Annotated in this window: 393 protein-coding genes, 3 tRNA genes, 1 other RNA gene, 3 pseudogenes, 1 riboswitch and 2 other annotated features (1 of these 403 only partly in view); of the genes and pseudogenes, 338 read left to right on the top strand and 62 right to left on the bottom strand. The window is 44.4% G+C overall.

What is annotated here, in order from left to right; genetic code table 11:
- The 29 genes from addB to rnpB form a co-directional block, all read left to right on the top strand.
- Positions 1 to 3,364, top strand: partial view of a helicase-exonuclease AddAB subunit AddB gene (gene addB, locus NSQ55_RS23270; RefSeq protein WP_339169337.1) — the 3' portion only. The gene continues 149 nt to the left of window position 1, outside the view; 3,364 of the gene's 3,513 nt are visible here — the last part of the coding sequence; the start codon falls outside the window, past its left edge; its stop codon occupies positions 3,362 to 3,364.
- Between the two features lie 2 nt (positions 3,365 to 3,366).
- Positions 3,367 to 7,410: a helicase-exonuclease AddAB subunit AddA gene (addA, locus tag NSQ55_RS23265; protein ID WP_339174584.1), complete on the top strand. Its 4,044-nt coding sequence runs from the start codon at positions 3,367 to 3,369 to the stop codon at positions 7,408 to 7,410.
- A 40-nt stretch (positions 7,411 to 7,450) separates the two neighbouring features.
- Complete coding sequence (locus NSQ55_RS23260; protein ID WP_339169335.1) at positions 7,451 to 8,632, top strand: exonuclease SbcCD subunit D; 1,182 nt, start codon at positions 7,451 to 7,453, stop codon at positions 8,630 to 8,632.
- Between the two features lies 1 nt (position 8,633).
- Positions 8,634 to 12,050 (top strand): AAA family ATPase, encoded by a 3,417-nt coding sequence (locus NSQ55_RS23255; protein WP_339169333.1) that lies wholly within the window; start codon positions 8,634 to 8,636, stop codon positions 12,048 to 12,050.
- 354 nt (positions 12,051 to 12,404) lie between these two features.
- On the top strand, positions 12,405 to 12,764 hold the full coding sequence (locus tag NSQ55_RS23250) for a histidine triad nucleotide-binding protein (protein WP_036683863.1): 360 nt from the start codon (positions 12,405 to 12,407) through the stop codon (positions 12,762 to 12,764).
- 139 nt (positions 12,765 to 12,903) lie between these two features.
- Positions 12,904 to 13,077 (top strand): 30S ribosomal protein S21, encoded by a 174-nt coding sequence (gene rpsU, locus NSQ55_RS23245; RefSeq protein WP_036657994.1) that lies wholly within the window; start codon positions 12,904 to 12,906, stop codon positions 13,075 to 13,077.
- Positions 13,078 to 13,092: 15 nt separating this feature from the next.
- Entirely contained in the window at positions 13,093 to 13,536 is a 444-nt protein-coding gene (locus NSQ55_RS23240; protein WP_036683862.1) for a GatB/YqeY domain-containing protein, read from the top strand.
- A gap of 118 nt (positions 13,537 to 13,654) precedes the next feature.
- The gene (locus NSQ55_RS23235) at positions 13,655 to 15,040 is read left to right on the top strand and encodes an NfeD family protein (RefSeq protein WP_076218333.1); all 1,386 of its coding nucleotides are present in this window, start codon (positions 13,655 to 13,657) and stop codon (positions 15,038 to 15,040) included.
- 55 nt (positions 15,041 to 15,095) lie between these two features.
- Positions 15,096 to 16,100, top strand: a complete 1,005-nt coding sequence (gene floA, locus NSQ55_RS23230) for a flotillin-like protein FloA (RefSeq protein WP_036683849.1) — start codon at positions 15,096 to 15,098, stop codon at positions 16,098 to 16,100.
- An 18-nt stretch (positions 16,101 to 16,118) separates the two neighbouring features.
- Positions 16,119 to 16,697 carry a hypothetical protein gene (locus tag NSQ55_RS23225; protein ID WP_280753448.1) on the top strand — a complete coding sequence of 193 codons (579 nt, stop codon included), beginning with the start codon at positions 16,119 to 16,121 and terminating at the stop codon, positions 16,695 to 16,697.
- Between the two features lie 172 nt (positions 16,698 to 16,869).
- Positions 16,870 to 17,163: a sporulation protein YqfC gene (gene yqfC / locus NSQ55_RS23220; RefSeq protein ID WP_036683844.1), complete on the top strand. Its 294-nt coding sequence runs from the start codon at positions 16,870 to 16,872 to the stop codon at positions 17,161 to 17,163.
- Positions 17,160 to 18,341: a sporulation protein YqfD gene (gene yqfD / locus NSQ55_RS23215; RefSeq protein WP_076278789.1), complete on the top strand. Its 1,182-nt coding sequence runs from the start codon at positions 17,160 to 17,162 to the stop codon at positions 18,339 to 18,341. Before yqfC ends, yqfD begins: the two co-directional genes overlap by 4 nt.
- A 15-nt stretch (positions 18,342 to 18,356) precedes the next feature.
- Complete coding sequence (locus NSQ55_RS23210) at positions 18,357 to 19,328, top strand: PhoH family protein (RefSeq protein ID WP_036683834.1); 972 nt, start codon at positions 18,357 to 18,359, stop codon at positions 19,326 to 19,328.
- 14 nt (positions 19,329 to 19,342) lie between these two features.
- Complete coding sequence (locus NSQ55_RS23205) at positions 19,343 to 21,598, top strand: HDIG domain-containing metalloprotein (RefSeq protein WP_076185262.1); 2,256 nt, start codon at positions 19,343 to 19,345, stop codon at positions 21,596 to 21,598.
- On the top strand, positions 21,595 to 22,092 hold the full coding sequence (ybeY, locus tag NSQ55_RS23200; protein ID WP_339169327.1) for an rRNA maturation RNase YbeY: 498 nt from the start codon (positions 21,595 to 21,597) through the stop codon (positions 22,090 to 22,092). The genes NSQ55_RS23205 and ybeY overlap by 4 nt, the downstream gene beginning before the upstream one ends.
- A complete protein-coding gene (locus tag NSQ55_RS23195; RefSeq protein WP_076185260.1) occupies positions 22,092 to 22,487 on the top strand; it encodes a diacylglycerol kinase family protein in 396 nt (131 codons plus the stop codon). The genes ybeY and NSQ55_RS23195 overlap by 1 nt, the downstream gene beginning before the upstream one ends.
- A 241-nt stretch (positions 22,488 to 22,728) precedes the next feature.
- Positions 22,729 to 23,148, top strand: coding sequence for a cytidine deaminase (locus NSQ55_RS23190; protein ID WP_076129005.1), 420 nt, complete (start codon positions 22,729 to 22,731; stop codon positions 23,146 to 23,148).
- Positions 23,149 to 23,816: 668 nt separating this feature from the next.
- The gene (gene era, locus NSQ55_RS23185) at positions 23,817 to 24,710 is read left to right on the top strand and encodes a GTPase Era (protein ID WP_036683823.1); all 894 of its coding nucleotides are present in this window, start codon (positions 23,817 to 23,819) and stop codon (positions 24,708 to 24,710) included.
- Positions 24,711 to 24,823: 113 nt separating this feature from the next.
- Positions 24,824 to 24,967, top strand: coding sequence for a YqzL family protein (locus NSQ55_RS23180; RefSeq protein ID WP_076098533.1), 144 nt, complete (start codon positions 24,824 to 24,826; stop codon positions 24,965 to 24,967).
- 36 nt (positions 24,968 to 25,003) lie between these two features.
- The gene (gene recO / locus NSQ55_RS23175; RefSeq protein ID WP_036683821.1) at positions 25,004 to 25,759 is read left to right on the top strand and encodes a DNA repair protein RecO; all 756 of its coding nucleotides are present in this window, start codon (positions 25,004 to 25,006) and stop codon (positions 25,757 to 25,759) included.
- A gap of 420 nt (positions 25,760 to 26,179) precedes the next feature.
- Positions 26,180 to 27,067, top strand: coding sequence for a glycine--tRNA ligase subunit alpha (glyQ, locus tag NSQ55_RS23170; RefSeq protein WP_036683820.1), 888 nt, complete (start codon positions 26,180 to 26,182; stop codon positions 27,065 to 27,067).
- Positions 27,060 to 29,135 (top strand): glycine--tRNA ligase subunit beta, encoded by a 2,076-nt coding sequence (gene glyS / locus NSQ55_RS23165; protein ID WP_076185259.1) that lies wholly within the window; start codon positions 27,060 to 27,062, stop codon positions 29,133 to 29,135. Before glyQ ends, glyS begins: the two co-directional genes overlap by 8 nt.
- A 162-nt stretch (positions 29,136 to 29,297) precedes the next feature.
- Positions 29,298 to 29,777, top strand: coding sequence for a DUF188 domain-containing protein (locus tag NSQ55_RS23160; protein WP_076103766.1), 480 nt, complete (start codon positions 29,298 to 29,300; stop codon positions 29,775 to 29,777).
- A gap of 39 nt (positions 29,778 to 29,816) precedes the next feature.
- Positions 29,817 to 31,637, top strand: coding sequence for a DNA primase (dnaG, locus tag NSQ55_RS23155; protein WP_036683805.1), 1,821 nt, complete (start codon positions 29,817 to 29,819; stop codon positions 31,635 to 31,637).
- Positions 31,638 to 31,677: 40 nt separating this feature from the next.
- Entirely contained in the window at positions 31,678 to 32,811 is a 1,134-nt protein-coding gene (gene rpoD / locus NSQ55_RS23150; protein ID WP_036683799.1) for an RNA polymerase sigma factor RpoD, read from the top strand.
- A 110-nt stretch (positions 32,812 to 32,921) separates the two neighbouring features.
- Positions 32,922 to 33,746: a hypothetical protein gene (locus NSQ55_RS23145; RefSeq protein ID WP_339169325.1), complete on the top strand. Its 825-nt coding sequence runs from the start codon at positions 32,922 to 32,924 to the stop codon at positions 33,744 to 33,746.
- A 5-nt stretch (positions 33,747 to 33,751) separates the two neighbouring features.
- Positions 33,752 to 34,522 carry a class I SAM-dependent methyltransferase gene (locus NSQ55_RS23140; protein ID WP_076192145.1) on the top strand — a complete coding sequence of 257 codons (771 nt, stop codon included), beginning with the start codon at positions 33,752 to 33,754 and terminating at the stop codon, positions 34,520 to 34,522.
- Positions 34,498 to 35,613, top strand: a complete 1,116-nt coding sequence (locus NSQ55_RS23135) for a Nif3-like dinuclear metal center hexameric protein (RefSeq protein WP_076098536.1) — start codon at positions 34,498 to 34,500, stop codon at positions 35,611 to 35,613. The genes NSQ55_RS23140 and NSQ55_RS23135 overlap by 25 nt, the downstream gene beginning before the upstream one ends.
- Positions 35,614 to 35,677: 64 nt before the next feature.
- Positions 35,678 to 36,080, top strand: an RNA gene (gene rnpB / locus NSQ55_RS23130) — RNase P RNA component class A.
- Positions 36,081 to 37,605: 1,525 nt separating this feature from the next.
- Here the strand turns inward: rnpB and NSQ55_RS23125 are convergent.
- The gene (locus NSQ55_RS23125; protein ID WP_076308222.1) at positions 37,606 to 38,826 is read right to left on the bottom strand and encodes a PLP-dependent aminotransferase family protein; all 1,221 of its coding nucleotides are present in this window, start codon (positions 38,824 to 38,826) and stop codon (positions 37,606 to 37,608) included.
- Between the two features lie 93 nt (positions 38,827 to 38,919).
- Here NSQ55_RS23125 and NSQ55_RS23120 point away from each other — a divergent pair, with 93 nt between their 5' ends.
- Positions 38,920 to 40,350 (top strand): PLP-dependent aminotransferase family protein, encoded by a 1,431-nt coding sequence (locus NSQ55_RS23120; RefSeq protein WP_339169322.1) that lies wholly within the window; start codon positions 38,920 to 38,922, stop codon positions 40,348 to 40,350.
- A gap of 5 nt (positions 40,351 to 40,355) precedes the next feature.
- Here the strand turns inward: NSQ55_RS23120 and NSQ55_RS23115 are convergent, their stop codons facing one another.
- Positions 40,356 to 42,290, bottom strand: a complete 1,935-nt coding sequence (locus NSQ55_RS23115) for a S8 family peptidase (protein ID WP_339169321.1) — start codon at positions 42,288 to 42,290, stop codon at positions 40,356 to 40,358.
- Between the two features lie 316 nt (positions 42,291 to 42,606).
- Here NSQ55_RS23115 and NSQ55_RS23110 point away from each other — a divergent pair, with 316 nt between their 5' ends.
- The 6 genes from NSQ55_RS23110 (at position 42,607) to thiI (ending at position 47,330) form a co-directional block, all read left to right on the top strand.
- Positions 42,607 to 43,104 carry a YpuI family protein gene (locus tag NSQ55_RS23110; RefSeq protein WP_036683764.1) on the top strand — a complete coding sequence of 166 codons (498 nt, stop codon included), beginning with the start codon at positions 42,607 to 42,609 and terminating at the stop codon, positions 43,102 to 43,104.
- Positions 43,105 to 43,270: 166 nt separating this feature from the next.
- Complete coding sequence (locus NSQ55_RS23105; protein ID WP_036683762.1) at positions 43,271 to 43,492, top strand: DUF1540 domain-containing protein; 222 nt, start codon at positions 43,271 to 43,273, stop codon at positions 43,490 to 43,492.
- A gap of 12 nt (positions 43,493 to 43,504) precedes the next feature.
- Positions 43,505 to 43,915 carry a hypothetical protein gene (locus tag NSQ55_RS23100; RefSeq protein WP_038572882.1) on the top strand — a complete coding sequence of 137 codons (411 nt, stop codon included), beginning with the start codon at positions 43,505 to 43,507 and terminating at the stop codon, positions 43,913 to 43,915.
- A 186-nt stretch (positions 43,916 to 44,101) separates the two neighbouring features.
- Positions 44,102 to 44,806, top strand: coding sequence for a lytic transglycosylase domain-containing protein (locus NSQ55_RS23095; protein ID WP_038572880.1), 705 nt, complete (start codon positions 44,102 to 44,104; stop codon positions 44,804 to 44,806).
- Between the two features lie 82 nt (positions 44,807 to 44,888).
- A complete protein-coding gene (locus tag NSQ55_RS23090) occupies positions 44,889 to 46,040 on the top strand; it encodes a cysteine desulfurase family protein (protein ID WP_076185255.1) in 1,152 nt (383 codons plus the stop codon).
- A gap of 9 nt (positions 46,041 to 46,049) precedes the next feature.
- The gene (gene thiI, locus NSQ55_RS23085) at positions 46,050 to 47,330 is read left to right on the top strand and encodes a tRNA uracil 4-sulfurtransferase ThiI (RefSeq protein WP_248549392.1); all 1,281 of its coding nucleotides are present in this window, start codon (positions 46,050 to 46,052) and stop codon (positions 47,328 to 47,330) included.
- A 67-nt stretch (positions 47,331 to 47,397) separates the two neighbouring features.
- Here thiI and NSQ55_RS23080 read toward each other — a convergent pair whose 3' ends face one another.
- Entirely contained in the window at positions 47,398 to 48,090 is a 693-nt protein-coding gene (locus NSQ55_RS23080; RefSeq protein ID WP_076217854.1) for a TerC family protein, read from the bottom strand.
- Between the two features lie 171 nt (positions 48,091 to 48,261).
- Here NSQ55_RS23080 and NSQ55_RS23075 point away from each other — a divergent pair, with 171 nt between their 5' ends.
- The 6 genes from NSQ55_RS23075 to NSQ55_RS23050 all read left to right on the top strand — a co-directional run bounded on the left by NSQ55_RS23075 (position 48,262) and on the right by NSQ55_RS23050 (position 53,860).
- Entirely contained in the window at positions 48,262 to 48,921 is a 660-nt protein-coding gene (locus NSQ55_RS23075) for a TerC family protein (protein WP_076136549.1), read from the top strand.
- Between the two features lie 219 nt (positions 48,922 to 49,140).
- Positions 49,141 to 49,650, top strand: a complete 510-nt coding sequence (locus NSQ55_RS23070) for a hypothetical protein (protein WP_076129027.1) — start codon at positions 49,141 to 49,143, stop codon at positions 49,648 to 49,650.
- 205 nt (positions 49,651 to 49,855) lie between these two features.
- Complete coding sequence (typA, locus tag NSQ55_RS23065) at positions 49,856 to 51,697, top strand: translational GTPase TypA (protein WP_076129029.1); 1,842 nt, start codon at positions 49,856 to 49,858, stop codon at positions 51,695 to 51,697.
- A 129-nt stretch (positions 51,698 to 51,826) separates the two neighbouring features.
- Complete coding sequence (locus NSQ55_RS23060; RefSeq protein WP_036683721.1) at positions 51,827 to 52,123, top strand: YlaH-like family protein; 297 nt, start codon at positions 51,827 to 51,829, stop codon at positions 52,121 to 52,123.
- A gap of 82 nt (positions 52,124 to 52,205) precedes the next feature.
- Positions 52,206 to 53,306: an LCP family protein gene (locus NSQ55_RS23055; RefSeq protein ID WP_339169315.1), complete on the top strand. Its 1,101-nt coding sequence runs from the start codon at positions 52,206 to 52,208 to the stop codon at positions 53,304 to 53,306.
- 101 nt (positions 53,307 to 53,407) lie between these two features.
- The gene (locus NSQ55_RS23050) at positions 53,408 to 53,860 is read left to right on the top strand and encodes a pyridoxamine 5'-phosphate oxidase family protein (RefSeq protein WP_076129033.1); all 453 of its coding nucleotides are present in this window, start codon (positions 53,408 to 53,410) and stop codon (positions 53,858 to 53,860) included.
- Positions 53,861 to 53,915: 55 nt separating this feature from the next.
- Here NSQ55_RS23050 and NSQ55_RS23045 read toward each other — a convergent pair whose 3' ends face one another.
- Positions 53,916 to 54,491 (bottom strand): YhcN/YlaJ family sporulation lipoprotein, encoded by a 576-nt coding sequence (locus NSQ55_RS23045; protein WP_076129034.1) that lies wholly within the window; start codon positions 54,489 to 54,491, stop codon positions 53,916 to 53,918.
- Positions 54,492 to 54,598: 107 nt separating this feature from the next.
- Here NSQ55_RS23045 and NSQ55_RS23040 point away from each other — a divergent pair, with 107 nt between their 5' ends.
- Entirely contained in the window at positions 54,599 to 55,930 is a 1,332-nt protein-coding gene (locus tag NSQ55_RS23040) for a PhoH family protein (protein WP_036683710.1), read from the top strand.
- A 380-nt stretch (positions 55,931 to 56,310) separates the two neighbouring features.
- Positions 56,311 to 57,537: an extracellular solute-binding protein gene (locus NSQ55_RS23035; protein ID WP_339169313.1), complete on the top strand. Its 1,227-nt coding sequence runs from the start codon at positions 56,311 to 56,313 to the stop codon at positions 57,535 to 57,537.
- On the opposite strand, the gene NSQ55_RS23030 is transcribed toward NSQ55_RS23035, so the two are convergent.
- Both NSQ55_RS23030 and NSQ55_RS23025 read right to left on the bottom strand, forming a co-directional pair.
- A complete protein-coding gene (locus NSQ55_RS23030; RefSeq protein WP_339169311.1) occupies positions 57,529 to 58,656 on the bottom strand; it encodes a hypothetical protein in 1,128 nt (375 codons plus the stop codon). The genes NSQ55_RS23035 and NSQ55_RS23030 overlap by 9 nt on opposite strands.
- Positions 58,657 to 58,795: 139 nt before the next feature.
- Positions 58,796 to 59,032 (bottom strand): DUF2626 family protein, encoded by a 237-nt coding sequence (locus NSQ55_RS23025; protein ID WP_036683705.1) that lies wholly within the window; start codon positions 59,030 to 59,032, stop codon positions 58,796 to 58,798.
- Between the two features lie 345 nt (positions 59,033 to 59,377).
- Here NSQ55_RS23025 and NSQ55_RS23020 point away from each other — a divergent pair, with 345 nt between their 5' ends.
- The 37 genes from NSQ55_RS23020 (at position 59,378) to NSQ55_RS22840 (ending at position 102,173) form a co-directional block, all read left to right on the top strand.
- The gene (locus NSQ55_RS23020; protein WP_036683702.1) at positions 59,378 to 60,028 is read left to right on the top strand and encodes an RsfA family transcriptional regulator; all 651 of its coding nucleotides are present in this window, start codon (positions 59,378 to 59,380) and stop codon (positions 60,026 to 60,028) included.
- Between the two features lie 107 nt (positions 60,029 to 60,135).
- On the top strand, positions 60,136 to 61,098 hold the full coding sequence (locus NSQ55_RS23015; RefSeq protein WP_339169308.1) for a 2-dehydropantoate 2-reductase: 963 nt from the start codon (positions 60,136 to 60,138) through the stop codon (positions 61,096 to 61,098).
- Positions 61,099 to 61,119: 21 nt separating this feature from the next.
- Positions 61,120 to 61,506, top strand: coding sequence for a DUF3397 domain-containing protein (locus NSQ55_RS23010; protein ID WP_036683696.1), 387 nt, complete (start codon positions 61,120 to 61,122; stop codon positions 61,504 to 61,506).
- Between the two features lie 150 nt (positions 61,507 to 61,656).
- The gene (locus NSQ55_RS23005; protein WP_076129042.1) at positions 61,657 to 63,366 is read left to right on the top strand and encodes a peptide ABC transporter substrate-binding protein; all 1,710 of its coding nucleotides are present in this window, start codon (positions 61,657 to 61,659) and stop codon (positions 63,364 to 63,366) included.
- 221 nt (positions 63,367 to 63,587) lie between these two features.
- Entirely contained in the window at positions 63,588 to 64,520 is a 933-nt protein-coding gene (locus tag NSQ55_RS23000) for an ABC transporter permease (protein ID WP_036683691.1), read from the top strand.
- Between the two features lie 3 nt (positions 64,521 to 64,523).
- Entirely contained in the window at positions 64,524 to 65,459 is a 936-nt protein-coding gene (locus NSQ55_RS22995; RefSeq protein ID WP_036683689.1) for an ABC transporter permease, read from the top strand.
- Positions 65,460 to 65,470: 11 nt separating this feature from the next.
- Positions 65,471 to 66,466, top strand: coding sequence for an ABC transporter ATP-binding protein (locus NSQ55_RS22990; protein ID WP_036683686.1), 996 nt, complete (start codon positions 65,471 to 65,473; stop codon positions 66,464 to 66,466).
- Positions 66,463 to 67,383, top strand: coding sequence for an ATP-binding cassette domain-containing protein (locus NSQ55_RS22985; protein WP_036683682.1), 921 nt, complete (start codon positions 66,463 to 66,465; stop codon positions 67,381 to 67,383). The genes NSQ55_RS22990 and NSQ55_RS22985 overlap by 4 nt, the downstream gene beginning before the upstream one ends.
- A gap of 230 nt (positions 67,384 to 67,613) precedes the next feature.
- Entirely contained in the window at positions 67,614 to 69,245 is a 1,632-nt protein-coding gene (bshC, locus tag NSQ55_RS22980) for a bacillithiol biosynthesis cysteine-adding enzyme BshC (RefSeq protein WP_076185251.1), read from the top strand.
- A gap of 167 nt (positions 69,246 to 69,412) precedes the next feature.
- The gene (locus tag NSQ55_RS22975; RefSeq protein WP_170914265.1) at positions 69,413 to 70,684 is read left to right on the top strand and encodes an adenosylhomocysteinase; all 1,272 of its coding nucleotides are present in this window, start codon (positions 69,413 to 69,415) and stop codon (positions 70,682 to 70,684) included.
- A 263-nt stretch (positions 70,685 to 70,947) separates the two neighbouring features.
- Positions 70,948 to 71,385 (top strand): division/cell wall cluster transcriptional repressor MraZ, encoded by a 438-nt coding sequence (gene mraZ / locus NSQ55_RS22970; RefSeq protein ID WP_036683674.1) that lies wholly within the window; start codon positions 70,948 to 70,950, stop codon positions 71,383 to 71,385.
- A gap of 36 nt (positions 71,386 to 71,421) precedes the next feature.
- Entirely contained in the window at positions 71,422 to 72,375 is a 954-nt protein-coding gene (gene rsmH / locus NSQ55_RS22965) for a 16S rRNA (cytosine(1402)-N(4))-methyltransferase RsmH (protein WP_036683671.1), read from the top strand.
- A 23-nt stretch (positions 72,376 to 72,398) separates the two neighbouring features.
- Positions 72,399 to 72,791 carry a septum formation initiator family protein gene (locus NSQ55_RS22960; protein WP_036683668.1) on the top strand — a complete coding sequence of 131 codons (393 nt, stop codon included), beginning with the start codon at positions 72,399 to 72,401 and terminating at the stop codon, positions 72,789 to 72,791.
- Positions 72,792 to 72,837: 46 nt separating this feature from the next.
- A complete protein-coding gene (locus NSQ55_RS22955; protein WP_076129051.1) occupies positions 72,838 to 75,072 on the top strand; it encodes a penicillin-binding transpeptidase domain-containing protein in 2,235 nt (744 codons plus the stop codon).
- 79 nt (positions 75,073 to 75,151) lie between these two features.
- Positions 75,152 to 77,077 (top strand): stage V sporulation protein D, encoded by a 1,926-nt coding sequence (locus NSQ55_RS22950; RefSeq protein WP_076129053.1) that lies wholly within the window; start codon positions 75,152 to 75,154, stop codon positions 77,075 to 77,077.
- A gap of 55 nt (positions 77,078 to 77,132) precedes the next feature.
- Entirely contained in the window at positions 77,133 to 78,620 is a 1,488-nt protein-coding gene (locus NSQ55_RS22945) for a UDP-N-acetylmuramoyl-L-alanyl-D-glutamate--2,6-diaminopimelate ligase (protein ID WP_339169306.1), read from the top strand.
- Positions 78,617 to 80,023 carry a UDP-N-acetylmuramoyl-tripeptide--D-alanyl-D-alanine ligase gene (gene murF / locus NSQ55_RS22940; protein WP_076306391.1) on the top strand — a complete coding sequence of 469 codons (1,407 nt, stop codon included), beginning with the start codon at positions 78,617 to 78,619 and terminating at the stop codon, positions 80,021 to 80,023. Before NSQ55_RS22945 ends, murF begins: the two co-directional genes overlap by 4 nt.
- A 21-nt stretch (positions 80,024 to 80,044) precedes the next feature.
- Positions 80,045 to 81,010 carry a phospho-N-acetylmuramoyl-pentapeptide-transferase gene (mraY, locus tag NSQ55_RS22935; RefSeq protein WP_036683653.1) on the top strand — a complete coding sequence of 322 codons (966 nt, stop codon included), beginning with the start codon at positions 80,045 to 80,047 and terminating at the stop codon, positions 81,008 to 81,010.
- 3 nt (positions 81,011 to 81,013) lie between these two features.
- Positions 81,014 to 82,435 (top strand): UDP-N-acetylmuramoyl-L-alanine--D-glutamate ligase, encoded by a 1,422-nt coding sequence (murD, locus tag NSQ55_RS22930; protein WP_280753439.1) that lies wholly within the window; start codon positions 81,014 to 81,016, stop codon positions 82,433 to 82,435.
- A gap of 49 nt (positions 82,436 to 82,484) precedes the next feature.
- A complete protein-coding gene (gene spoVE, locus NSQ55_RS22925) occupies positions 82,485 to 83,582 on the top strand; it encodes a stage V sporulation protein E (RefSeq protein ID WP_036683647.1) in 1,098 nt (365 codons plus the stop codon).
- Between the two features lie 5 nt (positions 83,583 to 83,587).
- Positions 83,588 to 84,700, top strand: a complete 1,113-nt coding sequence (gene murG / locus NSQ55_RS22920) for an undecaprenyldiphospho-muramoylpentapeptide beta-N-acetylglucosaminyltransferase (RefSeq protein ID WP_076179294.1) — start codon at positions 83,588 to 83,590, stop codon at positions 84,698 to 84,700.
- 205 nt (positions 84,701 to 84,905) lie between these two features.
- Entirely contained in the window at positions 84,906 to 86,189 is a 1,284-nt protein-coding gene (gene murA / locus NSQ55_RS22915; RefSeq protein ID WP_036683642.1) for a UDP-N-acetylglucosamine 1-carboxyvinyltransferase, read from the top strand.
- 65 nt (positions 86,190 to 86,254) lie between these two features.
- On the top strand, positions 86,255 to 87,010 hold the full coding sequence (locus NSQ55_RS22910; RefSeq protein ID WP_076129061.1) for an FtsQ-type POTRA domain-containing protein: 756 nt from the start codon (positions 86,255 to 86,257) through the stop codon (positions 87,008 to 87,010).
- 343 nt (positions 87,011 to 87,353) lie between these two features.
- Positions 87,354 to 88,616 (top strand): cell division protein FtsA, encoded by a 1,263-nt coding sequence (gene ftsA, locus NSQ55_RS22905; RefSeq protein WP_076136520.1) that lies wholly within the window; start codon positions 87,354 to 87,356, stop codon positions 88,614 to 88,616.
- Between the two features lie 61 nt (positions 88,617 to 88,677).
- On the top strand, positions 88,678 to 89,799 hold the full coding sequence (gene ftsZ, locus NSQ55_RS22900; protein WP_076129065.1) for a cell division protein FtsZ: 1,122 nt from the start codon (positions 88,678 to 88,680) through the stop codon (positions 89,797 to 89,799).
- Positions 89,800 to 90,068: 269 nt separating this feature from the next.
- On the top strand, positions 90,069 to 91,016 hold the full coding sequence (gene spoIIGA, locus NSQ55_RS22895) for a sigma-E processing peptidase SpoIIGA (protein ID WP_076129086.1): 948 nt from the start codon (positions 90,069 to 90,071) through the stop codon (positions 91,014 to 91,016).
- A 92-nt stretch (positions 91,017 to 91,108) separates the two neighbouring features.
- Positions 91,109 to 91,831 carry an RNA polymerase sporulation sigma factor SigE gene (gene sigE, locus NSQ55_RS22890; protein WP_036683937.1) on the top strand — a complete coding sequence of 241 codons (723 nt, stop codon included), beginning with the start codon at positions 91,109 to 91,111 and terminating at the stop codon, positions 91,829 to 91,831.
- A 78-nt stretch (positions 91,832 to 91,909) separates the two neighbouring features.
- Positions 91,910 to 92,692: an RNA polymerase sporulation sigma factor SigG gene (sigG, locus tag NSQ55_RS22885; RefSeq protein WP_036683631.1), complete on the top strand. Its 783-nt coding sequence runs from the start codon at positions 91,910 to 91,912 to the stop codon at positions 92,690 to 92,692.
- A gap of 130 nt (positions 92,693 to 92,822) precedes the next feature.
- Positions 92,823 to 93,167 (top strand): YlmC/YmxH family sporulation protein, encoded by a 345-nt coding sequence (locus NSQ55_RS22880; protein WP_036683628.1) that lies wholly within the window; start codon positions 92,823 to 92,825, stop codon positions 93,165 to 93,167.
- A gap of 104 nt (positions 93,168 to 93,271) precedes the next feature.
- Positions 93,272 to 94,129 carry a peptidoglycan editing factor PgeF gene (pgeF, locus tag NSQ55_RS22875; RefSeq protein ID WP_036683625.1) on the top strand — a complete coding sequence of 286 codons (858 nt, stop codon included), beginning with the start codon at positions 93,272 to 93,274 and terminating at the stop codon, positions 94,127 to 94,129.
- Between the two features lie 3 nt (positions 94,130 to 94,132).
- Positions 94,133 to 94,819 carry a YggS family pyridoxal phosphate-dependent enzyme gene (locus NSQ55_RS22870; RefSeq protein WP_076185247.1) on the top strand — a complete coding sequence of 229 codons (687 nt, stop codon included), beginning with the start codon at positions 94,133 to 94,135 and terminating at the stop codon, positions 94,817 to 94,819.
- A gap of 11 nt (positions 94,820 to 94,830) precedes the next feature.
- Positions 94,831 to 95,271 (top strand): cell division protein SepF, encoded by a 441-nt coding sequence (gene sepF, locus NSQ55_RS22865; protein WP_036683619.1) that lies wholly within the window; start codon positions 94,831 to 94,833, stop codon positions 95,269 to 95,271.
- Between the two features lie 7 nt (positions 95,272 to 95,278).
- Complete coding sequence (locus tag NSQ55_RS22860; RefSeq protein WP_036683616.1) at positions 95,279 to 95,545, top strand: YggT family protein; 267 nt, start codon at positions 95,279 to 95,281, stop codon at positions 95,543 to 95,545.
- Between the two features lie 9 nt (positions 95,546 to 95,554).
- The gene (locus NSQ55_RS22855; protein ID WP_339169298.1) at positions 95,555 to 96,337 is read left to right on the top strand and encodes a YlmH/Sll1252 family protein; all 783 of its coding nucleotides are present in this window, start codon (positions 95,555 to 95,557) and stop codon (positions 96,335 to 96,337) included.
- A gap of 227 nt (positions 96,338 to 96,564) precedes the next feature.
- Entirely contained in the window at positions 96,565 to 97,077 is a 513-nt protein-coding gene (locus tag NSQ55_RS22850) for a DivIVA domain-containing protein (RefSeq protein WP_051491297.1), read from the top strand.
- A gap of 185 nt (positions 97,078 to 97,262) precedes the next feature.
- Positions 97,263 to 97,537 (top strand) — a binding site (T-box leader).
- Positions 97,538 to 98,454: 917 nt separating this feature from the next.
- A complete protein-coding gene (gene ileS / locus NSQ55_RS22845) occupies positions 98,455 to 101,547 on the top strand; it encodes an isoleucine--tRNA ligase (protein ID WP_339169293.1) in 3,093 nt (1,030 codons plus the stop codon).
- Between the two features lie 329 nt (positions 101,548 to 101,876).
- Positions 101,877 to 102,173, top strand: a complete 297-nt coding sequence (locus NSQ55_RS22840; RefSeq protein ID WP_051491300.1) for a DUF5665 domain-containing protein — start codon at positions 101,877 to 101,879, stop codon at positions 102,171 to 102,173.
- A gap of 92 nt (positions 102,174 to 102,265) precedes the next feature.
- Here NSQ55_RS22840 and NSQ55_RS22835 read toward each other — a convergent pair whose 3' ends face one another.
- Positions 102,266 to 102,988, bottom strand: a complete 723-nt coding sequence (locus NSQ55_RS22835) for a TraR/DksA C4-type zinc finger protein (RefSeq protein WP_076098553.1) — start codon at positions 102,986 to 102,988, stop codon at positions 102,266 to 102,268.
- A 246-nt stretch (positions 102,989 to 103,234) separates the two neighbouring features.
- On the opposite strand from NSQ55_RS22835, the gene lspA reads away from it, so the two are divergent.
- The 14 genes from lspA to NSQ55_RS22765 all read left to right on the top strand — a co-directional run bounded on the left by lspA (position 103,235) and on the right by NSQ55_RS22765 (position 119,200).
- Positions 103,235 to 103,747 (top strand): signal peptidase II, encoded by a 513-nt coding sequence (lspA, locus tag NSQ55_RS22830; RefSeq protein ID WP_036683603.1) that lies wholly within the window; start codon positions 103,235 to 103,237, stop codon positions 103,745 to 103,747.
- Positions 103,740 to 104,711 (top strand): RluA family pseudouridine synthase, encoded by a 972-nt coding sequence (locus NSQ55_RS22825; RefSeq protein WP_339169291.1) that lies wholly within the window; start codon positions 103,740 to 103,742, stop codon positions 104,709 to 104,711. The genes lspA and NSQ55_RS22825 overlap by 8 nt, the downstream gene beginning before the upstream one ends.
- A gap of 205 nt (positions 104,712 to 104,916) precedes the next feature.
- Entirely contained in the window at positions 104,917 to 106,170 is a 1,254-nt protein-coding gene (locus tag NSQ55_RS22820; RefSeq protein WP_339169289.1) for an LL-diaminopimelate aminotransferase, read from the top strand.
- Between the two features lie 952 nt (positions 106,171 to 107,122).
- Positions 107,123 to 107,686, top strand: coding sequence for a bifunctional pyr operon transcriptional regulator/uracil phosphoribosyltransferase PyrR (gene pyrR / locus NSQ55_RS22815; RefSeq protein WP_036683379.1), 564 nt, complete (start codon positions 107,123 to 107,125; stop codon positions 107,684 to 107,686).
- A 4-nt stretch (positions 107,687 to 107,690) separates the two neighbouring features.
- A complete protein-coding gene (locus NSQ55_RS22810; protein ID WP_339169288.1) occupies positions 107,691 to 108,596 on the top strand; it encodes an aspartate carbamoyltransferase catalytic subunit in 906 nt (301 codons plus the stop codon).
- Between the two features lie 109 nt (positions 108,597 to 108,705).
- Positions 108,706 to 109,989 (top strand): dihydroorotase, encoded by a 1,284-nt coding sequence (locus tag NSQ55_RS22805; protein ID WP_076128828.1) that lies wholly within the window; start codon positions 108,706 to 108,708, stop codon positions 109,987 to 109,989.
- A 115-nt stretch (positions 109,990 to 110,104) separates the two neighbouring features.
- A complete protein-coding gene (gene carA / locus NSQ55_RS22800) occupies positions 110,105 to 111,286 on the top strand; it encodes a glutamine-hydrolyzing carbamoyl-phosphate synthase small subunit (RefSeq protein WP_051491286.1) in 1,182 nt (393 codons plus the stop codon).
- A 1-nt stretch (position 111,287) separates the two neighbouring features.
- On the top strand, positions 111,288 to 114,515 hold the full coding sequence (gene carB / locus NSQ55_RS22795) for a carbamoyl-phosphate synthase large subunit (RefSeq protein WP_339169285.1): 3,228 nt from the start codon (positions 111,288 to 111,290) through the stop codon (positions 114,513 to 114,515).
- A 111-nt stretch (positions 114,516 to 114,626) separates the two neighbouring features.
- Complete coding sequence (gene pyrF, locus NSQ55_RS22790; protein ID WP_076185241.1) at positions 114,627 to 115,373, top strand: orotidine-5'-phosphate decarboxylase; 747 nt, start codon at positions 114,627 to 114,629, stop codon at positions 115,371 to 115,373.
- Positions 115,370 to 116,008 carry an orotate phosphoribosyltransferase gene (gene pyrE / locus NSQ55_RS22785; RefSeq protein WP_076128834.1) on the top strand — a complete coding sequence of 213 codons (639 nt, stop codon included), beginning with the start codon at positions 115,370 to 115,372 and terminating at the stop codon, positions 116,006 to 116,008. The genes pyrF and pyrE overlap by 4 nt, the downstream gene beginning before the upstream one ends.
- Positions 116,009 to 117,158: 1,150 nt before the next feature.
- On the top strand, positions 117,159 to 118,646 hold the full coding sequence (locus tag NSQ55_RS22780) for an extracellular solute-binding protein (RefSeq protein ID WP_339169282.1): 1,488 nt from the start codon (positions 117,159 to 117,161) through the stop codon (positions 118,644 to 118,646).
- Between the two features lie 112 nt (positions 118,647 to 118,758).
- Positions 118,759 to 118,923 carry a hypothetical protein gene (locus NSQ55_RS22775; protein WP_167347621.1) on the top strand — a complete coding sequence of 55 codons (165 nt, stop codon included), beginning with the start codon at positions 118,759 to 118,761 and terminating at the stop codon, positions 118,921 to 118,923.
- An 82-nt stretch (positions 118,924 to 119,005) separates the two neighbouring features.
- Positions 119,006 to 119,082: transfer RNA gene (locus NSQ55_RS22770), tRNA-Met, on the top strand.
- A gap of 44 nt (positions 119,083 to 119,126) precedes the next feature.
- A tRNA-Ile gene (locus NSQ55_RS22765) sits at positions 119,127 to 119,200 on the top strand.
- A 440-nt stretch (positions 119,201 to 119,640) separates the two neighbouring features.
- Here the strand turns inward: NSQ55_RS22765 and NSQ55_RS22760 are convergent.
- Positions 119,641 to 120,858 carry a sialidase family protein gene (locus tag NSQ55_RS22760; RefSeq protein ID WP_076192033.1) on the bottom strand — a complete coding sequence of 406 codons (1,218 nt, stop codon included), beginning with the start codon at positions 120,856 to 120,858 and terminating at the stop codon, positions 119,641 to 119,643.
- Positions 120,859 to 120,891: 33 nt separating this feature from the next.
- Positions 120,892 to 121,257: a hypothetical protein gene (locus NSQ55_RS22755; RefSeq protein ID WP_076128842.1), complete on the bottom strand. Its 366-nt coding sequence runs from the start codon at positions 121,255 to 121,257 to the stop codon at positions 120,892 to 120,894.
- 506 nt (positions 121,258 to 121,763) lie between these two features.
- Here NSQ55_RS22755 and NSQ55_RS22750 point away from each other — a divergent pair.
- Entirely contained in the window at positions 121,764 to 122,267 is a 504-nt protein-coding gene (locus NSQ55_RS22750; protein WP_076192030.1) for a hypothetical protein, read from the top strand.
- A gap of 730 nt (positions 122,268 to 122,997) precedes the next feature.
- Here NSQ55_RS22750 and NSQ55_RS22745 read toward each other — a convergent pair.
- From NSQ55_RS22745 to NSQ55_RS22715, 7 genes and pseudogenes are all read right to left on the bottom strand, one after another.
- On the bottom strand, positions 122,998 to 123,987 hold the full coding sequence (locus NSQ55_RS22745; RefSeq protein WP_339169280.1) for a hypothetical protein: 990 nt from the start codon (positions 123,985 to 123,987) through the stop codon (positions 122,998 to 123,000).
- The gene (locus NSQ55_RS22740) at positions 123,984 to 124,478 is read right to left on the bottom strand and encodes a sigma-70 family RNA polymerase sigma factor (protein WP_076220021.1); all 495 of its coding nucleotides are present in this window, start codon (positions 124,476 to 124,478) and stop codon (positions 123,984 to 123,986) included. Before NSQ55_RS22740 ends, NSQ55_RS22745 begins: the two co-directional genes overlap by 4 nt.
- A gap of 330 nt (positions 124,479 to 124,808) precedes the next feature.
- Positions 124,809 to 124,946, bottom strand: a pseudogene (locus NSQ55_RS22735) (phosphomethylpyrimidine synthase ThiC); the annotation flags it as partial.
- Positions 124,947 to 125,042: 96 nt separating this feature from the next.
- Positions 125,043 to 125,378: a DUF3139 domain-containing protein gene (locus tag NSQ55_RS22730; protein ID WP_076192025.1), complete on the bottom strand. Its 336-nt coding sequence runs from the start codon at positions 125,376 to 125,378 to the stop codon at positions 125,043 to 125,045.
- A gap of 365 nt (positions 125,379 to 125,743) precedes the next feature.
- Complete coding sequence (locus tag NSQ55_RS22725; protein ID WP_155288176.1) at positions 125,744 to 125,905, bottom strand: hypothetical protein; 162 nt, start codon at positions 125,903 to 125,905, stop codon at positions 125,744 to 125,746.
- A gap of 66 nt (positions 125,906 to 125,971) precedes the next feature.
- Positions 125,972 to 126,523 (bottom strand): ImmA/IrrE family metallo-endopeptidase, encoded by a 552-nt coding sequence (locus NSQ55_RS22720; RefSeq protein WP_339174581.1) that lies wholly within the window; start codon positions 126,521 to 126,523, stop codon positions 125,972 to 125,974.
- A 163-nt stretch (positions 126,524 to 126,686) separates the two neighbouring features.
- A complete protein-coding gene (locus NSQ55_RS22715; protein ID WP_076098563.1) occupies positions 126,687 to 126,863 on the bottom strand; it encodes a YjfB family protein in 177 nt (58 codons plus the stop codon).
- Between the two features lie 149 nt (positions 126,864 to 127,012).
- Between NSQ55_RS22715 and NSQ55_RS22710 the strand changes: the two genes are divergently transcribed.
- Positions 127,013 to 127,162: a hypothetical protein gene (locus NSQ55_RS22710; RefSeq protein WP_155288175.1), complete on the top strand. Its 150-nt coding sequence runs from the start codon at positions 127,013 to 127,015 to the stop codon at positions 127,160 to 127,162.
- An 81-nt stretch (positions 127,163 to 127,243) separates the two neighbouring features.
- On the opposite strand, the gene NSQ55_RS22705 is transcribed toward NSQ55_RS22710, so the two are convergent.
- Positions 127,244 to 127,681: a NucA/NucB deoxyribonuclease domain-containing protein gene (locus NSQ55_RS22705; RefSeq protein ID WP_339169277.1), complete on the bottom strand. Its 438-nt coding sequence runs from the start codon at positions 127,679 to 127,681 to the stop codon at positions 127,244 to 127,246.
- Between the two features lie 100 nt (positions 127,682 to 127,781).
- Here NSQ55_RS22705 and NSQ55_RS22700 point away from each other — a divergent pair, with 100 nt between their 5' ends.
- Together NSQ55_RS22700 and NSQ55_RS22695 are read left to right on the top strand one after the other, a co-directional pair.
- Positions 127,782 to 128,198: a cytidine deaminase gene (locus NSQ55_RS22700; protein ID WP_076103796.1), complete on the top strand. Its 417-nt coding sequence runs from the start codon at positions 127,782 to 127,784 to the stop codon at positions 128,196 to 128,198.
- A gap of 169 nt (positions 128,199 to 128,367) precedes the next feature.
- Positions 128,368 to 129,843, top strand: coding sequence for a glycosyl hydrolase (locus tag NSQ55_RS22695; protein ID WP_339169275.1), 1,476 nt, complete (start codon positions 128,368 to 128,370; stop codon positions 129,841 to 129,843).
- Positions 129,844 to 129,915: 72 nt separating this feature from the next.
- Here NSQ55_RS22695 and NSQ55_RS22690 read toward each other — a convergent pair whose 3' ends face one another.
- A complete protein-coding gene (locus tag NSQ55_RS22690) occupies positions 129,916 to 130,404 on the bottom strand; it encodes a PH domain-containing protein (RefSeq protein WP_076128858.1) in 489 nt (162 codons plus the stop codon).
- A gap of 117 nt (positions 130,405 to 130,521) precedes the next feature.
- On the opposite strand from NSQ55_RS22690, the gene NSQ55_RS22685 reads away from it, so the two are divergent.
- Both NSQ55_RS22685 and NSQ55_RS22680 read left to right on the top strand, forming a co-directional pair.
- Positions 130,522 to 131,082 (top strand): hypothetical protein, encoded by a 561-nt coding sequence (locus NSQ55_RS22685; RefSeq protein ID WP_076128860.1) that lies wholly within the window; start codon positions 130,522 to 130,524, stop codon positions 131,080 to 131,082.
- Positions 131,083 to 131,296: 214 nt separating this feature from the next.
- The gene (locus tag NSQ55_RS22680) at positions 131,297 to 131,632 is read left to right on the top strand and encodes a YolD-like family protein (protein WP_339169272.1); all 336 of its coding nucleotides are present in this window, start codon (positions 131,297 to 131,299) and stop codon (positions 131,630 to 131,632) included.
- Here the strand turns inward: NSQ55_RS22680 and NSQ55_RS22675 are convergent.
- On the bottom strand, positions 131,629 to 131,793 hold the full coding sequence (locus NSQ55_RS22675; RefSeq protein WP_169744799.1) for a hypothetical protein: 165 nt from the start codon (positions 131,791 to 131,793) through the stop codon (positions 131,629 to 131,631). The two genes, NSQ55_RS22680 and NSQ55_RS22675, sit on opposite strands and share 4 nt — an antisense overlap.
- Before the next feature lie 117 nt (positions 131,794 to 131,910).
- Here NSQ55_RS22675 and NSQ55_RS22670 point away from each other — a divergent pair, with 117 nt between their 5' ends.
- From NSQ55_RS22670 to NSQ55_RS22655, 4 genes are all read left to right on the top strand, one after another.
- The gene (locus NSQ55_RS22670) at positions 131,911 to 132,597 is read left to right on the top strand and encodes a M15 family metallopeptidase (protein ID WP_280753430.1); all 687 of its coding nucleotides are present in this window, start codon (positions 131,911 to 131,913) and stop codon (positions 132,595 to 132,597) included.
- Positions 132,598 to 132,672: 75 nt separating this feature from the next.
- Positions 132,673 to 133,149: a WGxxGxxG-CTERM domain-containing protein gene (locus NSQ55_RS22665; RefSeq protein ID WP_052097266.1), complete on the top strand. Its 477-nt coding sequence runs from the start codon at positions 132,673 to 132,675 to the stop codon at positions 133,147 to 133,149.
- Positions 133,150 to 133,308: 159 nt separating this feature from the next.
- A tRNA-Leu gene (locus NSQ55_RS22660) sits at positions 133,309 to 133,394 on the top strand.
- A 318-nt stretch (positions 133,395 to 133,712) separates the two neighbouring features.
- A complete protein-coding gene (locus NSQ55_RS22655; RefSeq protein WP_339169268.1) occupies positions 133,713 to 135,305 on the top strand; it encodes a sensor domain-containing diguanylate cyclase in 1,593 nt (530 codons plus the stop codon).
- 262 nt (positions 135,306 to 135,567) lie between these two features.
- Here the strand turns inward: NSQ55_RS22655 and NSQ55_RS22650 are convergent, their stop codons facing one another.
- Positions 135,568 to 136,236 carry a hypothetical protein gene (locus NSQ55_RS22650; protein ID WP_036683328.1) on the bottom strand — a complete coding sequence of 223 codons (669 nt, stop codon included), beginning with the start codon at positions 136,234 to 136,236 and terminating at the stop codon, positions 135,568 to 135,570.
- A 303-nt stretch (positions 136,237 to 136,539) separates the two neighbouring features.
- On the opposite strand from NSQ55_RS22650, the gene NSQ55_RS22645 reads away from it, so the two are divergent.
- The 9 genes from NSQ55_RS22645 (at position 136,540) to NSQ55_RS22605 (ending at position 146,164) form a co-directional block, all read left to right on the top strand.
- The gene (locus NSQ55_RS22645; protein WP_036683325.1) at positions 136,540 to 136,908 is read left to right on the top strand and encodes a BlaI/MecI/CopY family transcriptional regulator; all 369 of its coding nucleotides are present in this window, start codon (positions 136,540 to 136,542) and stop codon (positions 136,906 to 136,908) included.
- 1 nt (position 136,909) lies between these two features.
- Entirely contained in the window at positions 136,910 to 138,034 is a 1,125-nt protein-coding gene (locus tag NSQ55_RS22640) for a M56 family metallopeptidase (protein WP_076317112.1), read from the top strand.
- A 178-nt stretch (positions 138,035 to 138,212) separates the two neighbouring features.
- On the top strand, positions 138,213 to 138,707 hold the full coding sequence (locus NSQ55_RS22635) for a sigma factor (RefSeq protein ID WP_036683321.1): 495 nt from the start codon (positions 138,213 to 138,215) through the stop codon (positions 138,705 to 138,707).
- A 178-nt stretch (positions 138,708 to 138,885) separates the two neighbouring features.
- Complete coding sequence (locus NSQ55_RS22630) at positions 138,886 to 139,020, top strand: hypothetical protein (protein ID WP_256715948.1); 135 nt, start codon at positions 138,886 to 138,888, stop codon at positions 139,018 to 139,020.
- A 126-nt stretch (positions 139,021 to 139,146) separates the two neighbouring features.
- Positions 139,147 to 139,443 (top strand): hypothetical protein, encoded by a 297-nt coding sequence (locus NSQ55_RS22625; protein ID WP_051491284.1) that lies wholly within the window; start codon positions 139,147 to 139,149, stop codon positions 139,441 to 139,443.
- A gap of 62 nt (positions 139,444 to 139,505) precedes the next feature.
- Entirely contained in the window at positions 139,506 to 140,936 is a 1,431-nt protein-coding gene (locus NSQ55_RS22620) for a YfcC family protein (RefSeq protein ID WP_339169262.1), read from the top strand.
- A 513-nt stretch (positions 140,937 to 141,449) separates the two neighbouring features.
- A complete protein-coding gene (locus tag NSQ55_RS22615; RefSeq protein WP_339169260.1) occupies positions 141,450 to 142,907 on the top strand; it encodes a glycoside hydrolase family 1 protein in 1,458 nt (485 codons plus the stop codon).
- 333 nt (positions 142,908 to 143,240) lie between these two features.
- Positions 143,241 to 144,095, top strand: coding sequence for a PRD domain-containing protein (locus NSQ55_RS22610; protein ID WP_339169258.1), 855 nt, complete (start codon positions 143,241 to 143,243; stop codon positions 144,093 to 144,095).
- A gap of 200 nt (positions 144,096 to 144,295) precedes the next feature.
- Positions 144,296 to 146,164, top strand: a complete 1,869-nt coding sequence (locus tag NSQ55_RS22605; protein ID WP_339169256.1) for a beta-glucoside-specific PTS transporter subunit IIABC — start codon at positions 144,296 to 144,298, stop codon at positions 146,162 to 146,164.
- Between the two features lie 59 nt (positions 146,165 to 146,223).
- On the opposite strand, the gene NSQ55_RS22600 is transcribed toward NSQ55_RS22605, so the two are convergent.
- Entirely contained in the window at positions 146,224 to 147,204 is a 981-nt protein-coding gene (locus tag NSQ55_RS22600; protein WP_339169253.1) for an MBL fold metallo-hydrolase, read from the bottom strand.
- A 190-nt stretch (positions 147,205 to 147,394) separates the two neighbouring features.
- Here NSQ55_RS22600 and NSQ55_RS22595 point away from each other — a divergent pair, with 190 nt between their 5' ends.
- From NSQ55_RS22595 to NSQ55_RS22445, 31 genes are all read left to right on the top strand, one after another.
- Positions 147,395 to 147,802 (top strand): PaaI family thioesterase, encoded by a 408-nt coding sequence (locus tag NSQ55_RS22595; RefSeq protein ID WP_339169251.1) that lies wholly within the window; start codon positions 147,395 to 147,397, stop codon positions 147,800 to 147,802.
- Positions 147,803 to 147,842: 40 nt separating this feature from the next.
- A complete protein-coding gene (locus NSQ55_RS22590) occupies positions 147,843 to 149,381 on the top strand; it encodes a class I adenylate-forming enzyme family protein (RefSeq protein WP_339169249.1) in 1,539 nt (512 codons plus the stop codon).
- A 16-nt stretch (positions 149,382 to 149,397) separates the two neighbouring features.
- Positions 149,398 to 150,378, top strand: a complete 981-nt coding sequence (locus tag NSQ55_RS22585) for a zinc-binding dehydrogenase (RefSeq protein WP_076272228.1) — start codon at positions 149,398 to 149,400, stop codon at positions 150,376 to 150,378.
- A 5-nt stretch (positions 150,379 to 150,383) separates the two neighbouring features.
- Entirely contained in the window at positions 150,384 to 151,226 is an 843-nt protein-coding gene (locus NSQ55_RS22580; protein ID WP_169744797.1) for a VOC family protein, read from the top strand.
- Between the two features lie 53 nt (positions 151,227 to 151,279).
- Positions 151,280 to 152,083: an ABC transporter permease gene (locus tag NSQ55_RS22575; protein WP_339169245.1), complete on the top strand. Its 804-nt coding sequence runs from the start codon at positions 151,280 to 151,282 to the stop codon at positions 152,081 to 152,083.
- 16 nt (positions 152,084 to 152,099) lie between these two features.
- Complete coding sequence (locus NSQ55_RS22570) at positions 152,100 to 153,248, top strand: ABC transporter substrate-binding protein (RefSeq protein ID WP_038572754.1); 1,149 nt, start codon at positions 152,100 to 152,102, stop codon at positions 153,246 to 153,248.
- 20 nt (positions 153,249 to 153,268) lie between these two features.
- Positions 153,269 to 154,045 (top strand): ABC transporter ATP-binding protein, encoded by a 777-nt coding sequence (locus NSQ55_RS22565; RefSeq protein WP_038572752.1) that lies wholly within the window; start codon positions 153,269 to 153,271, stop codon positions 154,043 to 154,045.
- 39 nt (positions 154,046 to 154,084) lie between these two features.
- Positions 154,085 to 154,777, top strand: coding sequence for an SDR family oxidoreductase (locus tag NSQ55_RS22560; protein ID WP_339169243.1), 693 nt, complete (start codon positions 154,085 to 154,087; stop codon positions 154,775 to 154,777).
- A gap of 163 nt (positions 154,778 to 154,940) precedes the next feature.
- Positions 154,941 to 155,393 (top strand): MarR family transcriptional regulator, encoded by a 453-nt coding sequence (locus NSQ55_RS22555; RefSeq protein WP_052097244.1) that lies wholly within the window; start codon positions 154,941 to 154,943, stop codon positions 155,391 to 155,393.
- Positions 155,394 to 155,424: 31 nt separating this feature from the next.
- Entirely contained in the window at positions 155,425 to 156,561 is a 1,137-nt protein-coding gene (locus tag NSQ55_RS22550; protein WP_339169240.1) for an amidohydrolase, read from the top strand.
- Between the two features lie 261 nt (positions 156,562 to 156,822).
- Positions 156,823 to 158,727 carry a beta-glucoside-specific PTS transporter subunit IIABC gene (locus NSQ55_RS22545; protein WP_339169238.1) on the top strand — a complete coding sequence of 635 codons (1,905 nt, stop codon included), beginning with the start codon at positions 156,823 to 156,825 and terminating at the stop codon, positions 158,725 to 158,727.
- A 44-nt stretch (positions 158,728 to 158,771) separates the two neighbouring features.
- Positions 158,772 to 159,608: a PRD domain-containing protein gene (locus tag NSQ55_RS22540; protein ID WP_339169236.1), complete on the top strand. Its 837-nt coding sequence runs from the start codon at positions 158,772 to 158,774 to the stop codon at positions 159,606 to 159,608.
- Between the two features lie 18 nt (positions 159,609 to 159,626).
- Positions 159,627 to 161,084 (top strand): 6-phospho-beta-glucosidase, encoded by a 1,458-nt coding sequence (locus NSQ55_RS22535; RefSeq protein ID WP_178944179.1) that lies wholly within the window; start codon positions 159,627 to 159,629, stop codon positions 161,082 to 161,084.
- A gap of 148 nt (positions 161,085 to 161,232) precedes the next feature.
- Positions 161,233 to 162,123 carry an AEC family transporter gene (locus tag NSQ55_RS22530; RefSeq protein ID WP_339169234.1) on the top strand — a complete coding sequence of 297 codons (891 nt, stop codon included), beginning with the start codon at positions 161,233 to 161,235 and terminating at the stop codon, positions 162,121 to 162,123.
- 140 nt (positions 162,124 to 162,263) lie between these two features.
- Positions 162,264 to 163,142: a LysR family transcriptional regulator gene (locus NSQ55_RS22525; protein ID WP_339169232.1), complete on the top strand. Its 879-nt coding sequence runs from the start codon at positions 162,264 to 162,266 to the stop codon at positions 163,140 to 163,142.
- A gap of 295 nt (positions 163,143 to 163,437) precedes the next feature.
- Positions 163,438 to 164,433: an ABC transporter ATP-binding protein gene (locus NSQ55_RS22520; protein ID WP_339169230.1), complete on the top strand. Its 996-nt coding sequence runs from the start codon at positions 163,438 to 163,440 to the stop codon at positions 164,431 to 164,433.
- On the top strand, positions 164,420 to 165,424 hold the full coding sequence (locus tag NSQ55_RS22515; RefSeq protein WP_038572738.1) for an oligopeptide/dipeptide ABC transporter ATP-binding protein: 1,005 nt from the start codon (positions 164,420 to 164,422) through the stop codon (positions 165,422 to 165,424). Before NSQ55_RS22520 ends, NSQ55_RS22515 begins: the two co-directional genes overlap by 14 nt.
- Positions 165,421 to 166,371 carry an ABC transporter permease gene (locus tag NSQ55_RS22510; RefSeq protein WP_339169228.1) on the top strand — a complete coding sequence of 317 codons (951 nt, stop codon included), beginning with the start codon at positions 165,421 to 165,423 and terminating at the stop codon, positions 166,369 to 166,371. The genes NSQ55_RS22515 and NSQ55_RS22510 overlap by 4 nt, the downstream gene beginning before the upstream one ends.
- Positions 166,372 to 166,386: 15 nt before the next feature.
- A complete protein-coding gene (opp4C, locus tag NSQ55_RS22505) occupies positions 166,387 to 167,265 on the top strand; it encodes an oligopeptide ABC transporter permease (RefSeq protein ID WP_143761236.1) in 879 nt (292 codons plus the stop codon).
- 24 nt (positions 167,266 to 167,289) lie between these two features.
- The gene (locus tag NSQ55_RS22500) at positions 167,290 to 168,444 is read left to right on the top strand and encodes a M20/M25/M40 family metallo-hydrolase (protein ID WP_339169226.1); all 1,155 of its coding nucleotides are present in this window, start codon (positions 167,290 to 167,292) and stop codon (positions 168,442 to 168,444) included.
- Positions 168,445 to 168,463: 19 nt separating this feature from the next.
- Positions 168,464 to 170,092 carry an ABC transporter substrate-binding protein gene (locus NSQ55_RS22495; RefSeq protein ID WP_339169224.1) on the top strand — a complete coding sequence of 543 codons (1,629 nt, stop codon included), beginning with the start codon at positions 168,464 to 168,466 and terminating at the stop codon, positions 170,090 to 170,092.
- A 15-nt stretch (positions 170,093 to 170,107) separates the two neighbouring features.
- Positions 170,108 to 171,529: an amidase gene (locus NSQ55_RS22490; protein ID WP_339169223.1), complete on the top strand. Its 1,422-nt coding sequence runs from the start codon at positions 170,108 to 170,110 to the stop codon at positions 171,527 to 171,529.
- Between the two features lie 337 nt (positions 171,530 to 171,866).
- Positions 171,867 to 173,789 carry a BglG family transcription antiterminator gene (locus tag NSQ55_RS22485; RefSeq protein ID WP_076191835.1) on the top strand — a complete coding sequence of 641 codons (1,923 nt, stop codon included), beginning with the start codon at positions 171,867 to 171,869 and terminating at the stop codon, positions 173,787 to 173,789.
- A gap of 27 nt (positions 173,790 to 173,816) precedes the next feature.
- A complete protein-coding gene (locus tag NSQ55_RS22480; protein WP_038572728.1) occupies positions 173,817 to 174,155 on the top strand; it encodes a PTS lactose/cellobiose transporter subunit IIA in 339 nt (112 codons plus the stop codon).
- Between the two features lies 1 nt (position 174,156).
- Positions 174,157 to 174,462: a PTS sugar transporter subunit IIB gene (locus NSQ55_RS22475; protein WP_036683292.1), complete on the top strand. Its 306-nt coding sequence runs from the start codon at positions 174,157 to 174,159 to the stop codon at positions 174,460 to 174,462.
- Positions 174,463 to 174,465: 3 nt separating this feature from the next.
- Positions 174,466 to 175,764, top strand: a complete 1,299-nt coding sequence (locus tag NSQ55_RS22470; protein ID WP_076302552.1) for a PTS transporter subunit EIIC — start codon at positions 174,466 to 174,468, stop codon at positions 175,762 to 175,764.
- Positions 175,765 to 175,782: 18 nt separating this feature from the next.
- The gene (gene ascB, locus NSQ55_RS22465) at positions 175,783 to 177,243 is read left to right on the top strand and encodes a 6-phospho-beta-glucosidase (RefSeq protein WP_339169220.1); all 1,461 of its coding nucleotides are present in this window, start codon (positions 175,783 to 175,785) and stop codon (positions 177,241 to 177,243) included.
- Positions 177,244 to 177,473: 230 nt separating this feature from the next.
- Positions 177,474 to 178,670, top strand: a complete 1,197-nt coding sequence (locus tag NSQ55_RS22460; protein ID WP_339169218.1) for a sensor histidine kinase — start codon at positions 177,474 to 177,476, stop codon at positions 178,668 to 178,670.
- Complete coding sequence (locus NSQ55_RS22455; RefSeq protein ID WP_339169216.1) at positions 178,667 to 179,320, top strand: response regulator transcription factor; 654 nt, start codon at positions 178,667 to 178,669, stop codon at positions 179,318 to 179,320. Before NSQ55_RS22460 ends, NSQ55_RS22455 begins: the two co-directional genes overlap by 4 nt.
- Before the next feature lie 162 nt (positions 179,321 to 179,482).
- Entirely contained in the window at positions 179,483 to 181,705 is a 2,223-nt protein-coding gene (locus tag NSQ55_RS22450; RefSeq protein WP_339169214.1) for an MMPL family transporter, read from the top strand.
- A 37-nt stretch (positions 181,706 to 181,742) separates the two neighbouring features.
- A complete protein-coding gene (locus tag NSQ55_RS22445) occupies positions 181,743 to 182,432 on the top strand; it encodes a glycosyltransferase family 2 protein (RefSeq protein WP_339169213.1) in 690 nt (229 codons plus the stop codon).
- Positions 182,433 to 182,536: 104 nt separating this feature from the next.
- Here NSQ55_RS22445 and NSQ55_RS22440 read toward each other — a convergent pair whose 3' ends face one another.
- Positions 182,537 to 183,190: a GntR family transcriptional regulator gene (locus tag NSQ55_RS22440; protein ID WP_339169211.1), complete on the bottom strand. Its 654-nt coding sequence runs from the start codon at positions 183,188 to 183,190 to the stop codon at positions 182,537 to 182,539.
- Between the two features lie 219 nt (positions 183,191 to 183,409).
- On the opposite strand from NSQ55_RS22440, the gene uxuA reads away from it, so the two are divergent.
- The 3 genes from uxuA (at position 183,410) to NSQ55_RS22425 (ending at position 186,657) form a co-directional block, all read left to right on the top strand.
- Positions 183,410 to 184,486 carry a mannonate dehydratase gene (uxuA, locus tag NSQ55_RS22435; RefSeq protein ID WP_076128893.1) on the top strand — a complete coding sequence of 359 codons (1,077 nt, stop codon included), beginning with the start codon at positions 183,410 to 183,412 and terminating at the stop codon, positions 184,484 to 184,486.
- Positions 184,487 to 186,094, top strand: a complete 1,608-nt coding sequence (locus tag NSQ55_RS22430; RefSeq protein WP_339169208.1) for a mannitol dehydrogenase family protein — start codon at positions 184,487 to 184,489, stop codon at positions 186,092 to 186,094.
- A gap of 350 nt (positions 186,095 to 186,444) precedes the next feature.
- A complete protein-coding gene (locus NSQ55_RS22425; protein ID WP_339169206.1) occupies positions 186,445 to 186,657 on the top strand; it encodes a hypothetical protein in 213 nt (70 codons plus the stop codon).
- 678 nt (positions 186,658 to 187,335) lie between these two features.
- Here the strand turns inward: NSQ55_RS22425 and NSQ55_RS22420 are convergent.
- Positions 187,336 to 188,172: a DNA-binding protein gene (locus tag NSQ55_RS22420; protein WP_339169203.1), complete on the bottom strand. Its 837-nt coding sequence runs from the start codon at positions 188,170 to 188,172 to the stop codon at positions 187,336 to 187,338.
- Positions 188,173 to 188,543: 371 nt separating this feature from the next.
- On the opposite strand from NSQ55_RS22420, the gene NSQ55_RS22415 reads away from it, so the two are divergent.
- The 9 genes from NSQ55_RS22415 (at position 188,544) to NSQ55_RS22375 (ending at position 206,603) form a co-directional block, all read left to right on the top strand.
- Positions 188,544 to 192,458, top strand: a complete 3,915-nt coding sequence (locus tag NSQ55_RS22415) for a X2-like carbohydrate binding domain-containing protein (protein ID WP_339174578.1) — start codon at positions 188,544 to 188,546, stop codon at positions 192,456 to 192,458.
- A gap of 337 nt (positions 192,459 to 192,795) precedes the next feature.
- Positions 192,796 to 195,006 (top strand): helix-turn-helix domain-containing protein, encoded by a 2,211-nt coding sequence (locus NSQ55_RS22410; RefSeq protein WP_081383363.1) that lies wholly within the window; start codon positions 192,796 to 192,798, stop codon positions 195,004 to 195,006.
- Between the two features lie 272 nt (positions 195,007 to 195,278).
- Positions 195,279 to 196,211: an ABC transporter permease subunit gene (locus NSQ55_RS22405; protein ID WP_248548341.1), complete on the top strand. Its 933-nt coding sequence runs from the start codon at positions 195,279 to 195,281 to the stop codon at positions 196,209 to 196,211.
- 15 nt (positions 196,212 to 196,226) lie between these two features.
- Positions 196,227 to 197,129, top strand: a complete 903-nt coding sequence (locus NSQ55_RS22400; RefSeq protein WP_036683268.1) for a carbohydrate ABC transporter permease — start codon at positions 196,227 to 196,229, stop codon at positions 197,127 to 197,129.
- Positions 197,130 to 197,265: 136 nt separating this feature from the next.
- Positions 197,266 to 198,891, top strand: coding sequence for an extracellular solute-binding protein (locus tag NSQ55_RS22395; RefSeq protein WP_248548610.1), 1,626 nt, complete (start codon positions 197,266 to 197,268; stop codon positions 198,889 to 198,891).
- 96 nt (positions 198,892 to 198,987) lie between these two features.
- Entirely contained in the window at positions 198,988 to 200,121 is a 1,134-nt protein-coding gene (locus NSQ55_RS22390) for an SGNH/GDSL hydrolase family protein (RefSeq protein WP_339169198.1), read from the top strand.
- A 66-nt stretch (positions 200,122 to 200,187) separates the two neighbouring features.
- Positions 200,188 to 201,903 carry a right-handed parallel beta-helix repeat-containing protein gene (locus NSQ55_RS22385; RefSeq protein WP_339169196.1) on the top strand — a complete coding sequence of 572 codons (1,716 nt, stop codon included), beginning with the start codon at positions 200,188 to 200,190 and terminating at the stop codon, positions 201,901 to 201,903.
- A gap of 11 nt (positions 201,904 to 201,914) precedes the next feature.
- Positions 201,915 to 204,299 carry a glycoside hydrolase family 95 protein gene (locus NSQ55_RS22380; protein ID WP_339169194.1) on the top strand — a complete coding sequence of 795 codons (2,385 nt, stop codon included), beginning with the start codon at positions 201,915 to 201,917 and terminating at the stop codon, positions 204,297 to 204,299.
- Between the two features lie 249 nt (positions 204,300 to 204,548).
- Positions 204,549 to 206,603 (top strand): alpha-galactosidase, encoded by a 2,055-nt coding sequence (locus NSQ55_RS22375; RefSeq protein ID WP_339169193.1) that lies wholly within the window; start codon positions 204,549 to 204,551, stop codon positions 206,601 to 206,603.
- A gap of 55 nt (positions 206,604 to 206,658) precedes the next feature.
- Here NSQ55_RS22375 and NSQ55_RS22370 read toward each other — a convergent pair whose 3' ends face one another.
- The gene (locus tag NSQ55_RS22370; RefSeq protein ID WP_339169191.1) at positions 206,659 to 207,528 is read right to left on the bottom strand and encodes an AraC family transcriptional regulator; all 870 of its coding nucleotides are present in this window, start codon (positions 207,526 to 207,528) and stop codon (positions 206,659 to 206,661) included.
- A 214-nt stretch (positions 207,529 to 207,742) separates the two neighbouring features.
- On the opposite strand from NSQ55_RS22370, the gene NSQ55_RS22365 reads away from it, so the two are divergent.
- From NSQ55_RS22365 to NSQ55_RS22355, 3 genes are all read left to right on the top strand, one after another.
- Positions 207,743 to 210,064: a glycoside hydrolase family 95 protein gene (locus NSQ55_RS22365; protein WP_339169189.1), complete on the top strand. Its 2,322-nt coding sequence runs from the start codon at positions 207,743 to 207,745 to the stop codon at positions 210,062 to 210,064.
- A 242-nt stretch (positions 210,065 to 210,306) separates the two neighbouring features.
- Positions 210,307 to 211,848 (top strand): response regulator, encoded by a 1,542-nt coding sequence (locus NSQ55_RS22360; RefSeq protein WP_076191788.1) that lies wholly within the window; start codon positions 210,307 to 210,309, stop codon positions 211,846 to 211,848.
- Between the two features lie 382 nt (positions 211,849 to 212,230).
- The gene (locus NSQ55_RS22355) at positions 212,231 to 217,150 is read left to right on the top strand and encodes an S-layer homology domain-containing protein (protein ID WP_339169185.1); all 4,920 of its coding nucleotides are present in this window, start codon (positions 212,231 to 212,233) and stop codon (positions 217,148 to 217,150) included.
- A gap of 657 nt (positions 217,151 to 217,807) precedes the next feature.
- Here NSQ55_RS22355 and NSQ55_RS22350 read toward each other — a convergent pair.
- Positions 217,808 to 219,532, bottom strand: coding sequence for a sensor histidine kinase (locus tag NSQ55_RS22350; RefSeq protein WP_339169184.1), 1,725 nt, complete (start codon positions 219,530 to 219,532; stop codon positions 217,808 to 217,810).
- A gap of 257 nt (positions 219,533 to 219,789) precedes the next feature.
- On the opposite strand from NSQ55_RS22350, the gene NSQ55_RS22345 reads away from it, so the two are divergent.
- The 3 genes from NSQ55_RS22345 (at position 219,790) to NSQ55_RS22335 (ending at position 223,384) form a co-directional block, all read left to right on the top strand.
- Entirely contained in the window at positions 219,790 to 220,746 is a 957-nt protein-coding gene (locus NSQ55_RS22345; RefSeq protein ID WP_051491272.1) for an ABC transporter permease subunit, read from the top strand.
- A gap of 26 nt (positions 220,747 to 220,772) precedes the next feature.
- On the top strand, positions 220,773 to 221,663 hold the full coding sequence (locus tag NSQ55_RS22340; RefSeq protein ID WP_036683186.1) for a carbohydrate ABC transporter permease: 891 nt from the start codon (positions 220,773 to 220,775) through the stop codon (positions 221,661 to 221,663).
- A 107-nt stretch (positions 221,664 to 221,770) separates the two neighbouring features.
- On the top strand, positions 221,771 to 223,384 hold the full coding sequence (locus NSQ55_RS22335) for an extracellular solute-binding protein (protein ID WP_038574721.1): 1,614 nt from the start codon (positions 221,771 to 221,773) through the stop codon (positions 223,382 to 223,384).
- A gap of 69 nt (positions 223,385 to 223,453) precedes the next feature.
- Here the strand turns inward: NSQ55_RS22335 and NSQ55_RS22330 are convergent, their stop codons facing one another.
- Positions 223,454 to 224,305: a helix-turn-helix domain-containing protein gene (locus NSQ55_RS22330; RefSeq protein WP_076128941.1), complete on the bottom strand. Its 852-nt coding sequence runs from the start codon at positions 224,303 to 224,305 to the stop codon at positions 223,454 to 223,456.
- A 133-nt stretch (positions 224,306 to 224,438) separates the two neighbouring features.
- Here NSQ55_RS22330 and NSQ55_RS22325 point away from each other — a divergent pair, with 133 nt between their 5' ends.
- Positions 224,439 to 226,904, top strand: a complete 2,466-nt coding sequence (locus tag NSQ55_RS22325; RefSeq protein WP_339169180.1) for a glycoside hydrolase family 2 protein — start codon at positions 224,439 to 224,441, stop codon at positions 226,902 to 226,904.
- 235 nt (positions 226,905 to 227,139) lie between these two features.
- Positions 227,140 to 229,329 carry an alpha-galactosidase gene (locus NSQ55_RS22320; RefSeq protein ID WP_339169178.1) on the top strand — a complete coding sequence of 730 codons (2,190 nt, stop codon included), beginning with the start codon at positions 227,140 to 227,142 and terminating at the stop codon, positions 229,327 to 229,329.
- Between the two features lie 1,548 nt (positions 229,330 to 230,877).
- On the opposite strand, the gene NSQ55_RS22315 is transcribed toward NSQ55_RS22320, so the two are convergent.
- The 3 genes from NSQ55_RS22315 to NSQ55_RS22305 form a co-directional block, all read right to left on the bottom strand.
- Complete coding sequence (locus NSQ55_RS22315) at positions 230,878 to 231,756, bottom strand: AraC family transcriptional regulator (protein WP_076130289.1); 879 nt, start codon at positions 231,754 to 231,756, stop codon at positions 230,878 to 230,880.
- A 75-nt stretch (positions 231,757 to 231,831) separates the two neighbouring features.
- On the bottom strand, positions 231,832 to 233,187 hold the full coding sequence (locus NSQ55_RS22310; protein ID WP_339169176.1) for a response regulator: 1,356 nt from the start codon (positions 233,185 to 233,187) through the stop codon (positions 231,832 to 231,834).
- Positions 233,168 to 234,898, bottom strand: coding sequence for a histidine kinase (locus tag NSQ55_RS22305; protein ID WP_076130287.1), 1,731 nt, complete (start codon positions 234,896 to 234,898; stop codon positions 233,168 to 233,170). Before NSQ55_RS22305 ends, NSQ55_RS22310 begins: the two co-directional genes overlap by 20 nt.
- A 228-nt stretch (positions 234,899 to 235,126) precedes the next feature.
- Between NSQ55_RS22305 and NSQ55_RS22300 the strand changes: the two genes are divergently transcribed.
- The 5 genes from NSQ55_RS22300 (at position 235,127) to NSQ55_RS22280 (ending at position 242,251) form a co-directional block, all read left to right on the top strand.
- The gene (locus NSQ55_RS22300; RefSeq protein WP_081382600.1) at positions 235,127 to 236,083 is read left to right on the top strand and encodes an ABC transporter permease subunit; all 957 of its coding nucleotides are present in this window, start codon (positions 235,127 to 235,129) and stop codon (positions 236,081 to 236,083) included.
- Between the two features lie 36 nt (positions 236,084 to 236,119).
- Positions 236,120 to 236,995, top strand: a complete 876-nt coding sequence (locus NSQ55_RS22295) for a carbohydrate ABC transporter permease (RefSeq protein WP_036683169.1) — start codon at positions 236,120 to 236,122, stop codon at positions 236,993 to 236,995.
- A gap of 41 nt (positions 236,996 to 237,036) precedes the next feature.
- Positions 237,037 to 238,710: a hypothetical protein gene (locus tag NSQ55_RS22290; RefSeq protein WP_076147914.1), complete on the top strand. Its 1,674-nt coding sequence runs from the start codon at positions 237,037 to 237,039 to the stop codon at positions 238,708 to 238,710.
- 86 nt (positions 238,711 to 238,796) lie between these two features.
- Complete coding sequence (locus NSQ55_RS22285; protein ID WP_339169172.1) at positions 238,797 to 240,221, top strand: family 43 glycosylhydrolase; 1,425 nt, start codon at positions 238,797 to 238,799, stop codon at positions 240,219 to 240,221.
- 26 nt (positions 240,222 to 240,247) lie between these two features.
- On the top strand, positions 240,248 to 242,251 hold the full coding sequence (locus tag NSQ55_RS22280) for a beta-galactosidase (protein WP_339169170.1): 2,004 nt from the start codon (positions 240,248 to 240,250) through the stop codon (positions 242,249 to 242,251).
- A gap of 76 nt (positions 242,252 to 242,327) precedes the next feature.
- On the opposite strand, the gene NSQ55_RS22275 is transcribed toward NSQ55_RS22280, so the two are convergent.
- A complete protein-coding gene (locus NSQ55_RS22275; RefSeq protein ID WP_339169168.1) occupies positions 242,328 to 244,616 on the bottom strand; it encodes an AraC family transcriptional regulator in 2,289 nt (762 codons plus the stop codon).
- Positions 244,617 to 244,909: 293 nt separating this feature from the next.
- On the opposite strand from NSQ55_RS22275, the gene NSQ55_RS22270 reads away from it, so the two are divergent.
- From NSQ55_RS22270 to NSQ55_RS22165, 22 genes are all read left to right on the top strand, one after another.
- Positions 244,910 to 245,860: an ABC transporter permease subunit gene (locus NSQ55_RS22270; protein WP_051491278.1), complete on the top strand. Its 951-nt coding sequence runs from the start codon at positions 244,910 to 244,912 to the stop codon at positions 245,858 to 245,860.
- Between the two features lie 15 nt (positions 245,861 to 245,875).
- Positions 245,876 to 246,745: a carbohydrate ABC transporter permease gene (locus tag NSQ55_RS22265; RefSeq protein ID WP_076147925.1), complete on the top strand. Its 870-nt coding sequence runs from the start codon at positions 245,876 to 245,878 to the stop codon at positions 246,743 to 246,745.
- 43 nt (positions 246,746 to 246,788) lie between these two features.
- Positions 246,789 to 248,351, top strand: a complete 1,563-nt coding sequence (locus NSQ55_RS22260; RefSeq protein ID WP_076130281.1) for an extracellular solute-binding protein — start codon at positions 246,789 to 246,791, stop codon at positions 248,349 to 248,351.
- Between the two features lie 37 nt (positions 248,352 to 248,388).
- Positions 248,389 to 249,177 (top strand): glucosamine-6-phosphate deaminase, encoded by a 789-nt coding sequence (locus tag NSQ55_RS22255; RefSeq protein WP_339169164.1) that lies wholly within the window; start codon positions 248,389 to 248,391, stop codon positions 249,175 to 249,177.
- Positions 249,174 to 250,334, top strand: coding sequence for an amidohydrolase family protein (locus NSQ55_RS22250; RefSeq protein WP_339169163.1), 1,161 nt, complete (start codon positions 249,174 to 249,176; stop codon positions 250,332 to 250,334). The genes NSQ55_RS22255 and NSQ55_RS22250 overlap by 4 nt, the downstream gene beginning before the upstream one ends.
- Positions 250,335 to 250,360: 26 nt before the next feature.
- Complete coding sequence (locus NSQ55_RS22245) at positions 250,361 to 252,166, top strand: DUF4838 domain-containing protein (protein ID WP_076310140.1); 1,806 nt, start codon at positions 250,361 to 250,363, stop codon at positions 252,164 to 252,166.
- A gap of 167 nt (positions 252,167 to 252,333) precedes the next feature.
- Positions 252,334 to 254,475: an S-layer homology domain-containing protein gene (locus NSQ55_RS22240; protein ID WP_076279227.1), complete on the top strand. Its 2,142-nt coding sequence runs from the start codon at positions 252,334 to 252,336 to the stop codon at positions 254,473 to 254,475.
- Between the two features lie 71 nt (positions 254,476 to 254,546).
- A complete protein-coding gene (locus NSQ55_RS22235) occupies positions 254,547 to 257,477 on the top strand; it encodes an insulinase family protein (protein WP_339169161.1) in 2,931 nt (976 codons plus the stop codon).
- Positions 257,478 to 257,633: 156 nt separating this feature from the next.
- A complete protein-coding gene (locus NSQ55_RS22230) occupies positions 257,634 to 258,065 on the top strand; it encodes a MarR family transcriptional regulator (protein WP_036683144.1) in 432 nt (143 codons plus the stop codon).
- Between the two features lie 18 nt (positions 258,066 to 258,083).
- Positions 258,084 to 259,466 (top strand): MATE family efflux transporter, encoded by a 1,383-nt coding sequence (locus tag NSQ55_RS22225; protein ID WP_339169157.1) that lies wholly within the window; start codon positions 258,084 to 258,086, stop codon positions 259,464 to 259,466.
- A 190-nt stretch (positions 259,467 to 259,656) separates the two neighbouring features.
- Positions 259,657 to 260,562 carry a sugar ABC transporter permease gene (locus tag NSQ55_RS22220; RefSeq protein ID WP_339169155.1) on the top strand — a complete coding sequence of 302 codons (906 nt, stop codon included), beginning with the start codon at positions 259,657 to 259,659 and terminating at the stop codon, positions 260,560 to 260,562.
- A gap of 63 nt (positions 260,563 to 260,625) precedes the next feature.
- Positions 260,626 to 261,408: a carbohydrate ABC transporter permease gene (locus tag NSQ55_RS22215; protein WP_052097522.1), complete on the top strand. Its 783-nt coding sequence runs from the start codon at positions 260,626 to 260,628 to the stop codon at positions 261,406 to 261,408.
- A gap of 140 nt (positions 261,409 to 261,548) precedes the next feature.
- On the top strand, positions 261,549 to 262,913 hold the full coding sequence (locus NSQ55_RS22210; RefSeq protein WP_076308175.1) for an extracellular solute-binding protein: 1,365 nt from the start codon (positions 261,549 to 261,551) through the stop codon (positions 262,911 to 262,913).
- A 104-nt stretch (positions 262,914 to 263,017) separates the two neighbouring features.
- Positions 263,018 to 264,817 carry a sensor histidine kinase gene (locus NSQ55_RS22205; RefSeq protein WP_076186923.1) on the top strand — a complete coding sequence of 600 codons (1,800 nt, stop codon included), beginning with the start codon at positions 263,018 to 263,020 and terminating at the stop codon, positions 264,815 to 264,817.
- The gene (locus NSQ55_RS22200) at positions 264,792 to 266,390 is read left to right on the top strand and encodes a helix-turn-helix domain-containing protein (RefSeq protein ID WP_339169151.1); all 1,599 of its coding nucleotides are present in this window, start codon (positions 264,792 to 264,794) and stop codon (positions 266,388 to 266,390) included. Before NSQ55_RS22205 ends, NSQ55_RS22200 begins: the two co-directional genes overlap by 26 nt.
- Positions 266,391 to 266,414: 24 nt before the next feature.
- Entirely contained in the window at positions 266,415 to 268,280 is a 1,866-nt protein-coding gene (locus tag NSQ55_RS22195) for a DUF2264 domain-containing protein (RefSeq protein WP_339169149.1), read from the top strand.
- Positions 268,270 to 269,385 carry a glycoside hydrolase family 88 protein gene (locus NSQ55_RS22190; protein ID WP_339169147.1) on the top strand — a complete coding sequence of 372 codons (1,116 nt, stop codon included), beginning with the start codon at positions 268,270 to 268,272 and terminating at the stop codon, positions 269,383 to 269,385. Before NSQ55_RS22195 ends, NSQ55_RS22190 begins: the two co-directional genes overlap by 11 nt.
- Positions 269,386 to 269,604: 219 nt before the next feature.
- The gene (locus tag NSQ55_RS22185; RefSeq protein WP_076186917.1) at positions 269,605 to 270,270 is read left to right on the top strand and encodes an amino acid ABC transporter permease; all 666 of its coding nucleotides are present in this window, start codon (positions 269,605 to 269,607) and stop codon (positions 270,268 to 270,270) included.
- The gene (locus NSQ55_RS22180; RefSeq protein ID WP_339169145.1) at positions 270,251 to 270,928 is read left to right on the top strand and encodes an amino acid ABC transporter permease; all 678 of its coding nucleotides are present in this window, start codon (positions 270,251 to 270,253) and stop codon (positions 270,926 to 270,928) included. The genes NSQ55_RS22185 and NSQ55_RS22180 overlap by 20 nt, the downstream gene beginning before the upstream one ends.
- A 22-nt stretch (positions 270,929 to 270,950) precedes the next feature.
- A complete protein-coding gene (locus tag NSQ55_RS22175) occupies positions 270,951 to 271,706 on the top strand; it encodes an amino acid ABC transporter ATP-binding protein (RefSeq protein ID WP_076134604.1) in 756 nt (251 codons plus the stop codon).
- Between the two features lie 19 nt (positions 271,707 to 271,725).
- Positions 271,726 to 272,601: a transporter substrate-binding domain-containing protein gene (locus NSQ55_RS22170; RefSeq protein ID WP_339169143.1), complete on the top strand. Its 876-nt coding sequence runs from the start codon at positions 271,726 to 271,728 to the stop codon at positions 272,599 to 272,601.
- A gap of 120 nt (positions 272,602 to 272,721) precedes the next feature.
- Positions 272,722 to 273,033 carry a hypothetical protein gene (locus NSQ55_RS22165; RefSeq protein ID WP_076194804.1) on the top strand — a complete coding sequence of 104 codons (312 nt, stop codon included), beginning with the start codon at positions 272,722 to 272,724 and terminating at the stop codon, positions 273,031 to 273,033.
- An 85-nt stretch (positions 273,034 to 273,118) separates the two neighbouring features.
- On the opposite strand, the gene NSQ55_RS22160 is transcribed toward NSQ55_RS22165, so the two are convergent.
- Positions 273,119 to 273,331, bottom strand: a complete 213-nt coding sequence (locus NSQ55_RS22160) for a hypothetical protein (RefSeq protein WP_038572647.1) — start codon at positions 273,329 to 273,331, stop codon at positions 273,119 to 273,121.
- Between the two features lie 247 nt (positions 273,332 to 273,578).
- Positions 273,579 to 275,024 (bottom strand): hypothetical protein, encoded by a 1,446-nt coding sequence (locus tag NSQ55_RS22155; RefSeq protein WP_339169139.1) that lies wholly within the window; start codon positions 275,022 to 275,024, stop codon positions 273,579 to 273,581.
- Between the two features lie 85 nt (positions 275,025 to 275,109).
- On the opposite strand from NSQ55_RS22155, the gene NSQ55_RS22150 reads away from it, so the two are divergent.
- The 6 genes from NSQ55_RS22150 (at position 275,110) to NSQ55_RS22125 (ending at position 280,142) form a co-directional block, all read left to right on the top strand.
- Positions 275,110 to 275,721, top strand: coding sequence for a DedA family protein (locus NSQ55_RS22150; RefSeq protein ID WP_076130264.1), 612 nt, complete (start codon positions 275,110 to 275,112; stop codon positions 275,719 to 275,721).
- 150 nt (positions 275,722 to 275,871) lie between these two features.
- Positions 275,872 to 276,225: a VOC family protein gene (locus tag NSQ55_RS22145; protein WP_076186911.1), complete on the top strand. Its 354-nt coding sequence runs from the start codon at positions 275,872 to 275,874 to the stop codon at positions 276,223 to 276,225.
- 291 nt (positions 276,226 to 276,516) lie between these two features.
- Positions 276,517 to 277,236, top strand: coding sequence for an SDR family NAD(P)-dependent oxidoreductase (locus NSQ55_RS22140; protein ID WP_076130262.1), 720 nt, complete (start codon positions 276,517 to 276,519; stop codon positions 277,234 to 277,236).
- A gap of 256 nt (positions 277,237 to 277,492) precedes the next feature.
- Complete coding sequence (locus NSQ55_RS22135) at positions 277,493 to 277,996, top strand: DinB family protein (protein ID WP_076186909.1); 504 nt, start codon at positions 277,493 to 277,495, stop codon at positions 277,994 to 277,996.
- A 322-nt stretch (positions 277,997 to 278,318) separates the two neighbouring features.
- Positions 278,319 to 279,464, top strand: coding sequence for a hypothetical protein (locus NSQ55_RS22130; protein WP_339169135.1), 1,146 nt, complete (start codon positions 278,319 to 278,321; stop codon positions 279,462 to 279,464).
- Between the two features lie 327 nt (positions 279,465 to 279,791).
- On the top strand, positions 279,792 to 280,142 hold the full coding sequence (locus tag NSQ55_RS22125) for a DUF6678 family protein (RefSeq protein ID WP_218641827.1): 351 nt from the start codon (positions 279,792 to 279,794) through the stop codon (positions 280,140 to 280,142).
- Between the two features lie 103 nt (positions 280,143 to 280,245).
- On the opposite strand, the pseudogene NSQ55_RS22120 reads toward NSQ55_RS22125, so the two are convergent.
- The 3 genes and pseudogenes from NSQ55_RS22120 to NSQ55_RS22110 all read right to left on the bottom strand — a co-directional run bounded on the left by NSQ55_RS22120 (position 280,246) and on the right by NSQ55_RS22110 (position 282,151).
- A pseudogene (locus NSQ55_RS22120) lies at positions 280,246 to 280,720 on the bottom strand (hypothetical protein).
- A gap of 82 nt (positions 280,721 to 280,802) precedes the next feature.
- Positions 280,803 to 281,210 (bottom strand): VOC family protein, encoded by a 408-nt coding sequence (locus NSQ55_RS22115; RefSeq protein ID WP_076279218.1) that lies wholly within the window; start codon positions 281,208 to 281,210, stop codon positions 280,803 to 280,805.
- A gap of 80 nt (positions 281,211 to 281,290) precedes the next feature.
- On the bottom strand, positions 281,291 to 282,151 hold the full coding sequence (locus tag NSQ55_RS22110; protein WP_339169131.1) for a LysR family transcriptional regulator: 861 nt from the start codon (positions 282,149 to 282,151) through the stop codon (positions 281,291 to 281,293).
- A gap of 183 nt (positions 282,152 to 282,334) precedes the next feature.
- Here NSQ55_RS22110 and NSQ55_RS22105 point away from each other — a divergent pair, with 183 nt between their 5' ends.
- The 18 genes from NSQ55_RS22105 to NSQ55_RS22020 all read left to right on the top strand — a co-directional run bounded on the left by NSQ55_RS22105 (position 282,335) and on the right by NSQ55_RS22020 (position 300,720).
- On the top strand, positions 282,335 to 283,516 hold the full coding sequence (locus tag NSQ55_RS22105; protein WP_339169129.1) for an MFS transporter: 1,182 nt from the start codon (positions 282,335 to 282,337) through the stop codon (positions 283,514 to 283,516).
- Between the two features lie 276 nt (positions 283,517 to 283,792).
- Positions 283,793 to 284,716: a helix-turn-helix transcriptional regulator gene (locus NSQ55_RS22100; protein ID WP_076218443.1), complete on the top strand. Its 924-nt coding sequence runs from the start codon at positions 283,793 to 283,795 to the stop codon at positions 284,714 to 284,716.
- Positions 284,717 to 284,965: 249 nt separating this feature from the next.
- A complete protein-coding gene (locus NSQ55_RS22095) occupies positions 284,966 to 285,943 on the top strand; it encodes a phosphotransferase (RefSeq protein ID WP_339169126.1) in 978 nt (325 codons plus the stop codon).
- Positions 285,944 to 287,044: 1,101 nt separating this feature from the next.
- A complete protein-coding gene (locus NSQ55_RS22090) occupies positions 287,045 to 287,863 on the top strand; it encodes a helix-turn-helix domain-containing protein (protein WP_076194965.1) in 819 nt (272 codons plus the stop codon).
- Between the two features lie 23 nt (positions 287,864 to 287,886).
- A complete protein-coding gene (locus NSQ55_RS22085; protein ID WP_076184230.1) occupies positions 287,887 to 289,062 on the top strand; it encodes an MFS transporter in 1,176 nt (391 codons plus the stop codon).
- Between the two features lie 253 nt (positions 289,063 to 289,315).
- Positions 289,316 to 289,774 (top strand): hypothetical protein, encoded by a 459-nt coding sequence (locus NSQ55_RS22080; protein WP_339169124.1) that lies wholly within the window; start codon positions 289,316 to 289,318, stop codon positions 289,772 to 289,774.
- Positions 289,775 to 290,508: 734 nt separating this feature from the next.
- Positions 290,509 to 291,363, top strand: coding sequence for a hypothetical protein (locus tag NSQ55_RS22075; protein ID WP_339169122.1), 855 nt, complete (start codon positions 290,509 to 290,511; stop codon positions 291,361 to 291,363).
- A gap of 178 nt (positions 291,364 to 291,541) precedes the next feature.
- Positions 291,542 to 291,985: a GNAT family N-acetyltransferase gene (locus NSQ55_RS22070; RefSeq protein ID WP_076279211.1), complete on the top strand. Its 444-nt coding sequence runs from the start codon at positions 291,542 to 291,544 to the stop codon at positions 291,983 to 291,985.
- Between the two features lie 95 nt (positions 291,986 to 292,080).
- A complete protein-coding gene (locus tag NSQ55_RS22065) occupies positions 292,081 to 292,521 on the top strand; it encodes a DUF6678 family protein (RefSeq protein ID WP_081386470.1) in 441 nt (146 codons plus the stop codon).
- 183 nt (positions 292,522 to 292,704) lie between these two features.
- Complete coding sequence (locus NSQ55_RS22060; RefSeq protein WP_076184227.1) at positions 292,705 to 293,286, top strand: TetR/AcrR family transcriptional regulator; 582 nt, start codon at positions 292,705 to 292,707, stop codon at positions 293,284 to 293,286.
- 23 nt (positions 293,287 to 293,309) lie between these two features.
- The gene (locus NSQ55_RS22055) at positions 293,310 to 293,933 is read left to right on the top strand and encodes an HXXEE domain-containing protein (protein WP_076194975.1); all 624 of its coding nucleotides are present in this window, start codon (positions 293,310 to 293,312) and stop codon (positions 293,931 to 293,933) included.
- 223 nt (positions 293,934 to 294,156) lie between these two features.
- Complete coding sequence (locus NSQ55_RS22050; RefSeq protein WP_339169119.1) at positions 294,157 to 295,341, top strand: glycosyltransferase; 1,185 nt, start codon at positions 294,157 to 294,159, stop codon at positions 295,339 to 295,341.
- A gap of 202 nt (positions 295,342 to 295,543) precedes the next feature.
- Positions 295,544 to 296,608 (top strand): serine hydrolase domain-containing protein, encoded by a 1,065-nt coding sequence (locus tag NSQ55_RS22045; RefSeq protein ID WP_339169117.1) that lies wholly within the window; start codon positions 295,544 to 295,546, stop codon positions 296,606 to 296,608.
- Positions 296,609 to 296,722: 114 nt separating this feature from the next.
- On the top strand, positions 296,723 to 297,832 hold the full coding sequence (locus NSQ55_RS22040; RefSeq protein ID WP_339169115.1) for a hypothetical protein: 1,110 nt from the start codon (positions 296,723 to 296,725) through the stop codon (positions 297,830 to 297,832).
- A gap of 154 nt (positions 297,833 to 297,986) precedes the next feature.
- Positions 297,987 to 298,160 (top strand): hypothetical protein, encoded by a 174-nt coding sequence (locus NSQ55_RS22035; RefSeq protein ID WP_339169113.1) that lies wholly within the window; start codon positions 297,987 to 297,989, stop codon positions 298,158 to 298,160.
- Positions 298,136 to 298,444 carry a GNAT family N-acetyltransferase gene (locus NSQ55_RS22030; protein WP_339174576.1) on the top strand — a complete coding sequence of 103 codons (309 nt, stop codon included), beginning with the start codon at positions 298,136 to 298,138 and terminating at the stop codon, positions 298,442 to 298,444. The genes NSQ55_RS22035 and NSQ55_RS22030 overlap by 25 nt, the downstream gene beginning before the upstream one ends.
- Before the next feature lie 28 nt (positions 298,445 to 298,472).
- Complete coding sequence (locus NSQ55_RS22025; RefSeq protein ID WP_076184221.1) at positions 298,473 to 299,945, top strand: amidase family protein; 1,473 nt, start codon at positions 298,473 to 298,475, stop codon at positions 299,943 to 299,945.
- A gap of 199 nt (positions 299,946 to 300,144) precedes the next feature.
- The gene (locus NSQ55_RS22020; RefSeq protein WP_076184220.1) at positions 300,145 to 300,720 is read left to right on the top strand and encodes a dihydrofolate reductase family protein; all 576 of its coding nucleotides are present in this window, start codon (positions 300,145 to 300,147) and stop codon (positions 300,718 to 300,720) included.
- A 140-nt stretch (positions 300,721 to 300,860) separates the two neighbouring features.
- On the opposite strand, the gene NSQ55_RS22015 is transcribed toward NSQ55_RS22020, so the two are convergent.
- Positions 300,861 to 301,058, bottom strand: a complete 198-nt coding sequence (locus NSQ55_RS22015) for a hypothetical protein (protein ID WP_076130220.1) — start codon at positions 301,056 to 301,058, stop codon at positions 300,861 to 300,863.
- A gap of 97 nt (positions 301,059 to 301,155) precedes the next feature.
- Between NSQ55_RS22015 and NSQ55_RS22010 the strand changes: the two genes are divergently transcribed.
- From NSQ55_RS22010 to NSQ55_RS21990, 5 genes are all read left to right on the top strand, one after another.
- Positions 301,156 to 301,779 carry a hypothetical protein gene (locus NSQ55_RS22010; RefSeq protein ID WP_339169110.1) on the top strand — a complete coding sequence of 208 codons (624 nt, stop codon included), beginning with the start codon at positions 301,156 to 301,158 and terminating at the stop codon, positions 301,777 to 301,779.
- 23 nt (positions 301,780 to 301,802) lie between these two features.
- Entirely contained in the window at positions 301,803 to 302,153 is a 351-nt protein-coding gene (locus tag NSQ55_RS22005) for an MmcQ/YjbR family DNA-binding protein (protein ID WP_076279204.1), read from the top strand.
- 77 nt (positions 302,154 to 302,230) lie between these two features.
- Complete coding sequence (locus tag NSQ55_RS22000; RefSeq protein ID WP_076130223.1) at positions 302,231 to 302,422, top strand: hypothetical protein; 192 nt, start codon at positions 302,231 to 302,233, stop codon at positions 302,420 to 302,422.
- Between the two features lie 278 nt (positions 302,423 to 302,700).
- Positions 302,701 to 303,303 (top strand): GNAT family N-acetyltransferase, encoded by a 603-nt coding sequence (locus NSQ55_RS21995; RefSeq protein ID WP_339169108.1) that lies wholly within the window; start codon positions 302,701 to 302,703, stop codon positions 303,301 to 303,303.
- A gap of 172 nt (positions 303,304 to 303,475) precedes the next feature.
- Positions 303,476 to 304,615 carry a 5-methyltetrahydropteroyltriglutamate--homocysteine S-methyltransferase gene (locus NSQ55_RS21990; RefSeq protein WP_076302690.1) on the top strand — a complete coding sequence of 380 codons (1,140 nt, stop codon included), beginning with the start codon at positions 303,476 to 303,478 and terminating at the stop codon, positions 304,613 to 304,615.
- Positions 304,616 to 305,009: 394 nt separating this feature from the next.
- On the opposite strand, the gene NSQ55_RS21985 is transcribed toward NSQ55_RS21990, so the two are convergent.
- The 3 genes from NSQ55_RS21985 to NSQ55_RS21975 all read right to left on the bottom strand — a co-directional run bounded on the left by NSQ55_RS21985 (position 305,010) and on the right by NSQ55_RS21975 (position 308,211).
- Positions 305,010 to 305,951 (bottom strand): NAD(P)H-binding protein, encoded by a 942-nt coding sequence (locus tag NSQ55_RS21985; RefSeq protein WP_076217959.1) that lies wholly within the window; start codon positions 305,949 to 305,951, stop codon positions 305,010 to 305,012.
- A gap of 78 nt (positions 305,952 to 306,029) precedes the next feature.
- Positions 306,030 to 306,929, bottom strand: a complete 900-nt coding sequence (locus NSQ55_RS21980; RefSeq protein WP_076130226.1) for a LysR family transcriptional regulator — start codon at positions 306,927 to 306,929, stop codon at positions 306,030 to 306,032.
- A 91-nt stretch (positions 306,930 to 307,020) separates the two neighbouring features.
- A complete protein-coding gene (locus tag NSQ55_RS21975; RefSeq protein ID WP_339169105.1) occupies positions 307,021 to 308,211 on the bottom strand; it encodes a coenzyme F420-0:L-glutamate ligase in 1,191 nt (396 codons plus the stop codon).
- A 147-nt stretch (positions 308,212 to 308,358) separates the two neighbouring features.
- Here NSQ55_RS21975 and NSQ55_RS21970 point away from each other — a divergent pair, with 147 nt between their 5' ends.
- The 3 genes from NSQ55_RS21970 (at position 308,359) to NSQ55_RS21960 (ending at position 311,160) form a co-directional block, all read left to right on the top strand.
- A complete protein-coding gene (locus NSQ55_RS21970) occupies positions 308,359 to 309,555 on the top strand; it encodes a macrolide family glycosyltransferase (RefSeq protein ID WP_339169103.1) in 1,197 nt (398 codons plus the stop codon).
- Positions 309,552 to 310,499, top strand: coding sequence for a YafY family protein (locus NSQ55_RS21965; RefSeq protein WP_076130229.1), 948 nt, complete (start codon positions 309,552 to 309,554; stop codon positions 310,497 to 310,499). Before NSQ55_RS21970 ends, NSQ55_RS21965 begins: the two co-directional genes overlap by 4 nt.
- Before the next feature lie 67 nt (positions 310,500 to 310,566).
- Positions 310,567 to 311,160 carry a DinB family protein gene (locus tag NSQ55_RS21960; protein WP_076130254.1) on the top strand — a complete coding sequence of 198 codons (594 nt, stop codon included), beginning with the start codon at positions 310,567 to 310,569 and terminating at the stop codon, positions 311,158 to 311,160.
- A 40-nt stretch (positions 311,161 to 311,200) separates the two neighbouring features.
- Here NSQ55_RS21960 and NSQ55_RS21955 read toward each other — a convergent pair whose 3' ends face one another.
- Both NSQ55_RS21955 and NSQ55_RS21950 read right to left on the bottom strand, forming a co-directional pair.
- Positions 311,201 to 312,817 carry a response regulator gene (locus tag NSQ55_RS21955; RefSeq protein ID WP_339169100.1) on the bottom strand — a complete coding sequence of 539 codons (1,617 nt, stop codon included), beginning with the start codon at positions 312,815 to 312,817 and terminating at the stop codon, positions 311,201 to 311,203.
- Positions 312,818 to 312,821: 4 nt separating this feature from the next.
- Entirely contained in the window at positions 312,822 to 314,561 is a 1,740-nt protein-coding gene (locus NSQ55_RS21950; RefSeq protein WP_076104348.1) for a sensor histidine kinase, read from the bottom strand.
- 347 nt (positions 314,562 to 314,908) lie between these two features.
- Here NSQ55_RS21950 and NSQ55_RS21945 point away from each other — a divergent pair, with 347 nt between their 5' ends.
- From NSQ55_RS21945 to gnpA, 4 genes are all read left to right on the top strand, one after another.
- A complete protein-coding gene (locus tag NSQ55_RS21945) occupies positions 314,909 to 316,384 on the top strand; it encodes a carbohydrate ABC transporter substrate-binding protein (protein WP_076302696.1) in 1,476 nt (491 codons plus the stop codon).
- 90 nt (positions 316,385 to 316,474) lie between these two features.
- Complete coding sequence (locus tag NSQ55_RS21940; RefSeq protein WP_244886367.1) at positions 316,475 to 317,416, top strand: sugar ABC transporter permease; 942 nt, start codon at positions 316,475 to 316,477, stop codon at positions 317,414 to 317,416.
- A gap of 9 nt (positions 317,417 to 317,425) precedes the next feature.
- A complete protein-coding gene (locus NSQ55_RS21935; protein WP_076279197.1) occupies positions 317,426 to 318,280 on the top strand; it encodes a carbohydrate ABC transporter permease in 855 nt (284 codons plus the stop codon).
- Between the two features lie 26 nt (positions 318,281 to 318,306).
- Entirely contained in the window at positions 318,307 to 320,466 is a 2,160-nt protein-coding gene (gene gnpA / locus NSQ55_RS21930) for a 1,3-beta-galactosyl-N-acetylhexosamine phosphorylase (protein WP_339169094.1), read from the top strand.
- A 452-nt stretch (positions 320,467 to 320,918) separates the two neighbouring features.
- On the opposite strand, the gene NSQ55_RS21925 is transcribed toward gnpA, so the two are convergent.
- A complete protein-coding gene (locus NSQ55_RS21925; protein ID WP_076184211.1) occupies positions 320,919 to 321,824 on the bottom strand; it encodes an AraC family transcriptional regulator in 906 nt (301 codons plus the stop codon).
- 182 nt (positions 321,825 to 322,006) lie between these two features.
- Here NSQ55_RS21925 and NSQ55_RS21920 point away from each other — a divergent pair, with 182 nt between their 5' ends.
- The 3 genes from NSQ55_RS21920 to NSQ55_RS21910 are packed head-to-tail and all read left to right on the top strand — an operon-like array spanning position 322,007 to position 324,934.
- Complete coding sequence (locus NSQ55_RS21920; protein WP_076130236.1) at positions 322,007 to 322,855, top strand: sugar phosphate isomerase/epimerase family protein; 849 nt, start codon at positions 322,007 to 322,009, stop codon at positions 322,853 to 322,855.
- 20 nt (positions 322,856 to 322,875) lie between these two features.
- A complete protein-coding gene (locus NSQ55_RS21915; RefSeq protein ID WP_076308955.1) occupies positions 322,876 to 323,889 on the top strand; it encodes a Gfo/Idh/MocA family oxidoreductase in 1,014 nt (337 codons plus the stop codon).
- A 31-nt stretch (positions 323,890 to 323,920) separates the two neighbouring features.
- On the top strand, positions 323,921 to 324,934 hold the full coding sequence (locus NSQ55_RS21910) for a Gfo/Idh/MocA family oxidoreductase (protein WP_076217948.1): 1,014 nt from the start codon (positions 323,921 to 323,923) through the stop codon (positions 324,932 to 324,934).
- Between the two features lie 77 nt (positions 324,935 to 325,011).
- Here NSQ55_RS21910 and NSQ55_RS21905 read toward each other — a convergent pair whose 3' ends face one another.
- Positions 325,012 to 325,221, bottom strand: coding sequence for a hypothetical protein (locus NSQ55_RS21905; protein ID WP_036683023.1), 210 nt, complete (start codon positions 325,219 to 325,221; stop codon positions 325,012 to 325,014).
- 204 nt (positions 325,222 to 325,425) lie between these two features.
- Between NSQ55_RS21905 and NSQ55_RS21900 the strand changes: the two genes are divergently transcribed.
- The 4 genes from NSQ55_RS21900 to NSQ55_RS21885 all read left to right on the top strand — a co-directional run bounded on the left by NSQ55_RS21900 (position 325,426) and on the right by NSQ55_RS21885 (position 328,176).
- Complete coding sequence (locus NSQ55_RS21900) at positions 325,426 to 325,740, top strand: hypothetical protein (RefSeq protein ID WP_076130239.1); 315 nt, start codon at positions 325,426 to 325,428, stop codon at positions 325,738 to 325,740.
- A 117-nt stretch (positions 325,741 to 325,857) separates the two neighbouring features.
- The gene (locus NSQ55_RS21895; protein WP_339169089.1) at positions 325,858 to 326,391 is read left to right on the top strand and encodes a hypothetical protein; all 534 of its coding nucleotides are present in this window, start codon (positions 325,858 to 325,860) and stop codon (positions 326,389 to 326,391) included.
- A 97-nt stretch (positions 326,392 to 326,488) separates the two neighbouring features.
- Positions 326,489 to 327,607, top strand: a complete 1,119-nt coding sequence (locus NSQ55_RS21890; RefSeq protein ID WP_076130241.1) for a hypothetical protein — start codon at positions 326,489 to 326,491, stop codon at positions 327,605 to 327,607.
- Positions 327,604 to 328,176, top strand: a complete 573-nt coding sequence (locus tag NSQ55_RS21885) for a type 1 glutamine amidotransferase family protein (protein ID WP_076184206.1) — start codon at positions 327,604 to 327,606, stop codon at positions 328,174 to 328,176. The genes NSQ55_RS21890 and NSQ55_RS21885 overlap by 4 nt, the downstream gene beginning before the upstream one ends.
- Positions 328,177 to 328,241: 65 nt before the next feature.
- On the opposite strand, the gene NSQ55_RS21880 is transcribed toward NSQ55_RS21885, so the two are convergent.
- The gene (locus NSQ55_RS21880; protein WP_076130242.1) at positions 328,242 to 328,835 is read right to left on the bottom strand and encodes a hypothetical protein; all 594 of its coding nucleotides are present in this window, start codon (positions 328,833 to 328,835) and stop codon (positions 328,242 to 328,244) included.
- Between the two features lie 208 nt (positions 328,836 to 329,043).
- On the opposite strand from NSQ55_RS21880, the gene NSQ55_RS21875 reads away from it, so the two are divergent.
- From NSQ55_RS21875 to NSQ55_RS21865, 3 genes are read left to right on the top strand one after another with little or no spacing between them, the layout of a single operon-like run.
- Positions 329,044 to 329,700 carry a ribonuclease H family protein gene (locus NSQ55_RS21875; RefSeq protein WP_076184205.1) on the top strand — a complete coding sequence of 219 codons (657 nt, stop codon included), beginning with the start codon at positions 329,044 to 329,046 and terminating at the stop codon, positions 329,698 to 329,700.
- 44 nt (positions 329,701 to 329,744) lie between these two features.
- On the top strand, positions 329,745 to 330,413 hold the full coding sequence (gene ung / locus NSQ55_RS21870; protein ID WP_076304671.1) for a uracil-DNA glycosylase: 669 nt from the start codon (positions 329,745 to 329,747) through the stop codon (positions 330,411 to 330,413).
- 30 nt (positions 330,414 to 330,443) lie between these two features.
- Complete coding sequence (locus NSQ55_RS21865) at positions 330,444 to 330,848, top strand: hypothetical protein (RefSeq protein WP_036683006.1); 405 nt, start codon at positions 330,444 to 330,446, stop codon at positions 330,846 to 330,848.
- Positions 330,849 to 330,958: 110 nt separating this feature from the next.
- Here the strand turns inward: NSQ55_RS21865 and NSQ55_RS21860 are convergent, their stop codons facing one another.
- A complete protein-coding gene (locus tag NSQ55_RS21860; protein WP_076134547.1) occupies positions 330,959 to 332,068 on the bottom strand; it encodes an AI-2E family transporter in 1,110 nt (369 codons plus the stop codon).
- 190 nt (positions 332,069 to 332,258) lie between these two features.
- Positions 332,259 to 332,531 (bottom strand): hypothetical protein, encoded by a 273-nt coding sequence (locus tag NSQ55_RS21855; protein WP_076130246.1) that lies wholly within the window; start codon positions 332,529 to 332,531, stop codon positions 332,259 to 332,261.
- 251 nt (positions 332,532 to 332,782) lie between these two features.
- Here NSQ55_RS21855 and NSQ55_RS21850 point away from each other — a divergent pair, with 251 nt between their 5' ends.
- The 5 genes from NSQ55_RS21850 to NSQ55_RS21830 all read left to right on the top strand — a co-directional run bounded on the left by NSQ55_RS21850 (position 332,783) and on the right by NSQ55_RS21830 (position 338,206).
- Positions 332,783 to 333,547 carry a DeoR/GlpR family DNA-binding transcription regulator gene (locus NSQ55_RS21850; protein WP_339169081.1) on the top strand — a complete coding sequence of 255 codons (765 nt, stop codon included), beginning with the start codon at positions 332,783 to 332,785 and terminating at the stop codon, positions 333,545 to 333,547.
- 117 nt (positions 333,548 to 333,664) lie between these two features.
- Positions 333,665 to 334,576 carry a 1-phosphofructokinase gene (gene pfkB / locus NSQ55_RS21845; RefSeq protein WP_076279191.1) on the top strand — a complete coding sequence of 304 codons (912 nt, stop codon included), beginning with the start codon at positions 333,665 to 333,667 and terminating at the stop codon, positions 334,574 to 334,576.
- 38 nt (positions 334,577 to 334,614) lie between these two features.
- Positions 334,615 to 336,543, top strand: coding sequence for a fructose-specific PTS transporter subunit EIIC (locus NSQ55_RS21840; protein WP_339174574.1), 1,929 nt, complete (start codon positions 334,615 to 334,617; stop codon positions 336,541 to 336,543).
- A gap of 175 nt (positions 336,544 to 336,718) precedes the next feature.
- Positions 336,719 to 337,219: a Crp/Fnr family transcriptional regulator gene (locus NSQ55_RS21835; RefSeq protein ID WP_076134543.1), complete on the top strand. Its 501-nt coding sequence runs from the start codon at positions 336,719 to 336,721 to the stop codon at positions 337,217 to 337,219.
- A 315-nt stretch (positions 337,220 to 337,534) separates the two neighbouring features.
- Positions 337,535 to 338,206, top strand: a complete 672-nt coding sequence (locus tag NSQ55_RS21830) for a YitT family protein (RefSeq protein ID WP_076130250.1) — start codon at positions 337,535 to 337,537, stop codon at positions 338,204 to 338,206.
- A 255-nt stretch (positions 338,207 to 338,461) separates the two neighbouring features.
- Here NSQ55_RS21830 and NSQ55_RS21825 read toward each other — a convergent pair whose 3' ends face one another.
- Positions 338,462 to 339,358 carry a rhodanese-related sulfurtransferase gene (locus tag NSQ55_RS21825; protein WP_076277386.1) on the bottom strand — a complete coding sequence of 299 codons (897 nt, stop codon included), beginning with the start codon at positions 339,356 to 339,358 and terminating at the stop codon, positions 338,462 to 338,464.
- Between the two features lie 300 nt (positions 339,359 to 339,658).
- On the opposite strand from NSQ55_RS21825, the gene NSQ55_RS21820 reads away from it, so the two are divergent.
- Complete coding sequence (locus tag NSQ55_RS21820) at positions 339,659 to 340,453, top strand: TIGR00266 family protein (protein WP_038572584.1); 795 nt, start codon at positions 339,659 to 339,661, stop codon at positions 340,451 to 340,453.
- 638 nt (positions 340,454 to 341,091) lie between these two features.
- On the opposite strand, the gene NSQ55_RS21815 is transcribed toward NSQ55_RS21820, so the two are convergent.
- Positions 341,092 to 341,523 (bottom strand): hypothetical protein, encoded by a 432-nt coding sequence (locus NSQ55_RS21815; RefSeq protein WP_339169075.1) that lies wholly within the window; start codon positions 341,521 to 341,523, stop codon positions 341,092 to 341,094.
- A gap of 235 nt (positions 341,524 to 341,758) precedes the next feature.
- Here NSQ55_RS21815 and NSQ55_RS21810 point away from each other — a divergent pair, with 235 nt between their 5' ends.
- The 8 genes from NSQ55_RS21810 (at position 341,759) to metE (ending at position 351,217) form a co-directional block, all read left to right on the top strand.
- Positions 341,759 to 342,253, top strand: a complete 495-nt coding sequence (locus NSQ55_RS21810; RefSeq protein WP_339169072.1) for an NlpC/P60 family protein — start codon at positions 341,759 to 341,761, stop codon at positions 342,251 to 342,253.
- A 162-nt stretch (positions 342,254 to 342,415) separates the two neighbouring features.
- Entirely contained in the window at positions 342,416 to 343,117 is a 702-nt protein-coding gene (locus NSQ55_RS21805) for a response regulator transcription factor (RefSeq protein ID WP_076184197.1), read from the top strand.
- Positions 343,114 to 344,121, top strand: a complete 1,008-nt coding sequence (locus NSQ55_RS21800) for a sensor histidine kinase (RefSeq protein ID WP_076130702.1) — start codon at positions 343,114 to 343,116, stop codon at positions 344,119 to 344,121. Before NSQ55_RS21805 ends, NSQ55_RS21800 begins: the two co-directional genes overlap by 4 nt.
- Before the next feature lie 85 nt (positions 344,122 to 344,206).
- Positions 344,207 to 344,977, top strand: a complete 771-nt coding sequence (locus NSQ55_RS21795) for an ABC transporter ATP-binding protein (RefSeq protein ID WP_339169069.1) — start codon at positions 344,207 to 344,209, stop codon at positions 344,975 to 344,977.
- Positions 344,952 to 346,901, top strand: coding sequence for an FtsX-like permease family protein (locus NSQ55_RS21790; RefSeq protein WP_339169067.1), 1,950 nt, complete (start codon positions 344,952 to 344,954; stop codon positions 346,899 to 346,901). The genes NSQ55_RS21795 and NSQ55_RS21790 overlap by 26 nt, the downstream gene beginning before the upstream one ends.
- Before the next feature lie 17 nt (positions 346,902 to 346,918).
- Positions 346,919 to 347,542: a DedA family protein gene (locus NSQ55_RS21785; RefSeq protein WP_036682974.1), complete on the top strand. Its 624-nt coding sequence runs from the start codon at positions 346,919 to 346,921 to the stop codon at positions 347,540 to 347,542.
- A 50-nt stretch (positions 347,543 to 347,592) separates the two neighbouring features.
- Positions 347,593 to 348,453, top strand: coding sequence for an undecaprenyl-diphosphate phosphatase (locus NSQ55_RS21780; RefSeq protein WP_076184194.1), 861 nt, complete (start codon positions 347,593 to 347,595; stop codon positions 348,451 to 348,453).
- 99 nt (positions 348,454 to 348,552) lie between these two features.
- Positions 348,553 to 348,759: riboswitch (cobalamin riboswitch) on the top strand.
- Positions 348,760 to 348,913: 154 nt separating this feature from the next.
- Complete coding sequence (metE, locus tag NSQ55_RS21775; protein ID WP_339169064.1) at positions 348,914 to 351,217, top strand: 5-methyltetrahydropteroyltriglutamate--homocysteine S-methyltransferase; 2,304 nt, start codon at positions 348,914 to 348,916, stop codon at positions 351,215 to 351,217.
- Positions 351,218 to 351,363: 146 nt separating this feature from the next.
- Here the strand turns inward: metE and NSQ55_RS21770 are convergent, their stop codons facing one another.
- A complete protein-coding gene (locus tag NSQ55_RS21770; RefSeq protein ID WP_076098619.1) occupies positions 351,364 to 351,516 on the bottom strand; it encodes a DUF1540 domain-containing protein in 153 nt (50 codons plus the stop codon).
- Between the two features lie 428 nt (positions 351,517 to 351,944).
- Here NSQ55_RS21770 and NSQ55_RS21765 point away from each other — a divergent pair, with 428 nt between their 5' ends.
- A complete protein-coding gene (locus tag NSQ55_RS21765) occupies positions 351,945 to 353,060 on the top strand; it encodes a DUF4349 domain-containing protein (RefSeq protein ID WP_175619032.1) in 1,116 nt (371 codons plus the stop codon).
- A gap of 97 nt (positions 353,061 to 353,157) precedes the next feature.
- On the opposite strand, the gene msrA is transcribed toward NSQ55_RS21765, so the two are convergent.
- Together msrA and NSQ55_RS21755 are read right to left on the bottom strand one after the other, a co-directional pair.
- Positions 353,158 to 354,144 carry a peptide-methionine (S)-S-oxide reductase MsrA gene (msrA, locus tag NSQ55_RS21760; RefSeq protein ID WP_038572566.1) on the bottom strand — a complete coding sequence of 329 codons (987 nt, stop codon included), beginning with the start codon at positions 354,142 to 354,144 and terminating at the stop codon, positions 353,158 to 353,160.
- Positions 354,145 to 354,242: 98 nt separating this feature from the next.
- On the bottom strand, positions 354,243 to 354,863 hold the full coding sequence (locus NSQ55_RS21755; RefSeq protein WP_076184190.1) for a VTT domain-containing protein: 621 nt from the start codon (positions 354,861 to 354,863) through the stop codon (positions 354,243 to 354,245).
- 163 nt (positions 354,864 to 355,026) lie between these two features.
- Here NSQ55_RS21755 and NSQ55_RS21750 point away from each other — a divergent pair, with 163 nt between their 5' ends.
- The 9 genes from NSQ55_RS21750 (at position 355,027) to NSQ55_RS21710 (ending at position 363,394) form a co-directional block, all read left to right on the top strand.
- Entirely contained in the window at positions 355,027 to 355,962 is a 936-nt protein-coding gene (locus tag NSQ55_RS21750; protein ID WP_339169061.1) for a Gfo/Idh/MocA family oxidoreductase, read from the top strand.
- 23 nt (positions 355,963 to 355,985) lie between these two features.
- Positions 355,986 to 356,309 (top strand): hypothetical protein, encoded by a 324-nt coding sequence (locus NSQ55_RS21745; RefSeq protein WP_339169060.1) that lies wholly within the window; start codon positions 355,986 to 355,988, stop codon positions 356,307 to 356,309.
- A 124-nt stretch (positions 356,310 to 356,433) separates the two neighbouring features.
- Entirely contained in the window at positions 356,434 to 356,751 is a 318-nt protein-coding gene (locus tag NSQ55_RS21740; protein WP_036682958.1) for a helix-turn-helix domain-containing protein, read from the top strand.
- Between the two features lie 211 nt (positions 356,752 to 356,962).
- Positions 356,963 to 357,688: a hypothetical protein gene (locus NSQ55_RS21735; protein ID WP_076130692.1), complete on the top strand. Its 726-nt coding sequence runs from the start codon at positions 356,963 to 356,965 to the stop codon at positions 357,686 to 357,688.
- 297 nt (positions 357,689 to 357,985) lie between these two features.
- Complete coding sequence (gene ric, locus NSQ55_RS21730; protein ID WP_339174572.1) at positions 357,986 to 358,681, top strand: iron-sulfur cluster repair di-iron protein; 696 nt, start codon at positions 357,986 to 357,988, stop codon at positions 358,679 to 358,681.
- A 150-nt stretch (positions 358,682 to 358,831) separates the two neighbouring features.
- On the top strand, positions 358,832 to 359,542 hold the full coding sequence (locus NSQ55_RS21725) for a hypothetical protein (protein WP_076130686.1): 711 nt from the start codon (positions 358,832 to 358,834) through the stop codon (positions 359,540 to 359,542).
- Positions 359,543 to 359,773: 231 nt separating this feature from the next.
- Positions 359,774 to 362,197 (top strand): nitrite reductase large subunit NirB, encoded by a 2,424-nt coding sequence (gene nirB, locus NSQ55_RS21720; protein ID WP_339169056.1) that lies wholly within the window; start codon positions 359,774 to 359,776, stop codon positions 362,195 to 362,197.
- Between the two features lie 32 nt (positions 362,198 to 362,229).
- A complete protein-coding gene (nirD, locus tag NSQ55_RS21715; protein ID WP_076130684.1) occupies positions 362,230 to 362,550 on the top strand; it encodes a nitrite reductase small subunit NirD in 321 nt (106 codons plus the stop codon).
- 52 nt (positions 362,551 to 362,602) lie between these two features.
- Positions 362,603 to 363,394 carry a formate/nitrite transporter family protein gene (locus NSQ55_RS21710; RefSeq protein ID WP_076130683.1) on the top strand — a complete coding sequence of 264 codons (792 nt, stop codon included), beginning with the start codon at positions 362,603 to 362,605 and terminating at the stop codon, positions 363,392 to 363,394.
- Between the two features lie 179 nt (positions 363,395 to 363,573).
- On the opposite strand, the gene NSQ55_RS21705 is transcribed toward NSQ55_RS21710, so the two are convergent.
- Entirely contained in the window at positions 363,574 to 364,299 is a 726-nt protein-coding gene (locus tag NSQ55_RS21705; protein WP_036682945.1) for a Crp/Fnr family transcriptional regulator, read from the bottom strand.
- Between the two features lie 422 nt (positions 364,300 to 364,721).
- Between NSQ55_RS21705 and NSQ55_RS21700 the strand changes: the two genes are divergently transcribed.
- The 19 genes from NSQ55_RS21700 (at position 364,722) to NSQ55_RS21610 (ending at position 395,272) form a co-directional block, all read left to right on the top strand.
- Positions 364,722 to 367,028 (top strand): glycosyl hydrolase family 65 protein, encoded by a 2,307-nt coding sequence (locus NSQ55_RS21700; RefSeq protein ID WP_076184184.1) that lies wholly within the window; start codon positions 364,722 to 364,724, stop codon positions 367,026 to 367,028.
- Positions 367,025 to 369,307, top strand: a complete 2,283-nt coding sequence (locus NSQ55_RS21695) for a glycosyl hydrolase family 65 protein (RefSeq protein WP_339169049.1) — start codon at positions 367,025 to 367,027, stop codon at positions 369,305 to 369,307. Before NSQ55_RS21700 ends, NSQ55_RS21695 begins: the two co-directional genes overlap by 4 nt.
- Positions 369,308 to 369,339: 32 nt before the next feature.
- Complete coding sequence (pgmB, locus tag NSQ55_RS21690; protein ID WP_076302713.1) at positions 369,340 to 369,978, top strand: beta-phosphoglucomutase; 639 nt, start codon at positions 369,340 to 369,342, stop codon at positions 369,976 to 369,978.
- Positions 369,979 to 371,517: 1,539 nt separating this feature from the next.
- Complete coding sequence (locus NSQ55_RS21685; protein ID WP_076129623.1) at positions 371,518 to 373,311, top strand: histidine kinase; 1,794 nt, start codon at positions 371,518 to 371,520, stop codon at positions 373,309 to 373,311.
- 19 nt (positions 373,312 to 373,330) lie between these two features.
- Positions 373,331 to 374,659 (top strand): response regulator, encoded by a 1,329-nt coding sequence (locus NSQ55_RS21680; protein WP_076278412.1) that lies wholly within the window; start codon positions 373,331 to 373,333, stop codon positions 374,657 to 374,659.
- A gap of 117 nt (positions 374,660 to 374,776) precedes the next feature.
- Positions 374,777 to 375,697, top strand: a complete 921-nt coding sequence (locus NSQ55_RS21675; protein WP_076129625.1) for a sugar ABC transporter permease — start codon at positions 374,777 to 374,779, stop codon at positions 375,695 to 375,697.
- Position 375,698: 1 nt separating this feature from the next.
- Positions 375,699 to 376,571, top strand: coding sequence for a carbohydrate ABC transporter permease (locus NSQ55_RS21670; protein WP_036682930.1), 873 nt, complete (start codon positions 375,699 to 375,701; stop codon positions 376,569 to 376,571).
- Positions 376,572 to 376,703: 132 nt separating this feature from the next.
- The gene (locus NSQ55_RS21665; RefSeq protein WP_076129626.1) at positions 376,704 to 378,170 is read left to right on the top strand and encodes an extracellular solute-binding protein; all 1,467 of its coding nucleotides are present in this window, start codon (positions 376,704 to 376,706) and stop codon (positions 378,168 to 378,170) included.
- Between the two features lie 408 nt (positions 378,171 to 378,578).
- Positions 378,579 to 381,200 (top strand): bifunctional acetaldehyde-CoA/alcohol dehydrogenase, encoded by a 2,622-nt coding sequence (gene adhE, locus NSQ55_RS21660; protein ID WP_036682925.1) that lies wholly within the window; start codon positions 378,579 to 378,581, stop codon positions 381,198 to 381,200.
- A 254-nt stretch (positions 381,201 to 381,454) separates the two neighbouring features.
- Positions 381,455 to 383,716, top strand: coding sequence for a formate C-acetyltransferase (gene pflB, locus NSQ55_RS21655; RefSeq protein WP_076184179.1), 2,262 nt, complete (start codon positions 381,455 to 381,457; stop codon positions 383,714 to 383,716).
- A gap of 217 nt (positions 383,717 to 383,933) precedes the next feature.
- Positions 383,934 to 384,671 (top strand): pyruvate formate-lyase-activating protein, encoded by a 738-nt coding sequence (gene pflA, locus NSQ55_RS21650; RefSeq protein ID WP_036682920.1) that lies wholly within the window; start codon positions 383,934 to 383,936, stop codon positions 384,669 to 384,671.
- 439 nt (positions 384,672 to 385,110) lie between these two features.
- Positions 385,111 to 386,517 carry an extracellular solute-binding protein gene (locus tag NSQ55_RS21645; RefSeq protein ID WP_076129628.1) on the top strand — a complete coding sequence of 469 codons (1,407 nt, stop codon included), beginning with the start codon at positions 385,111 to 385,113 and terminating at the stop codon, positions 386,515 to 386,517.
- 128 nt (positions 386,518 to 386,645) lie between these two features.
- Positions 386,646 to 387,530 (top strand): sugar ABC transporter permease, encoded by an 885-nt coding sequence (locus NSQ55_RS21640; protein WP_036682917.1) that lies wholly within the window; start codon positions 386,646 to 386,648, stop codon positions 387,528 to 387,530.
- Entirely contained in the window at positions 387,530 to 388,360 is an 831-nt protein-coding gene (locus tag NSQ55_RS21635; protein ID WP_036682912.1) for a carbohydrate ABC transporter permease, read from the top strand. Before NSQ55_RS21640 ends, NSQ55_RS21635 begins: the two co-directional genes overlap by 1 nt.
- Before the next feature lie 28 nt (positions 388,361 to 388,388).
- Complete coding sequence (locus NSQ55_RS21630) at positions 388,389 to 390,242, top strand: sensor histidine kinase (protein WP_076129629.1); 1,854 nt, start codon at positions 388,389 to 388,391, stop codon at positions 390,240 to 390,242.
- A complete protein-coding gene (locus tag NSQ55_RS21625) occupies positions 390,220 to 391,011 on the top strand; it encodes a response regulator (RefSeq protein ID WP_339169041.1) in 792 nt (263 codons plus the stop codon). The genes NSQ55_RS21630 and NSQ55_RS21625 overlap by 23 nt, the downstream gene beginning before the upstream one ends.
- Before the next feature lie 597 nt (positions 391,012 to 391,608).
- Positions 391,609 to 392,601 carry an ABC transporter permease subunit gene (locus NSQ55_RS21620; protein ID WP_305953563.1) on the top strand — a complete coding sequence of 331 codons (993 nt, stop codon included), beginning with the start codon at positions 391,609 to 391,611 and terminating at the stop codon, positions 392,599 to 392,601.
- Positions 392,602 to 392,616: 15 nt separating this feature from the next.
- Entirely contained in the window at positions 392,617 to 393,579 is a 963-nt protein-coding gene (locus NSQ55_RS21615; protein ID WP_235219483.1) for a carbohydrate ABC transporter permease, read from the top strand.
- Between the two features lie 94 nt (positions 393,580 to 393,673).
- Positions 393,674 to 395,272: an ABC transporter substrate-binding protein gene (locus NSQ55_RS21610; protein ID WP_339169037.1), complete on the top strand. Its 1,599-nt coding sequence runs from the start codon at positions 393,674 to 393,676 to the stop codon at positions 395,270 to 395,272.
- A 73-nt stretch (positions 395,273 to 395,345) separates the two neighbouring features.
- Here NSQ55_RS21610 and NSQ55_RS21605 read toward each other — a convergent pair whose 3' ends face one another.
- The 3 genes from NSQ55_RS21605 to NSQ55_RS21595 are packed head-to-tail and all read right to left on the bottom strand — an operon-like array spanning position 395,346 to position 399,674.
- Entirely contained in the window at positions 395,346 to 396,629 is a 1,284-nt protein-coding gene (locus NSQ55_RS21605; protein ID WP_076306152.1) for an extracellular solute-binding protein, read from the bottom strand.
- A gap of 18 nt (positions 396,630 to 396,647) precedes the next feature.
- Positions 396,648 to 397,892 carry a response regulator gene (locus NSQ55_RS21600; RefSeq protein ID WP_339169036.1) on the bottom strand — a complete coding sequence of 415 codons (1,245 nt, stop codon included), beginning with the start codon at positions 397,890 to 397,892 and terminating at the stop codon, positions 396,648 to 396,650.
- A 12-nt stretch (positions 397,893 to 397,904) separates the two neighbouring features.
- On the bottom strand, positions 397,905 to 399,674 hold the full coding sequence (locus NSQ55_RS21595) for a sensor histidine kinase (RefSeq protein WP_076134511.1): 1,770 nt from the start codon (positions 399,672 to 399,674) through the stop codon (positions 397,905 to 397,907).
- Between the two features lie 346 nt (positions 399,675 to 400,020).
- Here NSQ55_RS21595 and NSQ55_RS21590 point away from each other — a divergent pair, with 346 nt between their 5' ends.
- The 8 genes from NSQ55_RS21590 (at position 400,021) to NSQ55_RS21555 (ending at position 409,554) form a co-directional block, all read left to right on the top strand.
- Positions 400,021 to 402,258, top strand: a complete 2,238-nt coding sequence (locus NSQ55_RS21590; protein ID WP_076303980.1) for a copper amine oxidase N-terminal domain-containing protein — start codon at positions 400,021 to 400,023, stop codon at positions 402,256 to 402,258.
- Positions 402,259 to 402,477: 219 nt separating this feature from the next.
- On the top strand, positions 402,478 to 402,939 hold the full coding sequence (locus tag NSQ55_RS21585; protein WP_036682896.1) for a transcriptional repressor: 462 nt from the start codon (positions 402,478 to 402,480) through the stop codon (positions 402,937 to 402,939).
- Between the two features lie 2 nt (positions 402,940 to 402,941).
- The gene (yidD, locus tag NSQ55_RS21580; protein WP_036682893.1) at positions 402,942 to 403,205 is read left to right on the top strand and encodes a membrane protein insertion efficiency factor YidD; all 264 of its coding nucleotides are present in this window, start codon (positions 402,942 to 402,944) and stop codon (positions 403,203 to 403,205) included.
- A gap of 40 nt (positions 403,206 to 403,245) precedes the next feature.
- Positions 403,246 to 403,506 (top strand) — a binding site (T-box leader).
- 48 nt (positions 403,507 to 403,554) lie between these two features.
- Positions 403,555 to 405,567: a methionine--tRNA ligase gene (metG, locus tag NSQ55_RS21575; RefSeq protein ID WP_339169033.1), complete on the top strand. Its 2,013-nt coding sequence runs from the start codon at positions 403,555 to 403,557 to the stop codon at positions 405,565 to 405,567.
- A gap of 205 nt (positions 405,568 to 405,772) precedes the next feature.
- A complete protein-coding gene (locus NSQ55_RS21570) occupies positions 405,773 to 406,771 on the top strand; it encodes a zinc ABC transporter substrate-binding protein (protein ID WP_076277679.1) in 999 nt (332 codons plus the stop codon).
- 34 nt (positions 406,772 to 406,805) lie between these two features.
- Positions 406,806 to 407,555 (top strand): metal ABC transporter ATP-binding protein, encoded by a 750-nt coding sequence (locus NSQ55_RS21565; RefSeq protein WP_036682888.1) that lies wholly within the window; start codon positions 406,806 to 406,808, stop codon positions 407,553 to 407,555.
- A 345-nt stretch (positions 407,556 to 407,900) separates the two neighbouring features.
- On the top strand, positions 407,901 to 408,704 hold the full coding sequence (locus NSQ55_RS21560) for a metal ABC transporter permease (protein WP_036682884.1): 804 nt from the start codon (positions 407,901 to 407,903) through the stop codon (positions 408,702 to 408,704).
- Between the two features lie 136 nt (positions 408,705 to 408,840).
- The gene (locus NSQ55_RS21555; RefSeq protein WP_076302716.1) at positions 408,841 to 409,554 is read left to right on the top strand and encodes a cytochrome c biogenesis protein CcdA; all 714 of its coding nucleotides are present in this window, start codon (positions 408,841 to 408,843) and stop codon (positions 409,552 to 409,554) included.
- Here the strand turns inward: NSQ55_RS21555 and splB are convergent.
- The gene (splB, locus tag NSQ55_RS21550; protein ID WP_076184169.1) at positions 409,551 to 410,627 is read right to left on the bottom strand and encodes a spore photoproduct lyase; all 1,077 of its coding nucleotides are present in this window, start codon (positions 410,625 to 410,627) and stop codon (positions 409,551 to 409,553) included. The two genes, NSQ55_RS21555 and splB, sit on opposite strands and share 4 nt — an antisense overlap.
- 193 nt (positions 410,628 to 410,820) lie before the next feature.
- Between splB and mntR the strand changes: the two genes are divergently transcribed.
- The 3 genes from mntR (at position 410,821) to NSQ55_RS21535 (ending at position 414,209) form a co-directional block, all read left to right on the top strand.
- Positions 410,821 to 411,246: a transcriptional regulator MntR gene (gene mntR / locus NSQ55_RS21545; RefSeq protein WP_036682880.1), complete on the top strand. Its 426-nt coding sequence runs from the start codon at positions 410,821 to 410,823 to the stop codon at positions 411,244 to 411,246.
- Positions 411,247 to 411,508: 262 nt separating this feature from the next.
- Positions 411,509 to 413,191: a family 10 glycosylhydrolase gene (locus NSQ55_RS21540; protein WP_076193095.1), complete on the top strand. Its 1,683-nt coding sequence runs from the start codon at positions 411,509 to 411,511 to the stop codon at positions 413,189 to 413,191.
- 88 nt (positions 413,192 to 413,279) lie between these two features.
- Entirely contained in the window at positions 413,280 to 414,209 is a 930-nt protein-coding gene (locus tag NSQ55_RS21535; protein ID WP_076193098.1) for a patatin-like phospholipase family protein, read from the top strand.
- A gap of 87 nt (positions 414,210 to 414,296) precedes the next feature.
- On the opposite strand, the gene NSQ55_RS21530 is transcribed toward NSQ55_RS21535, so the two are convergent.
- Positions 414,297 to 414,635, bottom strand: coding sequence for a hypothetical protein (locus NSQ55_RS21530; protein ID WP_339169024.1), 339 nt, complete (start codon positions 414,633 to 414,635; stop codon positions 414,297 to 414,299).
- A 7-nt stretch (positions 414,636 to 414,642) separates the two neighbouring features.
- Complete coding sequence (locus tag NSQ55_RS21525; RefSeq protein WP_036682868.1) at positions 414,643 to 415,641, bottom strand: DUF1385 domain-containing protein; 999 nt, start codon at positions 415,639 to 415,641, stop codon at positions 414,643 to 414,645.
- 156 nt (positions 415,642 to 415,797) lie between these two features.
- Between NSQ55_RS21525 and NSQ55_RS21520 the strand changes: the two genes are divergently transcribed.
- The 5 genes from NSQ55_RS21520 to NSQ55_RS21500 all read left to right on the top strand — a co-directional run bounded on the left by NSQ55_RS21520 (position 415,798) and on the right by NSQ55_RS21500 (position 420,181).
- Positions 415,798 to 416,289, top strand: a complete 492-nt coding sequence (locus NSQ55_RS21520; protein ID WP_036682865.1) for a YqhR family membrane protein — start codon at positions 415,798 to 415,800, stop codon at positions 416,287 to 416,289.
- Positions 416,290 to 416,363: 74 nt separating this feature from the next.
- Positions 416,364 to 417,434 (top strand): Xaa-Pro peptidase family protein, encoded by a 1,071-nt coding sequence (locus tag NSQ55_RS21515; RefSeq protein ID WP_036682862.1) that lies wholly within the window; start codon positions 416,364 to 416,366, stop codon positions 417,432 to 417,434.
- 46 nt (positions 417,435 to 417,480) lie between these two features.
- Entirely contained in the window at positions 417,481 to 418,038 is a 558-nt protein-coding gene (gene efp / locus NSQ55_RS21510) for an elongation factor P (protein ID WP_038572538.1), read from the top strand.
- Positions 418,039 to 418,185: 147 nt separating this feature from the next.
- A complete protein-coding gene (locus tag NSQ55_RS21505; protein ID WP_339169020.1) occupies positions 418,186 to 418,734 on the top strand; it encodes a dihydrofolate reductase family protein in 549 nt (182 codons plus the stop codon).
- Positions 418,735 to 418,927: 193 nt separating this feature from the next.
- Positions 418,928 to 420,181: an aspartate kinase gene (locus tag NSQ55_RS21500; protein ID WP_036682855.1), complete on the top strand. Its 1,254-nt coding sequence runs from the start codon at positions 418,928 to 418,930 to the stop codon at positions 420,179 to 420,181.
- Positions 420,182 to 420,315: 134 nt separating this feature from the next.
- Here NSQ55_RS21500 and NSQ55_RS21495 read toward each other — a convergent pair whose 3' ends face one another.
- Positions 420,316 to 421,182 (bottom strand): YitT family protein, encoded by an 867-nt coding sequence (locus tag NSQ55_RS21495; RefSeq protein WP_081387084.1) that lies wholly within the window; start codon positions 421,180 to 421,182, stop codon positions 420,316 to 420,318.
- Positions 421,183 to 421,505: 323 nt separating this feature from the next.
- Between NSQ55_RS21495 and NSQ55_RS21490 the strand changes: the two genes are divergently transcribed.
- From NSQ55_RS21490 to NSQ55_RS21360, 27 genes are all read left to right on the top strand, one after another.
- Positions 421,506 to 421,748: a YqhV family protein gene (locus tag NSQ55_RS21490; protein WP_036683194.1), complete on the top strand. Its 243-nt coding sequence runs from the start codon at positions 421,506 to 421,508 to the stop codon at positions 421,746 to 421,748.
- 82 nt (positions 421,749 to 421,830) lie between these two features.
- Positions 421,831 to 422,832, top strand: coding sequence for a stage III sporulation protein AA (gene spoIIIAA / locus NSQ55_RS21485; protein WP_076220015.1), 1,002 nt, complete (start codon positions 421,831 to 421,833; stop codon positions 422,830 to 422,832).
- A complete protein-coding gene (gene spoIIIAB, locus NSQ55_RS21480) occupies positions 422,825 to 423,343 on the top strand; it encodes a stage III sporulation protein SpoIIIAB (RefSeq protein WP_076104383.1) in 519 nt (172 codons plus the stop codon). The genes spoIIIAA and spoIIIAB overlap by 8 nt, the downstream gene beginning before the upstream one ends.
- A gap of 13 nt (positions 423,344 to 423,356) precedes the next feature.
- Positions 423,357 to 423,560: a stage III sporulation protein AC gene (spoIIIAC, locus tag NSQ55_RS21475; RefSeq protein ID WP_036682849.1), complete on the top strand. Its 204-nt coding sequence runs from the start codon at positions 423,357 to 423,359 to the stop codon at positions 423,558 to 423,560.
- A 7-nt stretch (positions 423,561 to 423,567) separates the two neighbouring features.
- On the top strand, positions 423,568 to 423,957 hold the full coding sequence (gene spoIIIAD, locus NSQ55_RS21470) for a stage III sporulation protein AD (protein ID WP_036682847.1): 390 nt from the start codon (positions 423,568 to 423,570) through the stop codon (positions 423,955 to 423,957).
- Positions 423,958 to 424,001: 44 nt separating this feature from the next.
- Positions 424,002 to 425,234 carry a stage III sporulation protein AE gene (gene spoIIIAE / locus NSQ55_RS21465; RefSeq protein ID WP_036682845.1) on the top strand — a complete coding sequence of 411 codons (1,233 nt, stop codon included), beginning with the start codon at positions 424,002 to 424,004 and terminating at the stop codon, positions 425,232 to 425,234.
- Between the two features lie 27 nt (positions 425,235 to 425,261).
- A complete protein-coding gene (gene spoIIIAF / locus NSQ55_RS21460; RefSeq protein ID WP_339169013.1) occupies positions 425,262 to 426,038 on the top strand; it encodes a stage III sporulation protein AF in 777 nt (258 codons plus the stop codon).
- A gap of 43 nt (positions 426,039 to 426,081) precedes the next feature.
- Positions 426,082 to 426,726, top strand: a complete 645-nt coding sequence (gene spoIIIAG, locus NSQ55_RS21455; protein WP_175617305.1) for a stage III sporulation protein AG — start codon at positions 426,082 to 426,084, stop codon at positions 426,724 to 426,726.
- Positions 426,727 to 426,793: 67 nt separating this feature from the next.
- Positions 426,794 to 427,711, top strand: coding sequence for a SpoIIIAH-like family protein (locus NSQ55_RS21450; protein ID WP_076278399.1), 918 nt, complete (start codon positions 426,794 to 426,796; stop codon positions 427,709 to 427,711).
- Positions 427,712 to 427,858: 147 nt separating this feature from the next.
- Positions 427,859 to 428,368: an acetyl-CoA carboxylase biotin carboxyl carrier protein gene (gene accB, locus NSQ55_RS21445; RefSeq protein WP_076098642.1), complete on the top strand. Its 510-nt coding sequence runs from the start codon at positions 427,859 to 427,861 to the stop codon at positions 428,366 to 428,368.
- A 54-nt stretch (positions 428,369 to 428,422) separates the two neighbouring features.
- Positions 428,423 to 429,766 (top strand): acetyl-CoA carboxylase biotin carboxylase subunit, encoded by a 1,344-nt coding sequence (gene accC, locus NSQ55_RS21440; protein WP_036682831.1) that lies wholly within the window; start codon positions 428,423 to 428,425, stop codon positions 429,764 to 429,766.
- Positions 429,767 to 429,881: 115 nt separating this feature from the next.
- Positions 429,882 to 430,298 (top strand): Asp23/Gls24 family envelope stress response protein, encoded by a 417-nt coding sequence (locus tag NSQ55_RS21435; RefSeq protein WP_076129649.1) that lies wholly within the window; start codon positions 429,882 to 429,884, stop codon positions 430,296 to 430,298.
- A 74-nt stretch (positions 430,299 to 430,372) separates the two neighbouring features.
- Entirely contained in the window at positions 430,373 to 430,912 is a 540-nt protein-coding gene (gene amaP, locus NSQ55_RS21430; RefSeq protein ID WP_036682827.1) for an alkaline shock response membrane anchor protein AmaP, read from the top strand.
- 15 nt (positions 430,913 to 430,927) lie between these two features.
- On the top strand, positions 430,928 to 431,161 hold the full coding sequence (locus NSQ55_RS21425; protein WP_036682825.1) for a DUF2273 domain-containing protein: 234 nt from the start codon (positions 430,928 to 430,930) through the stop codon (positions 431,159 to 431,161).
- A gap of 257 nt (positions 431,162 to 431,418) precedes the next feature.
- Positions 431,419 to 431,871 (top strand): transcription antitermination factor NusB, encoded by a 453-nt coding sequence (nusB, locus tag NSQ55_RS21420; protein ID WP_036682824.1) that lies wholly within the window; start codon positions 431,419 to 431,421, stop codon positions 431,869 to 431,871.
- A gap of 42 nt (positions 431,872 to 431,913) precedes the next feature.
- Complete coding sequence (folD, locus tag NSQ55_RS21415; protein ID WP_036682821.1) at positions 431,914 to 432,771, top strand: bifunctional methylenetetrahydrofolate dehydrogenase/methenyltetrahydrofolate cyclohydrolase FolD; 858 nt, start codon at positions 431,914 to 431,916, stop codon at positions 432,769 to 432,771.
- Between the two features lie 11 nt (positions 432,772 to 432,782).
- A complete protein-coding gene (xseA, locus tag NSQ55_RS21410) occupies positions 432,783 to 434,162 on the top strand; it encodes an exodeoxyribonuclease VII large subunit (RefSeq protein WP_076129650.1) in 1,380 nt (459 codons plus the stop codon).
- Positions 434,140 to 434,397 (top strand): exodeoxyribonuclease VII small subunit, encoded by a 258-nt coding sequence (xseB, locus tag NSQ55_RS21405; protein ID WP_036682818.1) that lies wholly within the window; start codon positions 434,140 to 434,142, stop codon positions 434,395 to 434,397. The genes xseA and xseB overlap by 23 nt, the downstream gene beginning before the upstream one ends.
- A complete protein-coding gene (locus NSQ55_RS21400; RefSeq protein WP_076303986.1) occupies positions 434,384 to 435,331 on the top strand; it encodes a polyprenyl synthetase family protein in 948 nt (315 codons plus the stop codon). Before xseB ends, NSQ55_RS21400 begins: the two co-directional genes overlap by 14 nt.
- A 99-nt stretch (positions 435,332 to 435,430) precedes the next feature.
- Entirely contained in the window at positions 435,431 to 437,335 is a 1,905-nt protein-coding gene (gene dxs, locus NSQ55_RS21395; protein ID WP_036682816.1) for a 1-deoxy-D-xylulose-5-phosphate synthase, read from the top strand.
- A gap of 45 nt (positions 437,336 to 437,380) precedes the next feature.
- The gene (locus NSQ55_RS21390) at positions 437,381 to 438,283 is read left to right on the top strand and encodes a TlyA family RNA methyltransferase (RefSeq protein ID WP_076129653.1); all 903 of its coding nucleotides are present in this window, start codon (positions 437,381 to 437,383) and stop codon (positions 438,281 to 438,283) included.
- Positions 438,284 to 438,614: 331 nt separating this feature from the next.
- Positions 438,615 to 439,088: a hypothetical protein gene (locus NSQ55_RS21385; protein ID WP_232061423.1), complete on the top strand. Its 474-nt coding sequence runs from the start codon at positions 438,615 to 438,617 to the stop codon at positions 439,086 to 439,088.
- A gap of 31 nt (positions 439,089 to 439,119) precedes the next feature.
- Entirely contained in the window at positions 439,120 to 439,569 is a 450-nt protein-coding gene (gene argR / locus NSQ55_RS21380; RefSeq protein WP_036682813.1) for a transcriptional regulator ArgR, read from the top strand.
- 46 nt (positions 439,570 to 439,615) lie between these two features.
- Positions 439,616 to 441,343: a DNA repair protein RecN gene (gene recN, locus NSQ55_RS21375; RefSeq protein ID WP_038572526.1), complete on the top strand. Its 1,728-nt coding sequence runs from the start codon at positions 439,616 to 439,618 to the stop codon at positions 441,341 to 441,343.
- A 114-nt stretch (positions 441,344 to 441,457) separates the two neighbouring features.
- On the top strand, positions 441,458 to 442,594 hold the full coding sequence (gene spoIVB, locus NSQ55_RS21370; RefSeq protein WP_076278396.1) for a SpoIVB peptidase: 1,137 nt from the start codon (positions 441,458 to 441,460) through the stop codon (positions 442,592 to 442,594).
- 198 nt (positions 442,595 to 442,792) lie between these two features.
- Complete coding sequence (gene spo0A, locus NSQ55_RS21365) at positions 442,793 to 443,608, top strand: sporulation transcription factor Spo0A (RefSeq protein ID WP_036682806.1); 816 nt, start codon at positions 442,793 to 442,795, stop codon at positions 443,606 to 443,608.
- Positions 443,609 to 443,790: 182 nt separating this feature from the next.
- Complete coding sequence (locus NSQ55_RS21360; protein WP_339169004.1) at positions 443,791 to 444,765, top strand: tyrosine-type recombinase/integrase; 975 nt, start codon at positions 443,791 to 443,793, stop codon at positions 444,763 to 444,765.
- 279 nt (positions 444,766 to 445,044) lie between these two features.
- On the opposite strand, the gene NSQ55_RS21355 is transcribed toward NSQ55_RS21360, so the two are convergent.
- Positions 445,045 to 445,347, bottom strand: a complete 303-nt coding sequence (locus NSQ55_RS21355) for a hypothetical protein (protein ID WP_339169002.1) — start codon at positions 445,345 to 445,347, stop codon at positions 445,045 to 445,047.
- A 9-nt stretch (positions 445,348 to 445,356) separates the two neighbouring features.
- Positions 445,357 to 445,527: a hypothetical protein gene (locus tag NSQ55_RS21350; RefSeq protein ID WP_339169000.1), complete on the bottom strand. Its 171-nt coding sequence runs from the start codon at positions 445,525 to 445,527 to the stop codon at positions 445,357 to 445,359.
- Between the two features lie 435 nt (positions 445,528 to 445,962).
- Between NSQ55_RS21350 and NSQ55_RS21345 the strand changes: the two genes are divergently transcribed.
- The 12 genes and pseudogenes from NSQ55_RS21345 to NSQ55_RS21290 all read left to right on the top strand — a co-directional run bounded on the left by NSQ55_RS21345 (position 445,963) and on the right by NSQ55_RS21290 (position 457,357).
- Entirely contained in the window at positions 445,963 to 446,583 is a 621-nt protein-coding gene (locus NSQ55_RS21345; RefSeq protein WP_339168999.1) for a hypothetical protein, read from the top strand.
- A gap of 14 nt (positions 446,584 to 446,597) precedes the next feature.
- Positions 446,598 to 446,843 (top strand): hypothetical protein, encoded by a 246-nt coding sequence (locus NSQ55_RS21340; RefSeq protein ID WP_339168998.1) that lies wholly within the window; start codon positions 446,598 to 446,600, stop codon positions 446,841 to 446,843.
- Positions 446,844 to 446,943: 100 nt separating this feature from the next.
- Positions 446,944 to 447,612: a hypothetical protein gene (locus NSQ55_RS21335; protein ID WP_339168997.1), complete on the top strand. Its 669-nt coding sequence runs from the start codon at positions 446,944 to 446,946 to the stop codon at positions 447,610 to 447,612.
- Between the two features lie 855 nt (positions 447,613 to 448,467).
- Positions 448,468 to 448,935, top strand: a complete 468-nt coding sequence (locus NSQ55_RS21330) for a hypothetical protein (RefSeq protein WP_339168996.1) — start codon at positions 448,468 to 448,470, stop codon at positions 448,933 to 448,935.
- Positions 448,936 to 449,162: 227 nt separating this feature from the next.
- On the top strand, positions 449,163 to 449,447 hold the full coding sequence (locus tag NSQ55_RS21325) for a hypothetical protein (RefSeq protein WP_339168994.1): 285 nt from the start codon (positions 449,163 to 449,165) through the stop codon (positions 449,445 to 449,447).
- A gap of 17 nt (positions 449,448 to 449,464) precedes the next feature.
- The gene (locus NSQ55_RS21320) at positions 449,465 to 449,785 is read left to right on the top strand and encodes a hypothetical protein (RefSeq protein ID WP_339168992.1); all 321 of its coding nucleotides are present in this window, start codon (positions 449,465 to 449,467) and stop codon (positions 449,783 to 449,785) included.
- A 212-nt stretch (positions 449,786 to 449,997) separates the two neighbouring features.
- Positions 449,998 to 450,624, top strand: a complete 627-nt coding sequence (locus NSQ55_RS21315; RefSeq protein WP_339168990.1) for a hypothetical protein — start codon at positions 449,998 to 450,000, stop codon at positions 450,622 to 450,624.
- 56 nt (positions 450,625 to 450,680) lie between these two features.
- On the top strand, positions 450,681 to 450,902 hold the full coding sequence (locus tag NSQ55_RS21310) for a hypothetical protein (RefSeq protein ID WP_339168988.1): 222 nt from the start codon (positions 450,681 to 450,683) through the stop codon (positions 450,900 to 450,902).
- A gap of 268 nt (positions 450,903 to 451,170) precedes the next feature.
- On the top strand, positions 451,171 to 454,161 hold the full coding sequence (locus tag NSQ55_RS21305; RefSeq protein WP_339168986.1) for a P-loop NTPase fold protein: 2,991 nt from the start codon (positions 451,171 to 451,173) through the stop codon (positions 454,159 to 454,161).
- A gap of 1,015 nt (positions 454,162 to 455,176) precedes the next feature.
- Positions 455,177 to 455,791, top strand: a complete 615-nt coding sequence (locus NSQ55_RS21300) for a recombinase family protein (protein WP_339168984.1) — start codon at positions 455,177 to 455,179, stop codon at positions 455,789 to 455,791.
- A gap of 476 nt (positions 455,792 to 456,267) precedes the next feature.
- A pseudogene (locus tag NSQ55_RS21295) lies at positions 456,268 to 456,384 on the top strand (sporulation initiation factor Spo0A C-terminal domain-containing protein); the annotation flags it as partial.
- 253 nt (positions 456,385 to 456,637) lie between these two features.
- Positions 456,638 to 457,357 (top strand): hypothetical protein, encoded by a 720-nt coding sequence (locus tag NSQ55_RS21290; RefSeq protein ID WP_076281391.1) that lies wholly within the window; start codon positions 456,638 to 456,640, stop codon positions 457,355 to 457,357.
- A 229-nt stretch (positions 457,358 to 457,586) separates the two neighbouring features.
- On the opposite strand, the gene NSQ55_RS21285 is transcribed toward NSQ55_RS21290, so the two are convergent.
- Entirely contained in the window at positions 457,587 to 459,329 is a 1,743-nt protein-coding gene (locus tag NSQ55_RS21285; RefSeq protein ID WP_339168980.1) for an ATP-binding cassette domain-containing protein, read from the bottom strand.
- 382 nt (positions 459,330 to 459,711) lie between these two features.
- Here NSQ55_RS21285 and NSQ55_RS21280 point away from each other — a divergent pair, with 382 nt between their 5' ends.
- Together NSQ55_RS21280 and NSQ55_RS21275 are read left to right on the top strand one after the other, a co-directional pair.
- Entirely contained in the window at positions 459,712 to 460,185 is a 474-nt protein-coding gene (locus NSQ55_RS21280) for a hypothetical protein (protein WP_076184159.1), read from the top strand.
- Positions 460,186 to 460,507: 322 nt separating this feature from the next.
- The gene (locus NSQ55_RS21275) at positions 460,508 to 461,284 is read left to right on the top strand and encodes an RNA ligase family protein (RefSeq protein WP_339168978.1); all 777 of its coding nucleotides are present in this window, start codon (positions 460,508 to 460,510) and stop codon (positions 461,282 to 461,284) included.
- Positions 461,285 to 461,373 lie beyond the last annotated feature (89 nt).

The raw sequence follows: 461,373 nt of genomic DNA, 5'->3' as shown, positions 1-461,373 counted from the left end.
GCTTCTGACCGTAGGGAATGTGAAGGGAAGCCTTCGGGCGCAGACACTGAGTTTTTCGCGGCTTGCCTATCGTGTGAAGCAGGAAACTGGTGGCAGTGCAAGTCTGCCAATCAGTGAAGAAGGTAAGAAAATGTTAATTTACAAAATCATCAGTCGCCGCAAAGAGGAACTGAAATTATTCGGTGCCTCAGCAGACAGACCGGGTTTTGTGGAACGTCTGAACCAACTGCACACGGAGATGAAACGTTGCTGTTTGGGTTCCACTGATTTAGAGGAACAGTTGTCCGCTATGCGAGGAGCTATTGCAAGAAGTCCTATTCTTGAGGGTAAGCTGGATGATTTGCAGCTGGTTTTTAGCGATTTAGAGAAGGAAATGTCCCGTCTTTATATCGATGAAGAGGATCGTTTAGCAGAACTGGCTGAGCATATTCCAGATTCCTCTTACATTCGCGGGGCAGAGATTTGGGTAGATGGGTTCCATGGATTTACTCCGCAGGAATTCGTAGTGCTTCGAGAATTGATGCAGCAAGCTTCGAAGCTGACGGTTTCGCTTACAATTGATCGTCCTTACCCCTATGGAGATCAGTTGAATGAGCTTGAATTGTTTCACCCAACTGCGGTTACTTACATTAAACTGCGTGGAATTGCTGAAGAGCTGGGCATTGATGTATGGGACGAGCTGCTGGAGCCAATGGTTCTTCCACGTTTTGAAGAAAGTCCAGTACTTGCTCACCTTGAACGGGGATATGATCGCCGGAAAGCTTGGATAGGTGCGGATGAACTGGCAAGAGAGGCTATCTCCATAGGCGCCGCAGTGTCGCACAGAGCAGAGGTTGAGGGAGCGCTGCGCGAAATGACTAGACTGGCGCGAGATGAAGGTGCAAAATATGGCGAAATGGCCGTATTGATGCGCAATATTGGCGATTATGAGCAGCTGGTTCAGCCGTTGTTCCAAGATTATGGAGTGCCATTTTTTCTGGACCAGAAGGTGAATGAGCTGCATCATCCGCTAGTGGAGTTTATACGTTCCGCGTTGGATGTAGTGCGTCGTCGCTGGCGTTACGAGGATGTATTCCGTTGTGTAAAGACGGAGCTTCTGCTTCCGCTAGACGATAGTATTACGCGTGAGGATATGGATGCTTTAGAAAACTATGTGCTGGCTTGTGGGATTCAGGGGTACCGCTGGACAGATGGCCGCTCCTGGAAAGGTATTCCTAGCTTGTCGCTGGAGGGCGGCAGACAGATGGATGATAAACTGCTTGCTACTATGGAACGATGCCGTGCTAGTATAACAGGTCCATTATTTGCTTTTGAGAAACGAATCCAGAAAAGCCGAAGCGGCCTTGAACTATGTACGGCAATGTACAAGCTGCTTGAAGAGACGGATGTTGCACGAAAGCTAGAGAAACTCAGTGTTAAGTCTATGGAGAAGGGCCAACCCGAGAAGGCTAGGGAACATAGCCAGTTGTGGGGTGCGGTACTTGATCTGCTAGATCAGATAGTAGAAATGATGGGCAATGAAAGACTTGAGTTTGAAGTGTTCACTGGAGTTCTAGAGACAGGACTTGCTGAACTTAAAATGGGACTAGTTCCACCCGCACTGGATCAAGTATTGGTCGGCAATATGGATCGGACTCGCCCAACGGGGGTTAAATACGCCTTTTTGCTTGGATTTAATGAAGGTGTTGTGCCTGCGCAGTTTAAGGAAGATGGAATTCTCTCGGAAGGTGAACGCTCCGTACTAGAGAATGCTGGAATGGAGCTTGCTCCCGGCGCTTCTCGTAAACTGCTGGACGAGCGGTTTCTGATCTATAATGCACTAACGACAGGAAGCCGAAAGCTCTGGATTAGCTACGCTACAGCGGATGATGAGGGCAAAGCTCTCCTTCCCTCTGAGGTTATCCGGCATTTGCATAGAATGTTCCCAAGGGTTCAAGAGCATAGCTTGTCAGCACTTCCCCCAGCGGGACTACCGGCAGAAGTCGAAAATCCTATTCATCTCGGTTTCATTGGTCAACCAGAACAGAGTCTTCGCGCATTGATTATGCAGCTGCGGCAGTGGCGCCAGGGGACAGAAATTCCGGAGCTATGGTGGGGTGTGTATAACTGGTTTACTAAGAACGAAGATCGTAAATTTCAACTGGAACGTTTGCTAAGCTCACTGTTCTATCGTAATGAAGGAACGAAGCTAAAGCGTGGCACAAGCCTCAGATTGTATGGTGGCTCAACACTGCGGGGCAGTGTGTCCCGGATGGAGAAATTTGTTGCGTGCTCATTTTCCCATTTTGCGTCCTACGGACTAAGACTGAAAGAGCGCCAGTTATATAAGCTGCAAGCCCCTGATATTGGACAACTGTTCCATGCTGCGTTAAGTGATATGGCGATAAGACTGAAACAAGAGGGACGGGGCTGGGGCAGCTTGTCTCCGGATGAATGTCGGCGTGAGGCCAGTGAGACAGTAGAACGGCTATCTCCGATGTTGCAGGGTGAAATTCTAATGAGCTCCAAACGTTACGGGTACATCTCCCGTAAGCTTAAGAATATTGTTGGACGTGCTTCTGTGATTCTGGGCGAGCACGCCCGCCGGGGCAGCTTTGAGCCAGTAGGGCTGGAGCTGGATTTTGGACCGGATAAGGAGTTGCCGCCTTTAAGAATTACGCTGCCGAATGGCTGTGTGATGGAGGTCGTTGGCCGGATTGACCGTGTAGACATGGCTCGTGGAGAGAACGGAATTCTTCTGCGGGTAATTGATTATAAATCGAGCCAAAAGGATCTCAAGCTGCATGAGGTGTATTATGGATTGTCGCTGCAAATGCTGACTTATTTGGATGTGCTGCTGACATATTCGGAGCAATGGCTGGGGCAGCCGGCACTTCCAGCAGGCACACTTTATTTCCATGTGCATGATCCGTTGTTAACTTCATCCAACGGGATGAACAAGGAACAGGCTGAGCAAGAGCTGTTGAAACGCTTCAAGATGAAAGGACTGCTTACAGCTGATCGTGAGGTTGTCTCCCTGATGGATACCACTTTAGACAAAGGGTATTCTTCTATCGTGCCTGTAGCAGTAAAAGCTGACGGCAGCTTTTATAGCAGTGCTTCAGTAGCTACACCAGAGCAGTGGAGCCATCTATTATCCTCCGTTAGAGGGACGATCTCGGATATCGGGACACGGATTACAGAGGGTGATGTGGCGATTGAGCCGTACCGAATTGGACAGGAGACCGCCTGCACATTCTGTTCCTTTAGGCCTGTCTGCCAGTTCGATGAAGCTGTGGAAGGTAACAGCTATAACAATCTGGGTAAGCCAGGGAAGGACGTTATATGGGATCTGCTGTCCCGCAAAGGAGGAACTACACCTTGAGTATGAAGGCTGAAATAGAAGCGAAACCGGAAGGAAGTATATGGAGTGATGACCAGTGGCGCGCCATTGCGGAGAGCGGTGATGACATCCTCGTTGCTGCGGCAGCAGGTTCCGGTAAGACGGCGGTGCTGGTAGAACGGATTATTCGAAAGATCAGTAAGGAAGAGAACGGCTTCAGTGTAGACAGGCTACTAGTAGCCACGTTTACCAAAGCTGCGGCTGCCGAAATGCGGCAGCGGATCAGGGAAGCCCTTGATCGGGAGCTGGAGGAGAATGGCGAGAACGACCATTTGCGCCGTCAGCTATCCCTGCTGGGCAAAGCTTCGATTACAACGTTACACTCCTTCTGTCTGGAAGTGATCCGGCGTTATTATCAAAAGATTCCGATTGATCCGGGTTTCCGCATATTAAATGAGCATGAAGCGGAGATGATGCGGCAGGAGCTGCTCGAAGAGTTGCTGGAGGAAAAGTACGGTGAGGTAGGTGCGGATGGCGAGGATAGCATATTTGTGCAGCTAGCTGATTGGTTCAGTGGTGAACGCAGTGATGATGCAGTGCATGCGCTCATACAGCGATTGCATGATTACGCCCGCAGCCATCCTTGGCCAGCGCAATGGCTCCGTGATACTGCAGCTGATTTCTCATTGCCAGACACCGAAAGTCTGGGTGGAACGCCATGGGTGTTGAGCATTCTTGAAGAAGCGAAGCTGACACTTGCGGGTGCAGCCAGTCAGCTGATTCAAGGTCGGGAGATTGCACTACAACCGGGTGGTCCGGCACCCTATGCTGAGAATTTAACCGCTGATCTTGAGATGGTAAATGCACTGCAGGATGCCGTAAACGAACGACCTTGGGCAGAATTATATGATATTTTCATGGAAGTATATTTTGGGAAATTAAAGGCTTGTAAGAAGGATTCGACAGATCCTGGACTGCAGGAGATGGTGAAGGAACTGCGCGACAGTGTGAAGAAGAGTATTTTAGATCTTCAGAAAGCATTGTTTGGCCGTCCGCCTGAGGTTTTTTTGAAAGAGCTGAACGAAGCGGCTCCACTGATGGCAGAGCTTGCAGAGACAGTGATAGCATTCGGTGAACGTTATAGAATTGAAAAAGCAGGAAGAGGTCTAGTCGACTTCAGTGATTTGGAGCATTATTGTCTGCAAATTCTACGCCATCCGGACTCTACGCCCGGTCATTCCCTGCCTTCTGATGCAGCTATGGAATACCGTGCTCAATTCGATGAGGTTCTGCTGGATGAGTATCAGGATACGAATAGTGTGCAAGAGGAGATTGTGCGGCTAATATCCCGTGAAACACCCGGTAACCGGTTTATGGTCGGAGATATGAAGCAAAGTATCTATCGATTCCGTCTGGCGGAGCCGGGGCTATTCCTGGATAAATACCGCAGCTTTGGCTCACACCCAATCGATGATCCATCTGAAATTACTAATGAATCGTCTAGCGGTTCGGTTATCGATCTGGCCCGTAATTTTCGCAGTCGCATGGAGGTTGTGAATGCCGTTAATATGATCTTCCGGCAGATTATGAATGAGACGGTAGCGGAGATTAATTATGACGAACGCGCTGAGCTTGTTTACGGAGCGAATTTCCCGGGTGCAGCAGAGAAGGGTCCCGATACCTTTTTTGCACCGGAGTTATTATTGATAGATCGTGGTTCAACAGCAGGGAAGTCAGAAGAGACTTCTGAAGACGGTGAGGCGCCACTTCAGGAGAGTGAAGCTATTGAGAGCGAGACGGCGCAGCTGGAAGCACGGGCAATTGCCCGGCGTATTTCACAAATGACGGGGATGACCGGTGGATCGCCGCTGCTTATCTACGATAAAGGACTCAAGATTATGCGCCCGGTTATTTACGGTGATATCGTAATCCTGCTTCGCTCGGCAAGAATCTGGACCCCTCTAATCATCGAAGAGCTTCGGATGGAAGGAATCCCTGCTTATGGTGATCTGAATAAAGGTTATTTTGAAGCTACAGAAGTGGAAATTGCACTCTCCCTCTTAAAAATAGTTGATAATCCTCAGCAGGACATTCCGCTGGCTGGCGTACTTCGTTCACCTGTGGTCGGATTAACGGAAGAAGAATTGGCTACGGTGCGTATGTGTAGTCAGGGTCCTTATTTTCAAGCAGTACAGATGGCGGTGGAGATGCAAGATGCAAAAGAGGCTGAAGAAGAGTATGACCTCTTCTCGGCTCATGTGATTGAATCCGCAAGCACCGTCGAAAATAATGTTTTACCTGATAAAGATCTGCCGCAGATCAGTCCAGAACTGAAGCGCAAGCTTAGACATTTCCTAGAACAGCTGGAAAGCTGGAGAAATGCGGCTAGACAAGGTAGTCTCAGTGAGCTGATCTGGCGTATCTATGGGGAGAGCGGCTATCTGGAATGGGTTGGAGGACTGCCTGGAGGCTCGCAGCGCCAGAACAATCTTAAAGCTTTGTATGATCGGGCTGTGCAATTTGAGAATGACACCGCAGCGCGTGGATTGTTCCGTTTTCTGGTGTTCATTTCACGGCTTCGTGAGAACGGCGGAGATCTGGGTGTAGCTGGCGGTGGCGGTGAAGAAGGCAATGGCGTCAGAATCATGACCATCCATAAATCCAAAGGGCTGGAGTTCCCTGTTGTTTTTGTAGCCGGGATGGCAAAACAGTTCAATCGACAAGATTTGCATTCGCCATTTCTTATGCACAAAGAGCTTGGCTTTGGGCCGCGTTTTGTGGAACGGGAAACGCGAGTTAGCTACCCAACACTTCCTTATCTGGCTATTAACCGGCGTACACGGCTTGAATTATTAGCTGAAGAGATGCGTGTATTATATGTAGCGTTAACTCGTCCGAGAGATAAGATGATTCTAGTAGGCACTGTAAGAGATTTGCCGCGCAAAATCGCTAGCTGGAGCAGCGTACAGAACCGGGATGAGCTGCTGCTTGCAGATCATCTGCTGGCCCGAGGGCGCAGCTATTTGGACTGGGTCGGACCGGCATTGATCCGGCACCCTGCGGCGGCGGTTCTTCGTAAGCTGGGCGGTTCAGAAGGTACCGTCTCCACGGTGCTGCACAACGATGTCTCCAACTGGAGCATCAGTGTGCAAAATGCTTCCGAACTTAATTCTGGGGCGTTCCTGCCAACGGATCAGACTGAAGATAAGGTAGAGAAACGGCAAGCTGTACTCGAAGCACTGCATAAGGGTGAAGCTGTAAATATATATGAAACAGAGACTAGCGATGAAATTGCTAGAAGACTGGAATGGAATTATCCGTATGCGGCAGCCTCGGGTATTCCGGCTAAAACTTCTGTTACGGAGTTAAAAGCGTTGTTGTCGTTGCAGGAGCAGCCCTCTTTTGATCTGCTGGAAGAAGGCAATTCTACAACCTCAATAGAAACCGATAAACGTCCAAGTGTTGCAGGTGCGGACAGTCTTCATTTGCGGCGTCCGAAATTTATGGAAAAACGCAGTCTAACCCCAGCGGAACGCGGGACAGCATACCATACAGTCATGCAGCATATTCCGCTGGAGGGCCCGGTTGATCCTATGGTTGTGGAAGAAACCTTAGCCCGACTTCAGAGAGTGGCTATTCTAACTGCTGAGCAGGTGGAGGCTGTAGCTCCCGGTCAGATAGAAGCTTTTTATACTAATGAACTGGGACGTAGATTAATAGCTTCTTCTTGGAAGCTTAGAGAAATGCCGTTCAGTTATATGGTTCCCGCAGGTGAGGCTTATCGAGGGCTCGATTATATGAATGAAGCCGTCTCGGAGCTTTCCCCTGAGAACAATAAGGAAGGCTTTAGTGAGGCTGTGCTAATTCAAGGGGTCATTGACTGCCTGTTCCGTGAAGAGGACCGGATTATTCTGCTAGACTATAAGACGGACTCTGTATTAGAACATCAGGGCGGACTAGAGGCACTTAAGGAAAAATATCGTTTTCAGCTAGAGTTATACAGCAAGGCATTACATGATATTTTGGGAGAACCGATCAGCGAGATTTGGCTGTACTTTTTTGACGGCGATCATGCTGTGAAATTATAAATTATTCATTGCCGCATAGGAGCGGGGAAAGAGGACGAAGATGCGGATATTGCATACGGGGGATTGGCACTTGGGCCGTACGCTGGAGGGAAGAAGCCGCCAGAAGGAGCAAGAGCAGTTCATAGATGAATTGGTGGAGATCGCCGATTTTCATAAGGTGGATTTGATTATGATGGCGGGAGATGTGTACGATTCCGTTAATCCGGCAGCGGCTTCGGAGCAATTATTCTATGAGGCTGCTGCCAGGCTGACTTCAGGGGGCAGGCCCCTTGTGGTGATTGCCGGCAATCATGACCAACCGGAGCGCGTATCTTCAGTCTCCCCGCTTGTATTAAGGCAGGGGATTACCTTGGTAGGACTTCCAACCTCAGAGCCAGTGACAGTTCATGCTGCGCGGACAGGTGAGATTGCCAAAATCGCAGCCCTTCCCTATCCCTCTGAGGCACGTCTCGGTGAGTTGCTTGCTGGGGACAGCGGGGAAGAGGAGCTTCGACTAGCTTACAGCGCACGGGTAGGCAAACTTATGCAACTGTTGGGACGGGAATTTACGCCACAAACCGTGAATTTGGCGATGAGCCATATTTATGTGCTTGGAGGTGTAGAGAGTGATTCGGAACGCCCGATTCAGGTGGGCGGGGCTTACACTGTAGACCCTTCTGCTTTATCCTGTGGAGCGCAATATACTGCACTAGGCCATCTTCATCGCGCTCAGCGTGTAAAAGGGGAAGGGATGATCCGTTATAGCGGATCCCCGCTGGCATATAGCTTTTCGGAAGCAGGACAAGCCAAGTCGGTGACGCTGATTGATGTTGCGCCGGGCGGTGAGCCGACCTTCGAAGAAATCTATCTTCGCTGTGGGCGTCCACTTGTAAGATGGAGCTCTACGGGGGGATTGCAAGAGGTATATAACTGGTTGGATGAAGGTAGAGATGCTACCGCTTTTATAGATTTGGAGATTCGGCTCAGTGAAGCTATGTCGATGAATGATATTCAGCGCCTGCGTAAATCACGTGAGGGGATCATTCATATTCGTCCGATTTATCCGCAAATGGAGATGGAGCTCGAACAAATTTCCCGTTCACGTATGCCTGTACAAGAATTGTTCCGTAAATTCTATCAGCGCCAGACGGGCGGGGCGGAGCCGGAGGATCGTTTGATTGAGCTGTTCTTACAGCTAACCGAAGAAGAACGGCAGCAGCCGGAGGAAGGAGAGGAGAACTAAGGTGAAGCCTATTTTATTAAAAGTTGCAGGATTGCAGAGTTATAGAGAAATGCAGGAAATAGATTTTGAAAGTCTGTGTGAGACCGGGCTGTTTGGGATTTTTGGACCTACGGGCAGCGGCAAGTCCAGTTTGCTGGATGCTATTACTTTGGCGATGTACGGCAAAGTGGAGCGCGCCGTTAATGGAACACAGGGGATTATGAATCACTCTGAGGATTCACTCAGCGTGGCGTTTACCTTTGAGCTCACTTCTTCCGCTGGGGCACATCGTTATCGCGTTGAACGTAAGTTCAAGCGGACAGGTGAGCAAACAGTCAGTAACACCATTAGCCGTTTCATTGAAGTTACACCTGACGGGGATAACGTTATGGCGGATAAACTCGCAGATGTTACACGTTGTGTGGAAGAGCATATTGGGCTCAAAATGGATGACTTCACGCGAGCAGTTGTATTGCCGCAGGGGAAATTCGCCGAATTCTTATCGCTTCGGGGCGTAGACCGCCGGCAAATGCTGCAGCGCCTGTTCCATTTGGAACAGTATGGCGATCAGCTTGCGTTGAAGCTTAGCCGACGGGTGAAGGAGAATGAAGCTGCGCTCCGCGCGCTCGAAGCGGAGCAGCAGGGGCTTGGCAGCGCAGGCAAAGAGGATGTAAAGGCAGCGGCGGAGCGCCTCGAACAAGCAGCCCAACATGCTGCGGAATGCCGCCGCAAGCTGGAGGCGGCGCTGCAGGTCGCGGAGCGTTTCACGCGCATTCGCGAGCTGCAAGAGGAACGGACCCGCCGCGAATTGCAGCGGCAGGGACTGCTCTCCAAGGAGGAGGAGATTCTCCTCCTTGAACGGAAGCTCGGCCAAGCTGACGAGGCCGAGGCTAGGCTTCCCGCGCTGAAAGCATGGCGAAGCGCGGAAGACGCCTTCAAGAGCCGATTGACCCGCGCGGAGGGCCAAGAGGTGCTGGCCGCCGCTGCCGAGCAGGAGGCGGCGCGTGCCGCTGCGGCCGCGGCTGCAGCGCAGGCCGCGCTTGCGGCGGAAGAGCCGGCCCTCCGGCAGGGGGCCGACACCTACCGCCGCGCGCTCGAGCTCGAGTCCGAGCTCGGCGCCCTGCGGCGCGAACTCGCGGCTCTGCGCGAGCGCCGCGAAGAGGCCTCCCGCAAGCTGACGGAGCTGCGGGAGGGCATGGCCCGGGAGCGTGAGCTTTTGGCCAAGGGCCAAAAGCGCCAGCAAGAGCTGCAGCAGAGCTTGCAGCCGCTCGGTGTCCGCTCCCAGGAGCGGCAGTCTCTGCAAGAAGCGATGCAGAGACTGCAAGGGCTGCACTCCGCTGAATCCCAGTGGGATAAGGCGGAGAAGGAGCGCCGCGAGCGTGCCACTGCACTCGCGGCTGCGCAGGCGCGCCTCGCGGAGGCCGAGGGCCGTCGCGGGCAGCAGGAAGCTTCTCGCGGGCAGCTGATCCGCGAGGCGGCGCTGCATCAAGAGAAGCTGCTGGCGACAGAAGAAGCTGCGTGCACCGCAGCAGAAAGTCTGGAGCAACATATCAGTTCTTTGGAAGCGGCCCTCAAGGGGCATGAGTTGCACAGACTCTCGCTTGGATTGGCTAAAGAATTGGAAGCAGGACAACCTTGCCCTGTATGTGGCAGCGAACACCACCCGGCCCCTGCTGTATTGCAGGATAACGTAGAGCAACAGGAACTGGAGATAAAGCTTCAACAGGCTCGGGTGTTGTCCAGACGTGCTTTGGAAGCACGCCATATGTTCCGTGGTCTGCGGGAGCAGGACCTGGTTTGGCTGGAGCAGGTGTTTGGTGATGGAGCTTTTGATACGGTAAATCATCCTGCAGCGGCAGGCTCAGAAGTCAGCACTGCCGAGGTTTCCTCTACCGATATGTCCATCCCAGATGAAAAAGCTTTGGCAGAACTTGATGCTGCATTTTTAGTATTAAAAAGCCAGTCTGGAGAACTGCGCCGTACAGCGATACAGTGGCAGCAATCGATGCAGGAAGTTCAGCAGCTATGTCTCAAAGAAGCAGCGGGTGCCGAAGGTGAGCGAAGCTGGGTAGAAGGCCTAACCGCCAAAGCCGAGGAACTGAGTGGCCAACTAACCGCTTTGCGGCAGAACTGGGTACAGCAGTTCCCTGATTTGGCACCGGAAGAGGTAGAAAAAGCTTATCGTGAGCTGTTAGCCAAGGATGCTCAAGCTGAGGAAATTAGATCCCGACTGGAAATCAGTGTCAAGTTTCTGGATGAGAAAAGCGCTTCGGTGCAGAATCTTCAGGAGACCATCACCGGACTCGATAAAGAGCTTACTCAGTGGAATACACAGATGGAAGGCAAAGAAGAATTGCAGCGTGAAAAAGAACGGCGTCTTTTAGAGTGGACTAATGGCCGCGCTGCTGCCCCTCTTCTAGCAGAGTGTGAGCGTCGTCTGCAGGAATTGTTAGCAGCTGTGGAGACCAGCCAACGATTACATCTCACGGCAGCGGAAAAAGCGCAGCATGAGATCAAGGAGGCAGCGATTACCCGCCAGGCTGCAGAATCTGCTCGAGAGCATTATGTGACTTCAAGCCATCTGTGGGAGCAAAGCTTAACCTCTTCACCTTTTAGTTCCGCCGCTGAGGTTGAAGGAGCAGCTCTCGCACCTGAAGAGCGGGAAATTTCTTCTTCTCGGGTACATGCCCATCGTGCGGAAGAAGCTGAAGTCTCATTGCAGCTGCGCAATATTGAAGAGAAGCTTGACGGAGCCAGCTTAAGTGAAGAGGAGTGGCAAGTTAGCCAGGAGAGCTTAAGCGTGTGTAAGTCAGAGGATGAAATGTCGCTGCAAGCAAGAGCGCGCGCAGAGCGAGATCTGGAGGATCTGCGGCATCGGCATATTCGCTGGATGGAGCTCGAAGCCCAGCGGCTAGAACATGCTTCTCTACAGGATCATTTGTCCAAATTGCAGACGGTTTTACGTGGAAATGCTTTTGTTGAGTATATTGCGGAGGAACAATTAATGCAGGTATGCCAGTCTGCTTCCCAGCGGCTTCGTTTCCTGAGCAAACAGCGTTATGCGCTGGAGGTTGATTCGGGTGGTGGCTTTGTAATTCGTGATGATGGAAACGGTGGTGTAAGAAGACCGGTCTCCACGCTTTCCGGCGGAGAGACGTTCTTAACTTCCTTGTCACTTGCACTTGCTCTTTCGGCACAGATTCAGCTGCGGGGGCAGTATCCATTGCAATTTTTCTTTTTGGACGAAGGTTTTGGTACGCTGGATCCGGAATTGCTCGATACGGTAATTACCTCACTGGAAAGACTGCATAACGACCAACTGTCTGTCGGCATTATCAGCCATGTTCCAGAGCTTCGGGCACGACTGCCACGCAAGCTGGTAGTAGTACCTGCTGAGCAGGGTGGAGGGGGATCTCGGATCCTTTTGGAAAAAATGTGAAGATCTACAATGTGTGTGATTCTTATCACAGATACAGTATCAACGCGCTGTTATAATACAGCTAAGCCGACATTACTTTAGAAACACCTCGGCGGACGTATGGCAGGGAATGAACTCCTTTTCATACGTCCGCCGCCGAATCAGCTTTATAAGCTGTGAAGGGTGTTTCTCTTTTTTTTGTCTTTTTTAGGCCTAACGGTGTTGATATATTTATTTAATGGTTCATTCTGTAACAGATACAGTTTAGGGCAGATTATGCTGAGTTTGCTTGCTGCTTTCGTAATTGATGATTATCCTGTATGATTATCTTATGATGAAGTGGAATTTCACCAATTTTTAGGAGGCAAGCACTCTATGGAGACCGTGTTTAGCAAAATTATTGAGGGTACTATTCCTTCCAAAAAAGTATTTGAGAATGAACGTATTCTTGCATTTTACGACATCGAGCCGGCTGCACCGGTACATGTGTTGATCATTCCCAAGAAGTTCATTGCTTCAATGAATGATGTTACACCTGAGGATCTTCCGCTAATTGCTGAAATCCACAGTGTAGCCCAACAGATCGCCAAAGACCTTGGAATTGCTGAGTCTGGTTATCGTTTAATCAATAATTGCGGGCCTGATAGTGGACAAGCTGTGCCTCATCTTCATTATCACCTGCTGGGTGGAGCCAAGCTGGGTGCGCTCACTGGAAACTCAGCTTCGCACGCATAGCATAATCATTTAATGTTGAAGAACTTGCCAGAAAAAAGAATAGCACGAAGGTTGACACGTTATTTCCGTTTGACCTATAATGGAGTTTGATAAACCGTGTTATGCTCTTGGACGGTATGGTCGGAGGGAGGGGAAACCTGTGTCTGAAACGAAAGTTCGCAAAAACGAGACAATTGATGCTGCACTTCGTCGCTTTAAACGTTCCATCGCAAAAGATGGTGTCTTGGCTGAGGTGAAGAAACGCAAACATTACGAAAAGCCGAGCGTTAAGAAAAAGCTGAAGTCTGAGGCTGCTCGTAAGAGAAAGTTTTAGGAGGATTACCCACGCATGAATCTTAGCGAGAGATTGAACGAAGATATGAAGCAAGCGATGAAGAGTAAGGACAAGTTCACGCTCTCCACGATTCGAATGGTTCGTTCTACAATAAAGTATCTTGAAATAGATCTGAAGAGAACATTGGACGACAACGAAGTGCTTGATATCCTTAGTCGTGAAATCAAACAGCGCAAAGATGCCCTCCAAGAATTTGAATCAGCGGGTCGCGACGAGCTTGCCGCGAGTACAAAAGCAGAAATCGAGATTATTATTAAATATCTTCCCGAGCAACTTTCCGAAGAAGAAATTAAAGTAATTGTACAGCAGACCATCCAGGAAACCGGTGCTTCTTCGAAGAGCGAAATGGGGAAGGTCATGAGCGCACTGATGCCTAAGGTCAAAGGTCGCGCTGATGGTAAACTCGTGAACCAGGCGGTTCTGCAATTTCTGCAATAATATAGCACTAGCACCCCTTGCAAAAGGGGTGCTTTTCTATGTTATGAAACGTAAATCCAATTTCAGCGTATTAAGGGTTATGAGTTCTGGGTCAAGCTAAAGAAGGGAGGTAAAATCATTGAGAAGATTACGGAAAATACTGTTAGCTAGCATTCCTGTGGTCCTGCTGTTACTCCTCCTGACACCCTTTGCAACGAATGTAAGCGCTGACGGGGCAGCCCCGAAAACACCGGGGGTTACGAACAGTGAGCTGAAAAAAGGTCCCGTGTTTATTATTCCGGTAGATCAAAAGATTGAACGGGGTTTGCAAAGCTTTTTGGAAAGAGGATTTGAAGAAGCCGCTAATTATGGAGCAGTCCTTATTCTACTAGAGGTCGATACACCTGGAGGGCTGGTGAAATCGGCAGAAGAGATTGGGACGATGGTAAGAGAGAGTGAAATACCAACAGCTGCCTATATTAAAGGTGATGCCGCTTCTGCAGGCAGTTACATAGCACTTAATGCAGGTGCAATAATCATGAAGCCGGGCAGTATGATCGGCTCCGCTTCCTTGGTAGACATGAATGGTCAAAAAGTCGATGATGCCAAAATGATATCCTACTGGAGATCTAAAATGATCGGCGCTGCTGCGCTGAATGATCGTGATCCAGACATTGCTGCTGGAATGGTGGATAGTAATTTGGTCGTGGATAAGCCAGAGCTTGGAGTGACTAAGACACAGGGAGAAATCATTGCCTTGTCTAGTGAAGAAGCTTTAAAAGCTGGTTACGCTGATCAAATTACAGATACCCCTGAAGAAGCAATTCAGTGGCTTGGATATACTACAGACGACATCTTTCGCGTAGAGCATACCGGTGCGGAAAAAATGTCGCAATTTCTGACCAATCCGATTATTATGACGATTCTGCTGTTCATTGGGATTACAGGCGTTGTCATTGAACTGATTGTTCCAGGCTTTGGTGCGCCAGGAATTATCGGGACGTTGGCTTTTGTGTTATATTTCTTCGGCAACTATGTTGCAGGATTCGCCGGAGCGGAAACTTGGCTCTTGTTTATCATTGGGCTTGTCATGCTTGTGCTGGAGCTCTTTGTGCCTAGCTTCGGAATATTGGGGCTCCTAGGTTCTGTCAGCCTTGTAGCGGGTGTTGTACGAGCTGCTTACAGCTATAAGCATGCACTGCTCAGTCTAGGTATCTCTTTCGTAGCTGCGACTATAGTTGTAGTAATTGTTGCGGTCATTTTTAAAGAACGAGGGATATGGAACAGATTTATTTTGAAGGAAAGCCTTACTAAAGATCAGGGATTTGTGCCTGTAGAAGAGAAGCTTAGCTTATTAGGCACTACAGGAACCAGTATTACTCCACTTCGTCCCTCAGGAACAGCTATGATAGGCGGCGAACGAGTGGATGTTGTTACAGAAGGTAGTTTTATTAGTGCTAATGCACCGGTCTCTGTTATTAAAGTAGAGGGCGGACGGATTGTTGTGAAAGAAATCAAGGAATAAGGTAAACACTGGAACCAATAATAGTTCTACAATAAATTTACGGAGGTTATATAGTATGGGTGAAGCATCTTTGATTCCTATTCTGTTCATCGCGGTAGTGGTGATTATTGTATTGAGCGTGTTTTTAAGTTTCTTCCCGGTTATGCTCTGGATTTCAGCATTAGCATCGGGCGTTAGAATCAGTATTATTACGCTGGTGGCGATGAGACTGCGTCGTGTAACCCCAAGTCGTATCGTTAACCCAATGATTAAAGCGACTAAGGCAGGTCTTGGACTGAACATTAATCAACTGGAGAGTCACTATCTCGCAGGTGGTAACGTAGACCGTGTTGTTAATGCGCTTATTGCAGCACAACGTGCAGATATTCCTTTGGAATTTACTCGCGCAGCAGCCATTGATCTTGCAGGACGTGATGTGCTGCAGGCTGTGCAAATGAGCGTTAACCCTCGTGTAATTGAGACACCGGTTGTTGCGGCTGTTGCTAAGAACGGGATTGAAGTTAAGGTAAAAGCGCGCGTAACTGTTCGTGCCAATATCGACCGCCTCGTGGGTGGTGCGGGTGAAGAAACGATTATTGCCCGTGTTGGTGAAGGGATTGTAACGACAGTAGGTTCGAGTGATTCCCATAAAGATGTCCTTGAGAACCCGGATTTGATTTCGCGGACGGTATTGTCCAAAGGGCTTGACTCAGGTACTGCTTTTGAGATCCTCTCCATTGATATTGCGGATATCGATGTAGGCAAGAACATCGGTGCTTATCTACAAACCGAGCAAGCAGAAGCAGATAAACGCATTGCCCAAGCCAAAGCGGAAGAACGCAGAGCGATGGCTGTCGCTCACGAGCAAGAGATGAAGGCGCGCGTAGTAGAGATGAAGGCGCTTGTTGTGGAAGCTGAGTCTCAGGTGCCTATGGCAATGGCTGAGGCGCTCAGAAATGGCCAAATCGGCGTGATGGATTATATGAATATCAAAAACATCGAGGCAGATACCCAAATGCGGGGCTCTCTCGGCAAAATGAATGATCAGGACGACAATAACCGTCCTAACAATAATAAATAAAAGGGGATGTGAATCTCCATGAGCTGGATCTATATTATTGCGGTTATTATATTCGCGATCGTATCCAATGTGAATAAAGCAACTAAAAACAAGCCCAAAGGAGCTCCTCGCGGGGGAATGCCCACTTTTGGGGGCGGAGAGGATTCTCCGCTCCGCCGGGTAAAGCGCCCGGATATCGATGGAGGGGGCCAAGCGGAGTCTGGCAGTGGATTTCCTGCTCCTGTTAGCACCTCTTCCCGGCAGTCGAGGTCAGAGGATAACCGGGAGTATGATGCCTCTCCTGCCTTTCCAGAACCCGCGTATATACCAACTCCAGATTATTCTACTGGAGAAGGAATGTCTTTGGAGCATGCCGATGACGGAGTTGAATTACGCACACAAAGAATGCAAGAAGAGGTACGGCGCCTTCAATCTGCTTTTGACGGGATAGCGGGTGCAGATACCAAAAGATCAAATAAGAATAAGAACACAAACTCACCCTCTGCGGCAGACCAGACACATGGAACAGGGAGTCGGGACGACCTGCGCAATGGTGTAGTCTGGGCAGAGATTCTGGGTCCACCGCGTTCTCGTCAGCCGCATTCCACCCGAAGATAATATTTACGGATCATAGTAACAATCAAGCCTCGGTTTCCTATCTTTACGATAGGTTGCCGGGGCTTTTTTTGCTTTTTTCACACTAGAAGGGTCCTCCTTTGTTACTTCTTCTCATAAAAAAAAGCGTTGCCGCATAAGGTGTACAGAAGGCAGGAAGGGGGAACGTCTACTTATGACCCGTATTGGCCGCAGGCTGCGGGGATGGACAAACGGGGTACTGGATCTACCACAGGACTTATTACAGGAAATGCCCCGGATCACCCTGATCGGCAATAAGGAACTGCATATTGAGAACCATCGCGGCGTGCTGCATTTTTCCTCTGGTCAGCTTAAGCTCGCGTTAGCTAAAGGATCGCTTGAAATCACAGGCGAGGGACTTGTCATCCGAAATATTCTAGGCCAGGAATTGGCTGTAGAAGGCGTTATCGGGGAGATCAGATATAACGAAAGCGAGGAGAGATCATGAAGGAGCCACCTCTGTCATCACTGCGGGGGTTCGTTACACTGCATGTGACGGGACCTCAGGTGGAGCGATTTATTAATTTCATTTCTGAAGCAGGAATCATGATTTGGGATGTGAGGCCCGCTGAGGGCGGCGCTTCCCTTAAGCTGCTTCTGGATGATTTTTATGTCCTCCGGCCGATTTTAAAAAAGACAGGCTGTCGTATGCACGTTACCGGTAGAAGCGGACTTCCATTTCTTATGGCGCGGCTGTGGAAAAGGAAATTTTTTGGCATAGGTATTTTGATGTTTGGAATTACACTTTTTATGTTATCTACGATGGTATGGAGTATTAGAGTCGAAGGGAATGAAAAAATTGCTTCTGAGGATATATTGGCTGCCGCTCGCCAGGAGGGTGTGTACCCTTTTCAGTGGATATGGCGTCTGGAGGAGCCGGACAAGCTCTCTAAGGGGCTGCTGGCCCATTTACCGGGTGTTTCTTGGATAGGGCTGCAACGGACGGGGACGAGCATCAAAATTCAGGTTGTAGAGGCTAAACAGCCCAACATCAAACCTTTGCTTAGCCAACGGCATTTAATTAGCCGAACAGATGCGGTGGTAACAGAAATATATGCGGAGCAGGGCAGACCGGTAGTAGCGCGTAATTCGCGTGTGAAAAAAGGGGATATCCTGATTTCCGGTGCTCTTGGAGACGAAGAAAATGTAGAGTATGTGGTAGCCAAGGGTGAGGTTAAGGGGTTGGTTTGGCATGAGTACAATATCGAGGTTCCGCTTGAAACAACCAATAGCACCTACACTGGGGAGCGTAAGGATCGCACCTATCTCGTGTTGGGGAAATGGGCTATTCAGCTGTGGGGTTATGGCAAATCCTCCTTTGAGAATTCAAAGACGCTCACAGAGCATGATCCGCTATCTTGGCGCTCTATTGAGCTGCCGCTGGGCCTGATGACTGAGAAAGAAATGGAGATCAATGAAACAAAGGATACGATAACTCCAGAAGCTGGAGTAGCGAGGGGAATTGAGCGGGCGAAGAATGATATTTTAGCTCGATATGGTGTTGATAGCGTCATCAAAAGTCAAAAAGTTTTGCATGAGAAGAAAGAGAATGGTAAAGTTTATATGAAAGTGATCTTTGAAGTAGAAGAAAAAATTTCCGAAGAACTGCCAATAGTAAACAATTGAGGAGAATGAGGCTACTTGTCAGAACAGACTGCAAGCATTCGTATATCTTTGCAAAATGCGGGAGAAGCGCAATCGCTGTTTGGCCCGCAGGATGGATTCTTAAAAATCATCGAGAGTGAAATTCCCGCCATTATTGATTCGCGTGAAGCAGAGCTAACGATTCGTGGAGCTGAGCGGGAAGTAGACATGCTGGGGCAATTGTTTAATGTGCTACTGTCTCTCATCCGGAGCGGTTACATACTTACTGAACGTGATGTGCAGTACGCTGTGGAACTGGCGAAAGATTTTCGTGCTGATCAATTGCTCGATTTGTTCAAAGGAGAAATTACTACAACTTTCCGCGGAAAGCCTATCCGTGTCAAAACGGTCGGCCAGAAGCATTATGTGACAACGATCAAGAAGCGTGATATTGTATTCGGAATCGGTCCTGCAGGAACGGGGAAGACCTACTTGGCAGTGGTGCTTGCAGTTACGGCACTGAAAGAAGGTTCGGTTAAGCGTATTGTTCTTACGCGTCCCGCAGTAGAAGCAGGAGAGAGTCTAGGATTCCTTCCAGGGGATTTGCAAGAAAAGGTAGATCCATATCTGCGTCCGCTTTATGATGCATTATACGACGTTATGGGGCCCGATCAGGTGGCTAAGGCACTTGAACGGGGATTGATTGAGATTGCTCCGCTGGCTTATATGCGCGGACGTACATTGGATGATTCATTTATCATCCTGGATGAAGCGCAGAATACAACACCTGAGCAAATGAAAATGTTCCTGACCCGACTCGGCTTCGGGTCCAAAATGGTGATTACAGGTGACGTTACCCAGATTGACCTGCCCCGCGGCAAGAAATCCGGTTTGATTGAAGCCAAAGCGATTTTATCCGGCATAGAAGAACTTGGCTTTGTCTACTTCGCGGAACAGGATGTAGTACGGCATTCCCTGGTGCAGAAAATTATCGTTGCCTATGACCGCTCTGCCGAAAACCTCCAATAAAGGGGATTGTCTTCATGGCTTCAAAGCAACCATCTAAATTAAGCGGATTTGTATATACGAACAACGGATGGAAGTATAGCGCAGTGACACGCTATGCTCTTTTCCTGTTACTCGGACTAGTGTTCTACTTCAGCTTGTCACCAGAATTGCTACCTAAGAAATATGATATTAAAGAGAATACTTACAGTGCAAAGGAAATAACGGCACCGAAACAAATTAAGGACACCAAAGCTACGTTAAAAGCAGCTGAGGAAGCGGCCGAAAGCGTATCTCCCAAGTACAAAATTATCCCGATGAGGGCAGACAACCTAGTGACCTCGCTGCTGGACCGGATAGATCGCCTCAATCAGGATGATCTGATCTCGCAAAGCGATAAGACGGGGATTTATCGTGATGAAATCCCGCAGAGAGCCAGCGATTTCATCTTGAATTTCGTAGCTTCCAATCGGGGCAGCGCTACATATTCAGATCACCTCTTGGATGAAATGCAATCTGTCATCAAAGAGCAGACCTATGTCATTCCGGAAGAGACTTACATTAAGATTCCGCGCCTGACCTCTCAGGACATTATCGAGATGAAGCCTGTCGCCCGAGATATTGTAACTAGGCTGATGAATGATCAGATTACGGATGCGCAGACCGCTCGCGCCAAGGTAGCGGAACAGGTCAGTATTAGTTCTCTAAGCCAGCGTACAGCGCGTGAGGTTGTTCAGGAGCTTGTACGTCTTGTGATCACAAGTAACAAGTTCTACGATGAGGATGCTACCAAGGAAGCAAAGGTACAAGCCCGGGAGAACACACCTGATGTATTCATTGAGCAAGGGGACACGCTTGTTGCTAAGGGGCAGCTAATTACTCCAGAGCTCTACACTCTTTTGGATGAGAATGGACTACTAAGCAATGAGGTGAATTACTGGCCACAGTTAGGCCTATTGATTCTCTCTGCGATGCTCTCCGTCGGTTTGCTTGCGTTCATTCGTTATTCAGGCGGCACCTCAGGCTTTAAGTACAACAATTCTCAGCTATTGATGCTGGTGCTTGTATTTGTTATAACTATTATCTCTATGCGGCTGGCCGCTGTTTTGCAGACCGATGTCCGATCTTATATCGGATTCCTGGCACCGGTGGCGATTGGCGCAATGTTAATTGCAATGCTTCTGGACATGCCTTTGGCCTATTTCTGCTCCATTCTATTCAGTGTACTGGCGAGTGTTATTTTGAATGTGCAGCAGAACTCAATCTTTGATTTTAACTTTGGTTTCTTTGCTATCGTGGTTTCGTACGTGGCTATCTTTGCGACTCACCGTGCGGGTCAACGCTCCACGCTCCTTAAAGGCGGGATTATGGTATCGCTTTTTGGCTGTCTGACAGTCTTTATGCAAATACTGTTAGGTGGAGGAGCATGGAAAGAGGTAGGTACCTTGTATTCGGTTGGTTTTGCTTTTGCAGGGGGACTATTGACGGCAGTGCTTGTGATTGGGCTAATGCCTTTTTTCGAGGCAACCTTTGGTATTCTATCGGCATTGAAGCTGGTAGAATTGTCTAATCCAAACCACCCGCTGCTGCGCAAACTGCTTACCGAAACGCCGGGAACCTATCACCATAGTGTAATGGTAGGTAACCTGTCAGAAGCTGCCGCGGAAGCGATTGGAGCAGATGGGCTATTGTGCCGGGTTGGATCGTATTATCATGATATTGGCAAAACAAAACGTCCGTTTTATTTTATCGAGAATCAGAATAATATGGAAAATCCACATGACTCTATTGAACCGAAGCTTAGTAAATCTATCATCGTTGCCCACGCCCGTGACGGGGTGGAAATGCAACGAGAATATAAGCTGCCAAAACCAATCCGTGACATTGCGGAGCAGCATCATGGAACAACGTTCCTGCATTATTTTTACCATAAGGCACTGAAGCTGGCGGAAGAAAAAGGTGTCGAGCCTGATTTTACCGAGGAAGATTTCCGTTATCCTGGACCGAAAGCCCAGTCGAAGGAAGCAGCCGTTGTGGGAATTGCCGACAGTGTCGAGGCTGCAGTAAGATCATTGCGTAAGCCAACTGTTCTGCAGGTGGAAACGATGATTGAGAAGATTATTAAAAGTCGACTGGATGATCATCAGTTTGACGAATGTGATTTGACGATTAAAGAATTGGATATTATTGCACGGACTCTGAAGGAGACGGTTATGGGAATTTTCCATTCACGGATCGAATACCCAGAAGATGTGCGTAAGCCGAAAAAAGAGGAAGGGGCACCTAACCCATGAGTTTGGAGATCGTTTGGGATAACGAGCAGGAAGAATACGAGATAAAGGACGATCTCATTACGCTGCTGGAGAGCATTTTGCAAAAAGCAGGTGAAGCGGAAGGGATCGATCGGGGCGAGGTAGCTCTTACTTTTGTCGATAACGTTCGTATACATGAGTTGAATTTGGAATATCGGGGAATTGACCGTCCGACGGACGTGCTTTCTTTTGCTATGAATGAAAGCGGAGAGGACGAGCTGGACATTATATACGAGATAGAGGAAGGCGAGGCGCTGGAAGATGTTCCAGACGTACTTGGGGATATAATCATTTCCGTAACTCGTGCGCAGGAGCAGGCGCTGGAATATGGTCATTCACTGGAACGAGAGCTTGGTTTTCTTTTCGTTCACGGATTTCTGCATTTGTTAGGATATGATCATCAGGATGAAGTTTCAGAAGCAGAGATGATGTCCAAGCAAGAAAAAGTACTATCTCAGGTTGGGTTGACGCGCTAATGGTGAAGAACACGGCGGTAGGGCACAAGAAGTTCTGGCACTCTTTTCGGTTTGCATCGCAAGGCTTAGTGTCGGCATTCAAATCCGAGCTTAACATGAAGGTGCATTGCTGTTTAGCGGTGGTTGTGCTAGTAGCCGCTGCCGTGTTCAGACTTCCGCTGGCCAGTTGGATGTTGCTGCTGTTCTCGATCACGCTTGTCCTAACTGCCGAACTGCTCAATACGGCGATTGAAGCGACGGTTGATCTGATCTCGCCAGAGATTCATCCACTGGCTAAGAGAGCAAAAGATACCGCCGCAGGAGCTGTGCTTCTCACGGCGGTGTTTGCTGTCTTAGTCGGGATCTATGTTTTTTATCACCCTGTGATGGACTGGATTAGCGGACTTATGTCATAATCAGGATACAAAATCAATTCAGGGGAGAGGCGGACCCGCGTTTTGCGATTCCGCCTCTTTCGTTACTGAATAATTTGAAGTGAGTTATGTACCCGAATATATCTCATGAAGTACACTGATAAAATTTAGCGCACGCTGAGAAAATAACGATAAACGAAACTAATTAGATGTTTACGAAGTGAGTTTTGTGCGAAGAAAAATCAATGAAGTCAATACTCAACAAACTTTAGGAGGACAAAATATGGATTCTACTCTTCTTATGCAAGAGGCGATTAAAGCACGAGCAAAAGCTTACATTCCATATTCCCGATTCGGAGTGGGAGCTGCCCTTCTTGATCAGGATGGTCATATTCACCACGGCTGTAATGTGGAAAATGCTGCTTTTGGACCAACCAACTGTGCGGAACGGACAGCACTATTCCGTGCGATTGCGGATGGACACGCTGTTGGTTCTTTTAAAGCAATTGCCGTAGTAGCTGACTCTGACGGCCCCGTTTCACCTTGCGGTGTGTGCCGGCAAGTAATGATTGAGTTGTGTTCGCCGGATATGAAGGTTATTCTTGGGAACATGAAGGGTGATATCGTTGAGACTACGGTGGGAGAATTGCTTCCAGGCGCTTTTGGTCCCGTAGATCTGAAGCAAGGACAAGCTCCAGAATAAAATGAGGATTTGATTTAATGCCTGTGCCTGTTTAAGGGCAAATCAGGCATAGTTAGACGAAGGTTGCTACTTTAATTGCACAATGTACAGTTAAATTGCTACTCTTTCGCGACAAAAATGAATTTAGTTGCAGATAGTACAATTAAATTTATGATAAAGCCCATATTTGGCTCTTAAGACAGGATTTAATTGCACAAAATACAACTAAAACACCAAAAACATAAACTCAACCTAAAATTAGTTGTACAAAGTACAATTAAAAGTGTTCTAGTTCTACCAAGTTAGGCTAAACTGGTGCAAACTATGTGTTTTTAGAGTAACATTACGAGGTAAGCGCCACGGCAAAAGCCGTCAGCGATTTTAATTACGTAAGGTTACTTGTAACACAGCCTAAAGCCAATCATCTCAGTAATCTTTATTCATGGTGAGGGCAATGCGAACCGTGTGAATAAGCGACAGTGAAGCGTGTCCCCGATAGGGGAGGAAAGCGCTCATGCACCATAGTCCCTCTAATCCAGCCTAACGTTGCAGTTACGCCCATTTCCGGGTGTCCAGAGGGCCGGGGCCCTTGGGGTCCCCCTTGGCTAAGGGGGATTTAGGGGGATCGAAAAAGATCTTAAAAGATTTTCAAACGCAAATTTAGAAGGTAAGTATGGAAGGAAGATAATATGAAATTCAAATCAGGCTTTGTCGCAATTATCGGCAGACCAAACGTAGGTAAATCAACACTCATGAACCAGGTCATTGGCCAGAAGATTGCTATTATGTCGGATAAGCCACAAACAACCAGAAACAAAATCCATGGTGTTTACACAACAAACACTTCACAAATCGTATTCCTGGATACACCGGGGATTCATAAAAGACAGTCCAAGCTAGGCGACTACATGAACCAGACTGCAATGAGTACACTGGGTGAAGTAGAAGCAGTGTTATTCCTTGTGGATGCGTCAGAGGGCTTGGGCGGTGGAGACCGTTACATTGCCGAGCAATTAAATGGTCTGAAGACACCGGTGATTCTAGTGCTCAACAAGATCGATAAAATAGAGCCGGAAGCTCTGCTCCCGCTTATGGCTCAATATAACAAGCTGCATGATTTTGCCGAAATTATTCCGATTTCTGCGAAGATGGGCAGCAATGTTAACACGCTGTTAGAGCAGGTTGCCAAGTACTTGCCGGAAGGCCCTCAGTATTATCCGGAAGATCAAATCACGGATCACCCCGAGCAATTTGTCTGCGCGGAATTAATCCGGGAGAAAATTCTGCATTTGACTCGTGAAGAAGTGCCGCACTCTATTGCTGTAGCCATCGAAGATATGAAGGTTGAGCCTAATGGAGTGGTGCATGTTTCAGCTGTTATTTTTGTTGAGCGTGATTCGCAAAAGGGAATTATTATCGGCAAGCAAGGGGCAATGCTGAAAGAGGTCGGCAGACGGGCTCGGACAGATATTGAGAACCTGCTGGGTTCGAAGATTTTTCTGGAGCTATGGGTAAAAGTGAAAAAAGATTGGCGCAATCAGGACCGCGTTCTGCGGGATTTGGGCTTCCATAAAGACCTTTAAGTTAATTCCGTTATTCCTCGTTTGGTAGGAATTGCAAGGATAGAACCTGCTCCATCGCACCATCCTAATTCTTGATAAGAGACATCGTCTTTCCCAAGAAAGGATGAATACGAATGCGAAACTTTTCGTGGAAGTATTTTGCAATGACAGGAGACGTCGATGCTTACCTGCTGTATAAGGAAGCTGGCCATCCGCTTGAAGATAGTGGATTACAGCTAGTGGAGGAAGAGAAGGCCTGTGATGAAGAAGCGCAATAAGGACTGGTTGCTTGCCGAATGGTTGGGGGAAGAGGCATGCTACACAGGGTGGAAGGGATCGTCATCCGCAGCATGGACTACGGCGAGGGGAACGCAATTATTACGCTTTGCACCGAGAACGCGGGAAAAGTAGGGGTTCTGGTGCGTGGCGCAAAGAAGGTCAAAAGCCGCCATGCTGCATTGATCCAACTGTTCACCGTTGGGGAATTTGTTTTTTTTAGAAATAATGGAGGACTTGGGACACTGAATTCTGGCGAAATTACGAAGTCGCACCATCCGCTGCGTGAGGATTTGATCAAAGCTGCTTATGCGTCTTATGCGTGTGAACTACTTGATCGTGTTCTGCATGATGAGGAAACGGGAAGCTTCTGGTTTCGCCAGCTTACGGCCTGTCTTAATGCACTTGAAGAGGACAAGGAACCCGGCGTTATCATAAATGTCTTTGAAATGAAAATCTTACAGGCAGCCGGTTATGGTCCTGAATTCGATTCTTGTGTAATTTGTGGTGCCGAGAAGCCGGATGATCAACTGCTGGTCAGCCCTCGCCTTGGTGGAGCACTGTGCCGCAGTTGTAAACATAATGACCCTCCAGCCATGGAGGTCTCTGCTCGTGCGTTGAAGCTGCTGCGATTATTCGCCAGACTTGACCTGACTAGACTAGGCAATGTGGATGTAAAGGAAAGCAGCCGGGATGAGCTGAAAAAAATTATGCGGGCCTTTATGGATGTGCAACTCGGATTAAAGCTGAAGTCACAAAGTTTCCTAGACCAGCTCGACAAGTACAAGATTTGACGAAAGCTGATTTTTCCGTTACTATAGGATCAGTTTATTATATGATCGTCGTTATGCTCCAAATGGGGAGAGGCGTGCATTGATCGGGAAAGTAGTGGACTGTATTGTCGTTATTCAGCGAGCTGGGGGCAGTGGAAGCCTAGCGGGACAACGTTCATGAACATGGCACCCGGGAGTACGAATGCGGCGAATGAAAGTGGATTTCGTTCTTGTTTTGGCAGCAAACTTGCTTATACAAGGTATGAAATCAAGTAGGGTGGAACCGCGGGAGAATAAGTTAAGCTCTCGTCCCTATGTCTGTTAATCAGGCATGGGGGCGGGGGCTTTTTGTTGCTGTCAGGAGCTAAAAGTGCCGCCTCCATGGTAGAAAGTTTTAGGCAAGCTGTTGTAAAAAACTTGTAAAGCGAAGGAGACGGTATTATGAACTTCCAGCAGATGATTTTGACACTGCAGCAGTTCTGGGCTGAACAGAACTGTATCATCGTACAGCCTTATGACACAGAAAAAGGCGCCGGCACGATGAACCCTATGACTTTTTTACGCTCGCTAGGTCCTGAGCCTTGGAGAGTGGCTTACGTAGAGCCTTCACGTCGTCCCTCCGATGGTCGTTATGGAGAGAACCCGAACCGTCTGTATCAGCATCACCAATTCCAAGTAATCATCAAACCCTCACCAGATAACATTCAAGAGATCTATTTGGATAGCTTGAAAGCACTCGGTATTGATCCGCTCTTGCATGACATCCGTTTTGTAGAGGATAACTGGGAGAATCCGTCACTGGGCTGTGCGGGTCTGGGATGGGAAGTATGGCTGGACGGTATGGAGATCACTCAATTTACTTACTTCCAGCAGGTAGGTGGCATCGAAGCTAACCCTGTTGCTGTAGAAATCACTTACGGGATGGAGCGCTTAGCCTCTTACATTCAGGATAAAGAAAATGTGTTTGATCTTGAATGGGTAAGCGGTATGACTTATGGTGATGTTTTTCATCAGCCGGAGTTCGAGCATTCTACCTACACTTTTGAAGTATCGGATGTAAAAATGTTATTCTCGCTGTTCAACATGTATGAAGAGGAAGCACGTAGAGCGATGGAGAAACATCTTGTGTTTCCAGCCTACGATTATGTGTTGAAATGCTCACATAGCTTTAATCTACTCGATGCGCGTGGGGCAATTAGTGTAACTGAACGGACTGGATTTATTACCCGAGTGCGTAATCTTGCCCGCTCCGTAGCGGCAACATATCTTGAGGAACGCGAGAAGCTTGGCTTCCCGCTGCTGAAGAAAGAAGGTGCTGACCGTGTCTAAAGATATCCTGTTTGAGATCGGTCTGGAGGAAATTCCTGCACGTTTTATCCGTGCTGCGATGGAACAGCTGCAAGATAGAATGTCCAAGTGGTTGGATTCTGCACGTATAAACCATGCTGGAGTTACTGCATATGCTACGCCACGTCGTCTCGCTGTATTTGTTAAGGACGCGGCTGAGAAGCAAGAGGATATTAGCGAAGAGGTCAAAGGACCTTCACGCAAAATCGCGCTGGATGCTAACGGCGACTGGAGTAAAGCTGCGCTAGGATTTGCCCGCAGTCAAGGTGTATCTCCAGAGCAATTTACATTTAAAGAACTAGCTGGCGTGGAATATATTTATGCCACAAAAAATAGTGCGGGTGTAGAGACTGCTTCTTTGCTCACAGAAGGACTTCTGGGTATTGTAAATGCAATGACTTTCCCGAAGAACATGCGCTGGGGAGCTTACGATTTTAAATTCGTTCGTCCGATTCGCTGGATGGTTGCTCTTTTTGGTAAAGAGATCATTGATTTGGAAATTACGGATGTAAAAGCGGGTAATGTGAGCCGTGGACATCGTTTTCTGGGTACAGAGACTGTAATCTCGGAGCCTGCGCAATATGTGGAGAGCATGCGTGCGCAGCATGTACTTGTGGATGTGAAGGAACGGGAAACGCTTATCCTAGATCAAATTAACAAATTGGCTGAAGAGAAAAGCTGGACGATTGCGATTAAAGAAGATCTTTTGGAAGAAGTACTGTTCTTGGTAGAAACACCAACCGTGCTCTTTGGAACCTTTGATCCATCTTTCTTAGAGATTCCTCAGGATGTGCTGATTACCTCGATGCGTGAGCATCAGCGTTATTTCCCTGTTTTTGATGCAGCTGGCAAGCTACTGCCATTCTTTGTAACTGTACGTAACGGGAATGCAGAATCCTTGGATGTTATCGCTAAGGGAAATGAAAAAGTGCTTCGTGCTCGTCTATCAGATGCCAAATTCTTCTATCAAGAAGATCAAAAGATGAAGATTGACGATGCGTTAGCCAAGCTTGAGAACATTGTTTACCATGAAGATTTGGGCAGCGTAGGGGATAAGGTGCGCCGTATTCGCCAAATCTCTGATCGTCTGGCTGTGAAGCTTGGACTATCAGCTTCTGCTGTGTCCGAAGTAAGTCGCACTGCGGATATTTGTAAATTCGACCTTGTAACACAAATGGTTTATGAATTTCCTGAGCTGCAAGGAACAATGGGTGAAGATTATGCACGTAAAGCAGGCGAGCCTGAAACTGTGGCAAAAGCGATCTTCGAGCATTATCAGCCACGATTTGCAGGAGATGCTGTACCTTCAACAGAAGCAGGTTCAGTTGTCAGCATAGCGGACAAAATCGATACGATTGTTGGCTGCTTCTCCATCGGCATCATTCCGACAGGATCTCAGGATCCATATGCCCTGCGCCGTCAGGCTGCAGGTATTGTCCAAATTGTGCTTGAGCATAAATTGCCAATTACGCTGCGCGAAATTTTTGAAGCGGCGATTGAAATTCATGAAAATTCAGGAAATACGAAACATTCTGGAGATGAACTACGTATAAACCTGTACGAGTTCTTCGGTCTGCGTGTAAAACGTCTTTTATCTGACAATGTACGCTATGATGTTGTGGACGCTGTTACAGCGGCTGGTTTTGACGACGTGGTAGATGTTGTGGGCAGAAGCCGTGCTCTTATGGCTGCTGTGTCCGACCAAGCAGATTTCAAGATTACCGTAGATTCGCTTACTCGTGTCAGTAATTTGGCAAGTAAAGCAACCAGTGAAGTGATTGATCCTGCTTTACTTAAAGAAGATGCTGAATTGCAGCTTTTTAATACATGGCAGGAGCTTCACGCACCTTACCTTGAAGCTATGGCGGCAAAAAATGCCGAAGAAGCACTTCGGATTCTTTCGGGTCTAAAAGACGCCGTTACAACATTTTTTGATTCCGTTATGGTTATGGCGGAGGACGAGCAAGTGCGTGCTAACCGTTTGGCTCTGCTTGCTGGTATTGATGCTGACTCCAAGTCGTTCGCTGATTTTGCGAAGCTTGTCTGGTAATTTTAATCAAGAAAATTTGAATCTTATGGTATAGAATGTTGGTTTGGGGTATAAATATACGGAACGGTGCCAATGCGTCATTTGACATCCGTTCCGTATTTATGCTTAGAAAGAAGGATTTCTTGCGGAGAGGGCGTATATATATTACACGGGAAATTGGTGATGATCATGGAGAAGTCCCAGTCTAGAACGATAGTGGTGGATGGGGATGCTTGTCCGGTCAAAAAAGAGATCGCTGAGGTAGGTCGCACCTTTGGTGTTCCGGTACTTATGGTATCTTCTTATGACCATGCACTGAAAGCTGAAGAGGGTGTAACGGTTGTGCAGGTGGATCGAGGAGATCAGAGTGCCGATCTATATATTGCCAATCATATTACTGCAGGAGATGTGGTATTGACTCAAGATTATGGTCTTGCGGCACTTGCACTAGGTAAACGATGCAGTGTGCTTTCATTCCGTGGGCAGGAATACGACAATTTCAAGATGGATTTTATGCTGGAGGGTAGACATGCCAGGGCCGTGGAACGAAGACGGGGACATTATTCAAAGGGTCCAAAACCCATAACGGCAGAAGAAAAAACTTATTTTCAACATAAACTGACAAAACTTTTAATACTTTTGCAGGAGAATGTGGAGCAATAGCGAATTATATTTATTTGTTAAGAGATGAAGGTGGTTGAAGTGGCTAGCGGACACGGGAATATTCCGGAAGAGGTTATCGAAAGCGTGCTTGCGCGTCATGATATAGTCGATACAGTCGGTAAGGTTGTTCATTTGTCCAAGCAGGGGAAATATTTATGGGGCCTCTGCCCGTTCCATTCGGAGAAAACCCCTTCCTTTACTGTTACCCCCGACCGGGGAGTATTTCATTGCTTTGGCTGCGGTATGGGTGGAAATGCCATCAAATTTAGGATGGAAATCGAAGGATTAACCTTCCCCGAAGCTGTCAGAATAATGGCTGAAGAAAGTGATATTCCCGTTCCAGAAGGTAAGGGAGGTATGATGTCTCCCCCTGATCCGGAACGCGACCGGTTGATTCAAGCTTATGAATGGTCGGCAAAGTTCTATCATTACTTGCTGAAGAACACGGAACACGGCAAAGCCGCTATGGACTATTTAAGAGGCCGGAACTTCAGTGATAAAATGATTGACCAGTTTCAGATCGGATATGCTCCGGACCGCTGGGATACTTTGCTGCAGTTTTTGGAGAAACGAAATTTTGACCTTGCGGAAATGGAGAAAGGCGGACTTCTGTCAGCCCGCGGTGAGGGCAAAGGCTACTTGGATCGTTTCCGTGGCCGGATTATCTTTCCGATTGCCAACCGTACAGGCAAGGTAATCGCATTCGCCGGAAGAATACTTGGAGAGGGTCAACCTAAGTATTTAAATTCTCCGGAGAGTAGATTGTTTAACAAAAGCCGGATATTGTACAATTTGCACCAGTCCAAAGCATCCATTCGCAAAACTCGACAAATCGTCCTGTTTGAAGGATACGGAGATGTCATCTCATCCTGGGAAGCGGGTGTGCATAACGGCGTAGCAACGATGGGAACGTCCTTGACGGAGGGTCATGTGGCACTGATGAAGAGCCTGGCTGATGAAATTATACTGTCTTACGACGGTGACCGGGCGGGACAAGCAGCAGCCATGAAGGCCATTCCGATGCTTGAAGGCAGCGGCCTGCGTGTAAAGATCGCCTTACTGCCAAGCGGGGTGGATCCGGATGAATTTATCTCCAAGCATGGAGGAGAAAGATTTAAAGATCAGGTTATTGATTCAGCAGTTTCATCCATAAAATTTAAGCTTATATATCTGAAAAAAAACCATATACTCCTAGAGGAAGATGGCAAAATCGCCTATGTCAAGGAAGCCTTAGAAGTTATTGCTTCACTGCATTCCTCAACAGAGCGAGAGGTTTATCTGAAGGAAATCGCTGCTGAACTCGAACTTTCATATGATAGTTTGAAGCAGGATTGTAATTTACTTAGGGCATCGATGCAAAAAAACATCCCTGAAGGGGATAATAACGACAAAAGGTGGAATAATGGTAGGCATAAAAAAGGGCAGGTGCAGACACCGACCTTACTACCCGCTTATCATGTCGCGGAACGGCGTCTATTGTCCTTTATGATTCAGGACCCGGAAGCCGCCACGTATGTGGGCGAACGCCTCGGAGAAGATTTCAACATCGTTGATCATGCGGCAATTGCTGCTTATCTATATGCCTATTACGCGCAAGGCAAACCACCCGGCATTAGTCGGTTTCTATCATCACTTCAGGATGATCGTCTGGAGAAAACTGCGACATCAATATCCATGATGGATACCCCTCCGGACTGGAATATGCAGGTTCTAGATGATTGTATCCGTGAAGTGCGGAAATACCCACTGCAACGCAAAATGGAACAGAAGCGTGAAGAGATGATTCAGGCTGAAAAGTCAGGTGACTTTTTGCGTGCGGCACAAATAGCAAGTGAGATTATAGCCCTAGAGAGACAATGACATGTTGACAGGATGTACCTAGGGAGGAGGGAGTCGAATTATGGCGAACGATCAGCATACTGAATTGGAAGCAGAATTTACTTTGGATCAGGTGAAGGATCAGCTCATTGAGCAAGGTAAGAAAAGATCATCATTAAATTACAAAGATATTATGGAGAAATTATCGCCGTTTGATCAAGACCCCGAGCAAATGGAGGAGTTCTACGAGCAACTCAGTGATTTGGGAATTGAGGTTGTAAACGAGAACGATGAAGAGGTTAACAGCCTCCGACCAAGTGAGGATAATGAGGATAAAGACAGCGATGATTTCAGCTTTGATGACGATCTGTCACTGCCACCAGGGATCAAGATTAATGACCCTGTCCGTATGTATCTAAAAGAAATCGGACGCGTTCCTTTGTTGTCGGCTGACGATGAAGTTGAGCTTGCTATGCGAATTAAGAATGGCGATGAAGAAGCTAAACGCCGTCTTGCAGAAGCGAACCTGCGTCTCGTAGTAAGTATCGCGAAACGTTATGTCGGACGCGGTATGCTGTTCCTGGATCTGATTCAGGAAGGTAATATGGGTCTGATCAAAGCAGTAGAGAAATTTGACCATAACAAGGGATTCAAATTTAGTACGTATGCTACTTGGTGGATTCGCCAGGCCATCACTCGTGCGATTGCGGATCAGGCGCGTACCATTCGTATTCCTGTACACATGGTGGAAACGATTAACAAGCTGATTCGGGTTTCTCGCCAATTGCTGCAAGAACTGGGACGCGAACCTTCCCCAGAGGAAATTGCGGCTGAGATGGAACTGACGGTTGAGAAAGTTAGAGAGATCATGAAGATTGCCCAAGAACCTGTATCCTTGGAAACACCAATTGGTGAAGAAGATGACTCTCATCTAGGAGACTTCATTGAGGATCAGGAAGCATTGGCTCCTGCGGATGCAGCGGCTTATGAACTCCTGAAGGAACAGCTGGAGGATGTGCTGGACACGCTCACGGAGCGTGAAGAGAATGTACTTCGTCTGCGTTTTGGCCTTGATGATGGACGGACAAGAACGCTTGAAGAAGTCGGCAAGGTGTTTGGTGTTACCCGGGAACGGATCCGCCAGATCGAAGCCAAGGCATTGCGCAAACTTCGTCACCCTAGCCGCAGTAAACGGCTTAAGGATTTCCTTGAATAGTATTTCATGAACTGGACCTTCTGCTGCTCAGTGGCAGGAGGTTCTTTTATTTGAATTTACGCTGGTAAAAAATGTGTTGACCTTGTGTATCTGGAAAGAAGGATGAGCCAGTGAATTTGGAAAAACGCGACATCATTATAAAAGAGATTCAGTATTGGAGAAAAAGCCGGTTGCTGCCAGAGCAGTATTGCGATTTCTTAACCAATCTGTATGACGATGAGGATGCGAATAAGGATAACAATCCAATTTCGCTGAGAAATTTACAGCAGGGAAGCATCAAAATTTGGCTGTTTTCTTTTGGAATTATTTCCTTGATTTTCTTGATTAGTCTTTATTTTAGCGTTTTTCCCTGGCCTTTGCAACTTGCAACCGCACTATCTGTATTAATTATTTGTTATGGATACTCCGCCGTTTATGAGGACCGGAACAATGTTATCAGTCTTATCCTAGCGGGGCTGGGCAGTGTTTTAACGCTTGGTTTTGGGCTATGGCTGATTGATTTGCATGATCTGGATCCTCAGCTCTGGAGGCCTATTCTAATTGGGTGCTGCGGCTTGTTATGGTGTATTTTGGGATTTTTACTCCGGATAGGTTTGTTGCAGTACTGTGGTTTTGCTTTTTGGGCATTACTGTATGCAGGGTTCTTCGGTGGAAGAAGCCCGGAGGCCTCTATATTTGAACTGGAGTTCCTATGGCTGCCATTGTGTGTGCTGATGGTATGGTTAAGCTGGCTTTTGCATCATAAGGTAAGAGGTGTTGCCAGTGTTTATTTTGCAGTGGGAGTATCGCTTTGGATCATGCCAGAGCTTGACGCTCTTTTATTAAGACAGGATTATCCGCAGTGGATTTCATTGATGCTGATCCTAAAGATTGCAGCAGGGTTAGCTTTGTTGTTTGGGTTTCGAAAAAAATGGATAACGTGGGTGGCAACATGAACAATGTGAAATTATCAGATCGGCTTCAGCAATTGCTGGAGCAAATTCCGCAAGGAAGCAGATTAGCAGATATCGGTTCCGATCATGCCTTGCTTCCTGTGGCCGCTGTCGAAAGCGGTAAGGCTGTGTTTGCAATTGCAGGTGAAGTAAACCCGGGTCCCTTTGATGCTGCTTGTAAGGGCGTTGCAGAGGCTGGACTAGGGAAGGTGATCTCGGTGCGCCGTGGAGACGGCCTTGAGGTTCTGGAACCTGGTGAAGTCAATTGTATCACGATTGCTGGCATGGGAGGCGCATTAATTGCCGCGATTCTGGACCGGGGTCAAAGCCAGGGTAAGCTAAAAGAGGTTACAACCCTTTTGCTTCAACCGAATGTAGGCGAGGATATTTTGCGCCGCTGGTTATTAAATAATAAATGGGTACTCGTAGCTGAGAGAATTTTGGAAGAAGACGGGAAGCTATATGAAGTATTGACGGCTGTACCAGAAAATACGGAAGCTGGAATTACAAATGAAAGTGTATATCGTGAATTAACCTTGGGGGATTCCGCTAAAGTCCTTGGGCAAGAGGCCTTGCTTCAAATGGGACCATGGCTGCTTCAAGCACCAAATGCTGTGTTTTTTGCTAAGTGGCAGGGTGAGATTCAGAAATTGGAAGGCATTTTAACATCGTTGTCACGTTCAGAACTCGAATCTGCTGAGCATAAACGGAAACAGATTCAAGGTCAGATCAGGGAAATTACGGAGGTGCTACAATGTTTGCCAAGGGACAAACAGTAATTCAGTATATGGAGCAACTGGCTCCTAAGCATTTAGCTGAGGATTGGGATAAAATTGGTCTTCAACTGGGCACGCTGCAAAAAGAAATCACTAATGTATTAGTTGCTTTAGATGTGAATGATGAGGTAGTTGAAGAAGCGATTCGTCTAGGCTGCAATTTGATTATTGCGCATCATGCGATTATTTTCCGTCCATTGCAAGGAATCCAGACAGACACACCGGCGGGCAAAATGTATGAAAAATTAATTAAGAATGACATTGCGGTGTACATCAGCCACACGAATCTGGATGTCACCGAAGGTGGAATGAATGATTGGATGGCTGAAGCTCTTGGCATAGAAAACGGAGTACCCATCAAAGACATTCACTCCGAGCAATTATCAAAGCTGGTAGTATTTGTGCCGAAGGATCATCATCAGAAGGTTCTGGATGCTATTCTGAATGCTGGAGCAGGGGCAATTGGCAACTATAGTCATTGCAGCTTCAATATCGAGGGATACGGTACTTTTATTCCAGGAGAAGGCACGGATCCTTATATCGGGGAAAAAGGTAAGATGGAACGTGCCGAGGAAATTCGTATTGAGACGATCGTCCCGCACTCCATCCGCAATAAAGTGGTGCAGGCTATGCTTAAGGCCCATCCTTATGAAGAGGTTGCCTATGATTTGTACTCAATGGATCTTAAAGGCCGCAGCTTAGGACTTGGGCGGGTAGGAAAGCTCAAAGAGCCTACAACCCTTGGACAATTCGTGGAGACGGTAAAAAAAGGTCTGAAGGTAGACCATGTACGGGTTGTTGGTGATTTGGACCGTCCGATTCGTAAAGCTGCTGTTCTCGGTGGCTCGGGTGGAAAGTATTATAACAGTGCTATTTTCCGCGGTGCGGATGTCCTGGTTACTGGGGATCTGGATTATCATACAGTTCAGGATGCTGCGCTCGCCGGAATTACTCTGATTGATCCGGGACATAATGCGGAGAAGATCATGAAAGAGAAAGTAGCGGAGTGGATGGCTGGAAAATTGGCCGAGCATAAGTATGATACAGCTGTGCATGCTTCGCAGGTGAATACGGAGCCATTTAAGTTCCTATAAAATTGCCATTTAATAATGCTTGTGCCAGACATGTGATGTCTGTATAATATATAATGTTGTTCGGAAAGTTTGACAGACAATCGCCGGTGACGTGAAGACGTCACGGGAGGAAAGTCCGGGCTCCATAAGGCAGGATGCTGGATAACGTCCAGTCGGCGCGAGCTGAAGGATAGTGCCACAGAAATGGACCGCCGATGGCCGCCTTAGGGCGGCACAGGCAAGGATGGAACCGAGGTGTAAGAGACCCCGAGGAACGCTGGTGACTTCGTTCCTGGTAAACCCCATCTGGAGCAAGACCTAATGAGACGCAGCTGAATAAGCAGCCTTAGCCTGAGGCGCGTCTAGGTTGGTCGCTGGAGCTGTGCAGTAATGTATGGCCTAGATAGATGATTGTCGCTTATGGTGGGAGGGTAGTTCCCGATCGAACCACGACGAGCACAGAACCCGGCTTACGGCAAACTTTCCTAACTGCAACGTTATAATAACAACACCATACAAACGGCGACGTATCCCGGTAACCCGGCTTACGCCGCCTTTTTTGTTGCAAACAAATGCGGATACGGCAAATATATAAAGCAGTAAATGCGATAACATGCAGGGATTTGGAACGTGATATGCAAAAATTAGACTTTTTAGAAGAATTGCTAGCGGCTGATGGGCTGATGAGCTGATGGCTGGTGGTTGATGAGCAGATGGCTGGTGGTTGATGAATAGATGGCTGGTGGTTGATGAATAGATGGCTGGTGGTTGATGAATAGATGGCTGGTGGTTGATGAATAGATGGCTGGTGGATGATGAATAGATAGCTGGTGGATGATGAATAGATGGCTGGTGGATGATGAGCAGATGGCTGGTGGTTGATGAGCAGATGACTTGTGGTTGATGAATAGATGGCTTGTGGTTGATGAGCAGATGGCTGGTGCTTGATGAGTTGATAGCTGATAGCTGATGGATGATGGATGATGGTTGATGGTTGATGGTTGATGGTTGATGGTTGATGGTTGATGGTTGATGGTTGATGGTTGATGGTTGATGGTTTGATGAGCTGATATGCTAACGGACCGAGATGCAGCTATTTGTGTATTTTATGCCTTTTTGGAGGAGTTTCGGACTGGAGAGCCGTTATTCGGCATAAATAGGGTGGATATCGGGCGTTTTGGATCGAATAGTGACTATGGGGTCCGATAGCAAACCAAATGAGCGGAATTGATGCAAATAAGAGCGCTGGGGTCCGATACAAACCTCCAGAACTCCAGAACTCCAGAACTCCAGAACTCCAGAACTCCAGAACTCCAGAACTCAGAACTCCAGAACTCCAGAACTCAGAACTCCAGAATTCAGAACTCCCGAACTTCCGAACGCCATGGTTACTTTGACGCCAGAATTAGACTAGTAGCTAGCAAACTGTAACAATGCGGAGCTTGGCTAATCTTCTGCGGAAAGATTGGAGTTAGTAGCGAAATATCAATTGTAACCTCTGGCTGTAACTTCCTGTGAAATCGGAGTTAATTGAGTGGTAGATGTGTTGAGTAACTAGAGGATGTTTGGTGATGCGGAAAGCGAAATGTGGGAAATGGGATATATGACGCGCAAATTTGCTGAATGCGAAATGAGATGTGTAGAAATGCGAATGTGGAAATACGAAATGAGATGTGCAGGAACGCTGAAATGTGGAAATACGAAATGAGATGTGCAGGGACGCTGAATGTGGAAATACGAAATAAGCTGTACAGAGGCGCTGAATAATGGCAATTCGAAATGTGACGAGCAAAAATTGCTGAATGTGAAATGTGAAAATACGAAATGAGCTATGTAGTGCCACAAAAGTAGAAATGCTAAATGTGATTTGCAGAAATGCGTAAAGGTCACATTCTGCAAATGCGCAAAAGTGAAAGCTCAGAAATCTGCTCACAAAAAACGGCTTCCCCGTCCAATAAAGGATGGAGAAGCCGTTTTATTTTGCCATCGTAGGTATTGATTACGAGCAGTTGTTTACGACCGAACGATGTTTTGATTTTGCTGCCATTGTACCAATGCTTTCTCTAGACGTTGGACAGCAACAGGAACTTGCTCTGGTGGCGTGTGTGTGAAGTTAAGGCGCATTTTGTTTTTGTGAGGCTCCGCTGAATAGAATACCTCTCCGGGTACGAACGCTACTCCGTTTTCCACTGCCAGCGGGAGTAATTCCTTAGTATTGATCTCTTCGGAAAGGGTAAGCCATAGGAACATGCCGCCTCTTGGCTCGAGGAAATGTGCTCCTTCCCAGTTATGTGATCTGAGTTCCGCGGACAGGAGCTTCATACGCGAATAATACTCTCTTGAGATGAGGCGGATATGCTGCTCAATATCAAAATGCAACAGCAGTTCATCTAAAGCACGCTGGTCGATGGTGCTGGAATGCAGATCGGCTGCTTGTTTTGCCTTGGCGATGGTCTTGATTAGTTCGGAATCGCCGATAATCCAGCCGGTGCGTAGGGCAGGGGCGACGATCTTGGAGAAGGTCCCTGTGTAGACTACACAATGATCCCCGCCAAAGCTTCTATCGATGGAGGCTAATGAAGGTGGATATAGAGTTTTATCTTCATCAAAGGTTATTTCTCCATAGGGATTGTCCTCTAGAATAAGAACACCGTAACGGCGGCAGATTTCAACCACCTTCTCGCGGCGTTCTTTACTCCATGTTGCTCCAGACGGATTGTTGAAGGTCGGAACAGCGTATAGCAGTTTTGGTCGATGTATCCGAATCTGCTCTTCCAACTGATCCGGTAAAATGCCATATTCGTCGTTTGGTATCGAATGAATAGCAGCCCGGTAAGAACCGAGCACCTGTAGTGCTGCCAGATAGGTGGGCGCTTCCACAAAAACTGCATCGCCGGGATCCAGCAATATTTTGCATAACAGATCTATAGCTTGCTGTGAGCCTGTAGTCAATACCATCTCAGAGGCTGTAACCGGGATGCCTTGCCGGGTAAGCCTTTCAGCGATTTTGTCACGTAGTGGAGTAAAACCCTCGGTAAGCCCATATTGAAGCGCTGAGGTGTCGCTGGAGAGCACACGATTATAGGCATCACGTACGGCCTCCAAGGGAAACAAATCCTCCCCAGGCAGCCCGCCTGCAAGTGAAATAATGTCATTGCCTTGTGTAACTTTTAGAATCTCCCGAACTGCTGATGATCCTAGATGATTGGCTGCCGTTGAGTATTTGATATCCATAAATTAGTTCTCCACCTTTCGATTTGATGCTATCATAATAGGAGTGCTGTATAACAGTAAAGCGTTGAATATAACAGTGGAGGTGAAGGGTTCATGCATATCGATTTGAATCGCAGCGGCAGCAAAACTCTGCCCCATCAAATTAGTGAAACCCTCAGTCAGCGGATCTCATCAGGACTGCTTCAGCCAGGTGTCCGGCTGCCCTCCGTTAGAAGTCTAGCTATAACCTTGAACGTGAGTCAGGTTACAGTAAGCAAGGCTTACGATATGCTTGAGAAACGAGGACTTATTTACTGCAGACAGGGTAAAGGGTGCTTTGTAGCCGATCCAACCCATAATAGACGTCAAGAAGAGGGTTGCTGGCAGGATTTATATGATGATTATTTGCCGCGGGCTCAGCTTTGGCGGAATTTTGATGTTTCAGAAGTGAAATATCCCTTTCATTTAGCCGCCATCCACAGTGAGCTGCTGCCACTTCAAGATATTGGTGACACCTATGCATCCTTGGTCAAAGAGCAACCGGAGCTTATGGCAACCTACGGGAATTTTCAGGGAGATCTTGAGCTGCGGAATGTCATGAGAGAACATTTGAAATCGCGTGGGATTTCACTCACTTCTTCCGATTTGATGATAACCAGCGGGACCCAACAAGGCATTGATCTGGTGGCTCGTACATTTGTTGGTCCTGGAGATACAGTCTATCTTGAGGCGCCTAGCTATACTGGTGCTATTGATGTTTTTGCGGGACGAGGTGCAGAGATGATTTTTGTGCCTACGGATAGTGAAGGGATGCGAGTGGATGTTCTTACAAAAATGTGTGATCAAAGACCTCCAAAGCTAATTTATACCATCCCTACTTTTCAAAATCCAAGCGGCGTAACTATGAGCATCACAAGAAGACAACGACTGCTGGAATTAGCGCGCAGCTACCGTTGCCTCATTGTTGAGGATGACCCATTTAGTGATTTATATTTCCATGCACCACCACCTAGGGCGATTAAATCAATGGATCCCGATGGACATGTAGTCTATATGAAAAGCTTTAGCAAAGTACTTGCACCTGGTTGCCGAATCGCCTGTGTGGCTGCAGAAGGAAATATTCTGTCCCGGCTGATCGCCGCTAAATCTGCGAGTGATCTAGGAAGTCCCTTGCTGACACAGAAGGCCGTATTACCCTTCATCGCTGAAAAATACGACGCCTACGCAGCACAGCTACGAATTACACTCCGTGGTCGTATGGAAAAGGCGGCGAAGCTTCTGAAGCTGTACGCGCCGCCTGGAGTGAACTATATTCTACCAGAGGGAGGACTTAATCTCTGGCTGGAGCTGCCCCCTTCTCCTGATATCGCAAGCCTGCATGACTTGGCGGAGCAGGAGAGCATTTCTTTTTTACCCGGTGATGTCTGTTACTCTGCGGAAACGCCTTCCCGCCACATCCGTCTTTGCTATTCGCAAATGAAGGAATCGGAAATGGAGGAAGGGTTACAGCGGTTTCTGCGCTTACTTGGCCGGTTTTTGCAATGACACGGTTATGGGGTGTTATTTGTTCTTTGTTTTAATTGATTCATTTGCTGGCGTACATGTTGAGGAAAAAGCTGCAATGGAACTTGATTGCCGCTTGCCGCTTGTAGCGTTTTATAAATATCGACCTGACCCCAGCCAAAGTATTTATCATGGCCGGAAGTTCCCAGATCAACAGCGTTTTTGGTCATAAGGTCCATAACTTCCTTATTCGTCAGATTAGGATTCAGTGAACGTACCAGACCCGCCAGCGCAGCGACATGGGGACTGGCCATCGACGTGCCGGATAAAGCGGCATACTGGCTGTCCGGATAGGTGCTTGCGATGCTTTCTCCGGGTGCAGCGACATCAATATAATCGCCGTAGTTGGAGAAGGAGGCTTTTTCCCCTGAGGCATTTGTAGCAGCCACTGCAATCACTTCGGGATAAGCTGCAGGGTATCCAGGCCGTTCTGTATTATCATTGCCTGCTGCAGACACAAGCACGATGTCCCGGTCATAGGCGTATTTAATCGCATCATGGAGGAACTGCGAGTCGGCATAATTCCCTAAACTTAAGTTAATAACCTTTGCGCCATTGTCAGCTGCCCATATGATACCTTCTGCTACGGAATAAGTCGTTCCGGCACCTGAGTTATCTAGCGCTTTTACAGGGAGGATCTTATTGTACCAGCTGATGCCAGCTACACCTTCCCCGTTGTTAACAAGTGCGCCAATGATTCCAGATACATGTGTACCGTGACCTACATCATCCTCGGGTGTGGAACCATTGGTAATGGCATTGTAACCAGTCAAAAGCTTACCTTGTAAATCAGGATGATTAATCTGTACTCCCGTATCGACTACGGCTACAACCACTTCTTTGCTGCCTTTGGAAAGATTCCAACCTAGCTCAGTTTCAATCGCCGGGAGGTTCCATTGGTAAGTGGAGAATAACATGTCGTTAGGCGTGACAGTTCCTTCAGCGTTTTTAGTGATGGTATCATTGGTTAAATACATATAGTGAGGTTCCGTATACTCGGGATGCCATTTGTTGGTGAAATAGGATTTCAGCTGATAATAGGTCATCTTCTCAGAGCGAAAGATATAGGCATATCCCAGCTTGCGTGGCTGCTTGCAGTGGATATCGGCGGTTATCGTCTGGAGCTGTCCCTGAGTCGGAGCATTTCCCTTAAAACGGACTACAATTTCATTCTCATAAAAATGGCTGGCATTTTCGTTATCATGGCCGGTCTTGACTGTAATGTCCTTTAAGTTATCGGTATGGACTGATTCCACATGGTATTTGCCTTCCTTAGGATACGGAATGAGACGCAGGTTCTTCAGCTGATGGTCTGCCACACGCCCAAGCACCTTTTGGTTAATAAGAGCAATAATCCCTACATTTTTCTGTTTGTTCCGCTGAGCGATAAAGTAATATTTTTCTTTACCGATTGTAAACGTTGGAGATTCATAGGATTGATGACCGTGGATTGCTGATTTTGCCGTATTGAGATATTTTAGAAGCTGTTTGTTCTCCTGTTCGGTTCCTTTTGGAAAAGACGACTTAAAGGTCTCAGTCTTTTGTGTGCGGAAATCGATCCACATCAGCATGGAGATAAACCCGTGGTCTTGCTGCAATCGTTTCGCATACACTGATTTATCATGAATCGAAGACATCCCGTCTGTTTCAGACAGGAGTTTAGTTAAGTGTCTACTGACATCGACTCTATTCAGATGATCTGTCGCCTCCACATCCTGGCTTAAGGAGGTTTTCTTTAATGTTTTTTCCTGAGAAGGATTTGGAGGTGAATGCAAAGCTGAAGTTGGAGCCGGATTCTGAACAGCGACTTTTGCGGCCTCTCTGGTCGTCCCATTAGTGGCAGGGCGCAGGGCAAAGGTAAGTAACCCAACTGTAAAAGCTGCTGTAACCAAACCTGCAACTGTTAGATTTTTTCGTGACATGATTTCCGCTCCTCTATGCAATGTAATGTCTATAGGTTTAGAAGAGAGCGTATCTTTTATGCATCTTAGAAAAGGATACCTTCCTAACGTTTTTTATGATAATATCAGAGAGAATAAGTATCTCGAATTGTCTTCTTGATTTTGTAAGAGATACCTCATTAGATGTTGTTCTTAATAATTGTTCAGAAGGTTAGACTTCTCTGTGTTCACATCCTGATATTGCAAGAATAAAGAGATACGTCTTTAGGGCGGTTTCTTTCAGAGGATTAACTTTATTGACTACAAGAGCAGGGAATAATAAGGAGGAGCAACCGCTATGTCAGCAGCCAATGTGCAGAAATTATGTGAATCGACGAGAGATAAACTTAAAGTGGTAATCGACAAAATGGAAGTATTTCTAAATGAGCATGCATTGCCTCAGCTTGTAGTTGAGGGAGATGAGGAAACCGTACAATTTTACCAAGGTTTTCTGTCCGATCTTCGTCACCTATTAGTGTTCTCGGAAATGTCATATGAGAAATTAGGCGTTGCGCTGCGTCGTGCGACATTCGATGAATCTTTTGCACAGAAAGCGCTTTATAATGTATATCACTATGGCGTGAACAACTTCTTTTATCCGAAAAATGAAAGCTATTCTGAAGATGGCCGTTACGCTTATACTGGTCAGGATGCAATCCGTTTCCGCAAAAAGCCAGTACGTCCCGCACGTGATATCATCCTAGAAATCACCAAAACGTATGAAGATCTTCGCGATGATCTCATTTATTATGAGAACGACTATTTGACTGAGAAACGTATGCAAAATCAGGTTTAACTTCTAAATAGTGATCTAAAGGGATCAGCACTTTGTCATTTTGTAATGACGATGAGCTGGTCCTTTTTTGCGTGGATTAAAAGCCCTGTCTCGATACATCAACTGGAAACCACTCTGTCGAATAGCGGGTAAATGGAGCGGACATAATGAAGCCGAGGTGATAATTATGTCGAGTGAAAAACCACTAGTAAAATGTAGCGTGAGCAATTGTCATTATTGGGGCGAGCATAATTTATGCCGGGCTGAAGAAATTGTCATCGAGATCGATAAGCACGTAGGCAATGGTTATAAGGAAGAATATGCTGAAGAAATGACAAATGAAGGTCACCGCGATCATGCCAGTACATCATCTGCAACATGTTGTCTGACGTTTAAGCCGAACGCTTAGGAGGCCGCCAGAATGGACACAGAAAAGGATAATGAATCAAGCTCATCACGGGAACAATCCGGTCCGAGAAAAGTCATTCTTCGTCCGCGGAGAGTGGACTATCCTCGGCGGGACAGAGAGCATCGCGAAGAATACGCTGCTGAGGTAAATCCGGTTCCAATGCAGGTTCGGGATGCCCCGCGGATAGTGGAAGAACGCAAGGACAGTGAAGCGGAATATAGTGGAAGCCGGGTAATGGGGTATGTTGGACTGGGGATGGGGATCGCCTCATTGTTCATCTGGTCTTTTATTCTCGGACCCATCGCTGCCGTAGTTGGTTATTATTCCTATGTCAAAGAGCAAAAAACGCTTGGGGCATGGGCGATGGGCTTAGGGATTGTTGCGACACTAAGTTACTTCGTGATGATTCCCTTTGCGCGCTAAAAAGAACTGAATGGCTTTGATCTAAACAGGCTTTTAGACCTAAATATCAGGGTCTGAAGTCTGTTTTTTCATTCCAACATATAGCAATAATCTCAGATAAAATGTAAGATTAAGCCGTAATTCATCGAAATTTCAACGCGAAACCTTATATATGATTCGAGTAGGACAAAAAAGGAGTGCGCCAGCATGCAGATCAATCCCGCTGTAACCGACGGGTTAGGGCAGCTTAAATGGATCAACCTTAAGGCTACAACCGAAAAAACTAGCTCCGCGAATGGAAATGAACGGTCAACGGGAGTTTCAGCTTCTGGATTTGCGACAATGCTTCAGGCAATGTCAACGAGTAGTGAAAGTTCAAGCTATTTGACTTCTCTCCCGGATGCAACTTCAGTCAGCAGCTTGTTATGGCAGCAGATAGGTGGGACAACAGAAACCTTCAATAACATAATTTCCGGGGAAATAACGGGTTCCACACCTACGAGCTATGATGATCTCATCCAGAAGGCGAGTGCTAAATATGGCGTGCCGATTGATCTGATCAAAGCAGTGATTGATACTGAATCTTCGTTTAATCCTAATGTGGTCTCTTCGGCAGGGGCTAAAGGTTTAATGCAGCTTATGGATGGGACCGCGAGCGGCTTAGGGGTTACTGATTCGTTCGATCCGGCGCAAAACATTGATGGCGGCGTACGTTATTTATCTTATCAACTGAAACGCTTTGGCGGAGAGGAAAAGATGGCACTTGCAGCGTACAACGCAGGGCCGGGACGGGTAACAGATCTGGGAGTAACCAATGATCAGGAATTATTGGAGAAACTTAGCCTGCTTCCAAAAGAGACACAATCTTATATCTTTAAAATAGAACGCGCTCGCGCTCAATACGCGGTATAATAAAAAGGATCAAACGGGAAACACCGTTTGATCCTTTTTCGATAATAAGTTCACTCAACGAAGTAAAGGAGACATTTGACATATGCTTTACTGGGATTATGCCGCCGCTACACCGCCCTATGAAGAAGTGGTGCAGACGATGGAACAAATTATGAAGCTGCATTATGCGAACCCTTCCTCTTTGCACCGTGCGGGCAGTGAAGCGGGTAAGCTGATCAGACGGTCGCGTGAAGTATGCGCTGCTGCTTTATCTGTACAACCGCAGGAGATTCTATTTACTTCTGGTGCAACGGAAAGCAATAATTTGGCGATAAAAGGCGCTGCTCTGCAATATCAGACTAGAGGTCGTCATTTGGTAACTACAGAAATAGAGCATCCCTCTGTATATGAGAGTTTCCTGCAATTGCAGCGAATGGGCTGGGAGGTTACTTTTGTAGCACCCGATAGCACTGGCGTTGTTGATCCTGAGCGCGTAGCTGCTGCTGTCCGGCGCGACACAGTGCTTGTTAGTGTGATGCATGTCAATAACGAGATTGGAACGATACAACCGCTTAAAGAGATGGGGAAGCTGATTAAAGCTGTGAATCCGCGAACCTTATTTCATGTAGATGGTGTTCAGGGATATGGTAAACTTGCAGTTGACTTAAAGGAATGGCAGGTGGATCTTTATAGCCTGTCTCCTCATAAGCTTCGAGGCCCACGTGGAGTGGGATTACTGTATATCAAAGAGGGAATTAAGCTATTCCCATTGCTTACAGGGGGCTCTCATGAAGAAGGACAACGCGCTGGAACTGAAAATGTACCTGCGATTGTCGCATCCTCCAAAGCTATCCGCATGAGTGGTGAGCAGCGCGAAACCTTCGTTGCCCAGTTGGTTCCACTCCGAGATCGATTATTACGCTTCTTGCGCACCGTTCCTGAATTTGTTATAAACAGCAGAGAGGATGGAGCTCCCCATATTGTGCATTTCTCTTACCCTGGCATGAAGGGAGAGGTATTCGCCCGCAAGCTAGAGGAACTGGGGATGGCTGTCTCCACCCGTTCGGCCTGCTCCTCACGTCTGGCTGAGCCTAGTCGTGTATTATTGTCTATGGGTAAAGATGTCTCCAGTGCTTCAGGTGGGATTCGTATTAGCCTTGGCGACAGTCATACAGATGAGGATGTCGCTGCGCTTGAGCAAGCATTAACCACTGCGGTACAAGCTTTAAAGATTGCTGAAGGAGGAATGAAGTAACAAATGAGCATGATGAACAAGGAATCTGCAGAAGGCAGAGCCCATAGTATAGAATACGCTGATATGCTGCTCCTGCGTTTTGGAGAGTTTACTTTAAAGGGCAAAAATCGTACCCGATTTGAAAAAACCGTACTGCGTCATGTGAAGGAATTGATTAAGCCTTATCCAAACGTAGTTCTGAGCAAGGAATTCGGAAGAATTTACGTGGAATTGAACGGGGAATCTGCGATTGAATTGGTACAAGCACTGAAGAATGTATTTGGCATTGCTTCAGTTAGTCCAGTGAAGGTTTCTAAGTCAGAGCTTGAGGATATTGTAGCGGTCAGCCGTCAATTTTTGGAGATAATCGCGCCTGCTCCGGGCACCAGATTTAAGGTTAATGCTCGGCGGGTATGGAAAGAGTTCCCTTACGGCTCCATTGAGATGAATAAACGGATCGCGACACCACTATTGCAAGGATATCCTGGCCTCACCGTAGACGTTAAATCGCCTGAATTAGAGCTGAGGGTCGAAATTCGTCAGGGACATACTTATATTTTCTGTGAAAATATTGCCGGTGTAGGTGGATTTCCATTAGGCACTAACGGAAAAGCGATGTTATTGCTGTCCGGTGGCATTGATAGTCCCGTAGCAGGCTGGTCATCCATGCGGCGCGGACTTGAAGTGGAGTGCGTGCACTTCTACAGTTATCCTTATACAAGCGAGCTTGCTAGACAAAAAGTTGTGGATCTTGCGCGGGTATTGTCACGTTATGCGGGTGTAATCAAGCTGCATCTGGTACCCTTTACTGAAGTGCAGACTTCCTTTACCGGCATCGGCCAGGATAATCTGATTATTACACTGATGCGGCGGGCAATGCTGAGAATTACTACCCAGCTTGCTGAGCGGGAAGGTGCATTGGCGATTGTAACCGGGGATAGTCTGGGACAAGTCGCTAGCCAGACCTTGCCAAGCATGAACGTGATTGGCCGTGCGACAACCCTCCCCCTTTTGCGTCCGCTGGTAATGATGGACAAAAGTGATATCGTGGACCTGTCGAAGAACATCGGTACCTATGATTTGTCCATCCTTCCTTATGAGGATTGCTGTACTTTATTTGTTCCAAAATCACCTACAACAAATCCGAATTTACGGATTGTGGATAAGATAGAGGCTACGCTTCCGGGATATTCTGAACTTCTGGAAGCGGCGATTGAAGCCACAGAGACCGTGTTAATCACTCCCTATGGAGATGAGAAGCCTAGTGATGTTGTAAGTGTCGAGGCTGGTTTACAGGAAGAATGGTTCTAAAGTAATAAACCAAAAAACTGCCTTGAAGCGTAGTGAAATCTACGTTCTGAGGCAGTTTTTTTGTGGTTTAGACGAATGTGCCCTCCTGAGGCTCTTCTGGTTTTGATTGGCGTTTCCAATGTCCCGCTGCCAAGATACCTATAATGATCACGATTATAAACAGATATTTGAGCAGCGGATGATGATTAAAAAATGGCGCAAGCTGATGTTCATCCGTAATCATACTTGAAGCAGTAAAACCTAAGACAGCAGAACCAATATAAATGATCCATGGATATTTGTTGATTAATTTAATAAAAAGGGTACTTCCCCACACAACGATGGGAACACTGATCAGCAGTCCTATGATAACCAGTGAGATATTATGCTTGGCAGCTCCGGCAATGGCGATCACATTATCAAGGCCCATGGCAGCATCAGCTAAAATGATTGTCCCTACAGCGGACCACAAGCTTTGACCTGCCTTGATATCTGTTGAAGTGTTCTCACTGGTTAACAGCTTATAGGCAATCAGAATGAGTAAAATCCCTCCGGCAAGCAGTAACCAGGGGATTTTCAACAGCCATACGACCAGAATCGTTGCGAAGATCCGCAACACTACAGCACCTGCTGTTCCAAATACGATAGCCTTCTTTTGCGTGTCTGACGGTAAATTACGCGCCGCAAGACCGATCACAATGGCATTATCTCCCGCCAAAATAAGATCTAGAAAAATAATGTTGAGCAGCGATAATATAAACTCCCATATGGATGTATTCAAAGCGAAGTCACTCCCAAGTTTGTTAGATTGAGCTTCAAAATATGCTTAGTTTTGTATACGCAAAAAAAGGCGCCAACATGCGTTCACGCTCAAAAAAAGTTGGACAGGAAGCATAGCTTGTCATTTCCGAACATACAAGTAGTTACATGTGACTCGGGGAGGTAAGTGCGAATGGATTCATTATTGCTCCTTGGTGAAATATTGATGATTAATCTGGTGCTGAGCGGAGATAATGCAATGGTTATCGCAATGGCCAGCAAGGATCTTTCGGCGAAGCACCGAAAGACTGCAGTATGGTGGGGCTCAGCAGGCGCAGTTGTTCTGCGGTGTTTGCTTACTTTTGTTGCGGTATTGCTATTAAAAATCCCTTATATTCAGGCTGGAGGGGGAATGCTGCTGCTATGGATAGCGTTCAAGCTGCTTTTGGAGGAAGAGGAGGATCTCAGAGTAAGGGAATCATCCTCAGTCTGGAAAGCAATCCGAACGATTCTTGTAGCAGACTTCATTATGAGCCTGGATAATGTACTAGCCATTGCAGGAGTAGCTAAAGGAGATTTGGCTTTAATTGTCATCGGGATTGCTCTTAGCATTCCGATAGTAGTGTGGGGAAGCGGCATTATTGTAGGCTGGCTGCACCGGTTTCCAGTGCTCGTATTTATCGGTGCTTATATATTGGCGTTTACAGCAGGGGATATGTTGCTTCAGGATGCAAAATTAGGGACGATGCTCTCCTTTTTGTTCCCTTCCTCACATTCCTATTTGCCCATTGCCTTAGGAATATTAGTTGTCGTTACGGGAGCAATAAAACGCAGAAAAACATCTGCAGGTTAATAAATTGCAATAAAAGGCAATACTAAACGGACATCTCCATAAATTGGAATTGTCCGTTTTTTTGCGTGATCAGAAGCGCTTATAGACACTGATTAATCACAGGGAGTGATGGCATTTTGTGTATGTTTCGGATAATATATGAGTAAGAATCCTGTCGCTTTCAGGCTATAAGGTGACGAGGAAATGAGGTAGACGTGAAATTGAAGGGATGGGTGAAGGATGTCTTCAAAGAAAGATATACAGCTAGGAATTTTTATTGTTGCTGCTGGCATCGTGATTTTATTAGGTAAGCTGGGCGTCTTCGGATTTTTGGGGCGCGCGCTTTGGCCTCTAGTGATTTTAATTCCAGGAATAGTACTACACATGTTATTTTTCAGCCGTCGTGCGTCGGCCTCGGTATTGGTTCCTGCCGGGATATTAACGGTGTATGGTTTGTTGTTTGGCCTCTGCAATATTTGGGGATGGGGGCTTATGAGAAACTTATGGCCTGTGCTGTTGCTTGGTCTTGCCGTGGGCTTGTATGAATACTCCATCTATGAACCTAGACGGACGGGTGGCCTGTCAGCAATTGCTGTAACATTAGGCTTACTAAGCCTTGCGCTTTGTATTTTCAGCCTTATGGGCACCGGCGCGATATACCTGATCGGGATTGTATTAATAGCTGTAGGGATTTGGCTGATTACCGGTCGAGGCAGAGCACGTGGCCGGAATAGATGGTATCGAAGCTAATTGCTGTAGGATCTTGTGAAAAAAAACGGAAATTGGTAACTGTTTTTTCATAAAAAGACTTGCTTTTCATGGTACTTTCACTATAATATTAATGTTATGTTGAAGCGTCGGCTTTCTGCCTGGCGCTTCTTTTGTGAGACTGCCGTGACATGCTATGAATTTTAACAGTTTTAATTTGATAAATGAGAGGATTTGGATACAAATCATGCATTCAAGAAAAGATATTCGCAACATTGCGATCATTGCCCACGTTGACCATGGCAAAACAACACTCGTCGATCAGCTCCTTCAACAATCGGGGATCTTCAGCGCCCATGAGCACTTGCAAGAACGTGCTATGGACTCTAATGATATCGAACGGGAACGTGGAATTACAATCCTAGCTAAAAATACAGCAATTACTTATAAAGAGTTTTTGATCAACATTGTGGATACACCTGGACATGCTGACTTTGGTGGCGAAGTAGAACGGATCATGAAAATGGTTGACGGTGTATTGCTGGTTGTTGATGCTTATGAAGGCTGCATGCCGCAAACGAAATTCGTTCTGCGTAAAGCATTGGAACAAAAACTTACACCGATCGTTGTCGTGAACAAGATTGACCGTCCAGCTGCTCGTCCTAAGGAAGTTATTGATGAAGTGCTCGATTTGTTCATCGAACTTGAAGCAAATGACGAACAATTGGAATTCCCTGTTGTTTATGCATCTGCTCTTAATGGTACATCAAGCATGGTTCCTGAGAAACAAGATGAAACGATGCTTTCGCTCTACGAAACCATTGTTGAACATATTCCAGCTCCAACCGAAAGTGTTGAAGAACCGCTTCAATTCCTCGTAACGTTGATGGATTATAACGAATACTTGGGTCGTATTGCGATTGGACGTGTTAACCGCGGTGTGATCAAACAAGGTCAATCTGTAACAGTTATTATGCGTGATGGTAAGAGCAAAACTGCACGTATCGAGAAATTGTTCGGCTTCCAAGGTTTGAAACGTATTGAAACAGAGCAAGCGGGCGCAGGGGATATCGTTGCTATTGCAGGGATCAAGGACATCAACATTGGTGAGACCATTGCTGATCCTGCAAACCCTGAAGCACTTCCGGTTCTGAAGATTGACGAACCAACCATGCAAATGACATTCCTAGTGAATAACAGTCCTTTTGCTGGTAAAGAAGGTAAATGGGTAACTTCCCGTAAACTACGTGAGCGTCTATTTAAAGAACTTGAAACAGACGTGAGTTTGCGTGTGGAAGAAACTGATAGTCCTGATGCATTTATCGTTTCTGGACGCGGTGAGCTTCACCTTGGTATTCTGATCGAGAATATGCGTCGTGAAGGTTATGAAATGCAAGTTTCTAAACCACAAGTAATCATTAAAGAAATCGACGGTGTCAAAATGGAGCCGCTTGAGCGTCTAATGATTGATATTCCAGAAGAGAGCATGGGTTCTGTTATGGAGAGTCTGGGTACTCGTAAAGCCGAAATGGTCAATATGATTAACAACGGTACGGGTCAAGTACGTCTGGAGTTCCTGATTCCTGCACGTGGATTGATTGGTTACAACACTTACTTCTTGACTTTGACACGCGGTTACGGCGTTATGAACCATGCTTTTGACAGCTACGCTCCACTGGTTGCTGGTCAAGTTGGCGGACGTCATCAAGGTGTGCTTGTAGCAAGTGAGACTGGATCAACAACTCAATATGGAATCGTGGGTGTTGAGGATCGTGGTATTCTCTTCTTGGATGCAGGTACAGAAATTTATGAAGGTATGATCGTAGGCGAGCATACCCGTGATAACGATATTATCGTTAACATCTGTAAGGAAAAAGCACTTACCAACATGCGTACCTCAGGCAAAGATGATACTGTAAAAATGAAGACACCACGCACCTTCTCTTTGGAAGGCGCACTTGAATATTTGAACGATGATGAATATTGTGAAATTACACCTAAATCCATTCGTTTGCGTAAAAAGATTCTGAACAAAGGCGAACGCGAACGTGTAGAGAAACAACGTAAAACAGCACAAGCCAACGCGTAAACACATGCTTATGAATAAGACCGCCGGATTATTGCATCCGGCGGCTTTTTTTAATATAAGAAACAAAAAATTCCCCTACTGATGATATAATGTAAACGTATCTTAAATTTGGGAGGAGTGCGGTTATCTATGCAGGTGTGGTTCGCTGAGCATCCAATCGTCGCTTATATTGTTATCTTTATATTGCTTACTTTTGTTTATAATCAAGTCTTTCGTGTGAATCAAAAGTTATCGATTGGCAAGGAAATCATGCTCTACATAATGATGGCGATTGGCTCTGGCATGCTCCTCATTTTCCAACATGATAAGCTTCCGATTATCCAGTGTCTGTTGGTTGCTGTCGGATTAATGCTGATGGTACGGATACGTTATATAGTAGAAGCTCGACAGAAGAGAAAGGCTGCGGCAGCAGCGAAGAGATCGTAATCGCAACTTTTGTACCTTAAGGATCGTCTAATTAATGTAGCAATTCTAATTCTAAATGAAATGAAAAGGACTTTATTCTATTATGAGTACAAGAAACAGCGGTTTACCTCCAAGAGCAAACGGGCAACAACCTACTAATAGAAAACAGCCTGTGAAGGGTGCTTCTAAGAAAAAAACGAAAAAGAAAGTGAAAAAGAGAGGTTTTTTTGGCAGATTAGTTAGAGTATTGTTAACTTTGCTAATTATTGCGATCCTCGGCGTGCTGGGTTATGGCGGTTATCTGTATTGGAAGCTTGAGCATGGCGTATTTAATGCAGGGGTTGAGGGTACGGTTGCTCCAGGGCATTCCGCTTCAGAAAAACCACTGACAATGCTTATACTGGGAACGGATAACAGACCTAAACACGAGTCTTATTTGACTGACGTAATCATGGTTGCAGCGCTTAATCCTAAGACTAAATCAGCGACTATTGTTTCGCTTCCTCGTGATACCTACGTGGAGCTAAGTGGCTATAAGAAGACGAAAATTAATGAATTTTATGCTCGCTTCAAGGGTAAGGAGAAATCCTCTGGTCTACTGGCTGAAGATGAGATGAAGACGATGATGGGTAAGTATTTGGATATTGATGTAGATTATACAACGATTCTTGATTTTCAGGGCTTCCGTGATGTAGTGGACGAGCTTGGGGGAGTCGAAGTAAATATTAGTGAAAATATGTGTTATACAGACACTGTGGATGGCACGAATATCAATCTGAAAAAGGGTCCGGCAGAGCTGGATGGAAAAAATGCACTGGACTATGTGCGGTATCGTAAATCCAATTGCAAGCCTAAGACCAACGCATCAGATGATTTTGATCGCAACAAACGCCAGAACGAAGTTCTGAACAGTCTGGTGGATCAGATGCAATCGCTTGGTGGCGTATTAAAAATCGGCAAGGTGCTTGATGCAGTGGACAGTAACATGAGGACAGATATCGAAAATTCGCAAATCAAAGATATGATTGCGACGTATTGGAAAATTTCCAAAGAGAATATCGAATTCAAGCCGGTTACTGGAACGTGGCGAAGTCCATATGTATATATTAATGATGAGGAGTTTGAGGCCGCTAAGAAAAGCTTGCAGGATCGAATTGCAGGAATTTCCACTGGAGCTGATTCGACAGCTGCTGAGACGCCTTGAGGACCTTAATATCTTCCATAGCTAAAATTGAATGCAAGTTTCAGCCTGTGCTATAATATAATAAATCGAATGAATTAACGTCGCATAGGGGGCCAGTACTTATGTCCGAAGCCGTTGCTCAGCTGAATGAAACTTTGCTATCGATGCTGCAATCGGAAACCTTTGTTCTTCTAAACACAGTTGATGCGGAGACAGGCGGTCCTACATCCACAGCTATTTCGTGGCTTTATGCTGTTAGTCCTAGTACTGTGCGTTTGGCTATTGATCATCGTTCAAGACTTGTGAATAATATGAAGGTTAATCCATTAATAACTATAACTGTGTTTGGTGAAGGAACTGTATATGCCATTAACGGTAGTGCTGCTGTAAGGCAGGACCCGCTAGAAGATGTTCCTTTTAAGATGTGCTGTTTTGATGTTGAAATTCAAGCGGTCCGCAACGCGCTTTTTTACGGCGCGCAGCTTGACTCCGCCCCAAGATATGCGAAAGTTTATGATGGACGTGCCGCTGAGAAGTTGGACGGACAAGTATTTGCTGCCATGAAAAAAGCCTAGTGAAAATATCACTGGGCTTTTTTTGAACTCAAAGAACATCTTTTGTTCTTAATCTCTACTGTGCATTTTTTTGCGGCTTGGTATCCTCTGGCAGCTGTGGCATGATTCGTCCGATAATATCGGCCAGCTCGGATGAGAATCCGGATATCGGATGTCCCTTGGAGATATGGCGGCTCATTTCCGCTAATCTGCTGGAGAGATCCATATCCGCAGTGACAAGCGCCCGTACACTTCTTGGGTCTTTGCGGATGGCTTCCGCTACAGAATATTTGATGCTTCCTACACGTGAACGGCCCAGAGAACCTTCTACATCAAGACCAACTATGGCAACTTTGTTCATGACTACACAGTGTGCGCCATTTACACCGGGAACTCTTTTGGCCAACTGTTCAAAATGATCCTTAAGTGCAATTTCACTTTCTCCATTAACATTGACGGCTTGACCAGCTTTTGAGGTGGCTTTAGGATTAGTCGCACCATCATTGGACAATTGCCGAACCTCATGGTTCCCCGTACCCTTTACAGCATTCGCAGATTGTTTATTCTGAGGAGAGGGTGATGTCTTTTTATTAGCGATACCGCAGCTTGTCAGTAGCAGCAGTACCAGCAACAGACATATTGATTTTCTCATATGTGATTACTCCTTTCAGCCAAAGAATCGTTTCTGTACCATATCTTTTCCCTTGGCGGAAAGAGTTATGTATGATCAATCAAACCAGGCGCTGTGGAGGGGATAATATGAACAAGATATTTGTGCTAGATACCAACGTGCTTTTGCACGACCCCAATTCAATTTTCTCTTTCAAGGAGCATGAGGTGGTTATTCCGGCTGTTGTGCTGGAAGAAATCGACTCCAAGAAGCGCAATGCTGACGAAATCGGTCGGAATGCCCGTACGGTATCCCGATTGCTTGATGGACTCCGGGAACTAGGTCATTTGCATAGTGGTGTGGAACTGGAGCATGGAGGCAAGCTGAAGGTAGAACTTAACCATCGCAGTTTTGTGAAGGTACAGGAAATGTTTGGTGAGGTGTCTAACGACAATCGGATTTTGGCTGTTGCTCTCAATTATTTGAATGAAGAGAATGAGAAGCCCGATCCGCGTCCCGTTGTGCTTGTGAGCAAGGATGTACTGGTTCGTATTAAAGCGGATGTACTGGGAATTACGCCAGAGGATTATTTGTCAGATCGTACTGGAGACTTAAATGAACTATACACTGGTTACCAATCTCTGCAGGTTCATCCCGCATTGATTGATGAATATTACAGTCACCGCTCTCTGACGGTAAAACAGCTTGCGTTGTCGTATCCGTTGTACCCTCATGAATTTGTGATTCTCAAGGATGAGATTGGCACTGGCAAATCAGCTCTTCTCAAAGTGAATAGTGATGCCACACGTCTGGAGCCACTCTATCTGGGCAATGATTCGGTTTGGGGGATTAGCGCCCGTAATGCTCAACAACGAATGGCACTGGAGCTGCTGCTAAATGATGAAATCCCACTCGTAACGATCACGGGTAAGGCTGGGACAGGGAAGACGTTATTGGCGCTTGCAGCCGGACTATTCAAAGTGGAGGATGAACATAAATACAAAAAATTGCTTATCGCCCGTCCGGTCGTTCCTATGGGTAAAGACATTGGGTATTTGCCCGGTGAGAAGGATGAGAAGCTTAGACCCTGGATGCAGCCTATTTATGATAATCTGGAATTCCTGTTCGATACCAAAAAAGCTGGCGATATCGATAAAATCTTAATGGGGTTAGGAAGTATACAGGTAGAAGCCTTAACCTATATTCGCGGCCGTTCAATCCCATCGCAGTTCATTATTATTGATGAGGCGCAGAACCTTTCCCGCCATGAGGTGAAGACCATTGTCTCCAGAGCGGGAGAAGGAAGTAAAGTCATTCTAATGGGCGATCCAGAGCAAATCGATCATCCATATCTGGATGCTGCGAGCAACGGACTGAGCTATATCGTCGAGAAGTTTAAACAGCAAGGGATTAGCGGACATATTACTTTGGAAAAAGGTGAGCGTTCCCGCTTGGCGCAATTGGCCGCGGATCTACTCTAACGGTTCATCAATCCTATTTTCAGCCGGGAGAAGCAAACACTCCCGGCTTTTTCCTGCCCGCCCGGAAACGGCAGAGGAATTTAAAGTTGGTTGTGGTGATTAGAGCCATGGAAAGAAAGTCTGGAACTGTAGAAGCGAAGCGTTCGCCTTTATCCTCGGATTTTAACCGCATGATGCGGTAATTAAATCAGGAAATCTGAGGATAACAGCGATCGGAAGTCCAAAGCTTTCTTGTAATGGCGGTCAGATCACCTTCCTATTTTTAATGCCTCTGGCGTATCACCCATATAATAGAAAGAGAACGGTTTCACAAACTAAAGACAAGCACCGGAGGGTTTGGTAAAATAGGGGAGACCAATCAAAAGGGAAGGTGGGAAATCGTGCTGAAACGCAAAAATTATTGGCTGCTTTTTGCAATTTTACTACTATCGCTGACAAGCCTGTCGCCCAGTATGGAATTGAGTACCAGTAACGATCCACGTCCTATGAAAAGACCACAAAGTCAGTCGACCCATCCCTCTTCCGGAGATGAGGGAACTATAGATAGCTTACACATAAGAGTATCTTTAAATAGCGAAGAATTTAGTGAACTGGAGCTCCTTAGCAATAGTTATACCTTAGAAAGTGGAGTAAAGGTTATTTTAAGCAATGTGGATATGGAGGATGCCGATGAGGTATTGAAGCATGATTTAACGATCGGGGACAGCCCGGATATAGTCATGGCAGATGGACGAAGCATTCTGGACTGGGCCACACGTGGATATTTATTGCCGATGGATGTGTATCAGAGCGTTCCGGGGAGTGCACCGTTAACACAGTTGATCCCCTGGATGCAGTGGAATGGATATAATTGGGGAGTCCCGTTAGATATAGATCCTTACGTGCTTGTTTATTCCCCACAACGGCTGGCGGAGCTGGGTTTTAATGCATTACCCAAAAGCCTCGAAGAGTGGAATATCCTGCTTCAGAATGTGCTAAAAGAGCAAGGGAAATATTTACTTGCGATGGATACCCGCAATCCTTATGGATTGTCAGCGGTAATGGAGAGCATGAATAGCAGCTTGTTAGCAGATAACCAAAATGTGTTGAATTGGATTCAGAATGCCCGCAGTTATTTTTATCTCACCAGCCGCTACAATAAAGATGTCTGGGATATGCTACAAGGAGGTAGTGTCGCCGTTGCTTCATTACCGTTATCCGAGTGGCAGAAGCATGGAAATTCATCCCTTGCTGCTGTACCGGCCCTGACTGCTAATAATGGGGGTGGGTTTGAATCCTGTTACAGTCGATCTTTTGCCCTTCCAGCTCAATCTCAAAGTCCAAAGGAAGCTGTGAATTGGCTGACCTTTATCACCTCAGAGGATGCTCAGCTGGATTGGTTGGAGAATACGGGGAGCTTGCCGGCGCTTGATGTTCTTTATCGTTCGGAGCATGCTTTTAAATACAAGCTTCCCTTCGATGTTGAGCTATTGCTGACAGAAGAAACCGCCCCGGAGGATGAGTCACAGGGCGGCTGGAGTAAGGTTGTTGAAGCTGTATCGTTACTATTAACGGGGCAGATAGATGCGGAAGGCTACAAAGAATTTCTAAAAGAAGGCCTAAAATGAAATGGAAAGCTTAACATGCAAGACGCCCTCTTGGCTATCTACTGCCGTGGCACGAAGGAAAGATACTATTTTGCCTGGATAAAAGCCTAAGTCAAATTCTTCTTCCAACGTTTTTCTTGTTGTGTCAGGCAATTCAAGACCGTTAAATACAATATGATCGACTTGGAATATAAGGCCGTTGATCGGTTCTTCCTGAATGGTATAGTGACCGGTCAGTGAAAGGGCTAGCGCTCCGCTTTTTCCAGTGGCAGTAATCGATCCGTCATTGAAATGAAAGGCGAAGTCTTTAAACAGCGAATTCTGCGATTGCAAAAATTCATTCAGGTCCTCTTCCTTCAGGTTTAGCTCATAAGTCATTCCCTTTCGAGTCAGTACACCCTCTCGATTCTGAACAAATTGTGGTAGTTTATTCATTGCGGAGGATAACGCCTTGAAATAGGTTTTTACCTCGTGCAGGCCGATATTCTCCCAATATAATGTGAATTCTTTAAGTAGAGTACTCATATTTTCAGGATCGCTGCTATTTTTAATCCCACCCTCAATTTCCTTGTTGAGCGCGTTTACCCGAACTTGCTGTTCCTCCAGAGCCGTGCGCAATCGGGCGAGCTCTTCCGAGTTTCGCTTCGCAGTCTGAAGGGTATCCTTCAAATCCTTATATTGTTCTTCATATTGTGAGAGAATATCGCGGTCATTTCCAATAATAATCTCATAATAATCGAACAGAGCCAGGAATCTGCTGATACTTTTTGCTGAAAAAAACGCGGCCAGAAGATTATCTCTATCCCCCATATAATAAGAACGCACAACTGCACCTGCCCGTTCCTGTTGGTCCGCAATGGCTGTTTTTTTCTGGGTAGCTTGTCTGTTCAGGCTTTCTACCTTTTGTTCAAGCGCTTTTTGTTCGGCTGTAATCTTGATGATTTCACGTTCGATTTCTGCAGAAGACAAGGTCTGTTCAAGTAGTTTACGGGTTTCTTCATTATCTGGTATAGCAGAGTTGAAAAAATCACCGCTAGGGTCGGCAGACAAGTAATTCACAGGTTGTAACGGAAACAAAGTACAGCAGAAGAGAATTAGTATGGTTGCAATCATGCGGCTTTGTAAATTGCGGGAGCGCACCACACCACCACCTTTTTTTGAAATGATATATGTATGTACTAATAATATGTTTAACCCTTCTAAAATAGCATACAAACAAAAAAACGGAAGTGATCCTTATAAGATAAGGACCTCATCCGCTCCAAAAGAGTACTGCAATTTATAGTGGAAGACCCATTTGAAAGATCGTCCAATAACTAAATCCGGTGAAAGTCAGAATCATGTATGCCCAGAAGAGAAGAACATAAGTTTTTTCAGTAAATTTCATATAGCCAAGTATTACGAAAAATGCAGTTTGCAAAAAGAAAAGCAAGGCCATTTCTGTTAGACCTCCGGCGAAAGCCATCAATCCAATAGCTAATGTGAAAAAACCTAATACCCGAAACATGCGGTCCAAGAGAGAGTCCCCCTTCCAGTATGTATCTCACGAATATTCCTTCGATTTATTATACCCTCAACATAATTATGTGTAAACGAATTCATTGAAAAAAATGCACTAATCTTCAAAAAATGTGATTTTTATAATTGACCTGAGTGATTAGTGCTTTAAAAAAGAGAATTTATAGTTTTATGCGTATGATGTACGCAGATAATGGAAATACAAATTAGTATCAAATAGATTCTATGAACTCTATGAGAAGCATAGAAATGGAGTAAGCAGCTTTTATCCCTATTCACTACCCGGCAGAACTGCCGGTTATGGAGATGGTTATTTCATGACGTTGTTAGGAGGTTTGGCTTTATGACAGCCGTTAGACAGGACGCTTGGAGTGCAGAAGATGATCTAATATTGGCAGAAGTAACTTTGCGACACATTCGGGAGGGCAGCACACAGCTTGCCGCTTTTGAAGAGGTGGGTGAAAAAATCGGCAGAACTTCGGCCGCTTGCGGATTCCGCTGGAACAGTTGTGTTCGGAAAAGTTATGAAGGTGCAATCGGTATTGCTAAAGGGCAACGTCAAAAGCGTAGCTACCTGAAAAAGCAGCCGTCAGTAAGAGGAGCGCAAGTAGCTGGTCTGATTCTGGGTGATGTCGATGAGGAATTTGGGCGCGGTGAGGGATTAAGTGAAAACACATTATCCATTGATGCGGTCATTCGTTTCTTAAGACAATGGAAGGGTACGATCCAGGAAGCAGGACGTCAGCTGAAAATGCTGGAAAGAGACCTGCGCGAGAAGGAAGATGAATTAACAGAATTACGATCTGAGAATGAGCGGTTGTCTAAAGAGGTTAATCTTGCTCAAAGCGACTACCGGGTAGTCAACGATGATTACAAAGCTTTAATTCAGATTATGGATCGTGCTCGCAGGCTTGCTTTCTTAAATGAAGAAGAAGAAGAAATGAAGACTCGTTTCAAAATGGATGGTAACGGAAATTTAGAACGCATTGAATAAACGATAGGTTAACTAACAATCCCGCAAGTGGTCTGCTTTTTAAGCACCACTTGCGGGGTTTTTGGTATACTTAGAAAAATTGTGCTTAAGATCAGCAGGAGGGTTATATGAAAATTGATATAATTGGTGCAGGTTCACTCGGGCTGCTGCTGGCAGGGAGACTGATCCAAGCCGGGAATGATGTGAGACTGTGGTGCCGAGGGATAGAACAATGCCAACGATTAGGGCGTGATGGCTTAACAGTTACCTACGAGGATGAACGCGAGCCGATAACAATTTCGGAAGATCAGTTTGTATCCGCGCCAATAGGGAAGTTCGCTGATGCTTATCTAGAAGAGCCGAGTGATTGGATCGTGGTGACGGTTAAACAGAATACTCTACATAATGATTTGCCTGAATTTCTATCCCTACTTAAGGAAGAGCAAGTACATATGATTTGTTTTCAGAATGGTACAGGACATATGGAGATGTTAGGAGGCTTGTTGCCAAACGCCAATTTATATGTAGCTGTGACTACGGAGGCTGCGAAGCGCAAATCCTTAACTGAGGTCATTCATGCAGGAGCAGGGGAGGTGTGGATAGGAAAATGGGGCTTAGGGGATGGACAAGCTCATAGCATACATAATGCTTTAAAAGCGAATAATTTAATAGAAGTTCTCATAATGGCAGGATTCGCAGCCTTTTTGTCGAATGAAGTGGATACCATGATTTACCGGAAGCTCTTGATCAATGCCGTTATTAATCCACTCACGGCGATTTGGCGTATTCCAAATGGGGAGCTGTTGTCTTCAGAGCAACGCCTCCAATTAATGAAGGAAGTTTTTGAAGAAGCAACAATGGTGTATGATTTCTGTGAAATTACTTATGATAAGGATGCTTGGGATAACATCCTTCAGGTGTGCCGGTTAACGTCTGGCAATATTTCATCTATGCTGGCAGATGTACTTGCTTCAAGAACCACAGAAATTCGTTGGATCAATGGAAGTCTTGTAGAAATGGCAGAACGATCTGGAGTGTCGGCACCATTAAATCGCTGGCTCTGCCAATTAGTAGAAGGTATTGGGGTATGATCTCTGGGGAGAGGTGAAGCTATGGGACTGCTGATGGATTCGGTTATTACTTTAAGCGTTATTCCGATTGTGCCGTTTTTGATTGTTTTTTTCATTGGAAAGGGCTTAAAAAAAGATAAAAAGAAAACTTTTATGCTCGCTATGGACGTGACCACATTTTTTTTATTATTGTCGGTCTCCGCATTGTTTAATAACATCTTTAATTCCGGTTTTGGGTTTTACCTTATACTAATTATTGTATTAATATCCGCTGGACTGATTGGCGGAGCTCAAAATCGGATGAAAGGAAAGGTAGATGGGAAGCGGTTATTTCGGGCAGTTTGGAGACTTTCGTTCTTTTTTATGAGCGTCGGATATTTATTATTTATGTTTGTTGGGCTAATTACCTACATATCACAAGCGATGTAACGTTCCACTGCTTCGGTGAAGCGTCAACGTCACAAAAGTTTAAAGTTTTTAAAAAAAAATATTTTCTGAAAACATTGCACTAGATTTTTTTGACCACTGGTTGTATAATCATAAACCATATACCACATTCTATTTAGGGGGAACTGCTAGATGAAGAAGAGTAAAAGTCTATTGCTAATGATTGCATTAGTACTTGTTATCGGCACAGTGCTTGCTGGCTGCGGCGGAAACAATGCAAACAGCGGCAATAAAGGTAACAATGCTAACACTGGTAACACGGCAACTGGTAATGCAGCTACAGAAGAAAAATTGGCTGCTGACCAAACATTGAGAATTAACCTTAGTTCTGAGCCTCCAACATTTGACCCAGGATTGGCTCAAGATAGCCAAGCACACACTGTCCTGACAACAATGTACGAAGGTCTGACTCGCATGAATGCTGAATCTGGTCAAGCTGAACCAGGTGTTGCTGAAAGCTGGGAAGTTTCCGCTGACGGTCTGGTATATACTTTCAAACTCCGTGATTCACAATGGAGTAATGGCGATCCTGTAACAACAGAAGACTTCGTTCGCGCTTGGAAACGCGTGCTCGATCCTGCTGCTGCATCCGCTGCACCTTATGCTTATCAATTGTACTACATCAAAAATGCTCAAAAGTTCTACAACAAGGAAATTACCGATTTCAGTCAAGTAGGTGTTAAAGCGGTTGATGAGAAAACTCTTGAAGTTACTCTTGAAGCCCCAACTCCTTACTTCCTTGGATTGCTTTCCTTCTACACTTATTACCCTGTACACAAATCCATTGAGAGTAATCCTAAATGGGCAACAAGCAAAGATACTATGATCGTTAACGGTGCTTTCACTCTTACTGAGTGGACTACAGGTCAAACACTTGTTGTAACTAAAAACGATAAATATTGGGATAAAGATTCTATTAAACTTAACAAAATCGACTTCTCCCTTGTAAACAGCGGTGCAACTGAGCTGCTCAGCTACAAGAACGGTGAATACGATCGTGCCGGTGGACCAACTGGTGAAATTCCATCAGAACAAATTCCAATCGTGCAAAAAGAACTTCCTAACGAATTCAGCCGTAAAGGTATTGCTTCCGTATACTACTACGAATTCAATATCACTGAAAAACCTTTCACAAACGCTAAAATCCGTAAGGCTCTTGCAATGTCCATTAACCGTCAAGCTTTGATTGACAATGTAGTACAAGGTGGACAATTCCCAGCCTACGGTTATGTACCTCCGGGTATCGCTGGTGCTGATGGTGAATACCGTACAGCAGTTAAAGATAGCTACTTCACTGAAGATCTAGAACAAGCTAAAACATTGCTTGCTGAAGGTCTGAAAGAAGAAGGTATGGATAAACTGCCTACATTCTCCCTGACTTACAACACAAGTGAAGGTCACAAGAAAATCGCTTTGGCGATTGCTGATATGTGGAAAAACAATCTTGGTATCGACGTACAAACCGTTAACCAAGAGTGGGCTGTATTTATTGAAAACCGTCAAAACCTGAACTACCAAGTTGCTCGTGCTGGTTGGACTGCGGATTACAATGATCCAATGACTTTCCTTGATATGTGGGTAACAGGTGGCGGTAACAATGATACTGGTTACGCTAACCCTGAGTATGACAAATTGATCAGCGAAGCTAAAACAAGCACTGACTTGGCAGTACGTCAAGAAAAGTTTGCTGCAGCTGAGAAATTGCTCATTGAGCAAGATATGGTTCTGATTCCTTTGTACTACTACACTAACAACTCCCTGACTAAAGAGTACCTTAAAGGTGTTACTCTTGACTTTAGTGGTGCAATTGACTTGACTCGCGGATACTTGCTTGAGCACTAAGATATTGCTTTAGTAATTACAACAGAATAGTTAGTTGACTGAAGTTGCAGAATACTTCGGGATATATATGTGGAATTCCATATATATCCCTTTTTTTTGTATTCCTGTCTATTTGTTAATTAATGTTATTAATAACATATATAGAAAATAGACAAAAATCCGTTTTTTTCATAAAATCATTATTATGTGTATCAAAAATTGTCGGAGGAGGTGTGATGGGGATGGTTCGTTATGTCGCAAATAAGTTTTTCTATATGTTGGTTTCTCTATTTGTATTGATTTCAGCTACCTTTTTCTTGATGAAAGCTATTCCGGGGGATCCGTTTACTTCTGAAAAGAAGGTACCGCCAGAAATTAAAGCACGTCTGATGGAACAATATGGTCTGGACAAGCCGCTCTCTCATCAGTATTTTAAGTATTTAGGTGATATTATCCAAGGTGACCTAGGTGTCTCAATGAAACGCCTAAATCAAGATGTATCACATTTGATCAGTCAAACCTTTTCAGCGTCGCTGAAGCTGGGACTCGTCGCAATCGTTGTGGCGGTTATTGTCGGAGTATTTCTCGGCATGTTGGCGGCACTCTATCACAGAAAGTTTATTGACAGCGCAGCTATGGTGCTGGCAGTTCTGGGGATTGCGGTTCCGAGCTTTGTAGTCGCGTCATTACTGCAGTATGTATTTGCTTTCAAACTGGGTTGGGTACCGGTTTCAGGTTTTAAAGGGCCAATCTATTATTTCTTACCCGTGGCCGCGCTCTCGGCACAGCCGATCGCCTTTATCGCCCGCTTGACCCGTTCAAGTATGCTTGAAGTTTTGAATGCGGATTATATCAAAACGGCTAAAGCAAAGGGATTGAGCTGGATGGCTATTCTGAGCCGCCATGTACTTCGTAACGGAATTCTACCTGTTGTTACTTATATGGGTCCAATGACAGCTAACATCGTAACTGGTTCGGTTGTTATCGAGCAGATCTTTGGTGTTGGGGGTATTGGTAAACAGTTCGTGGAAGCGATTGGTGTCCGTGACTATACCGTTATTATGGGGATAACCATTTTCTATGGTGTATTACTCATGGTTGCCCGCTTTATTACGGATATTGCTTATGTATTAATTGACCCACGTATGAAATTAAGTGGAGGAAAGGAGGGCTAAATAGTGGCTACTGAAAATAACTTGTTAAATCTAAAACCGGAAGATTTTCAAAAAGTCGGTGTAGATGAAAAAGAAGCCGAAGTTATCCAGCGTGAGAGTCTCTCTGCTTGGAAAGACTCTTGGCAACGGTTGCGTCAAAATAAAATGGCGATGACTGCGCTCGGTATCCTGGGTTTGATTGTACTTGCAGCGATTTTTGCACCTTTTATCTCGAAATATAACTATTATTCTAATGATTTGATGAGCACCAATAAGCCCCCTTCCTCCGATCACTGGTTTGGAACGGATGATCTTGGTCGTGATATCTTTGTTCGTACTTGGTACGGTGCACGGATTTCCTTGATCGTTGGTCTTGCTGCGGCAGCCATCGACTTGTTCATCGGTGTTATCTACGGAGGCATTATGGGCTTCTTCGGTGGCCGTGTAGATAATATTATGAATAAATTCTCTGAAATTTTGTATTCTATTCCTTATTTGCTGGTTGTAATCTTGCTCTTGGTCGTTCTTGAGCCAAGTCTTGGAACAATCATCCTAGCTCTAACCATTACAGGCTGGATTACGATGTCGTGGATTGTGCGTGGAGAAATTATGCAGCTCAAGAATCGTGAATTCGTATTGGCGTCCCGTTCCATGGGTGCTGGTTCTGCGAGACTGTTGTTCAAGCACCTTCTGCCGAATGCGGTTGGTCCGATTATCGTAACCATTACACTGTCTGTACCAAATGCTATCTTTGCTGAGGCCTTCCTAAGCTTCTTGGGTCTTGGTGTACAAGCTCCTGTTGCTTCACTTGGATCGATGATCAATGACTCACTCACCGGCTGGTTGTACTATCCATGGCGCTTCTTGTTCCCTGCGATCCTAATCAGCTTAACAATGCTTTCTTTCAACATTTTCGGTGATGGTCTTCGTGACGCGCTTGATCCTAAGCTGAAGAAATAGGAGGAATATGGATGGAACCTATTTTACAAGTCAAAGATTTGCATATTTCCTTTTTTGTTAAGGGCGGAGAAGTACAAGCTGTCCGTGGTATGAATTTTGAAATTGGCAAAGGCGAAACGGTTGCCATCGTCGGCGAGTCCGGCAGCGGTAAGAGTGTAACTGCTCAATCGATTATGCGGTTGATCCCTTCTCCACCTTCTAAAGTGAAAAAGGGAGAGATTATTTTTCAAGGACAGAATCTGCTAGACAAAAGCATGAAAGAAATGGAATCTATTCGCGGTAAAGATATTGGCATGATTTTTCAAGACCCGATGACTTCTCTGAACCCAACCATCAAAGTGGGCAAACAGATCACTGAAGTTTTGATTAAACATCAGAAAATGTCAGCGGCCGAAGCGAAAAAGCAAGGTATGGAGATGTTGAAATTAGTAGGCATCAAAAATGCGGAGGCTCGCTTTAACCAATATCCCCACGAATTCTCAGGCGGTATGCGCCAGCGTGTAATGATCGCAATCGCGTTAGCTTGCCGTCCGGCTTTGCTGATAGCAGATGAGCCTACAACAGCTCTAGATGTAACCATTCAGGCGCAGATCATGGAAGTTATGAGAGAGATGCAGCAAAAACTAGGTACCTCCATTATTCTGATTACACATGATCTGGGCGTAGTTGCTGGCATGTGTGATCGGGTGATTGTAATGTATGCAGGTGAGGTTGTGGAGACCGGAACAAGATGGGAAATCTTTAAAAATCCACAACATCCATACACCAAAGGTCTGCTGCGCTCAATGCCGCGTCTGGACCAAAAGAAAGGCGAGCCGCTTATTCCGATCATCGGCACACCGCCAGATCTGATCAAGCCGCCGATCGGCTGTCCGTTCACTGCTCGTTGCAATGAAGCGATGCATGTGTGCGAACAAATCGATCCCGGCGCCACAGAATTCAGCGAAACGCATATGGCGCGTTGCTGGAATCTGCATTCGATGGCCAAGGAGGTGCAGTACTCTTGAGTAAGAACCTAATAGAGGTAGAAGGTCTTAAGAAATATTTTAATGTAGGTAAAGGTAAGGTTCTTAAGGCTGTAGATAATATTAACTTCACGATCCGTGAGGGCGAGACACTTGGGATGGTAGGTGAGTCCGGTTGTGGTAAGACTACTGCTGGACGTACGATTCTTCGCTTGTATGAGCCAACTGCTGGAAGTGTGAAATATAATGGTACAGACATTTATAAATTGCCTGGAAATCAAATGAAGGCTATGCGCCGTGACATGCAAATGATTTTCCAAGATCCGTACGCATCGCTTAACCCGCGGTTTACGGTTTCTGATATCATTGGCGAGGCACTGGACATTCACGGAATGGCTGGCAGCCGTGCAGAACGTAAGAAACGGATTGAAGAACTGCTGGATATGGTTGGTCTTAACCATGACCATGCAACCCGTTATCCGCATGAATTCTCCGGTGGACAACGTCAACGTATCGGGATTGCCCGTTCGTTAGCGGTTAATCCTAAGTTCATCGTTTGTGATGAGCCGATTTCCGCACTTGACGTATCCATTCAAGCTCAGGTCGTTAACTTGCTTAAAGAATTGCAAGATCGTCTTGGATTGACTTATCTTTTCATCGCGCATGATCTGTCCATGGTTAAACATATCAGTGATCGCGTAGCAGTTATGTACTTGGGTAAAATGGTTGAGTTGGCGGAAAGTGAAGAGCTTTATGCAAATCCTATCCACCCTTATACTAAATCCCTATTGTCGGCTATTCCAGTTCCGGACCCGGAAATTGAAGTCAACAAAAAACGTATTCACTTGCATGATGAGCTTGGCAGCCCTATTTATTCTGCTAACGATAAGACCAATGACAGTGACTTTGAATTAGTAGAAGTATCTAAAGGCCACTTTGTCAGCAAAAAATTCGCATAATTTATACTTAGGTTTTCAAAGGCGGGAGCATTATGCTCTCGCCTCTTGTATGTATTTAGGATATTATTTAATGAATTTATAGTATAATTGAACAGTTGGCTGTACCTGTGTTGCTGATATCAAGACATGTTTTACTTTGACGCGGCTCCTGACTTTGGATACAATCATAGAGAGTTTTTACGAACTTGGATTTACATATAACTGCTTAGTAGAACTGGAGGCACTAGCAAATGAATATTGTAACGGAACCGCTCAAGGGTGGATCTGCACTCTCGCGCGACTATATAGATCATTTTGAAAAGGTTAGTCATTTGTACGGTGGGGATTTCCGCAATAAAGAAAGTAGAAGTAGAAGGGCAGAGTGGCTAGACGGCAGAGAAAGCCTTCGTGCCGACCGGACTCAGATTGCTGAGTGTCTGCGTCAATATAATGAAAAGCATAACTCGCATGATGCGGTGATGGCTTCGCTGGCGCTCTTAGAGCAGCCGGGGACATTAGTGGTGACAGGTGGGCAGCAAAGCGGACTATTTACTGGACCCCTGTTAGTGGTATATAAAGCTGCAACTACTATTATGGCGGCAAAAGAAGCAGCTGAACAACTCGGCCGACCGGTAGTTCCTTTATTCTGGATTGCAGGTGAAGATCATGACTGGGATGAAGTGAATCATACGTATGTACTGAATCGTACGCAGGAGATTACTAAGATTAAGATAGAAAAGTCAGAAGAGAAACGCTCCTCAGTAAGTGATATTCGTGTAGAAGAGGAAAGCTGGCAGCAGGTAGTGGAACAGTTAGACGGTCTGCTTCAGGAAAGCGACTTTAAGCCGCAGATTATGGAATTCATTCGCACTTCTTCTTTTAGAGCAGATAGTATGACGGATGCATTTGCCAAGCTGATGGGTTCATTATTTGGTAAATTTGGTCTAATTCTGCTTGATTCTGCTGATCCCAACTTACGTAAGTTAGAACAGCCATTTTTCACTTCGCTAATTATGCAGAATGATGCACTGGAAACAGCGTATATGAATTCTGCTTCTGATATTGTGGGCGCCGGATATGAGCTTCAGGCTGATGTTACAGCTGGCAATGCCAACCTCTTTTATATTCATGAAGGTACACGGCTTCTGCTTCACAAGAAGGACGGAATCTTTACGGATCGCAAGGGACAGGTATCCTTTTCCCGTGATGAATTACTTGAGGAGGTGCAGGCACATCCGGAACGCTTTAGCAATAATGTGCTGACACGTCCACTTATGCAGGATTATGTGTTGCCTGTTCTGGCAACGGTGCTGGGTCAAGGTGAGATTGCTTACTGGGCCATTCCGCGTCGTGCGTTTGAGACCATTGGGGGAGAAATGCCGTTAATTATCCCTAGAATGTCTTTTACAGTCGTAGAAGGTACGCTGCACAAGCATATGGATAAATATCAACTTAGCTTTGAGGATGTAAGACAAGGACTGGATCATAAAAGACAAGAATGGCTGGCCGCACAGGATGAGCTGGGGATAGAACGTCGTTTTGAAGAAACCAAGACCTCATTCGCCGCTATGTACGAACCGCTTATTGAGCAGCTTGGAACGGTTCAGGCAGGTCTGCTTAAGCTGGGGAATAACAATAAAGAGAAGATTCTAGATCAAATTACTTTTTTACAGGCGAAAGCCCAAGATGCAATGGCAAAACAGAACGAAGCTGCAATCCGGCAATGGGAGCGAATCGAGCTGTCGTTAATGCCACTGGGTAAACTGCAGGAAAGAGTGTACAATATCATGTATTACTTGAACCGGTACGGACTTGCTTGGCTGGATGAGTTAATGACGGTTGAACCGGATTACAGTGGAACACATCGCATCATTTATATGTAATGGAAGTATCGCTTTCCACAAAACTAAGCTTATGCTTACGAAGTGAGTTTTGTACGAAGTAGATTCAATGTAGTAACGCTCACAAAACAAAGCGTATGCTTACGGAGCAAGTTTTATTGCGTAGTGGATCATAGAAGTATAGCTCCATAAAACTTTTAGGAGGTTTCATAATGAGTTCATCTAAACAAAATAGTATCGTGGCTGATATGTCACTCGCACCGGAAGGGCATTTGAAAATCGACTGGGTTCGCCAGCATATGCCGGTACTGAACCGTATTCGTGAGCAGTTTGAAGCAGAACAGCCATTTAAAGGTCTGAAAGTATCGATCACATTGCATTTGGAAGCTAAAACCGCTTATTTGGCGAAGGTTGTCAAAGCTGGTGGTGCAGATGTAACCATTACAGGTTCGAATCCACTATCTACACAGGATGATGTATGTGCAGCGCTTGTGGAGGATGGAATCACAGTATTTGCTAAATACAATCCGTCTCCTGAAGAATTTAAAGCCCTTAATATCAAAGCACTGGAGAGCAAACCGGACTTGATTATTGATGACGGTGGGGATTTTGCTACATTGCTGCATTCGGAGCGTCCTGATCTGATGGAGAATATTCGCGGGGGTGCTGAAGAAACAACTACCGGGATTATTCGTCTAAAAGCTCTGCAAAAGCAAGGCGTATTGAAGTTCCCAATGGTCGCGGTTAATGATGCCTACTGCAAATATTTGTTTGATAACCGTTATGGCACTGGCCAATCGGCATGGGATGGAATTATTCGCACAACCAACCTTATCGTAGCGGGCAAAACAGTAGTTGTTGTCGGTTATGGCTGGTGTGGTAAAGGTGTTGCCATGCGCGCCAAAGGACTTGGAGCAAAAGTGGTTGTCACAGAAGTTGATGCGATTAAAGCCGTTGAAGCACATATGGACGGTTTTGAAGTAATGCCAATGCTGGAAGCAGCTAAGGTTGGTGATTTCTTCGTTACAGTAACTGGTAACCGTTATGTAATTCGCGGTGAACATTATGATGTGATGAAGGATGGAGCAATCATGTGCAACGCGGGCCATTTCGACGTTGAAGTGAATAAGCCTGAGCTGTCGGAAAGATCCGTATCCCAACGTACCGTTCGCAAAAATATCGAAGAGTACCAGCTTCGTGACGGACGTAAATTATATCTGCTTGCCGAAGGCAGACTTGTAAATCTGGGTGCTGCTGATGGTCACCCTGCTGAAATTATGGATACAACCTTTGCACTCCAGGCGCTGTCGCTGAAATATGTAAATGATAATTATAAGAGCATTGGCGTAAAAGTTGAAAATGTTCCTTATGAGCTGGATGAGCAAGTAGCACGTTATAAGCTGGAAAGTCTGGGCATTAACATCGATAGCCTCACTCCGGCACAAGTGGATTATTTGGACAGCTGGAATTTGAACGATTAATAACCGAACGCATAACAATAAAGTGTATTAACCAGTGTACCTTGAACTGAAGCAACTTTTTTAACAAAGCCATGCAACGGACAAGATTCCGATTGTATGGCTTTTTTCTGTGGAGAAATGTTTTTCGGGAAACGAGCTATCTGATTTAGGAAAAATTTCCTTGGCCAGAAAAAGGTTTTTGATTTTTAATGGCGAATCTATTATGCTTAAGTGGTGAAAAGTGGGGTAAAGTGGGGATTCAGGGATTAGGGGTGGGAAAAAGGATGTTCATGGGAGAGTATCAACACAGCATTGACGACAAAGGCCGAATCATTATTCCGGCTAAACTCCGTGAATTGCTCGGAACCTCCTTCGTGACGACCCGCGGCCTAGACTCCTGCCTGTTTGTTTATCCCATGGAAGAATGGGCAATCATGGAACAAAAGCTTAAAAGCCTTTCGCTGATGAAATCAGATGCCCGCGCATTTAGCCGCTTTTTTTTCTCAGGTGCAACTGAATGTGTTTGGGATAAGCAGGGAAGGGTAAATCTGCCGGCCAATTTACGGCAGTATGCCAAACTGGACAAAGACTGTGTCATTCTGGGCGTTTCGAACCGGGTGGAAATCTGGAACAAAGAGCTTTGGGAACAGTACTTCGAACAGTCCGAGGAATCGTTCAACGAAATCGCTGAGAAATTGGTGGATTTCAATTTTGATCTATAAAACACAATAACGAATACTGTCCTGGAGGGATGCAGCTTGTTTCACCACATCACGGTGCTTAAGGAAGAAGCGACAGAAGGGCTGCACATCAAAAAAGACGGAATCTATGTAGATTGCACTCTCGGTGGAGCGGGTCACAGCTCACTTATCGCTTCCAAGCTTAGCGGCGAAGGCCGTTTAATCTGTTTGGATCAAGATGATTGGGCTTTGGAGAACGCAAAAGAAAGATTAGCGGAATACGGAGACAAGGTTGTGACTATTAAGACTAACTTCCGTGATCTGGAGAGTGTACTTAAGGATGTGCCCTTTGTGCCACAAACAGATGGTATTCCCCAAGTAGATGGAGTGCTCTTTGATCTTGGCGTATCCTCTCCCCAGTTTGACGAAGGGGAACGAGGCTTTAGTTACAATCATGATGCTCCGCTGGACATGCGCATGGATCAGTCAGCACTTTTGACGGCTGCTGAAATTGTGAATACATGGTCCGAGCAGGAGATTGCCCGTGTTCTTTTCCAATATGGAGAAGAGAAATTCTCGCGGAGAATCGCTAGAAAAATTGTAGACAGAAGAGAAGAAGCTCCTATTGAGACAACAGGAGAATTAGCAGAACTGATCAAGGAAGGTATCCCGGCAGCTGCTCGAAGAACAGGAGGGCATCCCGCTAAACGTAGCTTTCAAGGATTAAGGATTGCTGTGAATGACGAATTGGGTGCTTTTGAAGAAGGGCTACATAGTGCAGTACGTTGCCTTGCACCAGGAGGCAGAGTATCCGTCATCACCTTTCATTCGCTCGAAGACCGAATTTGCAAGCAAATTTTTAGCAGCTATTTAAGCAGATGTACATGCCCGCCTGACTTTCCGTTTTGCGTATGCGGCGCGAAAGGCACGCTTAAGTTAATCAATCGTAAACCGCTTGTGCCTTCTGAAGAAGAGCTTGAGCTTAATACCCGAGCCCGCTCAGCTAAGCTGCGCATTGCAGAAAAATTGTAATTGACGATAAAGGAGAGTCAGAGATGGCCTATACCCGCGGCAATTTAGCAGTTCAGCCCAAAAGAAAAGAAGAGGTAAACCCCCTTTACCGCGAGAAGACAAAAGTAGTTACCAGACGAAGAGTACTTCCGCTGCAAGAGAAACTTTTGTATATGCTGACGCTAGGAGTATGCGTTCTGGTGGCGATCACCCTGATTTCACGTTACGTCCAAATTTATGATTTGAACTTGCAGGCTCAGAAATTAGATCAGGATATTGCAACAGCCAAGAAGCAGATTTCTACGTATCAGATGGAAAAGCAGAATCTAGAGCAGAAAGTCGCCCAAAAAGCACGGGATCTTGGTTATGTGTCCCCGGATGAGAATGCAACAATCTATATTCCGGCAAGCTCGGCAACGACTCCAGGTGATAATTAGTGAGCGATTGGCAAGATCGCAATAAAAAAAGTTGTGAGGTTCGCTTATGCTGAAAAGAATAAAACTTCGCACGCTGTTTATAGGAGGGTGTATTACCCTCTTTTTTCTTGTTTTGATCGTTAGAGTGTTCTGGATTCAAGTTATGCAAGGTGAGGAATGGCAGGAAAAGGCCGCCACACTTTGGGCGCATTCCTCAACTATCAAAGCGGAGCGAGGTACGATTTCTGACCGTAACGGGAGTGTGCTCGCTAGCGATGTCCCTGCTTATACCGTGGTGGTGAATCCTGAAGTGATTCAACAACAAGGCATCGGGGAAGAGGTCATCACAGGATTACACGAATTGCTCGGCAAACCAGAGGATGAGCTGCGTAAGCTGGTTGAAGCCAAGGACGAAAAGACGGGTGCTTACCTCAAGAACCGTGAGATTCGTAATGAAGGCTGGAAGATTGATCAGGAGCTTGCCGATAAGGTGAAAGAATTTTATGTAGCCCTAGGTAAAGAACATAAAATTCAAGAGACCGGTATTGGGCTTGTTAGAGAGCAGAAACGATATTATCCAAAAGATGAATTAGCTGCACATATCTTAGGTTATACAGATAGGGACGGCAATGCTATCATGGGACTGGAAAAATACTTTGATACGGAGCTTAAGGGTGCCGATGGCAAGCTGCTTTATCAAAGTGACGGTCAAGGGGTAAAATTGCCGGATTCACAAGATACCTATAAGCCAGTAGTAAATGGAAGTAATTTCAAGCTTACAATCGATAGTACGATCCAGCATTATATAGAAGAGGCCATGCAAAAGGCGTATGCGCAATATAAGCCAAAAAGTATGAGTGTCATTGCTGCTGATCCGAACACGATGGAGATTTTGGGATTAGCCAATATGCCTACCTATAATCCAAATGAATTTTGGAAGACCGGGGCCGATGGGGCGGGATTCTATAATCATGCTATTAAATCTAAATACGAGCCTGGTTCCACTTTCAAAATTGTAACGCTTGCCGCCGCAGTAGAAGAGAAGCTTTTTGATCCTGTTGCGACATTTTTGTCCGGGTCCATCCGGATAAAGGGATATAGTAAAGCACTGCATGATATTAATCATGCTGGATGGGGGCAAATCAGTTTTCTTGAAGGTGTGAAACGTTCTAGTAACGTTCTATTCGTTAAGCTATATGAAATGCTCGGACAGGACAAGCTATTACAGTATATCAATGATTTTGGCTTCAATGAGAAAACGGGAATCGATCTGCCAGGAGAAGTAAGCGGGGTAGTTAACCCTAACCTTGGACGTCCTATAGAAATTGCGACACTCGCATATGGACACGGTAAAGTGCTAGTAACCCCACTTCAACAGCTAGTTGCCGTATCTGCTATAGCTAATGGGGGGAAGTTGATGACTCCGTATGTAGTTAAGGAGGTCACAAACCCTAACACTGGTGAGACAAAGGTTACTCAGCCTAGTGTAGTGCGTCAGGTGATTGATGAGGAAAGCGCCAAGAAAACGGGTGAATATTTGGAGCAGGTTGTTGCTGACCAAGTAAAAGGAACAGGCCGCAACGCTTATATTGACGGCTATCGCGTGGCAGGTAAGACAGGAACGGCTATCAAGGTTGAAGGTAAGGATTATGTGAAATCCAAAGTACTTGTCTCCTTTATTGGTTATGCTCCTGTTGATGATCCGAAGATCGCTGTTATTGTCATTATTGACGAACCGAACGTTGAGGTTGGCGGCGGTAAGGCAGCTGCTCCAGTATTTAAAGAGATTGTATCCCAGTCTCTGCAATACATGGGAGTACCTAAGCTGGCGTCTGAGGCTAGTGATAGCAGCAGTAAAAAGCCGGCTAAGACTGAAACAGTCGCACTTCGGACTACACCAGATCTAACAGACAAGACGATGAAGGAAGCAAGAGAAGCACTTTTGGATCAAGGCTTCGATTATGTAGTGGTCGGTGAAGGATCTACTGTAGAGAGTCAATATCCTGAGGCAGGTACTAAGCTTGCTACAGGGCAACGGATCTATTTATTAAGTCCGCAGGGGGCTCAGCCTACCATTCCAGATTTAAAAGGGGAATCCCTGCGTGATGCACTTGAAATTCTAACTCTACTAAAAGTAGAGATTGCGGTAGACGGTGAAGGTTACGTCTCAGAACAGATTGTAGGAACGCAAAATGGCAAGACCTTGGTCACTTTGAAAATGAAGCCATTAAATGATTATGGCGAAGATATTCCCGTGGCCCCGCCTGCTGATGAGGGGACAGATTCCGAGAGCGGAACATAGCTTGTTCTAACCCCTGTTTGTCCCGAATAGTCATGAAGATAAGAGCTCATGTCTATTGTTGAAAGTGGGGGAGAACGGAATGAAGGTTTCCAAAGTCGTAACACGGCGGAGAATGCTGTGGACATTGCTGGGACTGGCAGTGTTATTCGGTTCGCTGGTCGTGCGTCTTGCGTATGTGCAATTATCTCAAGGCGAGGAATTGACTGCGAAGGTAGAAGATTCCTTGCGCCGCAATATTCCTTTTACCGCTAAACGTGGTGAAATTATGGATCGTGAAGGTGTGCCGCTCGTTTCTAATATCACCACACCTACAGTGTATGCAGTACCGGTGCAGGTAAAAGAGAAGCAAAAGACAGCACAGCAATTAGCTCCACTGCTTGGGATGACTGAGGAGAAGCTGATGACATTGCTGTCCAAAAAAGAAATGTCGGTGAAACTTCAGCCCGGCGGCCGCAAAATTACGATGGATCTTGCCGCGAGCATCCGTGATTTGCAGCTGCCGGGCATCGTTGTCGCTGAGGATAGCAAAAGGTATTACCCTTACGGCGATTTAGCCGCGCATATTCTAGGCTTCACAGGTATAGATAACCAGGGCATTACAGGAGTAGAGAGTATATATGACAATCTGCTCAAAGGCATAGCCGGTAATATTTCTTATTTGTCTGATGCAGGTGGAAGACTTATGCCTGGCTCATCTGAGAAATATTCTGCCCCTCAAGACGGACTTAATCTGCAGCTGACGATTGATAAACAGATCCAGTCCATTATGGAACGTGAGCTTGATCAGGCTATGGTGAAATATCAGGCGCAGGGTGCTTGGGCTATAGCTATGAATCCGAAGAATGGTGAGATACTAGCCATGGCTAGTAGACCGGGGTATGAACCAGCATCATACAAGGAATATGATGCGCAGATTTACAACCGGAATCTGCCTATCTGGATGACCTATGAACCTGGTTCAACGTTCAAAATCATCACTCTGGCTGCTGCGCTGCAGGAAGGTAAAGTAGATCTTCAGAACGATCATTTCTATGATCCGGGGTTTATCGAGGTGGCGGGCGCAAAGCTGCGCTGCTGGAAAAAGGGCGGTCATGGTAGTCAAACCTTTCTACAGGTAGTTGAGAACTCCTGTAACCCTGGGTTTGTCGCCTTAGGGCAACGGCTGGGAAAAGAATCACTTTTCAAATATATTCGTGATTTTGGTTTTGGCAGCAAAACGGGAATTGATCTGAATGGGGAAGCTAATGGTATTCTGTTCAAGCTTAATCAAGTAGGTCCGGTAGAGCTTTCGACTACAGCCTTTGGTCAAGGGGTTTCGGTTACGCCTATTCAGCAGATTGCTGCGGTATCCGCGGCTATCAACGGCGGTAATCTCTATAAACCGCATGTAACAAAAGCATGGGTTAATCCGGTTACTGGAGAGACTGTATCAGAGGTGAAGCCAGAGCTTGTGCGGCAGGTCATTTCGGAGGAGACATCCAAGAAGGTGCGGGCAGCACTTGAGAGCGTGGTTGCCAAAGGCACAGGACGGCCGGCTTTTATTGACGGCTATCGTGTAGGTGGCAAGACGGGTACTGCACAGAAGGTTGTAAATGGACGTTATTCTCCAACAGAGCACATTGTTTCTTTTATTGGCTTTGCGCCAGCGGATGATCCTCAGATCGTTGTGTACACTGCCGTGGATAATCCGAAAGGGATTCAATTTGGGGGTGTGGTTGCAGCTCCAATCGTGCAAAATATTTTGGAAGACTCGCTGCACTATATGAAGGTTCCGGAGCGCAGTGATCAGCTTCCAAAAACTTATAAGTATGGCGAAACTCCGATAGTGACCGTACCTGATCTTACCGGAGCAACGGTGCAGGATATCTATGAGGATTTAAATATGAATTTTAATCTTGCACGTTCAGGCACAGGAAATACGGTCATCAATCAAGCTCCTAAGGCTGGGGCCAGAGTAGAACAGGGCTCAACCATCAGGATTTATATGGGAGCATCTAGTGAATAATGATTAAGGTATAAGGTTTCAGCTCGTATCCGAAAATGTAGAGTGAGGGATTACTATGAAAGTTAACGATTTATCTGCTTGTCTTGCTACTTCGCAACTATACGGGGATGGAGATGTGGAGATTACTGATCTTCAGACGGATTCCCGCCGTGTAGGCCCGGGAGATCTATTCATCTGTTTGCCTGGCCACACCGTGGACGGGCACAAATATGCGCCGCAAGCAGTAGCCTCCGGAGCGGCGGCTATTGTATGTGAGCACAAGCTGGAGCTTGATATCCCGCAGATTGTTGTGGATGACTGCCGGTTTGCGATGTCTGTCATGTCGAATGCTTTCTTTGGCTCACCTAGCAGCCGGATGAGAATGATCGGAGTGACGGGCACAAACGGCAAAACAACAACGACTTATCTCATTGAGCGGATTATGCAGGATCAGAATATGAAGACAGGTCTGATTGGAACGATTCAAATGCGCTATGACGGCAAAAGCTACCCTATGTCAGGCACAACTCCAGAATCGCTAGATCTGCAGCGTTCCCTTCATGATATGGCTTCCAAAGGTGTGGAATGTTGCGTAATGGAAGTATCCTCTCACGCACTTCAGCAAGGACGTGTGAAGGGTGCGGACTTCCGTACGGCAATTTTTACGAACTTAACCCAAGATCATCTGGATTATCATCATACAATGGAGGAGTATCGGGCGGTTAAAGGGCTCTTTTTCTCCAGATTGGGAAATGTGATCTCTCCGTGGAAGGAAGAACGCAAATATGCGGTGTTGAACGCGGATGATGAAGCCAGTCAATATTTTGCAGCCCAAACTGCGGCGGAAGTGATTACATATGGCATTGATAACAACGCTAATGTCCGAGCTTCGCAAATATCGATCACTGCAAAAGGAACTTTTTTCCATGTAGATACGTTTAAGGGGAAGACGGACATTTCGCTCCGTATGGTTGGTAAGTTCAACGTCTACAATGCACTCGCGGCGATTACAGCTGCTTTATTGGAAGATGTCTCTCTGGCTGATATCAAGACTAGTCTTGAGGCAATCGATGGTGTAGCTGGACGGGTGGAGTCAGTGGACGAAGGTCAGGAATTTGCTGTTATCGTTGACTACGCACATACACCAGACGGGCTAGAGAATGTATTAAAAACGGTCTGCGAATTTGCTACCGGCAAAGTGCTTACAGTGTTTGGCTGTGGCGGTGACAGAGACCGGACGAAACGTCCATTAATGGGGAAGATCGCTGCACGATATAGCGACATGGTATTCGTAACTTCTGACAACCCCCGGACGGAGGAACCTCAACTAATCTTGAAGGATATAGAAGCAGGACTAGTAGAGGATGGAGTCACCTCTGACCGGTATCATATGATTGTTGATCGCCGAGAAGCTATCGGGAAGGCTATTGAAATGGCAAGCCCTGGCGATGTAGTATTGATTGCGGGGAAAGGTCATGAGACCTATCAACTGATTGGCGGAGTGGTTCATGATTTCGATGACCGCATCGTCGCTAAAGAAGTTATAAGGGGCCGAAACTATTGATTACAAGAACGCTTGAAAATATTGCTGCCATGTGCGCAGGGGAACCTGCTGCTGTCGAAGCTATGAATACAACCCTTACGGGAGTCGTTACCGACTCCCGTAAGATCACACCCGGTTGCCTGTTTGTGCCTCTATCTGGAGACAAATTCGATGGTCACCACTATGCTGCCGCAGCACTGGCTGCTGGTGCGGGTGCAACCTTGTGGCAACGCGATAAAGGACCGGTACCTGAAGGTGGCGGAGTTATTATTGTTGAAGATACACTAGAGGCTCTTCAGAAGTTGTCCGCTGCTTATCTGAAGGAAGTGGCTCCACAGGTTGTCGCTGTTACGGGCAGCAACGGGAAAACAACAACAAAAGATATCATTATGTCTCTGCTTGAAGTGCAGTTCAAAGTGCATAAGACAGCAGGGAATTTCAATAATCATATCGGTCTTCCGCTTACTATTTTATCCATGGCTGAGGATACAGAGATCGCTGTACTTGAAATGGGGATGAGCTCGCGGGGAGAAATTGCTCTGCTGGCTTCTTTGGCTGAACCAGACGTAGCGGTAATTACTAATGTAGGCGAGTCGCATTTACTGCAGCTGGGGTCACGTAAAGAAATAGCCCGCGCCAAGCTGGAGATTGCTGAAGGGCTGAAGCCGGGGGGATTACTGATTTATAATGGTGACGAACCGCTGCTGACTGAGGTAATGCAAGAGTCCACTTTTAAGGCTCCAGAAGGGATGAGAACCTTCCGATTTGGTCTAAATGAGGATAATGATGATTATCCAACAGGGATGATGTCCCATACTGGTGGCATGACGTTCACGTCAAGCCGTCATAAGGAACATGCTTTTACATTACCGCTGCCAGGTCAGCATAACGTTGTTAACGCTCTGGCTGCACTAGCGGTTGCTCGTCATTTTGGGGTTACGGAGCAGAATATGAAGGAGGGTCTCAGCAGGCTCAAGTTGACGGGCATGCGGATTGAAGTGATTCGGACTTCCTCCGGACTTACGCTTTTAAACGATGCTTATAATGCCAGCCCTACTTCTATGAAGGCGGCTATAGATGTCCTGCAATCTATGAAATGCAGTGGCAATAAAATCGCTGTGCTCGGGGACATGCTGGAACTTGGGCCGGAGGAAGTAGAATTTCATCAAGAAATAGGCTACTACCTTGACCCTTCATTAACTGATTTTGTATGTACTTACGGACCATTATCCGTTCATATTGCCAAAGCAGCAGAAGAGAAATTCGGCAAAGAGCGCGTAAAAGCTTTTACAGATAAAGCGGAACTAACCGCTGTCCTTCTAGAGAAATGCAGTGCTAAGGATATTGTTCTATTTAAAGGATCAAGAGGGATGAAGCTCGAGGAAGTGCTTCAGAGCCTAAATAAAGATATTCAACAGACCTAAATCATTGGAGGGGGTGTACCCATGGATTATCAACTATTGTTATTGACTATTGCTGTTTCCTTTATCCTTGCGGTCATTGCCGCTCCGCTCTTCATTCCGCTTCTGCGCAGGATGAAATTCGGACAGCAGGTGCGAGATGACGGACCGCAAACCCATTTGAAGAAAGCGGGAACGCCGACTATGGGCGGTATCGTGATTATCGTAGCTTTTACCTTGTCTTATCTGAAATTTTCTGTGGTGAATACAGATTTTTACGTACTGCTTGTAGCTACGCTTGGTTTTGGATTGATCGGGTTTTTGGATGACTATATCAAAATTGTATTTAAGCGTTCCTTAGGGCTCACAGCACGTCAAAAGTTATTTGGACAGCTGCTGGTTGGTGCTCTGATGTGCGGTCTTCTGATTTATGCCGGACACAGTACAAGTATCAGCGTACCAGGTACTGATTTCAGCTTTGATTGGGGTGGCTGGTTCTATTATCCATTCATCATTATTATGATGATGGCAGTGACGAATGCCGTTAACTTTACAGATGGAGTCGATGGACTGTTGTCCGGGGTTAGTGCCATTGCTTTGGCCGCATACGCGGTGGTGGCAATGCAGGCTACGTCTATTGCGGCAGGTGTATGTGCTGCGGCCATGATTGGTGCTGTACTTGGCTTTCTTGTGTTTAATGCCCACCCTGCTAAAGTATTTATGGGGGATACGGGTTCGTTTGGTATTGGTGGCGCGATAGGTGCTATTGCTATTGTCACGAAGAGTGAGCTGCTGTTTCTCATCATTGGCGGTGTTTTTGTAATTGAAATGTTGTCCGTTGTGATTCAAGTCGTTTCATTTAAAACCCGTGGCAAACGTGTATTCAGAATGAGCCCGATTCACCATCATTTTGAGCTTGGTGGCTGGTCGGAGTGGCGTGTGGTAATTTCGTTCTGGGCGGTTAGCTTGGTGTTGGCTGCTGTGGGACTATTTATTAGCAAGGGGTTGTAGAGAATGAAACATCCAGATAAGTATCGTGGTGAAGAAGTTGTGGTTCTTGGGCTTGCTAAAAGCGGTGTCCAGGTGGCTAAAGTGCTGCATGAACGCGGCGCTGTAGTTACGGTGAACGATAAAAAGGAAAGAGATCAAAGTCCCGAAGCTTCCGAATTGGAATCTTTGGGAATTTGTGTTATATGCGGTGGGCATCCGGAAGGTCTTATTCATGAAGGTGTAAGTCTGGTAATCAAGAATCCAGGCATTCCTTATTCTGCGCCCCCTGTACAAAAGGCAATTGAGCTTGGAATTGAAGTGGTCACAGAGGTAGAGGTGGCTTATCGACTTTGTGCAGCGCCGATGATCGGGATCACGGGTTCCAATGGTAAGACGACAACGACGACCTGGGTTGGCCATATGCTGGAAGCTGCGGGAATGAACCCTATAGTTGCGGGCAACATTGGTACGCCTCTCTGTCAAGCTGCACAAGAGGCTACAAAGGATGATTGGATGGTAGTTGAGCTTAGCAGCTTTCAACTTAAAGGAACGGAGACCTTCCGGCCTAAGATAGGCTGTCTGCTGAATATTGCAGAGACCCATCTGGATTATCATGGAAGCATGAAAGATTATGTGGATTCCAAAACCAAGCTGTTCGCTAATCAATTAGCTACGGATACAGCAGTGCTGAACTGGGATGATCCTGTCTGCCGGGAACTTGTACCCTATATGAAGGCTTCGATTCTTCCATTCTCCTTGTTTGAGGAGCTGCCTCATGGAGTATTTGTTAGCCCGTCCTACATTACGGGGCAAGATGATGAGCTGAAGCGCCACATTATCTATCGCGAATCTGCGGACAAGGAAACGATAATCGCGGATGTAGATTCCATCGCCCTTCCGGGTCGCTTTAATGTGGGGAATGCGCTGGCTGCCTGTGGAATTGCTATTGCCGCTGGAGCGGACCCCTCTCTATTAAGCGAAGTGCTTTCTTCTTTTCGCGGTGTGGAGCACCGCCTGGAGTATGTAGCTGATAAGGCTGGAGCCGCTTATTATAACAATTCCAAAGCAACGAACTCCAAAGCGACAATTACGGCTTTGACATCGTTTCAGCGGCCGGTGGTATTGATCGCTGGCGGATTAGACCGTGGCTCCGATTATATGGAGCTGCTGCCTGTCCTGAGCGGACGCGTCAAAGCTTTGGTGGCGTTAGGACAAACCAAGGACAAGCTAATAAATGTAGCACAGCTGGCAGGATTAAAGCAGATTATCTCCGTCGATAATGGGGAGAGCGCCGCCGCCGTGCTGCAAGCAGCTGTGCGGGAAGCTTCCGCTCTGGCGGAAGAAGGAGATATCGTTCTCCTGTCTCCTGCATGTGCTAGTTGGGATATGTTTACATCCTATGAAGAGCGCGGGTGTATTTTTAAAGAGGCGGTGCATAACCTTTAAGTAGGGGGGTGGATAAGCCCCTACTACGGATGCAAGAGGTGTGCTCCTGATGAACAAAACTCGTCATGCTCCCGATATTTGGTTGCTGATTCCCATTCTTTCTTTGCTGGTGATCGGCATGGTGATGGTATACAGCGCCGGATCTGTTTTAGGCTTCCGCAATTATGGAGATTCGTTTTACTTTGTAAAGAGGCAGCTTTTGTTTGCAGGACTGGGACTTGTTGCAATGTTTGTTACAGCGAATACAGACTACAAAGTGTTAAAAAAGCTGGCTAAGCCGGCACTGATTGTCTGCTTTATCCTGCTCGTTATGGTGCTTATTCCCGGCATTGGTGTAGTTCGCGGGGGAGCGCGCAGCTGGCTCGGAATCAGCTCCTTCGGGATTCAGCCCTCCGAGTTCATGAAGATGGGGATGATTCTATTTCTGGCGAATTGGCTGGGAAAAGAAGAGTATGATATCACCTCCTTCACTCGTGGCTTACTTCCCCCGTTAGCGCTTATCGGATCAGCTTTTGCACTGATTATGCTCCAGCCGGATCTGGGTACAGGTACCGTTATGTTTGGCGCAGCCTTAATGATGGTCTTTACAGCTGGAGCAAGAATGAAACATCTACTCTCACTAGGAGTAGCTGGGGTGGCTGGGTTTGTTGCTTTGGTTGCCGCAGCACCTTACCGGTTGCAGCGTATAACCGCTTTTCTTGATCCTTGGTCCGATCCCCTCGGTGCAGGCTACCAGATTATTCAGTCGCTATACGCGATTGGGCCTGGAGGGCTCGGGGGTCTCGGACTTGGAATGAGCCGGCAGAAGTACAGTTATGTACCTGAGCCGCAGACCGATTTTATTTTTTCTATATTGGCCGAGGAACTGGGGTTTATCGGTGGTTTGGCTGTGTTGATCCTGTTTCTTATTCTAATCTGGCGCGGAATGAAGGTGGCGATGAGTCTGCCTGACCGTTTTGGAAGCTATTTGGCCGTTGGCATCGTCTGTATGGTGGCTGTGCAAGTCATTATTAATATTGGTGTGGTCATCGGTCTAATGCCTGTAACAGGCATCACACTTCCTCTGATTAGCTATGGAGGTTCTTCACTTACACTGATGTTAACCTCCCTGGGCATTCTATTGAACTTATCCCGTTATGCGAGGTGAAAGACATGCGTATCGTATTAAGCGGCGGAGGCACGGGTGGTCATATCTATCCCGCAGTCGCTGTTGCTAGACAACTGGAATCAGAAGATAGTGAATCTACCTTCCTGTATATTGGTGGAACGCGTGGCTTAGAGAGCAAGCTCGTTCCCCAAGAGAATATCCCTTTCAAATCTATCGACATCACTGGCTTTCGGCGCAAGCTGTCCATGGACAACGTCAAGACGGTGATGCGTTTTTTAAAGGGCGTTAAGGCTTCCAAAGAAATGTTAAGAGAGTTTAAGCCTGATGTTGTAATTGGTACAGGCGGTTATGTATGTGGTCCAGTCGTTTACGCTGCATCCCGGCTGGGCATCCCAACCTTGATCCATGAGCAAAATGCTATCCCTGGTTTAACAAATCGTTTTCTAAGTCGTTACGCGAGTACAGTGGCCGTAAGCTTTGAAGGGACAGAATCTGCTTTTCCGGGGAGCAAGCACGTAATCTACACAGGTAATCCTCGGGCAACGACGGTTACTACGGCTAGTTCACAACGGGGGTTTGCCTCGCTGGGCATTCCGGATAACAGCACGGTTGTTTTGGTTGTTGGCGGCAGTCAAGGGGCTAAGGCTATTAATAAAGCCATGATTGAAATGGCCCCATTTGTGGGTAAGGGTAATGGTGTTCATTATGTTTACGTTACAGGTGAGCCTTATTTTGAGGATACCCGTGCTGAATTGCGTCAGAAGCTGGGTAGCACACCGAACTGGCTGCATGTCCTACCTTATGTTCACAATATGCCGGAGGTCTTGGCTTGTACCTCCTTAATCGTAAATCGGGCGGGGGCATCCTTTCTCGCTGAGATTACAGCGCTGGGTATTCCTTCTGTACTTATCCCTTCTCCTAATGTGACGAATAATCACCAAGAGGCGAATGCAAGACAGCTGGAACGCGAAGGGGCCGCTGTGGTGCTGCTTGAGAAGGAATTGAATGGTAAGGCGCTTTATGAAGCTGTGCAAGCAATCATTGGAACTGAAGCTGTACGCCAAAAAATGTCCGAGGCTTCCAGACGACTGGGCAAAAGGGATTCTGCTGCCATTGTCACTAACGAACTCCGAAGACTAGCCGGTAAACAGTCTTAAGCCATTAACCTTTGAGAGGTTTTTCCTTATTGGCAGCTCTCTGTCACACACTTGGAGGAACGAACATAGGATAATCCTATAATCGTGACAATCACCCAGGACACTTCCTAACCTGAAAGGTAGTGCAGGATAATCTTGTACATTTCATATGACCTTGTATCGGAAGTGTTTGTGGTGGGTGAGCGGTAATCTCGGAGGTGATACATTGGACAAATTGGTGATTGAGGGTGGAAGTCCCCTGTCAGGCACCATTCGTATCCATGGAGCAAAAAATGCGGCGCTGCCGATTCTAGCGGCAAGCCTGCTGGCCGAAGGAGTTCACTCACTGCATAATGTGCCGAAGCTGCTGGACATCGAGACTATGCTAGACATCTTGGATCGGCTGGGCTGCAGGTGCGTGCATCAAGAGGATACGGTGACGATAGATACGTCAGCCGTGGGGACATCTCATGTACCTGAGGATTTGATGCGGCAGATGAGATCTTCCATTTTTTTAATGGGACCGCTGTTATCCAGATTTGGTGAGGTAACGATCTATCAGCCTGGTGGCTGTGCGATCGGGGAGCGTAAAATCGATCTTCATTTGCAGGGTCTTAAAGCACTGGGGGCGGAGATCGAGGAAAGCAACGGACGAATATCCTGTCGGGGCTCAAAGCTTGTAGGGAGTGATATTCATCTCGACTATCCAAGTGTTGGAGCCACGGAGAATATTATGATGGCTGCCGCCAAGGCAGAGGGGACAACGACGATATCGGGAGCAGCAAGAGAGCCGGAAATACAGGATCTACAGCAATTTTTGAATAGTATGGGTGCTCAGATTATCGGTGCAGGCACGGATACCATTACGATCCAGGGTGTCAAAAACTTATATCCCTGTACGTACGAGGTAATCCCAGACCGGATAGTGGCTGGAACTGTAATGATTGCTGCAGCAGCTACACGTGGGAATGTGACCTTGACACATACGAACGCCGGGCATCTGACTTCGCTTATTCATGTGCTTAAGCGGGCTGGTGTTCAAATCACAGTATGCAATGATATAATTAATGTCAGTTGCATGGGGCGTCCGCGTGCGGTTGAGAGAATTGTAACCTCTCCTTATCCTTCTTTCCCGACGGATCTGCAATCTCAGGTCATGGTGCTGCTGTCGCTCGCCGATGGTTTTAGTGTGATCAAGGAGACGGTGTTTGAGGGACGGTTCAAACATGTGGAAGAAATGGCCCGGATGGGTGCTGACATTTCTATCGATTTGAATCGTGCGTTTATTCGCGGCGTTCAGAGATTGTATGGTGCTACTGTGGAAGCTACTGATTTGCGGGCGGGTGCAGCTCTGGTCATTGCCGGGCTTGCTGCACAAGGGACTACGGTCGTTGAGCAAGCGCATCACATTGACCGTGGTTATGATGGAATAGAGAAGCTGTTTCAGAAGCTTGGCGCGCGTATAAGCCGTAAGGTGCCTGTAACGGATCCACTTGATTTGGCCAATTAAAGCTCCCTGTCTCCTTCCAGATCTCCCAGAGAAGGAGACAGGGCCTTATTACGGAGAATATGAGAATGACTACAACCCGATTACCTCTTCTTAAAGAGGACAAGCCTAAGAAAAAAATGAGCCGTAAGATTACGGCGATCCTGCTGCTGCTGTTCACTGCGCTTCTTGCTGTGATTTTTTTTAGATCGTCTATTAGCCATATTACAGTGATAGATTTTCAAGGTAGTAAGTATTCTACTAGTGAAGAGCTACTCTCACAAAGTGGAATTAAAATAGGTGGGCAATTCTTTGCTGTATCAACGAAAGCTGTGGAAGAATCTCTGCTGAAGCTTAAGACGATTAAAGACGTCAGCGTGCAGAAGGATTTCCCCGGGGTGATCACAGTGAAGATTGAGGAATTTCCAGCGGTAGCCTATGAACTGGAACAGGGAGGCCTCTTGAAGGCAATTCTATCCAGTGGAGCTGCAGTCCCTGTTAATGAGACAGGAATTGCCGTTGAGAAACCCATATTAACGAACTGGGACCCGGAAGATCCGAATAAGGCTAAGCTATGTCAAGCATTAGCAAGCATTCCTAATGAATTGACAAGTGATATCTCTGAGATTGTTCCCTCGCCGACCTTGTCTTTTCCAGACCGGATCAAGCTCTATACTAGATCCCGTTTTGAGGTGATTACAGCCATCTCATTGCTAAAGAGCAAGGTGTCCTATTTGAATCAGATTATAGAGACTGAACAGCCTGGACTGATTAAAATGCTAGAAGCCGATTCATATGTTCCCTTTCAGGTTGTAAGCGATGAAGAAGATGTTGCGCAAGAGTAGTGTGGAGGTAAATAGTCCCTACTAATAGAGTTAAAAAAATGCTACAATCGGAGTTACGGGCAATAAGCTATATCCCTCTTTTTTCTTCGATTTTTTTGAGATATAGTACTATATTTGGTTGAAATGACCAATTAGGCCGATATTTCTTGTGATAATTGCTATTTTTACAATAACATATGAGTAACTATTCACATTTGGGGATGTTGGAATATTATTCCGTTCAAAAAATTTGTAGAAAAAAGAGGGAAAGGATTAGGTATGTTGAATATGTACAGAGAAGTTTCCCGGGACCGGGATAAGGTAATGCAATTAATTATGATTATAACAGGAGGTGCCATAGGACTTGAGCAACAATGACATCATTGTTAGTTTGGACATCGGTACATCCAAAGTTCGGGCAATAATTGGGGAAGTTACCAATGGAACCTTTAATATTATTGGCGTTGGATCTGCCGATTCGGAAGGAATACGTAAAGGCGCGATTGTAGATATCGACCAAACTGTGCAATCGATCAAAAGTGCTATAGATCATGCAGAGCAGATGGTGGGTATTCAAATATCAGAGGTTTATGTAGGCATTTCCGGTAATCATATTGGCCTGCAATCCAGCCACGGTGTTGTGGCCGTTCAGAATGAGGATCGTGAAATCGGCGATGATGATATCGATCGCGTAATTAAAGCTGCGGAAGTCATTGCTATGCCTCCGGAGCGTGAAGTGATTGATGTTGTTCCCAAACAATTTATCGTCGATGGTCTTGAAGGAATTCAAGACCCGCGCGGAATGATTGGTGTTCGTCTGGAAGTTGAGGCAACAATCATTACGGGTGCTAAGACGCCAATACATAATCTACTACGCTGTGTTGAGAAATCAGGGCTGAAGGTAAAGGATCTTGTGCTGATGTCTCTTGGAGCTGGTGGATTGGCGCTGTCCAAGGACGAGAAATCGATGGGATCTGTTCTGGTTGATATCGGTGCGGGCTCAACAACAATAGCCATATACGAAGAGGGTTCTCTTAGTGCAACCTCCACGATTCCGATCGGAGGAGAATTCGTAACCAATGATATTGCCTACGGACTTCGGACACTTACTGATCAAGCGGAGAAGGTAAAACTTAAATATGGTTGTGCTTGGATTGACGATGCAGCCTCAGACGTTGTCTTCAAGGTATTGCGCATTGGCAGTAACGTGGAGAAGGAATTTAACCAAGAGGATCTGGCGGCCATTATCGAGCCAAGGGTGCAAGAAATATTCCACCTGATTCGTCAAGAAGTTAAACGGCTTGGTTACAGTGAACTGCCTGGAGGTTATATACTAACAGGTGGGACTGTCTCGATGCCGGGTGTATTGAAGGCTGCTCAGACCGAGCTGGCTGCATCTGTACGCATCGCCGTGCCGGATTATATCGGTGTACGGGACCCTGGGTTTACCGGCGGTGTCGGTATTCTGCATAATGTTGTCCGTAGTTTCCGTGGAAGAAACAGTGGTGGAAGCAGCAACAAAAAGACGGTCAACCGGAGCAAGCAGAACGCCACTCCGAGTCAGGAAACTGTTCAGAAGCCCGGATTTGTGGAGCGTCTAAAAAATATGTTTAGCGAGTTTATATAAGTGTAAGTCCAGATATACTTGGACCGGCCATCCAAGCACATTGAGGGGGAGATGGAACAATATGTTAGAATTTGATTTTGAAATGGAGAGCTTGGCGCAAATAAAAGTCATCGGCGTGGGCGGCGGAGGTAGTAATGCTGTCAACCGGATGATTGAAAACGGCGTTCAGGGTGTAGAATTTATTACGGTTAATACAGACGCCCAAGCGTTGCATATGGCCAAATCGGAGCACAAGCTGCAGATTGGGGACAAGCTGACCCGCGGTTTGGGTGCAGGCGCCAACCCTGAAGTCGGTAAGAAAGCAGCGGAGGAATCCCGTGATCTGATTTCGAATACCCTTAAAGGTGCAGATATGGTATTTGTTACTGCAGGAATGGGTGGCGGTACAGGTACAGGTGCGGCACCAGTTATAGCTGAAATTGCTAGAGAGTGTGGAGCCCTGACTGTGGGTGTAGTGACTCGCCCGTTCACATTTGAAGGAAGAAAACGTTATAACCAGGCAATGCTTGGAATCGAAGCTTTGAAAGAAAAAGTCGACACACTAATCGTCATTCCAAATGACCGTTTGCTTGAAATTGTTGATAAGAAAACACCGATGTTGGAAGCTTTCCGTGAAGCAGATAATGTTCTCCGGCAGGCTGTTCAAGGTATCTCTGACCTAATTAAGGTTCCTGGTCTGATTAACCTTGACTTTGCGGATGTAAAGACGATCATGACAGAACGCGGTTCAGCGCTTATGGGTATTGGTATTGCAAATGGTGAGAACCGTGCGTCTGAAGCAGCACGTAAAGCCATCATGAGCCCACTCTTGGAAACGTCTATTGAAGGCGCCCGCGGCGTAATCATGAACATTACGGGAGGATCTAACCTCTCTCTATACGAAGTCAATGAAGCGGCTGAGATTGTTACATCCGCCTCTGATCCTGAAGTGAATATGATCTTTGGTGCGATAATTGATGAAGGCCTGAAGGATGATATCAAAGTAACAGTAATTGCTACTGGCTTTGAACATAAACCATCGCCTGAAGCTCCAGGACGCCGTCCGGTCTCGACGAATAACGAGCCAGCGGCAGCACCGGATAAGAACGCTGCTAATCTGCGTCCGTTCGGGAATCAGAACACGTCAGATCAGTTAGATATTCCGACGTTCCTGCGTAACCGTAATCGTGGCAACAATGACTAATTAAATATTTTTATTAAGAGATATGAAGCACCGTATTCCCCAGCTAATAGAGCTAGGGCAATGCGGTGCTTTTTTTTATGTGAAATGCTGTTCAGTAGGAATAAAACCCTCCCGCGCTATAACTCGACAAAAAAACCTTAAGAATGCCCCCCAAGTTTAGACAGACTTTGAATGCGAGACTTTTTATACTAATCATATCGTCCAAAAAAACAGAGCCTGATCCATTTTGGCTACAGGATAGATTCCGCCATAGTAAGCAGGTGAATGCACTGGTTGTTTATATTGACTTGATATTCGCCGCCAATCTAGTGATCGACGGAATTCTTTTGTGGCTGACAGGCTGGATGGTCAAGCTGAGGATATCATGGTGGCGCTTAGTCCTCTCAGCTCTGGTTGGTGCGCTGTATGTGGTGATGATGTTTGTGCCGGAGTTGTCTTTCATGTATACCTTCCTCATTAAGTTTGGCTTGTCGGTGGTTATGCTATGGATTGCCTTTGGTTTTGGGAGTCTGCAAAGCTACCTTCGCACTATGGGAGCTTTTTATATTATCAATTTCGCAGCAGCTGGTGGGATTGTAGGTATTCACTATTTGCTGCAGAGCTCCGGTGATATTTGGAATGGTATTATGTTCACTGCTTCAGGAGGGCATGCTTACCGCCTAAAGATTGGCTTTTGGTTTGTAATTGCAGTATTTCCCCTGGTGTTAATCTGCTTCAAGGCAGTGCACTCCTCACGAATCAGAAGGGAGCAGCTTGAAACCTATATCGGTGAGGTGGTAGTAGAAATTGATGGAGTGACTGTTTCCTGTCCCGGCCTGCTAGACACAGGTAACCGGCTTTGTGATCCTTTGACCCGCATACCGGTGATGGTTATGGAATCTTCGCTCTGGGAGGGACATCTGCCTGAAACATGGAAAGGTAGACTCACTCAGGACGGAGCGGACAAACTTTTACTAGAAACGGACGGGCAGTCGTTTGCTTGGCAGGACAGGATGCGACTGGTGCCTTACAGGGGAGTTAACCGGGGGGCATCATTTATGCTCGCACTGAAGCCTGATCAGGTGACGATAAAGCTTGGTGAAGATATCTTTTATTGTAAAAGAGTCTTGATTGGGCTGGATGGTGGGACATTGTCGGGGGATGGAGCCTATCGGGCTGTAATACATCCTGATTTGACTCAAAAAGAGAGCGCTACTGTTGCAGCACTGCCTTCCTAATCTTTAAAGCTAGCTGAACCAAACTTCTGATGGCTGAAAGCGGGATTTGAAAGCTTCACACGCGAACCGTGCACTTCTTGGAGGAGGAACAAATAATGGTCAAATGGAAAATTGCTCTGCAGCTGCAATATTACCGCATGCTGTTTCTACTAGGGCTGAAGAGTCAGGAAATCTATTATATTGGCGGGAGTGAGGCACTTCCTCCACCGCTGACACGGGAAGAAGAAGAATATCTGCTTCAGCGGCTGTCTAGCGGCGATGCAGCTGTTCGTGCGATGTTGATTGAGCGCAATCTTCGCTTGGTAGTATATATCGCTCGTAAATTTGAGAATACCGGAATCAATATCGAGGATCTGGTTTCGATTGGCGCTATTGGCTTAATTAAGGCTGTGAACACTTTTGATCCTGAGAAAAAAATAAAACTGGCTACTTATGCATCCCGCTGCATAGAGAATGAAATCTTAATGTATCTGCGGCGGAACAGCAAGACACGGAGTGAGGTTTCTTTTGATGAGCCGCTTAATATTGATTGGGATGGCAATGAATTATTGCTTTCTGACGTATTAGGAACGGAAAATGATACCATTTATCGGAACATAGAAGAACAGGTTGATCGCAAGCTGCTGCAAAAGGCACTGGAAAAGCTGAGTGACCGGGAAAGACTCATTATGGAGCTGAGATTTGGCCTGCGCGGAGGCGAAGAAAAGACACAAAAAGATGTGGCTGATCTGCTTGGCATCTCCCAATCTTATATTTCGCGGCTGGAGAAAAGAATTATCAAGCGGCTGCGCAAGGAGTTTAACAAGATGGTGTAAGGTGAAATTAGCAAGGAATAAAATGGCGAGCCCGGGAGATAATGTACAGTAATGTTTCTCCTTGGGAGGTAAATCATCATGACCCGTAATAAAGTCGAGATTTGCGGTGTGGATACTGCTAAGCTGCCTGTTCTAACGAATGTGGAAATGCGGCAACTGTTCACTTCGCTGCAGCAGCAGGGCGAGCGATCCGCCAGAGAGAAATTGGTAAACGGTAATCTTAGACTTGTTCTAAGCGTTATCCAGAGGTTCAATAATAGGGGAGAATTTGTTGACGATTTGTTCCAGGTGGGTTGCATCGGTCTGATGAAAGCCATCGATAATTTCGATTTATCACAAAACGTTAAATTCTCCACATATGCAGTTCCGATGATTATCGGTGAGATTCGGCGTTACCTGCGTGATAACAACCCGATTCGGGTATCACGTTCTCTCAGAGATATCGCCTACAAGGCGCTCCAGGTACGTGATAGTCTGACCAATCAGAACTCACGGGAACCGACGATATTCGAAATATCAGAAGCGCTGGGTGTGCCGAAGGAAGATGTTGTTTTTGCTCTTGATGCCATTCAGGATCCAGTGTCCTTATTCGAGCCGATCTATCATGACGGCGGCGATCCTATTTATGTAATGGACCAGATTAGCGACGATAAGAATAAGGATGTGTCGTGGATCGAAGAAATTGCATTACGTGAAGCGATGCGTAAGTTAGGACAAAGGGAGAAACGAATTTTATCCATGCGGTTTTTCGAAGGGAAAACACAGATGGAGGTCGCAGATGAGATTGGCATTTCACAGGCACAGGTCTCACGTCTGGAGAAATCTGCGATTCAGCAAATGCAAAAACACGTGAAATCTTAGAGCAGTAGCCATGAGGAGATATTCCAGAATCCGGGTTAAGGATTTTGGGTTGTCTCCTCTTTTTAATGCATGTTGACAAGCTTCCGGATCATATATTGGACTATAGGTCGGATTGTACAGGGGTGGTGAGATGAACGAGGATTATCAAGGGTCTGCCAAAAAAATGAAAATCTCAGATTTTCAGACGAAGGATGTTATCAACATTGTAGATGGCAAGCGGTTGGGGCAGATTAGTGATCTGGAGCTTGATTTGCGCCGTGGTGTCATTGATGCCATCGTTATACCCGGATACACTCGGTTTATGGGATTGTTCGGAGGCGGGACAGATCTGATTATTCCATGGCGGAATATAGTCAAGATCGGGTCCGATGTTGTGCTCGTGAAGATTGAAGAGTCGCGGATGTCTCCGGGACAGGAAGAGCGTGAAACGATGTATCTGGAACGGGGAGATCGCAGCGAACGGCGCACTTATTAATTAGGTGCGTTTTTTGTTTTTTTATTTTAGAATTTAGGCGATCAGGCTTAACCGTCACTTTGTACGGGTATTTACATGTGGTACACTAAGGCGGAGGTGAGGAAATGGAACCGTTTGTGCAGGGGAAAGAAATGCTTATGCTGCTCCATCTGGAGCCTTGGCGAGTGGAGCATAACGAAATTACAGCGGGGTTTACTGGTAGACAGGGAGGGGCTAGCAAGGCGCCCTATGACAGCCTGAATTGTGCGTTTCACGTTGGGGATGCTCCTGAAGATGTCCTGAGCAATCGGAGAGCGCTTGCCGAAGCTCTTGATTTCAAGCCGGAAGCATGGACCTGTGGAGAACAAACTCATGGGGCAGAGATAGCTGTAGTAAGGGAAGTAGACCGTGGGCGGGGACAACAGGACAGAGCATCGGCATTTCAAGCTACGGATGGTCTGCTGACGGATGTGCCTGGGGTTTTGTTGACTTCTTTTTATGCGGATTGTGTGCCCCTTTATTTTTATGATCCCGTGCGTAGAGTCGTCGGTCTTGCGCATGCAGGCTGGAAAGGAACGGTGGCTCAGATTGCCGCAGCTATGGTGAGTAAGCTGCAAACGGTATACGGCAGCCATCCACATGATATTGTGGCAGCGATCGGTCCATCCATTGGCGACTGCTGTTATGAGGTGGATGATTATGTGATGGAGCATGTTCGGCAGCTGGAGGGCAGCTTGAATGAGGGGATAGAAACTTTCGATGCTGTGGAGCTTTACAGAGCCTCAGAGACTGATCAGAGTAAATACTTGCTAAACTTGAAAGAAATGAATCGACGCATTATGATAAAAGCAGGAATATTGCCGACTCATATCGAATGTACAACATGGTGTACAAGCTGTAATCGTGATTTGTTTTTTTCTTATCGCAAAGAAAACGGTATTACAGGCAGAATGACGAGCTGGATCGGAATAAAGGAGAGTTGAAAGTTGTCTTTAACACTGCAGGAGAGAATTGCTGAGGTAGAGGAACGTGTAGCACGTGCCTGCGCGGCAAGCGGCCGGGATCGTAATGACGTCAAGGTAATTGCAGTGACGAAATATGTTTCTCTGGAAATGGTATCCTCCGTATTGGAGGCAGGCCTAGAGCATGTTGCTGAGAGTCGCTGGCAGGATGCTGAGTACAAATGGAAGGTTTTAGGGGACAAAGGGACATGGCATTTTATCGGGCATTTGCAAACCAATAAGGTTAAAGACGTTATTGGCAAATTTCAATATATACACTCTTTGGACCGGATGTCTCTGGCGCAAGAATTGCACAAAAAGGCGCTTGCCGCTGATCAGGAAGTGAATGTGTATCTTCAAGTGAATATCTCTGGCGAAGATACGAAGTTTGGTCTGTCACCTGAGGCAGTACCTGGATTTTTACGTGAAATCGCTAGTTTGGACCGCGTTAAGGTAATTGGACTTATGACGATGGCACCTTTAGAAGGTGATCCGGAGCTTACCCGTCCTGTATTTCGCGGACTTCGTGAGCTGCGCGATGAGCTTAATCAACTTGCTTTGACACCTGAGCCGATTACGGAGCTGTCCATGGGAATGTCGAATGATTTTGAAGTGGCGATACAGGAAGGAGCCACCTGGGTACGCCTGGGTACGGTGTTAGTAGGCCATTAGGAGGGATCGTGATGAGCGTTATGAACCGATTTATGAGTTTTTTGGGCTTGCAGGAGGAAGAGGAAGTTGTGGAGCGGGAGCAAATCCACGAAGAGGATGAGTATGAGCCGGCCCCTGTAGAAACCCGCAAAAATCAGAGGGGCAACGTTGTCAGTATCCATTCGCAAAAAAATGTCAAGGTTGTATTATATGAACCACGTTCATATGATGAGGCACAGGAGATTGCTGATCATCTCCGTTCGCATCGGACGGTAGTAATTAACCTGCAGCGTGTTCGCAATGATCAAGCAATGCGAATTATTGATTTTCTCAGCGGAACTGTTTATGCCCTTGGGGGAGGAATCTCTAAAATTGGGGGCAATATATTTATGTGCACTCCAGATACTGTTGAAATTCAAGGCTCCATTACAGAAATCCTAGGTGACGATCAAGACTATAACAGAATGAGGTGAATGGGCTTTGCTTCAAATTGATTACATTATCGATATTTTGTTTAACATTTATTTTTACATGATTATTTTCTATGTGCTAATGTCCTGGTTACCCAACGTTCGTGATAACTTCATTGGAGAACTGCTAAGCAAACTCGTAGAGCCGTATTTAACACCTTTCAGACGGTTTATTCCACCGCTCTTCGGTACACTTGATATCTCTCCAATTATTGCATTACTTGTCTTGGAATTCGCTGCAGGCGGACTTAAATCTATCCTGCATTTGATTTTTTAGGCAATTGTGATGAAGAACGAAGTTTACGGGCATTTTCATCCCGATGAACGTCAATTTGTGGACAAGGCCTTCGAATGGGTTACCAACGCTGGAGAATATCATGAGACTAAATTAACTGAATTTCTCGATCCCCGCCAAGGTTTTATTTTGCAAACTTTAGTTAACCGCCATCCTGATGTGATTGTTAAATGGGAAGGTGGACATGCTGAGGCAGAGCGGAAGCGAGCGCTTGTCGCTCCTGATTATCGTGACCTGGATCAGGAAGACATGGAGCTGAAGGTGCTTGCAATAACCTCAGGGGAGCAGAAGTTTCTGTCTCTGGAGCACGGGGACTACATGGGTTCTATTCTGGGGCTGGGCGTTAAACGAGGCAAAATCGGTGATATTCATGTTCTGGACGATGGTTGTCATGTTGTAGTCGCTGCTGATATTGCAGATTATTTAGCTATGAATTTAACTGGAGTGCACCGGATACAGGTAAGTACGGAAGTATTACCCCTTTCCGCCTTGCGTAATAGTGAGGTTAAGCTGGAATTGATGGATTTGACTGTAGCATCCCTGCGATTGGATGGCATTGCCGCAGATGTAACACGGCTTAGCCGAAGCAAAATTCTTGCTCCCATCAAGGCTGGACGTGTTCGGGTAAACTGGAAAGTGGAGGAAGACCCATCCTGCGGTCTTAAGGATGGTGACATGGTATCTATTCAAGGCTTTGGTCGCTTCAAGGTTCTAGAGGTCGGCAGTTTGACGAAAAAGGGCCGATACCGTGTTCAGATTGGTAAATTTGTGTGAATCCCTTGCAGGAATACGGTCTTACTTGTCGAAATTGATTATTTCGAGGGAATCAAACATTTTTTAAGCTGGACGCCGATACTTTTAAGAAGAGGCGGACCATGAATGGCAGGCGGAACACAGGAACACCTTCTGCCTTTACTTGAAGTACAGTCTTTCTTCTTTGTCTGCCGCTTAGTTGCGATTTAGAGATAAAGAAGGTCCGAAATTTCTAGGAGGTGCACAGCATGCCATTAACACCGCTCGATATACATAACAAGGAGTTTTCTCGGAGACTTCGCGGTTATGATGAGGACGAGGTCAACGAATTTCTGGATCAAGTGATCAAGGATTACGAAAGCGTCATCCGTGAGAACAAGGAACTGCAGAATCAGCTTTTGTCTATTCAAGAGCGTCTGGATCATTTTGTGAATATTGAAGAAAGTTTATCGAAGACGATCTTAGTCGCTCAGGAAGCGGCGGATGATGTGAAGAACAACTCCAAGAAGGAATCCCAGCTCATTATCAAGGAAGCGGAGAAAAACGCCGATCGTATTATTAACGAAGCGTTATCCAAATCCCGTAAGGTTGCTATTGAGACTGAAGAATTGCGCAAGCAAGCTTCGATCTATCGCACTCGTTTCCGGACATTAGTGGAAGCTCAGCTGGAGCTGTTATCACAGGATGACTGGAATGCCTTAGAGAGTCGTGAGGCGAGCGAGAACGTAGCTTTCAAGGATGATGTTCTTCATCGCATCTAAAGGTTTCAGACGATAATTGGCTAAATAGAGGGAGCTATTCCCTCTATTTTTATTTTCCGATAAAATAGACCATAATAAAGTGAACTCCATGTGCAAGTACCCTCATAATAGCTAGATTGGGCGAATGGTTGTTGACATTTAGATTCAAAAAGTCTATAAATAGAACATATCTGAATAATATTTATATGTATTCGATGACGGGACAAGTACGACAAGGTAACGTTCTCCAGAGAGTCGGCGATTGCTGCGAGCCGATTGTTCGAACCCTGCCGGAAGATCTTCCCCTAGAAGTTAAGCTGAAGCGTTGATCGTGCGTAAGCCTAACCGTCTGCCGGACGTTACACCGGACCTGTGCACAAGATTTACGCGCAGGACTGAGATTGTGCTGAATACACTCCCCTTAAGGATGTGCTCATGCGCAGAATTAGGGTGGTATCGCGAGCGTCGTCTCGCCCCTTTGGGGGTGGGATGACGCTTATTTTGTTGTTCCGGGGCGGCCATCCCCCTAAATCCCCCTTTCTAAGGGGGACCCCAAGGGCTGCTGCCCTCTGGACACCCGCAAAGTAAAGCCTCGTGCAAACTAGGTACGGTGGTGGTAACGAACGGATTCATGTGGCTGAAGGAGCGGCCCTTCTTAGGCTCCCCTGGCGGGTTCGCCTGCGGGGCCTTTACGGCAAGAGCGGTGAGCGACCAGCTGCGCAAGGTCGCTCATTGGCGCCCCGAGCGATTGCTGCCCTGCGGGATCGCGGCTCGGGAGCCAGGGCAAGAGCGGTGCGCGACCAGCTGCGCAAGGTCGCGTATGGCGCCCCGAGCAATTGCTGCCCTAACGGGATCGCGGCTCGGGAGCTAGGGCAAGAGCGGTGCGACCAGCTGCGCAAGGTCGCGGAATGGCGCCCCGAGCGATTGCTGCCCTGCGGGATCGCAGCTCGGGAGCCAGGGCAAGAGCGGTGAGCGACCAGCTGCGCAAGGTCGCGTATGGCGCCCCGAGCGATTGCTGCCCTGCGGGATCGCGGCTCGGGAGCCCGGGCAAGAGCGGTGAGCGACCAGCTGCGCAAGGTCGCGTATGGCGCCCCGAGCGATTGCTGCCCTGCGGGATCGCAGCTCGGGAGCCAGGGCAAGAGCGGTGCGACCAGCTGCGCAAGGTCGCCCATTGGCGCCCCGAGCGATTGCTGCCCTACGGGAACGCGGCTCGGGAGCCAAGGCAAGAGCGGTGAGCGACCAGCTGCGCAAGGTCGCGTATGGCGCCCCGAGCAATTGCTGCCCTGCGGGATCGCGGCTCGGGTGCCCGGGCAAGAGCGGTGAGCGACCAGCTGCGCAAGGTCGCCCAAAGATCGAAAAGAGCTTTATAGACTAATCCATGAAAGGATTGACCATCACATGCAAAAAGTAGATGTCAGAGAAAAGGCGCGGGTAAGAGATGTCCGCATATTAAAGAAATGGAGCGACGAAAATACGTTCCGCAAGTCCATGGAGAACCGTGAGGGACGTCCAAATTATGTATTCTATGAAGGTCCGCCTACAGCAAACGGTGCGCCGCATATCGGACACGTGCTGGGACGGGTAATCAAGGATTTCATCGGTCGTTACCAGACAATGAAAGGTTACCGCGTGGTACGTAAAGCGGGCTGGGATACACACGGTCTGCCAGTAGAACTAGGCGTACAAAAGAAGCTTGGCATCTCCGGCAAACAAGAGATCGAGGAATATGGCGTAGAAAAATTCATCCAGGAATGTAAAGACAGCGTCTTCGGTTATGAGAAGCAATGGCGTGAATTTACAGAAGCAATCGGATACTGGACGGATTTAGATAATCCTTACGTAACCTTGGATAACACCTATATCGAAAGTGTATGGAACATCTTGGCTACAGTGCATGAGAACGGGTTGCTTTACCGCGGACACCGTGTTAGCCCGTATTGCCCGAGCTGCCAGACTACACTAAGCTCGCATGAAGTTGCTCAAGGCTACAAAACCGTTAAGGATCTCAGTGCAACCGCGAAGTTCAAGCTGGATGACAGCGGAGACTACGTATTGGCTTGGACGACAACACCTTGGACCTTGCCAGCCCATATGGCGCTAGCTATGAACCCGGACATGGATTATGTACGTGTGCAACAAGAAGATGGTGTGTACATCGTTGCTAAAAACTTGGTCGAAGAAGTAATGAAAGGCGAGCACACAGTCCTTTCTACACATAAAGGTTCCGAGTTTATCGGTAAAACTTACGCACCTCCATTCGGATATATTAAGGCAGAGAAAAGCAATGTTATCGTAGGCGCTTCTTTCGTTACAGATTCCAGTGGTACAGGGATCGTACACATGGCACCAGCACATGGTGAAGATGACTACAAGACTTGCCGTGAGAATGGCATCAGCTTCGTAAATGTGGTTGATAATTCCGGTAAGTATACGGATGTAGTCTCTGATTTTGCGGGACGTTTTGTTAAGGATTGCGATCTGGATATCATTAAGGTTTTGTCTGAAAAAGGATTGCTTTACAGTAAAGAGAAATACGAGCACAGCTATCCGTTCTGCTGGCGTTGTGATACCCCACTTTTGTATTACGCAACAGACAGCTGGTTCATCAACACTACAGCGATCAAAGATCAGCTGATTGCTAACAACAACAGTGTAACTTGGTACCCTGAGCATGTACGAGAAGGCCGTTTCGGGAAGTTCTTGGATGAACTGGTTGACTGGAATATCAGCCGTAACCGTTATTGGGGTACACCCCTCAATGTCTGGGTATGTCAAGAGACGAGTAAAGAGTTTGCTCCACACAGCATTGAAGAGCTAAGAGCGATGGCGATTGGTGATGTTCCTGAAGATATCGAACTGCATAAACCTTTCGTGGATAAGATCAAGCTGCGCAGTCCGTTTAGCGAAGGTGCAGAGATGGTTCGTACATCGGAAGTGATCGACGTATGGTTCGATAGTGGCTCGATGCCTTTTGCACAAAGCCATTATCCGTTTGAGAACGAGGATAAGCTGAATGATCAGTATCCGGCAGATATGATCTGTGAAGGGATCGACCAGACCCGTGGATGGTTCTATAGCTTGCTTGCAGTATCCACCTTGTTCAAGGGTAAAGCACCTTATAAAGCGGTAATTGCTACAGGCCATATCCTCGATGAGAATGGTCAAAAAATGTCCAAATCCAAGGGCAATGTTATTGATCCTTGGGAAATCATGAATGAGTATGGTACGGATGCTTTCCGTTGGGCTATTTTGTCCGACAGTGCACCGTGGAATAATAAACGTTTCTCGCGTGGTCTTGTAGGTGAGACGAAATCTAAAGTAGTGGATACGCTGGTAAATACACATGCCTTCTTGACGCTGTATGCGGGCATTGATGGTTACGATCCAGCCGATCATCCTTTTAAAGTATCAAAACATAAGCTGGACCGCTGGATTCTGTCCCGTCTGAACAGCTTGATTCTTTTGGTGGATAAAGGACTTGCGGTAAATGACTTCGTGAATACATCTAGAGCTATTGAGAACTTTGTGGATGAGCTGAGTAACTGGTATATCCGTCGTTCCCGTGACCGTTTCTGGGGGAGTGGCCTAGGTGAAGATAAACTGGATGCTTACCGTACGTTGACTCATGTGCTTTTGGCGACAGCAACTTTGATGGCTCCATTTACACCGATGTTGTCCGAAGATATCTTCACGAACCTTGGCGGCGGAGAAAGTGTGCATTTGGCAGACTACCCGGTTGCTGACGAGAACTTGATCGATAAAGAGCTGGAAGAGGATATGGAAAGTGCAAGACAGATCGTTGAGTTGGCGCGTAACGTACGTAACGAAACAGGCATTAAGAATCGTCAACCGCTGTCCGAGCTGATCGTTTCGATGAACCGTGACTTCCATTTGGCTGAGTATGAAGAGATCATCAAAGATGAGATCAACATCAAGAACATCGTGCTGGAGAACAGTGACAGCGGATTTGTTGATTTCACACTCAAGCTGAATCTTAAGGTAGCCGGTAAAAAATACGGTAAAAATGTAGGCTTCCTGCAAGGCTTCCTGAAAGGTCTCGACAGTGATTCTACCCGCAAAGCGGTACAGGACGGTAAAATTGCAATTGCGACACCTGAAGGTGAAGAGCTTGTAATCACTTCTGAAGAGCTGCTTGTTGAAAAACAAGCCAAAGCAGGTTTCGCCGCAGCTTCCGGATATGGAGTTACGGTTGCGCTCAATACCGAAATCACGCCTGAGCTTGAACAAGAAGGCTGGGTTCGTGAGATCATTCGTGCGGTTCAAGATTACCGTAAACGTCTGGATCTGCCGATCGAGAAACGGATCGCACTCACTTTGAAGTTAGATGATGAGCTAAAAGCAGCTGTTACAGCATTTGACAATGTATTGCGAGACAATGTTCTTGTGACTACGGTTGATTTTGATGGAGAACATGCTTTTGAGACGGTAGAAGTCGGTGATAAATCCATCGGTATCCATATCGAAGCATAATTCTGCATTACCTGTCCCAAAACAGCATATACTAGCGGCATAAGTGTAAACGGAGATCTTCCGTTTATGCGGGAAATATAGTCTTTATATTTCGGCGCAAAACTAACGAGTCCCGAGCTTAAGGAGATGAATTCTCTTTGGCCGGGCTCGTTTACTTTGTAGCGAAGGAAAGACATATGAGAGGAGCCGTAGCTGTGGAGGGAAATAAGAGGAGAATCTCCATTAAGACATCCGGCAATAAGAATAACCCAGACAAGGAAAAGGAGAATAAGGCTTTTCCTGAAGTTAATCCTGAGTATCTAACAGCAGATCCGCGTAATCCCGAGGATATTCCGCTGGAAGAAAAAATGAATACGATGTACCGTTTGACCTTTGAGTGGGCTCATATTTTGGAAAAATCCCGAATTTATCAATATACGGATCTGCTATATTCACCTTGGCGGTTGATTTGGAGAAATATTTTATTTGGAGCAGCTCGGGGAGTTGGGATTGCACTGGGTTTTACTTTTTTTGCGGCAACGATTATTTATATCCTTCAGGGACTAGGCGCGCTCAATCTACCGATCATTGGTGATTATATTGCGGATATTGTGCGGATCGTACAACGTCAGCTAGAGTTCAAATAGTCATCGAAACGTTAAGATTAAAAACAGCGAACCATTCCTCAAAACTGGAACAGTACGCTGTTTAAATGTTTTTGTATAGGGGACATTTGTGTTTAGTCTTCGTCGAGAGGATCTAGGCTATGAGTTGCCTCGTCACTGTCCAAATAACGCTGGTAGCTCCGTCCCGGCACTACAATTAGATTGTTGCCCGTGATATCAGTGGCGATAAAGTTCTCCCAAGGCTCTACGCAGCCTTCCAGCTCATCGGCTTCAATCTCCATATCATTATAAGAATCAATATTGTTGCCCTCCGCCATGGCGGGAGAATTCGAGGTACCCCAGCTTTCTACAATCTGCCAGGCATCCTCGCCGTCAAAACCGTTTTGATCGTCGCGCTCATCCAGACTGGTGCGTCCAAAAGGTGGAGATAACAGCTCCTCTTCTACTGGTCGAGTGAAAGGTGCGTTTTGCCGCGGGTTGTGCTCTTTACAATAAAGTGTGGAAGGGATGGCAGATAAACGTTCAAAAGGGATCGGCTCACCACTAGCCTTGCATATCCCATAGGTGCCATTATCCATAGCAGATAAAGCAGCTTCAATATCGTCCAGCTCATGCTCGTCCCGCTCTAACAGTGAAATGTCCATGGAGCGATTATACAAATCGGTGGCTGCATCTCCTGGATGGTTGTCATTCTCGGAAAGTTCTCCGGAGCCATCCCGCATGGATTCATCTAAGCCGTAATGTTCATTATTCTGAAGCCTGTGCTGAATCGTATCCCGATCTTTTTCCAATCGTGCGCGTAGCTCTGAGAGCTGCTGTACTGTCAGGTGCGTCATAATGAGAAAGCTCCTTTCTGTACCTTTTATAAGAATCATTCCGACTTGCCGGATAACACCGGATGGTTCTTCTGTTAGGTTGACCGGAGAGCAGGGATTTTAGCGCTGGAAAATAGTCCCCAAGATTGAACTTAGCGGATGTCCCGCAATAGACGATTCTTTAAGGGCTGTGCTACAATATACAAGTCTTTAAACAGTATTCGTACCGCATTTAGCGGGAAAAATAAGAACGGAGTGACAACTTCTGTGGTGTACTATTTGATTGCTCTTATTGTATTTTTGGTGGATCAAGGGACAAAGTATCTCATTGCTACACGTCTGGAGATCGGAGAACAGATTTCTGTTATCGGAGATTTTTTCCTGATTACCTCTCATCGCAATCGCGGGGCTGCTTTTGGGATTCTCGAAGGTCAGCAATGGTTCTTCTTTCTAGTTACGGTTGTAGTGGTTAGTGGTATCGTTTGGTATTTGAACAAGACTAGACACTCGCGGAAGCTGTTATCTGTTGCCCTAGGGCTTGTACTGGGTGGAGCTATCGGTAACTTCCTGGACCGGATAATCAATGGTGAGGTTGTTGATTTCCTTCTGTTCAATTTTGGGAGCTATAGCTTCCCGATTTTTAACGTGGCGGATTCTTGTATTGTCATTGGGGTTGGATTGATTCTTCTGGATTCTTTTCGTGACCTTAAGAATGGCGAAGAAATTACGGAAATAAAAGAAGTGAAAGAAGCAAAGGAAGTAAGAGAAGGGAATGAATGATTTGAATAAAGACGTCAATCACCAAGCGGCATCTACGAGCGAAGAAGAGAGGGACGTCACGGAATGGACCGTTTCGGCAGAGAACGCGCGGGAGCGAATCGATAAATATATTACGGAATCATGGGAAGAAGAAATTTCCCGTTCTCAGGTGCAGCTGTGGATCAGCGGCGGTAACGTTACGGTTAATAGCAAGCCAGTGAAAGCCAACTATAAGTTATCGGAAAGCGACGTGGTTAGCGTTGTTGTCCCTGAAGCAGAAGTAACGGATTTGATCGCGGAGAACATTCCTCTTGAAGTTGTATATGAAGACAGCAATGTCATTGTGATTAATAAACCCCGGGGCATGGTTGTGCACCCAGCTGCGGGACATCCGTCAGGCACCTTAGTAAATGCGCTGATGTATCACTGTAAGGATCTGTCCGGCATTAACGGTGAGATTCGTCCAGGTATTGTACATCGGATCGATAAGGATACCTCTGGTCTTATCATGGTGGCTAAGAATGATGCCAGTCATGCCTCGCTTGCCGCACAGCTTAAAGAGCATAGTGTTACGCGCCGATATATTGCAGTCGTACACGGCAACTTGTCGCATGATAAGGGCACTGTTGACGCACCGATTGGCAGAGATCCACATGATCGCAAGCTATACACAGTAACCGAAAAGAACAGCAAGAAATCCGTAACCCATTTTACAGTAATGGAACGTTTCGGAGATTGTACACTGCTGGAGCTGCAGCTGGAGACTGGCCGCACGCATCAAATCAGGGTACATATGAAGTTCATTGGCCATCCACTTGTAGGTGATCCGATATATGGACGCAGCAAGGGCACTACGATGAATGGACAAGCGTTGCATGCGGCGGTGCTTGGATTTGTTCATCCTACCACAGGTGAATATAAAGAATTCAGCAGACCTATTCCAGATGATATGGAAGAAGTGCTGTTCACACTACGCAGCAGATAAGTACAAATGAAGTGATAATTAGTCTATGGTATTGAACACTACTTTACGGCATATTTAAAAACATAAGGATAAAGAAAGGGTAATGCCTTATTCTTTATCCTTATTTTTATAATGAAACGGATATCCGGAAACATACGCCATCCAAGGGACGGCGAAGCCGTTTCTTTTAAAAGTAGAATAGATATTCAGGAGATGAGATGACAGTATGAGTATTGAACAATACCAAGATAGCTTCATTCAGACTAATTTTGCAGACCGCATCGGCGGTGCCAATTATGGCAAAGACACTTCGATTTATAAATTCGAGAAAATCAAACGTGCTAAAGCATCCGCAAAACAGGATTTTCCTAACATTGAACTAATTGATATGGGCGTAGGCGAGCCGGATGAGATGGCTGATGCGGGTATCGTAGCTAAGCTTGCTGAAGAAGCAGCGAAGGAAGAAAACCGCGGATATGCGGACAATGGAATTGCCGAATTCAAGACTGCTGCTGCTGAATATTTGCGGGAAGTTTTCCGGGTGGAAGGAATTGATCCAGACACGGAGGTAGTTCACTCCATCGGATCGAAGCCTGCGCTGGCTATGTTGCCATCTTGTTTCATCAATCCAGGTGATATCACGATTATGACCGTGCCGGGTTATCCAGTCTTGGGTACACATACTAAATATTTGGGTGGACAAGTATTTACAGTGGAGCTGAAGAAGGAGAACAAATTCCTTCCAGATCTGAATGAAATTCCGGAAGACATTGCTCGTAAAGCTAAGCTTCTTTATCTAAACTATCCAAACAATCCAACGGGCGCTAGTGCCACTCCTGAGTTTTTTGCTGAGGTCGTTGCATGGGCGAAAAAATACGATGTAGTGGTTATTCATGACGCACCTTATGCTGCCTTGACCTATGACGGTTTGAAGCCACTTAGCTTCCTCTCCGTTCCAGGTGCAAAGGATGTGGGTGTGGAGCTGCATTCTCTTTCTAAGTCTTACAATATGACGGGCTGGAGAATTGGTTTTGTGGCTGGTAATCCGCTAGTGGTTAAAGCCTTCAGCGATGTGAAGGATAATAACGATTCCGGCCAATTTATCGCGATTCAAAAAGCAGCGGCTTATGGTCTTGCTCATCCGGAGATTACTGAAGCGATTGCGGATAAATACTCCCGTCGTCACAACCTGCTGGTTGATGCACTGAACAGCCTCGGCTTTAAAGCTGAGAAGCCAAAAGGTTCTTTCTTCCTGTATGTCGCTGCACCTAAGGGAATCAAAGACGGCCGTCGCTTTGAATCCGGTGAAGATTTCTCCCAATTCCTGATTCGTGAGAAGCTGATCTCCACTGTGCCTTGGGATGATGCAGGCCCGTTTGTTCGTTTCTCCGTTACCTTTATTGCTAAAGGTGAAGAGGAAGAGAGACGTGTCATCTCTGAAATTCAAAGACGTCTTAGCAATGTGGAATTTGAGTTTTAAGCATTGTTATTGAAATTAATGAGGCTGTCCCAAAAGTAGTGAATTCTACTTGGGGGCAGCTTCTTTTTTATGGAATAGGAAATGTTGTAGATGTTACTGTGCCCTATGACTATATGCCACGTGTTGTGTATTGTAGTGCATTTTAGTGTAGTGTTCTGTTATTCGGGTGGGTGGTGGTTGACTGCAATATTTGATTTTCGTACAGCTTGCAGTAGATGATTTGTGGTAGCTGTGACGGTGGAATTTGTGCAGTGAACTTGTGTGGCGGGCTTGTGTGGTGAGCGATATGCGTTCTGTGTTTGTGCGAAGTAAAGAGTGGGTTATAAACTAATTAGGGAAAAACTCCCTAATAATTAGGTGGTTTTCTATATTAATCACTGAATCGGCCAACAATTAGGGAAGTTATCCCTAATAACAAGTCTGATGAACAGAAATCACTGAATTTCAGGGAGAAATTCCTTAATTACTATATAAGTACCTCACCGATTGCATCATTTTCAGCATTACTAGGTGCGCCTTTTGAATCATTTGGACATTAAGTAGTGTTAAGAACATAAACGAGGCTGTCCAAAAAGCGATGAAAGGCTATTTGGGACCAGCCTCGTTTTTTATGCAGATATACTGAGTACCGCCTCCCCCTTGTTGTTAATAGAAGTAAGGAAGAAAAGTGCAAAAGTTTAGGCAGAGAAAGTTGACATGAGGGGGTTGTTCTGTCATAATTCTTGTTAAATGAATAGCGCCTTTAATTCAGTCCTGTGAGGCTGGCAAGGTAACGTGAATCGAGGTTCGCGACTCTTAGAAAGGTATCCGTGTGTAAATACGGAACTGTCTTTTTATGCGCGCGGCCGTCATCTTCCTCATCTGCGGATTTCACTCCTTGCCTGTTATAGGCAAGGAGTTTTTTGATTTCCGGGAACTTGAATAGGCGAACAAGCTGGAGGGTGACAAGATTATGGTTACTGAGAAAAATGTCATTATGGATGAAACGGCGATCCGCCGGGCCTTATCGCGTATTGCTCATGAGATTTTGGAGAAGAACAAAGGTATCGAGAATTGTCTGCTGGTCGGCATTCGGACACGAGGTGTGTATCTGGCACAGCGTATCGCTGAGCGCATCAAGGAGATTGAAGGCGTCGAGATTCCATACGGTGAGCTGGATATCACACATTACCGGGATGACCGTGAAGTGGAAGGCAGTGAAGCAGTAGTGAAGAGCAACGTCGTTATTACTTCAGGAAGTGCTGGCATCCATGATCAGAAAGTCATTTTGTTCGATGATGTACTTTACACCGGACGCACCATCCGCGCGGCGATGGACGCTTTGATGGATTGCGGACGCCCACGAATGATTCAACTGGCAGTACTGGCTGACCGCGGACACCGCGAGCTGCCGATCCGGCCGGACTACATCGGTAAGAATGTACCTACCTCAAAGCACGAGCAGATTGAAGTGGCGCTGAAGGAATACGACGGCAAAGATGAGGTCTACATTATTTCAAACCGGGAGGAACGATAACATCATGACACTTACCAAGGTAAAGGAACGTAGTCTGCTGGGAATCAAAGAGCTTGACCGGTCGGAAATTATCCAACTGCTTGACAGAACAGCATTTTGGGACAATCAAAGTGAAAAGCTAACGCCCATCTTGAACTCCCATTTTATTTCTAACATGTTTTTTGAGAACAGCACACGCACACGCTTCTCTTTCGAGATGGCAGAGAAACGACTAGGTGCGCAAGTACTTAATTTTACGGCTGCAGCTTCTAGTGTAGAAAAAGGGGAGTCGATCTACGATACAGTGCGAACACTGGAATCGATGGGGATCGATGCCGGAGTTGTGCGTTTGAAGCCTGCAGGTGTGCTGCAGCAGTTAGCTGAGAAGGTGTCCATACCGCTTATCAATGCGGGCGACGGCAACAATGAACATCCTACGCAGGCGCTACTTGATTTATACACCATGACCAAAACCTTTGGGGAACTAAAGGGCCTGACAGTCTCCATCATTGGGGACATTATGCATAGCCGCGTAGCGCGTTCTAATCTCTGGGGGCTTACGAAAATGGGGGCCAAGGTGCAGTTCTGCGCACCGGATAATATGAAGGCTCCTGAGCTTATGGAGTATGCGCCTTACGTAACTATGGAAGAAGCTCTTAAAGCGGATGTAGTAATGATGCTTCGAGTACAGCTTGAGCGCCATACTTCCGGCATTAAGCTGTCTGCTGAAGATTACCGTAGCCACTATGGTCTAACAGAAGAGCGGGCAGCTAAGCTGGCCAAAGACACAATCATTATGCATCCAGCTCCGGTTAACCGGAATCTAGAGATTGATGATGCAGTAGTTGAGTGCAGACAATCGCGGATTTTCCCGCAAATGTCTAATGGCGTACCGGTCCGGATGGCGGTTCTCGAAAGAGCTTTACTATAAGCTTACAGAATGCTAACGTATAGAGACTAATAAATATACACAAAGATGAATTTTTATTATATAATAACGAGAGGGCCCGCAGCTGTGATCTGAGGGTAAAGGTAGAATCATGACAGTGATTATTAGAAACGCCAGCGTATTGAATAAGGAAGGCTTGCTTGAGCGCAAACACATCGAACTTCAGGAGGGTGTGATCTCGGCTATAATCGACGGAAATGAAGCTATCGGAGAAGCCACGGAGATCATTGATGCTGAAGGTAAGCTGCTCATTCCGGGACTCATTGATATGCATGTGCACTTGCGTGAACCGGGATTTGAACACAAGGAAACAGTGGAAACCGGAAGTCGCTCAGCTGCTAAAGGCGGATTTACAACCATTGCATGTATGCCAAATACTCGTCCGGTGACAGATAGCCCGGAGATCGTGCAATTTGTGAAAGACAAGGCGCGTGAAGCAGGACTAGTTAAAGTGCTTCCTTATGCAGCCATTACGAAAAATGAGCTCGGACGTGAGTTGACGGATTTTGCGGCGCTCAAAGAAGCTGGAGCTATTGGATATACAGACGACGGTGTGGGCGTACAAAGTGCTCAAATGATGAAAGATGCAATGAACATCGCAGCATCGCTCGATATGCCAGTCATTGCCCACTGCGAAGATAATTCGCTGGTTGAAGGCTGCTGTGTAGCTGAAGGTGAGTTCGCTAAGAAGCATGGCCTCAAAGGAATTCCGAATGAGTCAGAAGCGATCCATGTTGGACGCGATATTTTGCTGGCAGAAGCGACAGGCGTTCATTACCATGTATGCCATGTCAGTACTGAACAGTCGGTGCGGCTGATTCGCCAAGCAAAAGAGATCGGCATTAAAGTAACTGCTGAGGTATGTCCGCATCACTTGCTTCTTGCTGAAGACGATATTCCAGGCCTGGATGCCAATTGGAAAATGAACCCGCCGCTGCGCTCCCGCCGCGATGTTGAGGCGTGTATCGAAGGGTTGCTTGATGGCACACTAGATATGATTGTTACAGATCATGCGCCACATAGTGAAGAAGAGAAGGCGAAGGGAATGCAGCTGGCACCTTTTGGTATCGTTGGATTCGAGACAGCTTTCCCACTCTTATACACAGCGTTTGTAGAAACCGGAAAATGGGATTTATCCTTACTAGTACAAAGAATGACTGCCGATCCTGCACGGGTATTCAGATTGAACACCGGGGTTATGGAGATCGGAGCTCCTGCAGATTTGACACTGATCGATCTGGAGCAGGAAAAAGAAGTAGATCCAAGTTCCTTCGCAAGCAAAGGACGTAACACTCCTTTTGGCGGCTGGAAGCTTAAGGGTTGGCCAGTAAAAACTTGGGTGGACGGCAAAGCCGTATGGACTGAGAAAAACTAGCGGACTGGTGAGGCGAAATTGCTGATCTTTACAGATCAGCAATTTGAGCGCGTACACTCCGGAAGGCATGCAAGGCATACGTATTAGACTACAGAACATGAAGGAGTGGAAGGGAATGCAGGCGAGATTGCTGCTTCAAGACGGAACTTTATTTACAGGTACCGCATTTGGCGCTGAAGGTGAAAAGACAGGCGAGGTTGTTTTTAACACAGGAATTACAGGATATCAAGAGGTGCTGTCTGACCCTTCATATTGCGGACAAATCGTTACCATGACGTACCCATTGATCGGGAACTACGGGATTACGCGGGATGATTTCGAATCTGTTCGACCTTTCGTACACGGTTTTGTAGTGCGTCGTCATGAAGAAGTTCCAAGTAACTGGCGCGCAGAATACAGTGTGGACGACCTGCTGAAAGAATATGATATTCCTGGAATCAGCGAGATTGATACCCGGATGTTGACGCGGATTATTCGCCACTACGGAACAATGAAGGCGATCCTGACTACCTCTAACAAACGTGTAGAGGAATTGATGGAAATGATGGGCGACACTTCAATTGAAGAATTACGCAATCAGGTAGCTCGCACATCTACTCCAAGCATGTACAATAGTCCAGGAACCAAAGAGCGCATCGTCTTGGTAGATTACGGCGCGAAGGCTGGCATCTTGCGCGAGTTGAACAATCGCGGTTGTGATGTTGTAGTTGTACCTCATGACGTAACCGCTGATGAGATTCGTCGCCTCAATCCAGATGGTATCCAGCTGTCCAACGGCCCTGGGGACCCGAAAGACGTCCCACACGCAGTGAAGACGATCTCGGAATTGCTTGGTGAATACCCAATTTTCGGCATCTGCTTAGGTCACCAGCTGTTTGCACTGGCTTGTGGCGCGGATACAGAGAAGCTGAAATTCGGGCACCGTGGAGGTAACCATCCGGTTAAAGAATTGGAGAGCGGACGTTGCTTCATTACTTCTCAGAACCATGGCTACACAGTGAATGAAGATTCTGTGAAGAGCACGGATCTAGAAGTTACTCACATTAATAATAATGATAAGACCGTTGAAGGACTTAAACATACCCGTTACCCTGCATTTTCAGTACAGTACCATCCAGAAGCAGCACCGGGACCTCATGACAGCAGCTATTTATTCGATCGTTTCTTACAGATGATCGCTGATCATAAAGCTAACACACCTGTAAGCTCGCGCCAGGCGCAGCTTGCGGCAAACGCCAGAATCACGGCGCCAAAACCTACAGTAAAACAGCTTGAAGCCGTGAAAGGAGCTCTATAACATGCCTAAGAATGAAAAGCTTAAAAAAATATTAGTAATTGGTTCTGGACCGATTGTTATCGGGCAAGCCGCAGAATTTGACTACGCCGGAACTCAGGCCTGTCAGGCCCTGAAAGAAGAAGGCGTGGAAGTTGTGCTGATCAACAGTAACCCAGCGACTATCATGACTGACACCAATATGGCTGATAAAGTTTATATCGAGCCGATTACCCTTGAATTCGTAACTGGCATCATCCGCCAGGAGCGCCCGGATGGCTTGTTGCCAACTTTGGGAGGACAGACAGGTCTTAATATGGCTGTAGAATTGGCTCGTGCAGGAGTACTAGAACAAGAGAATGTTAAGCTTCTAGGTACCCAGCTTGAATCCATCGAAAAAGCAGAGGATCGCGATTTGTTCCGCGATTTGATGCGCGAATTGGAACAGCCTGTACCAGAGAGCACTATTATTACCACAGTAGATGAAGCGATGAAATTCGCTGAGGAAATTGGTTTCCCACTGATTGTACGCCCAGCCTATACGCTTGGCGGCACCGGCGGCGGGATCTGCGACAACGAAGAAGAGCTGCTTGAGACTGTCAAAGCAGGTATTCGTTATAGTCCAATTGGACAATGTTTGGTGGAGAAAAGTATTGCCGGCATGAAGGAAGTTGAATACGAGGTTATGCGTGATGCGAATGACAACTGTATCGTTGTCTGCAACATGGAGAACTTTGACCCGGTAGGTGTGCATACGGGTGATAGTATCGTTGTGGCACCTAGCCAAACGTTATCCGACCGTGAATATCAAATGCTGCGCAGCGCTTCACTCAAAATCATTCGTGCGCTGAATATCGAGGGTGGCTGCAACGTGCAGTTCGCACTGGATCCGCAAAGCTATCAATATTATGTAATCGAAGTAAATCCACGTGTCAGCCGCTCTTCAGCTTTGGCTTCGAAAGCAACCGGTTATCCGATTGCCAAAATGGCTGCCAAAATCGCACTTGGTTACACACTCGATGAAATCGTCAATCCAGTTACTGGACAGACCTATGCTTGCTTCGAGCCTACACTTGACTATATCGTAAGCAAAATCCCACGCTGGCCGTTCGACAAGTTCATTCATGCGAACCGTAAGCTGGGCACACAAATGAAAGCAACTGGAGAAGTTATGGCCATCGGTCGTACCTTTGAAGAGTCCATTCATAAAGCAATTCGTTCCCTGGAAATCGGTGTACACCGTTTCCGTCTGCCGGGCGCTGAGGATCTGGAAGAAAGCGTCCTGCGTGAACGTCTGGCAAAACCTGATGATGAGCGGTTGTTCTTGATCGCTGAAGCTTTCCGCCGCGGATTTGGCTTGCAAGAGATTCAAGACATTACTAACGTAGACTGGTGGTTCCTGTCCAAAATCGAGGGACTGATCAACTTTGAAGAGGTCATCCGTGGGGATGAAAGCTTATCAGAAGAAACCTTGTATCAAGCTAAACGCAGAGGTTTTACAGACCGTGCGATTGCTGAGATACGTGCAGAAGGACTAGCGAACGGTAAATACACCAAAGAAGCTGATGTACGCGCGCTTCGTTTAGAGCGAGGATTAACGCCTGTATTCAAAATGGTAGATACCTGTGCAGCTGAGTTCGAAGCTTCTACACCTTACTACTACTCTACTTATGAGACTGAAAATGAGGTCATTCATTCCGATAAACAAAAGGTTATCGTGCTTGGATCGGGTCCAATCCGGATCGGCCAAGGGATTGAGTTCGATTACTCCACTGTGCATGCAGTGTGGGCGATTCAGAAGGCAGGTTATGAAGCAGTTATTATCAATAATAACCCTGAGACTGTATCTACGGATTTTAATACTTCGGACCGGTTGTATTTCGAACCGTTATTCTTTGAAGATGTAATGAACGTAATTGCGCAAGAGAATCCGATTGGGGTTATCGTACAGTTCGGAGGCCAAACAGCCATTAACCTTGCTGCACCACTAAGTGCGGCTGGCGTTAAGATTCTCGGAACTAGCCTAGACAGTATTGACGAAGCTGAAGACCGGAAGAAATTCGAAGCTTTGTTGGCTCGTCTGGATATTGCCCAACCAAAAGGAAAGACGGTTATCAACGTAGATCAAGCAGTAGAAACTGCACAATCGCTTGGATATCCGGTGCTGGTACGTCCTTCCTATGTACTTGGTGGACGCGCAATGGAAATTGTATATAATGATGCGGAATTGCTTAGCTACATGGTAGAAGCGGTTAAGGTGAATCCGGAGCATCCGGTATTGATTGACCGTTACATGTTAGGTAAAGAGGTTGAGGTAGACGCAATTTGTGACGGTGAGACGGTAGTTATTCCAGGGATCATGGAGCATGTTGAGCGTGCAGGTGTTCACTCCGGTGACTCCATCGCTGTATATCCTCCGCAATATCTGGATGAAGGTCTGAAAGCAAAAATTGCTGAAATCACAATCAAGATTGCTAAGGAATTGAAAACGATTGGTCTGGTCAACATCCAGTTCGTTATCTATCAGAATGAAGTGTACGTAATTGAAGTAAATCCACGTTCATCGCGTACGGTTCCATTCTTGAGTAAAGTAACTGGAATTCCAATGGCGCATCTGGCAACCAAAATCATTCTCGGCGGCAAGCTGAAAGATGACGGTTATACAGAAGGTCTATGGCCGGAAAGTGATTATGTATCGGTTAAAGTGCCGGTGTTCTCTTTTGCCAAGCTGCGTAGAGTAGAACCAACGCTCGGACCTGAAATGAAATCGACGGGTGAGGTTATGGGCCGCGATAAATTGTATGCAAAAGCTTTGTATAAAGGTCTAATCGGAGCAGGAATGAAAATTCCAGCAACCGGCGCTATCATCGTTACAGTGGCAGATAAAGATAAAGCAGAAGCTGTAGAGCTTATGAAAGGATTCCACTCGCTGGGTTACAAGATCATTGCTACCGGAGGCACCGCTCAAGCCCTTGAAGAAGCAGGTCTCAACGTAATGAACGTAAACAAGCTGGATGAAGGTGCGCCGAACATTCTCGACTTGATTCGTGGTGGGCAAGCCAACTTCGTCTTTAATACACTGACTAAAGGGAAAACACCAGAGCGTGATGGATTCCGTATCCGTCGTGAAGCGGTTGAGAATGGCGTCGTATGTATGACATCACTTGATACAGTAACGGCACTGCTCAGAATGCTGCAGACGATCAACTTCTCGTCACAGTCCATGCCTGCTTTTGTCGGTCAATTAAACTAATCTCATAAAGATGTATAGGGCGGTTTGCGTTTACGCAGACCGTTCCGCTATGCCTAGGGGCTAATAAATGAAGAGTGTGGATTTAAGTCTGCACTGGATGGGAGAACGGTTATGGGACAGGGAGATGCGAAGTGGAATGAAATGGCGAATCGCTTGATGATCGCCTTAGATTACCCTGATGTTGCTGGGGCAAGAACCTTGATTGACAAGCTGGAAGGGATTCCTTGTTATATGAAAGTGGGAATGCAGCTTTTTTATGCAGCCGGACCGGAATTCATTAATGAACTGAAATCTCGGGGGTATTCTGTATTTGCAGATGTCAAAATGCATGATATTCCTAACACGGTAAAAGGCGGGGCAGAAAGCCTTACGAACCTCGGTGTGGATATGTTTAACGTACATGCCGCAGGAGGCTCAGCGATGATGGCTGCAGCCCGGGAAGGCGCTGCTTCAGTAGTTAATGCGAATGCTGCGCTTAAAATGCCTTTGATTATCGCAGTTACACAGCTGACCAGCACGAGCCAAGAAGTGATGAATAACGAAATTGGAATCGCAGGAGAAGTAGAAGATACTGTGGTCAGATACGCTAAGCTGGCAGCCGCTGCAGGTCTGGATGGGGTAGTGGCTTCACCGCAAGAGTCTTCAGCGATCGCAGAGGCTTGTGGGCCCGCATTTTGTACAGTTACACCTGGTATCCGGCCAGCAGGTGCATCCCTAGGTGACCAGTCCCGGGTGATGACGCCGGGCAAAGCCATTCAGCAAGGCAGCCACTTTCTGGTGGTGGGCCGTCCTGTTACAACTGCGGCTGATCCACGTCAAGCAGCACTAAATATTATTGAGGAGATGACCCTAGCATGAGTACATTAAATAGAAGTGAACAAGTAGCAAGTTATCTGCTTACGATAGGAGCAGTGGCACTGCGTCCGCAGGAGCCTTTTACCTGGACCTCTGGTATTAAATCCCCGATCTATTGCGATAACCGTCTGACTATGGCTTACCCAGAGGTACGTAACTATATTGCTGATGCCTTCGCTGAGCTTATTAAAAGCCAGTATCCAGACGCAGAGGTGATCGCAGGTACAGCAACCGCAGGCATTCCTCACGCAGCTTGGGTAGCTGATAAACTTAATCTGCCAATGGCTTATATCCGCGATAAAGCTAAAGGTCACGGCAAGCAGAACCAGATCGAAGGACTGATTAAGCCGGGGCAAAAGGTAGTCGTTATCGAAGACCTGATCTCCACTGGTGGAAGCTCCATCAAAGCAGCTCAAGCTGTGCAAGAAGCAGGCGCAGAAGCGTTGGCTGTATTGGCAATCTTCAGCTACGAGCTGGACCGTGCGGTGGATGCTTTTGCCGCAGCAGAGATGCCATTACAAAGTTTGTCCAACTACAGCACATTGATTGATGTGGCTCTTACACAAGGCAAGATCGCAGCTACAGATGTGGAACTGCTGAAATCTTGGAGAAAAGATCCTTCCGCATTTGGCGTTTAAACTAAATATCTGATTATAGTTTGGACGGGCCTCTCACTTTTTGGTGGGAGGCTTTTCTTTTTAACTGCACAGAGTGTAATAAAAAGGAAAGCGTAAAGCGCACTCAGCTGTGTAGTTGCATGAAGTATGCTGCTATTTATTGCAAAAAGATGCAATTATCCAGCCGCGGCAGGTGTAAACTCTGACGCTCTGGAATACTATACTCTGCCCCGGTGATTCCATCGTGCTGTCGTCACACACGCCGAATAGTTGCAGTTTGTGCACTTAAACTAACCTTCCTTAGAGGATCTGGCGATATAGTTGCATTTTGTGCAATTATATCACCCAGAAATCTGCCGAAAGCTCCTAATAACGTTTTTTAACTGCACATAGTGCAATTAAAAGGAGAAGCACAACGCACTCCGCTGTAATAGTTGCACAAAGTGCAATTATCCTGCCGCAGAAGGGGCGATTTGTGCCGATCACAGGAAAGGTGCAGGTTAGTTAGTAGGTTAGTTAGTAGGGAAGGCGAATGCTGTATTGGTAAAAGGAAAAGTAGAGTGGAGAGTAGGGTTTTGGTGTTTGCATTCACATTTCACATTTCACATCTACATTTACATTTACATTTACATTCACGTTCTGACACTTGGCTGATCTGAGTTCTGTCGCTCTGGTATATTGCGCTCTGAAACTCGGGATTCTGAAACTCTGCTGCTATGCGCTGTCGCTCTACACTCTGAAAGCTCTGACACCCGGGGATGCTATCGCAATGTCGTCACACACGCCGAATAGTTGTAGTTTCTGCACTTAAACTAACCTTCCTTAGAGGATCTGGCGATATAGTTGCACTTTGTGCAATTAAATCAGCCAGAAATCCGCTGAAAGCACCTAATAACGTTTTTTAACTGCACATAGTGCAATTAAAAGGAGAAGCACAACACACTCAGCTGTAATAGTTGCACAAAGTGCAATTATCCTGCCGCAGAAAGGCATTTCAGTATCCTCAGGAAACTCCCGGAACGTTTTTTATAGAAATAATATGAAGAAATCGTAGCATAACTTTAAACAGCCTGTAACTTCCCCTCCTGAATAAAGCTATATACTGTTACTAGAATTATGGGTAATTATTCATAAGGTGGATGGATTGAGTATTTTATGGGAGGGTTCAAGAATGAATCATATAAATAATAATAGAAGGCTATGGCGGCGCTGGTTAAGCTTTGGAATATGTGCAGCACTCCTATTACCTTTAATTTCTGAAAGCAGGCACACAGCCTGGGCGGAGGCTTCTAAGCCATCTACAGAACAGCGCGTGTTACGTATTGGCAGCCTCTGGTCTGGAGAGGACGATTCTTCTTTTCGTCAGCAGTTTACAGATATGTATGAATTGCAGCATCCTGAAATCAAACTTGAGATTATTCCAGCCATCAATATGAATGAGCTTCGTTTTGACAGCACCTATCCAGAGGTTAACCCAGATAATCTGGAGAATATCCGAGCAATTATGGGCGGTGCAGAGCCAGTTGATGTAATCGTCGGTGATAGTACATTGGTGAAGAGTTTGGTGGAACATAATCTGGTGCAACCGCTGGAGCCGCTTATCGCACGAGATCAATATGATTTAAGCAATATGGCGCCTACGATGCTAAGTGGAGTTCGTGAGCTGGGTGGAGGAAGTCTTTACGCGTTAGCGCCGACTTTTATGTCGAGTGCGTTATATTTTAACAAAGGTATTTTTGATGCTGCTGGTGTAGGTTATCCGACAGATGGAATGACTTGGGATGAAGTGTTCGCGCTGGCCGAAAAGGTGACCAAGAAATCGACAAATAAAGATAAGCGTATATATGGCTTTTCGATGAACCGTTATATGAGCGATCCTTTCTGGGATATGCAGACCTATGTCTCACCGCTGGAGCTTGCTATGTATGACAACAAGGGACATAAGATGGAGGTAAACCAAACACAGTGGAGTCAAGCTTGGACGACCTACAGCCAATTGGTGAAAAAGCAAATTACACCTGGGTTAAACGGTATGGATTTTATAGAAACAGAACGGAGTACCTATAGTCCTGTCCAAGGGGATCTCTTCCTTACCGGAAAAGCTGCAATGGTAATTGGAGAATACGATTATCTTAATGAGCTTACAGGTGTGAGCCGCAATGCAGCAAAGATCAAAAATTATAATCCTGTCGATTGGGGTTTCGTTACCGTACCTACTTTTAAGGAGAAACCAGGAGTGGCTGTAGGTACTTGGGTAGGTAATATGATGGCTATCAACACTATGGCTGCTAATAAGGAAGATGCGTGGGATTTGATCAAATTCGTCAACAGTAATGAAGTAGCTAAAATTAAAGCCCATACCCGCGGGGAACTAACTTCCCGTAAGGATTACATTACCACGAAAGTACCTTCAGTAAATCTGGAGTCCTTCTATACGCTTAAACCATTACCAGCCAATGATCCTTTGATGAACGTCCTACAAACACAGAAGCCTGGAATTAGCCGTATTAACGATGTTGGGCGTCAACTGTTCACAGAAGTTTATCAGGGCAAGAGAACGGTCGAGAGTGCACTTAAAGCTTGGGAGAAGCAAGGGAATACGATGCTGGGTACGCTCGAAAAAGATCCCACATATTATTTTGACTCCATAGGGGATTGAGTTTTGGAATATGTAGCAGCCACCGGATTTCCGGTGGCTTATTTTGTGGAACTTGGGCATGATAAGTTCAGAGCAGCGTAAGATTAATTTGCGAAAAGGAGAAGAGGGCATCATGAATTGGATATACTTCGCGAAACTGTTCAGAACGAGATTTCAAGCAGGCTGTTTGGCAAAAAGACTGGAGCAAGATGGCTGGATTTATGGCTATCATGACCCAAGTTTTGTGGAGATTTATCGATCCCGCAAAGGAAGATATGGGGTTAGATTTTTGCCTTGAGAACTTTTACAAATTCATCCTTGACGTAGACCCATTTTGTACTGTATATTATTTATTGTCGCTGTTTGAATATTATTTCTGACGCGGGGTGGAGCAGCCCGGTAGCTCGTCGGGCTCATAACCCGAAGGTCGCAGGTTCAAATCCTGCCCCCGCAACCAATTTTATTACAACAGCAATTGTACATTCGGATATTTTTAGATCCGGGCCCTTAGCTCAGTTGGTTAGAGCGGTCGGCTCATAACCGATTGGTCGGGGGTTCGAGTCCCTCAGGGCCCACTTATCAAAAACCCTTACTTTGTAAGGGTTTTTTGCTGTCTGTAGGTTCCCTTGTAAGTAGAAGTGGATGAGTTGGAAAAGCGACAAAATAGAAAATGATCACATTTTGGTCACGGCGTTGTTAGATCCTCTGGTTTTATCATAGATCATCTGGAAAACGGTAAAAAGTATGTATTCTGTGGAATTGCCCTACTCTTGTATAGGAAAGGGGACAGTCATGACATATAGACTATTAAGTAGCAAGCACCATACGCCGTAGATTTTGATTGAATTAAAAGCATGTCCAATACGCTGAAATTGATGATTTCTTTGAACAGGTTAATGCTGAATTTTGATAAGAAGCAATAGAGGATGCCGCATATTCGCTCGGCATCCTTTATTGCAAGTGGATATACTAACTTAACAGCCTTTTAATTTATCATCAGAAGTTGATTAATAGCTTATTGATTATCACCAAACCAGATGTTCTCTGTACCGGTCCGCGTGTCTGTCCATACGCTCACTAGACGGCCTGTTTGAGGGACGATGGCATTACCGATGTAGTCCCCAATTAGGGGGATGCCGGTGACGTCAAAGGAAGTTGTTGTTATCCGGGTGTTTGTATACGTCATACCGCCATCTCTAGATGTTGCTAGATAAACATCAAGGTTGAGGGGGTTGACTCGATTAGTGTAATAGGTAACGAATATTGCACCATCCGCAGGGGATACGGTGATGGCTGGGAAAAAGTTTTGGGAGCCCACAGGACTACCTGTAATGGATATTGGTGCCCCCCAATCCACACCAAAATTAGTGGAGATAGCAAGAAAAATATCAGAATAACCTTCTCGAAAATCTTGCCATACAGCATAGACATTCCCTCGCGTCGTCGGTGCATTAGAAATATCTGCTGCGAGGGAAGGGTATGTCAGACATCTAAATGTATATCCCGGCAATGGATCTGGTGGGACTACAACGCTGGCGACCATGGTTTCAGGAGTAAAAGTGACCCCACCGTCTGAGGATGTGCGAATTTTAAGATCAGTATTACCGGGAGGCTGATTGATCCATCCCACGATAACAATCCCATTTAATGTAATTGCTATACCGGGGAATTCTTCGAATTCTTCGACCGAAGACAGCAGGGAGGGACTGGAATAGGTACTACCGTTATCTAGGGAACGATTGAAGAATATCGTATTTCCCGGTATGAATTGTGTGTTGTAATCATGCGTATAACCAGTATATACATTTCCAAAAAAGGGACTTGATCCAGCTTTGTCGGTGACAACGACCACCTGATCATCATTTACAAACTGCCCAAACCCTTGATTCACGATGACTGGCGGTCCGAATGAAGAGGCATTGTCGGCAGATGTATAGGAGACGATCGACCCGCTGAGACCGTCTGAATCGAAGGCGTGGGCTAATACTACGAAAGTGGTCGGGAAAATATAATCAATATGTGGTGCTTCGATGCCTGCAAATCCTGTCGGTAACGGCAATAACGTTGTTGTCCAAGTGGCACCTGCGTCAATAGATTTGTATAAACCTATATTAGGAGGGCCTAATCGAAGATCTACAGCTACGGCAACCATAACTGAAGGATTAAGCCAATTTACCGCGATGGTGGGCTCAAACTGAACGCTTGCGCTCGGTGAAAGTTGAATATTAACCATGCAAAGCTCCTTTCGTCATAGAGTTTTTGGTACTTACGGGTTCAGCTGAGCTATGAAAGTAAGTTCGGATTGCAGCACTCTTTGATGGGGGATGACGTTTCCTGACGAATCCGTTCCAAACACCGTGATAATCGTGTCTGCCGGTGCGTTTCCAGTTACGAGAAATTGGACTTCATAAGCTGAATTGCCTGCGATATTAAAACCGAGAAACTGGCTGGTGTTAGCATTAACGTTTAATGAGTTGGAGTAGACTAAACCTTTACTAACCAAGGTATTCCATACGTAAACGTGATAGACTACGTTAGATGAAAAACTAAGGTTGTCATTATCGATATTAATGAGCACGTTGGATGCTGGGGTAGTCCCTGTGTTCGTAATAATGCCTGTTGTTGTTGCCATGAGCTTCACCTCTTTATTAGTTTGCTATATATATATGAATTGAGATTCATTGTGTTTGGACAAGGGAATCAGAAAAATCGCGGAAATGAATACTGAGGGGTCTTATTAGGTGGGGAAATACATATAAATTCTCAGCATGATCTGAAGGTAACTTGATTATAAGTTGAACAGCAATAGACGATTTTTACGTGCTACTATGAGGGTGTAGAAAACAGGTTAGAGTCGCACGACCGAAGCAATGGCGATTTACCGGGGCGTAACTCTTGGATGGGATTTCGGGATTTGGTGTCTTACGTTTGGAATGAAAAAGCCGCTGAACGTGGAGTAACTATTCGCTATCCGCAGGAGAATTTTAAGAATTTTAAATAGAAGGTCTGACATTTATTTTAAATAAATGTTATAATTATTAAATCAGTGTGTAGAGATATTGGTCTTTTTTATTGGGCCAAAAATATATGTCTCATGATACGTCTGCCATCTGAAATATATTCACGGAGATGACAAACATGCATGGAGACACAAGACTGCCCAGAAACGGAAAAGAAGGTATACTATTTTTACTCATTATTTCAATCATTTCAGTTAACACTATTGCCCCTATTATTGTGGGGTTGGAACGCGGCTTCAGTAAGGAAGTGTATATAGATACACTAAAGGTTATTCCGTTTATGTGGATGATCGTAGTTTTATCCGTAAGATTAGTTGCAGGTCCGATTGTCGGGAAAGTGATGCCGAAATTCATGGGACAAACCGATGGATTTAATGCAAGGATTCTGTTGAATACTTTATTAAATGTCACAGTGTTATCTATTTTACTATCAATTATCGGCACATGGGTTGGGACAAAACAAATAAGCCTGGATCCACTTAAAAACTTCCTTCACATCTGGCCGAGAAACTTTGGAATAGCATTTTGGATTGAACTGTTGGTTGCGCAGCCGATAGCAAGATTTGCAATGAAAACATTACACGCAAGACAGGATCGAAAATCGGAAAGTGTAAATGCGTAACTAGCTAGAATTTTGTAGACGAATAAGAAAAAAAGGAGCGTCCATGGTGGGCGTTCCTTTTTTGTAGCAATCGGAAGTGGAGAGAGACCCTGTGTTCCTTTGAAATTTGAATCGATAACAATTACGTGAACGATGCTTCTCCTGTCGGACACAGCTGACCCTTAAAGCGGTTTTTTTCCACATTTGCAATTCTAACGGACTCCATAGTCGCTATTGCATAAAAAGTACCGCATTAGAGCCTCTTTCTGGGCATTAGCGTCCATGGAGTCCGAAACCATGCTCTAAAGGCTGAAAATCAGCAAATAGCGACATCTGGGTCCGATAGCTCGAGGTGGAGGAGGTTAGTTCGTTAATTCGTTAGCTCGTTAGTGCCGTGCTCCTCACAGATTTAGTTGCAGAAATTACAATGAGATGCAGCTTTTAAAGGAACAATCAGTAGTTTGGCCTCTACAACCAGCATATCTAGTATGCGGGCTCATAAACCATACAGTAAAGCACAAAACGGCACTGCTCCAAACCATGAAATGGTTTTGAAGCAGCGCCGTTTTTGTTAACAGCCAGCTAAATTGTCCAATGGAGAGCAGGGCGACCGAAACGAGGTACTCAATTACTTCCGATCGCAGTCCCAGTCGCCGTCCCGATCGCAGTCCCGATCGCAGTCCCAGTCGCAGTCCCGATCGCAGTCCTGACCGCCGTCCCAACCGCCGTCCCTGGGTTTCCACCAACATCCTTAAAGTTTCATGCTGTCCCACAGCTGCTGGAATGCCCCGGATTCGACCTCGAAGAATGCCGGTGCTTGACCGTAGCGTACAAGTCCTTGACCGAACAGCGTCAGCTCTACTCGGGCGTTGTCTTCCAGCTGCAAATAGATGATCTTACGGTCTTCGCTGTCGTAGATGCCTTGCTCGATCAGCGGCTCTGCTGCCAGCGGTTTAGCAGCTTGGAGGGCTGTCAGGAAGCCATCAAGCGCCTCGCCATTGGCAAGTGGCGCCTGCTGCTGGAGGCCGTTGTTCCAGCTGTTGAAGCTTTCCCATTGTGCAGAAGTAACTCGGCCTTCAAGATTCAGCTTGCCGAACAGGTCGGCGCCGCTGTTTATGGTGATGCCGTTGGTGTGCTCATACAGTTCGGCGAATACCTCGCCGTTGATTTCCGAATAGGACATAATCAGAAAGCTGGAGTCATAGCCCTTCACGGAATAGAGATCCGTTTCGCCGATGTTCGAGGCTAACTCAATATATTCGTCGCTACCGCTCCATTCGTTGATGCCGCCTGTAGTGCGTCCCAACTTATCACCGCACAGAGCAGCAGCATCGGCAGCGTCAATGCGAGTCGCTGACTGTGTATAAATATTATTTTTATACACGACCAAGGCGATCATATCTGCCTTCACGCCAGACTCCTTATCTGGCAGTTTCAGCTTGGGAATGACAATGCTGCCGGATGTAGCTGTGCCTGAATTGCCAGCATTGCTTGCTCCCGGAGTTACCTGGGCAACCTGCCCTGGGGAGCTCTGACTGTTCAACTGCTGCCATATACTAGGCCCAGCCAGACCGATTCCTGCGGCGAGCACGACACTTGCTGCGATATAAACGGTTTTGCGCGGACGCTTCCGCTCCTGCCGCTGCTCTATTTTATTGAACAATTCTTTTTTCATCTCTTCACCTGGTTTCATCGAATCCACCGCTTTCTTATATGTTGTTCGAAACTGATCTTCCTTCACTGTGGTTCCGCTCCTTCCAGCTCCAGTTTTAACAGTTGCCGTCCCCGCTGAAGTCTCATCTTCACGGCAGACTGACTAATCTGCAGAATCTTGCTGATCTCCTGGATGGGATAGTCCTCGTAATAATAAAGATGGATTACGGTTTTATACTTCATGGGCATCGCCATAACTAACTGCAGCAGAGCCCAATCCTCGGGGCTGTCTGCCGCAATTGGCTCAGCGCTCTCCAGCTTAACCTCGCGCTTGCGCCAGCCTCTGCCCAGTAGTGTTTTACAATGGTTGGTGATTACCCGGATCAGCCATGCCTTCTGATGTTCGGCATCTTTGAACTCCGGCGCTTTTTCTATTAGCTTGATGAAGGTATCCTGAGTGGCTTCTTCGGCATCTTGCCGGCTGCCTAGATGGACCAAAGCGATCCGGAACAGCATATCTGCGTAGATTTCGTAACTCTTCATCACATGATTTCCCGGCCGGGTCATGGATCGCTGCATGATACTGTGCCCCCCTTTACCTATAACACCATTTAGGACGGCATTAGGTCACATTTTGTTCCTGAGAAAATTCCTTTGTGTTTGAGCGTAAAGAATACCTATTCATAAATTATCTCCAGAGGCTTACGGACTCAGAAGTCGTTATTTGCATATTTATAGGCTTTTGAGCAGGTTCGCGGACTCCAGTGACGCTATTCCTTAAAAAGGAGGTCTTATATGGTGTTTTTCATGCCAATAAAGGCTATGGGGTCCGCTACACTTTGAAATGGAGGGTTATACCGCGCATAAGATCAACTGTGTCCGATAGCTGCTAAGAACCACGCCAATGTTATCTGTAGTCAGTGGATCTAATGTATAAAAAGGGGCTTCGTTACAAGTTTCAAGTTGCTTATCCATACTCTCTTTAATCAAGTGCATCGGCACATGTCCTGAACCCTCTACCATCACCTGTCTACGCAAACGATGTTTACCTATTTAGAGCAGGGAAGATCAAAAAAACACGGTTGCCCAAGCAGCCAAGTGCTGACTGCTGGACAAACGCGTCTTTTTTATAGGGCAACTCCTTCACGGGAGATTCTCCTCGATATGTTTATATGTATAGCTAGGATCATTACCTTTAACAGGAGCCCTGCTGTATTGAAAGATCCTTCCATTTTCTTTTCGATAAAAGTATCTTGCGTAGGGTTCGTCTGCAAAAATCACCGTGGTACTTACGAGGGGAGCTTTGGCAATCTGGGTGTATACTTTATCAAAATCTTCTTTCTTATAATTTCTCGTCTCTACTAGATAATGAATGACTTCTCTGTTCATATGATTTTGGAAGTAGTGGAAGGCTAAGGATGTTATTCCATAGATTAAAAGGATTAGAACGATGAAGATTAGTTTTGTTTTTTTCTTCATTAATTCCCTCCATATAAATAATTTGTATATAGTATAAGATAATATACTGAGACTGGTATGTCATTCATAGATATATGACGCAGGAGGAAGAGAAAATACTGGAGCTGGAGCAGCAAATTAAGATGCTGGAGGACCAGGCAAGTCCGAGGCTGCCGGGGGTGAAAATCTTATAGTTTTAAAATATGGGGTTTTGTCGGTGTATTTGTTATTCTAATTCTTATTGGTGTGATACAGTTTGTATTTGCATAACAGATTATACAAAAAGGCAGCAAATACTGATAGTAATCCAGGCGTAAGCGAACGAAGAATTGCCGGGACATACTATATTTGCTGCCTTTTAACTTATGAAGAATAATGATTCTCTTTTAGTCCTCTTTGGGTTCTTGCAATAAAATGGAGAAGGTCCCCGTTTCGTGATCCACCTCAATCGTCTCAATGCCCACGAAATCCGGGATTTCGGGGTGTACTGCATCTACATTATAATCCGGATGAGTCAGTAATAATTCAATTACTTTAATGGCTTCCATGTCGTTCCCCCTCACGAGAAATTCCACCATAAATGAATATGCAGAGCACTATTGCAACTAAGCTTATTATCTCCGTGATCCGTTGCGAATATGTGTCAGTCGTTCTTCGTTTCTTCCCATCACGGCCAATAATTGCCCTTGGAACACACGTCTTTGGATCTGATCAATCCGCTGTAAGGCCAGCTCGGCAGGAACTTGAAATTCTGCTGCGAGATAGGAGATGGCATCCTCCCGTTGCTCAGGCAATGTCATGCGGGAGATCATGGAGTAAGGCATCGCCGCATACAAGATAAAACGCTCGGATTCATCCTCCTGTGCCCGCGTGAAATGCTCTGGCATCAAGGTCTGATTATCACTGCCATGGCGAAGGAGGTGACACAGTTCATGAAGAAACTCTAGCCGTTGAAGATTGGCTGGAAGGCGGTTGTCGATAAACAGGCTGTACATCCCTGCAGACGCTTCAATGCTCTTGCTTCTCACATCCAAATAATGAACCCAGATATTAAGCCGCTCTGCAATATACGATATTGAAATTTGTGAGGGCTGATGAAGATTTAATCGCTTGTATAAATCCTCCATCCATTTCTCAAGCACAGTCATTTGATAATATGATTTCATGTTCTCCAACTTATTCACCTCGTTTAAAATCACTAATAAATCACTAATGGGATCGTATGTTCGCATAAATGCGCAAAAGAAAAGCCCGAAGGGCTATGTAGAGTAAAAAAATGCTAAGGATACACAGGAACATTCGTTCTCATGTATCCTTAGCATAAAGCAATTACACACTAATATCAAGTGTTTTTCCCAAATTAGGAGCAACGCTTTTGCCCAGCATTTCCACCATGGTTTGGCTCTGGGTTTCAGCCTGATTCTTGGCAATATTCATGACCTGTATCCCAACATTTTGAGCTAAGGATGCTTGGCTCATTGCCATTGATAATGCAGCTATATCCATATTGCACCTCCTTTGTGTATATCCTGTTTATCGACTGTCCACCTTCAATTCATTAGGTGATTGGCATTTGTTTGCCAATTCGCCCAAACGGCTTATCTCCTTTTTACATATCTTGTGCTGTAGTCATTAATCATTAGGAGGAATTGAAAATGGGAATGGAACATGGTTGTGGTTGTAACGTAGGTCCGGTAGTAAGTCCAGCATCAGTAGGTCCGGTGTGTAGTCCTTGGACTTCAACAGGAGCAATTCTGGTACTTTTCATCTTGCTGGTTATCATCACTAAAGCTTGCTTATTCTAAGTTAGCTGATGTGCAGTGTAGCCCCATCTGGCGAATGCCAGGTGGGGCTATTCTGTTGCCTGGGGCTGGTCAGACAGACCGTTATTTAAACATAAATTCTACCCGCGTTCCGTCTGCATAATCCTCCAGCTGATTGCCAACCCAGCTTCCTGCCCCGCGGTTATCGCTTGGCGTTATGTATTCAATGTCGGCACCAATGCCGCCTTCCTTACACATAGCCATTGGCCATTCATCCCGGTCATACCCCTTTTTAGTGGGAATCCCTTTTAAGGACTCTTTACGGTTCTCTTCAGCCTGCTCTCGGTTAATCGTACATGTGGCGGATTCACCTTTCGCAATGGCATCCTGAATATGTTTGGCGGTCTCAGGATAGCGGTCTGATGGGAAGGTTAGCTGAACAACACTCGAATCGGATGGAGACGAGGGGTCTGTAGGCTCTCCGTTTTGTTCAAACCAGTAACTAGCCAAAGCAAGTAATACAACAATGATGAGACTGGAGATCCATTTTTTTACTTTCAATTCTGCTCCTCCTTTTTTGGCACTTAAAATAGTATATCTTATATCATAATTCAGTGCGATTTAATATAATTAGGTAAAATAAAGGAGGACGGAACTGGATATGGAGTACATAATTACCATTGAGGATCAGACGCTTATTGCGGCTGCCGAAGATATAATTACCAGGCGTTATGAATGGGGACGGCACCATGTGGGTGCAGCGCTTCGTACTAAAACAGGAGAGATTTTTACAGCGGTACATGTGGAAGCCAGCATGGGGAGGATTACAGTCTGTGCAGAAGCGATGGTGATTGGCAAAGCGATATCTGAAGGTTATAAGGAATTTGATACGATTGTTGCGGTAAGGCATTCTGACCCAGACAGCGAGGAAAAAGAGATTAAAGTAGTCTCTCCCTGCGGCATGTGCCGAGAGTTAATTGCGGATTACGGAATAGACTGCAAGATAATTGTATCGGAGGATGACCGATTAGCTAAATATGAAATCACTGAACTATTGCCTTTAAGGTACACAAGATAAGAAATAATGAGGAGCCGCGGAGCTCCTTTTTTTGTTGAGCCGTGAATTTATTCAGCAGTTCCTTATATCGTCCCAACTTATTTTACAACTTCATGTCCATTCGCTGAGTTCATGTCATTATTGTCCCCATACTATAACTTAAAAAGATTTAAAAGGATGGTGAGAATAGATGGAGCAGCGGATTATTCGTCAGATGGTTGATTCAGCATCAAGGTTCGTGGGCGATGTGCAGTGGCAGATGGCTTTTCGCAGATTACAAATGGCTCCGGCGGATTCGGGGCTGTCGTCCTCGGCTCAGCTATTGCTGAATACCCTCTATTACTTGCAGGGAAAGGGTGTGATAAGCGGCCAACATGATTATTTGGAAAGTGCAGACGAGCTCATGGAGAAGCTTAAAAATAGCAGCGGGCAATATGCTGCGCTGCATGGCTACGAGCTGGGCGCAATCAATAATCAGTCACAGGCTCTAATTGACAATCAACGGAATTGGGTCGTCAGCAGTGCGATACGCTGGTCTAGGGCCGGCGGGATCGTAACGATGTGTTATCACGCTGCATTACCGGGGACAGCGCCAACTTGGGGGAATGTAAATACGAGCCTAAACAATGCTGATTTTGATAAATATATAACCCCAGGTACCACCCAGTATAATGCTCTGTTAGCTGATCTGGATAAGATAGCCCTGTCGCTGAAAAAGCTTAATGACGCAGGGGTTCCTGTACTTTGGCGGCCGTATCATGAAATGAATGGTGGATGGTTTTGGTGGGGGCAAAAGAGCAATTACGCTGCATTGTGGAACCTTATGTTCGATCGTTTTACCAATTATCATAAGCTGCATAATTTATTGTGGGTTTGGAGTCCAAATGCAAAAAATCAGTGGTGTGATGAGCCGGCAGAATACTATCCGGGCAGTGATAAGGTAGATGTGCTGGCGCTCGACATTTATGACGCGGATTTCAAGATTAGTCATTATGATAATTTATGGGATCTGGGTCGTGGCAAGCTGATTGCGATTGGTGAGAATGGAGAGCTTCCGTCTGCTGAACTGTTGTCCAAAACACAGCCCAAATGGTCTTATCAGCTGACCTGGGGGAAACTCCTCTATGAGAAGAATACCGATGCTGTGATAAAAGCTTTTATGAACGATAAAATGGTATTCACACGAGAGGAGTATGCTGCTGAGGCCGCCGCTTTCGCTGCTATCGGGGATAGTGTGCTGGAGAGTGGACTCTGTGGCCAATATTACAATAACATGACGCTTAGCGGCACGCCTGCACTGTTGCGTACGGATGCCAATATTAACTTTTCATGGAGACAAGGTTCGCCTGATCCTGCCATTCGTGTAGATGCGTTCTCTGTGCGGTGGAGTGGGAAGCTGACGGCTGCTTTTAGCGAGGTGTATACCATTTATTCCTACTCTGATGATGGGATACGGGTATGGATTGATGGCGGGCTAGTCATTGATAGTTGGGTGAATCAGAGCGGCCAGGAACGAAAAGGGAGCATAAACCTGATTGCAGGTAAGCCGTATGAAATAAAGGTGGAGTATTATGAGAATGCGGGCGACGCCCGGGTTGTTTTGCAGTGGGAGAGTCCGAGCCAGATCAAGGGGGTTATCCCAGCGGGGGCATTTTATCTTCCATAAAAAGAGTACTTCAAGTGTGCAAGCGCAAGCAAAAAGCCCCGGTTTTCCGGGGCCTTTTTACGTATGAACGTCTTAAATTTGCTCGCGGTAGCTAATGTTGTTGGCGATCTTCTCGTCACGAACGGCTTTGCGCAGAACATCTTTGACGGTTTGGGCATCATGGATTTTTCGAAAAAGAAGCTGAGGCGCTGAGGCATCATCAGAAAATACAGTTAATGATCCAATGCCAAGCATCCGGTCCATGATAGACTGTTTTACGGATAAATCGCGTACGCGCAGCAATTCGATTTCTTCAACATTTTTACCGATAAGTCCGGTCTTTACCATAATACGCTGACTTGTAATGGTATATGAAGTTGTGTTAAGTCCTACGATTCCTTTGAGTCGATCCGAGATGCCGGCAGGTTTGCCTTTCCAGAGCACGACTTCTTGAATGACATGATTATCTACTGCTGGTCGATGAGCGGTTACTGGAGCGGTACCGTCAAGGCTGGTTCCACATTCTCCACAAAATTTAGCGCCCTGCTTGTATTCCGCTCCACAGGTGGTGCAATAAGGCATAAATACTCTCCTTTCCTGATCACAATTAAAATAATTATAACATAACAGTCATTTTACATATATTTCATTTGCGCTTTACACAAACCGACATTATCCTGTTAAGTGGAGGGATAAATAATGAAAAAAGCTTTACTAATAGGAATGCTGATGATGACTGTCATCCTTAGCGCCTGCAGCAATAATTCAACTTCATCGGCACCTGCCACGGAGGAAGAAGTGCAGGAGACCGTGCAAAACTTCTACAATGAAATGTCTAAACTTGAAGAGTCAGGAAAAACTTCTTTAGCGGAGTTCAACGAAGCCATTGCGGGTTATTCAGCAGGAGAACTCACGGACAAGCAGTTGGAGAAGAAAATTAAGCAATTCCAGAGTACCGCAACTGATTTATCGAATCAAGCCGAGAAAGTAAAAATTTCCTCCAGCTTGCCTGAAGACATTCGTAAGTTGCTCGAAGAGTCTAAAGTTGCCTTTGAAAGTGCTTATTCTTTAAAAGAAGAGGCCTCTCAAGGCGCTGATTCCGCAAACGTTACGGCTGAGCAATTTAATGAATTGAATCAGAACGCTGATGTAGCGATGTTATTCGGTATTTCCAAGCTTAACGAGGCAAGAGAAGCAACAGGGCTTATAGACTCCGAAGGTCAGGCTACCTCAGAGTCTGGGGACGTTGTTCAAGAATAAATCAAATCAGGCGCTGCGCAGTTTATCTGTCAGCGTCTTTTTGCTGCGAATTTTAGCTTGGATAGATATACATTAATATACATCTTTTGAATAAAGAGTGACCCTTAAAAAGGTATCTTTTTCCTGATTATTGATTAATATGCGAAGATGCGGATATAATACAAACATACGTTCGTGTTCAGAGGAATAGATATATAATTAAGGAGGGGTTACCATGGGCAAAAAGCTGGAGAAAAACGGGCTGTGGGAAAGCAGCCGCATGATGCTGCCGGAGCATAAGATACGAATTATAAGAGATGAACGGGAAACGCTGCGCCGCATCAAGCCTATTCTGGATGAGCAGAAGCTGGAGGAGATTGAATGTACACTGGCTTTGTCGTTGCGGAGTCATGTACGAGTGACAGTTGTTCTTTTTGACCCTTTTGAAAATACGATGGTAAGTGGTTTTGTGACTTCCATTCACACCCACTCGCGTGAGTTTAAGCTGCAGTGGGCGGAGGAATGGAAGTGGATCGATGTGGATGATATTGTCGAGGTCTACATCGTTTAATGCTGAGAACCGTTGCCTTCGCTTTTTTCATAAGCGATTAAGGTAACGGTAGGATTACCAGTCAGATGTGCAATGGAAGCTTCAGCATTCCGAATAATTTCCAGTGCTTCTTCCTGTTCACTAAGGGCTGCAACTTTATAGCTATCGCTATGAATATCCATATGTCTCCCACCTTTCGTTAAATATTTTGTCCTTTTTTGTGGAAATCATCCTAAAGGGGACAGGGGTACAGGCAAATAGGGCAGCGGCATCATTGAATATACCAAAGGGGTGATTCTATGCTGACTTTGGAGCAATTGAGGGAAAAATCCGCGGCGCGTCTGGTCGGGCTTCATCCTGTCTTGGCGGCAGGTGCGAATGTTTTGATTCAGCAAAGCCATGCGAGAGGAGTCCCTATCGTTATTACTCAGGGTCTACGGACCATTGCTGAGCAAAATGCTTTGTATGCGCAGGGTAGAAGCAAACCAGGACCGATAGTTACCAACGCTAAAGGCGGTACCAGCTATCATAATTATGGTCTTGCGTATGATTTTGCGCTTTTGCTGCCGAATGGCACTAGCCTTTCTTGGGATATCAATCGTGATGGTGATAAGGATAAGACAGCGGATTGGCAAGAGGTTGTACAGGAGGCTAAGCGGCTTGGTTTAGAATGGGGCGGGGACTGGACCTCTTTTAAAGATTATTCACATCTGCAAATGACTTTCGGTTTAACTATAGATCAACTTCGGGCAGGTAAACGTCCAACGACGGACCAAGCCAAAGAGGCTTTAAAAAAGATTACCGGAGGGGATGATCAGGTGAACAAAGACGTTACAGTGACCATTAACCTAAACGGCCGCAAGCTTACCGATGGCGTTCTCGATACCGGAACAACCTATGTACCCATACGTGCGCTGGCTGAGGCGCTTGGAGCAAAGGTTACTTATGATGCTGTGACTAAGACAGTTAATGTAGTAAAAGAGTAAAACCACCATGCATAGACAGTGCCGTCCAAGGGGAAATTATCAGTGATAACTAACCTTAAAGGGAGGCATAACACTGTGAACAAGCTGATAACAAGCCTTGCATGCGGTACTGTATTATCAATGAGTCTAATGGGAGCTAGCTATGCATCAAATGCCGTGGGATCAGCAGCATTGGGCGGTATCCCAGCCGCGAATACCGGGATGGATGGGACTGCGGAACACACTCGGATGATGAATACGGAAGGCAATTTAATGAACGGCACCACGGGAACAATGAATCAGCATGAGAGCATTATGAAAGATAAGATCCGCATCGATGATAATTACAGACCTAACAACTACAACACCAATAACTATAATGACACCCGGAACAACTACAGAACCAACAGCACTGTCAACCCGGCAACCAATACCACACAGACCGGCAAATACCGTGCAACTAGTACAACAACGAATGCTGCAACTAACAAAGGATCTAACTGGGGCTGGCTCGGTCTGCTTGGACTTTTGGGTCTTGCCGGAATGAGAAGCAGAAGTGACGAGCGTAGATAATCCGCGTTTATAATAACCCGTATCGGTTCTGGCTGAACGGGTTATTTTTATTGTGAATAATTTTTTTTCGAAAAAGGATTGCGCGTTATCGATATTCATGATATTATATTTCTTGTCGCGTTATATGTGAACAACGTATGAAGCTTCAACACATAATATGCCGGGGTGGCGGAACAGGCAGACGCACAGGACTTAAAATCCTGCGGTACGTGAGTACCGTACGGGTTCGACCCCCGTCCTCGGCATCACAGTGAAAACCTTGAGAAATCAAGGTTTTTTTTGTTTTTCTTGAGTAAAACTTCCGTCAAAAACTAAAGGTTCTGTGTGTCTTGGAATCACATCCGAGCTCACAGAATCAGGTTGATAACACTCCTTTTCAGTGCTTGTCTAATCACAAGCTCTGGAGGGAGTTTTTTAATATGTAAGATTTCATGAACCGCCGTATATCAAACGGTAAGCAGAGTGGTATGAGAGATCCGAGCCTTTTGATTACTGTCGAATAACATCTTAATTTGTTGTATTATTAATTAATCTAGTTTTCAAGAACCAAGGAGGGTTAAAGTTTGCTTACACTGAGAAGAGCCGACCCGTGTCAAAGTAAAAAGCTCAGTCTTACATCGCTGCTTACGGGCTTGGTTACGCTGGTGGTTCTACTAACCTCAAGCATTCTTCTGATTGGCTCTTACGAGTCCAAAAAACAGTCCTTGATGGAGACTACACTCCATCTGAATTACTACAACGCTGACCGAATGACCAAAACAATGGATTCCTTATTTCAGTCCATGCGCAGCAGTTTGGAATACAGTGCTGACACACTCTCCGATGACGAAACCTCAACGCCGAAGCAAGTGGATGATAATTTGGAACTGATGCGCAATAGTAGCAATTACTTCAATTCTATCGCCGTGCTCGATGCCGACGGGCTGATCCGCAATGTAGTACCGGCTAGTTTGGGGTCAGCAGGAAACCATATTACTTCTAAGGTCGGTTTGGAAGCTCTGGCGTTAAAAAAACCTTACATATCCTCCCCCTACATGACCCAAACCACAAAGAGACTAATCGTTTTTATGAGTCAGCCGATTTTTAGCAAGAATGGTACATATCGCGGTATTTTGAGCGGCACATTTTATCTGCAGGAGAACAATATTTTGTCTATGATTTTTGGCGACAATAACGTAGACGATTCTGGCTCCTATTATTATATTGTGGATTCAAGTGGGCATCTGTTGTACCACCCGGATAAGCAGCTCATTGGGGAGGATGTCAGCAATAACAAGGTTGTGCAGAAACTCATGAATGGGGAGAGTGGGGAACAGCAAGTGCGTAACACCCGTGACGTTGAAATGCTTGCCGGATACTCCAGCGTTCCAGCCAACGGATGGGGAATTGTGGTCGTTTCGCCGATTAGTGTCATCCATCATCAACTGATGGGGCACCTTCGGACCATTCTCTGGTATTCGTTGTTTCCGTTCATTATCCTCCTGATGGGCGTCATTCTCGTAGCACGCAAGCTGGCCCGGCCTTTTGTGTACCTGGCAAATCTGGTGAGCAGGATGGGCAAGGAGAAGATTGAATTGCCAGAAGCGAAGCCGCAATGGAGCCGAGAGGCAGATCTGCTGACCAAGGCTGTGTTGCTTGCCGTGACGGATATTCAGAAGCAGACGGATCAACTGACCCAAGAGGCTACGACGGATGCTCTGACCGGTTTAATGAACCGGAGATCGTTAGAGTATACGATGAGTCAGTGGATTGACTCAGGACAACCGTTTTCGCTCATTGTACTGGATGTAGACAAATTCAAACTCGTGAACGACACTTACGGTCATCTCATCGGCGACGAAGTGCTGAAACATGTAGCCAAAGTTATAGTTACCTCGGTTCGTCCAGACGATGTTTGCTACCGCTACGGCGGTGAAGAGTTCATCATCTTGCTAGCCCACACAAGACCTGAGGAAGCTTTCATCATAGCTGAAAGAGTCCGGCGGGCAATGGAACAAAGCAGGGGGCCAATCGAGACACAGGTTACAATCTCTCTAGGAATCGCCCATTATCCTTTTCATACATTGGAGCGGGAGGGGCTGCTGGAGAAGGCGGATCAGGCGTTATACTTGGCCAAGAGCAGGGGAAGAAACCAGACTATGGTCGCTGATGTTTGAAACAATGGCTCGAAATATAGAAGCATATAAACCTCCTTTGCTATATCTGACTAAATCAGATGAAGTAGAAGGAGGTTTTGTCAATGGCTATACGTTTAACAAAAGTTAAAAAGGCAGCAATAGCAATAATGGAAGAAGCATTAAACAGTCTATCAATTAGAAGAAAGCGAATAACCTCAATGAACAAGCAGTCCTTGATTACCCATACATATCAATCTACGTTTCAAACATCTACCCGACACTACAGAATCAGATGATGAGTTTAGCCGTCAACTACGCTCATTTGCGCATATCCTGTTGTGCTGTACGTGCTAGCCCGAGCCCCATATGCAGTGTTTGAATTCAGTTTAGTGAGATATAGTTTTCCACCTTGCGGTAAGTTATTTGCATAACCTACATCCGAACCAGTGTTAAGATTTGTGAAACCGGCATTATAGCTTGTCCCTGGTAAAGAATCACCTATCATTGTGACTCTATTAGCGCTGGAATAAAAGGTGTAAAACGGTAGTGACGCTCCAGAATTTGAGGGTTCAAATAAGTAGACAAACCCAACATAATTCGCGGCTAGGGTATGAAAATCATAAGTTTGAGGCTTAGTTAACTGTTCTTTTCGTACATCTTCTTTCAATTTAGGAACATCCCAACCTGGAAAAAGGTCCGAAAATTCTGGAAGTTCTACTAACATTCCATCGGGCAACTCATAGCCAACCTGACCATCAACAGTCCAAGAAGTACTGTATATTATAGAATTCCTTGCATTCAAGATGTCGTCTTTCCATTCCGTAGGAGCTGCGTCAACATCCTGATAAGCGAGCTTCTCTTCCGACAGGGAAGCGAAGTAGTTCTGCTGATTACTTGCAAGCGCAAAGCTTGGAGTGAGGAGGAGGAGGAGAGCCAGGGCCGAGAAAACAAAGAGAGATTTCTTTTTCATTAATTAGTAGCCTCCATTCTAAAATTGGGAATTTGGTTTTTCGTTCAACGTGAAAGTATTCGTTAATTGTTCATCGGAATTGCCTCCGTTTCATTAGTGTTAAACTATGAAAATGCTTCTTCATAATATATATGTCTTAATGTATCGAATTGGGGACAAAGATTTTCAAAAATATCCCAATATTGTTATTGTGTGTGATAAATGGGATAAAATATTTCTATTTTATAGATTTGACATGAATTCAAGACAAATGTAGAATATCATTGTAGACAGTTGTCTTAAAGGAGTTGATTAATAGAAATAATGAGAAAATTGCCAGATGCAGAGTTTGATATCATGAAAGTTGTGTGGGCCAATGATTCACCTATAACGACTAATGTTATTATGCAACAGCTTGGAAATGATAGGAAATGGAAAGCGCAAACGGTCATTTCTCTTATGTTACGGTTGGTTGAGCGTGGCTTTATTCGAACTGAAAAAAAGGGAAAAGAGCGCACTTATTTCCCTTTAATTAACAAAGAGGAGTACCTGAAATTTGAAACAGGCGACTTTATGGAGCGTTTTCATGCGAATTCATTCGTTAGCTTGGTTGCTACGCTATATGCTAGTAACAAAGTAAAGGACAGTGACCTCGATCAATTGGAAAATTGGCTGAAAGATAAGAGGGAGTGATATGCAGGGATTTTTAGTTACCGTGCTCCAATGCTCTGTATCTATGTCATTGCTGACGCTTGTGTACGCGGCAATACAGCCCTTTATATCCAAACGATATGTCGCAAAGTGGAATTATAGGGTTTGGCTGCTGCTTGCGGTAGGCTGGATATTCCCCTTTCGTCCACAGATTGACCTATTAGTTCTCCCTGTGACCATGCCGGATCTTCCTGCAACGCTTGTTCCATCCATAATCCGTACTGTCCCCTTAATGGACTTTGGGGATAGGGGGGATGCTTGGGCAACAATCTCTTTATGGTGGGTGCTTACAGCGATTTGGGGGTGCGGTATTGTAATCATAATACTGTATCATGCTCTACGGCATAGTCGTTTTATGAAGACGGTACGTCGTTGGAGTGATCCTGTAACCGATGCGAAGGTTCAAGGGATTTTAGACAGTGTAAGGTCGGAACTCGGGATTAAAAAGCATATAGGTTTATGCGTATGTGAAAGCGTTACAAGTCCTATGTTCATTGGCTTTATACAGCCTGTCATTTTACTGCCGCGAGTGAAACTATCAGATGATGAAGTGTATCTAATTCTAAAGCATGAGTTGATTCATCTTAAACGGCATGACCTCTGGTGCAAGGCCATGATCTTGATTGCAACCTCGTTTCATTGGTTCAATCCAGTTGTCTATCTTATGGCAAAAGCGGCAGCGGAAGAATGTGAAATCTCTTGTGACGCATTGGTTTTACAAAACGCAGATCATCAACGGCGAATACAATATGGGGAAATCATTATTACTGTTGCGAGGAATGGGGCGAAGCTCCAAACAGCATTATCAAGTAATTTTTATGGAGGGAAAAAAGGTTTGAAAAATCGCATTTCTTCAATCATGGACCTAAAAGAGAAGAAAAATGGTGTTCTATTCCTTTGTGTGGCGCTGATAGGAATTATATGGATAGGGTCCGCGTTAACCGTTTCAGCTAACGCAGATGAACCTCAAGCATCTACTACTACCGAAGTTGTTACTTCGTCGTATGACAGAAATGACAATATTGATAGCGATAGTGAAATTGTTAATGAGGTAACACGCCTCAAAGAGCTATTGCGCCGCTATGCAAATAACCTAGGATATAAATGATGAATAGGAAGAAGGCAACCTTTTAGAGGGTTGCTTTTTTATTTTTAATTTTTTTTGAAAAAGTGTTCCTATTATCTGTTTATAGGGTAGTATTGAAATACCAATATTTATATGTTTATATAAAATTATAACTAAAGTAGATTGTATTTCATAAAAAGGAAATGGTGGTGAGAAGGCGGTGCTAAATGATAATCAACGTCGCACCATAAAAGTATTATATACGGAAATGTATAGTTCATTGTTGGCATATGCACAAAGCAAGTTGAATGACCGCACACTGGCCGAAGAAGCCGTTCAGGACACATTTAGAATCGCATGTGCTAAAGCCGACAAATTTCTATTTTGTTCCAATCCGAAAGGCTGGCTATTTAATACATTAAAGAATGTTATTAAAAACAAAGTTCGCAGTCGGGCATACCTTAAAAATATAGTAGTAACTTCATTCGAAATAGATGAAAACGTTATCTTTGAGGATAGTGACGTACTTGATGTTGACTTTATATTTTCTGACTTAACCAATATTGAAGACTATAAATTACTTAAAAAAATTACTCTGGAGAAGTATTCAATGATGGAGGCGGCTAATGAAATTGGGATTTCTGTAGAGGCCTGTAAAAAACGGGTTCAGCGAGTAAAGAAGAAGTTAAAAAAAGTTTTGAAAAACATAGTTTAACCAGCCAGCAATCATGAAAATAATATAAGTGTTCTGGCGCAAAAAAACAGTGGCGCAGCAAGTATTGTATTCAACCTTGTTATGCAGGAGAGGTTACGGCTATCGTGGAGCTGCTTAATAAGCAGAGAAATGGATAGGACCGGCAACATTTGTTCATCATCTGAAGGATGCGTTCATTATGCCTGGTGTACATGATAACCATGTATTTTTTACCGGTTACATGTCCATGCACCGTGGAGTGGATCTGACGAATGTCGCTACAATCCAAGAGGCTTTAGAGTTGCTAAAACAAGAGGCAAAAAAAACCTTATAGCAAAATGTATACGCTTACGGGTGGAGTGAAGAGTGTTGGGGCGAGCTTCCGGGGCAAAGCTTATTAGACGAAGCTTTTACTGCCAGGGCTGTAATCGCCATTAATTTGACGAAAAGCTATTGTTGGATGAACAAGCTTGCCCAGGATAAGTATCAGTTTCTCCCTAACCAATGCAGCGCGGAATCACGCGCCCGTCTCCTTCATGACATGATGCAGGATCAGGAATTAGTCAGACAAGAGTTTTTGGACTTTGCCCGAATGCTTGCTAAGCGGGGTGTAACTTCGATAAAAGATATAGGCTTTGACAGGCATAGCGGTTTGCTGCCGGTCCTTGAAGAGCTGGAAGCAGCGGGAGAGCTGCCGTTGCAGGTCCATTTCGCGCTTGGATGCTTATATGGCTGCTGTGGCCGGAAAAGAAAATGAAAGCCGGTTTTATAATTACAAGTCCATGCTTGAGGCCAATGTTCCGATTACGATGGGTAGAAATGGAAACGGTTAAACTTAAAATAAAATGGTCCCTTCCTCATAGTTATACATTGATTTTTCTGATTATCGTGGCTATTGCCGGATTAACCTGGATTGTCCCGAGCGGCCAATTTGACCGCCAGGAAGTGCTGGTGGATGGTTCCTCCAGAACAGCCATTATCCCGGGAACCTATCATACCGTTCCTAAAATCAGTGAGCAAGGGGATTTGAGACAAGGATTTGCCCAAATTGCCAGTGCGCCGTTGGAGGGAATCATCAATGCTGCTGATGTCGTCGCCTTCGTCCTGATTGTAGGGGGAGCTTTTAGAATTATTCTGCAGACGGGGGCGATTGACCGGGCACTGATGGCTTTAGCCGGAAGACTCAAAAGTAAAGGGATATTACTGATTCCGATAGCCATGGTGATTTTCAGCCTGGGGGGTTCCACCTTTGGGATGAGTGAAGAAATCATTCCGCTTTACGCTATTTTTATACCGTTAATGTTTGCCTTGGGCTTTGACTCCATGACGGCGATTCTAATTTTATTTCTCGGAACACAGATCGGCTATGTCGGATCAACCGTTAATCCTTTCTCTGTATTGATTGCGCAAGGCGTAGCAGGGGTGCAGGGAAATCCACAGCTATGGCTGAGATTTATTGAATGGGTTGTTTTTACTGCGATATCGATCGGTTTTACGATGTGGTATGCGCAACGGGTGAAGAAGAATCCGGAGAAATCAGCGGTATTCCAAAATGATATTCTAAACCGCCAACACTTCATCAAGGAGAACGATGGGATAGAAGTAAGTTTCTCGAATCGGGATAAATTAATTATTGGCGGCTTCATCTTTACTTTGGGGCTTATTGTCTGGGGAATACTGAGCAAAGGCTGGTATATGACCGAGATCGGAGCGCTTTTCTTTGCACTTGGTATTTTTTCGGGGATTGTAACCCGGATGAGTCAAAAGGAAATTGCCGAGAATTTTGTTAAAGGTTGCGGAGAATTTATCTACGCTGCTGTGATCATAGGTTTGGCCCGGGGGATCCTCGTCGTTGCAGAGAACGGGATGATTATCGATACCATTTTGAATGGCCTGGCTACTATGCTTAAGGGTTTGCCGAATTACTTGTTCACCACCATCATGCTGGTCGTGCATAATATTATTACGTTCTTGGTTCCTTCTTCATCAGGAGAGGCGGCCTTGACGATGCCTGTGCTTGCACCATTAGGCGATCTTGTGGGTGTTAACCGCGAAGCGGTAGTAACCGCATACCAATTTGGAAATGGATTAACGAATCTCATTTCGCCAACAGGCGGTGTGCTGCTGGCAGGTTTGGCCATCGCCCGGATCAATTTTGGACAATGGTTAAAGGTAATACTCAAGCTGTTTCCGATTCTTTGGCTGGTGGCGGCAATCTTTGCCGCAGTTTCCTCAGCTGTGGGCATGTAGTGGATAACATATTGCAAAGCCATGCGGGATTTCCCGCATGGCTTTTGATTTTTCATTATTTACGGCAGCCGTGAAGATTTTAAGATACATGACTGTAATCACAAACTATAAAGTTAGCTAACAAGTAGTGCTCGTGATTAGAGACACTGAACAGGCTCGTTAACAATTACGGTGAGGAATCAATTCTACAGAAGATGAGTTGATTTTTAAAAATAGATATGGTACTCTGACATCGCAAGTGAGTACAACAAAATAATCAATACATCGTATGATGGATTGTTACTGTGAAGACAGGCAAAACCTGAATTGATGGTGAAATGAAGGCTCTTTTAGCGCCTATTTTACCTTGATTTTAGGTTTTTTTTGTTTTTTTCGGCCTTTCTTGGGTTATTCATCAGAAACAAACTTCATCAATTCACTGATTATAGTGTTGGTTTGATCAATTAAGAAATTCTATATTTCTCACTTGTACTACACTACACAAAATAAATAAGTGAAAAGAGGTTACTGTACATGACCATTGTAAAAAAAGGGTTCCCTGAAAATTTTCTCTGGGGAGGTGCTACAGCCGCTAACCAAATTGAAGGTGCATTTGATCAGGATGGCAAAGGTCTCTCCACAGCAGACATGATTGCTCAAGTTCCAAAAGAAAAACATACAGGCGGACATGCCATGGAAATTTCATCTACCCGGATCGAGGAGATTCTCTCAGGAAAAGTCAATGAGCGTTTCCCTAAACGTTTTGGTATCGATTTTTACCATCGTTTTAGGGAGGATATCGCCCTGTTTGCCGAAATGGGATTCAAAGTATTCCGTATATCCATTCACTGGGCACGTATTTTCCCCAACGGTTACGATGAGCAGCCGAACGAAGCGGGTCTGAAATTTTACGACGAAGTTTTTGATGAACTATTAAAATATGGCATTGAGCCACTTGTTACCCTGTCCCATTATGAGACCCCACTCGCTCTTACGCAAAAATACAATGGCTGGGCAAGCCGTGAAGTAATTCAGCATTATGTGAGATATGCGGAGACGGTATTCAACCGTTATAAAAATAAAGTGAAATACTGGCTGACGTTCAATGAAATCAACGTAATGCTGTTCAGCCCGTACACAGGTGGCGGGATTCTCATTGATAAAGTGGAGAACACACTACAAACAACTTATCAAGCGCTACATCATCAATTTGTAGCGAGTAGTATGGTCACGAAGCTTGCACACGAGATTATTCCTGGTTCTCAGGTAGGTTGTATGCTTGCTCGCCTAGAGACATATCCGGCAACTTGTAATCCGCTTGATGTTCGATTTGCTCAATTTGAGAATCAGATCAATCTGTTCTTCACAGATATACACGCTCGTGGAAAATACCCAAACTATATGACTCGTTACTTTGAAGAAAACAATATCGTGATCCATAAGGAGCCGTGTGATGATGAAATATTGCTCGACAACACGGTTGATTTCATTTCCTTCAGCTACTATATGTCTGTTACCAAATCTGCTTCTGGAGATAAGGAAGAAGGTACGGGCAATCTAACTGGTGGGGTGAAGAACCCTTATCTGGAAGCTTCCGACTGGGGATGGGAGATCGATCCAATCGGTCTGCGAGTCACATTAAATAACTTCTGGGACCGTTACCAAAAACCGCTATTCATCGTTGAAAATGGTCTAGGTGCACATGATCATGTTGAAGAGGATGGTTCAATCCATGACTCCTACCGTGTAGATTACCTGAAGAAACACATCGAGCAGATGAAGGAAGCGATCAAGGATGGTGTGGATCTGATCGGGTTTACGGCATGGGGGCCTATTGACCTGGTAAGCATGTCCACTTCCGAAATGTCCAAACGCTACGGCTTTATCTATGTGGATCTGGATGACGAAGGTAATGGAACACTCGATCGTTCGAAAAAGGATTCGTTTGATTGGTACAAAAAAGTGATCGCTAGTAATGGTGAACAGTTGTAATGATTGGATTGTTTCTGTTAAATAAGGTGAAGCTAGAAACAGGGCGAATTTCGCGTCCTGTTTTGGTTTTGCCTCTTATACTGTGATGCTATATGATAATATTTGTGAAGGTGTATTAGTGGAAATAGCGTTTTAACGTATCACGAATAAATCGATCGATTAATCAAAAAAAGAGCTTGCAAACGCTTAAAATTATGTTATATTAAAGTCATAAAAGGATTGTGACCGTTAGGGCAATGCCTAAATTAATTGTAGTGCCATGTATGAATGGCATTGTAATTAATTTAGGCATTTTTTATTGAAACTGACTTTTTGAGGGGGTGTTTCAAGGCAATGTATATTGAAAAAGTATTAAATAATAATGTACTGCTAACCAAAAATCAGAAGGGTAAAGAAGTTATCGTAATGGGGAGGGGCATTTCTTTTAATAAGGTAGTGGGAGACCCTATAGAAGAAGAAAAAATTGAAAAGGTTTTTGTGCTTAACGAAAATGAATTTACTGCCAAGTTAACGGAGTTGCTCAATGACATTCCTGTTACATACTTAGAGGTTGTCAATGAAATTGTTACACATTCAAATGAAGTATTGGGCACAGCCCTCAGCGATAACATTTATTTAACATTGACAGATCATATTCATTTTGCAATACAAAGGGGTAACAATGATATTTTTCTGAAGAACGCTATGCTGCTTGAAATCAAAAGTTTCTACAAAAAAGAATTCGAGATTGGTATGAAATCGCTGAAATTTATTGAAAATTCTCTCGGTGTCAAGCTTGGTGAGGATGAAGCAAGCTTTATCGCACTCCATATCGTAAATGCTCGAATGGATAGCAAAGAAATGAAACTAACGATGAAGATGACGGAGATGGTTCGTTCTATTCTTAATATCGTAACGTATCATTTCAATACGGTTCTGGATGAGTCCTCCATTAATTTTTCGCGATTTTTGAGACATTTACAATACTTCTCAATGCGTGTGTTGCGGAAGGAATTGCGTGGAGGGGACGAGGATTTTTTATATAACCAAGTTAAAACGACCTATGCGAATGCATTTAGGTGTACTCTCAAAATAAATGAGTTTCTGGAGAACACATACCAGCAATCCTTAAGCAAAGATGAGTATGTATATCTGACCATTCATATTCACAGGGTAACGGAAAAGGATCATTTGGATAAAATAAAATAATATAAGTTTATCGGCATAAGGGTGTCACTGGTAATGCAGGCAAAACCTAAACTGATGGCGAAATGGGCGGCGATCCGTATGCAGCCTTTTTCACCACGAGTTTAGGTTTTTCTTGTTTGTGGCAGTTGATTGTCGTTAGTAGGGCATATAAGACAACAAAAACCTGAGCAAACCATCATATATAAAGAGGAGAGTTGTATATGAACGACAAAGAATTGTCTACCCGAATTCTTGAACTTGTCGGTGGAGAATCGAATATCAATTCAGTTTTCCACTGCGCAACAAGATTGAGATTTCAATTGAAAGATCAGAAAAAAGCGAACAAAGAAGCACTGCTAAAAACCTCCGGTATCATTACTGTGGTGGAGAGCAGCGGTCAGTTCCAAGTTGTTGTTGGTAACAATGTGGGACAGGTTTATGAGAAATTGATTGAAGGTACGGACATCGGAAATGCGGAGTCTTCTTCCAAAAAAGAGGAGTCCTCCGGAAAAAACAAGTTACTGGGTAAAGCTGTTGATATCATTTCGAGTATCTTTTCTCCAATGTTGGGTGCATTGGCCGGGGCTGGGCTACTAAAAGGATTGGTGGCACTCTTCCTGTTTCTTAAATGGCTTGATAGCTCTAGTGGAACCTATCTTATTCTGAATGCTGCTTCGGATAGCGTGTTTTATTTCCTTCCACTTTTCCTTGCCGTAACCGCATCACGCAAATTTAAATCCAACATGTTTGTGGCGATCTCCATTGCGGGAGCACTTGTATATCCAAATATTATTGCGGCTGTTAGCGCCTCTGAGCAACTAACCTTCCTAGGTCTTCCGGTGGTGCTGATGAATTATTCTTCCAGCGTCATTCCGATCATTCTGGCCATTTGGGTACAGTCGTACGTGGAAAAATGGTTTAATTCGTTTGTCCACTCGTCCGTGAAAAACATTTTGGTTCCTATGTTGTCGCTGGTGATTGTCATTCCATTGACCTTCCTCCTCTTTGGTCCATTAGGATCCATGGTCAGCAGTGGGCTTGCAACAGGCTATAGCTGGATTTATAATCAGAGTCCGTTACTCGCTGGAGCTGTTGCGGGTGCGTTTTGGCAAGTGTTTGTTATTTTCGGCGTACACTGGGGATTCGTACCGGTCGTGCTCGGCAACATTGCAGAGCTTGGATACGATACAATGTTACCACTGCTTTCTGCAGCAATTTTGAGTCAAGCTGGAGCAGTCTTGGGAGTATTCCTGAAAACAAAAGATATACAACTTAAGACTCTTGCAGGTTCTTCTGTGATTACATCTGTCTTCGGAATCACAGAACCGGCCATCTATGGCGTCACACTGAAACTAAAGAAACCTTTTATCTATGCCTGTATCGCTGGGGCTGTTGGTGGTGCGATCATTGGAGGGGGGGGATCGCAGGCAGTGGGCTATTCTTTGCCTGGTTTGCTGGCGTTGCCAACATATATAGGAACAAGTTTTCTTTCTGTCATCATTGGTTTGATCGTTGCTTTTGTTCTGGCTTTGATTCTTGTCATGATCCTTGGTTTCAAAGATACGCAGCAAGAACCAGTACAAGTTGCCAATAATGAAGAAGCTCCTGTCATCACATCGGAAACGATTGTACTGAAAAAAGAGATGATTGAAAGCCCACTTCAAGGTGCTGTCAAACCTCTTAAATCATTGCCGGATGAAGCTTTTGCTTCTGGGGCTATGGGACAAGGGATTGTCATAGATCCTTCGGAAGGAAGACTGACTTCTCCTGTTAATGGAATCGTTACAACGATATTCCCAACAGGGCATGCTATTGGTATCACTTCCGACGAAGGTGCCGAAATCCTGATCCACGTTGGCGTGAACACAGTTCGCTTGAAAGGTAAACACTTCGAAAAGCAAGTGCAGGAGGGCGATCGTGTTGAACGCGGTCAATTAATCCTACTGTTTGACATCGAACAGATACAGGCAGCGGGATACGTTACAGCCACCCCTGTTATTGTGACGAATTCGGCCAATTATCTGGATGTTCTGAAGACATCCGAATCTGAAGTGCATCGCGGAGATTACCTGATGACGGTGATTATGTAATAAAACGTATTTAAGCCGTTGATTGATTCTCAATCAGCGGCTTTTTAATGGGCAATTACTCATAGAACATCGTTCAAAACACAATATAACGATTCATCTCGTTCTATAATGCTAAGCTCATTCCTCTTCTGTAAGTACCGCAAATGCGCTACCGTTTCTCCAAGCGCAAAATTTAGGGAAGCAGGATCGACTACCTTAGGGAATAAATAGGTGCTAATTTCGTAAGGGGTGAGTTCTTCGGCGTTTAAGTTTCTCCATATGGACCGGATCTCCTGAAGACGTTCAAGATGATGCTTAATTACGCCGTCGATGAACGATTCAGCTAACTCAAATACTTTGCCGTGCCCAGGAAGGACAGTTTGGATCTGTAATGTCCGCAGCATTTGTAGGGTATCAAAATAATCTTGTAGGGGATTGGTGTTGGTACTGTAATCATACGTAATATTAGGCGTGATTTTCTCAAGCAGAAGGTCACCACCTATGAATAATTTGCTTGACTCGTTAAGAAAGCCGATACTCCCTTCCGCATGACCGTTACCCAATTTAACTTGAAATTGTCTTCCTCCTAATAGAATGTTCTCCTCTGGTTCTAGGATCACTTTGGCTCCCTCGATAGGCTTCACCCAAGTAAACAGTTCCTCATGGTGTTCACTCATCTTGTTTACGAGCGAACCTGGAACCCCACACTTTAGGCTAAATTGAGCAGACTTCCTGATAGATTCGCTGTGAAAGATGCGATCTGCCCATTCAAATGTTTCCATGCTGCTGTAAACAGCAGCATCCGTCCACTGCTGAAACAGACCTGCAAGGCCGTAATGATCCGGATGATAATGAGTCACTATAATCCTTTTGATGTCGCCGAAAGTCAGATGATAGTTTTTCAATACTTCAGTCCAGACCGTTAAGGTATCCTCTGTAGCTAAACCAGGATCAATTACGCTCCATCCCTCTTCATCCTCTATGAGATAACTATTCACATGATTGAGACGCAGGGGCAGAGGTAATCTCACTTGATGTATGCGCAGTTCTGAATGGTTCATCTTTATCTCCTTTTAATTTAATCTGATTTATCGGAATTGTGAAATTAGTATGAACTATAATCCAGAAATAGCGCAGTGTCAACGCTTTTTAATTGAAAAAAGGATGAAAAAAAGTATATTGACAATTAAATCATATCGGTTTAGTATGATTAAAATGTTTCGTTGGCAAACAAAAAGGGGGTGACACAGCATGAAAGATGCAATCAACCGAGAGCAGATTGAAGCCTTGCTTAGAAGCTCGGCGTATCACCGCTTTTTGGATGTTCAAGTAGAAGAATTAAGTGAAGAGTCAATTACGATTTTACTTCCGGAACATGATCTGTTTGTTACAGGGGATGCTGGATATATTCATGGTGGAATTATTGCAACGCTGATTGACATTGCCGGATACTTTGCAGTACATCGCAAGGTAAATCTGCCCACACCCACTATTGATCTGCGGATTGACTATTTAAGACCAGCTGCGCCAGGTGCTCTGCATGCCAAGGCCAATTTAGTTAAGTTGGGAAGAACGGTTAGTCTGGTAGATATTTCAGTAACAGATCATACAGAGAAGGAAGTTGCTGTAGGCCGAGGATTGTTCAGCTCGAAGCAGTAACCATAACTATTAGGAAGTCAGCCCTAGAAGGAGAGGAGTTATGAATACGTATAATTTTGCAAGCATCATTCAAGAATCTGCTGCTCGATATCCTTCAAAGACTGCGTTGATCACACCCCAGATTACATTGAATTATTCAGAGCTGACTCAGCGGGTGAATCAAGCGGGGAATTTCTTCTTATCCCTTGGGGTTAATCCGGGAGATCGTGTCAGTATATTATTTAACAATGATTACCGATTCCTGGAAATCTGCTTCGGCTTGATGTCGATCGGAGCTATTCCAGTGCCGATGAATGCCAAGCTGGGTGCGGAGACGTTAGCTTATGTGTATCGCAATAGCGGCAGCCGTGTACTCATCTTTCATGATGAACTGAGTGAGAAGGTACAGGCTGTGCAGCAGATCAGTGAAGCCTCTATTCTGGTACGCTGCGCCAGCGTGAATGAACAAAAGACTCCCGTTGCATTGTCCTACGATGAATTGCTTCCTCTGCAGTCCTTAAGTCTGGAACTGTACCCGTCAGAGGAGGGAGATATCTGTTTCCTCCCGTATACATCCGGTTCAACCGGAAACCCCAAAGGCTGCAGGCTAACTCACCGAGGGCAGTTGTGGAATGTTCAGTCTACTTCGCAGCTTAGAGGTTTAACGGATGAGACGCGGGTGATCATCTCTCTGCCTCTCTATCACAAGAATGCCATGACGACGATGAAGACCATTTTTTGGCTTGGTGCCTCAGCCGTCATATTGCCTAAAGCAGATCCCGAACAGATCCTGAAAGCCATTGAGACTCATCGCGTTACATATATGACGGGAGTGCCCGCTCTTTATCGAATGTTAATAAACTATCTTAAAGAGCATCCCGGTTTTGATCTTACGTCCTTACTTTTTGGTATCTGCGGTTCTTCCGATACACCTAGCGAACTATTGGATGAGGTTCAACTGCTCATGGGGATGCCGGTATATGAAGGGTATGGACTTACCGAAGGGGGACCCGTTGTGCTGGAATCCCGGGAGGGTGTTCAGCGAACGGGCTCGGCAGGTATTCCAGTACCAGGCTGTAAGATCCGAATCGTGGATGAACACGAGAACGAGGTCGGGCCGAATGTAACGGGTGAGCTTTGGGTGAACAACCCGGGAGTGGCTGACGGTTATTGGAATCTCCCGGAGGTTACTGCTCGCAAGATTACACCAGATGGTTGGCTGAAGACTGGGGATGCAGCTTGTAGGGATGAGGGCGGATTTGTTTACATTGTTGGACGTAAGGACGACATGATGAATGTAGGCGGAGAGAACGTGTATCCCAAAGAGGTGGAGAACATTCTGCTGAAGCATCCTTCGATTGATGATGTCTGTGTCCTGCCCATTCCTCATGAAGTAAAGGGAGAAGTTCCTATAGCCGTCATTGTGACAGGCAAAAGAGGTGAACTTAAGGAGGAGGAGGTGAAGCAGTTCTTCATCCTGAATGGTCCTGCTTACGCTCATCCCCGCAGAGTCATTTTTGTAGATGCTTTGCCACTTACCGGACCGGGCAAGCTTGATCGAATGTCTTTAAAAGAGCAAGTCATTCAAAATTTAACCTAAGAGGAGAAGATATACGATGAGAGCTGCACTTATTCTTGAACATGGAGATCGCAATAATGTTGTTGTAGGAGAGTACCCGAAACCCGAAGCGGGGCTAAACGAAGTTGTTGTTAAGGTTGAAGCAGTTTCACTGAACCACCTTGATATTTTTGTACGTCGAGGAATTCCGGGGAGAAAGCTCCCTTTGCCACATATCTCTGGTGGGGACATTTCTGGAGTTGTGGAACAAGTAGGAGAAGGAGTTCTAAACGCCAAGCCTGGTGACCGGGTTCTCATTGATCCATCTATTCCGGGTCATGGGGCGCTGGGGGAAGACCTGACTGGAGGACTTGCAGAATATGTGAAGGTTCCAGCGCAGAATTTGATCCCATTGCCGGATGAGATTTCTTTTGAAGATGCGGCTGCTCTTCCTATTGCTTATGGAACAGCCTGGAGAATGCTGATTACCCGTGGCAAGCTACAAGCGAATGAAACGATTTTGATTCTGGGTGCAAGCGGCGGTGTAGGTAACGCGGCTGTGCTCATCGCTAAGCTGGCGGGTGCCAAAGTTATTGCGGCAGCCGGATCTGATGACAAGTTGGAGAAGCTTAAGGAGCTTGGAGCGGATCTGGTCATTAACTATAACAAAACAGATTTCTCGAAAGAAGTCTGGAATTACACGGGCAAAAAAGGAGCGGATGTCGTCGTTGACTATACCGGAAAGGCTACATGGCCTCAAAGTATTAAATCGACTCGGGTAGGTGGACGAATTCTAACCTGCGGTGCAACGACTGGTTTTGAAGCAGTGACGGATCTGAGGTATGTGTGGGTACGTGAAATTACAATTATCGGCTCCAATGGTTGGGAAGCGGGCGATCTGATCACTCTGCTGGAGCTTGTGCAAAGTCGCAAGCTGAAACCGATTATTGACAGAGTATTGCCACTTGATGAAATCAGGGAAGCTCATCGCATCATTGAAGAGCGAGAATTTTTTGGCAAGATCATTATCAAACCATAAGGGAGGTGGACATTATCGGGTTCACATTGAAGTTTGACCATATTGTTCATTATGTACATCAGCCGGAGCAGGTATTTAAAGCATTGGAACCTTACGGCATCAGTGCCATACAGGGTGGAAGACACGAACAAATTGGGACTTATAATGCACTCAGCTACTTCGATCTCAGTTATATCGAGTGGATCGGTGTATACGATCATAGTCTACTTCCACTTGGAGACCGGACAAGCCGTTATGGTCTGATAGAAACGTTGGCCGAAGATGGATTCCAGGAAGGGCTTAGCAGAATCGCACTTCGTACCCATGATATTGAAGGACTTGCAGCGCATCTGCGCAGTCAAGGTCTTGAGGTAATTGGACCGGAGGAAGGTAGTCGCAGAAGACCGGACGGTACGCTGTTAAAGTGGAAGCTCTTATTCGCAGGAGAAGCCGATGTAGAAGACGGGCTCCCACTTCCCTTCTTCATTCAGTGGGAAGGAGAAGAATCGAAGCGGAAGCAAGAGCTGCAGGAGGCCGGAGTGATCGTTCCACATGAACGTGGACTTCTCAAGCTTAGTGAGGTCGGATTTACAGTGATTCGTCTGCAAGAGACAGTCGAAAAATGGGCGAAGTGGTTCGGCGTCTACGCGGGTGAAGTTGTCTATGATCCTATATTGAGAGGCAATCGGCAGACTCTTGATCTGCAAGGGACTGTACTCAGCTTTGTCGAGCCTGTGGAAGAGGGGCCGGCTGCAGAAGCCTTGAAGTTGCGCGGACAGCGACCATTCCTTGTAGGGTTAAGTTCCGAAGAACCTGGAAGTCAGCAGCAATATGTTGATATTCACGGTTCACTATATCATTTGGATTGAGGCTGCATGTCGGACTTCTTCTGACAAAACAGGCAAAGAAGGGAGGTTACTGTATGGCCAAAGAGAGGAAAGGCCGAACGGGGCAAAAACCTCTATGGATTATTATTGTTCAGGTGGCGTTTGTAATTCTGCTGCTGGGGTGGATGGAAATTGCGGTCTCCAAAGGCTGGGTGAGTCGAGTTTTCCTGGCTTCACCAACACAAATTTGGAATGAACTTGTCTATACCATTCAAGAAAATACATTGTGGCCGCATCTGATCTTAAGTCTGAAGGAGGTTACAGTAGGCTATTTGATATCTGTTGTTGCCGGAATCGGACTCGGTGTACTCTTCGTGTCATTCCCAACATTGGAAAAGCTGATAGATCCACTGGTAGCATCAGTAATGGCTATCCCGAAGACAGCGATTATGCCGCTGCTCATCGTCTGGTTTGGGATTGGGTTTACGAGCAAGGTCGTGCTAGTTATTCTTTTTTGTTTTTTTAATATTCTCTACAACACCGTTACAGGTGCCAAACAGACTCGGAACGATCATATCAAACTAGCCAGGGTCTTCAAGGCAAGCAGAGCTCAGAAAGTATTCAAGGTACTTCTGCCATCGGCGCTGCCAAGCATTTTCAACGGGCTGCGGGTCACTGCGGCCACAGCGATTACCGGCGTTGTTTTTGCAGAGATGGCAGCCTCCAAGGGCGGATTAGGATTTATGCTAAATGAGTCTCAAGCTGTACTTAATACACCAAGGTTATATCTCGTTATTATCATCGTAACGATCTTGTCTGTCTTATTCGTGAACATCGTCAATCTTGTCGAGCGGATCACTTGCCGCCGTTGGATGACGAGCCCACATCAATCTAAATAGAGTAGGTGCGATCCATATGAAGAAGCGTAATAAAACAATCAACCTGTTATCCATAATTCTCATTCTATCCCTCATCTTGACAGCATGTGGATCTAACCCTGGTTCAAATGCTGCGAACAATAAATCCGCTAACGATTCCAATACAAGTAATACCCCTGCAGCTACCGCGTCCCCTTCAAATGCAAACAATGAGGAAACTACGTCCTTGAGCCCAGCCGATGGAATCCCTCCTTGGCAAGGCCGCGACAATGAACCTGTTAAAATCAATGCTGGCTTCGCCAAAGGAATGACTGGGATAGCCAATCAATTTGCAATAGCGAAAGGTTGGTATTCCGATGCTGGTATAGATCTTGATATCGTTGATATTCCCAATCCTGTAGCTGCTTTCGGCGCGGGCGAGGTAGACATTGCCGATGGTGACCCAGGTACTTATATTCCAGCCATCGCTAATGGCGTTAAGATGAAAATAGTCAGCAATATGTGGAGAAGTCGAGGCGCCTACTGGATTATTGCCAAACCGGAGATTAAGACATGGGCTGATCTGAAAGGCAAAACCATTGGAACCGGTCAAGCCACAGGTGGCATGCCTTTGACTCTCAAGGAGGTTCTTAGCCAGAACGGGATTGATTATGAAAATGATGTGGAATATGCGGCGAATAACTTTTTTCAAGAAGCCTATGCATCTTTTGTGAAGGGTGAAGTTGACGCTACGATCATTCACCAGCCATTCGCCACGTTAGCTGAACAAGAAGGAACAGGACATGTTCTTGCAAAAACCTGGGAGTTTGTTCCCGAATATCAGACGGGTGTGCTTGTAGCCAGCCAGAAGTTGATTGATGAACAGCCGGAGGTTGTCGAACGCTTGCTTGAAGTTTACTTTTATGCGAATGAATATGCCAAAACTCATCTTGATGAATTTTATCCTTGGGCAGCCGAATATCTGAATCTGGATGAAGAAACAGTTAAGACGGCTATTAATTCCGAGATTGTATTATGGGAGAACAATCCGATCGTCGATACGAAACGTCTTCAGGTTACTGAAGATCTGCTAACCAAATATGGCATGCAACGTGAAGCGATTTCTGTTGACGGTGTTGTCGATAACACATTTGCCGAAAAGATTGCGAAGACACTGCTGCTTGGAAAATATGCGAAGCAGCAATAATCACACAGGGAGGAGCGCTTATGCCTACTATTGAACTCCGTAACATCAACAAGGAATACTCCAGTGTGGACGATGAGCAGACTCTAGCGCTCAAAAATATAAATCTTCAGGTGAGTGATGGCGAGTTCGTCTGCGTTCTTGGGCCAAGCGGATGCGGAAAGAGCACGCTGCTCGAAATCGTGGCGGGCTTACTTAAACAATCCACTGGTGAGATTATTTTGGATGGCAAGGTGCAGTCTGGAACGAGCAGAGATATCGGAGTTGTATTTCAGGATTCCGCTTTATTTCCTTGGCGTACTATTCGCCGAAATATAGAATTCGGCTTGGAAATTGCAGGGGTTCCTCGTTCAGAGCGACGTGAGCGGGCAATCCGCACGATTGATCTTGTAGGGCTAGGCGGTTTTGCTGACAAATATCCGCATCAATTATCTGGAGGTATGCGCCAGCGAGCCGGCTTAGCCCGGACGCTGGTAGCAGATCCACAAGTCATCTTGATGGATGAACCCTTCAGTGCTGTCGATCACCTGACACGACTAACGCTGCAAGATGAGATCATACGGATCTGGCAACAGGAGAAGAAGACGGTATTCTTCATTACTCATGATGTGGCTGAGGCCGTATATTTGGCTACACGTATCGTCCTGCTCAGTCCACGTCCAGGACGGATCCATAAGATTTTTGATGTTCCTTTTGAAAGACCGCGCAGTAGAAATGATGCCGAGATTCTGAACATTGTGGAGAAGATCTATATCAGTATCAATAATCCCCCTGAGGATCAGACCGAGTATTTTATTTAATAAGTCACATTTCAATAAATTAGCCACGGAGGTGACACGATGAATATATTAATTACCGGGGGAAGCGGAGGAATTGGATTTGCAATCAGCCGGAGGCTTGGTGCGGGGGGCCACCGCTTGCTCATATCTGGGCGGGAAGAACGTCATCTCGAAAATGCAGCCGCAGTACTACCTCAGGATGCATTGTATTTGACTGCAGATGCTGGGGACTTATCTTCTATTAACCGGCTTGTCAAATATTCTGAGGAACATTCATTCTCGCCAGATGTGCTGGTGCTTAATGCTGCAGCCTTCTATGATGCAAGCCGTTCGGTGATTGAACCCGATGTGGCCGAACTAGATCGTATATTACAGGTGAATCTACTGTCGAATGTAGCTTTGGTAAAGGCTTTCCTTCCAGCTATTAAGACCGGAAGTTACCCACGTATATTTTTCATAGGATCAACGGCGGCTCTTCGTTCGGACAGCTCTTTTTATGCTATATCCAAAGCAGCCTTGAGCAATTATGCCCGTGGCTTAAGAGAGGAACTAAAAACATCCGGTGTAGGCGTGACCCTCATTCATCCTGGGGCAACATTTACTGAAAGAAGAGTACCGGGAGAAGGGATTGCTGAGGATAGATTCCTTGCATCAGATGATATAGCCAAGATCGTTGAGATGATGCTGGAGCTAAGCCCACAGGCAGTTGTGGAAGAGATTAGTATTCGTCCTATGCTCGGTGATACTTACTAAAACAACCTAGAGAATACCGCGACCCAGCTTTCAACATGAGATTGCCTTTGAACTCGTCAAGGGCATTGATGAGAATGAAATTTTTGTTTGACGAATCTTGTGGAGTACGTATAGTATGAAATTGTTTCGTAAGAAAACAAAATTTCAAGAGGGGCGTTAAAGATTGGAGAAATTTCATGTTGAACTGGACCGCGCGTTGGTTCGAATGTTCGAAGTTTATAATGCACTGAACAAGAGACCAAGAGAGTATACTTCTGGGGTCGTCTTATATTTATCTGAAATTCATATGATTGAAGCGATTGGGCATCATCCCGACTGTAAATTAACAGAAATCTCAAATGTTCTTAACATTACCAAAGGCACCACTTCCAAATTATTATCCAAGCTGGAAGCGAAAGGTCTTGTTTCGAAATATCAGGTTGAAGGGAACAAGAAGGAAGTGTATTTTAGACTGACTGAACTGGGACAAGGAGCCTTTGAAGGTCACTATCAACTACATGAGGCGAGAAGTTCAGATATTGATAGAGAATTCGACAATTATTCTCCTGAAGAGCAGAGGATCATCCTTAGGTTCATCCACATGTACACGGAGGAAATGGGACGTTATCTAGAATAAGGCTATTGTCTAGTCATTAGGAGGAAATGCATTGAAGAACTTGGAGCAGAAATTGCAGGAGATTCGTAATAATTTGCATGAAAATCCGGAGTTATCCAACGAGGAATATTCGACAACTCGCAAGCTGAGGGACTGGTTAGAAGAAGCGGAAATTCATATCTTGGATACACCCTCTCTACGAACAGGACTCGTCGCGCAGATCGGTACAGGACAAGCACCCATCATAGCCATTCGTGCAGACATTGACGCTCTTCCGATACAAGAAGAGACGGGGCTGCCCTATAGCTCTCAAGTGGCCGGGAAGATGCATGCTTGCGGACATGATGTACATACGGCAGTGATTCTGGGAGCCGCTTATAGTCTTAAAGAGCGGGAGAAAGAATTGTCTGGAACTGTGCGTATCCTTTTTCAGCCTGCTGAAGAGACTGGACATGGAGCCAAACAGATCATAGATTCTGGAGGTCTCAAAGATGTTGAAGCAATCTTCGGCTTGCATAATTGGCCCGAACTTCCGGTAGGTGAATTAGGAACCAGGGTAGGTGCAATTACTGCAGGCGTAGACCGATTTGAAATTACAATTAACGGAACGGGAGCTCATGCTGCGTTACCGGAGAAAGGTACAGATTCGATTGTGTTGGCTTCACAAATTGTGCTGGCTTTGCAGACCATTAGCAGCCGATCTATTAGTGCACTAGAATCTGTAGTAGTGAGCATAACACGGATTAGCGGAGGAAATACATGGAATGTGCTTCCGGAAACCGTGGTCCTTGAAGGAACAGTTCGAACTTTAAATACATCGATTCAGCAGGCGATTCCCCGCCGAATGGAGCAAATTATTCAGGGGTTGGCTGCAGCCGCTGGGGCAGAAGCGTTGTTGCACTGGTATCCTGGACCGCCTGCAACCATAAATGATTCCAGATGGACTGCATTTATGAGTTCGGTGGCTGAAGAGCAAGGCTATCGAGTTCTTGAGATAGGTCCCCAGATGGGAGGAGAGGATTTCTCTTATTATCTGCAAACGATTCCTGGAGCTTTTGTAATGATCGGATCAGGGACTACCTATAATCTACATCATCCAAAGTTTGCGCCCGATGAGACCCTGCTGCTTCCAGCAGCAGAATATTTTGCTACCCTGAGCGTGCGGGCTCTGAAAGAATTGAGCAAATAAAATACAAAAATAACCTGTCACAGAAGCTCTTGCATTTTCGATTAGCAGATGATATAGTGTGCATGTAAGCGTTTTAGGCGAAATGACCCGGGAATCGCTGCTTATAATAATACTTATATAATTCACTATAACTTCATAAAGCGTAATCCAATACAGGCGTGTTACTGTTCGGCAGGCAAGACCTAAATTGGGTAGAGAAATTTTCCTACCCTCTTTAGGTCTTTTTTTGTTCCCTATTTGAGGAAAGCGGGTGTATCCCATATGAATTACAAAGAAACGGCTCAGTTGATTTTTGACAAAGTAGGCGGAAATCAGAATATTAGCGGGGTTATCCATTGTTCGACCCGACTGCGAATTAACCTCCACAATCCTAGTCTCGCGAAAACAGAGGAAATTAAAGCTTTGACTCCAGTTATGGGAGCTGTTTATAGTGGCGGACAATATCAAGTCATTATTGGAAATGATGTAGGGTATGTCTATAACGAAATGGTAAAATTACTCGATTCAGACAAGACTGCTCCAGCGCAGGAGATATCAGCAAAACCTGACCGTAGCCTAAAAGGGTTGTTTAATAGCTTTGCTGCTATCATATCGGGGATCTTTCAGCCTATAATACCTGCAATTGCTGCTGCCGGAATGCTAAAGGCGCTGCTTCTATTAAGCACCGTAACCGGGATTCTCTCTAAGGAAGGGCAGACCTATACGATCCTTAGTGTGATGGCAGATTCTGCTTTTTATTTCCTTCCGCTATTACTAGCCTTTTCAAGTTCGCAAAAATTCAAAACAAACCCTTATGTTTCAGTTGCTTTAGGAGGGGTTTTACTGCATCCGAATTTAATCAGTTTGCTTGGCGGTGAAGAACCTGTTCGTTTTATTGGGCTCCCAGTTGCTTCTGTCACCTATGCAACTTCTGTTATCCCTATTATCTTAACGATTTGGTTTATGTCTTACATTGAAAAATTTGCGGATAAGATTTCACCTGGACCGGTAAAAATTTTCCTTAAGCCACTCATTACTATTCTAATTGTTGCTCCCGTTGCTTTGATTGCCTTGGGGCCGTTGGGGAATTATGTAGGTACAGGGCTTTCCAGCGGTGTTTTCTGGATACAGGATCGGATCGGTTGGTTAACGGTTGTCATTCTCTCCATTTTGATGCCGTTAATCGTTATGTTCGGGATGCATAAAGTGTTTTACCCGATTATTTTTGCCGCTATCGCATCACCAGGTTACGAAACGTTGGTATTGATTGCTATGCTGGCTTCCAATATGGCCCAAGGAGCAGGCGCTTTAGCCGTTGCTGTAAAGACTAAAGACTCTAAATTGAAACAGATTGCTTTGCCCGCTGGAATATCTGGGTTATTCGGAATTACTGAACCAGCTCTATATGGAGTACATTTACGTCTGAAAAAAACACTTTTTGCCTGTATGATCGGTGCGGGAACGGCTGGACTATACGCTGGGCTGGTGAATCTTAAGGGATATGCTGCTGTTGGTCCAGGCTTGGCTTCGCTTCCTATGTTTATCAGCGAGGACAGCTCAAACCTCATAAACGCTTTGATTACCATGGCTATTTCCATCATCGTTACGTTTGTGGCTGTTTTTATCCTCGGTTTCAATGATGAGGGAGCTGTACCCGCTTCAGGTGAGCCAACGTTGGCTGACGGAAAAGACAAGCTTGCCGAACAGCCAATTAAACCGCAAAATACCAAAGCTAAATATGTTGTTTTTGCACCGATTGAAGGAACTGTATTGCCGCTTCGTGAGGTTAACGATGAGGCTTTCGCTCAAGAGGCGATGGGCCAAGGGATGGCGATTCAACCTGCTAACGGAAAAGTTGTAGCCCCGTTTGACGGCACTGTGGAAACAGTCTTCCGTACAAAGCACTCCATTGGGTTAAGATCAGTTGACGGCATTGAATTACTTATTCATGTAGGGCTTGATACTGTGAAATTAAAAGGTCAGCATTTTAATCTCCATGTGAAAGAAGGCGATGAGATCCGGCACGGGCAGCTGCTGATGGAGTTCGACCTTGATGAGATCCGAAAGGCAGGATTTGATACCACTACACCGGTTATCGTCACAAATTCGGCTGACTATCTGGAAGTTCTGGGTCATGATAGCCCAGGTTTAACTGGACCAGATAAGCCGCTGATTACTGCGTTTTAACTTGGAAAAAGAAAATATGCCTGGAAAGTGAGAGGTCATTTTATATGGAAGTAGTAAAAGTTCTCAATACGAGCATCGTTCTTGCCAAGCGTGCAGATCAAAAAGAAGTTATCGTAATGGGCAAAGGCATCGGGTATAAAAGCAGACCGGGTGACAGTATTGATGAGGACGAGATCGAAAAGGTATATGTGCTTGAAAATGAAAGCATGTCTTCCAACTTGACTGCTTTAATGAAGGAAACTCCCCAGGAGTACTTGATTCTTGCGGACGAAATCATATCTAATGCCAAAACCGTTCTTTCCAGGCACCTCAGCGAACATTTATATATCTCTCTGACGGATCATTTATATATGGCGGTCAAACGTCATAAAGATAATCTTACAATTCAGAACCGGATGCTTTGGGAAGTCAGAAAGTTTTATCCAGTTGAATTTGGTATTGGAGTCCAAGCCCTTCAACTTATTGAGCGTGAAGTGGGAATCTTGCTGCCAGAAGAAGAAGCGGCTAATATAGCCTTCCATCTGGTTAATGCTCAACAAACCGATGACAATATGAATCAGGTCCTACTCATGACGAGTACAGTAAAAGACATACTTAACATTATCAAAATTCAATATGGAATTGAACTTAATACCCAGAGTATTAATTACTCACGTTTTTTAACCCATTTGCAGTTTTTTGTCCAACGCTTACTAGAAAACAAGATGCTGGAATCTCATGATCATGAACTTTTGGGGCAGATCATAAATAAATATCCGGAAGAAGAACGATGCGTCGAATCTATCAAACATTATATAGAAGCGAAATTCGAGTACACCATATCAAATGAAGAAATGATGTATCTAATTATTCATATTAACCGTGTTATTCATCGGAATTAGAGAGGAGCCATAAAAGTGATAGAACATTTAAAAAGAAAATTCCCTGAAGGTTTTTTGTGGGGAGGGGCAATTGCGGCTAATCAGGCGGAAGGAGCTTGGAATGTAGAAGGTAAGGGATTATCAACCGCTGATATAGCGATATACAAAAAGAATCTAAGCAAAAGTGACTATAAAAAACATAATACGGTGGGTGAAGAGCAGATTCAGATGGCTATGGAGGATGCTTCAGACCGGGATTATCCAAAACGCAGAGGTATTGATTTCTATCACCGATATCGAGAAGACCTCGCCTTATTCGGAGAGATGGGCTTAAAAACCTTGCGGGTATCCATAGCATGGACACGGATATTCCCGAATGGTGATGAAGAACATCCTAATGAAGCTGGGTTGAAATTTTACGATAATTTGTTTGATGAAATGCATAGGCAAGGGATAGAACCACTAGTTACTTTATCCCATTATGAAATGCCGATGCACCTTGTTAATGAATATGGGGGATGGACAGATCGGCGTGTCGTAGAATTTTTTATTACTTTCTGTAAAGCGGTGTTTGAAAGATATAAAAACAAAGTGAAGCTTTGGGTTACGTTTAATGAAATTGACAGTATAGTACGTCATCCATTTACTAGTGGCGGGATTGTTCCAAATCGTCATGACAATGTTGAACAAGCTGTTTATCAAGCATTGCATCACCAATTCGTAGCTAGTGCACTGGCAGTAAAGTACTGCCATGAAATTGTTCCTGGGTCAAAGATTGGCTGCATGCTAACTCGGCTCATGATGTATCCCCATACCTGTAGTCCCAAAGATGTTCTGGCCGCCTTTAAGGATAACCAGTTCAATTACTTCTTTACAGATGTGATGGTACGTGGAGCATACCCTAACTTTATTAAACGCTTCTTCAGTGATAAAGGTATAAATATTCATAAGGTAGAGGGTGATGATGAAATCTTAAAATCACATCTGGTCGATTTCATTTCATTTAGCTATTATATGTCATTGGTTGCCAGCGCTGAAAGCGAGGGTCTAGAGAAAGTTAGCGGAAACACTATGGGGGGCGTAAAGAATCCATACTTAGAAACCAATGCTTGGGGATGGCAAATCGACTCCATTGGTCTTCGGATTTCTCTGAACGATCTCTACAACCGGTATCAAGTTCCGCTATTTATTGTAGAGAACGGAATTGGAGCGCATGACAAAATAGAAGATGACGGAACAATTCAGGATGATTATCGAATCGCTTATTTCCAAGCTCATCTCGAGGAAATGCACGAGGCTATTCTGGATGGTGTGGAGCTCATGGGTTACACCAGTTGGGGCGTGATAGATCTTGTCAGTTATTCTTCTTCCGAAATGGAGAAAAGATATGGATTTATTTATGTTGATTTAGACAATGAAGGAAATGGGACGCTCGAAAGAAAGCGGAAAAAGAGTTTCTATTGGTATAAAGATGTAATTGCAAACAATGGATTGTAAGTTAAAGTGTTGATGTTATAAGTGCTTATATCTTTTAAGTATTAAAACTAGATTATATATATATTTGGAATATGATTTGACCTATGGTAGGATTTTTCTGTCGCGCTGAATAAAGTTCTGACGTTGACGGAAAGGATAAATGATAGAGATGATCATAACACAAATCTTGATATTATTTGGTTTAATGGCTATTGGGTTTATAGCGAATAAAAGAGGGATTTTAGACGAAAGTAGTGATAGGAGTTTCTCTAAGCTTATTATTAATATTGCTATCCCGGCGACGATAATCAGTTCATCGATTGGTCAGAATATGGACAACAAAATGGAAGCTATGACCGTATTCGCAGTAGCGATGGCAGTGTTTATTATAACTCCTATTTTCGGTAGATTTTTTGTGAAAAAGCTGAAAATGAATAAAACTTATGAAATCATGCTGGTGTATAGCAACCTAGGGTTTATGGGTATTCCTATTATTTCTAGTATTTATGGTGAGAGTGCCATATTTTATGTATCGATATATATGATGTTATTTAATATAAGTCTTTTTTCGTATGGGATTTCCATTATTCAGAAGGATGATGCGAGTCGTGTAGGAATTTTTAAAAATTTGATTAATCCAGGTATTATTTCAGCAATCTTAGGCTTAGTCATATTTATCCTAGACATACCGGTTCCACTTCCACTTGTTAAACTGTTAGCGACTATTGGGAGTGTTACCACACCACTGGCGATGATCGTTATTGGATCTACTCTAGCTGCAGTAAGTATAAGGGATGTTATAAAAGATAAGACGTTATATCAATTTACCTTCTTGAAAATCGTACTAATCCCAGGAGTGCTGTGGTTTATTCTTCAATTTTTTATTCAAGACGCAATGATTTTGGGGATAGCCGTTATTTTAACAAGTTTGCCGACAGCCGGCAATGTGTCCATGTTATGTCTGGAATATGACGCGGATGTTGAACTGGTCACGAAGGGCATATTTATGTCTACTATTTTTTCGCTGGTGACGATTCCCGTTTTGCTATTTCTTTTTTAGACTAGCCCCTTGATGAGAGGGGTTCTTTATTATGTATGGAGTGCTTTTGCTTTGCATTCGCAAGAAACTATTAAAAAATGAAGAGATTGTCTATACTTATTAAAGCTCGTCTATGTTGTAAGTGAAGGAGGAGGGCTTTAATGGATACACGCAAGTTGCGTTACTTCGTAACCATTGTGGACTCGGATCAGAATATAACAAAGGCGGCCAAGTTATTGAATTTAGCCCAACCCCCTTTAAGTCAACAGGTGAAACTGCTTGAAGAGGAGCTAGGGGTTAGTTTGTTCGAACGCCACGGGAAAAGGCTCTATTTGACACAATCGGGGGAAGTTTTATATCAGCAAGCTGTTAAGATCCTGCAATCTATAGAAGATGCACGTTGTGAAGTGATGGAGACGGCAGAGGGTCTAAGGGGGAAACTGAATATAGGGATTTACGACTTTTATTCAGGTCTGATTGCAGAGAAGATTAGGATATTCTCGAATAAGTATCCTTTGGTCACCTTTAAAATATTGGAACATGAACCCCAGCAACTGATTGGGCTGCTGAAGGACAGAACAATTGATTTAGCTTTTGTGAATTTACCTATCCCTATGGACGATTTCTCTGTGCGAATTTTTGGGGATCATGGATTGGCGTGTGCTGTTCCGAATAATATAGGAGGGGACTTCACAGGCCACGACGTGTCTCTGTACGAATTGAAAGATATTCCTTGGATAATTTTAAAACGGGACAGTCAAAGTGGATTGCAGCCGATCATTTTAAATGAATGCAGTAAACTGGGGATCACACCGAATATATTATGTGAAAGCAATAATGTGGAATCCGTTTTGGCTCTAGTAAATGCCGGTTTGGGTGCTGCTATATTCCCTGCATTTTTTGTTCAGCATGCGGCGAATCCTAAATATCGAATTCTAAATCTCAAAGATACCTCGCTGAAAATGGAATCGGCAGTGATCTGGATGAAAGAACGTTACTTATCCAAGCAGGCTCGCCTCTTTCTGGAATTATTTGAATAGTAACAGGATGAAAAATAGAGCTATATTATAGGATGGTTACAGGGCTTGTCGTTATTAAAACGGCAAGTCTTTTTGTTATGCACAATATATATGTTAGATAATATCACTCATAATATATTTTAGAATAAGATTTTTATGTTGATTATACGATTTTTGTATATGCAAACAACGATTTAAGTATTGGATAGGCAAAAATGATTCTGCTAATATACAAATATATAATATAATGTGTTATGTTATATAACGCAAAATGGTATATTTGTTCATTGCATTACAGGGGGAGTGAAGAGAATCAATGAGTAGTCTTCTTAGAGTATCAAATCTTCAAGTGGCTTTTAATACGGATCATGGTGAGGTTATCTCTGTAGATAAAATCAACTTCAATGTTAATTCTGGTGAAACCGTTGGGATTGTCGGTGAATCCGGTTGTGGAAAAAGCGTGACCTCGTTGGCGATCATGAGGCTCCTCAGTAACAATGGGAAAATAACAAACGGAAATATATTTTTTGAAGATAGTGATCTTGCAGCTATGTCCGAAAGCAAAATGCAGAGAGTGAGAGGAAAAGAAATAGCAATGGTTTTTCAAGAGCCGATGACGGCCCTGAACCCGGTTTTCACGATAGGCAATCAGATGATCGAGGGTGTAAGAAATCATTTAAAAATGTCTGTTGCCGAAGCCCGGAAACATTGTATTGCAACACTTAAGGAAGTAGGAATTTCGAGAGCTGAATCCATTATGAAAGACTATCCACATGCCCTTTCTGGAGGAATGCGCCAGCGGGTAATGATCGCGATGGCGGTAAGTTGCAGTCCGAAATTAATCGTTGCAGATGAACCCACAACGGCTTTGGATGTGACGATTCAAGCGCAAATCCTAGATCTAATGAATCGGATGAAGGAACAAACTGGTGCTGCACTTATTCTAATTACTCATGACTTAGGGGTAGTTGCTGAAATGGCGGATAAAGTCATAGTCATGTATGCGGGACAAGTTGTTGAAGAAGCTGATGTCTACCAATTATTCGCAAGCCCATTACATCCCTATACTCAGGGGTTAATGCAGTCCATCCCCCATTTAGACAATCAACGGGAAACTAGATTGGAGTCCATTCCAGGCTCTGTACCCTCAATCCAAGAGATGCCAACCGGCTGCCGGTTCCAATCGCGTTGTTCTAAAGTACACGACAAATGCCAACAGGCACCGCCTTTATATGAAATCGGCACTCGAAAAGCCAGATGCTGGTTGGTGGAATCCATGATGAAGGAGACAGATGCAGATGCCAACGAATAAGAGTGCCGCTGAGGAACCTTTAATAGACGTAAAAGGATTAAAAACTTATTATCCGATCAAAAAAGGAATTGTATCAAAAACTGTTGGCCATGTGAAGGCTGTTGATGGTGTGGATTTTATGATCAATAAGGGTGAAACGCTTGGGTTGGTGGGGGAATCCGGCTGCGGCAAATCTACCGTTGGCCGATCGGTCATTCGTATGGAGCAGCTAACGGAGGGAAGTATCCACTTTCAGGGACAGGACATTACTTCCTATTCACAAAAACAGATGAGAAACATCCGTACAGGGATGCAGATGGTTTTTCAGGATCCGTTCTCTTCCCTAAACCCGAGAATGACCATCGGTGATATTTTAAAAGAGCCTATCAAAGTGCATCGTCTTGTTGAACCGGATAAAGCTTCGCTTCGTGTGAATCAGCTACTGGAAATGGTCGGGTTGTCTAAATCTTATATCAATCGTTACCCTCATGAATTTTCAGGGGGACAGAGGCAAAGAATTGGCGTGGCGAGGGCATTATCTGTAAACCCCAAGTTGATTATTTGCGATGAGCCGGTATCTGCACTTGATGTATCGATCCAATCTCAAATCCTGAACTTACTAAAGGACTTACAGCAAGAATTTCACTTTTCCTATCTCTTTATAGGTCATGGCTTGGGTGCTGTTAAATATATCAGTGATCGAATTGCGGTAATGTACATGGGAAAAATTGTGGAGACCGGGAAGACAGAAGAGCTAATGGCAAATCCGAAACACCCGTATACGAAAGCATTGCTAGGAGCGTACCCCATTCCGGATCCATTAATGAGAAAAAAAGAACGGGTGATTATACAGGGAGATGTGCCGAGTCAAGTAAACCCTCCCCAAGGCTGCCGTTTTCACACTCGTTGTCCAATAGCATCTGTGGAATGTACGCAACAAGAACCTCTGCTGAAAGGTGGGGAACATGCTGTTGCCTGCTTAAAAGTAGAGGAGTTTGGAGGGTTATTGTGATAAATTACATCATTCGCAGATTATTAATCTCGGTTCCAGTCCTATTTGGAGTGACTCTAATCAATTATTTTATTATCCAGATGGCTCCGGGGAGCCCCGCTGATATGTATATCAGTCCGCAGCTTTCTGCAGAGAATATTGCTAACTTGAAAGATCAAATGGGCTTAAATGATCCTGTCTGGCTTCAATATTTCAAATGGCTTGGTCAATTATTTCAGGGTAATCTCGGTTATTCTCTAAAAACCAATGAGCCGGTGATTCAACTGATTGGAGAGCGGATCTTACCGACGCTGTTCTTGACCGGAAGTGCGCTAATCATCGGGCTACTGATCGCATTACCGCTTGGTATTATCAGTGCAATCAAACGTAATACAATCGTGGATTACTGTTCAACCGGATTTTCCTTCTTGGGCTTCTCAATCCCAACCTTTTTCTTAGGCTTAGTAGCTATATTTATTTTTGCACTACAACTCAATCTCCTGCCCAGTGGAGGAATGAAAACGTTAGGGAACAGCGGAGGAGCATGGGATATTATTAATCATTTAATCTTGCCTGCCTGTATTCTATCTATCGGAACTGCATCAACGGTGACCCGGTATGTACGCTCCAGCATGATTGAGATTCTTGGACAAGATTATATGCGTACTGCTCGTGCGAAAGGGTTGAAAGAGTTTTTTGTGATTGGAAAGCATGCTTTGCGTAATGGGCTTATTCCTATCCTTACATTAGTGGGGTTATCAGTAGGTGAGCTTTTAGGCGGGGCGGCAGTAACTGAGCAGGTATTTCAATGGCCGGGGCTAGGGCAACTCACCATTCAGTCTATCCTGTCCAGAGATTATCCGGTCATTATGGGCATCAGTATACTAGCTGCGATCGTTATGCTGGCGGCGAATTTAATAACGGATATTCTATACTCTGTTGTTGACCCGCGAATTAAATATAACTAGAGAGGAATTGGACATGTGGAAGAAGTAGCAAAAGTATCAATTAGTGTTCCTGACAATGTATTCCGGAATTCATTACGTATCTTTCGTAAACATCGCATGGCCGTGGTTGGATTTGGCTTTTTTGTAGTCATGGCGCTTATTGCTCTCCTCGCTCCATTCATAGCACCTTACAGCCAAAGTGCTTTAAGCACTAGTTTTAATGAAGGTCCGTCTATGGATCATTGGTTGGGTACGGACTCACTGGGGAGAGATGTGTTTAGCCGCTTAATCTACGCAACACGGGTCTCTCTATTAATTGGCGTCTGTTCTGTAGCTATTTTTGTAGTGGTTGGCACTATTGTGGGTTCGATAGCGGGTTTTCTTGGCGGCAAAGTAGATATGGTTATTATGAGAATTACAGATGTTTTCTTATCTTTCCCACAACTGATTATTATCCTTGTTACAGTAAGTATTCTTACCCCAAACATGGGCACGATCATTTTTGTCCTATCAGCGTTTTCTTGGGCAGGGGTAGCCAGAATCGCTAGAGGAAGTGTGCTTTCCCTGAAAGAAAGGGATTTTGTCAAGGCGGGAGTTGCTTTGGGATTAAGCCCTACGAGGATATTATTCCGGCATGTTATTCCGAACGCGCTGGGCCCTATTATTGTGAATGCGACTTTTGGTGTCGCTGGAGCGATCATGACAGAATCTGCTTTGAGTTTTCTGGGCATGGGAATACAACCACCCGCAGCCAGCTTGGGGAATATGCTCATGGATGCGCAATCGATTAGTGTTCTGCTGCATCAGCAATGGCTTTGGTTGCCGCCGGGCATTACTATATTGCTCACTGTGCTGGCTGTGAATTTTATAGGAGATGGGCTTAGAGATGCCCTTGATCCAAGAAATGCAAAATAAGAGATGTGAGAGGGAGAGATGGAGATGAGTCGTACTATTTTTAGTGTGAACGAGAAGCGTTTAATTGAAGACTTTTTTGAGATTTGCAAAGTTGATGCGCCTAGCCAATTTGAACAACCAATGGCTGATTATTTGATTGAGGCTTTGGGTCAGAAGGGTTTTACTTTTCAAATCGATGAGGCGCATAAAGAAATTGGTGGTGAATGCGGGAATCTTATCGCTTACTGGGAGGGCACGGATTCGTCCATTCCGCCGTTATTTTTCTCAGCTCATATGGATACTGTATGGTCGACAAAAGGATTGCAGCCTGTGATCAAGGACGGAGTTATCTATTCGGATGGCACAACCATCCTTGGCGCAGATGATCGTTGTGCTATAGCTGGTTATATTGAGGCTATTAATACCATACAAGAGAATGGAATATCTTGTGGTCCTATTGAGTTAATCCTAACTGTGAGCGAGCAGAGAGGTTTAAAAGGGGCACATGCTTTAGATATCACTAAAGTAATAAGCAAGGAAGGGTATATTTTTGACTGTAACGGTGATGTTGGACAAATTATCTTGCAGGGAGGTAACAGCACGCGGATACACTTTGATATCGAAACGGGTGAACCCCAATCCGGACATTTTGTACTAAATCCAGAGGCTGTTAATGCTTTGGTGATCGCAGCTGATGGCCTAAAGGCGATGAAGCTGGGCATTATCAATAGCGAAACGAATGCCAACATTGGAATTTTGCAAGGGGGTGATATGACGTCAATTGTTCCCGGAACTGTAGAAATGATAGGGGAAGTTCGTTCATTTAATAGAACGGATCTGTCAGAGCAACTGAAGCACATGAAAGAGGCGGTTGAACAGGTGGCAAAAAGTCACGGTGGTAACGCTAAAGTGTCAATAGATGACCGTTATGTAGGCTTCAAAATTGAAGAGGATGATTTTATTGCGAAAACGGCTATTACATCTGCGGTTCAAATAGGTGTTGTGCCTGATATCACCAGAACATTAGGTGGAGCAGATACCAATGCATTAAATGAGATTGGTTTAAAGTGCATTACCCTTGGGAATGGATTTCGCCAAATCCACACGTTCCAGGAGAACGTAAGTGTATCCAATGTCGTCAATACCGCCCGTCTTACGCTAGCTATTATTCAGAACTGGTATGAATCACAGAAAAAATGATTATTGTGGGGGACATCTAATGAAAAGAGCGAAAGTACTTATCGGTTTAACAATGGTCTTATTATTATCTGCTTGTGGTACTTCTGCCAATACACAAAATAGTGAAACTGGAACGAACACGAGTGGGGCTAAGTCAACGAGTGCTGGTTCAAAAATCATTACTGTTGGAATTACCAATACCATTGCCGGTGCTAATCCGATTAACTCAATGGATGATCCATTAATTGCCGATATTATCTTTCCTCCTCTTGTATTGCCTAATGAAGAGTTGTCATTTGATATGATGCTTGCAGAAGAGGTAAATACCACAGATCATCAAAACTTCACAGTGAACTTAAGGGAAAATGCCAAATGGACTGATGGTGAAGCATTGACTGCTGATGATGTGCTTTTTTCGGCCAAGTTAATAGCAGACCCAAATGTTATTGCAGCGTCCGGCCAAGGCTTTAATTTATTACAGGGTATGGACGACAAGGGGAAGTTAGAGGCCGGGGCCTCTATTGATCAAGCTGTTGAAAAATCGGATGATCATACCCTTATTTTTCATATGAAAAATGCTGTAGATACCAATTTATTTCTGGAGAAAATCGGGATCAATCTTCGGGCGGTACCGGAGCACATTTTGAAAGATGTGAATCCTGCAGAGGTTAACAAAGATCCATACATGATCAATCCAACGGTATCCTATGGTGCCTTCAGTCTTAAGGAGAATGCAAAGGATCAATATTTTGAACTGGCGGCCAATCCGGATTATTTCCTGGGTGCACCCAAAATCGATTCGCTGTTCATAAAAATATTACCTTCCGCCAATATTGTGGCCCAGCTCAAGAGCGGTGAACTGAATATGAATTACCCAAGCAAAGGGAATATAGCTCCTGAAGATTATGCAACTGTCGAAGCGATGGATAACGTGCGTGTTGTCACTGGTAAACCTTTGAGCATTCAGTCTTTATTCATGAATACCAAAAGAATTTCAGATGCCCGCGTTCGTCAAGCTATTGTGCTGGCATTTAATAGAGAACTGATTACGAAGAATCTGCTGCGTGGTTATGGCAAAGTTATTGATGCTCCATACACTTCAATTCATCCTTACTTTGACAGCGGTTTGACACTAACACCTTATGATCCTGATAAGGCTAAACAGCTCTTGCAAGAGGCGAACTATGATTTTAGTCAAACATTATCACTAGTTGTGCCTACCGGAAATAAAGTGAGAGAACAAGCTGCCGACATTTTGGCTGAGAACTTAAAGGATATTGGTGTAAAGGTCAAAGTGGATAAATTTGATTTTGTAACGGCTGCTAACAAAGCCAGCGTAGAGCATGATTTTGATCTTGCGATGTTCGGCTCAACGATTACAATCGATCCGGATATCAGTGGTACTTACGCTTCTGGTGCGCTCTACAATTTTGGTGAGTACAGTAATCCTGAAATAGATGACCTATTGAGAAAAGGTGCTGCTGAGACGGACTCGGCTAAGCGTAAAGAGATTTATTATACAATCCAACAGATTCTTGTCCGGGATATGCCTAGTGTAACCATTTATGAACAGAACACATTTAATGCTGTTTCTAAAAATGTGCTCGTGGGAGAACCGAAGGCCATTGGCATGATGAATAATGTGAATGAATGGGATATTGCTGAATAAAAGGAGGATGAATAAATGATACGCTGGAATATAAAAGACCTGCATAACGGATATCTAAATAAAGAAATCTCCCCTGTTGAAATTACTAAGCAATATCTGAAATATGCTGAAGAAATTAATCCTGAAATGAATGCCTATATAACTATTGCTGCGGAAGAGGCGCTTAGCACAGCCAAAAGCTTGGAAAAATTATTGATGAGTGGTGGAAAGATTGGAAGCTTATTCGGAGTTCCGGTCTCTATTAAAGATAATATTGATACACATGGAATTCGAACGACAGCGGGCTCGAAAATTGAACAGGATCGAATTCCTGAGCGTGATTCTATTGCCTTCAGCCGCCTCCGCAAAGAAGAAGTGGTACTCATCGGGAAAAACAACATGCATGAGTTTGCATTTGGGGTTACCTCGGAGAATCCTCATTATGGAACCGTTAAAAATCCATGGAATAAAGAACATGTAGCTGGAGGCTCCAGCGGCGGTTCGGCAGCTGCTGTGGCAGCGGGATTATCAGTTGTATCTGTAGGTTCGGACACTGGGGGATCTGTCAGAGGACCTTCCGCTTCTAATGGCGTTGTTGGCTTGAAACCTACCAGAAACCTTATTCCGCCACAAGGGACAAAACATATTTCATGGACGCTTGATCATGTTGGACCTATTGCAGCTAATATGACGGACATGGCTATTGTAACAGGCGTGCTCTCGGATGTTAAGAACTTGTCCGACCAGCTGATTGAAGATCTTCGAGGTGTAAAAGTAGGGGTTCCAACTTCCTTTTTTAATGAACAATTGGATGCTGAGCTTTATAACTTTTATACCACAGCCATCTCCCAATTCGAAAGTTTAGGTTGTGACATTGTTGAAGTTGAACTTCCAGATATCTCTGACTTTTTTGATCTTACACTAGCTATTGCCATCTCTGAGGCGGGACATATTTTTAAGCAAGTTATGTCGAATAAATCTCAAATTGCACTATTGGGAGAAGATCTAAAAGTCTATATCGAGCAAATGGGGAGTTTTCCTGCTTATCAGTATATTGGGTCCATGTTTAGACGGGATGAGTATCTTGCTGCTTTTAATGAAATGTTCGAATCTATTGATCTGCTGATCACGCCGACATTGCCAAAAACGCCTCAGAAAATTGGGGTTAAAGAAGTGCTTATTGATTCAAAAATAGAAGATATATTTCATTGTATGAATAGGTTCACCGCTGTTTTTAACATTGTCGGTTACCCGGCCCTAGCTTTGCCATGTGGCATAACAACTAAGAACCTTCCTGCCAGTGTGCAACTTATTGCAGCTCCCAATCAGGAGGGCATGCTGATGAAAGCCGGTTATACGTATGAACAAAACTTTCTTCATGAATTTTACAAGACACGTGATGCAATATGTCTAAAGACAGGGGACCTTTCCCTGAGTTTGGGGGATATTAGCAAATAAGCAATATGAGAATTTTCCTTATCTTATATCAATTCTTCCATCAAAATCCCAAGGTCAGTTACACTGACCTTGGGATTTTTGATTCTTTCACATCACATCTATAGAGGATGAACTCAAATTAATCGGCACTCTCCCCTTTGTTGTATATTTCCTCCTGATTTGTGGCCACAAATAATGTATGCTAAGAATTTAATCCGTTATTTACCTATCCGTCAGTTTCTGCCGTTCCAAACAGCAGAATACAAACTGTTCAGAAGATAACGCTTCCACGTATGATGTATTCATAACCAGCTGAGTGCTTCATCCGATACTAGTATCACAAATGAGGGAATTTAAGGTGAGAGAATATACGATTGTTAATATTTTATATACCCGCAAGAGTCCTGTGCGCATGAGTGAGCTGATTGCCGAAGTGGGGTTGTCCGAACGGACTCTCCGTGACGTGATCCGTGCACTCGACAAAACAGGAGAGGCGAATGGTTTCGGTATCCGTATGATCCGCGGCCAGGGTTATCTACTGGAGATTGGCGATGAAGCCAAATTCAGTAGCTACCAGGAAAAAGGAATGCTGCAGCTGGATCAGGTGGATCTCGATAATAAGCAATCACGCCAGCAGTATTTACTATTCTATCTCTTGCAGAACGATAGCTATCAGTCTATGGATAACATGGCGGAAGAAATCGGCGTTAGCCGTTCTACTATTATTTCCGATCTGAAGGAAGTAGAGCAGCGACTTGCCGCTTTCCGGCTTAGCTTGAAACGTCGGGCTCATTATGGCATGAAAATCGAGGGGGAAGAGCAAGACTTCCGTAAAGCCTTTTCTTACTTTATCTTGCAATCGGGTCATACGCTGCAGCATACGGAGGATTTTCATGCTTTTAGTCAGGACTTTGATGCTGAGCAGCTTAAGGGATTTCTACTGCAAATCCTCAAGGAAAAAGAACTGAAGATCTCGGATGTGTTTCTGGATAATATCTTGACCCATCTGTTCATTCTTCTTTACAGAGTTTCCAAGCACAATTTCATTGTGGCTGGACAAGCCTTGCAGGGAACACCTGAGCCGCTGTATCAGGATATTGCCGGGAGTATTGCAGATTTCATCTCCTCTCAATACCAGATTAAGCTTCCGGCGGATGAGATTGATTATTTGGCGCTGCACATTTCTGGCAAGACCATTATGGAACGGATGTCGGAAGAGACCAAATCGCATCTGCGGGAGGGAATCACGGCTATTCTGGAGCGCTTGGACCGCGAGTTCCTTACTGGATTCACTCAAGATCAAGAGCTGCGCGAAGCACTGCTATTGCATATGTTCCCGCTGCTGAACCGGTTGTATTACAATCTTCAGCTCGGCAACCCATTGGTGGAGGATGTTTACAGCCAGTATGCCAATGTGTTCGTCATTTCCTTCCGCTTCGCTGAGATTGTAGAGGAGCAGTACGGGTTTCGGATGTCGCGGGATGAGGCAGGGTATGTCGCGTTGCATTTTGCCACCCATCTGGAACGGATGCAGCAGCGCAATCTGGAGAAGTTCAAGCGGATTGCCGTGATCTGCTCGACGGGAGGGGGCAGTGCTCAGTTAATCCGGCTGAAGCTGGAAGCGGTATTCCCCAAAGCGTCGGTGATCACAGCCTCCATCACGGAGGTGGAGGAGATCAGCAGCAAGCCTGTGGATCTGATTCTCTCTACTGTACCGCTGGCAACAGAGATTAAGGAAAAACCGGTGATCCATATCAAACAGCTGCTGGATGATCAAGAGATTCAGCGGATCAAAGAAATATTGTCTTTGCAGATTAATCGTACAGAACCGTCCTACAAGCTGATGGATTTCAAGGATTTGTTCCGCAGGGAGCTGTTCCATCTGTCTGGTTCGGACGAAGATTACATGGAGCTGTTAAAGCAGCGCTGCCGGGAGATCGTGGGCAATCATTATGCAGCTGACGATTTCCCTGAACAAGTGCTGCTCAGAGAGCAGAAATTCACCACCATTTACAAAAATGGGGTGGCCGGCCCGCATCCGATGCGGATGAGCGCGATCCGCGACTGTATCAGTGTAACCGTGTTGAAGAAACCGCTGATCTATGAGGGGAAGCCGGTCCAATTGATTTTTCTGATCAATCTGGGTCCGGGGCAGTTGTTCCTGCACAAAGAGATCAGCAAGCTGCTACTGGTTCTAATGGAGAAGGAAGACAGCCGTAACCGGCTGCTAAACACGAATAGTTATGAGCAATTTATGAATGAGATAGAGAACCTACTATAAAAAATGACGATACGGAGTGGAGAACCCATGGATTATGAACAAACGATTATGCAGATTATTGCCAGCAGCGGAGAGGCAAGAAGCCTTAGCCTAAAAGCGGTAAGAACCGCGCGCGCCGGAAACCTGGAAGAAGCGGGCGAGATGATTAAGAACGCCAAGACCAGCTTGACCAAAGCACATAAAGTACAAACGGGGCTGATCCAGGCTGAAGGCCGGGGCGAAAAGACAGAAATTACGCTGCTGATGATTCACGCGCAGGATCATTTGATGAATGCCCTGACGGTTAGAGAACTGGCTGTGGAACTGATCGAAGAAATCAAAGAACGCAAGGCGCTCGAACTAGAATTGAAAGGATCGGTGAACTAAGATGAAAAAAATATTGCTCGCCTGTGCAGGCGGATTCTCGACCAGTATGTTAGTGGAACGGATGAAAGAATCGGCACGGACACAAGGGGTTGAAGTGGTTATTGATGCGGTGGCGGAGAGTGACATTGCCGATCAAAAGCCTTTTGACATCATTATGCTTGGACCACAAATGGGACACGCCGAAGGCGATCTGGCCGCAGAATATCCGAACATTCCAGTAACTACGATCGATATGATGGACTATGGCATGATGGATGGGGACAAGGTGCTGGCTACAGCACTTGAACTGATGGAGAAGGGGGCTTAAGTCATGGCAGGCGGCGCAGAATGGAGAGCCAAGATCCAGAAAGTCAGCACGAAAATCCAAAAAAACACCTATATCAGCGCTATTTCCAACGGTCTGATGGCCTTGATGCCAATTTTGATTCTGGGCGCTATTTTTTCCCTGATTAATGCACTCAAGCTTGATCCTTATCAGAATTTCCTGGAAAGCACTGGACTCAAAACTTATACTTCGATTCCGGCAACCGTAACCACTGATTTGATCGCACTCTACGCGGTGTTCTCCATCGCTTACAATTTCGCTACCCAACATAAGCAGCAAGGTTTTTCGGCAGGGATTTTGGCACTGATGAGTTTCTTGCTAGTTACACCAAAAGGACTGCTGGATGACGGTGTGACCAAAGCATTTGGTTACTCCTGGTTGGGCGCCAAAGGATTGTTCGTGGCAATCATCCTGGCACTGCTGGTAGGTAAGATCTATACCTTTGTATTGGAAAAGAAATTCTATATCAAAATGCCGAAGGGTGTTCCGCCCACGGTTGAGAAATCTTTTGCCGCGCTTACGCCTGGTTTTATCGTAGCGGTTCTGATGCTGGTGCTGACGGCGATTTTCGCCGCAACGAAATATGGCAATATGCACGAGTTTGTCTTCTCGATCATCCAACTGCCACTGACTAGTCTGGGGGGTACCTGGTGGGCGATGCTGATCTGCATCTTCGTAATTCACCTGCTGTGGTTCTTTGGAGTTCACGGCACCTTGGTAGTCTATTCCGTTGTCGGCCCGATTTGGGTGGCTTTAGGACTTGAGAATCTGGACGCTTACCAAAGAGGTGTAGAAGGTACGCATATCATTGGTTCACCGTTCTTCCCGGTTTATGTACTGATCGGTGGTGCGGGGGCAACGTTAGGTCTCATTATTGCGATGTTGTTCGCCAAATCTACACGTTATAAGACACTTGGTAAACTGGCAATTATTCCAAGTCTGATCGGTGTCAATGAGCCGGTGATTTTCGGGATGCCATTGGTGCTGAATGTTCGGTTTATGATTCCGTTTATCCTGACTCCGCTGGTGAGTAGTGGTCTGGCGATTCTTCTGACGACTCTGGGTATCCTTCCTGTGCTGCACGGGATTCAGGTGCCGCTGGGCATTCCGGTGCTGGTCAATGGCTGGATGAACGGGGGCTGGCGCGTAAGTGCGTTCCAGCTGGTTATGATTGGTGCAAGCTTCATGATCTACTATCCATTCTTTAAAAAAGCCGATGCCGAAGCGCTGGAGCAAGAACAGCAGGCTGAAGCTAAAGCGGTAGCAACCGCTGCCGCCAATTAATAAAAGGAGGCTCAACCGATGACTTATCCATTTCCGGAAAACTTCCTGTGGGGCGGTGCGGTAGCCGCCAATCAGGTCGAAGGCGCGTATGATGAGGGCGGGAAGGGTTTGTCCACTGCTGATGTAGTCAAATATTGTCCTCCTAAGGAACGGCAGAGCCTGGAACAGCTATTGTCCATGTCCGGTCCACAGCTAGAAGAGGCCATACAGGATGATAATCAGGGGAATTACCCCAAACGCAGAGGGATTGATTTCTACCACCGCTACAAAGAAGATATCGCCTTGTTCGCTGAGATGGGTTTTAAGGTATTCCGTATGTCCATCTCCTGGCCACGTATTTATCCGAATGGCGATGAGCAGGTACCTAACGAGGCAGGACTGCGATTCTACGACGATGTTTTTGATGAGTTGCGCAAATATAATATCGAGCCGCTGGTCACCATTTCCCATTATGAAATGCCGGTGCACCAAGTCACCAAATACAACGGCTGGGAATCCAGAGAACTGGTTGAACTGTTCGTCCGTTATGCGGAGACTGTGTTCACCCGTTACCGGGATAAGGTGAAGTATTGGCTGACTTTCAACGAAATCAACTGTACGCTCAAAGCGCCGTTTCTGGGCGCAGGGATTATTCTGGATGGCAAGTCAAATGAGAAGCAGGTTGCTTTTCAGGCTTTGCATCACCAGTTCGTAGCCAGTGCGCTTGCGATTAAGCGGGGCCGGGAGATCAATCCGCAGTTCCAGATCGGCTGCATGCTGGCCCGCAAGCTGCTTTACCCATATTCCTGTCATCCCGGTGATGTACTGAAAGCGCAAGCGGAGAACCAAATGGCAATGTTCTGCTCCGATGTTCAGATTAGAGGCTATTATCCTTCTTATATCCGCCGGCATTTGGAGCAGCATGGAGTGACAATAACCATGTTGCCGGGAGACGAAGCTTTGCTGCGGGACAATCTTGTGGATTTTCTTTCCTTTAGTTATTACATGTCCTCAGTAGTCAGTGTAGATGAGAGTATCACGGCCACCACGGAAGGTAACCTGTCCTCAGGGCTGAAGAATCCCTTCCTGAAAACTTCCGATTGGGGCTGGCAGATCGATCCAAAGGGGCTGCGGTTTGTGCTCAAGGAGATGCATGACCGCTACCAGCTTCCTTTGTTCGTAGTAGAGAATGGTCTGGGTGCTGCAGATGTGCTCGAACTGGATGGCACGATCCGTGATCCATACCGGATAGAGTATCTGGCCCAGCATATTGAGCAGATGGCGGAAGCCATTGCCGATGGCGTGGAGCTGATGGGCTACACCAGCTGGGGCTGTATTGATCTGATCTCGGCTTCCACCTCGGAGATGCGCAAGCGGTACGGCTTCATTTATGTTGATCAGGATGATGCAGGCAATGGAACGCTGCTGCGTCTGCGTAAGGACAGCTTTTACTGGTACAAAAAGGTCATAACCTCTAACGGTGCAGATTTAAGCTATTAGTGCGGGGTTATAGTTCTTGTTCATTTTTTACGAAAACCTTGAGAAATCAAGGTTTTTTTGTTTTTTTAATAGGGAATAGAGATCGTGTGTGCTTCTTCTTATAACGAAGTTTTATCCGGGAAGGCACTACAAGACAAGGCGATCTCGATTGCCCAAACGTACATGTACTTTCGTACATTACCAACATGTAGGTTAAATCTTTATAATAGAGGAGAAGGAGGGTCAGCCAAGTGAAAGAAAAAAAAGCCGGACTATTGTTCATCGATGAATTGTTTGCGTCCAGATTGCCGCTTTTGATCTGGGTATCCATTGTATATATTGGCACTATATTGCTGCAGTTTCTTAAGGACCCTCAAATATTATCCAGTTCGATATTTACAGGCTTATTCACGGTCCATATTCTGCTGCACTGGAACTCCTATCGAATCACTAATAAGCAATTTTGGTTTTATTTTTCGGCACAAGCAATTTTAATTTACCTTTGTGCGATTTTGATGCCACAGGGGTATCAAGCAGTATTGATGGGATTGCTTCCGGTTCTGATTGCCCAAAGCCTTGGTTTTTCATTTCGGATAAAAAGAATCGTTTTTGTTGCCCTTATTAGTATAATTTTGTTTTTTGATTCGTCGCTCACCGTGGGCGATACCGATGAATTGATCGTATTTATGCCATTATTTGTTCTGATGCTTGTGATCGTTTTAGCGTATACATTATTGTTTTTTCAACAGGTTCGCGAGCGTCTCAGAATTCAGAATTTTTTGCATGATCTAAAAGAGGCCCATAAAAAGGTAGAGGAGCTGACATTGGCAAATGAACGCCAGCGAATGGCTCGGGATCTGCATGATACATTGGCGCAGGGAGTGGCCGGATTAATTATGCAGCTCGAAGCCGCCGATGCTCATATGACCAAGGGCAACACAGAGCGCTCTCAAGAAATTGTCAGACAGTCTATGAAGCAGGCTCGCACAACCTTAGCTGAAGCTCGTAAAGCAATTGACAATTTGCGGGCAAAATCAGCTTCAGAGATTGATTTTAGGGAAGCGGTCGATTATGAAACACAGCATTTTGGTGAAGCTACAGGTATCGTTGTAACCATGGATTTTAAGCTTACCAGACGTTTGTCTAGAGTAATGATGGAACATAGTTTGCACATTATAAAAGAAGGTCTGACCAATATCGCCCGTCATGCCCGGGCTGAGAAGGTGTGGATCACCCTGTCCGATCAAAATGAGCGGCTTTTTATAGAAATCAGAGACAATGGTTTGGGATTTAACACAGACGCCATCGGCAAGGATGCCGGACATTACGGTTTACTCGGGATTCAGGAGCGGGTAAGGCTGATTGGAGGAGAATTGAAAGTGCATAGCAGTTCGGCTGGAACAAGCATTCAGGTTGAGACATCATTTAGTGAGGGAGACCCTACATGACGCAAGTGAAAATTCTGATCGTAGATGATCATTTTGTTGTTCGGGAAGGCTTGAAGCTGATCCTGGAGACGGATGAACAGTTTCAAATTGTTGGAGAAGCGGTAAATGGGCAGGAAGCTATAACCCTTATAGATGAAGTGCGACCGGATGTGATCCTGATGGATTTGAATATGCCGGTCATGAGCGGACTGGAAGCCATGAAGGTATTGAGGGAGAAGAACAACTCCGTACCAGTTATTATTTTGACGACTTATAACGAAGATGAATTAATGATTAATGGACTGGCCTTGGGTGCGAGAGGTTACTTATTAAAGGATACGAACCGGGAAAATTTGTTCAGGAATATTGAATCGGCGATGAGAGGAGAAACCTTGCTCTCAGCAGAAATCATGGAGAGAGTGATTTCTGCTCGCGAGCAGCAGAGGGCTTCGGCTCCGATTCATAAAGAAGTATCCTTGTTATCCGATAAAGAAACTCAAATTCTGCAAAGTGTAGCGCAGGGCTTCAAAAGTAAAGAAATCGCCTTTGATTTGGGAATCTCAGAACGTACTGTAAAAGCTCATCTGACGAATGTTTACAACAAGCTAGGGGTAGATTCGCGATCGCAGGCAGTGGCGGCCGCTTTGGAACGCGGGATTTTACATATGTAATTTTGAACATGCGAAAGAAATCTTTCGCGTGTTTTTTTGTGGACTAATGGGCTGCCCGAAAGGGCAGAGCGTGTCCGCCCCTTTGGACGATGTTAGCAAGACTTCTCTTCTATAAGATAAAGACATAGAGAAAAACATTAGTATAGGGGAGACGATACTGAAATGGCCAAATTATTGTACCGGCTTGGGTTCTGGTCGGCGAGCAACCGCATTAAAGTCATTCTAGGAAGCATTGCCATCCTGCTGATCTCAGCAATCGTAGCTCTTTCGATGGGGCCTAAGCTTCATGAGGGAACTACTATCCCTGGACTGGAGTCCATAAAAACGATGGAACAGATGTATCAGGAATTTCCCTCCATGGTGGATAACAGCGGCAAAATTCAGTTGGTGATGAAATCACTAACGGATGAAACCTTATCCTCAGACACAACTAAGCAATTAATTGGTGCACAGTTAGAGGAAGTGGCTAAGGATCCGGCGGTCACAGCAGTAGTAAGTCCTTATGACAATCATTCGGTAAGTGCAGATGGCAAAATTGGCTATGCCACCATCTCATACAATACTCCAGGTAGTGATGTTACAGAAACATCAAAGGAACGTGTGCTTGATGTGGCAGGTGTTTTGCGTGATGCCGGCCTTCAGGCCGAATTAACGGGCTCTGGTTATGTGAAAATGGAGATCGGCGGCGTTACAGAAGGGATAGGTGTGCTCATTGCGCTTCTTGTTCTCACCGTTGCTTTTGGATCCGTTCTGACGGGGATCTTACCGATTCTTACGGCAGTCATTGGCCTTGGTACCGGTGTGATGTTGATCATCATCGGCTCGAATTTCTTCGACACCCCTTCTTTTGCTCTATCCCTGGCTAGCATGATTGGTCTGGCAGTGGGGATCGATTACGCGTTGTTTATTATCTCAAGATATCGGCAACAGCTTGCCGAAGGTTATGAGAGAAAAGAAGCAATTGCGATTGCGAACGGCACGGCAGGGAGTGCGGTTGTCTTTGCAGGCATAACGGTTATTATCGGTCTTACGGGAATGTCGGTGATTGGTATTCCTTTTCTTACCGCAATGGGTTTAGCCGCTGCGCTTTGCATTTTCGTGGCTGTTCTCATCGCTATTTTTATGGTTCCTGCTATCCTCGAAGCGATGGGAGGCTTAATCAAAGCCAAATCGAAAAAAAGTTCCAAAGGTTCAATCCGCAACAAAAAGAACGAGACTCGAGGTAATTTATGGGGGAGTTTTGTTACCGGGCGCCCATGGTTGGCTGTGATCCTTGGTGTAGCATTGCTGGGCACTATTGCAATACCTTTCTTCAACATGGAGACAGGCACCATGGATGATGCGCAAAAATCGCCGGAATTAACTGAGCGGCGGGCATATGATCTGATGACAGAGGCATACGGTGTTGGGTATCATAGTCCGCTCGTTATCCTAGCCGAAACTGATGGTGGACAAGATGCTGCAGCCAATCTGTCTGGGGCGCTGGAACAACTTAAAACCTATCCTAACATTGGTACGATTGCTTCTGCTGTTCCTGGTCCTTCCGGAAAGATTTCTTTGATTCATGTGATTCCGGCTACCGGTCCTGCAGATAATAAAACGGTAGATCTGGTTAAACAAATTCGCAGTCAAGCAGCAGAAATCGAGAGTCAAAATCATGTGAAACTGAAAGTAACCGGGAGCACAGCCGTAAATATCGATATCTCTCAGAAGCTGAACGAGGCGCTGCCTGAATTCTGTATCATCATCGTTGGCTTGGCTTTTGTTCTTCTAGTGATGGTATTCCGGTCCATCCTGGTTCCCATCAAAGCGGTCCTGGGATTTATTCTTTCTTTGGGGGCTACATTAGGCTTCATTACCTTCGTCATACAGGATGGACATTTGCAAAATGTGTTCCATTTTAATGGGCAAGCTCCCATACTCAATTTTCTCCCAATCATGGTCGTCGGCATTTTGTTCGGACTTGCCATGGACTACGAAGTTTTCCTCGTCAGTAGAATGCGAGAAGAATTTAAGAAAAGCGGGGATGCCAAAAAGTCCGTTCTGGCCGGTATCCGTCACAGCGGCGGGGTAGTTACAGCTGCAGGACTGATCATGATCTCTGTTTTCACGGGATTCATGCTGGCAGAAGATCCGAACATCAGGGTGATGAGCTTTGCACTTCTCTTTGGGGTTTTGTTCGATGCTTTTGTTGTCCGGATGCTCATCGTTCCCGGTGTAATGACTTTGCTGGGAAAATCAGCGTGGTATTTGCCGAAGTGGCTCGATCGCTTGCTTCCTAACCTGGATGTAGAAGGTGAGGAAGTGATGAAGGCGGTTGAGAAAAAACAATTAAGACTAGTGAGGGATCCTAAAACCAACCTCTCTACTGAACTCCTAAAATAAGTGGATAGTGAGGTGTTGCTCGATGACTCACCTTTCCGTGGTCGTACCTATTTATAATGAAGAGGAAAATATATACGATCTTTACTTAAGTATTACTGAAGCATTAAGAGGGAGAATTGAGCATTACGAAATCGTACTGGTGAATGATGGAAGTAGGGATCGTAGTGCCGTGCTGTTAAATGAAATCGCACAGATGGATCAAGCGGTAAAGGTCATTCATTTTGAAAAAAACTACGGGCAAACGGCAGCCATTTGGGCGGGGATAAAAAATTCCCAGGGCGAACTGATCGCCCTTATGGATGCAGCGCTACAGACAGATCCACGGAACATCTTTAGATTAATGCCTTTCATCAAGAAAAGAGATTTTGTAAATGGAAAATGGGCAGATCATAAAGATACGTGGTTTAAGAAAGTTTCTTCAGGTTTCGCGAAAAAAATCCGTAATTGGATTATTGGAGGTTCAATTTATGATATAGGCTGTCCTATGAAGCTCTTCAAAAGGGAGGTAGCTGACAGTTTCTATTTATATAATGGAATGCACCGCTTTTTGCCCACGGTGGCTAAGATGAACGGCTTTTCAGTTATTGAAGTTACGGTAACCCATCAAGCGAGGAAACACGGAAACTCTAAATATGGGGAAATCAATCGTGGCGGTATGGGTTTCATGGATGCCATATTGATTGGCTGGCTCAAAAAGAGAGTCATTCTGTATCGGATTAAGAGATAATTGGATTTAGAGAACGTTAATGTAAATTGAACGAGAGACATCACGGAGAATTCCATACGATGTCTCTTTGTTTGTTTTAAGGCAGTAAGCCGCTTTTTAGCTGACTATGTCTTTAAATATTCCGAGAAATTCTCCTGAAAATCCAGTGAATGAATATCTTCCCGGAGATGGTGGTGGATTAGCGGGCCGATTTTGGCGGTTTCTTTTTGCACCATAAGCTCAAGAATGGATTGGTGTTCGTTCCAGATTTCTTCCAGCTTGTCGGTCTTAAGCATGTGCAGTCTGCGGTACCTGAGATAATGTACATTCGACTGCTGGATCAGAGTCCACAGATACTCACGTCCAGCAAGCCTGTACAAGGCCCGGTGAAACTCGTCGTCTAAATTAAGGAAAGAATCTACAGCATTCTCCTGCCCGATGATCTCTTTCTGTTTCTTAAGAATTTCTTTAAGCTCGTGCACTCCTGGTAGTAAAAGCTGTGCAGAAAGATCCTTGAGGATCTCCTTTTCCAGTGTGCAACGCAAGTATGTGATTTGTTCAACAGATTCAAGATCAATAAAGGAGACAATATTACCTTTTTTCGGATAGATATCGGTATAAGATTCCAGTGCAAGCTGTTTGAGAACATCACGCAACGGCGTACGTGAAATCTGAAACCGCTCAGACAAGGCTGTTTCACTCAGAATGGTGCCTGGATTTAACGCCAGCGTGAGGATTTCTTGCTTCAGTGTGTTTAGAATTTCAGCTTTAATTGACATTTCTGTTCCTGCTTTCAATTGTTAATGACAGATACAGTACTAGTATACATGATAAGTTCTTTCATTAAAATCATTGGGATGAAAATAGGGTGGATATTCCTTGATTTCAGGATAAAATTCCTGATCAAATTGTGATTGACAAAGAATTGTTCTTATTCTATGATCAAGTAAATCTTGTATACAAGATAGATGAAAACGAATTCACAGGAGGGTTTATCAATGAACATGACGTGGAGATGGTATGGCGAGGGCAATGACAATATCACGCTGGATCATATTCGGCAGATTCCGGGTGTTATGGGGATTGTCTGGTCTTTGCATGAGAAAGTAGCCGGAGAAGTGTGGGAAATGGAACGGATCCAAGAAGTGGCGGATCAAATCACCAGCAAGGGTTTCAGCACGGCTGTAGTAGAAAGCGTCAACGTTCATGATGATATCAAAATCGGCTTGCCGACCCGTGATAAATATATCGATATTTATATCGACACCATTCGTAAACTCGCCAAGGTTGGCGTTAAGGTGATCTGCTATAATTTTATGCCTGTTTTCGATTGGACCCGCACAGAGCTGTATAAAGAGTTGCCTGATGGCTCGAATGCTCTCTTTTATGAAAAGGCTGCCATTACCGATAATCCGCGTGAGATGGTGGACCGGATTCTGAAAGGAGCTGGAAAGTTCACGATGCCGGGCTGGGAGCCGGAGCGGCTGGCAAAGCTGGATGAGCTGTTTGCGGCTTATGCGGATGTGACGGAAGATAAACTGTTCGACAACCTCCAGTATTTCCTGGAACGCATTATTCCAGTATGCGAGGAAGTGGACATCAAGATGGCTATCCATCCGGATGATCCGGCTTGGCCGATCTTTGGACTGCCGCGTATTATCCGCAATCGGGATATGATCCGCCGCTTTCTGGATTTGGTGGACAGCCCGTACAACGGTTTGACGTTCTGCACAGGGTCACTCGGCACGAATCCGGATAACGATCTGCCAGCGATGATCCGCGAGTTCCATGATCGTATTCATTTTGCCCATATCCGCAATGTGAAGGTATTTGAGAACGGTGATTTCATTGAGGTGTCGCACCGTGGGCGTGACGGAAGCGTTGATGTGGCCGAGGTGGTCAAAGCCTATCATGAGAACGGATACATTGGTTATGTGCGTCCGGATCACGGGCGGCATCTGTGGGGGGAAGAGAAGAACTGCCGACCGGGTTATGGCTTGTATGATAGAGCTATGGGCATCATGTATTTGCTTGGTGTTTGGGATAGCTTGGATAATGTCAAGGAGGCAAAATAAATGCTGCATCTGACCAGAAGCAGTATCCAAGGGGAAAAAGCATGGAAAGCTGCTGGAGTGGAGCTTCCACAGTTCGACTATGAGCAGGTAGCAAACAATACACAGCTTAAACCGGAATGGATTCATTTCGGTGCAGGTAATATTTTCAGGGGATTCGTGGCAAATGCTCATCAGAAGCTGCTGGATAGCAGAAAGTCGGATACAGGTATTATTGCGGTGGAAACCTTTGATTTCGAAATGATTGATAAAGTCTACAAGCCCTACGACAATCTGACCCTTTTAGTGCTGATGAATGCTCGTGGTGATTTTCAGAAAAGAGTAGTCAGCAGTATTGTGGAGGGAATCGCAGCGGACAAAAACCGAGAAGCGGAGTACCGTAGATTGATCGAGGTGTTCGAGAATCCCAGCCTGCAAATGGCCAGCTTCACCATCACGGAGAAGGGATACTCGTTGACGGATCCGCACGATAAATATTTTGGCATTGTGGAAAAGGATATTGTGAGCGGACCGGAGCATCCTGTTCATGTCATGAGCATTGTAGCTTCGCTTGCTTATCGAAGATATCTGAAAGGCCAATATCCGATGACCTTTGTCAGCATGGACAACTGCTCACACAATGGCGACAAGCTGAAGAACGGTGTTGTGTCCATCGCTAAGGAATGGGCCCAAAGAGGACTTGTTATAGAAGACTTCGTGCGTTATCTGGAAGATGAACGAGTAATAACCTTTCCATTGTCCATGATCGATAAAATCACACCACGTCCTTCGGAGAGTGTACAGGCAGCGCTTCTGGAACAGGGAATTGGTGATATGGATGTGATCATTACCTCCAAAAACACATATACCGCTCCTTTCGTAAATGCTGAGATCAGCGAATATCTTGTAGTGGAGGATAACTTTACGAACGGACGTCCACCACTAGAGGAAGCCGGAATTATTTTTACGGACCGGGAGACAGTCAACAAGGTGGAGACGATGAAAGTAACGACCTGCCTTAATCCGCTGCATACGGCGCTTGCTGTTTCCGGTTGTCTGCTTGGCTACACCTTGATCGCGGATGAGATGAAGGACGATACTTTGCGGAGGTTTGTGGAGATAATCGGTTACAAAGAAGGTCTGCCCGTCGTAGTGGATCCGGGGATTCTCAGTCCAAAGCAGTTCCTGGACGAAGTCCTTACGGAGCGTTTTGCCAATCCATTTATCCCCGATACTCCGCAGCGGATTGCTACAGACACTTCGCAGAAGGTAGGTATACGGTTTGGTGAAACTATTAAATCCTATATTCGACGGGAGGATCTCGATCCAGCGCAGCTAACGGCGATTCCACTGGCTATTGCTGTATGGTGTCGTTACTTACTTGGAGTGAATGATGCTGGAGAGGTCTTCACATTGAGTTCAGATCCGTTACTAGAAACACTGCAAGGTTACCTGCAAGGAGTTTCACTTGGAGACCAAACCGCAAGTGTGCGCCCCATTCTTGAAGATGAGCGACTTTTTGGGGTTCCGTTGTACGAGATTGGTCTTGGCGATAAGATTGAGCTTATGTTCCAGGAAATGATGGCAGGTCCAGGAGCGGTACGGAGAACATTAGACAACTATTTAAAGTGAAAGCTAGGCAGTTAAGTAGATTTGTTTTATTATAGAAGAAAATAAAGCGAAAAAAGTCCCGAGGCAATCAATCGGGGCTTTTTTTTGTATGATTTTAAAAAATCCAAACAAAGTGTGAAAAGAATCTTATGTAAAATGAGAAGGACGAAAGTTAAACTAAACACATGACGAATAACCGGTGTTCGTCAACTGAGCGACGAATTTTGAGGGGGTTCAACACCATGTTGTGGGGCGGGCAGAAAGGCCGGCTGGAGTGGAAGTGGCGAAAAGAACGGTATAAATCCCGCAGAATGCAGCTGATTGGGTGAATACGGAGAAATCTACGGGATAAATGCTTTAGAATGCAGCGGATGGAGCAGATGTGGAGAAATGAACAGGATAAATCCCGCAGAATGCAGCTGATCGAGCGGATGTGGCGAAATGAACGGGATAAATCCCGCAGAATGCAGCTGATCGAGCGAATGTGGCGAAAAGAACGGTATAAATCCCGCAGAATGCAGCTGATCGAGCGAATACGGAGAAATCTACAGTATAAATCCCGCAGAATGTACCGGATCGAGTGAAGGTGGCGAAATGAGCGGTATAAATCCCGTAGAATGTACCGGATCGGGCGAATACGGTGAAATGAACGGTATAAATCCCGCAGAATGCAGCTGATCGAGCGAATACGGAGAAATCTACAGTATAAATCCCGCAGAATGTAGCTGATCGAGTGAAGGTGGTGAAAAGAGAGGCATAAATGCCTTAGAATGTGGCGGATCGAGCGAATGCAGGGAAAAGAGAGGCAAAAATGCCCTAGAATGTGGCGAATCGAGCGAATGTGGGGAAAAGAGAGGCGTAAATGCCCTAGAATATGGCGGATCGAGCGAATGTCACCAGATCGAGCATATACGGTGAAATAAACGGGATAAATCCCGCAGAATGCAGCTGATCGAGCGAATGTGGCGAAATGAGCGGTATAAATCCCGTAGAATGTACCGGATCGGGCGAATACGGTGAAATAAACGGTATAAATCCCGTAGAATGTACCGGATCGGGCGAATACGGTGAAATGAACGGTATAAATCCCGCAGAATGCAGCTGATCGAGCGAATGTGGCGAAATCTACGGTATAAATCCCGCAGAATGCACCGTATGGACCGGGACCAATACACCCTAAAGGAGTGATTCCCCCCATTAACCGGAGAACCACTCCTTTTTTATAACCAACTTTATAATCCAATCAACGATCTCCGTGATGCTTAACTGTGTATTTTGCTGAACTCGATTCGCGAGCTGAAGGACCTGGTAAACTCTTTTTCGATTATTGTTTTCATGATATTGTGATGCACTTTGAGTTGTGATTGATCGGCGTGGTCTCTAAGGAGTTCAAAGAGCGCTGCTGATTTTTTGAAGCCTGTATCATCGTCTAGCTTGATGCTTAATAACAAGATTTCTAGAATAGTGTTGATTGTATCGTACATATTCTCTTGTTTATAGTAATACATCGCCAGCAAATAAATGTAATCCTCATGGTATTTGATATTCACAATAGTCTCATGTTCTCCTATGTCATCAACATTGATTTTGAATTCCTTCAGAATCCAATCAACGGAATAATCATGTATTATCGAAGATTCTAAGATGGTAATGAGTCCCGGCAATAATTCTTCATCATCACTTTTTCTAATAAACTCAACGTATTTATGTAGCACTCCCATTTTGCCTTCCAGCAGATCGATAACGTATGAATTGGCTTTTGCTATATTGCGGTAATATTCGACTTCATAAATGGCCTCTTCATCTAAACCTACTATCCAGCCCAGGTCAGCATACTTCTGAATACATAGTTTTGCCTCGTCATACTTACCGGACTTTTGTAGTGCTATACCTTTTGCGCATGAGCTATATCCAAAATAATAGGGGATACTCCGCTTCAGTTTAGTACCTCTTATGAGGTTACTATTGTTTTCATATATGATGGAAATTTGTTCGTGTAGCTTGTCTGCAATTTCAATCATGGCATCCCAATTCTCAAATGAAAATGATGCCTTAAGCATCTGAATCAAGGAATCCACATTCAACTCTTCCAAATCCAACTTCAATCCTATCTCCCTTTCTAGAGCATATCATGCATCGATTAAGATAATTGTATTTCATTTCTAAATTATTCATTTATTTTACATTAAATCATGTGATTTCCATCACGTTACATAAGGTCAAAAGGGTCTTTATTAATAATTTTCAAAATACATCCAGCTCACATTATCTTCCTTAAGTTTCTAGTGTTGGAGGAATAATGTTTGTTCCGTTGTTCATTTGTCCCCTTGTTTTTGGGTTATTTGTACGTAAAATGCGGAAATGTACCTATCGTGGAACTCGTTCTTCCTTTATGATCATCCCGTAAAGAAAGCGCTATCAAAGAAATTTTAACCACATTTCATGAGGGGGTAAGGATGATTTGAAGCGAATGGGAAAAAAGCTGGGAATGAGCCTGTTGGTATTTATAATTGCAGCAGCGCAGTTCGGTTTCACAGGAACGCAGGGCAATGTGGCACTAGCAGCAGAGAAAAGTATGGCGCAAAAGCCGTATATGGGCTGGAGCAGTTACAGCATGCAGGTGTACGACGGTGCAGGTAACTGGACCTCGGCCGAAAGCATTAAGAAACAATCGGATGTTATGCATGAGAAGTTGCAAGCCCATGGATATGAATACATCAATATTGATGCGGGCTGGAATGGCGACATGGATGAATACGGCAGACCGATTCCAAGTGAGACCTTATATCCTAACGGATTTCAAGAGGTCATCGACTATGTTCATAATAATGGACAGAAAATTGGAATCTATATGATTCCGGGGGTATCCATCGATGCCTATAATCGGAATCTTGAGATTTACGGGACTGGTGGCCAATGCCGCATACAGGACATTACAGCCAAGCCGCTTACCATTATGGATTATTGGAATTCCTACACTTATAAAATTGATTTCACGAATCCATGTGCCCAGAAGTATGTGGATTCTATTGCCGATATGATTGGCGAGTGGGGCATTGATTTCGTCAAATTTGACAGCGTGACTCCTGGCTCGGGGATTGATAACTTGAGCCGTGATGCGCGCGGCGATGTTGAGGCATGGTCTAAGGCTTTTGACAGAAATAACATCTGGTTTGAGCTGTCCTGGGCGCTCGATCACAATTACGTGGATTTCTGGAAAAAGTATGCCAACGGTTGGCGAATTGACTGGGATGTGGAAGCTTACGATGGCAGTGGGCTGACAGCCTGGCCGAGTATTTCCCGCTTGTTCCCCAAAGCAGCACTTTGGTGGAGGGATGCAGGTCCTGGGGGTTGGAATGATTTTGATTCCCTGAACGTTGGTAACGGTTCTATGGATGGTCTGACCAAAGACGAGCGGAAATCCGCGATGACATTCTGGTCAATCTCTTCCGTACCACTGTATACAGGTAATGACATGACTAGGCTGGACAGCTATGGTCTAGAATTGCTTACCAATGATGAGGTAATTGCCGTAAATCAGGCAGGACGTCCAGGCCATCCAGTATCCATGGATACCCAGCAGCAGGTTTGGTATGCCAATAATGGAGATGGTACTTACAGCGTAGCTCTGTTCAATCTGGGCAGTCGGAGTGCGGAGGTGAAAGTCAAATGGAGTGATCTCGGCCTTGAAGGCCCGGCTTCCGTTCGCGATTTATGGAGTCACACTGAGCTGGGAGACTTTGAGAAGGAATTTAGCGGAGGGATACTTGAACCTCATGCGTCACGGATGCTTAAAGTTACAGCATTAGGTGGCACTTCTACAGTCAATGATGATGATACAGGTATGCGCTACAGCGGGGATTGGAAGCGTAATGGCGGCAAAGAACTGCTAGAAGGAAAGCAAGATTTGAGCATTACGATCAAGGATTCCTCGTCTGCTCCGTCGATGGCTTCACAATCGGATGTTACGTACTATGGGACTGACCCGTCTGAGAATTCGTCTGCTGCGAACAAGGCAACGGTCACCAATGTAGTTTACATTAATGATAATGACAGCGGCATTAAATATAATGGCGCATGGCAGGTAAACTCATCTCGAGGATTGGGTGATTATAGAGACGATGTGCATTATGCCGAGAAGAACGGGGATTCCTTTGAGTACACCTTTACGGGCACTGGCATTGACCTGCTGACCGAAAAGCATGAATCTCAGGGAGATATGATTATTACGCTGGACAATGAGGCTGCACAGACCGTTAGTGCTTATAAAACTGGATCAAGAGAGGTACAGCAAAATCTGTACAGTGTCTCAGGACTGGCTAACGGCTCTCACAGGCTTAAAGTGGTCAAAAGCTCAGGTGATTTTATGCTGCTTGACGCATTTAAGGTGACTACAGAAACTCCAGCAGGAGAACAGAATAGTACCATTACTCCGACATCTGCTCGATTCGACCAAGCAATAGAACAACAAGAGGATGTTACTGTCACTCTGAATTTGAATGGTAATACACTGAGCGGTATTGAAAATAATGGCGAGGCACTTTCGGAAGACGATTTTACGGTGACGAATGATAAATTGACCATTCATAAGCAATACCTTGCGCAGCAGCCGGCAGGCACAACCGACTTGATTTTCATTTTTAACACTGGTGATCCACAGACCCTGTCGATACAAATTAGTGATTCTACAGGCATTCGTTATGTGATGATTAATAACGATGATTCGACAGTTAAGTACAATGGCACTTGGAACCGCAGCAGTGGCAGAGGATTGGGTGACTATAAAGACGATGTGCAATATACGGAGCAGAATGGTGATTCTTTTGAATATACCTTCAGAGGAACGGGGATTCAGCTGTTCACAGAGGTAGATGAGTCACAGGGTGATATGGATATATATGTTGACGATCAATTTAAGGAAACCGTCAGTGCCTATCATCATGGACAAATGTCACTTCAGAACCTTTACAGCATTTCTGGCTTACCGGATGGAATGCACACGCTCAAGGTTGTGAAGAAATCAGGCAGATTTATGCTCCTGGATATGCTTAAGGTAGAAATTCCGAATATGATTAATCCGATCGCTGCCAGCTTTGATAAAGCTGCTTCCGCTCAGGAAGATATTGAGGTGACATTGCTGCAGCAAGCGGAAAGCTTTGCCGGTATTACTAACGGATTATATGATCTGGTTCTCGGGACTGATTATTCAGTAGCAGGTAACCGTGTTACACTGAATAAATCTTATCTTGCTGCACAGCCAGTGGGGACGCTGAACCTTAAGTTTACTGTGGAGGGAGATTATCTTAACGATGTTCACTCCACATCAGTGGACGGTGATTTCTTTGAATATACCTTCAAGGGTACCGGAATCAGCCTGATCACACCTATGGGTCCAGAGCAAGGTGATATGGATATTTATGTGGATGGACAACGGGTCCAAACCGTGAATGCGTATAGTCAGAGCCGCCTGACCCGTCAGGGAATTTATAGTATTTCGGGATTGGAGGGCGGGATACACACGCTTAAAGCTGTGAAGAAATCTGGTGATTTCATGCTGACGGATCAATTGAAATTCACAGTTTCAACGAGTCCTGCTGTATCTCCGACACCAACGCCAAGTCCGACACCGACATCAACTTTTACACCGACACCAACACCAACATCAACGGATTCGGGTGGCTCATACATTCCAGCTCAGCCATCTTCTACACCTGCCCTGACTCCGACGCCAACTCCGGCAACTGGAAATGAGGATGGATCTGCAGGGAATGGCGAGTCTAATCCGATCCGTCATACCGCATATATCAAAGGTTATCCGGGTGGGTTCTTCCAGCCGGAGCACGAAATTACGCGTGCTGAGATGGCAACGATTCTTGCCAATGTTGCTGAGAAGGGAGCTACTGGAGCAGGGGTTGTGTTCAGTGATGTGCCTTCTGGTTACTGGGGTGCTGATGCCATAACCAAAGCAGCGAAGATGGGACTAATGAAGGGTTACAGCGATGGCACCTTTAAACCTAATCAACCATTGACGCGTGCAGAAATGGCCAGTCTGGTGACCCTGCTTAGAACGGATTCGACGCAGAAGGGCTCCGGTTTCTCTGACATCAATGGACATTGGGCACAGGCGGCGATTTTGCAAGCCCAAGGTACGGGCATTTTGACTGGTTATAATGACGGGACTTTCCGTCCTAATGCCAAGCTTACTCGTGCCGAAGCTGTTGTGGTTATGAATAGGGCTTTGGGCAGAGGTCCTCTAACCAATGTAACAAATCCACAGTGGGCAGATGTTCCGGCAACGCATTGGGCCTTCGGCGACATTGAAGAAGCTTCGACGGATCATGTCTTTACATCTGGATCAGAGGCCAGAGATCAGAAGAAGAACTAATTGTCTAGCCAAAGCATTGAAGAAGGGGGGCCGTTACTGGCCCCTTTTTTCTAAATGACAGGAGGGCCACGCACTATAGATAAAATATCGGAATTGCCGATAAAAGGCAGTGATAACGGCGTAGATCGCTGTTTTTTTCCATTTCTGAAGAGGTGCAGAAGGGTGAAGTGAGTTCAAACCCTTGACTATGAAGCAAAATGTTTTAATCTATGGTAATGATAGCGCTATCGAAATGTCATATTGAGGGAGGCTAACTACGCTGAAATATTCCAATATCTTTCGTAAATTTCTAATCTCTTATGTGGTCATTTTGGTCATACCCAGCATTGGCGGGTACATGTCCTATCTAACCTCGATCTCCGTGACACAGTCCATCTCGATTGAGAATGGAGTCACTCAGCTTCAGAAAAGTCAGGAGATATTGGAGCGCCGTATGGCGGAGGTTGAAGGCTTTACCAGGCAATTGGCGGTCAACCAGGAGCTAAATGTTCTTATGAATGAAAGTGAAAATGAGACGAATGTGTATGGGATTTGGAAAACGATGCGGAATGTTTTGACCTTCGGCCAGACTAATGATTTTTTGCAAAACTATTATATTTACCTCGCCAACTATAATCTTATCCTAACCCCAGGTTCGACCTATCGTCCGGAGCATTACTATTCTAATTTCAACTATAAGGATCTTTCGTTACAGGATTGGAGAAAAGAAGTGCTTGAGACAACCCACCGCAGCGAGATCAAGCCACTTAGTGATTTTGTCAGCAGGGGGATGCAAACCTCGGTCATTACCTATATGCAGTCACTCCCCTTGGATAGCTTTAATGATTCCTCGCCGGCCGTCGCAGTAGTGATTATTGATGAAAAAAATATTTCCAGCCTGCTTTCAGGCCTGACCGAGCGATATGGGGGTTGGGTGCATATTAGTGATGCTAAAGGGAATACGATTGTTCTGCAAGGAAGTGATGAGCAGAAAATGGTCAAAATGCTCGACGATCCAGCTTTTGATAAGAACAAGGTCAGTCAGTTTTACAAGGATGATCTGGTGATTACTACCCGTTCCGATTCCAATGGCTGGGTGTATCAGACCGGGATTCCTCAAGATATTTTGATGGAGAATGCTAACAAAATCAAGAGAATCTCCATACAAATTACGGGAGGCACTCTAATTATCGGTTTGATTGCCGGACTGATATTAGCTTACCGTAACAGCGCGCCAATCAACCGTATGCTCAGTGTCATGAAGGAGCAATTCGGCAAAGAAGAAGCCTCGGAGAGAAATGAATTTGACTTTTTGAGCGGCAATATAGCCGATATGATTACCAAAAATAAGCTGCTCGAGTCCGAGCTTAACCGCCAGCTTCCTCTGGTCCGAGATGCCTTCCTGAAACGGCTGATTGCCGGTGAATTCAAAACGCGGGATGAAATTATCTCTGCCGCCAAACAGGCGGATATCAGCATGAATCAGAATACTGGCTACGTAGGAATTGTTCAGATTAACGGTTATGCGGGTATGGACAGTGTTGAAATTCTGAACGAGCTGAGTGCTTCCCGGCTGCTGCTGAAACAGACCTTGGCTGATCTTGGCGTGGATGTCTTGATGACGGATATGGGCTCTGATAAAGTTGTAACGCTGTTCTTTTCTAGGGAAGAAGGAGCTGACAAGGAACAGGAAGCAGCGAATATCACCCAGACGATGGAGGAGCTCGCTATAAATGTCTTTAATGAGTACCGCATTACCATTCTGGCGGGGTTCGGGGATCTATTCACAGAGGTAACAGAGGTTAGCCTTTCGTATGATCAATCGAAGCAGGCACTGGAATATGCTGTTTACATGAATAAAAAAGGGATTATCTGGAGCAGTGAAGCTCAAATTGAGAATACAACTTATTATTATCCGCTGGATTCGGAGCAACGGTTAATCAGCACGATTCGAGCCGGAGAGCTAGAGGAAGCCAAACGGATTGTGCGTGCGATTATTGTCCAGAATATGGAGCAGCGAGAATTATCCATCGAAATGAAGCACCAGCTTGTCGGGGAAATGAAGGGGACTTTTCTCAAGCTATTGGATCAAAAGGCATTTACCGAATATTCAGATATCGAGAGTGTCAAACGGCGGGTCATAGACATTGGCTCATCAGAGTCGCTTGAGACGATCCAGAACGAATTTTTTGACATTATGGAAGAGCTGTGCGGACTCATTGCGAATAAAAAGAAAGATATTCATATTCAAATCATCAAGCAGATTAAGGACTACACAGCAAAAAACTACTCGGATACGGAACTAACCCTCTACCGGGTGGCGGAACAGGTGGAGCGGCCGGAAAAATATATTTCCCAGCTGTTTAAAGAGGTCACGGGTGTTAATTTCTCCGACCATTTGATAAAAGTCAGAATGGATCAGGCCATCATCCTGCTCAAAGAGAGCGGATTAACGGTGGATGAGATTGCCGTTCGGGTGGGCTACAACAGTTCACATTCCTTCAGACGCGCATTCAAAAGGTTGATGGGTGTTTCCCCGAGTGCCTACAGACAATCTGTGGATGAATAAAAAAATATGCCATAACATAAGGCTGCACTGTCCACTTTGGACGATGCAGTCTTTTTTCTGATTTCAACCCTGCAATTCGGAAAAATGGCCGTTCTACTGCTATTTTGTGCTCCTCAGATAGGGCGATTTGTACGCTGAAGCACCCAAGTGTACCTTTCTTTTGGAGATAAAAGTCATCTATGATCAATCCGTAGAAAGCGCTATCACAAATCACAGACATCTGCTTAGGGGGAATTGTTCTGGAGAAAGAATTAGTATTACATCGCAAGTCGTTGCCGAAAAGCAAAGGCCCCGTATTCTTACAAAATGCTCGCAAAAGCATAAAAAAGCACTGGCAGTTACATCTGCTTGTGATTCCGCCTTTGCTGTTTTTTATCATCTTCAAGTATTATCCGATGCTGAACACTGTCCTAGCCTTTAAGGACTATAACGTCATAAAAGGGATATGGGGAAGTCCATGGGTCGGATTTAAAAACTTTCAGCTCTTCTTTGAGAATCCGCAGTTTTGGACACTGCTCAAGAATACTATTATGCTTAGTGGCTATCAGCTGCTGGCGGGTTTTCCAATCCCGATTATTCTTGCGCTCATGATTAATGAGGTACGGGGAGGAAGGTTTAAGAAATTCGTTCAGCTTGTATCGTTTGCCCCTTATTTCATCTCGACGGTTGTCATGGTGTCAATCGTTATGCTCTTTCTGGCCCCTCGGCTCGGTTTTGCCAACATTGCACTCAACTTCTTCGGACTGGATTCTATTAACTTCCTAGGTGAACCCGGCATGTTCCGTTCGATTTATGTGTGGTCTGATATTTGGCAGACAGCGGGCTACAGTGCAGTCGTATATTTGGCAGCGCTTGCAGGGATAGACCCAACACTTTATGAAGCTGCCAAAGTTGATGGAGCCTCGCGGTTTCAAAAAATCCGCCACGTCGATTTGCCAGGGATTGTGCCAACCATCGTTATCATTTTGATTCTGAATGTAGGGAATGTAATGGCGATTGGCTTTGAAAAAGTCTACCTGCTACAGAACCCGCTTAACCTCGTTAATTCTGAGATCATTGCCACCTATGTCTATCGGGTCGGCCTGTTGAATGCCAATTACAGCTTTGCAACTGCGGTGGGCCTGTTCAACTCCATCATCAACTTGGTTCTCTTATTTACAGTAAACGGTCTGGCGAAAAGAATCACTAAGAACAGCATCTGGTAGGAAAGGAGCTCATCTATGGCAGCAGCAGTTCAAAAAAAGATTAAAGAATCCGTCGGCGACAAAGCGTTCCTGATCACAATCTATATCGTGCTTACTCTTGTGGTAATCGCTGTACTTTATCCGCTTATTTTTATCATCAGCAGCTCAATCAGTAGTCCGGCAGCCGTGACCTCTGGTCGTGTCTGGCTCTGGCCTGTAGATATATCCTTCAAAGGTTTCAAAGTATTGCTGAATACGCCTGAGATTATCACTGGTTATGGAAACTCAATTTTCTACACCGCAGCGGGAACGCTGATTAGTATAACTTTAACGGTCATGATCGCTTACCCGCTGTCTCGAAAAGGTTTTTTCGGACGAAATACACTGATGATGATCATTACCTTCACCATGATCTTCAGTGGGGGGCTAATTCCCACCTATTTGGTAGTGAAGGAGATGCATCTGATCGATACTCGCTGGGCGCTGCTGATTCCGAACGCCATTTGGGTCTGGCAGGTCATTATTGCCCGCTCCTTCTTTCAATCCTCGATTCCGGAGGAGCTTTTGGAAGCTAGTGAAATCGACGGCTGTAGTGATATGAGATTCATCTGGAGCGTGGTACTCCCGTTATCCAAACCGATTCTCGCAGTGTTGGTGCTTATGTACGCGGTAGGTCAATGGAATGCCTATTTCGATGCGCTGATATATCTGAAATCAGCAGATTTGTTCCCCTTACAGCTTGTCCTGCGAAGCATCATCATTCAGAACAACAGCGCTGGTGGAGCCATGGACGTGGGGAAACTGGTCGAGAAACAACAGCTTTCCGAGCTGCTGAAGTATTCCTTAATTGTGATTGCCACTTTGCCGGTACTTGTTATCTATCCTTTCGTACAGCGTTATTTTGTACAGGGGATGCTTGTTGGTTCCGTCAAGGGTTGATCTTAGGAGTCTCTTTTTTGGAAAGGAGGTATGCCCGGAGTACACACTTAAGGTATCATCGTATCACCTGCTAAATTACAAAAGGGAGTGATAATATTTGAAGAAGCAAAGCTTGATTACTTTACTAATTCTGGTCATGGCATTTACGGTTGTAATTAGCGGATGTGCAAATAAAAATACAGATAACGCATCCAGCACGCAGCAGGGTTCTGGTTCGGGTTCGTCTGGCAAGCCGGTTGAGATCAGCGTGTTCTCAGTTCAGGAATCCGGCATCGACCTTCCGACCAATAAATTCACAAAACATGTAGAAGAGAAATTTAATTTCAAATTCAACTGGCAGATCAACCCATCGGATGGTGCTCAGGAAAAACGCCAGATCTCACTGGCGAGTGGTGACTATCCGGATGCTTACCTGCTTACTCACTATATTGATCAATTCTCACAGGCCGATCTACTGAAATACGGCAAGCAAGGTGTACTCATTCCTCTAAATGATCTGATTGATAAATATGCTCCAAATATTAAAGCAGCCATGGAAAAGAACTCTGACCTAAGAACGCTTAATACTGCACCTGATGGAAACATTTACGGACTTGTAGCTTATACAGAATGTTTCCACTGTTCCTATCCTAGCAAAATGTGGCTGAATACTGAGTGGATGAAAAAGCTTAACTTGGAGATGCCGAAGACCACTGAGGAATTCAAAAATGTACTGAAAGCCTTTAAAACGCAAGACCCGAACGGCAATGGCAAAGCGGATGAAGTGCCGCTAAGCGGTTCCATCGAGGAGTTCGGCGTACGGATCGTTCCTTTCTTGATGAACGCATTTGTTTATGATGATGATCGTAATTACCTGAACATGAAGGATGGAAAGGTGCAATCTGCTGCCATTACTCCGGAGTGGAAAGAAGGATTGACCTATATTAAATCCCTGTTTGACGAAGGTTTGATTGATCCGGGTGCCTTTACACAAAACGCGGAAGCTTTTAAGAAAATCGGTGAAAATGCTGATGCAGAAATTCTAGGCGCAGGTGCAGGTATGCACCCAGCGATCTTCGTAAACATCGACCCGGGGAATACCCGTTCAGCACATTACAACCCGCTGCCTCCGATTTCGGGACCTCAAGGAATTTCCTATGCGACTCATGATGGAGGCGGCGTAGTCCCGGGTGCAAAATTCGTGATCACAAACAAAGCAAGTGAAGAAGCACAAATTACACTGATCAAGATGGTGGATTATATGTTTACACCAGAAGGCCAAACGAATGGCGCAGCTGGCCTGAAGGGAACCGATTGGACAGATCCGGTCGAAGGCGATGTGGCGTTGGGGAAAGATGTTAAACCGATGATCAAACTAATTCCAGGTGAAGAAGGCGCAGCACCACGTAATGCAGGCTGGAGTGGTATGGCTCACTTCTATGAGCCTAAAGAATACCGTGATACTTACGTTCAAGGTACCGACATCTTTGCTTCTGATGGTTATGAACGTAGACTGTATGATGCGACTCTGCTATACGAAGGTCATGAGCCTAAAGAGTTATTCCCCATCTGGTCGATCTGGATTGATCCAAGTGAGATTGATGAAGCCAGCTTGCTGCAGACAAATTTGAAAAATTACATCGAACAAAATGAGCTGCAATTCATCACAGGCAACAAGGATCTGAACAAGGACTGGGACGCTTATGTAAAGGGATTGCAGAACTTGAAGCTTGACCGTTATCTCGAAATTTTACAAAAGGCTTATGATACTTCAAAAAAATAAATATTGAAATCAGAATCAGGTGCTGTATGATAGACCCCGCACCTGATTTCTTGATTTCAGGGGAAAATATGGGTTTTTGTGGATGGAGGTTGAGTTATGACAGACGAGAATCATTGCAATCATTCATTTGTAGTTCCGCGCCGTGGACTACCTCAAATTAACGGCAGGCTTACGGAAAAAGGTACTGTGACCGTTGCCTTTTTAGGCGGCTCAATTACGGAGGGGGCAGGTGCTTCCGAAGCAGACACATATAGCTGGAGAGCACTCACTGGTAAGTATCTTCAGGAGCGGTTTGCGGATCAGGAGTTCCGCTTCATCAATGCAGGAGTGGGGGGGACGAACTCAACTTTAGGTGTTCATCGATTACAGGAGCATGTCCTGCAGCAGGGCACAGTTGATTTGTTATTCGTTGAATTTAGCGTCAATGACGGCAATGACCGGGAAGAATCCATTAGAGGGATGGAGGGCATTGTTCGCCAATGCAGGCGGTTGTCACCGGGCACTGATATTTGCTTTTTGTATACGGCAGCAGAGAAGAATCTCTCCGGGAGCAATCCCTTTAATATTGCTGTCCATGAAGAAGTAGCTGAACATTATAAGCTTCCCTCTGTTAATTTTGCAGCTAGAGTCTATGCGCAGCTAGAGGCGGAACAAATGGAGTGGACTAAGCTGGCACCGGATGGATATCATCCCAATGATGACGGTCATGCGCTGTATGCCTCTTTTTTGCGAGAGTATCTGGAGACAGCGCTTGTTCCTAACAAGACGAATTTGAGTAGCGAAAGCTCTTTAGATATTCCACCTTTGGCGGAGCAAAATTATGAATACGGCAGCCTGCTTGATTTCCGTGCGGCTGATCTTGTGAACGGTTACGAACTTCGCGAACTGGCTGCAGGAGATTCGCTGATGAACTGGCGTTTTGGAACAGAGCATCTGTATACCCATAGCAAGGAGGCTGTTTTTTCTTTTACAGTGACCGGGCAAAGCGCAGGCTTGATGCTGCTCTACGGACCGGATAGCGGGATTTTTGAATATTCGCTAAATGGCAGTTCTTATAAAGCTGTGAACTTATTCGATGAATGGTGTCCGCTTGCCTTTCGGCCTATTATCGCCATGTTTCCGATCCAGGAACAACGTCAAGAATTGCATGTTTCAGTACGCATTACGGGGCTGAAGGATGAACAGAGTAAAGGCACCAGTCTGCGTATTCTGAAACTGCTGCACAATTGATTATTTTAAGCGGAGAGATTATACTGCCAAATATTAAGCGTTTACAAAAAAAGAAAGGCGGTGCCGATGATTACTTCTGCTGAAAATAACGCCTTAACTACTCCTGCTGTAATCCGCCTGACGGATTATGGAGTGCTGCCGGATTCTGGTTTAGACGCGCAGCCAGCCATGGTTCGGGCTATACAGGCTGTCGCTGAAATTCCCGGTCCAGTACTACTGGATTGCCCGAAGGGCTGCTATCATTTCTATCCGGACGAGGCCATCCGCAAACCTTATTTTATCTCTAATACTGCCAGTGAAGAAGAGAACAGGGATGTCACTAAGACCATCGGTATTTTGCTGAAGGGACAATATAATTTAACGCTGGAAGGCAATGGTTCATTATTTATTTTTCACGGCAAGCAAACGATGCTCCTGCTGGATGGCTGCAAGAATGTGGAGATCCGTAATTTACATACCGACTATGCCCGGCCAACTGTGACGGAGATGACGATTACCGAAAGCGGTGACCATTCGTTCGATGTCCAAGTACATCCCGATTCACGTTATGAGATTAGGGAGGATAAGTTGGTCTGGATCGGTGAGGGCTGGAGCTTTTCTGAAGGCCCAATGCAGACTTATGATCCGCAGCGCAATACGACTTGGCGGATGGATAACTGGCTGGAGCAGGCAGACACTGTCGAGGAACTGGAGCCGATGAAGCTCCGTCTGCATTTTAATTTTCAGCCTGAGGTTATTCCGGGGCATGTTCTACAAAGCCGTGACGGCATCCGTGATCAGGTGGGCGTATTCTTTACGGAAAGCTCGAACATCACCTTGAGCGATATTGGGCTACATTTTCTGCATGGACTTGGCATCGTTGGCCAGTTCAGCGAGAATCTCAGCTTCCGCCGTATGGATCTCTCACCGCGTCCGGAAACGGGACGAACGGTCACAGGCTTTGCGGACTTTATTCACATGTCTAGCTGCCGGGGAAAGGTGATCATTGCCGATAGTAATTTTTCCGGTTCACATGACGATCCCGTTAATGTCCATGGTACTTATCTGCGGATCGTAGAGCAGCCATCGGCGAATGTAGTAAAGGTCCGGTTCATGCATCATCAGACCTACGGATTCATGGCTTTCTATCCGGGGGACGAAATTGAATTTGTTCGCTCCGGTTCATTGACCACTTATGCGGCTAATGAAGTGGTCGAAGTGAAGCGGCTAAATCCACGCGAGCTTTTGTTGACGTTGGCTCATCCGGCTCCTGATGATATAGGCAGCCATGATGTTATAGAGAATGTTACCTGGACTCCAGAGGTTGAAGTCACTAATAATCACTTCGCGAGAGTACCCACCCGCGGTATTCTTGTGACAACCCGGCGCAAAGTGGAAATTAAGGGTAACATTTTTGAACGGATGCATATGAATGCCATTCTGATTGCAGTGGATGCTGAGTCCTGGTATGAATCCGGCAAGGTGGAGGATGTGATCATCAGCGGCAATCATTTTCTGGAATGTGGAAGTCAAAAGCATCCGGTTATCTTTATTTCGCCGGAGAATGTGGAGATAGATAAGCGTGCTCCCGTTCACCAGAGAATTGTCATCACGAATAACAAGTTTGAAAGTATTGATGTGTTGGCCCTTAGTGCCAAGAGCACCTGCGGACTGGTCTTTAAGTGCAATGGAATTCTGGCAGGCAGTGGTGAGGCGAGTCTTTCGAATCTTGATGATGCGATTGAATTAAATGCCTGCAGTGAGGTTGAAATTGCTGATAATTTATTAAATGACAGATGGTGAGGAGAGCGCGTATGAAACTTCAATATGACAAGCCAGCAAATGTATGGACGGAAGGACTTCCAATTGGGAATGGACGTCTGGGCGGTATGATCTTCGGTGGTGTGGAACAGGAGAAAATTAGTCTAAACGAGGATACGCTTTGGTCAGGATACCCAAAAGAGGGTAACAATCCCGGTGCTAAGAACGTTCTGCCAAAGGTGCGACAGCTGATTCAAGAAGGCCGTTATGTTGAGGCGGACACGCTGACCAGAGAAATGATGGGGCCGTATACTCAATCTTATTTACCTTTTGGTGATCTATTGCTTCGTTTTGAACATGGCAACGTCTATCATTCTTATCAGCGTACACTGGATGTGGAAAATGCGCTGCATCGCATTGAATATCAGATTGGCAATGTTACTTATGCCCGTGAGATGTTCGCTTCTCATCCTGATCAGTTGCTTGTACTTCGTTTGACCGCAAGTGTGCCAGGCGCATTGAATGTGCATGCCACGCTGGAAAGTCCACTCCGGCACAACCTTTATTCGCAAGGTGACAGCTTTGTTCTATCGGGAACGGCACCGGAGCATGTAGATCCAAGCTATTTCGGGAGCGACAATCCCATCCAATACGGTGAATTAGGCAGCAGCAAGGGAATGGCTTTCGAAGGACAACTCTCCGTGACGGCGGATGACGGCCAAGTAACGGTTGATGGCAGTGGGATTCATTTGCTGGGTGCGACAGCGGCAACCTTTTATTTCAGTGCGGCTACAGGTTTTAACGGGTATGACCTAATCCCGGGAATTGAAGGAAAAGATGCCTCCACCATTGCAGCTTCCTTCTTGGCAAGTGCTCAAGGCAAGTCTTACACCAGCCTGCTTCAAGCGCATATCACTGATTACCGGGCACTTTTCGATCGGGTGAAGCTTCGGCTGGGCAAGCCGCTGGCACCGGAAGGAATGTCAACCGAGCAGCGGATTACGACTTACTCCGCGCAAGATCCGGGTCTAGTTGAGCTGCTGTTTCATTTCGGACGTTATTTGCTGATCGCAAGCTCGCGTCCCGGAACGCAGGCCGCCAATCTTCAGGGAATATGGAATGCCTCTACTCGTCCGCCTTGGAGCAGTAACTATACACTGAATATCAATACAGAAATGAACTATTGGCCCGCTGAGATTTGCAATCTGGCAGAATGTCATGAGCCACTTTTGGATTTCGTCGGCAATCTGGCGAAGAGAGGGGCGGATACCGCTCGGACCAACTATGGCACCCGGGGCTGGGTAGCTCATCATAACTCGGATCTTTGGGCACACACTGCACCGGTAGGTGATTATGGCGATGGAGATCCAAGCTGGGCCTATTGGCCAATGGGCGGCATCTGGCTGACCCAGCATCTTTGGGAACATTTTGCTTTTGGCGGAGATACTGAATACTTGCGGACTTCGGCTTATCCTGTCATGAAGGAGGCGGCTCTGTTCGCATTGGATTGGCTGATTGACGACGGCAAGGGTAATCTTGTGACCTCCCCGTCCACTTCACCAGAGCATAAATTCCGGACAGCGGAGGGTGTGGCTGCGGTCAGTCCGGGTGCCACAATGGATATATCACTGATCTGGGAGTTGTTCACGAACTGTATCGAGGCATCAGTGATTCTTGGAACGGATGAAGCTTTGCGTGAAGAGCTGAAAAGTACCCGTGAGCGTCTATTGCCACTGCAGGTTGGCAAGTACGGGCAACTGCAGGAATGGTCCTCTGATTTTGAGGATGAGGACATGTACCACAGACATACCTCGCATCTGGTTGGAATTTATCCGGGCCGCCAGTTGTCAGAAGAAGAGACCCCTGAGCTATTTGCTGCGGCAAGAACCTCGCTGGAGCGGCGCGGGGATGAAAGCACAGGCTGGAGTCTGGGCTGGAGAGTCGCTTTATGGAGCCGCTTCCGGGATGGAAACCGTTCCTTGCGTCTGCTCTCTAACATGTTGCGGCTGGTGAAGGACGGGGAGTCGGAGCAATATAATCACGGCGGAGTTTATGCCAATCTGCTCGGTGCACATCCGCCGTTCCAGATTGATGGCAACTTTGCAGCCTCCGCCGGGATTGCCGAAATGCTGCTACAATCTCACCGCGGCTATCTCGAACTACTGCCTGCATTGCCGAATGAATGGCAGGAGGGAAGCGTTGCAGGTGTACGTGCCCGCGGTGGCTTTGAAGTCAGCATTCAGTGGGACAACGGCAAGCTAGTGGAAGCGCAGATCACTTCCCTGCTGGGCACAGAATGTGTGATCCGCATGGATACCCCACTTAAGGTAACCTGTGGCAGTCAGGATATACAGTGTGAACGTTCCGCCGAAGGAAGGGTAAGTTTCGCTACAACCGTGGGACAATCCTACAAGCTTATCATTGGTGATCAGCAATAATCCGTTTTATAAGCGTATGAACAGCAGTAGGACCTGAACGTTTGGTCCTGCTGCTGTTTTTTGCATTTTCAGCATGAAGCTTCAGGACCAGCAGAGTTTAGGTAGGATGTGTTAGATCGCGGTATGGATCGGAAGATTGTTGTATAGAAAACGCTTTATCCGCTCTTTATAATGAGGTCATACTTGGGGGATACAGCTACTGAGACTGCGGCCTTCAAGGTCCAAAATGCAGCAACAAGGAGGCAAATTATGCTAACTGACAGTAATACAACCGTAAACGTGAATACAGACACAACGTCTCTTATCCGTGTAACCAATGGCCTGGTGAATCTGGAGATTGATCTCGGAACGGGTGAGTCATCCGTTGTCGGCGGGACTTCTGCACATGTGAAGGGGATTCGCAGCGCCTTTCGCTGGCAGGGCCGGGAATATAATACTGAACACTATCAGAGCCACGTGCTGAAGTTGCAGGAAGAGGTTGTTCGTGAAGGTTTTGGTAAAGGTGTTCATCTAGTGATTGTGCATGAAACATCCCTGCTGCCTCAGCTGGAGCAGCATTTTTATATTTATGAGTCATCATCATATGTGTTGATGCAAAGTGTGATCGCAAGCGATGAGGATATCAAAGCGAACCGCATGGCGGTCATTCAGAGCAAATCGGTATCCCTCGGCGGCGAGTCAGGTCAACCGGATGAACCAAGCATCCTGCGTGTGCCTTACGACAACGATAAATGGGTCAGATATACAGTGGTGAAGCCACCTATGGATACAGAGAGCTACGAGGTAACGGCAGTGTTCGCACCGGATAGCCGGCGAGGAATTATCATGGGTTCCATAACTCACAAGGTGTGGAAAACGGGTATTCGTATCAAAAGCGAGCGAAGCGGCCAGATCGAGGAGCTGGATCTTTACGGTGGGGCTGTGAGTGAATTAACCCGCGACTTTCAGCCGCATGGTTATGTAAAAGGCAAAAGAGTGGAGTCACCGCTCGTATTCGTAGGTTTTTATGATGATTACAGAGAAGGTCTTGAAGCTTACGGACGGGCCAATACATGGATTGAAGCTCCGCTGGCTTGGGAGGGTGGCGTTCCTGTTGGCTGGAATAGCTGGTCTGCTGCAATGGCTGATCTGGATTATGATTTGTATACGTCGACCAGTGAGTTTTTGAAAAAAGAAGTGCAGCCGTTAGGATTCCAGAATGAGGATACGCTGTACATCAACTTTGACGCTTTTTGGGATAATTTCACAGCAGAAGAGATGAAAAATGCACTTGAGCTAGTGCGGAAGAATGGTCATAGACCGGGAACTTACTGGACCCCTTTCGCTTTCTGGGGAAGTCCTACTCAGTTTGGAGATGTCGTGGAAGGTACGAACGGTAAATACACCTATGGCGATATCCTGCTTCGGGACAGCGAAGGAGAGATTCTGCCGGATGTTGATGGAGGGCTAGCCATTGACCCCACACATCCGGGGAACCTGCAAAGAATAGATTGGTATACAAATAAATTCATTTCGGAAGGATTCGAGTATATCAAGCTGGATTTCCTGGCACATGGCGCACTGGAAGGCCAGCATCACAATCCGGAGATTACGACGGGCATTGCGGCGTATCACTACGGTATGTCCTACTTGCAGAATAAGCTGTCTCCAGAGGTTATTGGTCGACCGTTCTTTATTAATCTGTCCATCGCACCGTTGTTCCCTTATGCATTTGCACATAGCCGGCGTGTCTCTTGTGATGTTTTTGGCACGCTGCAGGACACAGAATATATGCTCAACTCTTTGACCCATGGCTGGTGGATGAGCGATTCATTGTACCGTTTCAATGATCCCGACCATTCCGTACTGTACAAGAGCCATAACCAGGAAGCTACGGGCTGGCATGAAGGCCGGAGCCGGCTAACCGCTTCGGTGATCGCGGGAACGGTGCTGCTGCTAGGGGATGACTTCCGAAAAGAGGAGGCCGCCGCCCGGGCTAAAGCTTGGCTGAGCAATAAGGACATTATGGATGTTGCTCGTCTTGGCAAAACCTTCAGACCGATAGAAGGGGACCTCGGCAAGCAATCCTGTGATACTTTTGTGCTCGAATCTTCAGAAGAAAATGCCTTTTATATAGCTGTCTTCAATTACGATGTCACGAAATCTGCTCCTAAATCCCTCTCACTAGAACGGGCAGGGCTGAATGCTCAAGCTGCTTACCAGCTGCTGGACCTATGGGAAGGTGTAGAAGGGGAAATCTCAGGAAAGCTGGAAGTTACGCTTGAACCCGCAGAATCTAAAATCTTCAAATTGACGGCAAAATAACAAAAGAATACGCGCCCTCTGCTTCTTGCGGATAGCGCGTATTCTTTTTTACAACCTATATTTGTATTCGGCTTTGCGGATTAAGGCGATATTGTGTGGGATTTATGCCGTAGCAGGCACTGAAATGTCTGGAAAAGGGATGGAGTGAAGGATAGCCCAATTTCTCAGCAATGGCAGTAACACTTAGCTCGCTCTCCAGAAGCAGACCTGCCGCCCGCCGCATAACGAGATTATGATGATAAGCGCGCGGCGTCATTCCGGTTTCTCGCAGAAACAGCTCATGAAAATAAGTTCGCTTGAGTCCGCAGAGCTGTGCCCAGTCTTCGATAGATTTACCACGTTCGGGATGAGTGTTCAAATACTCCAACAGGCGGACAATCCGATAATCGCTTGGCTGATGCTGATGGAGGGCATTATACCAGCTTAATATCCAACCGTATAACAAGCTATGAACCGCTTCATTCCGGTAGAATATCGCTTCATTGTATATTTTAGCAATCATCACAAGACTATCGTATAGCTGTGGATATTTAGCTAGCGGGAAAACGCAGGGCAATTCTTTCAGCTCGGCACAGGGGACTTCGGTGGCCTTTTTCTCAAGCCTAAAGGGTTCAGGCGCATGGATAAAAGAAAGATTAGTAGACATAGGCGACTGCTTGTCCCACAAATCAAAATAGACATTGTAGGACGAGAGTGGATGAGAAGGGGAAATATGAAAGGCATGTGGCTGGCCGGGGCGCAGAAACACCAGTGTTCTACGCTCAATCGGATAACGAATTCCATCGATTTCCATGTCACCGGGGCCATCGGTAAACAGATGAAAAGCGTAGGCATTGCCGACGCGCAGATGCTCATTGCTGCTGCCGTCGTACAGATAAGGCATGATTGCTCCAACATACGGTGTGATTTCAGATAGTTTGTTCATACTATACCCCTTTTCTAGCAGCATTTCTTAATTCTGGCCTGTAGTTAAATGTTTGGAATAACGGATAAATTGTCAAATGAATGAACGAGTCAACAAAGACTAGTAGTACTGATGATGTTACGATAAATGCGATAAATACACAATGTTAATAACAGAGAAAGCGGATTAATTAACAACAACTTTTGAAGGTCTATTACAGACAGGAGACGATCAAATGAGCGATTTTAAATTGTGGTATTCAACCCCTGCAACAAGCTGGTCGCAAGGGTTGCCGTTGGGTAACGGAAGAATAGGTGCTGTTGTAATGGCGGCGCCGCATCGTGAAGTGTGGAGCATGAGCGAGGTGACCTATTGGTCTGGGCAAACGGATCCCGAGTCTGCTCCTGCCGGAGGTAGAACTGCGCTGGAAGAGATGCGAAGTCACTTTTTTGCCGGCGATTATGACAGCGGTGATCGTTTAGCCAAACAGTATTTACAGCCTAAAAAACAAAATTTCGGTACGAACCTGGGATTATGCGAGGTGGTTATTGATTTTGCCCAGGATGCGGATGTTAAATCAGGCGGTGTGTTTCGGCGGGAGCTGGAATTGACAAGTGCAGTGTCTGGGGCGGTCTATGAGAGCGGCGAAACAACAATCCGTCGAGAGGTCTTCGCTTCACATGCCGATGATTTGGTAGTTTCAAGAATTTGGAGCGATAAGCCTGGAGGGGTATCCTTTACGCTTGCCATCGAAGGTGGGACAGAATCGTTTACGACTGAGGTTGTGGATGGCGACACTATTGAATTCAAGGGGCAAGCTACAGAAAAGGTGCATAGTAATGGTAAATGCGGGGTATGGGCAAAAGGGCAGCTTAAAGTAAGTCTATCCGGCGGTACGATCTACAGGGGGGATGGCCGATTAAGAGTTTCCGGAGCTAATGAGGCCCGGATTTATTTTGGGGTCAGTACCGATTATCGCCGGAGCAATCAGGATTGGGAGACGGAGAGCTACAGCAACCTACGGCAGGCTTTAACCAAAGGTTATGCACAGTTAAAAGAAGATCATATTCAAGATTACCGCCAGGAATATGCAAAGGTGGATATTCAATTGGGTAGCTCCGAGAAAGAAAGTCTGCCTACCGATCAGCGGATTAGGTTGCTGGCACAGGATCAGGTGGAGGACCCTCAGTTGTTCGCATTGTTCCTCCAGTATGGCCGCTACCTAACCATTGCCGGATCACGGGAAGATTCACCTCTTCCACTGCACTTGCAGGGAATCTGGAATGACGGTGAGGCTTGCCGTATGGGCTGGAGCTGCGACTATCATCTCGATATTAATACACAGATGAATTATTATCCGACAGAAGTCGTAAACCTTGGGGACAGCCACCTTCCATTGATGCGATATATTGAAGATTTATCTCAGGCAGGAAAATCAACTGCACGCGATTTATATGGCAGCAAAGGATGGGTGGCGCATGTATTCTCTAACGTCTGGGGGTTTACAGCTCCGGGCTGGGAAACCTCATGGGGGCTCAATGTCACAGGCGGATTATGGATTGCAACCCATCTGATGGAGCATTATGAATATAGTCAGGATCGTGTATTTCTAGAGCGCCAGGCATATCCTGTTCTAAAAGAAGCCGCAGAATTCTTCCTCGACTATATGACGATTCATCCGAAATATGGCTGGCTGGTGACGGGTCCTTCGAACTCGCCAGAGAACAGCTTCTATCCCGCCGATAGCAGCGAGGGTGCACAGCAGCTGTCTATGGGTTCGACCATGGATCAAGTGCTCGTACAGGATCTTTTCGAGTTCTGTCTGAAGTCTGCGGTGTTGCTCGATACAGATGTGGAGCTTCAGCTGAAGCTAAAGGAAGCTATGGCTAAGTTACCCCCGCTACAGATTGGTAAAAGAGGTCAGCTGCAGGAGTGGCTTGAAGATTATGAAGAAGCGCAACCTGAGCATCGACACTTGGCTCATTTGTTCGCTTTGTATCCAAGCAACCAGATTACACCGGACAGAACACCGGAGTTAAGCGCGGCAGCAAGGGTAACGCTAGAGAACCGGATGGCTCAGGAAGAACTGGAGGATGTAGAGTTCACCGCCGCCTTATTCGGTCTTAGTTTTTCCAGACTATATGACGGGGAGAAGGCGTATAAGCATATCTCTCATTTAATTAGCGGTCTGTGCTTCGATAATCTGTTCAGTTTCTCCAAATCAGGGATTGGTGGGGCAGAGTGCAATATCTTTGTCGTGGATGGCAATTTTGGTGGGACGGCTACTATTGCAGAGATGCTGCTGCAAAGCCACGCGGATGAAATTCATCTGTTGCCAGCGCTTCCGCAAGCCTGGAATACAGGATCGGTGTCTGGATTACGAGCCAAAGGAAAGGTAGAGGTAGACGTAGTTTGGGAGAAGGGGCAGTTGACGGAAGCTACGCTTCGCACCTACGCACCGGGAACGGTGACCCTTCGATGGGGAGATCAGAGAACTACCTTCCAAGCAGAAACAGGAGGAAGCTACTATTTCAACAGCCAATTGGAGCTGTTATAATGATTCGGCGGGGGCGATGAGCCTCCGTTTTCATTATGCGTCCGAATAATGATGAGTAGGTATCGAAGGGCTATCTGGTCTGCTTAGGACCCGATAGCCTTTTTACGAGCACGTTGGGATTAGATCTTACAAAGTAACGATTCATGCCTGAAAATGACTTACATTTATTTGGTCGATGATCGACTAAGGGGAAAAGAATATAATAGGAGCAAATACAGACAACAAGAAGGAGGGAACCTCAGGTGTATAGTATTTTTTTGGTAGATGATGAAGAAATGGGTCTTGAGATGATGAGAGATTATATCCGCTGGGAAGAGATGGGTATCTATGTAGTCGGAACAGCGAGCAATGGTAGAGAAGCTTTGGAGAAAATAGAGGCTTTTCAACCGGATATTATTCTTACAGATGTTCAGATGCCGATAATGAATGGAATTGAGTTGGCTAAAAAAATACATGAATGTTATGACCAGATGCAAATTATGTTCCTCACCGGACATGATGAATTCCACTATGTTAAATCGGCCCTTAATGTAGGAGCTGTTGGATATTTACTGAAGCCGCTAGATTTGACTGAAATTGAAAGCGTTATCGAAAAGGTTAAAGCACGCTGCGAAGAGGTTCAGATGAAACAACGTTCTATGGAGGCTGCTAAAACTAAGATTCTTAAGGAGCTTTCTTTTGAAAAAAATGCGGAGCAAGCCGCAGAGCTGGCAAATAACTTCAATAGGCTGACACGTCTCCCAGAGAGTAATCATTATACCATGGCACTGTTCAGCATCGATCCCAAAGAGGCGGAGGGTGAGCAGCAGAGTCTGGAAGAGTGTATGAGCCGGTTGATTTCTTATCTGGATCACTTTTTTAAGGCGAAAAATATAGAGGTTGTTTTTGTTCCTTACAAGGATGGCGAGACAGGTGTATTCATGGAAGCGACTCAACAGCCTGGCTATTATGCTTGGGAGGATTTAGCTGTGGCTATTCGTAGTGCGCTGGATTTTACGGTGACGGCAGCAGTCGGAGCGCAGGCCGCAGAATTAGCGTTGGTCCATAATCTGTATAAGCAGACGCGTGTGATTTTAAATGAACGTTTTTATAAAGGCACGGGCTTAATTATTCATGCCGCGGCTATTTCGAATCAGTTCGACAGTGAACATATGCCACCTTTTGAGAGAAAAGAGTGGTTTGAAGCTATCCATCAGCTGGACTTCGAGCAGGCCGCACAAAAGCTGCATCAATATTTCGTGGGATTGGCCACACTGAGAATCAAGAAAAAAATCATCTGTGATTGGGCGATTGATCTTGTTGATGAACTGCTAGAGCAGCTGCATCAGTCTGTTCCCGAGGGTTTTAAGCGGGCGGAGCTCTATCATTCCATCTATAATGCGCTGACTTTACATGAGATCGAGGATTTAATCCTGGGCACTGCGGGTGATGCCGTGAGCATGCTAGGTGAGCGACTTATGGATAAAAATACAAAGCTCGTCCACAAGGTTCGCACCGTGATTGAACAAAATTACGATCAGCCGATTACGATTAATAGTCTGTCTGATCAGGTTTATCTGTCACCGAACTACTTAAGATCTATTTTTAAGGATAAAACAGGCATCACGATCCACGATTATTTAACCCGTATTCGGCTTGATAAGGCCAAGGAGCTGCTCGCAGACGGGTCACTGAAGATTCAAGATATTGCCCAGAGAGTGGGGTACGAAAGCACGTCTTATTTTATTTCTCTATTTCTGAAGAACCTTGGGGTCACACCTAACGAGTACAGGAAAAATATTTAACCTTCCGCACTTCTGCTTACTGAATAGAAAGAAAAGTCGCTTTCCTTTATGAATTGTAAACTTGCGATATGGAAAGATGCCCCTTTGCTTTTTACAATAAGCATGTATTACAACTCAGCACATGTGAGGGGCTTGATTCATTATTGCGATTAAAGGAAGCTTTTTTACACATCTAATTGCGATAGCGCTTTCAAGAAATCCAGACGGCAATAGTTGGATACAGCATTCTTGAGAGAGTAATCGGTACGGGCCGTACATTCCTTACATGACGTTACTTACAACAAGGAGAGGAGTTCTGAAGACGTTATTTGGAAAGAGGAACAACTGATGAATTGCAACCGGAAGGCTTTTCTTATATCAGAAAGTTAAATGGAGGGATTAAATGTTTGGACGTGTAATGAAAAGAGGGTTCTTGTTCTTTCTTATGATCAGCTTAGTGTTAGGCAGCGGTGGTCAGTTTGCCGGCAAGGTCTACGCCGAGGATACAAATAGCTATGAAGCTGAAGCGGATGGGAATATTCTGACGGGTAATGCGTCAATTTCTGACCACCCAGCGGCTTCCGGAGGGAAAAAAGTTGGCGGCATGTATCAAGGCAGCTCCTTGTTGTTCAATAATGTGACCGTGAGCGAGCCGGGGAATTATAAAATTACAGTGTATTATATTTCTGGCGATTCACGCCCGTTTAATATCAGTGCCAATGGCGGTGACAAGCAATTTGAAGAACCGTCCAAGACTGTGGACTGGGATACGGTAGGCACTTATGATGTGACGCTTCCGCTGAACGCGGGTGCTAATACCATCTTGATCGATGACAACAACTGGTATTCTCCGGACATCGATAAGATCGTAATCCGTGGACTGGACGACAGCGATCCAGGTGAAGGACCCGGGGGTGACTGGAAGGAGAAGCTGCATGGTGTGATCATGGAAGCCGAGGCTACTGAGAATATGCTTACAGGCAACGCCAAAGTGGCGGACAGCAGTGTGGGCTCTGGCGGTAAAATCGTAACGGATCTGAACAAAAACAGTTCCTTACAGTTCACAAATGTTGCAGTACCAGCAGCAGGAACGTATTTAATCCGCATCTCCTATATTTCCGGCGATCAACGTCCTGTCTATATGCAGGTTAACGATGGACTGGATGAAATGATTGACCTGCCAAAGACGGCAAGCTGGAGCACCGTGGGATCCTATGATGTGGAGGCCTCTTTGGTAGAGGGTTTGAATACTATCACCTTCTCAGATCATGATTGGTATTCTCCAGATTTCGACCGGATAGAAATTATTCCTTATACCCTCAGCTATGAAGCAGAATCTCCACTCAATGATTTGACAGGCGAGGCCCAAGTTTCCGCTAGCCCGAATGCTTCGGGTGGTCAGAAGGTAGGGTACTTGAATAACGGCAGTTCCATAACCTTCAACAAGATTACAGCCCCTATGACTGGTGATTACCGAATCACAGTCGCCTATATTTCAGGTGACCCACGCAGCTTCTACGTTAGTGCGAATGGTGGAGCAGTGCAGTATTATGAGCTGCCCAAGACACCGGACTGGGATACGGTTGGAATGTATGAACTTACACTGCCACTGAACGAAGGCGAGAATACAATCAAATTTACAGATGGCAACGGGTATGCGCCAGATCTGGACCGGATTATAGTTGAGCCAGCTATGGGTGTGGATCCTAATCCCCCAGTAGAGGAGGACGGTGATTTAGGAACACCGGGCGCTTCGAAGAACTACGGAGCTATCACAGTTACCGAATATACTTACGGACTGCTTGTATCAAATGGCCAATATGAAGTGTCCTATAATACCAAGTCAGGATATGTAAGCTATAACTGGGCTGACGGACAGAAGCTGCATGGGATCTATAGCAGTATCAAAATCGGCGATACGCTCGTTGAGACTACAAGCTATGAGAGTCATACAAGTGTTGGTGCTCCGGTAGACATTCAGGATGGTTTCGGCAAAGGCGTGGAGCTAACTTTTGTCCACACTTCCACAGGAAAACCGACGTTAAAGCAGGTCTACAAGTTTTATGACGATCAAAAGTATTTTCTGACCCGTCTGGATGCGGCCAGCGATACAGCGGTCAAGACCAACTATATGTCACCTATTACCGTAAAACGTACAGGTGGTGTGGATATCGGAGCTAGTGCGGATAATCGTGTGCTTACGGTTCCTTTTGACAACGATGCTTGGATTCGTTATAAATCTCAATCTATGAATCGTGCAGATACCAGCTATGAGATGACGACTGTGTTTAACAACTCGACACGCAGCGGCCTTGTGCTTGGCTCTGTAACTCATGATACCTGGAAGACAGGCATCGACTGGAAAGGTTCCTCCAATCGGCTGAATGAGCTGGTCGTATATGGCGGTGCAGCTAGTGATGTTACCCGGGATACCCAGCCTCATGGCAGCTTAAGTGGAACAAACTTGTCCTCACCTATGATCATGGTAGGGGCCTTCAGTGATTACCGTACAGGGCTTGAGGAGTATGGCAAAGCTAATGCGATCATTACACCTGCACTTGCGCTAAACCCCGAGCTGCCACAAGGCGTACCGGTTGGTTTTAATAGCTGGGGAGCTTACGAGGGTACGCTTTCATATCAGGATGTAGTGGATGTCTCCAATTACTATAAAGAGAATCTGCAAAATTTCAATAATAACGGCAATGTATTTATTAACATGGATTCTTATTGGGATAATCTGAATGATAAGCAGCTGACTGACGCCGTATCGGTTATTAAAGGGAATGGCCAGCATGCGGGTATTTATTGGGCACCGTTTGTATACTGGGGCAACAATATGGACCAGATTGTAGAGGGAACTGACAATAAATATACTTACGGCGATATTGTCCTTAAGGATGCCGCGGGTCAACCGCTGCCGACTCTGGACGGGGCTTTTCCTTTGGATGTAACACATCCTGGTGCCCAATTACGCATGAACTATTTTTTGGACAAATTTAAAGCGCTGGGCTTCACCTTCATCAAATTGGATTTCTTAACGCATGGTTCGCTTGAGGGGCAACATTTCGATTCAACTATAACGACAGGAATCCAAGCTTATAATGAAGGAATGCGTTATGTGAAAGAACGTCTGGATGGAAAAATGTTCATTAGCGCATCAATTGCGCCAATTTTCCCGAGCCAATATGCGCATAGCCGGCGAATTTCCTGCGACACCTACGGCAAGATCAATGAAACCGAATATATGCTGAATTCATTAACCTATGGCTTTTGGCAAAATGGCACGATCTATACCTACACCGATCCTGATCATTTGGCATTGGCCCGTGCTACCAGCTTGACTGAAGCGCGTAGCCGTATGAACTCTGGCGTTATCGCTGGAACAGTACTGCTTGGCTCTGACAATGTTAACGATCCAAAAGCACAGGAGTACATGACCGCTTTGTTCAACAACAAAGATGTTCTCGATTTAGCTTTAAAAGGAAAAGTGTTCAAGCCACTTGAAGGAAATACAAACGCCAATGCCGCCGATACTTTTGTTATGAAGGATGGCAATGATTATTATCTGGCTGTATTCAATTACAGTGCATCTGCTTCGGCAGATAAGCAAGTTGATCTTGGCCGCGCTGGACTGGATGCTGCAGAGATTTATACTACGCAAGATCTCTGGACAGGAGAGGTTTCCTCTGCCACAGGAACTATGAAATTGTCCTTGCAGCCGACAGAGTCGAAATTGGTAAAATTGACGGCTGCACCTAAGACAGTAACCGGTATAACACTGGATAAGACAGAGCTTGCGTTGACCGCTGGTGAAACCGGCAAGTTGACGGCTACAGTATCCCCGGAAGATGCGACGGATAAAGCAGTACTTTGGACTTCGAGCGATACCTCTGTAGCTACCGTAGTGTACGGAACAGTAACCGCTGTAGAAGCTGGAAAGGCCACCATTACTGTGGAGACGGTAGATGGTGGGTTCAAAGCATCGGCAGAAATCACAGTCAAAGAGGCCTCTACAGGAGAGCCGGGAAATCCGGGAGAGCCTAGTAATCCGGGAGAGCCGGGAAATCCGGGAGAACCGAGTAATCCTGGGAATCCAGGAAACAATGGCGGTACCTCTGGCAGCACTTCTGGCAGTACTTCGAGTCAAGAGAATGCTGCGGGCACTTTGATTCTCATGCCAGATATGCTGAAAGTGGACAGTGCTTCTGGTCAGGTAGTGGTTGAGATTAAAGGGGACATCCAACAAGTTCAGTTATCCTCTGCTGTAGTCCGACAGTTGGCGAACCAGACCCTAGTTTTGAATGCGGGTAAGCTCTCCTTGCAGGTACCAGCGGAGCTAATTCACCAGTTGCAAAACAAGCTGCCAGAGGGACAGCGGGAAGATAGCAAGATTGCCCTGAAGATGGTGAACCTCAGCAGCAAGGCCGATGAGTTGGTTGCTACAGTGGCTAGTTCTACTAATGCGGCTGCTGTTCTCAAGGGAGACATCTATGAATTTAGTCTTTCTATTACCACTAAGTCAGGCACTACAGACACACTCGCTACATTTGATAAGCCAATAACACTCATCATGCCAGTGGCAGAAGGCTTCAATGCTAAACGAGGCGGTGTTTATTATATCGCGGACAATGGCAGGCTGGAATATATTCAAGCTGATTATGCTAACGGTGTATTAAAAGCTGAGGTCAGCCACTTCAGCAAATATGCTGTGCTGGAGCTGAACCGCATCTTTGTCGATGTTCCGGCCAATCACTGGGCTAACCCAGTAATCCAAGAGCTGGCGTCCAAGCTATATGTGCAGGGCACAAGCAAAGTAAAGTTTGAACCAAGCCGGGCAGTTACACGTGCCGAGTTCACTTCGATGCTTGTTCATGCCCTTGGACTGACCGCGACAGGAAAAGAAAGCTTTGCTGATGTTGCTCCATCCGCCTGGTATGCGGAGCCTATCTCAATCGCTTACAAGGCGGGAATCGTGAGTGGCAGAAGTGCGTCCAAGTTTGAGCCGGGCGCACAAATCACCCGTGAAGAAATCACGGTGATGCTAATGAAGGCTTACGAGCTGAACAACGGCGTAACAGCCAATGGTGCAACAACCAACGGCGTAACAACCATTGGTGCAACAACTAACGGCGCAACAATCAACGGTGCAACTGCCGCAGCGTTCACCGACATGAATCAGGTGTCTGCTTGGGCCGCTGCTTCTGTAAATGAAGCGGCCAGTCTAGGACTGATTCAAGGTCAAAGTCATGAACGGTTTGCACCAAAAGGAATCGCTTCGCGCGCAGAAGCGGCTCAAGTGATCTATAATTTGATTTTGAAGTAAGCTGAAATGACTACAAAAGAGCGACTCTCCATTAACCGGAGAGTCGCTCTTTTTGATAGATCAGTTAATGAAATTAGCTACTTTATCGAACTTTGCTAATAGATATTACATTACTGTTTGGTACATTGCTGTTCGGCAGTTATTAGTACCACACTTTACTATCTCTCGGAACTTACTCCAGCGAAGTAGAATCCCGGTGCAAAAGTCGAGCACACCCCAGCAAAGTAGAATCCCGTGTAAAAGTAGAACACACTCCAGCAAATTAGAATCCCGTGCAAAAGTCGAACACACCCCGGCAATGTAGAATCCCCCGCAAAAGTCGAACACACTACGGCAAAGTAGATCATAGTTAGAACACATCGGACCGTATCGCAGCTATTTTGGATATTTGAGTCATTTTACAAAGATTTCGGACTGTATAGCTCTTATTGCTATAAAAATGTCCAGAATTACTGTGCAAATGAGTCAATAGCTGCATCTGAGTCCGATAGCCGAGCAAAATGCCCCGAATCATCGAAATAAGGTCCCCTCGGTCCGATACGAATGAGCAGGGAGCAAATAGTACCGAGTGATCTAAACGATCCCATCGATCCCATCATATCCAAGGAGAAGCAAGCCAAACGATCCCCGCAATGGAGAATCCCCTCGTCACCGCTCCTACACCTCTTTTTGGGGTAAACGAATCTGCACAGTGGTGCCTATTCCTAGTCTGCTAAATACTTTAACGCCGTAGTGCTCACCAAATTTCAGTTTGATGCGGCGATCAACGTTAGTGATTCCGTACCCTCGTCCAGGCTTATCCTCAAGCAAAGAGCTGAGGGTCTCGCGGCTCATCCCCATGCCATCATCGATTACTGACAAAATAATATCGTTCGCTTCCATGACACCTTTGATATGAATATTTAGCGGACTTTCTTGGCTCCACACGGCATGAAGCACTGCATTCTCCACAAAAGGCTGTAAGGCAAGTTTGACTGTAGAGTAGGGCAGAATCGCTTCATCTACTGTGTAGGTAATGTTCAGTTGTCCTTTAAAGCGGATTAGCTGAATGGCGTTGTAGCTCTGGGTCAGCTTTAATTCCTCGTGGATGGTCAATATACTTTTCCCTTTATTCAGGGAGATTCGATAAAACTTGGCTAGATGAAGCACCAAATCTTGTATACGCGTATCTTGATGTTTTAGGGCAAGCGACGAGATGGAGCCCAGTGTGTTATACAGAAAATGAGGGTTGATCTGCGCTTGCAGCAGGTCAAGCTCGGCTTCCTTGCTCTGCAGCTCCTTCTGATACACCTCGGTAATGAGACTTTTGAGCCGGGTGGTCATTTGCTTGAAGGCAAAATGCAGCTGGCCAATCTCATCATTTCCCAAATGTTCTTCTGTACTATGATTGAAATCCCCCCGTTCAAGGCGGCGGATCATCCGGATTAAAGTACGGATACGCTTGCTGAATAGCGACGCCGTAATGTAAATCAGCAGGAGGGCCACGCCAATAAAGCCCAGTGAGATTTTGATAATCAGATCTGAGAGTGATTTAGCATCCTGAATAATGCTGTCATAAGGGAAGATGGACACGGTTTTCCATCCATTTTTGAGCGTGTTATAGACGGCGAAAGCCTTTACCCCTTTGTAAGTTGTGTCAAATCTGCCCGATGGCGATTCATCGAATTTCTGATCAAGCAATTCCGGCAGGCTCGTATTTAATAAGTGCTTGTCTGCTGCTGAGAGAATAAGTCCTTTGTCATTAATAATAAAAATATCTTTCCCGCCCGCTTCTTCCTCCATTAAAGAATAGATTACCGATTCGGAGATTCTGAAGACTAGAATACCGTAGGGATATTGATTGCGGTTATTGTTCAAAAATCTTGCTAAGGTAAACATGGCCGGACTATCTTCGGTTTGCGGTGAGGACAGATGAATGATATTCCCGTGTGACTGCTGAAGCTGCTTGAACAGCTCGGTCTCTTTAACCTCAGCTGTTACCGGCTTGATATAATAATCATCTTTGGGAAGTGATTCATTGTCCGAATAAATGAAAACGCTATCAAAATCAGGATAGGCAGTCATTATCGTGTCCATGCGGTTGCCTATATATTGATAGACATCCAGATAAGAAGGATCATCCTGGTATTCACTCGTGAGGTAGCTGGCAAGTCTGTTATCCAGGTAGATGGAAGCTGAAATATGTTCATAGCTGTCCAGCTTGTTTTCCAAATTTTTATTAATCTGAGCTGTTGAATTCATCATATTGCTGTAAATCTGATCCGTTAATTTTGATTTTGTTAATTCGTAGGAAAGGTAGGCGAAAAGCATCATCGGAATAATGGTCACTAGCACAAATACGCTGAACAGCTTGGAACGAAAGCTCAAATCAATAAAAGGCATATAAATATATTTCCTATATATATGGCGCATAGAAGAAGTCCCTTCTTTACTGTAAATTCGCTGTTTGCCATGTTCATCATAGCAGACTGAATATCGAAATCCAATGCTCGAATCTGCCGAAACTCCTTTAAAAAGCGCTATCATTCGGAGGATTGAAGTATAGAAAGCCACCTGTTGCGGACTTAAGATGAATAGGAGAGAAGTTGAATCGAGATGTGGCTCGACATGCTGCACTAAATAAAAAGGGAGGGTATTTGATGCATAAAGCAAGCGCTATCAAAACAGTCAGAGGCAATAATCTGTGGTACAGATTAAAAGAGCAGAAATGGTTATTTTTGCTGATGCTGCCTGCCTTAATTGCGACATTGCTATTTTCTTATGGTCCTATGTTTGGGATGTATATGGCGTTTACGAATTATCAGCCGGGCGGAGGAACGTTTTTTCAACAATTTTTCCATGCAGAGTTTGTAGGCTTCAAGTGGTTTGAGTATTTCTTTACTACCGGAGATTTCTACCGTGTAATGCGTAATACGCTCGCTACAAGCTTGCTGACCTTGTTATTCGGATTTCCAGCGCCGATCATCCTCGCACTTGTACTGAATGAAGCTAGGCAGGGATTTTTCAAAAGATTTGTACAGACGGTTTCTTATCTGCCGCATTTTATCTCATGGGTTATCGCTGCAAACATCGTGATTACGCTGCTGGCTTCTGATGGGATGTTTAACAATTTACTGGTGACGTTGGGCATTGTTCAGGAACCGGTTGCTTTTCTACAAAATGGACCGCTATTCTGGTGGATTATCGCTTTGTCCAACATGTGGAAGGAAATGGGCTTCAGCGCCATTATGTATCTTGCTGCAATTTCCGCTATTAATCCAGAGCTATACGAAGCAGCAAGAGTGGATGGAGCCAGTCGCTTCCGGCAAATGTGGCATATTACGTTGCCAGCCTTGCGTCCAACCATTGTTATTTTAGGGATTCTAGCCGTCGGAGGCATTTTGAATGCGGGCTTTGAACAACAATACCTGCTGCAAAACAATACCGTGCTTGAGTATTCAGAGGTTATCGATATTTATGCATATAAATACGGGCTACAAAACAGCATGTTCTCCTACGGGGCGGCCGTTGGGGTATTTAAATCCGTGATTGCCTTTATACTTGTTGTAATTGTGAATCGTATTTCTAGAAAAGTGAACGACCAAGCGTTGTTCTAAACACGAAAAAGAGAGGAGCGCTTGTGATGATTTCGAATAGATACGGGGATCATATTTTTAAATTTATAGTTTATTTCATTCTTATACTTGTGTTGTTAGTTACCTTTCTGCCTTTTTGGAATATTCTCGTTCTTTCATTAAATGCTGCTGAGGATACCGTACGTGGTGGCGTCTATTTATGGCCCAGAGTCCTCACCTTTGATAGCTACAGTCAAATCTTAAAAGATAGCGAGATTTTGAATGGCTTATGGGTTACTGTCAAACGTACCGTAATTGGAGCGCCGCTATCTGTCCTTGTCATTACGATGCTTGCTTATCCGCTAAGCCGCCGGAATTTGATGGGACGTAAAGGATGGAATCTATATTTTGTCTTCACGATGTATTTTGGAGGCGGACTGATTCCTTATTACATGGTGCTTAAAGCGCTGAATATGATTGACACGTTTTCCGTATTTATTTTGCCAGGGCTGATGAATGTCTTCTATATGATTATTGTCCGTACCTTTATGGAGGGGCTGCCTGGTGAGATCGAGGAGTCGGCGAAGGTAGACGGGGCGAATGACCTGACGATTTTCTTCCGGATTGTTCTACCTTTGACCACACCCGTGCTTGCGACTGTAGGACTTTTTCAGGCAATCTCACATTGGAATTCGTGGTTTGACTCCTATGCGTTTACCTATAGTTCTGACTTAAAGACCTTACAAGCCGTACTCGTAAAAATATTAAGCCAATTCCAAACCGGAGGCATGGTATCGCAATCGCAAATGCTAGCTAACTCGGCTAAGCGGAATGCGGTTTCAAGTGATACTATCCGGATGGCAGCGACGATGGTGGCAACATTGCCTATCGTACTGGTATACCCATTCCTGCAAAAGTACTTTGTTAAGGGTATGACTTTGGGAGCGGTTAAGAGTTAATATGATTAAATAAATGGCGGCCCTGAAGGGGGGTGAGCGGACAGACTTGCTTGGTTGCTTGATAGACTTATGAAGTAACTTACTTAATGGGAGGAATTAGGGTGTCTATGATAAAGAAAAACAAATGGTTGAACGTGAGTATTACTGCCGCATTAGCCGTTGGTGTATTAGCGGGTTGTGCTTCAAATGATGGAAAAAACAATACAAACCAAACGGCCGGAGACGATAAAAAACAAGAGCCGATTACATTGACCTGGTTTGATTCAAATACCAAGGGTGAGCCTTTCACTGATGCTATTGCGCAAGAAATCACCAAAAAAACGGGCATTTCGATCTCAATACAGCAGCCAACGGGTAATCCTACGGAAAAGCTGAGCTTGATGCTAGCCAGCGGTGACTATCCAGATGTAGTTGTAATGAGCCGGGGTGATGCTTCTCTCGATAAATACATTACAAGTGGCGCATTTATAGCGCTCGATGAGTTAATTGAGAAAAGTGGACCAGACATTAAAGAAATGTACGGCGACACATTGATCAAAACACGTTATAAAGATGGAAAAAACTATTACCTAGCTAACTGGTATGGCCTGGATAGTGATCCTGTTTTCGGTATGCTGATGAGAAAAAATCTGGTTGCTGACCTGGCTCCAGATAAGGCAGATGGCTCCACCCCACTCACAACGGATGAGTTTGAAGCACTTTTAAAGAATTTTAAAGAGAAAAACAAGACAATTGATGGAAAAGAAACTGTTCCAATGACGATGAACGGTGAAAATATGGGCGCCAACCTGGGTACATTTAAAGGGATGTGGGGTCTGAGAACCTACTACGATAATAATGGAACATTACAATATGATGTTAAGGATCCAAAGTATCGCGAGATGCTGCTTTATGTGAACAGTCTGTATAGAGAAGGTCTAATCGAAAAAGAATTTGCCATCAGCAAAACACAAACCTGGATTCAAAAGCTGGCTACTGGCGCAGTGTTCTCCACACCAGGCGCATACTGGGACCCAGGTAACGCAAATGGTACTCTGAAGAAGGATGGCGGAGATGATAATCAGTTCTTCCCGTACAAGGTTGTAGCACCAGGCACAGAGACCTCCCAAACAACATTCGGACCAAGAAGCTCACTTGGATGGGATGCTATTGCCATTACGAAAAATAACAAACACCCTGAAGAAACTATCAAGCTGTTCAACTACCTAGCGAGTGACGAAGGACAACATTTGCTGCTATGGGGTAAGGAAGGCGAGCAGTACACCATGGTGGATGGAAAGAGACAACCAGACCCTGCATTCCTGCAAAGCTTCAAGGATAACTGGGACGATGCTGTGAAGAAGAGCGGTGTTCGTAAATGGTTGTGGTTTGTTAAAAATGGTCTGGATGCCAATGAACAGCCATACGATATGGCCGTTAAATACCAACGTAGTGAAATTGACGAAATGGCCATTAAGAGCCTTGGAGATTCCGTATGGGATACAGCAGAATTTGATAACTTAGGTCCTGACGGCGGAACGCCTGAAGCGCTGACCGCGCAAAAAGTAAAAGATATTATGGACCAAAGCATTACGAGAGTAATCATCGCTCCTTCTGAAGCCGAAGCCAATTCTACATTCGACAAGATGCTTGCGGATATGAAAAAAGCTGGGGATGAAAAAGTAGAAGAAATCTTCAATCAGAAGTATAGCGAACGTATGGAATTGTGGAACTCAAAATAATATATTTATCTATGTAAAAGCTTCCTCTCTGCATTTCAGCAGAGGGAAGCTTTTTGTTGTATAAAAAAGCTAAACCAGCCGATTAACATGTGCATTCCTGCGGAAATCAAGCGGGGCTTGATGATAGAATTTTTTGAATTGATGATAGAAATGACTGACATTCTCGAAGCCGGATTCCAAAGCGATATCGACCACACGCAGCTCGGTAGTGAGCAGTAGGTTGCGGGCTACATTGAGCTTTAGCTGGTTGATATATTCCGTAGGTGTCTGGTTCAAGTATTGCCGGAAGGCGCGGTTCACATGACCGGCGCTTCTCCCTGACAGCTCGTACAAGGCATGAAGTCCACGGTGCAAATTATCCTTTAAATGCATTTTGGTTATGGCATGCTCTAGCCAGAGCGGGAATTCTGGTTGAGCGACTGTCTCTGCGGAGAAAAAATGCTGGGTGAGTGTATCGACGAGCAGGCCTTTTAGAAAAATCCGGGACTTAACCTTGTCTAGGGTTGATAGGATGCGAATGCGTTCCATAGAACGGATGAAACTAGCCATTTCCAGCTGAGATAACATGGCGATTCGGGGGAGAGGCGTGTTGAGCAATCCGTGCAAAAACTCCTCTTCATTCAGATAAGTTAAAGCATCTTCAATGAGGCTTTTGCGGCAGGGAATGTTCAGGAAACGGCAATCGCTATCACCATCTGCTTCATATCTGTGGGTATCACTGGGCCGAATAAAGACAAGGCAGCCCGTCTGAAGCAGCTGCGCTGTCCCGTTAACAATATGCTGACATCTGCCTTCTGTGAGAATGAAAAATTCATAGAAATCATGCGTATGCTCTGGAGATACCTGACTTAAGGACTCCACCCAGAAAGGGTCTGCTAGTAGTTCAGGATTCATATGGCTTGCCTCGGTGTATTTGAGCATGTTCGTCCTCCAGGGTATTAGTGATGTCAAAATAGCACATGATTCTCGAGAACACAACACAAGAAATATAAAGATATTATTGATAGACTTGATCTATAAGAAGGCAAAATAGCACATTTTGGAGGCGGAGAAAATGCATCTTGTAGATCTAAATGGAAAATGGAAAATGAGACGTCTGCATGAGCCGAGCTGGCTGGAGGCTAGTGTGCCAGGTTCTGTCTATCACGATTTATTGAATGCCGGAGAAATGCCGGATCCGTTCTATCGTGAGCAGGAATATGAGGTTCTGGAATTATCCAATGACGATTACGAATATCAGCGTTGCTTTCAAGTGGAAGCTGAAGTGTTACAGCATGACTGCGTATTTCTGCTGTGTGAGGGGCTGGATACGTTATGCGAGCTTTTTGTGAATGGAACTAACATTCTGAACAGTGATAATATGCACCGGACGTATGAAGTGGACATTAAGTCAGTGTTGAAGCAAGGCGATAACACCATTCACGCGATTTTTCGTTCCCCAGTGGAATTTGCTCTGCGGAAGCAAGCGGAGCTGCCGCTTAGCAGTTGTGCTGATGCAGTGGAGGGAATATCCCATCTGCGCAAAGCACATTCCATGTTCGGCTGGGACTGGGGTCCGAAGCTGCCCGATCTTGGAATCTGGAGAAGTCTCTCCATTCAGGGGTATGACAGTGCCCGTGTTGACGATGTTTATATTACACAATTTCACGAGCCGGATAAGGTTACTCTGGATGTTCGGGTAAGAACAGAGAGCTGGCAGGAGGTTGAACGGGAAATCGTAGTCAGCGTTCACACTCCAGCAGGTGTGGCCGTTGAACGTCGTGTGTTCGAAACTGCCGGAGAAGATCATCATATTACACTGGAAATTATCGAGCCAGAGCTGTGGTGGCCGAATAATCTGGGTGCACAACCCCTGTATAACGTCGAGGTTGTGCTGTTACAGAAGGGACAGGAGCTGGATCGTCGAGAACTGCGGATTGGATTAAGAACGATTTCTGTGAAGCAGGAAGAAGACCAGTGGGGACAATCATTCGCTTTTGAAGTCAACGGCGTGCTTATCTTTTCTACAGGTGCTGATTATATTCTGGAAGATAATCTTCTGCCTCGCGTGACTATGGAGCGCACGGATCGCCTGCTCCAAAGCTGCGTAGCTGCTAACTTTAATACTATTCGCGTATGGGGTGGCGGTTATTATCCTGACGATTATTTTTATGATCTATGCGATGAATATGGGCTTATTGTCTGGCAGGATCATCTGTATGCCTGTGGAATCTATGCTCTGACAGAATCTTTTGAGGACAATATCACACATGAGACGATCGACAACATGAAGCGCCTGCGCCATCACGCATCGTTAGGCTTGTGGTGCGGCAACAACGAACAGGAGATGGCTTGGGTCGATTGGGATTGGGAGAATCATTATTCGCTCCAGCTAAAGGCCGACTATATCAAGCAATATGAAGTGCTTCTGCCGGCTATCGCTAAGGAAGTTGATCCCAATACCTTTTACTGGCGTGCCTCTCCTTCCTCTAAAGGAAGCTTTGATAAGCCGAATGACGAGAACTATGGAGACATGCATTACTGGGGAGTTTGGCATGGCAAGGAGCCTTTTACCGATTACCGGAAGCTCTATCCGCGTTATATGTCTGAGTTTGGCCTGCAATCCTTCCCAAGCTTAAAGACGATTGAATCCTTTACGCTGCCGGAGGATCGCAATATTTTCTCCTATGTCATGGAGTCCCACCAAAAGAACAATACCGGAAATGAGAAAATTCTCTATTATATCGGCGAGACCTACAAATATCCGAAGGATTTTGAATCTATTCTCTATGCGTCCCAGCTTATCCAAGCCGAAGGCATGCGCTGTGGCGTAGAGCATTGGCGTAGACATAGAGGGCGCTGCATGGGCGCATTGTATTGGCAGTTGAACGATTGTTGGCCGGTTGCTTCCTGGTCTAGCATCGATTATTATGGCCGGTGGAAAGCAATGCATTATACAGCTAGACGTTTTTTTGCTCCAGTTCTAGCTTCTGCAAATGACGAAGGAACCGTAGTTTCCCTGCATGTCTCTAATGAGAGCAGAGAGAAGGTGAGCGGTGAATTAAGATGGAGACTGCTTACTCCGACATCAGAGGTTCTAATGGAAGGTGCGAAGTCGGTGAAGATTGAGGCTTTAAGCAATGCCGAGTTCGATCGACTTGATTTTGGTCATGTCTTGGATACAAAAGAGAAGAAACGTGAAGCCTATCTGGAATATGTATTTGAGGTAGAGGGGGAGACGATAAGCGGGGGAACCGTCTTGTTCGTTAAGCCGAAACACTTCAGCTTTGTTGATCCTGAGCTTGAAGCCGTAGTCACAGAGGAAGCAGAACAATTCGTTATTACTGTGAAGTCAAAAGCATATGCCCGTTTCGTTGGACTTGATTTCAAGGAAAGAGATGCGATCTTCAGTGATAACTATTTCGACCTGTCAGCTGGCATTTCAAGAATCGTTACGATTGCCAAAAAAGATCTCGATAAACCAGCTACAGCTGAGGAACTGCGTGCCCAGCTTACTGTACGTTCCGTCTTTGATATTTAAGCAAAAGGTTATTTTCCTACTATATCTTAGGCTACCAATCTCCAAATGACAGTTTGATGATATATATTCTAGTGGTTTAGATCCTGTGTATAGATAGATCAATATTTTACTATAATAGGTATAGATATTAAGATTGTATCCCCTTCCATTTCACTCTAAAATAGACTTCGAAGAAGCATTAACTACAAACAATAAACGTTCTATTGAGCTACCTTAAGGAGAGTGCAAACATATTATGGGTATTTATTATGACGACAACCGCAAGGTGTTTCATTTACAGTCAGAGAAATCCAGCTATATTATTGAAATGATCAAAGGTGTTATTCCAGCGCATGTCTACTGGGGCCCAAAATTGGCAGGGAGAGAATTTCAACACCCGTTGAATTTGGTGGAACGTTGCTCTTTTAGTCCAACTTATTTGCAGGAGGATAAAAATATCTCCCTAGACACCTTGCCAAGCGAATTCCCTTCCTATGGAAACGGGGATTTCCGCGAACCGGCACTGGAGGTTCACCTAGTAGATGGCACGACCGTAACGGATTTCCGTTATAAGAGCTACACCATTAATAAAGGAAAACCTGCACTCAAAAATCTGCCTGCTACTTATGTTGAAAGTGATGAAGAAGCAGAGACCTTGGAAATTATACTGCAAGATGATAAAACAGGATTGATCGCTGCCTTGAGCTATACCGTATTTAACGATCAGGATGTTATAACACGTTCCGTGCGGATTGAGAATCTGGGTAAGGACAATCTGGTTTTGAAAAGAGTATTAAGCGCGAATGTTGACTTCCATGATTCTGACTATGACATGCTGCAATTATCCGGTACTTGGACTAGAGAACGCCATATTCACAAAAGACCCCTCGTTCCTGGCATCCAGCGGATTGACAGCAAACGCGGCTCCAGCAGCCATCAGCAGAATCCTTTTATGGCCTTGCTTGCAAAAGATGCGACAGAGGACCATGGCGAAGTTTATGGATTCAGCCTTGTGTATAGCGGGAGTTTCCTCGCCCAAGCAGAAGTGGATCAATACGGAATTTCCAGAGTAGGGATCGGTATTCAACCTTTCAACTTTCAGTGGTTGCTTGAACCGGGCGAATCCTTTCAGGCACCTGAAGCAGTATTAGTAAGATCCAGTGAAGGGCTTGGCGGTTTATCGAGAACCTATCACCGTCTGTATCGGACCCGGTTATGCAGAGGTGAATTCCGCGATAGCAAGCGTCCTATTCTGATCAACAACTGGGAAGCGACTTATTTTAATTTTAATGCGGATAAAATCAAAGAAATTGCTAAAGCAGGAAAAGAGCTAGGCCTAGAGCTGTTTGTGCTGGATGACGGCTGGTTCGGCAAACGTGATAACGACGACAGCTCCCTGGGAGATTGGGTAGAGGATCGTCGCAAGCTGCCTGAAGGTCTTGGAAAGCTAGGCGAAGATATCACGGCAATGGGCATGGAATTCGGATTATGGTTCGAGCCAGAAATGGTATCGCCTGAAAGTGATCTTTACCGTGAACATCCAGACTGGTGTCTCCATGTACCTGGGCATAAAAGTTCATTAGCCCGCCAGCAGCTAGTGCTGGATTTATCCCGTAAGGATGTATGTGATTATATCGTCGAGTCAGTTAGCTCGGTATTATCATCCGCTCCGATTACTTATGTGAAATGGGATATGAACCGGAATATGACGGAGATTGGATCAGCGCTTCTTCCAGCCGAACGTCAACGTGAAACGGCACACCGTTATATCCTTGGACTTTATGATGTGCTGGAACGTATCGTTTCCCGTTTCCCTCATATTTTGTTCGAAAGCTGCTCCGGCGGGGGCGGACGATTTGACCCGGGAATGCTGTATTATATGCCACAGACCTGGACTAGCGATGATACGGATGCAGTGGAAAGATTGAAGATCCAATACGGAACAAGTATGGTGTATCCTGCGAGTTCAATGGGTGCCCATGTGTCGGCTGTTCCTAACCATCAGGTACATCGTATTACACCTTTGGAGACACGTGGTCATGTCGCGATGTCGGGTAATTTCGGCTACGAGCTGGATTTGACCAAGCTTACTGAAGCTGAGCGCGAGGATATCCGCAAGCAGGTTTCGGAGTACAAGGAACTGAGAATGCTGATTCAGTACGGTGATTTCTATCGACTGCTTAGTCCTTTTGAAGGAAACGAGACGGCATGGATGTTTGTTTCCGCTGATAAAAAAGAAGCCTTCGCCACCTACTTCCAAGTTCTGGCCGGGCCTAATCCACCGTTGCGCAGATTGCGTCTGAAAGGACTCGACCCTGCGAAATCGTATAAGCTTGAGTTTAACGGCGGAGTATACAGAGGGGATGAACTGATGCACTTCGGACTCACGCTTCCACAGCTCGAGGGCGATTTCAGAAGCCTACTTTTCGTGCTTAGAGAAGTTTAATCAAAAAAGGAGGGTGTCCCAAAAGCCATTGGCTGCTGGGCACCTTCCTTTTTTTCTCCTTTTTTGAGTTCTTTTGTGACTAGCTGCGCGCCCGAAGCTGTTATTGGATGGGGTGTTTAGCAAGATGCTTTGCTAGCCAGGTGCTGCCGTACGCGAATTAGTGCACCTTGTAAGTAGCTTGACGCCACTGAAATTGAGTGTTTATAACTCGAAGTCGGCGGGCTCAAATTGGTGCACCATGTAAGTTGCTTCCCCAGCCAACACGGTGCTATCGGACTCAAATGCCGCTAATCGCAGTCTTTTCACACATTTGGAGTTTTATCGGACCGCATAGTCGCTATTGACTCTAAAAGTACCTAATATGCACCTCTTTCGGAGGAATAGCTGCACTGGAGTCCGAAACTGTGCTCAAAAGGCGGAAAATTGGCAAATAGCGTCATCTGAGTCCGAAAGCGGCGGGGGAAGGGGGACTCGGTGCTATCGGACTCAAATGCCGCTAATCGCAGTCTTTTCACACATTTAGAGTTTTATCGGACCGCATAGTCGCTATTGACTCTAAAAGTACCTAATATGCACCTCTTTCGAAGGAATAGCTGCACTGGAGTCCGAAACTGTACTCAAAAGACGAAAAATTGGCAAATAGCGTCATCTGAGTCCGAAAGCGGCGGTAGAGGGGGGTGACTCGGTGCTTTCGTATGCGAATTAAGGTGTTTAGCAGGATGTTTACCTAGGCGGGGGCTGCCGTACGCGAATTTGGGTGTTTAGCAAGTTTCTTCCCTAGCCGTGGGCTAGCGTACGCGAATTGGTACGCCTTGCAAGTTACTTACTCAGCCAACACGGTGCTATAGGACTCAGATGCCGCTAACCGCATTCTTTTCACACATTTGGAGTTTTATCGGACCGCATAGTCGCTATTGGCTCGAAAAGTACCTAATATGCACCTCTTTCGAAGGAATAGCTGCACTGGAGTCCGAAACAGTACTCAAAAGACGAAAAATTGGCAAATAGCGTCATCTGAGTCCGAAAGCGGCGGTAGAGGGGGGTGACTCGGTGCTTTCGTATGCGAATTAAGGTGTTTAGCAGGATGTTTACCTAGGCGGGGGCTGCCGTACGCGAATTTGGGTGTTTAGCAAGTTTCTTCCCTAGCCGTGGGCTAGCGTACGCGAATTGGTACGCCTTGCAAGTTACTTACTCAGCCAACACGGTGCTATAGGACTCAGATGCCGCTAACCGCATTCTTTTCACACATTTGGAGTTTTATCGGACCGCATAGTCGCTATTGGCTCGAAAAGTACCTAATATGCACCTCTTTCGAAGGAATAGCTGCACTGGAGTCCGAAACAGTACTCAAAAGACGAAAAATTGGCAAATAGCTTCATCTGGGTCCGAAAGCGGGGGAGGGTGCTTGTGAGTTGGCACCACCAGATCTGAATGGTTACTACTTGCATCCACCGGCCCCGAATTAGCACCCCACGCCTGCCACGCCTGCCACGCCTGCCACGCCTGCCACTCAGCTCTATCGAAGCCGAATAGATATGCCTAGCAACATCAATTTTCAAAAAACACATGTTTGGACAGGAACTCTAGGTCCTGCTCGCGGTAAGTGGAGGGGCTAACTCCAAAGTAGGAACGAAAAACTTTGCCGAAATAGCTGGCATTGTCAAACCCGGTGTCCACAGCGATCTGGTAGATCGTCTGATCTGTTGTTTTCAGCATAGATGCTGCCAGCTCGATCCGTCTCCTTCTTAAATACTCAAAAGGCGAGAGATTGATGTTTTTTTGAAATAGCCTGCAAAGATGATGTTTAGAAATTCCAACATGTGCGGCGACATCGTCTAAGCTAAGGTTATTATTGTGCAGATCATTTTTCATGAATTGTATAGCGGCATGGAGTTTGTCATTTTTTATATAGGTGGTTAACAAACTTGGTTTCTTGAGGTATTTCTCCATGGACAATATCCACTGAAAGGCTTTCCCCGTTAGAAAATGCAAATCTCTTTCTTCATCAACCTGGATGTCCTTGAACATACTCCACAATAAATCCATCGGAACCGATTCCTGAGGGAGTTCTATAATAGGACCGCCATGTGCGATCAGTTGGTTCCAGAGTGAAATAGCTAGAGGTCCTCGTACATTCAGCCAAATGAATTCCCAGGGCTCTGTACCTTCCTCCGGATAATAATATCTGTGTATACTGGGGACAGTCACTAGGAAAGCTTTGCCCTTCGTTAATGGGTGAACAACCCCGTCTATTTCAATTCTACCCTCTCCAGATAAGGTGTACTGAAAAATAACACAACTTCTCTCCGTCCGGTTCTGGCCGTTGAATGAATATGCCGGAGTTTCGGCTTGTTCCCAGCCAATAGAATCAAACAGAAGCATAGAAGCTTGTTCTTCCGAGCGAATGGTGTAGGAGGAGCGCAACATTAGCAGGTTTCCTTTCCATGGTTCGTTACTTCATTCAAAGTGTAAACTTTTTTGTTGATCTGTTCAATTTTTGTTTCATTTAATCTGCTGTCTTCGATATTGATAAGGCGTAATGCCATACTGATCTTTGAACAGCTTAATGAAATATTGTGGCTTTTTGTAGCCGACTAGATGTGAAATATCGAGCACATGTAAGTTGGAATCGATCAATAACTTGGAGGCCTTTTCCAAGCGTTTAGAAGAAATGTAGCTCGATAAATTTTCACCCGTCTCCTGCTTATAAAATTTGGACAGGTAAACAGGATGTAGGTGAACAATTTTCCCTAAGTCCTCCAGGCTCAAGCAATCACTAATATGATTGGAGATATAGGCTTGAATGGTATGAACAATGTTTTGATTGGAAAATTTAGCGCTTCTATCTAATTGGGTGAGACTCTGCAAGATGGATTGAAGAGCCGTATCTGGTTCTGATAATTGATTGAAAATCCAGTCTGCGACCTCACCTGATTGGATTTTATCGGTTGTGGAATACAGCAAATTAATGAATTCGAGCAGGTAGAGGAGCTTTTGTTTTTTGACAGTGAGCTTGGCAAAGTTTTTTAAAATGTTTTTTCTGGTTTGTTCCCATTCTCCAAGCTCTAATTTAGGGAGAGCACTAGAGGCACTCAGCATAGTAAAGTCACTGGCCCCAATATTTTCATTAAAAAAGAAATGATAAAAAATATGCCGAACAGCATGCTTTTGAGAAAATTCAAACGGCTCGGAAAAAGAAATGGAATCGACGCTGCTTGCCACAGTTTCGGTATTGGATTCTGGAATAATTCCAGTAATGGCTGATGGAGTGATCCAAATAAAGTCCCGTCCACCATTATGATCTTTTAACATCATTTCATCTTTCCCTCTAGGCCCTGAGACGTGAAAAAAGCAAAAGTGCTCATTCCGTAAAGCAGTATCGAGTGTGCTGTGATCATAACGTAGTGGGGAAGGTCCGCTAATAACAGAAAGCAAGTAACCTAGCCCATCTATCTTTTTCTCTGCCACTGGGGTTTTTGGGGGTTTCTCAGCGATACTCTTAATAACTTGACGCATGGCTTTTTCCATATCCTCTTTATCAACCGGCTTGAGTAAATAATCGAGTGCACCCAAACGAATGGCTTGTTGTGCATAATCAAATTGAGAATAACCGGAAAGGAAAATTACCTTGGTATTGAGCTTTTTCTCATGAACATGATGCAGTAAATCAATGCCGGATACCTCGGGCATACGAATATCTGTAATAAGGATATCTATATGATTCTGATTCAATAGCTCCTTGGCTTCAATCGAATTTGTTGTCGTCTCAATATGCTCAATTCCAAATTTGCTCCAATCCAGCAGGTGTTTTAAATATTCAACGATGTAATGTCCGTCATCAACTATCAATAATCGCATATTGTCCTCCTTCATCCAGCGAGAAATCTATGAATGCCAGCACGGATAAACCACCCCAGTCATTGATGAAGAACCGCAGTCCGCTTAATTCACCATACGCATTTTTGAGGCGATGATGAATGTTCCAAAGACCAATTCCTCTTGATCCTTCAGGTGGGGATTCATTCTCAAGTCTGGCCATTAGCTGGTGTATTTCCTCAGCAGTAAGCCCCTTACCGTCATCGGCAACAATAATTAATGCTCCAGTATCAAGTTCTTTTACATCTATAGTAACGCGATGAGCCCCTTGCTGTTCTTCAATCCCATGCTGAATTGCGTTCTCGACCATAGGCTGGATAATCAGTGGCATAATCAGATGCTCTCCCAGTTCAGGAGGCAGGTTGATTTCATAATTTATTTTTTTGGAAAGTGACATGATGGATAAAAAATGATCGGCAAGCTGCAATTCAGAAGCCAACGTAACATTATCTGAATTCATTTTTGTTAAATAACGATAGTACTCTGCTAAATGCTTGCTCATCTGCATTACGGCTTCCGGTGAAGTTTTTGCCACTGCCATAATAAAAAACAGATTATTGTAAAGAAAATGTGGATTGATCTGAGCCTGTAGCTGTTTCACTTCGGCGTTTCTGCGCAGCTCGGTTTCTATTTTTAATGAAGCGAATAAAGCCTGTATTTTGGCGACCATGTGGTTAAAGCTTTTAAATAGACTATAAAATTGATTGTCCGGGTTCTCACTAATTCTGGTGCTGTAATTCCCTTGTTCCACTTGGTAGAATTTCTTGTCGAGCAGATATACATTGCGATAATAGTTTCGATAGAACATAAAAATCACGATAAGACCAATGATCAAGATCATTAAGATGCTGACAAAAAACACCTGTTTATTCCGGTTAAGCGGATTCAAAAAATCACTCATTCGCGTATAGGTAACAAGATACGTATCAATCGGCTCAATATACTTTGATAAAACATAATAATCGTCATCGTTGATATGATAGTCAAACTTTAAAATTTCATGTGCATTGGGTGTTATCGTCTCCTTGGCTTTTTCCTCGATTCGAATATCCACCGCTTTATTGCTAATCATTAAACTCTTGTTCACAAGTAAAAAGGCATTGGAGCTCTCGCCGCCACTCACTGCTTTTTCTAAAAGACTTGTTAAATACTCCTTTTTCAGCTTAACGCCCACGATGTACTGAATATTGGCAGGATTTTTAGGTTCATGAATATAAGGATAGATTGAAAAATAATACAAATTGTTATTAACAATCTGCCAGCCTCGCTGCGTGACTTTCTGAAAGGGCTGTTTGGCAAGCGAATCATGACCCGTAAAAATAAAAGTGCCGTCCGATTTCCAGTAGATACCGATAGATTCAATCGCCTGACTGGAGAGAAGTGGTGCTGATATGCGGTCATAGATATCGTTTTTTTTCATCTGGGCATCGTAATTGTTCATCTCTTGTATTTTGCTTTGATAGAAACGTACGGAGGTGTCGGCTGTATATTGGATGCCATACAAACTTGCCTCAGAGATGATGCCATCCAGAATGCTTTCCGTATAGGCTAGCTGATTTTTGGAGGAGTTAACCAAGCTCTCTTGAATGGTTTTGGAACCTAGGGAGTTCATTACGAAAAACAAACTTAAGGTAAGTAAAAGGAAAAAAACGAAAAAATATATGAATCGTTTCATATTTACTTTTTTAATCATAAGCATTACTCCTGTCGCTAGGACTCGTGTGAATTCATCATAAGCCATATATTCCAAAAGAAAAAGAGAAGAGCTCTCGCAAAATGAAAGCGTTTATAAAGATGTTTAGCGAGTGGTTATGATATTTAATTTGAGACATTTTCGAATGAAAGCGCTTTTGTTAACATTAAACCAGAAAGAAATTAGCAGCCAAGAATGTAAAAGGGGGTAAGCACAATAGCACAGATAATGAATACCCAGCTCAAATGGAGTGAGAAAGCCAACGTTAAAAAAAGCAGAAAGAATCCTTGGAAAAAGGAAATCAAAAAAAATTGGCCATTGTATGTTTTATGTATCCCAGCTTTGGTATTCGTTCTAATTTTTGCCTACGGTCCTATGGTCGGATTAGTGATGGCCTTTCAGGATTACAAGCCCTGGCTTGGAATTACAGGTTCAACTTGGATTGGTTGGGATAACTTCGCAAGAATCTTCCAATATAAAGAGGCAACACAATCCATTATCAACACCCTCATTATTGCTGTAATCAAAATTATAGTCGGAATTATTGTTCCTATCTTTATGGCGATTCTGCTAAGCGAGATTAGAAACATGGGGATTAAAAAGAGTATTCAAACCTTGGTCTATTTACCGCATTTCCTCTCTTGGGTAACCGTTGCCGGAATCATGATTGATATCTTAGGTCTGGATGGGGGCATAAATCATTTTCTTACGAATTTCCTCGGACTGAAACCGATTTTCTTTCTGGGCGATCCTACGCTGTTCAGACCGACGATCATCATCAGTGATTTATGGAAAAACTTCGGATTTGGCATGATTGTCTACTTAGCGGTGATTACAGGGATCGATCCTTCTTATTATGAGGCAGCTGAGATCGACGGCGCGTCACGCCGCCAACAAATAAGACATGTTACCTTACCGAGTATGATGCCGATGATCATCGTAATTGCAACGTTAAGCCTTGGAAATATCCTGGATGCAGGATTTGACCAAATCTTTAACTTATATAATCCACTCGTCTATAGTACGGGGGATATCATCGATACTTATGTTTACCGGTCATCCTTATTAAATGGCCAATACGGTTTTGGTACCGCTGTTGGATTGTTTAAATCCGGCATCAGCTTCATATTAATCGTAATTTCCTATCGAATTGCTTACAAGGTAGCTAACTATAAAATATTTTAAGCCGAAGTTGTTAAGCTTACAAAACTGTTAGGAGGAATGGGAGTGTATTATAAATCCAAGGGATATAGGATATTTTCGATTTTCAATCATATCCTCCTGATTCTAGTAGCCTTATCGTGTTTATTGCCTATGCTTCATTTGCTAGCACAATCATTTAGTAGTAAGACAGCGGTAAATGGGAATTTGGTATCCTTTTGGCCGGTGGACTTTAATATCGAAGCCTATGTGAAAACTTTTAAAAACACGAATTTTACAGGCTCCATGAGAATCTCAGTGGTCCGGACGGTACTGGGGACGTTAATCAGCATGTTCATTATTACAACGGCGGGGTATGCCTTGTCCAAAGATTTCCGTGGGCGTAATGCTTTAATGTGGATTTTTATATTCACGATGTTGTTTTCCGGTGGATTGATTCCTTCTTATATATTGGTTACGAAACTTGGGCTCAAGGACACGATCTGGTCGCTCGTGCTTCCCGGTGCCTTCGGAGCTTATAATTTGATTCTGATTATGAATTTCTTTAAAACAATCCCTAAGGCGCTTGAAGAGGCGGCATTTATCGATGGGGCTTCGTTCTTCGTCATTTTCCGGAAAATCTATCTTCCGCTTTCCCTTCCCGGTCTGGCAACCGTTGGATTGTTTATCATGGTGGGGAGCTGGAACGCATGGTTTGATGGGATTTTGTATATGTCGAATACAACGGACTATCCGTTAGCTTCATTCTTACAGACTGTAGTGGTGCAAGGTTCAGCGCAGAGTATGGCACTTAGTCAATCAGAAGCAGCCGCGTTGTCAGAACAGAGTATCAAAGCTGCGCAAATTTTTATTAGCACACTGCCCATTATCCTTGTGTACCCTTTTCTACAGAAGTATTTTGTCAAAGGCATCGTTCTGGGTGCTGTAAAAGAATAACGTGACCAACATATAAAACTTTAATTCAAAGGAGCTTATTGATGAAAAAAACAGGGGCCTTAATAACGACTACTGTATTGATGGCAGGATTGCTAGCGGGCTGCGGCTCAAACGGTAAAGAATCTACTGCGGCAGAAGCGGTTCTCAAAGACGGCAAATACGATCCTCCTATTACTATCAACATCGCCAAGCAACAAGATGAGAATGCCGGTAAATATATCAACGGGGAGAGCTTAAATGATAATGTGTTGACCCGCTGGGGTGTCGAGAATCTAGGGATTAACATCCAAACTACTCTTTTGGGCGGTGATGCCTCCCAATATAATACGAAACTTCGTTTAGCGCTCACTGGTTCCGAGAAGCTTCCGGATGTTTTGCCAGTGTATGACACCTCATTAGAAAATGATCTGATTCAATCTGGACTTGTAAAAGATATTGCGGAAGACATTAACAAATATATGCCTGAGCGTCTGAAAGAAATATATAAACAATATCCAACAACGTTCAACCCGGTTATCCAGGACGGCAAGGTTTATGGGATGGCGATCTCGCCCAATCTCACTGAAGGTGAAGTCATGCTTATCCGTCAAGATTGGTTAGATAAATTAAATTTAAAAGCGCCAACAAATATAGATGAATTTGAACAGGTAATCGCTGCTTTTACGAATGATGATCCGGATGGTAACGGAAAAAATGATACTTATGGATTTGATTTCTCGGGAAAAGATTCTTACAACACGGGCTGGGTAAGCGACTCTGTAATGATTTTTAGTGCTTATACAGGGAAGAGTCTCCCCGGCCAATGGTATAACGACAATGGAAAACTCACTTACGGTTCCGTCGCTGATGGGACAAAGGATGCGTTAGCTAAACTTCGCGATTGGTACTCCAAAGGGTATTTAAATAAGGAGTTGGCTACACAGGGTGCATGGGATGCACTGGCGGATTTCACTGAAGGTAAAGCAGGGATTATTATTGGCCGTCCTTGGCTGTACGGCAGTGTTAAAGATGTGGAAACTAACGTAAAAGGGGCTAAAATCAAAGCTTACCCAACAATTAACGGTGTAAGTGGGGATCGAACCTACCAATCCGGTCAACAGAACGATGGTGTCTTTATGTTTAATAAAGACTTTAACAATATGGAAGCTTTCTTCTTGTATTATGACAAGCTTTACGATGCAGCATTTGGTACCGGAGATTTCAAATATGGTTATGCTCAGGGATATGATTATGACATCGTTGGCGATGAAGTGGTATTCGATTCCAAAAAATTCAATACGCCTTTGGATGCCGCTCAAGGTGTAGGGAAAATGGCTTTTACCAAAAATACACCAAGTGTGGATGGCCCAGGTAAATCTTTTTATGATCTTTCCAAAGGTGCAAAAGCTGAGAATGGGGTCTTGATCAGATCGGCATCAAATGATGAAACAGCCAAAGAGGGATATGTGATTTCCTATGAGAATAGAGAGTCACTGCTTCCAAATGCATTTAACGGTCCACCTACCAAGACCATGCAGACAACTTGGGAGCAACTGAATACGATGGAAAAGGAAACCTTCACCAAAATTATTTACAGTAAAGAGCCGCTAACTGCGTACGATGACTTCGTGAAGCAATGGCATGACAAAGGCGGTACGAAAATTTCCGAAGAAATCAACGAATGGTATAACAATGCTAGCAAGGTGGATGTGATGTCTCAGATGGGATTGAAATAAGTTCGCAAGAACAGCAGGTTCAGTTAAGGTCATCCTTGGCCGGACCTGCTTTTTTGTCTAAAAATCTGATCCTCTGGAGGTTAATCATGGACGAAAATGCGAGTACAGTCACCCTACTAAATAGCGCTCCACTTCTGGATATGAGCGGAAATTCTGTACATGCACATGGTGGACATATGCTCTATACGGATGGATATTATTACTGGTTTGGTGAGAACCGGATGGATCGGCGGAGAGTGAGCTGCTACCGATCTGTGGATCTAGTGAATTGGGAATGGCGCAATGATGTGCTCACACTCGATTCACCGGTACAGCCGATTTATCATCGCACCACATTAGAGCTTGAACCCTTGGACAGGGAGGGGCGCCCAACGGGTGCGGTAATTGAGCGCCCAAAAGTACTCTACAACAAACTTACAGGGAGATTTGTTATGTGGATGCATTGGGAAAATGGACGCGACTACTCTGATGCGCGCTGCGCGATCGCTGATTGCGGGACGGTAGATGGGGATTATGTTTACCGGGGCAGCTTTAATCCGATAGGTAACATGTCTCGGGACTGCACCTTGTTCCAGGATGACGATGGGACGGCATATTTTATCTCCGCGGCAAGGGAAAATGCTGATCTTATTATGTATCGTCTGTCACCTGATTACCTCAGCATAGAAGAACAGGTCAAGACCTTGTGGCCCGGACAAGCGCGTGAAGCACCTGTATTAATGAAACGTCAGGGTGTATACTTTCTCATCTCGTCCGCCTGTACGGGCTGGTTGCCTAACCAAGGAACCTATGCCTGGTCCGAGGAATTATTTGGTCGTTGGTCACCCTTGCTGCCTTTGGGCGACATCACTACATACGACAGCCAGCCTGCTTTTATAGTTCCTATTGTAGGAACAGACAATGACCAGTGCTCTTACCTGTATGTTGGGGATCGCTGGGACCCTGCGGATTATTATGCCTCTTCCTATGTATTTCTGCCGCTCAGCTTTCCTTCTGACCGGGAAATGAAGCTTGACTGGGCAGAGCGAACGGTGATTGACCTAAGGAAGGGAATCGTAGCTGTGGAATGCGGCTCTGGTAGTGGTCTGTTCAGATTGAAAAGCTTAGGAATGGGGCTTTATCTGGCGGCGGGAAATCAATCCATTGAACATGAGGAGACCCTGAACGTCGAAGTCCGGACGCTTTCGTATGAAGATCAGCAGCAGAGATGGACGGTTGAATACGGGGAGAAGGGTAGGGTGAGAATTCGAAACAGTGAAAAGGCCTTATCTATTGGCCTGTTGAATTCCTTGCTGCTGGAGCCTATTCGTGACAACGAAGATCAGTTTATATGGTTGCTTACAGAGACAGAAGCAGGTTCACTGACTATTGGGAGCAATGACGGAAGAGTTCTTACCGTAGCAGGAGAACAGCGTGGGGGCTGGGGTTGTGTGTTTCTTGAATCCAAACGCTGCCATGATCCCCGTATAGGTGCAGACCCGCAGCTTTTTCAACTGATTTCAGTAAGGTAAACAGTTTAGAGAAAAGAGGTATACCGATGAGTTTATCTGTCTCCTTCCCTATGGAATGGTTTAAAAGTGACCCCCATACACAACTTACTGCGACTTCCTCTGAGACGTTTCAGTTCATCACTACACCAGAAGGTGGTGGATTTGAGCTTCAGTCAGGGCATCTGGAATCCGCCGCTTGGTGCGATTATGGTTTCGTTAATGCGGAGGTTTACCATGAAAGCCGTGACGTTCTGGTGCTGTTATTCAGTTTTTATGATCGGGATCATCGCGTCATTACTTATCATGTAGGAATTTTACCCGGTGTGCGCACGAAAATTTGTTTACCCTTGATTCATTTAAATGGTGAGAAGCTGTTCCTTCCCCGTTATCCGGGTGTGATGCAGACAGTACTGAGGGGAGATGCAGGCATCGATCGCAAGCATATCACCCGATTCTCTATCGCTACTCTCCCTTCAACAACAAGTAGAGCTGTGCAAATTAGTGGCTTGGCTCTAAGTCTAACTGAGCCCGTCTTTGAGTATGAACAGCAACCATATATAGATGATCTGGGCCAATTAAAGGGAAGGGATTGGCCAGGGAAAACGGTTGATGCAGAAGCGATGACGGATCGGCTGCGCACAGAGCGGAAACTTGCGGAACATGCTGATCACAATGGAGGTGACCTCAGCAGGTACGGAGGTTGGAAGGCGCTGAGATTCGCGGCAACTGGATATTTCCGCACGGAGTTTGACGGCAGCCGCTGGTGGTTCGTTGATCCAGAGGGTTATGCCCTGTTCAGTACGGGGATGGACTGTGTGGGTCCAGCTTGTTCTATGCATGTAACTGGCATGGAACACTTGATACCCTCATTGCCGGAGCGGGAAGGAATCTATCAAGAAGCTTGGTCACAGGATGGCGAGGAATTCAGCTTCGAGATTGCTAATCTGATCACTGCTTTTGGGGCGGAGTGGCGCTCTAACTGGGTGGCTATGACGGATTTTCGCTTACAACAATGGGGATTCAACACCATCGGTAACTGGTCCAATGATAGATTTATCAACGAATCCCAGCTTCCGTATGTTTATCCTCTAGTGGACTTTCCTATGACGGAGCAAACTATTTTCCGGGATTTCCCGGATGTGTTTAGCCCGGAGTATGAGCGGAATGCCGGGAGCTTTGCGGAGCAGCTTCTTCCATTAAGGGAAGACCAGAGAATGGTCGGTTATTTCATGCGTAATGAGCCGCATTGGGCATTCGTGGATGGGTTGAATTTGACCGGACAGATGCTGAAATCTCCGGTCCGTTATGCCAGTAAGAAGGAATTCATTCGCTGGCTTGCAGGAAAGTACAAAACAGTGGAACAATTAAATATGGCGTGGGATAGCGTTTTTGAAGAATTCGAGGATTTATACGATGTATCGAATGTGAATGTAACCGGGGATAATCTCACTTCTGCCCGAGAAGTGGATTATAACCTGTTCAACCGGATCATGATCCGGCGGTATGTAGAAGTGCCAGCCCGTCTTTGCAAGCAGACGGATCCGAATCATCTGAATTTGGGAATGCGTTATGCCTGGGTTGGCAGTGATGAGGTGCTGGAGGGCTGTGAATGGTTTGATGTATTCTCTATGAACTGCTATCAGTTCAGTCCTGACAAGGAACAGATTCCCCAGATCAGCGGACGACTGAACAAACCAGTCATGATTGGGGAATATCATTTTGGTGCGGCTGAAGGCGGCATGTTGGCTTATGGGATCCGTGCGGTGGCAACCCAGAAGGAGCGCGGTGAGGCTTACCGTTATTATGTGGAGCAGGGGGCAGCCATCCCGCAGCTCATCGGAGTTCATTATTTTCAATGGAATGATCAGCCTGTGCTCGGACGTTATGACGGAGAAAACTATCAAATCGGTGTAGTGGATGTCTGCAACCGTCCATATGAACCTTTCGTGCAAGCAGCGAGAAAGGCCCATGACCAGATGTATCAGGTGCGGACGGGTATGACAGCGCCCTATAATATTGTGCCAATGGAGATTCCGAAAACGGGATTCTGATTGCAAATCTTTACAACAAAAAGACCCCCAGCCAATGGGGGGCCTTTTTTGTCCTCTCCTCTGCAATGTAGCCTCTTTACAAGCCAAGGCCGGAGGAGGGGAGTGAATCATCACGGGAATAGCGCTTGCGGTATTCGCCCGGAGTTATTCCGGCACAACGTTTGAACATACGGATGAAGGAATTTACGTTCTGATAACCGATCTGAAGCGCGATATCCTGAATCCGCAGTTCCAGATTCATTAGCAGCTCTTTGGCCCGCTCAATCCGCAGATTGTTCAGATATTCACTGAAGTTGATGTTTGTTTTCTCTTTAAAAATGCTGGACAGGTAACCTGGAGTTAAATTTAACTTGTCTGCTACTAGGTTGAGGTTGATGTCCTCGCCGTAATGTTTGTCTAAGTAATCCAGCACAAAGCTGATAATGGGGTCGCGCGACTCCGAGCGGCTACTGATGACCACGAGCACAGGACGAACCAGATCACGCAGCCATTCCTTGTATTGATCCATTGAGTGGAAAGCGTTAAATGGCTCTAGTCGGGGTGGTAAGAGACGCTCCGCTTCCGCTTGGGGCAGATTCAGCCTCGTCACCGTTTTGCTCGTCTGTTCCGCTGCTCCCAAGGCAAATGCCCGAAAATCCGCCGCCGCTGCGTCCTTGTGCTGCAGCTGCTCCAGCTGACGATCCAACCAAGCGAATACAGCCTCCTCATTGCCAGACTGCAGCAGATTGTGCAGCTCCTCTCCGTGTGTCACCTTTAAATGAAAGGATTTGGCGGATGAGGCTCTAGGTTCTACGATAATTTGTGTTTCCCCGTTCAATCTACGCTCATTTAACAACATCGATAGATTATTGTAGGCATCGGTAAATGAGGTTTCGCCTGAATATACCGGACTTACAGCAATAGTCAGATATAAGGATGTCTCCGAATCCAGCAGCTCCTTAAGGGTATCAAGAGCCTGCAGAAAACTGCTCTGCGGTCCGGGATTGAACAGGAGCAGCATGAGCTGATCATGTTCCGGCTGGAGTGCGACGCTTTCGCTTTCACCACCAGTGATCAAGTTTTGAACCAGCTTCCATAACATCAGTGTGTGTTTCTCAAATTCGTCCGGTAAGGTTTTGAAGCTGACCTTGAACAGAATGGAGGCATAGGGCTGTTCGGATTGCCTTACATCTTCAAGCTCCGCGAGGCTTTTACTCAGCGGGATATTTTTCACTTTATGAGTATAGGCATATTGGCGCACCAGTGAGTTCTTATGATCAAGATCGGTCTGGATGAAGCGGTTACTCTCCAAAATGGAGCTCAGGCGGTCGCCGATAATGGCGAATTCCTTCACACTGCTCAATTTTTCAGGCCGGCTGCCTGCCTTACGGTCCAAGGCGGCAATCAGGCGCTGGAGCGGTTGGTTAAGCCGGTGGCTGAAGATTAGGGATGAGAGAACACTGATCAGTACTGCGGCAGAGAGTAATACAGCCAGCAATAGCTGCATCCCCCGCATTTCCGCAGCAATAGCCGCCACCTGGGTCACTCGGATATAGGTGAATCCAGTCTGTTTACCTTTTTCATAGAAGTAATATTGGTCTCCGACCCGCTCATGGGCATTGCCACTTTCCGGAAGCTGGCTTGTTTGCAGTTTACCCTCTGATGTAGAGAACAATAGATTCTTCTGCGCATCCAGGATATAGAACGGGGTATTGCCGGCATCTCCGTAGGCGGCCTGCATCAGCTGCGGATTCAGCATGACAATGCCGTACACTTCCTCATAAGGAATCGCTTTGACCAGCACTGGCATTAACCTTCCGAGCGTACGGGTGGAATGTATGGTTTTCTCGGTAAAGGTTACGGCGGGCATGACTTTTAAAAATTGATTGTCCATCGTTTGCCGGCTCCAGTACTCCGGAGGGTATTCTGCACTGAAGTAGTATTTACCGAACATATCTGCGGCGCTGCTTAGGCCCTCCCTCTCCAGTACATAATTTTCCTTTTTAAAATAGAGAATGAAATTTTCGATATGCAGAAAAGGATTAGCATACAGCGTTGAGAGATCCGATATCACTTCTGCCGGGATATCATATCGTCGGTTCTCTTTGAGGTAGCTTAGAATGCCCAGATTGGCAGTCCATGAATCGGATTGGGTGAGGGCAAGAATCATGTTCTGAGTCAACCGGAAATGATTTTCGTAGCCTTCGACCGTTTGTGCGAGGCCTAGCTCATTTTGCCGGATCATCTCCTTATAGATTTTGCCGCTTAAATACAGATGGGAGAACAGATTAAATGATGCCAAAATCAAGATGACACTGAGGAAGCTTAGCATCAGCTTAACGAACAGGGCATTCAGCGCAAATTTGCCTGTAACGGATCCCTTCATATGTATCCCCCTTTGGATGCACCCGTAAATGAATTGGATTAATTCTATCATAGCGGCAAAAAGCTAACACCAACAATATGCAATTTTGCTGATTTGTACGCTATTCTATGGAAATCCGCAGTTAAGGCGAAATGTTATATAACATGTAGATAGCGCTTTCCAAAGAAATGCAGCTATAATTCGGAGACAAATCCCAGGAAAAAGGGGGAAGTAATCTGACATCTATATGATTTATGATCATTTTAACAAGAGGAGACATGCATATGGCTCAAGCTAGCGTAGTGCAGGACAAAATGCGAAAGAAAGTGCACCGGCGACCCCAACGACCTCAACGCCACAAAGCGGGAATCCTTCGAACTTGGAATAAAAACAAGGCGCTCTGGCTGCTGTTCCTGCCGTGCCTGTTGTATTATTTGATCTTCCGCTATGCACCGATGTTTGGATTAGTTATCACTTTCAAGGATTACAATCTTTTTAAAGGGATTTGGGCCAGTGATTGGGTGGGACTCAAATATTACAGGATGTTTATAGAGAATCCCGATTTTTGGCCGCTGATGAAAAACACTTTTCTGCTTGGTTTATATAAGCTGTTTTTTGGCTTCCCGGCACCCATTCTACTGGCGATTCTGCTTAATGAGGTGCGCAAGGCTGCTTTCAAACGAGTTGTGCAGACCGTCAGCTATCTTCCACATTTTATCTCAAATGTCATTGTAGCCAGTATGGTGATCATGTTTTTATCCCCAACCGGAGGGCTGATTAATAATCTGCTTGGTGCCATAGGGATTGGACCGATCAATTTCATGAATGAACCTGGATTGTTCCGCGGTATTTATGTCCTGTCGGAGATCTGGCAGCATATCGGCTGGGAGACTATTATCTACTTGGCCGCGTTGACCGCTATCGACCCGCAGCTGTATGAAGCTGCTGATATGGACGGAGCCAGCCGCATGCGTAAAATATGGCATGTCACCTTGCCCGGCATTTCACCCGCCATCGTGATCACCTTGATTCTTAATATCGGTAAAGTACTCGAGATTGGCTTCGAGAAGGTGTTCCTGATGCAGAATCCGGCGATCTACGACACAGCGGATATTATCAGTACTTATGTCTATAGGGTGGGTATGGTGCAGGGGAACTTCAGCTATGGCGCTTCTATTGATCTTTTTATGGGCGTGATTAGCTTGATCTTCATCTATACAGCAAATTACATCAGCCGCCGTGTAAGCGAGACAAGTTTATGGTAGAAAAGAGGTGTGGTGATGAGATCACCCCGTTTATCCTGGTTTAATGTCGTGAGCACTTTTATCCTTCTCGTGGTTGTGGTGGTCACGCTTTATCCGTTCCTGCATATGCTCGCTGTCTCTCTCAGTAGTGATGTGCATGTCATGAAGAATACCGTTTCTTTTTGGCCTAAGGGATTTAACCTGAATATGTATAAGCTTGTACTCGGAGATTCGCAAATCTGGGTGGCTTACAAAAATACACTCATTTACACCGTGCTTGGCACCCTTATCTCGCTGGTGGTCACCTCCACGGGTGCCTATGCACTCTCACGCAGTGATATGGCGCTGCGCAAGAGCTTCACCCTGTTGATTGTGGTGACGATGTTTTTCAGCGGAGGAATGATTCCCACGTTCCTCGTGGTTCGCTCCCTGGATATGGTCGATACCGTTTGGGGCATGGTGCTGCCGGGTGCGGTTAGCACTTGGAATCTGATTCTGATGCGGACCTTTTTCTCCGGCATTCCTAAAGAGCTGGAGGAGTCTGGCCGCATCGACGGACTGAATGATATCGGCATATTTATTCGTATTATTGTTCCGCTTTCCAAAGCTTCCTTCGCCACCATAGCGCTCTTTTACGCGGTTGGCATGTGGAATAACTTTATTTACCCGCTGCTCTACCTGCGCTCACCGGATTTGTTCCCGCTGCAAGTTCTGTTGCGCAATCTGGTGCTGGCTGGCAGTGCTAGCTCGGGAGATGTTACTAGCATTGGAGGTGACAACATGGTGATAGAAGAATCGCTGAAGTACGCGACGATTATGGTCTCGACGCTTCCGATTCTGATTGTGTATCCATTTGTACAGAAGTATTTCGTTAAGGGGGCCATGATTGGCGCGGTTAAGGGATAGGCGGGTGGAACCGTCAAAAATTCAGCATAAGGGAGAGATCGTAATGAATAAATGGAAATCTGTACTGCTGCCACTGATGATTGCAGCAACCGTAGTAACTGGCTGCAGCGGAGGGGGCAATGACACCTCGCCGCAGAGTAATACTCAGGGCAGCAGTACCGCTTCACCTGCTGATTCGTCCAAAACGGAAAAAACCTTCACTGCGCTCTTAGACAACAATGCTACGTTCCCTTATTCGAAAAGCTGGCCTATTTGGAGCTGGCTGAAAGAGAAAACCGGTGTCACACTCGAGGTACAGACCCCTTCCGGAAAGCTTGAAGAGAGCTTGAACCTGGCGATTGCCTCGAAGGCAATGCCGGATCTGATGTATATGCCTAACCGCAAAGAATCGAATAAATTCGGGCAACAGGGTGCGTTGGTGGATTTGATGGAGTATATGGACAAAATGCCGAATCTGACCGCCTGGGTAAAGCAGTATCCACAGGAAGCGAAGGCTGCACTGTCTGCTGATGGCAAAATGTATATGTTCCCGAATCAGGGCTTTGGCGAGACGAACCGCATGATCTGGTTATACCGTAAAGACATTTTTGACAAAGAAGGAATCCAGGCACCAGCCACATATGAGGAGCTGCATACAGCTCTAAAAACCTTGAAGGCGAAATATCCAGACAGCTATCCGCTTTCGATCCGCTACGGACAAATTCCCGATGAAATGAATGCCAATATGACAGTGAATTACGGGACGGGTGAAGGGGCTTATTATGATTTTGATAAAAAAGAGTGGCTTTTTGGACCCACGGAAGAGAGTTACAAGGAAATGGTTGGTATGTGGAAAATATTTTATGACGAAGGGTTGATTCCGCCTGACTTTCTATCTCTGCAAACTAAGCAATGGCAGGACATGGTATCCACGGGCAAATCGTTTGTGACCATTGATTACATCAGCCGGATCGATTTTTTTAACAATGCGATGCAGCAGGAAAATCCGGAGTTCAACATGCAGTTCATGGCTCCTCCAGCGGGCATTGCCGGCGGCAAGCAACTGAACCCGTATTTTCATTATATGGAAGGTGGCCTAACCGTGGCTTCAACCTCGAAGAACATCGATGATGTGATGAGTTATATGGACTTTTTCTATTCCGAAGAGGGACGTACGCTCAGCAGCTGGGGCGTGGAGGGTGAGACATATGTGAAGGAAGGCGACACGATCAAGTTCAAACCAGAGTACAACGATGTGATCGAAATGCGGAAACAGACAGGACTTCAGACTAGCGGAACGTACACCTGGATCGACTTTGGTGCACATCTGTCGTTGTTCTCAGACAATTTGAAGTATGCCTTTGAAGAAGCGACGAAATATGATCCGTCCATGATGCAGCCACGGCCTGCATTTACGGAGAAAGAGAATGAAATTATTGCGATTACCGGCCAAGCGATCCAAAAACACCGCGATGAAAGCTTTGCCAAGTTTGTTACCGGCTCCCGAAAGCTGGCCGACTGGGACAAATATGTGGAGGAGATGAACAATCTCGGCGTGGATAAGCTGCTGGCTACTTATAGGGAAGCTTACGACCGTGTTCAGAACATTCAGTTAAACGGGAATTAATCTGTCTGGTGCCAAGGACAATAGTTGCCCGGAAAGGATGAGCGGGATGAATGACATCATTAAGCCTTTAGAGACACACAGAGTGGAGCAGATGTCCGTTCAGGTTTACGAAGATCGTAACCTGATGGGCGCTGCGGCGGCATCGCAGGTCGCGCAGAAAATTAGAGCTTTGCTTCAAGATTCTGCGCGTCAGGTCCGAATTGTGTTTGCTGCCGCACCTTCGCAAAATGAACTGTACGAGGGGCTGGTTCGGGAGCAGGGGATGGATTGGTCCCGGGTCAATGCTTTTCATATGGATGAATACATCGGCCTTGCGGCTTCGGCTCCCCAGCGGTTCGGCCGTTTTTTGACAGATCGTCTATACAGTCGGGTTAACCCTGGCCGGGTAGAACTGCTGGATGGTCTCGCCGCTGATATGGTGCAGGAATGCCAGAGATATTCGGCTTTGTTGAGCGAGGCGCCTATTGATATCGTTTGCCTCGGGATCGGGGAAAACGGGCATATCGCGTTTAATGATCCGCCAGTCGCTAATTTTACCGACCCGCAGTTGGTCAAAGCGGTCGAACTGGAGGAAGCCTGCCGCCGCCAGCAGGTGAATGACGGTTGTTTTACCTCGCTGGACGAGGTGCCAACCCATGCGCTGACGCTTACGGTACCAGCCTTGCTGGCTGGCCGTCACCTGTACGGAATTGTACCGGGAGTGTCCAAACGAAAGGCTTTACACGCGGCACTTCATGATTCGATCAGCACGGCATGTCCAGCTACTATTCTGCGCACCCATCCGGAGATCACGATGTTCACGGATCGGGCTGCCTTCGGCCTATGAACGCGCCAATTAAGGGAAAGCACTATAAAACTGGGCGGCCGGTTGAGGTAAGTGTCGAGCAGGGGCGAATCACTTCGGTCACCGAACTTGCGGAGAGTCCAGCCAGGGCCGATTGGCCCTGGCTGGCACCCGGGTTGGTGGATCTGCAAGTGAACGGGGGCTGGGGGCTGGATCTCAACACGCTGCCTTTACAGCCTGCAACGGTATTGGAACTGTCCCGACTTTTGCTAGGAAACGGGGTAACCAGTTATTGTCCAACTCTGATTACTAATGGCAAAGAAGCGCTGGCTCAAGCGGTCTCCGCCATTGCGGAAGCCGCTTCGCTGTATCCGGAAGCTGCTGGGGGGATTGTAGGAATTCATCTGGAAGGTCCTTTTCTGTCACCAGAAGAGGGTCCACGCGGCGCCCATCCAAGGGAACATATTGGCCCGCCGGATTGGGATAGGTTATGCCGCTGGCAGGAAGCGGCTGAAGGGCTTATCCGTATCCTCACCGTATCCCCGGAATGGCCAAACGCCGCTGCATTTATCGCCCGGTGCAGTGAATCAGGCATCCTTGTTTCCATAGGGCATACAGCAGCTTCCCCCGAGCAGATTAGGGAGGCGGTTGCCGCAGGAGCGGTGATGTCTACGCATCTCGGCAATGGCACACATCTGACGCTGCCCCGTCATCCCAACTATTTGTGGGAGCAGCTGGCGGCGGATGAACTATACGGCTGTATGATTGCAGATGGCCAACATTTACCACCCGCTCTGTTGAAAGTAATCCTACGGATGAAGCGCAGCCGCACCATCTTGGTCAGCGATGCTGTATCACTGAGCGGAATGCCGCCGGGAACTTATCACCTGCACATTGGTGGGGAAGTTGTATTAACAGCAGAAGGGCGGCTGCATCTGGCTGGCAATCAGCAGCTGCTTGCAGGTTCCGCCATGATGCTTCCAGATCAGGTGGCCTATCTTGCGGAGGCTGGATTAGCCCGGCTGGATGAAGCCTGGGATTGTGCTTCTGCTCATCCGGCTACTTTGCTGGGGCTGGAGCAGGCGGCAGGGCTTAGGGCTGGAGCACCTGCCGATCTCGTGAGCTTCTGCTATGACGACAGGACACTTACCGTGCTGGAATGCTGGAAAAAGGGTCATAGCAAGGCTTGCAGTAATTAATTACAGCAAAGATTAGGAGGAGAACGATGCAGAGCTTGATACCGCAACCGAAGCAGATCCAAGTGAAAGAGGGCGAAGCTTTTCAGTTCAGCGAGGATGTAAGCCTGAGCCTCTACATGGAGCAGCATGATCCGAGACTGGTGGTTCATTGCCGCCGCTCGTTTCCGGAGCTGGAATGTACACATGTTATCTCGGGAAAAGGATATTCACTTATTCTTCAGAGTCTCTCGCAGCCAGAAACGAAAGGAGCACAGCCAGATGAAGTGGATCTGAAATTGCTTAACGGCCGGGCGGAAGGGTACAGGCTGGAGGTGTCGGAGCGGCGGGTGGTAATCCGTGCACTGGATGCGCCGGGTCTGTTTTACGGGCTACAAACGTTACTACAACTGCGTAAGTCAGTAGGGGAAGTTCCTGCTGTGTCTATCACGGACTGGCCTGACACTACCTTGCGGGCGATGAACTTTGATCTTCGCCAGACATTTTCCAAGCCAGAGCTGCTGCTATCGTATTTGGCGGATTTTGCCCGGTATAAAACGAATGCGGTTCTGATTGAATACGAAGATAAATTCCCGTTCCAGAAGTACCCGGAATTCGTGCATCCTCAGCATTCGTTAAGCCTCACACAGCTAGAGGAACTGAAACGTACAGCCCAAGAATATTTTATTGAGATCATTCCGCTGCAGCAGAGTTTCGGGCATCTGGAGTATGTACTCCGCCACGACGCTTGGCGGCACTTGCGCGAAACGGAGTTATCCCTCGGGGAGATCTGTCCATCGCATCCGGAATCCTTCGAGCTGATTACCGATCTGTTACAGGAGATGATGGATGCCCATCCGGATTCCCGCTACATCCACCTCGGCTGTGACGAGGTATACAGCTTATGTGAATGCGAACGCTGTAAAACGTTGTTCGGAGGGGTACGGGAGCGGGCGTTTATCGCTTTTTTGAACACTTTGATTGAATATACAGCCAGCCGTGGTAAAAAAGCGATTTTCTGGCATGACATGCTGGACAAATGCCCGCCGGAGGAACTGGCAAAGCTGGATAAGCGGAGTGCGGCGATGATCTGGATATACAACGGACGTAATATTGAAGCTGAGGTTTCTTCTCTTACGGATAAATTCAGGTCACTAGGCATCGAGGTTATGGGAGCCCCGGCGGTTCGCAGCTTTGACTGGGCTGAACATCAGAATTATCCGGTACTATTGAACCGGACGGATAATCTGCTCCAATGGGCGGAGACAGCGGATAAGCTGGACCTCGGGTGCATCGTCGCCACGAACTGGACAGGGCCGTTCAGCCTTGGTGTTCCTTATGGGATCTTTGAGACGACGTGGTATCCGATGCTGCTGCACGCCGATTTGGCCTGGAACCGCAAAGCGGACTCAGCAACATTTATCGATCGATTCATGGAGCAGTTCCATGGCATCGGTCCTAGAACAGGTCACGCACAGCTCGGGAATTATCAGCTGGAAGATTATTATGATGTTATCTGGAAGCTGTTGGACAAGGTGAAGGATCATAAGGATGAAGCAGAGCTGATTGCCATTATGCATGATTTTGAAGCGGCGACGGACCGTTCGCGGGCGATCCACAAATATGTCTACCGCTGGGAGCTCTATCCGGGAGACGAAGCGGAAAGGCACTCGCTGCTGAACAATTACATGCGAAATCGCCGCGGACGTGAGAACGTTTTGCCTCGCATGAAAGCGGCTTTGGAGCGTTACCAGCCATCCGATATGGCGGAGCATTTTGTGAAATCCCGCTTCTATCTTCACGATTATCTGGAGCGGACATTATACCGTGAGCTGGGGTTTGCTCAGGTTGAATAAGAGTTTTGAAAAGATCGTACGGCTATCGTGTAAGCGGGTAGCTGTGCGGTCTTTTTTTAATTCATAGCTGGATGAAGCTACATATTACAACATATTCAGGAACAAAATCCCAGTTCGCTGCGTCTAACTTATAAAGTTCTAGCAAACTACATTGGAGGAGAATGAATATGAGAGCTACACCCATAAACCGGACTATAAGGAAGGTTACACTTACCGCATTATGTATTTTGCTTGTATTGCTGAGTGGCAGGGTAATGGCGGAGCCGTCTCCGGCACAAAAGACAACCGCGGTATTCACAGCGGAGATGCAGAGTGCCTTGGAAGGGGCACAGAATGTGCTGCTGACGATACAGCCATTCCCGGACGAAGCAGCCGTAGGTTTCTTCAAGAATGGGCGCAGTCTGCCCAAGGGATATCTGGAGCAGACTGCCGATAAGATTCTGGAACAGCGGGGCAAGTTCACCAAGGTGGCAGAGCTAACTCGAACAGCGCTGGCTTACAGTGCTGCGGGGGGCAACATCAACAACATCGCTGGTATTGATCTTTATCCATTCCTGATGAATCATGACGGAATTGATTCGGAAGGGGCAGCAGCGGTAGCAGCCGCCTATATTACCTCGAAGAATTCCATTTCAAATTCATTGGAGCGGACAAACCGTTACCCCGATTTGTTGTTTTATCAGTTGCTTGATATGCAGCTAGCGGACGGTAGTTGGCCGCTGGCCGGGCAGAAGCAAGGAGATCTGGTAGCTACTGCCTGGGTACTAACCGCACTTGCTTCGGAAGTGAGTTCAGAACAAACAGCGCAGCCGATCGAGAAGGCTTTGTTGTGGCTTAAGAGCAAGCAGCAGCTAGACGGAGGGTTCGATGGTAAAACTGCGACGACAGCGCAGGTGATTGTTGCTTTATCCTCGCAGGGAGTCGATGCAGCAGATTTCACCAAGGAAGGCGGAGCCTCGCTGCTGGACCATTTGCTGGCGCGGAAGCTCCCGGGTGGCGGCTTTACACAGACAGCAGGCGGAGGAAACGATAGTCCCGCAACTGTGCAAGCCTATCTTGCCCTGACTTCCTATAAGCTGCTGTCCAAGCAGGCTGGCATGCTGTATAGCGGACTGCATCATGCTGGACTTGACCGGGCAACAATTCAGGTCGAAGGACCCGGTGGCACCGTTGCCGGGGGGCATATTGTTGGCGGAGATGCTGTGAAGGCAGCGGCAGCTTTTTTACAGGCGAAGGGTCTGGCGTATAAGCTGAATGCGGATGCAGCTAAACCGGCCTTCACAGCTATCGAGGGGATTCAGAACGGGCGATACAATGGACGCGGAGAATGGAAGATTGCTGTATTCAGCGGGGGCAGTGCATGGATGTATCCTGAGAATAGCCCGTACAGACTGACGATAGGCAATGGGGATCAGCTGCTTGTTTACTACGCGGACGATACAGAACTGCTTGACCGGATGGAAGTGAAATGGAAAGATAAAAACGGCCAGGAAATGGGTGGATACGCAAGCGCCAATATGCCGTTTTCCCTCCATATCACCAAGTCAAACGGTCAGCTGGGCGGTCTTCCGGCTTTCGGCGCTACTGTGACACTTCAAGGAAAAAGCGTAGTGGCTGACAGCACGGGAAAGGTGTCATTTGCCGGCATGAAGCCCGGTGTCTATCCTGTGCAAGTCACCAAATACCGTAAAGATGCCGCTCCAGCACTTTCCAAACGGACGTTTGCGCTGCATGTCTCTTCCCCGGAATTGGCCAGCTTTACGGATGCCAATAAAGTCGCAGCTTGGGCACGTTTGGATATCGCAACAGCGCTCAGCAGCGGATATATTCAGGGCGTGAGTGCCAGCGGAAATGTGCTGGCTCCTAAGCAGAAGCTGACCCGGGCTGAATTTCTGACCCTGCTGCTGCGGCTATTGCATGAGTTCCCCGATGCCAAGGCCACTTCTAGCTTTAAGGATGTTCCGGCGGACAAATGGTACAGCCGTACCATCGCCAAGGCTGAGGAGCTGGGCATTATCAGCTCTCCAACCGGTAAGTTCGAGCCGGACCGCGGTATTACGCGGGAAGAAGCGGCGGTTATGGTAACCAAAGCCGCCCGGTTGTCTACGTACGGCAGCCCGGATCGTGTGAAGTTTGCCGATACTTCCAGTTTGTCAGAGGCGAGCCGCCAGGCGATTCAGGCCGTGAATGAACATGAAGTAATGACCGGCAGCGGGGGCCGTTTCGATCCTAAGCAGATTCTGGTGCGTGAGCAGGCAGCGGCAATTTTAGTCAGACTGCAGAAATTAATCCCGGAAGCCTTCTATTAATGGAATAAACGTCCAGGGATATGATAAGCTTCAGATAGAGTTATCACATCCAGTGCAGAGGAGGCAAATCTATGAGCCGCTTGATCACAGGCAATATATATTATGGATTTCAGGTCGTTAACGAGGAATTTATCCGGGAGATCGATTCCGCCGTATTCACGATGGAACATCTGAAGAGCGGCGCCAGGCTGCTTTTCGTGCAGAATCAGGATGACAACAAGGTATTCAGCGTAAGCTTCAGGACCCCGCCTGAAGATAGTACAGGGGTCTTTCATATTTTGGAGCATTCCGTATTGTGTGGTTCGGAGAAATATCCGGTGAAGGAACCTTTTGTAGAATTGCTAAAGGGTTCGATGCAGACATTCCTGAACGCATTTACGTTTGGGGATAAGACGATGTATCCGGTGGCGAGCCGGAATGAGCAGGATTTCTCCAATCTGATGGAGGTCTACCTGGATAGTGTTTTTCAGCCGAATATTTATAAGCAAAAGGAGATTTTTGAGCAAGAGGGCTGGCATTACGAGCTTCAGCAAACAGAAGCTGAGCTGATCTATAAAGGCGTGGTTTACAACGAGATGAAGGGTTCCTATTCCTCGCCGTTTACGGTACTGATGGACAGGATCAAAAAGTCGTTGTATCCAGACACGATTTACCGTCATTCTTCAGGTGGAGATCCGCAGGAGATTCCTGCGCTTACGTATGAGCAATTCCTTGTGGCGCACAGCAATTATTATCATCCGTCCAACAGTTATTTTTATCTGTACGGAGACGTCTCTATTGAAGAGAAGCTGCAATTTATAGACCAGGAATACCTTAGCCGTTATGAAAAAAACAGCTTTGATACCTCCATTCCCCTACAACAGCCTATCGGAATGACAGAGCTGGTAGCGGATTATCCGATTCTGGAAGCAGAAACGGCCGACGACAAAACTTATTTGAGTCTGAACTATGTAATTGGAACCTCTACGGATCGGGAACTGAATCTGGCTTTTGATATTTTGAAAAGCATGCTGATGGACAGCAATGCAGCTCCGCTTAAGCAAGCCCTGCTGGAAAGCGGTCTGGGTAAAGATGCCTTTGCTTTTTATTCCGACAGTATGGTTCAGCCGCTGCTTGGCATTACCCTGACACATTCGAACGCCTCCGCCAAAGATGCCTTCGTGGAGCTGGTGAAGACCACATTAAGCAGCTTGGTTAAGAACGGGCTGGATGAGAAGCTGGTGCTGGCGGCGGTCAACAGCAAGGAATTTGAGCTGCGGGAAGCGGACTTTAGCCGATATCCAAAGGGACTTACTTACAATATCGAAGTGATGAAGTCCTGGCTCTATGACGGTCAGCCGTCTACTCATATGCTTTATGAAGAGGTATTCACTACCATTCGGGAAAAGATAACGGATCGTTATTTTGAGAAGCTGATTGAGGTCTACTTACTGAACAGTGATCATTGCAGTCTGGTGGTGCTGAACCCGTCCAAGACGATTGCAGCCGACAAGGAAGCGAGCACCCAGCGTCAATTAAGTGAATACAAATCATCACAGCAACCAGACCAGCTGGAGCAGCTTGTGCAGAGTACACAGCATCTTCTGGCGCGGCAAGGTCGTGCAGATGCAGCCGAGGATTTGCAGAAGCTGCCAAGTTTATCTCTACAGGACATTAACCGCAGTGCTGAACCTCAGGTGCCATCCCATGAATATAACCTTGAGGGTCTAAAGCTGATCCACCATGACGTATCTACTCAAAAGATTGCGTACTGCAAGTTTTATTGGGATACGAGTGTTGTGGCTCCTGAGCAAATTCCTTATCTTGTGCTGCTGGCAGAGGTATTGGGCCAAATGGAGACAGCTTCTTACAGCATTGAAGAGCTCACTAGTGAAATTGGGATCAAAACCGGAGGCATTCATTTCAAAAATGAGATCTTTGGCGCTGCAAAAGATACTGGGGCCAGTTATCAGCCTAAATTCACTGCGCAGGTTAAGGTGATGGCGGGGCATATTGGCGAATCGCTGGATCTGCTGCGTGAGATGCTCTATACCAGCGCGCTCGATAACTTGACGAAGCTACAGGAAATCGTCCGGCGGGAAGCCTCACAGATGGAATCCGTCCTGAATCAAAAAGGTAATGAAATCGCGGCCAGCCGCCTGATGTCTTATTTTTCGGACATGGGAGCGTATCAGGAACAACAGGGTGGCGTGGCCTATTACCGCTTTATCCGTGAGCTTGCCGAGAAGATCGATCAGCAGGGAGCTGAGGTGGCAGACACGCTGAAGGATATCTGTACGGTTTTATTCAATAAACAGAATTTAATCATCAGCGTGACGGGTACCCCTGATTTGTATGAAGAATTCGCCGCTAATGTAGCGAAGCTGGATATTCAGGATCGGCCAGTGGTGAATAAACCTAAGATTACGGCGCAGGGGCATGCGGATAATGAAGGTTTTATGTCTTCCAGCCAGGTGCAATATGTGGTTAAAGGCTACGACTTCAACAAGCTAGGATTTACGTATTCCGGCAAAATGCAGGTGCTCAAAAAAATCATGAGCCTCACCTATCTGTGGAATGCCGTGCGCGTGAAGGGCGGAGCTTATGGCGGCAGCCTGATGCTGCGCAGAGATGGGATATTGATGTTCACTTCCTACCGTGATCCCAATTTGCAGGAGACGCTGGAGGTTTATGATCAGGCGTACCGATTCACCGAAGGATATGAAGCGGATGCCGACGAGATGACCAAAGCAATTATCGGCACCCTGTCCATGTTGGACCAGCCGCTGAGCCCAAGCGCTCAGGGACGGCGGGCGGACCGGCATTATTTTGAACAGGTGACTGGGGCCGAGCTGCAGCAGGAACGGGATGAAATCTTGTCGACCACACCGGAAGACATCAGACAGTATGCCGATTTGCTTAAGGCTGTGACGGAACAAAATTATTTCACAGTTGTCGGCAATGAATCCAAGCTGAAATCAACAAAAGTCTTATTTGGAAACCTAGAAGAACTTGTGATGTAATTCTCTCTATAAACTCCTCTTCAGTACCTGTCTACTCGACAAGTGCTGGAGAGGAGTTTTTTGTATTTAGTTAGAACCTTGACAGTTAGAGTTCTATCTATTATGATAATGATGTTACTTAGAGTTCTAACTAATCCGCAAGAGGAGGAAATAACAATGAACAAACCCGTGGTAGACACACCATTTTCTAATTTAATACGAGAGATTGGGATAAAAATAAAAGGTACAGCTGACACCAGGTTAAATGAGTTAGGTCTGAACTCACAACAAGGCCGCATGATCGGCTATATTTTTGAGAATCAAGCAGAAGGGGTTATTCAGAAGGATTTAGCGGAGGTCTTTAACAGGAAGGGGGCGAGCATTACCAGTATGCTTCAGGGGTTGGAGAAGAAAGGGTATATCCAGCGTGTCACTCCTGAAAATGATGAACGTCAAAAGAGTATTTTTGTATTGGAAAAAGGTGCTCTTTTAGTGGAAGAGTTCAATGAGATTTTCTCTGAGGTAGAAGCAAGCATTACTAAGGCGCTTAGTCCGGAAGAAACTGCAACCCTAAAGTCTTTACTTCAAAAAGTTAGTTCAAGTTTATAAACGTTCGGAGGTTCACTTATGAAAAATGAGTTCTCAAATCAATATTATTTAGAGTCGGCGCCCATGAAAAAAGCGATCGCTCATTTATCGATTCCCATGATGATTGGGATGTCTGTGGGTACTATTTATAATGTAATCAATGCTTACTTCATCGGCTTATTACACAATACCAGTATGCTGACCGCAATCACGCTGGGCCTGCCTATTTTTACCGTTTTAATGGCTTTTGGAAATGTGCTGGGGGTAGGCGGAGGAACATTTATAACTCGCTTGGCGGGGCAAAAAGAGACGGAAAAAGGGAAAAAGGTTGCCGGATATACTTTTTACGGGAGTATTGTAGTGGGGCTTCTTATCGCGCTCATCGCTTGGTTAGCTATTAATCCGATCACGCGAATGCTTGGTGCAGATGCTGCTACCTTAGACTTTACGAAGTCTTATGTGCTCACTCTTTTTGCAGGCGGATTTGCTATTGTGCTTAATTTTGCTTTGGAACAACTGGTCCGTTCGGAAGGTGCCTCGAAGGAATCGATGTATGGTATTTTTATCAGTACGGCTTTAAGTTTGATTTTTGATCCTTTATTTATTCTCGTGCTGAATTGGCATGTTGCCGGAGCTGCTTTGGCTATGGTTTTAGCAAATTTGGGCTCTGCCATTTATTATATTTACTTTTTGGAAACGAAAAGTGAGCATTTAAGAGGATTTTTGAAGCATTTCAAGATATCTGTACGAGATCAGCTTGAGGTTTATAAAATAGGTACAGCCGAGCTATTGCAAGCCAGTTTTTTAATTGTCAGCACGCTTTTGTTAAATAACTATTCCATTCAATATGGGGAGAGTGTGGTCGCCGGCTTTGGTGTGGCTTTAAGAATTGTGCAGATTCCAGAATTTTTATCGATGGGTTTATTTTTGGGATTGATTCCGCTATTTGCTTTTAACTTTGCTAGTAAAAATACGGAGAGACTTAAATCCAGCATCAAATACGCTTTTGCATATATAGGCAGAATTGCAGTTGTTTTTGTGAGTCTAGTATATGTGTTTAGAGGAACGATTCTTCATTGGTTCTCAGGCGATCCTTCTGTGTTAAGCATGGGAACTTATATTTTGGCAGCGATGCTGATCTCCGCTTTATTTAATGGATTTACCGGATTATTTATGAGCATTTTTCAAGCAACAGGGCAAGGCACACCCACTACTATTATGGCGATAAGCCAAGGTGTATTATTTATACCGATGATTATCGTATTGCATTCTATTTTTGGCCTGCATGGTGTGATTTGGTCGATGACTGTGACTGAGGTAATAACGAGTGTGATGGGTGTGGTTTTGTTTATGATTTTTCGGAAAAAGCTGAATAGTGCGGGCGTTGATGGAAAAGGTGCTGTAGAGGTTACGCCGGTATAACGCGATTGCTTTATGTAAAACTCAATATGGATTTTGTTTACTGCGGGAGCTTGGCTCGCGCTTTTTTTGCGTTGTGCAAAAGAATATAAAACTGCTGGATCGGTAAAATTCGTTCCAAAATGAACAATTCTAGTTCTTATGAAGACTGCTTACTTTTTCTACAATTATGGATAAGTAAAGGAGGAGAACTATGATACGCAAAAAAAGGTTTCATCTTAACATGGACACACGCGAAGCGATGGCGGGATATCTATTCGTTGCTCCGCTTATGCTTGGGCTGATCATCTTGACGTTGATCCCGGTGCTGGGCTCACTGCTGTTAAGCTTCACGGACTGGAACTTTGTGGCTGGGTTAGGGGGGATTAAGTTCGCGGGCGTGGATAATTTCATCAGGCTGTTTCATGATGATGCTTTTATGAAAAGCTTGCTGAACAATTTGCTCTTTATTATCACAGTACCGGTTACGATCATCGTTGCCCTGCTGCTGGCTATCCTGATTGATAAACAGGTTTTTCTGAAGGATTTGTTTAAAGTGATTTATTTCCTTCCGTACATTTCCAGTGTAGTTGCCATCGCTATGGTTTGGCAGGTTATGTTTCACCCTTCACTGGGACCCGTCAATCAATTCCTGATGTCACTGGGGTGGAACAACCCACCCAAATGGTTAGCGGATATCCATTATGCTCTGCCGTCGCTGATGTTGATTCAAGTCTGGATTCAGCTCGGTTACAACATTATTATTTTTATTGCAGGTTTACAGAGTATTCCTAAGGATCTTTATGAAGCGGCTGATATTGATGGTGCCAACGTCTGGCGCAAATTCCGCAACATCACGGTTCCCTGCATTTCGCCAACTACCTTTTTCCTGCTGGTAACAGGGGTTATCGGCTCATTTAAAATCTTTGATCTGATACAAGTATTGACCCAGGGTGGACCGGCTAACTCCACGACCGTTATCGTCTACAAGTTATATGATACAGCCTTCAATCAGCTGAAGACGGGTTACGCCTCTAGCATGGCACTCGTTCTGTTCCTTATTTGCCTGATCATTACAGCCTTGCAGATGTTGGCGCAAAAAAAATGGGTCAACTATTAAAGGCGGAAAGGAGAAATTACAGTGAAAAAAGAGCTTTTATCCAGAACCTTCTGGACCATCGCCATGGGACTGCTAGGTATCGCATTTCTTTTACCATTCCTATGGATGTTATCCACTTCCTTTAAGCTGGAGAAAGATGTGTTTAACTTTCCGATTCAATGGTTGCCACAGCAGTGGAACCTCATTGAAAATTATAAACAGGTGTGGTCGGGTGACTTTGCTCGCTATTATGGAAATTCCATTTATATTACGCTGGCTACGACTATAATTAATGTGCTGATATGCGCACTTGCTGCTTATGGGTTCTCCAAGCTGCGTTTTCCGGGCAGGGATGCGATGTTTATAGTTGTATTGGCACTTTATATGGTTCCTCCGCAGGCATCGTTGGTTCCACAGTTTCTACTGTTTAACTGGCTGAATTTGATTGACACACATTTGGGATTAATCCTGATTAACAGCTTTAGTATTATTGGAGCGTTTATGCTCAAGCAATTTTTTATGGGGGTAAACAACGAGTATCTTGAATCGGCGCGGATGGATGGAGCAGGGCATTTTCGCTCTTTTCTACAGATTGCCTTTCCGCTGATCCGTCCCGCTGTAGCTACTTATGCTATTTTGCGCTTTATTTGGACCTGGAACGACTATCAATATCCACTCATTTTTTTGAAATCCAAGGAGCTGTTCACGATTCAGCTGGGGATCCGGTTGTTCGGGGACCAATACGGGGATGTCTATTCACTCATGATGGCTGGTGCGGTATCTGCAATCCTGCCGTTGCTGATCATTTTTGCACTCGGACAGAAGCAGGTTATTGAGGGAATTGCCCTCGGAGGTGTGAAAGGATAATAAAAGTCAAAATAGTTTCTCTTCGGTAGAATATGAGAACTTTCCTCGTCAATCCTGCATGTTAGGATATTCTTGTAAGCAGTTACATAGTCACTGGTTGTTAAGCGAGTGATGCCCAACACATTTATAGGAGGGTCTAAATGAAAAAGAAATTATTATCTGCATTCATCATCACATCGATGGCGTTATCATTGGCCGCTTGCGGCGGAAATGCGAAAACCAATAATGCAGGAGCGACTAATGCACCCGATGCTGGTGGAAATTCAAAGCCTGCAGCAGAGAAGGTTACCCTGAAGCTGAGCACCTGGCAGACAGAAGCCAAAGCGAAATGGAGCACGATTATCGCGGAGTTTGAGAAGACGCATCCCGATATTCATGTGGAAGTAGATTTGCTGAATGAAAAAGGTGATTCGGTTGCCTCTATGCAGAAGCTGGATTTGATGGCGGCTGCGAGCGATCCGCTGGATATTGTCGAACTGCCTTATACCAACTATTCACAGCGTGCAGATATCGGTTTGTTGGAACCGATGGATGACTATATTCAGAAGGAAGGTTATAAGCTCGCAGATGAATATCTGGTGGACACTACGGTCAATGGCAAAATCTATGCATTACCGTCTTCCATGCAGCGCTGGTTCGTGCTCCTTAACAAAGAAATGTTAGATGAGGCGGGCCTTCCGGTTCCGACCGACTGGACATGGGCGGATTTCGAAGAGTATGCCAAGAAATTGACCAGGGGTGAGGGCGCAACGAAACGTTTTGGCGCATATCTGCATAATTGGCCGGATTATTTCCAGCTCCAGCTGATGAGCAAGTCTACGGATAATACTTTTCTAAAAGCTGATGGAACCTCCAATGCACTTGACCCGCAATTTAAGGCTAATCTGCAGATGATGAAGAAAATGATGTACGAAGATAAGAGTGCCACTCCTTATGAGGATATTATTTCGCAAAAACTAGCCTACCGGAATCAGTATTTTAACGGTTTAGCAGCGATGCTTCCGATGGGCGACTGGATGGTTGCGGAATCGGGTGGAACGGATGCCATTCCGGCAACCTTTGTTACCGCGTTTGCACCGATCCCCCGACTTGACAGTGAGAGCAAACACTACTCACCCGTACAGCCGACCTACATGGGAATAGCCGCTAAATCCAAGCATAAGGAGGCTGCCTATACCTTTGTGCGCTGGTATACCTCAGAAGGACTGGAAATCGGTGGACGCGTTTTCTCTGGCTGGGCCAAATCGGATACGAATAAATTAGTGGATACAATTGTGAGTGGTTCTAAGGATTCCTCTAAGATTGATGTGGATTCTCTGAAATATACGATGGAGAACTCGACACCTGGTGCAACGCAGGTTCCGGCTAAATATGCGGATGAAGCTAAGAACAATGTTATTCCAGAAGCGGAGATGTATCTCCTTGGCCAACAGGATCTGGATGTCACAGTTGCCAATATCGATAAAAAAATAACGGAAGTTGTTCAGAACAATAGCGGAAAGTAAGCGGAGGCTGATTGTACGCTTTTCAAAGGGGGCTTATAATGTGGGGGCAGGAAAGCATTTCTGCCTCCTGCTCCAAATTCAAACAGATGTGGGGCCTGTAATCCGTGTTTAGAAAGCATCAATCCCTCCGTAAGAAACTTGTCTGGTCATCGCTGATCTGCGTGCTGATCCCGCTTGTCTGCATTTACATGGTTACAGATTATTTGACCCGGGATCTCATTCTGGAGAAAGCGGTTGGTAGCGCAAGAGAATCTTTAAATGCAGCCAGCGCCAATATGAATGCCATATTTGAACAGACACTGGAACAGTCCAACTTTGTGCTCCAGAACAGCGAGATCAGGCAGATGATGTCTGCCGATTCAGAGTCGCTCCGTGCACCAAAGCAAATCATTCAGTATAACCGTATGTCGCGGATGCTGGATGATATGTTTGTTTTAACAGAATATTTGAAGGTGACGTTAATCGGAAAAAATGGTTTGATTTATACCAGCTATCCTTACAGTGACTTTAACCCGAAAAATTTCTACAACAAAAATTGGACATCGTTGCTGAAACAAATTCAACCCATTTCGACTTATTGGAGAGCGGAGCACGATACGTACTACAATTATTCTGATAAAGGCTCAGCTGATTGGGTAACCATTGCGAGGCCGATTCAATCGACCTCCAGCAGTACCATCGGATATTTAATTATTAATATCAATGAGCGTAAGCTCCGTCCTTATCTAAATAACGATAATGATAAAGAGATGATGCTATTGGATGACAAGGGAACTGTAGTTTCCCATGCTGACAAGGCCCGAATCGGAGAGACGATGACGTGGTTGAAAATGGATGGCGAGCTTGACACTGTGGAAATCGACGGAGAGAAGTTTTTATATGTTGATCAGGAGCTGAGCAGTAACAAATGGCGGATGGTCAGCATTATTCCGCTGAAGGCAGCCTTGTCGAAAAATAAGCAGATTTTATTTATCAGCCTGGCGGTGCAGATTCTTTTCTTTACCTTGTTTTCCGTTCTCTTAACCGTTCTAATCTCAAAGCTGACTCAGCCAATCGTAAAATTAAGCGCTTTTGTAAAGCGAATAGGTCGTGGTCAGTTGGATGAACGTTCGTTCATTCGAGGGAATAATGAGGCAGCACAGCTCGCCCGCACTATTGACCAGATGCTGGATCGGATCGAGTCTATGATTGAACAAATCACTTATGAACAGACGGGAAAAAGAAAAGCCGAACTAGAGATGCTGCAAGCGCAGATCAATCCACATTTTATGTTTAATCTGCTGAATTCGATTCGCTTAAATATCCTGATGCAAGGCGATCGGGAGAATGCTGAGTTGATTGGTTCGCTGTCGTCTTTGCTCCGGATGACCTTTAACAGAGACAATGAGTTTATCCCGCTTCGTGAGGAGACAGATACGATATCGCATTATGTCACTTTAATGAATTTCCGCCATGCCAATCAGGTCAGGCTGGAAATGAATTTAGCGGACGGTAGCGCTGAAGCACTGGTGCCTCGATTTATGATTCAACCCATGATCGAGAATGCCATCATCCATGGCTTCGAGCAGTTTGGTGGCGAGATTTTTATTGAAGCTCGTATTGTTGCAACTACGGGAAGCTTGGTTATCACCATTAAGGATAATGGGATCGGGATGTCGCCGGAAACTTTAACAAGACTTCGTGAAACCGCATACAGCAGCGAACAAATTACAGAGGAGGACAGAAAAGGGTTCTCCGGCATAGGTTTACGCAATGTGGCCCAACGCCTCAGTATGATTTATGGCGCTTCTTTTAAGCTGAATATTCAAAGTGAACCTGATGTGGGCACAGAGATTTGTCTGGAGTTTCCTCTGGATTACGGAAAGGTGGGTGTGGAGAATGCTGACGGCAATATTGGTGGATGATGACTATCCGGTTATCCGTTATTTGTCGCAGGCCGTACCTTGGAGTGAGCTCGGTATTGAACTCATCGGATGTTATTATAGCGGTCTCGAGGCTTGGGAAAAAGCACAGCAGAGTCCACCAGATCTTATTATTACCGATATTGGCATGCCCAAGATGAACGGGCTGGAGATGCTGGAGCTATTCAGAGCTGTGCAGCCCGAAATCCGTGCGATTATTCTCTCCTGCCACAACGAATTCAAATACGCCCAGCAAGCGCTGAAATTAAACGTAGGAGAATATATTTTAAAAGAATCACTGGATATTGAGCAGTTACAGCAAGCGATTAGAACCCTTGTGGCGGAAGTGGGACTGAATAGGCAGCAGCATACAGAGATGCTGGTTTATAAGCAAAAGCAGTCTCAAAATCGCGCCGCGCTGAAGGAAAAGTTTCTAAAAGATACCTTGTATCAATCCTGGGATAAGGGGGCTTGGATCGAGCAGGCCCGATCAAACGGAATTATGATCCATGCCAAAAACTATATCCCGCTGGTTATTGTAATTGATCGTCCAGAGGAAGCTTCAAGGGTGCGCCGGATGAGTGAATATACGATTTCTTTTGCGGTTGAGAATATTATGCAGGAAGTGCTTGAGGCTGATCACAGTCTGTTCATTTCGAGATACAGCCATAAGGAGATTGTCATTCTCTTTTGCAGCGACCAGCCTTCCAAAGATCACCAGGCTATCTATCACTCTATTCAAAATGCAGCCTCTGCGGTTCAAAAATATCTTAAACTGTCTGTCTCTTGCTTATTTGGCGCTGAGGCGCGCAGTCCTGAGGAAATTCGCGGAACATTGCAGCGGATGCTGAGGGAGAAAATACAGCGCTTTTATCTCCCTGCGGCGGGAATCCACCGTTTTGAAGAAGTCTGCTTTTCCGGAGAAGATATTTATGCTGAATATGGAACCTTGTACGCTGTTATCAATGATGATATTGCCTTGAACAGGAACACGGAGCTTCGCGTTCATGTAAAGGAATGGAGGGAATGGGTGGCCTCGCAAAAATTCCATCCGAATGAAGTCAAGGAATGTGTGCTTCGCTTGCTGATGGACTTGCAGATGAAGACGAAACAGCTTCTGCAATCTCCATTGCCTATAACCGAAGAAAAGCTTTTTAGCGTGGTTGGTGACATTGAAACTCTGGAGCATTTGGAACAATGGCTGGTGCAGTACTTGGAGGAATTAGCGCGGAAAATAAGTATGTTCTCCATCAAGTCTAAACGGAGTGAGGTCATCAAAGCCCAGCAGTTCGTGATTAGTCATGTGACGGAGAAAATAACGCTGGAGGACATGGCAGGCCGCCTTAACTTAAATGCCAGTTATTTCAGCCGCTTATTCAAACGGGAAACAAACCAGAACTTCATCGAATATGTAAATATGCTAAAGCTTCAGAAGGCAAAGGAGCTGCTTAACCAATCTGAAAAGACAGTGGAAGAGATCTCCGAGTATCTGGGATATGCCAACAAAAGTTATTTCATCAAGCTGTTTAAACGGGAAATGGGCATGAGGCCTAGTGAATATGCCGCTTGGCATTGAGTGTGGACAGGAGGAAACATTGCTGTGGGAATAAAGGGCACTAAAAATGAATTACAGATGTTCCTAAATGAACTATATGCTCCACTGGAGCGCAGATTTACCTCTGGTTGTGCAGGAATTAATATGGGCGCTACAGGATCGATTTACAATGAAGCTACAGCGCTTATGGAAGCTTTCGCCCGTCCTCTATGGGGCCTTGTTCCCCATGCCAGCGGTGGAGGGGAAAGTGCACTCTGGCCGATGTTTCTGGAAGGGATCATCAACGGAACAGACCCGGAGCATGAAGAATATTGGGGGCAATTTACTACCAAAGATCAGCGTATGGTAGAGCAGGCCGTGTTGGGACTGGGGCTTGCTCTTGCACCACATAAAATGTGGGAGCCGCTGAGCGACACGCAGAAAATGAATGTATATAACTGGCTAAATCAGATTAATCATGTGGATCGTTCCAATCCGAATAACTGGCTGATGTTCACGGTTCTTGTGAATGTGGGCTTCAAGAAAGTCGGATTACCTTATGATCAGAGCATAATGGATGATTATCTAGCGCAGATCGATAATTACTATCTTGGTGACGGTTGGTATTCCGATGGATTGACCGATCAGAGGGACTATTATATTGCTTTTGCTATGCATTATTATACGCTGATATACGCTAAGCTGATGGCGGATGATGATCCTCAGAGAGCTGCTGTTTATCGGGAAAGATCCGCACGATTTGCCGAGGATTTCATTTATTGGTTCGCTGAGGACGGAAGCGCACTTCCTTTTGGTCGTAGCCTGACCTATCGTTTTGCACAGGTTTCATTCTGGAGTGCGCTGGTGTATGCAGATATGGTTCCTTTTTCATATGGCGTTCTTAAAGGAATCATTATGCGCCATTTTCGTTGGTGGTTTGAACAACCTATTATGGGATTAGACGGACTGCTTAGCATCGGATATGCTTATCCGAATCTAGTCATGACAGAGAACTACAACGCCCCCGGATCTCCGTATTGGGCCTTTAAAGCTATGCTTATTCTTGCCTTGCCAGATGATCATCCTTTTTGGCAGGCGGAGGAAGAGCCGTTGCCTATTTTGAAAGAGGTACGGGCTCTCCAAGAGGCGCGAATGCTTGTGAGTCGTCCGGAAGGAAACAGGCATGTTATTGCCTATACCTCTGGCCAGATGGCTAACTTTGATATGGCCCATAGTGCAGCCAAATATTCTAAATTTGCATATTCCACTCTGTTTGGCTTTAGTGTCCCGAAAGCGGGTTACGGGTTGGTTCAAGGCGCTTACGATTCTACACTCGCACTATGCGAATGTGATGAACACTATCGGGTACGCAGATTCTGCGAGACCTGGGAAATCGGGGACAGCTATGTATATTCCCGCTGGCATCCCTGGAGTGATGTACATGTGGAGACATGGATTATTCCGGCAGGTCTATGGCATGTTCGTGTTCACAGCATTCATACTGCCCGGCGGCTGGATGTATCGGAGGGTGGATTTGCCATTGGCCAGTCAGCTGGCTTCTCGCACAGTGAACGGGAAATCATTAAGGTATCGAACACTGCTGTTTCGGTGCAGCTGCCCTGGGGAATCAGTGCCATACATAGGCTAAGCGGCTTTGATCGGGGAGAGTGCGTATATCCCGAGCCAAATACCAATCTGCTGAAGCCGCGGACACTTCTTCCGAGCTTGTGCTCCAGACTGGAACCGGGAGATCAAGTATTGATATCTGCTGTCTTCGGAGCGACGAATACTCCGGAGAACCAGGCAAGTCTTGCTTCACCACCGCTTATTCAATGGCACTCGGACGGAAGGGTTGCTGTATACGAACCTAGTAACGATACACTTTTGCATACTGTTGATTTAAGGGAAGGGAGAAACAAAGATGTGGAATAAGGCTATTGAGGATGCGATTCACAAAGTTGGGAGCAATATGGCTAACCATCCGGGCAAACTGCCTCATATCGCTGAGGGGCAACAGTACGAATGGGGAGACAACGACGACTGGATAGAGGGTTTCTATGTTGGGATGATGTGGCTTGCTTATGAATATAGTAAGGATTCATGCTATAAGGAGGCGGCAGCCTCTTGGTTAGGGGACTTCAAGCATCGTCTGGATCAGCACATCGCCCTGGACCATCATGACATTGGTTTCTTGTATACACTGACCGCAGTAGCGGAGTGGAAAATAACGGGCAGCGAAGCGGCGCGAGCTGTCGGTCTGCAAGCTGCGGACACGCTGTGCAAGCGCTGGCGTGAACCAGCAGGGATTCTTCAGGCCTGGGGACTGGAGAGTGACCCGGAGAATGCGGGACGTATCATTATTGACTGCTTGATGAATTTACCTCTATTATTCTGGGCAGCTGAGGAAACAGGAGATAAGCGCTATTATGAAATAGCGCTCGAACATGCGTTTAAGAGCCGGAAATTTCTTGTGCGTGGGGATGCCTCCTCTTACCATACTTTTTATTTTGATCCGGCTACCGGAAATGCAATTCATGGAGGAACACATCAAGGTTATGAGGACGGATCGACCTGGACACGTGGTCAAGCTTGGGGAATATACGGTTTTGCTCTGGCGTATCGCTATACGCAGAATGAGGATTTTCTTAAGACTTCTAAGAGCCTAGCGGATTATTTTATCAGCCATCTACCGGAGGATAGTGTGGCTTATTGGGATTTCGATGTGATAGTGGGAGCGGAGACCCCTCGCGACAGCTCGGCTTCGGCGATTGCCGCAGCCGGTCTTTTGGAACTGCTCGATCACCTAGGCGTAGACGATCCGGACCGGGCCATTTATGAAGTTGCTTTACACCGTAGCATGAAATCTCTAGTGGAACATTATGCGACATCTGGAAATCCGGAAGCAGAGGGACTTCTAAAGCATGGTTCTTATCATGTGAGAGGTGGACGTGTGCCTGATGGTCATATGATTTGGGGAGATTATTATTATATGGAAGCGTTGATCCGCTTGCAGACCGGCATCCGAGGCTATTGGTAGTGGGATGTTAGGGTGGGGCAAGGTTTATCCTATAGAAGAAGGAAACTGCTAAGACTAATCTCTTAGCGGTTTTTTTTGTGTGGACTATTATACAAGAGTTTTAAAACGTAGTTATTTACTTGGAATAGTATGAATAAAATCATATCACCACGCGTAAGGTTTAATGTAAGATTTTGATAATTATTAGAAATTAAGAAAAGGGGATCGGGTTACTCAGATATGAATTTAGACTGGGAGTTTATCTACGAGAGTTTGCCGCTTTATGGTGAGGCGATGTGGCTGACAGTGAAGCTAGCGTTGTTAGCTATTGTATTCTCACTCCTTATTGGATTACTGTTCAGTATCGTCTTGTACTATAAGGTCAAAATCGTCAGTGATGTTATTAAGATCTACATTGAGCTTTCACGGAACACCCCTTTACTTGTGCAGCTCTTTTTTCTTTACTATGGCTTACCTAAGATCGGAATTCACTTTAGTGAAATGACCTGTGCGATTGTAGGCATGACATTTTTGGGCGGGAGCTATATGACGGAGGCTTTTCGAAGTGGGTTCGAGGCAGTTAGCCAATCGCAGATTGAATCAGGTCAGAGCATTGGACTGTCTAAGCTGCAGCTGGTCAGATATGTTATTTTTCCCCAAGCCTTTGCGATAAGTATTCCTTCTTTAGGGGCAAATGCGATCTTTCTGCTGAAGGAGACCTCTATTGTAGGTGCCATTGCTTTAATGGATTTGATGAATGTGGCAAAAGACTTGATCGGCATGCATTACAAAACAGCGGAGTCTCTGCTCCTTCTGGTACTCGCCTATTTGGTGTTAGTCCTGCCCTTATCGCTTTTATTGACTTGGGTGGAAAGGAAGGTGAGATATGCAGAATTCGGGGATTGAGGTGCTTTTTGAAGGTTCTAATTTCGAACGATTATTAGGGGGCTTACTTGTAACGATTGAAATTTCATTTCTCTCTATTGGAATCGGTACGTTATTAGGGATCGTTATGGGATTGCTCCGGACGCTGGGATCGAGGCCATTAAGGTTTATATTACGTCTTTATTTGGAGACCTTTAGAATTATTCCGATTCTAGTGTGGCTGTATGTAGTACATTTCAGTTTCTCTCCATTACTTCATATCGATATCAGCGGGGAGGCTACCTCTATATTGGTGTTCAGCTTATGGGGAGCTGCGGAAATTGGCGATCTTGTTCGTGGAGCTATGCAATCTATGCCAAAACATCAGGTGGAATCTGCCAGGGCGCTAGGTCTGAGCAGCAGTCAACTTTATCGGCATATTTTGATCCCGCAGGCTGTACGCAGAATGCTGCCGGGAATGATTAATCTTGCCACACGAATGATCAAGACAACATCACTGGTGGTGCTGATTGGAGTGATTGAGGTGGTAAAGATCGGGCAGCAGATCATTGAACTCGGCGTGATAAAAGCGCCCACCGCTTCATTCTGGGTATACGGCTTTATCTTTATATTATATTTTTCTGTATGTTTTCCGTTATCCAGACTTTCGAAAAAAGTTGAAAGCAGATGGCAAAATTAAGGCTTAGGAAGGAACGGTTGTAATGGCAGATTCCGGAGAACTCCTGCTGGAGGTTACACAATTACACAAATATTTTGGAGAGCGAAAGGTTCTGGACGGCATTGAATTGCAGGTCGAAAAAGGAGAAGTAATCGTTATTCTCGGTCCCTCTGGCTGTGGAAAAAGTACGTTCCTACGTTGTCTTAACGGTTTGGAACCGGTTCAGGAAGGCGCGATACAATATCGTGGGCAGAACCTCGCGGGGGCTGCTGTAGATTGGCGTGAAGTTAGGCAGCATATCGGAATGGTCTTTCAAAATTATGAGTTATTCCCGCATATGACGGTTATGGATAACATTCTTCTAGGCCCTCTGAAAGTACAAAAGAGAGAGCTTAAAGAAGCAACGCAGCAAGCGGAACAGCTCTTAGAGCGGGTTGGGCTGCTTGAGCGTAAACTGGACTATCCACGCCAGCTTTCCGGTGGACAAAAGCAGAGAATAGCTATAGTAAGAGCTTTATGTATGAATCCGGAGATTATGTTATTTGATGAAGTGACAGCATCCTTGGATCCGGAAATGGTTCGGGAAGTGCTTGATGTCATCTTAGGGCTTGCTCAGCAAGGAATGACGATGATCATCGTGACTCATGAAATGGGGTTTGCCAAATCGGTTGGGGATCGGATCGTGTTTATGGATCAAGGCAAGATATGTGAGATCGCTGCCCCGCAACAATTTTTTACCCACCCTGCGACAGAACGTGCCCAGCATTTTCTGGATATATTTCAGTACGAAAAATTATAGAAATAGGAGAGGAAGAGAAATGAAGAAAAGTTTGAAATGGCTAACGATGCTGGTAGGTGTAAGTATATTATTGATGGGATTGGCTGCTTGCGGAAATAGTTCGGATAACAACGGAAACTCAGCATCTTCTAAATTCACTTCTATTGAACAGCTAAAGAAGAAAGGGAAGATTAAGATCGGCGTATTTGCAGACAAACCACCTTTTGGTTATGTGGACGCTGAGGGTAAAAACCAAGGGTTTGATGTGTATATTGCCAAACGCTTTGCCAAGGATCTGCTAGGGGATGAATCGAAGGTTGAATTTGTGTTAGTTGATGCTGCCAGCCGCGTTGCATATCTTGAATCGGGTAAGGTTGATATCATTATGGCTAACTTTACGGTCACCGAGGAAAGAAAAGAAAAAGTGGATTTTGCTAATCCGTACATGAAATTATCCTTTGGGATCGTATCCCCAGACAGTGCTCCAATCACTTCCATTGATCAATTAAAAGGGAACAAGCAAAAGCTCATTGTAGCTAAAGGTACGACAGCGGAAACCTATTTTACCAAAGAATATCCGGATATTGAATTGCTCAAATTCGATCAGTACACCGAGATTTTTGCAGCGCTTAAAGATGGTCGGGGGGCGGCAATCGCTAACGATAATACAGAACTCATTGCTTGGGCTAAATCGAATCCTGGATTTACGGTCAGCATTCCTGCTTTCGGGGGTCAGGATACAATTGCTCCAGCAGTGGCAAAGGGGAATAAGGAATTGCTGGACTGGATTAATACAGAACTTGATATCCTTGGTAAAGAACAATTTATCCATCAAGCCTATAAAGAAACCTTAAATGAAATTTACGGTGAAGGATATACCGATGAGCTTGTCGTTGAAGGCGGGAAAATTCAGTAACGGATTGGGAATAACATTGTGGGGGCATCTGAGAAGATGCCTTTTCTACAGATAGACTATTGCAATTTCTATAATGCCGAGTATAATACTGGGTATACACAGAATAAGGAGTCGGTGAAAATGTCTGTCGATGATTATCTGGATCTTCTAAACTACGCCAAAGCAATTAACGATGGACAGTGGCAAGCTGACATCATAGATCGTTTGAATAAGCTGAGTAAGAATTCTCATGCTGAGACAACAGAACAAAGTGTGAAAGAGCTGTGGATTCAATTCGACGATATAAATGCAATATTAATGGATTTATTTAATAAGCTGAGGGAAAGTGCGGATCCAGTAGAGCAGTACCGGTGGAAAGAGAAAGTCTGGGAGTTAAAGCAGGAACGGATTAATCTATCGAAGAAGATTCAGAGTAGATATATCAGGATATAATTTAAGCTCACATTGTAATAATAAATAGAAAATAAAAAAAGGCATGCAGTTAGTCTGCTCTGCCAAACTTACGATGGTCTATAGGCTACTTAGACATTTGCATTCCTTCGCGCATCATTGTCATACACATAGTCATCATTTCATCGCAGTCCTGCATTTTTTTCATCATCATATCCATGTTCATATCCATCATGCCCATTTCAGACATTTTTTCCATGCCCATCTTCATACAGTTCATCTTAGACATCATATCATCCATACACATGTTCATCATCATTTCCATACACATCTTGTCCATTTTTAATTCCTCCCTTCTTTTAAATTACCTTTCTTCCATAAAATACTATACAATTAAGGAACAATCAACGCTAGATTTGATATTTTACTAACTTATTTTTCTTATTTGTCGTAATTATGTATATCCTTACCATGCGGATGTTATTAATCAGAATACTTATTTGCGGATCGGTGACTATAGGCTAGATTGCCTCAGGTCAGCGTTTTTTTTTGCGTTCTACAGAGTGAGGAATTAATGAGCCGGATCATCACTCTGGGATAAACGAGAAGACACTGCCATAGGTCCCCGTAAATACGGGCTGACCGAATTTTTGTGTCCATTCCTTGAGTAGTTTATAGGAGACCTTTTTGCTCGTAATTACATAATCGGGCTGATCGTAATTAACGATCTCGGGAAGGTATTCAGAGAATCCGTGCATCGAGCGTTCAAAAGCAGTCCAACCCAATACGCCAAGAGAATCTTTTGTCACGAAGGGATCTTGTCTGCCATCACATAACACATCTCCCCCTCGAAACATGACATAGCCGGATGAACCGTAGTGTGCGAGAACTTTCGGACGTGTACCTTCAGATGTATGCTGTAGAATATAGTCCATTTCATCGACAGGATATTTTTTGGCGTCAATAACTGGTGGTACAAGGAATAGATAAGCAATGTTTAGCAGCAGGCCAACTGCCAGTAACCCGCGTAATGTACTTTGTCGGACTAGAATACCTGTTTTGGTGAATTCAGGAAGCACATCAAAAAATACAGCCGCAAAATAGGGGATGAACAGCCACATAAATAGGTTTTGCTTGAAGTTTGATACACCGAGGTATAGAATCCCAAGCATAAGAAAAAAACGGAACGGTTTACGCTGGAGTGCAAAAGGAAGTGTGCAGGCAAAGAACAAAAGCAATAGTAAGATGGGCAAGTTCTCCAAGCTATTGAACCGAATCGGCTGCCATTCATTGATCAGCAGGTTAAAGTTCTTTTTCGTAACTGTCAAAATAAACAAGAGACTTTTTACGCCGCCTGGATTTAGAATGCCAACGAACCAGACGAGACTGAAGACTATGATTTTACGCCCATTCAGCGTTTTTTGGATCAAGGATTCAAGCAGAGCCATCCCTGTAAATACAGCAATTACAAGCCATACTCCTGCATGAAAATTGGCAATGGCAATAGAAAGAGCAATCATCGCAGCGGCATATTTCTTTTGAGAACTCATTTGATATTCACGTAAATATACGAAAAACCAGATAATCATAAACGAAGAGATCATCTGTGGACGGCCTTTGAAATAATTATAATAAATCCAGCAAGAAATTAGCAGCACAAAAGGGAGCAGGAGAACATGGTCTTCTTGAAGTCCCAGTTCTTTGCGTGAAACCTTACCCAGCCGAAGCAATCCGAGCACTAAAAAGAACAAGCATACAGCGGTCAAAATATACACACCTTGCCATCCAAAAGCTGCATAAATCGGGGCAACGAGCAGCTGGAATCCGAATTCATGAGGGACGTAGGGCAGCTTATCTCCGTAAAAAGTATGTATGGCATGATGTAGAACTTGTCCGTGCTCGATCATATATTGTCCTAGCTCTATATGCCAGAAGGTATCGGGATCATTGTAAGAAAATTTAGGGAACATCAGCAAGATAGCGGCTATAACGAATATGCCATACAAAAATTTGTGTATATTGAATTTCATCATTATTTTGTTTTCCCCCCGTTTTTTGTTCAATTATAACGAGACTTTCTTAAGGAATAGTAAAATTTATGAAGCGGAGTGAACACTCATGCATCAACTATTTACGTGGATATCTGAATCCGCGCTTCACCTTGTTAATTCTATGGGTATTTGGGGCATATGGTTAGGGATGATTCTAGAGAGTGCCTGTATCCCCATTCCCAGTGAAGTGATTATGCTCAGCGGTGGGTGGCTGATTGCGCAAGGCTCGCTTACTTTTATGGAAGTTGCTGTTGCTGGGATATTCGGAAACCTACTGGGTTCCATCATTGCCTACTATATTGGTAAGGCTGGTGGACGCCGGTTATTAGAAAAATACGGAAAATATATTCTCCTAAATGAGCATCATTTGGAGCAATCGGAGCGTTGGTTCGAGCGTTATGGAGAGAGTACCGTATTTTTTACTCGTATGTTGCCCTTTATTCGTACTTTTATCTCACTGCCCGCAGGGGTTGCTGGAATGAAAGCTTGGAGATTCATAACATTTACAGCACTCGGCTGTATCCCGTGGAACTTAGCTTTGATCTATCTGGGATACCGCTTAGGTGACAACTGGGGTATCGTGGAGCAATTTATTCGCCCAATCAGTTATACCATTTGCGGAATCGTGGTGCTTCTTGTGTTGAGGTGGTTAGTACGGAGATTTCGTAACCAGACTTAATGCCAGTTCTTCGGGTGTTTTCTGCTCGGTGAGCCTCCGCAGCTAAATATGGATAAATAAAGGTCAGGAACGTCGAGGCTAGAATTAACTGTTATATGTTGAATGCATTCTATATTCAAGGATAATCTACTTATGTCTGGGAGGTTTGAAATGAAGGTCAAACGAATCGTCGCCAATATAAACACGAAGGATCTCACGGCAGCTAAATGCTTTTACGAGGATGTGCTCGGTCTTGATTTAATGATGGATCATGGTTGGATTAGAACTTATGGTTTAGACGAGGAGATGAGTATTCAGATTAGTTTTGCCTCACAGGGTGGCTCAGAAACGCCTACGCCTGATCTATCAATTGAAGTCGATGATGTCGATGCTACATTTGAAAGCATGAAGAAAGCTGGATTTCCGATAGAATATGGGCTTGTTGATGAGCCTTGGGGTGTTCGGCGATTCTATGTCCGCGACCCGTTTGGCAAACTTATCAACATCCTTGAGCATAGACATTAGAAGAGTGGTCACGGCGTGCAGAAATCTTGATTGTTAAACTATCGAATAGCGATAGCTAAATGATGACATAAGGCAGCCGGTCAGTGGATCGGCGTCTTTATTCAACTAACGGGCAGGATAGTTGAACATAATCATGCTTAACCGTATTATAAGTAAGTATAAATTCATTGTTGAGGGAAGCGTCATATAAAAATTCAATGTTCTTGGTGATTCTTATATTGAATGATTTTCAGCATTCACTGTGAATTTAATGATTAAATGCAGAGATAAATCATATCGAAAGGATAACTTATGAGAAATTTTATTATCTTCGGAGCAAGTAAAGGATTAGGTGAGGCATTCTTCAAAGGATTGCCAGAAAAAGGTGATCGTGTTTGGGTGGTTTCTAGAACTTATCCTAACAATTTAAATCTTGAAGATGGTGTACAGAAATATTGGATTGAGGCTGATTTAGCGAAATCTGATGCAAGCAAGCTGATTGCGAATACAGTAAATGACGTTACAATAGACGTATTAATATATAATGTAGGGATATGGGAGAGCAAAGGCTTCAGGGATGACTATGATTTTGAAAAAGATGACCCAGCTGAAATCGTCAACATCATTAATGTAAATGTTACTTCAGCTATTACCTGCATACAGAAGCTTTTACCGAATCTAAAAAAGTCAGATAACGCAAAAATTTTCTTGATTGGTTCTACGGCAGGTCTTGAACATAATGATTTTACGCAAGTTTCATTTGTAGCTTCTAAGTTCGGTTTGCGTGGTATTGGAAATTCTATAAGGGAGCATGTAAAAAAGTATGGGATCGGTGTGACTTGTATAAATCCTGGTGAAATTGCAACCCAAATTCCATTGGAAGATGGAATTGAGAAAGTCTTGTCTGCGTATGGCGGTACACAGATTCCTCTTCAAGATATTGTTTCTTTAGTTAAATGCTTAATGAACCTTTCCAAAGCCTCTTGTGTAAAAGAAATAAATATTCCAGCAATGTTGGATACAAATGCGTAATCAACTCCATTGAGAATGATAGTGCAAAAAAGCGAGATTCTAAGAAACCACTCCATAGTAAGGAGTGGTTTTCGCTTTATACATGAATGTGTAAAGTTTGGTCAAACTCTAATTTATGCTTAGATATACTACGGTGAGCCGTATCATAAATAACGGTTGAGTTAACGGGGGTAGTTTAAGTAAATGTAAATATTTACTTGCGAACTAATGTTCGGTACAATAAACTTGATTCCATTACAAAAAGGAGATGTTGGATATGTATAAACACATTAAAGATTTTGCCGCAACTTGGCAGAATGAAACGGAAGCAACAATGCGGACACTGGAGATGCTGACGGACGAGTCTCTTGGTCAACAGATAACAAGCGATCATAGAACGCTTGGACGTGTTGCATGGCACCTTGTACAGACGTTGCACGAAATGCCATCTCGGACGGGACTGTCTTTCGAAGGACCAGGCGAAGATATGCCGGTGCCAGCTTCGGCAGCAGACATCGCGTCAGTCTATAAGAGGACCTCACAAGCGCTCCTTGATGCTATACAGTCCAGTTGGAAAGATGAGAATCTGCTTATCATGAGCGATATGTATGGTGATCAATGGCCAAACGGCTTAATGCTGGAAATTCTCGTAAAGCATGAGATTCATCATCGTGGTCAGATGACAGTACTGATGCGTCAGGCAGGCCTTAGTGTGCCGGATCTTTACGGCCCGACAAAAGAGCAGTGGGCCGAGTATGGAGCGCTACCTCCAGTAATTTAGAGTAAGATTATATCCGCTTTGGCCGTTTGGCTATAGTGGGATTTATAAGTATTTTATCATAGGATTGAAAGTGGTGGCTTGAATCATAGACAAGAGGATACCATCGGACTGAAACTGTTGATTCTATTGAACTAACGGGAAACAATAGCTTAATCTAAAACGAAGGTAGCTGGTCTATATGAACGGCTACCTTCGTTACGCTAAAGGACACATTTCCCCTTAATCTATATAGAGTTGAGGATGAGAGAGCAGGAAATCTCACATCAGCTAGGGAATACCAATTATGGATTTATAAATGTACATGAAAGGTTGATCTAAGTTTATGAATGACCATAATCTCACCTTCGTAGCCAAAGCGAAAATGATGCTTGTATACCCTTTGCTGCTTGCCCTGATCGTTATACTTGTGGTCAGTAGCCTTACTGCCTGCGATAATTCCACCGCAGGCAAGACAGCAAGCAAATCTGCGCAGCCGACTATAGTGACACCTGTGGTAGCGCAAGCATCGGGCAGCATTTATTTGTACGGTGAAGCACACGGCGTAGCCAAGATATTGGACAAGGAATATAAATTGTGGTCTCAATACTACCACAACGAGGGCATGAGGCACTTATTCGTCGAGCTGCCCTATTTTACCGCCGAATACTTGAATCTATGGATGCAGTCGGACAATGACGATATTTTAGAGGAGATTTATGATGATTGGGAACGGACACGTAGTCACAACCCTGATGTCAAAGAGTTCTACAAAAAAATAAAGAGCGAGTGTCCGGAGACGATTTTCCACGGCACAGACATCGGGCATCAATATGAAACTACCGGGAGCGGCTATTTATCTTATCTTGTGGCAAACGATCTGGGAGAATCGGAGAAGTATACTTTAACAATGGAAGCGATCCGGCAAGGCCGTGTTTTTTACAGCAAAGAAGACGGCGTATATCGGGAAGACACGATGACGGAAAACTTTATTCGCGAATTTGAGAAGTTGGGCAATGAGAGCGTTATGGGCATTTACGGCTCAGCGCATACCGGGCTTGATGAAATGGACTATAAGACCCAATCCATCCCTTGTATGGGCAATCAATTACAGGAGCATTATGGCGATAACATTTATTCTGAGAACCTAAGTTGGATTGCTAAAGATATTGAGCCATCCAGAGTAGATTACATCTCCTTACAGGGCAAGGAATATGCAGCATCTTATTTTGGTAAGCAGGATTTGAACGGGTTCAAGGATTACGCCTATCGAGAATTTTGGCGATTGGAGGACGCCTATGAAGATATCAAAGACCTTCCACTGGTGGACAATTATCTTCCTTACGATAACTATCTGATGCCGATAGAAGTAGGCCAGGTATTTGTGGTCAACAGCACCAAAACAGACGGTTCAGTGCAAAGAGATTACTATCTGTCTAGCGGCCAAGTTGTGGAGGGTGTGAACTCAACACAACAATTCACAGCAGAGTGACGATCAGTAATATGATGATTATCTCAAGTACAACACGCTCGCTCATGCATCGGGCGTTCATAAAAGCTAATTGGGAAAATTGTCACGTGCCGAAAATGAGTGCTCGGTTGATATAAGAGTGGCTCCAAAATTCACCGCTTCAACCAAAGTGGTGAACCGTAGGTATGGGTAAGTTTTTTACTGATTGCATTACGCTAACGGGACATGTTAGTTCAATAAACATGATAAGGCAGCCCGTCAGTCAATGCGATCAGCTGCCTTCATTCAACTAACGGGCAGTTTTGTACAAGAAAAAATGATGAACTGGAATAAACACGTGCAGTACTGATGGATGAAAAAGGTGAATATATGGATTCAAATGAACTAAAACCTTTAATGAACAACACAAAATGGGAAGAAATAAGACAAGCAATGCTTAACTATGCCTTTCCAACCAAATGGAGGACTAAAGACATTGATACTGGCTATATCAGCCTTTGGGATGGAGATTGGTATTACCATTTTTCAGATGGTGGTTACAAATTTATTGAGTGGTTAGAAATTCATGCTGAAGATGACTCGATAAATGCTGATTTAATTCAAATCTTGAAAAAAATACATGTTCCAGGTGAAGTAACTACCGACTCCATCATAATTTATGGATATAACAAAACTAATGAATTCATTGATTATATATAATACGCTTCACCTCAATGCTTCCAAACACAAAGTACAGTTTGACCATTAAATGTATATCTGTATATAAAAGAAAAAACACTCCTGACAATGGAGTGTTTTATTATTATTCAAATTTATTTGAAGTCCATGTAGCAATTCCATTCATTGGACATGCAACAACTAGCCAGTTATCAGATTCTACTCCCACCTGCCAACATTCATACTTCTCATGAAAACCAATAACAAATAGTATGCTACCTGATTCAAAGCTTATAATTAAATGTGGAGTGCTGTCTCCCAATTGTATATCTATAATCTTTTCACGTCTCACCTTTATGATCTGACTGTATTTTTCTTCCTCAGAAAAATCTGCAATTTGGCTTTCATTACTAGGGTATTGAGAGGGAACTGAATCAAATATAGTCCACTTTGATTCAATGTTCAGGTACATTTGACCAGCTAAATCATCGAAGCCTTCATACAGTTAAATAAACTTGAGTAGCACCACTTGATACTCCAAATCTAAGACCATCAATTTTTGCCCCAATACAAAGATGTTTAAGAACTCGTTCAGCGAAGTCCCTATTTTCTTTATTCATTCCGTTCCCCAGCTCTTTTCATCAACGTATACGCCCGAATCATTACACCATATCTTGGATTTGTTGGTGTTGGCTTTTCGCTTCAAATTTCGCGTTTTGGCATTTTGCTCTCATCCATGTACAGCAGATTCCAGCGGTGACCGTCCAGGTCGGCAAATCCTGCGCCGTACATCCAGCCGTCAGTTTCACTTGGCTTGCCAAAGATGTTTCCTCCGGCAGACTCTGCTTTTTGGATAAAAGCATCTACTTCTTCTCTGCTTTCAGCACCAATGGAGAAGATTACTTCAGCGCTATGGGAAGTATCTGCGGTTTTTGAACCAGTAAATTTCTCAAACGCCGCATCCGGGAACAGCAGAATTGTTGTTTGACCTATTACAAGCTTAGCTCTCTCGTTCCCAACACTCACCGCTTGGAATCCAAGCTCATTGAAAAAGGCAGTTGACCTCTCAACATCTTTGACTGGCAGGTTAATCCAAATCTCCTGTGACATGGCTGTAGCCTCCTAATATATTTTCATTCCTACTATACTCTACTTCTGGCAGCAGAAGCGATCTCTTTCGCAACTCACCTTTAATTGAAATACTCGATAGTTTTCTCAATAAATGACTTTGCCGATTTTGTCAGAAAACGGTCGGACCGATGAATGATCTCAAAGTGACGATATGGCGGATCGTCTGTAATTCGGATGCAGCGTAATGTTGGTTCATTCATTGCTTGGATCAAACGGTAAGGCAGCAATGTTCCTCCGACGTTGGCTTTCACCAAGCTAATAATGGAAGTTGCCGAACTGGTCTCCATTATCGTATTTAAGCTGAATCCATATTTACGGCAATAGCCATCAACCAATTCTCTGCCTGTAAATCCTTCGGGGAACATCACAGTTTGGATATTACGCAGTTCCTGGATTCCAATCGTGCTTCGTTCAGCCCAATCATGATTCTCAGAAACGACAAGTACATATTCTTCACTGCACAAGGGAATGCGTACAAGCCGATCATCTGGAGCAGAGGTGATCTCGATCCCGATGTCTACTTCATTATCCAGTACTTGATTCAAGACGTAGATCGATGAGATAAGCTTCAGCTGCACCTTGGGGAATCGCGTATGAAAATTCACGAGCAATGGGGTGAGCCGGTAGTCCAGATCGGAAGGGAGAACACCAATTACCAACCGACCTCGTTGATCATTGCGTAATTCAGCTAACGCATCCTGGGTATTCTGTAAATGCCGAATCATCTGTACACAGTGCTCCAAAAACAGATTTCCTGCTTGAGTCATCACAATCTTTTTGCCGACTCGGTCAAATAAGGGAACTCCGAGTTCATCCTCAAGTGCGCGTATTTGTTGACTCAACGTAGGCTGAGATATGCCAAGCTTCTCAGCTGCTCGTGTAAAATGAAGCTCCTCACACACAGCAATGAAGTTTTCCATCTGACGAATCTCCATATGAATGACCTCTAATCATTGGTTTTAGTAATCATTTTAATAGAAACTATAGTATTGTTCAATCATTGTAATGATTCTATACTTAATCGTGCACCTCCCAAAGATCTGTTATTAACAAATAGGATCATGGGAGAATGCATCGATACTACTACCATGAGGTGATTCATAATGAAACTTTTTTATATCGTCTTGGCGCTTATCCTGGCTTCACTGAATTTACGACCACCCATTACATCCATTTCTCCTCTAATGAGCATCATTCAGAATGATCTGGGTATAAGCGGGATTACCGCCAGTTTGTTAACCACACTTCCGGTATTATGCATGGGCATATTTGCTCCGTTCTCCGTACGATTAAGCAGAAGGTGGGGAAATGAAGGCGCAATTGTTCTGGCTTTAATCCTCATTGGGTTAGGTACGGGATTACGATGGTTTGTTGGTACAACTCCTTTAATGATGTTCACTTCTTTTCTTTCCGGTGTGGGGATTGCATTGGCAGGGCCGCTGTTGTCCAGCTTCATTAAGCAGTACTTCCCTGATCGAGTGGCATCCATGGTGGGTATTTACTCTACAGCGATGGTGATGGGGGCCAGCATTAGTGTGGGACTATCGGTCCCGCTACAGCATACGCTGGGTGCTTCGTGGAGAGGCTCGTTGGCTGTATGGGCATTACTGGCAGCTATTGCATTGCCGATCTGGTTGAGACTAGCCAGGGCTGCTCGCACAGATCGCCAATCCGGTAAAATCTCGAGTGTACTTAATGCACCACTTCCGGTGAACAATAGACGTGCCTGGGTGCTGACATTATTCTTCGGGCTGATGGCAGCGATCTTCTATTCGTTGACCGCTTGGCTTGCGCCAGCAATCCAAAGCCAGGGGTATAGCCAAGAGACTGCCGGCAAAATCCAAACTTTATTTACATTGATATCGCTGCCCTCTACTTTGTTTATTCCGATGCTTGTACATCGTTACCAAAGACGTGTATTCTGGCTTGTCGGGTGTGCTTTATTGGAGTTGATGGGTGTCCTGATGCTGAACCTATCCGTTAGCCCCTGGCTCGCGGCGATTCCACTCGGTATTGGAGCGGGTGGGCTGTTCCCGATTGCACTGATGTTGCCCATTGATGAAACAAGTAATGCTCAAGAAGCTAGTAGCTGGTCCGCAATGACCCAATCTGGTGGCTACATTCTCGGAGCGCTCGGGCCGCTAGCGATTGGCTGGCTCCACGATGCAACAGGCAGCTTCGTTCAAGCATTCTATGGTTTGGCTGTAATCATCGTGCTTCAGATTATCGTTCAAATGGCTATAGGAAATAAAAAAAGTTCTCCATCCATTTCTCGTGTCCATTAAAGATTCCGTGTGATAGCTTCATGTTGATCAATTAGTGAAGTTGTGCTTGCATGGACCTATGAACGTACGTGGTGTAATTCAACTAGCGGGCAGGATAATGGAAATGAACTGTAGAAAAAACCTATAAATGAAAGTGACAAAAGTGGAGAATTCTACCGACAGTTGAATAAAGCGCCTATGAAAATTCAACCACCGCTTGATAGGATTGCGTTTGAGGAAATGCTATGCTGTTTTCGACAGTGCGCACTGTACATTTTGTTTTATTGGAGGTATACAATGCTCGACTTGCGTAAAATTGGAGCTTATATTTCGAAGCTTCGCAAAGACCAGGATTTGACCCAATTGGAACTTGCCGACCAACTGAATGTAAGTCATCAAGCGGTATCGAAATGGGAACGGGGCGACTCACTACCGGATATCGGAACGCTTCCGCAGTTTGCGAGGTTATTCGGCAAAACGGTAGACGACATTTTAAATGCAGGAGACAACTCAGAAAATCGGGAGCACCAGCACCTAGGAACGATCGTTGAGGAGATCGCAGAGAACAGGCCGGACCAAGTTGCAGAGATGGTCAATACCGGTGAGATGAAGGTGGAAGAGCTTGTAGAAGTAGCACCGTTTGTAAAAGCAAGCGCTCTGCATAAGGTTACAGAACGATTAGACAGCAGCGTCCTTAAGTTAGACGTGATCATGCGGCTGGCTCCGTTCCTTGGAACAGATACATTGGATGAACTGGTTCGTCAGGCAGAAGAGGGCGAAATTGTGTGGAATGCCATTACTGGACTCGCTCCGTTCGTCAGCAGCGACACATTAAGCCGACTGGTAGATAAATCGATTGACGGTTCCTTAGAAGTGCACAATCTTGTTGGAATTGCCCCGTTTCTTGAAAGAGAACATGTAGATCGGTTGGTTCAACAAGCAGAAGAGGGTAGCTTGAGCTGGCATTTCGTTCAAGGGCTGGCACCCTTTATTAGCAGAGAAACGTTAAGCCGCTTGGTAGACCGGGTTGCAGATGGCACTATTGATGCGAACCGGATCATAAGCCTCGCACCTTTTCTGGACAGGGAAAATCTCGAGAAGTTAATTAGTGGAGTCGAAGCTGAACATCTTAGCCCAGATCTGCTGGCAAGCCTTGCTCCTTTCGTCGATCAAGGGACATTGAGTAGAATGGTGACAAACTTATTAAATAAAGTAAAGTAGACACGTATATCGGAGATTGGTGATGCATAGGCAATGGCGTTAAGCTAACGGGAAACGCTAGTTCCATAAACACGATAAAGGCAGCCCGTCAGTAAATGTGATCGGCTGCCTTTATTCAACTAACGGGCAAGTTACCTTAATAAACTAAGTGGTGGATAAAATATAAATATAAGAGTTCTCTCCCGAACTATTAGAAAAAGTCATGGTACGATGTCCTTATTCGGTTGTTTCAGGGGGAGTGAGGAGAACATGTTAAATACTCATGATGTTGCAATAGAAGCATTAACTTGTTATTCGATTACTTATCAATCAATAGCTCATATTGGCCAAAATGCAAACACCATCTATAAAGTGACAGATAAGGAAAGCAACTGCTATAGTTTGCGGATACATCTATCAAAAAATGATTCGATGGAAAGTATTTGGTCTGAGGAAAGAGTCATTCATTCAGAAATGATTTGGCTGGAATCATTAATAAATGATACTGATCTGGTGTTACCGTCACCTATAAAAAATAACATTGGTGAATATGTTACTAAGATAGCTGACATGAACTGTACATTGGTAAAATGGGTAGAGGGTGAGCAAAAACAATTTGTTCCAACAGTCAATGATGCCGAGTACGTAGGCGAATTGATCGGAAAGCTTCATAAACAATCATCTATTTGGAAGGTTCCGCAATCATTTACTAGACCATCCTTTGATATTACTAGAATTTCACAATCATTAGAAAAGCTCAAACAGCTTGCCGACGGTGGTGAGATCAATAAAAATGATGTGGGAATTCTGCAATTGGCCGGTGAGCGTGCAATTTTAATGATGAACGATATAGAAAGAACACCTGGCGACTGGGGGATAATTCACGCAGACTTGATTCCAAGTAACTTTGTGTTTCATAAACAAGAAGCTAGAGCCATTGATTTTGGAGCTTGCGGGTTCGGATATTATTTATTCGATTTAGGTTGGACACTTTCTTATATCCACCCAGCGTTCAGAAGCCAGTTGCTAGAATCATACGCCAAACAATTCGACCTGCCTCATAACTATGTTCAACAGTTAGAAGGCTTCTTTGTAGCGGCCCAACTCGAAACAATGAATTTTTGGCTTGGGTTGCCTGAATCTAATGAGTGGTTACCCAGTCATATTAGTAAATTAGCAAATCGGGAATTTAGGTTATATGTAAATAAAGAAGAATTTCTTTTTAGTGGGACTCCTTACTGGGAGTAGTTTGTTCCACTAACGGGAAACGTTGGCTCAAATCACGATCAGCCAGCTGCGTGATCGGCTGCCTTTTGCTCGATCTTGATCGTATCGGACCGTATTGCAGCTATTTCAGCATATGGTTACATATTGCGAAGGTTTCGGACTGTATAACTCTTATTGCCCTTGATTTACGTAGAAAAGAAGTACATTTGAGCGAATAGCTGCAACTGAGTCCGATAGTATGGCAAAACGAGCTGAATTATGGAAATAAGAGCAACTGAGTCCGAACAGTTGGGTGAAAAGAACGCCGCCTGCCAAATTTGCTCCTAAACGTGCTACCTAGTGCTTAAACTAGCCGTCTACAGCTCAAGCTATCTACTCCGTGCGCGGAATTAGCTACCTATAGCCCAACCTAGCTACTCCGTGCGCAGAATTTGTTACCTGTTGCTCAAACTAGCCGCCTATGTCTCGAAACTAGCTGCCTTTTGCGCGATCTTGATCGTATCGGACCGTATTGCAGCTATTCCAGCATATGGGTACATATTGCGAAGGTTTCGGACTGTATAACTCTTATTGCCCTTGATTTGCGTAGAAAAGAAGTACATTTGAGGGGATAGCTGCAACTGAGTCCGATAGTGTGGCAAAACGAGCTGAATTGTGGAAATAAGAGCAATTGAGTCCGAACAGTTGGTGAAAAGAACGCCGCCTGCCAAATTTGCTCCTAAACGTGCTACCCAGTGTTTAAACTAGCCGTCTATAGCTCAAGCTATCTACATCGTGCGCGGAATTAGCTACCTATAGCTCAACCTATCTACACCGTGCGCGGAATTAGCTACCTATAGCTCAAGCTATCTACACCGTGCGCGGAATTAGCTACCTATAGCCCAACCTAGCTACTCCGTGCGATAATTGAAGGATGGGCAAAGGTGAAAACGTTTATTGGCTTATAACGCACCAACTAAACCTTGGAAAGAAGCTTAATATAAATAAGAAGGCAGCCGATCAACACGATCAGCTGCTTTTGTTCATCTAAGAGTAATTTCTCAAATAAATAAAAGCATCCTTGACTTTCCCCTGCACGGGAAACTGTATACTCACTTTATGTTATAGATTGGAGATGATATTTTGTTCAAAATCAGTGCATTTTCTAGGCTAAGCAAGGTATCCTTAAAAACACTGCGTTATTACGACCAGATTGGCATACTAAGGCCGAAAAAAGTGGATCAGGATACGTGCTACCGTTACTATTCCGCAGATCAGCTCCTTGAGCTCAACCGAATTTTAATCTATAAGGAATTGGGTTTTACATTGCCTCAAATTAAACAGCTGCTTCAGGAAAATATTTCATTAGAAAATATTCAAGGCATGTTTAAGCTGAAAAGAAGCGAAATCCAGCATATCATCGATACGGAACAAGCTAAACTCGTCAGGATTGAGGAACGTATGCAGCTTATAGAAAAAGAGGGGCAATTCGAAACGGGTCAAGAAATCAGAGTCAAAGCAGAGGGTGCTCAATTGTTTCTTTATCAGAAAGCATGCGGGAAAGAAGAGGACATTCCGGATTTGCTTCGTCAATTTGATCAGTTTATAACGACGGAAAATCGTCAATTCATTCAAGGCCCTCAGGTTGTTTTGTGGAAAGAAGTCGAAGGAAAAGAGGATGAGTTTGAGTTTGAAGTCGGGTATTTTTTAACCTGTGAGCTGCGATCATTTCCAGAACCGTTTCAGCTACGGACTCTTCCTCCTGAACCGATGATGGCCACAATGGCTTTTCATTCAAATACTAGTTTTGATTGTGCGGCCTGTGTTCATTTAGCTAAATGGATTGAGAAAAACAACTATCAGATCAAGGAGAACGAACCGGGCAGGGAGTTATATTTACCGTTATCTCCAGAACGAGATGCACAATTCATAGAAATACAAATTCCCATTATAAATAGATAACAGAAGAAGTGGAGTGGGGGAAATTGAAAAATAAACGGATCATTTATATTCTGGCACTGGCTGTTTTTCTGATTGGAACCATTGAATATATTATTACAGGAGTTATTGAGATGATCGCTGTGGACTTGGGAGTATCTACTTCTGAAGTTGGATTATTGGTGACTGTGTTTGCCCTCTCTGCAGCCATTGTCGCTCCGGTTTTGATTGCATTAACGATCAATGCAGACCGCAAGAAACTACTAATGACCACCCTAGGTGTGTTTATTGCCAGCAACGGACTTATGTTTGTAGATCTTGCTTATGAAACAGTACTATGGATACGTATTATCCAAGGGGCTAGCGGAGGAATCGCTACCGTTGTAGCCATGGCAATAGCGACCCGACTCGTTGAAAAAGAAAAAAGGGGCAATGCCATCGGTATCATTTTGATGGGGCTTAGCAGTTCACTAGTGCTTGGTGTTCCTGTGGGAACATTTTTTAGTGAGCTGTTTGGATGGAGAGTGCTATTTGTTTTAATCGGATTATTAAGTATTTTTCCATTACTTATCATCTATAAAAAGGTACCGGCAATCAAAGAAGAGGAGAAGGTTACCCTCAGAATGCAGCTCTCTATTTTAAAAAATCCAACCATTCTGATGGCCTTGGTTATTACGTTATTTTATGTCGGCGGCTATTCTACACTGTTTACTTATATTACGCCTTTCTTGCAAGCCACGTCCTCTCTTTCCATGACCGAAATTAGCGGTGTTCTGTTCCTGGCGGGCATTTGCAGCTTTGTCGGATCAAGGCTGGGCGGACAACTGGCAGATGCAAAGGGATCGAAATTTACCATTTGTCTCGGGCTTCTGTTACAAGGAGCGACTCTGCTTTTATTTGCTCTAGCCGGAGTCAATCTGTTGGTTTTAATCTTGGTTTTAATGATTTTTATGTTAGCAACGTGGAGTATTTCCCCGGCCCAGCAACTATATCTGGTTACTCTGGCGCCTCGAAATCCGGACATTGCTCTTAGTGTAAATACTTCGTTCATCCAATTTGGCTTTGCACTGGGATCTGGATTAGGAGGGTTAGTCATCAGTCGTACATCTGTCCTATATTTGAATTGGCTGGGTTTTGCCGCTGTATGCATAGCTTTACTTCTTGCCCTCTTACTATTTAAAAAAATGAGCAGTAGGACTAAAACTACTATGGTTATTAAATAAGAAATGGATTGGGAAACGACAAAGAGAACCTTTTCGCTGATTTTTGGTTTGACTGCGATAACCTCAAAGAATTTATTTTTGAAGTCGAATCACATGTCGATTCATTACCTGAACTTTACGCTAACGTGAAACGATAACACAATAACGACACACAGGCAGTCGGTCAATGGATCGGCTGCCTATGTTCAACTAACGGGCAGAATACTTCCAATATGTGGTATTCTAAGGTATGGGATTTGAACAGGGGGGAGCCATGTTGACGGAAATAAAATATCCAGTTAAGAATCCATCCAGAATTGGAACTATTATAGGCATGATTGCTCTTATATCGAGTCAATCTATTCTTGGATTGAGATTATGGAATCAGAGGGGGGGATTCTACACTTCGTTAACTGTGGTTCTTTTGTGTTTAGTTTTATTGTTACTCACATTGTACAGAACATTTTTTAAGAAACCAACGGAGTTATGCCTATCCAATGAGCAAATTATATTAAATGGAAATATGATTAATCCAAAGGATATTAAAGTGATAATGACCAGGGGGTACTTTAAACCTGTTATTGGGATATTACCTTACAGGAGGAAGATCGTCCCATTAGATATGGCATTTAGGTATTCAAAGGATGAAGATAAAGGTATCTCGGATTTAGAGAGTTGGGCAAAAATGAACAATGTTAAGATGGTCAATAAATCGTTTCAAACGTGGATATAAGTGTATTCAAAAGCACTATTCGGCAGTTAAATGCGGTATATATAGTACGATTATCCATAAGAGATGAGGTGCCTTTATCAAGAAGAAATATGCTTTTCTAATCGTTTCCATATTATTATTTGTGATGGCTTATACAAAACCAAGTAGTCAATATTATGATAATTACCTCCATAAGGTTCACGGTCTTAAATGTGACAGTTCCGAAAGCTCAAATTGCTTTCATACTATTAATGACTTGAAATCATCAAGTCTCACACATCAGATTATTTTTATGACAGCAGAAACAAAAATTTTTGGAGAGGCAGATAACAAAATACGAGTAATAGGTATTTTCAATCATTTTTTTGTGATAGAAAATCGTCTTCATCCTAAATCAGATAATAACAATAATATCGAAGTTCCGTTAAACTAACGGGCAGGATTGTTTAGAAAGTCCCTGATTGTATTTACCTATGCTTACTGTTAATCTAAACAATAGAGATGCTAACAAAGGAGCATAAACCTTATCATGTGGAATACTCTGTAAAGATTAACAATTTGAAAGAATGCCTGAAATAGTGATTACACTATTTTATTAGGTGTGCTTTTCTTTAATCTTACAGGGTATGCAGGGAAAGGTGTATCATATACCATCCTGCGGATACCTGATGGTATTCGCTTTTATTCGTGGGAAAACGCATCTCTATTGATTCCTACCTGTTTATCCTTCTACTAGCGAGTGGAGGAACTTTATTATGCGATCGAAATTAGTCTTGATTGAGGGAATGCCAGGATCTGGTAAAACAACAACTGCTCAGCTCGTTCATGAAATTCTTACGGAAGTGAACATTACATCCCAGCTATTTTTAGAAGGTAATTTGGAACATCCTGCTGATTATGATGGAGTCGCTTTCTTTAAGAAAACTGAATGGGATGAATTATTGAATACCCATAAAAAGTTTAAAGATTTGTTGAGTAATCTAATGATTCAACAAGATAACGATTACTTCCTAGAATATCGGAAAATAAAAAGTGAAGTCTGGTCAAGTTTTCCAGATGAATTGCATCGCGCAGTTTTTAAACATGATATTTATGAATTGCCGCTAGATCAAAATAGGAAACTGATAACAGAACGATGGACGAAGTTTGCGGATCGTGTTTTGTATGGCGCAGACACCTTTGTTTTTGATTGTTGTTTTATACAAAACCCTGTAACTATAGGCATGATTAAACATGGTGCGAAGAAGGAAGACGTTATAAGTTATGTTATTGAACTGGCAACAATTGTAGAGCGGCTGAATCCATTGTTGATATACGTACAGCAGAATGATCTTGATCATTCTTTCAGAAAGGCTGTAAAGGAAAGACCTCAGGAATGGTCAGAGGGATTTATTGAATATTACACGAACCAGGGGTATGGAAAAACACAAAATTATAAAGGGTTAGATGGAACACTGCAGGTTCTTAAAGCAAGAAGGGAACTAGAAGAAGAGATTTTTACCAGATTAAACATTACCAAGATAAAAGTTGATAACTCTTCTTATAATAAAAACGATTATAAGCAAGTTTTAGAGGGCATTTTATCAGAATATTATAAATCAACAAACTAATGAGAGATTGGATTCTAGGGATTGCAGGCTGAAAAAGAGGCAATCTATAAAGCTTACGGGAAACGATAGCTGAGGAGCATTGCCATGGCAATGCTCCTTTTTTATTTGTTGAAGTAACGGGCAGGATTGCTTCATCCACTGTCGAATCCTTTGCTTGAATATTTCTATAAAGGAGGGGATGGAAATTAAGATACGAGAAGTTGTAGCAAATGATTATGCTGAAGTTGTTTTTTTATGGAATGATGTACTTGGTGTTCGCAATGTTAATATTGAAAATTTTCGAGTTACTATGGAAAACATGAATAAGGCTGGGAATTATAAAACATTCGTTGCATTATTTGAAAATGAAGTGGTTGGTTTTGTCACTATAGTTCAGGCGTTATCCGTAGGGTCTTCGAATGGTTATCTACATATTCAAGGGCTTGCCGTTAAAAAGGAATTACAGCATAGTGGGATAGGTACAGAACTACTAAGACACACTGAGAATTATGCTAAAGAAATGGGAATATCAAGTATTATTTTATGTAGCGGATTTAAGCGAACCGACGCCCATGCTTTCTATGTGCATAATGGCTATGACAAAGATTCATACTGCTTTGATAAGATTATTAAACTTGACTAATTTTAAATTAATTTACCGGGAAACGTTAACTCAATAATGACACACAGGCAGGTCAGCGTGGGATTTATGTTGTTTATTCAGGAGGATTTTTGATTGTGGGTTATGAACAGGATTTTAAAAAAAGGGTACATGAAGTTATTAAACAGAAACAACTATGTTCAGTTATGAATGACACTAAGTGGGGAAACTTACAAAGTGATGTACTAAATAAACTACCTTTTACCCCTCCATATCAAGCTAAGTATGTCTTAGACGATATACTTTATCCAGAGAACTTCGAAAACGACGTCTGGTATTTAGGGGATTGGATAGAAGGACTTTCACCTTTTTTTTCTGTAGAATGGATACGGGTTAGACCAAGGTATCAGAAGCACAAGGGGAATCTGCTTCCTCCTGAATTAATTGACATAAGTAAAGAATTTCTTTCGATTTTACATGAATTAAGAATTCCGTATAGAGAAGAAAATAATACATTTTTTATTTATGGATATATATCAAATACAGACTCACTTTTCAAAGGTAATCAATTAAGCTAACAGGAAACATTAATTTAATAAAAACATGTAAGCAGCCGCTCAAACAACCGGCTGCTTTTTCATTTAAACTTGGTTTGATTCCGGATAAATAAAAGTTGCAAAAAGGAAAAAGATTGCTATACTAAATTTAAACGTTATTTTAAATGTCATTTAAATTAAAGGAAATATACTTGGAGGTTGCGTATGGAGACAGACAAAAAGTTGGAAACAAAAGAGAAGATTATGCGTGCCACACTGGAGTTGACCAAACAAGAAGGCTTTGAAAGGATCACTATAAAAAAAATTGCAGAAGCCTCAAGCACGAATGTCGCTCTAGTTAACTATTACTTTGGGTCCAAAGAAAACTTGTTTAGCGAGTCCATCAAATTGATATTGAACAGCTTTCAGCATACCTTTGCCATACTTGACGATTTCTCTATATCCTCACGAGATAGATTGAGGCAATTTTTACTGGATTATTTGCAAGTGATCCTTCAATATCCCGAATTGCTCTCCAGAATCATCCTGATGGGCAAGACCGTTTTCTCCTCCCAGCATGAATATGGATCATTTTTGAATCTATTAGGGTTTCCTAAGATACAAAATACTTTAAGAGAGTTAACCGATGAACAGCAACCAGAACACCTGATGACCATGACGATGCAGATTTTTGGAGCGCTTTTTCTACCGGCACTTATGAGTCCTATTCTAGAAACAGGAGCTTCCGTGAAGATTGCACCTATAGAGGAACAGATTGACCTGCTCTTTGCAAGATACTTTCATTAATAAACTCAGATTGAGGTGATTAAATGAATTTTTTAAGAAAATATTGGCAGGATATAGGACTATTCATTGGCATTGTTATATGCATGTATCTTCTAATGAATTGGGAAACAATACCGCGGATAAACAGCATATTATGGTTAAGCTTTGTGGCGATCCTTCTTCATCAATTTGAGGAATACCGCTGGCCAGGGTACTTTCCAGGCATATTCAATATAGCCCTTTTTAAAAGTGAATCCCCTGACAACTATCCATTAAATAAACAGTCGGCAATGATTATTAATGTGGTCATCGCCTATGTGTTCTACTTGCTCCCTGTATTCTTCCCGTCAGTAGTATGGCTGGGGATGGCACCTGTTTTAATGGGCTTTTTCCAAATCATTTTCCATGGAGTCGTCATTAATATAAGAGCAAAAAGCATGTATAATCCAGGATTAGTCTCCGCAATTTTTGTACATTTGCCGGTGGGGATCTGGTACATCAACTACTTATATGAGCATCATTTAATAACCCTCTCAGACTGGATTTGGAGCGCAATTTATTTTGCCATAGCTGTTTATATTTTAATAGTGAAAGGAAATACATGGATGAAAAACAAAAACTCCATTCACAAATTTTCGCAAAAGCAATTATGGTCTTTTCATAAGTAGCTCCTCATAACCCACCAGAAGGTTCAGTTGGCCTTTAACTAAACACAGAACATTAATCCTATCGTTACTGGAGGTTGATGCACTGTGTTTTTTTCTGCGGATTTCTTCGTTTGCTTCGCGCTATGAAAATGTTGAAGTTAATATTCTGTTGAGGATCTCATCACTATCTGTTTACGATTCAGAGTTAGAGTTAGAGAAGGCCAAGCGAAAAAGGAGCTTTCTCATGAACACAGATCCTAAAGTGCTTATTGTAACTTCGGCATTTGGAGACGGGCATCTCAAAGTAGCAGAAGCGATTGATCATTCTTTTAGACGTAGAGGGATCAGCCGGATTGTCACCTTGGATCTTTTCGCTGCAGTCTACCCTACTCTGAATGAGCTGTCCCGCAGATTCTACCTGAACAGCACAGGTTATACTCAAGAATTTTATGGATTAGTGTACAAGTTGACGAGCAAGATGAACCCAGACCAGTTCATGGGCAGATGGATTCATTCTATGGGCAAGCGGAAAGTGCAAAGGATCATCGACGAGATCGGACCGGATATTATCATTCATACCTTTCCTTATTTGGCCGCTGCAGAGCTTGCATCAACAAAGGGGAGACGGATCCCCCTTTTCACTGTCATGACGGATTATGTGGTTCATGGCAGATGGCTTCATCCACAAACCACAAAGTATTTTATCGCTACGGAAAGCATGAAAGAAGAACTGATGTCATTAGGTATTGCTGAAGAAAAGCTTGTGGTTAGCGGGATTCCGATTCGTGAAGCTTTTGAACAGACTCAGGAACGTGAAGCCCTTTTACGTAAGCACGGACTAGATGGAAATCGGCATTATCTATTACTTGCGGCAGGGGCTTACGGTGTGTTGAGTGATATTAACCATTTAATAATAAGGGCGCTGCAGCAATCAAACTTTGATGTAATGGTATTGTGCGGGAATAATCATAAGCTCCAGAAGGCTACGGAAGAGCTTTTTCAAGAGAATCCTCGGGTTCACATACGGGGTTATACAGAAGAAATGCAGGAGCTAATGTGCATATCCTCCTGTCTGTTGACCAAAGCAGGGGGGATTACCTTGACTGAGGCGATGGCTCTAGCACTTCCTGTAATTGTCTATCGTCCGCTCCCCGGTCAGGAGGCAGGTAATGCAGAATGGTTGTCTGAGCACAATTTAATAGAGATTGCCCGAAACGAGGAGCAGTTAGTAGAGCATCTTCAGAGATTGGAGCATCTGGGGTACAGGGATGAAAAGGTGCAGGATATGAAGAACTTTTCCCGGAAATCAGCCGCGGATGCTATCGTTACTGAGGCTTTAGAGGTTATCAAGCTGCGGCAGCCGTCTGTTTCAGCCGTAAAATCTATGGTTGTTGAAGGGCAGGCGAAGACGATTCATGGATATTATTAGCAAGGTAGAAAGACCACGCGTTGTGGGTCCTCTAATTGGAGGCTGGCTCGGAAGCTCGGGGAATGAATTGCTGCCTTTTCAAGTAAGCACCTGTTTATTTGATTATAATTATTTATTACCAGATAAAGGATCGATAAGATGTTATTATTTGTATGGGTGAATTTATTGGAAATGGTGCGTTATTGTCATTGGGGAGGTCAAAATGTACACGAATCAGAAGATAGAGGATATTTTGCATGAAATGCTAATCAAGTCTGTGGAAAATGAAAAGTTTCCGGGATTAGCGGCCGGAATCGTAAAGGACAACCAAGTTCTGTTTACTGGTGAATATGGGACGGCAAATTTATCGACGGGTGATCCTGTTGTTCGTGGCACTTTGTTTCACCAAGCCTCTGTCTCCAAAACCTTCGTAGCAACCGCCATTATGCAATTAGTTGAGCGTGGTAAGGTAGAATTGGATGCTCCCATCACTAAATATCTGTCATATTTTAAGTTAGAGGATGAGCGGTATCAAAATATAACAATAAGACAGCTTATGAATCATACCTCCGGTATGCCTGATGAGGAAGATTACGCGTGGGACCGCCCTGAATACGACGAGCAAAGTCTTGAACGATATGTAAAAGGGATAGGTCACCACAAGCTGTTAAGCCAACCGGGAGAGAAATTTGCCTATAGTAATATAGGATATGAGATCTTGGGAGATATGATAGCAAAAGTCAGCGATATGAGCTTCGAGCAGTATATGGAAAAAAATATTCTGAAACCGACAGGAATGCAGTCCAGTTCTTTTCTTAAACAGGAGGTTGAAGCTTATATTGCTGCACCTCATGTGCTTGGAGCTACCCATGAATGTGGTGGCTGCGTTAGTAGTGTTTTTCCATATAACAGGGCTCATGCACCTAGCTCCACTTTATATACCCATGCCGAAGATATGTGCCAATATCTGCTGATGCATCTAAACGGTGGAACAGCCGGGAACGGCAATGAAGTCCTCCAGCCAGGTAGCTATAATGAAATGTGGAAACCTCATGCACAAACGGGCTATGATCCGGAAAATGCACATATAGGATTGGGCTGGTTTCTTGGAGAATATAAGGGTTCTCGTATTCTCTCACATTCCGGTTGGGATACTGGATTCTTAAGCAATCTGTTCCTGCTTCCTGATAAAAAAATCGCTATTTCTGTTATGAGTAATTGTGACTATGTCAACATGGGCAGTGTATGCTTCCCAATCCTTGATCTGTTGCTTGGCTCCAATATTTAAAACGAGTCTGTAAATGATTTTACAACTTCATAACAAGGGGCTTCGTACTTTATAACATTCGTATCTTAAAGTACATGTAAGTCAAGCCCACTTACACTATGGAGGTTATGAGAAATGAAGAGTAAAAATGTGAAATCAGCCCTCGGGGTGATCGCGATTTCCGGTGGTCTGCTAGCCCTCACTGCTTTGGCAGTGCCCAAAATCGTCGCTTATACTACAGTGAACCAGAATGTGTCTCAAGCGGACGTTTCCTACACGCAAGAACTCAACCAGAAGCCAGCTGTTCAACTGGCGAGCAGCCAGATCCCGGTACTTAAGGTTGCAACCAAAACACCGGTCTCGACGATCAAGTCGTATTTTGAGCGCACAGTCACTGCTGAAGAAATTAAGCAGATTAATGAGTATGCAGAGAAGGCCAGGCTCACTGGCAAGGATGAACAGCTTACGCGGCAATTTACGGACCAGGAGAATAAGCGGCGGATGTTATTGGATGATCAATACAAGTACGATGGCTTACGGCCCAAGCAGAAGCTACCTTTGAAATCAGGGAGTTCCGAATTTTATCTGGATCAAAGCAAATTTACCTATGTAATTCCTAAGCGCGAACTGACTGATGAAGAAATGCTGCAATTGATCGACTGGAATTATCGCTTTAATTATGTGGTAAGCCTCAATCTTGTCGTGGCACAGCCAGATAAGAAGGACATCAGTCAGGATGAAGCCCTACGCAGAGCAGAAGAGAGCGTAAGCCGTCTATTCGGTGTCGATCTCTCAAAGTTGCAGGCTCAGACCTCATATTATAAACCTTTTCCTGATTCGAAAGGGCAATGGTTCGTTAATTTTCTACCTTACCGTGCAGAGACACTGCGGGCTCAGGATAAGTCTTATTTCATGTATAATACGTTCGTGGATGCAAAGAGCGGGACCGTACTTGATACCACGATAGTGGACCTGTCCTATAAGAGAACGCCGATTACAGCAGCTATGAATAAACAGATTAGCCAGGATTCCAGCTGGCTTCAAGCCGCTAAATCCATTGTGGTGGACAAGCAGGGCGAGACCCGTGCGATAACCAGCTCCTCTATCATTAAAGACAGTGCATATGACAAAAGCGGAGTAGTAGCGGTCTTGGTCAAACTGAAAGACGGTAGCTCCTACACGGTAGAGCTGCGCTATCCGGAGAAGACTCTGCGCTGCCTGATCTATACACCGGTTTCCAAGTAATGAAGTGAACCAGCGTTATAAACTACTTTAGTATTTACAACCTACAGCAAGCCCCACTCGGGGCTTGCTGCTCTGCATTTTGAGAGCTGGTGGATGACTATTGTGAGAGCAGGCATGGGTATAGGAATTTCTTTTTACAAGAAGGGATGGTTAGATGCTAGATATTAAATCCTTACAAGAATGTCCTCTTCGTCAAAATGAGCTTATTGAGTATGTCAAAAAACGGTGGCCAAAAGTACAACAAGCTGTGCTCCCCAATATACAAGAAAGTTTAATCTCAAAAGATGAGGAGTTCCCTTTTACATTTTTGCTGTTGAAAATGATGTAATCATCGGGTTTTATCAATTAATTGAGCAGGAATTTATAACTCGAAAAGATTTATCACCTTGGATTGCGCCATTGTTTATTGACGAAAGTGAGAGGGGCAAAGCACTGGGAGCCGTTTTGTTGGAGCATGCCAGAAAAATAGCTGGGCAACTAGGTTATGCAAAAGTCTACTTGGCGACGGATCATATTCTTTATTATGAGAAATATGGATTTAAGGAGATAGGTCTGGATAACTTCGAGTGGGGACGGCCCACCAAAATATATGAACATGACACTATTACATAAATGACCCAAATGGAAAGCAGGAGTTATCATGGAACATATCTTCGAATTAGCAAAAATAAAGAGTGAAGAAATAACGATACTCGAACTGCAGGATGCAATGGATAGAGGGGATGTTAGTTCTAGGGAACTTGTTATGTATTACATGTATCGGATAGCAACGTTTGACCAGAGTGGTCCCATGATAAACTCTATTATGGAAATGAATCCAGATGCGATTTATATTGCCGAGGCATTAGATCAGGAAAGGAAATTAAGCGGAGCACGAAGTCTTCTACATGGTGTGCCTGTATTATTGAAAGGAAATATTGAAACGAATGATAAAATGCATACAACTGCGGGCGCATTAGCTTTGGAAAACCATGTTAGCTCGAACGATGCTTTTCTTGTCCAAAAACTAAGGGATGCTGGGGCCATTATACTTGCAAAAACAAATATGACGGAATGGGCAAATGGGATGTCATCATCCATGTGGGCTGGGTATAGCTCAATAGGAGGACAAACCAAAAATCCATACGGTGATCATTTTCCGGGAGGTTCCAGTACGGGTTCTGCCGCTTCCGTTGCAGCCAACTTTTCAACAGTAGCCGTGGGGACAGAGACGTCTGGCTCTATTTTAAGTCCAGCTGTGCAAAACGCAATTGTTGGTTTAAAGCCAACTGTAGGTCTAATAAGTAGATCAGGCATAATTCCATGGTCATATTCTCAGGATACAGCTGGACCTATGGCAAGGAATGTGACAGATGTTGCGATCTTATTAAATGCGCTTACGGGAAAAGATGAAAGTGATCCTGCTACTTGGAAAAATGAATATTCTACTATGGACTACACAGCATTTTTGGATAAAGACGGATTAAATAAAGCGACCATAGGCGTTTTTAGAAATGCTCTACCTAAGAATTATTGTGACATGGGTGAATATGATGAACATTTATTTAATGATGCTGTGGCTAAATTAAAAGGTTCTGGAGCCAACATAATAGAAGATATAGATATTCCATCGTTCCATAGAGAGTGGAAATATAACAAAATGAATCTTGAATTTAAGCATTCCGTTGAAAATTACTTATATAACCTTCCGGCTCAACTTCCTGTCCATAACCTAAATGAATTGATGGAATGGAACGAGCGGAATTCGGAAAAGGCTTTGAAATATGGACAAGATATGCTGAACTATCGATCACAGCTAGATAAACCGTTGAATCATTCGGAATATATAGTAGAGTCTATCTCTGACTTATATTATTCGCAAAATATGGGGATCGATCATGCTTTAGAAAAGTATGGATTGGATGCAATCCTGTTTCCTGCTTATGTCGGAGCTGATTTAAGTGCTAGAGCAGGTTATCCAACTATAGCAGTGCCCGCAGGCTTTCAAGAGAATGGAAGAGCCTTTGGGATCACATTTGCAGGAACGGCATTTAGTGAACCGACACTCATTCGGATTGCATTTGCATTCGAACAACAAACGAAACACAGGAAAATGCCGGCTCTAAAGAAATGAAAGATGAATTGAAAATTAGAAAAAGGTGCATTTACAAACGAACGTACGTTTGCTAATATGTTAATGTGGATAAAAATACCAAAGTGAAGAAATAAGCGTTTGAGATTAGCAATCCATAAGAAACAACCCAAGTAGAAATCTGCTAAGATGTAGTTAATGTCTAATGTAGATACCCCTCATGAATAAAGGAGAACTGAAAATGAGAAAACTCGTTCTATTTCTTCACGCATCGCTTGACGGTTTTGTAGAAGGGCCGAATGGTGAGATGGACATTGGCTGGGTTTCCTACGATGCTGATTTGGAGAACCATGCGAAAGAAATTCTGAGTACTGCCGACACTGTCATTTGGGGACGCGGGACTTATCAGATGATGCACAGTTACTGGCCATCAGTCCCTTCGAACCCATCAGCTTCGCAGTATGAGCGGAATCATGCCGAGTGGATCGAAAAGACAGCCAAAATCGTTTTTTCCACGACGCTGGAGAAAGTCGAATGGAATAATTCCAGACTTGTGAAGGAAGCTGTCGAGGAAGAGATCAATAACCTCAAACAGCAGCCCGGCAAGGATATGGTCATCCTCGGCAGTCCTAGATTCGCACACCACCTTATGCAGCTTGATTTAATTGATGAGTATAAAATTACGGTTTCTCCCGTCCTGATCGGTAAGGGATTGCCATTATTCCAAGGTCTCAAGGAGAAGAGAAATCTTAAGCTAATTGAAAACAAGACCTTTGATTCTGGAGCCATAGGTCTCGTTTACCAGACGGTAAGATGACTTTTCACTTAAGGTGATTACGCTCACGTGGAACGTTAATGGAACGACAACAGCGGCAGTCTAAGACTTTATTTATCAAGTCTTGGTCCGCCGCTGCTTCTTTTAATGGATCCAGTCTAATACTTTATTTCTACCAAACACTAATCAGATGTTGGTTCTTTCATAAACCATGAAATATGGGTGCATCGCTTACAAATAAGGATGGCAGCGTTTTTGTTCGCCCAGTCAAAGCCTAAAAATGATGCGCCGCTTGTGTTAAGCAGTTTATAATCCAGATCAAAAGTATCGTTTTGACAGCAAGGACAGATTATTGGTGCGCCTGCAGCACTGTATCTCATTTTAAAAACCTCCTGTGGATTTGTATAATACTTTAACGTATTTGAGGTTATTCAGGTTTCGTGCACTTGAACTTACTAGTTAATTTGGGGTGAAGTTATGTTTAGCTGGAAAAAAGCTTTGTCAAAGGTATGTGAACTTTATTTTTCATCCAAAATGAATTCGAATTTAGAATGGATCTTGGTTGGCTCGGTCGGTTCGGTTCTTCAGGGCTGTGAAATGACCCCAGGAGACGTTGATATTTATACAAGGAATAAGGAAGGGATTGACCAATTTGCAGAACTTCTTAAAGAATTTTCCCTTTTGGATAAATGTGAATTTCCTCATGGGGATAACTGGTTATCTTCTTTAGAAGAACCTACATTCACTCAAACCTTTTCTTCGGGATTTTCTTGGACAAAAGGGAGTTGGGTAATCGATGGATTTAAGGTGGAGGTTGTTCATATTTCCAATTCAGCTGGAATTCCTGATTCTATGGATGGTGATGGGATATGGGAAGGTGGACAATTCATTTGGAGCCATTTCAAAAACGTAGATATCGGACCGTATACTATTCCTACGGTTCCGTTAGAAATACAGTTGGAATCTAATTTAAGACGAAAAAGATCAGATAGGACACAAGCGATTATCGCTGCATTACAAAAAAATGGCTATGATAAAGAACTAATCGATAAAGCCTTATCAAAGGAACACTTATCTTATTTTTATTCCCAAATTGGTTAGGCTGAGAAGGCGAGGGACTGATTTTGACCCATAATATTATTGAATACTGTTTAAAAAAGAACGGAGCAACAAAGGACTATCCTTTCGGATTCGATCCATTGGTGATTAAGATTGCCGGTAAAATGTTCGCGCTTATTTTTGAGAATAAGGGGAATTATGCTTACATAAATCTAAAATGTGATCCGGTGATTGCAGGGAACTTGCGAGAGCAGCATGAGAGCGTTCGGCCAGGATACCACATGAACAAAAAACACTGGAATACGATTGTTTTGGATGGCTCCTTACCAGAGTCGGATATCTATTTAATGATTGATCACTCTTACGATAGGGTTGTCAAAAATCTCCCTAAAGCCCTCCGACAAACGATATACTGAATGTGGCATTAATTTGTCGTTTAAATGGTAATGGACTGGTATAATATGGTTTATAATCATGGAAAGGAGTTGTTTTTATGTCTGACTTTTTTAATTCAGGACCTAATCCCAATATGACGGACCCTGGAGGCCATAAAGCAAACCATGATGTAAATGCGCAAAAATATCATACTGAAGGCGTTCCTGGATTTTGGAGCGAGGTAACCAATCTGTTGATCGTTGTGGCTATAATTGCCGTCATTTTTTTAGTTATAAGGTTTGTTTTATGATTACCCTGGTTTAGAGTGAAGATATTGACTTTTAGGAGACGGTTCCATTGGTAACTATCATTAAGTGGACAGAATTTAGAAGGATAACGCCTACTCGTCCATAAACTGCGTATTTCCTTCTTAATGAGGGTACTAGATGCAAGAATATAACATTAGTACAATGAAAGACTTTTCAAAGCATTACATTGACCAAATCCGAATATTAGAACACCTTTGCAAGACGTCCGATAGGTCAAGTTTGAGGGTGGGTGTAGAAAGCCTTAAGGAGATAGACGGAGATGAGGCATTCTTGTGCCGCAGCAGATATGCAAATACAAGGCATACAAACTTGCCGTTTTAGGATACCTTCTAATTCTGAATCAGGGATGGATTATATCCGGCATTTAGGGGCAAGTGCTGCACCGTCTGAATTCCTCATGGTTTTTAATCGGGCACAAATCGCTGGATCAAGCCACTCCGGTTTAGTTGTGCGATTGGAAGAAGATCTGGATTTAGAGTTCATGGTTAAATGTTCATCACAAGCCTTTGGTGATTCAGAGTCCTGGACTAGGAATTATTTGACTCGTACAAGAGAACCGGCACGGATTACTTACATTGCTGTGGACAACATGATTCCGGTTGGGATGATCAGAGTCAATGATTTAGATACAAATACTGCGGTTATACATGATTTTTGTGTGCTTCCTTCGTGTCAAGGCAGAGGATACGGTCGTGAAATTCTTTCAGAGGTAGTTAAAATCTTGCGAGATCAGAAGAATACTCAGATTCGTCTTAGCGTGGTCACTCAAAATAGAAATGCATTATCCCTATATCAGTCGGTTGGGTTCGAGGTTACTGCGGAGTTTAATTACTATGTAATATCCGTCGATATGATTTGTTAAAGAAGAGGCGCTACTCATGCGCCTCTTTCTTTTTTGGCATGCCCTTCTAATTATCACGCTGAATCTAGCTATAGTTAATACTTATAACCTGCCATAGCGCATTGGTAGATCGGTATAGTCAGTCGGTTATGCTATATTAATTCTAATAATTTGTTTACGAGGAGATTAATATATGAGCATTCAGACCAAACCCCAAAAACGAACCGTTACTCCATTTCGATATGATATCGTGGGCAGCTTCCTGCGCCCCCAAGCGTTGAAAGAGGCTAGATTAAAATTCAAGAATGGTGAAATTACTGCCGAGCAGTTGAAGGAAGTAGAGAACGACGAAATCGTTAAGCTCGTGCAGAAACAAAAAGAGGTGGGTCTTCAAGCGGTAACCGATGGTGAATTCCGCCGCTCTTGGTGGCACCTCGACTTCTTCTGGGGACTTGACGGTGTAGATCGGACAATTATTGATCAAGGTTACCAATTTAACGGTGCAGAGTCCAGACCAGAAACAGCCCGACTGACCGGGAAAATAAGCTACAGCAGCCATCCTTTTGTTTCGCATTATGAATTTTTAAAAGATGCTGCTGGTGAGGACGTTGTTGCGCGTCAATCGATTCCTGCGGCTGCACAATTCCTGTTCGAGCTAGATCGGGCGGAAAACAAAGAAAGCACAAATGAATTATACCCGAATCGTGAAGAGCTTATCTCGGATATTGCCAAAGCATACAAAGCATCGATTCTTGCCTTCTATGCAGCGGGCTGCCGCAGTATTCAAATCGACGATTGTACGTGGGGAGCGCTTTGCGACGAACAGTTTATAGCGTTTATGAATCAGATTGGCGTGAACGTAGCTGAATATGCAAGCGAACTTGCAAAATTGAATGAGGAAGTTGTAACCGGTCTGCCGGAAGATCTTGTTGTAACGACCCATGTATGCCGGGGCAATTATGTTTCGACTTATGCTGGAGTAGGTGGAGGCTACGAGCCTATCGCGCAAACGCTTCTTAATATCAATAACTACTCGGGTTATTATCTGGAGTTTGATACCGAACGTGCAGGCGACTTCAAGCCATTGCGCTTCTTGAAAGACAATCAGCAGGTTGTGTTAGGTCTGTTCTCATCCAAATTTGGTGAGCTTGAAAGCAAGGAGGATATTCTGAAGCGTATTGAGGAAGCGAAGCAATATGTTGATCTAAACCGGATTTGCCTTAGCCCGCAATGTGGCTTTGCTTCCACGGAAGAAGGCAACCACCTGACTGAAGAGCAGCAATGGCGTAAGCTTGCTTATATTAAAGAAATTGCTGAAGAGATCTGGAACTAACTTTAATTAAAAATAGACAGAGATAAAGATAATGCACCTTTAGCCATTCGGATGTCTATCCGTACAGTTAAAGGTGTATTTTGTTCTACAGCGAGTTTACCGATATACTTGGCTAGTTCTATCTATACCGTGACGGAGGATTAGGGAAAACCTCCCTAATAAAAGCCGATAATTGCTCTAAATGAATGAAATTAAGGAATAACTCCCTAAAAACAGAGCAATATCAAGATTTACCGTCAAATCAGTCGAATTTCAGGGAGGAATTCCCTAATTATCTCCAGGGCGAGCATATGATTGAGCTTTACGGAGTTTTTGTGCCACGCTCAATATAAAAGAAATCACCCCCGTTTAATAAACGGGGGTGATTTAGCCTAAGAAGTAAGAGTGGCAGCTTTTAATTGTCTTTAGAGTGTCTTTCGCCAACCTGGAATTCATCGGCATGTTCAAACATATATTTCACGGTCAGAGGGTCTTGACCAGTAAGTTGTTTGAAGTCGTCCGTATAAACATCCATTTTTCCTTCACGAATAGCTTGTCCGAAAGTAACCATACCTTCTGAAGAAAAGGGTGCTTCGGAGCCTTCTTTAAATGCACCATCGGTGGTTCTAGGCACGCCCATTGCTTCGAATACGGCATAATTTTCTTCATCCGTATTTTCTTTGTAGGTGATATGATTGCCCGTTACTTCGTTACCAATCTTAATGAAGTCGGTAATTGTCATCAATTCAAGCCCGTTGATATTTAGAATCGCTTCCTGATAGTTATTGGAGGCTAGGGCATACGCAACGGCTTTTGCGCAATCCTTCCGCGAGATATAAGCCATTTTACCGTCACCTTGATTGTTTGTTAATACCCCGTCACCCTTCACATACGTAAAGTAATTGGTTATCATGGCTTCCGCGTATTGGGAATTCCGAAGGAAGATATAGTCTAACCCAACGCTTTGAATATAACGTTCGGTATACACATGGTCAATTTTTTCTACGCTTGGATTGCTTTCATCGGCTGCGTTGACCAAAGAAGTATAAATGATCTGTTTGACTCCAGCTTCTTTTGCAGCATCAACCACATTTTTTTGTGCATTTTGACGTTTCTCTCCAACAAAAGGCATGGAGATTAGAGCGAGTTTATCGGCATGAGCAAAAGCTTCGGCAAGGCCTTCCTTGTTATTAAAGTTGGTCACATGTGTTTCAATCCCTTGTTCCGCATATTCTTTCAAACATGCCGGATCGTAAGCGCAAAAAATGATTTGGTCTTTATCTACCAGCTCCAACAAGTATTCCGCAGCTTGCTTCCCTAGATTTCCATCGACACCAGTCAACAATAATTTACCCATGATCGTTGTCACTCCTTGTGGATATGATTTATACCCTTATAGTATGTGAAAAAAAGAACATAGTCTAACACATAAAACTTATGGTCGATTGCTAAATCCAATTTGGATTTGTTGCAGGAAGGAGGGCAAGGCCGGGTTTGTATTATTTTTGAGATAACCTGCTTCGATTGCAAAGGTATGGTGTGAATCATCTAAAGGAATTAGCCGGACTTCATCTTGAAGATAAGCGAGCTGATAGTTATCCGGGAAAAAGCCAATCAAATTCTCCGTGATGATATAAAACAATTCTGTCTCCACATCGTCTGCGGTTCGAAGAATATTCGGCTGATAGCCGTCTTCAATTGCATGCTGGATCATTAGATGATAAGAGTTTCCAATAGCTGTTGGATTCAGCATGACTAGGGGATGTTCATATAACTCCTCTTTGGCGATCGATTCATGATGAAAGAGAGGATGGTGATGACTCACAGCCGCACAATAACGTCCCTTATATAAGGGATAGGTTACAATGTCCTCTTTTCCCTGAAACTCGGAATCAAAGGCAATAGCCACGTCGTAAATCCCTTTTAGCAAGTATTCTGCAATATCTTTTAGCAATACTTTATTCAGTTCCAGCTTAATATTCGGATGATGATCCTGAAACGAGGGAATCAATTTCAACAAACTTTGGATATCCGTCATCGCCGCATATTCGATACTCAGGGATTGCGTATTATACTTTTGAAAGTTTTCCATGCTCAGCTTCATATGGTTATATTGCTTCCAGAGGATGAGAGCTTCGCCATAGAAAAGCCATCCGGCTTTGCTTGGCTCAATAGGGATCTGCTTTCTGTCAATTAATTGAATGTTGAATTCCTCTTCAAGCGCGGCGATTTGTTGACTAATGGTGGTCTGCGAAACATAGTTCTTTTTAGCTGTTTCCGTAAAATTTCTGCATTCCACGAGATCGATAAAATATTTAATCCTTCTTATGTTCATAGTATCCTCCGCCTGCCGCTGTTTGCTTTTATTATAACCCAGAAAGTAACAAAGAGAGCCTCGTTTAGAGACTCCCTTTGTTGTACTACTCTTATTTTGTATAGTTATCGAAATAACCTTGGATATAAATCATTGGTGTTCCTTTATCGCCACTACCAGAAGTCAAATCAGATAATGATCCAATCAGGTCAGTTAATCTACGAGGTGTAGTCCCTTGGGCTTCCATCGCACCAACTAGATCATCATTTTTATTCTGGATGTATTTAGAAATGGCTTGTTTTAACTCTTCACCACGAAGATGAGAGAAGTTGTTATCGGCCAAGTATTTCAATTTTACTTCATTTGGTGTTCCATCAAGTCCGGCAGTGTAAGCAGGGGAGACAACTGGATCTGCGAGCTCCCAGATTTTTCCAACTGGATCTTTGAATGCTCCATCGCCATAAACCATAACTTCTACAGTTTTACCTGTAATTTCTTTGATTTTTGCTTGGATACCATCCACGATAGGCTGGCAGTTGTTTGGAAATAGCTTTACACTTTCTTCTGTAGCTTTGTTTGATCCTAGCAGACCATAAGCTTCGTTAAAGCCGCTGCCATCGATTGATTGTGTAAGAATATCATCCAAACCAAATACTTTTTCAGCACCGTTGTTTGTGAGAATGCGTTTGGTTCTGAAGCGAGTGTGAATATCGCAAGTTAATACATTTTTTGTATAGTTTAAAATGGTTTTTGGGTTGTTGGAGAAGATGACTTCACAAGCCACACCTTCAGCTTCAATTAAACCTTTATAATATTCAATATAGTCAACCCCTGTGAATGGGTGCTTAATATAGCCGAAAAACTCACGGAACTGAGCTTCTGTTAATACATCCGTCCATGGATTGATACCTTTAGCATCTAGTTCGTCGATGTCTACAAGGTGGTTGCCTACTTCATCAGCTGGATAGCTTAACATTAGGACTACTTTTTGTGCCCCTTTGGCAATACCGCGTAAGCAGTTAGCAAACCGGTTACGGCTAAGGATTGGAAAAATGACCCCTACAGTTTCTTCGCCGAATTTCCCCTTTATATCAGCAGCAATATTGTCAATCGTTGCATAGTTTCCTTGTGCCCGAGCAACAATGGATTCAGTTACGGTCACAATGTCACGATCTTCGATCGAAAAACCATCGACTGTTGCTGCATTCAATACCGTCTGAACTACGATTTCTTCAATGTTATCCCCATTGTTAATGATAGGTCCGCGAAGTCCACGTACAACTGTTCCAACTACTCTTTCCAATATGATCTCTCCTCTAATAAGGGTATACTCTATATTATTAAAATGGTTTTAAAGCCTATATTACTATACCCTTTTAGAGCGATATAAGTAAAATTAATGTTTATAATATCTAATATAAAAATGATTTATAGTTAAGGAGGATTACAATTGGCGCGTGTGTTATTTATTAATGGTGGATCAGAGGGACATATTAATCCCACGATTGGCGTTGTGGAAGAGCTTATTTCTCGTGGCGAAGAGGTAGTGTGTTTTTGTATAGAAGCTTATAGAGAACGTATGGAGATGACGGGGGCTACAGTACGAACATTTGACGATCAGAAATTTATACAAGCTTTTATCTCAGGTGGAAGAAATTATGTACTCGAAAGAATCAACGGTCTTTTACTTACGACAGATATAGTTATTCCAAGCGTTCTTGAACAGATCAAAGGGGAGCATTTTGATTACATCATCCATGATTCTATGTTTGGTTGTGGACGTTTGTTAGCTCAAATTCTTAGGCTTCCGGCCATTAGCTCCTGTACTTCTTTTGCGCAGACAAAAGCAGCATTCGATGAAATGTTAGAACAATTTTATACTACAGTTCCTGCAGAAGTAACTAATCCTATAAAGGATAAATTCCAAAGCTTGACGCAAATGGTGAAGGGCAAATATGATGTGGACATCGAATCCCCTTATGAAGTGTTTTGTAATCCTGCCCCACTTACTATCGTTTATACAACTAGGGAGTTTCAACCTGAGGGAGAAGCTTTCGACCCGTCTTATATCTTTGTAGGACCCTCCATCTCTTCACGATTAGCTCCAGAAAACTTCGACCTCATGGCAATTAAGGGGAAAAGTCCAATTTACATTTCACTCGGCACAGTTTTTAACCAAGCCATTGAATTCTATAAACTTTGTATTGAAGCATTGGGGAACACGGAGCACACTATTGTGATGTCAATTGGAGATAAAGTCCAAATCACGGATTTAGGGGAAATTCCGCAAAACTTTTTCGTGAAAAATTATGTTCCACAAACGTATATCCTGCAATACACAAAGTTATTTATTACACATGGTGGAATGAACAGTATCAATGAAGGGCTTTATTACGGGGTTCCGCTAATTGTAATTCCACAAAGTGCGGATCAGCCAATAATTGCGGATCAAGTCGTCCATGTCGGAGCAGGCATTAAGTTACAAATGCAAAGTTTAACTGCAACTCAACTACGAGAAGCAGTAGATCATATATTAAGCGATTTATCTTATAAAAAAGCTGTCTCCAATATCAGTGAATCGTTTCGGAACTCGGGTGGGTATCGACGAGCTGTTGATGAGATTGTTCGGGGAGGGGGAGTCGTATGAACAAAATGGACCGGTTGTTAGCTATAGTGCTTGAACTGCAGCGTAACAAAATGTTGCGGGCGGAGGATTTGGCTGCTACGTTTGAAACGAGCGTAAGAACGATCTATCGGGATATTCAGGCACTGAGTGAAGCGGGCGTTTCCATAATAGGAGCGCCAGGGCAGGGTTACTCCTTAATCGAGGGGTATTTCCTGCCACCCGTTAGTTTCACGCTGGACGAAGCAGTGACATTGCTTATAGGAACTGATTTTATCGAGCAGCGGTTTGATGCACACTATGGTAATAAGGCTAGAAGTTCTAAAGCAAAGATAGAAGCCATCCTGCCGGAAGCTATCCGCAGTGAAGCATCACAGATTCGCAAAAGTTTTCGTTTATTTGCATCCGCAGAAGATATAGCACCCATACAAGAGAAGGCATGTTTGGAAGCCATTCGTGGAGCGATATTGGAGGGAAGGAAAATAAGATTTCGTTATTCCAAAAGAATCGCCGAAGCCGATGGGAACCGTCAAAGTATTCGTACGGTTGCTCCTTATGGACTTGTGCTTCATCACGGGTCATGGGTACTCATCGCCTGGTGTGAATTGCGTCAAGACATCCGTCATTTCCGGTTATCCCGAATGAGGGAGCTTATTAATCTGGAAGATGAATTTATACTGCCAGCAGATTTTCATCTGGAGGTATACCAACCTCCTGATGATCGCAACGTTCATGTGCTTATCTTAGTCCAAGCTGACATAGCCGATAAGGTAAGGGAATCAAATAATTTCTATATGGAAACTATTGAGGAGCATGCGGAGGGGGTACTTGTTACTTTTCGCGTTCGCGAGCCAGGGGAATTGCTGCAATGGGTGCTTGGCTGGGGAGGCGGTATGGTTGTGCTGGAGCCCGAATCTTTCCGTGATCAGGTTAGAAATGAAATAGAAATAATGTTAAAACGCTACTGACATAACGCTGTCAGTAGCGTTTTTGTATACTTGGACCATCAATGACTACAGGAGCTGATATATGATGATTACAACAAAAGAAGTCTTACAACGATTTGAAGAAACTGCGACATACTATATTCAAGAATTGGAGCGATTCAATCTGGAGCAGTTGAAGCAAAAGCCGAGTGAAAACGCCTGGTCCATCGGACAGATGTTTCAGCATCTCATTAACTCGGCGCTGTATATGCAGCTTCGTAATATTGATCAATGCCTTGTGCTAGACCAAGATCCCTTAGTAGCTCATGTGGGGAAAACTGAGGATGGTGCGGCTATATTTGCGCAAGGAAGCTTTCCGCCCATTCGTATTCAGGTTCCGCCTTCCGCCCAATATACGCCGGAGCAGCCGGAGAGCAAAGAACAATTAATTCAAGGGTTACGTACAGTCATTCAAAGAATGAGAGAGATCGAACCCTCTCTTGAAAAAGCGTCCAAACAAAATACCGTATCTCACCCGCGATTCGGTGGACTATGCGCGGAGGAATGGTTCCTACTTATTGAAATGCACTATCGTCATCATCTTCTGCAGCTGGAGCGGTTAAACAAAGAGTTGTTGTTTAATTCCATATTTGCACCTAAAGAAGGGTTCATCAATAACATTCAGGTTGTGAAAGGATCATAAAAAGAGGAACCACGTTCCAATAAAAAGAGTTGGAATGGTCTTAATTTCCTGAATCAAGCGTGGCCTGAACGTGATTCTTATACTCACTAGGATTAACACCAAAGTGTTTTTTGAATAACCGGGTGAAATAAAATTGATCGTGTATACCGATTTGCGTGGAAATTTCTTTAATGTATGGATTCCCTTTAAGTATTAATTCTGCAGCTTTTTCCATTTTCACAGTATTAATGTAGTGAATGATGCTTTGCCCCACTTCTTCTTTGAAGATTCTGGACAGATAGTTCTCACTTAAGTTGACATGCTTGGCAATCAGAGATAAGGTGAGCTTCTTCTGATAATGTGTGTTGATATAGTCAATCGCTTGTTTAACATCTCTATTGTGTGTAGTTACGATCTGTTGCTTTTGATGGGAGAATAGTTGGAACACAAGCTCCATTATAGATAGAACGTCAGTGGTACGTTTACTGCTGGCGATATTTTCTATATAGGTCTTCAAAAGCTTTGGATCCTCGACAATGAGATGGGCATCGCATAAGGGAAGATAATGCAGACAATTTACGATGAACTTTTTGGTTTCAGCAGGATTAATTTGCTTGGATTTACAGATGTCGAGAAATTGCTGAGTTGCTTGATTAACGGCTTCAACCCCTGAAAGCTTCCAGTTCTGAATTAATTGCGTCGAGAAATCATGTACATCCTCGAAGTCCAGCGTATCCTTTAAATGGACATCCTTTGGATCTATAATCGTTATTTCGTTGTAAAATTGGATTTGCAAGGATTCTTTACATCGCTCTAGGGTTCGTTTTGCTTCAGCATATCCCCGTACAGGATCAGAAAAAACAATAGTAGGGGTGATAGAAATATACATTTTGATTAACCGAATGACCCTCTGGATAAAGTCTGTGCGGATAATTTGATGATCGTCTAAGGTATCACAGGAGATTAGAAGCAGCAGCCCATTAGATTCTAGCTGAATAATTTCTAACTGATCTACGGTCTCCAAGATATCCAAGATAATGTTTTCAATAAAGGATACGGAGATGTGATTTTGTCTTTCGTTTTGGGTGGCGTTATTCTGCTCAAAAGTAATGAAGAATAAATAACAGCTGCTTTCACTGAAAGCGAAACTTATAGCATCATGCTGATCAAGCTGCTGCACATCGTAATAAGGATCGGTGAAATAATCTTTTAGCAGCGCATTTTTCACGCTTTTTAAATTGTGCTGTAATAACTGTGTTTGGGTCTCCTGCTGCTGCCTAGATTGAAGCTGCTCTTGAATTAGCTTCGTAGATTTCTCCAGCAAATGGATCAAATCCCCCGTTTTTATACTAATCTTCAGCATATAATCTATAGCCCCAAGCACTAAGGCTTCACGAACTAACTCATACTCCCCGTGGTTGCTCGCCACCAGAATTTTTCCTGCAAACCCTCTGTTATTCAGTTCTTTTATCAGCTGCAGACCATCCATATTAGGCATTTTGAGATCTGTAATGATGATATGGGGATTAAACTTGTCTACAAGTGTTAAGGCTTCAACTCCGTCAGAGGCAGTAGCACAGATCATGTATCCAAGCTCTTCCCATGGAATCATGGTTCTGAGCGCGACTTTAACAATAGGTTCGTCATCCACTAGCATTACATTATACATAGGATACATAGTATCACCCCTTAAGTTCGTATGTTTGTTTAGGGATAATTAGGCGGCAGCAGGTTCCATGACCCATTGAGCTTGTGATGAACAGCCCGTAACTCTCACCGTATTGAAGTTTAATGCGATCGGCCACATTTGAAATTCCGATACCCGACAGATTGTCAGCTTTTTCAGATTTGGTGGTGTCAAACCCTTTTCCGTTATCGATGATCTCAATAATAAGGGTGTATTCATTTTTTGCGTATACCTTAATTTGGATTAGAACTTTTCCTCCTATATCTGTAACTCCATGAAGAATCGCGTTCTCTGCGATCGGCTGCAGGATGAGCTTGGGGATCATGCTCTGTAATAAAGACTCATCCAAGTCATATTCAATGTCAAACCTGTCGGCATAACGTATTTTTTGAATGGCAAAATAATGATCCAGATTGTTCAGCTCCTGCTTGATGGTGATTTGCTCATCTTGATCGATAATGGTACTACGCAGCAATTCAGCTAGTGAGGAGATGCCGTCGCTAAGGACGGGAACCTGGTTAATCATCGCCAGCCATCGTAAGGAGTTAAGTGTATTAAAAAGAAAGTGAGGATTAATCTGCGATTGCAGCATTTGCAATTCGAGCGAACGTCTTCTTTTCAGATCTTTCTTTTGATCCTTCATCAGCTGTTCCATTCTACTGACCATGCTGTTAATTCTATTGGCCAACACGCCCATTTCATCGTTGCTGTGATCTTCAATCCGGCTCGATAGATCACCATAAAAAATTTGATTGCAGAAGACGATGATTTGTTTGATTGGTTTCAGGATGCTTTTATACAATACGATAATAATTAGAATACACACGACTACAATGATGCTGACAACAATAAGTAGTCCAGTGGTGATTTTACTTGTCTCTGAATTGATATAAGAGAAGGGCACGGTAGAAATCATGTACCAGCCTAATTGATTATTGTTAATATAGGAGATTTGCTGCATTTTTCCATTGACCATACCTTGGAAGGAATGGTTTTTCTTTGCCTCTTGTGTCTTGATTTGCTTAAAAAGCTCATCTTTATAATAGGGTTCTCCTAGCGGCGTATCCTTTTGATTCGAGGACATTACTTTTCCCTCCCTATTCATAATAAGGAGACTGGAACCTGTACCTAAATCCACACTGGAAAGAATGACTTTTGAAAATAACTCTCCACCAATAAAAACAAACACATGACCTAAGGGAACGCCAATGTCATCTTGATCAAAAATTTTCCGGCCCAGGACAATGGTATTGTAAGCGCGATAGCTTTTTACATAGTTAAGACTGTCATAAGGGGCATTCAGCTCTACTTGTTTCATAATTTCTTCATATTTAGGATTGGGGATGCCGTCGTAGCCTAATTCATAAATAGGTTGGTTCTTGGCGTCGATGACCCGGACGTTCTGGACATATCCGGGGTAGATGGTTCTATATAAATTGTCCATGGCATGATTAATGGCAGCATTGCTAGGAGCGGGTTCATTTGGTGCTGCCGATAAACGCTCCTGAATAATACTATTGGTAGAAACAGAGCCTGCAAGATATTGATAGTTGTTAAGTTCACTTAACATCGTTCGATTAAGCAGTGTTAAAGCCTGAAATGTGGATTTACTTAATTTATTGTTAATAGATTTGGAGTAAATGGTGTAGGAGTAGAAACCTATAAAGATGATTGGGATCACGGATACGATTAAGAAAATGACGGTTAAGCGATTTTGAATTTTAACCTTGCGCATGATTTGCGGAGGATTAGGAAAATGCAGCTTCCCTTTGCGTCGACTCAGGTGGATGACCTCCCATTCACTATCTTTTACTTACAAGTTAACATAAAAAGAACAATGGAATATATATGCAGCGGCGAAAAGTGAGAATAATCTATGGAATGGATAATATTATCCATTTCGTTAACGGCTAAGTTTACAGGTTATGTGACCCTGATGAATAAGCTTATACGAGCTTGCATTGGAAGATGGATAAGATAATACATAGGTAGGTTTGTATTGTAAATGTAAATATAGCGTAAATCCTTCTATACTTAGATTATTAAAAAAGCGTTTACAAGAACATCTTAAGGAGGGCGTTTATGAAAAAGACTATGAGTACATTATTAGCAGTAATGCTGCTAGGTGTGGGGTTGCTCGGCTGTGGGAACAGCAATAATAAACCTGCTGCCTCGAATGAATCTGATTCAACGAAAGCTGCGGGCACCGCGCAAGCTACAAGTACAACGAACGCCGGGAAGACTAAAGAAGAACCTGCTAAAGATTTTGATAACAAGGAACTTAGCATTGCTGTATTCCAAGGGGGATATGGTGCGGATTATTGGAATGAAATTGTCAGCAAATTCGAAAGTGCTTATCCAGGTGTGAAAGTGAACATGACGATTAATCCTAAAGTTGGTGAAGTAATCCGGCCGCAGATTGTTGCGGGTAATCCTCCCGACTTCCTATCCGTTACAGATACAGAGCAAAGTGGCATCGTGCTTTCACTGATTAAAGAAAAAGGACTGCTAGATATCAGCGATGTATTTGAAAGCAAAGCGCTTGATAAAGAGGAGACGCTTAAGGATATGATTCTACCGGGGATGCTGGACAGTACAAGATTTCAGCCCTATCAAGATGGAAAGACGTACCTCGCACCTTTTAATGCTGGACCGATGGGCTTGATTTACAATAAAACACTGTTCACAGAAAAAGGCTGGAGTGTTCCTGAGACTTGGGAGGAGTTCTTTGCTTTAGGGGATGAGCTGAACAAAGAGGAGAACTATCTGGTTAATGCAGATGGAACCAAAACGAAGCGGGCTTTATTCACTTACCAAGGCATCTATCCGGATTATTTGGAGGAAATTCTCTACCCGGCCATTGCGAGTGCGGGGGGAAAAGAAACGCTGGATAAAGTCTTTGCTTATGAGGAAGGTTCATTTAAGAACGACACGATCAAAAAAGTACTGGATATTTTCTATAAAATCTCTAAAGACGGTTATCTGATGGACGGCACGGTTGCCTTGAACCATACACAGTCGCAGACCGATATGATGATGGGTAAAGCTTTGTTTATCGTAAACGGGAACTGGATGGAAAATGAAATGAAGGATTCACCTAGAGAAAATGGGTTTGAATTTGGGATGACAACAGTACCTGTGTTCAATAAAGGCGATCAGAAGTATGTGCTTTCCAGCTACGAGCAATTCTCCATCCCTGCTAAGGCCAAAAATCCTGAGCTCGCTAAGGAATTCTTAAAGTTCCTGTATACCGATGAGTCTGTAAAACTATTTGCGGAAAAAGCGAATGGGGCGTATGCGCTTAACGATGCGAAGGAGCTGTCTAAGCCATTTTTGACTAAAGGTGTCTATGACATGTTCGAGGCTTATAATGGTTCCATTTCTATTCTACAGGGCTGGCAATCGTTACCGAAGGGTTCCAAGGTTAGTGTAGTCACTGAAATGTTCAAGAATACGGTCACACCAGTGATGACAGGCCAAATGACCACAGATCAATGGATGGATAATGTGGAAAAAGCTTTTGCACAGATTCGTAAAGAGAAAGCGGCTAGTAAATAATCTATAGTATCTCATGCAAATGCATCCTGTTAAGAATGGATAAGGTTATCTATGAACGGGATGCATTTTGTATGAAGAGGAGTGAGAAAGATGTCTGAAATGCAGCTGGCAGAAGTAGCTCCTAGACAGAGGAAATCAAAGATTAGGACAGCGAAAACCAGAAATCCTAAGCTATTCATAGCGGTATGCACGATTCCAACGCTCCTGTTAACCCTCGTATTTATGATTATTCCAACCTTTCGGGCATTTTTTATGTCTTTTACGGATGCTACTGGGATGAGTGATGAGAACAAGTTTATCTTTTTGGATAACTATAAATATATGTTTCAAGATGAGATGTTCCTCAAAGCTCTGAGTAATACATTTAAACTGATGCTGGTCGTGCCAGTGATTACGTTGATTTTTGGGCTGGTGCTCGCTTTTCTATTAACGCAGACGAAGCTGAAGGAAAGAGGATTTTACCGAACCGTATTTTTCTTTCCTAGTATCATCTCTTTGACGGTAGTCGGAATTATCTGGTCCTTTGTGTTTCATCCCAATATGGGCATTTTGAATAATATTCTGGGGAGCATCGGATTAGATCAACTGAGCAGACCCTGGCTTGGAGATAGCCGAACAGCATTGTGGTGTGTAGCCGTTACACTGATCTGGCAAGCGGTTGGTTATTATATGGTCATGTATATCGCTGCGATTGATGGGATTTCTGCGGATGTGTTTGAATCGGCGACTATTGATGGTGCGGGATATTTCCGGAAGCTTACCAGTATTACGATCCCTCTGCTAAAAGATATTATTGGCATTACGTTTGTGTTGTCTCTGGCAGGTACGATCAATTTAAGTTTTATAGTTGTAACTGTAATGACTGGCGGTGGTCCGGCAGGTGGAACTACTGTTTTACTCCACTACATGTACACGCAGGCCTTCCAGAATGCGAACTTTGGTTATGCCATGGCTATAGCTATATTTACGCTGGTGTTCGCCTTTGTGCTTTCTTTTCTGTCCAGACTACTTACAAATCGAGCAGAAGGGTAGGGGAGAAGGATGACGAGCAATCAACAGAGTCTTCTAAAAATGAATATTGCCCACTGGATTACCCGGCTGTTTCTGATTGTAGCCACCATTGTTTTGTTATATCCGTTTGTATGGAATCTCTTAGCTTCATTTAAAAGCAATACGGAATTTCTGACCGACCCCTTCTCCTTTCCACAAGCCTTACACTTTGATAACTATGTACGTGCTTTTCAGAAATCCAAGATGGGGAGTTATTTCCTGAACTCTATCTTTCTTGTGGTGTTATCCACGGCGATTCTAGTTATTTTTGTGGTTCCTATGGCTTACGTCTTAACGAGATTTAAGTTTTGGGGCTCCAAACTAATCCTTAACCTTTATATGGCCTGTATCTTTCTGCAAGCCTCCTACATTATGGTTCCTTTATTTCTGCAGGTGAATTCATTCGGGATGTTGGACAATCGCGGGATGCTCAGTTTAATCTATGCTGTTCTGCAGTTTCCCTTTGCCATCTTTGTATTAAGTGGATTTCTGAGGTCCGTCCCTAGAGATTATGAAGAAGCCGCTAAGATTGACGGTTGTGGCAACACGGGAGTGCTCGTCAGAATTGTTGCGCCGCTTGCTAAACCGGGCATTGTGACGGTCTGTATGCTGGCAGCTATGGGCTTTTGGAATGAGTATCCGCTGGCATTGGTCTTAATTCAAAGTGATAGCAAAAAAACATTGCCAGTAGGTTTAGCCAATCTTTTTGAGGTTCAACGTTATGCTACTGATTGGAGTGCACTTTTTGCCGCGCTGATCCTAGTGCTGATTCCAACGATTCTTTTATATGTGATAGGACAAAAGCAATTGCTCCAAGGAATAAGCGCAGGCGGAATTAAGGGCTGAACAACAAAGATATGGAGGGAAGTTACGTGGACAAAGGAAGATTTACACTGCCTGGTGAAACAGGGATGGAAGAGGTCATAGCCGATCTCGTCGAAAGATGGGGTGTAGATGCCGTACGTGACAGTGATGGCACGAATCTATCGCAGGACATTCTCGATATGGGTCTGCAAATTTATTCAACGCTTTGTCTTGTCCGTGAGGACAATGAGTGGGCGAAGCAGCATCCGCAATATAGACAGCAGATTTATCTGATGTCTGCTCCAGTAATAGTAACTTCAAAGGTGAAGGCCATCGATATTATGGCTGATTATTTTGCCAATCAATTTATTCCTAACACAGATGTGGATATAAAAAAATATTGGCAGGTTGTAAACCGGACTACAGGAGAAGTATTACCTTCTGAATGTTGGAGTTACGCAGAGGGAATTGTCACACTTGAACAGGCGGTACAATTTCACAAGTATACGGTCAGTTTCTTGGCCTACCAGAAATGGGAGCCGGTCTCCATGTACAATCACATCACGAATGATTGGGATGAGGAGCATCGTTTACCGTTGGATGTTCGTTACCCCGAGGCTCAAGGGCATGTTTTGAAGGTGCTGGTGGATTGGCTAAAGAAACATCCCAAGACTGATATCGTACGTTTTACGACCTTCTTTTATAATTTTGATTTGATATTTAACAAGGAAGGTAAGGAGAAACAGGTGAATTGGTTTGGCTATCTGAGTTGTGTAAGTCCACTTGCGTTAGAGCAATTCGAACAAGCTTATGGGTACCGATTGACTGCAGAAGATTTTGTGGATGAGGGGCGATATAACACACCATTTAAGAACCCGACCCAAAGATATCTGGACTGGATGGACTTCAATCAGAAATTCATCGCAGGTTATGCTAAACAATGTGTAGAAATGGTGCATGATTTCGGGAAGAAAGCGATTATGTTTTTTGGGGATCACTGGGCTGGTACAGAGCCTTATGGAAAATATTTTCCGGAGATCGGGCTCGACGCAGTGGTAGGGGCAGCAGGAGATGGCGTTACAACCCGTATGATTGCGGATATACCTATTAAGGATACCGAGGCACGTTTCTATCCTTATTTCTTTCCTGATGTCTTTTTTGAAGGGGGAGACCCTGTCGGAGAGTCCATGCCGATCTGGATCAAATGCCGGCGTGCGCTCATGCGTAAACCAGTTGGCAGGATGGGGTATGGCGGATATTTAAGTCTAGCGCATCAATTTCCGGATTTTATAGATCATGTGACAGAAATTGCGACGCAGTTCAAAGGGATTCATGCCAATGCAGAAGGGACACAGCCTTTTAAAGCTCCTTTTAAAGTGGCGGTTCTGAATACTTGGGGCTCCCTTCGAAGCTGGCAGACACATCAAGTGGCTCATTCATTATGGAATCAAAGATGTTACTCCTACATAGGGGCATTAGAGTCATTGGCGGGCTTGCCGTTCGACATTGAGTTTATAAGCTTTGATGACATCAGGTTAAGTGGGATTGATCCTAGTATCGGTGTGATTATTAACGCGGGTGATGTACACACCTCTTGGAGCGGTGGAGATCAATGGAGCGATCCGCAAGTTGTGGCAACACTTCGTGAGTGGGTGGAGCAAGGGGGCGGTTTTATTGGGATTGGTGATCCATCAGCTTATGAACATCAAGGGGTTCTTTTTCAACTAGCGGATATTCTAGGTGTTCAGAAGGAAATTGGATTTACAGCAAGCATCAATAAGCCCAAGGTAACGCCTGTGCAGGGTCATTTCATAACGGAAGATCTGGAAGGTGAGATTAATTATGGTGAAGGGATGACCATGATTTATCAAGCGGAGGCCGGAGCAGAAATATTGGACGTGCACCAAGGCAGCTGCAATCTTGCCGTGAACTCATTTGGTCAGGGGCGGGGCGTTTATATCGCGGGGCTTCCCTATAGTATTCAGAATACCAGACTACTCAGCCGAGCGATCTTTTGGGCCGCACATCAAGAGGAGCAATTGTATTCATGGTTCTCAGTGAATCCGAATGTTGAATGTCACGCGTATCCTGAGACGGGTCGATATTGTGCCGTAAATAACACTTCCGAGATCCAAAAGACGACGATCCTGATGGATAACGCCGTGATCCAAGAAATAGAGTTGGGTGGGATGGAAAGTGTGTGGTTTCAATTTGAGATCATACATTAAGAGTCAGCCGTAACTACGGCGAATAATTAGACTTCCGGCTGCTGTTATCTCCAACTTTCCTGAATTGTACTGCTTCGATAGAGTGATTGGGGAATTTCTCCCTGAAATTCCGGGATATTTGGTCATCAGACTAATAATCAGGGAAAACCTCCCCAAAGTTTAGCTGATTCGTTAGCAATTATAGTTATTCCTCTTATTATTAGGGAGGAATTCCCTGATTTCGTTCATTTAGAGCGAATATTGGCTATTTTCAGGGAGTTTTTTCCTAATTAGTTTTAGAGCCGTCCCCGCATACTGCATTAACGCAGAAAACACGAACGTTCGCCGCCTCCTTCTTCGATTTTTCAGGGAAGGGGGCTTTTGCCTTTTTGAATCATAAGGAAGAATCCATCACCCTCAATGTTTTTGGGAGTTTTTCTTACTTGGACTGAGATATCTTGAGTTTTCCGTATCTAGAGTATCCGGGACATTTTGCGATAAGCCCGCGGAGAAATTCCCTCATTCGCAGTAAATACCCTGCTGAAATAATGGATATCAGGATAACCAACCTTATCCCCGACCTGTTCAATCGGCCAATCCGTTTCGCGCAGCAGCTTGCGTGCTTCTCGATGCCGGATGGAACGGAGATATTCACCAGGAGGCATGCCAGCCACCTCACGAAATAACTTGGAGAAATGGTCTTCATGCATATTCATGGCACCAGCCATGGATTTATTGCTCCAGCGGTCTGCTAGCTTTGAATCCATCTCATCGATTAAAGCTCTGATCCGCCCGGTATGAACGGAAGATTTGGCTGTATTCCGGGAGCTTTGTGTTCGGAGCAGCGAGGTTAGAACGCCGAGCAGTAACCCCCGACAGACCCATTCATAACCGGCAGGCCGCATCGTAAATTCATGCACGAGCTGTTCCATCGCATGGATACATTCGGGTGGCGGGGTATAAATGGGCTCCTGTGACAATGGCATAAAAGGAGCGGTCACAGCTTCCAAGGCAAACTTCTCGTCCATAACCTCCTCCTCATTGACCAGCATGTCTTCATCGCTTGTAATAATCGATTCCCCAAAAAAATCAAAATGGATCCCAATGAGTTTGGTTTCCGAATCTGAGACAATCGCATTTTGATGATATACCCCGGAAGAAAGAAATATCAGTTGTCCTGAATTCAGGATATATTCCTCCGTATCCATCTTTGTTGATAATTTCCCCTGGCGAACGTATAGCAGCTCGAAATCATACAATCTTCTTCTTGGAAAGAGGCAAGGTGAGAGGGTTTGGAATTGTGCGTAGTGAATGCCAGGTGACCACTCCCGGGAGGGGACCTGTTTTCTCAGGGGATAACGGGGTTCTTTTTCAGCCACGAATAAACCTCCCATACAGTATAAAATGAATTTTTAAATAGACCGGAATCGTGCAACAAATCTCTTGTTCACCTAAATAAATTCAACTTACAATCTATTATAATATAAATAAATCAAGGATATAAGCGCACTTAGGGAAAAATCTTAAAAAACGGAAAATAACAAATTTGAGGAGGATTCAGATGAAAAAGGGAATAAACATTTGGTCGTTTCGCGAAGGTACGGAGATCGAAGAATGTGCACGTCTGGCTAAAGCGGCAGGTTTCGACGGAATTGAGTTATCTTTGAATGAATCGGGTGAACTTGGCCTGCAAACCACTGAGAAAGAAGCTATTAAGATCAAAAATTCCATTCAGGAGATGGGATTAGAAATTGCAGGACTGGCGACAGGACTATATTGGTCATATGCCATGACAAGTGAATCCGCGGCGAACCGGACGAAGGCTATCGATGTATGTAAAAAACAATTGGAGCTGGCAGCAACACTTGGCGTAGATACGATTCTTGTCATTCCTGGTGCGGTTGGTGTGGATTTTATTGAGGGCTGTGAAATAGTCGATTATGAAAAAGCTTATGATCGAGCCTTGAAGGCGATCAGTGATCTAGCTCAGGATGCAAAAATGGCGGGTGTTTCTATTGGGATTGAAAATGTGTGGAATAAATTCCTGCTGTCTCCGCTCGAATTACGTTCTTTTATAGATGCTGTAGGCTCCAATTATGTAGGTTCCTATCTGGATGTAGGGAATATCGTTCATTCTGGTTATCCAGAGCAGTGGATACGGATTCTAGGCCATAGAATCAAGAAGGTGCATTTCAAAGATTACCGCCGGGCAGCCGGAGGACTTCATGGATTTGTTGATCTACTTGCTGGGGATGTGGATTATCCTGCTGTTATGGAAGCACTGCAAGAGATCGGCTACAGCAATTATGTTACTGGAGAAATGATACCGCCATATACGCATTATTCGGAGCAAATCATTTTTAATACTTCTGCAGCGATGGATGCTATTTTAGGACGCACTAGTTACTAAGTTTAAGAGAGGTGAAGGCTGTGCTCAGAGTGGGGCTGGTGGGTTTTGGATTTATGGGCCGAATGAACTTTGATCAGTATGTTCAATTGCAGGAAGACGGCCATCCGATTTCTCTGGTTGCCATTTGTGACCCGCAGATTAAAGTCCTTAAACATACTAAATCCGCGGGGAATATGAACACAGCCCACGAGGTATATGATTTATCCCCTTACAGCCTTTATGAGAATTTGGAGCATATGCTCGAAAAAGAAGAACTAGATGCTATTAGCCTTGCAGTACCTACGTACTTGCATGCTGAAATGACTTGTTCGCTGCTGGAACGAGGGTATCATGTGTTCTGTGAAAAGCCGATGGCGAGACATTCCGCAGAAGCTTGGAAGATGGTAGCGGCGGCGCAAAGCAGCGGAAAAAAATTACTGATTGGTCATTGTCTTCGCTTCTGGCCGGGATATGAATATTTGAAGGGGGTTATAGCTAGCGGTGAGTTCGGTGAAGTGACAGAGGCTTATTTTTACCGGGGTTCCGGTGCTCCTAAAGGGTGGTTGGTCAATGATGAGCTAAGTGGCGGCTGTATGCTGGATATGCATGTACACGATACGGACATCATCCATCACTTGTTTGGGAAACCAGATAAAGTATCAACGCTTGGGCGGAAGGTTTTACCGGGAAGTGGCTATGATATCGTCTCCACTCATTATTTTTATCAGGATGGAAAAGTGGTCAATGCCCAAGCGGACTGGACACTGGAAGGCGACTTTGGTTTTTACATGGGCTATCGGATTAATTTTGAACGGGGAAATGTAGTCTTTGATGGCGCGGAAGTTAAGGTAAATCCTAATCGTCAACCGGGGTTCATTGCGAAGCTTTCTTCGCATACCGGATATTACAGAGAGTTGGTATATTTCTTGAAAATCATCCAGAACGATGAGCCAGTGACCCTATGTATGCCCGAAAGTGCTGCCCAGTCCATAGAAATCATTGAGGCTGAAATCCAATCGGCTGATCAGGAAGGGGCCTGGATACGGATACGTTAAGTAACATACTTTTAGTAAAGGAGACTTCACGATGTTGAAAATAGGCTTGATCGGCTTTGGATTTATGGGCCGGATGCATTTTGATAATTATGTGCGCTTAACGGAAGAGGGGCAGCCCATTGCCCTTAAAGCCATCTGTGATTTGCGAATTGAGGAATTAAAGGATGGAAAAGCAGGCGGGAATATGAGCACTGCCCAGGAAGTCTATGATTTGTCAGCTTACAATCTATACGATGATCTGGAGAAAATGATAGCCAGTGAGGAACTGGATATGATCGACATTGCGGTTCCTACTTATCTGCATGCGGAAATGACTTGTTCGCTGCTGGAACGTGGATATCATGTTTTTTGTGAGAAACCGATGGCCAGAACTTCCGTACAAGCGCTGGAGATGGTGGAAACGGCAGCCCGCTGTGGGAAAAAACTGATGATCGGACATTGCCTCCGTTTTTGGCCGGGGTATGAATATTTAAAAGAAGTGATAGAGAGCGGGCAGTTCGGTCAGGTCACGGAAGGGTATTTTTACAGGGGTTCTGGTGCTCCTAAGGATTGGTTTCTTGATGAGACACTAAGCGGTGGAGGCATTATGGATATGCATATTCACGATACGGATATGATTAACTATCTGTTCGGCAGACCGGATAAAGTATCATCCTTAGGACGTAATGTCCTTCCGGGTAGCGGATATGATATCGCATCGACTCACTATTTTTATAAGGATGCAAAAGTAATTAATGCTCAGGTGGATTGGACGCTGGAAGGTGATTTTGGTTTTTACATGGGGTACCGGGTTAATTTTGAACGTGGAAATATAGTGTTTGATGGCAGCGAGGTCAAGGTCAATCCGAATGACGGGGCAGGCTATTTAGCGGAACTTTCACCGGATGTTGGCTACTATAGAGAGCTTGTATATTTTCTGGATGTTATTATCCAGGATAAGCCTATCATTATTTGTACGCCAGAGAGTACAGCGGAGTCTTTAAGAATCGTGGAAGCAGAAATGAAGTCAGCGGATGCTGAAGGCGAATGGATTGTGCTAGATTAGTTGTGTGTAGAGTGAATAAGGACGTGAGCTGGAAGAGGATCATTCACAATGACCTTTTTCCAGTTCACGTCCTTTTGTCATCGCTGAAATTTGGTGTTGTCTCTTGCATAATGGGATACTGATCCGTCATATCTTCTCAGCCGTACTTGTTCGTCAGAGAACAGTTCAACAATTCCTGAAGCAACCTCTGAATACATTCCATCAGGATCAAGCTGTAGCGCAGAAATATAGGTTTGGGATAAGGCAGCTATAAAAAAATCAATATTTTTCACTAGTGTTTGTGGCATGTTATTCCCTCCGGTGACATCTTGTACATGATGATATTTTAACCATAGGAGTTATTTTACCATGATTTATCGTTGAGTTTTAGGAAGAATTCTTTGGTAAAAGTCGAAAATATGAGAAATTTGGTTGAAATTGTATTTAAGATCGTCTTTAATGAAACGAAGAGGGTAATTTTACCACTCTAAATAAATTAAGGGGATTACATAATGAAAGACTATGAAGTGCTGGAAATTAACAAAAAGAGTTTTTTTAAAACAACTATCTATTTTATGATCATTCCTACATTGCTATTGTTTATAGTAGGTCTAGGGATGGTGGTGGTCGGGCTTATCATTAAAGAGACGTTTATTGTTGTTATGGGTATCCCTTATTTGATTATGCCGGTTATTTTGATACTCATTTATGGATTGGTGGGTATGCTGGTAGCGCTGGTATATAACAAGCTGGCGAAGAGATTCGGAGGACTAGAACTGAAAATAGTGGAGAAAACCCCTCCGGTTGAAGCAAACTATTTACCATAACCAGAAGTTATTAAAGGGCAGGTATTGCGATGATTTCGCTACCTGTCCTTTTTTATTTTAATTTGAAAAGAAACCGGGGAATGGATATGATTTGGATAATGAAAGGATGATTGCCAGATGACAGAACCGACACAAAGAGCCAAGGAGCTGTACATTCAGTTTTTGGGTCATTTTTTAAATATGCATAAAGCAGGAGTACTTAAGGAGTACAAAAGTTTTGAAATTCCAAGAGAAGTGGAGCTGGAATGGCTGCAGGAATGGGCTATGGAGCACGTCAAGCAGTTGTCGATACGGGACTGGGATGCGATTACGATACTGGAATCCATCTCGCGGAATTATCAGGATAGCTGGATTGTGGAAAAAGTGGCTTCTTTTGCTTCGCGGAATATTATGAGCGCCGATAGTTTGGTTAGACTGATTTATGCGGAAAAAATGCTTGAAATCATTCGTTCTCATAACCAAGTGATCACAAAAAAACTGTTATTTCAAGGCTGTAAGGTTGCTGTGCAAATTCTCGAGGATGTAATCTCACAGCCGCTGGTCATTGATCCTGGACACGAACTTAAAGAACATAATCTTAAAGATAAGCGCGCGTTAAACAGTCGAGCCCAACAAGGGATTGAAGAGGTAAAGGTACTTATTAATTCTTAGCTGCCAAAGTTGACATACTGTTGTCAAATTGGGTGTGCTACGATTTCCTGACAGAATCAAGTCTGCTGATCTAAAGAAGAAAATGAGGGATTATCGAATGGCTGAACCTTTAAAAGCAATGTACAATGAACAATTTCTGCGTGAGTTCGGCGAAAAGATTCGTGGCGTACATAATGTCTTCGAGACTGAGGCATTTGTAAGCTCAGCCATGACTGAACCGTGGGAAACGCTTGAGCTGAAGGCAAGAATGCGGCGGATCACCGAGACGTTGGGCAGCCACTTAAAGCTTCCTTATGAGGAAGCGCTGGCTATCCTATTCGCCATTGCTGACGATTGTGTAGGATTTCCTTATTTGATTTTTCCGGATTTTGTTGAGGTATATGGTCAGGGAGACGATCATTGGGAATTGTCTATGCAGGCGCTGGAAAGATTCACAGCGAAATCATCGGCTGAATTTGCAGTTAGGCCGTTTCTCTTACGGGAACCAGAGCGGATGATGGCTCAAATGCTGGTATGGGCGGAGCACCCTGATGAGCATGTACGTAGGCTGGCTAGTGAGGGCTGTCGGCCTCGTCTGCCTTGGGGACAGGCGCTTCCCATGTTCAAGCTTGACCCAGCTCCGGTATTACCTGTACTTGAGCAGCTTAAGGCGGATACATCCCTGTATGTGCGTAAAAGTGTCGCTAATCATTTGAATGATATTGCGAAGGATCATCCGGAAGTGGTGCTCGATACCGCTCGGCGCTGGAAGGGAACACATCCCGATACAGACTGGATTGTGCGGCACGGCTGCCGTTCTTTGATTCGTAAAGCTGAGCCAGAGATTATGGCTTTATTCGGATACGCAGAGCAGACAGACGAAGCTGCTCCACTTATAACGAGTGCCTTCATTCTATTGGAACCTTCAATCCTGACCATTGGCGAAAGCTCTGAATTACAGTATAAGCTTCAAGTTCGTGAGGGAGCTCCGGCACGGATTCGGATTGAATACGGAATCTATTTCGTCAAAGCGGCAGGTCGAACCTCCCGTAAATCTTTTTTGTTATCGGATAAGACCGTACCTGGAGGTACAATTCTGTCAGGTAAACGGACACATCGTTGGGCTGATTTAACAACTCGGCGTCATTATCCAGGAGAGCACCGGATTGTGCTGCTGGTAAATGGGCGAGAAGTGGCGGAAGTGGCGTTAGAACTTAAAGGGAGTGCTAATATATGAAAAAAGAAGTTTTGATGTTTCTATCCAATGGCTACGCTGATTGGGAAAGCGGATATATTAGTGCCGAACTAAATAAGCAGGAAAGTGAATATAAAGTAAGAACAGTTGCTCTAACTAGCGACAATGTCAAATCTATGGGTGGATTTACTGTTGTACCTGACTATACTTTAGACAGTTTACCTGCTCAGTATGAAATGTTGATTTTAATCGGGGGCACAGGCTGGAAAGATAATTCAGCTATTACTCCAGTGATTGAAAAATGTCTGCAGGAGAGTGTACCTATAGCCGCTATATGTGATGCTACAACTTTTTTGGCTGAACATGGCTATTTAGACAACATACCGCATACCGGAAATTCATTGGATTATTTAAAACAAAATGCTCCTAATTATAAAGGAGAAGCAAATTATATAGAAAAACAGGCAGTTTCGAGTGAATATATTATTACAGCTAATGGCACAGCTTCTTTAGAATTTGCAAGGGAAGTTATGAAGAAGTTAGAGGGTTTCCCAATCGAAACCGTCGAGGGATGGTACAACTTTTTCAAAGATGGTTTTTATCAAGAATAAGGGTGTATATAAAAAAGGTGGTCTCAAGTCTTAACGACTTGAGATCACCTTTTTGGGGTTGAATCTTATTTTTTCACTTCTGTAACACCAGTTACTTTTCCTTGATCGGATGAATTAAAGGTGGATTTATATTGATCGTTTGCGAAGTAGACATTGCCTTCAACGGTTGCGTTCACCAGGGTAAATCCATCCGCTTCTACGTATACATCTCCAATAAAAGTGCCGCCTTGGATGCGGGCGTTTTTACTCTTGATGGTCAATTTTGGAGCAGTCAGTTTAAAGGAGTTGGTGATGTTGTGATCCGCATCTTGTGTGTATAGAGCAATTTTTCTGGCGGGTTCCTCTTTATTCATGAATTCTCCATCCACCACGAGATCTTCGGTGAAGGTTAAGTCTTTAAGTGTGGCAGCAATCCAGGTTCCTTCTGGACTGATGGCGCGTTTGAAGGCTTCTTCATTATCTACTACGGAAGCTGAGGTTACAGCATCTGTGGTGTTATTTTGATTATTAGCCGTGCCTGTATTATTAGTGGTTCCCGCATTATTCGTGTTCTCAGGAGTGCTTGTTGCAGTAGCATTATTGGCATTGTTTGTTGCATTTCCACATCCGACCATTAACACAAAAGCAAATACCGCAGCAACACTTGCTATCTTTCTCATCTGTATAACCTCCCTAAGTAATTGTACTGATATCCTTCGAGCTTACTATAGAGTGATTAGTTAGTAATTTACCAATCAATCTACAAATGGTAATATAGGCCTGGACATCTCTGGCGTATAGTATGACCTGAAAAATGTGATTTATCCGATGAATTCACGAGCAATATGGATTACAATAAGTACAGGCAGTAGAAAAGGAGCATTATCCATGGCCAAACAGAAATATTATGTAGTCTGGGAAGGTAAACAACCGGGAGTCTATAGCACTTGGGCAGAATGCCAGGCACAGACAGATCATTATACCGGTGCAAAATATAAATCCTATGAATCCAAAGCAGCAGCTGATGCGGCATATAAAGCGGGCTGGAAGGGGAATTGGGGAACAGGGGCAGCTGGTGCAGCAAAGTCTAAGGGGACTAGTTCTTTTAAACGCAGTGCTACAGTAGAGACCTCTGAGGAGATTGATTACAACAGTATTTCAGTAGATGTGGGGACTCGTGGTAATCCGGGGCCTGTTGAATATAAGGGTGTAGATACACAAACGGGAGATATCATTTTCTCCTGTGGTCCGATCAAAAAGGGCACTAATAATTTAGGTGAATTTTTAGCGATTGTTCATGCCTTGGCGTTGTTGAAGAAAGAGGGAAGCGATAAAACGGTCTACAGTGATTCTGTAAATGCAATGAAATGGGTGAAGCAGAAGAAGGTGGCAACAACCTTGCCGCGCGATTCTTCAACAGAGGAAATTTGGGTGCTTATTGATCGGGCAGAGCGTTGGTTGCAAACCAATACATATGACAATAAGGTGCTCAAGTGGCAGACCAAAGAGTGGGGCGAGATCAAAGCGGATTATGGTCGGAAATAAAAAAGCTATATCGCTATGGTTTCGGTTAAAGGAGGAGTTTGGGGATGTTTGGCAACGATTGGGATGAGGTATTGCAGGATGAAATGCAAAAGCCCTATTTTCTAAAATTAATGGACGCACTAACACAAGAATATAAGGAACATAACGTTTATCCGCCCAAAGAATTATTGTTCACAGCATTGAAATTAACGCCTTATAAGGAGACCCATGTAGTTATTTTAGGTCAAGATCCTTATCATGGTCCCGGACAAGCGCACGGACTAAGCTTCTCTGTCAATCCGGGGGTACGTATCCCTCCGTCACTGCGCAATATTTATGCAGAGCTGAAGGAGGACGTCGGTGTGCCTGTTCCGAACCACGGCTCTTTGCTGCACTTAGCAGAGCAGGGAGTGTTGTTGCTGAACACCGTGCTGACGGTACGTGAAGGTGAGGCTGGTTCGCATAAAGGTCTGGGCTGGGAGACATTCACAGACACTATTATGCAAAAGCTAAATGAAAGATCTACGCCTATGGTGTTTATATTATGGGGAAGTCATGCGCAGAAAAAAGGCGCCTTCATCGATCAAAGCCGGCATAAGGTGCTGCAATCGCCTCATCCAAGCCCACTTTCATCGCATCGTGGATTTTTTGGCAGTCGTCCGTTCTCAAAGGCCAACCAATTTTTAGAGTCGCAGGGGTTGGCAGGAATAGATTGGTTCATTCCGGACTTATAATTTATGGAGTGATGCGAAGGGGAGGTAGCTATGAAGCATTGGGTAGGTAAACCCGTTATAATGTACTGCGGGGAGAAACCTTATACCATTATGAAGGGAATCCTGCGCAAATGGGACCTTTCCGCATCGGTGGCGGTGATTGGCCATCAGGAAATTGCTGTGCCGTTTCGGGATATTGTTGTTATTAAGGCTCTGGCTCCAAAAGAAAGAGCGCTGCCTCCAGTTCTCCATTCCGTGGGTTATGTGATGAGAGATCGGCAGCAATTTGACAATGCAGTGTATTTTAAATCGGCGGTTAGCGTCTGGAAAGAAGATCAGCTTATTGCCTTTAATACGATTATTACCTCACATACGAAAGGTTCAGTTACTCTTCAGAACGGCCAAAACCTGATGAAGGGCAATCACATCTTTGTAGTTCGTTCTTTACGAGGATGATTTCAGGCACCTGTAAAGAATAAAAAAGGGTACGACTCCGAGTGATTGGAGACGTACCCTTTTTTATTTTATAGTTAAGCTCCGCCCGTTCGCGAAGTAATTCGCAACCGTTATAGCTCCTCTTTTTTGATAGGCTCAGCTTCATCTATCCGGTCTGCAATAATAATCTCATACACGCGCAGGAAAACAATTTTTATAATCATATAAACAGGGAGCGCAATAAGAACTCCGATAATACCGTAGAAGTCTCCACCTATAAGGACAAGGATGACCGTAGTCAGTGGATGAACATCCAATGATTTTCCGTAAATAATCGGTGAGAGTACATTATCCTGGATCTGCTGGGCAATGAAGATTACAACCAGGGACCATATGGCCATCGTCGGTGATTCAATGAAACCCACTATAATTACCGGAATCGCTGCTAAGAATGATCCCACATATGGAATGAAGTTAAGGGGCACTGAAATTACGGCGAGCAACAGGGAGTAAGGCAGTCCGATGATAAGGAACCCTATATATAACATAATACCGAGTACGACATTTAGCACCACGCGTGTGACGATGAAGCTGCTTAAGGCGCTGTCGATATCTCCAAACATCTCTTGCCCTTCCTTACGATATTTTCTCGGAATTAAGCCTTGAAGCTTAGGCGATAGCTTATAGTCATCTTTTAGCATGTAGTACAGAATGATGGGCAAAGTTGCGATTAACACTACAATGCTGGAAACAACGCCAATCAAATTGGACATGGAATTGGTAACCCAGGTAATAGTATCGCTAAGAAATTCTGATAAACGGGCCGCGACGTCAGAGTCCCCTTTGAAAAAACGCGAAAGTGTCGGATTCTCCCTCAATGCATTGAACTGATCCTGCAAACCTTGCACGAGGTAAGGAGTGTTATCAATAAAGTTCTGAATTTGTTCTTGCAGTGTCGGCCAGACTAGAATCCAGAAGAGAACGAACAAGCCGGCAATCAGAAAATAAATGAGCAGGATGGAGAACGCCCGGTTTAATTTTCTTTTCTCAAGGATTCTTACTAACGGACGCAGCAGGTAGTACATGAACCCTGATAACATCATAGGAACAAGTAATAATTTGAAAATGGCACCCAGTGGGGCGAAGAGAAACATTACTTTGGAGCCTAAGTACAAAATCAGTAAAAAGGCGATAATAGCAAGGCTTGTCCGAAAATACTTCTGTTGTGGCAATAAAAACATCCCCCAAAATTCAAATTTATGTCTATGTAGTTTAATAACCCTAATTTACAAGTATTGATTCAAAAGCGGGCAATTCCTTTTAGGTAGTTCTTGGCATACCCATATAGAGGTTCTAGTTACAAAGGTTACGCCAAGTAAAAAGTTCGCAATTTAACAAGGGGATATAACTATTTCTCTGCTTTTTCACAGATTATCTTGACTTTCGTCTATGAGATTTTCTAGTGGATAAAGTGAAGATTTCAGGAACTACATCTTCGCCTCCGGTTTCTTTGGTAACTTGTCTTGCTTTAACAAGAGATAAAAAGGAAAAAATCTCACCTAAGGCTACAAGTCCAGCTGCGATGATCTCATAATCCTCAGCGCTAAGTTCTGCGGATTCCACTGGATTATTGTTATTGGTGGTCCCATTCTTATTAGCATTGCTGTTGCCTTTATTTCTCCCGCTGTTTCTTCCATTGGCCATTTCTGATCACCCGCTTTTCCCGGTATGTATTATTAATATGTTATAAATGCCGCATATGAGATAGGCAATTCGGATGTAATTTTGCACTGTCTCTTTTTAGCACTTTACACAGGATGAAAACGCTGTTAAAATCATAAACGAGCACAAACGATCAATAACGGTCATATATAATCAATTAACGGTCAAGAAAATTCATAGATGAGCGCAAGGAATTGCACAGGTCGCGCTGTCACATAAAGGAGCGAGCCACGATGATGTTTGAGGAAGAGAGAAAACAAAAAATCGTGCTTTTTGTGGAAAAAAACTCAAGAGCTTCTGTACAGGAGCTAAGTCAGGAAATGGGCGTATCTGAGTCTACTGTGCGCCGTGATCTGAAGGAGCTGGAAGAAGCCAAGCTATTAAAGCGTACTCATGGCGGAGCGGTTTCCCTGCAGAGCGTCAATTTTGAGGCGGCTTATCCTGATAAGGAAGACCATTTATTGGATGAGAAGCAACGGATTGCCCGTAAGGCCGTGGAGATGATTCAGGAGGGGGACGCAATACTGCTTGATGCAGGAACAACAACACTGCAGATTGCCAGAGAGCTGAAGAACTTTTCGAATATCAAAGTCATTACGAACTCGATTATGGCGCTGAATGAGCTGCGGGATTGCCGCAATATCGAAGTCTCAATTACAGGCGGTATGCTTCGCCCGGATACAATGGCTTTTGTTGGACCGATGACAGAACGTTCCTTAGATATGGTGAGAGTAGATAAAACTTTTCTTGCCACTAATGGACTGGATTTGCGGGAAGGCATCACAACTCCGAACATGTTAGAGGCAGCTACAAAACGCAAAATGATCGCAGTCGCCAAGCAAGTTATTCTACTGGCAGATCACAGTAAGCTGGGGCAGATATCCTTTAGCAAGGTTGCAGAGGTGACGGAAATGGATCATTGCATTATAGATTCAGGAGCGTCTGACAAATTCATCCGTGAGATCACGCAATTGGGTGTGGATTTCACGCTGGTATAAATTTTATATAGGATAAGCAATTATGAATTACCGTGTGATCGTTTGGAGAAATTACAGATGCCGTACTTGTGATCGGTAATCTATGGCTTAGAAAACCAACATAATTGAGGGATAATCATGATCTATACTGTAACGCTTAATCCTTCCATTGATTATATCGTGGAAGTGGAAGATTTGAGACTGGGTGACTTGAACCGGATGAAACGTGATTTGAAGCTTCCGGGAGGGAAGGGAATTAACGTATCCCGAGTGCTTAATCAGCTTGGGGTTCAGAATAAGGCTATGGGATTCCTTGGAGGCTTCACCGGCCGATATATTGAGGATTGGTTACACGAAGAGTCAATTTCAAGCGATTTCGTGTTTGTTTCCGATGATACGCGGATTAACATCAAGCTCAAGCATGGAGAAGAAACGGAGATTAACGGTGTTGGACCCGTCATTCATGATCCTGAAGCCGACGCACTATTGCAAAAGCTGGCTGCTCTGAACGCGGAGGATGTAGTGATTTTGTCGGGAAGCGTTCCCCCATCACTGGGTGCAGATTTCTATGACAAGCTTATAGCTGTGTGCAAACAGAGCGGAGCGGAATTCGTCATTGACACTACTGGTGCTGCACTTCAAAAAGCACTGGCGTATCAGCCATTGCTGGTTAAACCGAACCATCATGAGCTCGCAGAGCTATTCGGCGTAACCATAGATACGAGGGAAGAGATCATTACTTATGGACGCAAGCTGCTGGATGCAGGAGCGAAAAATGTACTGGTTTCCATGGCGGGTGAAGGGGCTTTGTTCATTACGGAGCAAGGGGTATACCACGCCAACGCACCATCAGGTAAAGTGAAAAATTCTGTAGGTGCAGGAGATTCCATGATCGCTGGTTTTGTAGGGACACTGTCTTTGACAGGAGACTTGTTGGAGGCGTTCCGTGCAGGCGTTGCCTCGGGCAGTGCAACCGCATTCTCTGATGACTTAGCGGACAGAGAATTCATTGAACAGCTGAGACCGCTGATCCAAATCTCAGAAGTGTAAGCCGACAGCATTCAAAGTACTTAAGGGAGTTGAGCATGATGAGAATAACGGATTTAATGATAAAAGAAACGATGATCATGGATCTAAAAGCTACAACTAAGGAAGCTGCAATTGATGAATTGATTGCGAGTCTTGCTGCAAGTGGCCGAATTAATGATCCGATCCTTTTTAAAGAGATGATTCTGAAGCGCGAAGAGCAGTCCAGCACTGGGATTGGCGGCGGCATTGCAATGCCGCACGCTAAGACTAAAGCGGTAAATGAAGCGACGGTTGTATTTGCTAAGAGCGCAAAGGGAGTGGAGTTTGAATCCCTTGATGATGAGCCAGCACGTATCTTCTTTATGATTGCCGCTCCAGAAGGAGCAGGCAATATGCATCTTCGTACACTGGCCTCATTGTCCAGACTACTGATCGATAGCGAGTTCATTGAACAGCTTATGAATACTCAGACTCCTGACGAGGTATCAGCTTTGTTTGATGCCAAGCAGGCGGAAGGTGAAGCTAAGGAGAAAGAGAACGAAGCCCCTGAAACTGCCGCGAAGTCAGAGCCTGAACGTGTAATCGTGGGCAACCCGGATTCCCAAGCTTTTGTCGTAGCTGTAACTGCTTGTCCTACAGGCATTGCACACACTTTTATGGCTGAAGATGCCCTTAAGAAAAAAGCTCTGGAAATGGGAGTTAATATCCGTGTAGAGACGAATGGTTCAGAAGGGGCCAAAAACGTACTTACTCCTGATGAGATTCGGCGTGCAAGCGGTGTAATTGTTGCAGCTGATAAAAAGGTGGAAATGGCCCGTTTTGACGGTAAACCTGTACTGCAAAGACCTGTAAGTGATGGCATCCGTAAGTCGGAAGAGCTTATTCGTAAAGCTATGAATGGGGAAGCGCCGATCTATCACAATGAAGGTCGCGGTGGCAATGACGAAGGGTCTAAAGAGAAATCTGGCAGTATCGGCAGTAAAATATATAAAGACTTAATGAATGGGATCTCCCACATGCTCCCATTTGTAGTCGGTGGCGGTATTCTGCTAGCAATCTCCTTCCTGATTGAACAAGTAGGTGGAGCAGATCATCCGCTGTTCCAGTTACTGCAGACAATCGGTGGCGGAGATGGTGCCTTCCATTTCCTAATCCCAGTCCTTGCTGGATTTATAGCGCTCAGCATTGGTGATCGTCCGGCTCTGATGCCAGGTATGGTTGGGGGTTACATGGCCTTGAATTCCAACGCTGGGTTCCTCGGCGGGCTGGCTGCTGGTTTCTTGGCGGGTTATGTAATTATCGGACTACGTAAAGTATTTGCAGGTCTGCCTAAAACACTTGACGGACTGAAGCCGATCCTGTTATATCCGGTATTCGGGCTTCTAATTACCGGTGGATTGATGTATTACCTGTTCGATCCGGTCTTTAGCTGGATCAATGTAGGGCTGATTGATTGGCTTAATGATCTTGGAACTGTTAATGCTGTTATTTTGGGTCTGGTTCTCGGTGGCATGATGGCCATAGATATGGGTGGACCTTTCAATAAAGCTGCTTATACTTTTGCCATCGGTGTATTCACTACCAGTGGCAATACCAACGGCTTCATGATGGCTGCTGTAATGGCGGGGGGGATGGTGCCTCCACTTGCAATAGCACTGGCTTCTACTTTCTTTAAGAATAAATTCACAGAAGAAGAACGTAAATCAGGCTTAACGAACTATGTGCTGGGCTTATCGTTCATTACGGAAGGGGCCATTCCATTCGCCGCAGCCGATCCGCTTCGTGTCCTAACCTCTTGTATTCTTGGTTCGGCCGTTGCTGGAGGTCTTACACAGCTTTGGAATATCAACGTGCCGGCTCCGCATGGCGGGATCTTTGTAGCTGCCCTTTCAAGCCACGCGCTGTTGTTCCTCTTAGCTGTTCTGATCGGTTCGGTCATCTCCGGATTGATGCTCGGATTATGGAAGAAACCGCTTGAAGCAAAGTAACTTTATAAATAAATTGAACTGCTGGGTACCAGAATTTTTATTCTGGCACCCAGCAGTTTTTGTATGGACATTAATCACCCACCTCCTCGCCCATAGGTAGATTTATCTCCATAAATGAGGTTTAATTTTATATAATTGAAAATATATATAATCAGAAGGAAAAGGAGCGAGCGAGATGATATTACATAAGGGGGAAGTCTTGTTCCGCCAAGGAGACAGCTGTGATTTTTTATTTAAGGTAAAAAGCGGGCTGTTCAAGGTCACAAGACTTCATGAGAATGGGAACATGGTGTTATTCAACATCCTGTATCCCGGTGAGATGGTTCCCCATCATTCACTCATTTCGCCAAAGGAGGCGCATGGAACGGCAGTTGCGATGATGAAGAGCGAGGTGGAGGCAGTTCCATCAGCAGAATGGTATCAACAACTGCGGGATGATTCTGGTCAAGCGATGGAAATCGCCAGACTGCTTCAGGAGAAGGTACGGTTTATGCAGACACGGCTGGATCATCTTACTGTAGGTACACCTGCAGAACGTATGGAATTGCTAACCCGCTGGTTTAATGACTACTCTCATGGCGCAGCGCTAACAGAGTTATTGACCCAGGAAGAAATAGGACAATTGATCGGTGTAAGACGTGAAACAATCAACCGTTTGCTGCGGAGTACAGAGTGATTCCTGCTTTTTTCTGGCAAACTGTTTAGAGTAGGGTGGCTCCGTGGTATAATGTAAACAGAACTTATCAAATTAGAGAAAGGATCAGGATACCATGTGTCCCCGAAGGACGATTCCCCAAAGGACGATTTGGAAACGTTATGATCTGTCTTATACTTAGCTTCCCTGTAGAAGGTGCGTAAACCGTTGTTACTTGACGAACCGCCTCTGCGAGGGGAAGGAGTATATATATGCGAAGGAGCAATACCTCCGGTTTTACCCGTCGTAGAGGTTGGTGGGACGTCTAGCCGCCATATACGATAAGGGGAGACCTGTATGAGGAACCACAATTACGGAGTGAATGTACTGCTCCGATTGACAGTCATTTTGTTTGGAACATTTTTGCTTGCATTTACTTATTATCACATCAATTTTCAGAATCATTTGTCAGAGGGCGGATTCGTAGGATTATCGCTGCTTGGCAAATACGTATTAGGAATTTCACCTTCGATTTCAACTCTGCTTCTAGACGTTCCAGTACTCTTGATAGCATGGATGTTCAAAGGGAAAGCGTTCGTGTGCAACACTTTTGTTTCTGTAGGAGCTTTTACAATCTTCTATGGTCTCATGGAACGTTATTCCGGTTTGGTCATCAACTTGCAGGACAATTTGGCATTAGCAGCTCTTTTGTCCGGCGTACTGACAGGTTTAGGAGCGGGAATTATCCTGCGGAGTGGCGGGGCTAGCGGTGGAGACGATATTTTGTCGCTGCTGGTTAGTGAATGGAAGGGAATCAAAGTAGGTACGGTATTCATCATGATGGATGTAATCGTTCTGGCACTATCACTCTTTTATATGCCTGTTAAAGAAACAATGTATACAGTGATGGCAGTAGTCGTAGCCGGCTATGTGATCACCTTTACAACCTCTTTAGGCAAACCAAAGCTAGTGAAGGCGCCAAAGATTCAATCTACACTACGTAAACCGCATGATGGGACGGTAATGTGAAGAAGGCTGGTATAAACAGCTTATTCGGGGATATACTACATTTAAGGTCAGCCAGAGTTTCTGGTTGACTTTTTTTTGCTGGATATGACGTAATTTAAAAGGTGCAGTCCTTAGGAGCGTTGCTCGGACGTTTCGCTCATAACAAAAGGTGACGTACAGTGAAAATCCTGTACGCCACCTTTTAGTTAACTTAAGACTCACTAGTGCTCGTCTTTGAATCGTGTAGAAACATTTGCGGCCAGCTTGTCCTTTTATTTAGCCCACGGCATTCGTGATTGCTTCGCATTCGTCCGAGCAATGACCACTGTGCTGTGTTTCACAGTCCTCACAGCAAATATGCTGAAGATGACAAGCATCGTTAGCACAATTGATAAATTGGTCAGCTGGCTGACCGCAGTGATGGCAACGTCCGACAACGATATCCTCGTCGGTATGATTAATCTGTACGGAAATCCGCTCATCGAAGACATAACATTTTCCATCAAACAGTTGGCCCTGTACCTCAGGGTCTTTACCGTAAGTCACAATGCCGCCATCCAGCTGGTACACCTGTCCAAAACCTTCCTTCATCATAAACCCGCTTAATTTCTCGCAGCGGATCCCGCCTGTACAGTAGGTCAGGATTGGTTTATCCTTAAGGTCGCTCATATTCTCGCGAATCCAGTCCGGGAATTCTTTGAAGCTGTCTACTTCGGGGCGGATGGAGCCGCGGAAATGACCAAGATCGAATTCGTAACCGGTACGACCATCCAGAATCACCACATCGTCGCGCTGCATCATTTCATAGAAATCTTTAGGCGCCAGATGCTTTCCGGTAATCACGTTAGGGTCCAGTTCATCCTCGACCCGGAACGTCACGAGTTCTTTTTTATAACGAACGAAGATCTTTTTGAAGGCATGACCATCAGCCTCATCGATCTTGAAGACGATATCGCTAAACAGAGGGTTTGCGCGCAAATCCTTCATATATTGCTCGGTTTGGGCAACCGTACCTGATAGTGTTCCGTTAATGCCTTCATCTGAGATGAGAATTCGTCCCTTTACATCAAGCTCTTTGCAGTAAGCCAAATGCTCCTGGGCGAATTGTTCTGCATCCGGCACTTTTACAAATTTATAGTATAGCAGAATTGCATATTCCGATTGTGGATTCATTCATTTCACCTTTATCATTAGAATTAGACTACTAAATAAACATTTAAGTATAAAAAGTATTGTAACATATTATCAAGTATTGACAAGAGATGTGGTACAGTAACCTGAAGAAAGCTGGAATAAATAACATTTTTCAGGGATACCGGATTAAGGTCAGCCAGAACCTCTGGTTGATTTTTTTGCTGAATATATGCGGTTTTCATGGATAGTTAGGATTTGCGAAACCGTGAATCGCAACGCACGTATATATTTTCATTCATAAGTCACATGTTGACTTTAATTATAAGGAGGAACTGCGGGATGAGTGCTCATGAGATTGATTATGCCATTATGGGTGAGGAAATACAGTGTGTAGAGGTGCAGCTTGACCCAGGAGAGAGTGTAATTGCCGAAGCCGGGAGCTTCATGATGATGGATCAGGAAATAACAATGGAGACGATATTTGGCGACGGCAGCGGAGGCTCGCGAGGAAGTGGCTTGATGGGGAAGCTGATGGGCGCGGGCAAACGTCTGTTGACAGGTGAAAGCTTGTTTATGACTGTCTTTACACACAGTGGTTCTTATGGACGTAAAAGTGTCACCTTTGCTGCTCCGTACCCAGGCAAAATCATCCCGCTCGACCTGCAGCAATACGGTGGAAAAATCATCTGTCAAAAGGATTCGTTCCTTTGTGCGGCAAAAGGCGTTTCAATCGGTATTGAATTTCAGCGTAAGCTGGGTACCGGCTTTTTTGGTGGTGAAGGTTTTATTATGCAAAAGCTGGAGGGTGACGGACTTTCATTTGTACACTCTGGTGGTTATGTTATGGAACGCACACTTCAACCGGGAGAGACGCTTAAGCTGGACACTGGCTGTCTAGTCGCTATGACGTCTTCGGTGGATTATAATATTGAGTTTGTAAAAGGGGTCAAAACCGCGCTGTTCGGCGGCGAAGGCCTGTTCTTCGCAACGTTGCGCGGACCCGGCAAGGTGTGGGTACAGTCGCTGCCATTCAGCCGAATGGCCGATCGCATCCTGTCCGCTGCTGGCAACAGCGGTCGGAAAGAAGAAGGAAGCGTACTTGGCGGACTCGGCAATCTGCTGGATGGTAGATAAGTCTGCGTGAGCGCATTGCACAGCGTGGAAGTAGAGGATATATAGAATGTGGAGTGAGCGTGTGAAGTGCTGAGTAGATGAGGCAGAGAGCGTGCGAAATATGGAGTGAGCGTGGCATTGCTGAGCATATGAGGCAAAGAGCGTGCGAGATGTGGAGTGAGCGTGGAAATGCTGAGCATATGAGGCAAAGAGCATACGAAATATGGAGTGAGCGTGGAAATGCTGAGCATATGAAGCAGAGAGCGTGCGAAATGTGGAGTGAGCGTGGAAATGCTGAGCATATGAAGCAAAGAGCGTGCGAAATAAGGAACATACGAGGTATACAACATTACAAGAGGACGTGTCGTTTCAGCGGTAGTGCTATAGGGTGTGGTGAAACAAGGGCAGAAATGCCCTTGTTTTGCTGTAAAGGTTTAGTATCGCGTGAGACAAGGGCAAAAGTGCCCTTGATTTGCTCGAATGAGCTAGTGTGGCGCGAAAGAAGGGCAGAAGTGCCTTTGATTTGCACGAATGAGCTAGTGTGGCGCGAAAGAAGGGCAAAAGTGCCTTTGATTTACTCGACACTGTCAAATGTACGGTATAAATCCCGCAGATAGAGCCGATGGAGCACATATAGCCAAATGTACGGTATAAATCCCTTAGAATAGAGCCGATGGAGCATATATAGCCAAATGTACGCTATAAATCCCGTAGAATAGAGCCGATGGAGCACCTACAGTCAAATGAGCGGTATGAATCCCGCAGATAGAGCCGATGGAGCACATATAGCCAAATGTACGGTATAAATCCCGTAGAATGGAGCCGATAGAGCGTATACGGTCAGATGTACGGTATAAATCCCGTAGAATGAAGCCGGTGGAGCACGTACGGCCAGATGTACGGTATAAATCCCGAAGAATGAAGCTGGTGGAGCAGTTGCGGCTAAATGTACGGTATAAATCCCGTAGAATGGAGGCGATGGAGCGTATACGGTCAGATGTACGGTATAAATCCCGCAGATGAGCTACTCCAACAAGTAATAAGTTACTTATGTTCGATGGGATATCACCGTTCGGCGTCTGCAATATCAACTTTAAATTGTCCTCCACTACTGTTACTGCTACCACCACCACTACACTACACTATCACCACTCCTGTATCTTTAAACCAATTTATAGTTTGTTAGAGCCGTATGAGCTATGCTCATTTACGGTTTTTTATGTTTTTGTAAGTAATGGTTGGCCGAAGTAGATGACCACTCAGGTAGGATTGGGATAGTTTAATTGATAACTATATAATACCAGCTCATGAGTAGCAGGTTCAGGTATGATGTGTTCAACACTATATCGTACTTTGGAGGAATGTATATTGGTAATGGACGTGGAATTTGGCAAGGAAATTGAGAGTGCTATTTGTTGGGCTAAGGAGCGGCTGGGGTCGCAGGAGTATCCGCTGCGTTGTCTTGCTTTTGTTGAAGATGCATATGAAAGAAGCAATGGGATCGAAATGTGGGGAGGCAGCGATGCACGCGAATCCGCAGAGCTGTACGATGCGCACAAGAATACCGGGGCTCCGCCAGCTGGCGCGTTTGTTTTTTATGCTTGCTCAGGGTTGGTGGACGGTGAGTTTAAGGATTGGGGGCATGTAGCTTTGGCCCTTGGGAATGGCGAGGCCATTCATGCCTGGGATAAAGTTAGGATAGATCACTACATGGAAATTTGCCATCTGCAAGCTGCTCCGGGCTGGAGCCAACCAGAACTTATCGGCTGGGCACCTGTAGAGAGAGTTCTTGCCGGGATTCAGAAGAAACAATGGGACTAGTTGATATCCTTAAACCTAAATTATCCAAGAACCCAGAAGGTGCCGTAAACAGGTGCTTCATGGGTTCTTTTTTCTTCCTTCCGATTTGACTAACCCTATGCACGGTGTATATATTATTTGGCAGACCCCCTTATATTGTTAAGGCTGGACCGGAGGCATGATATGTTCAAAATATTTATTATAGAAGATGACCGTGGACTTGTGGCTTTGCTGCAGGATTATTTACATAAGTTTGGATATGAAACGCAGGCGGTGAGTGATTTTGAGCGGGTCCGCACTCAGTTTGAGGCGTTCACGCCACATCTGGTACTCCTTGATGTTAATTTGCCCAAATATGATGGTTATTACTGGTGCCGCCAGATTCGCGGAATTTCAACCTGCCCTATTCTTTTTATATCTGCCCGCGATGGCAAAATGGACCAAGTAATGGCGCTGGAAAATGGAGCCGACGATTATATCACTAAGCCTTTTGATTACGAAATCGCGATGGCCAAAATCAAAAGTCAGCTGCGGCGCGCCTACGGCACCTATGCCGGTGGGAATAATGAACGCACACTAAACGTTGCCGGAATGACGCTGGATGTAGAGCGGCTAATCCTTACCCGAGGCGAAGCTAAAGTGGACTTAAGCCACACGGAAGCCAAGATACTAGATGAGCTAATGCAAAAATCAGGCGTCATCGTTACCCGGGACAGGCTGCTCGAAAAAATCTGGGATGATCAAGCCTTCGTGGATGAAAATACCTTAAATGTATATGTTACACGTGTACGCAAAAAACTTGCCGCTCTCGCTATCACAGATGGACTACAAACCGCGCGCGGTCAAGGCTATCGTTTGATTCCGAATTGGGGGGATGAGGAATGAAGTTGTTATTACGGGAACAGTTCCCCCTGATCGTGGTCTATCTAGCCCAGCTAGTCCTGATCACATTAGTGTACCGGCTGGATGGAGGCAGCGGTCTGAATGTAAGTTTATATGCCGCGCTGCTCAGCACTTGTCTACTGATTGGCTACCTCGCTTACCGTTACGTCACCAATCGCACGTTCTATGAACGTTTGGAGACTACGCCCTCCTCTCTCGATGAGGCAGGTGGCCCTACACAGGATTCTCCGCTAGCCGTAAGCTTGCGAGGTTTACTGGGGTCGCAATTCCGCCTCTACAAAAATGATTTGCACAGCTACCGCCACAAATTAGAAGAGCATATTCACTTTATTAATCAATGGGTACATGGCATGAAGACGCCGTTGTCTGTCATTCATCTGATCATTCAGGATAAGGATGGCCCTCCTTTTACGGCAATTGGTGATGAACTGGATCGTCTGAAAAAAGGACTGGATACCGTGCTTTATACGGCCCGTCTGGATACTTTCGAGCACGATTTTTATGTGGAACGGCTGAATTTGGAGACCATCGTACGTGGTGTGACCTCTGAGCAGAAGCGTCTTTTTATTCGAAAAAGAGTATTTCCAGCTATACAAATAGATGAACAGATTACCGTAACCACGGATGAAAAATGGCTCACTTTTGTCCTTACGCAGCTGATTACGAACGCTGTACGTTATACGACAGAAGAGGGCAAACATGTTTATTTCCAAGGGATGGTCACGGAAGATAAGCAGACTGTGCTTGAGATCCGGGATGAAGGAGTAGGCATACCAGCAGGAGATCTACCGCGTGTGTTCGATGCTTATTTTACCGGGGTGAATGGACGAACCTTCCAGGAATCTACGGGGATGGGTTTATATCTCGTGAAGCAGATCTGCGGCAAACTTGGACATGAGGTGAGTATCCGTTCCGAAGAAGGAAGCGGGACCACCGTGCGGATTGTATTTAGGGAGCAGCATATAACAAACCTTACAAATGTGTAAGGGCATTGTAAGTTTCAGAAATAGCAGCCTATGTGTACACTTTGTATAATGAAGGCAATCCAGTCGAAAGAAGGAGAGGTAACACTTGCCCATTCTAGATGTTCATAATTTATCAAAAATATATGAGGGTAAAGTGTCCACTCAGGCGCTGAATCATATCCGCTTTTCTGTAGAAAAGGGGGGGTTTGTTGGCATAATGGGTCCATCCGGGAGCGGGAAAACAACGCTGCTCAACACGATTGCCACCATCGACCAACCGACCTCCGGTCAGATTCTGATCAACGGCCGAGATCCTAATCTGCTTAGCAGAAAAGAAAAGGCGCTTTTTCGCCGTCATGAGCTAGGCTTCGTCTTTCAGCATTTTAATCTACTGGATACGCTCACTGTAGAGGAAAACATCGTATTACCTTTGACGCTTGCAGGTGCTCGTGTCCCAGAGATGGAGAGCAGGCTGAAAGAGGTCACTACCTTGCTTGGCATCGAACATTTGTTGAAGAAGCGCACGTATGAGGTCTCAGGCGGACAAATGCAGCGGGCGGCTATCGCCCGGGCGATGATTCATCGTCCAGCGTTAATTTTGGCGGATGAGCCCACAGGCAATCTGGATTCCAAAGCCTCAGGGGAAGTCATGAATATGTTGACAGAGGTGAATAAGGGAGAAGGAGCTACGGTGCTGATGGTTACGCATGACGCAGTGGCTGCGAGCTTTTGCAACCGGGTCATCTTTATTAAAGACGGACGTTTCTATAGTGAAATGTACAAGGGCAGTAATAGAGGCGCTTTCTTCCAAAGTATTATTGATATGCTGTCTCTGCTTGGGGGAACCAGCCATGACCTTTCGGCAATTCGCTTATAGGAATGTAACACGTAATAAACGCAAATATGCCGCTTATTTTGTCGTCAGTGCTTTTTCGGTGATGATCTTTTTCGTGTGCGCTTTGTTTATTTACCATCCGGATATTTCAAAGAGCTTAATTTATAGTACGGCGGCTCATACGATGATGGTGGCAGAGGCAATTATTTATGTCTTTTGTTCTTTGTTCGTACTCGTATCCGTTGGATCCTTCCTGCAGTCGCGCAAGATGGAGTTCGGAATTTTATTGATGCATGGAATGACGAAGAGACAGCTGAACACCATGGTTTTTCTGGAAAATATGATGATCGGCACCTCTGCCATCCTGACAGGTACCCTTCTCGGGTTACTTCTGGGCAAATTATTTTTGATGATCGGATCTACTTTTTTGGGAATTCCCCTGTTAACCTTTCATCTCCCATGGCAGGCACTTGTGCTTACGATTTGCAGCTTCGTGTTATTGTTTTTTCTGATATCACTTTGCACCTTTGTTTTTATCGGCAATGAGTCACTGATGCGTCTGTTTCAGGGAGAGCGTAAGGCAGAAGAAGAACCCAAAGTATCCTTTGTATTATCTATTATTTCTGCTGTACTGCTGATCAGTGGTTATTATATGGCGGCTACTGCAAAAGCTGCTTCCGTAGAGAAAGTCATGTTTCCGGTCGTTGCGATTACGGTTATCGGGACGTATCTCTTTTATACCCAGCTAAGTATTTGTTTGGTTAAGCTGCTTAAGGACATTCGGCGCTTGTATTGGCATCGTACGAATATCATCACTTTATCCGGTTTGTCCTACCGCTGGAAAGAGAACGGCCGAATGTTTTTTATGGTGACGATTGTATCCGCAGTCTCCTTCACTTCCGTAGGGGTATTTGCATCGATACATACACTTTCCAGAGAGCTGAAATTGGATTATCCTGCAGCAGTGGGTTATGTAGCCAAAGGAAATCAGACGGGTGTACCCTTTGATCAGCATCTGAACGAAATTAAGGAAGAGCTCAAGACGCACGGACTCCCTTATGAGGCGCTTAGTATCCCGATTAAATATGCTGAGGTCGAAGCTCAGACTGGACCCGATCGCACTTTACGCCTTCCCTTGATTGCTTTCAGTGATTATAATCTCGCCCTGCAACGTGCAGGTTTCACAACGGCTGAGCGTGCTCTGGTGGGCAACGAAGGTCTGGTGATGATTGGTTCGCAGCGGGATCGCAGTTTAACAGAAGGCAGAGTAAAAGCGGTCTATTCCTTGCAGCAAGGACTTGTCATTAAAGAAATAGGTTATACCGAGCAAGTCCCCATTGCCGAATATTTATTGCCGGAGCTGGATGGTAGAGATGGCGGGGATTTTAGTGGTGTCGTGATCAGTGACGAGCTTTACAGTGCTATTGATCCCGTGCAGACGGATCTTTATACAGGTTTTTATGTAGAGGATTTTCCGCAGACGGTAGGTATCGCAGCTGATCTTGCCCATAAAGGCAAACAGTCCTATGAAAGTGATTCTCCGTATGCGATTGTGATCAGCGGCACGCTGTTTGAACTTCAGAAAACATTGTATAACACAATGCTTTTTGCTTCCTTGCTGGTGGGTACTGTCTTTTTTATTGCGGCAGGCAGCTTTCTTTACTTCCGGTTATATACCGATCTTGATCATGATCGCAATCAATATTCCACTTTGTCCAAGATGGGGCTTACGGATAAAGAACTCAATCGAATAGTTACGATTCAGCTGTCTTTGTTGTTTTTTGTGCCGGTCGGAATAGCTATTTTACACAGTGTGTTTGCCTTTATTGCGCTTCAACGGTTGTTCTACTTATCTATCGCAACGGAGACAGGCGCGGTGTTACTCGGATATTTGGCTGTTCAAGGACTATACTTCTTTTTTATTCGCAGCCGCTATTTACGCAACCTGAAGAAGAACTTGATATGAGAAATGGGGGTAACAAGATGCAAGCATGGATTACAGATTTTATGGAGCAGTTTGGTTACTTCGGTATTTTTCTGATGCTGGCCTTTGAAAATATATTTCCACCAATTCCTTCAGAAGTGATCCTGCCCTTTGGAGGATTTATGACGACTACGACGAGCTTGACGATCCCTGGTGTAATCATTGCTGCCACGGCTGGCTCACTACTGGGTGCAGTAATTCTCTATTATATTGGCCGATTATTGGATGTGAGCCGGTTAGAGAAACTGGTTGAACGCTGGGGGGGCCTAATTCGCGTCACTAAAAAAGATATCCACAAGGCTGACGCCTGGTTTGATAAATATGGCTACTGGACTGTATTGTTTTGTCGGATGGTTCCGCTGGTCCGCAGTCTGATTTCGATTCCGGCGGGAATGTCGGGCATGAAATTTGGAGTATTTATGATCTTCACAACGATTGGCACATTGGGATGGAATTTGCTGCTTGTGCTTATTGGCGCGGCATTGGGCGAATCCTGGGAAGACATTGCCATGTACATGGATGTGTACTCCAATGTAGTCTATGTACTAATTGCTGGCGGATTAGTTATCCTTGGGTTTCTGTACTTCCGCAAACGCAGCCGGAGAATGAACACTGAGGGCTAAGCGGGTAGAGGACTGATAATAGAAATGACTATTAAAAAGGAGGGAAACACATGGAGCTATTAACGATTATTAAAGCCATTATTTTGGGGCTTGTTGAAGGTTTAACCGAATTTGCTCCAGTATCCTCCACGGGTCATATGATTATTGTTGATGATATGTGGCTGAAATCACAGGAGTTATTTGGACAATATACGGCAAATACCTTCAAAGTAGTTATTCAACTGGGTTCAATATTAGCGGTTGTTGTGATTTTTAGAAATCGGTTCATTGATTTGTTAGGCTTAAAGCGTTTCAGCCGTAAGCAGTTGGATCCTGTAACAGAGGAGCTACCGCAGTTGGAGCAGGGCGGGCATCTCAAGCTGACTCAGGTTCTGGTAGGGTTAGTGCCTGCAGGTGTGTTAGGTGTTCTGTTTAATGATTATATTGATGAGCATTTATTCTCTACCTCAACAGTGTTAATTGGTCTAGTGATTGGGGCTGTATTAATGATTATTGCCGATCTGTTTGGGCCGAAGAAGATCAGAACTGAGAGTGTAGATCAGATTACATACAAACAGGCACTTGGTGTAGGTCTTGTACAGTGTTTTTCGTTATGGCCTGGATTTTCACGCTCGGGCTCGACGATTTCTGGTGGCGTACTTCTCGGGATGAGCCATCGTGCCGCTGCTGATTTTACGTTTATTATGGCAGTACCCATCATGGCAGGTGCCAGTCTGTTGTCACTGATGAAAAACTGGCAATATTTCACCATGGATGCATTGCCGTTTTTTATCGCAGGCTTTATTAGTGCCTTCCTATTTGCGCTGTTATCGATGCGATTCTTCTTAAAACTGATCAATCGTATCAAGCTCTTACCGTTTGCTATATACCGTATAATTCTTGCTGCTGTAGTATATTTCGTATTTTTCTAAGTCCGTTATAAGGAATCGATATAACAGAAGTCCCAGTAATCTATTGCAGATTGCTGGGGCTTTCACGTATGATGACATCAGATTAAGACACTCAAATGATGAATGATATCGGAGACAGGTGCTGACCGGAAAATAGTAATTCGGTAGGCTTAATAGGGAAATTCGGTTCGAAGCCGATGCGGTCCCGCCACTGTAACGGAAGAATCTCGAGCAACAGAGGTCACTGGCAATTTACTACTGCTGGGAAGACTGCTCAAGATGTTGACGCCGCTAGCCAGGAGACCTGCCTGTTTCAACAGCACTGCTTCACCTACGGAAGATAGGGAGGTGTTAGACGTTAACCATGGGTATATCATGGGCGTCTTTCCCTTTGACTTTTTTAGGGAAGGGCGCTCTTTTTTATAGGAAAGCAAGTAGCTTTGGAGTTTGAAATAAGAGATGGAAGAGGGAGTGTATCGAGATGACGAATAAAGTAAAAGTAAGCAATCTTGGATATCCGAGAATCGGAAAGAACCGCGAATGGAAAAAGACACTGGAAGCCTACTGGCAGGGGAAAATAAATGAGGAGCAATTCCGCTCCGAAATGGCAGCAATTCAGCTGCAGCATTTGAAGACCCAGCAAGAGGCAGGAATTGAGCTTATTCCGGTAAATGATTTTACTTTTTATGACCATGTGTTGGATACGGCTGTTATGTTTGGAATTGTACCTCCACGGTACACGTATGATGGCGGCGACATCGGGCTTGATCTTTATTTTGCAATGGCCCGTGGTAATGCTGAGGCTACTGCCTGTGAGATGACCAAATGGTTCAATACGAACTATCACTATATCGTTCCAGAGATCGGCACACAAACACCACGCCTGACTGAAAATAAACCTCTAGCGGCTTATCGTTTTGCTAAATCGCAGGCAGGGATTGAAGGTAAACCGGTACTTTTAGGTCTGTATACCTTCCTTAAGCTGTCCAAAGGTTACGCAGCGGCAGATATCGCCAAGATTGCTGCACGTTTTGTTCCAGTCTATGTTCAACTGCTACAGGAACTGAAGCAAGAAGGGGTAAGCTGGGTACAAATCGATGAGCCAGCGATTGTTACAGGCATAAGTAAAGAAGAATTAACACTGCTTAACTCGATATACACAGAAATTGCCGGCTCCGTGCCGGGCTTGAATATTATTTTACAGACGTATTTCGAAGCTGCTGAACCGTTGGAGGCACTGCTAGAGTTGCCTGTTCAAGGCTTGGGTCTTGACTTTGTGCACGATGGTGGAGCGAATCTGGCTTCTATCGAACGTCTTGGCTGGCCGAAGGACAAATGGCTGGGTGCCGGAATTATTGATGGACGGAACATCTGGCGTTCCGATTTAGACGCTAAGCTGCAACTGGTAGAAAAGCTCAGCGTTCATGTGCCGCTTGATCGTCTTATTCTTCAGCCTTCTTGCAGTCTGCTGCATGTCCCAGTCACCGTTCAAGGTGAGGTGAAGCTGAAGGCGACAGTTAAGAATGCGTTAGCTTTTGCCGATGAGAAGCTTGCAGAGCTTAGTTTGCTCGGAGCAGCCCTCGCAGATAAAGGAGAAGCTGCTAAAGCAGCGCTGGCCGCTAGTCGTGAAGCTATTGCAGCATTCCGCGCACTACCTGAGCGTGGTCGTAAGGATGTGGCGGAGCAAGTGCTTGCACTTGCAGCTTTGCCGGACCAACGCAGTTTGCCTTTTGCTGAACGCTTAAAGGTGCAGCAAGAGAAATGGCAGCTTCCACTTCTGCCAACCACTACAATTGGTAGCTTCCCGCAGACAGTAGAAGTGCGTCAGGCGAGATTGAAATGGCGTAAAGGGGTCTGGAATCAGGAGCGTTATGATGGATTTGTTCGTGAGCAGATCGCGGATGCAATTACCTTCCAAGAAAAGCTAGGTCTGGATGTTCTGGTCCACGGTGAGTTCGAGCGTACAGATATGGTGGAGTTTTTCGGAGAAAAGCTGGACGGATACTTGTTTACTAGTAATGGCTGGGTTCAATCCTACGGTTCCCGTTGCGTTAAGCCACCGGTGATCTACGCGGATGTTGCATTTATACAGCCTATGACTGTTAAAGAAAGTGTCTATGCACAATCGTTGACGAAGCTTCCGGTTAAAGGAATGTTGACGGGTCCTGTAACTATCCTCAATTGGTCATTTGTACGTGATGATCTCAGCCGGGAAGAGGTAGCCAATCAAATTGCTCTTGCCCTTCGCCATGAAGTAAAAGCGTTGGAAGATGCAGGCATCGAAATGATTCAAGTGGATGAGCCGGCTATACGTGAAGGACTTCCGCTTAAGGCAGAAGACCGTGAGCATTACCTGAACTGGGCAGTGAAGTCGTTCCGCGTTGCTACGAACCATGTGAAGGCTACGACACAAATTCATACGCATATGTGCTATAGCGAATTCAATGACATGATCGATTCCATATCGGCTATGGATGCTGATGTAATCTCCATTGAGACTTCACGTAGCCATGGGGAGCTGATTATCAGCTTTGAGGAGCAGGCCTATGATAAAGGAATCGGTCTTGGAGTGTATGACATCCATAGCCCGCGGGTTCCGGCTGTAGAAGAAATGACGGCGAATATCGATCGTGCGCTGCGGGTGCTGGACCCTGAACAGTTCTGGATTAATCCGGATTGCGGTCTGAAAACACGTGGCTGGCAGGAGACAGAGGATGCACTACGTAACATGGTAAGCGCTGCTGCTATTGCGAGGGAAAAGTCAGGGGTTATTGCATCAAAATAGACATAAATAAATTAGAGCCAGGGTAATTTACCCTGGCTTTTTAGTTCACTTATTTTTTTATAATCAGCTACTTGATAATAATTCTCAATCTTGTTAGAATGAAAAAGAAAAAGAAGGAACCGTGGAGGGTCCCTTCAGGCATTTACTTATTTACTTTCGAAAGTTTTGCAATCTGTTTCTTCTGCGCGTTTTGGTTCTTGGGAGCTGTGGAAAGCTACGAAGATCGATTCAGCGCTGCATTTGTTCTCTTCTGCCCAGTGGGTGCAGGAGTTAACTTCACAAACTACGTCTTTTGCCATGAGGGTTCACCTCCCCTTATAGTAATTGATAGTATCATTCAATGAACGGCTCTGTTCAGCAAGGTGGAGCTTGTCTCAACAAAGCCGTGTCACGCCCTCATTCATTATGAATAGAGGGTATTTGGCTTTTTTTACTAGGTTAGACGTGGTAATTGTACCAAATAATGAGTTTGTAAGCAAATGAGTTCTTTAACTTTCGGGTCACCTTCCCACATCAAAAATATGTCCAATAAGAGCCGCAGAAATGCGGCTTTTTGTGTATTCAACATGAAAAACCAAAAGAAATTTACCGGAATTCCATATTCCAGTGCAACCTTCCAAGTTTTGGGGCGTTATAGAAATGAGAGACGGAAGAGATCTGTACAGAACATGACATTCCGTAACGTTACAATGCTAGGGATAACCACTACACTTTTGGAGGAATGAGAATGCGCAAATGGGGTCTGCATTACTTATGTTTATTAATTCTTGCGGTGGTATTGGCAGGTTGTGGCTCGGGTGATAACAATTCGGCGGCAGACAAATTAGCTGGTGACGGCGGAAATACGAGTAATTCTGCTGCAGCAACCACTGAGCAATCTTCGAAAGCTACATTAGCGGATAAGAGCACCTCAGCAGAAGCTGAGACAGCAGCGGGAGGCAACGAAGCCCCAGTTGAAAAAGGTTTGACATCAGAGAACACGGATCAAGGGAACGCGGGATTCACGGGCAGTGATGTCGTGGAAGGGTTGAACAAGAAGCTAATCTATCATGCCAATCTGACTATGGAAGTAGAAGATTACGGTAAAGCTCAGACTGAAATCCGCAACATGGTAACGATGGCTAAAGGATATATTATAGAGTTTAACGAAAACATGTCGCAATATGAGCAAGGAGGGACGTTTATCCTTAAGGTGCCTGCCTCCGGGTTCTCTCCTTTTCTGAATAATTTGGAAAAAGTAAAACACGAATCGCTACAGCGCAGTATTCAAGGTCAGGATGTCTCGGAGGAGTATGTTGATCTGGAGTCGCGTCTAAAGGCAAAGCAGTTAATGGAAGCTCAATACACAGAGTTTATGAAAAAAGCAACGAAATCAAGTGATCTGGTCGCCTTTGCAAACGAGCTTGGTTCGATTCAAGAAACGATTGAGCAGATCAAAGGCAGAATGCGATATATAGATCAGAACGTATCCTTTTCAACGGTAGAGCTTAGAGTGTACCAGACGGATGAGAGCTTAGCCGTGAAGGAAAAGGCAGAGCAAGGTCCATTGCTAGAACGGGCATCGGATGCTTTAAAAGGAAGCCTGAACGCACTATCTGTTATGTTTCAGTGGATTTTTGTAATTCTTGCAGGCGCATTGCCGATTCTAATCGGTGCGGGCATTATTTTAGCCATCGTTTGGTTTGCCCGCAAAAATATCCGTGCACGACGGGAGCAGCAGACCCAGCGGATACGGCAGGAAAATCGGGAACTGAACAAGGAGGTACTCCCTGGACCAGCAGAGCCAAAGGTGACAACCTCAATAAAGGATAAGAAAGCTAACGAGGACGAGAATAAAGAATAAGCTTCTATGAATTAAAAAGCCTCCAATTCATGGTATACCGTGAATTGGAGGCTTTTCTTTTCTGTAAGACAGTACAGTATTTCGCTTTTATCGAAGATTAGGCAGGCTGGAAGAGTACACGATACTCGCCATAGCCCTCTTTCTCCAGATCCTCTTTTGGTATAAACCGCAATGCCGCTGAATTAATGCAGTAGCGCAGGCCGTTTTCCCCTGGACCATCGTCGAAGACATGACCTAGATGGGAATCTGCTACTTTGCTGCGCACTTCTGTGCGAACCATCAAATGGCTGAGGTCCGTCTTTTCCTTCACGGCGTAATCGCGAATCGGACGTGTAAAGCTGGGCCAGCCACAACCGGAATCGTATTTATCCTGCGAACTGAATAATGCTTCACCAGATACGATATCTACATAAATGCCTTCTCCGTGGTGATCCCAAAAATCATTTCGGAAAGGTGACTCTGTAGCGCTATTCTGAGTGACTTCATATTGAAGTGGCGTCAGACGTTCTTTTAAGCTTAGTTTGTCTTCTTTATGTGTCCAGTGGGTTTCGATAAAATCCTCTCGGCCGGAACCCTTACGGTAACGTTTGTAGTGACCCGGGTTCTTACGATGGTAGCCCTGATGATATTCTTCGGCAGGATAGAAGGTTGCTGCCGGGAGAATCGGGGTAACAATCGGGCTAGCGAATCGGCCGCTTTCTTGCAAAGCTGCCTTGGAAGCCTCTGCTTGTTGCTTCTGTTCTTCAGAATGGGTGAAGATAGCCGTTCCGTAAGAGGTGCCGCGATCATGGAATTGTCCACCCGCATCGGTTGGGTCAATTTGCTGCCAGAATAACTCAAGCAGCTTGCTATAAGGGAAAATTTCTGGATTGAACGTAATTTGTACGGCTTCAACATGTCCTGTAGTTTCGGAGCATACCTCTTCATAGGTAGGATTCACTGTATGCCCGCCAGTATAGCCGGAGACGACACTAATAATGCCTGGCAATTCCTCGAACGGCGAGACCATGCACCAGAAGCATCCACCTGCAAAGGTTGCTTTTTCCGCCTTGGAATTTATATGGTTAGTCTGATGTTCACTCATTAATATCCCTCCATTCATGTAATGCAATTAAATAGATCACAATCTAATTATAAAGCAAATAACCACAGCCTGCCAGCTTACGCCAAATAAGCTCTCTGTTACCTAGTGTTTTTTACTTCCTGTGAACTGTAACGAAAGCTTAGTCCGGCTATAATAAGCACAATGGCATAAACAATGATGGCTATAATCGCATTTCCAGGGTTCTGGAATAGTTGATCCCCAAGGAAGGCATACAAGGCGATGCCTGGGATTTTTCCAATAGCTGAGGCAGCAAGATAACTCCAGAAGGGCAGTCCGGCTGCTCCGGCATAGATGTTAACTGCTGTCTGCGGGATAATCGGCAAGAGACGTGCTAAGACAATAGAAGCAAAGGGCCGCCGTTCTATGCCTTTTGTGAATTTTTCGAGTAGGGGAATAGAAGTCAGATAAGCTCTCGCTTGATCTTGAAATAAGAACTTCACTACGCCGAAAAGGAATGCGGCAGCAAGGGTTGTAGCTACCCAGCAAATTAAAGCACCTGCCAAACTTCCGTATGCATAACCAAAAAATCCGATGACCGCTTTGTACGGTACAACTGGAAAGAGAGCCAGTAAAGTTGCGATCCCTATAGAGCTGAAAAGATTATGATCCTCTTTCATCCAGCTAAGGATGTCATATCTGTAGATAAACGCAAGGATTGTGCCCGAAACATAAAGAATAATCGAGAACCATTTTCTCATAGCTAATATACCCTTTCTTCCACTCATTCATCTCATCATACGGGATAAAAAGTAAATATTGAAGTGAAGATCATTGTCGGCGAACGCCAAGCAGGTATAATAGCATTTATAGAGAACAAAGAGAGAGATAAATTCTTGAATTATAAAGAGGGGAGTTAGATCAGTGATCGTTTCTGCACGCAAAAGAGTCGCCATCATCGGGATTGGCAATATCGCCCGCAAAGTATATTTGCCACTGCTCTCTCAGCATGGACAAGTTGAGGTAGTGGGGGTTCTCAGTCACTCATCCACAACAGTAGAGCAAGCTGTTAAAGCCTACCGTTTTCCTAAAGGTACGACAAATTTGGACGAGCTGTTGTCTTGGGATCTGGATGCAGTATTTGTGCATAGCCCAACGACGACCCATTATGATATAGTAACAAAATGTCTCGAGCATGGGATTTCGGCGTATGTAGATAAGCCGCTGTCCTATGATCTAGAAGAATCCAGAAGGATGGCAGAGCTGGCAGAAAATAAAGGGCTGCTGCTAGGCGTGGGCTTTAATCGGCGTTTTGCCCCAATGTATGTCACTGCCAAGAGTTGGCTCGAGGAAGCCGGAGGCATTAGCCATTGCCACGCGATTAAACATCGCACGAAGCTGCAGTTAGGCAGCAGCCGTGAGACTGTGCATGACGACTTGATTCATATGCTTGATCTGCTGTTATGGTTATGTGGAGATCAGTATGAGCTGCTTCGCAGTAATCTTCAATCCAATGGAGAGGGGCGACTTGTGCAGGTATCTGGAATGCTGGGTTGGGAGCAAGGCTCAGTGGGGATGTATAGCATGCTTCGTGAGGCGGGTGTTGATTTGGAGAAGCTGGAGCTGCACGGTAATGGACGTTCGGTGGAAGTGGCAGATCTGGACCAAGCCATCCTATATGAAAAAAATGCTTTGCCACGGACCCAGAGCTTTGGAAGCTGGGATACGGTGCTGGATAGAAGAGGTTTTGGTGGAGTGGTAGATCATTTCCTGAACAATATAAATACACCAGAGTTATGCAGTATTGCTGCTTCAGCAGTTCTGCCTAGTCATAGATTGGCAGCTCAGCTTGCTGAATGAGGTCTCTAAGAAAGGAGTAAAATATGGAAGACAACCGTAAATTAGTGGAGGAACAAATCATCGAAAGCTATAAGCGTGAGGAAGAGATGATGATCCTTGTATTCGCCCAGTGGTGCGTGAATCAAGGACTCGACCCGCACAGTTTATATTTACAGGCTTATCCACAGCAAGAAGGGAATGAAGCCTTGCGAAAAGCGCTTGCCCTAACGGTTTCTGCGGAGGAAGCAGGGGATATTTCCGATGACACAGTTCTGGGCGTACTCTCCTTATTCGGAAATGATGACTTGGCGCAAATCGTGACAGAAGCGATCGCTAAAAGGGAATCTAAAGCACATACAGGGGATTGACAACGAGGATATAATGATAATGTCAGATGAACTTTTTTTAGTAAACGATGTTCATCAGGGATGAAATGTGTTAATATTATATATACTAACTAATAGTAAGTTTCGCTAGTGAGAGGTGAGAACAATGGAAGAACATCAAATTTCGATGTGTCCCAGATTTGAGACAGCCTTCTCTTTCTTAGGCAAACGTTGGAATGGACTTATTATTCAGACATTGATGAGTGGACCGAAGCGGTTTAAAGATATTTCCGGCCTCATTCCTTCAATGAGCGATAAGATGCTGTCCGAGCGGATGAAGGATTTGGAAGGTGAGGGTATTCTGGTTAGACATGTATACCCGGAAACACCTGTGCGTATTGAATATGAACTAACAGACAAAGGCCGTGCGCTGGAGCCTGTTATGCAGCAGATTCAGTCTTGGGCTGAGAGCTGGGTAGAGTAGAAATCAAAGTCGTGTTGTGGCCCTTTTTCCTGAAGAACGGAGGAGGGCTTTTCAATTTTTAAATAAAAACCTTGCACAGATCGAAAAAATCTGTAATATAATAGAAAAAACGTTGTATGTTCCTTGCATGGAAACGCTTGCAATATTGGTTTTTGCTCAAATCTACTCAGCTGGAGTACAGGCATAGCAAAACTATTAGGAGGCGAGGGAGATGAAGACCACCCTGTTTTCCCGGGAAATAACGTATGGAAAAAAGGATGTTGCTGAGCTGGAGAACGCTTCGATCAAAGTACAGCTCATCTATGACAAGACGTTGTTCATGCTGCATAGCCATCTTCCAGATTCCTTATGGGATGCGTGGATTGGCGTGCCTTACAGCATTATCTCTTCACTCTACAAAGGCAACAATGATAGCGGGACTATTTTTCAAAAATGGATTCAAAGTCCTTCTGGCTGGAAATGTATCGGCTGTGAACGGCATTGTCTGGAGTCGACGGAACCTCTTCAAGAAGTGAATGTGGCGAGTAATCAACGACAATATAAGTTCCATAATGGCATTCGCCAAAGCATGGTGCTACAAGCCCTAATTTGGTCCATGTACGAGAATACCGTATTATTCAAACCCTTTTTAGGGGATGAGCCCTTTTTTGATGAAGATGATTTGCATACGATATCCTCTTATTTCGTGCCAACTTACCTTAATGATCTACGTCTTCTGGAGCAGTCTAAGCCTTGTAAAGAGTACAAAGATCAGAATATACAGATTTATCAGGAATGGATATCCGCCCCTGACCTTGTCCTCAAATGGAACGGAGGCCTAACAGAAGGCAGATGGATGACTGGTGTTTATATGGATCACTCCCGCTTTGCTGGCTTAGGACCTTATTTGAAGGACGCAAAGGGTAAGCGAACGTATATGCAGGCTTATGTTCAATAGAAGATACAGATTTGGTGTGACCAAATAGATAAATGTAAGACAAATAACATTATTGATGCCCGTGTGGTAAACAAAGGACAGGTCAATTGTGGGGATTTATCTCCATAATTGACCTTTTTCGTTCAACAAAGAGATACAATTTTCGTGAGTACAATCACAAGTCAAAACTCCTTTCAGGGTTAAGGTGAACAGGTAGAAAAGATTTTTTCAGAACCTGATCACATATCCCGAGGAGGAACTATTATGGAAACTAAACAACCTAATGATAGAATTTCGGATTTACAGCATAAGCAATCGGTGCAACCTGGATTTACTCCAGATGCCCTGGTAAAAGATATTGTGCTGCAATTCCCAAAAGCTGCGGATTATTTCAAGTCCAAACGGATTGATTTCTGCTGTGGAGGCGCCAAACCTCTTGCTGAAGCAGCTGTAGAGCGTGGACTAGATCAAGAGATGATCATTAGTGATCTCAACAAGCTGTTCGAGGAATATCCGGTACCTCAAGAAGAACTCGCATGGAACACAGCACCTTCTGCAGAGTTAATCGAGCATATCGTGAGTAAACATCACCATTACCTGCGGGAAGAGCTGCCCCTGATTAGCCAAAATGTAACTAAGGTATACCGGGTTCATGGCGGAGATTCCCCTCATTTAGAAGAGTTATATAGTTTGTTTAATGCACTCAAGGAAGATCTGCTTCAGCATACAGCTAAAGAAGAGGAAGACGAGTTTCCAAAATTATTAGCGTATGATGCCAATCCAAGTGAAGAAGGGCTGACCATACTTCGTGAGGCATTAGTTAACCTTGAGAGTGAACATGACACAGCAGGCGATATATTGAGACAAATACGCAAAATAACAGCTGATTTCACCCCACCGGCTCATGCTTGTACAACCTATCGTTTGACTTATGCCCGGCTAGAGGAGCTGGAGAGCATGACTTTTGAACATGTTCATCTGGAGAATAATATATTGTTCCCTAGATTCCAGTAGAAAAAATGAGTTTTCATAGAGTCCCTTAGGGGACTTTTTTTATATTTGAGAACAAAGCTTATTTACGTTATTCTTAAATAGACAGTATGCATAACTTACTACAAGCCTGAGACGCTGTGTGGTCATTAGGCGGGACAAGGCGGTGTCACTATGCCCACGAAATATATGTGGAGGTTGTTACTAGGATTAGTCATCGTATTCATAATAGGTGGGTGTTCCACTCTTGCTGACATTAATAATGAAGGGAATAATGGCTTAGCAGGATCAGACGGGCCTACGCTTTCGCTTATCGTTGCGGGAAATGACTTGCTTACCAACCCTTTGGACAAGCAGCTTAGCGAGAGCTACAGAAAAGGGATAACGATCTTTGACCTACTGAAAGGTAGTGGGAAGGCCACCTTTTCTGAGGATAACACAAGCATTCTAACGGTAAATAATATTTCACTCGGTCCAGGAATGAATTGGGAGCTGCAAATGGATGGGGAGACCATTGGACCTGAGGATTGGGGTCGAACAGTCGGGCATGAATCAAAATTAGTAATTACGGCGATGTCTAAGGAACAAGAGGAACCCCTTCAAATTGTGTTGTTGACCGTGAATGGTGGAAGTGAGCAAGTGAATTTGAATCATTCATATGTTATGGGATTTACTGAAGATTTAACAGTGAGAGGTTTGTTGAAGAACAGCAGTGTGGTGCAGTTGACCGAAGACAACAAAAAGGTGTTATCCATTGGTGATTATACTCCTCTTAGCAATGAAGTTTGGAAGATGAAGGTGAATGGGAAGCAGCTGCTTGAGAATGGAATGGACATGAAGCTTAGAGTGCAGGATGAATTGGAGATTTTATTGGCTATACGTTAAAAAAAAGTACATAAATGCCAGATCTACGGTTGCTCAGAATCCGTGATCTGGCTTTTTTAATTGGAAGTTATAACCTAATAAAGTTGTCTTATTTTTATGTGAAAACATTCACATTTAATGTGACTGTAATCACAATCTCTCTTAAATTTTGAAATGTATAATTCCATTATGTAGAAGAGAAGTTGAAGCAAAGTTCAACAAGAACGGATAAGACTGAGGAGGCACCTAACCATGGCAGCGAAGAGAGAAAAATTAGTATTAGTCGGCAACGGTATGGCAGGCATAGGTACGCTAGAGCAAATATTGAAGCTAGGTGGAGCTTATGACATTACGGTCTTTGGAAGCGAACCTCATCCCAATTATAATCGGATCATGTTGTCCTATGTTCTCGAAGGCAGCAAAACCATCAACGATATCATCCTAAACGACTGGAATTGGTATGAAGATAACAACATTACCTTGCATACAGCAACAACAGTTACACGAATTGACGAGCATTCCAAGCAAGTAATTGCGGATAACGGTATGGCTGTTTCTTACGATAAAGTGATTATTGCAACGGGTTCGAATTCATTTATTTTACCTGTACCTGGTTGTGATAAGGAAGGCGTAGTGGGTTTCCGGGATATTGCAGATTGTGATGCGATGCTGGCTGCGGCTAAACAATACAACAAAGCGGCGGTAATCGGCGGGGGTTTACTTGGATTGGAAGCGGCAAAGGGTCTTGTGAACCTTGGCATGGACGTTACTGTAGTACATCTGATGGAAGATCTAATGGAGCGCCAGCTGGATCGTAATGCCTCTTCTATGTTGCAAGCTGAGCTAGAGCGTCAAGGCGTGAAATTTGCCATGGGCAAACAAACAGTAGAATTGACCGGGGAACAGAGAGTAAGTGGATTACAATTTAGTGATGGCACTTCACTTGCGGCTGATTTTGTAGTTATGGCTGTAGGCATCAAACCGAATATAACTGTGGCAAAAGAAAGCGGAATTGCTGTTAATCGTGGGATTGTAGTGGACGATTATCTGCAGACCTCTATGCAAAATGTATATTCCATTGGCGAATGTGCCGAACATCGCGGAGTTTGTTACGGATTAGTAGCTCCGCTATTCGAGCAGGGGATGGTTCTAGCTAAACATCTCTGCGGAAGCGATACAAACCCATATGAAGGTTCTGTTGTCTCCACCAAATTAAAAATTTCCGGAGTGGATGTATTTTCTGCAGGTGAGTTTATGGATTCTCCTGAACATACTGTAATCTCAAGCAAAGATGAATGGAAGCGAACCTATAAGAAAATTCTGCTCAAAGACAATGTCATTGTTGGTGCAGTCCTATTCGGGGATGTGACAGAGTCGGCTAACCTGCAAAAGTTAGTAAAACAAGGCGCTGTAATGACCGATGAAATTTATACAGAGGTTATGGGTACGGGCTGCTGCGGAAGTGGAGCCAAAAAGAGCACATCCGTAGAAGCGATGGCGGACGAAGAAATCGTTTGTGGCTGTAACGGGGTTACGAAAAAAGCGATTGTGGATGCGGTCATAGAAAATGGTTTTACTACTGTGGACGAAATAAAAGCATGTACAGGAGCGACGCGCTCTTGCGGAGGTTGTAAACCGGTTGTAGAACAAATTTTACAATTTGTCCTGGGTGATAGTTTTGAGCAGTCTGCCAAGCAAGGAATTTGTAGCTGCACAACGCTTAGCCGGGATGAGATTGTTGCTGAGATTACAGCTAAAGGTCTTAGTACTACTAAAGAGGTTATGCATGTACTGGGTTGGAAACAAGAGGAAGGCTGCTCTAAATGCCGTCCGGCGATTAACTATTATCTGGGGATGATAAATCCCGATACACATCAAGACGAGAAGGAATCACGCTTTGTTAATGAACGTATGGGAGCCAATATTCAGAAAGACGGAACCTATACCGTTATTCCACGCATGTACGGCGGGGTAACGACACCGGAGGATTTGAAGAAAATCGCTGATGTCTCCCTTAAATATGATGTGAAAGTTGTGAAGGTGACGGGTGGGCAACGCCTGGATCTAATCGGGGTGAAAAAAGAGGATCTGCCGAAAGTATGGGAAGAGCTCGATATGCCATCAGGTTATGGTTATGCCAAGTCGCTACGTACCGTTAAGACTTGTGTGGGTTCACAGTTCTGCCGTTTCGGCACACAGGATTCGCTGGGAATGGGCGCGCTCATAGAACGTAAGTATGAACGTCTTGATTTTCCTGCCAAGTTTAAAATAGCTGTCAACGGCTGCCCGCGTAACTGTGCGGAATCCTGTACGAAGGATATTGGCATCGTCGGTAATGATGGCGGTTGGGAAGTGTTTATCGGTGGTAACGGTGGGATCAAGCCACGGATCGCTGACTCCTTCTGCAAAATAAAGACCGATGAAGAGTTGATCGAAGTGTGCTCCGCTGTGATGCAATATTACCGTGAGACCGGCAATTATTTGGAGAGAACCTCCGAGTGGGTTGAGCGTATGGGACTTGAGCAGATTCAAATGGTCATTTTGAATAATGAAGATAACCGCAAAGAGCTGGCCGCACGGATTGACTTTGCTCTGACTCAGGTTACGGATCCTTGGAAAAAAATGCTCAATGACAGCAGCACTCGTACTGCGCTTTTTGAAGAATCAAGAGTCTAGCGGATATAACGCACACAGAAGGGGAGAGACCAATGAATAAGACCACACAAACGTATGCAATAGGATCAGTACAGGATTTCCTGCTGCAAATTGGCCGCGTAGTGATTGCTGGAAATGTTGAACTGGCTGTTTTCCGTGCCTCTGACGGAGCCATCTATGCAGTAGAGAATCGCAGTCCTCATCCTAAGGGGGGCCCGCTTGCTGAAGGGATCGTGTCAGGTCACTATCTGTACGATCCACTGTACGATTGGAAAATCGATCTGCGCACGGGTGAGGTGCAGGCACCAGACCAAGGTAGTGTGGTGACTTATCCAGTCACACTGGACGGAGAGAAAGTTACAGTGAGCGTGTAGACACCGAAGAGTGTAGTAATAGATTTAATAGAAAACGGTGGGGTGGAGTATTATGTTTACGCAAAGTGTGGAGAGCATCGTAGAGACGGCAGTCAGTAAGCGGGACAAAATGAATGAAAGCTTGCCAAGATATTTTCTAGCAGCCCTATTGGCAGGTGCTTATGTAGGTATTGGGATTATCCTTATTTTCTCCCTAGGAGCACCGTTAGCGGCTGCCAAATCTCCTTTCCAACCGCTTATTATGGGCACATCCTTCGGCATCGCACTGACGCTTGTAGTATTTGCAGGCTCAGAGCTGTTTACCGGGAATAATATGTTTTTTACTGTAAGTACACTGGCAGGCAGAACCAGTATCTGGGATACCGTTAAGAACTGGATTCTTGTATTTATCGGGAATGTGGTAGGTGCAGTGATTTTAGCACTTTTAATTCGTGGGACTGGGTTGTTCAGTGCTGCGCCGCCGGAGCATTTGATTTTTACAGCCGCTGCTAAAAAAATGAGTCTCCCGTTCTCCGAGCTGTTTTTTCGTGGAATCCTGTGTAATTGGCTGGTCTGTTTAGCGCTATGGATGTCCTCACGCGCTAAAAGTGAATCTGCTAAGCTAATCTTAATCTGGTGGTGTCTGTTTGCCTTTATCGCAAGTGGATATGAGCATAGTGTGGCTAATATGACTCTGCTTAGTGTTGCTGTGTTGCTTCCAAATCATCCGGAAACCATTACGATAGCTGGATGGCTGCATAATATGATCCCTGTAACTTTGGGGAATATCATTGGTGGAGGCGTATTCGTCGGTATGGCCTATTGGGTGATCTCACCAGTGCGTGGTGCTCGCAACAACCGTTAAGATCCATTTTTAATTAACTATATTAGAGCTGAACCGATCTTGGGTTTAGCTCTTTTTTTGTTGAATATAAAAAAAAGACACCTGCATTAGGCGCCTTGGACCACTCTATTTTATATTATGCAGAATAATTGGGTCATGTATGTTTCATTGAGGTGAATAGAGGGTATATTATAACGGAATTAGATCCGGCAGATTTCGTTCGGACACAATTCGCAGTGGCAAATTTCTTGCAGCATGCCAAGGTCCTTGATGACAATCATACCGTTCTCATACTCAACAGCATCTTTTTTACGCAGATCGCTCAGCATCCGGTTAACACTTTCACGAGTGGCACCGATCATGTTGGACAAATCTGTATGCGTAATTTTTTTGTTGATAAGGATATTCTCACCATCGCTGCTCTTCTCACCGTAGGTGTTGCCAAGACGAATGAGCGTGGAGCAGAGTGCACCTGGTTTGCCGTACATCATTAGATCACGGAATTTAGTTTGGGTGAGACGGTGATGAATACCCATCCATTTCATAAAGTCGATAGCAAAGTCACAATGTTGGCAGATGAGAATTTCTAGATCCTTTTGTTCGATGACGCCAACTTCACTTTCTTCAATCACTTCGGCTGTAAAGCTATGCTTAGTGCTGAAGAATGGATCTGCTTGACCTACCATATCACCAGCTTGATACATATAAAGAATGAGTTCTTTACCTTCATCAGTAGATTTAGTTAATTTCACACGTCCACGTTTGATATAAAACAATTTATCCGAGTAGTCGCCTTCCCAGAATAGATGTGAACCCTCTGGAACTATGCGCTCTTTCATTGTAACTAGAAGTCTGTTGAAATTCTGTTCGGAGAAACAGTTTGTATTTCCGTGGGCTTCGATAACATTGTAATGTTCTTTTAGCATAATCGACATCCCCTTTATTCCCTCAGTTTTTCAGTAAATTTTAAATTAATTATACCTTGAAAATCCCTCGAATTGGTTATAAAAAATCGTTTAAAAGTGTCGAATTTTCAACATTGTGATAAATTTCACTTCTAAAGTGTTCGATGTAATATTCTTTTTAACTAAAAAAGAGTAAGTGATCTCACGTTTATGATATATGAACAGCGGCTATCCATTATTCTCAAATACTGGGTTAATCGCTGTTTTTTTGCGTCCCCGTTAGATTGTAACATATAACACAGTTGAAATTCATGTTCAAGAAATTAGTTCTATCTCAACTCCGTATAAATGCACACATCTTCATTACGGTCGGACATTGGCTCTACTGCTATGCAGCGATATCCTGAAATTGGAGCAAAAATCAGGAGAAGGAGAAATCATATATGGCAAAAGTAGCAGACAAATATCTTAAGGTTGATCCGTGGGCAATTATTGAAGAGGGCTTTGATCCAGAGCGAAATCGGACTTCGGAATCTATTTTTTCATTGGGTAATGAATATATGGGTGTACGGGGATATGCAGAGGAAGGGTATTCAGGTGACACCCTGCAAGGAAGTTATTTTAATGGATTAAATGAACAATTGGATATTGGCAATCACTACAAAGGGATTATTCGCTCGCTGAGATATATGGTGAATGCAGTGGACTGGCTGTATACACGTCTATCTGTAGATGGTGAACAGCTTGATTTAGCAAAAAGTAACGTAACGGATTATGTGCGTAGGTTGGATCTTCGTAAGGGTACGTATCGGAGAGAGCTAGTCTGGCATCTAAACGATGGCAAGTCGCTAAAAGTAGTCTTTACACGTCTGGTCAGTATGACTATGTCTCATTTGGGGTTGCAGCGGGTGGAATTTGAACCCCTTAATTTCTCGGGGAGCGTGGACATTTGTGCAGGTCTTGATTTCGGCATTATTCATGAAGAACGCGGCGAATGTATGTGGAACAATCTCCGCAGCGGAGTAAGTGGAGCGTCCTCTGCTATTATGGCGAGTACAGTGAATACTGGGAATAAGCTGTTCTCAAGCTTTACCTTACAATCCTCGCAGCCGTTACAGCTCACTGCTACTGAGAGTGATAAGTTTATTGGACAAAATTTCACCCTCAACCTTACGAAAGGAGAAGTCTCCTATTTTACCAAACTGGTTATGAACTATTCGGATAGTGATTCTGCCCATACAGCTGAAGAGCTGTGGAGCAAAGGTCTGTCTCTTGCTGAAACCGCAAGCCAATTGACGGATACTCAAATAATCGCTGATCAGACAGCTTATTGGAAGGGCATCTGGGAGACAAGTGATATCCGAATTGAGGGCGATCCTGAGAATCAACAGGGTATTCGTTTCTGTATCTTTCAGCTTTATCAGACCTATCATGGCGACCATCCCGGTTTTAATATTGGCGCCAAAGGGCTGACGGGGGAAGTATATCGTGGGTTGGCTTTTTGGGATACAGAATCCTATTGCTTACCGTTCTATATGTTCAATAATCCAAAAGCTGCCCGGAGCTTATTGGAATTCAGATATAAAACATTGCCACAGGCTATGCAGCGCGCTAAAGAAGTGGATTGTGAGGGAGCCTGCTATCCTATTGCTACTATAGATGGAACAGAAAGCTGTGATCTCTGGCAGCACTCTAATCTTCAGCTTCATGTAGGGACTGCTGTTTCTTATGGCATTTGGCATTATGTCAAAAATACAGGTGATAAAAGCTTCCTGCATAGTAAAGGGGCTGAGATGCTGATTCAGATCAGCAGATTCTATGCTACACGTGGTCAATGGGGGCAACGCAGCGGGGAATATGGTTATTTTGGCGTAATGGGTCCTGATGAGTTCCAATTGATGGTCAATAACAACTGTTACATTAATCTGATGGCTCAACAATCTTTTGAATACACCCTAGAGACTCTTCGGGAGATGAAAGAACAAGCTCCTGCTGCTTTTGCAGCTGTGGTAGAGAAAACAGAACTTCATGACGAGGAACTCACCGATTGGGAAAATAAGGCGCAGCATATGCGGATTCCGGTTGACGAAGTGACAGGAGTTTATGAAGAGCATGATGGGTTCTTCGATATGCCACATATTGATATTCATTCGATTCCGGTAACAGAATTCCCATTATATTCGAACTGGTCATATGATCGTTTGTATCGCTATGACATGATTAAGCAGCCGGATGTACTTATGTTTATGTTCTTGTACAGCGGACAATTCTCTAAAGAAGCGAAGCTGGCGAACTATGAATACTACGAGCCTAGATGTATTCATGAGTCTTCGCTGTCACCTTCGATCCACTCCATTTTGGCAAGTGAAATCGGCAAACCCGAGGAAGCATATTCGTTTTTTGAATTTGCTACTCGACTGGATTTAGACAACTATAACCGCAATACCCGTGAAGGGCTGCATACTACCTCAATTGCTGCTGCTTGGATGAATATTGTTTACGGCTTTGGCGGAATGCGTTCGGATGGAGCGCGTCTGTCCTTTCAGCCAACCCTGCCAGAACGCTGGGATGAATATAGCTTCCAAGTGTTGTATGAAGGAGTGCTTCTGAGAATTGTGGTCGACAAAAATTCAGTAACAATCACTGCGGTTAATGGTGGAAGTACCGAAATTATAGTGTACGGACAGTCGATTACAGTGGATGCTTCCGGGAAGACGCTTCCGCTAGGCGAAGGGATGCTGGCAGGATGAATTGGACCGTAAAGGATAGTTGTTTTGATAAACAGCTGGTGACGACAAACGGTAACAAATATATGCTAGGCAATGGCTACATGGGATATCGTGGCACACTGGAGGAATTCAGCAAAACCGAGCTAGTAGCTGTCACCCTCGCAGGTCTATATGACAGAGCAGGAGACAAATGGAGAGAACCCGTTAATGCCCCTAATGGATTGTTGACCAAAATTTTCTGTAATGATCAGCTCTTAAGTGTGCTTGACCGTGAACCGGTCGCTCATACTCAGGAGCTAAATATCCGAAATGCCATTCATCATCGGAGCACTGAATTTGCTGTATCTGACGGCGGGACGTTGACGTTTACCGCAGATCGTTTCGTAAGCCTGGATAATCTTCACTTGCTCGTTAGTAAATACTCTATTCGCAGCACACATGACTGCCGTGTAGCCATTGAGACGGGAATTGACGTAGATGTGTGGGATATCAATGGGCCTCATCTCTACGGACAAACGGTGCAATTGAAGGACGAGGTACTGATCTCTTCATCTGTTAGCGGAGAATTGAAGATCCCGGTGGTTGTGGCGGAGAGGGCGGTATTCAGTTTTGGTGAGGAGCTACTGGAAGATGGTGCTGCTGTTCGCCGGATTTCTTTTGATGCCCGTGCGGGTGAGACGTATGAATGGTTTAAGTATGTAGCAGTCTATACTGGACTTGATGCTGATCAGCCGGAGACGGAAGCTGTTAAATCTGTCCATGCTGCTGAGGCGCTGGGTTATGAGGCGTTATTTAAGTCTCACCGTCTGATATGGGATGAGAGATGGTCACACAGTGATGTAATCATCGAAGGTGATGAAGCTGCCCAATTTGCCTTGAGATATAGTATCTATCAGCTGTTAATCATTGCGCCTACAGTTTCGGAGAAGGTGTCTATTCCAGCCCGGGGATTATCGGGTCAGGTATATAAGGGAGCTGTATTCTGGGATACGGAAATGTTTATGTTGCCGTTTTTCCTGCACAGTGATCCTAAGGTAGCGCGGAACTTGATGATGTACCGGATTCATACATTGGATGGTGCTCGCCGTAAGGCCGCGGAATATGGATTTTTGGGCGCATTTTATGCTTGGGAAAGTCAGGATACGGGAGACGATGCCTGTACTTTGTTTAATGTGAATGATGTATTTACAGGCCGGCCGATGCGCACCTATTTCCGCGATAAGCAGGTTCATATCAGTGGTGACGTTGTGCATGGGATCTGGAAATATGTTCAATTCACAGGGGATGAAAGTCTGCTTACTAGTGGAGGAGCAGAGGTGATCTGGGAATGCGCTCGCTTTTTCTACTCTTACGCTTACTATAATTCGGTTAAACAGCGGTTTGAGATTCTGGATGTTACAGGTCCGGATGAATATCATGAGCGTGTGAACAATAATGCTTTTACGAATGCACTGGTTAAAGAGACGCTTGAGAATGCCTTGCGTACGGCAGCCTTGCTGCAAGAGAAGTATCCTGAGGACTACAGTCAATTGTCCGCTCAGTTTAGCTCAGGGCCATTCCTGAAGGAGTTCAAAACGATGCTGGATAGCTTTTACGTTCCACAGCCTGATCCTGCCAGTCTTGTTATTGAACAATTCGACCGGTACCTCACCTTGGAGGATGTAAAACTAACAGAACTGAAATCACGTGTGCTTAATAAAAATGAGTATTTTGGCGGCGGCAATGGCTTAGCTACCACCACAACCATACTTAAACAAGCAGACGTTGTGTTGATGCTGAATTTGTTCAAGCACTCCTTTAGCAAGGAAGTGAAACAAGCGAACTGGGAATTTTACCAACCGCGTACGGAACACGGATCAAGCTTAAGCCCTTGTATCTACGCTTTGGTAGCTGCTGATATTGGTTCACCGGATTGGGGCTATCCGTATTTTATGCGTACGGCTACCGTCGATCTCACCGGCGAATCTAAGCAATATGTAGGGGATCTCTACATCGGAGGGACTCATCCGGCTGCGAATGGTGGTGCTTGGATGGCGGCGGTTCTTGGCTTCGCTGGGTTGGACTACGAAGGAGGGGTTGTGCACATCAATCCATCTCTGCCGCAACATTGGCAGTCCGTTCAGCTTCCGGTTACCCTGCGCGGCGACACCATCCAACTGCGGATCAGTAAGGATGAAGTCACTGTGATCACAGCTGCTGATTACAGTGGAGACTTGGTATTCTCGGTGCAAGGCGGAGAAGGCAAGTCCTGCTCTGCAGGTGAGATCCTTCGACTGGCCTTTGACGAAACGGGATTATAAATATTAATACACAACGGAGAGGAAGCAAATCAATGTTGGAAAATATGAAAGGCGCCATCTTTGATCTGGATGGCGTGATCGTAGATACAGCCAAATATCATTATTTGGCGTGGGCGAGTCTTGCAGATGAGCTTGGCTTTAAATTCACGGAGGAGGATAACGAACGGCTTAAAGGTGTGAGCCGGATGAGATCACTTGATATCCTGCTGGAAGTGGGTGGCCTGGAATTTGAGGAAGCAGAGAAGCTGGCAATGGCGGAGAAGAAAAACCGCCTGTACGTAGAATACATTTCTCGACTCGAGGAATCGGAGCTGCTGCCTGGAGTGAAAGAATACCTAACAGGATTGAGATCACGTGGGATTGGGATTGCGTTAGGTTCAGCCAGTAAGAACGCTGAGTTTATTTTGAATAAGCTGAACATTACAGACTTATTTGATGCAGTTGTTGACGGCAACAAAGTGTCACTAGCCAAACCGGACCCAGAGGTGTTCCTGATCGCGGCTCAGGAGATAGGCTTGCAGCCGGATGAATGTGTTGTGTTTGAAGATGCTGAGGCAGGCGTTCAAGCAGGTAAAGCTGCTGGGATGAAGGTTGTAGGTATCGGCAAACCTGAGGTGCTGAAGGAAGCTGATCTGGTCGTTAAAGGGTTGTATGAGCTGCTGACAGACTAAAGCTCTAAATGAACATGGGACCGACTCCAAAGTAGCGGATGACTTTGGGGGCGGTCTTTTTTTGTGCAAAGTCTCTGTATTTAGCTGGCCCAGACTGTCCATCGGACCTCATAGTCGCTATTAGCCATAAATCGGCTCATTTGCGAACCTATCGGACCGCATAGTCGCTATTGGCGCGAAAATCCTTCATATCGCACACGTTTGGAACGAATAATGCCTCTGGGGTCCGAAACTCCCCGTAAAAGCAGGAATTTGTTCAAATAGCTGCATCTGAGTCCGATCGCTCATCGTGCTGAGAGTGTATGGGAATGCAAAGTGCCGAATAAGTAGCTGAGCTGCACATTAAGTTAGTCAGATAGTTAGTCTTAAGCTCAAAAACTCAAAAACTCAAAGGGTCTATCGGACCTCATAGTCTCTATAAGTAATAATCCGGCTCATTTGCGAACCTATCGGACCGCATAGTCGCTATTGGCGCGAAAATCTTTCACATCGCACACGATTGGAACGAATAACGCCTCTGGGGTCCGAAACTCCCCGTAAAAGCAGGAATTTGTTCAAATAGCTGCATCTGAGTCCGATAGCTCATCGTGAAAAAAGTGTGTGTGGGAATGCAAAACGCCGAATAAGTAGTTGAGCTGCACATTAAGTAATTCAGATAGTTAGTCTTAAGCTCAGACGGTGATCGGACCCCATAGTCGCTATTAGCCGTATATTAAGTCATTCAGAACGTTAGTCAAAAGCTCAACAGTTTATCGGACCGCATAGTCGCTATAAGTAATAATCCGGCTCATTTGCGATCCTATCGGACCGCATAGTCGCTATTGGCGCGAAAATCCTTCATATCGCACACGTTTGGAACGAATAATGCCTCTGGGGTCCGTAACTCCCCGTAAAAGCCAAAAATCAGCCCAATAGCTGCATCTGAGTCCGATCGCTCATCGTGAAAAGAGTGTGTGTGGGAATGCAAAACGCCGAATAAGTAATAAGTCGCACATCAAGAAACCCAACGCCCACAACGCCCTACAACGCAACCATCGCACATTAAGCAATCCAACGCCCTACAATACCACCATCGCACATCAAGTAATCCAGACGCCCAACAGACAAAGCACATTCAAGTATTGAAGTACTTGAGTGTTCAAGTGTTCAAGTGTTCAAGAACATACATGGCACTTCTTCCATATAGAGTTCATTTCTCCTAGCCCCACGCAGTGTCCTTTATACCGCTCCCACTTTTTCTGTTTGCGGTTTTTAAGAGTTCCGTTGATGGAGTTGCGAAGTGGAGGTTTGGAGCTGGAGAAACGCCAGTGGTCGCCTTTATCCTCGGATTTCTACCACTCAGCGGTATAAAATCAGGAAATCTGAGGATAACAGCGATCGTAAGCCCAAACGCTCTACGTAGTGGCGAACATATCATCATGCTCTTTTTATCCGCCCAACATAAAAAACTACATACAAATGAACATAAAAAACTTTAAAATAAACATATGTAAGCGTTTATCACTTTGATATAGTTATTGAACCCGGAGGTGTATCTCGATGTTGTCTAGGCTGATTAGGCCGATTTTGAAGCTAAACGTCAAACAACAGCTTATCCTGCTGTTTCTGATTATGATCTCGCCGATTCTGTTTTTGAACATTTACGGGAATATGAAGGCTGAGCAAATTCTGAAGCGCCATGTGACGAATGCTTATGTAGAGCTGAACAAGCAAAACTTCACCATCATTAACCGAGATATCGATACCGTAAATAAAATTACTACCACTGTAATTCAAAATCCTCTGATTCAACAGATTAATATGACGGGTTCGGATACCATTCTGGAGCGGGTTAAACGTTATGAGACGATAGAGAAGCTGTTGGTCAGTTACTCGCAGGGAGCGGAGCGTGGGGACGGCATCTATTATTCCCTTTATATATACGATCCCGAGGATTATTATTTTTTTGCACCCAATTTCCCACAGGTTAAGAAGGCGGGGGTATATTTCTTTTCCAAAGCGGAAGAGCCCTATTGGTTCGAGGAGGTTGTCCAGAAAAAGGGTCGCGGATCTCTAAAATTTACAGGGAAGCTAAGTGCACAAGCGGAAAACTTGAAGACTCTTACCTATATGAGAGCTGTCAATAACATCTCCAGAAAAGCTGAGACCATTGGGGTTTTAGTCATTACCAAAATGGACGCAAAAATCGGAGAATCCCTTAAATCCATATCGTTGCCTGATGGTGATATTTACTTAACAGATCTGGATAATCGTGTACTCGCTTCTACTACGAATAATACTGGTGAGATCATTACGCTGCCGGAGACGGTCGTTGCTGAGGATTTGGAGGGAACCGTGGATGTTATTACCTCGGATTTTATTTATGTGGTCAATAATAACCATGCCTTAGGACAGAAGCTAGTCTACAAAATCGCCGTAAAAGCGCTGCTGCAGCAACAAAACGAAATGAAAAGTGTGATTCAATACATAACTGTGGCCTATGCTGTTTTTGGATTAATCATGATTACTTATTTCTGGCGTTCATTAATGACGCCTTTGCAAAAGTTAGCTTTTTTCGTCCGGAAGTTTGAGCCAGGCAATCGTGTCCCTGAGACGCCAAAAAGAGGGAGTAACGATGAGGTCAGTGTGCTGATTGGATCTACCTATGACATGGCCCGCAGGCTAAATGGACTAATTACTTATAAATACCAGATGGAGCTAAAACAGAAGGAATCACAGCTTCAACTGCTCTATCAGCAGATCAATCCGCATTTGCTCTACAACACTTTGGAGAGTATTTACTGGAAAAGCTCGCTGGAAGGTAACGTTGAATCCGCCGAGATGATCAAGGAATTATCCAAGCTTATGAAGATTAGCCTCAGTCGGGGAAGGGAGCTGATTAGCCTTGAAGAAGAGCTGGAGCATGCAACGGCCTACATCAAGCTGCAGCAGCACCGGTATGATTATATATTTCGTGTAGTAATGAAGATTCATCCAGATACGAAAAGAAATCTAATTCCTAAAATTACCCTGCAGCCGTTAATTGAGAATGCTATTATTCATGGTGTCAAAAATATGGGCGAGGATGGGGAAATCATCATTAGCGCAGTTTGTGTGGACGATACCGTCGAGATCACTATTGAAGATAACGGCTATAAGTCTGTTGATTATCAGGCCATTGAAGCTGTGCTGAATGACGACAGTCCAAATCCGGCCAGCGGTTACGGGATTCGCAACATTAACCAGCGTATTCATTTACACTTCGGCTCTGATTATGGCATCAGCTATACCCCTCGTAAAGAGGGCGGTACATTGGTGACGGTTAAGCTTCCGAAATCAGAGAATCAGGACTAAGGAAGGGGAGCATACAGATATGTTCAATATATTAGTTGTGGATGACGAACCCTTGATTTGTAAAGGGCTGAGCAATTTATTAGCTTCTTCGGGGTTAAACATAGACCATATTTATACAGCAAACAGTGGTTTTGAAGCGCTGGACTGCATTCGGATGGAGGAAATAGACCTGCTCGTGACTGATATTCAGATGGGCGCAATGAGCGGGATTGATCTAATGCAGCATGCAAAATTGGCCAAACCCTGGGTACAGACCATCGTGATTTCTGCACACGAGACGTTTCAATATGCGCAAATGGCCGTTAGGCTTGGAGCGAAGGATTATTTGATCAAACCTTTGAACAGTGAGCAATTTCTGGATTCGGTGCGAAATGTGCTGCTTAAGATGGGGAAACCATCACCAGAATTGGATATTTTCATGTCAGGTATTAACGAAAGCTTTCGGCTGGAAGAGCCGCTTCCGGAATACAGCAAGTTATTGAATGAGCTGCTCATTGAGCCTGAAGGTGTACTGTGTGATGCAGAACGCTTGCAAAAGCTGGATAACCTGAAGCTGCAAGGGCCGTATTTTTCCGTCTTAAAAATTAAGGTGCCTCTGGCTGGAACGAATCAGGAGAAGCACTACACCCTGCGGGACAGACGGCTTCTTTGTTATGCCGCGCTGAATATCGCCAAAGAGCTGATGGATCAGGAGTGGAACTCGACAGCCTTTTACGCAGAGGATGAAGAGATTACGATCATTATTCAGTGGGATGAAAAAAGCTATGAAGATTCGTCTGCCAGCCAAATTAATAGGCTAGATATCCTTGGCCGTAGTCTTCATTTTAATATTCAAAAATATCTGCACTTAAATGCAGTTATCGGCATCAGCCAGATTCTCAAGGGTCTTTCTTTTATGGCTGTATTGAACCGTCAAGCCTCCAAAGCCATTCTCTGGAATAATGAACACAATGACCATTATGTGTTTTACTACGGGGATTTTAATTGGAACAGCTACACAACCGATCCTTCAGTAGAAGAGCTTCATACACGCAGCAATCTGATTGTAGAGAAAGCGAGAGAGTATATTGACGAGAACTATGCGCAAAAAGGATTAACCATCCATGAAGTGGCTAAGAAAAACCATGTCAGCCCCAATTATTTGAGCTATCTGTTTAAGAAAAATACAGGTTACAACCTGTGGGAATATGTAATTAAGCTGCGGATGGAAGAAAGCCGGGAGATGATTTTGAACACAGATCTTCGCAGATACGAAATCGCCGAGCGCGTAGGTTATGAATCACCGGAGCATTTTAGTAAAATTTTCAAAAAATATTATGGGATTAGCCCCAGTGAATTGAAGAAGTAAAAACACATACTACTTCGGTAGATTTAGACATGTTCAGTACAACCCTCATTTTCTACAATTTAAGGTAGGAAGCATTTTGCGAAAAATGCTGAAAGAAAAATGGAATGAGGGAGCCTGATGAATCAAACCGCAGTTGTATCCGAAAATCCGCCGGCGCTGAAGGGTACACCTTACAAGCAAAACCGCTGGAAGAAAAACTTTTGGGGATATATGTTCCTCGTACCTGCTGTGATTATTTTTGTAATGTTCTTGTGGGTGCCAATTTTTAAAGGCTTGTTGTACAGCTTCTACCATGTTGATTTTGTAAAAGGGAATAGCTTTGTTGGTTTTGAGAACTATGCTAGAGCCCTTAGTGATCCGGATGTTTTGACCGCGTTAAAAAATACAGGGTATTACATGCTTCTATGTCTTATTATCGGGTTCTGGGTTCCGATTGCTTTTGCTATTATGATCTCGGAGCTGAGAAGGTTTGGGGGCTTTGTACGGGTAGCGGCTTACCTACCTTTTGTAATGCCTGGTGTGGTGCTATATGGACTCTGGAGATGGCTCTATGATCCTGTGGGCCCAATCAATGCAGTATTAAGCTCGCTTGGTGTGGACCAGGTTGCCTTCCTGACAGATACAAGGTGGTCGATGATTTCCCTTGTTTTTATGGAGACGTGGCAGCAGTTTGGATCAGGGATGTTAATATACTTGGCTGCTGTACTCAGCATTCCGCGGGATTGGTATGAAGCAGCTGAGATTGATGGGGCGGGTGTGTGGGCACGTATAAAGTACATCACATTGCCTTCGCTACGTAATTTGATCATTTTGATGTTTATATTACAGATTATCGGGACTTCACAAGGGTATCAGTCACAAATGGCGCTGCTTGATGGTGGACCGAATAATACTACGCTTACCTATGCGCTGCTGATCGTAAAATATGCTTTTACAAGACTCGATTATGGAACAGCGACTGCGCTTGGCATGCTAATGTTCATAGTCCTAGGTGGTTTGGGCATTTTACAGTTCAAGCTTAACAAGGAGGACAACTAAGATGAAGAGCGCAGATAGAGGCATACTCTCAGAACATGATTTGAAAAAAACAAGCAATAAGATCGTTTATGGCTTGATGTGCGTGGTTATTTTGATTATGGTGTTTAGCATGCTGTATCCGATTTGTATGACGTTATTTAACGGACTGAAATCGAATCAAGAGGTGAACTCATTCCCACCGCATTTTTTCCCGCAGGAATGGCACTTCAGCAACCTTAAAGAAGCGATGAACTACATTGATCTGCTGATGTTCCTTAAGAACACTATTTATATTTTTGTGGGGAATATGGTCGTGACACTAGTCGTATTGGGAATGTCTGCTTTCAGCATTTCTCGTATGAATGTTCCTTACAGAAAGGCAATTTATTTCTTTTTCCTGATGACATTGTTTATTCCGGCGACCAGCTACATGATTCCCAACTTTGTCAATCTAAAAGAGCTTGGATTACTGAATCAGTACGCTGCCTTTTGGCTGCCGGCTGGTGCGAATACATTCTATTTTCTACTCTTAAAGAACTTTTTTGATGGGATACATCCTGAAATTTTTGAAGCAGCGCGGATTGACGGCTCCTCTGAGCCGAGAAGCTTTTTCTCCATTGCAGTGCCATTGTCGGTTCCGATATTTGCTACGCTGGCGATCTTTATCTTTTCTACTGCATGGAATGACTGGTTCTGGCCATCTCTGGTTATGCACAGTGAAGAGAAATATACGCTCGCGACAGCAATCTATAAATACGTTATTAATGTAAAGGCACTTAATACGAATATTAAATTCGCTATCCTATTTATCGTATCGTTGCCGCCGATCCTTGTCTTCCTGATTTTCCAAAAGTTCATTATGCGTGGCGTCGCATTATCAGCAGTTAAGGGATAAGCGCAGATCGACCGATTTAGTCACGGATCGTAAACATGCACATGAAAGGAATATAAATGCACCTCGTTTGTAAACGATTTCTCTTTTATGATCGATATGTAAGATAACTATGAATTGAAAAGGGGAGTTTCAATGCGTAAGTACTCTAGCGTGCTACTAAGCCTCCTTGTGGCCGGATCATTGTTAACCGCATGCGGCGGTAACAACAATAACGGAAACACGACAGGAAACAAGGAAGGGGAAGCGACTACTGCGCCAACGAATGCTGCAACAGATAATGCTGGCAGTGCTACAGCAGCGCCAACTGATGATATCACACAAAGAAAAGTGACCATCAAAATTCACTATCCAACCCCTGACCTAACCGAAGTTAGAGCACAGGAAGATGACAAGATCAAACGTTTCCAAGAGGAGTATCCGAATGTTGAAATCGTCAAAGACGATTGGCAGTACAATGTAAGTGAAATCGGCATCAAAATGGCAGCGAATGAAGCTCCAACCTTCTTTAACACTTACGCTACAGAAGCAAAATTCCTAGTTGAAAAAGGCTGGGTAGCTGACATTACGGATCTGTGGAATAAATACGAATTTAAGGATCAAATTAACCCGGTTCTCCAAAACCAATTTATCATTGACGGAAAAGTATTCGGCGTAACTCAAAAGGGTTATGTAACAACCACAATGATCAACAAAAAAATGCTGGATGAAAAAGGCGTTGCTGTTCCATCTATGGATTGGACTTGGGATGATATGCTGAATACCGCGAAAGGCGTAGCTGATACCAAAAAAGGGATTTCCGGTATTGCTCCAATGGGTAAAGGGAATGAAGCAGGCTGGAACTGGACCAACTTCCTGTTCGAGGCTGGCGGTGAAATTCAGAAGATTGAAGGCGGTAAGGTTGTAGCTACTTTTAATTCTGAGGCTGGGATTAAAGCGCTGGATTTCTACAAGAAACTTAGATGGGAAGCAAATGCGATTCCTCAGGACTGGGCACTGGGCTGGGGTGATGCTGTAGGCGCATTCCAACAAAGTCGTACAGCAATGGTAATGGCTGGATCTGACGGTGTTATTGAGCAAGCGTTGAATCAAGGCGGTCTGAAACCAGAAGATGTACTTACGTATCCAATGCCTGCGATGGAAAAAGGCGGAAAACACACTGGGGTACTTGGTGGTGACTACCTTGTAATCAATCCAAATGCAACACCAGACGAGCAAGAAATGGCATTCCGTTATATTACATTTGATTACTTCTCCGATAAAGGTCTAGAAGCACTGGATGCGGTTCTGCAACAACGTACAACGGATGGCAAATACTTTATTCCGCCGCTCTTAGATTACTATTCTGCAGATTCTGACTTCGGCAAGAAAACAAAAGCTGTGTATGATAAATATACAAATGTATATCAATACAGCCCTGATATTTTAGGCTTGCTGGACGGTAAACCGGAAGCGCAATACAATACACAGGACTACTACGCAACCATGTCCAATGTAATTCAAGAGCTGTTCTCCAAAAAAGGAACAGATTCTAAGACACAGCTTGAAGCTGCTGCCAAAACAGTGCAAGAGAAATTCTTCGATACAATTAAAGTAGAATAGGCAAGGAAGGACAGAACCGGCTCCTTTAGGAGTCGGTTTTTTTATGTTTATATTATTGATATTTTTATAAATCAACCCAACGGATGGCTTCCGACTATTTTTTAGAGGGTCATGAGAAAAATAGAGTGTCAACAAAATTAGATTTGTATTTTTAAAATATTTTTGCGAGCGGAAAGGTAGAAAATGGGTATCGGTTCTTGTCTTTTTAAACATAAACTTTAGATTTAAGGAATAATACAGCATAAATAATGGTAAAAAACCTATAATATGATTGAATGAAAGCGCTTTGAAAACAAATCAAAAAAACTTTATACTTTGTGAAAGATTTCACTATACAAGGTGGAAATGATGTGATAAGATAAATGTGTAGAGAAAAACAACCTAAAAATTGACAGGAGGACGAGGGAGATGGCAGTTAAGAACGAAGTCGCCGCCCAAGTTAAACAAACTACCGCTGAAGAGTATATTCAGACTTTGGTGGATAAAGCGAAAAAAGCACATGAGGCATTCATGGCGCTGGATCAAGAGCAAGTTGACACAATCGTTCATGCAATGGCGTTGGCTGGACTCGACAAACATATGTACCTCGCTAAATTGGCTGTAGAAGAAACTGGCCGCGGGGTTTACGAAGACAAAATTACTAAAAACATCTTCTCGACAGAATATATCTGGCACGGAATTAAATACGATAAAACAGTAGGCGTTATTGAAGACAATGCTTATGAAAGCTTCCAAAAAATTGCTGAGCCCGTCGGAATTGTAATGGGTATCACACCGGTAACCAACCCTACATCCACCACGATGTTTAAAGCGTTGATTTCGATTAAGACACGGAACCCTATTATATTCGGTTTTCACCCATCTGCGCAAGAGTGTAGTGCAGCAGCTGCTAGAATTCTTCATGATGCGGCTGTAAAAGCTGGCGCACCTGAGAATTGTATCCAATGGATTGAAATGCCAACGATGGACAAAACAAACGCTTTGATGAACAACCCTGACGTTGCACTTATTCTTGCAACTGGCGGTTCTGCAATGGTAAAAGCAGCTTATAGCTGTGGTAAACCAGCTCTTGGCGTAGGTCCTGGTAACGTACCTGCATTCATCGAAAAGAGCGCGGATATCGATCAAGCCGTAACGGACATCATTCTTTCCAAAACATTTGATAATGGTATGATCTGTGCTTCCGAGCAAGCTGTTATTATCGAAGAACCAATCTTCGATCAAGTGAAAAAGAAAATGATCGCTAATGGCTGCTACTTTGTTAACAAAGAAGAAGCTGCCAAACTTACTAGCGGCGCTATGAACGTTGATAAATGTGCGGTTAATCCAGCAATCGTTGGACAATCCGCAGTGAAAATTGCTGAAATGTGCGGCATTCAAGTTCCTGCCGGCACTAAGATTCTGGTAGCAGAACTTGAAGGTGTAGGCACTAAATATCCATTGTCCGCTGAAAAATTGAGTCCTGTGCTTGCTTGCTACAAAGTTAAAAACGCAGATCAAGGTATTGAACGCGCAGCACAAGTTGTTGAATTTGGTGGTATGGGCCATAGTTCGGCTATCCACTCCAACAACGAAGAAGTAATCATGAAGTTCTCTAACCGTCTGCAAACAGGACGTATTCTCGTTAACTCGCCTTCCACTCATGGTGCGATCGGCGATATCTATAACACTAACATCCCTTCGTTGACGCTGGGCTGCGGATCTTATGGTCGTAACTCCGTGTCGCAAAACGTTACAGCAATCAATTTGATCAACGTGAAAAGGGTGAATCGTCGTACCGTGAATATGCAATGGTTTAAAGTACCTGACAAGATCTATTTCGAAAAAGGCGCTACTCAGTACCTGACCAAAATGCCTGATATCACACGTGTCGCAATTATCACTGACCCAATGATGGTTAAGCTTGGATATGTTGAGAGAGTTGAACATTACCTGCGTCAACGCCAAACTCCTGTAGCGATCGAAGTGTTCTCGGAAGTTGAACCAGATCCATCGACAACTACAGTTGAAAAAGGTACAGCAATGATGAACAGATTCCAACCGGACTGCATCATCGCACTTGGTGGTGGTTCCCCAATGGATGCTGCAAAAGGAATGTGGTTATTCTATGAACATCCAGACGCAGACTTTAATGGTCTGAAACAAAAATTCATGGATATCCGTAAACGGGTTTACAAATTCCCTAAACTTGGAAACAAAGCTAAGTTTGTAGCGATTCCAACTACTTCGGGTACAGGTTCGGAAGTAACATCTTTCGCAGTTATTACCGATAAAACAACTGAACAACACACTAAATATCCTTTGGCTGACTACGAGCTAACTCCAGACGTAGCTATCATTGATCCAGAGTTCGTATACAGCTTGCCAAAAACTGCTGTAGCTGATACAGGTATGGACGTATTGACACATGCCATCGAAGCTTATGTATCTGTTATGGCGAGTGACTACACGGATGGTCTGGCAATTAAAGCAATCCAATTGGTATTCCAATACCTTGAAAAATCGGCTCTTGAAGGCGACAGAGTTGCCCGTGAAAAAATGCATAACGCATCAACACTTGCTGGTATGGCCTTTGCTAATGCTTTCCTGGGTATTAACCACAGCTTGGCGCATAAATGGGGCGGTCAATATCACACTGCTCACGGTCGTACTAATGCGATCCTTATGCCACACGTTATTCGTTACAATGCTAAGAAACCTACGAAGTTCGCTTCGTTCCCTAAATATTCACACTTCGTAGCTGACGAGCGTTATGCAGAAATCGCCCGTATTCTGGGATTGCCAGCTCGCACAACTGAAGAAGGTGTAACTAGCCTGATCAATGCTATTCGCGACATGAACAAAAAACTGGGTATCGAAGAATCCTTCCAACAATTGGGCTTTGATCCTAAGGATTTTGAATCCCATGTAGATTACTTGGCTGACCGTGCATTTGAAGATCAATGTACAACTGCCAATCCTAAGCTGCCGCTGGTATCTGAACTCGCAGATGTATATCGTAATGCTTTCTACGGAAGATTTGATAATTAATATTTGGTTAAGTAGATAATAGGATGGTTGTGGATTAGATATAAGTGACAAATATCACCGGAAAGGTGATATTTGTCACAGTCTATTTATAGAAAATAAACTAAAATGTTTATATAAACAACGGTCCCATATATGGAACAATGATTGTGAATTTTCGAACAACCATATTTTTCTTGGGATCACGAGACACGGGATCAACCTTCAAGCCCGCGATCTCTACAAATATAATATAAATATAGATGGAGGGATTTAGCATGTCGGTGATTGAAAAAGATGTACAAGAAGTGAAATCCGGTTGGAGAAGTTTTGCAAAAGGTAAATGGTCCAGAAAAGTTGACGTTAACAACTTTATCGCAAGCAACATTAAGCCTTATGAAGGAAACGAAGAATTCCTCGTAGGACCTACTAGTAACACAACTGAACTGTGGAAGATTATTTCCCAATTGAGCAAGGAAGAAAGAGAAAGAGGCGGCGTATGGGATGTTTCCCTAGATACTGTCTCCACAATCACTTCACATGCACCAGGCTACATTGACAAGGACAAGGAACAAATTGTAGGCGTACAGACTGATGCTCCTTTCAAACGTTCCATCCAGCCATTCGGCGGGATCAAGATGATGGTTGATGCTACGAAGGCTTATGGCTTCGAGCTTCCACAAAACATCGTTGACATGTTTACGAACATTCGCAAAACGCATAACCAAGGCGTATTTGATGCATATACACCAGACATGAGAGCTGTGCGTAAATCCGGCGTAATTACAGGTCTTCCTGATGCTTACGGCCGCGGACGCATCATCGGCGACTACCGCCGCATTGCTCTGTACGGTATTGATTTCCTCATTAAAGACAAAAAACAACAACAAACTGAGCTTGAAGTAGATTCCATGACTGAAGATATCATTCGTTTGCGTGAAGAGCTGTCCGAGCAAATTCGTGCACTTGGCGAATTGAAAGAAATGGCAGCTGCTCATGGTATGGATATTTCCAGACCGGCGACCAACTTCAAAGAAGCTACTCAATGGGTATACTTCGGATATCTGGCAGCAGTTAAAGAGCAAAATGGTGCGGCGATGTCCCTGGGCCGTGTGTCCTCTTTCCTGGACATCTATGCAGAACGCGATATTGCTGAAGGTACTTTGACTGAAGAACAAGTACAAGAAATCGTCGATCATTTCGTAATGAAACTGCGTATCGTGAAATTCTTGCGTACACCTGACTATAATGATCTGTTCTCCGGCGACCCAACATGGGTAACTGAATCCATCGGTGGTATGGCTGAAGACGGAACAACTCGTGTTACTAAGAACAGCTTCCGTTTCTTGAACACCCTGTACAACTTGGGTCCAGCTCCGGAACCAAACTTAACTGTACTGTGGTCCGAAAAATTGCCTGAAGCCTTCAAAAAATATTGTGCTAAGGTTTCCATCGAAACTAGTGCAATTCAGTATGAAAATGACGATGTAATGCGTCCATACTGGGGTGAAGATTATGCGATTGCTTGCTGCGTATCTCCAATGCGTATCGGTAAACAAATGCAGTTCTTCGGTGCTCGTGCCAACCTGGCAAAAGCATTACTGTATGCTATCAATGGTGGTGTAGATGAAAAATCCGGAGCACAAGTTGGACCGGAATTCCCAGCGATCACTTCTGAATATCTGGATTATGACGAAGTAATGAAACGTTTCAAACCGATGATGGAGTGGTTGGCTAAGACTTATGTTAACACTTTGAACATCATTCACTATATGCATGACAAATATTCTTACGAACGTATCGAAATGGCGCTGCATGACCGTGACATTCTGCGTACGATGGCTTGTGGTATTGCTGGGCTGTCCGTTGCAGCTGACTCACTAAGCGCAATTAAATACGCCAAAGTAAAACCTATTCGTAACGAACAAGGTATTGCGATCGATTTCGAAACCGAAGGCGAATTCCCTTGCTACGGTAACAATGACGATGCTGTTGACAGCATCGCAGTAGAATTGGTTGAAACCTTCATGACTATGATCCGTAAAAACAAAACATATCGTGATTCTGTGCCGACTCAATCGGTACTGACCATTACTTCGAATGTAGTGTACGGTAAGAAGACAGGTACTACACCTGACGGACGTAAGAAAGGTGAACCTTTCGCACCAGGTGCTAACCCAATGCACGGACGTGACAAGAAAGGCGCCTTGGCTTCCCTGAACTCTGTAGCTAAACTGCCTTACTCCGATGCACAAGATGGTATCTCTAATACGTTCTCCATCGTACCTAAGGCACTTGGTAAAGACGAGGATTCCCGTAAGTCTAACCTGGTACACATGATGGATGGATACTTCCATAACAACGCTCAGCATTTGAATGTTAACGTATTTAACCGTGAACAGCTGATGGACGCTATGGAGCACCCAGAGAACTATCCACAATTGACTATCCGTGTATCCGGTTATGCAGTTAACTTCATCAAGCTGACTCGTGAACAACAAATGGATGTAATCAACCGTACATTCCACGGTTCGATGTAATTTGTTCCTGTCATGAAGATCTTTGAATTAGTACTACTATTGAAATAATTGCAAGGAAGATACCGCCCTTGTCTCAAGGGCGGTAATATCTTGTTTGAGAATTGTTAAAATTTTAAATTTTATTGCCGCGATATAGGGATATGACAGTCTCAAGGACAGGGATCTTCATCGTTGAAAAAGGGACTGTTAGTCTGGCGTGGCGAAAGGATGACATCCTATGATTAAAGGTCGCATACATTCTTTGGAAACCTTTGGAACCGTTGATGGACCTGGTATTCGATTTGTCTTATTTATGCAAGGCTGCTTGCTGAAATGTCAGTATTGCCATAACCCTGATACATGGGCTTTAGATGAAGGTAAAGAAATGACTCTAGAAGAAGTGCTTTCGGAAATCGAGCCATATATAAACTACTATCGTTCATCCGGTGGCGGGTTAACTGTATCCGGTGGAGAACCAACCTTGCAGGCGCAATTTGTAAAGCAGTTATTTACGGAAGTGAAGAAGCGTTGGAATTTGCACACCACATTAGACAGTAATGGTTACAACGAAGGTGACAAGATTAATGACTTATTGGATGTAACAGATTTGGTTATGCTTGATCTGAAGCATATTGATGAAGAAGCGCATATCAAATTAACCGGTAAATCCAATGATCGAACTTTGAAGCTTGCACGCTGGCTCTCAGACCATAATCGTAAGATGTGGATCCGACATGTATATGTTCCTGGTATTCATGATCGTGAAGAGGATCTCATTAACTTAGGTCGTTATATTGGAACCTTAAATGGCGTCGAGAAATTCGAAATCTTACCTTATCATCAGATGGGTATCTATAAATGGGAAATGCTCGGCAAAGCTTATGAACTGGATGGAGTACCTTCTCCAACAGAAGAAGAAGTGCAACGGGCATACCGCTTGGTCGAAGAAGGTCGTAAGCAAACGGCATTGGTATAATAGAAATCTATTTTTAAGAGAGACCGTACCCTCAGTGGTTGATCATCACTGAAGGTGCGGTTTTTTGTTATGAGGAAGTAAAAAGGGAGGGGTTAAAGCTCCTCTGAGGGGGAATTTTATATTATTTCTAATAAAGACATGCTATAGTTACACGTGGTTTATGGGGTAGATAATAAATGAATATGTCAGGTAATATGACTAATTTGATATTTTAATTAAATGTTTTTAAAGAAAAACAAACTTTTGTGATGAGAAAAACAAATAAATAAAGCGATTTAACATTTTAATGTTATAAAATATAACTTATCATGTAGTTGATTCCGCTTACATTAGAGATTTTTATCCCTATAGTGGATGAATCTTAACCTTACGATAATGAAGTCTGTTTTCTATAATAAGAAGTGTAAAGCACATCAATATATAGGGAGGGTCACAAGAAATGAAAAAAAGTATGACTTTGCTATTGTCCCTGATTTTCGTATCATCAGCTTTACTGACTGGTTGCGGAGGCAACAACAATGCGTCTTCTAACAAAGGAGATGGAAACGCTACCGCGACTAACTCAGCCGCTACAAATGCTCCAGCAACAGAAGAACCGGTAAATAACGAGCCATTTGAAATGACGATTCGTCACACTCAAATCGGTGCAGACAAGCAGAAACGTCTGGCTATTCTCGAAGAAGTAGTTAACAAAGTACAAGAGGATGTACCGGGTCTGACCTTTAAACTCGATGGGGTAGATTCAGATGTAAACCGTAAAGAAAAATTGCGTGGTGAAATGGCTGCGGGTAATCCACCGGAAATCTTCGATCTGTTCGGTAGCCCTGACTCCAAGATCTATGCTAAAGAAGGTAAATTACTTGACCTGACTCCAATCCTTGAGGAACTTGGAATTAAGGATAAATTCTCAAATCTTGATCCTTTCACTTATGAAGGAAAAATCTATGGATTGCCAATCGGTGGTTCTGGTGAAGGTTTCTTCTATAACAAAGAATACTATACAAGCAAGGGCTGGAAGGCTCCAACAACATTTGCTGAATTGGAACAACAATTGGCTGATATCAAGGCTGATGGAAAAGTACCTTTGGCTGGTGCATCCAAAGCTGGTTGGGTACCACTTATGTTAGCTAACCACCTGTGGTCACGTTATGCAGGTCCGGATGTAACTGCTAAATTTGCAACAGGCGAAGCTAAATGGTCTGATCCAAATGTAGTAAAAGGATTTGCGAAATACAAAGAATGGGTTGACAAAGGCTACTTCAAAAAAGGCGAACTTGGCTTTGAATATGCTGAATACACAACACAATTCACTAGTGGTGAAGCGATCCTGCTGTATGATGGTACTTGGAAATCTTCCGTATTTAAAACGGGCCAATCTGGCGAAGGTTTGATCGGTAAAGTTGGATTCTTCAACATCCCAGCAGTTGAAGGCGGAGCGGGTGACCAAACTGCATTGATGCGCGATGTGAACAATGGTTATGGTTTCTCTGCATCTGCTGAGAAAGATCCACGTCAATTGGCTGCTGTGAAATCTTTTATTAAAAACTTATTTAATGAAGAAATGCAATTGCGCGGACTTGTTGAAGATGGTGTATTGCCAGCAATGAAGATTGACCAAAACGTATTGAATGAGAATATTACTGATGATCTGATGAGCGAAATCGTAGGTGTACTTAACAACTCACAATCTTCGTTCCCAGCATTTGACTCTCTTGTTCAAGCTGATGTAACTACAGAAATCAGTAACATTCAAATTCAAAAACTGATTGGCGATCAGACGACTCCTGAGAAAATGGGCGAAGCTTTGCAAAAGGTACAAGAAGAAGCAAACGCAGCAGTTGAATAAATAGCTGCAAACTGAATGTACCCTGGTGCTAAATCCAGGGTACATTTTTAAAATCAAAGAAAATATGTGTTTGCACTTGATCTGAAGCATTCACTATTCGCCAGATGTCAAAGCAACCGGAGGTAGTCATGAATAAAGCATTAAGAAATCCAGTGGTATTTTTCCTTTTCGTTCTTCCAGCATTGATATTGTTCACGATGTTTTTCATTTACCCCATTTTTAGTTCTATTTATTACAGCTTTACTAGTTGGAACGGTGTATCGGAGACGGTTAAATCAGCCGGATTAAGTAATTATGAGAAAGCACTAGGAGATGAACGATTCTGGATATCCGTTAAAAACAACGGTTGGTTTATTCTTTTCTCCGTATGTATACAGGTACCGTTGATCGTATTCTTCTCGTTATTAATTTCTAATGTGAAGAAGTTAAAGGGCTTATATAAGACAGCAGTCTTTATGCCTTCCATTATGTCTACAGCGGTTATCGGTATTCTCTGGGGGTTTATCTATGAGCCCAACATTGGACTTTTTAATAAGCTCCTTAGTCTAGTAGGAATTAATCCTATTTACTGGCTGTCAGATGAAAGATTTGCAATGCTTTCTATTTTGTTGACGAATGCTTGGCAGTGGACTGGATTTTATATCGTTATGGTCCTAGCGGCGATTCTAGCTATTCCTGGTGAATTGGATGAAGCTGCAGCCATTGACGGCGCAACTGGATTTCAACGCGCTACTCGTATCACGCTCCCACTAATCGTACCGATCATCTCGGTTGTAATTATGCTATCCATTGCTGGAGCAATGAAAGCTGCGGATATCGTCATCGTTATGACTAAGGGGGGACCTGCAGGTTCAACCGATGTAATGGCAACATACATGATTAAATATGCGATCACGAACTTTAAGTATGGATACGGAAATGCCATCGCTGTCCTGATCTTTGCATTTACACTGGTGGTTACAGTCCTTTATCAGCTGCTGATTGCACGTCGTACAGAAAGGATTGAATACTGATGCCACGCGCCCTGAAAAAGAGTCTGCCACATATTGCCCTTTTATTCTATTTGTTAGTGATCCTGTTTCCTTTCCTATTCGTATTATTCTCATCTGTGAAAAAGGATAATAATGAGATTGCGCTTAATCCTTTTGGCATCCCCAAGGAATTCGTCTTCAATAACTACGTGGAGGCTTGGGTAAATGCCAAGATTAGTACTTACTTTTTCAACAGTTTGTACATTTCGATCCTTGCCTCTGTAGTGTCCATTCTGCTTGCGTCTATGTTTGCTTTTGCGGTTACGCGGATGCGTCAGGGGAAATGGAATACTATTTTGTTCTCACTGGTTTTAGTAGGAATGCTCATCCCGAATAATGCTTTAATGCTGCCGATTTATACGATTGTACGTAAGTTAGGAATACTGAACACCCACTGGGCGTTGATCATTCCTTATATCGCCAATGCGATTCCATTTACCATCATTATTTTAGCAGCATTTATGCGAAATTTACCTAGAGAAATAGAAGAAGCTGCGGTCATGGATGGCTTGAAGGCACCGGGTATCTTTGCTAGAATTATTGTACCTCTAACGGTTCCGGCTATGGTTACGGTATTCATTGTTAATTTCCTGGGAAATTGGAACGAGTTCTTGCTAGCTAACTACTTCCTGTCGAATGACGAGCTGCGAACGCTTCCAGTAGGTATGGTCCAATTCCGGGATCAATACCAGATGAACTATGCACAAATGTCAGCCGGTATCGTCTTCAGCGTACTGCCGGTAATTATCATTTATGCAATTCTTCAGGAGAAGATTATTGAAGGTGTAACAGCGGGCGGCGTAAAAGGATAACTTTATTCTCAGTCAGGAGCACTAGCCGATGAATTTGCGCTATAAATTATTTACGGCATTTTTGGGCCTGATTATCATTCCTTTATTTATTCTAGGCATGCTTATGTTTTTTGTGACTTATAATTCTATTGAAAAAAAGTACAGCCAGCAGTCGGAATACTCACTTAAAGCGATTAGTTACAGTATTTCTAATGTATTAAAAGATATGGATAACGTTACAGACAACGGAATTGCTACCTCGGTGTTTCATATGGCCCTTAGTGCAGATGATCCTAACAACCAGGATTTGACTGATGCTGAGCAACTGAATCTGAATGCGAGCCAGCGCAATTTCCGTAGTCTGTTGTTTAATCATCCATCGATCAGTTATGCATTTTTGTACAATTTTAACGGTAGAGGTAACTCTGAAATCGTGTCGCTTTTTAACAAGGAAAATTTCCGAACGCTACCCTATGATACATTCAAAAAAAGTGATCTGTACCAGGAAGTTATGGACTTAAATGGTGTGCCGAAATGGCTGGCTCCTCACGAGTATCCCGAGCTTACGGGTACTGAACCTGTGTTTACACAAATTCGGCTAGTGAAGGAATTGAGCTTCTTTCAGAACATAGGTATCCTAGTTGTGCAGATCAAGAATTGGGAGTTCGAATCCATATTTCGCAATTTAAAAATTGGGGATAGCAATCAGGATGTTTCCTTTATGCTTGTAAATGATGATGGAATGATTCTTTTTGACCCAGATCAAAAGCTGGATGGACAGGACTTCCAGTCTTTCGCGGATAAAGAGATTACCTTTAAAAAAGGGTTTCAGAGTTTCAAAACAGAGTACAACGGGGAGAAAAGCATTCTTTCCATGTATCATTTGAAGGACTATCCATGGAGTCTGGTATCTGTGACTTCTTGGGATACGTTGTCTCACGAAGTTACAGTATTTGCTCGCTGGTTCGTCGCTGTGATTTTCCTTTGCTTATTGGCAGCTGTGATCTTCAATTTATTTTTTATGAACCGGATTACCGGCGGCATCGCCGTCATTGTTCGTTTTATGCGCCGGGTTGAAGACGGAGATCTGACCACTAGGGTAGAAGTTAAAGGGAATGATGAGCTAACGCTGCTTGCTAAGGGTTTTAATGATCTTATGGATAAAATCAATGGATTGTTTAACAGAATTCATGTGGAGCAGCGTCGCAAGAATCAAGCTGAGATGCGTGTTCTGCAGGCACAGATTAAACCACATTTTTTATTCAATACATTAGAATCAATCAATGTTCTCGCTATACAGAATGAAGGCAAAAAAGTTAGTGAGATGGTCTACAGGCTGGCCAGTATTTTGCGAATCAGCATTCAGGATCGGGAAGAGATTACACTGGATGAAGAAGTTAAACATTTACGCAATTATTTGGATATACAAAAATTCCGCTTTGAAGATTTGTTCGAATACGAGATCGATATTCCGAATGAATTGATGAGTTGCGGTATCCTTAAACTCACTTTACAACCGCTTGTAGAGAACAGCATTCAACATGGATTTGAGGGCATTGATTACAAAGGTCATGTTTCTGTGAAAGTTTGGGAGAAGCAGGGGGATTTGATTTTACGTATTGAAGATAATGGTATTGGTATTACACCTTCTCAGTTGGCTATTTTTCAATATATTGTGAATGATCCTGTGGAGCAAGAAGTTAAGGCTGAACGGGATAACCGGATGAATCTTGAACGCAGAGGTCTTGGTATTCGCAGTGTAGCAGATCGCATCCGCATTGAATACGGTGACAGGTACGGAATATTTATCTGTTCTAGTCCAGGTCATGGTACTATTATCCAATGTGTCATACCTAAATACGAGCAGGGGGAAGATCATTATGCTAAAAGTATTATTGGTTGATGACGAAGCCCCAATTCTGAATAATCTGAACAGGGTGTTGTCTTGGCAGGAGATGGGGATGGAGGTTGTCGGTATGGCGCGAAGCGGAATGGATGCTTTGCGTATTGCCGAGGAGAAACAGCCTGATCTTGTGTTATGTGACATCCGTATGCCAGTGATGGACGGGTTAACTTTTATCGGTAAGTTGCGGGAGATGGGATTGGATAGCGAGGTGCTGCTTCTTACCGGATATCAGGAGTTTGATTATGCACGGGAAGCGATTCGGCTAGGTGTTAAAGAGTATATTTGTAAGCCGATACATTATGAAGAGCTTGGCAATAAGGTACGGGAGATTGGGGCTAAGATCCGTAGTAAGCAGTTTAAGAATAAACTGTATAATAGCATTCCAATTTTTCAGGAAATCCCTGAAGGTGAAGATGATTCTGGCAAAAAAACACCGGATCAGCTGATGAACCAAGCAGCTAAGTACATCACAGAACATCTCCATTCTGATATTGGGATTGAGGAAGTGGCGAATAAGATCGGGATTAGTGGCAGTTATTTCTGTCTCTTATTTAAGAATCGTTTTGCTATGACCTTCGTGGAATACGTGACCCTACAACGAATTGAAGCTGCTAAGTTTATGCTAACTAACAGTGATAAGAGTATTACGATGATTGGCTCGGGAGTTGGCTATCAGGAGCGGCGTTATTTTACCAAGGTATTTCAGAAGCAGACAGGAATGTCGCCTAAGGAGTATCGCGACCGATGCCGGACCGAAGTGCAGTGAGGTTAGCTGCTGAGTGGTGAGGTTAGCGTCGCTCCAAGGAATGTTTGGACTTCCGGTCGCTGTTATCCTCAGATTTCTTGATTAGAAACCGCTATTAGCGGTTGAAATCCGAGGATAAAGGCGAACGCTACGCTCCTACAGTTCCAAACTTCCTCTCCGTTCCTTCTCCCTCACCCCTCTTCGTAGTATAGGGGCCGTCCCACACCTACGGATGTGGGCCTCTCTGGGAACACAAGGAACGATTGCCTAGTTAATTTAAGGCAGGAATTATCGATCAGTCCTTAGCTGTGATGAAGAGAAAAGATTATCAACCAGCCCTTGGCTGTGATGAAGAGAAAAGATTATCAACCAGCCTTTGGCTGTGATAAATGCGATTAAGGTACATAAGCTATGATTAATTAAATTTTTTGCCTCTATTAGAGGCTGAAGAGATGGTTTTCCTCGATTTTCGAGGATAATCGTCTCTTTTTTTATAGAAATATAATATGTTCCCTATACTCCCATAAATTATCATATGTTTTAATTAGAGTGTAAGGAGGATACACAAAACGTTAGGCAAGCAAGAGTAATTGGGGCTTAAGAATGGGATGATGGAGAATGGGGGAACCAAAAATGAGTGTGACGAATCCTTCCGTCAGCTTGTCAGAAGTAAAGAAACCAGGCAGGGGAAGAACGCCGAATTTTCTTAGAGTAATGAAGAAATATTGGGTGTTCTATTTGATGATGTTACCTGCGATAGTGATTCTAATCATCAATAACTACATACCGATGTTAGGAACGGTAATTGCATTTAAGGATATCAATTACCAAAAAGGGATTCTAGGTAGTGATTGGGTCGGGTTAGCGAACTTCAAATATTTAATCTCGACGGAGACGGCCTGGATCATTACGAGGAATACGTTATTGTATAATACAGCGTTTATTATACTGACGCTATTTTTTTCGCTGGCTTTCGCAATTATGTTTAATGAAATGCGCAGCAGATGGCTATCGAAATTCCATCAAAGCGCTATGTTTCTCCCTTATTTTCTCTCTTGGGTCGTCGTAAGTTACTTAGTATACGGCTTTCTGAGTGCAGAGCATGGGTTCATGAACAAGACATTACTCCCGTTCTTTGGGGTAGATCCTATCGAATGGTATTCACAGTCCAAATATTGGCCTGGGATTCTAGTAATCGTGAAGATATGGAAAGAGATTGGGTATACAACGGTTATTTATATGGCCGCTATTATTGGAATAGATAATGAATATTATGAGGCTGCACTTATTGATGGAGCTTCTAAATGGAAGCAGATTCGAAAAATCACACTGCCGCTAATCAGCCCAGTTATTATAGTAATGACGCTGCTGCAGATAGGCAGGATTTTTAACGCAGACTTCGGATTATTCTTTCAGGTTACGAGAAATGCAGGAGCGTTATACTCGACGACGCAGGTTATCGACACATATGTATATCAAACCTTCCTCGCAATCGGTGATATAGGAATGTCTTCAGCCGCGGGTCTCGTTCAATCTGTTGTAGGATTTCTATTGATTTTCTTAGCGAATCTAGCAGTGCGGCGAATCAGTAAAGATGATGCTTTATTCTAAAGGGAGGTGGGAGTGTTGAGCCAGACAGAAACAGCAATAGGGTCGTCACGGCGTACAGGAAAGCGCACAAAACGGCAAAGACAACCCAATGAAATATCTAATATATCTAATTTGCTAATTAATATATTCTTTTGGATATACACAGCGATTTGTGTGGTGCCGCTGATCCTCGTAGTTATTGTATCGTTTTCGGACGAGAATTCCGTTATCCAGAACGGCTACAGCTTTTTTCCTAACAAGTGGGATATTTCTTCTTATGAATTTCTGTTAAAAGATTATTGGCAAATTATCGATGCAGCTTCCGTTTCGTTATTTGTGACTGTGGTGGGCACGATTCTGAGTCTTATCATTATGGCTATGTACGCTTACCCTATCTCACGTGGAGATTTTCCACATCGTAATTTCTTCTCATTTTTTATGTTTTTTACAATGTTGTTTAATGGGGGCCTTGTGCCTTGGTATCTGGTCTACACGCGCATGATGCATATGAAGGATACGTTATGGATTCTAATTATGCCGCTGCTGGTTTCTGCTTTCTTTGTTATCATCTTACGGACCTTTTTTGCCAATACCATACCGCCAGCTTTAATCGAATCTGCGAAGATCGATGGGGCACCAGAATTCCGGATCTTCGTTCAAATTATTTTGCCTTTGTCTATGCCAGTGTTAGCTACAGTAGGTTTGTTTCAGACCCTGGCCTATTGGAATGATTGGTACCTTAGTTTGATTTTTATCTCACCCGAAGGTCATGTCAATTTACAATACCTAATGTATAAGACGATGCTGAATGTTCAGTTCCTGACAGCAAGTCCTCAGGCGATGGCTGCCTTGGCTGCACAGGGTGTAGAAATCAATATTCCAACAGAAACGGTAAGAATGGCGATGGCTGTTATTGGTATCGGACCTATCGTGTTTGTATATTCCTTCTTTCAGAAGTATTTTATTAAAGGGCTTACCGTGGGTGCTGTCAAAGGTTAAGGACGATTGTAATGGCTTAATTCGGCCGCTTTATGCTAAGGTGTGAACGGCCGATTCAGCATATATAAATATTTTGAGGGAGGTTATGGTGTATATGAAAGCTGTTAGAAAAAGCGCACTAATGACACTATTGCTAACGATGGTACTGAGTCTTAGTTTAGCAGGCTGCGGTGGGAATAACGGGAATAATGAAGCAGCTTCACCTGCTCCAAGCGAAAATGCAACCGCTACCAATGCTGCTGCTACGGATGAGCCAGCCGCGGATCCTACTGCCGAACCGGCAAAAGAATTGGAGCCTTATACCGTCAAGTTAATCTATGTCGGTGCCGTGCAAAAGGATGAAAAAGCTGTAGAAGATGAAATCAATAAGTTATTGGAACCTAAAATCAACGCCAAATTGGATATCGCACCGATCGATTGGGGTCCATGGGACAATGATGTCAATCTGAAAATTGCGAGTCAGGAAAAATTCGATATCATCTTTACAGCTCAATGGAAGAACTACGTAACGAATGCAGCTAAAGGCGCTTATCTCCCGATTAATGACGATAGCGGCAAATATGGTAATCTCCTAAATGAATACGGCCAAGGAATTCTAAAAAATCTGGATCCACAATTCTTAAAAGGTTCAGCGATCAATGGTATGAATTATGCTGTTCCTACAAACAAGGAGCTGGCTGCACAAGGTGGGGTTGTCTATCGCTCCGATATTGCGGATGAACTGGGCATCGATATGTCAAATGTGAAATCCATCCAAGATCTGGATGCAGTTCTCAAAGTAGTGAAGGAGAAAAGACCTGACCTGACTCCATTGTATTTCAAACAAGGTGAGACCTTTAACTCACAATACATGGCACAATACGATACCCTTGGTGATGCTGCCATTCCTGGTGTTCTGCTTAAAGATTCCTCAGATACTAAGATTCAATCGATGATTGAGATGGATCGTTATAAAGAAATCATTAAACTTACTCGTGAGTATATGAAAAAAGGTTACATTAACAAAGACGCAGCTGTTGCTACGAATTCGACTCAGGATGCAATGAAGGCTGGCAATGTCTTTATGACAGTGCAATCGCTTAAACCGGGTAAAGATAGTGAGCTGGCTAACGCTACCGGCTTGGTTGGCAAGCTGAAACAAATTGCATTCAATGATCCAACGATTTCTACAAGTGATGCTGCTGGATCGATGCTTGCGATCTCCGCTTCCTCTGGTGATCCGGCTCGGGCCATGATGGTGCTAGATATTCTGCACACAGATAAAGATATCAACAATCTGCTTGTTTTCGGTATAAAAGGTGTGCACTATGAAGTCGTAAGTGGTGATACGATCAAAGCTACAGATAAAACAGCTGATTATAATACGGCTGCAGCTTGGATGCTTGGAAGTCAATTCCTGAACCCCGTGTGGGAAAGTGAGGCTCCAGACAAATGGGAACAATTCAAAGCCTTTAACTCTAAAGGTAAAGCCTCTGTAGCGCTTGGTTTCAACTTCGATGCCTCCTCAATGAAGACTGAAATGGCTGCTTGTAAAGCTGTAATGGATGAATACGACATCAGTTTGGATACGGGTTCTGTTGATCCTGATACCGTACTGACTAAGTATGCTGATAAGCTGAAAAAGGCAGGGCTCGATAAGATTATTGCAGAGAAACAAAAACAGCTGGATGCTTTCCTGGCTGCGCAAAAATAAAGCGAAAATGAATTCAAAAAAGGCTCTCCCCGGCAGGCTGATTTAGCCGGGGAGAGCCTTTTTATGATAGTACTTAGCGGAAGGAGCTGTCTATTCGCTTTGCGGCTTGAACAGCAAGGGTCCAAGCCAGTTCAGGAGTTAGCTCGCCTTTTTCAGCTTTGGTCAAGTATTCGAGCATGCTTGTCTCCACGTCAGCATGATGAGGGCCGTAATAGGTGGGAATTACTGCTTTTGCTGCTGACGAAAGGGTCAGACCAAGCTCTGAATTAGGAAAATAAGGATCATGCAGATCGTGGATTTCTGGGTCATCATAGATTTCGGGGGTGGAAGGGAAAGCCCCTTGTACCTTGAAAGAAACCAATTGCTGCGTTGGTTCGGTTAGCCATTTAATAAGAGCAAAGGATTCATCAGGATGATTACCTGTCTTTGGTAAGGTCAGAACGGAGCCTCCGCGATTAGCGCTGTTTTCTGGGATTTGTGTTACATTCCATAAACCGCTGGCAGTTGGAGCACTGCTCTTGATATGACCAATCATCCAAGCCGGACAGAGCATGACTGCAAAATCTCCGTTGAGCAGGCCTGCACCCCAGCGTTGGGTATCCACTGCAATACTGGCGGACAGATTTAGCTTAAGGGCTTGAATTGAGAAGTCCCAGGCTCGTTTGACCGCTGGATTATTGTCGAGGATCAATTCTTGCGTTGTGGGACTGTAATATTGAAGCTTGGACTGACGTAGAAGGGTGAGATAGAGGTTCTCCAAGTCATTTACAAAAGCTTTTCCTGTTCTCTCCTGTACTTTGGTGCCCGCTTCAAGGAATTGATCCCAAGTTTGGATTTCTTTAGCCACTTCCTCTGGTTTAGTAGGGAGGCCTGATAATGCGAATATATCCGTTCGATATAACATGGCATAGGGTCCAATTTCCGTTGGTAATCCGAAAATAAAATCATTACCCAGCACCTCCTGCCACTTCCAATTCAGAAATTGGTCCTTCAGATTGTCAGCTTCAAAGGTTTTTAGATTATAAAAATAGTCAGGAAATTGTTTGAAGCGATCCAAATAGCTAATATCAATGGCAGCCACATCCGGCGAACTATATCCAGCTGCGAATGAGGTCTGTAGCTTGGCTGGAAGCTGCGTGGAGGTGGAGGTCTGAATATGAATCTCTAGCTCGGGATGCTGGGATTGATACTGGTCAATGAGCGACTCAAGACCTGATCCAGCAGTGAGCCAGATGTTCAGCTGTATCGGGTCTTGTAAAGCGGTATCTTCCTTGGAAGGAGAGAGCTGACAACCACTTGTATTAAGTAACAAGCCAAATGTTAATAGGACAGTAATCAACTTACCATTTACATTCAAGAGAAACACACCTCTGCTTTATTTGTTGTGCTTCTGAAATTCCTGAGGAGTCATCCCCATGTATTTCTTGAAAATGAGACTGAAATACGCAGGATCCTTAAAGCCTACTAATTCGCTAACCTCATATACCTTGAGAGTAACATTCTCTAATAATTCAGTAGCTTTTTGAATACGAAGTTTGGTAAGAAAGCTAGAGAAAGGCTCCCCTACATCATCTTTAAACAATCGGCCGAGATAGGTAGGATTCATATACAGTTCGTCTGCGATCATCTTGAGGGAGAGATTTTCTTGGAGCCGGGAATTCATAACCTCAATCATCATAGAGATTACCCTGCGCGTTGCCTTTACTTGTAGTTGTTCAGTGAGCTGTGGAGAAGCCGAATGCATGGAGAGGTCTCTGAAAAAGATAACGGATGGCGTACTCTCTTTTTTGACCTGCTGACAAGCTTCCAGACTCTCATGATAGGCGGTTGCGAGTGCCCCCAATTGATAGTGAGGGTTAGAGACCCCTGCACAGAATGGCGATTTCAGAATGCCCGATAGCTTATGCAGCAGCTCTTGTGTCAATACCTCATCAACGCGGTTAGGCTGCTCAAGAGGATAGAATAATAGCATGATGGCTTCCTGCTCCTCTTGAATGCCAACAACGTTGGCATACAGCGCAAAACATTCTTCTAATATATTTATAACCGCTGCATACATGGCTTGTTCCGACCAGTTCTGTGGCATGCCCACTCCAAGATGGTTTACGGTTACGACTACAAAGGAATGAAAAGGAGGAATGAGTTGTTCTTCAAAATAGGGTAACGGGATGCCGTAAAGAAGATCAGATAAGCGTTTCTCCCGAAGGTTTTTTTCTCTTAGCTGCGTTAATTGCCTCTGCTGTTTCTTCAATTGAAGACGTTCATATACGCCTGTTGCGACTTCAAGAATATGTTCTACTGAATTTGGTTTAACCAAATATTCCTTTACACCATAACGGATGGCTTGACTGGCATAGGTGAAGTCCTGATAACCTGTGAGCAGCACGGTTTCAGTGTCTGGATAACATTCATGGATATGCTTTGCGAGTTCCAGCCCATCCATGCCGGGCATTCGGATATCGGATATCACCAGATCAACCATATGCTCTTTTAAGAATTGCACAGCCTCCAAACCGTTCTCTGCCGAGCCAATAATGCTAAAGTTGTGATTCGCACTTCCCAGCATTTCTGACAGAGAACGGCGAACAAAACTTTCGTCGTCCACGATTAACACATTCATCGTTGTGCCCCCTTAACTTTGATCATACTGTAATGGAACAGTGACCTTCACAAATAAGCCACCAAGCTCGCTTGTTGATAGCTGTAGACCAAATTCCTGTCCGTAGATCAGCTCTATGCGATGATTTAGATTAGATAGTCCAATTCCGGTATGAAGCAGCTTCTCCGGATTAACCTCACCGCCGACTAATGCGTCTGCCATACTTTCCTCACTCATGCCGTCCCCGTTGTCTTCTACAGTTAACACCAGAGATGTTCCTTCACTATAGGCGCGTATGCGAATTAGCCATACTTCCCGAAGTGTGGGTTCAAGTCCATGAGTAATGGCATTTTCGACAAGTGGCTGAAGGGTTAATTTCATTAGCTGGCCATTCATAACCTCAGGATTTACAAAAAGATCAATCTGCAATTTGTCCTCGTAGCGTAGCTTCTGGAGAAAAATGAACCGTTCTAATTGCTTTAAATCCTCCTCAACTGTAACGAATTCGGATCCGCGGTCAATACTATAGCGGAGCAGGTCACTTAGAGCGAGTACCATTTGGGACTCTTCCTGCATGCGTTTGTTGGCGAGCGACCAATAGATTGTATTCAAAGTGTTATAAAGAAAATGCGGGCGGAATTGCGCTTTGAGTGCTACGATCTGAGCTTGCTTTTCACTGATTTGTTTGCTGGATAGGTCAGCGATAGTATGATCCAGGTTTTGGAGCATCGAATTATAGCTTGAATAAAGGATAGCCATTTCTTTGTTCATGGTTGTTTTTACAAAAGGTAAAGTAGTTCCCCGTTCGACATTGCTCAGCTTGGTTGCCAGATTACGAAGGGGCTTGGATAGGGTCCAAGAGAAAAAGAAAGTGAATAGTAGGGCAGCACCCATCCCCAGCAGGCCAATTAAAATAATATTCCGGCGAATCGTATTTAAATCTTTAACAGCGTCTTTAGAATCAATGTAAGCAAAAACGCTCCACTCGCTATAGTCGGAATAGGCATAGGATACGAACAGATTGCGTGAGTTTATTTTTTGTGGAACGATTCTGGCTTTATGATTGCTGAATTGTTTTAGAAGCCCGTCGTTCATATAGAGTCCAATTTCTTTTGGATCTGTGGAATAGACAATGGTATTAAATGAATCAACAACTTGGATTTTCTCGTTTTTGCCGAGGTGAAATTGGCTGACAGCGTTATGGATAACCTCGACAGGGAGGACAAGAAACAGGGTTCCTAACCGGTTTAGATCATTCCAATCATTAATTTGTCTGGCTCCCATCACCACAGGGATATTACCGTTCTGCCATACATCTACACCGAACCAGACCATTCGGCCTTTATTCTGTGCTATAGCCGGGAACCAATAAGCATCGCGGATTTCCTTTTCACTGTCCCAGATGACCTTTAAGGAACTGCTGTTGGTATACACCTGATCATCGGACAGACCGAGCAGCTTGAACTGGATGTCAGAGTTTATGGAACGTGTCTGTTGATCTATGTAACGAGTAATTTCCATGGCGTCTGTACGAGGTGAACGTGACAACGCTAAGTCTCCCAAGGTTTCTTGAATCAAGGGACTGAACATGATCGTAGAAGAAAGCTTATCGTTATCCTGAAGAATTGCGTCCATTTTACCTTGAAGTTGCTTGACGGATTCCAGGATATATTGATTGGAGCGGTTTAGAACAGCTTGAGAGGAAGAGCGGTAGGACAAAAAAATGGTGAATCCTACGATGGTGAAGATGATTAGAGAGAAGCCCATGATTAATTGAACGAGGATGGAGATTTTTTTGGACATGTTATCCCTCGCATGTAAAAGATATTCTTCCATACATTGTAACAAAAGCAAATGAAAGCGAATATAGTCAGACGAAAAATAAACATATTTATAGAAAAAATCTCATTTTTTTCAGGGGAAACAGCGTGGTTGTCCAACAATATTTAATACAGCGTTAATCTTTCTTTACTTAATAATGAAACTTTTTATGGTGGCATGCGTCTAATACTATGTTTGTTATGACGATCGTGGCAAAAGCTTTTTGCCGCCCTACCGTGGGTGGCAGCATTTTGCGGGGAATATAAGAGGAGTATGAAAAAGACAGAGACCTACTTATATTTACAAATAGGAGCAGAGGAGTTATATCATGGATTTGAAAAAGTTAACGTTAGTTGCTGTTTTGGCCGTATCTCAGGCCGCCGCGGCAGTGCCGGCTTTTGCTGAAGCTGTCAATAATACCCCAAGTAATACTACTGTAGTTGGGACAGTCGTTTCAGCTGCGCCGGAGGTAATGCCAGAATCTACCGATCCATTGCCGCCATTGCCGACGGAGACGCCAGGAGGAGTAGTGTCACCAACACCAACACCAACTCCAATTCCTGCAGAGACAGTTGATCCTACGGCTACTGTTGAACCTACAGCAACAATTGCACCTACTGCAACACCGCTTCCAACTGCAACACCTGGAGTTACTACAGATCCTACTACAACAACAGATGGTGCTCGTGCTGCGGCTAGCAATCAACTTATCCTTATGATGAACAGCAACAAAATGTATCAGAACGGCCAAGAATATTTAGCTAATCAGCCTATGGCAGTGAAAAACGGCGTGTCCTACGTTTCGATCCGGGCTATGGTAGAACGTGTAGGCGTGAAATACGTTTATGATTATAAAACGAAAGAAACCATTGTTACCAAGGGAAGCGACGTTATGCGCTTTAAGACCGACAGCAAGGTCTATACAGTTAATGGTGAAAAGAAGACAATGAAAGGTCCAGCTTACCAATACAAGGGGACTTTCATGGTTCCATTGACATCCATAACTGGAGCACTGGGCATTCCATATACCGTTGATAATGTGCAAAAACGAGTAATCCTTACATTAAACAACAAACCTAAAGCTTCCTTCACAGTGCCAACTGAAATTTACGCCGGTGAACCAGTGACCTTCGTAACCTCCAGCTCGTCACCAAATGGTGTAGCTATTGTGGATGAAAGCTGGGGAGGTAACAAGCAGGATATCTATGATCAACCAGGATATTATGTAGTAACCTATTCCGTAATGGATGCGAATCAACAGTGGAGTGATCCTTACACCATGACCATCACAGTGCTTAAACCTAATACACCTCCAGTTGCTAATTTCACTACAGATAAGGATTCATACAAGATGGGTGAAATGATTACTTATACCGATCTAAGTAGCGATCCTGATGGTGATGAAATTACCGTAACTTGGACGAACAAAGCCGAGGCTTTCTTTACTCCGGGTCCAGCGACAATTGCGGTCCAAGTAAAAGATTCACACGGCGCGATCAGCACCTTTGAGAAAACCGTTAATATTTCGGATGAAATCTTGTACAGTAAAGAAGATTTCAACAGATTATTTGCATCTCCGGGCAGTGTGTTTAGCATCGATGGATCAATGGTTCCGACTTGGCAGCAAGTAGCTTATAATCTTTCTTCCGAGCCTTATAAACTAATTCGCAGCAACAGCCCAGAAACGGTGTATACAGAAGGTGTTACTTACCGTGAGACTTCATTGGGTAAAACCCGCTTCTTGATTCACCACAAGAATAACCTGAATATTAAAGCTAAAGTGTATGTGATTGCTACGAATAACAATTTGTACCCAACGACGCTTACAACCGAATATGTGGGCTTTGCAGGACCAAGCACATATCCTGAAGGTACTGGTAAAATGTCTGTAGAACGTTATTGGAAATCTATGCTTACAAATGAGCATTATAAAACGATTGTTCTGCAACCAGGGGAAAGTGTCTCAATTCTGACCGATCTAAACCAAATTGCTATGAAACCAAGTGAAATTGTTTCACTTCAAGCGGACTTATTTAGTGATTATCCAATCGATTATAACGTCATGTTGATTGATGCGAATAAAGATCCACTGACTACACTTCCAACACTTCCAGTTCTGGATCGAGACGGAGTGCATAATCGGGGAACTTACGAAGATTCTACTCGTATTATCACGGTTACCGATGAGGTAGGAAAAACTCCTGCAAAACTTCTGCTAGGCGATAATTCCAGTGATAAGAACCTGGCTGGCGTAGACCCAATGGCAGGTACGGAAGCTTCCAATGCCGGTAATTTCGGGGTATTATACAAGATCAGATTTGAAAATGTTGCACCAAACTCATTGATTACGTTTAATCCACGTGGCGGTAACTATATGGGACCGGTTATGGTTAATAACCAAATCGTGCATATGCCAAGCGTGGGAAGTCTCTCGAACGCTGACATGAACAGTGTGGTTTATCGTAGTGGTGAGTATGGCGGTTCTGTGGAGATTTTGTTCACAGCAGCCTCAGGCAGTAACTTGCCGGTCAATTTCCTCATCACTCCACTTCCAGCAAAGAAATAACAAATAGGAATATCCCTATAAGCTCTATTGGGGAATTATCTACAATAAAAGCCCGGCTGAATATTCCGTAAAGGAATACGCAGCCGGGCTTTTGTTTAAATATAATAATTCAGAGGTTGCGTAGGGGTGCTTCATGGTGCTTCATTGACGGGGCATTTATTTTGGGGCATTATTAAGAGAGTGAAATATAAATGAACTGATCTTATGGGAGATGAGCGTATGCTGTCGACAGAACAAATATTAGAAGTCATGTCGGGGCAAGGACTGCGAATCACCGACCAACGCAAAACGCTTGCCCAGTTATTCGGCGAGAATAAGGGATATTTGTCAGCGAAGGATGTATATGAGCATATGGGCCGCAAGTATAGTGGTCTTAGCTTTGATACGGTGTACCGCAATCTTCGTGTAATGGAAGAGCTTGGTGTGCTTGAACAGATTGTCTTTGAAGACGGAGTGAAGTTCAAGGGAAGCTGCAATCATCAGGATCATCACCATCATATGATCTGCCTTCAATGCCAAAAGACCTACCCGATTAATTTCTGCCCGATGAATTTAACGGATACACCCGATCAATTCCGGGTAGTCAAGCATAAATTTGAGGTGTTCGGTTATTGCAAAGAATGTGAAGAGAACCGGGAAGAAGAATTAGTTGCAGCATCAGATAAACAAAAGGGACTTTAGAAATGGTGACCCTACGCAGAACGATTCAGGCGCCTATTCGGGTGTACCGCAGGTACATTTCCCCTATTAAACCTGCAACCTGCCGCTTCTATCCAACCTGCTCCGCCTATGCCCTGGAAGCCATTGAAGTCCATGGTCCACTGAAAGGCTCATGGCTTGCAGCTAAGCGGATTGCCAGATGTCATCCCTTTCATCCTGGAGGACTTGATCCTGTGCCGCCTCTTCAAGATGAATCTGCTGAGAAGGATTCTGCCCCTGCGACTTGACATGGGGCCTTACCATTGGGTATATTCACAAGTAATAGTATGAATTCCGAAGAACGGATAAGTAAATCGTTACGTCCATTACAGAGAGCCGGAATATGCTGAAATCCGGTATGGAGCGTTAGATTGAATATGGTCCGGGAGGAACTGTGTTCGAGCGAGAACTGCAATTGTGGTTCACGTAAGATAACAGCGTGATCCAGCGTTAATGGACAGTTCCCGCGAGGGAACTGGCGAAGCCTGCGCTCTGTGAAGAGACAGGAAATTTGGGTGGTATCGCGTGAGTTATACTCTCGCCCCATTATGGGGGCGGGAGTTTTTTGTTTTTTTAATAAGAAAGGATGATTACTGAATGAGTGAGAAAAAAACGTTTTACCTAACGACACCAATTTATTATCCAAGTGACAAGCTACATATCGGACATGCTTATTCAACCGTGGCAGGAGACGCAATGGCCCGTTACAAACGTCTGCGCGGCTACGAAGTGCGTTATCTAACCGGTACAGACGAACATGGACAAAAGATCGAGCGGAAGGCAGAGGAAGCAGGAAAGACCCCTCAGCAGTTCGTAGACGACATTGTTGTTGGTATTAAGGAGCTATGGCGTAAGCTGGACATTTCGAACGATGACTTCATCCGTACTACGGAAGAGCGTCATAAAAAAGTGGTACAGGATATTTTTGATCGGTTGCTGCAGCAAGGAGACATCTATAAAGGTGAATATGAAGGCTGGTATAGTATCCCAGATGAAACATTTTACACAGAAACGCAATTAGTTGATATTGTGCGTGATGATAACGGCGTGATTACTGGTGCAAAAAGCCCAGATAGCGGCCACCCGGTTGAGCTGGTGAAGGAAGCAAGTTATTTCTTCCGGATGAGTAAATATGCGGATCGTTTGCTGCAATTTTACGAGGAGAATCCAGAGTTTATTTTGCCGGAATCCCGTAAGAACGAAATGATTAACAATTTCATCAAACCCGGACTGGAAGACCTTGCAGTTTCCCGTACAACCTTTGATTGGGGCGTAAAAGTTAAGGGCGACGAGAAGCATGTCGTGTACGTGTGGATTGATGCTTTGACTAACTATATTACTGCGCTGGGTTATGGTTCCGAGGATCGGACCTTGTATGACAAGTTCTGGCCTGCGGATGTACACATCGTTGGTAAAGAAATCGTTCGTTTCCATACGATTTACTGGCCGATCATTCTGATGGCGCTTGGTGAACCCCTTCCGAAAAAGGTATTTGCCCATGGCTGGTTGCTCATGAAAGATGGAAAAATGTCGAAATCTAAAGGTAACGTAGTTGATCCTGTGACACTGATTGATCGTTATGGCTTGGATGCATTGCGTTATTACCTGCTGCGCGAAGTACCGTTTGGTTCGGATGGCACGTTCACACCGGAAAGCTTTGTAGACCGGGTTAACTATGATCTTGCCAACGACCTTGGTAACCTGTTGAACCGTACAGGGGCTATGGTTGAAAAGTATTTTGCAGGCGAGATTCCGGCATATGAAGGAAATGTAACAGCATTTGATGGTGAGCTTCAAGCTGCGGCTGAGAATACTTATGCCAAAGTAGAAGAAGCTATGGAAAAAATGGAGTTCTCCGTGGCGCTGACAGCTATCGGAATATTCATTAGCCGCACCAACAAATATATCGATGAGACACAACCTTGGGTGCTTGCCAAAGATGAAAATAGAACCGCCGAGCTGGCTTCTGTGATGAGACATCTGGTGGAAGGTCTGCGTACCGCTTCAATCCTGCTGCAGCCGTTCTTGACACAAACACCAGCGAAGATCTGGGAACAGCTGGGTATTGAGCCTGGTGAGTTAACGACTTGGGATAGCGGTAAGACCTTTGGCCTGATTCCGGCAGGAACAAAGCTGGTGAAAGGCAATCCAATCTTTCCACGTCTAGATGTGGAGCAAGAGGTAGCTTATATTGCCGAGGCTATGGGCGCTGGTAAAGCTGCGGCTGAAGTGGCGGAAGCGGCTGCTCCTGCTGCTGCGGACTCCGAGCCAGTGGAAGAGCATAAAGAGGAAATCGGCATTGACGATTTCGCTAAAGCAGAGCTGCGGGTAGCTCAGGTTATTGCTGCAGAGCCAGTGAAAAAAGCTGACAAGCTGCTGAAGCTGCAACTGGATCTGGGTTATGAACAACGTCAAGTGGTTTCTGGTATCGCGAAATTCTATACACCGGAAGAGCTGGTGGGACGTAAAGTGATCTGTATCGTAAACCTTAAGCCGGTGAAGCTGCGTGGGGAGTTGTCCCAAGGGATGATTTTGGCGGCTTCTAAAGGTGACCAGCTAACGATCGCTACCGTGCCGGACAGCATGCCAAACGGAGCAGTAGTGAAATAAGACAATACTGTTGTAGAAATTTTTTAATGAGATTTGCTTGAACAAGGGAATGCTCCTTCAGCCGGGTTGGTTGTGGGAGCATTCCTTTTTTATAAAGGAGGATATCGTCCTTTCTTCTGAGTTAGGTTTCTTTGTTGACTTATCGTAACGATTACTATTATACTACTAATAGTAAAATTTACGATTTGAGGGGTAGATCAATATAATGGCGGCAATGAAATCGCGTATAAGTTTGCTCGTCCTTGCACTGGTACTGGTATTTACACTAAGTGCATGCGGACCTAAGAGCAGTGGAAGTATAGTTGAAGGGAAAGTAAATGTAGTTACAACCTTTTATCCTATTTACGAGTTTGCTAAGGAGATTGGCGGGGAAGATATCAATGCTATTAACCTGCTTCCAGTGGGTGTGGAGCCACATGATTGGACACCGCGCAGTCAAGACATTATCAACACTTCTAAGGCACAGCTATTTCTATATAACGGTGCAGGCTTAGAAGGCTGGGTTCCTAACTTTTTAAAAGGCCTTGATAGCAGCAGTAAAGTTAAGGCGGTTGAAGTAAGTCAAGGTATTGATTATATCATGACCGATGAAGATGACGGGCATGATCATGGGGCAAGTGAGGAAGAGTCTCATCAAAATGAGGACACGGATCATAACAGTAATGCCTCTGGAGACAGCCTGCATACAGACCCGCATACTTGGGTAAGTCCAAAATCAGCCATTGTCATGGCTCAGAATATTAAAGAAAGCCTTCAGTCCGTGGATCCTGAGCATAAAGAAGGTTATGAAGAGCGTTACAATAAGCTTGCGGAACGTTTGCAGGCGTTAGACAGTAAATTCAAAGAGGAGCTTGCTAAGCTGCCCAACCATAAGATCGTAGTATCGCATCAGGCTTTTTCTTACCTTGCCCGTGACTATGGATTGGATCAGCATGCGATTATGGGACTTTCGCCAGACGCTGAGCCGCGCGGACAGGATTTAGTGAAGCTTGCGAAAATGGTAAAAGATGAAGGGATTAAGTATATCTTTTTTGAAGAGCTTGTCTCCGATAAACTGGCTAAGACTCTGGCCGCCGAAGCGGGCGTTTCCACTATGGTGCTTAATCCGGTAGAGGGACTTACTGCGGAGCAAGAGAAGAACGGCGACAATTACTTCACTCTGATGGAGAAAAATTTGCAAAATCTGATTATGGCCTTACAATAATAAGGAAAGTATAAGGGAAAGGCGGTACTTAAGCATGCAATCGGTATCCTTGGACTGCCATCAGCATATCATCGATATACAGGATCTTTCTTTTTCATATGGGGAACAGAAGGTGATATCGAATCTTAACTATAGTGTAAGAGAACGAGATTTCCTTGGTATCATTGGTTCTAATGGTGCTGGTAAAACAACATTGATGAAAATGATCGTCGGCTTGCTTCCAGCGAGCTCTGGTGAAATTAAATTATTCGGAACGCCTGTCCGCAAGTTTAAAGACTGGGAACGGATCGGGTATGTTCCGCAAAAGAATGCCTTCAACCCATTGTTTCCAGCAACGGTGCGTGAAGTAGTTCTGTCAGGTCTATATAATAACAAGAATCTGATCCGCAGAGTATCTAAGGCTCAGCATCGTCAATGTGAGGATGCACTTGAAGTCATGCGGATACAAGATATCGCGGAGAAAAGAGTAGGCCAGTTGTCAGGCGGTCAGCAGCAGCGTGTTTTTCTGGCTCGGGCGCTGATTAACCATCCTGACCTGCTGATTTTGGACGAACCTACCGTGGGTATTGATGCCGAATCACAAGCGGGATTCTTTGAATTAATTACGCATATGCATGCTCATCATCATATGACCTTCCTGATGGTGTCACATGATATCGACATGATCAAAAATTATTTAGGTCATGAGCCCGTGCAGACGAATGGTAAAATCAACTTTTACTCCCGCCACTCACATGATCTCCAGAATTGCACAGAAGAGAACCTGCAGCACACGCTCTCTTAAGTCATAATCAAACTCTGAATCGTAGCTTTCTCTGCGATTAGAGCTATACATAGTGTGTGAGTGTGGAAGTCGGGGACTCAATCCTAGTTGATCTTAATCTTTTTCGTATCTAGGCACCGCCAGTCTGCAAGCGTGTCCCTCTAGGGACGAAAGCGATCTTTCCCCAACCTAACTATGTTCAGTAACACTAACTCCTACGCTAGTTGCACTTAACGGGTGTCCAGAGGGCAGAGCCCTTGGGGCCCTCCCTTGGAAGGGAGGGTTTGGGAGGGATCGAAAAAGGTTTGAAAAAGGTTTTTAATGTTCGAATGGTTCGAAAAGGTTCCGAAAGAAGGAGAGTTTAAGTTGGAAATACTATTTAGCGATTTTTTTCAGCGGGCGCTTGCGGGCGGACTGCTGATTGGTATAACAGCGCCGCTTATAGGCGTTTTTCTTGTGCTTAGACGATTATCCATGATCGGAGATACGCTGGCTCATGTTACTATAGCGGGGGTGGCACTCGGTTTTCTAACAGGATTTTATCCGCTGGGCGCAGGCCTTATCTTTGCAGTGGTAGCGTCCTTCGCGATTGAAAAGCTTCGCAAGGCTTATAAGAGTTATGCGGAGCTGTCGATTGCCATTATAATGTCAGGCGGAGTGGCGTTGGCTTCACTCTTTTTCACCTTAGGAAAAGGGTATAATGCGGACGTAATGAGTTATTTGTTCGGCAGCATTTATACGCTCGATAATACCGATTTGATCGTTGTAGGCATAGTGACTATAGCTGTTGTAGTGGTAGTTTCGATGTTCTTTAAAGAGTTCTTTTTGCTTAGCTTTGAAGAGGATGCAGCAAGTGTAAGCGGGCTTCCGGTGAAACTGCTTAACATGCTGATCACCATTCTGACAGCACTTGTGATTAGCACAGCCATCAAGATCGTAGGCTCGCTGTTGGTATCTGCTTTGTTGACTATTCCGGTTGCAATCAGCTTATTGCTATCCCGTAGCTTTAAATCCTCGGTCATCCTGGCGGTTATTATTTCGGAGATTGCCGTTGTAGGTGGACTAGTGGTAGCTGGAGTCTGGAATTTGGCTCCCGGTGCAACTATTGTGCTTTTGCTCATATCATTATTGGTATTAACCTTGATCGGTAAAAAGGGTTTGCCAGCATAAACAGCGAATTAAGTAATCGGTATCGCATTAGGCAAGCATAAACGCCTTCGGTGTCCTTGTAAGGACGATAAGCGAAAAAAAGGAGCCATAAGCAGCTCCATGAAGTGACTCGAATGCCGGAAGGAGAGCCGCTATTTTGTCTAATATCAATGCAGGAATTGCTTTAGCCGCAGGGGTGGCATCGTTTATATCGCCATGCTGTTTACCGCTGTACCCCTCTTATTTATCGTACATTACCGGGTTATCCGTTCAACAATTAAAATCAGGCAGCAACTCTAAAGAGGTTCGTATACGCACCCTAACTCATACATTGGCATTTATATTAGGTTTTTCTGCAGTTTTTTACACACTTGGTTTTGGGGCTGGGTTATTCGGGCAATTCTTTAATGGCCAGCGTGATCTGATCCGGCAATTGTCGGCGATTCTAATTATTGTAATGGGTTTGTTTTTGCTTGGGATTTTTCAGCCGCAGTTTTTACTTCGCGAACGTAAGCTTGATTTAAAATGGAAACCGGCGGGTTATGTGGGCTCCTTTATTTTCGGGATTGGTTTTTCTGCGGGTTGGTCACCCTGTATCGGGCCGATTTTGACGGCAATTATTGCTCTTTCGGCAAGCGACCCGGGCACTTGGTTTACATTGATTACCGCGTATAGCATCGGATTTGCTTTGCCATTTTTTCTTTTAGCCTTTTTCCTAGGCGGAGTGAAGCGTATCCTCAAGTATTCGAATCTGCTGATGAAGATTGGCGGCGTCCTTATGGTATTTATGGGTATTTTGCTGTTCACGGATCAAATGTTCCGGATCACAGTGTGGCTACAAGGAATAACGCCGGATTGGCTGATTTTTTAGGTGAAGTAATCAATACCTGCTTCCGGAAAATGCTCGAAAATCCGCTCTGTGATAAATTCTCGCAGGGCGGTTTGCTGTTCATCCGGATAGACATATTTGTTCTGTCCCCAGCGGCCCCATTTCTTTTTGCGTTTCTCCATGTCCATTTCTAGTTTGGATTTCGGGTAACGTTTCTCAATTACAGTCTTGGCTGTTTTGGTGAATCGGTGCTGAATCATTTCAAAGGTTAGACCTTTTCCGATTTCTGGCGGAAGGGTCTTGGCTAATTTGGCCAGTAGCTCCGCATAGCCTTCCTGCCAGCCGTCATACCAAATAATTGGGGCAATGATGAAGCCCAGTGGATAGCCGGCGCGGGCAACCTTTCCAGCCGCTTCAATTCGCTCTTCAAACCGCGAGGTAGCAGGCTCGAAATTTTTGATCACATAGTCAGCATTCACGCTAAAACGAATTCTGGTATGTCCGTTATGCTGCAAATCGAGTAGGGGTTCAACATGTTGGTATTTGGTCACAAAGCGCAGGCGGCCAAGGGGCTCCGCTGCCATGAATGTGATGAGTTCTGAAAGAGACCCGGTAATATGCTCCAGACCTAACGGATCTGAGGTACAGGCTGCTTCAAATGTCGTGATTTCAGGGCTGCGCTCCTCGATATATTTTTTTGCGGCGTCAATGATGTCATCGGTGTTTACATATACACGAATGTAAGGCTTTGCCCCTAAAGTAGTCTGCAAATAACAATAATGGCAGTGGCCCATGCAGCCAGTTGCGATCGGAATTGCATAATCTGCGGAGGGTTTGGATTGGTCAAACTTTAAGGTTTTGCGCAGGCCGACTACAAGTGTTCTTTTGGCAATTTTATATTGCTCGACCTCTGTGTCACCCGGGAAATTCATTATACGGTTATGCGATGTAGTCATGCGATAGGGAATATTGTTAGCCTTCACCCATTCCATGATTCGTTCACCTTTCGGGTAATTTAAAGCATCCGGCTCGAAGAAAACAAGCTCGGGGACAAAAAGGGCTGTAGCTTTTCTGGTTCTCTTTACGGGAGGGGTCTCAGGTGTCACTATAGTCATGAATTCACGCTCCTTCTGAAAGATGAGTACGTTTATTATGCCTAACTGAGTCTCATTAGAAGCATGGCAATCATGGGTAACTCCTCCCCATGTTCTCTTGAAGGACTTGCCAAGGGGCGTTAGAAACATGTATCATTGTTAGAGCAAGGTTTGGCTCGGCGCCAGGTTCATTATAGAAAAGAGGTAAATTTTAATGCCAACACCCAGCATGGAGGATTATTTGGAGCGCATATATAAGCTCATTGATGAGAAAGGTTATGCGCGGGTCTCGGATATTGCCGAGGGACTGGAAGTACACCCCTCCTCTGTGACCAAGATGATCCAAAAACTGGATAAGGACGAATATCTCATCTATGAGAAATATCGTGGGCTTGTCCTAACCAACAAAGGGAAAAAAGTAGGGAAACGTCTTGTTGATCGTCATCAACTATTGGAAGAATTCCTCGGTTTGATCGGAGTACAGCAGGAATTTATCTATAATGATGTTGAAGGGATCGAGCACCACCTGAGTTGGGATTCGATTACACGTATCGAAACGTTGGTGGAATATTTCCGCCGCGATGAAGAACGTCTGCAGACTTTATATGCTATTCACAATGAACTGGCAAGCGATTCTTGAAATGTTTTTTCCCGAAACGGATACCGTCCTTAAAGTTATGCCCAGCAAGGCTTTGGTGAGCATAAACTACTTGATGGTATAGCCGTTTCTATTTTGTTTAGTGCAACCTTTCCCAGTTTTTAGCGTCAAAACGGATAAGTCCTTTTTCTGGCTGAGACTGATACCGCTCTTTTGAAGGGTGGAATCGGTACATCAACTTGGAGGATTGATCCGTTTTTTCTTTTTTTATAGGATACATATTATTTAGATTTGGGGAGGAATTATGAATTATCGTAAATGGATGTTGGGATTGCTAGTATTAGTATTGTTTCTGCCTTTATGGTCTCCTGGGGCACGTGCGGCAGCTGTGCAGATTACCATTGAACTGGATGGCGAGGCGCTGGCAAGCGATGTGCCGCCGTATATCACAGCTTCGAATGTAACGATGGTGCCAATTAGCGTCATTAGTAAAGGGTTGAATGCTGGAGTAGTTTGGAATCAAAGCAGTAAGACAGTAACAATCACGCAAGGAGATACAGAGATCAAGCTGACCAGTGGCCAGAAAAGTGCATTAGTTAATAATGCTTCTGTAGCCCTCGACACCTCAGTACAGATTAAGCAGGGACGGGTTATGGTGCCGCTTCGTTTTGTAAGTGAGCAATTGGGGTTACAGGTTATCTGGGATCAGGCTACCAAACATATTTCTTTGTACTCTAATACAGAGCCGCCGCAGGCTGCTGATCCGGAAACACCAGCAGTACCTACAGCGACTCCAGTCGTTACGCCGACCCCAACCCCTACAGCGACTCCAAAACCGACCTCGCCAACAGTTCCAAGTATTCCTGGTGCGTCGGCTAACAAGGAGATGAAGGGAGCCTGGATCTCTACAGTATTTAATCTGGACTGGCCTTCAGTAGCTTCTGCAGGTAACGAAGCGAAACAAAAACAAGAATTTGATAATCTGCTGGACAAGCTAAAAGCTGTTGGTTTTAATGCTGTTTTTGTACAGGTTAGAACCTCAGCAGACAGCCTGTACCCTTCTGTTCTAGTTCCTTGGTCTAAGGTGCTGACCGGCACCCAAGGAAAAAATCCGGGTTATGACCCGTTGAGCTATATGGTCAGCGCTGCACATTCACGCGGTATGCAGTTCCATGCATGGTTCAACCCATTCCGCGCGACAACAGATGCTTCTACATCCGCATTAGCAAGTAATCATGTGGCTAAGTCAAATCCGGAATGGATTGTAGACGCCGGAGGTAAAAAATACATCAATCCAGGGATCCCAGCAGCCCGCCAGCACATTATCGATACAGTGTTGGAGGTCGTCAAAGGCTATGATGTAGATGGTGTCCATTTGGATGATTATTTCTATCCTTCAGGTGTATCTTTTGCCGATGATACTGCTTATAAGACTTATAACACGAAGAACCTGTCCTCTAAGGCGGATTGGCGCCGCGATAATATTAATGAATTCGTCCGTCAATTGGGAGAACAGATTCATAAGGTGAAACCGAAGGTTTCTTATGGAATTAGTCCGTTTGGTGTATGGCGTAATATCAAAAAAGACAGCACAGGTTCGGATACCACAGCTGGAGTTACCGCTTATGACGATATGTACGCCGATGTTCGGACATGGATCAAGCAAGGCTGGATTGACTATGTAGCACCGCAAATTTATTGGAGTCTGTCCTTTAGCACTGCCCGTTATGATAAGCTAGTAGATTGGTGGGTTAAAGAGGTAGAGAATACGAATGTTAAGCTCTATATTGGACAAGCTGCTTATAAGGTTGGAGCAAGTGACCAGAAAGCAGAATGGCAAAGTGGCGACCAAATCATCAACCAGCTTAAGTATAATGAGAAATATAAAGAGGTTGCAGGCAGTATTATGTTCAGAGCAAATGACATTGTTGTCCGCAATCCGTTTGGATTATCAAATTTGCTGACCTTTTATTTTCAGTCTAAATAAGATAACTGTTCTAGATAAGGAGTCATGAATGCTCCCCCGTGCTCATAGATAAGCAATAGAATCTATGGGAAACGGGGGATTTTTGTGTATGGAGATTAACGCTGTGTTTGAAGGAGGGGGAGTAAAAGGGATTTCTCTCGCTGGAGCAGTTGAAGCCACGGAAAGGGCGGGGCGAACCTTTAAAAAGGTCGCTGGAACCTCCTCAGGCGCAATTGTAGCGACTTTACTGGCTGCGGGTTATGAAGGTGAGGAAATGAGTCGGATGATCCAAGGAACTTCTTTTTCATCGTTTATGAAGCGAGCTCCCATCTATAATACGGCTTGGGTAGGTCCTGCACTGCGAGTGTTATTGAAGAAGGGATTGTATTCGGGTGAAGCCTTGGAATCGTGGATGAGATCGCTTTTGCTAAAAAAGGGAATTATCACTTTTCGTGATCTGCCTCCAGGCAAACTATCTATAATTGCTTCCGACATTACCAATGGCCGGATATTGGTCTTACCAGATGGGTTGGAACAGTATGGAATCTCTCCTGAACATTTTGAGGTGGCTAAGGCTGTGCGCATGAGCTGCAGTATTCCTTATTTTTTTGATCCAGTGATGCTCAGGTTAAATGGACAATCTGCTAGAGGGAAGTCTTTTATTGAGCAATTTGTATACGTTGTGGATGGAGGGTTATTAAGCAATTTTCCTTTATGGCTATTTGACGGGATGAATGAGAATAGTAAAGTGCCGGGGAGAAGAATCCCTACGGTAGGGTATCAAACAGTAGGTAAAACCGACCCGCAGCCCCACAGGATTAGGGGACCGTTCAGTATGCTGCAAGCTATGGTAAGCACCATGCTGTCTGCTCATGATGAGAAATATATTGAAGATGATAAATATGTCCGCACGGTAACCATCCCAACGCTTGGTATAGGCACGACGCAATTTAATATTACGAAGATGCAAAGCGACGAATTGTATGCCGCCGGACTGAAGGCAGGGGAAGACTTCTTTAAGGAGTGGCGCCCCAGATAACAAGCAAGCTTTATAATATCAGAAAAAAAGCATCCCACACGTTATTTTGAAACGTGGAGATGCTTTTTGGTGTTTGTTTTTATTTAGTTAATGGTACTTCGGAAGCTGATCATCGTTTTTCCCTTTATTTCCTTCGATGACTTGGAAGGGATAACTTTTACGTTTGCCTGGTGCTGCTTGTGTCTTGCGAATCCCAGCAACCTTGGTCATGGTTTTCTGCGAAGGTTTGACTTTGATTCTAGATCCATTACTGCTGCGAGCGTATTTCCCTGGTCCCATTTTGTAAGCATAATAGATAATCGCTAACAGTACTAAGGGGAGAATCAGCTTCGACAGCGTATAGAAAGGCTCAGTCAAGACTCCAATCACAAAACCGAATGTTGCAAGAATTACTGAAATCCAAAAAATTAAAGCATGCCTGATCATAGGACACTCATCCTTTCGCAGGATCCAATATGCCGCCTGACACACTTGCCTCCGTATATCCTCTGGCTTCAATCTCTGCATCAAGCTCACGCATACGATTGAAAGAGGCGATGGATACTTCTACCTGATCATCCTTTGGTTCTTTGGTAGTGAGCAGCTGCAGCCATAGTCCAGGGTATCCCAAGTATTTGAGACCTGGAATTTCTCTTACTGCGTTGGTACCCTTCAGAACCTCAAACGAAACACCGATTACGACAGGCAGCAGAATAATCCGTTGGATCACACGTTCCCAAAGATTATCCCAGGGGACTACGGAGTAAATAATAACGCCGAGGATAATCGTCAGCATCATAAAACTGCTTCCGCAGCGGTAATGCAGACGGCTGTATTTCTGAACGTTCTGGACAGTCAGCTCTTCGCCTGCTTCAAAGGCGCTGATGACTTTGTGTTCCGCACCGTGATACTGGAATAGCCGCTTGATCACAGGTGTTTGCGAAATCGCCCATAAATAGACCAGCAAGAGAACCATTTTAATGCCGCCTTCTATGAGGTTGTGCAGTACATAGTTATCAAATGCATTCTTGAATAAAAAATCTTCGACAAATACTGGTACAAGCGTAAAAATGAGCTTTCCGAATAAGAAGGAGAGAATACCCATTACAGCAACGCCAAAAATCATTCCGAGGCTCCAGCCTTCGTCCTTTTTCTTCGGCTTAGCTTTCTCTTTCGCCAGTTCTTCGGGTTCCAATTCATCTTCGGCATAGGATTCAGCCGAATAGTTCAAGTGCTTAGAGCCTTTGGCGCTGGCATCTATAATACTGACAAGGCCGCGAAGCAGCGGAATCTTGCGCAGTTTAGTGACCCAGCTCTTATCGCTTCTTGGCACCTCCAAAAATGTAATCTCCTGATTCTTTCGTCGCACGGCTGTTACATTAATATGCTTGCCGCCGAACATGACGCCTTCAATGACGGCTTGGCCGCCATAGCTGGGAGTTTCCTGGGACAACCAATTCACCTTCCCGTAATTAATATGATTTATATAATACATTGTAACTAATTTTTGAAGACATTACTAGTTGGATCGCCTTTTGCTGCACATACTACCTTATATGGACAAGGAGAGACAAATCGTTATTAAAAATACGGAAAGAGAGGCAATTCTATGAGCAAATCACATCAACAACAATCAGATCATACTAATATTTGGTTTTTTGCGCTCGAATTAGGTTTTTTCGCAGGTTTGATTTGGGGAGGGCTGCACTGGTTAATCTACTGGTTCAGCTTTACCAAGGTTAGTCCTGGTTATTTAGCAGAGCCGTTTTTTAAACATACTTTTCTGACAACAATGTATGGACATCTCGTGGGTTATTTGTTTTTCATCTTATTTTCAGTGATAGCCTCACTGCTATATGTGCTTATTCTGCGCAAGCTGAAGGGACCTTGGCCAGGATTGGTTTATGGTGTTTTGTGGTGGGTAGTTATATTTATTCCCGGCTCGCAAATGTTTCTTATGCAGCCGCCTTTTAAGCTGCCGTGGAACACTGTGATTAGTGAGTTCTGCCTTTTTTTACTTTGGGGGATGTTCATTGGATACACAGCGGCGATTGAGTATACCGACGAACGAAAGCGTGAGCAAGCGACTGCACTTGCCTAACGGCTCGAAAAAACTTCTCAAGGGGATATCCCTATGTTAAAATACAATGTGGCTATTTCGAGAGGAGAATGAAAATGGGTAACGAGCGCGTCTCCAAGCTGCGTAAGGTTTTGCAGGATAAAGGATTGGAAGCAATGTTGATAACCAGCGGTTATAACCGCCGCTATTTAAGTGGATTTACCGGATCGTCCGGTTATGTATTGGTGACAAGCGATGATTGTTATCTGCTAACTGACTTCAGGTACATGACACAGGCTGCGGATCAAGCGGTAGGAGTTAAGGTTGTAGAGCATGGTCCTAAATTTATTGATACAGTACGCGAGTTGCTGCCAACAGGCAGTGAGGTACGTGTTGGTTTCGAACAGGATGATGTCTCATTCAGCGCTTATACCTCATATGCGGAAGCCCTTAAGCCGGCAGTGTTAGTTCCAGTTTCCAAAGCCGTGGAAGACCTCCGTATGTTCAAGGATGCTGAAGAGCTTGCTGTTATGCAACGTGCAGCTGATCTGGCTGATGCTACATTCAATCATATTCTGAATGTGATCAAACCAGGCATGACTGAAAGAGACGTCGATTTGGAAATGGAATTCTATATGCGTACCCACGGGGCAACTGCGTCATCGTTTGATACGATTGTTGCTTCAGGTGAACGTTCGTCCATGCCGCATGGCGTAGCAAGCAGCCGTGTAATTCAAGGTAATGAATTTATTACGCTTGATTTCGGCGCATTACTCGATGGATACTGCTCAGATGTGACTCGTACCATTGCACTCGGAGCTCCAGATCCGAAGCTGAAAGAAATCTATGATATTGTGCTGGAAGCTCAGCTACATACGTTGGCACATATCAAACCGGGTATGACTGGACGGGAATGTGATGCACTGGCACGTGATATCATCGCTAGCTACGGATATGGTGATCAATTTGGACATAGCACGGGTCATGGACTTGGAATGGAAGTTCATGAATGGCCGCGTTTGTCCAAGCTGAGTGACGATATCATGCAGCCGGGAATGGTCGTTACTGTAGAACCAGGTATCTATTTGCCGGGGATTGGCGGAGTACGTATTGAAGACGATATTGTGATCACCGAGAGCGGAATATCGCTGCTGACCCATTCGTCCAAAGAATATACAGTACTGTAAGTAAGAAAAGTAGTAGTTTAATTATCGAATTCAGGAGGGATTTTTAGTGATTTCAGTAAACGATTTTAAGACAGGCTTGACCGTAGAGGTGGACGGTGATATTTTTACCGTTCTTGATTTCCAGCACGTTAAACCAGGTAAAGGTGCTGCGTTCGTTCGCTCTAAGCTGAAAAACCTGCGCAATGGTAACACTGTTGAGCGTACTTTCCGTGCTGGTGAAACTATTGGCCGTGCTATTATTGAGAACCGTGGCGTGCAATATTTGTATGCAAGCGGATCGGAGCATGCTTTCATGGACAACGAAACTTATGACCAATTCGAATTGTCCAGCAAGCAGCTTGAATGGGAATTGAACTTCCTTAAAGAGAACATGACTGTAAACATCATCAGTTACCAAGGTGAAATCCTTGGGATTAACCTGCCTACCAGCGTAGAGCTGAAGGTTGTTGAAACTGAGCCAGGTGTGAAGGGAAATACTGCTCAAGGCGCTACTAAATCGGCCAAGCTTGAAACAGGTCATTCTGTACAAGTTCCTCTGTTCATCAATGAAGGAGATGTGCTGCTTATTGATACTCGCGAAGGTAAATATATCTCCCGCGCGTAGGAAGCATCATACTTGCCGAACTTATAACCAATCAGCCTCCCCCGTTATTACGGTGGGGGGTTTTTGGTATATAAACGAGGATGCATGAGGAACAGTATGGGTGTGGAATGTTATACTTACGAATTAAAGGATTAGAAGGAGGCGCATATGAGAAAATTAATTATATCTGAGTTCATATCCCTTGATGGTGTTATGGAAAATCCACAATGGACCTTCTCATTCGGAAGTGAAGAACAGGAGCATTTCAAATTTGCTGAACTGAAAGCTGCTGACGCTCTAATGTTAGGACGGACAACCTACGAAGGTTTTGCAGAGGCTTGGCCAAATATGGTTGAGCAGACAGGTGAGTACGGTGAAATGATGAATGGATACGCTAAGTACGTCGTCTCCACAACTCTCGAAGAAACAACATGGAGCAATTCAAGCTTGCTCAAGGGCGATCTTGTTCAAGAGGTGTCCAAGCTGAAAGAACAGCCGGGGAGAGATATTCTCGTTTTTGGCAGTCGTACGCTTGCGCAGAGCCTGATGCAGCTTGGCCTTGTCGATGAATATCAGCTTCTGGTCTTCCCGATTCTGCTGGGTAGCGGTCAGCGCCTGTTCGATAACGTTGGTGAAGAGAAGACGTTGGAGCTAGTGGACTCCAAAAGATTCAGTTCTGGAGTGATGGCCTTGACTTATCGACCAGCTTCTCAATAAAAAACTGGAAGACGAGTGAAATGAGGTCAGCTAGTGTCTTGAAGCTGACCTTATCTTTTTGTTAGCTTCTGGAAAATCAATAATTTTTTAATGAAATCATTAACGCATTACGCTATTTTCGTATTATACTGGTTTAAAGCGGGAAACCGATTAGAAGCAACTACATAGACCGATATGGGGAGTGAGTGGGACTTTGTCACTTTATGTTATGAAATTCGGAGGCAGCTCCGTCGGCGACACAGAACGCATGCAACGTGTTGCCAAGCGCATCGCAGACAAGCAGGATGAGGGACATCGCTGCGTTGTAGTTGTATCTGCTATGGGGGATACAACAGATGATTTGATCGATACGGCGAAGCAATTAAACGGGCAGCCGCCTGCACGTGAAATGGATATGCTGATGACAACAGGAGAGCAGATTTCCGTTGCTCTTTTGTCCATAGCTCTTCATGGGATCGGGCGGAATGCAGTATCTTATACAGGATGGCAGGCCGGGTTCCGTACAGACGAAACCCACGGTAGAGCTCGTATCAATGATATTGATCCACACCGTGTAGTAGCGTCTTTGGAACGCGAACAGATCGTTATCGTTGCCGGTTTCCAAGGGATGACTTTGGATGGTGAGATCACTACCCTGGGCCGCGGAGGATCGGACACGACAGCTGTAGCCCTTGCGGCTGCTATTCAAGCAGATGTATGTGAGATTTATACCGACGTTGATGGTATCTATTCTACAGATCCACGCATTGTGAAAACAGCCCGCAAGCTGAACGAAATCTCATACGATGAGATGCTAGAGCTTGCCAATCTGGGAGCGGCGGTACTACATCCGCGTGCAGTGGAGTATGCTAAGCGTCATCAAGTTAAGCTGGTCGTTAGATCGAGCTTTAATCATAATGAAGGTACTGTTGTGAAGGAGGAAGCAAGCATGGAGCAAGGTGTCGTAGTTAGTGGGATTGCTTATGATAAGAATGTAGCGCGTGTCAGTATTCTAGGAGTACCTGATGTACCGGGTGTACTCGCTCAAGTCTTCGGCAAGCTGGCTGAAGAAGGCGTAAACGTAGATATCATTGTGCAAAGTGGTGTGCAGAATGAACAGGCTGACTTCTCATTTACAGTTTCACTTGATGAACTGGACCGTGCGAAGGAAGTCATTAAAGAAATCCATAAAACTTTACCTTACCGTGAAGTAACGTCCGAGGATAACCTCGTTAAGGTTTCTATTGTTGGCGCGGGTATGGTTAGCCATCCTGGTGTTGCGGCTCAAATGTTTGATGTGCTCTCCCAAGAGGGCGTAAGCATTAAGATGGTCAGCACGTCTGAGATTAAGGTTTCTTGTGTAATCGAATCCGGCAATTTGCCATCGATCATTCAGGCGCTTCACACCGCTTATAATCTGGATACAACTGAGCAGGCCTTTGTTGGTGGTCCTAAGGATCGTCGTTAAGAGCCGTTCAATCAATAAAAAGGGAGATCCTACAGCTATTTAGCTACGGGGTCTCCTTTTTGGGCATCAGCAATAAATGAAAAGGAACGCTGCAGGTTTGAATGCAGCGTTCCTTTTTACATCTATATGGGTATTTATCCTAAACGTCTAAACCGGCCTAGAATTTCAACAGTCTCAAGTACATTGACGAAAGAGCTTGGATCCGTCTCAAGGATAGTCTTACGCAGCTCTGACAGCTCATAGCGGGTCGTTACGGTCATCAGCATTGTATTGCCCTCGTGACTGTAACCGCCCTCTGCGTTGACTACTGTGATGCCATGAGGCAGCTCTCTAAGACGATTCAGCATTTTATCCCGTTCCTTGGTAACAATGAAGCAGGTTAGCTTAACATGACGAATATGAATCATATCAACCACTCTGCTTTTCACAAAAATACAGAGCATAGCGTATAAGGCTGAGTCCCAGCTTTTAAAGAAGCCTAAACTCAGAATAACGAGCCCATCCATTACGAAGAGTACATTCCCAATAGGAATATCCCGCTTACGTGTAATAATCGAGCCTAATATATCAAATCCTCCAGATGAACCCCCGGCACGGAGAGAAAATCCAACCCCGCCAGCAATAATTACGCCGCCAAAAATACTAGCCAAAATCGGGTCTTTGGTCACTTTCACCGCAGGAATAATTGTCATGAACCAGGTGGTAGCTAAAACGGAAAGCATGCTTAGTAAGATGTACTTTTTCCCCACTGCAATAAATCCCCAGATCAGAACAGGAAGGTTTATCGCAAAATAAATGATTGAGATGTACTTCGGATTAGTTACATACCCGATGACTGAAGCCACCCCTGCTACCCCGCCGCTTAGCAGTTGATGAGGAATTAGAAATAATCTCATCCCTGCGGCGACTAAAAAAGCTGAAAAAATAATGATTGCCGCTTCTCTTACTGGTCTGACTACGGACCGCATGCTGAGCGGTAGCCCGTAATTTCGTACGTGCATGACACAAATCCCCTCTTTTTCTTATGTCTTTTTAGTTTGCCTTTTTTTGAAAATATAAACTCACTATATTTCCAATTAAAAAGGATACCACAGATGAAGGCGTTCGTAAAAATTATTTTATCGTACTGATTATATTTATTTATGAACCCACTCACTATGAATTCTTTCACAGTCTGATCTGCAAATCTGTCATTTCTCATTGTCTAAAGTGAAAAAGCCACGCATATCCATGAATAATAGAAAGCTAAACAAGCCTCAGATCTCTTTTGGTATGAATGAATTAGTAAAAGGAGTGGAGTAGATTGGACAAGTATGTAAGCTGGATGGCGACTCTGCGGTTGTTCTCGGGCAGTGCAGAGATTATAGCTGCGCTGATAATGCTCAGATTAAATCAGGTCGATAAGGCGCTGGCTGTCAATTCTGGACTGGCTTTGGTAGGCCCGACCATATTGATATTGACGACAGCTATTGGTCTGACTGGGATGGCACAGCAGCTGTCATGGAGCAAATTAGGCTGGGTGGGCTGCGGTGTAGCCTTTCTCTTAATCGGGATTTTGAAAAAATGATAGATGATAGGCATATTGGGCGCGTACAAGCATAAATATGGAATAAAGCAATTAAGTAGAGGACAGCTTGGGGGTACTTTGTATGGCAGATGATTGGCTGCAATTGTTTCCTGAAAAAGTAAGAGCGCTGTTAAAGTGCCTTCCCCTTCCGCTGCTAGGAATGGTGGAGGAGATTCGTGTCCGTGAAGGTCGTCCGCTGGAAATTAACTACTCTGGTAAATATCACTTTCTAAGAGTGAATGGCAGTTTGACGCAGAGGCCTGAAGAAGCTTACAAGCCGGATCGGGAAGACACTCATCGACTGCTAGACCTGATCAGCAACCATTCGCTATATACGATGGAAGAAGAGCTGAGAAAAGGATTTATTACGATTCCCGGCGGTCATCGGATAGGACTTGCTGGCCGGACAGTACTGAGTGGCGGAGGTGTAGAGCATCTTCGTGATATCACTGGCTTTAATGTCCGTATTGCTCGAGAAGTACCTGGAATCGCAGATGGAGTGCTGCCTTATTTACTGGACAAGGGGCGGCAGCGAATGATGCACACCTTGATTCTCTCCCCTCCACAACATGGCAAGACTACCCTGCTCCGCGATCTTGCAAGACAAATCTCCTTAGGGGAATTGGGCAAGCGCGAAGGGATTAGACCGGGGCTGAAGGTGGGAATTGTTGACGAACGGTCTGAAATTGCTGGCAGCCGGCGTGGTGTTCCCGCTTTTGACGTGGGTCCGCGGACTGATGTTCTTGATGGCTGTCCCAAGGCAGAAGGCATGATGATGATGATCCGGTCGCTATCGCCAGAGGTATTAATCGCGGATGAGATTGGGCGTCCTGAAGATGCCGAAGCAGTTACCGAGGCACTGCATGCCGGAATATCTGTCATTGCTTCCGCTCACGGAAAAGATGTAACAGAGTTGGCTCGTAGGCCGGGTCTTGGAGGACTGCTGGAACAAAAGATGTTCGAGAGATATGTCATACTCCATCGTTCAGAAGCAGGCCTCACGTTTCGTATTCTGGATGGCCAGAAAAGAGGAATGCTGCTTATCTCTCCCGGGGATCGACTAGGTGGTGATTTGCATGCTTAAGCTGTTCGGTGCTGTGCTCATTGTGGTGGCTGGTACGCTTGCAGGTCTCCAGTTTGCTCGTCAATATGCAGACAGGCCCAGACATATCAGAGGTTTAATAGCAGCACTACAGCGGTTGGAAACAGAGATCATGTACGGCTTCACCCCACTGCCGGAAGCCATGCGGCGGATTGGGAATCAGTCGAAGGACCCGCTGAAATCGTTGTTTGTCAAAACAGCGGAGGAGATGAGCCCTCCCTATGACAGAAGCGCCCAGGATGCCATCCAGCGGGCGATGGAAGCATATTGGAAGTCTACCGCTATGAAGGGGACAGAAAGAGAGATTCTTCGCCAGCTCAGCTGTACTCTCGGCACAAGCGATAGGTCGAATCAGAGCACTCATATCGCGTTAGCATTGCAGCAATTGAAGCAGGAGGAGTCGGTGGCCAGAGAGGATCAAGGCAAATATGAAAAGTTAAGTAAAAGCCTGGGTCTGCTGCTTGGAGTACTGATCGTCATTTTGATCTTTTAGCGAGGTGCCAGGAATGAATATTGAAGTCAATGCGATTTTTCAAATTGCCGGCATTGGCATAATTATCGCCATGATACACACGGTGCTCAAACAGATGGGAAAAGAGGATTTCGCACATTGGGTCACCGTGATCGGGTTCGTAGTCGTGCTGTTCATGGTGATTCGTATGCTGGACGGGTTGCTGCAGGAAATAAAAACGATCTTTCTTTTTCAATAGGCGTGCCATGGAGATTATTCAAGTTGTTGGGATTGGGCTGATATCGACCATATTGATTCTCGTACTGAAGGAACAAAAACCGATGTTCGCCTTCCTTCTTGCTACTACAACAGGAATTCTAATTTTTATGTTTCTCATCGGCAAGATCGGAATGATCCTCTCTACACTGGAGCGGGTGGCTGAGTCATCGGGGATGGAAATGATTTATTTGAAGACTGTTTTCAAAATCATCGGCATTTCCTATATCGCGGAGTTCGGTGCACAGATTGTACGAGATGCCGGTCAGGAATCGATTGCTTCCAAAATAGAACTCGCCGGCAAAGTGCTAATTATGGTACTAGCCGTACCCATCATCAGCATCATTATCGAAACCGTCATGAAACTACTGCCTGCTTAAAGCAATCGTAAAGAGAGCTGAGCAACGAATCGGGAGGAGAAATTATGCAAGAGCGCAGTGTTTTCCGTCCTCCAAAACTAAAAATAATACTGCTGCTGCTTCCATTCTTTTTCATTCTATGGTTTGCAGGTACAGCTCAGAGTGTGCAAGCTTCCTCAACACCAGAATCCGGCAGTTCCTCCCCGGTAGACCAGTGGGTCAAGAGCCAGGTGAATAATTTGCCAAAAGATAAAGTCGAGTCGTACTGGGATCAGCTGATGAAGGATTATGGTGGTTTTTTCCCGGACGGGGCCACACCCACGCTAATGGACATGCTGCTTCCAGGAGATAAGGGGCTCAGCTTGAAGGGTGTGTTATCTGGGCTTCTAGGCTTTATGTGGCATGAGGTGCTGTACAACGGAAAGCTGCTCGTGACGATTGTGATGATCAGTGTGCTCAGCATGATTCTGGAGACGCTGCAAACCGCTTTTGAGCGAAAAACGGTCAGTAAGGTCGCTTATACGCTCTGTTATATGGTGGTGCTGGTAATTGCCGTGAACAGCTTCAATATCGCTATTGGTTATGCAAAGGATGCTATCGATCGGATGATCGATTTCATGATGGCGATGATTCCACTGCTGTTCGCGCTGCTGGCTTCGATGGGGAATATCGTTACGGTCTCCGTCACCCATCCGTTAATTGTTTTTATGATTCATACGGTTGGCACCATGATCCACACCCTTGTTTTTCCGCTTCTTTTCTTCTCGGCAGTGCTGCATCTGGTCAGCGCATTGTCAGAGAAATATAAACTAACCCAGCTGGCTAACCTGCTGCGAAACATCGGTGCTGGACTGTTAGGTGTACTGCTAACTGTGTTCCTAGGTGTAATTTCCGTTCGAGGGATAACAAGCTCAGTAACGGATGGGGTCACCATTAGGGCCGCTAAATATATTACAGGGAATTTTGTTCCGGTCATCGGCAAAATGTTCGCGGATGCCACAGACACAGTAATCTCAGCTTCACTGCTGGTGAAGAATGCGATCGGGTTATCGGGTGTCATTATCATATTGTTCCTGTGTGCTTTTCCGGCAATCAAAATCCTGGTGCTTGCCCTTATCTACAACATAGCCGCCGCTGTGATGCAGCCGCTGGGAGAGACACCGATTGTAGTCTGTCTCCAGACGATTGGAAAAAGCATGGTGTACGTATTCGCTGCTTTGGCTGCTGTTTCCTTAATGTTTTTTATGGCGGTTACGATCATGCTGACTGCGGGCAATTTGACCGTAATGATGAGGTGAAGCAACAAAACCTTTAGGAGGGAAACCATGAGCTGGTTAGGCGGTTGGCTGCGGGAGATCATCCTGGTTGTGCTGTTGGCGTCATTTGTTGAATTGCTGCTCCCAAGCAAATCCATGGAGCGTTATGCAAGATTGGTGCTAAGTCTCCTAATCCTGCTCACGATGCTCAGTCCTATCGTCTCTCTCCTGAAGGGTGATGCAATCTCCGAACTGAGTGTCGCTATGGGACAGCAAGAGAAAGAGGGCGGTTTGTTCACTGGCGGAGGGAAGGGAGACCCATCCTTGGAACAGATTCTGGCAGATGGGCAAAAGCTTGCACAAGGCCGTCAGGAACAGAGTCTGCAGCTCGCTGCCGAAGAGGTGGCGGGTCAGATGAAAGAGCAGATTATCAGTGAGACCGGCAAACGCGGGGTTAATGTCACCGTAACGCTGGGCATGGGGAAGTCTGGCGGCACTGGTAACGAAGACGTTCCTGTCATTTCCAATGTAAGGGTCTCTATGCCTCAGACAACGGCTAACTCCCCTGGTACTTCCGGAGCTTCCAGCACAGCGACTACAGCACCCATTACAATCTCTCCTGTAGCACCTGTAGAAGTTAAAATTGGCGCTAATCCGGCAGATAACGTAGAGAGTGAAGCAACATCATCAGCTGAACCTAATAAAGCAGTGAACGGAACTGTAGCTGAAGACAGCGCGTCCTCGAGTGAAATGGAGTCCATTGTAAAGCTGCTGGAACTGAAGTGGGATTTGGATCCCAAAGTCATTCAGGTGGATGGCAGCGTGGCTAGTAACGTCAAATCATGAGCTTGATGTTTCTAAGAAACTATAATTTTTAGGAGGGATGGGAGTGAGCAATTGGCTGAAAAAGCTTGAGCAGTGGGCTGGGGGTGGGGCCGGCAGTCCGAAGAGAAGCCATACCTTTCGCTGGCTGATCATTCTGGGTCTGCTGGGCGCAGCGATCATGCTATTCAATTCCTTCGTCAATGTGAAGAGGATTGATAACGAGAATACAGGGCGTGAGCCGCCGGTGAATCAGTCCTCTCAAACGGCGCTGGTGCAGAGTGATCCAACCACAACGACCAATTCGTTCGACAGCATCGAACTAGCGATGGAGAACCGGATGAAGGAAATTTTGGAGAAAATCGTTGGCGTCGGTACAGTCGATATCATGGTTACAGTGGAGTCTACAGAAGAAATTGTCGTGGTGCGTAATATGAATGACTCCCAACAGCTTAGTGAAGAGACGGATGCCAGTGGGGGGAAACGTCATACGACACAATATACGAGGGATGGCGAAATCGTAACCTACTCGCAATCAGGGGACGAGACACCCATCGTGACGAAGCGGATCAAACCTCAGGTACGCGGCGTACTGGTAGTTGCCAAAGGGGCAGAGAACAAGGTTGTTCGTGGACTTGTCGAGCAGGCTATAGAAAAAGGCTTGAACGTCCCAATCCAGCGCATTTCAGTAGTACCACGCAAACAAGAATAGCAGGAGAAAGTCAATAAGTGAGTGCTTCCGAAGCAGCCACTAGATTAAATTTTAGGAGGAATTAGGAATGAACGGCAAAAGACAAACGATATGGTTGGTTTCTATGCTCAGCTTGATGGTGGTCCTCTCTGCATACTATTTATTCACTGAAGACTCAGGTGCTTCGATTCCAAAAGACACGGCTGGCACAATGCAGGTTGATTCCCTGAAAGACACAGCAGGTGCAGCGTTGCCAACGGTTGGTGACAAAGGTGTTGTTGTGAACGAAGTTGTTAGTCAAGGCGATGTTGTTGCCGATGAAGGCGTTGTAGATAGCACTACTGGCGCCGCTACTACGGACGACAGCGCTACTGCCGCCAAAACGGATGACAGTGCTGCTACCGCTAAAACGGATGATAGCACTACTACTGCTAAAACGGACGAAAGTACAACTACAGCTGCTAAGGACGATAGCAGTAAAGCTGCCGCAAATAGCAGTGACTCAGAGAAGGCAACAACCGACACTGCTGCTAAAGATGCCGCGAAAACAGATACATCTGCTAAAGATACAGCCGCAAATACAACAACCAAGACTCCAGCCAAAAATGACAAAGAAATTCTCGATGAAGTAGCTTCTCAAAGTGTATCGGCGAGCAGTATGTTCACTAACTACCTTTATGAACGTGAGCAAAAGAATCTTAAGAACCAACAAGACTTGCTTGCTTTGATTAATGACATGGATAAAACACCTGCTGATAACGCAGTCGCTCAAGAACAACTTCTTAATCTTGAAGAAAAAGAATCCAAAATTACCGGTATTGAAGAACAGCTTCAACAAAAATATGGAGAAGCGATTGTAAAAGAAGAAGCTGGAGACAGCTACAAAGTAGTCGTTCTCAGCGACAAACTGGATGTAAAGCAAGCGGTTAGCATCGTGGATCTCGTAATGAAGGAACTGAGTGTATCTCAAGATAAAATTAGTGTACAATACGTTTCTGAGCAATAATAAGCTGTAAAATTAAAAGAAAAATGACGAAAGAGCTCGGGTTGCCCCGGGCTCTTTCCATTTTTACCGATTGTGATATAATACATAAAGTTATCTTGTCCGCTTAAGAAGTGGCTTCGAGAGAAAGCTGAAGGAGTGAACTGATATATGTTCAAGTTGAGCGAAATTAAGGAATTGATTAAATTGCTGGACCAGACCTCCTCTGTACATGAGTTGGAGATCGAAAGCGAAGGAATGAAGCTTGCAATTCGCAAACCGGATCGCCCTGAAGCTGATGGAACAGCAGTACAGGCGACTCCTTATGCTGCCTATCCCTTTACGCCTGCCCCGCAGCCGCAGAGCGTACCGCAAGTATCCTATCCGGTAGTAGGTGAAGTTCCTCCAGCGCAGCAGCCACAAGCAGCTGCAGAAGGCAAACTACATAAAATTGTGTCTCCAATGGTGGGGACCTTTTATAGTGCCGCTTCTCCGGAAACGCCTTCGTTTGTTAATGTTGGAGACCGTGTAAGTGAAAAATCAACGGTTTGCATTATTGAGGCGATGAAACTGATGAATGAGCTGGAAGCGGAGATCAAAGGTGAAATCGTGTCTGTGCTTGCTGAGAACGGTCAGCTTGTAGAATACGGTCAACCACTATTCTTGGTTAAACCGGAATAAATACCGCAGACTACTTAAGGAGCGGAAGCTTCGCAAAACTTTGGGAGGAAACGCATGAACATTCAAAAAGTGTTGATTGCCAACCGCGGCGAAATCGCGGTCCGCATTATTAGGGCCTGCCGTGAACTGGGCATTTCCACCGTCGCGGTCTATTCAGAACCCGACCGGGATTCACTGCATGTCCGGTTGGCTGATGAAGCTTACTGCATCGGTCCGATGCCGGCCAAGGACAGCTATCTGAACTTTACAAATATTATGAGTGTAGCCACCTTAACGGAATGTGATGCCATCCATCCTGGCTATGGATTTTTAGCTGAAAATGCGGATTTTGCAGAGATTTGTGAATCTTGCAATATTATCTTCATAGGACCTTCTCCAGATGCCATAAACCGTATGGGTGACAAGGCTGTGGCGAAGGAAACCATGAAACTGGCTGGAGTTCCGATTATCCCGGGCTCAGATGGTCTTGTAGGCGATGTAGAGGAAGCTGTCATGCTGGGCCGCGATATTGGTTACCCGATCATCGTTAAGGCTACTGCAGGTGGCGGAGGTAAGGGAATACGGATTGCTGAGGACGAGGAATCTTTGGTGAAGCAGATTACTGCTGCACAACAGGAAGCACAAAAGGCGTTTGGTAACGCTGGTGTATATCTGGAGAAATTCCTAACAGGCATGAAGCATGTGGAGATTCAGATTATTGCAGATAAACATGGCAATGTAGTGCATTTAGGTGAACGGGACTGCTCCGTGCAGCGTCGTCGCCAAAAGCTGATTGAAGAGGCACCTTGTTCAGTGCTCACACCGGAAATTCGGGAAGCGATGGGTAATGCAGCAGTTCGAGCAGCACTTGCCGTGAATTATTCGGGAGCCGGAACACTTGAATTCCTGCTTGGACCGGACGGACAGTTCTACTTCATGGAGATGAATACTCGTATTCAGGTTGAACATCCAGTAACAGAAATGGTTACAGGTGTGGATTTGATTAAGGAAATGATCTCTGTAGCAGAAGGCAATCCGCTGTCATTCACTCAGGAAGATATCGTGATTAATGGCTGGTCCATTGAATGCCGTATAAATGCTGAAGATCCTGAGCGTAATTTCATGCCTTCACCAGGAAAAATCGGCTTTTATTTGCCACCAGGAGGCCTTGGCGTTCGTGTGGATAGTGCGGCGTACCCAGGATATACGATTTCCCCTTTCTATGATTCTATGATTGCAAAACTGATTGTATGGGCTCCTACACGTCAGGAAGCGATTGCTAAGATGAAGCGCGCCTTGGCTGAATTCGCCGTGGAAGGCATTCATACCACCATTCCTTTCCATCAGAAACTGTTGGAGCATCCTGTATTTTTGGATGGTAACTTTGACATTAAGTTTCTTGAAGAGTATGAAATTTAGGACGACTTCGGTTTGTTTGTCATAAAGTTCGTCAAATGATATAGTATGTTTAATAAGAGACGTGCTTTACGCTTGAAATCATGAACAATCTTTCTTGAAAGGTGTGAAGTCTAAAATGAGTACATTGCCGACAGAATACGAACGGACGGAAATCGGTGAAATCCAGATTGCTCCTGAAGTAATCGAGGTTATTGCAGGTCTGGCGACCGTTGAGGTTAAAGGTGTAGCAGGTATGAGCGGCGGATTCGCCGGTGGTATTGTTGAACTTCTTGGACGTAAGAATCTGTCCAAAGGAGTTAAAGTAGAGGTTGGACAACGTGAAGCTGCGGTGGATGTTTCTGTAATTATTGAATATGGCAATCGCCTTCCTGAAGTGGCTGCTGAAATTCAACGTAATGTTAAGCGCTCCATCGAGACTATGACTGGTCTGACTGTTGTGGAAGTGAATGTGCATATTCATGATGTGCAATTCAAGAACAACAACACTGTAGACAAGAACGAAGAAACAGAAACGATTCTTCGTGTGAAATAGCAGTCATCGTTCTTCCATAAACCCCCGACAGCAAAGTCGAGGGTTTACTCTAATTTAAGGAGGTTATGAGACTCGTGGCAAAAATTTTGGACAGACTTTTGCTGTTTGTCTACAGCTTAAGTATCGGAATACTATCTGTTATTGCCATCCTCCTCTTAAGCGGTGCGATTCCTAGAACTTTGGAGATTGAGAATGGACCAGCAGCTTATATTACAGCAATAATAGTAGCAGTTGTCTTGTTCCTTCTGAGCATCCGATTTTTCTACATCTCTCTGCGCCGTGATCGCGCTTCATTGCCTTCGGTCGATCAGCGTACAGAGTATGGGGATATCCAGATTTCAATGGAAACTATTGAGAATCTGAGTCTTAAGGCTGCCGGTAAAGTGAAGGGAATCAGAGATCTCAAGTCACGTATTCGTGTCTCGCAGGCTGGCCTTGAAATTACAATTCGTGCAGTAGTGGACGGTGAGCATTCATTACCGCTGCTTACGACAGAAGTACAACGTCAGGTGCATGATTTTGTGCAGGAGACAACCGGCATTCCGGTTGCTGATGTGTCTGTATATATTGCTAACCTCACGCAGTCTCCAAGCTTCAAAAGTCGAGTGGAATAGAGGTGAGTTTCCCTTATGTCTTGGAAAGAAGTATGGGAAAGTCACGGGGGTAGAATCGCCGGAGTGACTTTCGGCATTGGTCTGGGTTTGATTTATTTAATTTGCGGTTTTTGGGATATGCTGTTCTTTGCACTGGTAGTGTTCATCGGATATACGCTCGGCAAAAGAAAGGATACCGCGCAAGCGCCCCTGTTTCAATGGCAGGAGTTGGTTTCGCGATTATCCGGACGCTGGCGTCCCTTTAAGTGAACCGCGATAGTCTTTTTCCCGGAGCAGGAAACCGTAAGTTTGTGTTGTCCGTTGCCCCCGGAAGAAAGGCTTTGCGGTTTTTTTGCGACAAGGGATAGGTATATTTGCGAGCTTCCTCTGAAGGTATCTTCGCTTTGTGCAATAATCCTCACAGGATTAGGGAAAGAATGAATAAGTGTGAAGCGATATTTGGGTCGTAGACGTTGTTGCAGTACAAGTGAATATTTTAATGCGATATAAGATTTTAGGAGGAACACATGAAAAGACGTATAGCTAGAGAGATTATTGTCCAAAGCCTGTATCAGATGGAAATGAACGATGTGGAAAGCGCGGAAGCCGTAGAAATGCTGCTCGAGGAAGCTTCAGAAGAGAATGAAACCGAACGTGTAATCACGGACGAGATTCAGCTTAAACACTATGTGGTAGAGCATGTGAATGGGGTATGGGAGCACAAGGTAGCGATCGACGATATACTTGAACATTACCTGAAGGGCTGGCAAATGAGCCGTCTGTCACGTGTGGATCGTCAGATTCTACGTTTAGCAGCGTATGAAATGGTGTTCGCCAATGATGTGCCTGCGAAGGTTGCGGTGAATGAAGCGATCGATTTGGCCAAGCATTTTGGAACGGATGATTCCGGGAAGTTTGTTAACGGAGTACTCGGCAAGATGATCCAAGAGATAGATACTATTAAAGCTGACCATTCTTAATTTATAAACCATAGTAAAGTATATAAAAGGGGAGAGACTAACATGACAGCAGCAATCATCAGTGGTAAACAAGTATCCGAGGAAATTCGTATTAGCATTGCCCAAGAGGTTGCTGAACTGGCGAAACGCGGCGTAAAGCCCGGTTTGGCTGTTATTCTAGTAGGTGAAGACCCGGGATCTCAGGTTTATGTTCGCAATAAGGAGAAATCTTGTATCAGCTTAGGATTCCATTCGGAAGTGCATAAATTGGATGAATCCACTTCTCAAGAAGAACTTCTGGCACTGGTAGCAGAGCTAAACGGACGCGATGATATCGACGGAATTCTGGTTCAACTCCCATTGCCTAAGCATATCGAGGAGAAGGCTGTTATTGATGCAATCTCTGTGGAAAAGGATGTAGACGGCTTTCACCCTGTCAATGTAGGCAACCTGGTCATCGGTGCCGACAGTCTTCTTCCATGTACTCCTGCAGGAGTAATCGAACTGATCAAACGTACAGGAACAGGTATGGCAGGTAAACATGCCGTTGTAATTGGTCGTAGCAATATTGTAGGAAAGCCAGTTTCCCTCTTGTTGCAACGCGAAAATGCTACCGTAACTATGTGCCATTCCCGTACAGCTAATATGCAAGAGATTAGCCGTCAAGCGGATATTTTGGTTGTAGCGATCGGACGAGCTAATTTCATTGATGCTTCCTATGTGAAGCCGGGTGCTGTTGTCATCGATGTGGGCATGAACCGTCTGGATAACGGTAAACTCGCAGGTGACGTTGATTATGAAAGTGCAAAAGAAGTTGCCGGATACATCACGCCTGTTCCAGGCGGGGTTGGTCCGATGACTATTACAATGCTGATGAGCAACACGCTGATTGCGGCTAAACGCCGTCACGGCCTGGAATAGGGGTAAGATTCATGGCGGCAGAGCGGCAGGTTTATTCGATCAAAGAACTCAACCGTTATATCCGCATGAAGCTAGACTCGGATAATTTACTTTCGGATGTGTGGATTCGCGGAGAGATTTCCAACTTTACACATCATGGCAGCGGGCATATGTATTTCACACTTAAGGACGAGAGCAGCCGCATTAAAGCGATTATGTTCGCTTCTCATAACCAGCGGCTGCCCTTTATTCCGAAAGAAGGCGCTCGGGTAATTGCCAGAGGTAATGTGACCGTCTATGAACGGGATGGGCAATATCAGTTCTACGCCACACATATGCAGCCTGATGGGATTGGCAGTTTATATCTGGCCTATGAGCAGCTGAAGAGCAAGCTTGAAAAAGAAGGCCTTTTTGCAGAAGCTCGCAAGCGTTCGTTGCCGCGGTTCCCGAAGTGTATTGGTGTGATTACTTCCCCAACAGGAGCAGCTGTACGAGATATTGTAATTACGCTTCAGCGGCGGTTTCCGCAGGTAGCTATTGTAATCTATCCCGTACTGGTGCAAGGCAAAGGCGCTGCGCCTTCGATAGTGAAGGCGATTGGTGCGCTGAACGCCATGGGTGAAGCCGACGTGCTTATCGTCGGCCGCGGCGGCGGTTCGCTGGAGGAGCTGTGGGCGTTCAACGAGGAGGAAGTCGCGCGAGCGATATCGGCATCAAGGATTCCGGTCATCTCGGCCGTCGGCCACGAGACCGATTTCACGATTGCCGATTTCGCCGCCGACCTCCGCGCGGCTACGCCCACAGCGGCCGCTGAGCTGGCCGTGCCTCATGCCGGCGAGCTAGCTGCGCAGCTTCGCCAGCTGCAGCAGCGGCTGCGCCAGGCGCTGCAACAACGCGCCCAGCGTGGACGCGAGCGCCACTCGGTGCTGCAACGCTCGCTGGCGCTGGCAGGCCCGCGCCGCACGCTGATTCAGCACACGCAGCGGCTGGACATGCTGCGTGAGCGGCTCCAGCGCTCGGCGGATGCACGGCTCAGCCGTTCCCGCGAGCGCAAGGCGGTGCTGCATCACAGTCTGCAGCGGTTCCATCCGCGCGACAGTGTTGCTGCAGCACGTCAGCTCACAGACAGTCTGCGCCGTGAGTTAATGGGCGCTATGCAGGCTCGTTTGCAGGAGAAGCGATCTCGCTATGTGGCGGAGATCCGCCATTTGGATGCGCTTAGCCCGCTTAAAGTAATGTCACGAGGCTACAGCTTAGTGTATGACGAGGCGGAAGAACATTTAATCAAATCGCTGACCGAAGTGCAGCTTGGCGATCTTGTGGTGATAAAGATGAATGACGGACAGCTGAACTGCCAAGTATGGGGGATGAAGGAGGATGGCAAAGACGATGACGAAGGAAGCGGAACTTGATTTTGAAGGCGCTATGGACCGACTGGAGGAAATCGTTCGTGAGCTTGAACACGGCGACGTTCCTCTGGAGAAGGCCATCGATTTATTTCAGCAGGGCATGAAGCTGTCGCAGCTTTGCGGCAGCAAGCTGGAACAAGTAGAGCGTAAGATCGAAATGATTACCCAAGAGGACGGAGAACTGCGCAAAAAGCCGTTTGGTGCACGTCTGGAAGGGGACGCCGATGAATCGCTTTGAGAATGATCTGGAGGGAAGCTCCGCAAGTGAAAGCATGCGGCAGCCGCTGGAGGATTACATCGCATCGATAAGTGATTTGCTCTCACATGAGCTTGAGACTATTCTTCCCGCAGCGTGGACGGTTCCAGAAAATTTACAGCAAGCGATGAAGTATTCGCTAATGGCAGGGGGCAAACGCCTCCGGCCGTTGCTTGTGATCGCTGCTTGTGAATCACTAGGAGGCAGCCGTGAAGCAGCCTTGCCTGTTGCAGCTGCGATTGAGATGGTACATACCTACTCGTTGATTCATGATGATCTGCCTGCCATGGATAATGATGATTATCGGCGCGGCAAGCTGACGAATCATAAAGTCTTTGGTGAAGCATCGGCTATTCTTGCGGGTGATGCGCTTTTGACCCATGCTTTTTACAGTGTGGTACAAGCCTCGCGTAAATTTGGCATTCCTGCTGAAAATGTTTTATCCATAGTAGAGGATCTGGCGGAAATGGCAGGTCCACGCGGCATGGTCGGCGGTCAGATTGCAGATATGGAAGGCGAGCAAGGACTAACAGATCTTGCGCAGTTGAAGTATATTCATCTGCATAAAACCGGAGATTTAATTATCTTTTCGCTGTTAGCCGGCGGACGTATCGCAGGGGCAACAGAGAAGCAGCTTGAAGCTCTGCGTGATTTTGGTACAAGCATCGGACTAGCTTTTCAAATTCAGGATGATATTCTTGATTTGGTTGGTGATGAAGGCAAGCTTGGCAAAAAAACAGGCAGCGATATCAAGCAGCAGAAGGTAACCTACCCTTATTTTATTGGGTTGGAGGAATCTCGTGCTGAGGTGAAGAAGCTTACAGAAGCAGCCCGAAATGCTGTGCTGAATGGCGGTTTTTACGACAACCAGCGCCTGCTGGAAATTGCAGATTATTTAATGGCACGTGATCACTAAGTATGAACTTTCGAAGCGGCTGTATTTCGACAGCCGTTTCGTTTGTGTTATAATGGTTTTTATATATTTTACAACATCTAGGAAAGCGGGGAACTATTCGTGCTGCTTCCACAAATAAATGATCCACAACAACTGAAATCACTGTCAGTCGAAGAATTAACTACTCTTGCAGAGGAGATTCGACGATTTCTGATTGAGAAGCTTACAGCAACCGGCGGGCACCTCGGTTCTAATCTGGGGGTGGTGGAGCTCACGCTGGCCTTACATTATTGCTACAACAGTCCTCGTGACAAAATGATCTACGACGTTGGCCACCAAGCCTATGTCCACAAAATACTGACCGGCCGTCAAGATCGCTTTGATACCCTGCGCAAATATCAGGGATTGTGCGGCTTTGTTAAGCGCTCTGAAAGCGAACATGATGTATGGGAGGCTGGACATAGCAGCACCTCTTTGTCGGCAGCTATGGGGATGGCTATGGCTCGTGATCTAAAAGGCGAAGACAACAAGGTGATTGCCGTGATTGGTGACGGTGCGCTTACCGGCGGGATGGCTTTTGAAGCGCTTAACCACATTGGTCATGAGAAGCGCAAGCTGATGGTCATTTTGAACGATAATGAAATGTCGATTGCTCCGAATGTAGGGGCGATGCACAATTATTTAAGCAAAATTCGTTCGGACCGTCATTATTTGCGTGCCAAAGACGAGGTTGAAGGGCTGCTTAAGAAGATTCCAGCCATCGGTGGACGATTAGCGAAAACCGCTGAACAATTAAAAAACAGTCTTAAATATATGATGGTTCCTGGAGTATTGTTTGAAGAGCTTGGCTTTACGTATCTTGGGCCAGTGGATGGACATGATCTGGAGAAAATGATCGACACCTTCCATCAAGCAGATAACGTGGCGGGTCCTGTGCTTGTGCATGTGCTGACGACCAAAGGCAAGGGCTACAAACCGGCTGAGACTGATTTTTATAAATCGCATGCCATTTCGCCTTACAAAATTGAGTCAGGTCAGGCACTTAAAGCTGTAGGTCCTCCAATGTACACCGAAGTATTTGGCAGTACGCTGATTGAGCTGGGACGTGAAGATTCGCGTCTGATTGCAGTTACCCCTGCGATGCCAGGCGGTTCAGGTTTGTTTCCTTTTGCAAAGGAATTCCCGGATCGCATGATTGACGTGGGGATTGCAGAGCAGCATGCAGCAACCTTGTGTGCAGCTTTGGCTATGGAAGGGATGAAGCCGGTATACGCCGTGTATTCTACCTTCATGCAGCGTGCCTATGATCAGATCGTCCATGATATTTGCCGCCATAACGCCAATGTTATGTTCGCCATTGACCGTGCTGGATTTGTGGGTGCGGATGGTGAGACTCATCAGGGTGTGTACGATGTTGCTTTTATGCGCCATATCCCTAATATGGTTATGATGATGCCAAAAGACGAAAATGAGCTGCGTCATATGATGAAGACGGCACTTGAATATAATGACGGTCCAATTGCTTACCGCTATCCGCGTATTAACGGAACAGGTGTGGCAATGGACGCTGAACTGCATACCCTTCCTATAGGATCATGGGAACGACTGCGTACAGGAGAAGGATATGCTGTAGTGGCATGTGGTCCTATGGTTCAAGTGGCTGAAGAAGCCGCTGATTTGCTGAAGCGGGAAGGGATTCAGGTGGGCGTTGTGAATGCGCGTTTCCTGAAGCCGCTTGATAATTCCATGCTTCTGGATTTGGCTCATGCTGGAACCAATATGGTTGTTATTGAAGAGGCTTGCCAAGCGGGAAGTCTCGGCAGTGCGGTATTGGAGTTCTACGCGGAGCATGAAATTTATGACGCTCGTGTACATCTGATGGGTGTGCCCGACATCTTCGTGGAGCATGGCTCCATTAAAGAACAACGTCAGCAAACAGGTCTTACCGTAGAAGCGTTATGTGCACGTATCAAGTCCATGATGGCTCTAAGTGCTTATAATTACAAAACGACTTCGTCTTCCTAAGTGGAAGCCGGAAATTAGTAACCCTTGAACGATCGGGAGATGACCATGGAACACCGTAAAGAACGGATTGATGTACTGCTTGTGGAGCAAGGTTTTTATGAAAGCCGGGAGAAAGCTAAAGCTGCTATTATGGCAGGGTTGGTGCTCGCGGATGAGGAACGTATTGAAAAAGCTGGCATGAAGGTCTCGCGGGAGTCTACCCTTAAGGTTAAAGGCTCTGTGCATCCGTATGTCAGTCGTGGAGGCCTAAAGCTGGAGAAGGCTCTTCGCCAATTTAATATTGATCTTACCGGTCGGAACATGCTGGACATTGGTGCTTCCACTGGCGGCTTCACAGATTGTGCGCTTCAGAATGGTGTTAGCCATGTGTACGCCATTGATGTTGGCTATAACCAGCTGGATTGGTCACTGCGGAATGATGAGCGAGTGAGCGTTATGGAGCGTACGAACTTCCGGTATATGACACCTACAGATTTGCAGGGTCCTGTTCCGGACTTTGCCAGTATTGATGTATCTTTTATATCCTTAAAAATAATTCTCCCACCCCTCAAAGCCTTGCTGCAACGTCCAGCAGATATCGCTGCACTCATCAAGCCGCAATTTGAGGCTGGACGTGAGAAGGTTGGAAAATCAGGTGTGATTCGTGATTCCGCTGTCCATAAAGAGGTTTTGATTAATGTACTGACTATGGCTGCAGAGTTAGGATTCGGTCTCCATGGATTGACTTTTTCGCCAATTACAGGCGGGGAAGGCAATATTGAGTTTCTTGCTCATTGGAGACTGACGCCAGAAGTGGCGGAAGGCGAAGAATCATCCGTACAGCCGGCAGCTGCTGTTGCAGCAGTCATTCCAGTGGAGGACTTTCCATCCCTTGCTGATGAAGTGATTAAGCAGGCTACGGGTACTTTTAATGTGAGTTCTACTCATGGAAACTCCGCGCGCCGTTAGAGCTTTATGAACACCCCGTCAACCTCAAATGGTCAGCGGGGTGTTTTTTTTGAGTGGGAAGTCTGAAGAGTTCAACCTTGAAAATTCCTCTTCATCTGTTAAGATTGAGGGAGCAGATTTGCTCAAAGGGATTGAATTTATTAAAATAAAGACCCGGTATAAAATCCGGGTCTTTATATTTTGAATCTTTTTTTGGATTTACTGTGCTCGTTGTAATTGTAAATTGCTGAATTAGCGAATAATATCAATTATGCGGAAAGCTTATAAAAAGACAGCTTAGAAGCAGGATTTACCAGGGCTTCACGCGAATAAATCACCGAGGTGATTGATAGTGGCGGGTAGCTCTGACAAGGTCGTTATGGCGTTTATTGGGGTAGCATTATCGATTTTTATAATATATCGGATATATGTATGGCTGCAGAGTTCTCCGCGTTCTTTTATGAAGGATCAAATTCCGTTCAATAAAGTGATTATTCCACATCCCTCTATTGATATACTTGAGGATGAAGGATATGAGGTCGTTGGAGGGAAATTAAAAATCCCCTTGTCTTTCAACGTAAATGGGGCGCAGATGTATAGCCGGTTATTTATAGATTATGTGGCGACAAAAGAGGAAGGATCTTTATATTTAGTTATCCTTTCCAGACCACGCAAGCCTTTGGATTTCACTGGCAGCGGCTTACGTGATACCTTGCTTCCCTACCTGCTGATCTATCCGGAATGCAGCGGCGTTCTATATGTTAATGTAGCAACAGCATCGATCCATGTCATTAAGCTTGGCAAAGACGACGGAGAATCAAACTGAGTCCATATTTTTTATATACCAGGAGGCAACAATGAAGGGACAACGACATATTAAGATACGTGAAATTATTACACAAAAGGATATCGAGACACAGGACGAGCTTGTGGAAGCCTTGCGTGAATCAGGTTTTCAAGTTACCCAAGCCACAGTATCTCGAGATATAAAAGAGCTGTTGCTCATCAAGGTACCCATGGATGATGGAAGATATAAATATTCACTTCCAACGGATCAACGATACAATCCTATTCAGAAACTTAAGCGCGTTCTTGTGGATAATTTTGTGCAGATCGATTCCTCGGCTAATCTTGTGGTGATGAAATGTTTACCAGGTACGGCTAACTCTGTCGCTGCTTTAATTGATAATATTGACTGGCCGCAAATTATGGGAACCCTTTCTGGTGATGATACAATCCTTATTATTTGCCGTTTACCTGAGGACAGCAAGACTGTAATTTCACAAATCATGGGTTATATTTCTTAATTATAATTAATCAGATGCCTGTCATCTTCTCGGAGGTGCTCTATTAGTGTTAGAAACCTTGTCTATACGCAATCTTGCCGTCGTTGAGGCGGTAGATGTGCATTTTTATCCTGGCTTCCACGTGCTTACGGGGGAGACCGGGGCAGGTAAATCCATTATTATTGATGCGCTTGGATTGATTGTTGGAGGCCGCGGTTCTGCGGATTCCATTCGTTATGGTTGTGAAAAAGCGGAGATGGAGGCGCTCTTCAGTCTTCCCAGCGGTCATCCCGTTTGGGAGACTTTGGAGCGTCTTGGCATTGAGGCCCAGCGCGAGGAGCATCTTATTATACGACGCGAGCTTACCTCTCAAGGTAAAAGTACATCACGTGTAAATGGGCAGATGGTCAATCTTACCATGCTTCGCGAGATCGGCGAGCAGCTGGTTAATATACACGGCCAGCATGAGCACCAGAACTTGCTTAAGGCGGAACGGCATCTGGGACTGCTGGATACATACGGAGAACCGATTATTGGTCCGCTAAAGGCAGTTTTTCAGGAAAGGTATTCTGCCTTCGCGAAGGTGGAGAAAGAGCTGCGAGAGCTGCAGGAATCCAGCCAGAAGGCATACCAAATGCTTGACTTATATCGTTTTCAGCTTGAAGAAATTTCATCCGCCGGATTAAAACCGGGAGAAGATGAATTACTTACCGAAGAACGGGTCAAACTATCCCACAGTGAGAAAATGATGGATTCCGTATCGGGTGCATATGAGCTGCTTTACGACAGACAAGGCTTGGAATCGATCGGTAATGTCATTTCCAGACTTGAGGATGCAGTTCGTTACGATGAGAAGGGTCTGCGAACAGTGCTCGAACAGCTGCAGTCCTCATATTACCAGCTAGAGGATGCTGCTTTTCAGCTTCGTGATTACCGGGAAAATATCGAGTTCAATCCGATGCGACTTGAAGAAATTGAGAATCGTCTGGATTTGATTACTGGACTCCGACGTAAATATGGAGAGAGTGTAGAACAGATTTTGGCTTATTATGAACAAATTCACCGGGAAACTGATTTGCTTGAGAATAAAGATGAATATCTGGAGAAACTGACGGCGAAGCGCGATTCGTTGCTGTCTGTATTAATGGAAGCAGCTACGGAATTAAGTGAAGCACGAAAGCTTTGTGCTGCTGATCTGGCCACCCAAGTGGAGGGCGAGCTTAAAGACCTTCAAATGGAAAGAACCTCGTTGCAGGTCAAATTAGACACGCTGGAGGACCCGCGTGGAGTGGAATACAATGGTCGGCGTATTCGCCTCACAAGACAAGGGATAGACAGCGCAGAATTTATGATATCCCCTAACCCGGGCGAACCCCTGAGACCGCTTGGCAAAATCGCCTCTGGTGGTGAGCTGTCGCGTATTATGCTGGCAATGAAAAGTATTTTTGCGCGCCATGATGCAATTCCAGTTCTGATTTTTGACGAAGTGGATACCGGTGTGAGTGGTCGGGCTGCTCAGTCCATCGCAGATAAGCTGTTTAAGCTGTCCTCTACCTGTCAGGTGTTCTCCATTACTCACTTGCCGCAGGTGGCTTGTATGGCTGACCATCAGTACTTAATCCGCAAAAAGGTTGAGGATGGAAGAACCATGACTGAAGTGGAATCTTTAACGAACGATGGACGTGTAATGGAGCTGGCCCGGATGCTGGGTGGCGTAGAAATTACCGAAAAAACATTGCACCACTCGCAGGAAATGCTTAATCTGGCCGAGGCAAGTAAGGCTGCAACAAGCTAAGCGGAGCAATGATTGACAGTAATAAAAGCCTGGGGGCAAGGTTATCTTATAGGTACGCAATTGGCGACCACCTTTTTCGTCAAGCGAAAGAAGCAAAAGGGAGCGTGACAGCCATTGAAGCCTAACCTCAGGAAGTTAATGCCAGGCCTTTTATTTGCCTTCTTTCTTAGTTTATCGGGCATAACGGGAACAAATCTAAGTTCTGCTGCACCACTGCAAGGTGAACCAGCCAAGGTGACTGCACAAGGAATTCATTCCGAGCTTAAGGTGATCCCGGGAGGTCAAACGATCGGTGTGAAAGTGAAATCAGCAGGTGTTTTGGTTGTTGGTCATCATCTGATTGAAGTATCCGAGAAATCTAAGCTTTCCCCAGGAGAGGTCAGCGGTTTAGTGCCGGGTGATCTGATGATCTCCATGAATGGTGAGAAATTGGATGAGTTGTCCAAGGTGGCCAAGCTGGTGGATCGTGCTGGTAAAGCGAATAACCCCTTGACCATTGTCTTCAAACGCGGAGGTAAAGAGCATACAGCTAAGCTAAAGCCCGCGTATGACATTCATGACAAAGTGTGGCGGTTAGGCCTGTACATTCGTGATTCAGCAGCGGGTGTCGGCACATTAACTTTTTATGCTCCCGAGCAAGGTGTATATGGAGCTTTGGGACATGTGATTACAGACATGAATACCGGTACTCCAATTGTTGTAGGCAGTGGTCATATCGTTCAGTCCAGTGTCACCTCCATATCCAAAAGCCAGGATGGCGATCCGGGCGAGAAACGAGCGCATTTTTTGAAAGAAAGCCAAGTGCTTGGAAATGTGGAGAGCAATACTGACTTCGGCATCTTCGGTAAAATGAGCTCCAATCCCGAGCACAGTCTTTACAAAGAACCTATCCCCGTGGCGATGAGCGATCAAGTCAAGGAAGGTCCTGCTGAGATCCTAACTGTAGTTGATGGACAGCAGGTGGAGCGGTTTAAGGTTGAGATCATTCATGTAGCACATCAGCAAACGCCAGCCACTAAAGGAATGGTGCTGCGGATCACCGATCCACGTCTTATCGATAAGACAGGCGGTATCGTTCAAGGCATGAGCGGAAGTCCTATCGTACAGGATGGCCGTCTCATCGGAGCCGTAACTCATGTATTTGTAAATGATCCTAAGTCCGGTTATGGGTGCTTCATCGAATGGATGCTTCAAGATTCAGGTGTGACCAAACAGGAGAATAGGTATTCATTAAATCTTAAGGCGGTTTAGCCTTAAGATTTTTTTGTCGAACGATTACGAAGAACCTCGAACATTGAGATAAAATATTTAATTATAATCCAACGCAGAAAAAAAATAAAGAAAAATAATTTTCGACAGAAGGGAATTCGATCTCCATGTCGAAAACGTAAGAGACAAGAAAAAAATGTTATTTTCGAATAGCAGATATAATTAAGGAGGAAGCAGCCAGTGCAGAATATTGAAGTGTTGTTGGCCGATGATAACAGGGAATTTACGAATTTGCTTTCCGAGTACATTTCTGAGCAAGAAGATATGACCGTAACGGGTATCGCCTATAATGGTGAAGAAGTGCTTCAAATGCTTAGCGAAGCGCGTAAAATTCCCGATGTTCTTATTCTTGATATCATCATGCCGCATTTAGACGGCCTAGGTGTATTGGAACGTCTACGTGATATGGATCTGAATCCTCAACCGAAGATCATCATGCTGACTGCTTTTGGTCAGGAGAACATCACTCAAAGAGCTGTACAGCTTGGTGCATCCTATTATATTTTGAAACCGTTCGATATGGAGGTCCTGGCAAATCGTGTACGTCAGCTTGTCGGCTCTCAAGGCAGCATGAGCTCCTCCTCCAACATGTACAATTATTCGTCGACGTCCAGATCGAATGTAGTGCCGCTCTCTAAGGGCAAGAACCTCGACGCTAACATTACCTCGATCATCCATGAAATCGGTGTCCCAGCGCATATCAAGGGCTATCAGTACCTGCGTGAAGCGATTACCATGGTATATAACAATATCGAGATCCTTGGTGCGATTACGAAGACACTCTACCCAGCAATCGCTGAGAAGTTCAAAACCACGCCTTCACGCGTAGAACGCGCGATCCGCCATGCGATTGAAGTCGCTTGGACCCGTGGCAACATTGACTCCATTAGCCATTTATTCGGCTACACCATTAATATCTCCAAATCTAAGCCTACTAACTCGGAATTTATTGCCATGGTAGCGGACAAGCTGCGGATTGAGCATAAGGTTTCTTGAAAGGGTTAGGGGCAGTGAGGAGTAAGGGGGTGTGAGTTGCTGGTAATGATATTTAGCTAAAACAATTTTGCCTATAAATATCTTTTTGGGCTGTTTTAGACCAATAAATACTTTCTTGGGTAACGTATAAATTCATTCCTTTATTGGGTGCGGAAATAACCCAATGGAGGAATGATTTTTTTATGACTGATTTTGAATTTCAGATTGATAATTTTATGCTCTATTGCTCTTCGCGTAACTTAGCTAAAAAAACTATGAGGAGCTATGAACAGACTTTAAAATTACTTGGTGTTTATCTAGAAAAACAATTTCAAATTACTGATGTTCAAAATGTACAATCGGGACACATTAGGAATTACATTAAATACATTCAAGAACGTGGTAAATATTCGGTTGTTAGTGACATGGATTCAACTATGAGTAATTTTCCTCAGAATCGTACAGACTACAAAAAGCAGGTTTCTACGGTTACAGTAGCTAATTATGTACGTAATATTAAAGTGTTCTTTAATTGGCTTCACAGCGTAGAACATGATATTGTCAAGAACCCATGTGAGAAGATTGAAAATCCTAAGATACTCCGCAAAGCTAAAAAAACATTATCTACAGATGATATAAAACGTGTTTTAGGACAATTCGAAATCTCACGCTTCCACGATTATCGTAACTCTGTTATAACGAAAACATTATTAGATACAGGAATGCGCATAGGTGAGTGTTTATCGGTTGAACCTGAGAATATTGACTTTAAACATAAAAGTATTTTAATCATGAATCCTAAAAATAAGCAGCAGCGATATGTGTATTTCTCGCCAAAACTTAGTTTAGAATTAAAGAATTGGTTGAAGTATCATGATCGATACTCAGAAAGTGATTATGTGTTTCCTACCACAAGAGGAACTCAATTAGACATTCGAAATTATGAAAAAGCGTTACGAGAAGCTGGTAAGAAAGTTAATGTTGATATCCATCCACACCAACTTAGAAACAACTTTGCAAAATATTATATTTTGAATGGTGGGGACTGGTTCACGCTCTCTAGAATCTTGGGACATTCTTCTGTCGAAGTCACTCAAAAGGCTTATCTTGATTTCTCTGATGAGGAAGTCGGGAAGAAATATCAATTGCATAGTCCTCTGACCAATATGGATATATAAAATAATAAATTGAATTGCTAATCCTGATATTTTGGATTAGCTTTTTTTTAGCATTCAATCGATCACTAACATAAGGATTCATAGTCTATGAACAGCAAAGAAACCCTTGAACTAGTGTAAGGACATAATTTAGATTAAGTACGTGGATGATTATTGAATTTGCATAGTATCTAAATGCCTAATGGAACCCAAAAAGAAACAAGAGATGAAATAAAACAGGGTTTCAACATTCATACGCAATGAATAACTGAAGAACAAAAAAAGATGGCAACAGCCACCTTAAAACATTGATTCAAGTTTTCCAGTTGATTTATCTACATAGTACCATCCATAAGTTGCGGTATGACCCGTCGTTTCATCATCCATAACAACTTCATATACGTGGACTACGTAATTATTTCCTTCATTATGATCTACTTCTATAACAAGATTAGAGTAAATCTTTATGACATACTTATCCCGTACCATTTGGATGGCCTGCGCTTCCGTTATTTTAATTGCTGGTTGCTTACCTATGTATAATACATCACCATACAATCCCACTTGGTTACCAATAGCTGTACCAATACTTTTCACAGGCACATAAGTAGTTCACTTGTAGATAAATCCATCAGTGGTGGTCTTTTTAGTTCCATCAACAAAAATGCTGAGTTTCTTAGCAACTACATTAATATTTACTCCATTTGCAGCAAAAGCGGTTTCTCCCGTTAATAGTGAGCCGATAGTTAAACCAACGAGCAAGCCTTTTAATTTGTCGTTCATTGTAGATTCCCCTCCTTGTTTGGCCTATAGTGGGAATTCGACGGGTGGAGGGAGTGAGATGCTTTAATCCTTATTAAGGAAACAGTATGTCAAACCAGACTAAACCAATGTTATCAATTTGCCCTGAATTTGGATCAATTCACATAAATCAAACGCTCTACATTATGAATCATGAAGAAAATGGAAAGGTACATGTAATAGAGAATATTCCAGAACTTGATTGTGAGCGATGTGAAAAAATTACTCCTGAAGCAAACGGATGTATTGACAAACTGTTATCTGTATTTCGGTCATATTGTAGTATACTGTAAATCTAATAAATGTTGATGATTTTTTTGTTGTATTGAATAAAACAAAATGCTTGCTCAATCAGAATGAGCATGTTATATTGATTGCAGGAAAGTTTTATTGAATAAAACAAAAGGGTGATTTGGTTTGGCTATAGGTTTGCAATTTGTGTGTGAAACTTACGGAGTAGAATTTAAAGAACTGGCTATCAAGATGGAAACTTCACCGCAAAATATTAATGCTTGGCTCAGAGAAAAACGTAATATTCCGCCAAAAAGGTTGGATCAATTAACGCTTATTTTTCCCAAAATACCACGAGAATTATTTGGTAAAACTCTTCAAAAATCCGAGCAGTTGTTAATACAAGAAATATTTTTTACTGAAACGGATGAGGTTGAAGTAGTTGAAATACCCGATACAGATGATAATGGCTATGAGTACACAAGAACACATGTAGTAAGTCAACATGAAGGCATTATTGGACATATACGGGATGAATATGAAAGACAGCTCTTATTAGAGAGATATGAGCGAGTAATCGATGATAATGGAGGTGGTTTTTTTAGTGAAAATAATTTAATAGAGAGATTTATTAACTTATTGGAAAATGGGGAAAATCAACAAATAGAGCTGGTGAAAATGTTATTCCATTACTTTCAGATCAATAATGATGAGTGGGGATTTGGTTCTGATCCACACTTTAATGCTTCAAAAAAGGAAATGTATGAAGAGTTTGGTGGATTTTTAAGGAAATATAAAATCATTTAAATGGGAGATGTAAAATGTCAGAAAAGAAGTTGGACGTAACTAAAACCTACAGATTTGAACTTCGTAAGATCAAAGACAAGTTGGATGACTTAGAAAAAGGAAGAATATATGAAATAACAAAGTATGGGCAAGATGGATATCTTAACACAAACATAGTTAAGTTAAAGGAAATGCTTAACGATCTTCTATATAAGATTGAATATAGTGAACAATCGGACGAAGAAAGGCTATCCCAGGCATTCAAGAAGACTCAGATATAAGTACATAGCTTAATCCTATAAACACATATCCGCAGGGGCATTCGTGTCCCTGCAATATTAAAACTAGGCTTAACCGAGCTACAAATAAAGGAGAGGTTAAATGCCAGTAACGAAAAACGAGCAAACTCTAAACATTCTTACCCACACAACAGTCAGAAATCCCAATATTACAGCAAATGATTTTGTACTCATCCTATATTTAAAATATATGATATGGAAGCTTAACAACAAATATATACTCGAAGTTAGCTCAGACGATATGAAACGATGGACTGGATTATCTGACAAAATGTTGAAAAAGTCTCTTCATAATTTATTCGCACAGAATTATCTCTTGAATGAAGTTGGGAAAAGAACACCTAATAAGCCAGTACTACTCACAATCAATAAGGAGAACTTTGATAGTGAGAATAGGAGGGATGGGGAGTACTTTTCATCTATGCCTATAAAATTATTGTATGCGTTGAAAGATGGAAAGTTAAACCCTAAAGAAGTCAGGTTCTTGTATTATCTCAAGTCCTACATAAACGTAAAAAACAAAGCAAAACTGTTTTGCTACGCTGGAATTGATACCAGAATGAAAAATGAATTACATATGAGTAAGCCAACAATTATCGAGTTACATAGTGAACTTGAAAAGAAGAAGTTGATTTCTGTGACACAACACAAATGGGGAACAAACTATGAATACGATGATAACGATAAATTGATACATAAACGGTTCAATAATCACTATTTCATTGAGTTTGAAAACATCGATAAATTGTGAAAAATCATAGAGGTAAAGAATGGGGCGCAACCTAGTGATATTTGGGACGTAACCTAGTAAAGAATGGGATACTACCTAGTCAAAATTGGGACGCTCAAACTTGACCGTAGTTAGTAGTTAGTAGATCTTTAGATGTTTAGATGTTTAGATTCAGTATTTACAATTGGCTAACGCCTATTGTTTGAAATTGAATCGCTACGCTAAAAGGATTAAAAGATATGGTCAGAAGGTTAAGTTCAAAAGCGCTGAAACAAGGTTGATTCTTATTCTTAATTTTTTATCGAATCTCAGCTTCAGATTAATTGAATTACATATGATTTAGCTGTTCGTTGCTGTACATAGAGTATTTTTTTGGTATTGGGTAAAGCATACGGACTAGTAATAAATTATAGTGGGAGGAACTTAAGGACGTCTCGGAAGCAATCTAAAGGTACATGTACATCTGCGCACAACAGATACATGTACCTTATATTTATCTATTCTCGTTAACTATTACTAAGCAATCCCAATAATCCATTTAACATCTTAACAACTACACTGCAGTATTCATACAGCTATAAAGTCATAAGAATACTATAAGCAAATCCTTCTAAAAATTGATGTTTATTAGGATACTCATCCGATAAATATCGAACGAGAGTGAGTACCCGTCAAACTGATGGTGACTTGTTGCCTATGACATGACTGGAAACTTGGTGGTTGACCATAATTTGAACAATGTTATCGTTAAGCCAATGGAACCAAATATTAGATGCTAACGCACTATTTTCTGTGGTAAAATATTACTGCGCTACATAAGTAGGCACAGTAAGTAGATTTAGAATCTATATAATAAATAGATAGCGAGTGATGAGTATGTTTGATGATACAACAATAGCCGATATGTTTTGTGAGGTAGAAGTGTTAGGTACTAATCCTAAAGAGTATGTATTACACCCTAATAATCTATCTGAAAATGAGATTATTAATGATCATTCTGAGGACTACAAAGAGGATAATGCGAAACTCTTTATTATACGTGCATATGATGGAGGGAGGAAGGCGGTAGCTGTTAGATGGTCAGAAAAAGAGCCGTTTTGGAATTTATTTGAGTATGTCAATAAAGTAAGAAGTGCGATTGATAATGATCAAGAAGAAAATGAATATGTGGGCGAAGATTATCAAATAATGTATCATTATACTGCACCAAAATTATCTATACCTAACATACATTATTTTGATAGAAAAGAATGTGCCAGAGATGTCAGATCAATAATCTATAGCACTCGTAAAGCCTTAGATGAACTTGAGAGTTTTATAAATAAAGTTGCCCCTATTAAATGAATAACCTGTTCCTCATATCATTCTCTGTAGCTGCTGGTTCCATCATAATGTTAATTCTAAATCTCATATTCTTCGGTAGTAGTATAGCCACTACAATACTTGGTGCATCTACTGCACTGAATTGTGCTGTATTAGCCACTCACTATAGGGAAGAGTCACTAGAAACGTTGAAAAGGATATTTGGTAAGCAATAGATTAATTTACTTTGCTTTAGAAAGGTAGCAAAAATGAAATATGGTTTACTTGAGAATGGTGTGGATTCTTTAAAATCAGCATACAATAGCATTGACAAAATTTCATTATTAATAGAAGGCGTAGAGCACAACATCAAGGATGCAATCTTATCATTAAATCATGCTATTGAAATCCTATTTAAGTTAATACTTAAACAGAAGAATGAATACTTGATTTTTAGTGATATAGGAAAATATATGAATGCAAAGAAACAGATGTTGATTCAGGGTAAATCCAACGTGTTTGAAGTTAGTAGTGAACTTAAAACTGTAACGTAAATGAGAGTGTCAAACGATTGGAATTATTGTGTGACATACAAATACCTGAAATATTTATTGCGGGGATTGATAAGTTTAATGTAACCAGAAACAAACTTATGCATTACGAACTTGAGTTATCAGAAGCAGAAGTAAACGAGACAACAAGAGACTTGAAGGGACTGTATGAGCAAGCTGTTAACTTCTTTGGAATTTACATTGATAATATTTTAGATTTATTAATTATCGCTAGATTTGAGACAGTTGACCCAGAATATGCGGATGAAATGGCAGAGCATTATGCAGATATGATGTATGACGAGTACAGAGAGCAACAATTGGAACGCGAACACAACTAATAGGGATTTTAATTGTCAGTTCATGACGATATTAAGGACATTCAGAGTTTTCTTAGTAATTTGTAGATGATGCAACTTTTCAAAAGAATATTAAGAGATTACTTTTTGATAGGAGCGGTTTTAACGAAACAATGCTAAAAAAAGATTTGTTATCACAAAAAATCTATGTTCAACGCACTTAGCGTGAGGAAGAAGAGTAGTAGGAGGATAACATGACTGCTATTAATTTTTTATTTGATACTCAAACAGTTGTTATTGCAATGGATACATTGTCCATAACTGTAGCAGATAGAACGCCTTTTAAATTTGCATCAAAAATATTCCCACTCCCGCATTTAAGAAGTGTAATGTGTGGAACTGGAAATCTAGATTTAATTCTAGATTGGAATAAAGCAATTCATAAATCGGTTATTGCTTATGATATTGATTATTTGAATACACTTACCCCTGATGTTCTGGTGAATTTGAATGCTCAAAATCCTAAAGAATTAACAAGTACGATTTATCAATTTGGATATTCACATAAGTTAGAGGCATTTAGAGGTTTTGTTTACCGTAGTACCAATAACTTTGTTGCTGAGGAATATAAATATTGTACAGCACAAAAGCCACAAGTTGATTTTGACTTCTTCGAGGAAGCAGAATTGCATGGATTAGATGGAGCATTTATCAGACTAATTACGTTGCAAAAGAGTGAAGACGATGCTTGTTTAGATCGAGTTGGTATAGGTGGAGAAATTCATAGGTTTATCATGACAAAGGATTCGAATAAGTTGGATATTATTCATCGGTTTCCAGATCATGAAGATCAATATGGAGTGATGATTGATAATCTATAATAACAATGATTGGGTTAGTGAATTAAAACAAAATTGAGTATAGGGGAGATAATTATATGTCGAAACCATTCAATTTGTTTATTGTAGATAATGATGAGAAACTATTCAATGTAATTGTGAACATCTCAAACGATGATTTTCATAATGAGTTATTGGTTAAAGCTCAAGCTTCTGGAAGAGATGTACGGGCATTTTCTTCTAAAGATATTCTACAGAATGCAATTAAGAACTATGCGGATAAAATGGATTATACCTATACTAAGGATAGTGTGCTTTAACATTAATAGTGTACTTCAAAAAAACTAAGCCTAGATCAACGTCTAGGCTTTTTCTTATGTCTTCACATATTGAACTACCGATCATTTGTCTAACGTTGGACAATATTAAGAATGCGTGAATCTTTTCTTTCTTAATCGTATCATATTATTTCAGCTCTGTGCTCTTCGCTATAAGCAAAATGCTATGTAAAATGAAACCAAAGTAGAGAAACTCTTGAACTATTATTGTGGTAAAATAATCCTATAGTACAAGATGGGGGACTAGGTAATGAAATCTCGTAATGATCATGGAATAACTGGAAATACATATATTACACTTGTGAAGTATTTTTTATTGGGAGTTGTAGCAGCAGAGATATTTCTCTTTACTTTTGAATTGGTGAAGTTTATCAATATAAAGGGTAATCTCACTCAAGAATTCTCTTGGTTATGGGGGCTCATTATTGGCTATATAATCCTAGGATTAACACTTATTTGGAATAAGAAGAAAAGGATTCAATTATTCTTCACTAGTATTAGGCTAGATATAGTGATCATGCTATTGACTGGTTTTTTTCTCATATGCTTTTTTGATATTATTAGTAAGGTTTTTTTTGAGAAATGGATATCAATAATATCAAGTGCACTAACTTTAAATCAAATAATAGTTATTAGTGCATTACCAATTTTGTTTCTGGTGTCAGTAATTTTTAGGAAACAACAAATAAAATATAAAATTAGAAAGAAAGATGAAAAATCACGTTTTATGAGTGATAGTGAAGGAACCGAAATAGAGGATGATAATTTTGAATTTAACACACAAGCAGAAAAATTTGCTGAGAGTGTATATAATTTTGGCTCCCCCAAAAATTTGGTCTTTGGAATAGATGCACCTTGGGGAACTGGAAAATCAACATTTATAAATTTATGTAAAGGGTATTGGTTAAAAAATTACAAGAACAAGACAATTGTATATAATTTCAACCCATTAAAATATGAGAACAGGGATAATTTATTTGAAAAATTCGTTGATGGATTAATTAATGAATTAAGAAATCATGTTTTTTCTCCTGAACTTGAAGGACTTGTTTCAAAATATGCTAGACTCCTTAAAGATACGAAGGCAACTTTTTCTTTTTTTGGAGTGAGGTTCAATTTCCCGTATAGTAGTAATGATTCGATAGATAAGACTTTTCAGGAATTGGAAGTAGTATTAAAAAGTATCAACAAAAAAATAATCATTGTTGTTGATGATTTAGATCGAATAAGTTTTTCAAGTATTAAGGAAATATTGTTTGTGATAAAAAAAGCGTTCAATTTACCTAATATTTCATATGTTCTTTGTTATGACACAGATAGTCTTAATGCACTTGACCAACATAAATTAGATAGTGAGAAGATATCTGAATTTTTGGAAAAATTCATTAATGTTAAGACTAGTATTTATTTAGATTATAAATTATTACTTGAATATTTTGTTGAAAATAAAAATCAAGCGATAGAGAATGATTTAACAATTGACCCTGTGCTTCTAAATAAATCATTGACAGGGCTTAAAGAGATCTTTGAGTCCTCAGACTTTCATTATTACCTCCCTTACATCGGAGATGCTAGAAAAATAAAGAGATTAGTTAATACTATTATATTGCTAGAGGTTGAACAAACGGATTTTGAAAATACTGACTTCTTTAGTAGTGATCTAATTCATTTATTGCTTTTATATGTTAATCATCCGAGGGTTTTTAGGAAAATATATAATACTGAAACACATGGAAAAAAAGGTTTCTTCTCGGCCAAATACAACTTTAGCGTTCAAAGAGGTCAAAAAGAATATACTAATTCTAGCGAATACCGGGCATATGTAGATACGTTACACGAAAATGAAAAGTTTCTATTGAAAAAAGTTTTTGATGTGGAAAAAAGAATTGAAAAAACAGAAATTAATGAAGAAATGACTTCGACTTATGCCTGTTTTAATGGTTCAGGAATTGGAGGCAGAAATCTTGAAGCGTATATAAATCTTATTACTAAAATGTCTCGACCTCTTAGGATTGAAAGTTATCGATATTATATTAAACAAAAAGATCTAATATTGAAAGAAAAGACAATTAAAGAAGTTTTTGGGTGTGATGAGTTTTCTATTCAAAATAATGAAAAAACTCAAATGGAATTATGGAGAGTTCTAGTGAATACTCCTGCGAATGAATTTAGTGAAAATAAAGCAGTAGAAGTTATTGATTATGCATTAAGCAGTGTCCCAAAATATTCTTTTTTTCATGACGATAATATTGTTGGTTTCCGTAATAGGCTACCAACTTTAATTATGAAACTAATCGATCGGGTCGGTTGGACTGACGCAAGTGGAAGCCGTTTTGAAAATAATCTAAAAAATATAGAAGGAATCACTGATTGGATTTTTGGAGAGGGGAAACATAATGGTAAGGGTGTTCTAAAAACTCTAGGTGACGAGAGGCGCGGAATTTTAGGTTTAATCGATTTGTTATCGTTTAGACTTAGCTGTGATATAAATCGGGGAGGGAACGCATTTAATCTTTCGAGATCCCTTACTAAACATGGTAACCCCAAAAGTTCTATAGAAGGACGCATTGGTGATTCGGATGTTGAGGAAATGCGTGAGATTTCACAGAAGGTATTTCAGTTGTTTAAATCTCAATATATCAATAAAGAAAAAGATATATTTAGTATGGTCAATGATTTATCATTGAAACAATTAACAGGTGAGTCATATGGTTTTATTCAAAGCCAACTAGAAATTAATGAGATTAAGGAAATAGATAAAAAAGTCTGTATTCTTAAGAGCAGTTTGTTGAACTATATAATATATCAATTAGGAAATACAGTGAATAGTAGCGGTGTTGGGTGTGGATATTATGATTCTAGGGGATCAAAAGACAATAAAGAAATTAATAAACAAATGAGTGAATACCTTTTTAGAAATTGCTTTAGTCCTAATGGGAATTTTAATGGGTATCGAAATTTTCTTGATTATTTGCTGATGAATCTTCAAAAATTTCGTGACGAAACAGATAAGTTAGAATACATTGCAAACTTAGACGGCTTTACACATGTATTAAAAGTTGAATCACTTTCTGCATATTGGAAAGAACATAGAAATTTAATTAAAGAGCAAGAATTTGGAGATCGAACAGTTATGACGAGAAATTACACGGCGACCTACACGGAGGATTTAAGAGATGTTTTTATGACGTTGGATACACTCATAAATGAAGAGTTGCCGACACCGCTAATTCAGGTTTAAGGTAAACTATAAAATAAAGAATTCTGTTGTTTGAATTATTGTATTTCTAAAGTATTGCAAAACCCTGAGACACCTTCTCTAGGGCTTTTCTTTATGTTTTGCTTATGGAACCTGCGACCATTGGTCATAAGTTACAACAAACAAGTTATATAGGCGGTGCTGTTGTAAGTACTATTTGTTATTCGTTGTCTGATTCTTCAAAAAACTGCATGAGTTCAGAGATGTTGGTTATTTAGAGTGTTGGGCAAGGGTGAAGTAATTCAAACATTCAGAAGTTGGACTTGAATTTCTAGCAAAATGTCAAATGGATGCTGTTAAATTACGACTCCAATAAAGTCTGGAAAATTGAAATTAAACAGGCTGATCAACATAGGTCATGTAATTACTCAATCGAGATAGTTGAGAATACCAAATATATCTCTTCCACTCCGAGATTTACGTTATTATTACGATTCGATTCAAACAAAAGATGAATCCTTTATGCATAAGGGTTTATTTTTTATTATTTTAATTAAAATATAACATAAAAATGCAAATATCCTTTGATATTACTACGAATTTTGAACATTTAATCGATAGAATGTCGATACAAATTACGATTACGTGTTTTTGAGCAGTTTATGAATAGAAAAGCCTTGATATCATTGAGTTTTATTGATTGTAACGATTACAATTAACGATGTAATTCAATTTCTCATGCATTATCTACAATATATACATGGTGAAAGCTATGTGTATCAATTCTTTTCCTCTCATGACCTGCCTTTATCAATCCGATGCACTCTATCATAAACCCAAAAAAATATTCCATATCGAAAGGGAAGCGCCTTTATTTCTATTTTGTCATGTCATAAAGTATACCTTTTGAAATATTAGAATAGGCTGTTTCAAATATAGTTTTGAAATGTGTCAAAATATATGAAAATACATATCGAACGTTTCAAAAGTGTCGATACACATTATGACATATTTATGGTATAGTTATCCTATCAGAAACAGTAAAGGACGATATCATATGAGCGAGATCAGACATTACGGTTACATAAGAGTATCAACTAAAGACCAGAACGAAGCAAGACAATTAGCTGCGATGAAAGATTTAGGAATACACGAACGAGATTTCTACATTGACAAGCAGAGTGGTAAAAACTTTGATAGACCAAAGTATCAGTTAATGAAGGCCAACTTAAGAAAAGATGATATTCTGTTCGTCAAGGAACTTGATCGGCTTGGACGCAACGCTCAAGAGATTAAGCGTGAATGGCAAGAGATAACACAGGAGTTAGGCGCTCATATAGTAATCCTTGATATGCCAATCCTTGACACTAGACAGTACCACAACGGCTTAGAGAAGCTGATATCAAGTATTGTCCTAGAACTTTTATCATATATGGCCGAACGAGAGAGAGAAAAGATAAATGGAAGACAGACAGAGGGAATAGCAGCAGCTAAAGATAGTGGTGTTGTGTTCGGAAGACCAAAGCAAGCAATAAGCACTGAGTTTCAAGGGACATACAAGGAGTGGAAACAGGGTTTAATAACTGCTGTGGAAGCGATGAAGCGTGTGGATATGAAGCCTAACACCTTCTACCGTAGGGTTAAGGAATATGAACAGCAAGCACAAGCATAAACTCACACTCACACAAGTCTATACGCTACTATATGGGCTTCTGTCTATCCATTCATACCCCATTCACAAACAAAGAAAGAAGACCTAACTGAAAGGGATTCCTTACTGTTAATGTCTATTTTATGGTTAAGTTGCTCTCTTAGTGATTGTCTTGTGTTTTGCCCTACTTAGATGCTAGAAAATAGCCTGAAGGGCATCCCCGCTTAATATAATCCTGTGACCAATAGTATAAAAGCTTCATCAGTTGTCAGGGGGGTGTATTTACATCAAAAAAGCAGTTCGTATTTAAAATAAATCCTATAGCACATCTACTCACACACTAAGGTTATCTATTTTTGTTTTTTGAAAGTGCCAGCATTATTGAATCATTGTGAACTATAAATGCTTAAGATATAATAGACATGGAAATCAATTATGCGTATCAATATTCAAGCCGTATACCAATAAAGTGTTTGAATAACTACATAACCAAGAAGATAAATCCCTTACCCCATAAGGGCTACACCATTAATATCTCCAAATCTAAGCCTACTAACTCGGAATTTATTGCCATGGTAGCAGACAAGCTGCGGATTGAGCATAAGGTTAGTTGAAAGGGTTAGGGGCAGTGTGTGGTACAGTCAGTATAAAATCGATAAACTTGTTTTGAACCGATAAACTTTTTTAAATCTCGCCCGATAAACCTAAATGGTTTATTGGGTTTTGTTTTTATTTAAAGATTAGCCATCTTATAAATGGTGAAACTCAAGCAGGGGCTTAGAACAATCGGGCGAGCTGGTTAGATAAACCAATTCTTCTATCAGAATATAGAGAACTACATTTGTGAGTTAAGTCGGAGGAATCTTCATGAATTATTACGAATCAGGTGTTGAAAGAATTAAGAATATTGATGCGAATTTATACATTGGAATTTCAAAAAAAAGATACGAAGAAGTAAGGTCTAGAGGTGAATATGAAGCAGATGCTAATTTGATTGCAGAGTATTACCGTAGAGTCGGCGTGTTTTTGCAGTTTATCTCTAAGGAAGCAGCAAGTATATACATAGGTATGGATATGTTATTAGGTTTTAAGATGGAGGAAAATGAGTGGGACATTTTCTTAGAAACGTGTCCGAATTTTAATAAAATTGATATTATGCTTATGAAATTAATAAGTATACATTATTTACGCTGGTGCTCTTTGCTTGATGCGCGCGACAATATCGCATTGCAGTTTCCAGATATATATGAACCGATGATCAAATTATTTGAGAGAGGTGGGGGACGGATTAATACCCATCACCACGAACTGGTTGGTGGATTTGGAGCTTTTTCACGCTCTATTTATGCAAATAGAGGAGATATGACACCTTTTGATATAAGCGATGTTGCTCTAGAAAATATAATTAAGGAAGTAGAACTAGCAGAAGGTTACTTAGCGGACTACAAGAACGGAAATTTATCAGAAAATAATTGTATCCGCTGTGGTAACAAATTATTGATCCTACCAAACTTATCGGATTATGGTTATCAATGGTATAAAATTAAATGCGAGACCAAAGACTGTTTTGATAAAAATTTCTCATGATACTTCATTATAGTTATATCAACCAGAGAGGTGAAGAGAAGTTTGGCAAAAAATGTGTTGGGAAAGATTTTTAATGATAAGTGAACCACTGTCCCGGCATGAGCTATCAATAAAATCAATGCAGTAAAAAGACACTGAGATCTATTCATCAGTGTCTTTAATGTGGATACTTTTCCACCAACATTTTATTTCATCGTTCTTGTAATCATTTCATTCAGAAGGTTGGAATTTAAAGTAACTTAATCAGCTCTTCTAGCTCGTCAACCATACCTTTTGCAAGTTCAAAATTATTGTCTTTTAAAGCTAATTCTATTTTCATTTCAACTGCTTTTTTATTTTGTTCATTTTCTAAATAATCTTTATCAAAATGACTGGCATAAATCATCTTTCTGAATTTTCGCATACTCATTTTTCTAATCGTCTTCTCGTCAATGATTAGTACATAATCCATACCATTTACTACAGAATAGAAATCATGAGAAATCATGAGAATTGCACCTTTATAATCTTCAATGGCTTTCTCCAGTGCGATTTGTGTATAGGTGTCTAAATGGCTTGTCGGTTCATCAAGAAGCAATAAGTTTGCTTTGCTAGCAGAAACTTTCGCCAATTGCAGTATATTTTTTTCGCCACCAGATAAAGATTCTATCTTTTGAGTAAGAATTTCTCCTTCAAAGCCATAGTTTGAAAGATGTGCTCTAATCTCGTCATAAGTTGCAAACCCAGCATCGATGAAGTCTTCTAGTATGGTATTAGAATCCTTTAGCACTTCGTCTTGAAGCTGAGAAAGATAAGCCACTTTAATATCAGCATTTATTTCAATTGAATCATGATTATTTTTAAAGATATCTCGGAGTAAAGTCGTTTTCCCGGTACCGTTTGGACCGATAAGGGCTACTTTATCTGTAGGTTTCATCTCAAAGTTAACATTTTCTAAAATCAACTCATCAAAGGAAACACTATAATTATTCACATTTAAAACAGTGATCTCTTCTTCAAATTCATTGTCCACACCAAAACTGATTTTTGGTTGCTTAATATCAACGAATGGCGCTTTAATTTTTCGCGCTTCCAATCGTTCTTGAAACTTAACCCTAGCTTTTAACGCTCTCCCTCTAGATGCTTCTGAATTATAGGTTGCGATCGCTCTAAGATTATCAATAATGTTATCGTATCTCTCTATTTCTTCTTGTTCAGCGACTGCGATTTCTTGTAACTCAATTTTCGTCTGAAGTAATGAGAAGTTATACTCAATATATCGCCCATCGAACTCTTGGATCTCCATGTTTTCAAGGTGTATAATTTTGTTAAAACAATGATTCAATAGATAACGGTTATGCGTAACAACTAGCAATATTCCTTTGTGAGCATTAATCAGATTTTTAAGTGCATTTAGGTTTTCAAAATCTAAAAATACATCGGGCTCATCCATAATCATTAAGTCTGGGCTAGTCAGCATTTCCTTCATCACTTGAATAAGCTTGAATTCCCCACCACTTAGGTCGGATACCCTAACATCTTTTAGCTTCAAGAGGTTGGCTAAATTTAGTTTCTTATTAATATTGCTTTCAAAATCATTTCCATCCATTAAATCAAAGGCATCTAGAGCTAATTGATACTTTTCGAGTAATGAATCAATATCTGATGATGTTTCCATTTCAGTGAGAATAGCTGTTATTTCATTTTGTATCTTAATAAATTCTTCTCCTATATATTCAAAAACGGTTGTTTCTTTAGATTTGTCTAGTTGCGAAAACTGACTTACATATCCAATTTTGCAGGTGGGGTCCATCTCTAGCTTGCCTTCGAACAAATATTTTTCTGGATCCATCAGTATATCGATCAGTGTACTTTTACCACTGCCGCTTGTTCCTATAAAAGCGCAATGTTGTGCTTCTTCAAGCGTAAATGAAATGTTTTTATATAGTTCTTTTTGCGGGAATGCGAAGGATAAGTTATCAACTTTTATCATAGTGTTACCTTTCTTAACTAAAAATAGTGACTATTATAAGATGTATTGAAGAGTACAGATTTTGAGTTTACCGTTGATAGAGTAACATTGTTTACAAGCAACTTCAATCATTTCGCATTAAAGGTATCAAAATCATCTGATAATACAATCTTACAGACTGATAAATCATGGTCATAAAACCTATAAATACCTAATGGCTACAACTCGGAATTGATTGCCTTGGTAGAAGATAAGCTGCGGAAAATATTCCATTTAATGTTATAGTGGAATTAGTAGGATAAATCCTTTGTTATTTTAGATACGTACATGCTTGAATTTATTAAGGAGAATCATAGCTACAGATGTAAATAATCTAAGTGTAATATTTAATTATGGAGGGAATATGAAATTTCATTTGAGATATGTAATACTATCTTTTTGTGTATTCTTCTTTTTGTCAGGATGTAGCTGGAATGCAATCAATGAAAAAGAATTAGATCAATTTATCGAAAGTGAAAATTTGGATTATGTATCTATACAAAAGTTAAACGACGAGGAATATTACATTTTTAGCTTGCCCTATATTTATATTTATCGTAGCGCTTCTGACTATACTAAATCTACGGCTATGATACGAGATGAGATAGCTATTGGTGGTTTAGAGAAAGGTTCAATTGGCCTTGTAATTAATAATACGCAAGTTTTAAAAGATGCTAAAACATTTTCAGTGGTGATTGACAGTAAGACTCGTGAGTATGAATATACAGGTGGAAAATATCTAATTATAAAAGATAGTAGGATTTGGAATCCGACTGCTCAATTAAAAATTATTTTCTCAAATGATAAAAACGAAACAATATTTGAATCAGATTATTAAAGAAGATTTATTGGTGTTTACTACTATTTACATATTCTTATTTTGCTGATTTTCTATTACATGAGTATCACTTGAAAATACATATAAGAACCTTCTTTGCGTATAACCTTCATGCGTAATCAACAAAGTAATTACGTAGATTATGATGATACTTATCTTCAAAGTTAAATTGGTAAACAAATAAGGAGAACTCTTTATGACAATCCCATCAGGAATAACACGTGAACACGTAATCAGTGGTAAAATATTCCTTGGCTATCTTTGTTTATGTTTATAAGAACAAGTGTCATATAAAGTGAATTTGAAAGTGGGAGAATAGTTTATGGATTTAAAGAAAATTAATTCTTTAACAAAGTACCCAAGCATTCTTACATATCATCAATTAGGTGAACGAGGTCGGTTAAATGATTTTTTAACGGAGTCAAGAGGCTTCGCAGAATTAGACGATGTTTTTGTTTACGAAAAAGTAGATGGTGAAAATTCAAGGATCATTTTATTAAAAAATGATAATAACGAAGTTGATTATCTAATTGGTTCCAGAGAAGAATTGTTATATGCAAAAGGAGATAGAATCGGTAATCCTTATGGGAACATTGCGGAATTTCTTAAGCCGTTAGCAGAAAAAGTAATTGCAGATATCCTTCTTGAGGGTGACTGGGCATTAACCGTAATTTATCAGGAATCTTATGGAGGGAAAACTAAAGCATCCAAGAACTATTCTGACAGAAAAACTCAAGGGTATCGTGTATTTGATGTGTTCTCCTTGAATAAGGATGAATTATATAGACTTCTTGAGTTATCGCAGGAGAAAATTGCGATGTGGCGTGATCACGGAAATCAACCATTTTATGATGAAATTGAGAAGAAGAGATTTATTGAAAGTATTGATTTGCAGTCTGCACCACTTCTTGAAACCATAAAGGGTTCCGAGTTTCCAACTTCTCTTGAGAGTACATATTCTTATTTAAAAAGATTCGAAAACACGCAAGTAGGCATCGACGCATCAGGCAAATCAGAAGGAATCATTGTTAGAACAACGGATCGTAAACAAATTAGAAAAATACGGTTTGAAGATTATGAAAGAACGTTTAGAAAGTAATAGCTGGAATTATTATCAATGCTGATATTTTCAGAATTTAGCATAAGGTTCCTTAAGAGATGGCGGTTGTGAACAGCCCTCAAAATACT

This window comes from Paenibacillus sp. FSL H7-0943 (genome assembly GCF_037963265.1).
GTDB lineage: Bacteria > Bacillota > Bacilli > Paenibacillales > Paenibacillaceae > Paenibacillus_AQ > Paenibacillus_AQ odorifer.
This window is presented reverse-complemented; position numbering and strand designations above follow the sequence as displayed.

What these genes read in the sequence shown, in the direction of transcription:
- addA (WP_339174584.1), top strand. Translation starts at nt 3,367, where the DNA reads ATGAAGGCTGAAATAGAAGCGAAACCGGAAGGAAGTATATGGAGTGAT.
- NSQ55_RS23260 (WP_339169335.1), top strand. Translation starts at nt 7,451, where the DNA reads ATGCGGATATTGCATACGGGGGATTGGCACTTGGGCCGTACGCTGGAG.
- NSQ55_RS23250 (WP_036683863.1), top strand. Translation starts at nt 12,405, where the DNA reads ATGGAGACCGTGTTTAGCAAAATTATTGAGGGTACTATTCCTTCCAAA.
- NSQ55_RS23240 (WP_036683862.1), top strand. Translation starts at nt 13,093, where the DNA reads ATGAATCTTAGCGAGAGATTGAACGAAGATATGAAGCAAGCGATGAAG.
- floA (WP_036683849.1), top strand. Translation starts at nt 15,096, where the DNA reads ATGGGTGAAGCATCTTTGATTCCTATTCTGTTCATCGCGGTAGTGGTG.
- NSQ55_RS23225 (WP_280753448.1), top strand. Translation starts at nt 16,119, where the DNA reads ATGAGCTGGATCTATATTATTGCGGTTATTATATTCGCGATCGTATCC.
- yqfC (WP_036683844.1), top strand. Translation starts at nt 16,870, where the DNA reads ATGACCCGTATTGGCCGCAGGCTGCGGGGATGGACAAACGGGGTACTG.
- yqfD (WP_076278789.1), top strand. Translation starts at nt 17,160, where the DNA reads ATGAAGGAGCCACCTCTGTCATCACTGCGGGGGTTCGTTACACTGCAT.
- NSQ55_RS23205 (WP_076185262.1), top strand. Translation starts at nt 19,343, where the DNA reads ATGGCTTCAAAGCAACCATCTAAATTAAGCGGATTTGTATATACGAAC.
- ybeY (WP_339169327.1), top strand. Translation starts at nt 21,595, where the DNA reads ATGAGTTTGGAGATCGTTTGGGATAACGAGCAGGAAGAATACGAGATA.
- NSQ55_RS23195 (WP_076185260.1), top strand. Translation starts at nt 22,092, where the DNA reads ATGGTGAAGAACACGGCGGTAGGGCACAAGAAGTTCTGGCACTCTTTT.
- NSQ55_RS23190 (WP_076129005.1), top strand. Translation starts at nt 22,729, where the DNA reads ATGGATTCTACTCTTCTTATGCAAGAGGCGATTAAAGCACGAGCAAAA.
- era (WP_036683823.1), top strand. Translation starts at nt 23,817, where the DNA reads ATGAAATTCAAATCAGGCTTTGTCGCAATTATCGGCAGACCAAACGTA.
- NSQ55_RS23180 (WP_076098533.1), top strand. Translation starts at nt 24,824, where the DNA reads ATGCGAAACTTTTCGTGGAAGTATTTTGCAATGACAGGAGACGTCGAT.
- recO (WP_036683821.1), top strand. Translation starts at nt 25,004, where the DNA reads ATGCTACACAGGGTGGAAGGGATCGTCATCCGCAGCATGGACTACGGC.
- glyQ (WP_036683820.1), top strand. Translation starts at nt 26,180, where the DNA reads ATGAACTTCCAGCAGATGATTTTGACACTGCAGCAGTTCTGGGCTGAA.
- NSQ55_RS23160 (WP_076103766.1), top strand. Translation starts at nt 29,298, where the DNA reads ATGATCATGGAGAAGTCCCAGTCTAGAACGATAGTGGTGGATGGGGAT.
- rpoD (WP_036683799.1), top strand. Translation starts at nt 31,678, where the DNA reads ATGGCGAACGATCAGCATACTGAATTGGAAGCAGAATTTACTTTGGAT.
- NSQ55_RS23135 (WP_076098536.1), top strand. Translation starts at nt 34,498, where the DNA reads ATGTTTGCCAAGGGACAAACAGTAATTCAGTATATGGAGCAACTGGCT.
- NSQ55_RS23125 (WP_076308222.1), bottom strand. Translation starts at nt 38,826, where the DNA reads ATGGATATCAAATACTCAACGGCAGCCAATCATCTAGGATCATCAGCA.
- NSQ55_RS23120 (WP_339169322.1), top strand. Translation starts at nt 38,920, where the DNA reads ATGCATATCGATTTGAATCGCAGCGGCAGCAAAACTCTGCCCCATCAA.
- NSQ55_RS23115 (WP_339169321.1), bottom strand. Translation starts at nt 42,290, where the DNA reads ATGTCACGAAAAAATCTAACAGTTGCAGGTTTGGTTACAGCAGCTTTT.
- NSQ55_RS23110 (WP_036683764.1), top strand. Translation starts at nt 42,607, where the DNA reads ATGTCAGCAGCCAATGTGCAGAAATTATGTGAATCGACGAGAGATAAA.
- NSQ55_RS23105 (WP_036683762.1), top strand. Translation starts at nt 43,271, where the DNA reads ATGTCGAGTGAAAAACCACTAGTAAAATGTAGCGTGAGCAATTGTCAT.
- NSQ55_RS23100 (WP_038572882.1), top strand. Translation starts at nt 43,505, where the DNA reads ATGGACACAGAAAAGGATAATGAATCAAGCTCATCACGGGAACAATCC.
- NSQ55_RS23095 (WP_038572880.1), top strand. Translation starts at nt 44,102, where the DNA reads ATGCAGATCAATCCCGCTGTAACCGACGGGTTAGGGCAGCTTAAATGG.
- NSQ55_RS23090 (WP_076185255.1), top strand. Translation starts at nt 44,889, where the DNA reads ATGCTTTACTGGGATTATGCCGCCGCTACACCGCCCTATGAAGAAGTG.
- thiI (WP_248549392.1), top strand. Translation starts at nt 46,050, where the DNA reads ATGATGAACAAGGAATCTGCAGAAGGCAGAGCCCATAGTATAGAATAC.
- NSQ55_RS23075 (WP_076136549.1), top strand. Translation starts at nt 48,262, where the DNA reads ATGGATTCATTATTGCTCCTTGGTGAAATATTGATGATTAATCTGGTG.
- NSQ55_RS23070 (WP_076129027.1), top strand. Translation starts at nt 49,141, where the DNA reads ATGTCTTCAAAGAAAGATATACAGCTAGGAATTTTTATTGTTGCTGCT.
- typA (WP_076129029.1), top strand. Translation starts at nt 49,856, where the DNA reads ATGCATTCAAGAAAAGATATTCGCAACATTGCGATCATTGCCCACGTT.
- NSQ55_RS23060 (WP_036683721.1), top strand. Translation starts at nt 51,827, where the DNA reads ATGCAGGTGTGGTTCGCTGAGCATCCAATCGTCGCTTATATTGTTATC.
- NSQ55_RS23055 (WP_339169315.1), top strand. Translation starts at nt 52,206, where the DNA reads ATGAGTACAAGAAACAGCGGTTTACCTCCAAGAGCAAACGGGCAACAA.
- NSQ55_RS23050 (WP_076129033.1), top strand. Translation starts at nt 53,408, where the DNA reads ATGTCCGAAGCCGTTGCTCAGCTGAATGAAACTTTGCTATCGATGCTG.
- NSQ55_RS23045 (WP_076129034.1), bottom strand. Translation starts at nt 54,491, where the DNA reads ATGAGAAAATCAATATGTCTGTTGCTGGTACTGCTGCTACTGACAAGC.
- NSQ55_RS23040 (WP_036683710.1), top strand. Translation starts at nt 54,599, where the DNA reads ATGAACAAGATATTTGTGCTAGATACCAACGTGCTTTTGCACGACCCC.
- NSQ55_RS23020 (WP_036683702.1), top strand. Translation starts at nt 59,378, where the DNA reads ATGACAGCCGTTAGACAGGACGCTTGGAGTGCAGAAGATGATCTAATA.
- NSQ55_RS23015 (WP_339169308.1), top strand. Translation starts at nt 60,136, where the DNA reads ATGAAAATTGATATAATTGGTGCAGGTTCACTCGGGCTGCTGCTGGCA.
- NSQ55_RS23010 (WP_036683696.1), top strand. Translation starts at nt 61,120, where the DNA reads ATGGGACTGCTGATGGATTCGGTTATTACTTTAAGCGTTATTCCGATT.
- NSQ55_RS23005 (WP_076129042.1), top strand. Translation starts at nt 61,657, where the DNA reads ATGAAGAAGAGTAAAAGTCTATTGCTAATGATTGCATTAGTACTTGTT.
- NSQ55_RS23000 (WP_036683691.1), top strand. Translation starts at nt 63,588, where the DNA reads ATGGTTCGTTATGTCGCAAATAAGTTTTTCTATATGTTGGTTTCTCTA.
- NSQ55_RS22990 (WP_036683686.1), top strand. Translation starts at nt 65,471, where the DNA reads ATGGAACCTATTTTACAAGTCAAAGATTTGCATATTTCCTTTTTTGTT.
- bshC (WP_076185251.1), top strand. Translation starts at nt 67,614, where the DNA reads ATGAATATTGTAACGGAACCGCTCAAGGGTGGATCTGCACTCTCGCGC.
- mraZ (WP_036683674.1), top strand. Translation starts at nt 70,948, where the DNA reads ATGTTCATGGGAGAGTATCAACACAGCATTGACGACAAAGGCCGAATC.
- NSQ55_RS22960 (WP_036683668.1), top strand. Translation starts at nt 72,399, where the DNA reads ATGGCCTATACCCGCGGCAATTTAGCAGTTCAGCCCAAAAGAAAAGAA.
- NSQ55_RS22955 (WP_076129051.1), top strand. Translation starts at nt 72,838, where the DNA reads ATGCTGAAAAGAATAAAACTTCGCACGCTGTTTATAGGAGGGTGTATT.
- NSQ55_RS22950 (WP_076129053.1), top strand. Translation starts at nt 75,152, where the DNA reads ATGAAGGTTTCCAAAGTCGTAACACGGCGGAGAATGCTGTGGACATTG.
- NSQ55_RS22945 (WP_339169306.1), top strand. Translation starts at nt 77,133, where the DNA reads ATGAAAGTTAACGATTTATCTGCTTGTCTTGCTACTTCGCAACTATAC.
- mraY (WP_036683653.1), top strand. Translation starts at nt 80,045, where the DNA reads ATGGATTATCAACTATTGTTATTGACTATTGCTGTTTCCTTTATCCTT.
- murD (WP_280753439.1), top strand. Translation starts at nt 81,014, where the DNA reads ATGAAACATCCAGATAAGTATCGTGGTGAAGAAGTTGTGGTTCTTGGG.
- spoVE (WP_036683647.1), top strand. Translation starts at nt 82,485, where the DNA reads ATGAACAAAACTCGTCATGCTCCCGATATTTGGTTGCTGATTCCCATT.
- murG (WP_076179294.1), top strand. Translation starts at nt 83,588, where the DNA reads ATGCGTATCGTATTAAGCGGCGGAGGCACGGGTGGTCATATCTATCCC.
- NSQ55_RS22910 (WP_076129061.1), top strand. Translation starts at nt 86,255, where the DNA reads ATGACTACAACCCGATTACCTCTTCTTAAAGAGGACAAGCCTAAGAAA.
- ftsZ (WP_076129065.1), top strand. Translation starts at nt 88,678, where the DNA reads ATGTTAGAATTTGATTTTGAAATGGAGAGCTTGGCGCAAATAAAAGTC.
- sigG (WP_036683631.1), top strand. Translation starts at nt 91,910, where the DNA reads ATGACCCGTAATAAAGTCGAGATTTGCGGTGTGGATACTGCTAAGCTG.
- NSQ55_RS22880 (WP_036683628.1), top strand. Translation starts at nt 92,823, where the DNA reads ATGAACGAGGATTATCAAGGGTCTGCCAAAAAAATGAAAATCTCAGAT.
- pgeF (WP_036683625.1), top strand. Translation starts at nt 93,272, where the DNA reads ATGGAACCGTTTGTGCAGGGGAAAGAAATGCTTATGCTGCTCCATCTG.
- sepF (WP_036683619.1), top strand. Translation starts at nt 94,831, where the DNA reads ATGAGCGTTATGAACCGATTTATGAGTTTTTTGGGCTTGCAGGAGGAA.
- NSQ55_RS22855 (WP_339169298.1), top strand. Translation starts at nt 95,555, where the DNA reads ATGAAGAACGAAGTTTACGGGCATTTTCATCCCGATGAACGTCAATTT.
- NSQ55_RS22850 (WP_051491297.1), top strand. Translation starts at nt 96,565, where the DNA reads ATGCCATTAACACCGCTCGATATACATAACAAGGAGTTTTCTCGGAGA.
- ileS (WP_339169293.1), top strand. Translation starts at nt 98,455, where the DNA reads ATGCAAAAAGTAGATGTCAGAGAAAAGGCGCGGGTAAGAGATGTCCGC.
- NSQ55_RS22835 (WP_076098553.1), bottom strand. Translation starts at nt 102,988, where the DNA reads ATGACGCACCTGACAGTACAGCAGCTCTCAGAGCTACGCGCACGATTG.
- NSQ55_RS22825 (WP_339169291.1), top strand. Translation starts at nt 103,740, where the DNA reads ATGAATGATTTGAATAAAGACGTCAATCACCAAGCGGCATCTACGAGC.
- NSQ55_RS22820 (WP_339169289.1), top strand. Translation starts at nt 104,917, where the DNA reads ATGAGTATTGAACAATACCAAGATAGCTTCATTCAGACTAATTTTGCA.
- pyrR (WP_036683379.1), top strand. Translation starts at nt 107,123, where the DNA reads ATGGTTACTGAGAAAAATGTCATTATGGATGAAACGGCGATCCGCCGG.
- NSQ55_RS22810 (WP_339169288.1), top strand. Translation starts at nt 107,691, where the DNA reads ATGACACTTACCAAGGTAAAGGAACGTAGTCTGCTGGGAATCAAAGAG.
- NSQ55_RS22805 (WP_076128828.1), top strand. Translation starts at nt 108,706, where the DNA reads ATGACAGTGATTATTAGAAACGCCAGCGTATTGAATAAGGAAGGCTTG.
- carA (WP_051491286.1), top strand. Translation starts at nt 110,105, where the DNA reads ATGCAGGCGAGATTGCTGCTTCAAGACGGAACTTTATTTACAGGTACC.
- carB (WP_339169285.1), top strand. Translation starts at nt 111,288, where the DNA reads ATGCCTAAGAATGAAAAGCTTAAAAAAATATTAGTAATTGGTTCTGGA.
- pyrF (WP_076185241.1), top strand. Translation starts at nt 114,627, where the DNA reads ATGGGACAGGGAGATGCGAAGTGGAATGAAATGGCGAATCGCTTGATG.
- pyrE (WP_076128834.1), top strand. Translation starts at nt 115,370, where the DNA reads ATGAGTACATTAAATAGAAGTGAACAAGTAGCAAGTTATCTGCTTACG.
- NSQ55_RS22780 (WP_339169282.1), top strand. Translation starts at nt 117,159, where the DNA reads ATGAATCATATAAATAATAATAGAAGGCTATGGCGGCGCTGGTTAAGC.
- NSQ55_RS22775 (WP_167347621.1), top strand. Translation starts at nt 118,759, where the DNA reads ATGAATTGGATATACTTCGCGAAACTGTTCAGAACGAGATTTCAAGCA.
- NSQ55_RS22760 (WP_076192033.1), bottom strand. Translation starts at nt 120,858, where the DNA reads ATGGTTAATATTCAACTTTCACCGAGCGCAAGCGTTCAGTTTGAGCCC.
- NSQ55_RS22755 (WP_076128842.1), bottom strand. Translation starts at nt 121,257, where the DNA reads ATGGCAACAACAACAGGCATTATTACGAACACAGGGACTACCCCAGCA.
- NSQ55_RS22750 (WP_076192030.1), top strand. Translation starts at nt 121,764, where the DNA reads ATGCATGGAGACACAAGACTGCCCAGAAACGGAAAAGAAGGTATACTA.
- NSQ55_RS22740 (WP_076220021.1), bottom strand. Translation starts at nt 124,478, where the DNA reads ATGCAGCGATCCATGACCCGGCCGGGAAATCATGTGATGAAGAGTTAC.
- NSQ55_RS22730 (WP_076192025.1), bottom strand. Translation starts at nt 125,378, where the DNA reads ATGAAGAAAAAAACAAAACTAATCTTCATCGTTCTAATCCTTTTAATC.
- NSQ55_RS22725 (WP_155288176.1), bottom strand. Translation starts at nt 125,905, where the DNA reads ATGGAAGCCATTAAAGTAATTGAATTATTACTGACTCATCCGGATTAT.
- NSQ55_RS22720 (WP_339174581.1), bottom strand. Translation starts at nt 126,523, where the DNA reads ATGAAATCATATTATCAAATGACTGTGCTTGAGAAATGGATGGAGGAT.
- NSQ55_RS22715 (WP_076098563.1), bottom strand. Translation starts at nt 126,863, where the DNA reads ATGGATATAGCTGCATTATCAATGGCAATGAGCCAAGCATCCTTAGCT.
- NSQ55_RS22710 (WP_155288175.1), top strand. Translation starts at nt 127,013, where the DNA reads ATGGGAATGGAACATGGTTGTGGTTGTAACGTAGGTCCGGTAGTAAGT.
- NSQ55_RS22700 (WP_076103796.1), top strand. Translation starts at nt 127,782, where the DNA reads ATGGAGTACATAATTACCATTGAGGATCAGACGCTTATTGCGGCTGCC.
- NSQ55_RS22695 (WP_339169275.1), top strand. Translation starts at nt 128,368, where the DNA reads ATGGAGCAGCGGATTATTCGTCAGATGGTTGATTCAGCATCAAGGTTC.
- NSQ55_RS22690 (WP_076128858.1), bottom strand. Translation starts at nt 130,404, where the DNA reads ATGCCTTATTGCACCACCTGTGGAGCGGAATACAAGCAGGGCGCTAAA.
- NSQ55_RS22685 (WP_076128860.1), top strand. Translation starts at nt 130,522, where the DNA reads ATGAAAAAAGCTTTACTAATAGGAATGCTGATGATGACTGTCATCCTT.
- NSQ55_RS22680 (WP_339169272.1), top strand. Translation starts at nt 131,297, where the DNA reads ATGGGCAAAAAGCTGGAGAAAAACGGGCTGTGGGAAAGCAGCCGCATG.
- NSQ55_RS22675 (WP_169744799.1), bottom strand. Translation starts at nt 131,793, where the DNA reads ATGGATATTCATAGCGATAGCTATAAAGTTGCAGCCCTTAGTGAACAG.
- NSQ55_RS22670 (WP_280753430.1), top strand. Translation starts at nt 131,911, where the DNA reads ATGCTGACTTTGGAGCAATTGAGGGAAAAATCCGCGGCGCGTCTGGTC.
- NSQ55_RS22650 (WP_036683328.1), bottom strand. Translation starts at nt 136,236, where the DNA reads ATGAAAAAGAAATCTCTCTTTGTTTTCTCGGCCCTGGCTCTCCTCCTC.
- NSQ55_RS22645 (WP_036683325.1), top strand. Translation starts at nt 136,540, where the DNA reads ATGAGAAAATTGCCAGATGCAGAGTTTGATATCATGAAAGTTGTGTGG.
- NSQ55_RS22640 (WP_076317112.1), top strand. Translation starts at nt 136,910, where the DNA reads ATGCAGGGATTTTTAGTTACCGTGCTCCAATGCTCTGTATCTATGTCA.
- NSQ55_RS22630 (WP_256715948.1), top strand. Translation starts at nt 138,886, where the DNA reads ATGCCTGGTGTACATGATAACCATGTATTTTTTACCGGTTACATGTCC.
- NSQ55_RS22625 (WP_051491284.1), top strand. Translation starts at nt 139,147, where the DNA reads ATGAACAAGCTTGCCCAGGATAAGTATCAGTTTCTCCCTAACCAATGC.
- NSQ55_RS22620 (WP_339169262.1), top strand. Translation starts at nt 139,506, where the DNA reads ATGGAAACGGTTAAACTTAAAATAAAATGGTCCCTTCCTCATAGTTAT.
- NSQ55_RS22615 (WP_339169260.1), top strand. Translation starts at nt 141,450, where the DNA reads ATGACCATTGTAAAAAAAGGGTTCCCTGAAAATTTTCTCTGGGGAGGT.
- NSQ55_RS22610 (WP_339169258.1), top strand. Translation starts at nt 143,241, where the DNA reads ATGTATATTGAAAAAGTATTAAATAATAATGTACTGCTAACCAAAAAT.
- NSQ55_RS22605 (WP_339169256.1), top strand. Translation starts at nt 144,296, where the DNA reads ATGAACGACAAAGAATTGTCTACCCGAATTCTTGAACTTGTCGGTGGA.
- NSQ55_RS22600 (WP_339169253.1), bottom strand. Translation starts at nt 147,204, where the DNA reads ATGAACCATTCAGAACTGCGCATACATCAAGTGAGATTACCTCTGCCC.
- NSQ55_RS22595 (WP_339169251.1), top strand. Translation starts at nt 147,395, where the DNA reads ATGAAAGATGCAATCAACCGAGAGCAGATTGAAGCCTTGCTTAGAAGC.
- NSQ55_RS22590 (WP_339169249.1), top strand. Translation starts at nt 147,843, where the DNA reads ATGAATACGTATAATTTTGCAAGCATCATTCAAGAATCTGCTGCTCGA.
- NSQ55_RS22585 (WP_076272228.1), top strand. Translation starts at nt 149,398, where the DNA reads ATGAGAGCTGCACTTATTCTTGAACATGGAGATCGCAATAATGTTGTT.
- NSQ55_RS22575 (WP_339169245.1), top strand. Translation starts at nt 151,280, where the DNA reads ATGGCCAAAGAGAGGAAAGGCCGAACGGGGCAAAAACCTCTATGGATT.
- NSQ55_RS22570 (WP_038572754.1), top strand. Translation starts at nt 152,100, where the DNA reads ATGAAGAAGCGTAATAAAACAATCAACCTGTTATCCATAATTCTCATT.
- NSQ55_RS22565 (WP_038572752.1), top strand. Translation starts at nt 153,269, where the DNA reads ATGCCTACTATTGAACTCCGTAACATCAACAAGGAATACTCCAGTGTG.
- NSQ55_RS22560 (WP_339169243.1), top strand. Translation starts at nt 154,085, where the DNA reads ATGAATATATTAATTACCGGGGGAAGCGGAGGAATTGGATTTGCAATC.
- NSQ55_RS22545 (WP_339169238.1), top strand. Translation starts at nt 156,823, where the DNA reads ATGAATTACAAAGAAACGGCTCAGTTGATTTTTGACAAAGTAGGCGGA.
- NSQ55_RS22540 (WP_339169236.1), top strand. Translation starts at nt 158,772, where the DNA reads ATGGAAGTAGTAAAAGTTCTCAATACGAGCATCGTTCTTGCCAAGCGT.
- NSQ55_RS22530 (WP_339169234.1), top strand. Translation starts at nt 161,233, where the DNA reads ATGATCATAACACAAATCTTGATATTATTTGGTTTAATGGCTATTGGG.
- NSQ55_RS22525 (WP_339169232.1), top strand. Translation starts at nt 162,264, where the DNA reads ATGGATACACGCAAGTTGCGTTACTTCGTAACCATTGTGGACTCGGAT.
- NSQ55_RS22520 (WP_339169230.1), top strand. Translation starts at nt 163,438, where the DNA reads ATGAGTAGTCTTCTTAGAGTATCAAATCTTCAAGTGGCTTTTAATACG.
- NSQ55_RS22515 (WP_038572738.1), top strand. Translation starts at nt 164,420, where the DNA reads ATGCCAACGAATAAGAGTGCCGCTGAGGAACCTTTAATAGACGTAAAA.
- NSQ55_RS22500 (WP_339169226.1), top strand. Translation starts at nt 167,290, where the DNA reads ATGAGTCGTACTATTTTTAGTGTGAACGAGAAGCGTTTAATTGAAGAC.
- NSQ55_RS22495 (WP_339169224.1), top strand. Translation starts at nt 168,464, where the DNA reads ATGAAAAGAGCGAAAGTACTTATCGGTTTAACAATGGTCTTATTATTA.
- NSQ55_RS22490 (WP_339169223.1), top strand. Translation starts at nt 170,108, where the DNA reads ATGATACGCTGGAATATAAAAGACCTGCATAACGGATATCTAAATAAA.
- NSQ55_RS22480 (WP_038572728.1), top strand. Translation starts at nt 173,817, where the DNA reads ATGGATTATGAACAAACGATTATGCAGATTATTGCCAGCAGCGGAGAG.
- NSQ55_RS22475 (WP_036683292.1), top strand. Translation starts at nt 174,157, where the DNA reads ATGAAAAAAATATTGCTCGCCTGTGCAGGCGGATTCTCGACCAGTATG.
- NSQ55_RS22470 (WP_076302552.1), top strand. Translation starts at nt 174,466, where the DNA reads ATGGCAGGCGGCGCAGAATGGAGAGCCAAGATCCAGAAAGTCAGCACG.
- ascB (WP_339169220.1), top strand. Translation starts at nt 175,783, where the DNA reads ATGACTTATCCATTTCCGGAAAACTTCCTGTGGGGCGGTGCGGTAGCC.
- NSQ55_RS22455 (WP_339169216.1), top strand. Translation starts at nt 178,667, where the DNA reads ATGACGCAAGTGAAAATTCTGATCGTAGATGATCATTTTGTTGTTCGG.
- NSQ55_RS22450 (WP_339169214.1), top strand. Translation starts at nt 179,483, where the DNA reads ATGGCCAAATTATTGTACCGGCTTGGGTTCTGGTCGGCGAGCAACCGC.
- NSQ55_RS22440 (WP_339169211.1), bottom strand. Translation starts at nt 183,190, where the DNA reads ATGTCAATTAAAGCTGAAATTCTAAACACACTGAAGCAAGAAATCCTC.
- uxuA (WP_076128893.1), top strand. Translation starts at nt 183,410, where the DNA reads ATGAACATGACGTGGAGATGGTATGGCGAGGGCAATGACAATATCACG.
- NSQ55_RS22430 (WP_339169208.1), top strand. Translation starts at nt 184,487, where the DNA reads ATGCTGCATCTGACCAGAAGCAGTATCCAAGGGGAAAAAGCATGGAAA.
- NSQ55_RS22425 (WP_339169206.1), top strand. Translation starts at nt 186,445, where the DNA reads ATGGAGCAGATGTGGAGAAATGAACAGGATAAATCCCGCAGAATGCAG.
- NSQ55_RS22415 (WP_339174578.1), top strand. Translation starts at nt 188,544, where the DNA reads ATGGGAAAAAAGCTGGGAATGAGCCTGTTGGTATTTATAATTGCAGCA.
- NSQ55_RS22410 (WP_081383363.1), top strand. Translation starts at nt 192,796, where the DNA reads ATGTCCTATCTAACCTCGATCTCCGTGACACAGTCCATCTCGATTGAG.
- NSQ55_RS22400 (WP_036683268.1), top strand. Translation starts at nt 196,227, where the DNA reads ATGGCAGCAGCAGTTCAAAAAAAGATTAAAGAATCCGTCGGCGACAAA.
- NSQ55_RS22395 (WP_248548610.1), top strand. Translation starts at nt 197,266, where the DNA reads ATGGCATTTACGGTTGTAATTAGCGGATGTGCAAATAAAAATACAGAT.
- NSQ55_RS22390 (WP_339169198.1), top strand. Translation starts at nt 198,988, where the DNA reads ATGACAGACGAGAATCATTGCAATCATTCATTTGTAGTTCCGCGCCGT.
- NSQ55_RS22385 (WP_339169196.1), top strand. Translation starts at nt 200,188, where the DNA reads ATGATTACTTCTGCTGAAAATAACGCCTTAACTACTCCTGCTGTAATC.
- NSQ55_RS22380 (WP_339169194.1), top strand. Translation starts at nt 201,915, where the DNA reads ATGAAACTTCAATATGACAAGCCAGCAAATGTATGGACGGAAGGACTT.
- NSQ55_RS22375 (WP_339169193.1), top strand. Translation starts at nt 204,549, where the DNA reads ATGCTAACTGACAGTAATACAACCGTAAACGTGAATACAGACACAACG.
- NSQ55_RS22370 (WP_339169191.1), bottom strand. Translation starts at nt 207,528, where the DNA reads ATGAACAAACTATCTGAAATCACACCGTATGTTGGAGCAATCATGCCT.
- NSQ55_RS22365 (WP_339169189.1), top strand. Translation starts at nt 207,743, where the DNA reads ATGAGCGATTTTAAATTGTGGTATTCAACCCCTGCAACAAGCTGGTCG.
- NSQ55_RS22355 (WP_339169185.1), top strand. Translation starts at nt 212,231, where the DNA reads ATGTTTGGACGTGTAATGAAAAGAGGGTTCTTGTTCTTTCTTATGATC.
- NSQ55_RS22350 (WP_339169184.1), bottom strand. Translation starts at nt 219,532, where the DNA reads ATGCCTTTTATTGATTTGAGCTTTCGTTCCAAGCTGTTCAGCGTATTT.
- NSQ55_RS22345 (WP_051491272.1), top strand. Translation starts at nt 219,790, where the DNA reads ATGCATAAAGCAAGCGCTATCAAAACAGTCAGAGGCAATAATCTGTGG.
- NSQ55_RS22340 (WP_036683186.1), top strand. Translation starts at nt 220,773, where the DNA reads ATGATTTCGAATAGATACGGGGATCATATTTTTAAATTTATAGTTTAT.
- NSQ55_RS22335 (WP_038574721.1), top strand. Translation starts at nt 221,771, where the DNA reads ATGATAAAGAAAAACAAATGGTTGAACGTGAGTATTACTGCCGCATTA.
- NSQ55_RS22330 (WP_076128941.1), bottom strand. Translation starts at nt 224,305, where the DNA reads ATGCTCAAATACACCGAGGCAAGCCATATGAATCCTGAACTACTAGCA.
- NSQ55_RS22325 (WP_339169180.1), top strand. Translation starts at nt 224,439, where the DNA reads ATGCATCTTGTAGATCTAAATGGAAAATGGAAAATGAGACGTCTGCAT.
- NSQ55_RS22320 (WP_339169178.1), top strand. Translation starts at nt 227,140, where the DNA reads ATGGGTATTTATTATGACGACAACCGCAAGGTGTTTCATTTACAGTCA.
- NSQ55_RS22315 (WP_076130289.1), bottom strand. Translation starts at nt 231,756, where the DNA reads ATGTTGCGCTCCTCCTACACCATTCGCTCGGAAGAACAAGCTTCTATG.
- NSQ55_RS22310 (WP_339169176.1), bottom strand. Translation starts at nt 233,187, where the DNA reads ATGCGATTATTGATAGTTGATGACGGACATTACATCGTTGAATATTTA.
- NSQ55_RS22305 (WP_076130287.1), bottom strand. Translation starts at nt 234,898, where the DNA reads ATGATTAAAAAAGTAAATATGAAACGATTCATATATTTTTTCGTTTTT.
- NSQ55_RS22300 (WP_081382600.1), top strand. Translation starts at nt 235,127, where the DNA reads ATGAATACCCAGCTCAAATGGAGTGAGAAAGCCAACGTTAAAAAAAGC.
- NSQ55_RS22295 (WP_036683169.1), top strand. Translation starts at nt 236,120, where the DNA reads ATGGGAGTGTATTATAAATCCAAGGGATATAGGATATTTTCGATTTTC.
- NSQ55_RS22290 (WP_076147914.1), top strand. Translation starts at nt 237,037, where the DNA reads ATGAAAAAAACAGGGGCCTTAATAACGACTACTGTATTGATGGCAGGA.
- NSQ55_RS22285 (WP_339169172.1), top strand. Translation starts at nt 238,797, where the DNA reads ATGGACGAAAATGCGAGTACAGTCACCCTACTAAATAGCGCTCCACTT.
- NSQ55_RS22280 (WP_339169170.1), top strand. Translation starts at nt 240,248, where the DNA reads ATGAGTTTATCTGTCTCCTTCCCTATGGAATGGTTTAAAAGTGACCCC.
- NSQ55_RS22275 (WP_339169168.1), bottom strand. Translation starts at nt 244,616, where the DNA reads ATGAAGGGATCCGTTACAGGCAAATTTGCGCTGAATGCCCTGTTCGTT.
- NSQ55_RS22270 (WP_051491278.1), top strand. Translation starts at nt 244,910, where the DNA reads ATGCGAAAGAAAGTGCACCGGCGACCCCAACGACCTCAACGCCACAAA.
- NSQ55_RS22265 (WP_076147925.1), top strand. Translation starts at nt 245,876, where the DNA reads ATGAGATCACCCCGTTTATCCTGGTTTAATGTCGTGAGCACTTTTATC.
- NSQ55_RS22260 (WP_076130281.1), top strand. Translation starts at nt 246,789, where the DNA reads ATGAATAAATGGAAATCTGTACTGCTGCCACTGATGATTGCAGCAACC.
- NSQ55_RS22255 (WP_339169164.1), top strand. Translation starts at nt 248,389, where the DNA reads ATGAGCGGGATGAATGACATCATTAAGCCTTTAGAGACACACAGAGTG.
- NSQ55_RS22250 (WP_339169163.1), top strand. Translation starts at nt 249,174, where the DNA reads ATGAACGCGCCAATTAAGGGAAAGCACTATAAAACTGGGCGGCCGGTT.
- NSQ55_RS22245 (WP_076310140.1), top strand. Translation starts at nt 250,361, where the DNA reads ATGCAGAGCTTGATACCGCAACCGAAGCAGATCCAAGTGAAAGAGGGC.
- NSQ55_RS22240 (WP_076279227.1), top strand. Translation starts at nt 252,334, where the DNA reads ATGAGAGCTACACCCATAAACCGGACTATAAGGAAGGTTACACTTACC.
- NSQ55_RS22235 (WP_339169161.1), top strand. Translation starts at nt 254,547, where the DNA reads ATGAGCCGCTTGATCACAGGCAATATATATTATGGATTTCAGGTCGTT.
- NSQ55_RS22230 (WP_036683144.1), top strand. Translation starts at nt 257,634, where the DNA reads ATGAACAAACCCGTGGTAGACACACCATTTTCTAATTTAATACGAGAG.
- NSQ55_RS22225 (WP_339169157.1), top strand. Translation starts at nt 258,084, where the DNA reads ATGAAAAATGAGTTCTCAAATCAATATTATTTAGAGTCGGCGCCCATG.
- NSQ55_RS22220 (WP_339169155.1), top strand. Translation starts at nt 259,657, where the DNA reads ATGATACGCAAAAAAAGGTTTCATCTTAACATGGACACACGCGAAGCG.
- NSQ55_RS22215 (WP_052097522.1), top strand. Translation starts at nt 260,626, where the DNA reads ATGGGACTGCTAGGTATCGCATTTCTTTTACCATTCCTATGGATGTTA.
- NSQ55_RS22210 (WP_076308175.1), top strand. Translation starts at nt 261,549, where the DNA reads ATGAAAAAGAAATTATTATCTGCATTCATCATCACATCGATGGCGTTA.
- NSQ55_RS22200 (WP_339169151.1), top strand. Translation starts at nt 264,792, where the DNA reads ATGCTGACGGCAATATTGGTGGATGATGACTATCCGGTTATCCGTTAT.
- NSQ55_RS22190 (WP_339169147.1), top strand. Translation starts at nt 268,270, where the DNA reads ATGTGGAATAAGGCTATTGAGGATGCGATTCACAAAGTTGGGAGCAAT.
- NSQ55_RS22185 (WP_076186917.1), top strand. Translation starts at nt 269,605, where the DNA reads ATGAATTTAGACTGGGAGTTTATCTACGAGAGTTTGCCGCTTTATGGT.
- NSQ55_RS22180 (WP_339169145.1), top strand. Translation starts at nt 270,251, where the DNA reads ATGCAGAATTCGGGGATTGAGGTGCTTTTTGAAGGTTCTAATTTCGAA.
- NSQ55_RS22175 (WP_076134604.1), top strand. Translation starts at nt 270,951, where the DNA reads ATGGCAGATTCCGGAGAACTCCTGCTGGAGGTTACACAATTACACAAA.
- NSQ55_RS22170 (WP_339169143.1), top strand. Translation starts at nt 271,726, where the DNA reads ATGAAGAAAAGTTTGAAATGGCTAACGATGCTGGTAGGTGTAAGTATA.
- NSQ55_RS22165 (WP_076194804.1), top strand. Translation starts at nt 272,722, where the DNA reads ATGTCTGTCGATGATTATCTGGATCTTCTAAACTACGCCAAAGCAATT.
- NSQ55_RS22160 (WP_038572647.1), bottom strand. Translation starts at nt 273,331, where the DNA reads ATGGACAAGATGTGTATGGAAATGATGATGAACATGTGTATGGATGAT.
- NSQ55_RS22155 (WP_339169139.1), bottom strand. Translation starts at nt 275,024, where the DNA reads ATGATGAAATTCAATATACACAAATTTTTGTATGGCATATTCGTTATA.
- NSQ55_RS22150 (WP_076130264.1), top strand. Translation starts at nt 275,110, where the DNA reads ATGCATCAACTATTTACGTGGATATCTGAATCCGCGCTTCACCTTGTT.
- NSQ55_RS22145 (WP_076186911.1), top strand. Translation starts at nt 275,872, where the DNA reads ATGAAGGTCAAACGAATCGTCGCCAATATAAACACGAAGGATCTCACG.
- NSQ55_RS22140 (WP_076130262.1), top strand. Translation starts at nt 276,517, where the DNA reads ATGAGAAATTTTATTATCTTCGGAGCAAGTAAAGGATTAGGTGAGGCA.
- NSQ55_RS22135 (WP_076186909.1), top strand. Translation starts at nt 277,493, where the DNA reads ATGTATAAACACATTAAAGATTTTGCCGCAACTTGGCAGAATGAAACG.
- NSQ55_RS22130 (WP_339169135.1), top strand. Translation starts at nt 278,319, where the DNA reads ATGAATGACCATAATCTCACCTTCGTAGCCAAAGCGAAAATGATGCTT.
- NSQ55_RS22125 (WP_218641827.1), top strand. Translation starts at nt 279,792, where the DNA reads ATGGATGAAAAAGGTGAATATATGGATTCAAATGAACTAAAACCTTTA.
- NSQ55_RS22115 (WP_076279218.1), bottom strand. Translation starts at nt 281,210, where the DNA reads ATGTCACAGGAGATTTGGATTAACCTGCCAGTCAAAGATGTTGAGAGG.
- NSQ55_RS22110 (WP_339169131.1), bottom strand. Translation starts at nt 282,151, where the DNA reads ATGGAAAACTTCATTGCTGTGTGTGAGGAGCTTCATTTTACACGAGCA.
- NSQ55_RS22105 (WP_339169129.1), top strand. Translation starts at nt 282,335, where the DNA reads ATGAAACTTTTTTATATCGTCTTGGCGCTTATCCTGGCTTCACTGAAT.
- NSQ55_RS22100 (WP_076218443.1), top strand. Translation starts at nt 283,793, where the DNA reads ATGCTCGACTTGCGTAAAATTGGAGCTTATATTTCGAAGCTTCGCAAA.
- NSQ55_RS22095 (WP_339169126.1), top strand. Translation starts at nt 284,966, where the DNA reads ATGTTAAATACTCATGATGTTGCAATAGAAGCATTAACTTGTTATTCG.
- NSQ55_RS22080 (WP_339169124.1), top strand. Translation starts at nt 289,316, where the DNA reads ATGTTGACGGAAATAAAATATCCAGTTAAGAATCCATCCAGAATTGGA.
- NSQ55_RS22075 (WP_339169122.1), top strand. Translation starts at nt 290,509, where the DNA reads ATGCGATCGAAATTAGTCTTGATTGAGGGAATGCCAGGATCTGGTAAA.
- NSQ55_RS22070 (WP_076279211.1), top strand. Translation starts at nt 291,542, where the DNA reads ATGGAAATTAAGATACGAGAAGTTGTAGCAAATGATTATGCTGAAGTT.
- NSQ55_RS22060 (WP_076184227.1), top strand. Translation starts at nt 292,705, where the DNA reads ATGGAGACAGACAAAAAGTTGGAAACAAAAGAGAAGATTATGCGTGCC.
- NSQ55_RS22055 (WP_076194975.1), top strand. Translation starts at nt 293,310, where the DNA reads ATGAATTTTTTAAGAAAATATTGGCAGGATATAGGACTATTCATTGGC.
- NSQ55_RS22050 (WP_339169119.1), top strand. Translation starts at nt 294,157, where the DNA reads ATGAACACAGATCCTAAAGTGCTTATTGTAACTTCGGCATTTGGAGAC.
- NSQ55_RS22045 (WP_339169117.1), top strand. Translation starts at nt 295,544, where the DNA reads ATGTACACGAATCAGAAGATAGAGGATATTTTGCATGAAATGCTAATC.
- NSQ55_RS22040 (WP_339169115.1), top strand. Translation starts at nt 296,723, where the DNA reads ATGAAGAGTAAAAATGTGAAATCAGCCCTCGGGGTGATCGCGATTTCC.
- NSQ55_RS22035 (WP_339169113.1), top strand. Translation starts at nt 297,987, where the DNA reads ATGCTAGATATTAAATCCTTACAAGAATGTCCTCTTCGTCAAAATGAG.
- NSQ55_RS22025 (WP_076184221.1), top strand. Translation starts at nt 298,473, where the DNA reads ATGGAACATATCTTCGAATTAGCAAAAATAAAGAGTGAAGAAATAACG.
- NSQ55_RS22020 (WP_076184220.1), top strand. Translation starts at nt 300,145, where the DNA reads ATGAGAAAACTCGTTCTATTTCTTCACGCATCGCTTGACGGTTTTGTA.
- NSQ55_RS22015 (WP_076130220.1), bottom strand. Translation starts at nt 301,058, where the DNA reads ATGAGATACAGTGCTGCAGGCGCACCAATAATCTGTCCTTGCTGTCAA.
- NSQ55_RS22010 (WP_339169110.1), top strand. Translation starts at nt 301,156, where the DNA reads ATGTTTAGCTGGAAAAAAGCTTTGTCAAAGGTATGTGAACTTTATTTT.
- NSQ55_RS22000 (WP_076130223.1), top strand. Translation starts at nt 302,231, where the DNA reads ATGTCTGACTTTTTTAATTCAGGACCTAATCCCAATATGACGGACCCT.
- NSQ55_RS21995 (WP_339169108.1), top strand. Translation starts at nt 302,701, where the DNA reads ATGAGGCATTCTTGTGCCGCAGCAGATATGCAAATACAAGGCATACAA.
- NSQ55_RS21990 (WP_076302690.1), top strand. Translation starts at nt 303,476, where the DNA reads ATGAGCATTCAGACCAAACCCCAAAAACGAACCGTTACTCCATTTCGA.
- NSQ55_RS21985 (WP_076217959.1), bottom strand. Translation starts at nt 305,951, where the DNA reads ATGGGTAAATTATTGTTGACTGGTGTCGATGGAAATCTAGGGAAGCAA.
- NSQ55_RS21980 (WP_076130226.1), bottom strand. Translation starts at nt 306,929, where the DNA reads ATGAACATAAGAAGGATTAAATATTTTATCGATCTCGTGGAATGCAGA.
- NSQ55_RS21965 (WP_076130229.1), top strand. Translation starts at nt 309,552, where the DNA reads ATGAACAAAATGGACCGGTTGTTAGCTATAGTGCTTGAACTGCAGCGT.
- NSQ55_RS21955 (WP_339169100.1), bottom strand. Translation starts at nt 312,817, where the DNA reads ATGTATCCTATGTATAATGTAATGCTAGTGGATGACGAACCTATTGTT.
- NSQ55_RS21950 (WP_076104348.1), bottom strand. Translation starts at nt 314,561, where the DNA reads ATGCGCAAGGTTAAAATTCAAAATCGCTTAACCGTCATTTTCTTAATC.
- NSQ55_RS21945 (WP_076302696.1), top strand. Translation starts at nt 314,909, where the DNA reads ATGAAAAAGACTATGAGTACATTATTAGCAGTAATGCTGCTAGGTGTG.
- NSQ55_RS21940 (WP_244886367.1), top strand. Translation starts at nt 316,475, where the DNA reads ATGTCTGAAATGCAGCTGGCAGAAGTAGCTCCTAGACAGAGGAAATCA.
- NSQ55_RS21935 (WP_076279197.1), top strand. Translation starts at nt 317,426, where the DNA reads ATGACGAGCAATCAACAGAGTCTTCTAAAAATGAATATTGCCCACTGG.
- NSQ55_RS21920 (WP_076130236.1), top strand. Translation starts at nt 322,007, where the DNA reads ATGAAAAAGGGAATAAACATTTGGTCGTTTCGCGAAGGTACGGAGATC.
- NSQ55_RS21910 (WP_076217948.1), top strand. Translation starts at nt 323,921, where the DNA reads ATGTTGAAAATAGGCTTGATCGGCTTTGGATTTATGGGCCGGATGCAT.
- NSQ55_RS21905 (WP_036683023.1), bottom strand. Translation starts at nt 325,221, where the DNA reads ATGCCACAAACACTAGTGAAAAATATTGATTTTTTTATAGCTGCCTTA.
- NSQ55_RS21900 (WP_076130239.1), top strand. Translation starts at nt 325,426, where the DNA reads ATGAAAGACTATGAAGTGCTGGAAATTAACAAAAAGAGTTTTTTTAAA.
- NSQ55_RS21895 (WP_339169089.1), top strand. Translation starts at nt 325,858, where the DNA reads ATGACAGAACCGACACAAAGAGCCAAGGAGCTGTACATTCAGTTTTTG.
- NSQ55_RS21890 (WP_076130241.1), top strand. Translation starts at nt 326,489, where the DNA reads ATGGCTGAACCTTTAAAAGCAATGTACAATGAACAATTTCTGCGTGAG.
- NSQ55_RS21885 (WP_076184206.1), top strand. Translation starts at nt 327,604, where the DNA reads ATGAAAAAAGAAGTTTTGATGTTTCTATCCAATGGCTACGCTGATTGG.
- NSQ55_RS21880 (WP_076130242.1), bottom strand. Translation starts at nt 328,835, where the DNA reads ATGAGAAAGATAGCAAGTGTTGCTGCGGTATTTGCTTTTGTGTTAATG.
- NSQ55_RS21875 (WP_076184205.1), top strand. Translation starts at nt 329,044, where the DNA reads ATGGCCAAACAGAAATATTATGTAGTCTGGGAAGGTAAACAACCGGGA.
- ung (WP_076304671.1), top strand. Translation starts at nt 329,745, where the DNA reads ATGTTTGGCAACGATTGGGATGAGGTATTGCAGGATGAAATGCAAAAG.
- NSQ55_RS21865 (WP_036683006.1), top strand. Translation starts at nt 330,444, where the DNA reads ATGAAGCATTGGGTAGGTAAACCCGTTATAATGTACTGCGGGGAGAAA.
- NSQ55_RS21860 (WP_076134547.1), bottom strand. Translation starts at nt 332,068, where the DNA reads ATGTTTTTATTGCCACAACAGAAGTATTTTCGGACAAGCCTTGCTATT.
- NSQ55_RS21855 (WP_076130246.1), bottom strand. Translation starts at nt 332,531, where the DNA reads ATGGCCAATGGAAGAAACAGCGGGAGAAATAAAGGCAACAGCAATGCT.
- NSQ55_RS21850 (WP_339169081.1), top strand. Translation starts at nt 332,783, where the DNA reads ATGATGTTTGAGGAAGAGAGAAAACAAAAAATCGTGCTTTTTGTGGAA.
- pfkB (WP_076279191.1), top strand. Translation starts at nt 333,665, where the DNA reads ATGATCTATACTGTAACGCTTAATCCTTCCATTGATTATATCGTGGAA.
- NSQ55_RS21840 (WP_339174574.1), top strand. Translation starts at nt 334,615, where the DNA reads ATGAGAATAACGGATTTAATGATAAAAGAAACGATGATCATGGATCTA.
- NSQ55_RS21835 (WP_076134543.1), top strand. Translation starts at nt 336,719, where the DNA reads ATGATATTACATAAGGGGGAAGTCTTGTTCCGCCAAGGAGACAGCTGT.
- NSQ55_RS21830 (WP_076130250.1), top strand. Translation starts at nt 337,535, where the DNA reads ATGAGGAACCACAATTACGGAGTGAATGTACTGCTCCGATTGACAGTC.
- NSQ55_RS21825 (WP_076277386.1), bottom strand. Translation starts at nt 339,358, where the DNA reads ATGAATCCACAATCGGAATATGCAATTCTGCTATACTATAAATTTGTA.
- NSQ55_RS21820 (WP_038572584.1), top strand. Translation starts at nt 339,659, where the DNA reads ATGAGTGCTCATGAGATTGATTATGCCATTATGGGTGAGGAAATACAG.
- NSQ55_RS21810 (WP_339169072.1), top strand. Translation starts at nt 341,759, where the DNA reads ATGATGTGTTCAACACTATATCGTACTTTGGAGGAATGTATATTGGTA.
- NSQ55_RS21805 (WP_076184197.1), top strand. Translation starts at nt 342,416, where the DNA reads ATGTTCAAAATATTTATTATAGAAGATGACCGTGGACTTGTGGCTTTG.
- NSQ55_RS21800 (WP_076130702.1), top strand. Translation starts at nt 343,114, where the DNA reads ATGAAGTTGTTATTACGGGAACAGTTCCCCCTGATCGTGGTCTATCTA.
- NSQ55_RS21790 (WP_339169067.1), top strand. Translation starts at nt 344,952, where the DNA reads ATGACCTTTCGGCAATTCGCTTATAGGAATGTAACACGTAATAAACGC.
- NSQ55_RS21785 (WP_036682974.1), top strand. Translation starts at nt 346,919, where the DNA reads ATGCAAGCATGGATTACAGATTTTATGGAGCAGTTTGGTTACTTCGGT.
- NSQ55_RS21780 (WP_076184194.1), top strand. Translation starts at nt 347,593, where the DNA reads ATGGAGCTATTAACGATTATTAAAGCCATTATTTTGGGGCTTGTTGAA.
- metE (WP_339169064.1), top strand. Translation starts at nt 348,914, where the DNA reads ATGACGAATAAAGTAAAAGTAAGCAATCTTGGATATCCGAGAATCGGA.
- NSQ55_RS21770 (WP_076098619.1), bottom strand. Translation starts at nt 351,516, where the DNA reads ATGGCAAAAGACGTAGTTTGTGAAGTTAACTCCTGCACCCACTGGGCA.
- NSQ55_RS21765 (WP_175619032.1), top strand. Translation starts at nt 351,945, where the DNA reads ATGCGCAAATGGGGTCTGCATTACTTATGTTTATTAATTCTTGCGGTG.
- msrA (WP_038572566.1), bottom strand. Translation starts at nt 354,144, where the DNA reads ATGAGTGAACATCAGACTAACCATATAAATTCCAAGGCGGAAAAAGCA.
- NSQ55_RS21755 (WP_076184190.1), bottom strand. Translation starts at nt 354,863, where the DNA reads ATGAGAAAATGGTTCTCGATTATTCTTTATGTTTCGGGCACAATCCTT.
- NSQ55_RS21745 (WP_339169060.1), top strand. Translation starts at nt 355,986, where the DNA reads ATGGAAGACAACCGTAAATTAGTGGAGGAACAAATCATCGAAAGCTAT.
- NSQ55_RS21740 (WP_036682958.1), top strand. Translation starts at nt 356,434, where the DNA reads ATGGAAGAACATCAAATTTCGATGTGTCCCAGATTTGAGACAGCCTTC.
- NSQ55_RS21735 (WP_076130692.1), top strand. Translation starts at nt 356,963, where the DNA reads ATGAAGACCACCCTGTTTTCCCGGGAAATAACGTATGGAAAAAAGGAT.
- NSQ55_RS21725 (WP_076130686.1), top strand. Translation starts at nt 358,832, where the DNA reads ATGCCCACGAAATATATGTGGAGGTTGTTACTAGGATTAGTCATCGTA.
- nirB (WP_339169056.1), top strand. Translation starts at nt 359,774, where the DNA reads ATGGCAGCGAAGAGAGAAAAATTAGTATTAGTCGGCAACGGTATGGCA.
- nirD (WP_076130684.1), top strand. Translation starts at nt 362,230, where the DNA reads ATGAATAAGACCACACAAACGTATGCAATAGGATCAGTACAGGATTTC.
- NSQ55_RS21710 (WP_076130683.1), top strand. Translation starts at nt 362,603, where the DNA reads ATGTTTACGCAAAGTGTGGAGAGCATCGTAGAGACGGCAGTCAGTAAG.
- NSQ55_RS21705 (WP_036682945.1), bottom strand. Translation starts at nt 364,299, where the DNA reads ATGCTAAAAGAACATTACAATGTTATCGAAGCCCACGGAAATACAAAC.
- NSQ55_RS21700 (WP_076184184.1), top strand. Translation starts at nt 364,722, where the DNA reads ATGGCAAAAGTAGCAGACAAATATCTTAAGGTTGATCCGTGGGCAATT.
- NSQ55_RS21695 (WP_339169049.1), top strand. Translation starts at nt 367,025, where the DNA reads ATGAATTGGACCGTAAAGGATAGTTGTTTTGATAAACAGCTGGTGACG.
- pgmB (WP_076302713.1), top strand. Translation starts at nt 369,340, where the DNA reads ATGTTGGAAAATATGAAAGGCGCCATCTTTGATCTGGATGGCGTGATC.
- NSQ55_RS21685 (WP_076129623.1), top strand. Translation starts at nt 371,518, where the DNA reads ATGTTGTCTAGGCTGATTAGGCCGATTTTGAAGCTAAACGTCAAACAA.
- NSQ55_RS21680 (WP_076278412.1), top strand. Translation starts at nt 373,331, where the DNA reads ATGTTCAATATATTAGTTGTGGATGACGAACCCTTGATTTGTAAAGGG.
- NSQ55_RS21675 (WP_076129625.1), top strand. Translation starts at nt 374,777, where the DNA reads ATGAATCAAACCGCAGTTGTATCCGAAAATCCGCCGGCGCTGAAGGGT.
- NSQ55_RS21670 (WP_036682930.1), top strand. Translation starts at nt 375,699, where the DNA reads ATGAAGAGCGCAGATAGAGGCATACTCTCAGAACATGATTTGAAAAAA.
- NSQ55_RS21665 (WP_076129626.1), top strand. Translation starts at nt 376,704, where the DNA reads ATGCGTAAGTACTCTAGCGTGCTACTAAGCCTCCTTGTGGCCGGATCA.
- adhE (WP_036682925.1), top strand. Translation starts at nt 378,579, where the DNA reads ATGGCAGTTAAGAACGAAGTCGCCGCCCAAGTTAAACAAACTACCGCT.
- pflB (WP_076184179.1), top strand. Translation starts at nt 381,455, where the DNA reads ATGTCGGTGATTGAAAAAGATGTACAAGAAGTGAAATCCGGTTGGAGA.
- pflA (WP_036682920.1), top strand. Translation starts at nt 383,934, where the DNA reads ATGATTAAAGGTCGCATACATTCTTTGGAAACCTTTGGAACCGTTGAT.
- NSQ55_RS21645 (WP_076129628.1), top strand. Translation starts at nt 385,111, where the DNA reads ATGAAAAAAAGTATGACTTTGCTATTGTCCCTGATTTTCGTATCATCA.
- NSQ55_RS21640 (WP_036682917.1), top strand. Translation starts at nt 386,646, where the DNA reads ATGAATAAAGCATTAAGAAATCCAGTGGTATTTTTCCTTTTCGTTCTT.
- NSQ55_RS21635 (WP_036682912.1), top strand. Translation starts at nt 387,530, where the DNA reads ATGCCACGCGCCCTGAAAAAGAGTCTGCCACATATTGCCCTTTTATTC.
- NSQ55_RS21630 (WP_076129629.1), top strand. Translation starts at nt 388,389, where the DNA reads ATGAATTTGCGCTATAAATTATTTACGGCATTTTTGGGCCTGATTATC.
- NSQ55_RS21625 (WP_339169041.1), top strand. Translation starts at nt 390,220, where the DNA reads ATGCTAAAAGTATTATTGGTTGATGACGAAGCCCCAATTCTGAATAAT.
- NSQ55_RS21620 (WP_305953563.1), top strand. Translation starts at nt 391,609, where the DNA reads ATGGGGGAACCAAAAATGAGTGTGACGAATCCTTCCGTCAGCTTGTCA.
- NSQ55_RS21610 (WP_339169037.1), top strand. Translation starts at nt 393,674, where the DNA reads ATGAAAGCTGTTAGAAAAAGCGCACTAATGACACTATTGCTAACGATG.
- NSQ55_RS21600 (WP_339169036.1), bottom strand. Translation starts at nt 397,892, where the DNA reads ATGAATGTGTTAATCGTGGACGACGAAAGTTTTGTTCGCCGTTCTCTG.
- NSQ55_RS21595 (WP_076134511.1), bottom strand. Translation starts at nt 399,674, where the DNA reads ATGTCCAAAAAAATCTCCATCCTCGTTCAATTAATCATGGGCTTCTCT.
- NSQ55_RS21590 (WP_076303980.1), top strand. Translation starts at nt 400,021, where the DNA reads ATGGATTTGAAAAAGTTAACGTTAGTTGCTGTTTTGGCCGTATCTCAG.
- NSQ55_RS21585 (WP_036682896.1), top strand. Translation starts at nt 402,478, where the DNA reads ATGCTGTCGACAGAACAAATATTAGAAGTCATGTCGGGGCAAGGACTG.
- yidD (WP_036682893.1), top strand. Translation starts at nt 402,942, where the DNA reads ATGGTGACCCTACGCAGAACGATTCAGGCGCCTATTCGGGTGTACCGC.
- metG (WP_339169033.1), top strand. Translation starts at nt 403,555, where the DNA reads ATGAGTGAGAAAAAAACGTTTTACCTAACGACACCAATTTATTATCCA.
- NSQ55_RS21570 (WP_076277679.1), top strand. Translation starts at nt 405,773, where the DNA reads ATGGCGGCAATGAAATCGCGTATAAGTTTGCTCGTCCTTGCACTGGTA.
- NSQ55_RS21565 (WP_036682888.1), top strand. Translation starts at nt 406,806, where the DNA reads ATGCAATCGGTATCCTTGGACTGCCATCAGCATATCATCGATATACAG.
- splB (WP_076184169.1), bottom strand. Translation starts at nt 410,627, where the DNA reads ATGACTATAGTGACACCTGAGACCCCTCCCGTAAAGAGAACCAGAAAA.
- mntR (WP_036682880.1), top strand. Translation starts at nt 410,821, where the DNA reads ATGCCAACACCCAGCATGGAGGATTATTTGGAGCGCATATATAAGCTC.
- NSQ55_RS21540 (WP_076193095.1), top strand. Translation starts at nt 411,509, where the DNA reads ATGAATTATCGTAAATGGATGTTGGGATTGCTAGTATTAGTATTGTTT.
- NSQ55_RS21535 (WP_076193098.1), top strand. Translation starts at nt 413,280, where the DNA reads ATGGAGATTAACGCTGTGTTTGAAGGAGGGGGAGTAAAAGGGATTTCT.
- NSQ55_RS21530 (WP_339169024.1), bottom strand. Translation starts at nt 414,635, where the DNA reads ATGATCAGGCATGCTTTAATTTTTTGGATTTCAGTAATTCTTGCAACA.
- NSQ55_RS21520 (WP_036682865.1), top strand. Translation starts at nt 415,798, where the DNA reads ATGAGCAAATCACATCAACAACAATCAGATCATACTAATATTTGGTTT.
- NSQ55_RS21515 (WP_036682862.1), top strand. Translation starts at nt 416,364, where the DNA reads ATGGGTAACGAGCGCGTCTCCAAGCTGCGTAAGGTTTTGCAGGATAAA.
- NSQ55_RS21505 (WP_339169020.1), top strand. Translation starts at nt 418,186, where the DNA reads ATGAGAAAATTAATTATATCTGAGTTCATATCCCTTGATGGTGTTATG.
- NSQ55_RS21495 (WP_081387084.1), bottom strand. Translation starts at nt 421,182, where the DNA reads ATGCACGTACGAAATTACGGGCTACCGCTCAGCATGCGGTCCGTAGTC.
- NSQ55_RS21490 (WP_036683194.1), top strand. Translation starts at nt 421,506, where the DNA reads ATGGCGACTCTGCGGTTGTTCTCGGGCAGTGCAGAGATTATAGCTGCG.
- spoIIIAA (WP_076220015.1), top strand. Translation starts at nt 421,831, where the DNA reads ATGGCAGATGATTGGCTGCAATTGTTTCCTGAAAAAGTAAGAGCGCTG.
- spoIIIAB (WP_076104383.1), top strand. Translation starts at nt 422,825, where the DNA reads ATGCTTAAGCTGTTCGGTGCTGTGCTCATTGTGGTGGCTGGTACGCTT.
- spoIIIAC (WP_036682849.1), top strand. Translation starts at nt 423,357, where the DNA reads ATGAATATTGAAGTCAATGCGATTTTTCAAATTGCCGGCATTGGCATA.
- spoIIIAD (WP_036682847.1), top strand. Translation starts at nt 423,568, where the DNA reads ATGGAGATTATTCAAGTTGTTGGGATTGGGCTGATATCGACCATATTG.
- spoIIIAE (WP_036682845.1), top strand. Translation starts at nt 424,002, where the DNA reads ATGCAAGAGCGCAGTGTTTTCCGTCCTCCAAAACTAAAAATAATACTG.
- spoIIIAF (WP_339169013.1), top strand. Translation starts at nt 425,262, where the DNA reads ATGAGCTGGTTAGGCGGTTGGCTGCGGGAGATCATCCTGGTTGTGCTG.
- NSQ55_RS21450 (WP_076278399.1), top strand. Translation starts at nt 426,794, where the DNA reads ATGAACGGCAAAAGACAAACGATATGGTTGGTTTCTATGCTCAGCTTG.
- accB (WP_076098642.1), top strand. Translation starts at nt 427,859, where the DNA reads ATGTTCAAGTTGAGCGAAATTAAGGAATTGATTAAATTGCTGGACCAG.
- accC (WP_036682831.1), top strand. Translation starts at nt 428,423, where the DNA reads ATGAACATTCAAAAAGTGTTGATTGCCAACCGCGGCGAAATCGCGGTC.
- NSQ55_RS21435 (WP_076129649.1), top strand. Translation starts at nt 429,882, where the DNA reads ATGAGTACATTGCCGACAGAATACGAACGGACGGAAATCGGTGAAATC.
- NSQ55_RS21425 (WP_036682825.1), top strand. Translation starts at nt 430,928, where the DNA reads ATGTCTTGGAAAGAAGTATGGGAAAGTCACGGGGGTAGAATCGCCGGA.
- nusB (WP_036682824.1), top strand. Translation starts at nt 431,419, where the DNA reads ATGAAAAGACGTATAGCTAGAGAGATTATTGTCCAAAGCCTGTATCAG.
- folD (WP_036682821.1), top strand. Translation starts at nt 431,914, where the DNA reads ATGACAGCAGCAATCATCAGTGGTAAACAAGTATCCGAGGAAATTCGT.
- xseA (WP_076129650.1), top strand. Translation starts at nt 432,783, where the DNA reads ATGGCGGCAGAGCGGCAGGTTTATTCGATCAAAGAACTCAACCGTTAT.
- xseB (WP_036682818.1), top strand. Translation starts at nt 434,140, where the DNA reads ATGACGAAGGAAGCGGAACTTGATTTTGAAGGCGCTATGGACCGACTG.
- NSQ55_RS21400 (WP_076303986.1), top strand. Translation starts at nt 434,384, where the DNA reads ATGAATCGCTTTGAGAATGATCTGGAGGGAAGCTCCGCAAGTGAAAGC.
- NSQ55_RS21390 (WP_076129653.1), top strand. Translation starts at nt 437,381, where the DNA reads ATGGAACACCGTAAAGAACGGATTGATGTACTGCTTGTGGAGCAAGGT.
- argR (WP_036682813.1), top strand. Translation starts at nt 439,120, where the DNA reads ATGAAGGGACAACGACATATTAAGATACGTGAAATTATTACACAAAAG.
- NSQ55_RS21360 (WP_339169004.1), top strand. Translation starts at nt 443,791, where the DNA reads ATGACTGATTTTGAATTTCAGATTGATAATTTTATGCTCTATTGCTCT.
- NSQ55_RS21350 (WP_339169000.1), bottom strand. Translation starts at nt 445,527, where the DNA reads ATGAACGACAAATTAAAAGGCTTGCTCGTTGGTTTAACTATCGGCTCA.
- NSQ55_RS21340 (WP_339168998.1), top strand. Translation starts at nt 446,598, where the DNA reads ATGTCAGAAAAGAAGTTGGACGTAACTAAAACCTACAGATTTGAACTT.
- NSQ55_RS21335 (WP_339168997.1), top strand. Translation starts at nt 446,944, where the DNA reads ATGCCAGTAACGAAAAACGAGCAAACTCTAAACATTCTTACCCACACA.
- NSQ55_RS21330 (WP_339168996.1), top strand. Translation starts at nt 448,468, where the DNA reads ATGTTTGATGATACAACAATAGCCGATATGTTTTGTGAGGTAGAAGTG.
- NSQ55_RS21325 (WP_339168994.1), top strand. Translation starts at nt 449,163, where the DNA reads ATGAAATATGGTTTACTTGAGAATGGTGTGGATTCTTTAAAATCAGCA.
- NSQ55_RS21315 (WP_339168990.1), top strand. Translation starts at nt 449,998, where the DNA reads ATGACTGCTATTAATTTTTTATTTGATACTCAAACAGTTGTTATTGCA.
- NSQ55_RS21310 (WP_339168988.1), top strand. Translation starts at nt 450,681, where the DNA reads ATGTCGAAACCATTCAATTTGTTTATTGTAGATAATGATGAGAAACTA.
- NSQ55_RS21305 (WP_339168986.1), top strand. Translation starts at nt 451,171, where the DNA reads ATGAAATCTCGTAATGATCATGGAATAACTGGAAATACATATATTACA.
- NSQ55_RS21300 (WP_339168984.1), top strand. Translation starts at nt 455,177, where the DNA reads ATGAGCGAGATCAGACATTACGGTTACATAAGAGTATCAACTAAAGAC.
- NSQ55_RS21290 (WP_076281391.1), top strand. Translation starts at nt 456,638, where the DNA reads ATGAATTATTACGAATCAGGTGTTGAAAGAATTAAGAATATTGATGCG.
- NSQ55_RS21285 (WP_339168980.1), bottom strand. Translation starts at nt 459,329, where the DNA reads ATGATAAAAGTTGATAACTTATCCTTCGCATTCCCGCAAAAAGAACTA.
- NSQ55_RS21280 (WP_076184159.1), top strand. Translation starts at nt 459,712, where the DNA reads ATGAAATTTCATTTGAGATATGTAATACTATCTTTTTGTGTATTCTTC.
- NSQ55_RS21275 (WP_339168978.1), top strand. Translation starts at nt 460,508, where the DNA reads ATGGATTTAAAGAAAATTAATTCTTTAACAAAGTACCCAAGCATTCTT.